Here is a 458,892-nt window from a genome sequence, read left to right as displayed (position 1 = left end):
AGCCGTCGAACTGCCAGAGGTTCGCGACGGAGGCCGTGTCACCGGCCGAGCTGAAGCCGAAGGTGAGGACGCCGAGGCCGATCACGATCATGCCGATCAGCGCGGTGACCTTGACCATCGAGAACCAGAACTCGATCTCTCCGAAGAGCTTCACCGAGATCAGGTTCGCCACGAAGAGGACGATCAGGAAGACCAGCGCCGTCACCCATTGGGGGATGGACGGGAACCAGTAGTGGACGTAGATCGCGGCGGCGGTGAGTTCCGCCATGCCGGTCACCACCCACATCAGCCAGTACGTCCAGCCGGTGAAGTAGCCGAAGAACGGGCCGAGGAACTCGCGGGAGTACTCCGCGAAGGAGCCCGAGACCGGGCGGTAGAGGAGCAGCTCGCCGAGCGCCCGCATGACGAAGAAGATGATCACGCCGGCGAGGGCGTACATGAAGATGAGGCTGGGGCCCGCCTTGGCGATGTTCGCCCCGGCACCCAGGAAGAGGCCGACGCCGATGGCGCCGCCGATCGCGATCATCTGGACCTGGCGGCTGCCGAGCCCGCGCTCGTACCCCTCTTCGGGGGTGTCGCCGCCCACGGACGCGCTGCCGGCCCGGGGCTCGTCGGTCTTGCCGACCTGCGACGAGGTCATGTGTGGTGCGCCTTTCTCCATGCCGGTCCGAGCCAGTCCCTTGGCTTCGGATCGGGTTCCGATCCCCCCCGGATGTGATGGAGCCGAGCGGACGATGCCGCTCCGCCTGGCCGGTGGTCACCGGCTCGGTGGCGCACCCGACCGGACATGGGTGGTGTCCTGTCGGGCGGTCGTGAAGATTTATCACGGCCACAACCAGGGGAGACCGTGGGTGCTGTAAGGCATGCCACAGGAAGAAGCGGACAAACAGCACCTAGGGGTGCATACGCGGCCGCAACGGTGACGGGATCGTTATCCGGATCTGAGCGTCCTCTGAGCGAACGCCGACCAGGCCCTGACCGAGCCCCCGACCAGCGCCGGAGGCTCCGCCGGGTCAGGAGGAAGCGGCTTCACCGATCGGGACACGGGGCACCCCCGGCCGAGCCACGAGGGCTCCGGGATTCCCTCGATCGGGGGTACGGGGGCCGCCCCGACCGGAGCACGAGTGTCTCGGACCCGGGTGCGGGGCGCCCGCGGCCGGGGCGCAAGGCCTGAGGCGCGAGGAACCTGGCCCGGACGCACAGGGCGACACGCGGCAGCCCGGCCAAAACGTACAGGCCGAGACACAGGACCCTGTCACGACGCACAGGCCGACACGCGGCAGCCCGGTCGAGGCGTACGACTGAGACGCGGAGCCGGCCGAGACCCGCGAGCCAGGACACGGCAGCCCGACCGAGACACGGGACCCTGCCACGGCCTACAGCCCGACACGCGGCAGCCCGGTCGGGGTGTGTGGAGGGTCGGTCAGGGGGTCAGGGTTTCGACGAGGGTTTCCTGGAGGCCGCCCAGCCACAGGTATGCCATCACCATCGGCTTGCGCGGGTCCTCGTCCGGGAGGCGGTAGAGGAGGTCGGTGTCCTCCTCGTCGACGACGTCGAGCCGGGCCCCGATCGCGAGGCGCAGGTCGTTGAGGGCACGCAGCCACTGCTCGGACTCCTCGGCGGAGAGCTTCAGGATCGCCCCGCCGTCACCCGCCGTGGTGAGCGCGTCCAGTGAGCGGATCACCGCGAGGGCGTTGTCGCGTTTGCCCGCGCGCAGGTCGTTCTCGGTGAAGCGGCGGAACTCGGAGGAGTACGCGCGCTGCTCCTCGGCCTGTTCCGGCGAGGACGCCTCGACGTCGGGGCCGCCGTAGGCGTCCGGGAAGAGGCGCTGCAGCACGGGGTCGGAGGGCGGCTCGCTGGGGCCCTCCGCGAACAGTTCGGCGAGCGGGTCGTCGGGGGCGTCCTCCGCGGGGCCGGGACCGATGAGCTCCAGGAGCTGTACGGCGAGGGTGCGGATGATGGAGATCTCGACCTCGTCGAGGGCGACGGCCGCGCCGCCGCCGGGGAGCGGTTCGAAGTGTCCTGGCATGGAGTGAGTTCGCTACTTCCGGTCCTGCTGAAGGGTGGCCCACAGACCGTAGCCGTGCATGGCCTGTACGTCGCGTTCCATCTCCTCGCGCGTGCCGCTGGAGACGACGGCCCGGCCCTTGTGGTGGACGTCGAGCATGAGCTTGGTGGCCTTGTCCTTGGTGTAGCCGAAGTACGTCTGGAAGACATACGTCACATAGCTCATCAGGTTGACCGGATCGTTGTGGACGATCGTCAACCAGGGGACGTCGGGCTCCGGCACGGCGAAGACCTCCTCCGCCGACTCGGTCTTTTCGATCTCTAGGGGTGCGGGAGCCGTCACACGGCCCATGCTGCCACCAGAGGGGGGCGCCCGCACAAATGGACCCCCCGAATCCCATCCGGGGAGAAACAGACCCCACAAATCGTCAGAGTGACGAGATGGGGGTACCATCCAGTCCCATGAACACAGCGGACCTTGGGCTGCCGGTGGACGTTCCCTCGACGGCGCTCTTCACGGACCAGTACGAGCTGACGATGTTGCAGGCCGCGCTGGCCGCGGGGACCGCCGAGCGGCGCTCGGTCTTCGAGGTCTTCACGCGGCGGCTGCCCGAAGGACGGCGGTACGGGGTCGTCGCGGGCACCGGACGCGTGCTGGACGCGGTCGAGAACTTCCGTTTCGACGCCGACGTCCTCGGCTTCCTGCGCGAGAACGCCATCGTGGACGACCCCACCCTGAAGTGGCTCGCCTCGTACCGCTTCGGCGGGGACATCTGGGGCTATCCGGAGGGCGAGGTGTACTTCCCGGGCTCGCCGATCCTGCGGGTCGAGGGGTCCTTCGCGGAGTGCGTGCTCCTGGAGACCGTGATCCTCTCCATCCTCAACCACGACTCGGCGATCGCGGCCGCCGCCTCCCGGATGGCCTCCGCCGCCGGGGACCGGCCGCTGATCGAGATGGGCGCCCGGCGCACCCACGAGCTGGCCGCGGTGGCGGCGGCACGGGCCGCGTACGTCGGGGGCTTCACGACCACCTCCGACCTGGCGGCGGGCTTCCGCTACGGCATTCCGACCGTGGGTACGTCGGCACACGCCTTCACCCTGCTCCACGACCGGGAGCGGGACGCCTTCCAGGCCCAGGTGAACTCGCTCGGCCGCGGCACGACCCTGCTCGTGGACACGTACGACGTCGCGGAGGCGGTACGGCGGGCGGTCGAGGTCGCCGGACCCGAGCTCGGGGCGGTGCGCATCGACTCCGGGGACCTGCTGCTGGTCGCGCACCGGGTGCGCGCGCAGCTGGACGAGCTGGGCGCGACCGGGACCAGGATCATCGTGACCTCGGATCTGGACGAGTACGCGATCGCCTCGCTGGCGGCGGCACCCGTGGACGCGTACGGGGTCGGTACGCAGTTGGTGACGGGTTCCGGCCATCCCACCTGTTCGATGGTCTACAAACTGGTCGCCCGTGCCGAGTCGGCGGACCCGAAGGCTCCGCTGGAGCCCGTGGCCAAGAAGTCCACCGGTGGGAAGACCTCGATCGGCGGGCGCAAGTGGGCCGCGCGCCGCCTCGACGACCACGGGGTCGCGGAGGCCGAGGTGATCGGCACCGGGCCGGTTCCGGCCGAGCTGGCCGACCAGCAACTGCTGGTGGAGCTCATAAAAGGCGGCCAGGTGCTCGCCCGCGAGCCCCTCGACGTCGTACGCGACCGGCACGCGGCCGCCCGCGCCAACCTGCCGCTGTCGGCGACGCAGCTCTCGCGCGGGGAACCGGTCATTCCGACCGAATACATCTGACGGGCACCTGACCGGCGTAGTGCGGGCGTCGGGCAGAAACCCGTCGGGCGGCCGGCGGGTGTCCGTTGTACACCGGTGTGCGCCGGGGGCGCGCGCGGGCGGCGCCCCCGGCCTCCTCCGGCCACCCTTGGGCAAACGCGAATGAACGGGCGGTCAGCGGGAATGCAACGGCAGCATGCAAGAGAACCGTCGTCATGGCCTCCGCCCCCGTCACCGCCGTAGCCACCGGCATCGCCGCGGCCGTTGCGCGTCACCCCCTCCCGCGCCGCGTGTGAAGTCTCTAGGCTCGGCTCCACAGGCCGGACCCGACACCCTCTAGCCACCGACCCCATAGTCGAAGGACACCGACCATGCGCCGCGCCTTGATCGTCGTAGACGTGCAGAACGACTTCTGCGAGGGGGGCAGCCTCGCGGTGGCGGGGGGCGCCGATGTGGCCGCCGCCATCACGGAGCTGATCGGGCAGGCACCCGCCGGCTACCGCCATGTCGTCGCCACCCGTGACCTCCACATCGCACCCGGCGGCCACTTCGCCGACAACCCCGACTTCGTCCACTCCTGGCCCGCGCACTGCGTGGCCGGCACGGAGGGCGTCGGGTTCCACCCGAACTTCGCCCCGGTGGTCGCCTCCGGCGCGATAGACGCCGTCTTCGACAAGGGCGCGTACGCCGCGGCGTACAGCGGCTTCGAGGGCGCCGACGAGAACGGGGTCCCGCTGGGCGACTGGCTGCGCGCCCGCGAGATCGACGAGGTGGACGTGGTGGGCATCGCCACCGACCACTGCGTGCGCGCCACCGCCCTGGACGCCGCGCGCGACGGCTTCCGCACCCAGGTCCTGCTCGACCTCACGGCCGGGGTGGCCGAGGAGACGACGGAACGGGCTCTGGAGGAGCTGCGGGCGGCGGGCGTGGAACTGACGGGCAAGCCGGTCGTCTAGCGCCACCGCCCCGGACCCGCGCCGCCCGCCGGGTGACTCACGTCACCGAGTGGCTCACGTCTGGGCCGCCGGGCGTCCGAGGAGGGCTCTGATCGGGTGCCAGAGCTCCTGGGCCGGTCCCGGATACGCGACGACACCGTGGTCGGTGGCCGTGCGCCATATCAGGCCGTCGGGGTGGTGCAGGACGGCGGTGACCTCGTCGGGGGTGGGCGGGGCCGCGTTCCCGCGGAGGTAGACCGCGCGCAGGCCGAGGTTGCGCAGGCGCGTCAGGGCGCGGGCGCGGTTCCTGGCCAGGACCAGAAAGCGCACGCTGCCAGGGCCCGAGCCCGCCGGGCTGGGCAGGTTCAGCGCCACCACCACGCTGCCGTTCGGCAGCTTGCAGAAACCTCCTGCGGCCATGCAGTCACACCCCCGCGCGCACCGGTGTCAATAAGAAATCCACAGGACGCACCTAAACACGATCGGCGGCAACCCGCCAGGGGGTCACCGCCGATACGCTTCTGACCTGCGCTAATACCGATTACCTCAGCGCAGGTCCGACCTCCAGCGAGATCGTCGAGCCATCCCGGGCCTCCTTGACGATCTTGATCTTGGTGTTGGTGTCAGTGATCTTGACACCGGCGGTCGGGGCCGTCGTGTCGTAGTAGGTGCTGGTGTGGTCGTTGAAGACCGGCACCCCCGGCTTCGACGGGATCTTCGTCGCCACGTCCGCGTTGTGCAGCGTGAGGCCGTCCGTGCGGTACAGGCTGAACGGCGAGTCGTACGACTGGATCCGGCTGCGCATCACCGTTCCGTCGGACCACTTCAGCGCGGTCGAGTGCGAGTCGACCGGCAGGATCTGCCCGGAGCCCGCGTGCTCGCTGACGTTGTTGTCCTTCTGCGAGGTGTCCCACTTCCAGATCAACAGGCCGTTCTGGTACGGGTAGTGCTCCACCCAGGACGGACGCGTCGTCGAGAAGCCGAAGTTGTACGGACCGGTCTTGAGGGTCTTGTCGTACGAGACGTACTGACGGTTCTCCGCGATGTAGTACTGCGGGTAGTCGTCGGTGAAGGACGCGCCGACGCGGGAGAAGCCGACGGCGGTCCACGCGGCGTCCGCGGTCTCGGCGTTGTCCGAGAAGAGCGCCGAACCGTCCGCGGTCACGGCGATCTCGTCGGCCGCGAAGCCCTTCAGTGCCACGCCGCCGTCACTCTGGTAGCGGAAACGCAGGTCGATCTTCTGGCCCGCGTAGGCGTCGAGCGGGTACGACAGCTTCTTGTACGCGTCCACCGTGCCGGTCAGCGCGGGCTTGCCGCTGCCGTCGCGCGGGATCGGCTGCCCGTCCACCGTGCCGTCGATCACGGTCCAGTTGGCGCCGCCGTCGGTCGAGACCTCGGCGTACAGGTAGTCGTAGTCGGCCTCGATGTCGTACCAGCCGTCGAGCGTGAGGGCGGCCGACGACTTGCCGGTGAGGTCGACGGAACGGGTCAGCGTGTTCCTGAGGTCGTTGCCGCTGCCGCTCCACCACTGGGTCGAGCCCTGCGCCGGGGTGACGATCTCGGTGGTGACCGCCTTGTCGGGCAGCGAGACCACGAGGGCCTGCTTGTTCTTGGTGTTGTACTCGGCGACACCCAGCTTGTGCTTCGACTTCGTCGCGGCCTTGGCCGTGTCGTAGTTCAGCCAGCCGAGCTGCAGCTTGTCCCAGGCGTTCATGTCGCCGGGCAGGTCACCGATGGCGTTCTTGCCGGTGCCGAGCCAGGAACCGGAGGACATCAGGGTCCAGAAACCCGTGGAGTTCTCGGCCGAGTTGGTGGTGTCGTACTCGTCCGGCAGACCCAGGTCGTGGCCGTACTCGTGCGCGTAGACGCCGAGGCCGCCGTTCTCCGGCTGGATGGTGTAGTCGCCGACCCAGATGCCGGTGTCGCCGATCGCGGCGCCGCCCAGCTTGTTGCCGGCCGGGCCCGTGGCGCCCGCGTCGGTGCCGAACGCGTACCAGCGGTGCGCCCAGATGGCGTCCTCGCCCTGCGCGCCGCCGCCCGCGGACTCGTCCTCACCGGCGTGCACGATCTGGAAGTGGTCGATGTAGCCGTCGGGCTCGTTGAAGTTGCCGTCGCCGTCGTAGTCGTAGCGGTCCCACTGGTCGTACTCGGCCAGGTCCGCCTTGATGTCCGCGTCGGACCTGCCGGCCGCCTTCTGGTCGGCGACCCAGGCGGTGACACCGTCCTGGACCGCGTACCAGGCACCGGTGGACGCCGAGTTGGAGCCGTAACGGGCCTCGTTGTAGGGGACCTTGACCCAGTCGGTGACCTCGCCGTCGACCGAGTAGCGGCCCGAGGACTGCTTCTCGTAGTACTTCTTCAGCGACTCGGTCTTCGTGCCGGTGCCGAAGTAGAGCTCCTGGAAGTGCGCCTGGTTGTAGTCCGCCTGCCAGGCCGTGCTGTTGTCCTGGGTGCGGTCGGGCTCGGCTATCTGGTTGTGCAGCGGGCCCACGGTGCCGCCGTAGCGGCTGTCGACCTGGTCGCCGAACTCGACCAGGATCGTGAAGATCTTGTCGGTCTTCTCGCGGCCGAGCTCGACGTACTTGTTCTTGCCCTTGAGCTTGACGACCTGTGAGCCGTTCCGGTCCTGGACCTTCGCGTCCCCGGATATGACCTGGTTCAGGGCCTCTTCGCGCTGTGCGTCCTGGGTCTTGCTGAGCGGGCCGTCGAGGTCGTGCTCGACCTCGTCGCCGGCCGGCCGGGGCTCGTGGCGGTTCGCGCTCGCCGACGCCGCGCCCGACGCCGATGCCGCGCCGTCCGCCTGCGCCACGGCGAACGTGGAGAATGTGGCGGTCGCCGCCGCGAGGGCCACGCCCACCGCGGCCGCTCTGAACGTCCATGGCCTGCTGGTCACTTGAAGTCCTCCCCCGCGTTCGTCCACGCGGATGGGGGGATCCTGGGGTCAGGGAGGTCCGCGCGCGTATACGCGTGTCAAGTGACGACATTCGACCGGAGTTACCAAAGAAAAGACAGACCTTGACTTGAACCTGGCAACTGCACTATGCGGAGCGACAGTTCGGTATCCGAACCATGAACGCCCCCTCAACGGGCGCGTCGAACCGTCCACTTGGTGGACGCGATGACTCCGTGCGCCCCCTGTGCTCCGGCACCGTGGGTAAGGTCACGCTTACCGGACGTTCCAGTCGGGCATGCAGGCGAATAGAGTCGATTGGCGGAACGTCGGAATGTCGACGGATTGACAAGTCGACACCGTTGTCGTCCCACGATTCGCAGTCCCACCCGAATGCGCAGCACCACGCCCGTTGTCGTTCGCTCCCTTGCCGTTCGCTCCTGTTGTTGTCCGCATCCTCCCCCATCGCAAGAGGCACGGGGGGAGTACCCCCACCCCGAGGAATCGCCATGCCTCGTCCGACCGCCGCACAGCTCGCCTACGGTTCCTGCACCGTGATCTTCTCGACCCTCGCCATGCTGCTGCTGTCTCAGACGAGTTCGGGCCTGGGGATCGCGGTGATCACCCTCTCGGCACTCGCTCTCGGACTGCTCGTCGCCGTAACGGTTCCGCTGCCGAAGCGCCGCGTCGCCACGGGCACGACGCGCACCGTATCGGTTTCGGTTCCGGTTCCGACTCCGGTCGCAGCCCCGGCTCCGGCTCCGGCTCCGCTCCAGGAGCGCGTGCCGGTGCAGCGCGAGACCGCGTCCGTGTCCGCGGTACGCGAACCGGCGGGCCCTTGACCGTACGGACCCGCCGCGCTGCCGCGCCGCCGTTCTGCCGATCAGCCGTCTCCCTCAGGGAGTGCGGCTGATCGCGTATGTCGACGGTACTGACCGTGTCTGTCGACCGGCACTGACCGCCTGCGTCAACTGGTGCTGACCACCACCGTCTTGGCCGCCTTGTCGTGCAGGCCCTGCTTGTAGGGCTTGTCGAAGAAGCTCCAACCGCCGGCGATCGCGGTCCAGATGCACGCGCAGCAGAACGCGAACGGGATCCACAGGACCAGCGAGCGGACGAGCGTGGTCTGTACGGAGGGCGTGGAGCCGTCGTCGAGGTTGGCCACCCGCAGTTTGAACAGCTTCTTGCCGAGCGTCTGCCCCGACTTGGCGATCATGACGGTGTCGTAGCCGGTGTAGAGCACCGCGGCGATCACGGCCTGCCCGAAACCCCTGCTGTACTCCATCCTGTCCGCGTTCAGTGTGTACTCATCGACCCCGAACGCCCAGGTCAGCAGCCACACCACAAGGCCCACCAGGATCATGTCGATGATCCTCGCCACCACGCGTTTGCCGCTGTCGGCCAGCGGCGGCATCCCCGCCAGCGGATCGCCGCCGTAGGGGCCACCGGGGCCGTAGGGGCCACCAGCGTACGGGGGCGGCTGGTTGCCGAACGAGGAGTCGTACGGAGAGCCCGGGGGCGGTGGCGGGGGCGGCGAGGTGCCGTCGTACGGAGAGCCGCCGCCCTCAGCAGGCGGAGGCTGCTTCTTGAACGGGTCGTCGTCCGGTGGCGGGGGCTGACCGGAGCCTGGGGGCGGCGGATCGCTGCTCATGGCCCGAGTCGACCGCGAACCCTCGGGCTCCGCATCCGGCGAGCGGCCGTCCGGGGGACCGGGATCCCGGCGGCCGCGGAGGGGCTCCTACCCCGCCGCCGCTACGAAGGTGTGGGCCGCCTTGTCGTGCCAGCACTGGCGCCAGGGCTTGTCGAACAGACACCACAGGACGCCGACGACACCGATGACGAGGATGCCAGGGACGGCGTAGACGAGCCAGCGGCGCAGGGCCAGGCCGAAGGACGGGGGCTCGTGGCCCTCGATGTCCCGCACCTCGATTCCGCAGACCTTCTTGCCGAGGGTGCGGCCCCATCTGGCGGTGGGCAGCGCGTCGTAGAGGACGCCGAAGAGGAGCAGGACGGCGAGGACGATCCCGAGATAGCCCGCGGTGGTGCCGTCCAGCAGCCAGACGGTGACGGTCTGGCCGGACCGCTTGGCCGCGTCGACCTTCTCGTTGATGTGGTCGATCGCCTTGGTGCCCAGGGGTACGGCGGCCACGGCGGTGACGGTGGCGAGGACGGCGGTGTCGACGATCCGGGCCAGCAGCCGCTTGCCGAGGTGCGCGGGGCGGGCCGCGGACTGTCTGCGGGCGGCCGCCTGGAACACGTCGTCGACCGGCGGCTTCCACGGGGTGACGGGCTGCCCCTCGGGGTCGCCCGCGAGCCGGTGCACCTGCTGGGCCCAGGACGGCTGCCCACCACCGGCACCACTGCTCAAAGGCGTGACGGAAGGGGCGGGAGAGGACGGGGAGGAGGAGGGGGAGGAGGTGGAAGGGCCGGTGGCCTGGTGGGGGACGGAGGGAGCGGAGGGAGCGGAGGGGACGGCAGGTGCGGGCGGCTGCTGTGCGGCGGCCGCCTGGGCGTTCTGGGCCGCCTGGGCCGCTTGGGCCGCCTGGGCCGCCTGGGCCGCCTGGGCCGCTTGGGCGGCGGCCTGCCCGGCGCCGAAGCCGCCCCCCGCCCCCGGTGCACCGCCGGGCTGCCCGTTCCCGGCGAACTGCGCACCGCTCGCCGGAACCCCGGCGCCGGACGGTGCCGCTCCCGTCGGGCGGCGGAACACCACGGTGCCGCCGGACGCCGGGGGCTGCGCGCCCCCGTCCGGGCCGGCGGGCGGGATCGTCGCCGTGCCGTCCGCACGGACGGACTCGCCGTCCGGCTGGACGGCCCCGTCACCCGGTTCCGCCGCGCGCGGCAGCCGCGGGTCGGCCGCCGGGGGCGCGCCCCAGGACACCCGGCGGTCCTGTTCGCCGCCGAACCCGGACTGCCAGGAGCGGTCGGCGCCCCACGCGGCCGCGGGCTCGGGCCTGCTGCCGTGCTGCGCCTCGGCCGGGTTCACCCGCCGCGGTTCGGCGGCGGGTTGCGGATCCTCGTCGAAGAAGTGCGGGCCCGTCTCCTCGGCGGGCGCGGGCCCGGAGCCCGCCGGCCCGGGGCCGGTCGGCGGCATGAGCGGTACGCCGTCGGACGGCGCCGGACGGCTCGTACCCGGTACCCAGGAGGCACCGTTCCAGTACCGGACATATCCAGGAATGGAGGGGTCCGGGTAATACCCTTCACGGGGCCGGTCGTCACCGGGGGCCGGGGTTGGGGCGCTCATGTCCGTCGTCCCGTATCTGCTCGGGGGTTTTTGGGGGCTCCACATCTACCAGACGGGCGCGCCTGTCAGCGGCGCTCCCGCCGTACCCACCTCTTTCGGGCAAGGTTCCGCCACATCCGGTCGCCGCCCGGAACACGGCCTCGGAACGCCCGCCAGAAAACTTCTTCGAACCCGCGTAATGGTTCCGCGTGATCGCGCTCTCCACTCGTACGGGCCCGCTCTCAGGGCCCCGTACCCGAGAGGAAGCGCATCGACATGCACACCGTGGTGGAACGCGAACTCGAGCTCAAACTCGTCCTGTCGCCCGAACACAGCATCGCCCTACCGGCCCGGCTCACCTACCGCTCCGACGACCCGTACGCCGTCCACGTCACCTTCCACATCGGCTCCGCCCATCCCGTCAGCTGGACCTTCGCCCGCGAACTCCTCGTCGAGGGGGTGTTCCGGCCGTCCGGGCACGGCGATGTGCGGGTGTGGCCGACGAAGGTCGCGGGCCGCAGCGTCGTGCTGATGGCGTTGAGTTCCCCGGACGGGGACGCCCTCCTGGAGGCGCCCGCCGCGCAGGTGTCCGCCTGGCTGGAGCGCACCCTGCGGGCCGTCCCCCCGGGCTCCGAGGCCGAGCGGCTCGGCATCGACGACGGCCTCGCCGAGCTGCTCGCCCCGACCCCCGCCGACGATCTGTGGCTGAGCGACCCGTGGCCGTCGGACGAGTCGAAGGAGGGCGAGTGAACCCGCCGGGCACCGGTGCCCTACGGACAGGCCGCGGTCGGCACGGTCTCCGCGGCCGCTGTGCGCGCGGACAGCGCCTGGCGGCCGAGTACGGCGGCCGAGGGAATCAGCAGCAGTCCCGCGTCCGCCGCCCTGCGGGCGCTCGCGCCGGGAGACGCCGTGCGGTTGTCCGCCGCGCCGCCCTAGAACACCTTGCCCGGGTTGAGGATGCCCAGCGGGTCGAACGTCGCCTTGATGCCCCGCTGCATCTCCACCCCCACCGGCCCGAGCTCGCGCGCCAGCCACTCCTTCTTCAGGACCCCCACGCCGTGTTCGCCGGTGATCGTGCCGCCGAGTTCCAGACCGAGGGCCATGATCTCGTCGAAGGACTCGCGGGCGCGCCGGGACTCGTCGGGGTCGGCTGCGTCGAAGCAGACGGTGGGGTGGGTGTTGCCGTCGCCGGCGTGCGCGCAGACGCCGATGGTCAGGGAGTACTTCTCGGCGACGCGGTCGATGCCTTCGAGCATGTCGCCGAGCCGGGAGCGCGGCACGCACACGTCGTCGATCATCGTCGTGCCCTTGACCGCTTCGAGCGCGGTGAGCGACAACCGTCGCGCCTGGAGGAGGAGTTCGGACTCGGCCGTGTCCTCCGCCGGGACCACCTGCGTCGCGCCCGCGGCCTCGCACAGGGCGCCGACGGCGGCGAGGTCGGCGGCCGGGTCATGGGTGTCGAAGGCGGCGAGGAGAAGCGCCTCGGTGGTCTCCGGGAGGCCCATGTGGGCGAGGTCGTTGACGGCCTTGACCGTCGTACGGTCCATCAGTTCGAGGAGGGAGGGCACATGGCCGCCCTCCATGATCCGGCACACGGCGTCGCAGGCGGCCCGCGCCGATCCGAACTCCGCCGCCAGCACCAACTGCTGGGGCGGCTGCGGCTTGAGCGCCAGGATCGCCCGTACGACGATGCCGAGCGAGCCCTCGGATCCGACGAAGAGGCGGGTGAGGTCGTACCCGGCGACGCCCTTGGCCGTACGGCGGCCGGTGGACATGAGCCGTCCGTCGGCGAGGACGACGTCGAGGCCGAGGACGTACTCGGCCGTCACCCCGTACTTCACGCAGCACAGGCCGCCGGAGGCGGTGCCGATGTTGCCGCCGATCGTGCACATCTCCCAGCTGGAGGGGTCCGGCGGGTAGTACAGGCCGTGCTCGTTCACGGCGCGGGAGAGGGTGGCGTTGATGACGCCGGGTTCGACGACGGCGATCCGGTCGACCGGGTTGATCTCCAGGATCCGGTCCATCTTCACCAGCGACAGCACGATGCAGCCCTCGGAGGCGTTGGCGGCGCCGGACAGGCCGGTGCGCGCGCCCTGCGGGACGACCGGGACGCGCAGCTCGGTCGCGACGCGCATGACGTGCTGGATCTGTTCGACGGTCCGCGGCAGGACGACCACGGCCGGGGTGCCCGCCTCGCAGAAGCTCGCCATGTCGTTCGCGTACGAGGCCGTGATGTCCGGGTCGATGAGGACGGCCTCGGCCGGCAGACCGCTCAGCAGGCGGTCCACGAGGTTGCCGGTGACTGCTGTGTCCTCATCGTGCGGGGCTTCGATACGGCTCATGATCACAGGGTCGCACTCGGGGCCATCGGTGTGAACCCCATCCGCGCGGGGCTTGGCCTGCCGGGATGCGGTCTTCATATTGACGCACAGTGAGCGGCATGGAGATCGAAGAGCGACAGCCGGTGCTCACCGGACTGCAGCCTCAGGGGCCCTCCGGACGGCGATCCTCCCGCGTCGCCAAGCGCGTGCTGATCGGCGTGGCCACCGGCGGCGCCGTCCTCGGCGGGGTGCTGGTGCTGCTGCCCTCCACCCGGCACACGGTGGCGCCGCCCGCGCCGGCCCCCGCACCCGCGCCCGCGCTCGGGCCGGGGCCGGTGACGCGGGCGATGACGGCGGTGGGGGCCGGGATGCCCGCCGCGCTGCCCGACCTGGCGGCGCTCATCGGCGACCGCGAGGCCCATCTGCGGGCCCATCCGCGCGACGAGCAGTCCTGGGCGGTGCTCGGCACCGCGTACGTGGAGCAGGGGCGGCGGACGGCGACGCCCGCGTACTTCCCCAAGGCCGAGCAGGCGCTGCATACGTCGCTGGAGGCGAGGCCGAAGGCGAACGCGGTGGCGCTGGAGGGGCTGGCCGCGCTCGCCAACGCCCGCAACGACTTCCAGGAGGGGCGGAAGTGGGGTGAGGAGGCGCTGAAGCAGGCGCCGAAGCGCTGGACGGCGTATCCGCTGCTCATCGACTCCTACACCGGCCTCGGCGACTACAAGGCCGCCCGCGGCGCGCTGGAGAAGCTCCAGGGGCTGCACCAGGGGCCGCCGGTGCTGGCGCGGGCCGCCCAGGTGTACTGGGACCGGGGCTGGCGCGAGGACGCGGGCGCCGCCCTCGTCGACGCGGCGGCGGGCGCGGCGAGCCCGGCCGAGCGGGCGGCGTGCCTGGAGCAGGCGGGGCGGCTGGCGTGGGAGCGCGGGGACCGGGAGGAGTCGCTGCGCTACTACGAGGCCGCGCTGCGCACCGATCCCGACGCGCACGGCGCGCTCGCCGGGCAGGGGCGTGCGCTGGCGGCGCTCGGGCGCACGTCGGAGGCGCTGCGTGCGTACCAGAAGGCGCTCGCCAAGCAGCCCGAGCCGCAGTACGCGCTGGAGCTGGGCGAGCTGTACGAGACGCTGGGGCTGAGCGGGGCGGCGCGCGCGCAGTACGACCTGCTGCGGGCGCGGGTGCGACGGGACGCCACGGGCGGCGTCGACGACGAGCTGGTCCTCGGGCGGTTCGAGGCCGACCACGGCGATCCGGCGGTCGCGGCGCACCGGCTGCGCGAGGAGTGGGAGCGGCAGCCCGGTATCGCCGTCGCGGACGCGCTGGGGTGGGCGCTGCACCGGTCCGGGGACGACAAGGAGGCGCTGACGTTCGCGAAGAAGGCGACGGACAAGGCGAAGGGGGGCGGCGTCCGCAGCGCGCTGTACATCTACCACCGGGGTCAGATCGAACTCGACCTGGACCTGCCGGGCCCGGCCCGCCGCCACCTCGCGGAGTCCCTGCAGATCAACCCGTCCTTCTCCCCCGTCTTCGTCCCCCTGGCCCAGCGGGCCCTGGCAACCCTGGGCGAGCCCCCCGCCGATCCGCCGCCCGACTCGGCGGAGGACTTCGCGGCGGAGGAACCGACGACGACGGAAACGGAACCTGAGGCCGCACACGGGGCTCCCAGCGCTCCGCCGGCCAAGACCGCTCCGGCGGCCCCGGCGCCCTCGACGACGGCGCCGCGCCCGCCCCGTCGCCCCTCGGCATCCTCGGCTCCCTCGGCCCCCTCGGCGTCCTCGACCCACTCGGCGGCGCCGCGGCGCACGGCGGGGCACTGAGGAGGCGCTGAGCGGGCGCTGAGGGGGGCGCGCCGAGGGCCGAGGGGCCGGAGCCCCAGGAACGTGACGGAGCCCTACAGGTTGCCGCGCTTCTCCTGTTCCCGCTCGATCGCCTCGAACAGCGCCTTGAAGTTCCCCTTGCCGAAGCCCATCGAGCCGTGCCGTTCGATGATCTCGAAGAAGACGGTCGGGCGGTCCTGGACCGGCTTGGTGAAGATCTGGAGCAGATAGCCGTCCTCGTCGCGGTCGGCGAGGATCTTCAGTTCGCGCAGCGTCTCCACGGGCACGCGCGTGTCGCCGACCCACTCGCCGAGGGTGTCGTAGTACGAGTCGGGCGTGTCCAGGAACTGGACCCCGGCCGCGCGCATGGTGCGGACGGTCCGCACGATGTCGTCGGTGTTGAGCGCGATGTGCTGGACGCCCGCGCCGCCGTAGAACTCCAGGTACTCGTCGATCTGGGACTTCTTCTTGGCGACGGCGGGCTCGTTGATCGGGAACTTGACCTTCAGGGTGCCGTCGGCGACGACCTTCGACATCAGCGCGCTGTACTCGGTCGCGATGTCGTCGCCCACGAACTCCTTCATGTTCGTGAAGCCCATGACCTTGTTGTAGAAGCCGACCCATTCGTTCATCCGGCCGAGCTCGACGTTGCCGACGCAGTGGTCGACGGCCTGGAAGGTGCGGTGGGCGGGGGGTTCGACGATCGGGGCGGCGGCCGCGTACCCGGGCAGGTACGGGCCGTCGTAGCCGGTCCGCTCGACCAGGGTGTGGCGGGTCTCGCCGTAGGTGGCGATCGCGGCCAGGACGACCGTGCCGTGCTCGTCCTTCAGCTCGTACGGCTCGGCGAGCGGGCGGGCGCCGTGCTCGACGGCGTACGCGAACGCGGCGCGCGCGTCCGGGACCTCGATGGCGAGGTCGATCACCCCGTCGCCGTGCGCGGCGACGTGGTCGGCCAGGAAGTGGCCCCAGGTGGTGGCCGGCTTGACGACGGAGGTGAGGACGAAGCGTGCCGAGCCGTTCTCCAGGACGTACGACGCCGTCTCGCGGCTGCCGTTCTCCGGTCCGGAGTAGGCGACCAGCCGCATGCCGAAGGCGGTGGAGTAGTAGTGGGCGGCCTGCTTGGCGTTGCCGACGGCGAAGACGACCGCGTCCATTCCCTTGACCGGGAAGGGGTCTGCCTGCCGGGCGGTGTCGGGAGTCTGGTGGGTGTGCGCAGTAGTGACGGCCATGGCCGCAGACTCCCTCCGTTCCACAAGGTGCGCAACAGTTTGCGAAAGAGCTGGACAATCTGCTCAGCGCCTTGGCCGGATCGGCGGGCGTTCTGTACAGGATGACCACCCGGGGAGAGCGGCATGGCGATCGATCATCTGGACGGCCGGCTCATCGTGCTGCTGGCCGAGGAGCCGCGCATCGGTGTCCTGGAGATGTCCCGGCGGCTCGGGGTGGCGCGCGGCACCGTGCAGGCACGGCTGGACCGGCTTCAATCGAATGGAGTCATCCGGGGATTCGGTCCGCAGGTGGATCCCGCCGCGCTCGGCTACCCCGTCACGGCCTTCGCGACCCTGCAGATCCGACAGGGACAAGGGCCCGATGTACGGGCGCACTTGACGACCGTCCCCGAGGTGCTGGAGCTGCACACGACCACCGGCGGCGGCGACATGCTGTGCCGTCTCGTGGCCCGCTCGAACGCGGATCTCCAGCGTGTGATCGACCGGGTCGTCGGTTTTGATGGCATCGTCCGGGCCTCCACGGCGATCGTCATGGAGAACCCCGTACCGCTGCGGATCATCCCACTGGTGGAGCAGGCGGCGACCGAGCACTGACCGACGACCGGGGTGAGGTGGCGTGAACTTCTGGGAGTACCTGAGCAGCCACCGCCGGCAGTTGCTCGTGGACGCGTACCAGCACGCCAGCGTGGTCTTCCAGTGCATGGTCGTCGCGACGCTCATCGGTGTCGTGGTCGGCGTGGTCACCTATCGCAGCGGCTGGGCGGGCAGCCTCGCCACGACCACCACGTCCACGATCCTGACCGTCCCCTCGCTGGCCATGATCGGTCTGCTGATCCCGATCGTGGGCCTGGGCGTCCCGCCCACCGTGATCGCGCTGACGCTGTACGGGCTGCTGCCGATCGTGCGCAACGCGATCGTCGGTCTGCGCGGGGTCGACCCCGCGCTGGTGGACGCGGCGAAGGGCATCGGCATGTCGCGCCCGGTCCGGCTGGCGAAGGTCGAGCTGCCGCTGGCCTGGCCGCCGATCCTCACCGGCATCCGGGTCTCCACCCAGATGCTGATGGGCATCGCGGCGATCGCCGCGTACGCCTCCGGGCCCGGCCTCGGCAATGAGATCTTCCGCGGCCTCGCCTCCCTGGGCAGCAAGAACGCGCTCAACCAGGTGCTCGCGGGCACGGTCGGGATCATCATCCTGGCACTGCTGTTCGATGCCGCGTACGTCCTCGTCGGGCGGCTGACCATTCCGAGGGGGATCCGTGCCTGAGACGACGGCCGGGGCGGCGGACGGGACGCCGGGTGAGGCGCCGGGTGGAGCGACGGGCGGGGCGACGGCGCAGACCGCGCACACGTCCACCACCGGCGCCACCATCGAGCTGGAGAACCTCACCAAGCGCTATCCGGGCAGCCGGGACCCCGCCGTGGACAGCGTGAACATGGAGATCAAGGCGGGCGAGCTCGTCGTCTTCGTGGGCCCCTCCGGCTGCGGCAAGTCCACCACCCTCAAGATGATCAACCGGCTGATCGAACCGACCGGCGGCCGCATCCGCATCGGCGGCGAGGACGTCACCGACATGGACCCGGTGAAGCTGCGCCGCAGGATCGGATACGCGATCCAGTCGTCCGGGCTCTTCCCGCACATGACGGTCGCCCAGAACATCGCCCTCGTACCGAAGATGGTCGGCTGGTCCGCTTCGCGGATCAGGGCCCGGGTCGAGGAGATGCTGGACCTGGTCGGCCTCGCCCCGGGCGAGTTCCAGGGCCGTTATCCGCGCCAGCTCTCCGGCGGTCAGCAGCAACGCGTCGGCGTGGCGCGGGCGCTCGCGGCCGACCCGCCCGTCCTGCTGATGGACGAACCCTTCGGCGCCGTGGACCCGATCACCCGCGACCACCTCCAGGACGAGCTGATCCGGCTCCAGCACGAGCTGCACAAGACGATCGTCTTCGTCACCCACGACTTCGACGAGGCGATCAAGCTGGGCGACCGGATCGCGGTGCTGCGCGAGCGCTCGCACATCGCGCAGTTCGACACCCCGGAGGCGATCCTCACCAACCCGGCCGACGACTTCGTGTCGGGGTTCGTGGGCGCGGGGGCGGCGCTGAAGCGGCTCAACCTCACCCGCGTACGGGATGTGGGGATCACCGACTGTCCGACGGTGACCGTGGACGACCCGCTGCAGGAGATCTTCAACAAGCTCAGGCGCAGCGGTACGAACGAGATCCTGCTGCTCGACCGGCGGGGCCGCCCCTACAAGTGGCTGCGGCGCGGCGACCTGATGCGGGCCCGGGGCTCACTGGCGCGGGCGGGCACGCTCGTGCACGACACGGTGACCAGGGACGCCACGCTGCGCGACGCCCTGGAGGCGGTGCTCATCGACAACACGGGCCGGGTCGCGGTGACCGGGCGGCGCGGCGAGTACATCGGGGTCGTCGACATGGAGACGCTGATGAACTCCGTGCACGAGCTGCTGGAGGAGGACCGGCTGGAGGCGATGGAGCACCAGCACGAGCTGGAGGAGGCGCGCGCCCAGCAGACCCACTTCGAGCAGGAGGGTGTCGGCGGCGGGGAGGAGAAGGCGTGAACACACCGCCGGCGGACGAGCGGCCCGAGGGCGAGCACGAGGTCAAAGGGCTCGCGTTCCGGGACGCCGGTCCCTTCCCCGACGAACTTCCGGGCGAGCTTCCCGAGGGCTTCCCCGAGGGCGGCGACGGCCCCGTGGAGCAGGAGGCTCCCCCGCCGGCCGTCACGCTCGAACGCCGGATCAGTCGGCAGAAGCTGACCTTCCTGCCGCTGGCCCTCGCGGCCGTGCTGCTCGCCACCTGGCTCTGGTTCCAGCAGGCCCGGCTGGACCCGATCTCCGAGAACGCGCTGTCGAACGGGCAGGTGTCGAAGGCTCTGTGGCAGCAGATCGAGCTGACCGCGATCTCGACCTTCTTCGTACTGATCATCGCGATCCCGCTGGGCATCCTGCTCACCCGCAAGGCGTTCCGGAAGGCGACGCCGTTCGCGATGGCCCTCGCCAACATGGGGCAGGCCACGCCGGCGATCGGCCTGCTGGCGCTGCTGGTCATCTGGCTCGGCACCGGCCAGAAGGCGGCCCTGATCGGCATCACGCTCTACGCCATCCTGCCGGTCCTCGCCAACACGATCGCGGGTCTGAACGCCAACGATCCGACGATGCTGGAGGCGGCCCGGGGCATCGGCATGTCCTCCCTGGGAGTGCTGTCCCGCATCGAACTCCCGCTGGCCGTGCCGCTGATCCTCGCGGGCGTACGGACGGCCCTGGTCCTGAACGTGGGCACGGCGACCCTCGCCACCTTCGGCGGGGGCGGCGGTCTCGGCGTTCTGATCACCACCGGAATCACCACCCAGCGCATGCCCGTCCTGGTCCTCGGCTCGATCCTCACGGTCTCCCTGGCCCTGCTCGTGGACTGGCTCGCCTCCCTGGTCGAACTGCTGCTCAGGCCACGGGGGCTGGAGGCGGAGTCGTGAGCCGTACGGTCGCGGTGCGCGCCGGAGGACGCGGGCGTCCGGCGCCGGCCGGGAGGCGTACGCGCGTGGCGCCGGCCGGGAAGCGTACGTGCCTGGTGCCGGCCAGGGCACTGGTGGCGCTGGTACTGGCCGCCGGCTGCGGGCTCACCAGCGGCTCCCCCATGGTCGACAACGTCGCGCCCGGCTCGATCGGACAGGGGCAGCCGCTCAAGGGCGCCCATCTGACGGTGACGTCGAAGGAGTTCACCGAGCAGCTGATCCTCGGCGCGATCATGGGCATCGCCTTCCAGGCGGCCGGCGCGGACGTCCTCGACCGCACCGGCATCCAGGGGTCGATCGGCGCGCGGGAAGCCGTCAAGAACGGCGACGCGGACGGCATGTACGAGTACACGGGCACCGCCTGGATCACCTACCTGGGCAACAGCAGGCCCATCGCCGACCCCCAGCGGCAGTGGCAGGCGGTGCGCGACGCCGACCTGAAGAACGGGCTGACCTGGCTGCCGCCGTCCGCGCTCGACAACACGTACGCACTCGCCATGAACCAGGCCAACTTCAAGAAGTACGGCACCAGGACGCTCTCCGAGGTGGCCGCGCTGTCCAAGTCGAACCCCGGCGCGGTCACGCTCTGCGTGGAGAGCGAGTTCGCCAACCGGGCCGACGGGCTGCCGGGCATGGAGAAGGCGTACGGGATGCACGTGCCCGCGAAGAACATCACGCAGATGGACACCGGGATCATCTACACCCAGGTGGCCAAGGGGAGTTGTACGTACGGGGAGGTGTTCACCACCGACGGGCGCATCAAGTCGATGAACCTGGTGGTGATGCGGGACGACAAGAAGTTCTTCCCCAACTACAACGCGGCCCCCGTGATCAACTCCAAGGCGCTGAAGGAGTACCCGGCGATCGCCCAGATCCTCGACCCGATCACCAGGAAGCTCGACAACAACATGGCCCAGGCCCTGAACTCCAAGGTCGACGTCGACGGGGAGGATCCGCATCAGGTGGCGCTGGACTGGATGAAGGCGGAGGGGTTCGTGAAGGAGGGCTGACACCGCCTAACACCGCCCTCGCCATCCAAAGGCATGGTTGCAAAGAACCACTTGCAATGACTTCTTTGCAACGCTACCTTTGCATGCATGCAGGAGCCCCAAGAACCGACGACACCGGCCGCACCCGAACCGGCCACCCGCACGCTCGACGCCCGTTCTCTGCGCGGCATCGCACACCCGCTGCGGATGCAGTTGCTGAACGCGCTGCGGCGCGGCGGCCCGGCCACCGCGTCCCAACTGGCGGCGAAACTGGGCGAGTCCAGCGGGGCGACCAGCTACCACCTGCGGCAGCTCGCCGCGCACGGCTTCGTCGAGGACGCCCCGGAGCACGGCAAGGGGCGCGAACGCTGGTGGCAGGCGGTCGATCAGGCTCTGATCTTCAACAGCGACGAGTTCAAGGACTCGAGTCCCGAGGTGCGCGGAGCCGCCGAGGTGTTCCTGCACGAGGTCGCGAACACCCACACACGTGAGCTGTCGACCTGGATCAGCACCCGGGACGAATGGCCGCCGGCCTGGAACCACGCCACTGACATGAGCGACATGACGCTGCGGCTGACGCCCGAACTCTCCACGGAGCTCGTCTCCAGGATGCGTGAACTCCTCGACAGCTACCGCTCGTTGGAGGCAGCGGAGAACGTTCCCGAGGCCGAGAAGGTCCGTATCCACACCCACGTCTTCCCCATCCACCAGGACTGAGAGGCACGCCGATGACGCACCCCGACACCCACCTCGCCCTGCACCACCTGCGCGCCGCCGACCTCCGCGCCCAGGCCGACGCCCACCGGCTCGCCGCCGAGGCCAGGCGTCCGAGCGAACTCCGTACCCGCCTTGGCTGGACCCTCGTGGAAGTCGGCCTCCGGCTGGCCTCCGCGCCGAGGGCGGCCGTCGCCCACTAACAGCTCGGAACCGAGCCCTTCCCCTTCTCCAGGGCCAGCAGGGAGTCGACCGCGCCCTTCAGCGTGGTCACCGGAACCAGTCGTAGCCCCTTCGGCAGTTCCGACTTGGCGTCCGAGCACTCCGCCTTCGGGACCAGGAAGACCGTCGCCCCGTCACGCCGGGCGGCCTGTGTCTTCAGCGCGACACCGCCCACCGCTCCCACCTTGCCGTCGGCGTCGATCGTCCCCGTGCCCGCGACGGTACGACCGCCCGTGAGGTCGCCGCCGCTGCCGTCGCCGTCCAGTTTGTCGATGATGCCGAGTGTGAAGAGCAGCCCGGCGCTGGGGCCGCCGACATCGGCCAGCTTCAGCGTGACCTTCACGTCGTCCTTCTCGTGCAGATAGGACAGCGCCGCCTGGGTGGCGGTGTCCTGGGACTGCTTCATCTCGGCGGTGTTGTGCTGCTCGATCTCCTTGACGCTGTTCCCGCTCGGGTAGACCGAGTCACGGGGCATCACCGCACGGTCCGTACGGAACCAGCCGTCGAGGACATCACCCAGGCTGACGCTGGCGTCCGGCCCGGTCGCCTCGATCGTCGTCATCCGCAGCTGCCCGCTCGTGGTGCGGGCGGGTGCCCCGCTGATCGTGATCACCGGGTCACCCCTGTTCTCGCCGAGCACGTTCGCCGTCATGCCGGGCTGCGCCACGGAAAAGGGCAGCGGCGCGAACGCCGCCGTGGCGAGCAGGGCCACGACGGGAGCGGCGCAGACGGCGACGGCCTGGAGGCGTGTGAGACGAGAGAGCACGGGATCAATCTAACGTCACCGCTCGGCGCGGCCTTCGTACAGGTCCCGCCGGGCGGTGGTGGAGCGGTGCGGCGCCTCCGGTGGCGGCTCGATCCCGATGCCCGGGGGGCGCGGTGCGTGCGCCGTGGGCGCTCGGCGCGCGGCGGCGTGGGGCGATGTGGGGCAGGGCAGGGGCCGGCTGTCGGGGTCCGTCAGCGCAGGGCGTCCGCGACCTCCCGTGCCGCGTCCACCACCCGCGGCCCCACCCGCTCCGGTACGGAGTCCGCGAGCATGACGACACCGACGCTGCCCTCGACGCCGGTCACGCCGATGAGCGGAGCCGCGGCACCGCTCGCGCCCGCCTCCAACTCCCCGTGCGTGAGCGTGTACCCGGGGTCGTCCACCGGCGCCTGCCGGGCGGTGAGGATGGCGCGGCCCGCGGCACCCCGGTCGAGCGGGTGACGGAACCCGGCCCGGTAGGCCACGTGATAGTCCGTCCACGTCGGCTCCACGACGGCGACGGCAAGGGCCTCGGTCCCGTCGACGAGCGTGAGATGAGCCGTCGCCCCGATGTCCTCGGCCAGTGCGCGCAGCGCGGGCAACGCGGCCTCCCGTACCAGCGGATGCACCTGGCGGCCCAGGCGCAGGACGCCCAGCCCGACCCGGGCGCGGCCGCCCAGGTCCCGGCGTACGAGTGCGTGCTGCTCCAACGTGGCGAGCAACCGGTACACAACGGTCCGGTTGACTCCCAGTTTGTTCGAGAGCTCGGTGACGGTCAGCCCGTGATCCGTGTCGGCGAGCAGCTTGAGGACGCGCAGTCCCCGGTCGAGCGTCTGAGAGGTCTCCGCGGTCACGACGCCCACTCCTTAGTGGTGAGGTCGGCGGCCCCCTCACGGCGGTTGCGTCACCGAGTCCCGTCGGCGACGCGCTTCAAAGGCCGCCGTCGGCTGACGACCCGGGTTCTTCCCGGGCGGAGTCGCTTCATGGCTGCGCTCCGCGGCGGCGCTGCCACGGTGCGTGTGCGTAGCGGGACAGTAGCGAGCTGGTTCGCTCAGCGGAAGTCTCCGTCCAGAATCCGGGCATGGGCTGGTGCGGACTCTTTGCCTTTGCGGTACTTCTGTCCCGATACGCACAGCGCACACGACACGGCGTACACGACCCCTGCACACAGCGCACACGCACACGAACGCGCCCCCGAAAGGGGCGCGGGGCGCTGACATCATGCGGCTCCGCCGCGTGGCCGCGACCAGCCACAGGCGGTCCGCAGCCGAAGCACAACCAGCGCCCCACGAACCGCGACCGCCCAGGCCCAGCGCCCAGCGTCACCGCATCCGGGTGGCCCACTCCTGCACCTTGGCGATCCGCTGCCGCAACTGCCCCGCCGTCGCCTCCGCGCTCGGCGGCCCACCGCACACGCGCCGCAGCTCGGTGTGGATCACGCCGTGCGGCTTGCCGCTCTGGTGGACGTACGCGCCGACCATGGTGTTGAGCTGTTTGCGGAGCTCCAGCATCTCCTTGTGCGAGACCACCGGCCGCCGCTCGGCGGGCAGTTCGAGAAGATCCGCCTCCTCGTCCGGCTTCTTGCGGCTGTGCGCGATCTGCCGCGCCTGCCGCTTCTGGAGCAACAACTGCACCTGGTCGGGTTCGAGCAGCCCCGGAATCCCGAGGTAGTCCTGCTCCTCCGCGCTCCCGGGGTGGGCCTGCATCCCGAACTCGGCGCCGTCGTACAGCACCCGGTCGAAGACGGCCTCGGACTCCAGCGCCTCGAAGGAGAACTGCTCCTGCTCCCCGGTGTCCTCGTCCTGCTCCCGGTTCGCCTCCTCCATCTCCTGCTCGGACTCGGCGTACGGGTCCTCCTCGCCCTCCTTCTTGGGCTTGTCGAGGACGTGGTCGCGCTCGACCTCCATCTCGCCTGCGAAGCCGAGGAGGTCGGGGACGGTCGGGAGGAAGACGGAGGCGGTCTCGCCGCGCCGCCGGGACCGTACGAAACGCCCGACGGCCTGTGCGAAGAAGAGCGGCGTGGAGATGGTGGTGGCGTACACGCCGACGGCGAGCCGCGGCACGTCGACACCCTCGGACACCATGCGGACGGCGACCATCCACCGGTCCTCGCTCTGGCTGAAATCGTCGATCCTGTTGGACGCGCCGGTGTCGTCGGACAGGACGAGGGTCGCCTTCGTCCCGGTGATCTCACGGATCAGCTTGGCGTAGGCGCGGGCCGAGTCCTGGTCGGAGGCGATGACGAGGGCGCCGGCGTCCGGGATGCCCTTCCTGACCTCGGTCAGCCGCTGGTCGGCGGCGCGCAGCACGCTGGGCATCCACTCACCGCGCGGGTCGAGCGCGGTGCGCCAGGCCTGCGAGATGGCGTCCTTGGTCATCGGCTCGCCGAGGCGGGCCGCGATCTCGTCCCCCGCCTTCGTACGCCACCGCATGTTGCCGCTGTAGGAGAGGAAGATGACGGGCCGCACGACCCCGTCCCCCAGAGCGGACCCGTACCCGTACGTGTAATCGGCGGAGGACCGCCGAATCCCGTCGTTCCCTTCCTCGTACGTCACGAAGGGAATGGGATTGGTGTCGGACCGGAAGGGCGTACCGGTGAGCGCGAGCCGACGGGCGGCGGGCTCGAACGCCTCAAGACACGCCTCGCCCCAGGACTTGGAGTCACCGGCGTGGTGGATCTCGTCCAGGATGACGAGGGTCTTGCGCTGCTCGACGCGATTGCGGTGCAGCATGGGCCGCACACCCACACCCGCGTACGTCACGGCGATGCCCTGGTACTCCTTGCTGAGCGGCCCCGCGCTGTACTCGGGATCCAGCTTGATCCCTATCCGCGCGGCGGCCTCCGCCCACTGCTTCTTCAGATGCTCGGTCGGGGCGACCACGGTCACCTGCTGCACGACGTGGTGGTGCAGCAGCCAGGACGCGAGCGTCAGCGCGAACGTCGTCTTGCCGGCGCCGGGCGTGGCGACGGCCAGGAAGTCGCGCGGCTGCTCCTGGAGGTACTTCTCCAGCGCCCCCTGCTGCCAGGCACGCAGCTTGCTGGCGGTGCCCCAGGGGGCGCGGCCGGGGAAGGCGGGTGAGAGGTGGTGCGAGGAGGCGGCACTGGCGGCGGTGGTAGTCACGGTCTCCGTGGGGTGGTCGGGCGGGGCGGCTCGGCTACGTATGACAACCGGGCCACCCTACCGGCGCCCCGCACGTATCAACGCCCCGACGACACCGGGTCACCCACGGATGGGACCCAGCTCACAGATCCCGCAACCGTCCGGCGATCACCCCGACACCGCTCTCCACACCGGCCGCCACGTCGATGACCAGGGCGTACGCCGCGTCCTGGTCGCAGCCGGCGAGATCCACTCCGCCCAGGGCGAGAAACGTGGCGGCGGCGAGCCAGGCGGTCCGCTTGTTCCCGTCGACGAGCGGGTGGTTGGTGGCGAGCGCGTGCAGCAGCGCGGCGGCCTGCTCGTACAGGTCGTCATAGGCGGCGACGCCGAGCATACGGGCGCGGGGCCGGTGCACCGCCGAGGCGAACAGCCCCGGCTCCCGCACCTCGGGATCCCGCCCGCCGAAGGCGATCCGGGCGATGTCCGTCACCTCGGCGACAGTGAGGTGACGGGTCATTGGCCGAGCCGCTTCAGAAGGTCGGCGTGCTCCTGCGCGAGCCGGGTGGCGAGGGTGCGCACACGCGTGCCCTGCTCACCCAGGTACCGGCGTACGGCCTCCTCGGCGACCTCCTCCGGCAGGCGGTCCTGCGCGTCCGCGAGGTCGTCGAGGGCCTGCGCGAGGGCGGGGTCGAGGCGGAGGGTCAGCTGTTCCATGGGGCTACGGTAGGGCTCACGGACCGCCGGCTCGACAGGATGGCGATCACCGCTCCCGTACCCGCGCCGTCGCCCACGCCCCCACCAGCGCCACCCCGGCCATCGGCAGGAACACGGCGGCGAAGCCGGCGGGGTGGGAGCCGGTCGCCGAGGTGGCCGTGTCCGTGACGGCGCCGCCGCCGAGGGCCACGAACGCCGCACCGCCCGCGGCGAGCAGCAGCACGGTGGACAGGCCGTCGGAGATCTGCAGCGCGGCGGAGTTGGCACCGACCTCCTCCGGCACCGAGAGGCGCAGCAGCAGCAGCAGCAGCACGCTGGTCAAGGCGATCACCAGCCCCATCCCGTAGCAGCCGAACACCCCTCGCCCTCGGGCGGGGCGGTCGCGGCATCACGTGCTTCCAGCGCTGTCATGGCCGCCAGCGTAAGGGCCACGACTGACAGTGACTCCTGTCCGAAGACCGTGATCGCCTGGGCCTTTGGTCGTACGCCCCAGGTCCGGGAACCGGCATTCATGAACGGCGTATGGCAGTCCCGTTGCAGCGCCCCCGCACCCCTTGAGCCCGCCCTCCGCCCCGCCTACGGTCGACCCATCAGGTTCGGAACGAGTGAGCCGTGCCGCACCTGAGAACGGCCGTGTGCCCGAGTGGTTCAGGGGCTCGCCTGCGCAGCATCCATCAGCGGGCTCCGCCCGCGGGGAGTTACGTGGGTCCGATTCCCGCCACGGCCGTTACGTACGGCCGTGTGCCCGAGTGGTTCAGGGGCTCGCCTGCAAAGCGAGTTACGTGGGTTCGAATCCCGCCACGGCCTCTATGGCCTTGACCAGGCAAAACGAAGGGGCGGCACCCTCGTGAGGGTACCGCCCCCTTGTGCGTCCGTCTCAGTCTTCGTCTCAATTGCACCCCCATCGTCCCCCCTTGGCGCAACGAATGAGCGAATGGGGAGTCCGACAAGCTAGTGGGGCGGCACAATCTGTAGCACCAGTCAATGCGCCGCAGTCTGCGCCATACACCTTGGGGGAAGGTGAGACATGGATCCGTGGATCTTTGAGTTGATCCTCGCAGCATTGGCATTCACAGCTGCGGCCAGCAGCTCCGCAGTACGCAGCATCCTGCGCACGATCTTTCGGCGCCCGCGAGCCACCACAGTGATCGTGGAGGTAGACGGTAAGCGGCTGGAGTTCACCGGCACGCAAGCCGCCCAAGACTTCATCGACCGGTGGTTCACGGAGTCGGAGTCGGAGTCGGAGTCGGATTCCAGGGCTGCCAGGCCCAAGGGCGGGAGCGTCAAACGCCAAGCGCCACCCCGGACGCGAGAACGAAGTGACTACTGGAGTCGCAGGTATAAGAGGACCAAGCGCGGCACGGAGAGGGTCACGAAGCGCAAGGACGAATCCGAGGTTGTTGCGGGGGGCGAGGTAGATGAGTGAGAGCGTCACAAACGCCGTGACAGGTGCCGCTGACGCTCCGACGATATCTGCTGCGCCAAGCACCTCGACCCAGCCGGTAATAACGACGGTTACCGCCCACTTCAAGCTGGTTTTTCTCTGCGTGACGGTAATAACCGTTCTCACGCTTTTGGCCAGCCTCTACATCGGAATCTTTGTGGAGAAGCCAACGGAGGCAGCAAAGTCGGCCATGAGTACCTGTTCAACGCTTGCCAACCTTGGTTTCGGAGCAATGGTTGGCCTTCTCGGAGGCAAGGCAGTGCAGTAAGGGGCAACTCAGTGCGCGGCATGCGTCGCACTGAGCCGCACCTCTCATTCCCAGATGAGCCCGTCAACCTGACGTGCGGATCTATGATCATCTCTTGGCAGTACCGGCACACGGGTGCGGGGCTACTCATGCTCGCCCCCGAGTTCTGTGTGGTGGTCCGTGAGGGCTTTGACGGACCGTGCGAGCCCCTGAGCATGCGCTACGGCGGCCGGGAACGTCCCGTTGGAGGGCTCCAGCCTCAGCCGCATACGAGCCTCTGCGATGCATGCCAGCGCGCATGCTCGCTGTACGTCTCCGTCCGGCCGTTTGATGGCGGCCGTCTCCACCTCCGGAATGGCCAACATGAGGTGTCCCCGCAGCAGGAGAGTCAGGGTCTCCAGTTCTTCCAGGGAGGGGAGTTCGGCATCCTCAGCCAGCAGACGCGCGGCCGTCTCGCGCATTGTCTGAACATCGATGGGAGTGATCGGCTCGGGCTTGTGTTCGGGTGCACCCTGCGCGATGGCGTTCACGCTGTCGACTCCTTGCAGTCGGCCAAGCTCCGGGACCGTTGGCGCGGTCGCCGGAGCGCAGACCTCCATGCAATCGACTTGTCAAGGGTGCTTACAGGGACGCAACGTCCTAGTTCTTGCGCCTTAGTCGGCAACCCCGAGGAACTCGGCCAACGACCGGAGTCCCGGCGGATGGTTGGGAAGTGACCACAGATCACGCACGATGGCTACGGCCAACGTGTGGTGCTGCATCCACGTCGATGCCACCTTGCGCAGGGATTCCAGGGTCTTCACAGCCCCTGCGGCATCCCCGATGTCCGTGTGGGCTCGGGCCACGTCCAGGAGCAGCCACGTACGCCACGATGGCGGGGTGTCCTTGCTCAGCCGCATGCCCTTGGCGAGTGACAGTGCGTCCTGCGGGTGGCCGTACTGCACAGCGAGACGCACACGCTCAATACGGACTGACGACGGGCTGAACACACTCACCATGCGGTTGTCCCCGCCGGACGGGAGCTTGGAGACTCGGCCGGCCTCTTTCTCCGCACTCCCCATCATGTCCGCCGCACGGTCGTAGTCACCGCTCCGCGCCGCTGACGTTGCAGCGCTCATGGTCAGTCCGCCCCAGACCTTCAAGCCGTCAGCCGTCCCGGTACGGCCTGCGTTCGCCATGTCGTCGGCAGCACGGAGAGCGATGGACAACGCGTCCTCAAGACGCCCTTGCCGCTGGTAAGCCCACGCTGTGGAGTTCACGATCATGGGCAGCAGAAGCGGGTCGGAGGACTGTCCCGCAGCCTCTATCGCGCGTTCCAGGCTGATCAGCGCAAGGTCTGTCTTCCCCATCCGCACGGCGACGTGTCCGGCAAGCTGAAGCACCTTGCCCAGAGCGGCGAAACCCGTCTTACTGTCATCCTCGTCGGCTGAGGCAGTAACAGCACGGGCGTCCGCGATCAGGTCCGGGAGTGCCTTCATGACGGTGTCGAACTCGGCCGAGTGGTACTGAGTCCAGCCGTCCGCGATCTGCTCACGGAGACGGTCCAGCGAGAAGTAAGCCCCTGGCGGATCGGGCTGTGGTCCCCAGAGCGTGGGCATGATGGCACGCCGTACGGCCACGAACCGGGGTCCGTCGTTCTCCCCTGTGGAGACGGCCGGAGGGTCCCCCAGCAGCGTCGTCAGCTCCACACCGAGACCGTTCGCCAGGGAATGAAGCGTGGGCAGGCGCGCCGAGTGCTTCTGTCCCTGTTCAAGCTGACGGATCACGTCAACAGACACGTCCGAACGTTCCGATAGTTCGTCCTGTGTCAGTCCTGCCAGACGGCGGAGACGGCGCAGGGTCCGGCCCAGGTCTTCGTTTGCCACCCTGCCACGGTACGCGGACCTGCGAGAGGCGTACCAGGCACTCAGGGCGAGTGAGCCGTTCGGCTACTGCCCAAGCCCCTGGAAGCCCTACGCCACGGCCTCTGCAAGCGGTTGGGCCCTGTTCGGGCCCTTCCCCGCGGCTCCCGCGCTCAGAGCACCCCGCCCGCCTCGTCCTCGAACATCTCCGGCCAGTAGCGCCAGCCGTCGTCGCCCGGCAGGGACGGGGTCGGGTCGCAGGCGACCGGGTCGACCGTGGCGAGGGTCTGGGCCATGGTGGCGGCGAGCTGTTCGTAGGATTCGGTGAGGTCGTGGGTGGCGTCGAGCGCCTTCTCGCGGTGCAGCAGCCAGAGGGTGAAGGCGAGTGTGGAGATGTCGGCGTTGAGCGGGCGCAGGGTGATGTCCGGCTCGCTCCAGGCGAGGACCGCTCCCGTGGTGCCGTCCACGACGAGGCTGGTGTCCTCGATCAGGTAGCCGAGGCGTATGAGGCGGTCGGCCGTCGCGGGGAGTTCGTCGGCGGAGAAGTCGTCGGGGCGCTCGTCCGCGTAGTAGTCGGCGAGGGCCGGCAGCGGCACCTCCGTGTCGAGCTGGAAGAGGAGGCCGTCCTCGGGCAGGCCGGTCTCGCGCAGGAAGCGACGGGTCGGCTCGTGCACGAGCGCGGGCGGGAAGTCGACGTCCTCGAAGCGCATGATGGAGCCCGCGCCGAACTCCTCGTCCAGCAGCCGCTTGGGCAGGTCGAGGACGAGCCCCTCGCCGGGGCCCGCGATCCGGGCCAGGGGGCGGATCAGCGCGGCCATCCGCCAGTACGGCGCCACCTCGTCGCCGGCGCCCGTGCCCGCCTCGAAGACCGCGGCGAGCGACTCGGACGCCTCCGAGACCGCCTTCGGGCCGAACCGGCCCGCGTAGGACGCGAACCGTCCCCGGGCCGTCATCAGTTCCTCCGTCGCCGCCGCGAAGCGCAGCAACGCCTCCAGGGAGGGCGCCAGGGGCGAGAGGTCCATCAGGGAAGGCTTGGAGTAGTGGAAGTACGTCGTGCCGACCTCGCCCGTCGCCCCGTCCAGGACGATCGACTCCAGGTCCCGGCCGAAGGTCCGCAGGGCTCCGACGACCAGCTGGTCCTGGAGCTCCGCGGCGAGTTTGTCGGCGTCGCCCGCCAGGTCGGCGACCCTGCGCAGCCCGTGCTCCCGCAGTGCGCCGAACCTCAGCAGCGTGCCTTCGGACGGCAGTCCGGGCCCTGTCAGCCACTGCCGTGTGCTCTCGTGGGTGATGTACGGATGCAGCTCGTCCTCGGTCAGCGTGATCGCGCCGACGACATCGGTGTCAGTCGTGCTCATGGCTCCCCCGCGCATGTGAACGCATTTGTGCTTCCCGCGAGGAACATCCCGCCGCCCAGCGGCAGTTCCCCACTGACCGAGAACCATACGCCGCCCCACTGACAACGCCGGAAACCCGCAGGCACACACGGCGTACAACCCGGAAACACACGGGTTCAAGCCATCGGCGTCACCCACGGACGCGTACCGCCGCCGGTCGGGATCAGGTGAGGTACACGCCGCCCAGGACGACCGCCAGGGCCGCCACGAAGAACAGCAGGACCCAGATCATCAGCTTCCCGACACTGGGCGGGGGCTCGAAGCGCGGCTGTTCCTGCTGTTCCCGCTGTTCCTGCTCGCTGCTGAGCGTGCTCTCGGGCGTTTCCCTGGTCATGAGGTGGTCACCACCGCGGCTTGCGGACGGATCGGGAGGCGGTTGACCGGCCGGCCCGTCGCCGCCCGTACGGCGGACGCGACGGCCGCCGGGGACGTCACCACCGGCACCGCGCTGACCGCCTTCGCGCCGAAGGGGGCGACGACGTCACGCTCCTCGACGAGTTTGACGATGCGGATGTCGGGGGCGTCCAGGGCGGTCGGGAGGGCGTAGCCGGTGAGGTCGGGGTGGCGGACCAGGCCGCGCGCGGTGCGCAGGTTCTCCGTGAGGGCGGCGCCGACACCCTGCGTGACACCCGCTTCGATACGGGCCGTCAGCTGCGCCGGGTTGAGGATCCGGCCCACGTCCTGGGCGAGCGCCAGCTCCACCACTCGTACCGAACCCAGTTCGATGTCGACGTCCACCACCGCGCGGATCGCGCAGAAGGCGAGGCCCACGAACGCGTCGCCCTGTCCGGCCGCGTCGAGCGGTTCCGTCGGGTGCGGGCGGCACTGCGCGGTCGCCCACAGCTCCTTGCCGTCCATCGCCTCGGTGACGGTGGTCGAGAGGACACCGTCGTACGACGTGATCTTGCCGTCGGTGATCTGCAGCAGCTCCGTGGACATGCCGAACTTGTGTGCCAGGGGCTGCAGCAGCTGCGTACGGACCATCTTCGCGGCGCGTTCGACCGCTCCGCCGGACACCCAGGTGTGGCGGCTGCGGCAGCTCGGGCCCGCGGGCGGCTGGTCGGTGTCGACCGGCGCCACGTGCACCTCGTCGATACCGAGCGTCTCCTGGACGATCTGCCGGGCCAGCGTGGTGAAGCCCTGGCCGGTCTCGACGGCCGCGCAGAGCACCGTGGCGACACCGTCGTGGACTTTCACCGTGGCCGTGGAGACCTCGTCCGCGCCCTCGGAGCCGAGCATGTGGACCATGCCGAGGCCGTAGCCGACACCACGGCGTACGGCGCCGGGTTCGCCCGCGCCCTCGGGGCCGCCCGGGAGCAGCCACTCGTCCTCGGGGGTGTCCTTGGGGAGCGCGGGCAGGGGGTAGTCCCGCACGGCCTGGAGCAGTTCGGCGACCGGGGCCGGGCAGGTCACCGTCTGACCGGTGGGAAGCACGTCCCCGGTGGCCATCGCGTTCTGCAGGCGCAGTTCGGCGGGGTCGAGGGCGAGCTTCTTGGCGAGCTTGTCCATCTGCGCCTCGTAGGCCGCGCAGACCTGCATCGCGCCCTCGCCGCGGACATGGCCGGAGGGCGGGTTGTTGGTGCGGACGGCCCAGCCCTCGATGAAGGCGTTCGGGACGACATAGGGGCCGCAGGCGAAGGAGACCGCGGCGGCCAGCGACTCGGCGGACGTGTCGGCGTAGGCGCCCGCGTCCAGCAGGATCTGCGCCTCGACCTTCACCAGCCGGCCCTCGGTGTCGGCGTGGTGGCGGTAGCGCAGGAGCGTGGGATGCCGGTGGGCGTGGCCGAGGAAGGACTCCTCGCGGGTCGCGGTGAGCTTCACCGGGCAGCCGGTCTGCAGGGCGAGCAGGCCGAGCGGGAGTTGGAAGCCCTGGTCCTCGCGGTCGGCGGTGGCGCCGGGCACCCCGGTGACGACGACCTTCACCCGCTCGGGCTCCAGGCCGTAGCAGGCGGCGGCGGTGTCGCGGTCGGTGTGCGGGTCGGTGGAGGCGATGTAGAGCTCGACGCCGCCGTCCGGGCGGGGCACGGCGAGACCGGCCTCCGCGCCGATCGGGGCCGGGTCCTGGCGGCCGATGCGGTACAGGCCCTCGACGACGATCTCACCGACCGCGTCCGGGTCGCCGTGGCGCAGCGGGATGTGCCGGATCAGGTTGCCGTCCGGGTGCAGGGGTTCGGCCTCGAAGGCCTGCTCCGGGTCGGTCACCGGGTCAAGGAGCTCGTACTCGACGATGACGGCCGCCGCGGCCATCCGCGCGGTGTCCGGGTGGTCGGCGGCGACGGCCGCGATGGGCTCGCCGTGGTGGCGTACGACCTCGGAGGCGAACACCGGGCGATCCGCACGGCCGCGGCCGTGCAGGGCCGCGCCGGGCACGTCCTCGTGGGTGATGACCGCCCGTACGCCGGGCATCTCGCGCGCGTGGCTGGTGTCGATGGACACGATGCGCGCGTGCGGATGGGGCGATCTGAGGACGGCCGCCCACAGCAGGCCCTCGGCCCACAGGTCGGCCGCGTACGGGAAGGTGCCCTCCGTCTTGGCCCGGGCCTCCGCGGTGGGCAGCGACACGCCGAGCCCGTGCGGCAGCGGCTCGGTGCCGGTCTCGGTTGCCGCGGCAGTCGCGGTCGCGGTCTCGTTGCTCACGCCTGGCCTCCGTCCTGGCCGTACGGCTGCTCATGCGGCGCCTGGGAGTCGTACGCGGAAGGGTCTTCGTACGCGGCTGGGTCGGCGTACGCCGAGTGGTCCTCGTACGCCGACGGGGGCTGGTACGCCGACGGCGGCGAACCGGGCGACACGCCCGGGGACTCGAACGCCGACGGGTTGACGCCGCCCGCTCCGGGACCCGCCTGGTGCGGGATGCGTGCCTCGCCCGGGTCCGGCGCGGCCTCGGCGGCGGCCGCGCTGTGCGCCTCGCGTTCGGCGACGACCTCGCGCACGGCGTTCAGGACCCCGCGGTAGCCGGAGCAGCGGCACAGGTTGCCGCACAGCGCCTGGCGGGTCTCCAGCTCGGTGGGGGCCGGGTTGCCCTCCAGGAGGTCGTGCACGGTCATGGCCATGCCGGGGACGCAGAAACCGCACTGCACCGCACCGCACTTGGCCAGCGCGCGCTGCACGTCCGAGGGCTGTCCGTCGGCGGCCAGGCCTTCGACCGTACGCACCTCGCTGCTCGCGGCGGTGACGGCGGGCACCAGGCAGGACGCCACGAGCCGCCCGTCCACCTGCACGTTGCAGGCTCCGCACTCGCCCTGCGAGCAGCCGTCCTTGGCGCCGGCGAGGCCGAGGCGCTCGCGCAGGACGTAGAGCAGCGACTCGCCGATCCAGGCGTCGGTCACGGGGCGGTCGGCGCCGTTGACGCGCAGGACGTAGGAGGCCAGGGGGTGTTCGTCGTGCGGGGGCGGCGCGGCGGCTTCCGGGTCGCCCGTGTCCGCCACGGGGGCGGCGGAGTCGGGCCGGTCCGGCGCCGGGGCTTCGGGGTGCTCCGCGGGGTCGTCCGGAACCGCTTCCGGGGCTGCTTCCGGAACCGCCGTCGAAGCCGCCGCCGGAGCGGACGCCGGGGCCGGGTCGGAGTCCGGTTCGGGCCCGTTCGGGGTCCGGTGCGCGTCGACCGGGGTCGGCGTGGGCCCGGCGACCGGCTCAGGAGCCCCGTGAGCGGCCCCTGTGGGCGTCTGGGCGGCCTCGGCGGGCGATTCTGCATGCGTGGGCCGTACGGGCCCCACGGGGGCCTCAGGGGCCTGAGGAGCCTCGGGGGTCGTCGCCCTCGGCGCGGCGGACCAGGGCTCCCCGATGGTCTCCGTGGTCGCCCAGGGCGCGGCCGCGCCGCCCGGGAGCGTGGCGGGCGGCGTGCCGCCCCACTGCTCGACCAGGGCCGACGTGGTGAACTCGCCCGATTCGTCCGGAAGGTCACCGCCGGCGACCGGAATCGACCACTGCCCGGTGACGTCGTGTCCGGACGCATCGGTCGCGTGACGTCCGGAGGCGGCACCCTCCTGGGCCACCTCCCCGAAGTCCCACTGCCCGGTGGCGCCGGGGTGGTACGAGAACCCGTCGTGCGCGCTCTGCTGATGCCCGGCCGCGGTCTGCCCGTGCCCGGCGTCCTGGTGTCCCGCGTTCGGATCGGGCCACCGGACCGGCTCGGCCGGCGCGCCCCAGGGGTCCGTCGCCCCGGCGTCGGCCGCCGGGGGCGTCACGGCGATCTGCGGGGGCACATAGCCGTGGCCGGGCGCCGCGAGCGGCTCACGCTCCGCCAGAAGTGCCTCGATACCGCCCTCGGGGAGCTTGACGAAGGCGGTGGCGCCGTCGTCGTAGTCACCCTGCGGGAGCGGGTCCCACCGGCCGCTGCTGCGCTGCGGAGCGCCCTCTTCGTGCTGGTCGTCGGTCACGACAGTGCCCTCCCCAGTGCTCGTCGGGCCAGCGCGGCGACGGTGCGCCGCAGGTGCAGTACGGCGGGCGGAAGCTGCTGTACGGAGCCGTCCTCGGCGGGGACGGGATCGGGGATGCAGGCCGCGGCGACGTACTCCCCGAAGGCGTTGAGCGCCTCCGGGACGATCGCCCGGCTGTTGTCCCAGTCGATCAGCTGGGCGACCCATGCCTCTGCGTCCAGGGGCCGCAGCGGCATCGGCGCTATGGCACCGACGGCACACCGCACCCCGCGCCGCGCCGGGTCGAGGACGAGCGCCACGGACGCGAGGGCGCGCCCGGGTCCGGTGCGTCCGGTCGCCTTCAGGAAGACCTGCGGCGCGTGCAGCAGCGGCACGCGCACGTAGCCGATGAGTTCGCCGCCGCGGAGCATCTCCATGCCCGCGAGCAGGTGCGACACCGGGATCTCACGGCGAGCCCCGCCCGGGCCCGCGATGATCAACGTGGCCTCCAGGGCGGCCAGTACGGGCAGCGCGTCCCCCGTGGGGGCGGCCGAGGCGATGTTGCCGCCCAGGGTGCCCGCGTTGCGGATCTGCGGCGGCCCCGCGGCGCGCGCGGCGGCGGCGAGCGCGGGGATGAGGGCCGCGAAGTCGGGACGCCCCATGCGTGCGTGGGTGAGGCCGGCGCCGAGCAGCGCGTGGCCGTCCTGGTACTGCCAGCCACGGATCTCGCTGATCCGGCCGAGACCGACGAGCGCGGCGGGCCTCAGCTGTCCGGAGTTGACGGCGGCCATGAGGTCGGTGCCGCCGGCCACGGGAACGGCGGCGGGCATGGCGGCCAGCGCCGCCACTGCCTCGTCCAGCGAGGCGGGCAGCGTCACGGCCTGCGCCGCCTGCGGTGCGTGCGTGGTCAAACCGGCTGCCCCTTCCCGCTGCCCCACCTGGTCCCACCTGTGTTGCGCGTACGGTACGTGCTGACAGGGCGGACGTGGCAACTCTGGCACATCTTCCCGGGCCCTCGACGCGGGGGTCCGCTAGGAGGCATTCGCCCCCTCACCAGGGAGATGGTCCGTTTTCGTACGGCATCGCCGGTCAGTACGAATTGCCACTCTTCGTTGACGATTGGGCGCCTTTTGCCTTGTGAGGCGGCGATGTCGGGGCGAGCGGGCGGGGACACGCCGGTCGGCGGTCACCTCACACGTTTGGGGGCGCCCCCTCGATCGGGCGTCCGAGCACACCCGGTCGCCGCTGCCACGGAAGCGGTCCGGTGGGCGGGCGGTAGGCCACTCCCAGGGCGTCAAGTCGCCCGTAGTGGGCGGCCATCCGCCGCTCGAAGTCGGCGAAGTCCCGCTCGGCGGGGGCGGGCAGGGCACTCCAGGCGACCTCGGCGAAGGCGGCGAGCCGGGGGAAGGTCTGGTAGTCCACGCGCCCGGAATCCTCCATCACCTCGGTCCACACGTTGGCCTGAGTCCCCAGCACATGCCGCGCCTCGGTCTCGGTGAGTTCGGGCGGAACGGGCTCGAAACGGTAGACGTCCTCCAGGGTGCGGACGTACGCGATGGGCACCGGCTCGTCCTCGCCCGCGGCCTGGCGGTAGTCCAAGTACACCGCCTGCTGAGGGCACATGACGACGTCGTGGCCGGCGCGGGCGGCCGTGATGCCGCCCTGGTAGCCGCGCCACGAGGACACGGCCGCCCCGTCGGCCAGCCCGCCCTCCAGGATCTCGTCCCAGCCGATCAGCCGTCGCCCGCGCGCGGAGAGCCAGTTGTCGAAGTGTCGGACGAACCAGGACTGCAACTCGTCCTCGTCCGCGAGCCCCAACTCCTCGATACGGGCCTGCGCGGTCGGCGACTGCTTCCACTGGTCCTTGGCGCACTCGTCGCCGCCGATGTGGAAGAAGTGTGAGAACGGCGCGGCGTCCGCCGGAAACAGGTCGAGGAGTTCCTCGAACACCCCCTCGTAGAAGCGCAGGGTGTTGTCAGTGGGGGCGAGTACGTTTTTGGAGATGCCCCAGGAGTCCCAGACGGTCAGGGAGGTCGTGTCGATGACGTCGGTGTTGCCCAGTTCCGGATACGCGGCGATGGCGGCCTGGCTGTGCCCCGGGATGTCGACCTCCGGGACGACACTGATATGCCGCTCGGCCGCGTAGGCCACGATCTCGCGGATGTCGTCCTGCGTGTAGAAGCCCCCGTGCGGCTTCTCCTCCCACAGCGGTGAGGCGCGATGGCCGAATTTCGTGCGCGCCCGCCAGGAGCCGACCTCCGTCAGCTTCGGGAAGCGCTTGATCTGAACACGCCAGCCTTGGTCGTCGGTGAGGTGGAAGTGGAAGACGTTGAGTTTGTGGGCGGCGAGGAGGTCGAGGTGGCGCAGGACCCCGTCCTTGGGCATGAAGTGCCGGGAGACGTCGAGCATGAGGCCGCGCCAGGGGAATCGGGGGGCGTCCTCGATGATCTGGTACGGGATTCCGTAGGCCGTCCCCGGCCGGACGGGCGCACGGCGGAAAGCGTCGGGCCCGAGGAGCTGACGCAGCGTCTGCGCGCCCCAGAACACCCCGGCCGCGCTGCCGCCCCGGATCTCGACACCCCGGTCGACGACGGCGCCGAGCCTGTACGCCTCCGGCTCCAGGCTGTCGTCGAGCAGCAGTCGTACGGCGTTGCGGGCGTCCTGCGGCCCTGGTGGCAGCGTCAGGCCGAGGGCCGAGCCGAGTGTGGCGCGCAGCCAGCGCTCGACGGTGCCCGTGCCGGGTCCTGCCCACAGGGTGGTGTCCGCGTCGAAGGTGACCCCGCGCCGCATGAGCCCCTCGACGGCGCGGGGCGCCGGAATCACATCGGTCATGTCAGTCCTTTACCGCTCCGCCCAGCCCGGAGACCAGTCGTCGCTGTACGAGTACGAAGAAGATCAGCACCGGAATCGTCATCACCGTGGACGCCGCCATCACACCGCCCCAGTCCGGCTCGTCGGGCTTGTAGAAGACCAGCAGGGCCATCGGCAAGGTGGACTGCGAGGTGTCGCTGATGATGAAGGACTTGGCGAACAGGAAGTCGTTCCAGGCCGAGATGAAGGAAAAGACACTCGTGGCCACCAGCCCCGGGAAGACCAGCGGGAAAAGGATCTGCCAGAGGAATCGTGTGCGGCTCGCCCCGTCGATGTACGCGGCCTCCTCCAGCGCCTCGGGAACGGCCTTCACAAAACCCCGCAGCATCCAGATCGCGAACGGCAGCGAGAAGGCGATGTGGGGCAGGATCAGCGAGCCCAGTGTGTTCAGCTGGCCGAAGTCCCGCATCAGGAAGAAGAGGGGGATCGTCAGCGCTTCCACGGGCACCATCTGCGCGACCAGGAACATGATCAACAGGGTGGTCCGGAAACGGAAGCGGAATCGTGTGACCGCCGTCGCCGCGAGAAACGCGATCAGCGTCGAGACGATGACCACGGAGCCCGCCACCACAAGGCTGTTGACGAAGTATCGGCCGAATTCCCGCTGCCCGAACACCCGCCGGAAGGAATCCAGGGAAGGGGAAAGCGTCCATGGCCGGGGTGCGGTGGACTCGATCTCCCCGGCCGGTTTGAAGGCGCTCAGCACCATCCAGTAGAGGGGAAAGGCGACGACCACGGCGATCAGCAGTGCGGACGCCTCGGCGGCGAGCCGCCACGGGCGCCGCACGAAACGGCCTGCGAAACGCCTGGCGGGACGACCGGCGGGACGACCCGCGAAACGACTAACGGACCAATCCACGAAACCACCGGCGGACCGACCCACGAAACGACCCGCGGACCGACCAGAGGAACTACCGGCGGAACTACCAGCCGAACTACCAGCCGAACTACCAGCGGAACGATCTGCGGAACGACCCGCGAGGCGACCCGCGAAACGGTCGGCGGAAGCACGTACGAAACGGCGGGTGGAGCCACGTACGAGACTCACAGTTCCTCCCCCTGCCCGCGCAGCAGCCGCAGATACACCAGCGTGACCGCCAGCAGGATCACCAGCATCACCACGCCGATCGCCGAGCCGAGTCCGTACTGCGAGGAGGCGAACGCCTGCTGGTACGCGTACACGTTCAGTACGAGGTTCTGTCCGGCGATGCCACCGCCGTTGGTCATCACGTAGATCTGCGTGAAGACCTTGAAGTCCCAGATGACCGACTGGATGGTGACGACCACCAGGATCGGCCGGAGCAGCGGCGCGAGCACCGAGCGCCAGATCCGCCACTGCGAGGCGCCGTCCAGGGCGGCGGCCTCCAGTACCTCGGCCGGTACGGCACGGATGCCCGCGTACACCGTCACCATCACGAACGGGAAGGAGCACCAGACCACTTCCAGCAGCACGAGCGCGAAGGCGCTGTAGCGGCCGTACGTCCAGGAGTGGTCGCCGATGCCCAGGACCCGGTTGACCGGGCCGAAGTCGGGGTCGAAGAGGAACAGCCAGACCGTGGAGCCGGTGACGGCCGGGGTCGCCCAGGCGCCGAGCGCGGCCAGCATCAGCGCGAGGCGCGGCACGGCCCGTACCCGGGTGAGGAGCACGGCGAGGGCGCAGCCGACGGCCAGGGTGGAGACCACGCAGGCCGCCGCGAAGAACACCGTGGCGATCAGCACCTGCCAGAACTGGTCGTCGGCGAAGAGCGTGGAGTAGTTGCCGAAGCCTTCGAAGGAGGTCGGTTCGCCGCCGCTGACCTGGGCCTGGGTGTACTTCAGGAGCGAGATCAGGCCGAGTTGGTAGATGGGGTAGCCGAGCAGGGCGCCGAGGACGACGAGGGCGGGGGCGAGATAGAGCCAGGGGGTCCACCGGGCGCGCCGGCGGCCGGGTGAGGTGGCCACCGCCTTCGTGACCGTGGCCGGTGCGGCGACGGCCTCTTGCGTGGTCATCCGCTCACCCCACGGAGCTGAACGCGTCGTTCATCTTCTTCGCCGCGTCCTCGGCGGCAGCCGCCACGTCCTTCTTGCCGGTGATGACCTCCTGGAACATCGTCGGCAGGACGAGTGAGGAGTCGATCTGCGACCAGGCGGGCGAGGCGGGCACGAACTTGGCGCCCGACGCGAGCGTCTTCACGAAGGGCGCGACGAACGGCTGCTTCTCGGCCACGTCGTCCCGTACGTCGGTGTACGTCGGCAGGAAGCCCATGGCGTCGAAGAGCTCGCCCTCGGTCTTCTTGCTCGCCAGCTGCTCCATCAGGTCGATGGCGAGGGTGCGGTGCGAGGTGCTCTTCAGTACGCCGATGTTGTTGCCGCCCGCGAACGCGGGGGCGATCTCGCCCGCCTTCAGGCCCGGCAGCGGCACGACCGCGTACTTGCCCTTGACCGCCCCGGCCTCGATCGCCGCATGGCTGAAGTCGCCGCCGATGGCCATGCCCGCCTTGCCGGAGGAGAAGGCGGTGACGGTGTCGTTGCCGGTCATGCCCGCGCACTTGGCGGCGGGACAGTTGTCGTCGCCGAAGAGCGAGGTGTAGGTCTTGATGCCCTTCTGGGCGGCCGCGCTGTCGATGTCGGCGGCGTACGAACCGCCCTTGCCCTGGGCGATCTCGCCGCCCTGGGACCAGATGAAGGGCATCGCGCCGTAGGTGTAGGCGCCGCCGACCACGAGCCCGTACAGATCGGGTTTCGCCGCGCGGATCTTCTTGGCGGTGGAGATCAACTCGGCCTGGGTCCGGGGAGCTTCGAGGCCGAGATCCTTGAGGATGTCGGTGCGGTAGTAGAGGGCGCGGACGCCGACGAAGAACGGGGCGCCGTAGATCTTCCCGTCGACCGTCACGGACTGTTTGGCGGTCGGGTCGGTGTCCTTGGACTCGCTCCAGTCGGTGAATTCCTCGGTGACGTCGGCGAGTCCGCCGTCCTTGACGTAACCGGCGGTGTCCGTGTTGCCGTACTCGATGACGTCCGGCGCGCTCTTCGGGTCGTTGAAGGCGGCCTTCATACGCTGGGCGCGGGTCTCCACGGGGATGTACTCGATGGTGACCTTGGTGTCCTTGTGGGCCTTCTTGAAGGCGGCGACGGCCGTGTCGACGACCTTCTCCTTAGGCCCGTTGTTGACCTCCTGGAAGAGCCAGACCCTCACAGTGCCGGTCTTCTCGTCCTTCCCGGTGGAGGAGTTGTCGGAGGTCTGGGGCGCGCAGGCGGTGGCGACGACAAGGGCGGCGAGGGCGGCAGCCGTCCGGGCCGGGAGCTTCGCAGAGAGGTTCGCAGAGAGCTTCATCCAACATCCTCCGGTGGGGGCGTTGCAACATACGCAATGGCTGTTTTGCTCTGCACAACACACCGGAGGCTATGGACTACATGAACATGCCCACAAGAGGTCTCAACCACCTTGTGACCGGCCGACGCACCCCGTGCAACGGCACACGGCACAAAGGCCCCCGGAGCGCACCAAAGCACGCCACGGGGGCCTTGTGATCGTCAGGCCGTCAGGCCTCTGCCCGTTACTTGTCCTGGCCGCCCTTGCCCTTGTCGCCGCCGGCGCCCATGGACTCGTAGATCTCCTTGCACATGGGACACACGGGGTACTTCTTGGGGTCGCGGCCCGGGACCCACACCTTGCCGCAGAGTGCCACGACGGGCGTGCCGTCGAGGGCGCTCGCCATGATCTTGTCCTTCTGGACGTAGTGGGCGAAGCGCTCGTGGTCCCCGTCGCCGTGCGACACCTGCGGCGTCGGCTCTACGAGGGTCCCCGTCCCAGTGCCTCGCTGGGGCTGGGTCTCAGGCTCAAGAGTGCTCATGGGAGCCAAGGGTAATCAACCGCCGGGGCCTATGGCGCCCCGGCTTGCACAACGGGTTCGCCGAGAACGGGTTCGCCGCGACCGACGGCATCAATTGAGCGAGGGATCGTCCGGATACGTCGCCACCATCGCGAGCTCGCTGCGCTGGCGGCGCAGGACCTCGCGCCACAGGCGCTCCGGGGACGGCGAGGAGACGTCTCCCGGTTCGGACTCGACCACGTACCAGGCGCCCTCCGTGAGCTCGTCCTCCAGCTGGCCCGGGCCCCAGCCCGCGTACCCGGCGAAGATTCTCAGGGAGCCCAGGGCCGAGGCGAGGAGTTCGGGCGGGGCCTCCAGGTCGACGAGGCCGATCGCGCCGTGCACACGGCGCCAGCCCAGCGGCGCGCGCTCCCCGGAGGCGACGCCGCCCGGGATCACCGCGACGCCCAGGGCCGAGTCCAGCGACACCGGGCCGCCCTGGAAGACGACGCCGGGTTCCCCCGCCAGATCCGCCCAGGCCTCCAGGATGTCGCTGACGTCCACCGGGGTCGGCCGGTTGAGGACGACACCGAGCGAGCCCTCCTCGTCGTGGTCGAGGAGCAGCACCACCGCGCGATCGAAGTTCGGGTCCGCCAGGGCGGGCGTGGCCACGAGCAGCCGCCCTGTGAGCGAGGACACCTCGGTCATGCCAGACATGATCCCGCATCTTCCCCGTATACGGGTCCCAATGCCCGTACCCGAGTGAATGCAGCTCAGGGCGCAGAGAAGCGCCACCCGCGCACACCGCCGCCGGTGACCCCGTGTGCCCGGTTCGAAACGGTTCGTGTTGTGTCAAAGCTATGACGCAGCTGGGTGGTACTTGGGCTTACTTAAGGGGGGTAGGCGGCGATTACCCTTGCTCTTCGGCTCCCGCCCAACAGGCCTGCCGATGCGCACTCCTGCCCAACTCATCGGAACGCGAGATACATGACCGTCAACGGCTCTGACGATGTACTGATTGTCCACGGCGGGACCCCGCTGGAGGGCGAGATCCGTGTCCGCGGTGCGAAGAATCTCGTGCCGAAGGCCATGGTGGCAGCCCTGCTGGGCAGCGCGCCGAGCCGCCTGCGCAATGTCCCCGACATCCGCGACGTACGCGTCGTACGGGGGCTGCTGCAGCTGCACGGCGTGACGGTCCGGCCGGGTGAGGAACCGGGTGAGCTGGTGCTGGACCCGTCGCACGTGGAGAGCGCGAACGTCGCCGACATCGACGCCCATGCCGGCTCCTCGCGGATCCCCATCCTTTTCTGTGGTCCCCTGTTGCACCGTCTGGGTCACGCGTTCATCCCGGGGCTCGGCGGATGCGACATCGGTGGTCGTCCCATCGACTTCCACTTCGAGGTGCTGCGGCAGTTCGGTGCGAAGATCGAGAAGCGGGAGGACGGCCAGTACCTGGAGGCTCCGCAGCGGCTGCGCGGCACGAAGATCCAGCTTCCGTACCCGTCCGTCGGCGCGACCGAGCAGGTGCTGCTGACGGCGGTGCTCGCGGAGGGCGTCACGGAGCTGTCCAACGCGGCCGTGGAGCCCGAGATCGAGGACCTCATCTGCGTACTGCAGAAGATGGGCGCGATCATCGCGATGGACACCGACCGCACGATCCGCATCACGGGTGTGGACTCGCTCGGCGGTTACACCCACGCGGCCATCCCGGACCGTCTGGAGGCCGCCTCCTGGGCTTCCGCGGCGCTGGCGACCGAAGGCAACATCTACGTCCGCGGCGCTCAGCAGCGCTCGATGATGACGTTCCTGAACACCTACCGCAAGGTGGGCGGGGCATTCGAGATAGACGACGAGGGCATCCGCTTCTGGCACCCGGGCTCGCAGCTCAAGTCGATCGCCCTGGAGACGGACGTCCACCCGGGCTTCCAGACCGACTGGCAGCAGCCGCTGGTGGTCGCGCTGACCCAGGCCACGGGCCTGTCGATCATCCACGAGACGGTCTACGAGTCCCGGCTCGGCTTCACCTCCGCGCTCAACCAGATGGGCGCGCACATCCAGCTCTACCGCGAGTGCCTCGGCGGCTCGAACTGCCGCTTCGGCCAGCGCAACTTCCTGCACTCGGCCGTCGTGTCGGGCCCGACCAGGCTCCAGGGCGCCGACCTGGTCATCCCCGACCTGCGCGGCGGCTTCTCGTACCTGATCGCCGCGCTGGCGGCCCAGGGCACCTCCAGGGTCCACGGCATCGACCTCATCAACCGCGGCTACGAGAACTTCATGGAGAAGCTGGTGGAACTGGGCGCGAAGGTCGAACTGCCCGGCAAGGCGCTCGGATAACCACAGCCCCTCCGCTCCCGGCCCAGGACAGCGCCGCTTCCGGCTGGGGGTCTGGGGGCCCGCGGCGCCAGCCGCTGATGTCGCAGCCCCCAGGCAGACACCGCATGGAGAAGCTGGTGGAACTGGGCGCGAAGGTCGAACTGCCCGGCAAGGCGCTCGGGTAGCGGCCGCGGGCGCTCGGGAGCGGCAGTAGCTGCTCGGGGAGCGGCGGCGGGCGCTCCGGGATCCGCGGCAGGCGCTCAGGGGCTGCAATCGTCACGCGGGGAGCGGTGGCAGGCGCTCAGGGGCTGCAATCGTCACGCGGGGAGCGGTGGCAGGCGCTCAGGGGCGGCAATCGTCGCTCGGGGAGCGGTAAGCAGGTGTACGTACGACGATGGGGCGGCCCCGGTCAAGGGGGCCGCCCCATTGGCGTTACTGCCGGCGCCGGCGCGCCTCGTGCGCCGTTCCGTGGCACACGAGCGCGGCTTACTTGCCCTTGGCCGCTTCCTTGAGCTTGCTGCCCGCGGAGACCTTCACGCTGTAGCCGGCCGGGATCTGGATCGGGTCGCCGGTCTGCGGGTTGCGCGCGGTGCGAGCGGCACGGTGGGTGCGCTCGAAGGTCAGGAAGCCGGGGATGGTGACCTTCTCGTCGCCCTTGGCAACGATCTCGCCGACGGTCTCGGCGAACGCGGCCAGAACGGCGTCGGCGTCCTTGCGGGTCACCTCGGCGCGGTCGGCCAGCGCGGCCACCAGCTCACTGCGGTTCATGTTGTTACTCCCGTGTTCTTCTTGCCGTTGAGGCGTGCCACGCGGCGGAGCCGCATGTTGGATGCGGCGAAGCCGATGCTGCCAGGGCCCTCGGTCGGTCCCCGGACCCGGGTCCGTAGCCAGACCCTCGCGCCCGAAGACGCATCCTGCCCCCACCTGCGGCGGGAAAGCCAATCCGGCACCCCTGGGAGTCACACGAACACCCTTGGGAGTCACACGAAAAGCGCCACTGCCTCAGTGTGGTGACGCTCCGTCCGCTCCCGGCAGCGGACCGCAGGGCCCGGGAGGCGTGAGCCTGGCCGCCACCCTAGAGGGCGGCCAAGGGCCCCGCATCCCGCGACGCGCCGACACACGGGCCCCGTGGCAATCGTCACAGCGCGTGGAAAGCGCGGGCCGCCACCCCCGGCGGGGCCCACACCAACCCCCGGGCGCCTACTCGACCGAGGACGAGACCGAGACCGACGCCGACGCAGACGCAGACGCCGCCTTCGCCGCGGAGCGCACCGCTCCGGCGACCGCGCCCGCGACCTTGTCGTTGAAGACGCTCGGGATGATGTAGTTCGGGTTGAGCTCGTCCTCGGTCACCACATCCGCGAGGGCGGTCGCGGCGGCCAGCATCATCTCCGTGTTGACCGTGCGGGACTGGGCGTCCAGGAGGCCGCGGAAGACGCCCGGGAAGACCAGGACGTTGTTGATCTGGTTGGGGAAGTCGGAGCGGCCGGTGGCGACAACTGCCGCGGTCTGACGGGCGATTGCCGGGTCGACCTCCGGATCGGGGTTCGCGAGCGCGAACACGATGGCGTTCTCGCCCATGGCGGCCACGTCGTCGCCGTCGAGCACGTTCGGGGCGGAGACGCCGATGAACACGTCGGCGCCGCGCACGGCCTCCTTCAACGTGCCCGCGAGACCTTCCGGGTTGGTGTTGTCGGCGATCCAGCGCAGTGGCGAATCGGAGGCCGCGTCGACGAGGTCCGCGCGGTCCGCGTGCACGACGCCGTGGATGTCGGCGACGACGGCGTTCTTGACGCCCGCGGCGATGAGCAGCTTGAGGATGGCCGTACCGGCCGCGCCCGCGCCGGACATGACGACCCGGATGTCACCGATGGCCTTGCCCGCCACGCGCAGGGCGTTGGTGAGGGCGGCGAGGACGACGATCGCGGTGCCGTGCTGGTCGTCGTGGAAGACGGGGATGTCGAGGGCCTCGCGCAGCCGGGCCTCGATCTCGAAGCAGCGCGGTGCGGAGATGTCCTCCAGGTTGATGCCCGCGAAGCCCGGCGCGATGGCCTTCACGATCTCGACGATCGCGTCGGTGTCCTGGGTGTCCAGGCACAGCGGCCAGGCGTCGATGCCGGCGAAGCGCTTGAAGAGGGCCGCCTTGCCCTCCATGACCGGGAGGGCGGCCATGGGGCCGATGTTCCCGAGCCCGAGCACGGCGGAGCCGTCCGTCACGACCGCAACGGAGTTGCGCTTGATGGTGAGGCGGCGGGCGTCCTCGGGGTTCTCGGCGATCGCCATGCACACACGGGCCACACCCGGGGTGTAGATCATGGAGAGGTCGTCACGGTTGCGGATCGGGTGCTTGGACTGCATCTCGATCTTGCCGCCGAGGTGCATGAGGAACGTACGGTCGGAGACCTTGCCGAGCGTGACGCCCTCGATGTGGCGCAGCTGCTCGACGATCTCGTCGGCGTGCGCGGTGGAGGTCGCCGCGATGGTGACGTCGATCCGGAGCTTCTCGTGCCCGGACGCGGTGACGTCAAGGCCGGTCACCGAGCCTCCGTGGGACTCCACGGCCGTGGTGAGCTGGGAGACCGCGGTTCCGCTCGCGGGTACCTCCAGCCGGACCGTCATCGAGTAGGAGACGCTGGGCGCCGTTGCCATGGCCGACTTCCTCTGCTTTCACCGTGACGCTTGTTTGCCGTCCGATCGTCGCACCTACCGCGGAGTACGCGGTAGCCGCCCCGGATTGCGAACGTTTTGTTCTCCAGGCGTTCGCAAAGGAAATGAGGCCCACGTCACAGAGTGACGTGGGCCTCATTTCCTTCTCTCACACGTTCAATGACACCGACCCGCCATGCTCGCCTCGCGGCAAGTGGTCGCTCGTAGCGACGAAGGTTGGGCCCGGGGGCTTGGATCGGGCCGGTGCCACATCCACCGTAACAAACGATCCCCGTAAGGCAATTCCCACCCCGAGAGTTCATTTTCGGCGAGGCGGGCGGACGGGCGGGAGGGGACGGACGGAGTGGGCGGGCGAACCCGCCTCCCCCTCAGCCCCGGAGCAGGTCAGCCCCGGAGCAGGTCAGTCCCGGAGCAGGTCCGGAACCCCGTTCGCGTCGGGTTCGTCGCGGTCACCGGAGACGATGGTCAGCTGCTGAGTGGCCCGGGTGAGGGCGACGTACAGCACCCGCAGCCCCGCGGGCGACTCGTCGGCGATCTCCGCCGGCGAGACGACCACGGTCGCGTCGTACTCCAGTCCCTTCGCCTCCAGGCTCCCGAGCGCCACCACCCGCTCGCCGAGCCCGGCGAGCCAGCGCGCGGCCTCCTCGCGCCGGTTCATGGCCACCACGACGCCCACCGTGCCGTCCACCCGGTCCAGCAGGCGCGCGGCCTCGGCCCGTACGGTCTGCGCGAGCGAGTCCCGTACGCCGGTGCCGTGGCCCTTGCTCGCCGCCACGAAACGCGGCTCGACGCCGGTGGACCGTACGGCTGACGGGGACGCGGAGCCGGGCATGGCGAGGGCGAGCACCTTGGCGGCCAGCTCGGCGATCTCGGCGGGGTTGCGGTAGTTGACGGTGAGGGTGAAGCGGCGCCGGGGACGGGTGCCCAGGGCCTCGTCACGGGCCTCCGCGGCCTCGTCGGGGTCGGACCACGAGGACTGCGCCGGATCGCCGACGACGGTCCAGGTGGCGTGCCGTCCGCGCCGGCCCACCATCCGCCACTGCATGGGCGTGAGGTCCTGCGCCTCGTCGACGATGACGTGCGCGTACTCGACGCGTTCCTGCGCCAGCCGCTCGGCCCGCTCGCGCTGCGACTCCTCGCGCACGGGCATGAGCTCCTCAAGGCCGCTGAGCTGGTCCAGCGGGTCCAGCTCGCGCCGCTTCCTGGGCCGGGCGGGCATCCCCAGGATCGCCTGGAGCTCGTCCAGCATCGCCACGTCGTGCACGGACAGCCCGTCCCGCTTGAGCGAGCGCGCCACCCGCCGTACCTCGCCGGGGTTGAGGATCCGCCGCGCCCAGCGGCCGAGCCGCCGCTCGTCGGCCATGGCGGCCAGGACGCCGCGCGGGGTCAGCTCCGGCCACCACGCGTTCACGAACTCGATGAAGCTGTCCTCGGAGGCGACGTCCTCGTCGAAGGAGGACCGCAGCTCGGCGGCCAGCTCCGGGTCGGTGTGGCGGGTACCGGCACCGGACCTCGCCCACAGCGCGTCCAGCAGCAGCTTGCGGGCGCGCGGCCGCAGCAGGTTCACGGGCGCGGTCCCGCTCAGCGCGTTGTGCTTGATCCGGTCCAGCTCGGCGGCCTCCAGCTCCAGCCGCCGCCCGAAGGCGACGACGCGCAGCCGGGTGGGGGTGCCGACGGGGGCCGGGGCGGCCTCCTCGCCGAAGGCCAGCTGTTCCGGCTGTTCCAGCTGCTCCGGCTGCTCCGGGACGGCGGAGAACCGGCGCGGGCCGCCCCCGGGCGTCTCCAGCGCCCCTCTGGCGGCCTTGCGCAGCACCTTGAGCATCCGGTACGAGCCCTTGGCGCGGGCCACGGCCGGGGAGTCGTACAGGGTGGCCTCCGCGCCGCCCGTGTCCTCGGCGAGTGAGCCGATGGCGCGGATGGCGACCTGGCCCTCCTCGCCGAGCGAGGGCAGCACGCCCTCGGTGTAGGCGACCAGCAGGGGGGTGGGCGAGACGATCAGGATGCCGCCCGCGTACCGGCGGCGGTCCTGGTAGAGGAGGTACGCCGCCCGGTGCAGGGCCACCGCCGTCTTGCCGGTGCCGGGGCCGCCCTCCACATACGTCACCGACGCGGCGGGGGCGCGGATCACCAGGTCCTGTTCGGCCTGGATGGACGCCACGATGTCGCGCATGGTGTGGCTGCGGGCCTGGCCGAGCGCGGCCATCAGGGCGCCGTCGCCGATCACCGGGAGTTCCTGGCCGTCGAGCGTGGCCCTGAGCTCCGGGCGCATCAGGTCGTCCTCCACGCCGAGGACCTTGCGGCCCTTGGAGCGGATGACCCGGCGGCGTACCACCCGGCCCGGATCGACCGGTGTCGAGCGGTAGAACGGGGCCGCGGCGGGCGCCCGCCAGTCGATGACCAGCGGCGCGTAGTCCGCGTCCAGCACCCCGATACGGCCGATGTGGAGCGTCTCGGCGATGGAGGCGTACTGACCGGTCTCGTCCTGACGGACCGCGCCCTCGGCGGGTTCGACGGCCGTGTACGCGCCGTCCGGCCCCTTCTGGCCGTCCTTCCCGAGCAGCAGGTCGACCCGGCCGAAGAGGAAGTCCTCGAACTCGTTGTTGAGGCGGTTGAGATGAACCCCCGCCCGGAACACCTGGGCGTCGCGCTCCGCGAGCGCCCCCGGTGTCCCTACCTGGCCGCGCTTGGCGGCGTCGTTCATCAGGAACTCCGCCTCGTGGATCTTCTCCTCTAGGCGCCGGTACACCCGGTCCAGATGTTGCTGCTCGACGCTGATCTCACGATCCCGTACGGAATCGTCCTGTGCGGAATCGTGGATCTGGTCGAGCGCGGTTTCCTGCTGAGCCTGAGCGGCCACCGGGCCCCCTTCTGACGTGCTGGGCAGCCGTCAACCGTACGCGAAGGGGACCCCTGGAGGCTACGTGCGCGCCCTGAGTTCGCTCACGCGTTCACCTGGACGAGCCGCTTCCCGTCGAAGGTCATGACCTCGAAGTGATCGATCTCATTCGGGGTGAAGGCCGCGCCGCCATGCACGTAGAGGGGGTTCTTCCCCTCTTCGGTCTTGGCGTTCGCAATGCCGTAACCCCAGGCCGGGACGGCCCACGAGGTCACCGTCTCCCGCTCGCCGTTCTTGCCGACGGCGATCAGGGAGCACTTGAGCGGGCCCTTGACGTTCTTGAGCTGAAGGACGGCGTGGGTGCCCCAGTCCTTCTTCTCGACCGCGACGACGGCGTTGACCTTGGTGCTCGGGTCCGTGGCGGACTTCTTGTCCGTCATGACGTCGAAGGCCGCCTTGGCCGGGCTGGTGGCCATCGCCATGGGCGGCGAGGCGCTGGAGGTCTCGCTGCCGCCGTTGACCGCCATCACCGTCAGCGGGCCACCGATGATCAGCGCGGCCGCGGCCGCCACCAGGTACATGCCGCGCCGGCGCTTCACCGCACGTCGCTCCGACACCTCGTCGACGAGCCGGTCCGCGAGCCGTGGGCTCGGGCGGGCCGCCAGCGACTCACCGATGGCAGGGGTGCCCTGGGAGGCCGGCAGGTCCGCGAGCGCGGCCAGCATCGGCTCCATCCCGGCGAGCTCGTCGAGCTGCTGGGCGCACCACTCGCAGGTGGCGAGGTGGGCCTCGAAGTCCGTGGCCTCGGCGTCGTCGAGAATGCCGAGGGCGTAGGCGCCGACGGTCTCGTGGATGTTGTCACCGGGATTCTGCTGTCCCCGTGGTCCCTGCATGGCTCCTGGACCGCCCGTTCCGTATCCCCCGTATGCGTTCATGCCGTCACCCCCCGCTCCTCCAGCGCCAGCTTCATCGATCGCAGGGCGTAGAACACCCGGGAGCGCACGGTGCCGCTGGGTATGCCGAGCGTCTCGGCCGCCTCGTTGACCGTACGCCCCTTGAAGTACGTTTCGACCAGAACTTCCCTGTGGGCAGGGGTCAGGTCGTCCAGCGCGTCCGACAGTGTCATCAGCCACAACGCCTTGTCGATCTCGTCCTCCGCGGGGATGACCTCCAGCGGTGACGGGTCCACCTCCTGCGGCCGGGCCTGCCGGCTGCGGTGGCCGTCGATGACGATGCGTCGGGCGACCGTCACCAGCCAGGGTCGTACCGAACCGGTCGCCCGATTGAGCTGACCGGCATTCTTCCAGGCACGGATGAGTGTTTCCTGCACGACGTCCTCGGCGCGCTGCCGGTCTCCAGCAACCAGCCGCAGTACATAAGCGAGCAAGGGACCCGCGTGTTCCCGATACAGCGCACGCATCAGCTCCTCGTCGGGTTCACTCGACGAGGCCGCAGACGGATTCATGCGATGTCGGGCCCTTGACCTTCGTTCATCAGCCACGGCGGAATCCTTGCGCACGCCTACCTCCGGTGTCCGGGGGATCCCCCAGTCGGTCGCTCATCCCGGGGTACGTGTCTGGGCGTGCGCATGTTCAAAGAGGTGGCACATATTTCCTGGAAGAGTTGTGAAGGAAGTTTGTCGATCACTGGGCGCGATCGAAAGATCACTTAGGGGTGAGGCAAAGGCTCCCCGGGCGCATCGGCACGACCGACGGGGTGTGACGCGTTTCACACCCATTTCATGCACGGGCGAGGGCCGCCCGGCGCCGGTGCCGGGCCACCCGCTCCCGGTTTCCGCACACCTCACTCGAACACCAGCGCCTCCGCCGCCCCCGTGAGGTGTCGAGGTAGACGATCGGGCAGTTGTCCCCCTCGCACTGTCTGAGGCTCGCCCGCGCCGCCGGGTCGGTGAGCAGTTCGAGGGCGTCGCGGGCGACCACGGCGAGCAGCCCGGGGCAGCCGGGCGAGGTGTGCAGCCGGCGCCGCAGCGACCCGTCGTCCGCGCGTACGGCCCAGGGGGCGGGCGGGGCGGCGAGCGCGACGGCGTTGACGCGGGCGAGCGCGGTGTCGGCGGGCCGCCCGTCCAGCTCACCGCGGACCAACTGGGCGATATGTCCGCGCAGTTCGCGGAAGCCCACCAGCCAGGAGACGTCGGCCGCCGCGAGCGGGGTGCCCGCGGGGACGAGTCCGGAGCAGGTGATCCAGGCGCGCAGCCGCTCCACCGAGTCGAGCCGTTCCTCGGGGTGGGTGGACGCCAGGAGGTCCAGGCAGATCCGCCCGGAGTCGAACCGCAGCTCGTACGAGGCCGTGGCCATGCCCGATGCCATGCGCCTGTCACCGCCTTGGGGTTACCGCCGTGGGTACCCCCTACAGTGCATGGCCGCGCGCGTGACCGGAAGACCCGGTACCGACCAGGCCTTGGACGACCGCGTATGGGGGCGCGCGTCTGGGCCATGTCACCTGTGCCGGGGCCTCGGTCGACTGGGGTGCATGACAGACATCACAGCCGAAGGCGCGGGGCGGCGTACGACCGCCGGAGGTGTCCTGGGTGCGGCCACGGTCGCCATGGGCCTGATCGCCGGGGTCTTCTACATTTTCGCCTGCGACGTCATGCCGTCGCTGGCCCGCAGCGACGACCGGGTCTTCATCGAGGTCATGCGGAACATCAACGACGTGATCCAGAACCCGGTGTTCTTCCTGAGCTTCCTGGGCGCGCTGCTCCTCACGGCCCTGTCCGCGTGGCAGTCGCGCACCTCTGCCCACCGGTGGTGGGTGTTCGCCGCCCTCGCCGCGTACGCGCTGGCCTTCCTCTTCACCGTCGCCGTGAACATCCCGCTCAACAACCGGCTCGCGGACGCGGGCGACCCGGCGAGGATCGCCGACCCGGCCGCCGTACGCCGGCGGTTCGAGGACACCTGGGTCGCCTGGAACGTCGTACGGGCGCTGCTGTCGACGCTCGCGCTGGCCTGCCTCACCCGTGCGCTGCTCCTGTACCGACGGCCTTAGACGTCGGCGTACTTGGAGTCGGCGGCCGGGTCGAGCGCGAGTCGGTAGCCGCGCTTGACGACGGTCTGGATGAGCTTGGGCGCGCCGAGAGCCGTACGCAGCCGGGCCATGGCCGTCTCGACGGCGTGCTCGTCCCGTCCGGCCCCCGGCAGCGCGCGCAGCAGTTCGGCACGGGCGACCACCCAGCCGGGGCGGCGCGAGAGGGCCCGCAGCAGGGACATGCCGGCGGGCGGCACGGGCCGCAGTGCCCCGTCGACCAGCACGGCGTGGCCGCGGATCTCGACCCGGTGGCCGGCGACCGGCAGCGTACGGGCCCGGCCTGGGAGTTCCTGGCACAGCAGCTGGACGAGGGGTCCGAGCCGGAAGCGCTCGGGCTGGACGGTGTCGATGCCGTGCGCCTGCAGAGGCAGTGCGGTGACCGGGCCTACGCAGGCGGGCAGGACGTCGTGGTGGAGGGCGGCGAGGAGTTCGGCCAGCAGACCGCGGGCCTCGGCGCGGGAGAGCAGGGAGGCGGCGGCGGGCGCGCTGGTGAAGGTGAGCGCGTCCAGACCGCGGGTGACGGTGGCGTCGAGGAGCCGGTCGACGGGGCCGATGTCCTCCGGCGGCATCCACCGGTAGACGGGGACCCCCACGACCTCGGCGCCCGCGGCCCGCAGCGACTCCACGAACCCGGGCAGCGGTTCGCCGTGCAGCTGTACGGCGATACGGCGGCCCTCGACGCCCTCCTCCAGAAGCCGGTCGAGCACCTCGGCCATGGACTCGGAGGACGGCGACCACTCCTCGGTGAGGCCCTGGGCCCTTATGGCGCCCTTGACCTTGGGTCCGCGTGCGAGCAGTTCCACCCCGCGCAGCCGCCCGAGCAGGGCCTCGCCGAGCCCCCAGCCGTCGGCGGCCTCGACCCAGCCGCGGAAGCCGATCGCGGTGGTGGCCACCACGATGTCCGGCGCCTGGTCGATCACTTCCTTGGTGGCGGCGAGCAGTTCGCTGTCGTCGGCGAGCGGCACGATGCGCAGGGCGGGCGCGTGCTGGACGGCGGCGCCGCGGCGCTGGAGCAGTGCTCCGAGTTCGTCGGCCCGACGCGCGGCCGTCACGCCCACGGTGAACCCCGAGAGGGGGCCGTGTTCGTGCCGGGCCGGTCGCTGCTGTTCTTCGTCCATGGCTCTCGTCTCGCGCTGGAGGCTTGGTGCACTTACGGCTGACCGAGCCTGTCAACGCCCCGTGACAGGCTCGGTTCCGCTTGATGTCACCCGTGTTACGTCAGACCTCGACGTAGCTGAGCTGCGGCTTCGCCTCTGCGGCAGCGGTGGTACGGGTCTGGGTGGCGGGGCCGCGAAGGTATACGGCCCAGGTGACCACGAAGCACAGCGCGTAGAAGGCGAGGAAGGCCACGAAGGCTCCGGTGCCGGAGCCGTAGGAGAGGAAGGACTGCCGGAAGGCGAGGTTGATGCCGACGCCGCCGAGCGCGCCCACCGCGCCGATGAGGCCCATGGAAGCGCCGGACAGCCGCCGCCCGTAGGAGGCCGCCTCCTCCCCTTCCAGGCCCTTGGCGACGGCCTTGGCCTGGAAGATGCCGGGGATCATCTTGTACGTCGAGCCGTTGCCGAGTCCGGTGAGCACGAACAGCGCGATGAACGCGACCGTGAACAGCGGCAGCGACTTCTGGGTGGAGGCGACGACGATGACCCCGGTCGCGCCGGCCATGGCGACGAAGTTCCACAGCGTGATCCGCGCGCCGCCGTAGCGGTCGGCGAGCCAGCCGCCCACCGGACGGATCAGCGAGCCGAGCAGCGGGCCGATGAAGGTGACGTAGGCCGCCTGCAGCGGCGTACGCCCGAACTGGTTCTGCAGCACCTGCCCGAAGGCGAAGCTGTAGCCGATGAACGACCCGAAGGTGCCGATGTACAGGAAGGACATGATCCAGGTGTGGGCGTCCTTCGCGGCGTCCTTGGCGGCGCCGGTGTCGTTCTTCACGGACGCGATGTTGTCCATGTAGACGGCGGCGAGCACGGCGGCGACGACGATCAGCGGGATGTAGATGCCGAGCAGGACCCGCGGCCCGCCGCTCGCGCCGATGATCGCGAGCGCCACGAGCTGGATGACGGGCACGCCGATGTTTCCGCCGCCGGCGTTGAGGCCGAGCGCCCAGCCCTTCTTCTTCAGCGGGAAGAAGGCGTTGATGTTGGTCATGCTGGAGGCGAAGTTGCCGCCGCCGATGCCGGCGAGCAGACCGACCAGCAGGAAGGTGTTGAAGGAGGTCCCCGGCTTCATCACCGCGAAGGCGGCGACGCTGGGGATGAGCAGCAGGCTCGCCGAGACTATGGTCCAGTTCCGGCCGCCGAAGATCGCCACCGCGAAGGTGTACGGCACCCGGACGACCGCTCCGACCAGCGTCACCATCGAGGTGAGCATGAACTTGTCGGCCGGGGTGAGCCCGTACTCGGGGCCCATGAAGAGCACCATCACCGACCACATGGTCCAGATCGAGAACCCGATGTGCTCGGAGAGCACGGAGAAGAGCAGATTCCGCCGGGCGACCTTCTCACCCGTCTCTTTCCAGAAGGTCTCGTCCTCCGGATCCCACTCCTGGATCCAGCGGCCTCCCCTGCTCGGTGCGGGGGCTGTACTAGGGGCTGTCATGACGCCTCCACGGTTCTCCGGTGCGGTGCGCGTGTCGTACTTGCGCGTGTCGTACTTGGGGATGTCACCGAAGGTAGGGAGGGCGCGTTTCCGCCCGATGGCTGTGAGTGACTGGAAGGGAACGTTGCTCTCACTCGGCGCGGGGGCGGACGGTGAGGTGACGGGCACCCGGTGAGGTGCGCCGCCAGCCCAAGGATGAATGGGTTGACGAATGTCACACGCCTACAAAGCTTGCAATTCCGTCATATCCATATCTCTGGTGCACCGGGGAGGGGTCAGGGGGTCCGGAGGTACTCCGCCAGCTTCCCGATGAGGCGGGCGGCGCTGTCCAGGCCCTGGGCGGTATCCACCAGATCCCCGGCGAGCAGCTTCTCCCGCGGCCCTTCCTTCCGCTCCCCCGCGGCGTCGGACTCCGCTCCGGGAACGATCGTGCCCCGGTACCCGGTGGGGGCCTCTCCGGCCGGCCCGTAGTAGCCGATGAAGTCCGACGCGGCGAGTACGGGAGCCTTGGCGGCACCGGCGAGGAACTCCACCCGGCTGAGCTGGATCTCGTCGGCGCCACCCGCGTTGTCGGTGATCCTCAGCCGGTAGCGGCGGTAGGCGGTGGTGTTGGTGAAGGGGAAGTCCCTCGTCTCGAAGCGGCGTGTGAAGTATTCGCCGGTACGGGTGTCGAGCGTCGTCCACGTGCTGCCGTCGTGCGAGCCCTGGAGGTGCCAGTCCCGCGGATCGCGGCCCGGGGCGTCGTTGGCGGAGGTCAGCCTGTACGACGCGACGGCGGCCGGGTGCTGGAGGGTGAAGTCCAGGTCGGCGGTGTCGCCGTGCACCAGCCACTTGTCCCGGGACTTGCGGAGCAGGTTGCGCGCGACCTCCCCGCCCGCCTCGAACTCGTCGCTCGCCTCGACCTCGACGACCGTGTTGGTGATGTCGCGCAGTTCGCCGGTCGCGGCATGACCGTCGGCCGTGGCGACGGCGGCGGACAGGGTGACCGAGGCCGCGTTCCCGCGCCGGTCGCTCCAGGACACCCGCTCCACGGGCGTCGCCCGGCCGTCGTCGAGCAGGAGTCGCAGCTCACCGGAGGGACGCCAGTCGCCGTCCTGCCCCTCCTCGGTGGAGAAGCGGTGCAGCGGGGCGTCCGTGGTGCCGTCGGGGTAGGCCCAGCGGTCCGTGAGCGTGCCGCGGAACTCGCCGAGCGCGCCGTCGGCGGCACGGTAGTGACCGCGGAAGCCGGACATGTCCGCCCGGAAGGCTATCGCCGCTTCCGCGCCGTCCGTCCCGCGCCAGGAGAGCTGCGCGGGAACCGCCCGGTCACCCCGGTCGATGTGGAAGAGCAGCCGCGAAGCGGGCTGCCACCCCGCGGAGCCGGCCGGGCGCCGCTCGGTACCGAACGCGAAGACCGACCGGGTGCTCGCCCTGGCCGCCATGGCGCGCCGGGCGCGGCCGCTGTCGTGGGCGGGGTCCAGGGTGACGGCGGTCAGCCGGAGCAGCCCCTCCTCACCGACGGGGCTGCGTATCTCCAGGAGGTTGTCGCCCGGCATCAGCAGTTCTCCCGGCAGCGACAGGACGCTGTCCTGGGGAACGTCGTGTCCGCCGGCCCCGGGGAACGTGAGCCCCTCCGCCACGACCTTGCCGTTGAGCAGGACGTCCATGGGAACGTTCGCGCCGAGGGTCGTCACGGTGAGGACGGCCCCGGCGACTTCCTCGTGTCCGTCCGTCGTGAAGTCGAGCTTGACGTATCCCTCGGAGCCCAGCGCGAGATGCGAGGGTGCGACCCCGCACCGGTGGTACCCCACGACGGCGTTCGACAGCCGGGCCGGAGTGGTGGAGAAATCCGCGAAGATCGGTTCCATGAGCGTCCCTCAGTAGTCGTCCTGCGATGGTGATCCGCGGACAACTCGTGTCCCCAGACGCCAAGAAGCTATCGGCACCCACTGACATCGCGAGGCATCACTGCCGCATCACTGCCGCATCACTGCCGATCCGGCCCACCCGCCGGTGACGGCGAAGTGGCCGTCGTGGCCCGCAGTCCGCTGCTTCCAGCGCATGTTCCAGGACACGTGAGGAGGACCGACGGTGCGCACCCTCCGCCTCCGCGAAGGCGACGCCCCGGAAGTCGTCCTCACCACCACTACCTCAGGTCCGGCCCCGGTGGCCGCGCCGCGCCGCCCCCGTCTTCGGTCCCTCCTTCGGTCCCTCCTTCGGTCCCTTCTTCGCTCCGTTCGGCCACAGCCGTGGGCTGCGCTTGGCGGCGATGTCCTCGATCCAGCCGAAGGCCAGGATCGTCAGGCCGATGAGGGGCCAGACCAGGACGAACATCCAGAGGTTGTACGAGGAGTCGAGCACGCCCACCGCGGTGCCGCCCTGCATGAAGGGGAGGCGGTAGGTCAGGTCGATGATCGGGACCGTGGCCATGATCAGCAGGTTGTGCCAGAGGTAGATCGTGACGGCCCGGTTGTTGGAGAGGGTGATCAGCTTGTCCCAGCGGGCCAGGCGGCCGGGGAGTTCCTGCCAGGACGGGGAGTACTGCAGGAGGATCACGACGAAACCGAAGGACCAGGCCGCCTGGGCGAGCGGGATGTCGTTCAGGTCCCAGCCGTCGGCGCCCAGATGGCCCGAGGCCCACCACAGGCCGAAGGCCATCAGCAGGGCCGAGCAGGAGACCGCCAGATAGCGGGGAACGCGCTGCAGGACACCCCCGTGGTGGGCGAAGCCCAGGACCCAGCAGCCGCCGTAGACCGTGAAGTCGGAGATCGCGTTGCCCGTCTCGCCGGGGATGGTGACCAGGCCGGTGCCGAGGACCGCCGTCAGGGCGAGCGGGGCCAGCAGCGTCGCCCAGGGCATCCTGCGGAAGGCCCACAGGAGGAGGGGGGAGGCGATCACGAACCACAGGTAGGCGCGCAGGTACCAGAGCGGGCCCGCCGCCTGGACCGCCCAGGTGTCCTCCAGCAGGCCGGACTTGGAGCCGACGTGCCAGGGGAAGGGCGGGGCGCCGACCGGGACGACGTATTCGATCAGCTTGATCAGGCCCCAGGTGCCGCCGTTGTCCGGGTCCTTCAGTACGTTCCAGCCGCCCGCGAACATCAGCGTGAGGGCCACCGCGCCGAACGCCCAGAGGGGCGGCAGGAGGCGGCGGATACGACCGCGGATCACGCCCAGGGCGGGGCGTTTCAGCGAGCGGGCCATCAGCGAGCCCGCCAGCGCGAACATCACGCCCATGGAGGGGAAGAGGACCGTCAGCCACGCCCAGCCGAAGAGGTGGTAGACGACCACGCGGACCAGGGCGATCGAGCGCAGCAGGTCCAGGTAGCGGTCACGGCCGGGTTTCTTGGGGGCGGGAGCGGATCCCGTGGCCGATCCCGGCGTGGGTGTCCGGGCCGATCCCGGCGGGGCCGATCCCGGCATGGGTGTCGGCAGGGGTGTCGGCGTGAGTGTCTGCTCGGGGTGGACCCGGGCCGAGCCCAGGGGCGGTGTCGCCCCCGCCGTGTACTCGTGCGTGGTCATGCGACCGGCCTCCGATCCTTCCCGCTCTGTCCCTCGCGCTGGCGCGGGATCGATCCCGGCGCCTCCACCACGCCCGTGCGCCGCAGCTTCTGCCAGCGCAGACGGCCTCCGGTGAGCGCGGTGATCCAGGACTGGAGCAGGACCATGTACATCAGTTGCCGGTAGAGGATCTGCTGGAGCGGGAGCGAGACGAGATACCTCATGCGCTCACGGTCCAGCCGGAAGGCGTACGCCGCGCAGGCCGCCTGGATGGCGAGGACGCCCAGCCACGCGACGATCGTCCGCTGCGTCGGGCCGAAGACGAGCCCGTAGAGGAGGAACACGTCGATCAACGGGGCCAGCAGCGGGGCCAGCACCATGAACAGCGAGACCAGCGGCAGGCCCACCCGGCCGAAGCGTCCCGAGGGGCCCCGTTCGACGAGCGCCCTGCGGTGCTTCCAGATCGCCTGCATCGTGCCGTACGACCAGCGGTAGCGCTGCGACCAGAGCTGCTGGACGGACTCCGGTGCCTCCGTCCACGCGCGCGCCTGCTCCGCGTACACGACCCGCCAGCCGTCGCGGTGCAGGGCCATCGTGATGTCCGTGTCCTCGGCGAGCGTGTCGTCGCTCATGCCGCCGACCCGCTCCAGCGCGGAGCGGCGGAAGGCGCCGACCGCGCCGGGAATGGTCGGCATACAGCCGAGGATGTCGTACATCCGGCGGTCGAGGTTGAAGCCCATCACGTACTCGATGTGCTGCCAGGCCCCGATGAGGGAGTCGCGGTTGCCGACCTTCGCGTTGCCCGCGACCGCGCCGACGCTCGGGTCGGCGAAGGGCTGGACGAGTTCGCGTACGGTGGCCGGCTCGAAGACCGTGTCGCCGTCCATCATCACGACGATGTCATGCCGGGCGTTGGCCAGACCCCGGTTGAGGGCCGCGGGCTTGCCCGCGTTGTGCTGCCGCACCACGCGGACGTTCGGCAGCCGCAGGTCCTCGACGATCCGCGCGGTGCCGTCACTCGAACCGTCGTCGACGACGACCACCTCGATGGGGTGTTCGCTCGCCATCAGCGAACGGACCGTGTTCTCTATGCACTTCGCCTCGTTGTACGCCGGCACGAGCACCGACACCGGTTCGGTGACCGGGGCCGGACCCCAGCGGAAGCCCTTGCGGCGCACCCGGCGGGCGTGCAGGGCGGAGAGCAGGAGCATCATGCCGAAGCGGGTGAAGACGAGCACGCCGATGATCGCGATGCCGACGACCAGGACGTCGGTGGCGTCGTCGGAGGCCCGCACCAGGTAGATCCAGGCCTTGCCCTTCGCCAGTTCCAGGCCGGTGACCCGGGTGTGCGCGCTGGGCGCGTTGAGCGCCTCGGTGAGGTTCTGGAACTTGTAGCCCCGGCCCTGGAGTTCGGGCAGGAACCTGTCGAGCGCCTGCACGGTCTGGTGCCGGTCGCCGCCCGAGTCGTGCATCAGGACGATCGCGCCCTTGCCGCCCTTGGGCGTGGCATTGCGGATGATCCGGTCGACGCCGGGCTTCTGCCAGTCCTCACTGTCGGTGTTGTTGACGACGGTGATGTAGCCGCGGCTGCCGATGTACTGCGTCACCGGCCAGGACTTGTTGTCCATGGCGTCCGCGAAGGACGAGTACGGCGGCCGGAAGAGCGAGGTCCGGATGCCGGCCGCGCCCGTCAGCGCGAGCTGGTTCTGGGAGAGCTCCCAGTCGATGCGCTTCTTGGACTGGAAGGAGAGGTCGGGGTGGTTGAAGGTGTGCAGGCCGACCTCGTGGCCCTCTCGCACCATGCGCCGCACGAGCTCCGGGTAGCGCGAGGTCATGGTGCCGGTGACGAAGAAGGCGGCGTGGGCGTGGTGCTTCTTCAGGACGTCGAGGACCTTGGGTGTCCAGGTGGGGTCCGGGCCGTCGTCGAAGGTGAGGACGAGCCGGTGGTCCGGGACGTTCAGGCTGGTCGTGCGGCCGCCGCGGGTGTCGATGACCGGGCCGCCGTCGAGGATCTTCTCCGGCACCTTGTCGGTGGCGGCCTCGGGCTGGATGCGGTGGTCGGCGAGGATCTCGCTGTGCACATAGCCACGCAGCATCAGCATCGCCAGCATGGCGACGAGGAGCAGCGAGGGCAGCAGATAACGCATGGGCAGCCGTCGGCGCCGGACATCGGGTATCGGGCGCCGCGCACGGGGAGCGGACCCGCGCGCGCTGGTACGGGATGCCATCAGAGGATGTTCTCCGGGTTCTGCTGATTCGCCGGGTTCGCCGGGTTCGCGGGGTTCGCGGGGTTCGCGGGGTGCTCCGGGGACGAGGAGCTGGTGGTGCCGGGCGCGAGCTCGGGCCCGGACTCAAGGGGGACGGGATCAACGGGGCTGTCGGCGACCGTTCCGGTGCCGTCGGCGCCGACCGGGCTCTGCGAGACGCTCGGCGAGGGGCCGCCGCCGTCCGAAGGGCTGGGGTCGGGCGAGTCGCTCACCGGGAGGGACGGCTCGACGACCGGGTCCTTGCTGGTGCTGGTGCTCGGCTTCGGCTTGGTCGTGGCGGACGTCGAGGGCTTCGGGTCCGCGGAGGCACCCGGGTCGGCGGAGACGCTGCCGGAGGCGCCCGGGGTCGGGCTGACGTCCGGCGCCGGTATCGTGCCGTCGCTCACCGACGGGCTCGCGCCCGGCACGGCGCCGCTCGAACCGGACGGTGTCACCGAGTCGGTGGGCAGCGGCGAGGTGTCGACCTTCCCGGCCGGCGTGTCGTCCTGCTGGCCGGGCACCGGCAGCCAGGGCGCGTTGGAGTTGCCCGACAGGAGCGTGGCGACGATGACGACGGCGTAGGCCGCGCAGGCGATGCCGACGAGGATGCCGAGGCGACGGAACCTGCGGCTCCGGCGGCCCGACTCGTCGACGAACACCGGGCCGTCCGAACCCTCCTGGATCCCGGGGGCGTCCTTGATCTGCTGAACCAGCCAGTCGTCCAACCGCCGCCCGGCCCCGTCGAGCTGAACCGTCACCTCGTCGGGGTCATGGGCATGCCCCGGCTCACCGAGCCGCTCCCAGACCGGGACAAGAGGCCGATCCCCCGCCCCCGAGGGCCGCTCCACCACGGGCCAACCACTCGTCTTGACCCGATCACCCACCACGGCCCGACTACCCACCACCGGTCGGCTACCCACCTCGGCCCGACCGCCCGCCTGGGACTGACCATCCACCACGGGCTGACCGTCCACCGCAGGCTGACCGTCCCTCTCAGACTGACCGCTCACCTCGGAGCCACCGCCGGTCTCGGACCGACTGCCCGCCTCAGGACCAACGCCCATCCCGGACCGACCGTCCACCACAGGCCGACCGTCCCTCTCGGACTGACCGCCCACCTCGGGACCAACGCCGGTCTCGGACCGACCGCCCGCCTCAGGACCACCGCCCGTCCCGGACCGACCGTCCACCACAGGCCGCCCGTCCCTCTCAGACTGACCGCCCACCTCGGGACCAACGCCGGTCTCGGACCGACCGCCCGCCTCAGGACCACCGCCCGTCCCGGACCGACCGTCCACCACAGGCCGCCCGTCCCTCTCGGACTGACCGCCCACCTCGGGACCAACGCCGGTCTCGGACCGACCGCCCGCACCACCACCGTCAGCCACGCCAGCACCGTCAACCACGCCAGCACGGTCAACCACCCCGGCACGGTCGGCTACCCCAGCCCGGTCAGCCACGCCAGCACGATCGGCTACCCCAGCCCGGTCAACCACCCCGGCCGGGTCGGCTACCCCAGCCCGGTCAACCACCCCACCCCGGCGCCCCGCGCCGGACAACCGGTCCGGACCCGCCGGCCGGCGCGGGCCGAAGAAACCATCCGCACCGAACCCGCGTTCCGTCCCGTTTCGTTCCGTACCGTTTCGTTCCGGCGCCTCGGATCCGTCCTCCGCTTCAGCTCCACGCTCTGTTTCGGCACCGCGTTCGACCCCGGTGCCAGATTCCGCTTCCGCGGAACGACCGGTCTCTCCACCGAGCCGGGCCTGCGGCCAGGCCGACGTCGCACGGCCGGCCTCGGGCCAGACCACTGGCTCCACGGCTCCGTACGAGTTCGACTCATCGGCCCGGCTGTTCGACGGATCGGCTCCACGCCCAGCCCGCTGATCAACATCCTGCTGATCAGGTTGGGCGTCTTCCCGCCACTTTTCCACACGCACGCACATCCCCCAGGGACAAGTTTCGGGGGCGCGCACGACTCCGGGCATTACGTACTTGTCGTCCGGAACAGGCCCCCACCTGCTCCGAGCGCCCCCCCTATCACACCGCACCCGGACCATGAATGTATCGCGCGTACGGAGCAACCGTGCACTTATGCATCATCCAACCCCGTCATGACGCGCAGATCACTGGCCGGAATCCATCCTTCCACAGGGCGCCGCAACCACCCCTCCTCCCGCGCGAGCTCGGCCGCGGCCCGCCGAAGGGCATCCAAACCGGGGTGCACCAGCCCCTTTCGCCACACCAGCGACACAGGTGACAAGGGGACCGGGTCAACAAGAGGTGTACAAACGGTTCCAGCCATGGCGGGAAAATTCATCACGGCAAGGACAGGGTTCCGCTTCTTGGTCATGATCCGCCGGAACTCCTCGGCCCCGAAAGCCACCGGCGCGGGCGGCGCCACCGCGATGCCACGTCCCTCGAAAAGGTGACACGCCAGATCGGTCCACTCCAGCGTCCGTGGATTTCCCGCACCGGCGTACACCGTCTCGCCCGCGAGCGCGGCCAGCGGCACCGCGTCCAGGGCGGCGAGCGGATGGTCCTCGGGCAGCAGGACGGCCATCGGCTCAAAACGTACGGGCTGCTGTTCGAGCCGCGCCCGGACCGCCGGGGCGAGGCCCGCGAACCGTCCGAACGACGCGTCCAGCCGCCCCGCGAGCATCTCCCCCGCCGCACCCGTGAGCCCGCTCTCGAAGCGGGCCATCAACTCGCAGTCGGGGGCGAGCACGCGGGCCCGCTCCAGGACCCGGCCGAAGAACAGCCCCGGGGAGTTGACGTCGACGAGCAGCGGCCGTTCCGGGCCGTCTCCCGCGAACGCGGACAGCAGCGCGTCCTGCGCCTCCAGCACGCGCCGCGCATACGGCAGCAGCCGCTCCCCGTCACCCGTCAGCGCCACCTGCCGGGTCGTCCGTACGAAGAGTTCCGCCCCCAGCGTGCGCTCCAGCCGCCGGATGTCGCGGCTGAGGGCCTGCTGGGCGACGTACAGCCGGGCGGCGGCCCGCGTGAAGTGCAGTTCCTCGGCGACGGCGAGGAACCCGCGCAGGAGCCGGGGGTCGAGATCGCGCTCGAAAGGACGGTCGAGAGGGGCAGGCATCGCGCGAACCTACAACCCGGGTGCGTCAATCGCCACGGAATAGGTGTTGGACCGTCCACCCCGCCCCCGACGACGGTTGAGCCATGCCGCAACGACCCTCCGATCAGGCGCCCATGCCCCTGCTCACCGTCACCGGCGACAACCCGGTGATCGCCGACTTCCGCCCCCGCCGCACGGTCTCCCGAACCGCGGCCTCCCGGACCACCCCGTACCACCGCCTCTTCACCGTCCCCGGCGCCCGCGCCTTCACGATCGGGAATCTGCTCGCCCGGCTGCCCATGGGCATGTTCAGCATCAGCGCGGTCCTCATGATCGCGGGCTCGCGCGGCTCGTACGCGCTCGCCGGCGCCGTGACGGCGACGGGCCTCGCGGCGACCGCGCTGGTCGCCCCCTGGACCGCACGGCTCGTCGACCGCCACGGCCAGGCCCGGATCGCCGTACCCGCCACGGCCTTCGCGGCCCTCGGCAGCCTCGCGCTGCTGCTGTGCGTGCACTACGGGACCCCCGACTGGACCCTCTTCGCGGCGTACACGGCCACCGCGACGACCCCCAACACCGGCGGCATGTCCCGTGCCCGCTGGGCCCACCTCTTCCGGGACGACCCGGCCGCCGTGCACACCGCGAACGCCTTCGAACAGGCCACGGACGAGCTGTGCTTCATGCTGGGCCCGGTCCTCGCGGCCTTCCTGTGCGGGACGTTCTTCCCGGAGGCGGGCACGCTGGTCGGTGCCGTCCTGCTGATGACCGGCGTCCTCGTCTTCGCCGCCCAGCGCTCGACCGAACCCCCGCCCCAGCCGCGTACGACCTCCGCGTCCCCCGCTCTGGCCCCCGGAATGCCGCCCCTCCTCCTCTGTTTCCTCGCCACCGGTGCCGTCTTCGGCTCGATGGAGGTCGTCACGATCGCGTTCGCGGACGCACAGGGCCACCGGTCGGCGGCGGGCGCGATACTCGCCCTGCAGGCGGCCGGCTCGTGCGCGGCCGGGCTGCTGTACGGGGCGCGGAGCCCGGCCGGACCGGCCGCGCGGCGCTACCCGCTCTGCCTCGCCGCCATGACGGCCCTCATGACCCTCCCCCTGCTCGCCGCCTCCCTGACCGGCTCGCTGCTGTCCCTGTCGGGCGCACTGCTGCTCGCCGGGGCCGCGACCGCCCCGACCATGGTCACCGGCATGACCCTCCTCCAGCAGCGCACGCCCGAGGGCCGGTCGAACGAGGGCATGACCCTCGGGGTGACGGGCCTGCTGGGCGGGATCGCCTGCGGCAGCGCGGCCGGCGGCTGGGTGGTGGAGCATGTCTCGGCGACGGCGGGGTACGGGCTGCCCGCGACGGCGGCCGGCGTGGCGCTGTTGTGCGCTCTGGGCCGGCTGTAGGCGGCGCCGACGCGGCAGGGCCATGGACGGTCCTGCGCGCACCCGCCACCCCGCCGTTCGACCGGCCGAACCGCTGCCCGCCCCTCGGCCCCAATTCCCGCGCACCCCATTGACGCGCCCACGCCCCCCACATACCTTCCCCCGTCGAAGCGCTTCGACGTCACGCATCGAAACGATTCGACGAGCGCTGCGTGACGGTCCTGAGATTCATCCAACTCCCCTGGAGGCAATGGATGTCGACGACACGAAGGCGTGTGGTGGCGACGGCGGCGGTGGCCCTGGCGGGCGCAATGCTGCTGGCCTCCTGCGGCGGCTCGGACAGTGGTTCCTCGGACAGCAGGACCCTGAAGCTGTGGCACTACGAAGGGCCCGACAGCGCGATGGGCGTGGCCTGGAACGAGGCCATCAAGGAGTTCGAGGCGACACATCCGGGCGTCAAGGTGAAGTTCGAGGAGAAGGGCTTCGAACAGATACAGAAGACGGCCCAGATGGTCCTGAACTCCAACGACGCGCCCGACCTCATGGAGTACAACAAGGGCAACGCGACGGCCGGTCTGCTGTCGAAACAGGGCCTGTTGACCGACCTCACCGCCGAGGCGACGAAACGCGGCTGGGACAAGAAGCTCAGCGCGGGTGTGCGCACCACCAGTCAGTACGACACGAACGGGGTGATGGGCTCCGGCAAGTGGTACGGCGTGCCCAACTACGCCGAGTACACGATGGTGTTCTACAACAAGGACCTCTTCAAGCAGTACGGCATCGCGGAACCCACCACCCTCGACGAACTCACCGCCGCCATGGACACGTTCGTCGCGAAGGGCATCACCCCGCTGGCGAACGCGGGCGCCGAGTACGTGGCGCAGCAGTACCTCTACCAGCTCGCCCTCTCCAAGGCCGACCGCTCGTGGGTCGACAAGTACGAGCTCTACAAGGGGAAGACGGACTTCCACGACGCCGCCTGGACGTACGCCGCCACCACCTTCGCCGACTGGGTGAAGAAGGGCTACATCAGCAAGAAGTCCACCAGCCTCAAGGCGGAGGACGCGGGCGTCTCCTTCATCCAGGGCAAGAGCCCGATCCTGTTCAGCGGCAGCTGGTGGTACGGGCGCTTCCAGACGGAGAACAAGTTCGACTGGGGCACCTTCCTCTGGCCCGGCAGCAACCTCACCCTCGGCTCCGGCGGCAACCTCTGGGTCGTCCCCAAGGGCGCCAAGAACAAGGATCTCGCCTACGACTTCATCGACATCACCATGTCGAAGAAGATCCAGAACCTGCTGGGCAACAAGGGCGGGGTCCCGGTGGCAGCCGACACCACCGCCATCACCGACCCGCAGGCCAAGACTCTGATCGCCGACTTCAACACGCTCTCCGGCAAGGACGGTCTGGCCTTCTACCCGGACTGGCCGGTCGCCGGCTTCTACGACGTCCTCGTCTCCGAGACCCAGAAGCTGATCACGGGCAGCGAGAAACCGGACGACTATCTGAGCGCGCTGCAGACGGCGTACGACAAGGGCGCGCCGAAGACATGACGGTCACCGTCGAACGGGGCGGCCGGGTGGCCCGGGGGCGCCGCCGGCACCACGGCCCTGCGACGCGCCCGCGCCGCCGCCACATTTCCTACGCCCTCTTCCTGCTGCCCGGCGTCCTCGCCTTCCTCGCGGTGATCGTCGTCCCGTTCCTGATGAACACCGGCGTGAGCTTCACCGACTGGCAGGGCGTCGGCTCCCCGAAGTGGTCGGGGCTCGCCAACTACCGCGAGCTGATGGACGACTCCGAGTTCTGGGCGTCCTTCCGGCACAGCCTGTTCATGGTCGTCGCCATGGCCGCCGTGCCGACGGTCCTCGGGCTCGTGCTGGCCGCCGCCCTCTTCGACTTCGTCGGCAAGCACTTCGGTACGAAGATCGCCGCCGTCCTGCGTGCCTGCTTCTACCTCCCCCAGGTCCTGCCCATCGCCGTCGCCGGCATCGTCTGGAGCTGGATCCTCGCCCCCGACAACGGCTCCCTCAACGCACTCCTGAAGGCGGTGGGCCTGGGCTCGCTCCAGCAGGACTGGCTGGGCGATCCCGACATCGCCCTCTACAGCGTCATGGGCGTGATGGTGTGGGTGCAGATCGGCTTCCCGCTGGTCGTCTTCATGGCGGGACTGCAACGCATCGACCCGCAGCTGTACGAGGCGGCGGAGCTGGACGGCGCGGGCTGGTGGCGCCGCTTCCGGCACATCACGCTGCCGCAGATCCGCCCGGAGATCTACGTCGTGCTCCTCTGGTGCACGATCGCCGCGCTCAAGGTGTTCGGCGCGGTGTACGTCCTCACCAAGGGCGGCCCCGGCGGCGCCACCGACGTGCCCTCCTACTTCTCCTTCACCACCTTCTTCGAGAAGACCCAGGTCGGCTACGGCGCCGCGATCTCCACCGTGCTGACCGTGATCATCCTCGTACTCGCGCTGATCGGCCTGAAGCTCCAGACCCGCGCCGAGGACGCCGAGGAAGGACTCCGCGCATGACCGCCGTACGCCGCTACCCCGTCCTCGTGGCCCTGATCATCGCGGCCCTCTTCATGGTGCTGCCGTTCGGCATCGTCGTGATCAACGCGGTCAAGTCCCCTGCCGAGTACGCGTCGAACGGGCCCCTCAGCCTTCCCCACGGCCTCTACCTCGACGGCCTCAAGGACTTCTGGCAGCGCGTCGACTACGGCCAGAAGCTGGTCAACTCGATCCTGATCTCCGGCTCGGTGGCGATCGGTGCCGCCGTGCTGTCCGTCCTGAACGCGTACGCGATCGGTATCGGCCGGATCAAGGGCCGCACCTGGGTCCTCGCCTTCTTCGTGCTGGCGAACATGCTGCCGCAGGAGGCGCTGGTCTACCCGATCTACTACCTGAGCAAGCAGGCGGGCCTCTACGACACCCGGCTCAGCGTGATCATCGTGTTCACCGTCGTCCAGGCGGCCTTCGGCACGTATCTCCTGTCCTCCGTCCTCGGGCAGTTCCCGCGCGAGATCATCGAGGCCGCCCGGATCGACGGGGCGAACAAGTGGCAGGTGCTGTGGCGGATCGTGGTGCCGGTCAGCCGCCCCACCATCGGCGTCCTGCTGGTCTTCTTCTTCATCTGGACCTGGAACGAGTTCCTGCTGCCGCTGGTCATGCTGATCTCCAACGACAACCAGACCGTGTCGGTGGCCCTCGGCGTCCTCCAGGGCCAGCGTCTGATGGACGCGACCATGACCAACGCGGCGGCCCTCCTCGGTGTCCTCCCCGCCATCGTCTTCTTCCTCGTCTTCCAGCGGACGCTGACCCGCGGCATCGCCGTGGGCGCGGTCAAGTAAGGGGTGTGGGCGTGAAGTTCACCGACGGCTACTGGCTGCTGCGCGAAGGCGTCACCGCGGCCCACCCGGTCGAGGTCCTCGACGTCAGCGCGTCGAAGGGAACCCTCGACATCCACGCGCCGACCCAGCCCATCCGCCACCGCGGCGACCTGCTGAAGGGACCGGTCGTGACGATCAGCGCGCACACGCCGATGCCGGACGTCATCGGCGTCACGTTCACCCACTTCGAGGGCGAGGAGCCGCGCGGCCCCCGCTTCGAGCTGCACAGGGGCGTCCGGGGGTCCGGTGGATGTCCCCCGGAAAAGCACAGCACCCCCACCGTGGAGTACGACGACGAGCACGCGACCCTCACCGCGGGCGCGCTGTCCGTGCGGGTCGCCCGCACCACCCCCTGGCACGTCGACTTCCTCGCCCACGGCCGCATCCTCACCACCAGCGGCCCCAAGGGCATGGGCATCATGCGGGACGCGACCGGCGCCCACTATCTGCGCGAGCAGCTGAACCTCGGCGTCGGCACCCAGGTCTACGGGCTCGGCGAGCGCTTCGGCCCGCTCGTCAAGAACGGCCAGGTCGTGGACATGTGGAACGCCGACGGCGGCACCGCCACCGAACAGGCCTACAAGAACGTGCCGTTCTATCTGACGGACGCGGGCTACGGAGTCTTCGTCGACCACCCGGGCCGTGTCTCCTTCGAGGTCGCCTCGGAAGCGGTCTCCCGGGTCCAGTTCAGCGCCGAGACACAGCAGTTGACGTACTACGTGATCCACGGGCCGACCCCGAAGGACATCCTGCGCAAGTACACCCAGCTCACCGGCCGCCCGGCCCTCCCGCCCGCCTGGTCCTTCGGCCTGTGGCTGTCGACGTCCTTCACCACCTCCTACGACGAGGCCACCGTCACCTCCTTCATCGACGGCATGCGGGAGCGCGAACTGCCGCTCTCCGTCTTCCACTTCGACTGCTTCTGGATGCGCGAGTTCAACTGGTGCGACTTCCAGTGGGACCCGCGGGTGTTCCCCGACCCGGAAGCCATGCTGGCCCGGCTGAAGGACAAGGGCCTGCACATCTGCGTCTGGATCAACCCGTACATCGCGCAGCGCTCCCCGCTCTTCGCGGAGGGCAGGGCACTCGGCCATCTGCTCAGGAAGCCGGACGGCAGTGTCTGGCAGTGGGACCTGTGGCAGCCGGGCATGGCACTGGTCGACTTCACCAGCCCGGCCGCCCGCGACTGGTACGCCGCCAAACTGGAGGCGCTGCTCGCCCAGGGCGTCGACTGCTTCAAGACCGACTTCGGCGAGCGGGTCCCCGTCGACGTGGCATACGCCGACGGCGCCGACCCGGAACGCATGCACAACTACTACACCTACCTCTACAACCGGACCGTCTTCGAGGTGCTGCGCAAGCACCGGGGCGAGGCGGAGGCCGTCGTCTTCGCCCGCTCGGCGACCACCGGCAGCCAGCAGTTCCCGGTGCACTGGGGCGGCGACTGCGAGGCCACGTACGCGTCGATGGCCGAGTCGCTGCGCGGCGGACTGAGCCTCGGCATGTCGGGCTTCGGCTTCTGGAGCCACGACATCGGCGGCTTCGAGGGAACACCGACACCCGCCCTCTTCAAACGGTGGATCGCCTTCGGCCTCCTCTCCTCCCACAGCCGGCTGCACGGCTCGTCCTCGTACCGGGTGCCGTGGCTGTTCGACGAGGAGGCCGTGGACGTCCTGCGGCTGTTCACCCGGCTGAAGCTCGGCCTCATGCCCTATCTGTACGAGGCCGCCCGCGCCGCCCACGCGGAGGGCGTCCCGATGATGCGGGCCATGGTCCTCGAATTCCCCGACGACCCGGGGTGCGCGCACCTGGAGCGGCAGTACATGCTCGGCCCCGACCTGCTGGTGGCGCCCGTCTTCAACGACGAGGGAGACGTCTCCTACTACGTCCCGGACGGCACCTGGACCCACTTCCTCACGGGGCGCACGGTGACCGGCCCGCGCTGGGTGCGCGAGCGGCACGGCTTCCTGAGCGTGCCGCTGCTGGTGCGGCCGGGCGCGGTGATCCCGGTCGGCGCGGTGGACGACCGGCCCGACTACGTCCACGCCGACGGGGTCACGCTCAGGGCGTACGGCCTGGAGCGGGGCGCCCAGGTGACCGTGCCGGTCGGCGACGTGACCTTCACGGTCGTACGGGAAGGGGACACGCTCCGGGCGTCCTGCAGTGATCCTTCGGCACCCTGGGGGCTGGCCTCCGGGGAGCGGACCGCGCGGGCGCAGGCGGGGACCGGGTTCCTCACGGTGGAGCCGATCTGATGGTGAAGATCACTGACGTGGCGCGGCACGCCGGGGTCTCCCCCAGCACCGTCTCCTACGCCCTCAGCGGCAAGCGCCCCATCTCCGAGGAGACCCGCCGGCGCATCGAGGCCAGCATCCACGAGCTGGGCTACCGTCCGCACGCCGGGGCGCGCGCCCTCGCGAGCAGCCGGTCCAACGTCCTGGCGCTGGTGGTGCCGCTGCGGGCCGGCATCCATGTGCCGGTGGTGATGCAGTTCGCGGTGTCGGTGGTGACGGCGGCACGGCAACACGATCACGACGTCCTGCTGCTGACGCAGGAGGAGGGCGAGGAGGGGCTGCGCCGGGTCGCGGACACCGCGCTCGTGGACGCCCTGATCGTGATGGACGTCCAGCTCCACGACCCCCGGCTGCCGCTGCTGCGCGCCCTGGACCGCCCCTCCGTCCTCATCGGGTTCCCTTCCCGGCCCGCCGGGCTGACCTGCATCGACCTGGACTTCAAGGCGGCGGGCGAGCTGTGCGTCGAGCGGCTGGCGGGACTCGGGCACCGGGTCGTGGCGCTGGTCGGGTCGCCGCCCGAGGTGTACCTACGGGGGACGGCGTTCGCCCAGCGCGTGGTGGAGGGCTTCACGGCCGCCGCCGATCGGGGCGGGCTCGCGTCCTCCGTGCACCCCTGCGAGGCCTCGCCCGCGGCCGCCCGCCGGGTCGCCGAACGACTCCTGAGCGAGCAGCCGGCCCTGACCGGTGTCGTCGTGCACAACGAACCGGTCCTGGAACCGCTGATCGACGCCTTCGGGCAGCTCGGTCTGCGGGTTCCCGGCGACCTCTCGGTCACCGCCATCTGCCCGGACGAGCTCGCCGAGAACATCCGCGTCCCCGTCACCTCCGTGGCCATCCCGTCCACCGAGGTGGGCGCGCGGGCGGTGGAGCTGCTGATGAAGAAGCTGGGCGGCACCGACGTACCCGAGGCCACGCTCCTCGCCCCCCGGCTGACGGAACGCGCGAGCACCGCGCCGCGCCTGGCACCTTGACTACCCGACGACTACCCGACGACTACCCGACAGACAGATGCAGGTCGGTCACATACCAGGAGCCGTCGATATCGGTGGCGTCGACCTTGAGGCCGACCTGATCCTTCTGGACTCCGGTGGAGTTGGACAGCAGGACCGCGGTGAGTGTCTGCCCGCCGACCGTGATCCGGTCCCCGGGAACGACCGCCGTCTTGCCCGTCGCCTGGACCTGGCCGACCTGCACCGTCGGATCCCCCGTCGAGGACTTGGGCGTGAACGAGGTGTGCAGGGAGTGGATCTGCTGCTCCATCTGCTGCACCTGGGACCCACTGCCCGAACAGGTCGCCGCGGTGTTGGCCCGCGCGGGCGACGAGCCGGTCGCCGGTGTCCCCATGGCCAGGCAGGCGTCTTCCGGACGGTCCTTGACGATGGCGGTGACCCAGCCGGCCACCGCGTCCTGGACGGTGGCCTGACCACCGGTCTGTTCCTTGGCAGGGGTACCGGCCGCGGTGGTCGACCCGGCCTCGGCGGACGGGGACCCGGTGGAGCTGGAATCGGCCCGCTGCGCGGTGGAATCTTCCGAACATGCCGTAAGGGCGGATAACGCGATCAGCGCCCCGGCACCGGCGATCCAACCCGTGGCTCTGTTCCGCAGATGTGCTGAGTTCATAATTCCGTTCCGTACTGGTTCGTGGCCCTCACGAGGGCTCGCCGACAGGCGGATGAGATCCGGTCGGCGCGCCACACCGTAGCTGACGTCATGTCACAGGACGGTCGCAAAAATGTTCGATTCATGCTGCAGCGGCCGCCCCCGCCCGGCCTATTCGGCACGAACCCGCCTTCGCCGTACAGCACCCGCCACATACGACAAAGGCCCCGCTGCTTGCCGCAGCGGGGCCTTTGCCCACATGGGGTTGAGGAGATCCGAAGACTCCTCCACGGTGGAGATGGCGGGAATCGAACCCGCGTCCAGCGGTGCAAAATCAGGGCTTCTCCGTGTGCAGTTCGCTGCGATTTTCTCGGCCCCGGTGATCACGCGAACAAGTCGCCGACGGGCCCAGTCACTGTTTGATTTCCCATCGAACCCCGTGACCGGGCTCGATGGTTTAGTTCCCTAGATTATGCCAGGGTCCGGGTCGGGAACACCCCCGGGCTGACACCCATTAAGGGTCCTTCACTCACTGCTTATTAGGCAGCGAGGGCGAAGGACTGGGAATCGCTCTTGGAATTGGCGATTATTGGTTGCGACATATGGTTAACGAGATCATTGCCGCTTCCTCGACACGCTTCCCCTGCTTCAACAGCCGCTGTCGAAACCGATCATCCCCATGTTGATTTTTCAAGCCCCTCCGAGGAGGGTGTCGCACCTGCTGTGAGGTGCAGTGCCATCGTACGTGACCAACGCACGACGGTGCCAGCCTATTCCCGCGAGGCGGCCGGGGCGGCCGTCTACTCGCCCCGCTGCTTCCGCTTCGCCGCCGCGATCGCACGGTCCGACTCACGCCGGTCCTGCTTCTCGCGCAGCGTCTGCCGCTTGTCGTACTCCTTCTTACCGCGGGCGAGAGCGATCTCGGCCTTCGCCCGGCCGTCCTTGAAGTACAGGGCGAGGGGCACGATCGTGTGACCCGTCTCCTCCGACTTCGACTCCAGCTTGTCGATCTCCTCGCGGTGCAGGAGCAGCTTGCGCTTGCGCCGCACGGTGTGGTTGGTCCAGGTGCCCTGGCTGTACTCGGGGATGTGGGCGTTGTGCAGCCACGCCTCGTTCCCGTCGATCTGGACGAAGCCGTCGGTCAGCGAGGCGCGTCCCTGGCGCAGCGACTTCACCTCGGTGCCGGTGAGCACGAGCCCGGCCTCGTAGGTGTCGATGATCGCGTAGTCGTGCCGTGCCTTCTTGTTCTGCGCGACGATCTTGCGCTTGCCGTCCTTGGCCTTGGCGGCCGCCCCGCCCTGCTTGGGCTGGGACTCCTTCGGTACGTACATTCCCTTGCTCATAGTGCTGGCCATTTTCGCACTAGAGGGGGCTTGGAGGGAAAGCCGATTAGGAGGGATCCCCGAGGCCGCTGAGTACCGTCTCCGCCCGTTCCAGGACCTCCGCGTCGGTTTCCAGGTCGGGGGTGATGCCCCGGCCGTCGACGACGTGCCCCGCCGGGGTGCGGTAGTGCCCGACGGTCAGCTCGGCGACGGATCCGCCGGGCAGCCTGCTCGGCATCTGGATCGAGCCCTTGCCGAAGGTCCTGGAGCCCACGACGACCGCCCGGCCGCGGTCCTGGAGGGCGCCGGTGAGCAGCTCGGCCGCGCTCATCGTGCCGCCGTCGACAAGCGCGACCAGGGGGCTGGTGGTGTCGCCGCCGGGGTCGGCGTGCAGGGCGCGCTGTTCGCCGTTGACGTCGTACGTGGCGACGAGGCCGCCGTCGAGGAGGGCGGAGGCGGCGGTGACGGCCTCGGTGACCAGTCCGCCGGAGTTGCCGCGCAGGTCGAGGACGATGCCGGCGTGCTCGGGGACCCCGCCGACGGCGGCGCGTACGGCGTCGCCCACGCCCTTGGTGAAGGCGGCGACCTTGATCACGGTGATGTCGCCGGGGAGCTTGTGTACGGTCACGGAGTCCGTGGACAGCCTCGCCCGGCGCAGCGTCTCGCTCCACGCGTGCGTGCCGCGCTCCAGACCGAGGGAGACCTTCGTACCGGCGGCGGCGTCGTTCGCGTCCCCGCGCAGTAACGAGACGACCTCGGTGACCGGTCTGCCGTCCACCTTCTCGCCGTCGACGCTGCGCAGCCGGTCGCCGATGCGGATCCCGGCGGCGGCCGCGGGCGAGCCGGTCTGGACCCGGGTCACTTCGATACGGCCGTCGCTCTCGCGCCTGGTCCACAGCCCGACGCCCGTGTACTGGCCGTCGAGGGCCTCCTCGAACTCCTCGTACTCGCCCTGGGAGTAGACGGCGCCCCAGCGGTCTCCGCTGCGGCTGACGGCCCGTTCGGCGGCCTCCATGGGGGACTTGCCGTCGGCCATCGCCTCGGCGGCGGCGGCGGTGACCGCCTCACGGTGGGCCACCGGGGTCGAACGGGCCGAGGGGGGCGGGGATTTCCGGTCGGGATCACCGAAGGACCCGGTCGCGGCCCCCGCGACGAGAACGCTCGCGAAGAGCACTGTCAGGGCGGCCCCGCGGCCTGCGCGGCGGGGCTGGCAGAACACGTCTCGGCCTGACATGGCGGTGAGTCTAGGACAACGCAAGGGGCCGTACCGCCGGTTGGCAGTACGGCCCCGTTGGCATGCGTCACACCTTCAGGTACTTGCGCAATGCGAAAAACGCGGCCAGCGCGGGCATCAGCAGACTGGTCGCGAGGATGAGCGGCAGCTTGGTGAGCACGGCGTCCCAGCCGATGAAGTTGATCAGATTCAGCTTCTCGGACAGCGCCAGACCGTGGTCGATGATGAAGTACCGCGCGATCAGCAGGAAGCCACAGGCCACCCCGCCGCCGATGAGCCCGGCGACCGCGGCCTCCATGATGAACGGCGCCTGGATGTAGAACCCGGAGGCGCCCACGAGCCGCATGATGCCGGTCTCGCGGCGCCGGCTGAACGCGGAGACGCGCACCGTGTTGACGATCAGCATCAGGGCGACGACGAGCATCATCGCCATCACCGCGCGCGCGGCCCAGTTCATGCCGTTGAGCAGCCCGAAGAGGTTGTCCAGGATGCCCTTCTGGTCCTGCACCGACTGCACGCCGTCACGGCCGTCGAAGGCGGTCGCGATGACCTGGTACTTCTGCGGGTCCTTCAGCTTGATGCGGTACGACTCCTGCATCTGGTCGGGAGTCAGCGAGCTGGCCAGCGGAGAGTCGCCGAACTGCTCCTTGTAGTGCTTGTAGGCCTCGTCCGCCGACTCGTACGTCACGTTCTGGACGACGGCCATCTTGCCGAGGTCACTCTTGATCTGGTTCTTCTGCTCGGTGGTCACGGCCCCCTTGGCGCAGTTGGGGTCGGACTCCGCGTCGCTCTTGTTGCAGAGGAAGATCGAGACGTTGACCTTGTCGTACCAGTAGCCCTTCATGGTGCTCACCTGGTCGCTCATCAGGAGCGAGCCGCCGAACAGGGCGAGCGAGAGGGCGACCGAGACGACGACCGCGAAGGTCATCGTGAGGTTGCGACGGAGACCGACACCGATCTCCGACAGAACGAACTGGGCGCGCATGGCGTCTGGTAAGCCTTTCCGTGGACCGTCGTCAGTGCTGGTAGCCGTAGACGCCGCGCGCCTGGTCGCGGACGAGGCGGCCCTGCTCCAGCTCGATGACGCGCTTGCGCATCTGGTCCACGATGTTCTGGTCGTGCGTCGCCATCAGCACGGTGGTGCCCGTCCGGTTGATGCGGTCGAGCAGCTTCATGATGCCGACGGAGGTCTGCGGGTCGAGGTTGCCGGTCGGCTCGTCCGCGATGAGGAGCTTGGGGCGGTTCACGAAGGCTCTCGCGATGGCCACGCGCTGCTGCTCACCACCGGACAGCTCGCCCGGCCTGCGGTCCTCCTTGCCGCCGAGCCCGACGAGGTCGAGCACCTGGGGCACGGACTTGCGGATCTCGCCGCGGGACTTGCCGATGACCTCCTGGGCGAAGGCCACGTTCTCGGCGACCGTCTTGTTCGGCAGGAGCCGGAAGTCCTGGAACACGGTCCCCAGCTGGCGCCGCATCTGCGGCACCTTCCAGTTGGAGAGGCGCGCGAGGTCCTTGCCCAGGACGTGCACCTGGCCGTGGCTGGTCCGCTCCTCGCGGAGGATCAGCCGCAGGAAGGTGGACTTTCCGGAGCCGGAGGACCCCACGAGGAACACGAACTCGCCGCGCTCGACCTCCAGGGAGACATCCCTGAGAGCGGGGCGGGTCTGCTTGGGGTAGACCTTGGAGACACTGTCGAATCGGATCACGGATGCACCACGGGTCGCCGGGGGTAGGTGTGCGTGACCATACGCGAACCGGACGTGCGAGCGCAGTCGCCGGTCAGGGTTGCGCGGGGCTTGCACAGGGGTTGTGCCCTTTTGTACGGGTCTTTTGGGCGGGGCTTTTGTACGGGGCTTTGTGCAGGGCCTTGCGCGGACCTTTGTACAGGGCTTTGCGCGGGTCCCCGGGAGCGTGCCCCGCAGAGACACGAGAAACTGCGCGACCGGCCCCCACCCGCCCGCGGCCGAGAGATCGTCCCGGCCCCCTCCGGAAGCGGTCGTTTCCCGGCCTAACCCACACAGTGCGGGGCAGGATAAGGGGAGCCGCGCCGAAATCCGCGGAACCTGGCACAGTGGAGGGGGAACGGTTGCGTTCCCCGCAGCGTTATGTACGCGGAGGACGGTGCAAGGAGGGCAAGCGCATGACGTACGACCGATTGGTGTGCGCGAACTGCGCGGGGCCCGTCAGCGAGGGCCGCTGCGCGGTCTGCCGTGCGAACCGGGAGCGGTTGCAGCAGGAGAGCCCGTTCGCGGGGCTGAACCCGATGGCGCTGATCGCGCTGCTCGCCATATTGATCGCGGCGGCGGCGCTGCTGGCGCACCAGACGGCGTGAGCCCGGCGAGCCACCCTGGTGTGACCACAGTCACTCCCGATATGTCCGACGCCTGACACGTCTGACGCAGGACCTGACACGAGAGGGGCCCGGAGCAGCTCGCTCCGGGCCCCTCTCGCGCTCACACCCGACTGGGTCAGGCAGCGGTGCCGCGGCCGTTCATGAGGCGCGGCAGCACCCGGAAGCCGATACCGCCGACGATCATCGTCGCGGCGCCGACCAGCAGGAACGTGGTCTCGACGGCACCCGTCTCGGCCAGCTCGCCCGAGTCGCCCTGGGCGGAGGCGTCCGAGCCGGTGTCGGTCAGGCCGGAGGAACCCTTGCCCTGCTCGACGGGCTTCGCGCCACCGTCGGGGTTGCTGTTGTTGCCACCGGTGCCGGACCCGTCGGTCGGGTCGTCCGTCGGGTCGTCCGTCGGCTCGCCGGGCTCGGTCGGCTCCTCGGTCGGATCCGTGGGCTCGTCGCTCGGGGCGGACGTGGTCGGAGCGGGCTCCGACGGGGCCGACGAGGTGGGCGCCGGCGGGGTGGACTCCGGCGGGGTGCTGGCCGGGACGGTCGGGATGCCCGTCTGGCTCAGGGTGGGGTCCGGTTCGGCGGTGGCGCTGACGTTGAGGTCACCGGCCGAGGCGACACCCGCGGCGGTCAGCGAAGCACCGGCGGCGATCACCACACCGGCTGCTATGCGTGCCACGCGGATTCGCGTCTTCTTGGTCATCTGCTTGCTACCCCCAGTAGCTGATCGTCAATGGAGCAGCGCCCGGGGCCACGGCGTCACAGGTGGCTCACTCAGCCCCCCGGTTCACATGCGCCCCGGAGATACGCATGCCACGCGCCACCATTCCCAGTTTTCACAGCAACGTCAAGGTCGTTGCGTACGCGATGTCCGGATCAATGTCATTTGCCTGCCGTGAGGACATGTGACTGTGACGTAAAAACCGGAATTCCCCCACACGGAAGGCAACTGCCGTCCAGTGGACGGCAGTTGCCTTGTCGACAAAGAGCTTCCGAAGCGGTGTCGATACCCCGCTCTACTTCTCCTGCTGCTTGCGCCAGCGAATTCCGGCCTCAAGGAATCCGTCGATCTCACCGTTGAACACGGCTTCCGGGTTGCCGACTTCGTACTCGGTCCGCAGGTCCTTGACCATCTGGTACGGGTGCAGGACGTACGAACGCATCTGGTTGCCCCAGGAGTTGCCGCCGTCGCCCTTGAGGGCGTCCATCTTGGCCTGTTCCTCCTGCCGGCGCCGCTCCAGCAGCTTGGCCTGGAGGACGTTCATCGCGGACGCCTTGTTCTGGATCTGCGACCGCTCGTTCTGGCAGGAGACGACGATGCCGGTGGGAAGGTGGGTCAGCCGCACCGCGGAGTCGGTGGTGTTGACGCCCTGGCCGCCCGGGCCGGACGACCGGTACACGTCCACCCTGAGCTCGGACTCGTCGATCTCGATGTGGTCGGTCTGCTCGACGACGGGCAGGATCTCGACTCCGGCGAAGGAGGTCTGCCGACGCCCCTGGTTGTCGAAGGGCGAGATCCGCACGAGCCGGTGGGTGCCCTGCTCCACGGACAGCGTCCCGTACGCGTACGGGACGTGGACGGCGAAGGTGGTGGACTTGATGCCCGCCTCCTCCGCGTACGAGGTCTCGTAGAGCTCGGTCTTGTAACCGTGCCGCTCGGCCCAGCGCAGGTACATGCGCTGCAGCTTCTCGGTGAAGTCGGAGGCGTCGACGCCACCGGCCTCGGCGCGGACGGTGACGACGGCCTCACGGGAGTCGTACTCCCCGGAGAGCAGCGTGCGCACCTCCATCTCGTCCAGCGCCTTCTTGACGGCGGTGAGCTCGGACTCGGCCTCGGCACGGGTGTCCGGGTCGTCCTCCTCCTCGGCCATCTCGAAGAGCACGCTCAGATCGTCGATACGCCCGCGCAGCGCCTCGGCCTTCCTGACCTCCGCCTGGAGGTGGCTCAGCTTGCTGGTGATCTTCTGCGCCTCGTCCGGGTCGTCCCACAGGGACGGCGCGGCCGCCTGCTCCTCGAGCACGGCGACATCTGCCCTCAGTTTGTCGAGGTCCAGGACGGCCTCGATCGACTCCATGGTCGAGGAGAGGGACTTGAGCTCTTCGGATACATCGACGACTGCCACGCCTCCAGCGTAACGGCTGCCGCAAGCGGGGCTTGCCCCTCGTCCGACGGGGGCTGCGCACCGGCCGACCCCGCCCAGGGGCTCCGCCCCTGCCACCCCACCAGGGGGCTCCGCCCCTGACCCCCTCGCCCGAAGGGCTCGTCCTCAAACGCCGGACAGGCTGGACAGTGCGGACCCGCCCCCCGCAAGGGGCGGCCGGATCCGGGGCGAAGCCCCGGCCTCAGGGACACAGGGAACTGCGCAACCAACCCCCACCCACCCACAGCCAAGCAATCCGGAACGTCCGAGGAATCCGAGGCGAAGCCCCGACCCCAGGACCGCGGGGAACCGCACGACCAACCCCCACCCACCCACAGACGGACAACACCAGCCAGCCCGAGGAATCCGAGGCGAAGCCCCGACCCCAGGACCGCGGGGAACTGCGCGACCAGCCCCCACCCACCCGCAGACGGACAACACCAGCCAGCCCGAGGAATCCGAGGCGAAGCCCCGACCCCAGGACCGCGGGGAACTGCGCGACCAGCCCCCACTCACCCGCGGCCGAACAAGGACCGACCGGCCCCGGGGCCCTACGGCGAAGCCGGGGCCGAGTTCTTCGTGTCCTGGGGGGTGGCGCCCGCGTCATCACCCGAGGTGGCCAGCCACGTACCGACCCCCACCGCGGCGACCAGCACCGCCCCCGCCACCCCCAGCGTGATCCTGCGGCGCCGCGCGGACGCCCGGTGCCGAGCGGACCCCGGCCGAGGCGCCCCCGCCGCCCGTGGCGCACGAGCCGTCCCGCGCGCCCCACCCGCCAGCTCGTCCGGCCCGGGCACCCGCATCGACGTATGGGTGTCCCGGTTGGAGTCCGGCGCGGCCCCCGGCACCAACGGCACCGCCCCCCGCCGCACCCGCGAAGCCGGCACCGCGGGCTCCACCGTCTCGCCCTCCTGGGCGTCCTCCGCCGACTCCCCGTCCGGCTCGTCCACGTCCAACGGCGGCATCCCCGCCAGCAGCGGCAGCTGCTCCCGCAGCCGTGCCCCCAGCTCGGACGCCCGCAGCCGCGACGCCGGGGCCTTGGCCAGACACTGCACGATCAGCTGCCACAGCTCCTCGGGGATCCCCGGAAGCGGTACGACCGTCTCGGTCACGTGCCGCCGCAGCACCGCCCCCGGATGCCCGCCCCCGAAGGGCGTGAACCCGGCAAGGAGCTCGTACAGCACCGTCGCCAGCGCGTAGATGTCGACGGCGGCCCGCGGCGGCAGCCCCTCGATGATCTCGGGCGCGAGATAGTCCGGCGTGCCGATGATCTTCGTGGCCCTGGTCCGCCGCGGCGAGTCGATGAGTTTGGCCACACCGAAGTCCGTGAGCAGGGCGGGGTGCGAGCCACCGGGGCCGAGCGGGCCCTGCATGTCGAGCAGCACGTTCTCCGGTTTCACGTCCCGGTGCACGACCCCGGCCGCGTGCGCCGCCGCCAGCCCGTCCGCGACATCGGCCACGATCGCGACCGCGGCCTCGGGGGCCAGCCGCCGTTCCCGGTCGAGCCGGGTGCGCAGGTCCGTACCCCGTACGAGATCCATGACGAGCGCGAGGTCGTTCCCGTCGACGACGAGATCCCGCACCGCCACCACATGCGGATGATCGAGCCCGAGCAGAGCCGTGCGCTCCTGTACGAAGCGGCCCACCAGCTCCTGGTCGGACGCGAGGTCCTCGCGCAGCAGCTTGATGGCGACGGGACCCTCAGGTCCCTCGCCGAGCCACACCGTGCCGGCACTGCCCCGTCCCAGAATCTGGTGGGCGGTGTACCGGCTCCCGATCTTCCGTGCCAAGACTGCTCCTACTGACGCGTGTTGTCGCTAAAAGTACGCGTCCGAAGACCCAACCTTCACTCCGGAGACGGAAATCACCCGTCAGATATCGACAAATCCCCAGGGTTAGTTGTTGGAGTTGCCGGAGTTGCCGGAGTCGCCGAGATTCCCGATCCAGTCGGTGGCGGTGTTGAACATGTCCTTCAGCTCGGTCCAGAACCCCTTGGTGGTCCCGATCCAACCCTGAAGAGGGCTGAACTCCCAGACCAGCCACGCGGCGACGAACAGGATGACGATCGTGAACAGGCAGCCCTTGAGGCAGCCGAGCCCCGGGATCTTCATCCGGTTGGCGCTGCGCTGGCGCGGCTCGCGCGGCTGCCGGGGCGCCGGTGCCTCGGGCTGCTGCGGGGCGGGAGCGTACCGCTGGGCCTGCTGCTGCGGTTGCTGCTGCGGCGCGGGGGCGTATCCCTGCGGCTGCTGGCGCTGCCGCCGCTGCTGACGTTGAGGCTGCTGGGGCTGTTGGGGTTGCTGCGGCGCGTACTGCTGGGGCTGCTGCTGCCCGTACTGCTGAGGCTGCTGCTGCGGATATCCGTAGCCGGGCGGCGGCTGCTGTCCCTGCGGCGGCCGCTGCTGGGGCTGCTGCTGCGGTCGCGCGACCTGCCGCTGCGGACGGCGGCGCAGCGGATCCTGGTCCGGATCGAGGTACTGGACCTGGGTCTGCTCATTGCGGTCCCGGGCCGCCCGCAGCTGGCTCTGCCAGGGGTGCGGGTCCTCGCCCTGCCCCGGCTGTCCTGGCCCGCCCGGCTGGTGCTGCGGCACCGGCGGCATGACGGCGGTCGGATCGGCCGCGCCGTGGTGCGGCAGGACGGCGGTGGGGTCGGCGGCACCGGGGACGCCGGGGGCACCGGTGTGCGGCAGGACACTGGTCGCGCCGTTCGGGTCGTACGCCCCCGGAGCGCTGTGCCGCAGCACCTGCGTGGGATCGGCGGCGCCCTGCACGCCCGGAACCGCGGCCGGCGCCGGGTCGGGGGCGAGCAGCGCGCCCACCCCCTCCGCGGCGGCGATCTGCGCGGAGTTGGCGTGCACCCCGACGCCCTGGGCGACGGCGCGCAGGCCCCGGGCGAGGTTCTCGGCGCTGGGCCGCTCGTCCGGGTTCTTGCGCAGACAGCGCTCTATGACCGTCCAGAGCGGGTCGGGCACGGTGGACGGGCGGCGCGGCTCGGCGCTCAGGTGCTGGTGCAGCACTTCGAGCGCCGACTCGCCGGCGAACGGCGGACGGCCGGTGACCAGCTCGTACAGCAGGATGCCCGCCCCGTAGATGTCGACGGCGGACGTCTGCGGGCGTCCCTCGGCGGACTCCGGCGCGACATACGCGGGCGTGCCGACGAACTCGTGCGTCCGGGTGAGGCCCGGGGAGTCGGCGAGCCGGGCGATGCCGAAGTCGGTGAGCATCGGGTGCATCTGGCCGCCGTCCTGCTTGAGCAGGACGTTCGCGGGCTTGAGGTCGCGGTGCACGACACCGTCGGCGTGACTCGCGGCGAGCGCGTCGGCGACCTGGGCGGTGAGGAGGGCGGCGGCGACCGGGGAGAACGGGCCGTTCTCCCGCAGGTAGCGGTGCAGATCGGGGCCGTCGACCAGGTCCATGACCAGCGCGAGCAGGTCGCCCTCGACGACGAGGTCCCGTACCCGCACGATGTTCGGGTGGGTCAGGCGCAGCAGGACGGAGCGCTCCCGAAGGAACCGCATCACGATGTCCGCGTCGTTGGCGAGCTCCTCCTTGAGGACCTTGATCGCCACGGTCTCGCCGGGCTGGCCGGCGACGGCCGCCTCGGCGCCCGCGGTCTCCCTCTGGCGGGCTCGCCAGACGGTGCCTGTGGCGCCGCGCCCAAGCGGCTCCTCAAGGAGGTACTTGCTCCCTACCGGCCGCACGTCATGCGCTCCCTGTTGCTTGCTTGCCTGGTCCGTCCACCGTGATCACCGTGGTACAGGTGTTCCGACCCACTGTAGTGCCGACATACATGGCACTGGGCTGTCGTCCTCCTGTGCTTCCCCTGGGTGCCTGTGCTCCGCACAAGCGGTTACGTACGCGTTCCCGCAGATGTTCGAAGGAAAGACGCTCGCGTCGGACGGTTGGTTGCCGAACGGCTGCCGTGGGGACGACGTGACCGATCTCAAGCGGGCACCGGTCGGGCATCGCTCGGGCATTGGTCAGGCACTTTTACGGGCAGAGCCGACCAATCAAGATCACTTGCCGCTGGGGGGCGGGCGTGTTGTCAGTGACAGGTGCGAGGATGCCTTCAGTACTGGCCGACGTGCCCGTGTGCGGTGGGGGGAATCTGCGGTGGGGGACCGCGGCGGGGCCTCGCCCTCCTCGCGGGCGCCTGTGCGGAAGGGACCGCTGACGGCGATGCAGATCCGGCTGACCGTCGTAGACCCGCTGGGCTCGCCCTCGGAGCCGCGGGGGCGAGCCGCGGCCTGCGATGTGCTGGTCACCGCTCCCGCCGGGACGGCGTTGGCGGCGGTGGCGGCGGGTCTGGCCTCGGCGGTCGGCGGGGACGGGGGGAGCGCCCCGCACGACCGCGGTCGAGAGCTCGGCGGGGGTCCGGTCGTGCTGTACGCGGGCGCCGAGCGCCTCGACGGCCAGCGCTGCACGCTCGGCGAGCCGCCCCTGACGGACGGTGCCGTGCTGTCCCTGGGCGCGCCCGCGGAGCCCGGTCCGGACGTGGCCGACATGGCGGCCCAGCTCCATGTCGTCGCCGGTCCCGACGCGGGCGGTGTCCATCTCCTGCACGGCGGCCGGATCCACATCGGCCGCTCCGCCGAGGCGGACGTGCCCCTGGACGACCCGGACGTCTCCCGGCTGCACTGCGCGATCACGGTCACGCCCGAGGGCCGTGTCTCCGTCGCGGACCTGGGCTCCACGAACGGCACGACACTCGACGGCGCCCAGGTGGGCACCCGTCCGGTCCGCTTCGCGCAGGGCGCGCTCCTGCGGGTCGGCGAGTCCGCCCTGCGGCTGGCCGCGCCCGGCGGCACGGGGTCCGTGGGGACGGCTCCGGACGGCGAGGGCCATGTCAGGGTGACCACGGTCACCGCGACCGCCGCCCGCCCGAAGCCCGCGTCCTCGACCGCATCGGAATCCGGGCCTTCGCCGACGCCCGCCCCTTCCCCTCCGTCCGCCCCCTCCCCGGCGTCCGCTCCTTCGCCGTCCACCGCGACCCACGCGCGCATGCTGGGCGCCGCCTCCGGTGCGGGCGGGATCCCCGTCCCTCCCGCCGGTGAGACACATCACGGCTACGGATCGGCGGAGTGGGGAGCCGCCGGCGGCGTTCCCGGGACGCAGGAGCGCGGTCCGGTCGTGCCGGAGCACGGCCGGCACGCCCAGCACGGTCAGCGCGGCCCGGTCGTGCCGGAGCAGGGCCGGGCACCCCGGATCGAGAGCAGGCCGGGGCAGCCGTCCGGTCCCGGGTCACCGGCGGCCACGGGCACGGGCACCCCCGACACCGGCACCAGGAAAGGCACCCCCACGCGCGGCACCGACGTACCGCCGGGTGTGCGCAAGCGGGGCGGGATCGGCGCTTGGGCACGCCGGCTGACCGGCGGCCGGGGCGAGGCGGCGGGCACCGGACCGGAGGATCTGTACGACACGGACGGGGACGACGGGGACGCGGAGTTCCTGGCGGCCTCCCTGCCCTCGCAGGCTCCGGAGAGCTGGCCCGACGCCGCGACGCTGCTGCTCACCGCGCTGGGACCGGGACCGCGACTGTGGGAGCGCGGCCCGGGACACCCGGAGACGCTGACGGTGCGGCTGGGCACGGCCGACCGGGCGGCGCCCGACGGCTCCGGACTGCTGCCCGTCGTACCGGTGACCGCGGGTCTGCGGGAGGTCGGCGCGCTGGGCCTGGCGGGGCCGCGGGCGCGCCTGGCCGGGCTGGCCCGCTCGGTGGTGGCACAGCTCACCGCGCTGCACTCCCCCGACACCCTCGACATCGTCCTGATCAGCACCGACCGCTCCCGTACGGTCGAGGAGCGCACCGCCGAGTGGTCCTGGCTCGGCTGGCTCCCCCATCTGCGTCCCACCCACGGCCAGGACTGCCGCCTCCTCCTCGCCCACGACCGTGAACAGGCCACGGCCCGCACGGACGAGCTCCTGCGCCGCCTGGAGGACCAACTGGCGGAGGCGGCCGCCGCCCGGGGTGCGCACGACAGCGCCGATCACGTCCCCGAGGACGCGCGGGGCGGTGCCCGGCGTCCCTCCTGGGCTCGCGCCGAGGACCCGGCCGGCGGAGCCCACGACGGGCCGTACACCGTGGTCGTCGTGGACGGGGACCCCGGGGGCGCCGATGTACGGGAGGCCGTGGTGCGGCTGGCGCGCGAGGGCGCGCGGGCCGGGATACACGTGGTGTGCCTGGCCGAGACGGCGTCGGCGTCGGCGTCGCCCTCGTCCCCGGTGACGGAGACGTACGAGGCGGCCTGTCAGGCGTCACCGGCGTTCCGGGAGTGCGGGGCGGTGGCCCTGCTCAGCGGGGATGTGGCGACGGCGCTGCGGCTGATGCGGGTGGCGTCCGGGGGCCCCGTCGGGCCCGGCACGGTCGCCGCCGTGGACGCGGTGTCCCTGGCCTGGGCGGAGCGTTTCGCCCGCGCGCTGGCCCCGCTGCGCACGGACGGCGCCCATGCCGACCGCCACGCGCGCGTGTCCGCCCCGCTGCCGCAGACGGCACGCCTGCTGGACGAGCTGGGGCTCGCCCGCGCCACCCCGGCGTCGCTCATGGCCCGTTGGGCGGACGCGGCGGACGACGCCGAGTCGCTCGGTGGCCGCGCCCGGGCGGTCCTCGGCGCCGGCCCGCGCGGACCGGTCGCCGTGGATCTCCCCGTCGAGGGCCCGCACCTGCTGATCGAAGGCCCCCCGGCCGGCGGCCGTACGGAACTCTTGCGCTCGATCGCCGCGTCCCTGGCCGCCGCGGAGCGCCCCGACCGGCTGGGCATCGTCCTGATGGACGGCCGGGACAGCACCGGGGGCCACGGCGCGGGTCAGGGAGCCGAGGGCCTGCGGGTCTGTACGGACCTCCCCCACGTCACCACGCATCTCACGGCCAACGATCCCGTACGGATGCGGGAGTTCGCCCAGTCCCTCAGCGCCGAGCTGAAGCGGCGGGCCGAACTCCTCGGCCGGCTCGACTTCGCGGAGTGGCACACCCGCCGCGCGGTGTCGGGCCGCATGGTCACACAGCGCGCGCCCAAGTCCTCCCCCGGAACGCCCGCCGCCCCCGCCCCCTCCGGCGCCGGCGCCGCGGACCTCGACGCGCCCCCCAGTTCGACTCTGCGGCTGCGCCCGGCGGCTGCCCGGGAGCGCACGGATCCGGGCCCCCCGCTGGCCCGTCTCGTCGTCATGGTCGACGACCTGGACGCCCTGCTCTCCCCCGCCCTGGGATCACCGGGCCGGCCGGCGGCCGGTTCGGTCGTACGTGCTCTGGAAGCCGTCGCCCGTGAGGGTGACCGTCTCGGTGTGCACCTCGTGGCGTCCGCCGCGGACGACGGGCGGACGGCCGTCACGGAGCTGGGCCGCGCCGCCGCGCTGCGCATCACCCTCGACGCGGTGTCTGCGGGTGCGGACGAACCGGCTCCCGGCCGTGGCCGCCTGGCCACCTCGGACGGCCGTCTCATCCCTTTCCAGGCCGGCCGGGTCACCGGGCGCATCCCCCGCACCGCCACCCTCCGTCCCACGGTCGTCCCCCTGGAATGGCACCGCATGGGCGACCCCCCGGCCCGCCGCCCGGTCCGCGAACTCGGCAACGGGCCGACGGACCTGGCCCTGCTGGCCAGCGCCCTGGAGCGGGCCGCGAGGTCAGTGGCGGCAACCGAGGTGCCGTCCCTGCTCTGACCCGCACGGGGCGCACCTCAGCGGCGCGGGGAACCGCGCGACCAGCCCCCACCCGCCCGCAGCAAAGAGACGCAAGCGGGCATGGAACGGAGCCCCAGGAGGAAGGGGCAGTGGGGGCGTGACCCCACGTCACGACCCAGTCACGATCACTCGCTTGACGGCGCAGGCGCTCTTGCCGCCCTCGACGCCCCGGGCGTAGACCAGATCACACGGGACAGCGCCGGACGTTCAACGAGGAACGAGAACGGGGCAATGATGCGCAGAACTCTTCGTACACCCAGGTCGTCCAGGGCCGCACAAGCCACCGCAGCCGCCGTCGTCATCGGCGCACTCACTCTCTCCGCCTGTGGCGGCAGCAGCAAGGACAAGAACGACGACGGCAGCACCAGCAGCGCCGGCAGCAGCGGCGGCAGTGCCGTCACGCTCCCCAAGCTCAACGGCGCGAGCCTCGAAGTCGCCGCCGTGTGGACCGGGGCCGAGCAGGCCAACTTCAAGAAGGTGCTCGCGGAGTTCGAGAAGCGCACCGGCGCGAAGGTCACCTTCGTCCCCGCGCAGGACCCGATCATCAACTTCCTCGGTTCGAAGATCGCGGGCGGCGCTCCGCCGGACGTGGCGATGCTGCCGCAGGTCGGCGCCATCAAGCAGGCCGTGGAGAAGAAGTGGGCCAAGCCCGTCGGCCCCGACGCGCAGGCCCAGCTCGCCAAGAACTACTCGCAGGGCTGGCAGGACCTCAGCAAGGTCGGCGGCACCCAGTACGGCGTGTACTTCAAGGCCGCCAACAAGTCCCTGATCTGGTACAACGCGCAGGTCTTCGAGAACGCGGGCGCCAAGGAGCCCGGCACCTGGAAGGACCTCCTCAGCACCGCGCAGACCGTCTACGACTCCGGCGTCACCCCGATGTCCATCGGCGGCGCGGACGGCTGGACCCTCACCGACTGGTTCGAGAACGTCTATCTCTCCCAGGCGGGGCCGGAGAAGTACGACCAGCTCGCCCAGCACAAGATCAAGTGGACGGACCCTTCGGTGAAGGACGCGCTGACCACGCTCGCCCAGCTGTGGGGGAACAAGAACTACGTCGCGGGCGGAGCGGACGGTGCCCTGCAGACCGAGTTCCCGGCGTCCGTGACACAGACGTTCACCGGCGGTGACCAGCCCAAGGCGGGCATGGTCTTCGAGGGCGACTTCGTGGGCGTCAACATCGCGGAGACGAAGGCGAAGATCGGCACGGACGCGAAGGTGTTCCCGTTCCCGGCCGTGGGCAGCAGCGCGCCGGTGGTCAGCGGGGGTGACGCGGCCGTCCTGCTGAAGGACTCCAAGGCCGGTCAGGCGCTGCTCACCTTCCTCGCCTCGCCCGACGCCGCGACGATCCAGGCGAAGCTCGGCGGCTTTCTCTCCCCCAACAAGAACGTGGCCGACTCCGCCTACCCGAACGCCGTCCAGCAGTCCATGGCCAAGGCCCTGATCGCGGCCGGCGACGACTTCCGCTTCGACATGTCCGACCAGGCCCCGCAGTCCTTCGGCGGTACGCCCGGCAAGGGCGAGTGGAAGGGCCTGCAGGACTTCCTGAAGAACCCGAAGGACGTGGCGGGGACACAGGCGAAACTCGAATCGGACGCCGCCGCGGCCTACAAGGGCTGATCCGGCGATGACGTCGGCGACGGCCGGAGGATCCGCACCGGTTCCTCCGGCCCGTAAGCGCAAGAGCGTGACCGGCACCCGCAGGACCGTGGCGGTGCTCTTCCTGCTGCCCTGTCTCGTGCTGCTCGGCGCGCTCGTGGTCTACCCGATCGGGTACTCGCTGATCCGCAGCTTCCTCAACCAGTCCGGCGACGGTTTCGCCGGGGTCGACAACTACAAGGCCCTGTTCACCGACGACGGCATCCGCACCGCGCTGAAGAACAACGTCATCTGGGTGGTGTTCGCGCCCACGATCGCGACCGCGCTCGGTCTCGTCTTCGCCGTGCTCACCGAACGGGTGCGCTGGGGAACGGCGTTCAAGCTGGTCGTCTTCATGCCGATGGCGATCTCGATGCTCGCCGCGGGGATCATCTTCCGGCTGGTGTACGACCAGGACCCGGAGAAGGGCGTCGCGAACGCCGTGTGGGTGGGGGTGCACGACACCTTCGCCGAGTCGTCGGCGTTCCCCAAGGCCCACCCGGGGCGGCAGTCGCCCCTCCAGCCCGACCGGGGCGGGTTCATCACCCGACAGACCGTCCACGCGGGGCAGTCCGTCGCCCTCCCCCTCGTCGGGGTCGCACCCGACAAGATGCCCGGCAGCGCGAAGAAGGCCGTACAGGCCCCGCCCGAGCCCGGCAAGGTCACCGGTACCGCCTGGCAGGACTTCACCCGTGGCAAGGGCGTCGGAAAGCTCGGGCAGGTCGACCCGGACGAGCTCGGCTACGCGGGCATGAAGGTCGAGGCCGTCAAGGACGGCAAGGTCGTGGCCTCGACGAAGGTGCGCGACGACGGCACGTTCACGCTCTCCGACAAGGCGGACGGGGCTCGGCTGCGGCTCCCGGCGGGCAACTTCAAGGAGCCGTACAACGGCCTGGACTGGCTCGGCCCGTCGCTGGTCACACCGGCCATCATCGGCTCGTACATCTGGATGTGGGCGGGTTTCGCGATGGTGCTGATCGCGGCGGGGCTCGCGGGGGTGCCGCGCGAGCTCCTGGAGGCGGCCCGGGTCGACGGCGCGAACGAGTGGCAGGTCTTCAGAAGGATCACCGTGCCGCTGCTCGCGCCCGTGCTCGCGGTCGTCACCGTCACCCTGATGATCAACGTCCTGAAGGTGTTCGACCTGGTCTTCATCATCGCGCCGGGCTCGTCGCAGGACGACGCGAACGTGCTGGCCCTGGAGCTGTACCGGAAGGGCTTCTCCGAGGACAAGCCGGGTGTCGCGAGTGCGATCGCCGTGTTCCTGCTGCTGCTCGTGATCCCGGTGATGTGGTTCAACATTCGTCGTCTGCGACGGGAGGTACGGCGATGACCACCCACGTCGGCACTGTCACGAAGACCGCGTCCGGCGCGGTCCGCAAGCAGTCGCTCGGCTCGCGTCTGGCGAGCGGCGTCAGCGGCGGACTCGTCCGCGTCTTCCTGCTGCTCGTCGGCCTGTTCTGGCTGGTGCCGACGATCGGACTGCTGCTGTCCTCGCTGCGCAAGCCGGAGGACATGAGCGCCTCCGGCTGGTGGAAGGTCTTCAGCGAGCCCTCCCAGCTCACCGTGGACAGCTACCAGAAGCTCCTGGAGAACGGCGACATCACCAGTTCGCTGGGGAACACGGTGCTGATCACCGTCCCGGCGACCGTCCTCGTCGTCGTCATCGGCTCGCTCGCGGGCTACGCCTTCGCCTGGATGGAGTTCCCGGGCCGCGACTGGTGGTTCCTGGGCGTGGTCGGCCTGCTGGTCGTCCCCGTGCAGGTGGCGCTGATCCCGATCGCCGAACTCTTCGGCAAGATCGGCATCTTCGGCACGATCTTCGGCGTGATCCTCTTCCACGTCGGCTTCGGCCTGCCCTTCGCCGTGTTCCTGCTGCGGAACTTCTTCGCGGAGATCCCGAAGGAACTGCTGGAGGCGGCCCGGCTCGACGGCGCGGGCGAACTGCGGCTGTTCGTACGGGTCGTGATGCCGCTCGGCGGGCCCGCGATCGCCTCGCTCGGCATCTTCCAGTTCCTGTGGGTGTGGAACGACATGCTGGTCGCCCTGGTGTTCTCCGACTCGGGCAGCCAGCCGATCACCGTCGCACTGCAGACACAGGTACGCCAGTTCGGCAACAACATCGACGTCCTGGCGCCCGGCGCCTTCATCTCGATGGTCATCCCGCTGGCGGTGTTCTTCGCGTTCCAGCGGCAGTTCGTGTCCGGTGTGATGGCGGGCGCGGTGAAGTAACCGGCGTTCAAGGGCACATGCGAGGGGCGGGCCGGACACCGGTCCGCCCCTCGGCGTTCACCGGAACATCCCCCGTATGCCACATCTGGCGTAACCAAGTCACCCCTTCGGCCGTTGCCGGGCAGTATGCCCGCGCCGACCCATGGATGTCCCTTGCCCAGGTTCAGTGTCATCGTCCCCGTGCACAAGGTTCAGGCGTACCTGCACGAGTGCCTTGAATCCGTCCTCGAACAGTCCTGCTCCGACCTCGAACTGATCGCCGTCGACGACCATTCACCGGATGCCTGCGGCGCGATCATCGACGAGTTCGCCGCCCGCGACGTCCGTGTACGCCCGGTCCATCTGCCGCAGAACGTGGGCCTGGGCCGCGCCCGCAACGCCGGTCTCGAACACGCCACCGGCGACTACCTGATCTTCCTGGACAGCGACGACACCCTGACCCCGGACGCCCTGCGCGCGATCGCCGACCGGCTGAAGGAGACCTCCGAACCGGACGTCCTGGTCTACGACTACGCGCGCACCCACTGGAACGGCGACACCGTCCGCAACCAGTTCGCTGAGCAGCTCAGCGAGCGGGGCCCGGCGCCCTTCCGGCTCGACGACCGGCCGGGGCTGCTCAGGGTCCTGATGGTGGTGTGGAACAAGGCCTACCGCAGGGAGTTCGTCGAGCGCGAGGGCCTCACCTTCCCGCCCGGCTACTACGAGGACACCCCCTGGACCTACCCGGCGCTGGTCTCCGCCGAGACGATCGCCACCCTCGACCGGGTCTGCGTGCACTACCGGCAGCGCCGCCAGGGCAACATCCTCGGCACCAGCAGCCGGGGACACTTCGACATCTTCGAGCAGTACGACCGTGTCTTCGCGCATCTCGACGCGCACCCGGAGCTGGCGCACTGGCGCCCGGTCCTGTTCCGCCGCATGGTCGACCACCTCTCGACGGTGTTCACCAAGCGGGGCCGGCTGCCGCGCGGCACCCGCGCCGAGTTCCTGCGCAAGGCCCGCACCCACTACCGCCGTTACCGCACGCCGGGCGCCCCCGTCCACCCCCGCACCCGGGTCCGGCACGCCCTGGTGCGGCTCGGCAACCACCGCACGTACCGGCTGCTGTCCCTGGCCTCACGCGTCCGCAAGAAGACCCTGCGCGCCGTCAAGGACCTGTTCCGCAAGGCCCGCGGCGCCGCCCTGCAGTTCCACTACCGCGTCCAGCTGCGACTGCCCCTGCGCGCCGACCGCGCCGTCTTCTCCAGCTACTGGGGGCGCGGCCACGGCTGCAACCCGGGCGCCCTGGAGTCCGCGTTCCGCAATCTCGCCCCGCACATCCGTACGGCGTGGATCGCGCACCCCGAGCACCACCACACCATCCCGGCCTCGACGCGGCGTCTGCGGCCCGGTACGACGGCGTACTGGACGGCGCTGGCCCGCTCCAAGTACCTGGTCAACAACGTCAACTTCGACCGCCGGCTGGTCAAGCGCCCCGGTCAGATCATGATCCAGACCCAGCACGGCACCCCGCTCAAGCACATGGGCCTCGACCTCCAGGACCGCCCGGCGGCGGCCCGCGACACCGACTTCGCCGAGCTGCTGCGCAGCGCCGACAAGTGGGACTACTGCCTGTCCGGCAACCGCCACTCCACCCTGGTCTGGGAGCGCGTCTTCCCCGCCCCGTACACGACGCTGGAGTACGGCCTGCCCCGCAACGACGTGTTCCAGCGGGCCACCTCGGCGGACGTCACCCGGCTGCGGGAGTCCCTGGGCATCCCCGAGGGCTCGGTCGCCGTGCTGTACGCGCCGACGTACCGCGACTACCGCCGCACCCAGCGCCTCACCCTCGACCTGGAGCGCGTCCTGCGCAGGCTGGGCCCGCGGTTCGTGGTGCTGACCCGCGCCCACCACGCGTACCGGGGCCCGCTGAGCACCCTGTCCGGGGCCCGGCTCATCGACGTCTCCGACCACCCGAGCGTCGAGAACCTCTGCCTCGCCTCGGACGCGCTGATCACCGACTACTCCTCCCTGATGTTCGACTACGCGGTCCTCGACCGGCCGATCGTGATCCACACGGACGACTGGGAGGCGTACGAAGCCTCCCGCGGCACCTACTTCGACCTGCGTGCCTTCCCGCCGGGCGCGGTCGCGCGCAGCGAGGACGAGCTGATCGACATCTTCGCGACCGGCCACTGGCGCGGTTCCCGCTCGGCGCAGCTGCGGGCCGCGTTCCGTGAGCGGTTCTGCCCGCACGAGGACGGGCGCGCCGCCGAGCGGGTCGTACGCCATGTCGTGCTGGGCGAGAGCGGCGGCCTGCCGCGGGTGGTGCCGCTCGCGCAGCGCCACCCGGTCCCGTCGGCCGCCGCCGCCCTGCCCCAGGTTCTCGGCTCCGCTCCGACCGGGACGACCTCCATCGACATGCCCCTCGCCACGGTGCCCGCGCCCGGTGCCGTCCCTGTCACCGAGACCCTCTGAACCGGAGCAGGCATGCCCTCCAGCCCCTCCCGGCCCACCCCGACCCGGCCCGCCACCTGGCGTCCCGCCGGGCGGCCGGGGCGATGACACCCCGCCTCAGAGTCCCTTGAGACCTCAGCATTACGTGAGAGAAAGAGCAGAATGCCCCGCTTCAGCATCATCGTCCCCACTCATGGAGTCGCCGGGCGGCTGTCCCTCGCCCTGGAATCGGTCCTCGACCAGTCCTTCGGCGACTTCGAGCTGATCACGGTCTGTGACGCGCCGGGCTCCCCGGCGGGCGAGGTCGCCGCCGGGTACGCCGCGCGGGACTCCCGGGTCGTCCCGCTGCATTCGCCGCCCTCGGACGGGCTGAGCGGGGCACGGAACACCGGGATCGTGGCGGCCACGGGGACCCATCTGCTCTTCCTCGACGGCGACGACGTCCTGGTGCCGGGCGCGCTGGCGGCCCTGGACGGCAGACTCCGGGAGGGGCCCGAGGAGGTGGACGTCCTCTATTTCGGGCACGAACGCGTCCACTGGTGGGACGCCGAGACCAGCACGCCCCCGCTCCCGAGGACACCCGAAGGGGTGTTCACCCCGGACCGGGCGCCGCGGCTCACCGGGGCGGGCCTCCCGGCGTGGAGCGCGGCCTACCGCCGGGACTTCCTGCGCGCGCACCGTCTCGTCTTCCCCGAGGGGCACTTCACCGATCTCGGCTGGGGCGGCCTGGTGACCGTCGCCGCCGGCCGGCTGTCGGTGCTGCGCCGGACCGTCGTACGGCATCTGCTGCGCAGGCAGGGCAGTCGGCTCAACGAGCCCGGCGAGCACCAGTTCCAGCTCCTCGACCAGGTGGACCTGGTGCTGACCAGGGCGGCCGAACAGGAGCTGTCCGCCGAGCGGACGCGGCCGCTGTTCGGTGACCTCTTCGCGGCGGTGCTGAAGTCGGCGTCGCACCCGAAACGGCTTCCCCTGCACCGGCGCCGGGCCTTCTTCCGGCGCGCGGGCCGGCTCTACCGGCGCCACCGGCCCGCCGGGTTCCGGCCGCCGCCGGGCCGCGTCGGGGTGCAGCACCGGCTGCTGGCGGCCGGGGCGTACAGCGCGTTCCGGGCACTGCGCGGCGTCAACCAGCGGCTGGCGAGGATGCGGACGGGGATGGGGGTCCCCGCCGGTCGGACGAGCCTGAAGAGTTGGGGAAGGTGGGGGATGTGGGGGATGTGGGGGATGTGGGGAAGGTGGGGGATGTGGGGGATGTGGGGGATGTGGGGGATGTGGGGGATGTGGGGGATGTGGGGGGAGGCTGCCGCGCCCCCGGCAGCTGCGCGCCCGCGCGCTGTACGCGGCCCAGCTGCGCCGCCCGCTCGACGAGAACCTCGCCGTGTACTGCGCGTACTGGGGCCGCGGCTATGCCTGCAGCCCGGCCGCGATCCACGCCAAGGCCCGTGAACTCGCCCCGCATCTGCGCTCGGTGTTCCTGGTCGAGGCGGACGCGGTGTCCGAGGTCCCGCACGGCCTGGACCACGCGGTGATCGGCAGCCCGCGTGCCTGGGAGGTACTGGCCCGCGCCAAGTACCTGGTCAACAACGCCAATTTCGCGGACGGGGTCGTCAAGCGCCCCGGCAGCGTGCACCTCCAGACCCAGCACGGCACCCCGCTGAAGAAGATGGGCGTCGACCAGTCGACGTACCCGGTGGTGGCCGCCGCGACCGGCAGCTTCGCCAAGCTGCTGACCCGGGTGGACCGCTGGGACTACAACCTCTCCTCCAACCGGCACTCCACCGAAATGTGGGAGCGGGCCTTCCCGGGCACCTACGAGGCCCTGGAGTACGGCTATCCGCGCAACGACGTCTACTACACGGCGACCGCCGAGGACGTGGCCCGACTCCGCGCACGGCTGGGTGTCCCGGAGGGCAGGACCGCCCTTCTCTACGCGCCCACGCACCGCGACTACAGCACCGGTTTCGAGTCCCGGCTCGATCTGGAGGCCTTCTGCGAGGAGATCGGCGACGAGTTCGTCGTCCTGCTGCGCGCCCACTACTTCTACGACGAGGGCGGCCGCAAAAGCAGTGGCCGGATCATCGACGTGACCCGGCACCGGTCCTCGGAGGACGTCTGCCTGGCCGCCGACGCGCTGATCACGGACTACTCGTCGATCATGTTCGACTACGCCAACCTCGACCGCCCGATCGTCGTGTACGCGGACGACTGGGAGGTCTACCAGGAGACGCGTGGCGTCTACTTCGACCTGCTGGAGGCGCCGCCGGGCCCGGTGGCCCGTACTCCGCAGGAACTGGCACGAGTCTTCCGCGAGGGTTCCCACGAGGACTCCGCGGCGAAGGCCCTGCGGGCCGCGTTCCGCGAGCGGTTCTGCCAGTTCGACGACGGGCGGGCCGCCGAGCGGGTCGTCCGCAGAGTGCTGCTGGGCGAACCGCCCGAGGCGATCCCGCCGGTGATCCCCCTCGCCGAGCGCCTTCCGGCCCCCGCCGCGTCCACCCTCGTAAGGAGCTGACGTGCCCCGCTTCAGCATCATCGTCCCCGTCTTCAAGGTGCAGGGCTTTCTGCGCGAGTGCCTCGACTCGGTCCTGGAGCAGTCGTACACCGACCTGGAGGTCATCGCGGTCGACGACTGCTCGCCGGACGGCTGCGGCGCGATCCTCGACGAGTACGCGGCCCGCGACCCGCGGGTGCGGGTGCTGCACCTGCCGCAGAACGTGGGGCTCGGCCGGGCCCGCAACGCCGGAATGCCGTACGCGGGCGGGGACTTCCTCTTCTTCCTCGACAGCGACGACACGCTCACCCCCGGCGCCCTGCGCGCCATCGCCGACCGTCTGGACGAGACCGCCGACCCGGATGTTCTCGTGTTCGACTACGCGCGCACCTACTGGTGGGGCGGGACCCGTCGCAACGCCCTCGCGCAGGTGCTGGCGGAGGGCGGCGACGGCACCTTCACCGCCGCCGGGCACCCGGAGATCCTCGACCTGCTGATGGTGGTGTGGAACAAGGTCTACCGCCGGGAGTTCGTCGGGCGCGAGAGCTTCACCTTCCCGCCCGGCTACTACGAGGACACGCCCTGGACCTTCCCGGTCCTGCTCAGCGCGGAGCGGATCGCCACGCTCGACCGGATCTGTCTGAACTACCGGCAGCGGCGGCAGGGCAACATCCTGTCCACCACCAGCCGCAAGCACTTCGACATCCACGACCAGTACGAGCGGGTCTTCGCCTTCGTCGACTCCCGTCCCCGGCTGTCGAGTTGGCGCCCGTATCTGCACCGCAAGATGGGTGAGCACTGTCTCGACATCCTCGCCAAGCCGGACCGGCTGCCCGAGTCCGACAAGGCCGAGTTCTTCCGGCGTACGGCCGCGCTCTTCCGCACCTACGCGGGCACCGGTCCGGTGCCGCGCGAACTGCGCGTCCTGCAGGGCGGTTACGCGCGCTACCGTGCCCGGAGCGGGGCCGGCCGGGTCGGCGCGGAACTCGGGCGGCGCGGGCTGCAGGCGCGCAGGGCGGCGGTCACCCGGGTCAAGCGCGGCTGGTCGGCGGTGCACGAACACCGTCCGCTGGACCCGAACCTGGCGGTGTACTCGGCGTTCTCGCACCGCGGGGTGCTCGGCGACCCGGGCGCCGTCCACCGCGCCGCCCGTGAACTCGCCCCGCACATCCGGGGGGTGTGGGTGGTGCGCGAGGACCAGGTGCCGCTGCTGCCGCCCGGCATCGAGCACGTCACACCCGACTCGCTCGCCTACCGCCGGGTCACCGCCCGTGCCACGTACTTCGTCAACAACGTCAACTGGCCCGGCACCCTGGTCAAGCGCGACGGCAGCGTCCACCTCCACACCCACCAGGGCACCCCGCTGAAGTACATGGCCGCCGACCTGCTCGACAAGCCCGGCGCCCGGCACGGCTTCGACGTGCCGCAGATGCTGCGCCGCGCCGACCGCTGGGACTACAGCCTGGTCGCCAACCGCCACTCCGAGCTGGTCTGGGACCGCGCCTACCCCTGTCACTTCACCTCGCTGCGCACCGGCAGCCCCCGCAACGACGTCCTCGTACGGGCGCGCCCCGAGGACGGCCCGGCGGTCCGCGCCCGCCTCGGCATCCCCGCCGGCCACCGGGTGGTGCTGTACGCGCCGACCCGCCGCGACTACGTCCGCGGCGGGCTCGTCGACCGCATCGACCTGGCCCGGTTCGCCGACGACCTCGGCGCGGGCCACACGCTCCTCGTACGGCTGCACCCCTCGCTCGCGGACGGCCCGGCGCGCGGAATGGGCCTGTCCGAGCTGCACCGGCGGGGGGTCGTGGTCGACGCGACCGACGAGCCGCACGTCGAGGATCTGATGCTCGCCTCCGACGTGCTGGTCACGGACTACTCGGCCCTCATGTTCGACTACGCCAACCTGGACCGGCCGATCGTGATCCACGCGGACGACTGGGGCGCGTACGCGGCGAGCCGGGGCGCGTACTTCGACATCACGGCCGACGCGCCGGGGCATGTGGCGGGCTCCTACCGGGAGCTGGCCCGGCTGTTCGCGTCCGGGTCCTGGCGGGACACGGAGTCGGCGCGGCTGCGGGCCGGGTTCCGGGCGCGGTTCTGCGCGTTCGAGGACGGGCGGGCGGCCGAGCGGGTGGTACGGACGCTGATGCTCGGCGAGCCCATGGAGGAGCCGGTGCCCGTCGTGCCGCTGCCGGCACAGACGAGGCACGACTCCCTCGCGTCCTCGTGAGGCCCCCCGTCGTGCGGCCCCGTACCTGGGTGGTGCTCCTGGGCGTGGTCTTCGCCGTGCTCCAGCTCGCGAACGTCACCGGCCGGGACACCCCCGACACCAAGAACTACCTGTCGTACGCGCTGAGCCTGCGCGGCGCGAGCAAGCACGAGGCGGCCGCGGCCACCATCGACTACGCCTGTGCCGGAAAGGCGACCGTCGCGCACCGCAACCAGAGCGTCAACGTGGTGCACTTCCGCGATCCGAGCCCCGCCCGGCGGGTCGTCGAGGAGTGCCGGCGCGAGCAGTGGAGGTGGGTGTCGAAGCGGCTGCGGGCCGGGCAGACGTCCGGCCACACCGTGCCGTTCATGCCGCCCCGCTTCATGCGGATCTTCGAGGCGCGGCCCGGGTATCCGGTGTTCCTGGTCCCCTTCGTCACCGTCCTCGGCGTGCAGTGGGGGCTGTGGGCGTCGAGCGTCCTCGTCACGGTCGCCGGGGGTGTGCTCGCCTTCCTGGTGCTGCGCACCCTGCGCGCCCCCACCGTCGCGGCGCTGACCGGGCAGGCCCTCTTCTACGTCCTGCCGTGCGGTACGACCGCGATGCGCCCTATGACCGAGGGCCTGCTGCTGGCCCTGACGCTGGCCGCGCTGTGGGGCTGCGCGCTGGCGCTGGAGGGCCGTGCGCGGGCCGGGACCTGGCTGGTCGGCGGGGCCCTGGCGGCGCTGTTCGCCGTCAAGCACGCGCAGGCGCTGTTCCTCGGCGTGTGCCTGGCGGGCGCGTGCGCGGTGCTCGGCGTACGGCGCGGGGGGCTCCGGCAACCGCTGCGGAGGCTCGCGCGCCCCTTGCGGGAGGTGGGAGTGGTGGCGGCCTGCGGGGTCGCCGTGACCCTGCTCTCGGCACGGGTGCTGGGCTACCCGTCCGAGTCGGAATCCCTCCAGGACCTGCTCACGGCCCACTTCTCCCGGCGCGACCGCGCCCACCCGTGGCCGGAGTTCCTGGACCTGGAGGTCAACTTCTGGGTGGAGTGGCTGCGCCGCGCACTCTGGCAGCCGTTCCTCCTCGCCGCGCTGGTGGCGGCGGCCTGGGGCGCGCTGCGACAGCGCCCGGCCTTCGGGGTGTTCCTGGTCGCGGCCGCGCTCACCGGCGTCCTCAACCAGGCCGGGCATCCCGACATCAACATCTACGGGGACCGGCTGATCGTGCTGGTGTGGGTGCTGCCGGTGCTGGGACTTCCGCTGCTGCTGGAATCGGTCGTACGGCCGTGGGCGGGGGGCCTGGATTCGGTGCCGGGGCCCGTTCGGACGGAGACCGGGGTGGACGCCGGGGTCGCTCGATGAACGGACCGGCGGACCTGCGGACCGACGGACCTGCCCGGCGGGGTCGGCGGGCCGCGGCGCGATGGGGGGTGGCGAGCGCCAGGTCCGCGGCGGCGGCCAGTGCGGTGTCGTCGCACACGCCGCGGCCCCGCGTCCCTGACGGGGCACGGGGCTGCGGCGTGTGCGGTTACAACGATCCGGACTACCGGACTACTCGATGACGAGCTCGACCGGGATGTTGCCGCGGGTGGCGTTGGAGTAGGGGCAGACCTGGTGGGCCTGCTCGACCAGCTTGCGGCCGGTGGTCTCGTCGACGGAGTCGGGCAGCTCGATGCGGAGCGTGACGGCCAGGGCGAAGCCCTCACCCTGCTTGCCGATGCCGACCTCGCCGGTCACCGCGGCCTGGCTGACGTCGACCTTCGCCGCGCGGCCGACCACGCCGAGGGCGCTGGCGAAACAGGCGGCATAGCCGGCGGCGAACAGCTGCTCGGGGTTGGTGCCCTGCCCGTTGCCGCCCATCTCCACCGGGATCGCCAGCTGCAGGTCCAGCTTGCCGTCGGAGCTGACGGCGCGGCCCTCGCGGCCGTGGGTGGCGGTGGCGACGGCGGTGTAGAGCGCGTCCATGGGGACCATCCCTCTCAAGTCAAAGTCTTAACCGGGGCGGCCGGTCCGACCGCCTCACGGCCTCAATTAGAGCACGCAATTCAATTGCGCACAACTTAATGACGGACAAGAGCTATCCTGGGTCCATGACCGCCATGCCGATCCCGAGCCCCCAGGCCCCGCCCGACGAGGACTACCTCCGTCTCGACCAGCAGATCTGCTTCTCCCTGAACGCCACGTCGCGCGCCTTCGGGAGCGTCTACCGAGTGATCCTCAAGGACCTCGGGCTCACCTACCCCCAGTACCTGGTGATGCTGGTGCTGTGGGAGCACGGCGAGCTGCCCGTGAAGAAGGTCGGCGAGCATCTGCGGCTCGACTCCGGGACGCTCTCCCCGCTGCTCAAGCGGCTGGAGGTGGCCGGTCTGGTGCGGCGGGAGCGCAGCGTCCTCGACGAGCGCTCCGTGCACGTCCATCTCACGGACGAGGGCGTCGCCCTGCGCGAGCGCGCGCTGCGGGTGCCGCGCCGGATCGCGGCGGCGACAGGCGCGAACCTTGAGGAGATCCGTGAGCTGCGGGCGCGACTCGACCGGCTGACGGCGGCGTTGGACGCGGCCGCGCTGGAGTAGAAGCCGGGGTGGAGGCCGGGGTAGAAGCCGGAGCGGAAGGGACCCTCGTACGGGTGCCTGGTTTCACGTCCTCGTACGGGGCTCGCCGGACGTACAGGCTCAGGGTCACGCCCTTGTGGACGATGCGCTCGCGCAGGGTGAACCGCTCGCCGATCGTGGTGAGTTTGGTCTGCTCGGTCGCCACCCCGGTTTCGGGATGCCAGTGCGGGCGGAGTGCGAACGGCTCGGCGATCAGCCAGACGCGGTCGATGCGGTCGAGCCGGCGGCGCAGTTCACGCGGGCCCGCCTCCCTCCCGTACAGCGTCCCGGACGCCTTCGCGGACGAGTTCAGCGCGATGTCCCGTACCCCGCGAAAGCCCCGCGGATACGCCAGCGCCGACCGCCGCGAGAGCGAGGGCAGGAACAACACCGGGTCGCCCGGTCGCAGTTCGCGCCCGGCGGCGGCGGAGACGGCGGCGAGGTCGTCGGGACGGCGGCCGAGGGTGCGGTCCTGGCGGAGCAACGGGAACTGGACGGTCAGGGTGAGCGCGACGGCGAGGACACCGGCGAGGGTGACGAGACGCGGAGCCACGGGACCCGGGAGCCTCGACACCGCCCGTGTCAGCCGGTCCGCCCCCGCCGCCGCCAGCAACGGCGCTCCCGCCAGCGCGTACAGGACGTACCGCTCGTCGTACAGCGGCCAGAAGCGGGAGACCGTCATCAGCACCGCGGGCGGGACCAGCGTCAGGGGCAGGGCCACCGCCGCGAGGGTCACCTCGCCGCGGCGCAGGAGGGGCCGTACCCCCACCGCGATGAGGAACAGATAGGGCACGAACACCAGTTGGGCCTGCCCGGTGAACGCCCGCAGCAGGTGGTCCACGCTCTCCCGGTTCGGTGCCGACAGCCACGCCACCTGCGCCGACTGCCCGCGCGAGACGAGCACCAGGGGCGACAGCAGGAGCACCGCGGCCCCCGCCGCACGCCCCCAGCCCCGCCAGACCCGGCGCGGCATCCGCGCCGACGCCAGGGTCAGCGCGTGCGCGAGCAGCAGGAGTACGGCCAGCTCGTGCAGCAGACAGGTGACGGCCACGGTCACGCCGTATCCCCACCAGCTCCCGTCCCCCCGCGCGGTCCGCACCAGAAGCAGCGTCGCACCCGCCGCCCCGGCCGCGACCAGCGCGTACGACCGGCCCTCCTGGGCGAAGTGCCCGGCCAGGGGCGTGACCGCGTACAGCAGGCCCGCCCACAGACCGACCCGCGGGCGGCACAGGCGGACACCGAGGGCGGCGACCAGGCCCGCGGTCGCGGCGGCGCCGAGGACCGAGGGGAGGCGGAGGGCGACCTCGCCGGGGGCGGGGGCGAGGACGGCGTGCATGAGGAGGTAGTACAGGCCGTGCACGGCGTCGACGTGGTGCAGCAGATGCCAGATCTGCGGGACCGAACGCCGGGCGACCTGGAACGTGGCCGCCTCGTCGCGCCACATGCCCCCGCGGTCGAGGCCCCAGAGGCCGAGCGAGAGCATGACGAGCACGGGAAGCAGTACGGCGGCGGCCTCCGCCACGGTCTCTGCCGCGGGTCTCGCCACCGGCTCCCCCACCGGTTCGGCCGAGGCCTCCGCAGTCGCCGTGGCCGCCGGACGGCCGGCGTCGAACCGTTTCATCAACACCCTTACCTTGCGTCCGATTTACTACTATTACCCAACCTTAAAGTGACTTTGATGGCGTATCGGCTCCCCTGAGGTATCCGCGCGGCCTACGATCCGGGCTTGATGAGCGCTTATCCGAGCCCCCGAAACCCGAGCCCCCGAGACCCGAGCCCTCGAAACCCGAGCCCCCGAGACCCGAGCCCTCGAAACCCGAGCCCCCGAGACCTGAGCCCCCGAAGCCGGCACCGCCCGCTCTCCCTCGCCGCCGCCTGGGTGGCCACCCGCGCCCTGATGCTGTGGCTGCTCGCGCACGACGACCTCTCCGCGCTGGGCGGCGGCGGGGTCTCGCGCGAGGTGACCCGCCTGTACTTCCACTGGTACGGCGTCCTGTCCCACGGCGCCTATCCGGCGGGCGACCGGCTGTGGCAGTACCCGCCGGGAGCCGGCCCGGTGCTGCTCTCGCCCGGGCTGCTGCCGGGCCTGACGTACCTGCGCGCCTTCGTGGCCCTCACACTCGCCGCGGACGCCGTGATCGCGCTGGCCCTCGCGCACGCGGGCAGCCGGCCCGGCCGCAGCCTGCGCGGCGCGGCGCTGTGGACGCTGGGCCTGCCGCTGCTGCTGCACATTCCACTCGCCCGGTACGACGTGCAGGTCACGGCGTTCGCCGTCATCTCGCTGTTGACGCTGTCGCGCTCCCCGCGCGCGTGCGGCACGTTCGCCGCGCTCGGCGCCCTGGTGAAGGTCTGGCCCGCACTGGCCCTCATCGGCACACCCCGGGGCCGTACGACCCGGGAGGCCTGGGCGGCGGCGGGGCTCACGGCGGTCACCCTGCTCGCCGTCCTCGCGACGGTCTTCCGCGACTCCTTCGACTTCCTGCGCCAGCAGGGCGGCCGGGGTGTGCAGATCGAGTCGCTCGGCGGCACGGTGCTCGGCTTCGCGCGCCAGGCGGGCTGGCCGGGCAGAGTGCGCTACCAGTACGGCGCGATGGAGTTCGTGGGCCCGTACGTCCACACGGTGGCCACCGTCTCGCTCGCCCTGACCGCCGTCTCCTTCGGGCTCCTGCTGCTGTGGCGGGTGCGCGCACGGCACTGGACGGCGGCGACCCCGTACGACGCCGCGCTCTGCGCCGTGCTGCTGTTCACGGTGACCAGCCGGGTGATCAGCCCCCAGTACATGGTGTGGCTGCTCGGCCTGGCCGCCGTGTGCCTGACCTCGCGGCACACCATCCAGCGCCCGGTGGCCGCGCTGATCGTGGCGGCGACCGCGGTCAGCTCCGTCGCGTACCCCGCCCTGTACGGGGAAGTCGTCCACAGCACCTGGGCGGGCTGCCTGCTGATGCTCGTCCGCAACGGCCTGCTGGCGACGGCCGCGGTGCTGTCGTTCACCCGGCTGTGGCGCTCCGGACTGCCCGCATTGGTGGCGGATCGACCGAAAACCGACGTGCCGTCCAGGAACCCACACCGGATTCCTGCCGTCTTCCGGACGGGACACTAAGCACCTCTTAACGGAAAATTACTGTCAACACCTACGATTCCGGCCCGTGGATCCCATGAACCCTCACCACTCGCAGGTCTCTGTCGTCGTCATCGGGTACAACGACGCCGACCATGTGACGGACGCGGTGCGCTCGGCGCTCGCTCAGGGCCCGGCCGTCCGGGAGGTGCTCGCCGTCGACGACCGCTCGACCGACGGCAGCGCGGACCTGCTCGACCGCCTGGCCGCCGACGAACCGCGTGTGAAGGTCGTACGCCGCCCGGACAACAGCGGCGGCTGCGGCAGCCCCCGCAACGACGGCATCGACGCGGCGACCGCCCCGTACCTGATGTTCCTGGACAGCGACGACATGCTGCCGCCGGGCGCCGTGGACGCGCTGCTCGGGGCGGCTCTGGAGCGGCGCACCGAGGTCGCGGCGGGTCTGTGCGTACGCCGCGAGCTGCCCTCGGGGCGGGAGGTCCCCTGGGAGCGCGAGCTGTACGCGAAGCCCGCGCTGATCCCCCACCCGTCCCGGCGCCCGCGCCTGGTCCACGACACGCTCTGCGTCAACAAGCTGTACCGCGCCGACTTCCTTCGTGAGCACGGGATCCGCTTCCCCGAGGGCCGCCACCCCTACGAGGACTTCGTCTTCACCGCGCGCGTACTGGCCGCCGGGCCGCGCATCGCGCTGGTCCCCGACACGGTGTACGTGTGGCACGTACGGCGCGGTGCGGACCACTTGTCGATCTCCCTGGACCGCGCGGACATCGAGAACTGGCGGGCCCGCACCGAGGCGCACCGGACGGCGTACGAGATCCTCCTCGGCGCCGGCGAGAAGCGGCTCGCGCGGGCCGCCAACGCCAAGTTCCTCGACCACGAACTCCGCATGTACACACGGGAGTTGGAGCTGCGGGGCGCCGAGTACCGGCGGGCGTGGTGGGACCTCACGCGGGCCTACCTGGCGACCTTCGACGCGACCGACTTCACCGTCAACCCGACCGCCCCCGGCCGGCTGATCGCCCGTGTCGTGCTCGCCTCCGAAGAGCCCCGCGACCTGCCCCGCCTCAAGGAACTCGCCGCCCGCCCCGCCCGGCTGCGCCCGCCGTACGCCCGCGCCGCCGACGGCACACCCATCTGGTCGGACGACCTCCCCCACCTCACCCTGGACCACTTCCTGCGGCGCCCCGTGCACGGACTGCCCGCCGCCGTCGACGCGGAACTGCGCCCCCGCGCCGGTACGGCACGGCTGCGGCTGCGCCTGTACGACCTGTACGGGCGGATCGCGGAGGCCGGCCCGGCCTCGGTGGACGTGGAGTTCGTGCACCGGGACGAGAGGCGGATCGGGCTGAGCGAGTCGGTCGACCTGGCACGGGACCCGGACCGGCCCACCTGGTCGGGCGAGCTCCCGGTGCATCTGTCGGCGCTGGGCCGGGGCACCTGGGACCTGCGGCTGCGGGTGCACTACCGCGACGGCGGCAGCCGGGACGTCACCGCGCACGCGGTCGGCGGGACGGGCCTGCTGCGCCGCCGCACGGTCCCGGACCTCCGGCACGGCGTCCTGCTGGTGCAGCCGTACCGCACCCACGCGGGGGCGCTCGCCCTGCGACTCGCGCCCGGACGGCGAGGACTGACCGAAGTGGTACGCCGTCGGCTCGATCGCCTGCTTCACTGACTGCGAACAACTCACCGACGAGGGGATGGCTGTCCATGACCTGGCTGATCACCGGCGGCGCGGGCTACATCGGGGCGCATGTCGTGCGCGCGATGCGGGATGCGGGCGAACAGGCCGTCGTCTACGACGATCTGTCCACGGGCATCGCCGAGCGGGTCCCCTCCGATGTGCCGCTGGTGGTCGGCTCGACCCTGGACGCCGGGCTGCTGGCCCGCACGATCAAGGAGCACGCGATCACCGGCGTGGTCCATCTGGCGGCGAAGAAGCAGGTCGGCGAGTCCGTGGACCTGCCCCTGCGCTACTACCACGAGAACGTCGAGGGCCTGCGGGTCCTGCTGGAGTCGGTGACGGCGGCCTCCGTCGCCTCCTTCGTGTTCTCGTCCTCGGCCGCGGTGTACGGCATGCCGGACGTGAACCTGGTGACGGAGGAGACGCCGTGCGTGCCGATGAGCCCGTACGGCGAGACGAAACTGGCGGGCGAGTGGCTGGTCCGTGCGACCGGGCGCGCCACGGGCCTGTCCACCGCCTCCCTGCGCTACTTCAACGTGGCGGGGGCGGCCGGCCCCGAACTCGCCGATGTCGGTGTCTTCAACCTCGTCCCCATGGTCTTCGAGAAACTCACCGAGAACGCGCCGCCGCGGATCTTCGGGGACGACTACCCGACGCCCGACGGAACGTGCGTACGGGACTACATCCACGTGGTGGATCTGGCGGAGGCACATGTGGCCGCGGCCCGCGCCCTCGAAGCCTCGCCCGGCCGGGACCTGACCCTCAACATCGGCCGCGGGGAAGGCGTTTCGGTCCGCGAGATGATCGACCGGATCAACGCGATCACCGGCTACGACCGCCCTCCGGTGACCACCGCGCGCCGGCCCGGAGACCCGGCCCGGGTCGTCGCCTCGGCCGACCGCATCGCGGTGGAACTGGGCTGGAAGGCGAAGTACGACGTCCAGGACATGGTCACGTCCGCGTGGGCGGGGTGGGTGCGGCTGCACCCCGGGGCGGCGCGCGCCTAGGGGCGCCTAGGGGCTGTCCGGCGGACAGGCCCTAGACGGAGACGGCCTTCGAAGCCCGGCCCCGCTCGACGCCCGGTCCGGCGGTCGGTCCGGTGTTCGGCCCGGCGGTCGGTCCGGTGTTCAGGTCGGCGGTCGGCTCGGTGTTCAGGTCGGTGTTCAGCTCCGGGAAGGTGACCCCGGTCAGTTCCTCGGAGGCCGTCCACAGGCGGACCGCGGACACGGGGTCGCTCGCCGCGGCCGAGCGCCCGACCAGCGTCGGCGCGCCGCGCATCTCGCCGAACCCGTCCGGTCCGACATAGCTGGCGCCGGGCAGATCCTCCGTGGCGGCGTACAGCGTGGGCAGGGCACCGCCCTTGTTGTCCTGGGCGATGAACCGGTTGCCCGCCGCCATCAGGGCGCGCCGCAGCACATTGGCGTCATGGCTCTGGAGGTGGGTGGCGGCCCAGCCGGGGTGCGCGGCGAGGGCGCGTACGGACGATCCCGCGGCGGCCAGCCGGCTCTGCAGCTCCAGCGTGAACAGCAGATTGGCGAGCTTGGACTGGCTGTAGGCGGTCATGGGCGAGTACTCACCCGTGAGCATCAGGTTCTCGAAGTGGATGCGGTTGCTGCTGGGCATCTTGTGCGCCCCCGAGGACACGGTGACCACCCGGTCGGTGATGTGCGGCAGCAGCAGGTTGGTCAGGGCGAAGTGCCCCAGGTGGTTCGTCCCGAACTGCATCTCGAAGCCGTCCTTGGTGGCGGCCTCGGGGAGGTGCATGACGCCCGCGTTGTTGATCAGCAGATCGAGGTCGCCCCGCCATGCCGCGGCGAACGCGCGCACCGAGGCGAGGTCCGCCAGATCCAGCCGCCGTACCTCGACACTGCCGTTGACGGTGAGGGCGGCCGCCTCGCCGCGCTCCGGGTCCCGTACGGCGAGGACGACATGGGCACCGGCCCGGGCGAGCGCGTCGACGGTGGCGATGCCGAGGCCGCTGTTGGCGCCGGTGACGACGGCGGTACGGCCGCTCTGGTCACCCATGTCGCCGATGTTCCACTTGTTCTGCTGGATAGCCGAGTCCTTGGTAGCCATGCCGTCGAATGTAGGCGTCGACAACAATGCTGTCAACGACAACAATGGTGACGACGACAACAAAGATGACAGCGCCTACAATGTAGTCGCCGGTCACATACCGGATAGACTGTCGGCCATGCAGACCCGCACCCGCCGCTACCACCACGGAGACCTGCGCGCCGCACTGCTGACCCGCGCCGAGGAAACGCTCAAGGAGAAGGGCCCCGCCGCGCTGTCCCTGCGCGAACTGGCCCGCGACCTGGGCGTCAGCCACGCCGCGCCGAGCCGCCACTTCAAGGACAAGCAGGCCCTGCTGGACGCGCTGGCCCAGTCCGGTTTCGAACGCTTCGGCGCGACCCTGGCGGCGTCGCAGGAAGCGGCGGGCGAGTCCTTCGCCGGCCGGCTGGACGCTCTGGCCCGCGCCTACGTGGGCTTCGCCACCGCCAACGCGGAGCTGCTCGACCTGATGTTCTCCATCAAGCACGACCCGGAGGCGTCCGAGGCCCTGATCAAGGCCGCCCATGGCATGGGTGCGCTGGGCATGAACGTGATCAAGGAGGGCCAGCGCAGGGGCGAGGTCCGGGAGGGCCGGATGGAAACCATCGCCATCCCGCTCTTCAGCACCCTCCACGGCTTCGCGGGCCTCGCCATCAGCGGCACCCTGCCCACCGACGCCCTGGACGCGGCCCTGAACGACGTCATCGCCCACACCCTCCGCGGCTGCGCCCCGGACACCCCGGCGCGACGCTGACCCGATGCCCCGCACCCGTGAACTCCGAACCATCGGCACCGTCCTCGGCTCGGCCGTGGGCGACGCACTCGGCGCGCCCTTCGAGTTCGGCCCCGAGGGCGCGTTCTCGGCACGCTTCCCGGCAGCCGGGCACGGTGGGGAGATGTGCGGCGGAGCCGGCTGGGAACCGGGAGAGGCGACCGACGACACGCAGATGGCGGTGCTGGTCGGGGAGTCGCTGCTGGACCACCGGGGTCTTGAACTCCCCGACGTCTTTCGGCGGTTCCAGCGCTGGGCCGCCGCCGAGCCCAAGGACATCGGGCTGCAGACCGAGGCCGTGCTCGGCAGCGGTGACCCCTGGGATCTCGCCGCCGCGCTGCACTTCCAGGTCAGTCAACGGGCCGCCGGGAACGGGGCGTTGATGCGGGCCGCCACCTCCGCCGTGTTCTTCGCGCCGCGGGGGCGGGAGGCGACCATGGAGGCCGGCCGCCGCATCGCCGCGCTCACCCACGGGGACCGCGCCGCCTGGGAAGGCACCGCGGTGTTCCACGAGTTGGTCCGGGTCGCGCTCGACGGCGAGGATCCGGTCGCCGCCGTACCGGAGGCCCTGGAGGCCGTGCATCCGGATCATCGCGCCCGGTACGCCGTCGTTCTCGCCGACGGATGGCATCCGGACCGGGCGACCGAGTTCAATGGCGCGGTGTGGCCGTGCCTCGGGTCCGCCGTGTGGGCGCTGCGGACCACCGGCTCGTACGAGGACGCCGTGCGGGCCGCCGTCGATCTCGGCGGTGACACGGACACCGTCGCCGCCGTGACGGGTGGGCTGGCCGGAGCCGTGTACGGGCTGGACGGGATTCCGGAGCGGTGGGTGGAGCCACTGCACGTGCCGCTGCCCGGATTCGGCGAGCGGGTGCTGCGGGCGGGCGAACTCGTCCGGCTGGCCCGGCGGTTGACGGCCGAAGCGCCGACCGCCGGGACCTGACGAACACCCGTCCTGCCATGGATCCTTGTCGGCCATGGATCCTTGTCGGCCAGGAATCCCTGTCGGCCAGGAATCCCTGTCGGCTAAGAATCCCTGTCGGCTAAGAATCCTTGTTGAGGTACGCCAGTACCGCGAGCACCCTGCGGTGGCCGCTGTCGCTCGGCGGCAGCCCCAGCTTCAGGAAGACGTTGCCGATGTGCTTGCTGACGGAGCGTTCCGTGACGACGAGGGTCTTGGCGATGGTGGTGTTGTCGCGGCCCTCGGCCATCAGTTTGAGCACCTCGCGCTCGCGGGGCGTGAGCGTGTCGAGCGGGTCGTCGCGGCGGCGGGTGAGGAGTTCGGTGACGACCTCGGGGTCAAGGGCCGTACCGCCCGTCGCGACCCGGTCAAGCGCGTCGAGGAACTCGTCGACCCGGCCGACCCGGTCCTTGAGCAGATAGCCGACCCCGCTCGCGCCGCCGCCGAGCAGCTCGGCGGCGTACGACTCCTCGACGTACTGGGACAGGACCAGTACCGGCAGGCCGGGGATCTCCCTGCGGGCCTCCAGCGCCGCGCGCAGCCCCTCGTCGCGGAAGCCCGGCGGCATCCGGACGTCGAGCACGGCGATGTCCGGCCGGTGCTGGAGGAGCGCGGGCAGCACTTCGGGGCCGCTGCCCGCGACGGCCACGACCTCGTGCCCGGCGGAGGTCAGCAGCAGCACCATCCCCTCCCGCAGCAGGGCGTTGTCCTCGGCGATCACCACACGCAAGGCGGCCTCGTCTCCACGGTTCCGGTCACCACACGCACGGCAGCTCCACCTCGATCACGGTCGGCCCCCCGACGGGGCTGGTCATCAGCAGGGTGCCGTCCAGCGCGGCCACCCGTCGCTGCATACCTGGCAGCCCGGAGCCGCCGGCCTCTCCCCCGGAGCCGAAAGCCTGGGAGGTACCCCCAGCCCCGCCCTGTCCCTCGTCGGCGACCCGGACGCTCAGCCCGCCCCGGTTGCGGACGAGCCGGACCTCGGCGCGCTCGGATCCACTGTGCTTGGCCGCGTTCGTCAGCGACTCGGCGACCACGAAGTACGCCGCCGCCTCGACCGCCGCCGGCGCCCGGGACCCGCTCTGCGCCCCGTCTTCCAGACCGTCCACGACGACGGTGACGTCGAGTCCGCTGCTCGCGGCGAGCGCCCGTACGGCGCCCGCCAGTCCCCGGTCGGTGAGGATCGGCGGATGGATGCCGCGGACGACGTGCCGCAGCTCGGTCAGCGCTTCCTCGGCCTGGCTCTGGGCGTCCTCCAGCAGTTTCAGCGCGGTCTCCGGGTCACGGTCGTAGGCCCGTTTCGCGATGCCGATCCGCATCGACAGGGAGACCAGCCGGGCCTGCGTACCGTCGTGCAGATCGCGCTCGATGCGGCGCAGTTCGGCGCCGTGCGCGGCGATCGCGCCGGCCCGGGTCTCGGTCAGCTGCTCGACCCGGACGGCGAGCAACGCCTCCGGGGAGGGCTTGAGCAGGGCGGTGGACCAGGCGGCGTCGAGGTCCGCGAGACGGCTGATCAGCGGCAGGACGAGCGGGGAACGGCCGAGCAGACCCTGTCGTACGCCGTCGACGGGCAGGCCCAGCAGCCACAGCGGCGCGGCGAGCAGGCCCAGGAAGCCGTAGACGTAGTGGGCGAGCATCCAGCGCAGGTCGCCGAACGTGCCGGGGCCGCGCACCGCCGTGCGCAGCCGCTCGCGCAGCGGGCCCTCGATGGGCTGGTACGCCTCGGGGATCTCCTTGCCCGTCCACGCGGCCACCAGGTTCCGCTTGGCCCCGGCGATCCGCCGGATCAGCAGCACCGTCTCGGGCAGCAGCCCGGCGCCGACGACCGCGACCGTCAGCGTGGCCGTGATCAGCAGCACGGTGATGAAGATGATCGTGCCGAAGGCCAGCACGGCGGACATGACGAGACCGGCCGTGGCCCGCGCCGCCTGCCGCACCGTCTCTCGCATGGCCACAGGTTAGGCGAACCGCCGCTCCCATGGGCGAACGGGTGAACGGGTGAGGTGTAGCCCACTGCGCCAGGGGTTCGGGAGGGCGCTCCCGCGTGGCGGCGGTGGCCCGGCGGCAGAGTTGATCTCAACGGGAAACACCCCGTTGGCCTCGGAAAACGGGTCGCGACCGCGGTCGGCACGGGTGTCGTCTCCCTCGGGGCGGGCGTCAGCCTCCTGAAGGGCCGCAAGCCGCAGGGGCGGCACGCCGCCCGAGCCCGGCCTTCTGTGACAGGTGCCCGACCCCGGCCCCTTGGCCGCACGCGCTCACAACCTGGCCGAACGCGCTCACAACGCCCTGAGCGCCGCCGCCGTAGCCCGGGCCAGGCTCGCCAGGTACCCCTTCGGCAGCTTGGGCCCGCGGACCACCACCGCCCGCCAGTACAGCGGCCCCGACATGATGTCGAGCGCGAGTTCCTGGTCGATCCCCTCGCGCACCTCGCCCCGCGCGGCCGCCGCCGCCACGATCCCGCTCGCCACCCCCTGCTGGCCTTCCCGCAGCGCCTTCTGCATGGCGTCCGCGATATCGGGGTTGCGGGCCGCCTCCGCCTGGAGGTCGGGGATGACCTGGCCGGCCACCGGGTGCCGCAGCGCACGGGACGTGACCTCGTACAGCAGCCGCAGGTCACCCTCCAGGGAACCCGTGTCGGGGGCGGGCAGTCCCTGGATCGCTATGGCGGAGACCAGGTCGAGCACCAGGTGCAGTTTCGAACGCCATCGCCGGTACACCGCCGTCTTGCCGACGCCCGCGCGGCGCGCGATGCCCTCGATGGACATCCGCGCGTAGCCGACCGCCGCGAGTTCCTCGAAGACGGCGACCCGGATCGCCTCGGTCACGTCCTCCCGCAGCACGGCCGCCCCCGCGGGGGCCCTACGACGTGGAGCCTTCCCGGCAGCCCCCTCCGCAGCCCCCTCCGCAGCACTCTCCGCACTCGCGGCGGCACTCGTGGTGTCGGCGTTCGTCGTCATACCCTCCAGCATAGGGCGTTACGACGAAACGGTTGCGTTCCGACGTCAAGAAGCCCTAGTCTCGCGTTGCGACGATACGGTCCCGTCCCGACGTAAGAAGCTGGCAAAGCCGCAGTAAGAAACGTTAAAGACGGCCCGCGCATCCCACCCCCCGAGCGAAAGCAGCGGATGTGAGCCAGGTCCTCCACACACCGCCGACGTCGGTTCCCCCCACCGACGATCCCGCGGCGCTCGCCGCCCGGTACGGCCTCAGCGTCAGCGGAGCCCGCCCGACCCTGCCCGCGTACGTCCGCGAGCTGTGGGCACGGCGCCACTTCATCACCGCCTTCGCCACCGCCAAGCTCACCGCCCAGTACAGCCAGGCGAAGCTCGGTCAGGTGTGGCAGGTGATGACCCCGCTGCTCAACGCGGCGGTCTACTACTTCATCTTCGGTGTCCTGCTCGGCACCAAGCACGGTGTGCCGGACTACATCCCGTTCCTGGTCACCGGCGTCTTCATCTGGACCTTCACACAGAGCTCGATCATGGCGGGCACCCGGGCGATCTCCGGGAACCTCGGCCTGGTGCGCGCCCTGCACTTCCCGCGGGCGGCGCTGCCGGTCTCCTTCGCCCTCCAGCAGCTCCAGCAGCTGCTGTTCTCGATGGCCGCGCTGGTCGTCATCCTGCTCTGCTTCGGCATTCCGGTGAGCGCGTCGTGGCTGCTCGCCGTCCCCGTCCTGGTGCTGCAGTTCACCTTCAACGCGGGTGTGGCGATGGTCATGGCGCGGATGGGCGCCAAGACGCCGGACATCGCGCAGCTCATGCCGTTCGTGCTGCGCACCTGGATGTACGTCTCCGGTGTCATGTGGAGCATCGACAAGGTGCTCAGCAAGGACGATCTGCCGCACTGGGCGATGGTCGCGCTGGAGAGCAACCCCGCCGCCGTCTACATCGACCTGATGCGCTTCGCGCTGATCGACAGCTTCCACGCCCACCAGTTGCCGCCGCACGTGTGGGCGGTCGCGGTCGGCTGGGCGGTGTTCGCCGGGGTCGGCGGCTTCATCTACTTCTGGAAGGCCGAGGAGACGTACGGACGTGGCTGACACCCTCCCGCAGGACGCCCGCGCCCAGGACGCGGCCGGCCGCGCCGACGCGCTCATCCCCACCGTCGTCGCCGACCGGGTGGACATCGTCTACCGGGTCAACGGCACCGGCGCGGGGCGGGGCAGCGCCACCGCCGCCCTCAACCGCATGCTGCGCCGCAAGCAGTCCGAGAAGGCCGCGGGCGTCCGCAAGGTGCACGCCGTCAAGGACGTGTCCTTCACCGCCTACCGCGGCGAGGCCATCGGCCTGATCGGCACCAACGGCTCGGGCAAGTCCACCCTGCTCAAGGCCGTCGCCGGTCTCCTCCCCGTGGAGAACGGCAAGATCTACACCGACGGCCAGCCCTCGCTGCTCGGTGTGAACGCGGCCCTGATGGGCGACCTCACCGGCGAGCGGAACGTCTACCTCGGCGGGCTCGCCATGGGCATGTCCCGCGAGCAGGTCAAGGAGCGCTACCAGGAGATCGTCGACTTCTCCGGCATCAACGAGAAGGGCGACTTCATCACGCTCCCCATGCGGACGTACTCCTCCGGCATGGGCGCCCGGCTGCGGTTCTCCATCGCGGCGGCCAAGGACCACGACGTGCTGCTGATCGACGAGGCCCTCGCCACCGGCGACCGGTCCTTCCAGAAGCGCTCCGAGGAGCGGATCCGGGAGTTGCGCAAGAGCGCGGGCACCGTGTTCCTGGTGAGCCACAACAACAAGTCGATCCGGGACACGTGCGACCGGGTGCTGTGGCTCGAACGCGGGGAGCTGCGCATGGACGGGCCCACGGAGGACGTGCTCACGGAGTACGAGAAGTTCACCGGCAAGTAGGGGCGACTCAGGGGGTGCGGGGAACCGCGCGTCGTCGGCCACGGGTTCGTCGTGGCTGGTCGCGCGGTTCCCCGCACCCCTTCGGGGCGCGCCTCAGCTCACCTCTCCAGGAACGTGAACAGGTCCTCCCACCTGCGTACGATCTCGTCCGTCGTGTAGCGCTGGATGTTGACGCGGGCCGCCTCGCCCATGTGGTCCCGCAGGTCCTTGTCGGACATCAGGGTGTCGAGGCGGCGGGCCAGTTCGGCGATGTTGCCGAGGGTCGCCAGGAGGCCGTCCTCGCCGTCGTGGACGATCTCGTGCACGCCGGGTGCGCAGTCGAAGGCGGCGCACGGGACGGCGGCCGCCATGGCTTCCATGAGGGCGAGGGGGAAACCCTCACCGCGTGAGGGCAGGACGAAGACGGAGCCGCCGCGCAGAGCGCCCGGTACGTCGCTGGTACGGCCCATCCACTCCACGGAGTCGTCGAGGCCGAGGGCGGTGCACTGCTTCTTGAGGATCTCCTCGTCCTCGCCCGAGCCGTAGATCCGCAGGGTCCAGTCGGGGTGGCGCGGCACGACCTCGGCCCAGGTGTCGAGGAGCATGTCGATGCCCTTCTGGTCGTGCAGCCTGCCGACGCTGACGACGACGTTCTCAGTGCGGGGCGAGGGCACCTCGGGCATGAAGGGGATCGGGTTCGGCATGAAGGAGGCGTTGTCGAGGCCCTGCCGGATCCACAGGTCGGCGTCCTCGCGGGTGAGCGCCAGCATCCGGTCGACGTCCTTGTAGTGCTTCTGCACCCGCCCGAAGCGCGAGGTCGTCCTGCAGTACGCGAAGGACTCGTGGCTCATGCCGATGACGGTCAGACCGGTGGTGTCGGCGAGCTTCACCCACTCCATCGCCCACACCTGAGCGACGATCACGACGGCTCCGGGGCGTGCCGCCCCGAACAGCCCGGTCAGCTTGGCGGCCTGTTCGCGCATGCCCGCCGCCCGTTCGGCACGCAGCCTGCGCTCGGCCACGTTGAGCCGCCCCTTGATGCCGCGCATGGGGCCGACGCGCGGCGGATGGACGTCGTAGAGCGTCGTGGTGGGGTACGGGAGCTCGCCGAGCAGCTGCGGAACCTCCGATGCGGTGATGCCGATGACGTGCACGCGGTGACCGCGCTCGGTGAACAGACGGGCCATCTGGTGCGACCAGCTGGTCACCCCGCCCAGTTCGTCGACGCTGTTGGAGACGAAGAAGATGTCCCGCTCCACGTTTTCCTGGTCCTGGTGGGCGGTCACGCGCGCCTCCACTGGGAGAAGAACTGGTCGACGATGCTCTGTGCGGCGTTCCCCTTGTCGAACTCGCCGAAGTCGGCGACGAACCGCTCGCGGGGGGCCGCGTACTTCACCTTCTGCTCCTCCAGCGAGTCGAGGACCGCATACAGCTCGTCCTCGGTGCGGACGACCGGGCCGGGGGCCCGTTCCAGCAGGTCGAAGTAGGTTCCACGGCCCTCGTGCACGTACTCGTCGTAGTCGTAGGCGAAGAAGAACATCGGGCGGTCGAGGAGGGAGTAGTCGAACATCACGGACGAGTAGTCGGTGATCAGGCCGTCGGCGAGCGCCAGCAGCGGGGTCATGTCGTGGTGGGCCGTGACGTCGATGACCCGGCCGCGCACGGAGGGCGGGAGGACCACGTGGTTGAGGTAGTGCGAGCGGACCAGGAGGACATAGCGGTCACCGAAGGTGTCGGCGAAGCGCTCCACGTCGAAGGGGAGCTCGAACCGCTGCTGCTTGCCGCCGCGCTGACGGAAGGTCGGGGCGTAGAGCAGGATGGACTTGCCCTCCGAGATGCCCAGCTCGGCCGCCAGCGGACCGCGCTCACGACGCCCGGCGGCCTCCTCCCGCGCCCTGGCCCGGACGAGCGCGTCGTTGCGCGGGTAACCCACCCGCAGCAGCGTCCGCTCCTGGAGCCGGAACGCCCGCGCAAGGGTGCGTACATCGTGCTCGGAGCGGATCAGGAACCGGTCGAAGCGGTCGAGGGTGCGCTGCTGGGCGGCCTGCGCGGCGCGGGGCTTGAGCTTCCACTCCGGTTCGTCGAAGCCCATCCGCTTGAGCGCCGAGCCGTGCCAGGTCTGGATGTACGTCGTCCCGGGCCGCTTGGTGACCTTCAGCGGGTAGCTCTGGTTGTCGACCCAGTACTCGGCCTGCGCGAGCGCCTTGAGGTACGGCAGCGACCAGCGCCGTACGAGGGTGGCACCGCCCGGGAAGCCCCGGCGACTGCCGGCGTAGGACCACACCGCCTCGAACTTCAGGCCCTGGCGGCGCATCTCCTCGTAGATGGCCTTGGGACTGTCGCTGTACTGCCGGCCCAGGTGGCTCTCGAAGACGACGAGCCGCTTCTTGACGGGCAGCCGGCTGAACACCTCGTGGTACAGCCGGAGTTTGGTGTCGCCCGAGGTGAGTTGCTTGCGCAGCGCCTTGGCCCTGCGATAGCCGGTCTTGGCCAGCCGCGCGGTCGGGCCGTGCATTCCGCGCTGGACCAGTTCGCCCGCCTTCTTGTCCGGGACGAGCCGGAAGGACAGATGGCCGCGGGAGGACACCTCCGGCTCGATGCGGTCGGCGACCAGCCGGGTCAGCCGCGGCCGGACGGGCAGCTGTCCGTGCGCCAGCTCGGGTTCGGCGGCCGTGAGCCGGGTCGTGGTCCGCGCGCCGTCGACGTCGAGACGCAGGCGTACGTCCCACACGGCGTCCAGGATGCCGAGCGGGCGCAGCTCCTTGGCGAGGTCCGCCGAGGCCTCCCAGGCGATGGCCTCGCCCTCGTGGCGCACGGTGGCCACGGGGAAGCGGAAGGTCTGGAAGCGCACACCGGCCCGGCGGGCGTAGAACTCCAGCTCCGCGGAGAGCCGGGCGCCGGGCGGGATCACACCGAGCGGGTTGGTGACGCGCCCGGCCAGCCGGACGGTGCCGTCGCTCTCCTCGTACCCGGTCAGCGCGTTGCGCAGGAACATCTTCTCGACCGGCTTGGTGTGGTGGCCGAGCTCGGTGACGTCCAGGACGTGCCGGCCGAAGGGGTCGTCGTCGATGTGCTCGGCGCACCAGTACACACGCCCGTCGCGCTCGACGAGCGGCGAGGAGATCTTGTCGCGGTTGCTGAGCGTGTCCACGGCAGGCAGCAGGTTGTCCCAGTCGCTCTCGTGGAGGAGGTAGGCGCAGATGGCGTGGATGGGCTCGGTCTCGTCGAAGGCCGCGCGGTCGATCGACTCCAGGTAGGCGCGGGCGATCGACGCGAACTCCTGCCGGTAGGCCGCGTCCCGGAAGGGCAGCTCCCGCAGATGCAGCACGAGGTCGTGCTTGAGCCACTTGACGTCCTTGGCGAACTTCAGCTCCAGCAGGTCGTGGTCCGCGAGGAGCTGGTCGACCCGGCGGTGGATCTCCATGCGGTGCGTGAAGTTGGCGATCTCGTCACGGCGGTTGCTGATCGACTTCGCGGCCGTCTCCGCCGGTTTGTCCACGATCCGCCAGTCGTAGACCCGGTTGGGGATGAGCGTGATGCGACGGGCGGCCACGTACGCCTGCGCGGAGAACAGCAGGTCCTCGTAGTGGATCCCGACCGGGAACTCCAGGCCCTCGTCCAGCAGGAACCGCCTGCGGTAGCACTTGTTGGTCGAGAGGGTGTCGAAGACCAGCAGGTCGGGCAGCTCGGAGACGGACTCCAGGGTGCGGGTGCGCTCGTACAGCCAGGGGTACCACTTGACCTCCTTGCCCGTGCGCGAGTCGACGTGCACGCGCACGCACAGGCCGGAGACGAGGTCGGCGCCGGTGGTCTCGGCGGCCTCCAGCATGTTGCGGCAGGCGTTGCGCTCCAGTACGTCGTCGCTGTCGAGGAAGAGGACGTAGTCGCCGCGGGCCTGCTGGATGCCGTGGTTGCGGGGGGCGCCGCAGCCGCCGCTGTTCTCGGGCAGCCGGAAGACGCGCACCCGGCCCGGATGCTCGGCGGCCAGTCGCCGCGCCACGTCGTAGGAGCCGTCCGTGCTCCGGTCGTCGACGATGACGACCTCGACGCTCCGCAGCGTCTGGCCGAGGACGGAGCGCACGGCGGTGGGCAGCCGGGATTCGTCGTTGTAGACGATCACGACGACGGACACGGTGGGGGCGCCCGCGGACACGGCGGGCACGGCTGCTGACTCTGCGGGCGCGACCGCTGATTCCGCGGGCGGGCGGCAGTGATCCACATTCATCCTATTGATGCTAGACATTCCTGATGGTTCCACCTAGGCGATCTACTCCATTTGCGTACCGTTCAGGTAGATGCCGATCGCCCCGCACGGGTTGCAGGGCCCGGTCGCCTAGCGGCTGTGTTTCGCCTGTTTCGCCTGTTCGAACACCCATGTCCGGTACACCAGGAAGCGGAAGGCCGAGGCCAGCACGATCGACACCGCCTTGGCCAGATTGGAGCCGAACGGACCGCTCATGCCCAGGCCGTGGTAGCCGACGTAGAACAGCGCGCTCTCCATGACGACGCCGATGCCGCTGAAGACGAAGAACAGGGCGATCTGGCGCCGGGTGCGCGAGGCCCGGTCACGGTAGGTGAAGAAGCGGAAGCCGAGGTAGTTGCTGCCCATGGCGACACAGCTGGCGATGACCGTGGCGACCATCGGGGCCCACTGCAGACCGTGCAGGAGGAGGTTGAAGACCAGGAAGTTGACCGCGATACCGCTGCCGCCGACGGCACCGAACTTCACCACTTCGAGGGCGATCCGCCGGATCCGGGCGAACGCCCCGGGAGGGGTGGCGGCGGGCGCGGGCTGGGCCGGTGCGGGGGCCTGATGGCCTACACGGGCCCGCCCCTCGGAGAGGTTCACAGTCACAATTGTCCCTTTTATCAGCAATAGGTAAATTCCAAGTCCGATTTCTCCGAGAGATCGACAAGAACGGGGCAAGAAGGCGACCACGGCGCTTGCCCCGGTCGGCACAAATGGGGGCACCCCCGGCCATCCCGGCCGGGGGTGCCCCCATCGACGTACCGCTGGACCACGTACCGCTCTGGACCTACGAGTGCGTCCGCAGAAGCGTCCGCATCGTGCGCATCGCCACCGACAGGTTCGCCAGGTCGAACGAGTCCGAGCTCCGGATCTCCTCCAGAGTGGTGCGGGCACGGCCGAGGATCGCGGCGTTCTTCTCCTCCCAGGCCTTGAAACGCTGCTCGGGGGTCGACGTGCCGTTGCCGACGGCGAGGACGTCGGCGGTGAGCGCCGCGTGGGCCGCGTACAGGTCCTCACGGATCGAGGCGCGGGCCATGGACTGCCAGCGGTCGGCGCGCGGCAGCTCGATGATGCGGTCCATGAGCTGGGTGATGCTCAGCCGGTCGGCGAGGTCGTAGTAGATCTCGGCGACGGCCAGCGGGTTCTGGTCCACGCGGTCGGCCACCGCGACGATGTCCAGCGTCGGGAAGGCGGACGAGAAGCCTGCCACCCGCGTGGCGAGCCCCTCCGGGACACCGGCGCCCGTCAGCTCCTCGAAGATCTGCTGGTACCACTCCAGGTCAGCGCCGCGCAGCAGCTTGGGCAGCTCGCCCCAGACCTGCGCGACCCCCTCGCGGAAGAAGGAGATGTTCTCGGCGAGCTGCAGCGGCTGCGGCCGGTTGTTGAGCAGCCAGCGCGTGCCGCGCTCGACGAGCCGGCGCGAGTGCAGCCGGATCCGGGTCTGGACGCCCGCGTCGACGACATTGTCGAGCCCCTCCACCGCGTCCCACACCTTGCTCGAATCGAAGATCGTGCGGGCCGCGGTCTGCGCCCGGACGATCTCCTCCAGGGACGCGCCCGTCTCCTCCCGGAGGCGGTGCAGGAAGCTCGTGCCGCCCGTGTTGACCGTGTCGTTGACCAGGACGGTCGTCACGATCTCGCGGCGCAGCGCGTGCGCCTCGATCTGCTCGCGGAACTTCTCGCGCAGCGCGGTGGGGAAGTACGCGAACAGCAGGCCCTGCAGATGCGGGTCGTCGGGCAGCGAGGTGGCGAGCAGCTCGTCGGAGACCGTGATCTTCGTGTACGCGAGGAGGACGGCCGTCTCGGGACCGGTCAGACCCTGCCCGGAGTTGAGCCGCTCACGGATCTGCCGCTCGCTGGGCAGGAATTCGAGGGCCCGGTCGAGGTGCCCCTCCCTGACCAGGAAACGCAGGAACCGCTGCTGCGCGTGGAGCATGCTCGGGGACTGGGCCAGCGCGTTGGCGATCGCCACGTTCTGCGCGTAGTTGTTGCGCAGGACCAGGTCGCCGACCTCGTCGGTCATCTCGGCGAGCTGCTTGTTGCGCTGCTTGACGGTCAGATCGCCGTTGGCCACCACCGCGTTGAGCAGGATCTTGATGTTCACCTCGTGGTCGGAGGTGTCCACACCCGCGCTGTTGTCGATGGCATCCGTGTTGATCTTGCCGCCGTGCTGCGCGAACTCGATCCGGCCGAGCTGGGTCAGGCCCAGGTTGCCGCCCTCGCCGACGACCTTCGCACGCAGGGCGGCGCCGTCGACGCGGATCGCGTCGTTGGCCTTGTCGCCGACGTCCGCGTGCGACTCGGCGGACGCCTTGACGTACGTACCGATGCCGCCGTTCCACACCAGGTCGACCGGCGCCTGCAGGATCGCCTTCATCAGGTCGGCCGGGGTCATCTTGGTGACACCGTGCTCGATGCCGAGGGCCTCACGGACATGGGAGTTGACCGGGATCGCCTTGGCGGTGCGCGGGAAGACGCCGCCGCCGGAGGAGATCAGCTCGGTGTTGTAGTCGGCCCAGGACGAGCGCGGCAGCTCGAAGAGACGGCTGCGCTCGGCGTACGAGGTCGCCGCGTCCGGGGTCGGGTCGAGGAAGATGTGCCGGTGGTCGAAGGCGGCGACGAGCCGGATGTGCTCGGAGAGCAGCATCCCGTTGCCGAACACGTCACCGGACATGTCACCCACACCGACGACCGTGAAGTCCTCGCTCTGGGTGTCCACGCCCAGCTCCCGGAAGTGCCGCTTCACGGACTCCCAGGCACCGCGCGCGGTGATGCCCATCTTCTTGTGGTCGTAACCGGCCGAGCCGCCGGAGGCGAAGGCGTCGCCGAGCCAGAAGTTGTAGCTCTCGGCGACCTCGTTGGCGATGTCCGAGAAGGTCGCGGTGCCCTTGTCGGCGGCGACCACGAGGTAGGTGTCGTCCCCGTCGTGCCGCACGACGTCGGCGGGCGGCACGACCTCACCGGCGACCAGGTTGTCGGTGATGTCAAGCAGCGCCGAGATGAAGGTCCGGTAGCTGCGGATGCCCTCCGCGAGCCAGGCGTCACGGTCCACGGACGGGTCGGGCAGCTGCTTGGCGACGAAGCCGCCCTTGGCGCCGACCGGCACGATGACGGTGTTCTTCACCATCTGCGCCTTGACGAGCCCGAGGATCTCGGTACGGAAGTCCTCGCGCCGGTCGGACCAGCGCAGCCCGCCGCGCGCGACCTTGCCGAACCGCAGGTGCACGCCCTCCACCTTCGGCGAGTACACCCAGATCTCGTACGCCGGTCGCGGCGCCGGCAGGTCCGGGATGGCCCGCGGGTCGAACTTCATGGAGACGTACTCGTGCGGACTGCCGCCCAGCGCCTCCTGGAAGAAGTTGGTGCGCAGGGTCGCCTTGATGAGGGTGAGGAAGGAGCGCAGGATCCGGTCCTCGTCCAGGCTGGCCACCTGGTCGAGAGCCGCCTCCAGCTCCTCCATCAGGGCGTCGGTCAGTTCGAGACCGGCGCGCTGGCGGTCCGGCGACATCCGCGCCTCGAAGAGGGAGACGAGCAGCCGGGTGGTGTGGACATTGTTGCGGAGGGTGTCCTCCATGTAGTCCTGGCTGAAGGTCGAACCCGCCTGGCGCAGGTACTTCGCGTACGCGCGCAGCACCACCGCCTGCCGCCAGGTCAGCCCGGCGCTCAGCACCAGGGCGTTGAAGCCGTCGTTCTCGGCCTCGCCGGTCCAGGTGGCGGCGAAGGCCTCCTGGAAGCGCTCGCGGCCGTCGTCACCGAGGTAGTCCCCGTTGCCGATGAGCGACTTGGGCAGGCGCAGCCCGAAGTCGTAGATCCAGGCCGTCGTACGGTCCGAGCAGCGCAGCTCGTACGGGCGTTCGTCGGTGACCTCGACGCCCATGCGGTTGAGGGCCGGCAGGACCGCCGAGAGGGAGACCTGCTCACCGGTGCGGTAGATCTTGAAACGGCGCTCGCCGGGACCGGCGCTCACCGGCTCGTAGAGGCTGAGCGCGAAGTCCTTGCTCTGGTCGGTGGTGAGCTTCTCCAGGTGGACCAGGTCGGCGACGGCGGCGCGCGGGGTGTGGTCGGCCTTGTAGCCCTCGGGGAAGGCGCTGCCGTAGCGGCGCAGCAGCCCGGACGCGCGCTCCTCGCCGCACTCGGCGTTGAGCGCCTCGGCGAAACCGTCGGCCCAGGAACGGGCGGCCTCGACGAGCCGCGCCTCGATCCGTTCCTTGTCCACGTCGCTGAGCTGCGGCAGCTCGGTGCCCTGCGGGACCCGGACCACGAAGTGCAGCCGGGAGAGGATCGACTCGGTGTTCCAGGCGGTGAAGTCGACGCTGGTGCCGTTCAGCTCCTCCTTCAGGATGTCGATGATCCTGAGGCGGACGCCGGTGGTGTAGCGGTCGCGCGGGAGATAGACGAGGGCCGAGTAGTAGCGGCCGTACTCGTCCTGGCGCAGATAGAGCCGCAGCCGGCGGCGTTCCTGCAGGTAGAGGACGCTGGTGACGATGGTGCGCAGCTCGTCGGCGGGCGTCTGGAAGAGCTCGTCGCGGGGGTAGGTCTCCAGGATCTGGAGCAGGTCGCGGCCGTCGTGGCTGTTGGGCGAGAAGCCCGCGCCCTTGAGGACCTCCTCGACCTTGCGGCGGACCACGGGAACGCGGCGCACGGACTCGGTGTACGCGGCCGAGGAGAACAGGCCCAGGAAGCGCCGCTCGCCGACGACATTGCCCTCGGCGTCGAACTTCTTCACGCCGATGTAGTCGAGGTAGGACGGCCGGTGCACGGTGGCGCGGCTGTTGGCCTTGGTGAGGACGAGCAGCTTGTGCTCACGGGCCTTGGCGCGGGCGTCGGCGGGCAGCCGCTCGAAGGACGGGCTGACCGGGTGGCTGTCGTCACCGCCGTGCTGCGGATCGGAGCGCAGGATGCCGAGCCCGGTGCCGGGGACGGCGGCCAGCACGTCGTCGTCGCGCAGCTCGTACTCGCGGTACCCGAGGAAGGTGAAGTGGTCGTCCGAGAGCCAGCGCAGCAGCTCACGGGCCTCCTCGACCTCCTGGTCGCGCAGGTCGTCGGCGGTCGGCTCGGTGGGCAGCTCCTCGGCGATGCGCAACGAGGCGTCGCGCATCTTCTCCCAGTCCTCCACGGCCTCCCGGACGTCGGACAGGACGCGCAGCAGATCGGCGGTGATCTGCTTCAGGTCGGCACGGTCGGTCTCACGGTCGATCTCGACGTGGATCCAGGACTCGACGTGCGCGTCGTGCGGCAGCTCCCCGGCGGCGGGCCGGGCGGGCAGCATCTCGATCAGTTCGCCGGTCAGATCACGCCGGACGAGGAACTGCGGGTGGATGACGACATGGATGCCGCGTCCCTGCCGGGACAGCTCATTGGTGACCGAGTCGACGAGGAAGGGCATGTCGTCGGTCACGACCTCGACGACGGAGTGGCTGCAGGTCCAGCCGTTCTCCTCGACGGTGGGCGTGTGCACCCGGACGTTGGCCGTGCCCTGGGGGCGGTTCTCGGCCAGCCGGTAGTGCGAGAAGGCGGCTCCGAAGACATCGACCGGGTCGCGGTCGGTCAGGTCCTCCGGGGCGGTGTGCAGGTAGTAGCGCTGGAGGAACGCGAGCACGGTGTCCTTGTCCGGAGTGCCCTCGCTCGTCGTCCCAGTCGGTAGGTGCCCCCCGACCGGGCTGTTCTCAGCTACCCGGGCAGCCCTTTCGAGCAGCTCGGCCTTGGCTTCGTCCAGCTTGGTCTGCATTGTCCTCTGGCTCCTGTCGCGCGCCGTTGCGTGACGTAGAAGGAAGTACGGTCTCTTCTCCGACGTAACGCCGCGACGCGGGGTGTCCGGTCTGGTCCGACGCTATGCCGCATGGAGAGAAGAGCGGGGGGTTATCGGCCATTCTCGACGCTCGCGGCGACTGTGACGCTGCTCTCTGCGGCGTCCGTCCCCGGGGTGTCCTGGCCGTACGGAGCGCACTCGCGATTCCGCCGACGCCCACGTTCCCGCCTGCGCCTGCGTCGCCGCTTGCGCCGACGGGTCCGCCCGCGCCCGCGTTTCCGCCTGCGCCTGCCGCGTTCGCCGTCCCGTCCCGCCTGCGAAGATCAGCGACCGCCGCCCGGTCACGGATGTGGTCCGTGCGCTCCGGGCGCGGGGCAGGGGCGATGACGCCCCCGCGAGATATCGCGCTGATCACGCCACCAGGCTATCGCTCCCGACCCCGGGGCCGTCATGAGCCGTATGTGTACAAAACCGGGGGTGGAACTTTGACAGTCTGCACAGGGACGAAAAGGACGGGAACGTGCAGTCCCTTGCCAACCGCCGCACGCGGCGACACGTTGACGAGGACGGACAACAGAGGCGGAATAGACCTTGAAGCCCCGCTGAAGCTCCACGGAAGTTCCACCGAAAGGAGCGGCACCGACATGACACCGAAGATCCTGATGGTCACCGGCGACGCGGCAGAGTCGCTGGAGGTCCTCTACCCCTACCAGCGCCTGCGCGAGGAGGGCTACGAGGTCCACATCGCGGCCCCCACCCGCAAGACACTCCGCTTCGTCGTCCACGACTTCGAACCCGGCTTCGACACCTACACGGAGAAGCCCGGCTACACCTGGCCCGCCGACCTCGCGTTCGCGGACGTCGACCCCGGCCAGTACGCCGCCCTGGTGATCCCGGGGGGCCGCGCCCCGGAGTACCTCCGCAACGACCTCGAACTCCGCAAGATCCTCAAGTCCTTCTTCGACTCCGACAAGCCCGTGGCCCAGATCTGCCACGGCCCGCTCCTCACGGCGGCCGTCGACGCCCTGCGGGGCCGCCGCGTCACGGCGTACCCGGCGCTGGAGCTGGACATGCAGGCGGCCGGCGCGACCTTCCAGGACGCGGAGACCGTGGTCGACGGCACCCTCGTCTCGGCCCGCGCCTGGCCGGACCACTCCGGCTGGATGCGCGAGTTCCTCACGGTCCTCCGCGCGAAGGCACCGGTGCGCTGAGCGACTTCCGGGGCCCGAGCAACCCGGGCGGGCCGACGCCCCGGCACGACGACGCCCCGGCACGGTGCGGCGCGGGACCGACCCGGTGCGGCGCGGGGCCGACCCGGTGCGGTGCGGGACCGACCCGGTGCGGCGCGGCGCGGCGCGGCGCGGGGTCGACCCGGCACGGCGCGGCGCGGGACCGGTGCCGTGCCGACGCGGTGCCGGCGGCCACCCCGCACGCTACCGCGCTACCAGCCCCCACCCCCGCGGCAGCGGCTCCGCTCAGGCCGCGAGCCGCTCGGCCTCCTCGACCGCCTCCTCCAGGCTGTCCACGACGGGCACGCCGACCTCCTCCAGACTGGCGCGGCTGTGCGAACCCCCGGTGTAGAGCACGGCCCGCGCACCGACACGCAGGGCGGCGATCGCGTCGTCCGCGGCATCCCCGATCACGACGGTGCGCTCCGGATCCACATCCGCGAGCGCACCTATGTGCCGCACCATGTGCTCCGCCTTGCTCCCGCCGGACGGCCCGACCCGCCCCTCCACCCGCACGAAGTGCGGCTCGATCCCGAACCCCCGGACCAACGGCACCAGTTCGTCATGCACATACATGCTCAACAGAGACTGACTGCGCCCCGCCGACCGCCAGCCGGCGAGCAGCGCCGCCGCCCCCTCGGTGAGCTCGCACGCTATGCGGTGCTCCGCGTAGTACCGGTGGAAGGTCTCATCCATGACCAGCCACTCGGCATCGGTCGGCAGCCGTCCCATCAGCCGCTCGTAGAACTTCGGCACCGGCACGCAGTACAACGCCCGGTAGCGCTCCAGCGTGAGCGGTTCCATCCCCAACTCGGCGAACGCCGCGTTCGTCGCCCCGATGATCGCGGCATTGTCGTGGAACAGCGTCCCGTTCCAGTCCCACACGATGTGCGCTGCTGCGCCCTGCTTCCCCATACCAAGAACCTACCCGCCACCACTGACAAAGCCCCTCGGCCACCCAACCCGTGACAACCGCGAGGGTGACCGGAAGGCGAAGTCTCAGTCCCCCAACCCCACCAGATGGGGAATCTCCTGCGTGGCGAACCACAACAACTCGTGGTCCTCGGCCCCGTCCACGATGAACTGCGCGTCGTCGTCCCCGTGATCGGCCGCCCCCAACGCCGCCACGGCCGCCGCGACATCCTCCTCGGCGTCATCGGCGTCGACATGCACCGCGGCGGCCTTGGCCAGCGCCAGGGCCCCCGACACCCGCACCTCGCCGAGCGCCGCCGGGTCGAGCCCCCGGTCGGGATCGGCGACCGCGGCCCGGTCGGGGACGTCGACCGCGACGACCACCCGGCGCCGCACCGTTCGCGGCTCGCCCGCGAGCATCCGCAGCGAGGCCAGCGCGGCCCGGTTCAGCGCCGCGTACTCCAGTTCCTCGATGTCGTCGGAGAGATACCACTCGCGCAGCGCGGGCGTGACGGCGTACGCGACGAACGGTCCCGCTCCCAGCTCCCCCGTCTTGTACGCCTCGGCGAGACCGGAGAGGGTCAGGGGGACGTAGACGCGCATGGCTGGCCGCTTTCGTAGTCGGGAGGGTCCCGGGTCGGAGGGCTCCTGGAAGGGCGCTCCCGCGCCTCCCGGGAAGGCCTTCAGGATACGTGCGGGCGTCCCCTTTCGGGTCCCGGTCCCTCCCCCGTACGGCGTCCACCTCCGGCCCGCGATTCACCCGCCGCTCCCCGTCCCCGCCAAGCCGTCCCCGCCTCCCGGTCACTCTGATAGGTGAACCCTCCGGCCGTCGCGGCGCGCGCCCGGCGTCCTTGCGGGGGCCCGCTCCCGCCTCGTACAAGGTCCCCAACACGAAAGTTACCGCCCGGTACCCACTGGGCCGCAGCGAGCGGGGACGACGGATGAACAGCGGGGACCACGCATGAACAAGGTGATGACCAGGACGAAGCGCCGCCCGGGCACCCGCCCGCCCGGCCGCCACGACACCCGGCGCCCCGGCACCACCCCGCCCCGCACCCCGGGAGGCGGCCCGCCGTCGGCACCGCCGGGCGCGGGCACATCCCGCACCGCACCGCCCGGAGCCCGCCCTGCCGCGACTCCACCGGGAAGCCACCCGCCGGGTACGCCGGACGGAACCCCGCGGGGCCCCGTACCGCAGCCCCGGCCCACCGACCTCTTCGCCGACCTCCTGCTCGCCGTGCTCAGCGGCCGACGCCCCGTCCACTGCATGCTCCGCCACACCGCGGGCCGGGCCTACGACGAACTGGCCTGGCTCGCCGAACGTGGCCCCCTGCGCACCCGCGGCACCTGTCCCGTCGTCCGCGACATCGGGTACTACGTCCCCCGCCCCGGCGCGATCGAGGCCTTCGCCCGCATCGGCGCCGGTGACCGGCTCCGCGCGATGGCCTTCCGGCTGGAACAGGGCCCCGACCTCCGCTGGCGCTGCACGGCGGTGGAACTGGGCGGCCCGCGCATGCCCCGCCCGGACGACGACTGACCAACTCCTGCGGGCCCCTGAACGCCCCTCCTGAGCAACGCGAAGGGCCGGACACCCCAAGGTGCCCGGCCCTTCCCTGCTCAGCCCAGTCGAGCGCACAACCCGCTCAGGCGCACAACCCGCTCGGACACACAGCCCGGCTCAGGCGCACAGCCCACTCGAACAGCTCAGCCCTCACAGACGGAGACTGTCACCGGACGCCTGCGGTCACTTCTTGCGGCGCCGCCCGTTGCTCTTCTGCTGCTTGCGGCGCTCCGCACGCGTGAGGCCGTCCGCCTCGGAGCGCACGGGCTCGTCGTCGTCACTGGCGAAGTCGCCCTCGACGATGCCGCCTTCGCCGTCCACGGTCGGTGCGGAGAAGTGCAGCCGGTCGGGACGCTGCGGGGCGTCGAGCCCCTTGGCGCGGATCTCGGGACGCGCACCCGCGGGGACGACGTCCTCCTTCTTCTCCAGCGACGGCGCGGAGTCCTCGACCGGGACCTCCTCGACCTGCTGCTCGACCTGGACCTCCAGGTTGAACAGGTAGCCGACGGACTCCTCCTTGATGCCGTCCATCATGGCGGAGAACATGTCGAAGCCCTCGCGCTGGTACTCGACCAGCGGGTCCTTCTGCGCCATGGCGCGCAGGCCGATGCCCTCCTGGAGATAGTCCATCTCGTAGAGGTGCTCGCGCCACTTGCGGTCGAGGACCGACAGGACGACCCGGCGCTCCAGCTCTCGCATGATCTCGGAGCCGAGCTGCTCCTCACGGGCCGCGTACTGCTCGTGGATGTCGTCCTTGATGGACTCGGAGATGAACTCGGCGGTCAGACCGGCACGGTCGCCGGCCGCCTCCTCCAGCTCGTCGACGGTGACCTTCACCGGGTAGAGCTGCTTGAAGGCGCCCCACAGCCGGTCCACGTCCCACTCCTCGGCGAAGCCCTCGGCGGTCTCGGCCCCGATGTACGCGTCGATCGTGTCGTCCATGAAGTGCTGGATCTGCTCCTGCAGGTCCTCGCCCTCCAGGACGCGGCGGCGCTCGCCGTAGATGACCTCGCGCTGCCGGTTGAGGACCTCGTCGTACTTCAGGACGTTCTTACGCGTCTCGAAGTTCTGCTGCTCGACCTGCGACTGGGCGGAGGCGATCGCGCGGGTGACCATCTTGTTCTCGATCGGCACGTCGTCCGGCACGTTCGCCATCGACATCACGCGCTCGACCATCTGGGCCTTGAAGAGCCGCATCAGGTCGTCGCCGAGCGACAGGTAGAAGCGGGACTCGCCCGGGTCGCCCTGACGGCCGGAGCGACCGCGCAGCTGGTTGTCGATACGACGGGACTCGTGGCGCTCGGTGCCCAGCACGTAGAGCCCGCCGAGGTCCTTGACCTCTTCGAACTCCGCCTTGACGGCCTGCTCGGCCTTCTCCATGGCGGCGGGCAGAGCCGCGGCCCACTCCTCGATGTGCTCCTCGGGGTCGAGGCCGCGCTGACGCAGCTCCGCCTCCGCGAGGTCGTCCGGGTTGCCGCCGAGCTTGATGTCCGTGCCTCGACCGGCCATGTTCGTGGCGACGGTCACGGCGCCCCTGCGGCCGGCCTGGGCGATGATCGGAGCCTCACGGTCGTGCTGCTTGGCGTTCAGCACCTCGTGCTGGATGCCGCGCTTACTGAGCTGCTGCGACAGGTACTCGGACTTCTCGACCGACGTCGTACCGACGAGGATCGGCTGGCCCTTCTCGTGCTTCTCGGCGATGTCGTCGACCACCGCGTCGAACTTGGCGACCTCGGTGCGGTAGATCAGGTCCGACTGGTCCTTGCGGACCATCGGCTTGTTGGTCGGGATCGGGACGACGCCGAGCTTGTAGATCTGGTGGAACTCGGCGGCCTCGGTCATCGCCGTACCGGTCATGCCGGAGAGCTTGCCGTAGAGGCGGAAGAAGTTCTGCAGGGTGATCGTGGCGAGCGTCTGGTTCTCGTCCTTGATGTCCACCCCTTCCTTCGCCTCGATCGCCTGGTGCATGCCCTCGTTGTAGCGGCGGCCGGCGAGGATACGGCCGGTGTGCTCGTCGACGATCATGACTTCGCCGTCGATGACGACGTAGTCCTTGTCCTTCTTGAAGAGTTCCTTGGCCTTGATGGCGTTGTTCAGGTACCCGACGAGGGGGGTGTTCACCGACTCGTACAGGTTGTCGATGCCCAGCCAGTCCTCGACCTTGGAGACGCCGGGCTCGTGGATGGCGACGGTGCGCTTCTTCTCGTCGACCTCGTAGTCCCCGGTCTCCTCGATGCCCTTGAGGGAGTTGCCGGGCTCGCCCTTCTTCAGGCGGGTGACCAGCTTGGCGAAGTCGCCGTACCACTTGGTGGCCTGGTCGGCCGGGCCGGAGATGATCAGCGGCGTACGGGCCTCGTCGACGAGGATGGAGTCGACCTCGTCGACGATCGCGAAGTTGTGGCCTCGCTGGACGAGTTCGTCCTGCGACCAGGCCATGTTGTCGCGCAGGTAGTCGAAGCCGAACTCGTTGTTCGTGCCGTAGGTGATGTCGCACGCGTACTGCTCACGGCGCTGGGCCGGCGTCATGTTGGCGAGGATGCAGCCGACGCTCAGACCCAGGAACTTGTGGACGCGCCCCATCATCTCGGAGTCGCGCTCGGCAAGGTAGTCGTTGACCGTGATCAGGTGAACGCCGTCTCCGGAGAGAGCGTTCAGATACGCGGGCAGGGTGCCGACGAGGGTCTTGCCCTCGCCGGTCTTCATCTCCGCGACATAGCCGAGGTGGAGCGCGGCGCCACCCATCATCTGCACGTCGTAGTGACGCTGGCCGAGAGCGCGCTTGGCAGCCTCACGCACGGTGGCGAAGGCCTCGGGGAGCAGGTCGTCCAGGCTCTCCCCATCCGCGTACCGCTGCTTGTACTCATCAGTGAGGGCACGCAGCTCGGCGTCGGAGAGGTCGACGAAGTCCTCTTCGATGGAGTTGACCTGGTCCGCGATGCGGTGCAGCTTGCGCAGGATCTTGCCTTCGCCTGCACGCATGATCTTCGAGAGGACGGACACGGGGGTTTGTCTCCTTGCCGGTCGGGCCTGGGACGGTCGGATTCAATGACAGATTCAATGACAGATTCAAATCACAGCTTGAGCAACGGCCATCGTAAGCGAGGACCCCACCGCGCCGGGAGGTCTGCCCGTGACAGCCACTAGGACAACGGACAGGGGTTGCGGAAGGTGCCGCGTCCGCGCTACGAAAAGTGACCGAACCGTCACTCATCGCAAAGAGATGGCGCCCTTCCGGTGGCCCGAGCACAATCGGCCGATGGATCCCGTCACACTGACCACCGACCGGCTGCTCCTGCGCTCCGTGGGCCCGCACGACACCGACACGGTGTACGAGGCCGTCCAGGACCCCGACATCCAGCGCTGGACCACGATCCCCTCGCCGTACCTCCGCGAGCACGCGACGGGGTTCACTGACCAGATGGTGCCGGACGGCTGGGCGGACGGCTCCATGTTCACCTTCGGCGTCTTCCTCCCCGCCGGGGAGTTGGTGGGCATGCTCGCCATCACCATGCGCTCCCTGGGCGTCGGCGAGGTCGGCTTCTGGGCGGCCAAGGAGCACCGCGGCAACGGTTACATCACCGAAGCCACCCTCGCCGCCTCCCGCTGGGTCTTCACCAGCCTCGCCGTCGACCGCCTCGAATGGCGCGCCGAAGTCGGCAACAAGGGCTCCCGCGCGGTCGCCGAACGAGCCGGCTTCACCCTCGAAGGCACCCTCCGCTCCGCCCTCAACAACAAGGGCGTACGCAGAGACTGCTGGATCGGCTCCCTACTCCCGTCGGACCTGAGCCTGCCATCAACGGCCCCGTACTTGCCCGCACCTCCCGACTCATCCGACATCTGAACCCAAACCGGTCGGCGGAACGAAACCCCACGGGCAACACAGCCCCGGGTGTGGCACAGCAACGCAGCCCGCAGGGGCAGGGGGCAGAACCCCGGTGTGATGCGAGGGGGGCGGGTGCGGTGCCCTGCGGGGGCGCATGGGCACAACCTCGAGTGGGGTGTAGGGGCACAGCCCCGGCGGGGTGCACTGGCGCAGCCCTAAGGGGGCCGGGGCCGGAGCCCCGAGGGGGGCAGGGGCGCAGCCCCGCGGGGGGGCAGGGGCGCAGCCCCAGGCAGGGTGCAGGGGCGCAGCCCCGCAGGGGGCCAGGGGGTGCAGGGGCGCAGCCCCGGGTGGGGTTGAAGGGGCGGAGCCCCTGGGGATGGGACGGGTAGGGGCGGCGGGGGCGAACCCACTGTCAGTGGCACCGCCTACCGTGTGGGCATGACGAGCAGCCTCCCGCGTCCCACCACCGAACTCTCCGCCGACGAAGCCCGCCGCATCGCCCTGCGGGCCCAGGGCCTCCTGGGCACCCCGGACCGCAAGGCCGGCGTCCGCGGAGTCCTGCGACACCTCGGCGCGGTCCAGCTCGACACGATCTCCGTCCTGGCCCGCTCCCACGAACTCATCCCGTACGCCCGCCTCGGCGCCGTAGGCCGCCAGACAGTAGACACCGCCTACTGGAAGGACACACACGCCTTCGAGTACTGGTCCCACGCCGCCTGCATCCTCCCCGTGGAGGAATGGCCCCACTTCGCCTTCCGCCGCCGCGCCTACCGATCCCGCCCGCACTGGAACCACACCCTGCCGGACGGCACCTACGACCAGGTCATCAAACAGCTCCGCACCGAAGGCCCCCTCACGGCAACGGAGTTGGGCGGCGCGAAGAAGACCAGCGAGTGGTGGGACTGGTCGGGCACAAAGGTGGCCGTCGAGCGCGCACTCATGTACGGCGAGGTGGTGTGCACCGAGCGCCGCGGCTGGAAGCGGGTGTACGACCTCGCCGAGCGCGCCGTCCCCGATGCTCTGCTCCATGACGAGTTGGACGACGCGGAGTGCCTGCGCCGCCTCGTCGGTCTGGCGGGCCAGTCCCTGGGTGTCGGCACGCGCGCGGACATCGCCGACTACCACCGTCTCAAGGGCGAGCAGGTCGACGCGGTGATCGCGGACTCGGGCCTGGTCCCGGTGACGGTGGAGGGCTGGGGCAAGCCGGCCTGGGCGGACCCGGCGGCCCTGGAGACGGCCCCGCGCGGCCGCCACCGTACGACGCTGCTGTCCCCGTTCGACTCGCTCATCTGGGAGCGGGCCCGCACGGAGCGGATCTTCGGCTTCACCCACCGCCTGGAGGCGTACACGCCCAAGCCGAAGCGGGTGTACGGCTATTTCGCGATGCCGGTCCTCGCCGGCGGCCACCTCGTCGGCCGCGTGGACCCGGCCCGCGAGGGCCGCACGCTGGTCGCCAAGCAGGTCACCCTGGACGGCCCCAAGGCGGTCCCGGCCGTGGCCCAGGCCCTGCTGGAGGCGGCAAGCTGGGTGGACTGCACGAACGTGCGCGTGGAGCGGGTGGACGCCCCGGAGCTGCGCGAGCCGCTCACGAAGGAACTCACCCGTCTGCTTGCCTGACCGGACCTACCTGATCTCGAGAATCTTCTCGCGCATCGCGTAGACCACCGCCTCCATCCTGGAGTGCAGCTGCAGCTTCTCCAGGATGTTGCGCACATGGTTCTTCACCGTGTTCTCGGAGATGAACAGCTCCTTGGCGATATCCCGGTTGTTCATCCCCGTCGCGACGAGCTTGAGCACCTCCAGCTCGCGTTCCGTGAGCCGGGGCGCGGGCACCAGTCGGCGCTCGTCCGTCCGCTGAATCATCGACTTGAACTCGGTGAGAAGTTTCGACGCCATGGACGGGCTGATCTGCGACTGTCCGTCCGCCACCGCGCGAATGGCCGTGGCCACCTCGTCCGTGGAGATCTCTTTGAGGAGATATCCGGTCGCGCCCGCCTTGATCGCGTCGTAGAGATCGGCCTCCTCGTCGCTGATCGTCAACATGATGATCTTCGCGCTGGGAGCCACCTCCTTGATGGAGGTGCACGCCTCGATACCGCCCCGTTTCGGCATGCGCACATCCATCAGCACGATATCGGGAAGCAGGTCGGCGGCCTTGTCGACCGCCTCCGCCCCGTCACCCGCCTCGCCGACGACCTGAATGTCCTCCTCGGCCGCGAGCACGATCTCCAGACCGCGGCGAAAGAGGGCGTGGTCGTCCACGACGAGGACCCGAATGGGCTCCTTTCGTGGAGAGCCCGTGTCCGGGCCCATGCCGACGACGCCACCGTCGGCATCCCCGTCACGCATCGGTCCGAAGCTGTCCGCCATCGTTCCTCCCCCTGAAGGCCGTGGCCTGCGTTCTTGTGCCATCGCCAACCCAAGGCAACGGCCTACCGGTTGAAGCCGGTTCGGCCATGATTCCATGCCCGGACGACAGTGCGGTGACAGAGCGGGTCCCGAAGTGGTCGCACACCGGTGCCCCTGGGGGCGCACGCACGCTCCAGGGGCACCGTCTCAGCCGTCATCGGGGCGGGTCAGCCGCCGAGCGCACCGCCCGGCGCGGCCGATCCGGCCTGGGCGACCATGGGGTCCGTGCTGAGGTGGATGACGCCGTAGTCGTAGGCGTGCCGTCGGTAGACGACACTCGGTTCCTTCGTCTCGGAGTCGACGAAGAGATAGAAGTCGTGCCCGACCAGCTCCATCTCGTAGAGCGCCTGGTCGAGTGTCATCGGGGCAGCCACGTGGGTCTTCTCGCGAACGACGAGGGGGCCTTCGCCCATGACCTCGAGGGAACCGATCTTCTTGGTCGGCACGCTGTCCGTGTCGTCCTCGTGGACGACACTCCCGTTTCCGTTCAGCGTCGCTGCGCCCGGGACGTGGTCGGCGACCTCGGCGGCCGAGATCCGGCCGTTCCCACGGCGGGTGTAGCGCTTGTCGTGCTGCTTGCGCAGCCGGGCTTCGAGTTTGTCCGCCGCCAGGTCGAGTGCCGCGTACGGGTCACTTGCCGCCGCCTCCGCCCGGATCACCGGACCCCGGGAGTGGAGCGTGATCTCCACTCGGTCGCAACGGTCGGCCTGCCGAGGGTTGGGCTCCTTGGACACCTCCACGTCGAGGCTGATCACCTTGCCATCGAGCTTCTGGATCTTCTCCAGCTTCAGCTTCTCGGCCACGTGCTTGCGGAACCGCTCGGGCACCTCGGTCTTGCGGCCCTTGACGACGATGTCCACGCAGAACTCCGTTCCCGGATCACTCCGCTGCACTGGCGGAGCATCTCCCTTTTTGCACCAGGTCCCGGTGAGTCCCGGAACCTCGGACTTGGTGACTTTCACCTCCTCCTCCCCCATGGGCAAGATCTACACCCCAGCGCTGCGGGGGATTCGGAAAACCCGCGGCACGGCATTCGGACAGGAGAGGTACGGCCTGCGCCATTGCCTCACAACCGAACATATCTCGCCCGGACGGATGTCGTCACCCTCTACTGCGGCGTACCTCCGTTCAGGTGAATTGACCTGGTCATTACCTGCAACGATGAAAGCTCTCGGTCAGTTCCGGTTTATTTCGAAGGAGTCCGGCGGGGCCGCCACCACCGCCGCACAGATCATGTCGCCGACTCCGTTCGTACCCGTCATTCGTTGGTCCACTTGTGTCCGGTCCATGCCCGATGCCGTTGCCCGCGTCATGCGTTCCCCCGTTGTTCCCCCCGCTTGCGCGGCGTATGCATGGGCCTCCGCCAGCACCGCCCGCACGGCACGCGCCGCCTCTGTCAGTGAGGCGCCCGTCGTCATCAGGTCGTCCACGAGCACGACCCCGTTGCCGCCCGCCAACAGCCGGGCACCTCCGGCGACCACCTGCAGGGCGCCCGCGAGATTGTCCAGCCGCTGCCGGGAGTTGAGCCCCGCCTGGTCGGCCACGGCGCGTCGTTGCCGCAGCACGGCCAGCACCCGGGCCGATGTCCCCGAGCGCCGCAGCTCCCCCGCCGCCGCGAGCGCGATCCGCCGCGCCGGATCGTGGCCCCGTGCCCGCACCGCGCGCCGCGAGGACGGCACGGGAACAAGCAGCAGAGACCCTGGACCGGCAAACCGCGCGGGCCCGCGGCCGCCCTCGGACCGCCGTTGCCCACTCCCGGCCCCCAGGCGCCCGTCCGAGGCCGTGGGCCGCCCCCGCGTGACCGGGAGGCACATGTGCCCCAGCCCTGCCCTCACAGCACCCGCCAGGGCCGCGCCCAAGGGTGTCGCGAGTGTGAGTGCCCCCCGTTCCTTGTGGGCGAGGAGCGCCGCGCGCACCTCGTCCCGGTAAGGGGCCACCGCGTGCACCACCGGCAGCCCGTGCGGCTCCGGATCAGGTCGCACCCGGCGCGCCACGGCCCCACTCAGGGCGTCACGGCACTCCGGGCAGAGCACCGCGCGAGGCCTCCCGCAGCCTCCGCACTCGGCCGGCAGCATCAGATCGGTGAGGTCCTGCCACCACCCCCGCATGCCCACCACTGTGCCAACGCCCGCCCCACCCTGCCACCCCTGTGGACAACTCCCTGTGGACAACTCCACGGCCATCACCCCCCAGGGTGACCCCACCCGGATGGCGACCCAGCCCACCCCCGTACGGCGTCCGCACCCACCCCCGTACGGCGTCCGCACCCGCCCCGTACAGCGTCCGCACCCACCCGAGACGGCGGACGGGACCTGCCCAGGACGACGCACCCGCCCTGCCCGAGTCGACGGACAAGCCCGCCCCAGGACAACGACAACCGAAGGGCCCGCCACGGACCGGCGGACTGCCCCGTCCAGGAATGCAAGATTCTCCGGCCGAGACAGCCGGCCGACCCGGCCGAAACAGCGCAAGCCCCCCGCCCGGTCGGCCGGCGGTCCGGCCCACCCGGGCAGACGGAATCCCCCAACCAGAACAGCCGCCCGACGCGCCCCGGCAGACACAGACGCCCAACCCAGAGCAGCGGTCCGCCCCGCCCCGACAGGCACAGGCCCCCAACCAGAACACCGGCCCCACCCGCCCCGGCGGGACAGCCGACCCCCTACCCGGGATAAACCGGCGCCGTCCCCTCCTTGACGATCTTCTGCCACTGCTCCCCGGCCGACAGCCGCACGATCCCGTCCTCCACCGAGTGCGCCACCAGCGGCAGCCGGTCGTCCTCGGACGCGGCGATCTCCTTCACCCCGGTCAGCGCCGAGGGCGGGGCACCCACCGGAGTGGAGCCGTCGACCTGGACGTACCGCATCTGCTGCACCCCGCCGGACTCACGCCCGACGACGACGAGCCGGCTGTCCCCGGCCCACGACATGGCGGTGACCTCCTCCAGCTGCGGCGCCACGGAGCGCGGTTCGAGAATCGAGACGACGGGCCGCTCACCGGTCTTGGTGTCGCGCTCGATACGCCCGATCTGCAGCGAGCTCTTGCCGTCCTTCTCGACGATCAGCGCGATCCGCACCCCGTCGGCGGCCACCCGCACCGCCTGCACGCGTCCGTCGAGCCCCGGCGCCGTGACCTCCAACGGTGTACCCGCACCCTTCTCCAGCAGGAGCAGCCGCGGTTTCTTCGGGTCACGGTCGGCCACCCACAGGTCGCCCCGCCCGTCCCAACTGGGCGTCGTCAGCCGGTCGTCCGCCTTCGCGCCCTGGCTGTGCAGCACCGCCTCCCCGAGCGAGGCACCCGACACCAGCGATCCGACGTACAGCGAACTCCCGTCGGCCGACACACCGGCCGCGCTGTCCTCGGTCCGCGAGACCGCGGCGGCCCGCAGTTTCTTGGCGCCCTCGCCCAGCGCGCCGGGCACCGGCTCGGGCTGCTTGTCACCGTTGCCGCTGGGCAGCCGTACGAGCCGCTGCTTGCCGTCGATGAAGTACTCGTAGACGGGGTGCTTGGCCGTGCCGTGCGAAGCGACGCTCTCGGCCCGGCTCTCGGTGACCACACACAGCTGCGAACCGTTCGACCGCTGCAGCTCCACCTCGTCGACGCCCGTGGGTGTCAGATCCTGGAGCGTGAACAGGAGTTGGGCCGCCATCTTGTTGCACTGGGTCTCCCCGACCCGGTCGGCCCTCTTGTTCAACGGGACCGTCACCCTGTTGCGGTCGTCGGGCGACAACGACGTGACGCCCTTCTTCAGTTCCGTACCGGAGGGGAAGCTCGACGCCACCACCGGGTCCAGCCAGCGCGTGGGCCCCTTCAGGAGTGCTCGGACCATCTCCGTCATCGGGTCCACCTTGTCCCGCACGTAGACCGGATCGGCGACGGTCTGCAGCGGTCCACCCGACCCGGAGGGCATGTTCGAGGCGAAGTAGTACTTGTTGACGGACACGTAGTTGCGCTGGAAGTCGGAGTTGCCCATCACCACGCCCTGCGGCAGCACGTCGATACGCCACTGCTTGGTGTTCTTCTGCAGCGTGAGATGCACCGTCGTCCGGTACGAACCGGCGTCCGGCGCGTACGCGTGCTGCGCGTCCACCGCGGCGACCTGGCTGCCGGAGAGCGTATACGCGGCGTCGTCGTCGCCCTCCCTGACGCCCAGGCGCTCCGACTCGGGGTTCGGCCCGTCCGCGAGGACGGTCGTGGAGCGGTAGGGATCCCACGTCTTGCGGGCGCTCACCGACAGATACTTGCGTGCCGTCTCGTACTGCGGGTCGTCACTGGTCAGCGCCTCCAGGAAGCCCTGCACGATCTCCGCCGGCGGGGCGTCCTCACGCGGTGGCAGCGCAAAGACACGGACCTGCGAGTCCTGCCTCGGTGTCGACTCGACCCCGCGCAGATCCCCGCTGTCCGGCATCGAGGCACACCCGGTCAGCAGCAATGCGCCGCAGCCGATGTACACCCCCACGCGCGCGGGACGCCGACGGCCGCTCCCCTCGCGGTCAGCGCCCACGAAATGCCTCCCCCTGCCCGAGTTCCTCGGGCTCTCCTTGTCCGAGCTCTTCAGATCCGCCGCCGTTCCGGTCACGCTCCCGCACGGTCAGCTCCCCACCCGCGGAAGGCGCGTCGTCCGGGCGCCGCGCGGCCCCGGCGGGCCTTGGCACCACACGCGCGCCGTTGCCCGGCAGCGCCGTCGGATCGGCCATGGGGGACGCCCCGGCCAGTCGCGGCATCATGGGCGTCCGCGACATCGGCGGTGCCGTCTTCCCGCCGCCGGTCTGCATCGGCACCGTGGCGAGCTTGTCACCGCCGCCGGAAGGCAGTCCCGCGTCGCTGAGTCCACGACTGCGCCGCGAGTCCTTGGGCTCCAGAGGTATCGGAGACCCTCGCAGCGGCTCGTCCGCGGTCCTCGGCAGCGTCAGCCGGAACTGCGAACCGCCGCCCGGCTCACCCCACGCCTGCAGCCAGCCGCCGTGCAGCCGGGCGTCCTCCAGGGCGATGGACAGCCCGAGCCCCGTACCGCCGGTGGTACGGGCACGTGCCGGGTCCGCCCGCCAGAAGCGGCTGAAGACCCGGGTCGCCTCGCCGGGCTTGAGACCGACGCCGTAGTCGCGCACCGCGATCGCGACCGCCCCGCCCGCCGCGGCGAGCTTGACCACCACTTCCTTGCCGTCGCCGTGCTCCACGGCGTTGACGACGAGGTTGCGCAGCACCCGCTCCACCCGCCGGGCATCCGCCTCGGCGACCACCGGCTGCTGGTCGCCGACGACGCGTATCTGTGAACCCTTGCGCTCGGCGAGCGGCTCGGCCCCGCTGACGACACGTCGTACGACTTCCCTGAGGTCTATCGCCTCGGCCTCCAGCGCCGCGGCTCCCGCGTCGAACCGGCTGATCTCCAGCAGGTCCGCGAGCAGCGTCTCGAAACGGTCCAGCTGATCGGCGAGCAGCTCGGCCGACCGGGCGGTCATCGGATCGAAGTCCACGCGCGCGTCGTGAATGACGTCGGCCGCCATCCGGACGGTCGTCAGCGGCGTACGCAGCTCGTGCGACACGTCGGACACGAAACGCCGCTGCATCCGCGACAGGTCCTCCAGCTGCTGGATCTTCGTCTGCAGGTTCTGCGCCATCTTGTTGAAGGCCTCGCCGAGCCGCGCGATGTCGTCCTCGCCGGTGACCTTCATCCGTTCCTGCAGACGCCCCGCGGACAGCCGTTCGGCGATCCCCGCGGCCATCCGCACCGGCGTGACGACCTGACGCACCACGAGCCAGGCGATGGCCCCCAGGAGCACCACGACGAACAGTCCGGCCGTCGCGAGCGTCCCCTTGACCAGGCTCAGCGACTTCTCCTCCTGCGTCAGCGGGAAGAGGTAGTAGAGCTGGTACGGGTCTCCGTTGGGGTCGAGGATCTGCTTGCCGATGACCAGCGCCGCCTGCGACTGCGTGTCGTCCTTGTAGACGACCCTGGTGTAGCTCTGGGCCGCGAGCGTGCTGCTGTCGATACGGGCGCGCAGATCCTCCGGGATGCTCAGCGTCGGATCGACATCGCCCGAGGAGCGCGGCCCGAGCCCGGCGCCGCCGTTGCCGGCCGCGTTGGAACTGAGCGTCACCACGTCGAAGGCGCCCTGGCCACCGCTGGAGAGCGACACCACGAGGTCGCTCATCCACTGGCTCACGTTCTTGGACGGGCGGCCGTCCGTGCTCGAACCGTCGTCACCGTTGGCCGTGGCCGCCGAGTCCGCCTTCTGCTTGGCCACCGTGAACCCACCGGTGGCCTGGCTCTGCGAGGCCTTCACCTTGGCGTCCAGCAGACCGTTGCGCACCTGCCCGATGACGACGAAGCCGAGCAGCAGCACGACGCCGAGCGACATCAGCAGCGTCGTGACGACGATCTTGAGCTGGATGTTGCGCCGCCACAGCCGCATCACGGGCAGCAGCGGACGGCGCACCCAGCGCATGAACAACCGAAGGACCGGGCTGCCCTGGACTCCGCCCTGCAGCAACCCGCCCTCCATGAACCGTCCCCAGCGGGAGCCCGTCACCTTCCGGCCGACAGGCCGCCCCGGACGGACCCCCGGCTCACCGGGCGCCGAAGCGGCACTGTCCGGGGACATGTCAGCTCGGTCCGGCCTTGTAACCGACACCACGGACGGTCACCACGATCTCCGGCCGCTCCGGGTCCTTCTCGACCTTGGAGCGCAACCGCTGGACATGCACATTGACCAGACGGGTGTCCGCCGCGTGCCGGTAGCCCCACACCTGCTCCAGGAGCACCTCGCGCGTGAACACCTGCCACGGCTTGCGGGCCAGCGCCACCAGCAGATCGAACTCCAGCGGAGTCAGCGCTATCGACTGCCCCTCCCGCTTCACAGAGTGACCGGCCACATCGATGACGAGGTCACCGATCGCCAGCTGCTCGGGCGCCGGCTCCTCGGAACGGCGCAGCCGTGCCCTGATCCGTGCCACCAGCTCCTTTGGCTTGAACGGCTTCACGATGTAGTCGTCGGCGCCCGACTCGAGTCCGACCACGACATCGACGGTGTCGCTCTTCGCCGTCAGCATCACGATCGGCACCCCGGACTCCGCCCTGATCAGGCGGCACACCTCGATACCGTCCCGGCCGGGAAGCATCAGGTCCAGGAGCACCAGATCGGGCTTGCTCTCACGGAAAGCGGCCAGCGCCTTGTCGCCGTCGGCTACGAAAGACGGCTCAAAACCTTCACCACGCAACACAATGCCGAGCATCTCGGCCAGTGCGGTGTCGTCATCGACGACAAGGACTCGTCCCTTCATAAACGACATCATCCCATTAACTAAATCGTTACCTGGCGTGACCTGTCACACAGCTCGGCAAGCGCCGCAGCCGTCACGGGCGACACAGCGCCCTCTTCAGTCACGATCGCCGTCACCAACTCGGGAGGCGTCACATCGAACGCCGGGTTGTACGCCTGGGTCCCCAGGGGTGCCACCGGTATCCCGCCTCCCGCTTCCACTCCCGCCACCGGCACCTGAGGTGCTGTGACCTCGGTCACTTCATGTCCGGGGCGCTGCTCGACCTCGATGGACGCCCCGTCCGGGGTGTCCGGATCCACCGTCGTCACCGGTGCCACCACGATGAACGGCACATGGTGATACCGGGCCAGCACCGCGAGCGGATAGCTCCCCACCTTGTTCGCGACCGAACCGTCGGCGGCGATCCGATCGGCCCCGATGAGCACCGCGTCCACCTCCCCCGCCGCGAACAGTGATCCCGCCGCGTTGTCCGTGAGCAAGGTGTACGCCATTCCGTTGCGCGCCGCCTCGTAAGCCGTCAGGCGAGCACCTTGCAGCAACGGACGCGTTTCGTCCACCCAGAGCCGCCGCAGCTGCCCCGCCCGATGCGCCGCGAGAGCCACCGCGAAGGCCGTGCCCTCCCCTCCTGACACCAGCGCCCCGGTGTTGCAGTGGGTCAGGATCCGGTGCCCGCCCCCGGGCAACAGCTCGTCGAGCAGCGCGAGGCCGTGCTCGGCCATGCGTGCGCTGGCCTCGGCGTCCTCCCGGTGCAGCGCCCGCGCCGCCGCCAGCGCCGCCCCGGCGGCCCGCCGCTGATCACCGCCGGAGAGCGCGGCACGGTACGCCGAGTGCGCCCGGCGCACACCGACAGCGAGGTTCACCGCGGTGGGCCGGGCACCCGCCAGCGCACGGGCGGCCTCGTCCACGTCGAAGCCGCGCGCGGCGGCGAGCGCGACGCCGTACGCCCCGGCGATCCCCAGCAGCGGCGCTCCGCGCACGGCAAGCGTGCGGATCGCCTCCACCAGCGCAGGCGCGTCCGTGCACACCCGCTCGACCTCCTCTGCGGGCAGTCGCGTCTGATCGAGAAGGACCACCACAGGCCCTTCGGGTGGTTCGTCCCAGCGGATCGCCGGTATCTCCAGTGGCCCGTCGTGCTCGCGGGATTGCGCGTACTGATCAGCCATCCGCCCAGTCTGCCCCGTACCCGGCGGACAATTGAAGGTGCACAGCCCGTACGGGGGCCGGTCCCCCGTCGGGCACACCGTGGCACGATGGCTGCCAACCTGCCGCCGCGACCGCGGACGGGCACCGTGAAGGAGCGACGATGAACGACACTCCGGGCTGGGCCTCGCCCGGATCTGCCCCCTCCAACGGTCAGGAGCCGGACAAGTCCGGCGCCACGCAGCCCTCGGAGCAGCCTTCGGACCAAGGCGGCACGGACCAGCCGGAACCGCCCTCGAAGTGGTCCAAGGAGCAGCCCCCGCCCGGCCAGTGGTCCGCTCCCAGCCCGCAGGGCCCCGTTCAGGCCCCGCCACCGCCACCGCCCGGCCCGGGCTGGGGCGGTCAGCAGCCTCCCGGCCCGGGCGGCCCCGGAGGCCAGGGCGGCGGTTACGGCGGCGGCTGGGGAGGCCGTGGCTACGGCGGCCCAGGGGGTCCCAGTGGCTGGGGAGGCAACTGGGGCGGCCCGCCGCCCGCCGCCAAGCCCGGCGTGATCCCGCTGCGCCCGCTCGGCGTCGGCGAGATCCTCGACGGCGCGGTCTCCACCATGCGCACCTACTGGCGCACGGTGCTGGGCATCTCGCTGACCGTGGCGGTCGTCACGGAGATCGCGGTCATCCTGCTCCAGGGCCTCGTCCTGGACGACACCACGAGCACCGACGCCCTCAACGACCCGAGCGCCACCGCCGGCGAGCTGAGCCGCGCCCTGGGCGACGTCATGCTGAGCTCCGGCGTCGTCGTGCTCATCGGCCTGCTCGGCACCATCGTCGCGACAGCCCTGCTCACATCCGTCACCAGCCGCGCGGTACTCGGCAAGTCGGTGACCACCGCCGAGGCCTGGCGCGACGCCCGACCCCAGTTGCCGAAGCTGTTCCTCCTGACCTTCCTGCTGCCGCTCATCGCCATCGTGATCATCAGCGTCGGCACGCTCCCGGGCCTGCTCGTCGCAATCACCGGTTCGAGCGACGCGGGCGCCGCGCTCGCGGTCCTCGGCGGGCTCGGCGCGGCCATCGTCGCGCTCTGGCTGATGATCCGCTTCTCGCTCGCCTCGCCCGCCCTGATGCTGGAGAAGCAGAGCGTCCTGAAGTCGATGAGCCGCTCCGCGAAGCTCGTCCGCGGCTCCTGGTGGCGGGTCTTCGGCATCCAACTGCTCGCCACGATCATCGCCAATATCGTGGCCTCGATCGTCGTGATCCCGTTCGCCCTCGTCGCGTCGGCCCTCAGCGGTGACGGCGTCACCGGCTTCCTCAACAGCAGCGGCAGCAGCCCCAGCTGGACGTTCCTCATCGTCAGCGGCATCGGCTCGGTGATCGGCTCCATGATCACCTTCCCGATCTCCGCGGGCGTCACCGTGCTCCTCTACATCGACCAGCGCATCCGCCGCGAGGCCCTCGACCTCGACCTGGCCCGCGCCGCCGGTGTCCAGGACTACGGTTCCAGCACCCCCGGCACCACTCCCGGGAGCTGATGCGGTGAGTCCGGCGGGGGAAGTTCTCGCAGCGGTACTGACGCTGCCGCGCACCGGCGCCACGGCCGTCCTCGCGCTGCCGCGCGGCGACGAGCCACCGGTGACGATCCCGCGCGACCCCGCCCGGGAGGCGGCCAAGCGCGAACTGTCCAAGCGGATGTACCACGAGAACGACCCCGGCCTGGTCCAGCGTGCCCTGAACGCCTTCTGGGACTGGGTCGACAAGCTGTTCGGCGCCGCCTCCTCCGCGACTCCCGGCGGGGTGCTCGGACTTGTCGTCATCGTGGTGGCCGTACTGGCTGTCGTGGCCGCCCTCTGGTGGCGCCTCGGCACCCCGCACCGCACCCCCACCTCGTCCGCCGCGCTCTTCGACGACCGCCCCCGCAGCGCCGCAGAACACCGCGCGGCCGCCGAGGCGTACGCCGCCCAGGGCCACTGGAACCAGGCCGTCCAGGAGCGCATGCGGGCCGTCGTGCGCTCCCTCGAAGAACGCGCCCTGCTCGACCCACGCCCCGGCCGCACCGCGGACGAGGCCGCCGCCGAAGCGGGCCGCACACTGCCCTCCCACACGGACCGGCTGCGCGCCGCGGCCCGGGACTTCGACGACGTCACATACGGCGGCCGGACCGCGGGCTCCGACACATACCAGCGCCTCACCGAGCTCGACCGCGACCTGGAACGCACCAAGCCCGTACTGACGAACAGCGCCCAGAGCACGGCCCACAACGCCCGCCAGGGGGCCACCCCATGACCGAGGCCACCCTCACGCCCCCCGCGGCCTCCACCTCGGCCTCGCCCACCGCCCGCCAGGTGTGGACCCGCGCCCGAGGGATCGCCCTCGCGGTCGTCATCCTGCTGGCGGCCGCCGTTGTGATCGCCGTGATCCGCTCCGGCGCCCAGCAAGGCCGCCTCGACCCACGCTCCGCCGCCCCCTACGGCAGCCGTGCCACCGGCGCACTCCTCGGCGACCACGGGGTCTCCACGCGCGTGGTCACCACCCTGGACGAGGCCCGCGCCGCGACCGGCCCCGACACCACACTCCTCGTCGCCACCCCGGACCTGCTGACCCAGCGTCAACAGACCGGCCTCCGCACGGCGGCCGCCAACTCCGGTGGCCGCACGGTCCTGATCGCCCCCGGGGCGCCCTCCCTCGGCACCCTCGCCCCCGGAGTCACCGCCGACCCCGCGATCAGCTTCGCCTCGACGCTCTCCCCCGGCTGCGACCTGCCCGCCGCCCGGCGCGCGGGCAGCGCCGACACGGGCGGCATCCGCTACACCACCACCGACCTCGGTGCCGACGCCTGCTACCCCAGTGAGGGCCTGCCCACCCTGCTGCGCATCCCCGCGCCCTCCGGGGCCGGCGACACCGTCGTCATCGGCGCCCCCGACATCCTCTACAACAAGCGTCTCGACAAGCAGGGCAACGCCTCGCTCGCCCTCCAACTGCTCGGTTCCCGCCCCCACTTGGTCTGGTACCTCCCCTCGCTCTCCGACACCTCGGCCACCGACTCGGGCGACCAGAGCTTCCTCGACCTGCTCCCCTCGGGCTGGCTCTGGGGCACACTGCAACTCTTCATCGCGGCAGCCCTGGCCGCCCTCTGGCGGGCACGCCGACTCGGCCCCCTCGTGCCCGAACGCCTCCCCGTCGCGATCCGCGCCTCCGAAGCCGTCGAAGGCCGCGCCCGCCTCTACCGCAAGGCCAACGCCCGCGACCGCGCGGGCATCGCTCTGCGCTCCACCACCCGCACCCGCCTCGCCCCCCTCGTCGGCGTATCCCCCGCCCAGGCGCACGCGCCCGAGGCACTGCTCCCCGCCCTGTCCGCCCAACTCCAGGGCGACGGACAGACCCTGCACTCCCTCCTCTTCGGCCCGCCGCCCCGCGACGACGCGGCCCTCATCTCCCTCGCCGACCAACTCGACGCCCTCGAAAGAGAGGTACGCCATTCATGATGGACCCGACCACTGACAACGCCGGGTACACCGGGGATCCGGGCGCCGCCCGCTCCTCCCTGGAGGCCCTGCGCACCGAGATCGCCAAAGCCGTGGTCGGCCAGGACCCCGCCGTGACCGGCCTCGTCGTCGCCCTCCTCTGCCGCGGACACGTTCTCCTTGAAGGAGTCCCCGGGGTCGCCAAAACGTTGCTCGTCCGCGCACTCGCGTCCGCACTCGAACTCGACACCAAGCGCGTCCAGTTCACCCCCGACCTGATGCCGAGCGACATCACCGGCTCCCTGGTCTACGACGCCCGCACCGCCGAGTTCTCGTTCCAGCCAGGCCCGGTCTTCACCAATCTCCTGCTCGCCGACGAGATCAACCGCACCCCGCCCAAGACCCAGTCGTCCCTCCTCGAAGCGATGGAGGAACGTCAAGTCACGGTCGACGGCACCCCCCGCCCGCTCCCGGAGCCATTCCTGGTCGCAGCGACCCAGAACCCGGTCGAGTACGAGGGAACGTATCCTCTCCCCGAAGCCCAACTGGACCGGTTCCTCCTCAAACTGACGATCCCTCTCCCGTCCCGCGAGGACGAGATCAACGTCCTCACCCGCCACGCCGAGGGCTTCAACCCGCGCGACCTGCGCGCCGCCGGCGTACGCCCCGTAGCGGGCCCCGCCGACCTGGAAGCCGCCCGCGCCGCCGTAGCCAAGACAGCGGTCTCCCCCGAAATCACCGGCTATGTCGTCGACATCTGCCGCGCCACCCGTGAATCGCCGTCCCTCACCCTCGGCGTCTCCCCGCGCGGCGCGACCGCCCTCCTCGCCACCGCCCGCGCCTGGGCCTGGCTGACGGGCCGCGACTATGTCATCCCCGACGACGTGAAGGCCCTGGCCCTCCCCACCCTCCGCCACCGCATCCAGCTCCGCCCCGAGGCCGAGATGGAGGGCGTGACGGCAGACTCGGTCATCAACGCGATCCTCGCCCACGTCCCCGTCCCCCGCTGATGGCACTCACCGGACGCGCCGCCCTCCTGGCGGCCCTCGGCACATTGCCCATCGGCATCTGGGAACCGAGCTGGACGGGCATCCTCGCCGTCAACGCTCCGCTCGCCCTGGCCTGCGCCTGCGACGCCGCCCTGGCGGCTCCCGTACGCCGCCTCGGCCTGACCCGCTCCGGCGACACCTCCGTACGCCTCGGCGAAACCGCCGATGTCACCCTGACCGTCACCAACCCCTCCGGCCACCCCCTGCGTGCCCACCTCCGGGACGCCTGGCCCCCCAGCAGCTGGGAGCCAGGAACCGAGGTAGCCGCCTCCCGCCACCGCCTGACGGTTCCCGCCGGCGAACGCCGGCGCCTCACCACCCGTCTGCGTCCCACCCGCCGCGGCGACCGCCAGGCAGACCGCGTCACGATTCGCTCGTATGGCCCCCTGGGCCTGTTCTCCCGCCAGGGCAGCCACAAGGTCCCCTGGACGGTACGAGTCCTGCCACCGTTCACCAGCCGCAAGCACCTCCCCTCCAAACTGGCCCGTCTGCGCGAACTCGACGGCCGCACGAGTGTGCTGACCCGCGGCGAGGGCACGGAATTCGACAGCCTGCGCGAGTACGTCCCCGGCGACGACACCCGCTCCATCGACTGGCGCGCCACCGCGCGCCAGACCACCGTCGCCGTACGCACCTGGCGCCCCGAACGCGACCGCCACATCCTTCTGGTCCTCGACACGGGCCGCACCTCGGCCGGCCGCGTGGACGACGCCCCACGCCTCGATGCCTCGATGGACGCGGCACTCCTCCTCGCCGCCTTGGCCTCCCGAGCCGGCGACCGCGTGGACCTTCTCGCATACGACCGCCGGGTACGCGCCCTGGTCCAGGGCCGGGCAGCGGGCGACGTCCTCCCGTCCCTGGTCAACGCGATGGCCACCCTGGAACCGGAACTCATCGAGACGGACGCCCGCGGCCTCACTGCCACAGCACTCCGCACGGCTCCCCGCCGCTCCCTGATCGTGCTGCTGACCAGCCTCGACGCGGCCCCCATCGAAGAGGGCCTGCTTCCCGTACTCCCCCTCCTCACCCAGCGTCATACGGTGCTGGTCGCATCGGTGGCCGATCCGCACATCGCCCGCATGGCGATGGCCCGAGGAACCACCGAATCGGTGTACGAAGCAGCGGCTGCGGCCCAGGCCCAGACAGAACGCCATCGCACAGCCGAACAGCTACGACGCCACGGAGTCACCGTCGTGGACGCGACTCCGGACGACCTGGCGCCCGCGCTGGCGGACACGTATCTGGCACTCAAGGCCGCAGGACGGCTGTAAGCGGGCACAAAAAAAGGGGGCCCCTGAAAAGGAGCCCCCTAAAATAAAAAGATCCCGGAATGCAGAAAACCCCCGGACCGATTTCCCGGTACGGGGGTCTCCTCACAATTTGTTCGGCGGCGTCCTACTCTCCCACAGGGTCCCCCCTGCAGTACCATCGGCGCTGTAAGGCTTAGCTTCCGGGTTCGGAATGTAACCGGGCGTTTCCCTCACGCTATGACCACCGAAACACTATGAAACTGTAACTACCGCACCATACCCAGTGGCCCCGGGCATGGGGTTGTTCGTGGTTTCAGAACCAACACAGTGGACGCGAGCAACTGAGGACAAGCCCTCGGCCTATTAGTACCAGTCACCTCCACACCTTACGGTGCTTCCAGATCTGGCCTATCAACCCAGTCGTCTACTGGGAGCCTTAACCCCTCAAAGGGGGTGGGAATACTCATCTCGAAGCAGGCTTCCCGCTTAGATGCTTTCAGCGGTTATCCCTCCCGAACGTAGCCAACCAGCCATGCCCTTGGCAGGACAACTGGCACACCAGAGGTTCGTCCGTCCCGGTCCTCTCGTACTAGGGACAGCCCTTCTCAATATTCCTACGCGCACAGCGGATAGGGACCGAACTGTCTCACGACGTTCTAAACCCAGCTCGCGTACCGCTTTAATGGGCGAACAGCCCAACCCTTGGGACCGACTCCAGCCCCAGGATGCGACGAGCCGACATCGAGGTGCCAAACCATCCCGTCGATATGGACTCTTGGGGAAGATCAGCCTGTTATCCCCGGGGTACCTTTTATCCGTTGAGCGACGGCGCTTCCACAAGCCACCGCCGGATCACTAGTCCCGACTTTCGTCCCTGCTCGACCCGTCGGTCTCACAGTCAAGCTCCCTTGTGCACTTACACTCAACACCTGATTACCAACCAGGCTGAGGGAACCTTTGGGCGCCTCCGTTACTCTTTAGGAGGCAACCGCCCCAGTTAAACTACCCATCAGACACTGTCCCTGATCCGGATCACGGACCCAGGTTAGACATCCAGCACGACCAGAGTGGTATTTCAACGACGACTCCCACACGGCTGGCGCCGCGCTTTCAAAGTCTCCCACCTATCCTACACAAGCCGAACCGAACACCAATATCAAACTGTAGTAAAGGTCCCGGGGTCTTTCCGTCCTGCTGCGCGAAACGAGCATCTTTACTCGTAGTGCAATTTCACCGGGCCTATGGTTGAGACAGTCGAGAAGTCGTTACGCCATTCGTGCAGGTCGGAACTTACCCGACAAGGAATTTCGCTACCTTAGGATGGTTATAGTTACCACCGCCGTTTACTGGCGCTTAAGTTCTCAGCTTCGCCAAGACGAATCTTGACTAACCGGTCCCCTTAACGTTCCAGCACCGGGCAGGCGTCAGTCCGTATACATCGCCTTACGGCTTCGCACGGACCTGTGTTTTTAGTAAACAGTCGCTTCTCGCTGGTCTCTGCGGCCACCCCCAGCTCAAGGAGTAAATCCTCTCACCAGTGATGGCCCCCCTTCTCCCGAAGTTACGGGGGCATTTTGCCGAGTTCCTTAACCATAGTTCACCCGAACGCCTCGGTATTCTCTACCTGACCACCTGAGTCGGTTTAGGGTACGGGCCGCCATGAAACTCGCTAGAGGCTTTTCTCGACAGCATAGGATCATCCACTTCACCACAATCGGCTCGGCATCAGGTCTCAGCCTCAATGTGCAACGGATTTACCTATCACACGGCCTACACCCTTACCCCGGGACAACCACCGCCCGGGATGGACTACCTTCCTGCGTCACCCCATCACTCACCTACTACAGGTCTGGACCGTCGGCTCCACCACTTTCCATTCCCCGAAGGGTCCGGAACGGCTTCACGGACTTAGCATCGCCTGGTTCAATGTTTGACGCTTCACAGCGGGTACCGGAATATCAACCGGTTATCCATCGACTACGCCTGTCGGCCTCGCCTTAGGTCCCGACTTACCCTGGGCAGATCAGCTTGACCCAGGAACCCTTAGTCAATCGGCGCACACGTTTCTCACGTGTGTATCGCTACTCATGCCTGCATTCTCACTCGTGAACCGTCCACCACTGCCTTCCGGCGCGGCTTCACCCGGCACACGACGCTCCCCTACCCATCCATACAGGCGTTGGCCCTATTGTATGAATGACACGACTTCGGCGGTACGCTTGAGCCCCGCTACATTGTCGGCGCGGAATCACTAGACCAGTGAGCTATTACGCACTCTTTCAAGGGTGGCTGCTTCTAAGCCAACCTCCTGGTTGTCTCTGCGACTCCACATCCTTTCCCACTTAGCGTACGCTTAGGGGCCTTAGTCGATGCTCTGGGCTGTTTCCCTCTCGACCATGGAGCTTATCCCCCACAGTCTCACTGCCGCGCTCTCACTTACCGGCATTCGGAGTTTGGCTAAGGTCAGTAACCCGGTAGGGCCCATCGCCTATCCAGTGCTCTACCTCCGGCAAGAAACACACGACGCTGCACCTAAATGCATTTCGGGGAGAACCAGCTATCACGGAGTTTGATTGGCCTTTCACCCCTAACCACAGGTCATCCCCCAGGTTTTCAACCCTGGTGGGTTCGGTCCTCCACGACCTCTTACAGCCGCTTCAACCTGCCCATGGCTAGATCACTCCGCTTCGGGTCTTGAGCGCGCTACTAAAACGCCCTATTCGGACTCGCTTTCGCTACGGCTTCCCCACACGGGTTAACCTCGCAACACACCGCAAACTCGCAGGCTCATTCTTCAAAAGGCACGCAGTCACGACGCACCGAGTAAACTCGATGCGCGACGCTCCCACGGCTTGTAGGCACACGGTTTCAGGTACTATTTCACTCCGCTCCCGCGGTACTTTTCACCATTCCCTCACGGTACTATCCGCTATCGGTCACCAGGGAATATTTAGGCTTAGCGGGTGGTCCCGCCAGATTCACACGGGATTTCTCGGGCCCCGTGCTACTTGGGTGTTTCTCAAACGAGCCGTTGACATTTCGACTACGGGGGTCTTACCCTCTACGCCGGACCTTTCGCATGTCCTTCGCCTACATCAACGGTTTCTGACTCGTCTCACGGCCGGCAGACCGTAAAAGAGAAATCCCACAACCCCACATACGCAACCCCTGCCGGGTCTCACACGCATATGGTTTAGCCTCATCCAGTTTCGCTCGCCACTACTCCCGGAATCACGGTTGTTTTCTCTTCCTGCGGGTACTGAGATGTTTCACTTCCCCGCGTTCCCTCCACATACCCTATGTGTTCAGGTATGGGTGACAGCCCATGACGACTGCCGGGTTTCCCCATTCGGAAACCCCCGGATCAAAGCCTGGTTGACGACTCCCCGGGGACTATCGTGGCCTCCCACGTCCTTCATCGGTTCCTGGTACCAAGGCATCCACCGTGCGCCCTTAAAAACTTGGCCACAGATGCTCGCGTCCACTGTGCAGTTCTCAAACAACGACCAACCACCCACCACCCTGCCGCACACGGCAAGTTCACTGGGGCCGGCACTGAAGGCAGCCATGATCGGCCGAACCCTCAGACACCCAACAGCGTGCCCGGCACCCCTGCCGCTTCCCTCATTCGTTCCACGCCCCGAAGAGCAGTACTGGAAGGAGAAGACAGTCAAGTGCACCGAATAATCAACGTTCCACCCATGAGCAACCACCGTCGAACATCTGCCGACGTAATGGCCCTGGACCACCGGGCAAGCCCGGCAGCCTAGATGCTCCTTAGAAAGGAGGTGATCCAGCCGCACCTTCCGGTACGGCTACCTTGTTACGACTTCGTCCCAATCGCCAGTCCCACCTTCGACAGCTCCCTCCCACAAGGGGTTGGGCCACCGGCTTCGGGTGTTACCGACTTTCGTGACGTGACGGGCGGTGTGTACAAGGCCCGGGAACGTATTCACCGCAGCAATGCTGATCTGCGATTACTAGCAACTCCGACTTCATGGGGTCGAGTTGCAGACCCCAATCCGAACTGAGACAGGCTTTTTGAGATTCGCTCCGCCTCACGGCTTCGCAGCTCATTGTACCTGCCATTGTAGCACGTGTGCAGCCCAAGACATAAGGGGCATGATGACTTGACGTCGTCCCCACCTTCCTCCGAGTTGACCCCGGCAGTCTCCTGTGAGTCCCCATCACCCCGAAGGGCATGCTGGCAACACAGAACAAGGGTTGCGCTCGTTGCGGGACTTAACCCAACATCTCACGACACGAGCTGACGACAGCCATGCACCACCTGTACACCGACCACAAGGGGGCGACCATCTCTGGCCGTTTCCGGTGTATGTCAAGCCTTGGTAAGGTTCTTCGCGTTGCGTCGAATTAAGCCACATGCTCCGCTGCTTGTGCGGGCCCCCGTCAATTCCTTTGAGTTTTAGCCTTGCGGCCGTACTCCCCAGGCGGGGAACTTAATGCGTTAGCTGCGGCACCGACGACGTGGAATGTCGCCAACACCTAGTTCCCACCGTTTACGGCGTGGACTACCAGGGTATCTAATCCTGTTCGCTCCCCACGCTTTCGCTCCTCAGCGTCAGTAATGGCCCAGAGATCCGCCTTCGCCACCGGTGTTCCTCCTGATATCTGCGCATTTCACCGCTACACCAGGAATTCCGATCTCCCCTACCACACTCTAGCCTGCCCGTATCGACTGCAGACCCGGGGTTAAGCCCCGGGCTTTCACAACCGACGCGACAAGCCGCCTACGAGCTCTTTACGCCCAATAATTCCGGACAACGCTTGCGCCCTACGTATTACCGCGGCTGCTGGCACGTAGTTAGCCGGCGCTTCTTCTGCAGGTACCGTCACTTGCGCTTCTTCCCTGCTGAAAGAGGTTTACAACCCGAAGGCCGTCATCCCTCACGCGGCGTCGCTGCATCAGGCTTTCGCCCATTGTGCAATATTCCCCACTGCTGCCTCCCGTAGGAGTCTGGGCCGTGTCTCAGTCCCAGTGTGGCCGGTCGCCCTCTCAGGCCGGCTACCCGTCGTCGCCTTGGTGAGCCACTACCTCACCAACAAGCTGATAGGCCGCGGGCTCATCCTTCACCGCCGGAGCTTTCAACCCACCCAGATGCCCAGGCAGGTATTATCCGGTATTAGACCCCGTTTCCAGGGCTTGTCCCAGAGTGAAGGGCAGATTGCCCACGTGTTACTCACCCGTTCGCCACTAATCCACCCCGAAAGGCTTCATCGTTCGACTTGCATGTGTTAAGCACGCCGCCAGCGTTCGTCCTGAGCCAGGATCAAACTCTCCGTGAATGTTTTCCCGTAATCGGGACGACACCACGAGAGCGGAACCCCCCGAGGAATAATCGGAAGGTTCACAGCGTCCTCGCTGTGCGCCTACCGGACAATGCCCGGCAGGACTTTTTCAAAGGAACCACGCCCCGACCGATCGGCCGGAGACGGGGTATCAACATATCTGGCGTTGATTTTTGGCACGCTGTTGAGTTCTCAAGGAACGGACGCTTCCTTTGTACTCACCCGAGAGACTCTCTCAGGCTTTCCTCCGGGCGCTTCCCTTCGGTGTTTCCAACCTTACCAGATCCGTTTTCCGTTCCGTTTCCGGTCGGAATTTGTTTCCGGTGGCCGTTGGAAGGCCTTTGCCTATTCGATTGCCTTGCGGCTCTCTTTCGGCGAGTCCGACTTTATCAGAAGTTATTGACCGGCCTTACCGGCCGCTCAGTCCTGAATAATCGGGAGGTGCTTCTCGGAATCGTATTCGCAAGAAGCTGACAGATGCTAACTGCCACCATCTGGACCTGTCCAGTTCTAGGCAACTGTTCGAATCTACCTCCCCACCAGCTCCGTGTCAACGGCTCTTGTGGGGCGAGGAGGAGACTAGCAGGTCAGCGAGGGTGAACGCACATCACGCGGCCGTCGGGAGAGTGGCGCTGCGCTCCGACTCGTCGACGTCACCCGTGTCGCCGGCCCGTACCGCCCGACTGCCCAGGACATAGACGTATGTAAGAAAGGCCAGTTCAGCCGCGATTCCTATGGCGATACGGGCCCAGGTGGGAAGACCGGACGGCGTGACGAAGCCTTCGATGGCGCCCGAGACCAGGAGGACCAGCGCCAGGCCTATCGCCATGCCGAGGGCGGCGCGGCCTTCCTCGGCGAGCGCCGTACGGCGGGAGCGGGGGCCCGGGTCGATCACGGTCCAGCCCAGCCGCAGACCGGTGCCTGCCGCCACGAAGACGGCAGTCAGTTCCAGGAGGCCGTGCGGAAGGAGCAGGCCCACGAAGGTGTCGAGGCGGCCTGCCGACGACATCAGGCCGATGCCCACGCCGACGTTGAGCATGTTCTGGAAGAGGATCCACAGGACCGGTATCCCCAGGAAGACGCCCAGGACCAGGCACATCGCGGCGGCCTGGGCATTGTTCGTCCAGACCTGGGCGGCGAAGGACGCGGCCGGGTGGCTTGAGTAGTAGGTCTCGTACTCGCCGCCCGGTCGGGTGAGCTGGCGCAGTTCGCTGGGTGCCGCGATCGAGGACTGGACCTCGGGGTGCGCGCCTATCCACCACCCCAGGACGATCGCGACGACGGTGGAGAGGAGTGCCGTGGGAACCCACCAGTGGCGCGAGCGGTAGACCGCCGCAGGGAAACCGTGCGCAAGGAAGCGGGTCACATCGCGCCAGGAGGCGCGGCGGGTGCCTGTCACGGCGCTGCGCGCGCGTGCCACCAGTTGGCTGAGGCGACCGGTGAGCTGTGGGTCCGGGGCACTGGACTGGATCAGGGAGAGATGGGTGGCCGTACGTTGGTAGAGGACGACGAGTTCGTCGGCCTCGGCTCCGGTGAGTCGGCGTTGGCGGCGCAGCAGGGCGTCGAGGCGGTCCCACTCGGCACGGTGGGCGGACACGAAGACGTCGAGGTCCATCGGTTCTACTGCTCCTCGTCCTCTCGTACTGCGTGCCAGCTTGTCGTACTGCGGCGCGATGCGCTCTCAGCTTGGCAGACTGACGGTTCTCGGGGCAGGTCAGGGGAAGGACGGCGAGCGTGAGTGAGCTAGTGACAGGCGAGGCGGTGGCGCTGGAGTTGCGCCCCGCCAAGCTGCCGAGCCGGGCCCTGGCCGTGTTGCTCGATCTGGCTGTGGCGATGGTCATCTATGTCATCGTCACCATTGGATTGGTGGCCTCGACGGCGGCCCTGGACGAGGCGGCTCAGATCGCCGTCTCGATCGCGAGCTTTGTTCTGCTGCTGGTGGGCGGGCCGATCGCGGTGGAGACGCTCAGCCACGGCCGTTCGCTGGGGAAGATGGCGTTCGGGCTGCGGGTGGTACGGGACGACGGGGGGCCGATCCGGTTCCGGCACGCGCTGGTGCGCGGTGCCATCGGTGTGGTCGAGATTCTGATGACGTTCGGGGTCATCGCGTGCACCGCCTCGCTCGTTTCGGCTCGGGGGCGGCGGCTCGGTGACGTGTTCGCGGGCACTCTCGTCGTGCGGGAGAGGATTCCGGTCGGCCGTACGGCCTTCGTGCCTCCGCCGCCGCCATGGCTGGCGGGGCGGTTCTCCGGGCTTGATCTGTCGGCCGTGCCGGACGGGCTGTGGCTGGCCATTCGTCAGTACCTGACGCGGATGCAGCAGCTGGACCCGCAGGTCGGTGGGGCGATGGCGGAGCGGCTCGCCTCCGATCTCGCTGCCCGTACGGGGTCTCCGGCACCGCACGGGGTTCCGGCGGCGGCGTATTTGGCGGCCGTGGTGCAGGAACGGCAGGCGCGGGAGGCCAGGAGGGCCTTCGGAGGTGGGGCGGCCACGATGACGCCCGGGGGTCCGGGTGGGCTCGCCCCCGGGATGCCCAGCGTGAGCGGTGTGGGCGGCGTGGGCGGTCCGGTGGTGCAGCAGCCGGGGGTTTACGGCTATCCGCAGGCGGCTCCTTCGGCGCCCCCGGTCCCGGGAGTCTCGTATCAGTCGGCGCCCCCTGCCGCGGAGCGCCCGGCGACGCCGGCGCAGCAGGCACCCCGGTCCGCGGGGCCGCGGGAGGAACCGGCCGAACGGCCCGCGACCGGGTTCGCACCACCTGCCTGACCCTGCGGCATCACCCGCCTGCGCCCGCTACGAAGCTCCGTGGCTGACAAGGCTCCGGGTCGGCCATGCCCCGATGTCGTCAGGCGAAGACCGACGGCGGTGATTCGAGCTGCTCAAGTTCGATGCCGGGGGCCGCGAGGACCACGTCTCCCGAGATGTGCACGGCGTGCTGCTCCCCCGTGTCCAGGGCTGTGACCTGGTATTCGTCCACGGCGAGGGGGCCGTTGTCAGTGGCGTGTGTTTCTCTCGAGATCAAGGCCCAGGATTGGTCGAGGGTGCGCGGGGCGAGGACCGGGTCGGTGAAGGCGACGAGGCGTACGCGGGTTGCGGAGGCATCGGGGGTGAGGCGAAGCAGACGGGCGGTGGCGACGAGGAACGCGGGGGACGTGCCGGTGAAGGCGTGGGCGCGGACGTTGCCCTCGGTGGCCTGGGTGCCGTTGGGGTCGGTGCGGACCCAGGTGACGCCGTCGAGCGCGGCGCCGCGGACCTGCCAGCTCGCGGCGTGCAGTTCGAGACGGATGGGGCGGCCGAGCTCGTCGAGGGCAAGGTCGACGGAGCCGGCATGGTCGCCGGAGGGGGTGGTCAGTTGGGAGACGTAGCGCCAGCCGGAGGGGCCGGGCGCGCAGTGGAAGTGTTCTTCGGCGAGGGGGGTGTGATCGTGCGGGTCATGGAGCGAATAACGGCCGCGGGGCATGGGCGTTCAGGTCCTCATCGGGGGCAGGCCCCCGCCACGGGGCGAGGGCCTGCTGACATCCGTACGCCGAGCGGTTGGTACCGCTGCTCGGCGGGGTGCTCAGTAGCGGTAGTGGTCCGACTTGTACGGGCCCTCGACCTCTACACCGATGTACGAGGCCTGCTCGGGGCGGAGGGTGGTGAGCTTGACGCCGAGGGCGTCGAGGTGGAGGCGGGCGACCTTCTCGTCGAGGTGCTTGGGCAGCACGTAGACGTCGGTCGGGTACTCGCTGGGCTTGGTGAACAGCTCGATCTGGGCCAGGGTCTGGTCCGCGAACGAGTTGGACATCACGAACGAGGGGTGGCCGGTGGCGTTGCCCAGGTTCAGCAGACGGCCCTCGGACAGCACGATGAGGACCTTGCCGTCGGGGAACTTCCAGGTGTGGACCTGCGGCTTGACCTCGTCCTTGACGATGCCCGGGATCTGCGCGAGGCCGGCCATGTCGATCTCGTTGTCGAAGTGGCCGATGTTGCCCACGATCGCCTGGTGCTTCATCTTGGCCATGTCGGCGGCCATGATGATGTCCTTGTTGCCGGTCGTGGTGACGAAGATGTCGGCCTTGTCGACGACCTCGTCGAGAGTCGTGACCTGGTAGCCGTCCATCGCCGCCTGCAGCGCGCAGATCGGGTCGATCTCCGTGACGATCACGCGGGCGCCCTGGCCGCGCAGGGACTCCGCGCAGCCCTTGCCCACGTCGCCGTAGCCGCAGACGACCGCGGTCTTGCCGCCGATGAGGACGTCGGTGGCGCGGTTGATGCCGTCGATCAGGGAGTGGCGGCAGCCGTACTTGTTGTCGAACTTCGACTTGGTGACGGCGTCGTTGACGTTGATCGCCGGGAACAGAAGGGTGCCGTCGCGGTGCATCTCGTACAGACGGTGGACGCCGGTCGTGGTCTCCTCGGTCACGCCGCGGATCTCAGAGGCGAGCTGGGTCCACTTCTGCGAGCCGTCCGTGATGGTGCGGTGCAGGAGTTCGAGGACGAAGCGGTGCTCCTCGGACTCGGCGGTGTCGACGGACGGGACCTTGCCGTCCTTCTCGTACTCGACGCCCTTGTGGACGAGGAGAGTGGCGTCGCCACCGTCGTCCAGGATCATGTTCGGGCCGCCGGTGGGGGTGTTCGGCCAGGTCAGGGCCTGCTCCGTGCACCACCAGTACTCCTCCAGGGTCTCGCCCTTCCAGGCGAAGACCGGGACGCCCTGCGGGTTCTCGGGCGTGCCGTTCGGGCCGACCGCGATGGCGGCGGCGGCGTGGTCCTGGGTGGAGTAGATGTTGCAGGAGGCCCAGCGGACCTCGGCGCCGAGGGCGACCAGGGTCTCGATGAGGACGGCGGTCTGCACGGTCATGTGCAGGGAGCCGGTGACGCGGGCACCCGCGAGGGGCTGCGCCTTGGCGTACTCGTTGCGGATCGACATCAGGCCGGGCATCTCGTGCTCGGCGAGGGTGATCTCCTTGCGGCCGAACTCGGCCAGGGAGAGATCGGCGACCTTGAAGTCCTGTCGGTTGTCGACAGTCGTCATGGCGGGCTGCTCCTCGGAATCGGGGCGAGGTGGATACGGCTGGTCTGCGCGGCGGCGGGCATACGTATGCCCGAACAAGGCACGGTCGTGACCAGCAGGACACAGGCGTGCCTGTCGCGCGCAGCGCAGTCGTCGGAGGCCCTCTCTCCCTCGGCCGGTCCGCGGTGGGACCGCCCGACCGCCATCAGCAGCGACGTCTGGCTCAGTGACCAAGCTACACCGGTTGCCACGGGCCTCCCCAGCCCGGCTTCGGCCAACAGACGTTCGGGACAAGGTCTCGGACTGCGGCGGACCCTCGTGTTCCGGCGAGGCGCGGGACTCGCCGTCGGGCGTGCGGATGAGCCCGGGCACGCCTCCGACCAGTCGGGTTGCTCCTGCCGGGGAGCGGCGCGGTCGTCCGTCTGCCCGGCAGGTCCGGCCCGGACGCGGCTGGGGCCCGCCTGAAAATCCAGGCGGGCCCCAGCCGAGTACGAGCGGAATACGAGTGGAGTACGAGCGGGCTGCGAAAGGAGGCGGGGATCAGTGCGCGGAAGGCGTCGGTCCCGGGCCTCCCGGGGTGGCGTCGCGATCGGGGCCCTTCGCCGCCTCCCCCTCGTTGTAGATGTCCGGCTCCAGGTAAATCACGCGGGCGATGGGGACGGCGGTGCGGATGCGGGACTCGGCGGCGTTGATCGCGGTGGCGACCTCGGCGGCCGTGTCGTCGTGCTGGACGGCGATCTTGGCGGCGATCAGGAGCTCCTCCGGGCCGAGGTGGAGCGTGCGCATGTGGATGATGCCGGTGACGGTCTCGCCGTCGACGATGGCGGCCTCGATCTTCTTGACGTCGTCGATGCCGGCGGCCTCGCCCAGGAGGAGGGACTTGGTCTCGGCGGCGAGGACGAGCGCGATCAGGATGAGCAGGATGCCGATGCAGAGCGTGCCGATGCCGTCCCAGACGCCGTCGTCCGTGAGCAGGGCGATGCCGACGCCGCCGAGGGCGAGGACCAGACCGATCAGCGCGCCGAAGTCCTCCAGGAGGACGACCGGCAGCTCGGGGGCCTTGGCCCGGCGGATGAACTGCGACCAGGACAGCTTTCCGCGCAGCTCGTTGGACTCCTTGATGGCCGTACGGAAGGAGAAGCTCTCGGCGATGATCGCGAACACCAGAACGCCCACCGGCCAGTACCAGTGCTCGATCTCGTGCGGGTGCTTGATCTTCTCGTAGCCCTCGTAGACGGCGAACATGCCGCCGACCGAGAAGAGGACGATCGAGACGAGGAAGGCGTAGATGTAGCGCTCGCGGCCGTAGCCGAAGGGGTGCTGCGGGGTTGCCTCGCGCTGGGCCTTCTTGCCACCGATCAGGAGCAGGGCCTGGTTGCCGGAGTCGGCGAGCGAGTGGACGCCCTCGGCGAGCATCGAGGACGAACCGCTGAAGGCGAACGCCACGAATTTCGATACCGCGATCGCGAGGTTGGCGCCGAGTGCCGCCACGATCGCTCTGGTGCCGCCTGAAGCGCTCATGTGCTCCTGCATTCCCTTCGTACGCCGTCCGGGCCCCGTTCGTACCCTCGTACGCCGGTCCGGGCTTTGCCCGCCCTTTGCGGTGGGCCATTGTTGCAGCCCGGTCCGACGGCGGTGCCTCAGGCCGCCACAGTCGCCCCGTCAGGCCACCACTGTCGCACGGAAGATCGTGCCTGCTCCGGACACCTCGGTCTTTTCGCCCGCCGGTACGAAGACCGACTGGCCGGGGGTCAGAACGTTGCCGTCCGCGCGTACCTCGCCCGCCGTGCAGAGCAGGATCTGCGGGGTCGCGCGCGTGAGGTCGTGGGGGGCGGCGCCCTCCGCGAGGGCGTACCGGGAGAGGCGGAACTCGTCGATGGGGGTCTCGTAGACCTCCTCGCCGTCGGGGGACGCCTCCGGGCGAAGGACACCGGGGTCGCTCGCCTCGAAACGGACGACGCGCAGGAGTTCGGGGACGTCGACGTGCTTGGGGGTCAGGCCGCAGCGCAGGACGTTGTCGCTGGTGGCCATGATTTCGACGCCCAGGCCGTTGAGATACGCGTGCGGGACACCGGCGCCGAGGAACAGGGCCTCGCCGGGCTTCAGTTGGACGTGGTTGAGGAGCATCGCGGCGATCACACCGGGGTCGCCCGGGTAGTGGTGGGCCAGGTCGACGTAGGGGGCGTAGGCACCGCCGAGGCGGGCGCAGGCGGCCGCGGTCTCGGTGACCGTGTGGGCCATCTCGGCGGGGTCCGCGCTCAGCACCGCCGTCAGGATCTCGCGCAGCGCCGCCTCTTCCGGGTGGGCGTGCAGCAGGTCGACGTACGGCTTGAGGGAGTCGACGTCGAGGCCCGCGAGCAGTTCGGCGGTCTCGTCGGGGGCACGGAAACCGCACAGGCCGTCGAACTCGGTGAGGGCGCATATCAGTTCGGGCTTGTGGTTGGCGTCCTTGTAGTTGCGGTGCGGGGCATCGATGGGGATGCCCCGCCGCTCCTCGTCCTCGTACCCTTCCCTCGCCTGTTCGAGATTGGGGTGCACCTGGAGGGAGAGGGGGGCGCCCGCGGCGAGGATCTTCAACAGGAACGGCAGGTGGGGGCCGAACTTCGCGACGGCCGCGCGGCCGAGTTCCTTCTCGGGGTCCTCGTCGATGACCTCGGTGAGGGGACCGCGTGCCGTGAGCGAGGGCGCGCCCGGGTGGGCGCCCATCCACATCTCCGCCTGTGGTTCACCGGTCGGCTCGACGCCGAGCAGCCGCGGGATGGCGGTGGTCGAGCCCCAGGCGTAGGGGCGGACGGTGTTGTCGAGGCGGTCCATGTGTCCTGTTTCTCCGTATGTACGCTGCGCTGGTCAAGAACCCCCGGTTCCAGCGGGCGCTGGTCAGGAGGCCAGGGTCAAGATCAGGCCCTCGAAGCGAGCGCCAGGTAAACAGCGGCGAAATCCGTGGTGGCGATCAGCTCGGCGAGGGTTTCGAGTTCGCCGCCCTCCGCGGGTTCGAGCTCGCTGATCGCGGTGTCGTGGCTGAGCGCGAGCTCGCGGGCGGCCGGGGCGGCGGTGAGGCCACCGGCCGGACGGTCGCGCAGCAGCACCACGCGCGCGTGCAGGGCCTGTGCCTCCTCGACACGGTCGCGGAAGAAGTCGTCGGGGTCGGCGCCGGCGGCGAGCGCCCCCGCGAGCAGCACACTGTGGGCGGCGAGCGCCTCGGGCAGTTCGGCGGTGAGCGCGGGGCGGCCCGCCAGCTCCGCGAGCGCGGCGGTGAAGCGACGGCCGGCGGGGCCCGCGGAGGTGCCCTCCGTCCAGATCACCGGGAGCGCCTCGGCGAGATCGGCGGCGAGTGTCTTGGCGGGGTTGCTGTACGTCGCGATGGCCGGGCCGCAGCGTTCGGCCACCTCGTCGAGGCGGTCGGCGATCTTCTCCAGCGCCTCCGGCGGGGCGGAGACCAGACCGGTGCGGTCCAGCAGTGCGAGCAGCGGGGTGAACAGCGCCCACAGGACGCCGGGGGCGGAGGCCGCGAGGGGTTCGGCGGGCTCGTACGGGGCGGTCGCCATCGGTACGAACAGGCCGTGGGCGCGCTCCACCGCCTCCACGATCGGGGTGCCGGCGGGGGCGACCGCGACGACGGAGCTGCCGCGCCGGTAGGCCTGCTCGGCCAGGAGTTCGAGGCCTGGTTCGGCGCCGTCCGGGGTGGCGATGAGGAGGAGGTCCACCGGGCCCGCCCAGCCGGGCAGTTCCCAGCGCAGGGCGCCTGCCGCGGGGGCGACGCCGGTGGGGGTGAGCCGGATGATGGGGCAGCTGGCTCCGGCGAGCGTGCCGAGCAGTTCGGCGACGGCCGTGGCGGCCATGCCGGGGCCGGCGATCAGGACGGCGCGTGGGCGGCCGTCCGGCTTCAGCTCCGGGATTCCGGCCTCTGTGGCGTGCCGGACGGCGGTACGGACGCGGGCACCGGCCTCGGCGGCGCCGCGGAGCAGCTCGCGACGGTCGGCGCGGGCGAGTGCCTCTGGGTCGTCGAGCAGCGATTCGTCGAGCATGGGTCGGCAGCCTCCCGATCGCCGGTGTGTCGCCTTACGCCTGTGTCGCGGGTGTCGCCTGTGTCGCGGGTGTCGCCTGTGTCGCGGGTGTCGCCTGTGTCGCGGGTGTCGCCTGTGTCGCGGGTGTCGCCTGTGTCGCGGGTGTCGCCTGTGTCGCGGGTGTCGCCTGTGTTGTGGGTGTTGCTGATGTTGCGGCCGTCGTGGGTGTCACGGCCGTTGTGGGTGCCGTGGGGGTCGCCGGTGGGGCGGTTACGCCGGGCGGCGGGCCTCGTCGACGAGCAGTACGGGGATGCCGTCCCGGACGGGGTAGGCGAGGCCGCAGTCCTGGCCCGTGCAGAGCAGCTCGCTCTCCTGCTCCTTGAGCGGGGCGTGGCAGGCCGGGCAGGCGAGGATCTCCAGGAGGCCGGCTTCGAGCGGCATGGGGTGTCCTTTCGAACAGGGTGGATGCGGCCTGGTCAGAGTACCGCTGTGGGGGGCGGGGTGCGGGGCTGTGGGGACGTGGGGGTTTTCGCCCCCGCCGCCCCTACCCTCCCCCAAGCTCTCGGCTTCGCTTGAGCAGGGGGGACCCCCATCATCCCGTACCTGGGGGCTCCGCCCCCAGACCTCCGCCAGGGGCGCTGCGCCCCCTGGACCCCCGCATCGGCCTGAACGGCCTCGTCCTCAAACGCCGGACGGGCTGAGTCGGCCCCACCCACACACCAGACAGACCGAAGGATGCGGGCCCGCGCCCGCCGGCGGCCAAACCAACCCGGGTAGGCCGGGGATTCGGGGCGCAGCCCCGGTCCCAGGGGCGCGGGGAACTGCGCGGCCAACCCCCACCCACCCGCAGCCGAACAAACCCGCGCAGCCCCGGAGAACCGCGTGAACGGTCAGCAAGCCGCAGGCGTTAGGCACCGCGCCCGGGGTGTTCAGCCCCTGATGATCTCCAGTACCTCGTCGCGGGCCTTCGCCATCGTCGCCTCGTCCTTCGCCTCGGCGTTCAACCGCAGGAGGGGCTCCGTGTTGGAGGGCCGGACGTTGAACCACCAGTCCTCGGCGGTGACGGTCAGACCGTCGAGCTCGTCGATGGTGACGCCCTCGCGCCCCTCGTACGCGACCTTGATCGCGGCGAGGCGGGCCGCCTGGTCGTCGACCGTGGAGTTGATCTCGCCGGACCCGGCGTAGCGGTCGAACTCGGCGACGAGCTGGGAGAGCGGGCCGTCCTGGCCGCCCAACGCGGCGAGGACGTGGAGGGCGGCCAGCATGCCCGTGTCCGCGTTCCAGAAGTCACGGAAGTAGTAGTGCGCGGAGTGCTCGCCGCCGAAGATCGCACCGGTGCGGGCCATCTCGGCCTTGATGAAGGAGTGGCCGACGCGGGTGCGGACCGGGGTACCGCCGTGCTCCCGGACGACCTCGGGCACCGACCAGGAGGTGATGAGGTTGTGGATGACCGTGCCGCCGCTGTGCTTGCCCAGCTCGCGGGCCGCCACCAGGGCCGTGATCGCGGACGGGGAGACCGGGTCGCCGTTCTCGTCGACGACGAAGCAGCGGTCCGCGTCGCCGTCGAAGGCGATGCCGATGTCGGCGCTCTCCTCGCGCACGCGCTGCTGGAGGTCCACGATGTTCGCCGGGTCCAGCGGGTTGGCCTCGTGGTTCGGGAACGTGCCGTCCAGCTCGAAGTACATGGGGACGAGGTCGAGGGGCAGGCCGGCGAAGACGGTCGGGACCGTGTGCCCGCCCATGCCGTTGCCCGCGTCGACCACGACCTTCAGGGGGCGGATGGAGGCCAGGTCGACGAGCGAGCGGAGGTACGCCGCGTAGTCCTCCAACGTGTCACGCTGCGTGATCGTTCCCGGTGTGGCGTCCGAGGTCGGGGCGCCCGAGTCGAGCCAGGACTCGACGAGTTCGCGGATCTCGGCCAGGCCGGTGTCCTGACCGACCGGGGCGGCGCCCGCGCGGCACATCTTGATGCCGTTGTACTGGGCGGGGTTGTGCGAGGCCGTGAACATGGCGCCCGGCAGATCGAACACGCCCGACGCGTAGTACAGCTGGTCCGTCGAGCACAGCCCGATTTCGGTCACGTCGACACCACGGGCGGCCGCCCCGCGCGCGAAGGCACGCGACAGGCCGGGCGAGGAGGGCCGCATGTCGTGCCCGATCACGATGGCTTCCGCTCCGGTCACCTGGACGAAGGCCGCCCCGAACAGCTCGGCCAGCGACTCGTCCCACTGGTCCGGGACCACCCCGCGTACGTCGTACGCCTTCACGAGCTGCGACAGATCAGCAGTCACGGCCAACCCTCCAGAAGTCCACTTCGGTCACCCCAAACTACCCGTCCTGACTGACAGTCCGCTGTGAAGCGGCTGATCGGACGCGTATCCGTCACCTGGGGAGCCCCACCCTTCACCCATGGGCAACGCACGCAAGCACCTCGGTCGGGAGACAGCCTCGGCTCACGGGTCGCCGGCGCTCGCGTACGGCGCGACGATGCCCGTCAAAGAGGCGTCGACGGAGGGGAGTTGCGCGCGGAGGCTCAGTTGTCCGGCGAGCGCAGTACCCGCAGATGGCCGCGGCGCGCGACCTCCATCGGGTCCGCCGAGCGCGCGCTGCCACCGGCCTCGGCGGCGCGCTGCTGGGGCCGGGCCGCCTCGCGCACGGCGTTGGCGAGCGCTTCCAGGTCGTCACCGGTGGGGCGGGAGGGGGCCGAGGCATCCGCGAGCCGGACGACCTCCCAGCCGCGCGGCGCGGTGAGGCGCTCGGAGTGCTCGGCGCACAGGTCGTAGCAGTGGGGTTCGGCGTAGGTGGCGAGCGGGCCGAGGACCGCGGTCGAGTCGGCGTAGACGTACGTCAGCGTCGCGACGGCGGGACGGCCGCAAGCGGTTCGCGAACAGCGACGTACGGGGCTCACGACGTTGGACGGTACCGCACTCTTGAGCGGGCCGCGACGACTCTCCCCCAGGTCACCCCACCGTGTCGTGCTGTGAGGCCGCCCACACGGGCCTGCGGACATCACACCCTGACCTGGGGTGACATCCCGTGGCGGGATGCCGAACAGACCTGAATCCGATCACCACTTGGTGCAAAACATGTCAATTGCCATCTGGGCGACGGTCTTGGGGGATGCGGAATCAAGCCCAACCTTGGCTGGAATGGTCATCCTGCGACATCCGGAAGGTGCACCGGGCTTCCTGCCCGGAGCTGCGGGCAGCCGCGTGGGGGTCGGACGCGCGGACCTCGTGGGGACTACTCTTCGTCAGTGATGGACAACCCCGTACCGCCCCGCGCCGCCGCACCAGGGCCCCGCCGCCGTGACCGCCACGGAAGGGGCATGCGCGGCCCCGTCGCGCCCCCGCAGGTGCCGCTGGCCGCGAGCCGTGCCGAGGTCTTCGCGGACCTGGTGCAGGACTCCGTGGAGCGCCTGGAGCGGCGCTGGCCACAGCTCGCCGACATCGACTTCATGGTCCTCGAAGTGCCCCGCCTGGACGGCTCCGGCGAGGGCTGGAGCGACGAGGCGGTGCCTCTGGGCGGCACGATCCCGGCGCATGAAGGCCATCCCGCGCGCGTGGTCGTCTACCGTCGCCCGGTCGAGATCCGCACCAAGGGCCGTGACGAGCGCGCGGCGCTGGTGCACGAGGTCGTCGTGGAGCAGGTCGCGGAGCTGCTGGGCCTGACACCGGAGACGGTGGACCCTCGGTACGGCGAGGACTGAGGGTCACCGGGCACTCCCGGAGCGCCGCCGGATCACCCTTGAGAACCCGGCGGATCCCCCATCCGGGGCAGGGCGGATCACCCCTACGAGGGCCCGGTGGATCGCCCCAAAGGGATCATCGGGCGGTTCCCGGCTTCACTCGATCACCGTTTCGCTCGATCCCTGTTTTCCTTGATCCCTGTTTTCCTTGATCACCGCTTCACGCGATCACTGCTTCACTCGATCACTGCTTCAGCAGCACCGACAGATCCTGGTCCGCCTCCGGCACCGCCACCGTGCCGCGGTCGTCCGGGAGGGTCTGGATCGTGAACCCGGGGACGCCCTCCTGGGTGGAGGCGAGGGTCCGGGAGGCGTAGACGGGGCCTCCGGAGGCGGGCTCGACCGTCAGCGCGTACGTCCCCTTGAGGCCGGCCGGCACCGGTGCGTCGACGTCCTGGGTCGTACCGCCCTTGATCGTGTACGTCTTCGTCGTCGCCGTACCGCCCCCGCTGCCCGCGGACGCGGTGACCTTGACCTGGGCGGTCCGGCCGGGGGCAGTCAGCGCGAGGGTGGTGCCCTTGGCGCTGTTGTCGGCGACCGTCGCGCGCGCGGAGACCGGGTCGGTGGCCGGGATGAACGCCGTCTCCTGCTTGCTGCCCTTGCCGCGCACCACCTGCAGGGCGGCGACGACCGGCACCGAGGTGCCGGTGGGCGTGAGCACCAGGGATCCCGCCTCGCCGCGCGTGACGTCGCCGAGGTCGACCGCGGCGGTCATGCCGGACTTGACGTGCAGCGTCTCGTTCCCGGCCGGTGTGATCAGGCCGGAGGGCGAGGCGAGGCGCACCTTCAGGTCGGCGTCCTGGTCACCGGGCACGAAGGCGACCAGGCGCACGGCGGTGGCGTCCTTCGGGATGCCCGGCATGACGAGGCTGCCCGCCGGGGCGGTGGAGGCGGCCAGCCAGTCGCCGCCGGTCTTGTCGTCCAGGGCCTGGACGGCGGCGCCCACGCGACCGCTGCGGACGGTCACATGGACAGTGAGGTCGGTCTGCGGCGCGTCGGTGAGCGTGCTCAACAGGATCGGCTCGCTGGCGTGCGGCTGGACCGTGATGCCCTCGCCCACCGTGGACTTGAGGGTGCCGTCCTTGCCGTACAGCTCGACGTCGACGACGGCGGCCGAGTCGTCGGGGTTGGTCAAGTGCACATAGTCGGTGCGGGTGTCGGCGGTGCTGGCGGCCGGGAACCAGAACTCGGTGTCCGGAGCGGTGCAGTTGGTGCCGAGCAGGCCGCGGCCGGTGCCCGCGGCGACCTCGGTGGTCTCCTGGACGGTCCAGCCGGGCGCGAACTTGCCCTCGGCGGTGCCGACAAGAGCCGGCGCGTCGGCACCCGAGCTGTCGCCGGTGGCCGGCTTGCCGGGCTCCTTGGGCTCCACGGCGGGCTTGGCGGCCTTCTTGCCGCTCTTCTTGCCGCTCGTGGAGTCCGCCGACTCCACGGTCGCGACCTGCAGTTCGGCCTTGCCGCTGTCGCCCGTGCCCTTGGTGACGGGCGTGAACGACGTGTACGCCGTCTCCGCGAGGTCGGAGACGCTCGGCTGCGGGCAGAGCAGGCTGGTGCGCTCCACGGGCTGCTCTGCGGCCGCCCTGGGGGTGTTGTCGCCGGAGGCGGTCGGCGCGTTGAACGAGGCGAAACCGGTGACGGCGGCCAGCGCGGTCGCGCCGGCGATCAGGGACAAGGTGGTGCGGTTCACTGCTGGCTCCCGTCGGGGCGCTCACTGTCGGTGCCGTGCGGCGGCTGCGGGGGCATCGGGGGCTGCGTCGGGTCGTAGGCCGCTTCGTAGCCCTGGCCGGTCGCGTCGTAGCCCTGGTGGTACGTCTGCATCGGGTCGTACGGTGCCGTGCCCCCGTAGGCGTACGGGTCGTACTGGCCCGCCTGGTACGGGTCTTCCTGGTACGGCTGCTCGTAGCTGCCCGCCGGGTACTGCTGCTGGCCCTGGTACTGCTCGCCGCCGTAGGTGTCGTACTCGGCGCCCGCGTAGCTCGGTGTGTCCCACTCGCCGTACGCCGGCTGCTGCGGGACCGAGGCGGGTGCCTGCTCGTCCTCCTCCTCCGAAGGAGGAAGGGTGTCGGCGTCCTGGATGTCCTGGGCGGACTGTTCCGCCTCCGCCTCGGCCTGGGCGCGCAGGCGGCGGGCGCGGCGGCCCTCGCCCGTGGCGTCCTGGGCCGGGACGACCGACTCCTCGGGGAGGTCGTCGTCGACGTCACGACGCCGCCCGGGCAGGGCAAGAACCACGAGGACGACGGCGAGCGCGCCCTGTGCCCACAGCCAGCCGGTGTGGCCCATCGGGGAGTCGAAGGCGACGTCCAGCTTGCCGCCGTTCGCGGGCAGTTCGAAGCCCTGTGCCCAGCCGTCGACCGTGGTGCGGGTGAGTGCCTTGCCGTCCAGGGTCGCCGTCCAGCCCGCGTCGGCGGTGTCGGCGAGGCGCAGGACGCGGCCCTCTGCCCCGGAGGGGATGGTGGTGTGCACTGCGACGGGTCCGGCGGCGATGGACAGCGCCTCGCCCGACTTGGGGACGATCGAGGCGCGCGAGACCTGGCTGTCCAGGCGCCACAGGGCGCTGCCGTCCTGCTGGCTGAGCCGGCTCAGGCCCGGTGTGGCGTCCAGGACGCGGCTCATCTCGCGGGGCGCGCCCTTGCGGACCAGGACGTAGCGCACGGCGAAGCCGCCGAGCTGGTCGGCCTGGTCGGCGCCGGAGCCCGCGACGAGGTTGGCGACGACCTTGTCGAGTTCCTTGTTCTCACCGGCCGCCGTCGCGAGTTCTCCGTCGCCCATGCGGGCGCCGGAGCCGCGTACGAGGGTGTAGCCGACGCGGGTCCCGGAGTCGCTGTCGAGGACGAGCGTGCGGGCCTGGTCGCGGGTGCCGCTCTCCTCGGCGACGAACGCGGGCACCTGCACCGGGTCACGGCGCTCCACGGGCCCGTCGGCGCCGCCGATGACCCACCCCGCGGCCACGAGCAGCGGCCCGGCGGCCGAGGCGAACGCGATCAGCGCGGCGACCGGCTGGCGCCAGCCGAAGCTCTGCTCGGCCACGCGCGAGCGTGCCCCGTCGGCGCCGAGCAGGGCGGCGGCGAGCAGGGCGAGGCCGTAGACGAGCGTGGCGGGTCCTGCCCACGTCGACTTGTTGGACAGCACGGCGAAGACGAGCGCCACCAGGGCGACGACCCAGGCGGCCCACACCGCGCGCTGCCGCTCGCTGCGCAGCAGGGCGGCCAGTGCCGCCAGCACGATGCCGACGAGCATCAGTCCGCTGACGGTCCCGGGGCCGCCGGGGCTGGCGCCGAGCAGGTCCAGCGCGGAGGCCGCGCTGTCGCCGTACGGCATACCGGCTTCCTCGAAGAAGCCGAACGGGAGCAGCGTCAGCGACCAGGGGGCGAGGACCAGCAGCGGGGTGCCGAGCTGGACCAGAAAACGCGGCCCGTAGGCGGTGATTTCCTTTCGGCGCACTCCGAGGAGGGCGATTCCGAGGACCAGTGCGATGGGCCAGACGATCGGCGTGAAGGCCGTGGTGAACGTCAGGAGGAGGGCGTACGCCCAGGTGGCGCGCCAGCTGCCGCGCGCGCCGGAGGAATGGGCCAGTCCGCTCGCGGCGATACCGGCGCGCGCGATGAGCGGCAGCAGGATCGCGAGGACTGCGGTGCCGATGCGGCCGCCCGCGAGGGCGCCGGTGGCAGCCGGCAGGAACGCGTACACCACGGACGCCCAGGCGCGCAGCAGGCGCGAGGTGACCAGGGGGCGCGAGGCGAAGTACGCGGCGAAGCCGGCCAGCGGTACGGAGGCCACCAGGAGCACGGTGACCGCGAGTCCGGTGGAGCCGAGGAGCACGGAGGACAGCAGTGCGACGAGCGCGAGATACGGCGGCGCCGTCTCCGTGCCGCCGGTGCCCACCGGGTGCCAGCCGTCGACGTAGCGCGACCACAGCTCGGAGGCGTCGGCGGGGGCGGGCAGCAGCGCGCCGCCCGCGAGCGAGCCGCTGCCGAGCAGGGCACGGCAGGCGAGGAGGGAGACGAACAGCAGCACCAGGAAGAGCATCGGGCCGGGGTTGCGGGCGATGCGCTTGAGCCGGGCGAACTGCTCGATCTCCAGGAAGTCGGCGTCGTCGCCGCCGGGCCCGGACTCGACCGCGCCGCCGTGCCGTCCGGCGCCGGTGGTGGCATCGGGGTCGTCGCTGCCCATGAGGTTGCCCGCGACCTGCTCGACCGTGGCGCGCACGGTCGCGCCGGGCGGCGGGAACAGCGGGCGCAGCTCGCCCTTGTCGACCTGGGGGCGACCGCGTCGGCGGCGGCCCGCGAGGATCCGCTCGGGGCGCAGCAGGGTGCCCAGGAGGCCGCGGATCTCGTCGACGGCCTGTCCGGGGACCTTGCCGACGAGGTAGGCGACGGTGCGCAGCACGGTGCCGACGACCAGCCGGATCAGGATCCAGGGCAGCTGTGCCGTGCGGGCGTTGACGAGGAGGGTGTAGACGGCGCCCGCCTTGTCGACCTTGTGCGGGGAGGCGGCGGTGCGGCCCACGCAGTCGACGGTGCGGCGCTCGCGGGAGGCCGCCTCGGCGTGCCGGACGACCGCTTCGGGGGCGACGAGGACACGGTGGCCGGCGGACTGGGCTCGCCAGCACAGGTCGACGTCGTCCCGCATCAGGGGCAGTCGGCGGTCGAAGCCGCCGAGTTCCTCGAAGACGTCGCGCCGGATCAGCATGCCGGCGGTGGACACGGCGAGCACGGGGTGGACATGGTCGTGCTGGCCCTGGTCCTGCTCACGGCGGTCCAGGCCGGTCCAGCGGCGGCCGGAGTTGGCGATGGTGACGCCGACCTCCAGGAGCGCGCGCCGGTCGTACCAGCCGCGGAGCTTGGGGCCGACCACGGCGATGTCCCTGCCGAGCTCCTGCTCGTTCTCCACGACCCGGAGCATCTGGGCCAGGGCGTCGGGTTCGGGGGCGCAGTCGTCGTGCAGCAGCCAGAGCCACTGTTCGGGCTCGCCGTACGGGAGTTCGGGCATGTCGTAGGCGTCGTCGCGCCACGTACGGGTGACCGGGTCCCAGCCGCTGGGGCGCTTCAGGTAGGGCAGGTCCTCCGGGGTGAGCACGCCGGCCCCGCGGGTGGCCTCCTCGACGGCCTGGCCGAAGCCGGTGCGCCGGGCGAGGTGCAGCACCCGGTCGGCGCCGAGGGCGTCGGTGAGCAGCTGGGCGGAGTCGTCCGCGCTGCCGGTGTCGGCCGCCACCGCGTTCTGCACGGGGCGCTCCTGGCCGAGCAGCCCGGCGAGCGCCTCGGGCAGCCAGCGGGCGCCGTCGTGGGCGACGAGGACCGCGGTCACCACGTGGCGTGGAAACTCGGGTGGGCGGGTCGGGTCAAACGGCGCCGGGCGCGTCGGGTCAAACGACGCAGTGGCTGCGGCGTGTGGGACTGCCGAATGGCTGTGCACGGACATCGAGGTACGGGCCCCGGTTCGATGGACTGCGGTGGACGCCTGTGTCCGGCGGGGACAGCGGGACGTCTCGGACGAGGGCCCACACTAACGGCTGGGCAACACAGCGGCCCGCCGCCTGTGGATAACCCACATGCGACGGGCCGTTCTCAGCTGTCGTTATCGGTACGGAGGGGTGTGTGCCGTCCGTCAGACGGCGGCCTTCTTCAGCCTGCGGCGTTCCCGCTCGGACAGACCGCCCCAGATGCCGAACCGCTCGTCGTTGGCGAGCGCGTATTCCAGGCACTCGGAGCGGACCTCACAGGCGAGACAGACCTTCTTGGCCTCGCGGGTGGAGCCGCCCTTCTCGGGAAAGAAGGACTCGGGGTCGGTCTGGGCGCACAGCGCGCGCTCCTGCCAGCCGAGTTCCTCGTCCGCGTCGTCGACCAGCAGTTGCTGCACCAGCTCGGTCATGTGCGCCCCTCGTCTGTCTTTCACGTCCCCGTGATGCTGCCGTTCCCGATTTCGGCTGAACGACACGAGTGAAATTACAAGTGTGCCGATCCGGGCCAGTCAAGCCGAGATCTGCTATTGGGCCCCTTATTCACTCTGCGGAACCAAGGCTATGCGGAAAGTGTTCAAATCGGCATAAACCCTGACAGCCTCAAAGGGCACGACCGGAGCTCCGACCCGCCACTGGGAATGACGCCCAGAAGTTCGATCTCGTTCCGACGTGGGACACCGAAGCGAAGCGGATCACATTTGGATCACAGGATCGCATCGAGGTTTGTGCGCCCGGTTGTGCGCCATGTGTCCGGGGCGGCTCCAGAACAAACCTTTCGCCACACAGATGAACCGGATGAGGTGAAACATCTCTCACATAGCGGACACGAAGTTGACAGTCGTGGTGTGAACCGATGTTCTTGTGGGCATGCTCGCGAACTTGGCACCCACCTCGACCCGCACCGCCGGGTCCCACGGTGCTGCCCGCGCTCGCTGTAGCTGTTGTTGCTGTCCCAGCTGTTGAGCCCTACCGCGCTCCGGCTGCCTCGCCGCCACTGAGGCGAATCCCCGCCCCGCTTCCGGGGCGACCGCCCGCACCAGGGCACCCTCTCCCGTCCGCGACCCGGGCGGACATGGCCCCGCGACACCCCAGCACTCTTCTGCCGAGGAACCCCCGCACCCCATGAACAGCGACAGCGACCTCCAGATCGCCGGCGACATCCTCGAAGTACCGCACCTGCTCCAGCCGCCGCGCGAGCACCCCGCCACCGTGGCCGAGTTCGTCGGCCTCGCCCGCTCCATCGCCGCCGACCGCTCCCAGTGGGCGCACCTCGTCCGGTACGACGCCACCTCGCGCTGGTACCACCGGCTGCGCACCGGGCCCGGCTACGAGGTGTGGCTGCTGTCCTGGGTGCCCGGACAGGGCAGCGGACTGCACGACCACGGCGGCTCCTCCGGCGTACTCACCGTCCTGGAGGGCGCACTGACCGAGCGCACGGAGCGCGACACACGCGCGTTGGGGGCACGTTCGCAGCGGGTGTTCGCGCCGGGGTACGTCCACGAAGTCGTCAACGACTCCCTCGAACCCGCCGTGAGCCTGCACGTCTACTACCCGGGGCTCACCGAGATGCCGATGCACTCGGCACGGTGCGCCGTCGCCGAGGTCGCCGAGGTCCAGTAACCGGCTCACGCGTTGTCGTACCTGCCTGCCAGACTGAACACCATGCGCATTGTGGTTCTGGCAGGCGGTATCGGCGGTGCCCGGTTCCTGCGTGGTCTCCAGCAGGCCGTGCCGGACGCGGACATCACGGTCATCGGCAACACCGGCGACGACATCCACCTCTTCGGGCTGAAGGTCTGCCCGGACCTCGACACGGTGATGTACACGCTCGGCGGCGGTATCAACGAGGAACAGGGCTGGGGTCGGACCGACGAGACCTTCCACCTCAAGGAGGAGCTCGCGGCGTACGGCGTCGGACCCGAGTGGTTCGGGCTCGGCGACCGCGACTTCGCGACGCACATCGTGCGGACGCAGATGCTGAGCGCGGGCTATCCGCTCAGCGCGGTGACCGAAGCCCTGTGCGACCGGTGGAAGCCGGGCGTGAGACTGATCCCCATGTCCGACGACCGCGTCGAGACGCATGTCGCCGTCACCCTGCCCGGCAGCGGCTCCGCCGCGGGCGACGGCGAGCGCAAGGTGGTCCACTTCCAGGAGTACTGGGTGCGGCTGCGGGCCTCCGTGCCGGCCGAGGCCGTGGTGCCGGTCGGCGCCGACCAGGCCAAGCCGGCGCCCGGGGTGCTCGAAGCCATCGCGGAGGCGGACGTGATCCTCTTCCCGCCGTCCAACCCGGTCGTGTCCATCGGCACCATCCTCGCCGTACCCGGTATCCGGGAGGCCATCGCCGAAGCGGGCGTGCCCGTGGTCGGCCTCTCCCCCATCGTCGGGGACGCGCCCGTGCGGGGCATGGCCGACAAGGTGCTGGCGGCCGTCGGCGTCGAATCGACCGCCGCGGCGGTCGCCGAGCACTACGGCTCGGGGCTCCTCGACGGCTGGCTCGTCGACACGGTGGACGCGTCCGCCGCCGAGCGCGTGGCGGCGGCGGGCATCCGCTGCCGGGCCGTACCACTGATGATGTCCGACCTCGACGCCGCCACGCAGATGGCACGCGAGGCGCTGGCGCTGGCGGAGGAGGTGCGGGGGTCTTGAGCGGACAGCTCCCTCCGGGGGAAGAGGTCATGGACGACGAGGGCACGCCCTCGGGGGCGGATCCGGGGTCCGCGGCGGGTGTCGCTGCGGGGACCGCTGCAGGTGCCGCCTCGCATTCGGGGTCCGCAGCGGGTTCGGCTTCCGGTTCCGGTTCCGGCTACCGGGTCTGGGCGTTGCCCGGGCTGCCCGAGGTTCGGCAGGGCGACGACCTCGCCAAGCTGATCGCCGTCGCCGAGCCGGGGCTGGCCGACGGGGACATTCTTCTCGTCACCTCGAAGATCGTCTCCAAGGCCGAGGGGCGCTCGGTCGAGGCCACCGACCGGGAGACCGCCATCGACGCCGAGACCGTACGGGTCGTGGCGCGCCGCGGAACGCTGCGGATCGTCGAGAACCGGCAGGGTCTCGTGATGGCCGCCGCCGGGGTCGACGCCTCCAACACCCCCGCCGGAACCGTCCTGTTGCTGCCCGAGGAGCCGGACGCGTCCGCGCGGGCGATCCGGGACGGGCTGCGGGACACCCTCGGGGTCGATGTCGGGGTCGTGATCACCGACACCTTCGGACGGCCCTGGCGCACCGGGCTCACCGATGTCGCCATCGGGGCCGCGGGCGTACGGGTGCTGGACGATCTGCGCGGTGGCACGGACGCGCACGGCAATCCGCTGAGCGCCACCGTCGTCGCCACCGCCGACGAGCTCGCCGCCGCCGGTGACCTGGTCAAGGGCAAGGTCTCCGGGCTGCCCGTCGCCGTCGTGCGCGGACTGCACCATGTGGTGGCCGAGGACGACGGGGAGGGGGCGCGGGCGATGGTGCGGGGCGCGCGCGACGACATGTTCCGGCTCGGCACGTCGGAGGCCGTACGGGAGGCGGTGACCCAGCGGCGTACCGTACGGGCCTTCACCGACGAGGCGGTCGATCCGGGGGCGGTCCGGCGGGCCGTGGCCGCGGCGGTGACCGCTCCCGCGCCGCATCACACCACTCCGTGGCGGTTCGTGCTCCTGGAGTCCGAGGAGTCGCGTACGCGGCTGCTCGACGCCATGCGGGACGCGTGGATCGCGGATCTGCGGCGGGACGGCAAGTCGGAGGAGTCGATCGCCAAGCGGGTGCGGCGCGGGGACGTGCTGCGCAAGGCGCCGTATCTCGTGGTGCCGTGTCTGGTGATGGACGGGTCCCACACCTACGGCGATCCGCGGCGTGACGGGGCCGAGCGGGAGATGTTCGTGGTCGCGGTCGGCGCGGGGGTGCAGAACTTCCTCGTCGCGCTCGCCGGGGAGCGGCTGGGGTCCGCGTGGGTGTCCTCGACGATGTTCTGCCGCGAGGTCGTACGGGACGTGCTGGGGCTGCCGGAGGGGTGGGATCCGATGGGGGCCGTGGCCGTGGGGCATGCGGCGGCGGAGCCCGGGGTCCGGCCCGAGCGGGACGCTGCCGCGTTTGTCGAGGTGCGCTGAGACTGTCGGCGTGCGCCGAGACCGTCGGCGTGCGCCGAGACCGTCGGCGTGCGCCCAGTCGGAGCGCCTACTCTCGTAGGGTGCCCCGGGCGCCCCGAGTACCCCTGGGACCTCATTTAGGACCTCATTCGTGGCTGGACGTTTCGCTCCCCGGCCGACCCGCACGACGGTGCGTGGCGGGCATGTCGTGGTGCCCGGAGGTGCCTCCGACGGGGTTCCGCGGCAGACCGTCGTACCCGGGCGTACGCGTACGTGGACACCGCCCTGGCCGCTCGATCTCGGGCTCGTGCTCGGGCCGTTGCGGCGGGGGCCGGGGGATCCGACCTTCCGCGCCACGCCGGACGGGGCCGTGTGGCGGGCCAGCCGGACGCCTGCCGGGGCCGGCACCCTGCGGGTCTCGTCGCGCGGCGGGGTGGTGCGGGGCGAGGCGTGGGGGCCGGGGGCCGACTGGCTGCTCGAACAGTTGCCCGAGATGCTCGGTTCGGCCGACGAACCCGGCGTCTTCGAGCCACGGCATCGGGTGGTCGCGCACGCGTGGCATCGACGGCCGGGGCTGCGGTTGACCCGTACCGGGCTGGTGCTGGAGTCGCTCATTCCGTCTGTTCTTGAGCAGAAGGTCACGACGGACGAGGCGTATCGGGCGTGGCGGTTGCTCGTACGGAAGTTCGGGGAGCCGGCGCCCGGGCCCGCGCCGGAGCGGATGTCCGTCATGCCGGCGCCGCGGACGTGGGCGCTGATCCCCTCCTGGGAGTGGCACCGGGCCGGGGTCGACAACAAGCGGGCGTCGACGATTCTGCGGGCCGTTCGGGTGGCTGGGCGGCTTGAGGAAGCGGTGCGGATGGCGGCGGGGGCCGCGCAGGCGCGGTTGGAGTTGGTGTCGGGGATCGGGCCGTGGACTTCGGCGGAGACCGTGCAGCGGAGTCATGGTGCGGCGGACTCGGTGACCGTCGGGGATCTTCATCTGCCGGGGATCGTGGGGTACGCGCTGGCGGGGGATCGGGATGCGGACGACTCCGTGATGCTTTCGCTGTTGGAGCCGTATGCCGGGCAGCGGCATCGGGCGGCTCGGTTGATTCTGCTGTCGGGGCGGACGCCGCCGCGACGGGTTCCGCGGATGCCGCGGGGGGATATCGGGCGGCTGTAGTCGACCCCGGGGCCGGGCTCGATGGTTTTCGCCCCCGCCGCCCCTACCCTCCCCCAAGCTCTCGGCTTCGCTCGAGCAGGGGGACCCCCATCATCCCGTACCTGGGGGCTCCGCCCCCAGACCCCCGCATCGGCCTGAACGGCCTCGTCCTCAAACGCCGGACGGGCTGGGTGGCGGGGGCCGGGGGTGGGTGAACGCGGGGTGGGTGGGGTGCGGCCCCCCGGCCGCGTCCTCAAACGCCGGACAGGCTCAAGGACCGCGAACCGCGGACCGGGGCCGGGCGGGGTGCAGCCCCCGACCTCGCCCTCAAACGGCCGGACAGCCTCAAGAATCCGGACCTGCGCCCAAGGCTTTCAGGGGCGCGGGGAACTGCGCGAGCAACCCCCTCCGGCGATCAGCCGAACATCTCCGACTCAGCGGGCGATCCGGGGCGCAGCCCCGGCCCTAGGGGCGCGGGGAACTGCGCGACCAACCCCCACCGGCGATCAGCCGAACATCTCCGACTCAGCGGGGAATCCGGGGCGCAGCCCCGGCCCTAGGGGCGCGGGGAACTGCGCGACCAACCCCCACCGGCCGCCGGGTGCATCGGGGCGGCAGCCCGTCGGTGGCCGCCCGTGGCGGGATTTCTACTGGTCCGACGAGAAGCGGAGCGCGCCGGCCGGGATTCTGGCCTCGCACCAGACTCTTACGCCCTCGCGGAGTTCGTTGTCGGGACCGACCACCGCACCGTCGCCGATGACCGTGCCGGAGAGGACGGTGCGTTCGCCGACGCGGGCGCGGGTGCCGATGAAGGAATCGGTGATGACCGCGCCGGGTTCGATCACGGCGCCCGACAGGACCGTGCTGCCCATCACCCGGGCGCCCTCGCCGATGTGGGCGCCGTCACCGATGACCGTGCCGCCGGTCAGTTTGGCGTCGGGGGCCACCCTGGCCGTCGGCAGGACCAGCCGGTCGCCGCAGCGGCCGGGCACGGCCGGGGAGGGGGCGCGGCCGAGGACGAGGTCGGCGGAGCCCCGTACGAAGGCCTGGGGGGTGCCCAGGTCCAGCCAGTACGTCGAGTCCACCATGCCCTGGAGGTGCGCCCCGGCGGCCAGCAGGTCGGGGAAGGTCTCGCGCTCCACCGAGACCGGGCGGCCCCCGGGAATCGTGTCGATGACCGAGCGGCGGAAGACGTACGCCCCCGCGTTGATCTGGTCGGTGACGATCTCCTCGGGGGTCTGCGGCTTCTCCAGGAAGGCCGTCACCCGGCCCGTCGCGTCCGTGGGGACCAGGCCGTACGCCCTCGGGTCCTCGACGCGGGTGAGGTGCAGGGAGACGTCCGCGCCCGTCGTCTCGTGGGTCGCCACCAGCGCCCGGATGTCCAGGCCCGTCAGGATGTCGCCGTTGAAGATCAGGACCGGGTCGTCGGGGCCCGAGTGGAGACGCGAGGCCACGTTGCGGATCGCGCCGCCCGTGCCGAGGGGCTCCTCCTCGGTGACGTACTCAAGATGGAGACCCAGCGCCGAGCCGTCACCGAAGTACGGCTCGAAGACCTCGGCCAGGTAGGAGGTCGCCAGGACGATGTGCTCGACTCCCGCCGCTCTCGCCCGCGCCAGTTGGTGCGTGAGGAAGGGGACCCCGGCCGCCGGAACCATCGGCTTGGGGGTGTTCACCGTGAGCGGGCGCAGCCGGGTGCCTTTGCCCCCGACCAGGAGGATCGCTTCTGTCACCTGTCGTCTCTGCTTCCTGCCGGGACCGGCCGAAGGGTGATTCGGCCGGCCAGTGTATGCAGTCCGTAGTAAGAGGCCTTCGACGGCAGTGGGGTGTCCTCGATGGCGCCGCGCAGACCTCAGCGGCCCTGGTAGCGGGCCGCGGCCGTCCTGGCCGAGCCGAGTTTGCCGTACAGCTGCCGTCCGGGGCACTCCGTGGCGAAACCGTCCCGATGACCGGAGATCACGTTCAGTCGTACGTTCTTACCTTTTCGGTAGAGATTGCCACCGCCGGACTTCAGGTATGTCTTGGCGCGCGGATCGGCTCCGGAAAGGCCGAGCTTCCATGCGGTGAGCCGCGCGATGGCGGTCACCGCGGCGGCGGACGGCTTGGTCCGGCCGAAGCTGCCGAGGACCGCAATCCCCATGCTGTCGCTGTTGAAACCGAGGGTGTGGGCCCCCATGACGGGCTTGGCCGCACCCCCGGCGCGGCCTTCGTAGATGTTTCCGCACTTGTCGACGAGGAAGTTGTAGCCGATGTCGCGCCAGCCGCTGCTCACTACGTGGTAGCGGTAGATACTGCGGATGACCGAAGGGGCTTGCGAGCAGCGGTAGTTGTTGCCCGAGGCCGTGTGGTGCACGAAGGCGGCCTTCACCTTTTTGGTGTACACGAAGCCGCGCTCGCGCAGGCTCTCGTCGGCGCCCCAGCCGTGCCGGGTGACGATGCGGGGGCGCTCGCCGATGTACGGCTTCACGTGCGGGGCGTTCTGCGGCATCCCCGCGAGCGCTTCCCTCTGCGTCTCCTGTCTGGACAGTGCCGTGATCTCCGTGGCACCCAGGGGCGCGAGACCGGCGTTGGCGGCGGACGCGGCGTACGCCTCGGCGGGCTCCGCGCCCACGCGCCCTGCGTCCGTGGACCCGCCCTGGGGCGGAGGCTCGGCGCCGGGGTCGACGAGTTCGAGGTGCAGGCCTCTGGGCAGCGGCGACTCGCCGGGTGCCGTGGACCTTTCGTCCACCTGCGCCTGGACGCGCACCTCGACTCCGTCCGAGTCGCCCACCCACAGCGGTGCCGTGGAGCCGCGCACCCGGCCCGAGCCGCTCTCCGCGGTGTCGGGGTCGGCCGCGTGCTCACGGTTGTGGGTCTCGACGGACTGCCAGCCGGTCCAGCGGCTGCTCCTGGCGGCACGCGTACGGACCTCGACGCGTCCGTGCAGTTCGGCGTCCGGGTCGTCCCAGATGACGCCGACCAGCGAGAACGACCGTACGGTGCGTCTGCCGAGGCCCTGTTCGGGCGCGGCGGGACCGAGGGCGCGGTCTGCGCCCGACGGAACCAGAGGGAGGGATTGGGTGCTGCCCGGGACGGTGGGCTCGGTCCGCGCCGCCGGGGGGCCGGCCTGCGCCGGGACGGACAGAGCCAGCGGAAGGGTGAGAGCGGCCGCGCAGACGACGCCGACCGAGGAAGCAAGGAATCCACGCATGTCCCCGATCGTGGACATAGTCATACTTATCTGTCCATTGCTGACTTGACGGACCGTCCGGCCACGCTCGTCCGAACCGGTGGCGCGGACGCCGTGTCCCGCCGGGCGCCCCCGCGTACGCTTGCGCGCGTGAACGCCACCGACCGCACCCCTGCCGACCTGCTGCGATCCGCGCTCGCCGCGGACCCCGCGCGCCCCCTGGTGACCTTCTACGACGACGCCACGGGCGAACGTGTCGAATTGTCCGTGACCACCTTCGCCAATTGGGTGGCCAAGACCTCCAACCTCCTCCAGGGCGAGTTGTCCGCCGAGCCCGGCAACCGGGTGGCACTGCTGCTGCCCGCGCACTGGCAGACGGCGGTATGGCTGCTCGCGTGCGCCTCGGTGGGGGTCGTCGCGGACGTCGGGGGTGATCCCGGCGCCGCCGACCTCGTCGTCGCGGGGCCGGACGCGCTCGATGCCGGGCTCGCCTGCTCCGGCGAGCGCGTCGCCCTCTCGCTCGCGCCGCTGGGCCGCCGCTTCCCGACGCCGCCCGCCGGGTACGCGGACTACGCCGTCGAGGTGCCGAGCCAGGGCGACCGGTTCGTGCCGTACGCGCCGGTGGACCCGGAGGCGCCCGCGCTGATCGTCGCCGGGGCCGAGCACACGGGGGCCGAGGTCGTCGAGCGGGCCCGCGCGGAGGCGGCTTCGCTGGATCTGACGGGGCCCGGGTCGCGGATCCTGTCCGCGCTTCCGTACGACACCTGGGAGGGGCTGAGCGCGGGGCTGTACGCGCCGCTCGCCTCCGGGGGGTCCGTGGTGCTCTGCCGTCGTCTGGAGCAGCTCGGCGAGGACGCGCTGGCCAAGCGGATCGAGAGTGAGCGGGTGACGTCGACGGTTCGCTAGTTCACCGGCGGCCGTGGGGGCGGCTGCCGCGCGGTGGGGGCTGGTCGCGCCCACGCGGCGGAGCCGCACATGTCGGCCCCGCGCCCCCCTCACGGGCCCCTCCCCCCGTTCGGCCTATCAGAGCCCACCCCCGGCCCCCGGCCCAGTCCATGGTCGTAGGAGCACCGCACGCTCGAACGCCATGAGGGGTGGACTCCGACGTGACCGACAGCGCACGGCCGGGAGCGGGGGCTTCGCCCACCGGCGCCGGGCTCATACGGCGACGGCGGCGGCGCTGGGTTCAGTATTCGGCGCTCGGTGCCGCCGTCGTCGCGGTCGGCGCCGTCGGGGCCGGCTGGGCCGCGTACGAGAAGCTGAACCGGAACATCACGGCGGACGCCGCCGCCGCGGCCGAGCTGGCGCGGTACGAGAAGGAGCGGCCCACCTCGCTGGTGCGTGACGCGCAGAACATCCTGCTGATCGGTTCGGACTCGCGTTCGGGGGACGAGAACGGGAAGTACGGCCGGGACTCCGGGACCGAGCGCTCCGACACCACGATCCTGCTGCACCTGGCCGCGAACCGGGGCAGCGCGACCGCCGTCTCGCTGCCCCGCGATCTGATGGTGGACGTGCCGAGCTGCCTCCGCCCGGACGGCACCCGTACCCGGCCGGTGTTCGCGATGCTCAACTCCGCCTTCGAAGTCGGCGGTTCCGCCTGCACGATCCGGACCGTCGAGAAACTCACGAACATCCGGGTCGACCACCATGTGGTCGTCGACTTCGAGGGGTTCAAGGACATGGTCGACGCCGTGGACGGCGTCCAGGTGTGCCTGAAGGAGCCCATCGACGACAAGGGCGCCAAGCTGAAGCTGCCCGCCGGCAAGGTCGTGCTCGACGGCGAGCAGGCTCTCGGCTACGTGCGCGCCCGCAAGAGCATCGGCGACGGCAGCAACACCGACCGGATGGAACGCCAGCAGCGATTCCTCGGCGCGCTCGTCCACAAGGTGCAGAGCAATGGCGTCCTGCTCAATCCGACGAAGCTCTATCCCGTACTCGACGCGGCCACCTCCTCACTCACCACGGACCCGGGTCTGGCGAGCCTGCGCGGGCTGTACGACCTCGTTCGCGGCATGCGCGGCATTCCTACAGAACGTATGCAATTCCTGACGGTGCCCCGGACGTCGTACGTCGACGACCCGAATCGCGACCAGCTCGTGAAACCGGCGGCCGACAAACTCTTCGCACTGTTGCGCGCGGACGCTCCGGTGGCGGTCGCGAAGGACGTTCCGATGGATTCCACCGCGAAACGCAAGAACTCGCACAAGGGTGGTGACGAAGGTACGTACGACTCCGCATTCGACTACGAAGAGGAGTCGGACGGCAACGTGAAGTCGGGAAGAAAGCGGTCCAGCACTCCCTCCGCCACGCCGACTTTCCGCGGGAACACGGCGGCCGAGGACGGCTGCGGGTAAAGCGCACGCCAAGGCGGGAACCCCTGAGCTAAGAAGTCTTTGAGAAATAGGGCGGATTGCCCAGTTGTAGGGACGTGTAATTTGTCACCTCCGTCGCTTGACCCCGAACCGGGCGGATAGTGTGAGCGACCCGGTGCACCCGGCCCGAGGTCCATCCTGGGGGTCGCGCACTGCTTGACCGAGACCCGAGCGCCTTTTGAGGGGGAAGGGCGCCGCGTGGCCCCGACGGAGGATTCAGACAACCGTGGACGCGCAAGGCCGTGGGCGGGCGGACAACATCGATCCCGCAGACCAGTGGGTGCTCAACCCGAACACCGGCGAATACGAACTGCGACTGACCCCTTCCGCACCGCAGTCGGGAGTCCCGAGACCACGCCGCGGCAGCCCCGCGGACTCGGGAGCGAAAGCGGGAACACGGGCGCGCACCGCGCCGGAGCGGGAGAGTCCCGCCGCTCCGGGCACCGGCGTGCCCGGGCCGCGCCGACGCCGCGGCGCCCCGGCCGAGCCGCCGGGCCGCCGTAAGGGGCGGACAAAGCCGAAGAAGTCGAAGGCGAAGAAGATATTGCTGTGGACCGGCGGGACGATGGCCTTCGTGCTGGTCGCCTCCTCGGCCGCGGGGTATCTCTACCTCAAGCACCTTGAGGGCAACGTCAGCACGACGGACGTCGGCAGCGCGGGCAAGAAGGGCTTCAGCAAGGACGAGGCCTTCAACATCCTGATCATCGGCACCGACAAACGCACGGGCGCGGGCAACGAGGGGTACGGCGACACGGGCAGTGTCGGGCACGCCGACACCAACATCCTGTTGCACGTCTCCAAGGACCGTACGAACGCGACCGCGTTGAGTATTCCGCGTGACCTGATCGTCGATGTCCCGGACTGTCCTACGAAGCAGTCCGACGGCACCACCAAGGTCGTCCCGGGTACGCAGAGTGTCCGCTTCAACACCAGCCTCGGCCAGGACGGCCGGGACCCGGGCTGCACCATGCGTACGGTCAAGGAGGTCACCGGCATCCCGGTCGACCACTTCATGATGGCCGACTTCAACGCGGTCAAGACGCTGACCAGCGCGGTCGGGGGCGTCGAGGTGTGTGTGGCCCACGCCGTCAACGACAAGGAGTCGCACCTCAAGCTGCCCGCGGGCAAGTCCACGGTCGCGGGCGAGCAGGCGCTGGCCTTCGTCCGCACCCGGCACAGCTTCGGCAACCAGGGCGACCTCGACCGCATCAAGGTGCAGCAGCAGTTCCTGGGCTCCCTGATGCGCAAGATGGCCTCCAGCGACACCCTCACCAACCCCGCCAAGCTGTTCAGCCTGGCCGAGGCCGCCACGAAGGCACTGACGGTGGACACCGGGATAGGAAAGGTCAGCACCCTCAAGGACGTGGCCCTGGAGCTCAAGAAGGTGCCCACGAAGAACATCACGTTCACCACGGTGCCGGTCCTCGACAACCCGGCCGAGACGGTCAAGGCGACGGTCGTCGTCAATGAGACAACGGCCCCCGAGGTCTTCGACGCGATCAAGAGCGACGTCTCCTTCACCGCGGTGAAGCAGCAGGAGCAGAAGGAGAAGGCCGCGGTGGCCGCCCGTCTCAAGGGCACCCGTTCCGCGGCCTCCGACATCCGGGTCGACATCTACAACGGCGGCGCCCCGGCCGGCAGCGCACAGGAAACTCTTAACTGGCTGCAGAATGATGAGGGCGTGCTCAAGTCCAGCCAACTCGGTAACGCCGACGCAACATTGAGCAAGACGACCCTGGAGTACTCTCCCGACCAGGCCGATCAGGCACGCAAGCTGGCGGACCTCATGGGGCTGCCCGCTTCGGCGTTGAAGCCGGGCAAGAGCGAGAAGAACTCACAGGGGCTGCCCGCGATCGTGCTGACCCTGGGCAAGGACTTCAAGGGCGCCGGGGTGTCGCTGACCGCCCCGACCAAGGCGCCTGACGTCGACAAGTCGACGGCGGACAAAACGGTGTGCGCCAGCTGATGACCTAACGGGTCCGTCAAGCGTCTAACAGGACGCAGGGCGTCCGGGCCGGACGCAAGGGGTGTCCGGCCCGGACGCGCGCGTCCCACAGGACGCGGGACGGACCCGTTTGTCAGGCGCAGGGTGGGGAGGGGCAGGGAGATGGCGCGAAGCGGTGTGCGTGGGGAGGGGGCTCGACCACGTGTCCGACAGGCCGGTGATCTGGGCTGGGACGACAGTCTGTACGGCGAGAACGGTGATTCCGCCGACACGGACGGCGAGGACGGCAGAGGCGACACAGGCAACACAAGCGGCACAGGCAACACAAGTGGCGCGGACGGCACAGGCGGCAGCAGAGGCGTCGACAGCAGAGACAGCGACGGCGGGGGCGCCAGACCCGCGGACGGCGACGGGGGCCACTCCGTCGCCGCCGGGGCCGGGAAACACCCCGTCGACGCCGGGGAGCACCCCGCGGACGCCGGAGACCATCCTGTCGACGCCGAGCGCCGCTCCTCCCGTGACGCGGGCCGGCTTCCCGGTGACGGGAGCGACGACGGTACGTCGGCCGAACCGCGCGGGCAGGGTCGGCACGGCAGCGGCGGTGGCGGGCGTCGGCGCGGGGGCGGCGAAGGCGGGAGCCCGCGGCGCAGACGCCGCGTACTGCGCTGGTCGGCGTCCGTTCTGGCGCTGCTGATACTTGGCACCGCGGGTGCCGGTTATCTCTACTACCAGCACCTGAACGACAACATCAAGAAGGACGACCTGAACCTCGGCGACGAGAAGGACAGGGCGGCCAAGAGCAAGGCCAACGCGGCCGGACAGACGCCGCTGAACATCCTCCTGATCGGCTCGGACGCCCGGGACACCAAGGAGAACCAGGAGCTCGGCGGCGCCAAGGAGACCTTCGGCGGCACCCCGCTCGCGGACGTCCAGATGCTGCTGCACCTCTCCGCCGACCGCAGCAACATGTCGGTGATCAGCATGCCGCGCGACACCCTGCTGAAGATCCCCAAGTGCACGGACCCGGACACCAAGAAGGTGTACGAGGCGTCCACCGGCCTGGTGATGACCAACACCTCGCTCGGGCGCGGCGGTCCGGGCTGCACGGTGGCCACCTGGGAGAAGCTCACCAAGATCCACATCGACCACTTCATGAAGATCGACTTCTCGGGTGTGGTGTCGATGGCGGACGCGATCGGCGGCGTCCCGGTCTGTGTGGACGCCAACGTCTACTCCAAGGACAGCCAGGGCCACGGCTCCGGGCTGAAGCTCAAGGAGGGCACCACCTACGTCAAGGGCACACAGGCCCTGGCGTGGCTGCGGACGCGGTACGGCTTCGAGGACAACACCGACATCGGCCGGACCAGGGCCCAGCACCAGTACATGAACTCGATGGTCCGCCAGCTGCGCGAGAACGCCACGATCAGCAACCCCGGCAAGCTGCGCAGCCTCGCGGAGACGGCCACCAAGGCACTGACCGTCGACAAGGGCCTGGGTACCGTGCTGAAGCTCTACGACCTCGGCAACGAGCTCAAGAAGGTCGAGCCGAAGCGGATCACGATGACCACGATGCCCTGGCAGTGGGCCGTGTCGGACAGCAACCGCGTGGAGCCCAAGCCGGGCGAGGCCGAGCAGCTGTTCCGTCTCGTGCGCGAGGACATCGCGCTCGACGGCAAGGACAAGAAGAAGACGACGACCGCGGTGAAGGCCTCCACGGACCCGGCCGCCGCGGACGACCAGATCGGTGTGTCCGTGCAGAACGGCACCCGCACGGACGTGCTGGGCCCGGTCGGCGGGCGCGCGCGCACGGTGTCCCAGCTGCTCTCCGGCAAGGGCTTCACCAAGGCCGCCGCGGACACCTCGGCGGCGACCGCCGAGGAGACGACGGTGATCCGCTATCCGAGCGCCGACCTGCAGGGCGACGCCCAGGCGGTCGCCAAGGCACTGGGGATCCCGCTGAGTGCGGTGAAGAAGTCGACGGACGTCTCGGGTGTCACGCTCGTGGTCGGCGCCGACTGGCGCGAGGGAACGGCGTACAAGGCCAAGGCGCAGGACGACAAGACGCCGGAGTCCGCCGACGCGCTCAACGGCGCCGACACCGGGGCCTGCATGCACGTGAACCCGAACTACGTCTGGTCGTAGGGAGTTGGGCGGGTAGGCAGGTAGGCGGGGCGGCAAGTAGGCAGGTCGGACGAGCAGTCGGGCCCCTCTCGGTGTCGAGAGGGGCCCGGCCGGCTGACGAGAACGGTCAGTTGGAGGTGAGCACCGCCGGGCGGCGGGACGCGATGACCTTCTTCGCCAGCGCCTTCGGGCTGGTGAGGAAGCCGAAGCCCCACGACATGTGCATCGTCGCCAGGGCGACGGGGATCTGCAGGCGGGCCTTCAACGGCAGCCCCTTGCCCGCGGGCAGCGAGCCCGCGGCTATCGCCGCGAGATAGCCCCCGGGGATCAGGAAGCCCCAGGGCGTCAGCGCCACGCCCACCACGACGCCCGCCGCGATCGCGCACACGGCGGTCGGCGGGGCGAGGTAGCGCAGGTTGATGGAGCCCTCGTGGTACCGGGCCACGACATGGCGCCAACGCCCGTAGTCCTTGTACTGCTTGGCGAGCGCCCTGACCGACGGACGGGGCCGGTACGACACCTTCAGCTCGGGCGAGAACCAGATGAGGCCGCCCGCCTCCCGGATCCGGAAGTTCAGCTCCCAGTCCTGGGCGCGGATGAACTCCTCGTTGTAGCCGCCCTGCCGCTCCAGGGCCTCGCGCCGGAAGACGCCGAGGTACACGGTCTCGGCGGGACCGGCCTCGCCCCCCGTGTGGAAGGCGGCGTTCCCGACCCCGATCTTCGAGGTCATCGCGGCGGCGACCGCGTGCTCCCAGTCGTTCTCGCCCTCGGCGTGCATGATGCCGCCGACATTCTGCGCGCCGGTCTCCTCCAGGAGGCGCACGGCGGTCGCGATGTAGTTCGGGGAGAGCATGCCGTGCCCGTCGACGCGGACGACGACGGGGTGCCGGGACGCCTTGATCGCCGCGTTCAGCGCGGCCGGGGTGCGACCGGTCGGGTTCGGGACGGTATGGACGCGCGGGTCTTCACGTACGAGTTCGGCGGCGATCTCGTCCGTACGGTCCGAGGACGGACCGATGGCGATCACCACCTCCATCTCGCCGTCGTACTCCTGCGCCAGGATCGCTTGGACGGCCCCGCGCAGATGCCGCTCCTCGTTGAGGACGGGCATGATCACAGAAACGGCGGGGGGCCGCACGTCAGACTTCTCGCTCATCGGACGTCACGTTACCGCGAACGGGGGACACGGGCGCGCGCCGCCCTACCTACGAGCCGGGCAGCAGATCGTATGGGCCTACGGTGCTCACGGCTCCCCACGTTCACCCCCGCGGAGGTGTCCCCCTTGCCCACGCCGCCCCGCTCCCCCGCCCGCCCTCAGGCCCGCCCTCAGCCCCGCCCCGGGCCGCCCCGCTCCCGGCGGCCCCCGGAGCGCTCCTCCGTACGGCCCCCCGTACGGAGGAAGAAGCCGCGCTGGGCCATGCGGATGGTCACCACGATCTCGGTGGTGGTCCTCGCCTCGGCGGGCATCGGGCACGCGGTGGTCACCAGCCTGGACGAGGACATCGCCCGGGTGGACCCCTTCAAGGACATGAAGAACCGCCCGGCGGCCGGCAACGGCATGAACGTCCTGCTGGTCGGCACCGACGGCCGCGACAAGATCACGGAGGAGGAGCGGCGGAAGTACCGCCTGGGCGGCGCCCCCTGTCACTGCACCGACACGATCATGATCGTGCACATCGCGGACGACAAGGAGCGGGCCAGCGTCGTGAGCCTGCCGCGCGACTCGTACGCCGAGGTGCCGGCGCACACCGACGAGACCACCGGCAAGGAACACGGCCCGCACCCGATCAAGCTCAACGCGGCGTACGCCGAGGGGGGCCCACAGCTGACCGTGCGCACCGTCGAGAACATGACCCATGTGAAGATCGACCACTACTTGGAGGTCGATTTCACCAGCTTCATGCGGACGGTGGACGTGCTCGGCGGCGTGGGCATCTGCACCGCACAGCCCCTGAAGGACTCGTACACCGGACTCGACCTGACCGCCGGCACGCACACGCTGAACGGCGGGCAGGCGCTCCAGTACGTACGCTCCCGGCATGTCGACGGCGCCTCCGACCTCGGCCGCATGCAGCGCCAGCAGCGGTTCCTGGCGGCGTTGATCGAGCGGGCCACGTCCTCGGGGGTCCTGCTGAACCCGATGAAGTTCCGTGACGTCACCCGGGCCGTGCTCGGCTCGGTCCGCGCGGACACGGGCTTCGGAACGGACGAACTGCTGGACCTCGGCCGGGCGATGCGGAACTTCTCCCCCTCCTCCTCCGAGTTCACAACCGTGCCGATCGGGCAGATGGCCTACGTCGTCAAGGGCATCGGCTCGACGCTGAAGTGGGACGAGGCGAAGGCCACCGAGCTCTTCCAGTCCGTGCGCGACGACAAGCCGCTGGCTCCGGCGCGCAAGGCACCGCGCGTCAGGACCGTGCACGTCGAGGTGGCCCCGCAGCAGATCCAGGTCCAGGTCGAGAACGGGACGCCCACGGAGGGCCTCGGCAAGCGCCTGGACGGCGCGCTCGCCGCCACCGGGTTCCACACGACGGGCCGGCCCGTCAACGCGCCGGACCGGACCACCCGGCGCACCGTCATCTCGTACGACCCGCGCTGGGACCGCTCGGCGAAGTCCCTCGCGGCCGCGCTCCCCGGCAGCGAGCTGCGCGCGGTGGCCGGGCAGGGGCCGCTGCTGAAGGTGATCGCGGGGCCGGACTTCAAGGAGGTCACGCGGGTGCGGGCGCAGGATCCGTACCAGGGGAAGGCCGGGGTGGTGACCGGGGATCAGGTGACGTGTCCGTGAGCACGGCACGCGCGCGTGGAGCACGGCACGCGCGCCTGAAGCACATCACTCGCACCTGAAGGGCATCACTCGCATGTACGGGAAGGGCCCCGCCGGTTCGTCCGGGGGGCCCTTCGTGGTGCTGGTGGTGGACGTCAGTTGCCCGACACCGTCACCTTGTCGTCGTTCTTCAGCTCGTCCACCAGCGTCTTGACCTTGGCCTTGTCCCAGACGAGGTTGCCGCCCGTGGAGCCGGAGATCGGCATGTTCATGGACTTGCCGTCGCCGCCCGTCACGCCCTTCATCGCCCAGAACATGCCGGCGAGGTCCCACAGGCTCATGTCCTTGTCGACGGTGAGGCTGTCGAGGCCCGAACCCATGGTCGGGTAGAGCTTGAACGGGTTCAGGACGGTCCCCGGGGTCGCGACCTGGTGGGCCAGGGCGGACAGGAACTTCTGCTGGTTCTTGGTGCGCTGGAGGTCGGAGGCCGCGAAGGCGTGGCGGGTGCGGACGAAGGCGAGGGCCTGCTCGCCGTTGAGGGTCTGCTTGCCCGCCTTGAAGTCGGCGCCGGAGTACTTGTCCTTGAAGCCCTGGTCGAGGGTCATCTCCACACCGCCGACCGAGTCGACGATGTTCGCGAAGCCGGCGAAACCGATCTCCACGTAGTGGTCGATGTGCAGGCCGGTGTTGTACTCGATGGTGCGGACGAGGAGGGTCGGACCGTCCTCCGCGTACGCCGCGTTCAGCTTCACCTGGCGGCCCGTGCCCTGGAAGGTCTTGCCGGACGCGGATCCCTTGTACGTCGGAATCGTCACGTTCGAGTCCCGGGGGAGGGAGATCAGCGTGTCCCCGTTGTCGCCGACGTGCAGGATCATCATCGAGTCCGTGCGCTTGCCGTCGGCGGACCCGGTGTGCAGCTTCTTCTTCTCCTCGGCGGACATGCCGGCACGGCTGTCGGATCCGACGATCAGATAGTTCGTGCCCTTGCCCGCTTCGGGCCGGTCGATGACCGTCGAGAGATCCACGTCACGGTGGAGCTTGGAGTCGGCCCAGAAGTACGTGCCGACGGAGACCACGACGAACAGCGTGACCAGCGTGATCGCGGTCCACTTGATCCGCCGCCGCCAGTTCGGCGCGGGACGCGGGGCACGGCCGCCCTGGCCGCCGGGGCCCTGCGGACCGCCGGGGCCGCCCGGCGACCCGTACACATGGCCGGTGTTGTAGCCGGAGTCGTACCCGTTGTCGTACCCCTGGCCGTCGTCGTACGTCGGCTGCTGGGGCACCCCGCCGTACGGCGGTGCGGGCGGGCGCGGACCGGGCGCCGCCGGGCCGCGCTGAACCTGCCGCATGACGCGGGCGCTCTCAGGCTGTGCGCCTGCGCTGCCGCGTCCGTAGCGGTTGCCACCGTTGCTGCGGTTGTCGTCCCACCCGTCGGGCCAATCGTTCATGCGGACCAGTGTGCAGGGCCGCACCGTATGCCTAACAAGAGAGTGGGGAGATCTGGGTCACGCCTGTTGCAGAGCTGATGCAAAGCGACCCCTCGCACGCCCCCCACATAGGGTGGAGTGCATGACAGACCAGGCGCCCACTCCGGAATACGACATTCCGGGCAAGCCGACCTTCGCGTCCCGGACCACCCTCAGCCACATCATGACCCACAACGACACCAACCTTCTGGGCACGGTGCACGGTGGAGTGATCATGAAGCTGGTCGACGACGCGGCGGGCGCGGTGGCCGGGCGGCACTCCGGCGGGCCCGCGGTCACCGCCTCCATGGACGAGATGGTGTTCCTGGAGCCGGTCCGTGTGGGCGACCTCGTTCATGTGAAGGCCCAGGTGAACTGGACGGGGCGGACGTCCATGGAGGTCGGCGTCCGCGTGCTGGCCGAGCGCTGGAACGAGTCCGAGCCGCCCCAGCAGGTCGGCTCGGCGTATCTCGTCTTCGCCGCCGTCGACGCCGACGGGAGGCCCCGGCGTGTGCCGCCGGTCCTTCCGGAGACCGAGCGGGACGAACGCCGCTACCAGGAGGCCCAGATCCGCCGCACCCACCGGCTGGCACGGCGACGGGCGATCATGGAACTGCGGGAGAAGCGTGCGGCGAACGGGCTGGACTAGGTCCTGTCCGGCAGGATCCGCCGGACAGGCCCCACCGGCGCTTCGGGGCGGAGAGGCATCCCTGGCCGACGGCTGCCCGCGGCGGGATGCCAGGGTGAGGTCATGACCCTCTCCCCCGCGGCCCCGTCCGCTTCCGGCGGACACCCCTTCGACGCGGTGCTCTGTGACGTCGACAACGTGATCCGCGTCTACGAACCGGCCCACCTGTACGCCTTGGAGCGCGCCGCCGGGCTGGCCGAGGGCACCACCATGAAGGTGGCCTTCGCGCCGGACACGGTGCTGCCGCTGGTGCTGGGGCGAATCACACCGGACGAGTGGGCGGGGTCGATCCTGCGGGGCCTGAGCGGGCTGGTGGCCGACGGGACGGCGGCGGAGCTGAGCACGGCGCTCGTACGCTCCCCGTTCCACGCCGACGAGACGGTGGTGGCGCTGCTGCGCCGGGCCCGCGCCCGCGTGCCGCTGGTCCTCGTCACCAACACCTCGGTGCAGTTGGAGGAGGACCTGGAGGTCCTGGGCCTGACGGACCTCGCCGACCACGTGGTCAGCAGCGCACGGGTGGGCATCGCCAAGCCCGACCGGCGCATCTACGACATCGCCGTCGAGCGGGCCGGCGTCCCGGCCGAGCGCTGCCTGTTCGTGGACGACACCCTGGAGAACGTGGACGCGGCGGCCGCCCTCGGCATGCGAACCGTCCACTACCGCACGCCGGAGGATCTACGGGGCGCGCTGAACGGCGTGTGAGGCCGCCCGCATCGGGCGTTGTCAGAGCCGGCTGGTATCCATGACCGCATGAACAACGATCACGCCACCCTGGAGGAACTCGCGGCGCTGCGCGGGGCGTTCGCCGTGGACGACGGCGGAGAGTCGGCGCTCGGCTGGGCGGCGGTGCACGCCTTCGAGGCGGAGCACGGCATCGTGCTGCCCGAGCCGTACCGGACGTTCTGCGCCGAGGTGACCGACGGTTCGTACTCCGGGCCGCCGGAGTACGGGCTGGTGTCCCTGGCCGAGCTGCCCGAGGGCTGGGGCGGCGACGGGCAGGGGCGCGACCTGAGCCGACCGTTCCCGCTCACGGAGGCGTGGGTGTGGGAGGACGACCCGAGGCCGGCCGAGGAGATCGATCCGGTCGTCGAGCGGGTCTTCGACCACGGGTCCGTCGTGCTGGGCACCGACGGGTGCGGAATGAACTGGCATCTCGTCGTCACGGGCCCGCACCGGGGGCAGATCTGGCACATCACCGGGGAGGGCGCCGTTCCCTTCGGCGCCGAGTTCGGGTTCACGACCTCCGCACCCGGCTTCGCGGGCTGGGTCGGGCACTGGGCGGCGCACAAGGCGTGGTTCGACGCCGCGTAGGGACGCGTGAGTGGCCCACCCGAGACAAGAAGGAGGGGCACCCCCCGCCGGGGTGCCCCTCAAGTCCCTGGTGCCGGGGGTGGGTTACGGCAGGTTGCGTGCCATGACGATGCGCTGGACCTGGTTCGTGCCCTCGTAGATCTGGGTGCTTTACAAGTCATACGGCGCTGACCTGCACGAACACCCCTCCTAGAGAGGGTCTCCCCAGCATTTCCCCATGATCGTCAACGGTCTGCGCAGGTAGCGGCCGTGTTGGAGGCACCAGCACCGGCCGCGCAACAGACAAGCAGGCCCGGGGCAGGTTACGCGGTTTCCTGTTCCGTCAACCGTGATCGCTTGACCCGCGTACCTCACCCTCGGGAGCATCGAGCCACACGCGGGGCACTGGCAGCAGCACGCGAGAGGGGAACCAGGACCATGAAGGTCACCAAGCTGGTCAGCACGTGCGACATCAAGGACTGCCCGACGATCTACGCGACGGATCGCGGCACCTTCCTGGTACAGGGCGAGACTCCGGTCGATCACGGGCTTCAGATTCCCGCTCACGAAACCCTCGTCGAGATCCCGATGGAACTGATCCAGAAGGCCATCCGTGACAACCTCATCTAGGACCCTCGGCGACCTCTTCGACGCGTTCGAGCGTGAGGCGTTCCGGCTGGAAACTCTGGACGACTACAGCAAGTCCGGGAACGTCGACGCCTATCACGCGTTCCTGGCCGGGGAGCCGCAGCCGGACGACTACAACGCGGGCTGGATCGAAGAACTCCGCTCCCACACCGAGAAGGGGAAGCGGCTTTACCGGGTGCACGTTCTGTCCCGCCCACTCACGGACTATCTTAGGTTCGAACTCGGGTGGGGCTACCAGAAGAACATGACCGGGGGTGAGGAGTTCTTCATCCTCGACGTCACCGACAAAGCCAACCCCCTGGAGAACGTTCCGGATTTCTGGTTCTTCGACTCCGAGTCCGTGGCCGTGATGAACTACGACGGAACCGGGAAGTACCTGGGATCGGAAGTGCTGCCGGCGGAACGAACGGCGGAATTCACGCGGTTCCGTGACGTGGCACTCGCCCAGGCGGAGCCGTTCACCGAATGGTGGGCCAAGTACGGGGCGTGAACAGAGCACAGCTTGGGGCCGCGCTGCGGGCGCTGCGAGTGGCATCCGGGAAGGAAGCCAAAGCAGTAGCCCGCAGCGCCCTCATGTCTCCGTCCAAGCTGTCCAAGATCGAGAATGCGAAGCTCGCGGCCAGCGCGACGGACGTAGAGCGCATCCTGACAGCCATCGGCGTCTCGGATGAGGTCAAGGCGGAGTACGCGGAGGCCGCCCGAGCGTCGGCGACGGAAGCGACGGCATGGCGACTTCTGAAGCGCATCGGGGTCCACAAAGGCCAGCAGGCCGCCAAGGCTCTGGAAGCCCAGATGTCGATGCTGCGGCTGTTCCAACCGGCGCTGGTTCCCGGCCTGCTCCAGACGCCGGAGTACATCCGGGCCGTTCTGCAACGTCACAACCTGAGCGAGGACGCTCTCACACGGACGATCAGCGGGAGACTCGAACGCCAAGCGGTCCTCTACGACAACGCGAAGGCACTGCGGTTCATCATCACGGAACCTGTCCTTCGGTGGCGAATCGTCCCGCCACAGATGATGGCTGCACAGCTCGACCGCATCATTTCCATTTCACGACTCTCCCATGTGGACATCCGCGTAGTTCCCCTACATATTCAGCAAAACGACATTGCAAATCACGCGTTCGTCATCCGCGACGACCGAATGGTCACGATAGAAACGGTCCACGCAGAGGTGGTCGTCACAGACCCCAGAGATGTAGGGGTCTATGTCGATAAGTTCGAAGGATTCGAGCGAATGGCGGTGTTCGGTAACGACATGCGGAGTCTGGTCGAGGACATCCGCGACTATTTTTTACGGGAACAGGAAACAGGCTAGAGAACTCTTCAGGATCCGGCGGATCATGCATACCTCAACGCTCAAGTCGAGGAGTGTCAATGGCCGCTACGAAGACGACGCAGGAAGCGCCGGTAGAACTGCCGATCGACCCTTGGCTCTTGGAGGGCACGCCCGAGAACGGGTGTGGGGTATGCATGGCTCTCGCAAGGGATCGCAAGTCGGCTCTCAGGAGGCGTGACTTCCGTACGGCGTGCGATGCCGCTGCGGAGATCCGGAGCCACAACACGCACGGGGCGCGGTAGCGATGGACATGCAGCTCTGGCGAAGCGCCAGGAATACGGCGGTCAACGCGAATGAAGAGCTGCATGCCGCCCTGCGGCGCCTCGGGATACCTGACCGCGAGTTGGACCGTGCGCTGTGGCCCACGGTGACCCCGAAGGGTGAGCCGTACGTGAAGGTCGGCCCGCTCAGGGCGGAGCACGCGGAGCTGATCGCGGAGTCACTTCGCATCGCGGCCGAGGCACGGAACCAGGCGACTGCTTCTCAAGAAACCGGGTCCTAGTTCCGGGCATCAGGCGCTGCCCTCTCCATCCATGAACTCCCGTCCGGTATGGGCGGCGGCGGCCGGTCATGGCCGTGACAGGTGAGCAGGAAGGTGCAGCGATGCAGAACGGAACTGACCTGTACGCGCTCAACATCGACGGGGCCTCGTTCGTGAAGGCGTGCGGTGGTCCTTGCAGTGAGGGGTGCGTGACCCTGGCCAGGATCGATGACGACTCCTGGGCCGTCGGTGACAGCAAGCGGCCGGACGCGCAGCCGCTGCGGTTCACCACGGAGGAACTGGACGCGGCCGGTATCGACCCGGCGAGGTTCGGCCTGAACGTCTGACCCCTCCGTCCCTTCCAATCGGTCCCGGCCCACCCCTCCCAGAGGGCCGGGACCGATTGGTCCTTCGACCCTCCACACCGAACGGGATCGACTGGTGCACCATCACGGCTACCTGTGGACCGGCCCGAAACAGCGCTTCGACCAGGAAGCACTTCGGCGGCCCCCGCATCCCGAGCCACCCCCGGCCGAAAGCAGGCCGGAACTGATCCAGCGCTACCGCGAGGTGGCCGCAGAGTTCCCCACTTCTGATCTACCTCCGCTGGAAACGGCGTTCTGGCTCATCAAGCCGGGTTCCTTAGTTCGGGGCACGTGGGATGAGGCGAAGGAAGCGGCGTCATGGCTCGGCGAACGGCTGACCGAGTACGCGCCCCGGTTCGATTCCGAGGCACAGCGCGACACGACCCACCTGGCCCTTCTCGTGAACTCCGCCGCTGAGCGGCTGCATTCGGGGGCTGACGTGTCGCTCGGCTTCTACCTCGAACGCCCCTCGTACCTGTCCCTGGCACTGGTGACCTGTTCGCCGAATCGGGCGGTGCCTGAACTGGTTTGTCCAGTCGGGTGGATGAGCACATGATCCATCGACTGGGGCCGCCGAACATGGCCTGAGCGAGCTGGCAGCTCGACAGCTCCCTCAGCTCCCTATGCCGACGCCGTCCGTAGGATTCCAGGCCCGCCCACAGCAGCCGCCTCCTGTCGATTCGGTCCCAGGGCGCCGTCGATCGCGAGCCTCGCACGGTCGGGGGAGTCAGGCATCAAATCGGAGTAGTACCGCTCGGTGAAGCTCACCGACGTGTGGCCCAGCCAGGCCGAGACCTCGGAAATCGCCACCCCCTGACTCAACAGCGACGCGGCGTAGAAGTGCCGGAGACTGTGCGGCTTGAAGTAGTCGATGCCGGCTGCGGCAAGGGCTGGACGCCAGATCCTGCCGTACCAGTAGTACGGGTAGAGCAACCCGGTGCCCGTCGCGTTGCTGAACAGCAGCTCATCCTCACCCCAGGTGTCGTAGTCCTTGAGGTGACGGCGCAGGGCCAACGCCACAACATCAGGCAGGGCACTCGACGCCCCTGCTCCCCATCCTCGCGCCATTTGGTGTGGCGCAGCCTCATGCTGCCGTATCGACCCGATCCAGTGTCCCGGTCGCAGGCAACTTGCCGGTCGACTGTGATCAGTTGGTGGCCGAAGGAGATTCGGTCACGGCCGAGGCCCATGGCTTCGCCGAGTCGTAACCCGCAGCCCGCCATCAGCCAGAGCATTCCCCGGTATCGCTCCGGAGCGGCCGCAACTACGCCGAGTACTGCCTCCGTGCTGGGGACGTGGACGTCCGCGCGCTGATCTCGGTGTGCCCGAGCGCCACTCACGGGGAGGGTAACTGCCCTGCACGGGTTGCTGTCGATCAGCCCGTGCTCCGTCGCCCAACTGAACACCGACATGAGGATGCTGAATCGGAATCGGACGGTGGAGTGCTTGTAGGCGCGCGAGTGCGTCATCCACTCCACCCACTTCTCAATCTGCGCCGAGGTGACACACCTGACGTCGTCGGCTCCGAAGAAAGGCAGCACAGCCCTGTTGAGCATCGTCCGGTACTGCTTGACGCTGCTGTTCTCCATCCCTCTCGTGGTGGCCCATCGTTCGAAAACCGCCACGAGCGGTTCACCGTCCGTCGAACCGGTCCCGTTCCGAGTCACGTAGGTCGTCCCCCTCCAGGTACCGCCTGGCCTTTTCGGTCAGACGGTTCGCAGGTCTGCCCGGCGGCCCGTCGAGGAAGCCCATGGCACGTGCCCGCCTGACGCGGCCGCTGATGGTGTTCCGGCTGAGCCCCCACGCCGTCGCCAGCCGCGTGACAGGACTCCGGTACCCCTGCTGCACCAGACGCACGTACTCACGAGCCATCAAGGCGTACTCCCGCTCCGTCTCGACCCGATGAAGCACCGCCGCAGTGGTGGCTTCGTCAGTCGACCGGCCCAGGCGCGCACGCAGTTCCCTCGCCGTCCTGCGGATCTCCGCGAGGGAGATCGATCGCATGAGCTCTGTCGTGATGCCGTCCGTTCCGACTGTGGCGTGGGGATCGTCAGGCGGCTCGATGCGGAGGCTCGTCGGGCCGTCCCACGGCGCGTCGAGCAGGCTGACAACAGTCAGCTTCCAGCCGTACAACTCGGCTTCGTGGACGAGTTGTTCTCCGTCCAGACGCCATCCCGTGGGCAAGTCCCCACCTGATGATGCTTCGGTCACAAGTCGAAAGTAGCGCGGCATACGACGACCGCCGTGTGCCGGAAGGTCCCCGGCCACATCAGAAAGCTAAGACATGACACACGGATATTTCCATGTCTCATGTTTCGCAGACCCAAAAGAGTGAAGGGCGCCCAGCATTCGGGCGCCCTTCGGCGGTCAGCTCACCAACCGTTACGGCAGGTTGCGGGCCATCACGATCCGCTGAACCTGGTTCGTTCCTTCGTAGATTTGTGTGATTTTCGCGTCGCGCATCATCCGCTCCACCGGATAGTCCCGCGTGTAGCCATAGCCGCCGAGGAGCTGCACCGCATCGACGGTGACCTCCATCGCCACGTCCGAGGCGAAGCACTTGGCCGCCGCGCCCTGGAAGGTGAGGTCCTTGTCGCCGCGCTCCGACTTCGCAGCGGCCGCGTACGTCAGCTGCCGGGCCGCCTCTATCTTCATCGCCATGTCGGCGAGCATGAACTGGATGCCCTGGAAGTCGGCGATCGGCTTGCCGAACTGCTTGCGCTCCCGGACGTAGCCCTTGGCGTAGTCGAGGGCGCCCTGCGCGATGCCGAGCGCCTGCGCGGCGATCGTGATGCGGGTGTGGTCCAGGGTCTTCATGGCCGTGGCGAAGCCGGTGCCCTCCTCGCCGATCATGCGGTCGGCCGGGATGCGGACGTTGTCGAGGTAGACCTCGCGGGTCGGGGAGCCCTTGATGCCGAGCTTCTTCTCGGGGGCACCGAAGGAGACGCCCTCGTCCGACTTCTCGACCACGAAGGCCGAGATGCCCTTCGAACGCTTGGTGGGGTCGGTGACCGCCATCACCGTGTAGTACTCGGACTCGCCCGCGTTGGTGATCCAGCGCTTCACACCGTTGAGGACGTAGTCGTCGCCGTCGCGGACCGCCTTCGTCTTCATGCCCGCCGCGTCCGAGCCCGCGTCCGGCTCGGAGAGGCAGTACGAGAACATCCCGTCGCCCTTGGCGAGGGGGGTCAGGTACTTGTGCTTCAGGGCCTCGGAACCGGAGAGGATCACCGGGAGCGAGCCCAGCTTGTTCACGGCCGGGATCAGGGAGGAGCTGGCGCAGACCCGCGCCACCTCCTCGATCACGATCACCGTCGCGAGCGCGTCGGCGCCTGCGCCACCGTACGTCTCCGGTACGTGCACGGCGTGCAGGTCGGAGGAGACCAGGGCGTCCAGGGCCTCCTGCGGGAAACGGGCTTCCTCGTCCACCACGGCCGCGTACGGCGCGATCTTCGCCTCGGCCAGCGAGCGAATAGCGTCACGGAGCATGTCGTGCTCCTCGGACGGGCGGTACAGGTCGAAATCAGCCGATCCGGCCAAGGTCTCTCACGCTCCAAAGACGCTAATTACCGTTAAGTAACCCAAATTTTAGGGGCCCGCCCACGGGAGGGATACGTGAGCTTCGCGACAGGGGGAAACCTGCCCGATGAGGGGCCCGAACATGCCCCGACTATGCTCGGGCAGCGCACTGAAGCCATACACCTCTGGAGCTCCCATGGCCCTCAAGATCACCGTGATCGGCACCGGCTATCTCGGCGCCACCCACGCCGCCGCCATGGCCGAGCTCGGGTTCGAGGTACTGGGGCTCGATGTCGTCCCCGAGAAGATCGAGATGCTGCGGCGGGGCGAGGTCCCGATGTACGAGCCGGGGCTGGAAGAGCTGCTGCGCAAGCATGTGGCGGGGATCGAGGGGTCCTCCGGCAGGCTTCGGTTCACCATGGACTGGGCCGAGGTCGGGGAGTTCGGCGACATCCACTTCGTCTGTGTGAACACGCCGCAGAAGCACGGGGAGTACGCGTGCGACATGTCGTACGTCGACGCCGCCTTCGAGGCGCTCGCCCCGCATCTGCGGGGGCCCGCGCTCGTCGTCGGCAAGTCCACCGTGCCCGTCGGCTCCGCGGAGCGGCTGGCGGGCGTGCTCGCCGGGCTCGCCCCCGCCGGTGCGGACGCCGAGCTCGCCTGGAACCCGGAGTTCCTGCGTGAGGGCTTCGCCGTGCGGGACACCCTGCACCCCGACCGGCTCGTGGTGGGCGTGCGCAGCGAGCGGGCGGAGAAGCTGTTGCGCGAGGTGTACGCGACGCCGGTGGCCGAGGGCTCGCCCTTCGTCGTCACCGACTTCCCGACCGCCGAGCTGGTGAAGACCTCCGCGAACTCCTTCCTGGCGACCAAGATCTCCTTCATCAACGCCATGGCCGAGGTCTGCGAGGCCGCCGGCGGCGATGTCGCCCTGCTGGCCGAGGCCATCGGGCACGACGAGCGGATCGGGAAGAAGTTCCTGCGGGCGGGGATCGGGTTCGGCGGCGGGTGTCTGCCGAAGGACATCCGCGCCTTCATGGCCCGGGCCGGTGAGCTCGGCGCCGACCAGGCGCTGACCTTCCTGCGCGAGATCGACTCCATCAACATGCGGCGGCGCGGACAGATGGTGGAGATGGCCCGGGAGGCACTGGGCGGCGGCGGGTCCTTCCTCGGCAAGCGGGTCGCCGTCCTCGGCGCGACCTTCAAGCCGGACTCGGACGACGTCCGGGACTCGCCCGCGCTGAACGTCGCCGGGCAGATCCATCTCCAGGGCGGCCAGGTCACCGTCTACGACCCCAAGGGCATGGCCAACGCCAGGCGGCTCTTCCCGACGCTCGGATACGCCGACTCCGCGGTCGAGGCCGTGCGCGGGGCCGACGTGGTCCTGCATCTGACCGAGTGGCAGGAGTTCCGCGAGCTGGACCCGGCGGTGCTGGGCGAGGTGGCCACGGCCCGGGTGCTGCTGGACGGGCGCAACGCGCTCGACCCCGAGGTGTGGCGGCGGGCCGGGTGGACGTACCGGGCGATGGGGCGTCCCACGGCGTAAGCGCTCCGCTTGGAGGAACGTTTCGGGAACCGCGGGCCGCGTCCGTGGCCGGTCACGCCGTTCCCCGCGCCCCTTGAGGGACGCTGATCCCGCTCAGCACTCCGTACGCTCAGCAATCCGTACGCTCAGCACTCCGCAGGTGACGCCGATCCGGCCGAGGCTCAGTCGGCCGGATCGGCGTCTGTTGCATTCTGCACCACTTCGCTGTGTGCCCGAGGGACGTCCGCCCGACTGCCCCTGTCCGGCCCCAACGGTGTTCAGCCGTCCAGTTCCGCGATCTTCGCCGAGGACGGCTCGCGCCGGTGCTGGATCGCGCGGGCGGTGAAGTCGGCGCTGCGGAGGGCGTGTTGGACGTTGCCCCAGGTGAGCAGGGCGCGTCGGCGAGGTAGGGGCCGGCCGGCTCCGTTGGACGGACGGCGATCGCAGTACCGTCACCGTCGCACGGAGCGAGGGGTGGCTTCCTGGCGGGTGGGGCGTTCGGGGGGCCCACCCACCACGAAATCCACGAAGCGACCGAGGCGGCGCCTCAGCCGTCCAGTTGTTCCCGGCTCACGTTCGACGGGCCGCGCGTCGCCCGCAACTCGCGGGCCACGTCCTCGGCCGCGCCCAGCACCCGTACGGCGTTCTGCCAGGTCAGCTTGGCGAGGTCGGTCTTCGACCAGCCGCGGTCCAGCAGTTCGGCGATGAGATTCGGGTAGCCGGAGACGTCGTCGAGACCGTCGGGGGTGAACGCCGTGCCGTCGTAGTCGCCGCCGATGCCCAGGTGGTCGACGCCGGCGACCTCGCGCATGTGGTCGAGGTGGTCGGCGACCGTCGACACCGTGGCGACGGGGCGCGGGTGCGACTCCTCGAAGGCCCGGTGGACCTTCATGCCCTCGGGGGTGGTGTCGAGGTGGTGGAAGCCGTGCGCCCGCATGTTCTCGTCGGCCTCGGCGGTCCAGTCGACCGCCGCCTGGAGGACGAACTTCGGTACGAACGTCACCATCGCCACTCCCCCGTTGGCGGGCAGCCTCTCCAGGACGTCGTCCGGGATGTTGCGCGGGTGGTCGCACACCGCGCGCGAGGAGGAGTGGGAGAAGATCACCGGGGCGGATGTCGCGTCGAGCGCGTCGCGCATGGTCGTCGCGGCCACGTGCGAGAGGTCGACGAGCATGCCCTCGCGGTTCATCTCCCGGACGACCTCGCGGCCGAAGGCCGACAGACCGCCGACGGCGGGGACGTCGGTGGCCGAGTCCGCCCACGCGATGTTGTCGTTGTGGGTGAGGGTCATGTAGCGCACGCCCAGCGCGTACAACCCCCGCAGCACGCCGAGGGAGTTGTCGATGGAGTGGCCGCCCTCCGCGCCCATGAGCGAGGCGATGCGGCCCTCGGCGCGCGCCGCCTCCATGTCGGCCGCGGTCAGCGCGGCGCGCAGGTGCGCGGGGTGACGGTCGATCAACTGCCGTACGCAGTCGATCTGTTCGAGTGTCGCGGTGACCGCGCCGGGCAGGTCCGAGCGGACGTACACCGACCAGAACTGCGCGCCGACGCCGCCCGCGCGCAGCCGGGCCAGGTCGGTGTGCAGATGGCCGCTCTGGTCGGTGGCGATGTCGCGGGCGTCGAGGTCGTAGCGGACCTGTTCGCGCAGCGCCCAGGGGAGGTCGTTGTGGCCGTCGACGACGGGGAAGTCGACCAACAGGGCGCGAGCCTCGGCGAGGGACGACGTGGAGGACGGCATGCGTGTCACTTCCCGAAGCCGAAGCCGCCGGTCGCGCCCTCGACCTTGGCGCGCAGCCGCTTCCCCTTCTCGGTGGCCTGGTCGTTCAGCTCCTGCTGGAACTCCCGCATACGGGTGAGGAGTTCCCCGTCGTGCGCGGCGAGGATACGGGCGGCCAGCAGGCCCGCGTTGCGCGCGCCGCCGACGGAGACGGTCGCGACCGGGACACCGGCCGGCATCTGCACGATCGACAGCAGCGAGTCCATGCCGTCGAGGTACTTCAGCGGGACGGGCACACCGATGACCGGCAGCGGGGTGACGGAGGCGAGCATGCCGGGCAGATGGGCGGCGCCGCCCGCGCCCGCGATGATCGCCTTGAGTCCGCGCCCGGCGGCCTGCTCGCCGTACGCGATCATCTCGTGCGGCATCCGGTGCGCGGAGACGACATCGACCTCGTAGGGGATCTCGAACTCGTCGAGGGCCTGGGCGGCCGCCTCCATGACGGGCCAGTCGGAGTCCGACCCCATGACGATGCCGACGACGGGGCCTGCAAGGGGGCTCATTCGGTGATCGTGCCTCTCAGGTATCCGGCTGCGTGGCGGGCCCGTTCGAGGACGTCGTCCAGGTCGTCGCCGTAGGTGTTGACGTGGCCGACCTTGCGGCCGGGCTTCACGTCCTTCCCGTACATGTGGATCTTCAGTTTGGGATCGCGGGCCATGCAGTGCAGGTACGCGGAGTACATGTCCGGGTAGTCGCCGCCCAGGACGTTGACCATGACCGTCCACCTGGCGCGCGGGCGCGGGTCGCCGAGGGGGAGGTCGAGGACCGCGCGTACGTGGTTGGCGAACTGCGAGGTGATCGCGCCGTCCTGGGTCCAGTGGCCCGAGTTGTGCGGGCGCATGGCCAGTTCGTTGACGAGGATGCGGCCGTCGGCCGTTTCGAAGAGCTCCACGGCCAGGTGGCCGACAACGCCGAGTTCCTTGGCGATGCGCAGGGCGAGTTCCTCGGCCTGGAGGGCCAGTTCGTCCGCTATGCCGGGCGCGGGGGCGATCACCGTGTCGCAGACGCCGTTGACCTGCTGGGACTCGACGACGGGGTAGGCGACCGCCTGGCCGTGCGGGGAGCGGACGACGTTCGCGGCGAGTTCCCGTACGAAGTCGACCTTCTCCTCGGCGAGGACGGGGACGCCGGCCCGGAAGGGTTCGGCGGCCTCCTCGATCGACCGGACGAACCAGACGCCCTTGCCGTCGTAGCCGCCGCGGACGGTCTTGAGGATGACGGGGAAACCGTCTCCCCCGCCGCCCTCGCCGTCTCCCCCGCCGCTGCCCTCGGCCGCGAACCGGGCCACGTCGTCGACGTCGCTCACGATGCGGTGCCGCGGGCAGGGCACGCCGATCGCGGCGAGCTTCGCGCGCATCACGCCCTTGTCCTGGGCGTGCACGAGCGCGTCGGGGCCGGGGCGCACGGGGATGCCGTCCGCCTCCAGCGCGCGCAGGTGCTCGGTGGGTACGTGCTCGTGATCGAAGGTGATCACGTCGCAGCCGCGCGCGAAGTCACGCAGCGTGTCGAGGTCGCGGTAGTCGCCGATGACGACATCGCTGACCACTTGCGCCGCGGAATCCTGAGGCGTGTCACTGAGGAGCTTGAACTTGATGCCGAGCGGGATGCCCGCCTCGTGTGTCATACGAGCGAGCTGACCCCCGCCGACCATGCCGACTACCGGGAACGTCACGCCCCAAGAGTATCGGCCGCGCCGCGGGGACCGGTTTCCACCACCGGTTTCCGCCGCCGGAGCCGCGTGCGCGGATTCGCCTGCCGCCTTGTTCGCAGCCTCGTCCGCGTCATTCGCAGCCTCCTCCGCGACATTCACAGCCCCGTTCGCGACATTCGCAGCCCCGTTGGCGACATTCCGCAGCCTCGTTGGCGACATCGGCTTTCCCTGGCTGTCACGCGGTCTTTCCGGACCCGTAAGGCCGTCCGCGGGCGCCGGAAGGGGCCGCTGGTTAGCATGGCTGGGTTGAATTCTTCGACCGATGTCCGATCTACGGGGGCTGGCGACACCATGGGCAGTGCTTCTTCGGGGCTTCATGGGCGGCCTCGCGGCGCGGTTCGCCGCCGGTTCGACCAGCTCCTGCGGGAGATCGCGAAGTTCGGAGCGGTCGGCGGAGCGGGGCTGCTCGTCAACCTGGCGACCTTCAACCTGGTGCGTCACGCGACCGGTCTGCAGGTCGTCCGGGCCAGTGTCATCGCCACGATCGTCGCAATCGTCTTCAACTACATCGGGTTCCGCTACTTCACGTACCGGGACCGCGACCGGGGCGGCCGTACCCGGGAGATGGGCCTCTTCGTGCTGTTCAGCGCGGTGGGGCTGGTCATCGAGAACGGCGTGCTGTACGTGGCGACGTACAGCTTCGGCTGGGACAGCCCGCTGCAGAGCAATGTGTTCAAGTTCCTCGGCATCGGCATCGCGACGCTGTTCCGGTTCTGGTCGTACCGCACATGGGTGTTCCGCACGGTGTCCCCGGAGGAGGGTGGGGCGGTGGCGAGCGCGGACGCGTTCCCGGACGTGGAGCCGGAACGGGAGCCCGAGCCGGAGCCGGAGCGTCCGCGGGCGCGAGCCCGGGCGAACTGAGACCTGAGCCGTCGCCCCGCGCGGCACCTGTCCCACCCGCCCGACCGTCGCCCCGCGACACCTCTCCCGCCGCGGCCGGGTGGTGCTACCTGACCGTCCGCTCCTCGTCGTCCTCCACCAGGAACGGCGGCCTCTTCATCGGCGTACGCGACAGGAACAGCCCGAACACCGGCGGCTGGGCCTGCAGCATCTCCAGCCGCCCCCCGTCCGCCTCCGCGAGGTCACGGGCGACCGCGAGCCCGATGCCCGTGGAGTTGCGCCCGCTGATCGTGCGCTCGAAGATGCGCGCGCCCAGGTCGGTGGGGACGCCGGGTCCCTCGTCCGTGACCTCGACGACGGCCTGGTTGCCGGTGACGCGGGTGCGCAGCGCGACGGTGCCGCCGCCGTGCATGAGCGAGTTCTCGATGAGCGCGGCCAGCACCTGGGCGACCGCGCCCGGGGTGCCGACGGCCTGCAGATGCCGCTTGCCGGAGCTGACGATGGCGCGGCCCCCGCTGCGGTACGCCGGGCGCCACTCCTCCAGCTGCTGCTTGATGACCTCGTCGAGGTCGAAGGAGACGGCGGAGCCGGTACGCGGGTCGCGGGCGTTGGTGAGCAGGCGCTCGACCACGTCCGTGAGCCGCTCGACCTGTGTCAGAGCGATCGTCGCCTCCTCCTTCACGGTGTCCGGGTCATCCGTGAGGGTGATTTCCTCCAGGCGCATGGAGAGGGCCGTCAGCGGCGTACGGAGCTGGTGGGAGGCGTCGGCGGCGAGCCGGCGCTCGGCGGTGAGCATGCGTGCGATCCGCTCCGCGCTGCCGTCCAGGACGTCCGCCACCCGGTCCAGCTCCGGGACGCCGTACCGCTTGTGGCGCGGGCGGGGGTCGCCGGAGCCGAGCCGTTCCGCGGTCTCCGCGAGGTCGGTGAGCGGGGAGGCGAGGCGGTTGGCCTGGCGTACGGCGAGCAGGACCGCGGCGACGATCGCGAGCAGGGCGACCGCGGCGATGATCAGGAGGGTGCGGCCGACCTCCCGGGTCACGGCCGAGCGGGGCTCCTGGACGGTGACCGTCTCGCCCTCCTCGCCCTTGGCGGTGGAGTGGATGACGTCACCGCTGGGCTGGACACCGACCTCGATGGGGGGCTGGCCGGGGATGCGGATCACGGCGTAGCGGTCTTCCGCGACCTGGTTCTTGAGGATCTCCCCGTTGACGTGTTCGTCGCCGAGGATGCGGCTGTCCACGATGCTGGCCAGCCGCAGGGCCTCGGAGTCCACCCGTTCCTGCGCGCTGTTGCTGATCGTGCGGGTCTCGACGATCACGAGGGAGACGCCGAACACGGCGATCACGACGAGCACGACGCTGAGGGTGGACTGGATGAGACGGCGACGCACGGGGCCCTCCGGGCGAGTGGCTTTACGTGGACCAGTGTGCCTTGACGCTCCGCTGGGCCGGGGTGGGGCTCGCGTTCGGCACGGCCTTGTTCGTCGGCTGCGGGGCGGTGGGGGCCGCCCGCACCCCCGGGTCGGGGCTACGCCCCGAAACCCCTGACCGACCCGATTTCTTCGGCTGCGGGCCGGTGGGGGCCGATCGCGCAGTTCCCCGCGCCCCTGAAGGCGGGGCTGCTCCCCGGAAACCCCGCCCGACCCGGTTCCCCTGACTGCGGGACGGTGGGGGCCGATCGCGCAGTTCCCCGCGCCCCCAGGGTCGGGGCTGCGCCCCGAAGCCCCTGTCCGGCCCGGATCGCTCAGCCGCGGGACAGCGGGGGCCGATCGCGCAGTTCCCCGCGCCCCCAGGGTCGGGGCTGCGCCCCGAAAGCCCCTGTCCGGCCCGGATCGCTCAGCCGCGGGACAGCGGGGGCCGATCGCGCGGTTCCCCGCGCCCCCGGCGGCGGGGCTTCGACCCGTCCCGCGGGGCCTCAGCTCTTCTCGAAGCGGAAGCCGACACCCCGTACCGTCGCGATGTAGCGAGGATTCGCCGCGTCGTCCCCGAGCTTCTTGCGGAGCCAGGAGATGTGCATGTCGAGGGTCTTGGTGGACGACCACCACGTGGTGTCCCAGACCTCGCGCATGAGCTGGTCCCGGGTGACGACCCGCCCGGCGTCCCGCACCAGGACCCTCAGCAGGTCGAACTCCTTCGCCGTGAGCTGCAGCTCCTCGTCGCCCATCCACGCGCGGTGCGACTCGACGTCGATGCGCACCCCGTGCGTGGCGGGCGGCTGCTGCGGCTCCGCGGCGCCGCGCCGCAGCAGGGCCCGGACGCGGGCGAGCAGTTCGGCAAGGCGGAACGGCTTGGTCACGTAGTCGTCGGCGCCCGCGTCGAGACCGACGACGGTGTCCACCTCGTCGGCACGCGCGGTCAGGATGAGGATGGGGACGGTGTGGCCTTCGGCACGGAGTCGACGGGCCACTTCCAGGCCGTCCATACCGGGCAGGCCCAGGTCCAGGACGACCAGGTCGACGCCGCCCTGCATTCCGGCGTCGAGTGCGGTGGGTCCGTCCTCGCGCACTTCGACCTCGTAACCCTCCCGGCGCAGGGCACGGGCCAGCGGCTCCGAGATGGACGCGTCGTCCTCGGCGAGCAGTACACGGGTCATGGGGTGATGGTAGTCCGCCTCGGACAGCGCCTGTGGTGTGATCGCCAACCGGGATTCCTACCTGTGACTGTGCGGATTCTTGCCTTCGGCTGTGGGATGCGATCGCGAACGACACCTTCGAATGCATGTCCGTGGTTCCATTATTACCTGTGATCCATATCTCAAGTCCTTCCATATGCCACATTGAGATGTCGTATGGTGACCAGACGCCTGTAACACCACACGGGGACCTTTGGCGCGTCAGCGACGCTGAAGGTCTCTTTTGTGTGCGGGCTGGTGTTCGCCAGCCTTGAAAGGAATGACCTGTGGCCGGGCCCGAACGCATCGACGCGTGCCGGGCGTGGATCCCGGTGGTCGCCGTCCGCCGCTCCGCGATCCGGAGCGGACTCCTCGTGGGCGTGGGGACGGACGGTCGGACCCCGCCGGTGCCGGCCGCCCCCCACCGGGCGCGCGACTCCCCCGAGCTCTCGGCTGCGCTCGAGCAGGGGGGACCCCCACAGCAGCGCGTCCCGACCAAGCAAGGATCGACCATGGCGTCCAGCCTGACGAAGGACTCGGTGAATCCGGGCACCCCCGGTTCCGAGAGGACCTTCTTCGGCCACCCCCGCGGACTGGCCACTCTCTTCATGACCGAGATGTGGGAGCGTTTCTCCTACTACGGCATGAAGGCTCTGCTCCCGCTGTACCTGGTGGCACCGGGCGGCCTGCACCTGAGCGCGACCACCGCGACCGCGATCTACTCGGTGTACCTGTCGCTGGTGTACCTCCTCGCCCTGCCGGGTGGCTGGTTCGCCGACCGTGTTCTCGGCCCCCGCAAGACGGTCACCGTCGCGGGCGTCATCATCATGCTGGGCCACCTCACGCTGGCCCTGCCCTCGTCCGGCACGTTCTACGGCGGCCTCGGCCTCGTCGCGATCGGCTCCGGTCTGCTGAAGGCCAACATCTCCACGATGGTCGGTCACCTCTACGACGGCCCGGACGACCCGCGCCGTGACGGTGGCTTCACGCTCTTCTACATCGGCATCAACGTGGGTGCCTTCGCCGCGCCGCTGGTCATCGGCACCGTCGGCGAGAACGTGAACTGGCACCTGGGCTTCGCGCTCGCCGCGCTCGGCATGGCGCTGGGTCTGGCCCAGTACCTGCTCGGCGGCCGTCACCTGAACCCGCGTTCGCACCAGGTCCCGACGCCGCTGTCGGCCCAGGAGAAGGCCGCGACGCTGCGGAAGTCGGCGCTGTGGGCCGCCGTCGCCGTGGTCTTCTACTGCGTCGTCGGCTTCTCGGGCCACTACACGCTGAACTGGCTGCTGGTCCCGATCACCCTCGCCGGTCTGATCATCCCGGTCATGGTCATCGGCCGTATCAAGCGGGACAAGGACCTGGACCGCGCCGAGCAGTCGAAGATGTCCGCCTACATCTGGTTCTTCGTCGCCGCGGCCGTCTTCTGGATGATCTACGACCAGGGCGGCTCGACCATGTCGATCTTCGCCGACACCTCCGCCGAGAACACGGTCTTCGGCTGGGAGTTCCCGGTCTCCTGGTACCAGTCCGTGAACCCCGTCATGATCATGGCGCTCGCGCCGCTCTTCGCCTGGGCGTGGCTGGCGCTGAACAAGCGCGGCAAGGAGCCGAGCACGGCCACGAAGTTCGCCTCCGGTCTGATCCTGATCGGCGCGTCGTTCTTCCTCTTCCTGGCCCCGCTGACCATCGCCCAGGACGGTCACAAGGCCGCCGCGATGTGGCTGGTCGCGATCTACTTCGTACAGACCGTCGGTGAGCTGACGCTGTCCCCGGTGGGTCTGTCGGTCACGACGAAAATGGCACCGGCGAAGTACGCCTCCCAGATGATGGGCGTCTGGTTCCTGGCCGTCACCGCCGGTGACGCCACGACCGGCCTCCTCTCCATCGCCGAGGTCGACCTCAACAAGACGGGCATCGTCGCCCTGGAGGCCACCCTCGCCGTCGTCGCGGGCATCGCGGTCTGGATGTACCGCAAGAAGGTCAGGCAGCTGATGGGCGACGTCCACTGACGTACGCCCGCCGAGGCTTCCGTACGGAGGGCCACCGCACCACTGGGTGCGGTGGCCCTCCGGGCGTTGCGGGTGCGCAGGCCGGCACGACCGCCGCCGGGACAGTGGACTCAGCGCAGTCCGCGGCGCGGCAGGAACGTGAAGATCGCGCCGCCGAGCAGGATCACCGTTCCCGCGACCAGGCCCAGGGCCCGCAGCGAGCCATGGCTGTCGGAGCCGGTTTCCGCGAGGCCGCCACTGGACGACGTACCGCCTGAGGAATCACCGCCCGACGCGCCGCCCGAAGAGTCGCCGCCCGACGCGCCGCTCGCCTGCTGCGTCGTGTCCAGGGTCAGGGAGACCTCGGACGTCGTCGGTGTGCAGGTCGTCGTCGTGCCCAGGGCCTCGATGGTCAACACGCCCGGGGAGAGGGTGGACCGGCCGCTCGCACCCGGCTTGTACGTGCCCGTGAGGTCGGGGATCTCGATCGGCTCGCCCGTCTTGAACGCCTGGGAGTTGGTCGGCCCCTCGACATGGACCGTGCCCGTGTCCGAGCCGCCCAGTACCACCTCCATCGACGGCTTGACCGCGTTCGCCGGGATGTCGATCGGGCTGTCCATCACGGACTTCTTGAACTGGACCGTGAGGTCGAAGCTCCCGCCGTTCTTCTTGGCGTCGATCTGCACGGGAGACGTGGCGGTCTTGTCCCCGATGGGCGTCTTGCACGCGTAGGGGACGGAGACCTCCTTGCCGGTGAAGTCCGTCTGACCGCTGCCGTCACCCCCGGTGGTGCCGCTCTCGCTCCCACTTGGGCTCGCCGAAGCGGAAGCGGAGGAGGAAGTGGACGGGGAGGGAGAGGGAGAAGTGGAGGAGGAGGGGGAGGGGGACGCGGAGTTGGAGGCCGAGGCGGAACCGGTGGGGGTCGGCGTCGGGCTGCCCGAGCCTCCCCCGCTCTCCGTCACCTTGATCGTCGCCGCCGACGGGACCGTCACCTTCGGCGTGCACTTCGTGTCCGTGGAGATCGGCTGGTTGACATTGATGTTGTACGCGTCCGGGGTCAGCGTGAGGTCACCCGGCGTCGTCAGCTTCAGCTTGCCCGTCATGTCGGACAGCTTCATGTCGCTGTTCTTGGGGATCGCCGGGTTGGTCCGCGGCCCCTCCATCGCGATGTCGGCGCTCTGCGCGCCGCCCGCCTTCAGGGTGCCGGTCGGCTTGACGGTGTCCTCGCCGAGGTCGAGGATGTCGGGATTCTTGGACGCCGCCTGGACAAACTTCCATGTGACGGTGATCTCGTCGCCCACCTTCGCCTCGGCGGGCGCGGTGATCTCCACCTTCGAGGTGCCCTCGACCGGGGGCAGCCCCGAGATCGGGGGCGGGAGACACTCCGTCTGGTACGACACCTCGGCGGCCTGCGCCGGAACCGCGGCCACCCCCAACAGGATGCCCGCGCCGCCGAGCATCAGCGCGACCCCGGCCGCGCTCGCTCTGCGGCTTGCGGGCACCACTCTCCCTCGCGTACTCACGTGTTCCCCTTCGTCGTCCGACTGTTCTCTTGCGGTGCGGAGAGCTGACCGTTCGCCGAGGTCCCCGGATCGTTGTCCGGCGTGAACCACGGCAGAGCCGTAGAAGTGGCGACAGCGGCAGAAGCAGTGGGGGCGGCCGCCGTCCGGGATGTCTTCGGTGTGCTCGGCGACGCGCTCCGCCTGGGCATACGGAAGGTGAGCTCGGGCAGCCGCAGGCCCCGGTGGCGGCCCGTCCGCCCCGCCGACCTGCGCGGCCGCACCCGGTCCACCACCGCCATCCCGACCCGGAACAACGCGGCCGGCACGACCACGCCGAGCAGGATCCAGAAGAGGGTCACGCCCCAGGGGCGGCCCACGCCCCACGGCTGTTCGGCGAGCACCTTCCCGCCGTACCGCAGCGCGACCGTGTAGTCGCCGTGCGCCCCGGCCGCGAGCTCGACGGGGAGTTTGATCCGCGCCTTCTTCCCGGGCTGGATCGTGCCGCGCCACTGCTGTTCCTCCCACTGCGGGGCGAACACCCCGTGGGAGGTGCCGACCTGGAAGACCGGGTCCTTGACCGCGGCGGTGCCGACATTGCCCACGGTGAAGACGAGTTCGCGGGAGGGCGGCGCGCCGAACCAGGTCAGCAGGCCACCGGATCCGTCGAGGCGGGTGTCGGTCAGCACCGAGAGCCGTCCGCCGCCCGTCTCCTTCGGCAGCGGCTCGACCGAGTGGCCCGCGACCATGAAGATGGCGTCCGCCGCCGCCGTCTCCCCCGTCACGGTGGCGACATGCACCACACACGGGCAGGGCTTGGGAGGCTCGGTGACCGGCAGTTCCTTGCTGAAGTCGCCCTTGGCGTCGGTGGTGACGGCACGGCCGCCGGCGTTGGCACAGGAGTTGGTGCCGCCGATCACCCCCCGGGACGGCACGGACTGGCCGCAGATCAGCATCATCAGCAGCGTCCCCGGCCGCCAGCCGCTGCCGCTCACGGTGATCGAACCGCCCGTCCCCGCCTGGGACGCGGACAGCTTCACGGTCGGCTTCCCCGCGGCGGTCGCGGCGGTCGCTCCCGCGAGGGCGGCCAGGACCAACGCGATCACCGCCAGCAGCGCCGTCGGCGCCACCCTCCGCACTCTGACGCTCACGACACCGTTCACCGCACCGTTCACCGCACCGTTCACCTCACCTCACCGCACCACTGCCGACACCGCTCACGACACCGCTCCCGTCCACTCGACTTCCGTACGCGGCCGTCCACCCGCCCCGTCGTCCGCCGTACGTCGACCGAGTCCAGCGGAGGGCGGGGGCGTACGGCATCGGCGGCTCCTGCGGGTCGTACGGGTTCCGGACCGTTCCGGGCGGGTTCCGGACGGCTCCGGACAGTTCCGAATGGCCTCAGCGGCGGGCTGCCTGATGCCGGCGCGTCAGCCACAGCGTGCCCGCCGCGCCCACCAGCAGCACCGTGCCGCCGAGGGTGCCGAGGGCGATCGCCGAGTCGGCGGGGCCGGTCTGCGGGAGCTGGCCACCGGAGTCCGCACCGGTCTGGGACCCACTGGTTCCGCTCGACCCGCTCGAACCGGATCCGCTCGAACCACTGGATCCACTCGAACTACTCGAACCACTCGAACCGCTGGAGCCGCTGGAGCCGCTGGAGCTCGAACCACCGCTCGCCGCCGTGACGTCGAGGGTCAGCGACGGCCCCGGGTTGTTCGTGGGCGTGCACGTGGTCGTCGTACCGAGTGCCTTGATGGTGAGCACACCCGCGGTGAACGAGACCTTGCCCGTCTTCGTCGGTGTGTAGGTGCCCGACAAGTCACTGATCTTGATCGGCGTGTTGGCGGGGATCGCGGCCGCGTTGGCCGGACCGCTCACCGCCACCGTGCCGCTGTCCGCGCCGCCCACCTTGATCACGGCGCTCGGGGTCATCGCGCCCTTGCCGAGTTCCACCGGGCTGGAGGAGACGCCCTTCTGCCAGGACATGGTGAGCTTGTAGCCGCTGCCGCTCTTGACGCTCGTGATGTCGATGGGCGAGACGGCGCTCTTGTCCCCGATCGGCGTCTTGCACTGGTAGTTGACGTCCACCACGGCGGCCTCGGCGGCGGGGGCGGCCATCAGCACCGCCGAGCCGGCCAGGGCCGCGGCGAACGCGAGCGCGGCGGTTCGTTTCTGGTACGTCCGGTACGACACGGGCCTGCCCCTCACTCCTGACAGTGACTCCTGGCGAATGTCTGATTCCTGACGGCACATCAGATCGGCCGTCAAGGTACGCCCGGGGTCTTGTGGAGGGAAGACAAAGTGCGCGCCGGATCTGAGGAGATCCGGCGCGCACGAAGTGACGTACGACGTCACCTGCCAGGTGACGTACGAAGAAGGGGTCGAACCGGGGGTAACCCAAGGTGGGAGTCGCGGGCGAGAACGGGTGGGGCTACGCGGGCGCCCCGAGTTCCGCCCACACGGTCTTGCCCGCGACCCCCGGGGTCCGTACGACCCCCCAGTCCAGGCACAGCCGCTGCACGATGAACATCCCGTGGCCGCCGGGGCGTCCGGCGCGGTGCGGGGTGCGCGGGGCGGGCTGGCCCGCGCCCCGGTCGGAGACCTCGACGCGCAGCACCTTGTTGTCGCAGGCGATCCGGAGCTCCTCCGGGCCCTCCGCGTGCAGACAGGCGTTGGTGACGAGTTCGGAGACGACCAGCAGGACGTCCTCGGCGGCGGCCCGCCGGTCGGCGCTCGCCGCGGGCAGCCAGCCCCAGTCGCGCAGCGCCTGACGGGCGAAGTCGCGGGCGAGCGGCACGACGCCGCTCTCGCCGTCGAAGCTCAGCCTGCGGGCCTGGCGCCCCCCGGGCGGGACGGCCCGGCCGCCCCCGGGCGTCCCGGAAGCGCCGCCGTCGCCCGACTCCGGGCCGCGGTCGCCCGGCGAGTAAGGCCGGGTGGTGCTCATCAGCGCTTCACCTCACCGATTCACCAGTTTCACCATTCAAGACTCAGTACTCGGCATGTGGTACGCATGGCAGGTACTTCTGCACTCAGGACGTTCGGAGCGGATCTCCACGACGCTCCCACCGATTGTTGCCGACATAGTCAGGATGTCTCCTGCCCGACCGATCCGCCGGAACACCCTCTTTGCCCGACGGAGAACGCGTGACGTCATTCGACGGGGAACGTGTGATGCGGGCGACACGGCCGGCCCGGCGGTCACACGCGGGAAATCCGGAGCACGCCGGGGCCGGATCTGAGGCCGGAGCCGGACCTGAGGCCGGAGCCGGACCTGAGGCCGGAGCCGGACGGCCCCGCCTAGTCGGCCAGGGCCGCATCGAGCGTCTCGTGAACGGTGAAGACGGCGTCCGCCCCGGTGATCTCGAAGACTCGGGCCACCACCGGCAGCATGCCCGCCAAATGGACTCCGCCACCCGCGGCCTCGGCCTTCAGCCGGGCGCCGAGCAGCACGTTCAGCCCGGTGGAGTCACAGAACTCCAGCCGTGAACAGTCGACGACGAGCCGGGCGTACCCCTTCTCGAGGCAGGCCTCAAGTGGCTCACGCAACAATTCGGCCGTGTGGTGATCCAACTCACCCGCGGGGACGACGACGGCACTCAAGCCCTCTTCCCGCACCTCGACAAGAAGCCGGCCCGACTGGGCGCTGCCCAACGTTCCGCGGTCCATGCCGTCTCTCTCCTGAGTGTCGCGACTCCTGATGTACGCACTCGAACACTACGCCTTCCTTACGAGCTCCGACACCCGAACAACCGCTAGAAAGCGGACATTTCGCCACGCAACACACTTGCGGGAGACGCGCGAAAGCGGGTAGGGCTAGGAGAGACAGCTATTCGACACGGCCGGCTTCGGAGGCGCCGCACACCGCAGTGCACGTATTGGCATCGGCGGCCATATGCCGAGAACGATGGAGGACATCATGTCACCCCGGCTCGACGCATCGCAGACCCAGACGGCGACGTCGACACTCCCTCTGGGACGCCCGGAGCCCGTCGAGGATACCGACGGACTCGCCGGACTTCCTGAGATCCCCCCGTACGACGAGGTGGGGCCGGTGGACGCACGGGCCCTGTCCAAAACGCTCTTCGCGCGGCTGGAGTCCCTCGAAGAAGGCACCCACGCGTACTCGTACGTCCGCAACACACTCGTCGAACTCAACCTCGCGCTGGTCAAGTTCGCCGCCTCCCGCTTCCGCTCCCGCAGCGAGCCGATGGAGGACATCATCCAGGTCGGCACGATCGGCCTGATCAAGGCGATCGACCGCTTCGAACTGAGCCGCGGCGTCGAGTTCCCCACCTTCGCGATGCCGACCATCATCGGCGAGATCAAGCGCTTCTTCCGCGACACCTCCTGGTCCGTACGCGTACCGCGCAGACTGCAGGAGCTCCGGCTCGACCTGGCCAAGGCGGGCGACGAACTCGCCCAGCGGCTGGACCGGGCCCCCACGGTGGGCGAGTTGGCGGAGCGCCTGGGCATCACCCACGACGAGGTCGTCGAGGGCATGGCCGCCTCGAACGCCTACACGGCCAGTTCGCTGGACGCCCAGCCCGAGGAGGACGACTCCGAAGGCGCGCTCGCGGACCGCATCGGCTACGAGGACCACGGGCTCGAAGGCATCGAGTACGTGGAGTCCCTGAGGCCCCTGATCGCCGAACTCCCGCCGCGCGACCGGCAGATCCTCTCGCTGCGCTTCGTCGCCAACATGACCCAGTCCGAGATCGGCGACGAGCTCGGGATCTCCCAGATGCACGTGTCACGGCTGCTGTCGCGGACGCTGGTGCGGCTGCGCAAGGGGCTGACGGTCGAGGAGTGACGGTCGAGGAGTGACGCTCCCCGCCCCCTCCGGCACCTCTTTTCAGCTCGTAGTGGTCCGGCTTTTCAGCTCAGAGTGGTCCGGCGCCGACGGCGCCGGACCGCTTTTTTTCTTGCGCCTCCTTCCTCCCTCTTTCCTCAAAGGGCCACCCCCGTCACGATGAGCACTCCAAACTGGCTGGTATGTCAGGACGGGAGCGAGTGACCGCACGGGGTACGAGGAGGCCGGCACATGGCTCAGGACGACGCGGGCGCGTCCGACACGCGGCTCACCGAACTGCTGAGCGCCGACACCCCCAGCGCGTATCCGGCCCTCCAGGAGCTCCGCGAACGGCACCGCCCCTCCGTCCTCGCCTACGCCCGCCTGTGCACCCGCAGCGAGTCGGCGGCGCGGCAGCTCGCGGCGCAGGCGTTCACCCTGGCGGCCCAGGAGTCGGCGCGCGGCTCGAACCCGAGCGTCCCCTGGCGCCACCGGCTCCTGCTGCTGGCGGGGCAGGTGGCCGCCTCGTGGGCGAGGGACGAACGGGCCGCCGGCCTCGACCCAGGTCTGCTCCTCGTGCTGAGCGCGGCCGGCCCCGGCGGGCCCGTGCCGCCCATGCTCGCCCCGTTCCAGTCCCTCCCGTCCCGCACCCAGGGCCTGCTCTGGTACCTGATCGTGGAAGAGGAACCCGCCGACCGGGCGGCCGTCCTGCTCGGCCTCACCCGTGAGGACGTGACGTACGGCGCACAGCCCGCGCTGCAGGCCCTGGGCCAGGCCTGTCTGAAGTCCCGGCTCGCCGCCTCCGACGACCCGCGCTGCGGGGACTTCCGACGGCTGATCGAGGAGTCGCTACGGCCGGACAACCCCCGTTCCAGCCCCGATCTGCAGGCCCACATGGCGCACTGCGCGCACTGCACGACGGCGTACGAGGAGCTGTCCGCCCTGCGCGACCATCCGCGCACCGCCCTGGCCGAGGGACTGCTGCCGTGGGCGGGCACGGCGTACGTCGTGAGCGAGGCGGGCGAACCCCTGCCCGGCGTCCCCGCCTCGTCGGGGCCCTGGCCGCCGTCCCGCCGTTCCGTCCTCACCTCGGCGGCGGCCCTCGGCGTCGCTCTGGTGCCGCTGCTGTTCGTCGTGCTGTCGTCGGGCGGCTCGCCGTCCCAGAACACGGCTGGCTCGGTCACCACCCCGTCGAGCGTGCCGCAGGTGACGGTGACGGCGACCGTCTCGGCGACCCCCTCGCCCCCGGCCCCGCTGCCCTCCGCGACCAGCAAGTCCCCTTCCCCGACTTCCCCGACTTCCCCGACGCGGAGCCCCTCCCCCTCGAGATCGGCCAGTCCGACGCCGTCCCCCACGCCCACCCCGGCCCACCCGCCGGGCAGCGGCTACGCCCAGGTCGTGAACCTCGCCTCGGGCCTGTGCCTGGACATCCGCGACGGCGATCCGACACAGGGCACGGACGTCGTCACGGCCCCCTGCACCTCGGCCCGCACCCAGCGGTGGCGGGTCGACTCCGGGCGCGGCGTCCTGCAGTCGTACGCCGACTCCGACCTCTGTCTGGACAGCCGCGGCTCCGTCGACAACGGCGTCGGGATCTGGGACTGCGGCTCGATCGACGGCAGCCACGGCCAGAACCTGAGGTTCACCGTGGACGACGACGGCGTGATCCACCCGTCCATCGCCCTCGAGACGGCGGTCACACCGAACGGCGGGGACAGCCTGTCCCTGCTGCCGCTCAACGATGGCGCGAGCCAGCGGTGGCGGGCCGGAGCCTCCTGACCCCGGCGTCAGACCTCGCGTACGCCGCGCCGCCAGACGCCGGTGACCAGCGGTACACCCGGCCGGTAGGCGAGGTGGACGTGGCTGGGCGCGTCCAGCAGGACCAGGTCGGCGCGGGCGCCGACGGTGAGGCGGCCGATGTCGTCACGGCGCAGGGCCGCCGCGCCGCCCGCCGTGGCGGACCACAGCGCCTCGTCCGGGGTCATCCCCATGTCCCGTACCGCCAGCGCGACGCAGAACGGGACGGACGAGGTGAAGGACGAGCCCGGGTTGCAGTCGGTGGACAGCGCGACGGTCACACCCGCGTCCAGGAGGCGGCGGGCGTCCGGCCACTCGGCGCGGGTCGAGAACTCGGCGCCGGGAAGCAGGGTCGCGACCGTACGGCCGCCGGCCAGGGCGTCCACGTCCGCGTCCGTGAGGTGGGTGCAGTGGTCGGCGCTCGCCGCGTCGAGTTCGACGGCGAGCTGGACGCCGGGGCCGTACGAGAGCTGGTTGGCGTGGACGCGCGGGTGCAGGCCCTTCGCCTTGCCCGCGGTGAGGATCGCGCGGGCCTGGTCGCCGTCGAAGGCGCCCTTCTCGCAGAAGACGTCGATCCAACGGGCGTACGGGGCACAGGCGTCGAGCATCTCGCCGGTCACCAGGGCCACATACGCGGCCGGGTCGTCTGCGTAGTCCGGCGGGACGATGTGCGCGCCGAGGTAGGTGACCTCGTCGGTGTGCGCCGCCGCGATGCGCAGCGCGCGGGCCTCGTCCTCGACGGTCAGGCCGTAGCCCGACTTGGTCTCGAAGGTGGTGGTGCCCTGGTGGAGGGCCTCACGGAGGTAGTGCGTGAGGTTGCGTTCCAGGTCCGCGTCGCCGGCGGCGCGGGTGGCGGCGACGGTGGTGCGGATGCCGCCCGCCGTGTAGCTGCGGCCCGACATACGGGCGTTGAACTCCTGTGTGCGGTCGCCCGCGAAGACGAGGTGCGAGTGGGAGTCCACGAAGCCCGGGATCACGGCCCGGCCACCGGCGTCGACCCGATTGTCAGTGGCGGGTGCTTCTCTTGAATCACCGGTCCACGCGATGCGGTCGCCTTCGATGACGACGGCCGCGTCCTGGATCAGACCGAGGGCGGATCTGTCACCGAGGGAGGGGTCGTTGGTGACCAGCGTGGCGATGTTGGTGATGACGGTGGTCGTGCCGGTGGTCGTGCCGGTGGTGCTGCTCATGGCGTCCTCGTGGGGGCGGAGTTCGGCGGTCGTCTCTAGGCGCGCAGGGCTTCGACTGCCTGCGCGAGGGCCTGCGGCACATCGGGAACAAGGGCGTGCGCTCCGTCTCGTACGACATGCCGACCGCCCACGACCGTGTGCCGTACGTCCGCTGCCGTCGCGGCGAATACGGCCGTCTCGGCGCCGAGGCGTGGCACCGGTCCCGCTGTTCTGACCGAGTCGAGGGCGATCGTCGTGAAGTCGGCGAGCGCGCCCGCTTCGAGGATGCCCGCGTCCTGCCAGCCGAGGGCCGCGTGGCCGTCGGCGGAGGCGGCGCGCAGCAGGGCGGCCGCCGTCCAGTGACCGCGGGTGCGGCTGCGCAGGCGCTCGTTCAGCTCCATCGCGCGGGCCTCTTCGAGCAGGTCGATGACGGCGTGGCTGTCGGAGCCGAGAGAGAGGGGCGAGCCCGCTCGCTGGAGGGCGACGGCGGGGCCGATGCCGTCCGCCAGGTCCCGTTCCGTCGTCGGGCACATGCACGTACCCGTCCCGGAGCCGCCCAGCAGCGCGATGTCCTCGTCCGTGAGGTGCGTGTTGTGGACGCCGGTCGTGCGCTCACCGAGGACGCCGTGGTCGGCGAGCAGCCGGGTGGGGGTGCGGCCGTGCGCCTCCCGGCAGGCGTCGTTCTCCGCCGTCTGCTCCGACAGATGCACATGGAGCGGGGCCCGCCGCTCCTCGGCCCAGCGCGCGACCGTCGCCAACTGTCCGGCGGGCACGGCCCGTACGGAGTGGATGGCCGCACCGATCCGTGCGTGATCACGTTCCTTGAGAAGTGAAGAGCGTTCCGCCCAGGCCTCCGCGCTGCCGTCGGAGAAGCGGAGCTGGTGGTGGTTGGGCGACTGTCCGAAGCCGGAGGACACGTATGCCGTGTCGAGGAGGGTGATCCGGATGCCGGCCTCGCCGGCCGCCGCGATGAGCGCCTCGCCCATGGCGTTCGGGTCGGCGTACGGGGTGCCGCCGGGCGCGTGGTGCACGTAGTGGAACTCGCCGACGGCCGTGACACCCGCGAGGGCCATCTCCGCGTACACCGCGCGGGCGAGCGCGTGGTAGGTGTCCGGGGTCAGCCGGTCCGCGAAGGAGTACATGATCTCGCGCCAGGTCCAGAAGGTGCCGGAGCCGACCTGGACGGTGCCGCGCAGGGCGCGGTGGAAGGCGTGCGAGTGGGCGTTGGCGAGACCGGGGAGGGTCAGTCCGCGGAGGATCTCGGCACCGGGGGGCGGGGTGTCGGCACCCATGCGGACGGCGGTGATGCGGCCGTCCGTCACCTCCAGGGCCACGCCCGGCTCGACGTGGGTGTCGAGCCAGGCGTGTTCCAGCCAGTACGTCCGCGTGTGGGGGTGCGTCACCTGCAGGCCAGCCCTTCGAGTACGTCGGCGAGTGCGGTCACCCCGGCCACGCAGTCGTCCTCGGCGGCGTACTCGGCCGGGGAGTGCGAGACACCCGTGGGGTTGCGTACGAACAGCATGGCGGTCGGGACGGTCCCGGAGAGGATTCCGGCGTCGTGTCCGGCGCCCGTGCCCAGGACGGGAACCGTGAGTCCCGCGGCCTCTTTCCCGTCCTTGCCCAGGATGCGGGCGAGTTCGTCGCGCAGGGCGTGCTCGAACTCGACGACGGGGGTGAACGACTCGCGGACGACGTCGAGTTCGACCCCGTGGGCCTCCGCGTACTCGCGGGCCGCCTTCTCGATGCCGGTGACGACCGTGTCCAGGGTCGGCTGGTCGACGGCGCGGGAGTCGAGCCAGCCGCGCACGAGGGAGGGGATGGCGTTCACGCCGTTCGGCTCCACGGCGATCTTGCCGAAGGTGGCGACGGCACCGGCGACCTGGGCCTCGCGGCGGGCGGCGAGCACGGTCTCGGCGTACGACAGCATCGGGTCGCGGCGGTCCACGAGCCGGGTGGTGCCCGCGTGGTTGGCCTCGCCCCGGAAGTCGAAGCGCCAGCGGCCGTGCGGCCAGATGGCGCTGGCGATGCCGATCCGGTCGCCGCTGAGGTCGAGGGCGCGGCCCTGCTCCACGTGCAGTTCGACGAAGGCGCCGATGCGGGCGAGGCGTTCGGGGTCCGGCCCGATGGTGCCGGGGTCGTACCCGGCGCGCTCCATGGCCTGCGGGAGCGTGATGCCCTCGGCGTCCGTGAGCCGGTGCGCCTGCTCGACGGTGAGCTGTCCGGCGGCCAGCCGGGAGCCGACACAGGCGAGCCCGAACCGGGCACCCTCCTCGTCACCGAAGTTGACGATGGCGAGGGGCCGGGTGAACTCCGCCTGCCGGGCGCGCAGTTCGTCCAGCGCGGCGAAGGAGGACACCACCCCGAGGGGCCCGTCGAAGGCCCCGCCGTCGGGCACGGAGTCGAGGTGCGACCCGGTGACGACGGCGTCCCCTTCGGCGGGGTCGCCGAGCCAGGCCCACTGGTTGCCGTTGCGGTCCAGCTCGTAGCGCAGCCCGCGTGACTCGGCCTGCGCCCGGAACCAGGCCCGGCAGTCGGCGTCGGCCGCGGTCCAGGCGAACCGGCGGTAGCCGCCGGACGCGGAGCTGCGGCCGATCGGCAGCAGCTCCGCCCACATGCTGTGGAAGGTCACGCGGCGCCGCCCTCGTCGCCTTCGCGCATCGGGATGCGCACGCCGCGCTCCTGGGCGACGGACTCGGCGATGTCGTACCCGGCGTCGACGTGCCGGATGACGCCCATGCCGGGGTCGTTGGTGAGCACGCGGCGGATCTTCTCGCCGGCCAGCTTGGTGCCGTCGGCGACGGAGACCTGGCCCGCGTGGATGGAGCGGCCCATGCCGACGCCGCCGCCGTGGTGGATGGAGACCCAGGAGGCGCCGGAGGCGACGTTCACCATGGCGTTCAGCAGCGGCCAGTCGGCGATCGCGTCGGAGCCGTCGAGCATGGCCTCGGTCTCGCGGTACGGCGAGGCGACGGAGCCGCAGTCGAGGTGGTCACGGCCGATGGCCAGGGGCGCGGCGAGTTCGCCGGACGCCACCATGTCGTTGAAGCGCTCGCCGGCCTTGTCGCGCTCGCCGTAGCCGAGCCAGCAGATACGGGCGGGCAGGCCCTGGAAGTGGACACGCTCACCGGCCAGCTTGATCCAGCGGTGCAGGGACTCGTTCTCCGGGAAGAGGTCGAGGATCGCCTTGTCCGTCTTGTGGATGTCGGAGGCCTCGCCGGAGAGGGCGGCCCAGCGGAAGGGGCCCTTGCCCTCGGAGAAGAGGGGGCGGATGTAGGCGGGGACGAAGCCGGGGAAGGCGAACGCCCGCTCGTACCCGGCGAGCTGGGCCTCGCCGCGGATCGAGTTGCCGTAGTCGAAGACCTCGGCGCCGGCGTCCATGAAGCCGACCATGGCCTCGACATGCTTGGCCATGGACTCACGCGCGCGGGTGGTGAAGCCCGCCGGGTCCTTGGCGGCCGCGTCGGCCATGTCGTCGAAGTCGATGCCGATGGGGAGGTAGGCCAGCGGGTCGTGGGCCGAGGTCTGGTCGGTCACGATGTCGATGGGGGCGCCCTCGGCGAGCATGCGGGGCAGCAGCTCGGCGGCGTTGCCGAGCAGACCGATGGAGAGCGGCTTGCGCTGGTCGCGGGCCTCGACGGCGAGCCGGAGGGCGTGCTCCAGGGAGTCGGCCTTCACATCCAGGTACCGGTGCTCGATGCGGCGCTCGATGGCGCGCGGGTCGACGTCGATACAGATCGCGACGCCGTCGTTCATCGTCACGGCGAGCGGCTGGGCGCCGCCCATGCCGCCGAGACCGGCGGTCAGGGTGATGGTGCCCGCGAGCGTGCCGTTGAACTTCTTGGCGGCGACGGCGGCGAAGGTCTCGTAGGTGCCCTGGAGGATGCCCTGGGTGCCGATGTAGATCCAGGAGCCGGCGGTCATCTGGCCGTACATGGTGAGGCCGAGGGCCTCCAGACGGCGGAACTCCTCCCAGTTCGCCCAGTCGCCGACCAGGTTGGAGTTGGCGATGAGAACGCGCGGGGCCCACTCGTGGGTCTGCATGACGCCGACGGGACGGCCGGACTGGACGAGCATCGTCTCGTCCTGCTTCAGGGTCCGCAGCGTGCGGACCATGGCGTCGAAGGAGCGCCAGTCGCGGGCGGCCTTGCCGGTGCCGCCGTAGACGACGAGCTTGTCGGGGTGCTCGGCGACCTCGGGGTCGAGGTTGTTCTGCAGCATCCGCAGGGCGGCTTCCTGCTGCCATCCCAGGGCACTCAGTTCCGTACCGCGCGGCGCTCGGACGGGGCGGGGTCCTGACATGGTCTGCCTCCCAGCGGATTGTTGCAGTAGATATTCACATCCTGAACTCTTGAATAGGGCTAGTCAATAGCTCCGTGGGCCAGCGCGGGCGCGGCGCGGATGTTTGGCTGGGATGTATGGGCACAGACAGGGACACGACGGGGGACTCGGTGAGCGACGGGGCGGAAGGGGCTGTGGGGTCTTCGGCTGGGCCTGGGGGGTCTTCGACGGGGCCTGGAGCGTCTTCGACGGGGCCTGGGGGGTCTTCGGCGGGCGGGGGCGAGGCCGGCGCTCGTCGTGTCGCGCGGCGTGACGAAGCCGTCCGGGCTGCCGTGGAGCAGGGGCTGCTGGGGCCGGGGACCTCCATCATCGCCCTCCTCGACGTTCCCGGCATCAAGGCCTCGGCGGCCGCGCTGCGGGCGGCCTTCGACGCGGTGACCGCCCCCGGCACCCCCGTACTGCACGCCTTCGCCGTGAAAGCGACCCCGCTCGTGCCCGTGCTGCGGCTGCTGCACGAGCACGGCATCGGCGCGGAGGTGGCGAGCCCCGGGGAACTCGCCCTCGCCCGCGCGGCCGGAGTACCGCCCGCCCACACCGTCCTCGACTCCCCCGCCAAGACGACCTCCGAGCTGCGCGAGGCGCTGGCGCTGGGGATCGCCGTCAACGCGGACAATCCGCAGGAGCTGGACCGCATCGACACGGCGGTGCGGTCGTCGGCCACCGGCTCCCCCATCGGAATCCGGGTGAACCCGCAGGTCGGCGCCGGTTCCATCGAGGCGCTGTCCACGGCGACGGCGACCTCGAAGTTCGGGGTCGCGCTGCGCGACGAGGGCGCCCGGGAGTGGATCGTCCAGGCCTACGCCGACCGCCCGTGGATGACCCGGCTCCATGCGCACACCGGGTCGCAGGGCATCCCGCTCCCGCTGATGGCGCGCGGGATCGCGGAGACGTACGCGCTCGCCGAGGAGATCAACCGGCACGTCGGACGGCGGCAGATCGACACGCTCGACATCGGCGGCGGACTGCCGGTCGACTTCGGCTCCGACATCACGGCGCCGACGTACGCGCAGTACGCCCGACTGCTCGCCGAGGCCGTGCCGGGGCTCTTCGACGGGCGGTACGGGCTGGTGACCGAGTTCGGGCGGTCGCTGCTGGCCAAGCACGGGACCGTGGTCGCGCGGGTCGAGTACGCGAAGTCCGCCGGGGGCCGGCCGGTCGCGGTCACGCACGCCGGGGTGCAGATCGCGACCCGCACGGTGTACGCGCCCGGATCCTGGCCGTTGCGGATCGCCGCGTACGACGCGAAGGGCCGCCCCAGGACGGGTCCGGAGGTCGTCCAGGACATCGCGGGGCCCGCCTGTTTCGCGGGCGACCTGCTCGCGGAGGGGCGGGCGCTGCCACTGCTCGAACAGGGCGACTACGTGGCCGCGCTGGACACCGGCGCGTACTTCTTCGCACACCACTACGGGTACAACTCCCTGGCCCGCCCCGGCGTCTACGGCTTCGGTCCGGATGCCGGGACGAGCGCGGGCGTGCGGTTCGCGGTCGTACGGGAGCCGCAGTCCCTCGACGAGATCGTCGCGGAGTCGGGCGGGGCACAGCCGGCGGCGCTCACCGGGTTCTAGGACCGCGGGGCACGGCGCTCACGGGATCGTCGCGCACCCCGCCGGACCTGCGAGCGCCCCCAAGCACGCCTTCACGACCCCCTGACCGGCCCCTGGACCGCCTCAAGCGGCCGGAAAATATGGTCAGTTGACCCACCTTAGTCACCGCGGGCATGTTCCACAGGAAAATGCCAGATCCCTCACCCCTAGCGCACACGTTGCGTAACTTCGGCGTCACTCGGCCGAACCCTTTGGCGGGAGGGGATACGTGGTGCCCGGAATCGACGAGTGCCTACTGGAAGCCATGCGACTGCCCGGTGCCCGGGGCGCCGCGGTGGTCGACTGGACCAGCGGGCTGGCCCTGGGCACGGTGGGGGACGCCCCGGGCGGTGACCACGAGACGACCGCGGCCGAGGCCGCCGAGCTCGCCCGGCTCGCCGCCGAACACAAGGCGTTCGCCCCGGCCGACGGGTCCGACTGGTCCGAGCAGGAGACACCGGTCGAGGACCTGATCGTGAGCAACCGCGACAGCTACCACCTGCTGCGGTTCGTCAGGACCACGTTCGACAGCAGCGTGTTCCTGCATCTGTGGCTGGACCGGGCGGACGGCAATCTCGCGCTGGCCCGGATCCGGCTCGGCGAGATGGCCGGACGGCTGGTGCTGGGATGACGACAGTCAGAACATCTCTCGCCCCCGAACTCGCCGTGCCCGACAAGAACCACGACCAGGACCAGGACCGCGACCAGAACCGCGACCAGGAACGCGACCAGAACCGCGGTCACGGCAAGGACGGGGCGGCGGGCCCTGCCGGTCTCTCGCCCATGCTCAGCCGGCTCGCCGCCGAGCGGGCCACCGGCGTGCTGGTGCGCGAGCGCGGGGTGCTCTACCTCTGTGACGGAGAGGTCGTGCACGCCGAGAGCCCCGCCACCCCCTCGCTCGACGTGCTGCTCACCGCACGCGGGGTACTGGCGGCCGAGTCCTGGCGGGAGGCGATCGCCGAGGCCGGGGCGCGACGGCAGGTCGGACGGTTCCTGGTCGAGCGCGGCCGGATCGCCGAGGGCGCACTGGAGCTGTGCCACCTCGGGGCGCTGTACGACGCGGCGTACTTCGTGCTGGGGCCGAGCAGCACTCCGGCCCGGTTCCGGTACGGGGCCGCGCACTGGCTCGGCCCGGTGCGCCCCGTGCCCGTGGCCGCGCTGGAGCGCGAGACGCTGCGCCGCCGCCAGCTGCTGCACCGCGTCTGGCCCGACCCGGCGACGGACACCGCCCCGCTGGCACGCGCCCGGCGCGCCGCCGAGCCGTCGGTCCCGCTGCGCCAGTGGGCCGTGCTCGGCCGGGTGGACGGTCTGCGGACGGCGTCGGACATCTCGCTCGCCCTGGGGCGGCCCGCGTTCCACACCTTGGTCGACGTCCGCCGGCTGGCCGCGGCCGGAGTCGTCACGGCGGCGAACGCGCCGGAGCGTGCGCCGTTGCCGAGTGTGCTGACCCAGCCTTCCGCCGATCCCGACGTCGCGTTGTTGCGCCGGCTCCGAGACGCGCTGGAGGCCCTGTGATCCGCGCGCTGCGACAGCGTGCCGAGAGGAGACTGCTGATGTCGGCGGAACCCGAAGTCCTCGACGAGCTGCACCGGTTGAGGGCCCGCGTGCCCCAGCTGACCGGTGCGCTGGCGGCCAGCGTCGACGGACTCGTACTCGCCCACGACACGCCCGGAGTGGAGCCCGAGGGCGTGGCGGCGCTCACCGCCGCCGCGCTCGGGGTGGCCGTGCGGATGGCGGACGCCACCGGGCAGGGCGATTTCCGCGAGTTGCTGGTGCGCGGCGTCGACGGCTATGTGGCGACGTACGCGGCGGGCACCTCCGCCGTGCTGACACTGCTGGCCCAGGACCGGGTCAACGTCGGGCGGCTGCATCTGGAGGGGCGCCGTGCCAGTACCCGGATCGGCGAGCTCGTGGAGGCCGCGACGGCGCGCGGCGAACCGGTTGCCCCGGCGCGGGCTCCCGCGCGGACCGCCTCCATGCCGACGCGCACCCGCACGGCGCGCGGCACGCCTCGTACGCCCCCAACCCCCACCACACCCACCACATCGGAAAGCTGAACCCGAAGTCGAAAGGAAGATCCACCATGACCAACACCGAAACCGCGCTGAAAGAGGCACTGGCCTCCATCGAAGGTGCGACCGGGGCCGCCCTGGTCGACTACACCAGCGGTATGGCGCTGGGCACGATCGGCGGCAGCAAGGGCTTCGACCTCACCGTGGCGGCGGCGGGCAACACCGACGTCGTCCGCGCCAAGCTCCGCACCATGGAGCACCTCGGGCTGAAGGGCGACATCGAGGACATCCTGATCACGCTGTCCGACCAGTACCACCTGATCCGGCTGATCAAGGGGCGCGGGGGCAACGGGCTCTTCCTGTACCTGGTGCTCGACGCCAAACGGTCGAACCTGGCGATGGCCCGGCACCAGCTGAAGAGGATCGAGGCGGACCTGGAGGTGTAACGACCCACGGTCGCCGCCACCTCTGGTCAGCGGCGTCGCGCTCCGCCGGGCGCGGCGTCGCCGGCCGCCACTCCGGTGGCCCGGCAGGCCTTGACCGGCTTTCCGACGGGAGCGCCGGCGCCGCGTCCGAGCCAGTCGACGCGCACCCAGATCAGCGCCTCCTCCGCGCGCTCGCGGCGCCCGAGCCAGCCGGCCTTGAGCCACAGGCCGACGCCCGCGCCGGCCAGCAGCATGCCCCCCGCGGCGGGCACCGCGAAGGAGCTGCCGAGCGCGGCCACGAAGGCGAGCAGCAGCCACCAGCGGTGGCCCCGGCGCCAGTTGCGTACCGTCACGGCCCGGTCCTGGAGCAGGTCCTGCTTGCTCGCGCGGGCGGCGGAGCGGACGAGTGCGGCATACCGTTTGCGACGGGTGTACGCCACCACGAAGGCCGCGACGATGAACAGCGCGGCCCCGGCCATGACCCCGATCCGGCGTCCGGTCAGCCCCGGCACCAGCACCCCGATACCGGCCGCGAACACCCCGAACCACCACAGTGGTGCGGCCCCCGCCCTCACGACGACGGCCACCCGAGCCAGTCCCTGCCCTCCGCGCGCCACGATCTCCGCCTCCCGTACATGCGTCTTCAGCGTCTTCAGCGTCTTTGGGCGCGCACGCTAACGACCGAACGTGAGACGAATCTGAGAGAGCCGCGGCCGACCCCCCGCACCCCGGCCGCTCCGACCGTTCTGGCTACTCCGACCACTCCTGCTACTCCTGCTACTCCGACTACTCCACGAACAGGCCCCTGGCCGCCGCCCGCACGTCGAACTCCTCCAGCCGCGCCTGGGCGTCCGGGATGTCGTCGCACATCGCCTCCAGCAGGACGCGCCCCAGGAGCATCGGGGAGCAGGCGGTGTCGAAGGCAAGCCCGGTACCGACGGCGGCGGGCAGGAGGAGGTCCGAGACCTTGGCGACCGGCGCGAACGCGGAGTCCGCGACCGTGACGACCGTCAGACCCGCCTCCTTCGCGTAGGCCAGCGAGTCCACGACCTCGCGCGGGTGGCGGGGCAGCGCGAAGCAGAGCAGGGCGGTGGCTCCGGCGTGGACGGCCGCGTCGATGCGGTCGTGCAGCATGGTGCCGCCCTCGTGCAGCAGCCGTACGTCCGGGTGGACCTTGGCGGCGAAGTAGGCGAAGCCGTACGCCTGGGAGGCCGCGGCCCGCAGCCCGAGGACCGGGAGCGGGCGGGAGGCGGCGAGCAGCCGTCCCGCGCGCTGCACCGGGCGCGGGTCGGCGAGCACCTCGGCGAGGTGCTTCAGGTTCTCGATCTCGGCCTCGACGGCCTGCTGGTACTCGTTGTACGAGCCCGGTGTCACGTTCTGTTCGGTGGGCGCGACCTCGCGCAGGTGCTTGCGCAGCGCCGGGTAGCCGTCGAAGCCGAGCGCGACCGCGAAGCGGGTGACGGAGGGCTGGCTGACCCCGGCGAGTTCGGCCAGTTCGACGCTGGAGAGGAACGGCACGTCGGCGGCGCGCCGCACCATGCTGTGCGCGATGCGCCGCTGGGTCGGGGTCAGCCGGTGCCCTTCGAAGAGGGCCTGCAGACGCCCGGCGGGACTGTCCATCACGCTCACGTCGACGCTCACGTCGACGTTGACATCGCTGCTGACGTCGCTGGTGACATCGCTGACGTCGCTGTTGACATCGGCGTTCGCATCCGTGCTCATGTCCGCTTTCACGTGTGCGCCCGCGTCCGCGTTCACGTCCGTGCTCCTGTCCACGCTCATGACTCGCTCCCCCTCCAGATGTCCGTGAACCGGTCGAGCAGCGCCGCCGCCGCCGTCACGTCGTCCGTCAGCGGCCGGTCCGCCTGGTCCACCCCGAGCACCGACTCGGCCAGTTCCAGCGCCCTCGCGACCGGCAGCTCCGGGTCGGGCCGCAGATCGCGCTGGCGCAGCGCCCGTACGGAGGCGACCAGTTCGCAGCCGACGACAAGACGGTAGGCACCGCACGCCCGCAGTGTCTGCCGTGCGGCGAGCGAGGCGAAGCTCGCCTGTTCCTCGACGCCCCGGGAGAGTACAGCGTGGCCCAGCGAGGCGGGCGCGGAGAAGGCGCGCAGGTCGCCGAGGGCGGCCGCGGCGGCGTACTCCAGGATCATCACGCCGGAGGACGCGGGCTCGTGGTCGGCGAGGAAGGGGCGCAGGCGGGTGTAGGCGGGTTCGTTGAGGGTGGAGAGCCGGGAGGTGGACAGCCGGGCCACCTGTGTGACCGCCAGCCTGAAGTGGTCCAGGGCGAGGGCGAGTTGGGCCTGGTAGAAGCCGCCGTGGTGGTACGCGGCCATGTCCTCCGGGGAGATGAGCGGGTTCTCCGCGGCGGCGTTGATCTCGACGGCCAGGACCCCTTCGAGCGCGTCCGCGGCGTCATGGGCGGGCCCGTGGATCTGCGGGACGCACCGGAAACCGTACGGGTCCTGGATCCGCCCGAGCGGCGGGGTGGGCCGGTCCGCCGCCCCGATCAGCTCCCGCATCCGCTTCGCCACCTCGGTCGACCCCCTGTGCGGCCGGGCGGCGTGCACGGGCGCCGCGTACGCCTCGTGCGACCCGTCGACGGCCAGCAGCGACAGCGCGGCCACCACCTGAGTGGCCTCGATCAGCCCGCGCAGCTCGTCGAGTGCGAGGGCGGCCTGCCCGAGGGTGAGCGCGTTGCTGCTGATGAGCGCGAGGGCGTCGTTGTTGTCGAGGGGCTGGGGTGCGGGGGGCAGGCCCTGCCCGAGGGACGACACCTCTTCGCCGAAGGAGGACACGCGCTCCCCCAGGGACAGCGCGCCCTGTCCCGAAGGCGGCACACCCTGCCCCGATGACGGCACGGTCCGCCCCGGGAGCTGCGGCTCGGCCTGACCCGGGAGCCGCGTCTCGGCCTGGCCCGGGAGCTGCGGCTCGGCCTGGCCCGGGAGCTGCGGCTCGGGCTCTTCCGGGACCCGTGGCCCGGGCGGCCCGCCGCCGGGCGTCCGCGCGGCGTCCGGCCCCCGCCAGGGGTGCTCCCCCACCAGCGCCAGCCCCAGCTGGGCCAGTGCCGCGATGTCGCCCGTGCCCACGGACCCGAACTCGTTGACGACCGGATACGCGCCGGTCTCCAGGGCCTCGCACAAGGCCGTGACGACGCTGGGGCGCAGCCCGGCACCGCCCGCCAGCAGCTGGTTGGCGCGGACGGCGAGCATGGCGCGGACCTGGCGGGCGGGGAGCTCCTCGCCGATGGCTCCGGCGTGGCTGCGCAGCAGGCGCAGGCCGTGCTCGGCGGCGGCCTCGGTGGGCACGGCCTCGTTCCGGTTGGCACCGACGCCGGTCGAGCGGCCGTAGACGCGGCCGGTCGCGGCGATCTGCCGAGCCGCGTCCCAGGACTGCTCGACCCGCTTCATCGCCTCGGTACCGGGAACCGGCCGCGCGGCCCCGTCGGCGAGCCGCACGACGTCGGTGACGCCCGTGCTGCACCCGTCCAGCACCACGAGGCCGGCTGTCACCGCACTCGGCGCGTCCACATTCCGAGACGACATAGAGCCTAAACTCCCCTCAAGCCGGACATTGGATCTTGCTTGATGCCCACAAGTAACCAGCGATTAACACCGGACCGTTGACAACCTATTCAGGTACAGAGAACTCTGCATGACGATATACAGACCGGGCAAGGGACACCTCATGATCCAGTTCGACACGGTCCACAAGCGCTTCCCCAACGGCACCACCGCAGTCCACGACCTCTCCCTGGAGATGCCGGAAGGCGGCGTGACCGTCCTCGTCGGATCTTCCGGTTGCGGTAAGACCACCACCCTCCGGATGATCAACCGAATGGTCGACCCGACCTCCGGCACCATCCGTGTCGGCGGCAAGGACGTCCTGCAGCAGGACGCCGCCGACCTGCGCCGATCCATCGGTTACGTCATCCAGCAGGCCGGCCTCTTCCCGCACCGCACGGTGCTCGACAACATCGCCACCGTGCCGCTGCTGCTGGGTTGGGGCCGCAAGAAGGCGCGCGCCAGGGCGGCCGAGCTGCTCGACACCGTGGGCCTCGCCGCCGACGCCGGCAAGCGCTACCCGCACCAGCTCTCCGGCGGCCAGCAGCAGCGCGTCGGCGTGGCCCGCGCACTCGCCGCCGACCCGCCCGTCCTCCTCATGGACGAGCCCTTCGGCGCGGTCGACCCGGTCGTGCGCACCCAGCTCCAGGACGAGCTGCTCCGCCTCCAGAAGGAGCTGAGCAAGACCATCGTCTTCGTCACGCACGACATCGACGAGGCCGTCCGGCTCGGCGACCAGATCGCGATCTTCCGCACCGGCGGCCATCTGGTGCAGTGCGCGACCCCGGCCGAACTGCTCGCCCGCCCGGCGGACGACTTCGTCGCCGACTTCCTCGGCGCCGAGCGGGGGCTGAAGCTCCTCTCGCTGAAGAAGCTCGCCGGCGTGCCGCAGGGTCCGGCCCCCGAGGGCGGCACCTGGACCCTCGTACTCGACGAGGCCCGCAAGCCGCTGCACTGGCGTGCGGCGACGGGCGACGCCGAACTCCCCGTACGACCGCTCAAGGACACCGACTCCCTGCTGGCGGCGCTGAACGAGTCGATCGCCTCGCCGACCGGCCTGGTGGCACGTGTCGACGCGAACGGCACCCTCACCGGCGTCACCTCCCGCGACGAGATCCACGAGCACGCGAGCAGGGCGCACACCGGCCACGACACCCAGGGCACGCAAGCCACGCAAGACACTCAGGGCACTCAGGGCACTCAGGGCACTCAGGGCACCGCGAGTGTGGCCATATGACCATCGACTGGTCCTGGATAGGCGACCACACCCACGACCTCACCACCCTCGCCCTCTCGCACCTCCAAGCCGCGCTGCTGGCCGTCTTCTTCGGCCTGCTGATCTCCCTCCCGCTGGCCGTGGTCGCGCACCGGGTCCGCCCCCTGCGCGGCGTGCTCCTCGGCCTCTCGAACGTCCTGTTCACGATCCCGTCGATCGCGATCTTCGTCCTTCTGCTCCCGGTGAGCGGCCTGACCCGCACCACCACGGTCATCGGTCTGACGGTCTACACCCTGGTCGTCCTGCTCCGGAACACGGTCGAGGGCCTCGACTCGGTCCCCGCGAAGACCAAGGAGGCCGCCAAGGCGATGGGCACGCGCCCGCTGCGCACCCTGCTCACCGTCGAACTCCCGCTCGCCCTCCCCGTGATCATGGCGGGCGTGCGGATCGCGACGGTCATGTCGATCTCCCTGGTCTCCGTCGCCACCTACATCGGCGACGGCGGACTCGGCCAGCTCTTCACGGACGGCTTCCAGCGCAACTTCCCGACGCCGGTGATCGTCGGTGTCGTCCTGACCCTGCTGCTGGCACTGATCGCGGACGCGCTGCTGGTCGCGGTCCAGTACGTACTCACTCCGTGGACGAGGCGGCGAGCCTGACATGTACGAACTCTTCAAGAACCTCGCCAAGTGGCTGGTCAGCGGCGACCAGTGGGCCGGCACGGACGGCATCGCGCACCGCCTCGCCGAGCACCTGGAGTACTCGCTCCTCGCCACCCTCATCGCGGCCGCGATCGCGCTCCCGCTCGGCCTGCTGATCGGTCACACCGGCAAGGGCGCCTTCCTCGCCATCAACCTGTCCTCCTTCGGCCGGGCGCTGCCCACCGTGGGCCTGGTGGTCCTGGTCTTCCTGGTCAGCGGGCTGTCCCTCTGGTCGGTGTACGTGGCGCTGGTCGTCCTCGCGGTCCCGGCCATCGTCACCAACACCTACGCGGGCATGAACGCCGTCGACCCGGAGGTCAAGGACGCGGCACGCGGGCAGGGGATGCGCGGCCACCAGGTCCTGTTCCAGGTGGAGATCCCGCTCGCCCTCCCCCTGATCATGACGGGCCTGCGCCTGTCTCTCATCCAGGTGGTGTCCACCGCCACGATCGCCGCGTACGTCAGTTTCGGCGGCCTCGGCCGGTACGTCTTCGACGGGCTGGCGCAGCGCGACCTCGTCCAGGTCCTCGGCGGCGCGGCGCTGGTCGCGATCGTCGCCGTCGTGCTCGACCTCGCGCTGGCCGGACTCCAGCGCCACCTGTTCCTCCCCCACTCTCGACTGCGCTCGAGCGGGCGGGACCCCCATCGCCGTACCGCCGCCCACTGAGGAGCCGAAGAACCATGAACCGTAGGACTCTGCTCGGCGGCCTCTTCGCCGCGGCCTCCGTCCCCGCCCTGGCCGCCTGCAGCAGCGGCATCACCTCGCTGGACAGCGCCGGCAGCGGCAGCGGTGGCGGCTCCGGATCCAGCGCCGGCGGTCTGACCATCGGCACCGCCAACTTCACCGAGAACCAGCTCCTCGGCTACCTGTACGCGGGGGTCCTGGGCGCGGCGGGCATCAAGACGAAGGTCCGTCCCAACCTGGGCTCGCGCGAGATCGTGGTGCCCGCGCTGGAGGGCGGCGACATCGACCTCCTCCCCGAGTACCAGGGCAGCCTGCTTCTCTACTTGGACGAGAAGGCCACGGACACCGAAGCCGGCGCGATGCAGAACACTCTGACGACGGTGCTCCCCAGCGGCCTGGAAGTCCTCCCGTACGCGGCGGCCGAGGACCGCGACAGCTTCGCCGTCACCAAGGAGACCGCCGCCAAGTACGGTCTGACCTCTCTCGCCGATCTGCGCAAGGCCAACGGCAAGCTGATCCTCGGCGCCGCGGCCGAGATGAAGAAGCGGGTCGTCGGTGTCGTGGGCCTCAAGGACCGCTACGGGGTGGAGTTCAAGGAGTTCAAGTCCCTCGACTCCTCCGGGCCGCTCGTCAAGGGCGCCCTGAAGAAGGGCGACATCGACGTCGCCAACGTCTTCACCACGGACGTGGACGTCATCGAGAACGGCTGGGTCGTCCTCACCGACCCCCTGAACCTGATCCCCTCCCAGCACATCGTCCCCCTCGTCGCCTCCCGCAAGGCCGACGCGAAGGTCCGCAAGGCGCTGGCGAGTCTCGGCAACGCCCTCACCTCGGAGGAGCTGACCAAGCTCAACCGCCTCGTGGACAAGGAGAAGAAGGACCCGGACGAGGTCGCGGACGCATGGCTGAAGAGCAAGAACCTGGCGTGAGCCACCGGGGTCCGAACACCCGTTTCCTCGCCCCCGCGAAAAACCCTGCCGGGCTAGACGTGTACCGCCGACCCCCGCTCACTCATCCTCGGCGCACACAGAATCCGCTTCTTCCGAACCCGTTTCCCCTCGATCGCCGCGACGGTCAGCCGTGCCGCCTCCGCGGCGATCTCCGGCAGCCCCCAGTCCACCGTGGTGAGCGGCGGGGTGAGCACCCGGGACACCGGGTGGTCGTCGAAGCCGACCACGGACACATCCCGGCCGACCGCGAGCGAGGCCTCCGCGGCGGCCGCGTACACCCCGTACGCCAGTGAGTCGGAGAAACAGAAGACGGCGGTCGCGGGCCGCGGACCGTCCAGGAGGCGTCGGGCGACGACCGTCGCCTCGCCCAGCTCCTGGGGGCACGGGACCAGCTCGGCGCGCAGCCCCAGCCGTGCGGCGGCCTCGCGGACGTACACGTCGGCGGGCCGGTCGGGCGTGCTCGGCCGGGTCGGGGTCAGCACGGTCACCCGGCGGTGGCCGAGCCCGTACAGATACTCCAGTACGGCGTCGATGCCGGCCCGGTTGTCGAAGATGACCTGCCCGGCGGTACGGGCCGAGCTGAGCGAGTCCCCGACGGCCACCACCGGCAGCGCCTCGGCGATCGCCGCCCAGCCCTCGGCCGAGGGGTTCACCGGCGACACCAGCAGCGCGTCGACGCGCTGGTCGCGCAACTGCTTGGCGAGCTTCAGCTCACGGTCGGGGTCGCCGCCCGCGTCGAGGATCAGCGCGTAGCGGTCGCCGGCCAGCAGTTCCCGGCCGATGGCGGCCATCAGCTGCTGCTGCCAGAGGTCCTGGAGGTCGCCCGCGAGGACGCCGACCATGCTGGTGCGGCCGCTGGCGAGGGCGCGGGCGATGGGGTCGGCCTCGTAGCCGAGCTCGGCCGCGGCCTTGCGCACCCGTTCCTCGGTCTCCTTGGAGACGTGCTTGCCGCGCAGGGCGTAGGAGACGGCGGCGGTGGAGAGACCCGTGGCCTCGGCCACCTCCCGGAGGGTGGTGCGCTTATTGGGCCTGGCCATGCCGGGAAGCCTACCGGGGACCCGTCCGCATTGTGGGCGCACGCCCCGCCCACACCCCCCGGGCGCGCCCCGCCCCCACTCCACCCCCCACTCCGCCCCCACTCCACCCCTGCTCCGTCCACACCCAGGGCGCGCTCCGGCGCACTCTTGACGCCCCTCTTGTTAACCGCTTAAGTTAATCGCATCAGTGAAGCGCTTAACCTACCGTCTTGACCTCACCTCCGCCCTCCGAGGACCACCTCGTGCCCACCGACGTCCACCAGCACATCTGGCCGCCCGCCTTCATCGAGCTGCTGCGCGCCCGCACCACGCCGCCGTACCTCGACGGCTGGACCCTGCACCTGGCGGGCGAGCCGCCGTACGAGGTGGACCCGGCCGACCACGACATCGCGGCCCGCACCCGTCTGGCCGCCGCCGACGGCCTGGACCTGGCCCTGGTCTCCCTCTCCAGCCCGCTCGGCATCGAGGACCTGCCGCCCGCCGAGGCCACCCCGCTGCTCGCCGCCTTCCACGACGGCGCCCTCGCGCTCCCGGCCCCCTTCGGCGTCTGGGCCTCGCCCTGCCTGTCGGCCGCGGACCCCGAAGCGGTCGCACACGAACTCCGCCGCGGCTGCGTGGGCCTCCAGCTCCCCGCCACCGCCCTGCTGGACGCGGCCGGCTGGGACCGCCGTGCTCCCCTCCTCGACGTCCTGACCCGCCACGACAAGCCGCTCTTCGTCCACCCGGGCGCGGCCCCGCCCACCCCCGACGCCCCGCCCTGGTGGCCCGCGCTGGTCCCGTACGTCCACCAGATGCACGCGTCCTGGTTCGCCTTCCGCGCCTTCGGACGGGCCCGCCACCCGCGCCTGCGTGTCTGCTTCACCGCCCTCGCGGGCCTGGCCCCGCTGCACGGCGAGCGGCTCGCGGCGCGCGGCGGAGGGCGCGGCGAGGTCGACTTCGACGCCTTCTACGAGACCTCGTCCTACGGAACCCGCGCGGTGGACGCACTCGTCCGGGCCATGGGCATCGACGTGATCGTCAGCGGCAGCGACCGCCCCTACGCCTCACCCACCGTCCCCGACCTCGGCGCGGCCGCCGCCGCCCACGCCCTGCGCACCACCAACCCCGCCCGACTGCTGAAGGGAGTTACCCCATGACGTACGAGGCCCTGCCGGACCGCACGCTCGACAAGCGCGAGCTCCAGGCCCTCGTCGACGACCTCGCCACCCGCCCCGAACTCTGGCGCGAGCAGGTCGCGTTCTCCGACGAGGAGCGGCACTACGCGTCGCTGCACCGCGACGAGTACGTCGACGTCTGGCTGCTGTGCTGGACCCGGCGCAACGACACCGGCTGGCACGACCACGACATCTCCTCCGGTGCGGTCGGCGTCGTACAGGGCGCGCTGACCGAGTCCAATCCGCGCATCGGCGGCAGCCATCTGTCCGTCACCGTCGGCGCGGGCGAGTCCTTCTGCTTCGGCCCCGATCACATCCACCGCCTCACCGGCGCCACCGACGACGCGGTGTCGATCCACGCGTACTCGCCGCCGCTGTGGCGCCTGGGCCAGTACGACATCACCGAGGACGGCCTGATGCGCCGGATCTCCGTCTCGTACGCGGACGAGCTGCGGCCCCTGGACCTTCCCGCGGACACTCCCGTGACCACCCCGGCGAACTCCCCCGCCGCCTGAGCCGATCAAGCGCCGGTATCGCGGCGGCGATGATCCGACGACGAATCGGCCAAGGGTAGTTAAATCGACACTCAGGGTGAGTGTGCGCGTGCGTACGGTCATTGAGCGCTACAAGCACAACTCCTGAGGGAGCGTCATGCCCTCGAACCGCAGGGCCTTTCTGGCGGCGACCACCGCCTCCGTACTCACCACCGCCTCCGTACTCACCACCACCGCGTCGGCTCCGGCCGTCGCCGTACCCCGCTCCCGGCCTGCGACCGCCCGCGCGGCCCTCGACGAACTCCTCGCGGGCAACCGGCGGTACGCCTCCGGGCGCCCCCGTCATCCGCACCAGGGGAGCATCCGGCGGCGTGTCCTCGCCGCCGGGCAGTACCCGTTCGCGGTGGTCGTCGGCTGCGTCGACTCCCGTGTCCCGCCCGAGCTGGTCTTCGACCAGGGGCTCGGGGACCTGCTCTGCATGAGGACCGCGGGGCAGGTGCTGGACGAGGCGGTGCTCGGATCCATCCAGTACGGGGTGGCGGAACTGGGCGTTCCGCTGGTGCTGGTGCTGGGCCACGAGCGCTGCGGGGCGGTCGCCGCGACGCTGGAACACCTCCGTACCGGGGAGCCCGTGCCCGGCCATCTCTCGCTCCTGGTGGACGAGATCATGCCCGCGGCGCTCCGTACCCGGGCGGTCCCCGGGGACTGGGCCGAGCACACGGTACGGGCGCACACGGCCTGGGTCCGGGACGCGATCCGGGCGGATCCGGCCTTCGCCCCGGCGCATGTCGCCGCCGCGAGATTCGACCTCGACACGGGCCTGGTCGCCCTCCTCCCCTGAGCACGCCGGGGACCAGTGCGCCCAGGACCGTGCGGGGCGTGCGGCTGAGCGGACTCACGCGCGGCGGTGCGCGGGGTGTCGGCGGTCGACCTGCGGATGTCGGGGCTGACGGCGGTGGACGCGACCGGGGCGCTCGCGCTGAAGGACGCGGTCGGGGATCTGCGGGACCGGGGCATCGAGGTCCGCATCACCGGGGTCGAACGGGGGCACCGCAGGGTTCTGGAGTCGCTCGGGGTGCTGCCCACGGGGGTGCGGCCCAGTTCCAACAGGGGGGCTATCCCCAGTGCCACGGGGGCCGCCACTCCCTAACGTGAACACCATGACGGGTAGGGAAGCGGGCGGCGACGCCGAACTGAAGAAGGAACTCGACGCCACTCTGCACGCGCGCAGGGAACTGGGCGAGGAGTACGAGTCCGCGCTCGTCGAGTCGTTCCTGGAGAAGGTCGAGCACAGCCTCGACGGCGCGGTCGACCGCCGGGTGCGGCGGCAGCTCGCCGAGCAGCAGATGGTGATGGCCCGCGGGGCACGCTCCTCGCACGGGCCCGACTCCTGGGCCGAGCGTTTCGGTTTCGGGATCGTCTCGCTGGTCCTGGCGATCCCCCTGTCCGCGATCGGCGGCAGTGTCGCGCACCTGCCCGGCCTGCTGGTCGCCTGGGGCGGCATCGTGGGGGTCAACGTGGTCCAGGCCGCGCGTGTCACTCCGAACTTCTTCGGCCACCGCAGGGGCAAGGACTCCAGCTGGGACGACTGACCGGCCGACTCCACGAGAGCGGCGCCGGTTTGGGCGCGCCACACGAAAGGGCCCGGCACCTTCACAGGTGCCGGGCCCTTTCGATGTGTTGCGCGGGGACCGCCGCACCCCCGTTACCGGGGGGCGGGACGACGGCGGTCCCCGCGAGGGACGCGGGCCGGGTCAGGGCCGGGCTTACGCGTCCATGGCGTCCATGGAGGTCCGGGAGCCGCTCCGGAGGTCCTTGGCGCCGTTTTGGTGTCGCCGGGGCGGGGAGCCGCTCCCGCCCTGCCGACACCCACTAATGTGCCGGATCCGTGTTAAGCGGGTGCTGCGCGGACGTGACGCGCTCGTACCACTTCCGCGAAGTTCCCTGTCGCAAGACAGGAAGATCCCTCTCAGGAGGGGAGCTTCAGGAGATTTCCTCCTGTCACCCGCGGAAACCTCCGACCTGTGCCTACTTCTTGGCGCCGCCCTTGGCGAGGAAGGACAGCAGGTCCTGGCGGCTGACGACACCGGTGGGCTTGCCCTCGACGAGCACGATCGCCGCGTCGGCGCCGCCGAGCACGGACATCAGGTCGCCGACCGGTTCGCCGGAGCCGACCTGCGGCAGCGGCGCCGACATGTGCTTCTCCAGCGGGTCCTGCAGCGAGGCCCGCTGGGTGAACAGCGCGTCCAGCAGTTCCCGTTCGACCACGGAACCGACGACCTCGGCGGCCATCACGTCCGGGTGACCGGCGCCGGGCTTGACGATCGGCATCTGCGAGACGCCGTACTCGCGCAGCACCTCGATGGCCTCTCCGACCGTCTCGTCCGGGTGCATGTGGATGAGGGAGGGGATGGCGCCGGGCGCCTTGTCGTTGAGCACGTCCGCGACGCGCGCGCTCGGGCCGGAGTCCTCCAGGAAGCCGTAGTCGGCCATCCACTCGTCGTTGAAGATCTTGCTGAGGTAGCCGCGGCCGCTGTCGGGGAGCAGGACCACCACGACGTCGTCGGGTCCGAGCCGCTCGGCCACCCGCAGCGCGGCGACCACGGCCATCCCGCAGGAGCCCCCGACGAGCAGCCCCTCCTCCTTCGCCAGCCGCCGGGTCATCTGGAAGGAGTCCTTGTCGGACACGGCCACGATCTCGTCGGCGACCGTACGGTCGTACGCCGTCGGCCAGAAGTCCTCACCGACGCCCTCGACGAGATACGGCCGCCCGGACCCGCCCGAGTACACGGACCCCTCGGGGTCGGCGCCGACGACCTGGACCTTGCCGTCGCTCGCGTCCTTCAGATAGCGACCGGTCCCGGAGATCGTGCCGCCGGTGCCGACGCCCGCCACGAAATGGGTGATCCTCCCCTCCGTCTGCTCCCACAGCTCGGGGCCGGTGGAGTGATAGTGCGAGAGGGGGTTGTTCGGGTTGGAGTACTGGTCGGGCTTCCAGGCGCCGGGCGTCTCACGGACCAGCCGGTCGGACACGTTGTAGTACGAGTCCGGGTGCTCCGGGTCGACGGCCGTCGGGCAGACGACCACTTCGGCCCCGTACGCCCGCAGCACGTTGATCTTGTCGGTGCTCACCTTGTCGGGGCAGACGAAGATGCACTTGTAGCCCTTCTGCTGGGCCACGATGGCCAGCCCGACACCGGTGTTTCCGCTGGTCGGCTCGACGATCGTGCCGCCGGGCTTGAGGGCGCCGCTCTCCTCCGCGGCCTCGATCATGCGCAGGGCGATGCGGTCCTTCACGGACCCGCCTGGGTTGAAGTACTCAACCTTCGCCAGGACGGTCGCCTGGATACCTGCGGTCACGTTGTTGAGCCTCAGCAGCGGGGTGTTGCCGACGAGGCTGATCATCGAGTCGTGGAATTGCACCGTTGTCTCCGGAGCTGCGTTTTCAGTGGGATGGTCCCGTCAGCCTAAGGCCCGGGGTGAGGGTTCACTCGCCGTTGAGATTGGCCGACCTGCTCCGCGGGGCAAGCAGTGGTTGTACGGCTACGAGGAGGTGGCGGCGACGCATGTCGAGCTTGTCGAGGGCGAGGGTGGCACGGCGGATCGCGGCGGGCGCGGCGTACGGCGGCGGCGGGATCGGGCTGGTCGGTGCCGCGGCGGTCGGTGTGGTGCTGGCCGAGGTGCAGCTGGCGAAGCGCCATGTGGGCAACGGGCACAGTCAGGCGCCCCGCGCGAACGGTCTCTACGGGTACGCCTACGCGGCGCAGGACGGTCCGCCGCTGCGGCTGACCATGCTGGGTGACTCGACCGCGGCGGGGCAGGGCGTGCACCGGGCCCGCCAGACGCCCGGCGCGCTGATCGCCTCGGGGCTCGCGGCGGTCGCCGAACGCCCGGTGGAGCTGTGGAACGTCGCGCTGCCCGGCGCCCAGTCCGACGACCTCGACCGGCAGGTGGCGCTCGCCCTCGCGGACACCTCGCGGGTGCCCGACGTCTGCGTGATCATGATCGGTGCCAACGATGTCACCCACCGGATGCCACCGACCCGGTCGGTCCGCCATCTGTCGGCCGCGGTGCGGCGTCTTCGTACGGCCGGTGCGGAGGTCGTCGTCGGCACCTGTCCCGACCTGGGGACGGTCGAGCAGGTCCAGCAGCCGTTGCGCTGGCTGGCCCGGCGGGCCTCGCGCCAGCTGGCGGCCGCGCAGACGATCGGTTCGGTCGAGCAGGGCGGGCGTACGGTTTCGCTGGGCGATCTGCTGGGGCCCGAGTTCGAGGCGAACCCGCGCGAGCTGTTCGGGCCCGACAACTACCACCCCTCCGCGGAGGGGTACGCGACGGCGGCGATGGCCCTTCTTCCCACCGTCTGCGCCGCGCTGGGCCTCTGGCCGGCCGAGGAGGAGCGGCCGGACGTCTCCCGGCGCGAGGGGTTCCTGCCGGTGGCACGGGCGGCTGCGGAGGCCGCGTCCGAGGCGGGTACGGAGGTCACGGCGGCCATGCCCACCGGGCCGCGCGGGCCGTGGGCCCTGCTCAAGCGCCGCCGCCGGCGCCGCGTCCCGGCCACCGACCCGGCCCCGGCCCCGGCCCCCACACCGTCCACACCGTCCACCCAAGGCTGAGCTCCCCCGCCCCGGCCCCCGCACGGCGGGTTCTCCGGCCGCGGGTGGGTGGGGATTACTCGCGCAGTTCCCCGCGCCCCTCGGAACGGGGCTACGCCCCGGATCCCGGGCCGCCCCGAGTCTCTTGCCTGCCGGCCGGTGGGGGCTGGGCGCGCAGTTCCCCGCGCCCCTGAGGTCGGGGCTCCGCCCCGAATCCCCCGGCTGTCCCGAATCACCCGGCTGCGGGCGCATGGGGGCCGGGCGCGCAGTTCCCCGCGCCCCTGAGGTCGGGGCTCCGCCCCGAATCCCCCGGCTGTCCCGAATCACCCGGCTGCGGGCGCGTGGGGGCTGCCCGCGCAGTTCCCCGCGCCCCTGGAGGCCTGCCTCGGGCCGTCCGGCGTTCGAGGGCCGGGGCGACGGACGCAGCCGCAGCCCATCCACCCCGACCGCCACCCCCACCCGCCCCGGACCCCGCATCTTCAGCCCGTCCGACGATTGAGGACGAGGCCGAAGGCCACACCCCCACCCACCCCCAGCCCGCGCCACTCAGCCCGTCCGGCGTCTGAGGACACGGCCGAAGGCCCCCCGCTCACCCACCCACCCCCGGCCCGCACTCCTTCAGCCCGTCCAGCGTCTGAGCACAAGGCCGAAGGCCACACCCCACCCACCCCCCGCTCACCCACCCACCCCAGGTCCGCACCACTCAGCCCGTCCGGCGATTGAGGACAAGGCCGTTCAGGCCGATGCGGGGGTCTGGGGGCGGCAGCCCCCAGGTACGGGACGGGTAGGGGCGGCGGGGGCGAAGGAAAGCAAGCGCTTAGAAAAGTGCGGTCCGAGTCACACCGTCGGAGCGGTGACCTGGACGGTACGGACAGGTAACTTCCCAAGCAGTCCCGCCCGTCCACCCCGTAGCGCCCATGGAGCCGTGATGCCCGAAGCCGTGATCGTCTCAGCCGCCCGCTCCCCGATCGGCCGCGCCTTCAAGGGCTCCCTGAAGGACGTGCGCCCCGACGACCTCACCGCCACGATCATTCAGACCGCCCTCGCCAAGATCCCCGAGCTGGACCCCAAGGACATCGACGACCTGATGCTCGGCTGCGGCCTCCCCGGCGGCGAGCAGGGCAACAACCTCGGCCGCATCGTCGCCGTACAGATGGGCATGGACCACCTGCCCGGCTGCACGATCACCCGTTACTGTTCCTCGTCCCTCCAGACGAGCCGCATGGCCCTGCACGCCATCAAGGCCGGCGAGGGCGACGTCTTCATCTCGGCCGGCGTCGAACTGGTGTCCCGCTTCACCAAGGGCAACTCCGACTCCCTCCCCGACACCCGCAACCCGATCTTCGCGGAGGCGGAGGCCCGCACCGAGGCCGTCGCCCAGAGCGAGGGCTCGACCTGGCACGACCCCCGCGAGGACGGCCTCGTCCCGGACGCGTACATCGCGATGGGCCAGACCGCGGAGAACCTCGCCCGCATCAAGGGCGTCACCCGCCAGGACATGGACGAGTTCGGCGTCCGCTCGCAGAACCTCGCCGAGGAAGCCATCAAGAACGGCTTCTGGGAGCGCGAGATCACCCCCGTCACGACCCCCGACGGCACGGTCGTCAGCAAGGACGACGGCCCGCGCGCCGGGGTGACGATGGAGGGCGTCCAGGGGCTGAAGCCGGTCTTCCGCCCCGACGGCCTCGTCACGGCCGGCAACTGCTGCCCGCTCAACGACGGCGCCGCCGCCCTCGTGATCATGTCCGACACGAAGGCCCGCGAGCTCGGCCTCACCCCGCTCGCCCGGATCGTGTCGACCGGCGTCACCGGCCTCTCCCCCGAGATCATGGGCCTCGGCCCGGTGGAGGCCAGCAAGCAGGCACTGCGGCGCGCCGGCCTGACCGTCGACGACATCGACCTCTTCGAGATCAACGAGGCCTTCGCCGCCCAGGTGATCCCCTCCTACCGCGACCTGAACATCCCGCTGGAGAAGCTGAACGTGAACGGCGGCGCCATCGCCGTCGGCCACCCCTTCGGCATGACCGGCGCCCGCATCACCGGCACGCTCATCAACTCCCTCCAGTTCCACGACAAGCAGTTCGGCCTGGAGACGATGTGCGTCGGTGGCGGCCAGGGCATGGCGATGGTCATCGAGCGCCTCAGCTAGACCCTTCGCCGTAACGGGAGTTGAACCCAGCGTGACCGAATCGGCCCAGAACCCAGTCGCCACAGGGACTCTGGGCCGATTTGTGATCCAATCCCCCCCAAGATGTGACCTATCTCCCCTTGGAGGGGGATTTGCGCAGGTCAGAGCCGTTACGCAACTAAACCCCGGGCCCAAAGTCCTGTCCTTTTCGTGACGTTACGCACTGACAACTGGATGGTCCGCCCTTCAAGCTGATGTAGGAAGTCGGGGGTCGACTGTGAACCGGGAGTACGTCAGTGAGCGCCATGCCGATTGCTTTGCTGCTCACCACCGCCGCGACCGCGGCTGTGGGCGTCGCCGTTCTGCGCAGCCTTCGGGGTCTGCGCCGGCAGGTCGCGGCCCTGCACACCGAGCTCGCCGAGAGCCGCATCACGCGCACGGCGCACGGCCTCGTGCCGGCCGCGCGCACGGCCACGGACGCGGACGAGATACGCGCTGCCGTCGCCGAGGCGCTCGCCGAGGAGCGGGAGCGGGAGCTCGCCGAGGCCCGGGCGTTCTGGGCCGCCCAGGAGGCACGTGATGCCTCGGACGCGCCCTCGCTGCTCGGTCTGCCCGACAGTGAACTGTTCACGCCCCGCCAGTCGGACTTCGTGGGCCTGGAGCACCTGGAGCCGGTCACCGAGGCGGGCCTGGACGCCGAGGAGTTCTCCCCCAAGGACTTCGTCCAGGGAGGTACCCCCAGCGACTCGCCCGAGCTGGCCGCGGCCCGCCGCCGCCACCCCTCACACCCGGACTTCATCCCGGCCCAGTCACCCATCGTGAACGACCACGAGCGCACGGTGGCCTGTCTGGAAGAGCTCGCCGAGTCCCGTACGGAACTGTCCGACGTCCGCCCGGGCCCGCTCGGCACCCTCGACGTCTACGTCTTCGCCGACGGTACGACCCTGTGCATGACCCCCGGCCACCGCGAAACCGCGGAACAGCTGGCCGCGGCCCTGCGCGCGGGCGAGACCCCGGTCCTGCTGGGCGGCTCCGGCGTCTCCGGCGCGTACGCCCTGACCTTCGCCTGCGGCGAGGAGAACATCTACATCCTGGCGGACCGGGTCATAGCGTCGCTGTAGAGGCGGCCGCCGCACATGGCCGGCGGCCACACACAGTCGACAGCCACCCACGGCAGGCAGTCACACGCGGCCGGTAGCCACACGCGGTCGGTAGCCACACTCGGTCGGCGGCCAGGGAACGGCCGTCACACCCCCGCCCTCTTCTGCGCCGCCGCCACAAGCCCCACCGCTTCGGCCAGCTCGCCCTCGTCCTTCAGTACGAGCGCCAAATCGTGAGCGGCGACCGTGATTTGGTCGGCGGCGGCGAACATGCCCGCGTCCGGCATCTCGTGGGGCTCCGTGGAGGCGTCCTCCAGACGTTGCGCCCATCGTGCCAACTCCCTGGCCAGCCCCAGCGCCTCGGCGGCGGCCCCGCGTTGCAGCCGACTCTGCGGAGCGGCCCGCAACCGGTCGGCGAAGTGGTCCACGGCTCGCGTCAACGGCGTCGTATCAAGCACGCCGCGAGACTACGCGCCGCGACGGGACTGTTGCCAACAACCGAACCCTCAGGCACCGTGGCGTGAAGGACCGGCTTACATCCCCATTGCGTCCGGAGGCGCCGATGTCCCAAGTGTTCTCCCAGGAGACCCATCGCAATCTGCTCGCCCGCATCCCCCACTGCACCGGTCGTGAAGTCTCCGACTGGCTGCGCACCGTCGACGAAGGCCCCGCTCTCTTCCGGTTCGAGGAGAAGGTCAGCTGGCTCCGCGCCGAGCACAACCTCGCGTACGGCCACGCCAAGGCGATCATTCATGAGTACGACTTGAGGAGGGCCGCGCGCAAACTGCTCTGAGCGCGCACCACCGATCCGACCAGGCATCCGAACGGCAGAGGGCCCGCGAACCGATGGTTCGCGGGCCCTTCGGACACCACTGCCGCCGACGCCAGTCGTGACTGCCGACGCCGGCCGTTACTGCCGGTGTAGTCGTTACTGCCGGTGCTAGTCGTTACTGCTGAAGATGGCGACCAGCCGCAGCATCTCGACGTAGATCCACACGAGGGTCATGGTCAGGCCGAACGCGGCCAGCCAGGCCTCCTCCTTCGGCGCGCCGTACGCGATGCCGTCCTCGATCTGCTTGAAGTCGAGGGTCAGGAAGAACGCGCCGATCAGGATCGCCAGGATGCCGACGATCGCGCCCAGCGGGCCCATGCTGCGCAGTCCGCCGTCGTCGGCGGCGCCGAAGGCGACGAGCAGCAGGTTGACCGCCATGACGACCACGAAGGCGATGGCGATGGTCATACCGATGCGCGCGTACCGCGCGGTCACGCGGATCCAGCCCGCCTTGTAGACGAGGAGGGTCGCGCCGGAGACCGCCATGGTGCCGAGCACCGCCTGGAAGGGCGCGCCGTTCCACTGGCTGTTGTACATCTCGCTGATGACGCCGAGGAAGACGCCCTCGAAGGCGGCGTAACCGAGAATCAGCGCGGGCGAGGCCGTGCGCTTGAAGGACTGCACGATGGCCAGCACGAAGGCGACGAGCCCGGAGGCGACGGCCAGGCCGTAGCTGGTGTTCGACACCGGCAGCAGCGCCCACGCGAGGATCGCGCCGACGGTGACGGTGCCGAGCGTCATGCCCGAGCGCATGACGACGTCGTCCATCGTCATCCGGCCGGTGGAGACCGGGGCCTGCGGCGGCGCGCCGTACTGCTGGTCCTGCTGGGCGTACGGGTTCTGCGCGTAGGGGTTGCCGCCCTGCTGGGCGTACGGGTTGGCCTGCGTGCCGACAGCGGGTCCCCCGGCCTGCGGCGCCGCGTTGAATCCCGCGTAGCCGTTGTCGCGGCTGAACCCCCGTCGCGAGAAGACCGGGTTACTGCTCCTCATTTCGCTCCTCCATGGCCACCGCACGTGGCCTTGGCCTCAAGAGTAATGGACAGGCAAAAGATCGACCCTAGTGCTTGGGGAGGATCTTTCCCTCACGCTGCCAAGGTACGCGTGTGTTCCCCGGCACGCGCGCACTGGTACCAAGCCGTGACAGGCCTCTCGGTCCACGTCGGAAGTCCACGTCGGAAGAGGTCTCCGAGGTGTCGTCGGACGGGTCAGTCGAGAGGGAACCCGGTGTACCCCTCCGCCAGGTCCGTCTCGGCCGCCCGGGAGCCGGCGATCCGGCGCAGCCGGGCCAGTTGGACGCGGTCCTCGAAGGGGGTCGCGCCGGGGGCACGGTGCAGCAGGGTCGTCATGTCGTACGAGAACCGCTCGGCCTGCCAGACGCGGCGCAGACAGGTCTCGGAATACGTGTCCAGGCGTTCCGCCGAACCGGTCTCCTCCAGATGGACCAGCGCGCGGGCGAAGGTGACGACGTCGCCGACGGCGAGGTTGAGCCCCTTGGCACCGGTCGGCGGAACGATGTGGGCGGCGTCCCCGGCGAGGAAGAGCCGCCCGTGCCGCATGGGTTCGTGGACGTAGCTGCGCAGGGGGGTGACGGACTTGGAGGTGACGGGGCCGCGCTCCAGCCGCCAGTCGTCGGCGGTCTCGAAGCGCCGCTCCAGCTCGTCCCAGATCTCCTCGTCCGCCCACGCCCCGGCGTCCGTGCCCTCGGGCACCTGGAGGTAGAGCCGGGAGACGGCGGGCGAGCGCATGCTGAGCAGGGCGAAGCCGCGGTCGTGGCGGGCGTAGACGAGCTCGTCGTGGGAGGGCGGCACATCGGCGAGGATGCCGAGCCAGCCGAAGGGGTACGTCCGTTCGAAGATGCGGGAGAGTCCGGCGGGCACCGCCTTGCGGGCCACCCCCCAGAAGCCGTCGCAGCCGACGACGTAGTCGCACTCAAGCACGTCCTCGCGCCCCCCGTGCCCCTCATCCCCTTCGCGCCCCTCATTCCCCTCGCGCCCCTCGCACCCCTCGCCCTTGTGGCGGAAGCGGACCCGTGGCCGCTCGCTCTCCGCCCCCTCCACCGCCAGCGCCTCGGCCTCGAAGAGCAGCGGTCCGCCCTCCTTGAGCTGGAGCGCGACGAGGTCCTTGCAGACCTCGGTCTGGGCGTACACCATCACGGAGCTGCCGCCGGTGAGGGCGGGGAAGTCGACCCGGTGCCGCTCCCGTTCGAACCGCAGCTCGATCCCGTCGTGCCGCAGCCCCTCGCGGTCCATCCGCTCACCGGCCCCGGCGGCCCGCAGCACGTCCACCGTCCCCTGCTCCAGGATCCCGGCGCGCTGCCGCTGCTCGACGTACGCCCGGTCGCGGCTCTCCAGCACGACGGAGTCGATCCCCGCGTTGTGCAGCAGCCTCGCCAGCAGCAGGCCGGCCGGCCCGGCTCCGATGATTCCGACGGTGGTACGCATCCGGCACGCCCCTTCGCGCTCCGCTCGACCCATGGCCTGTCTCGACCCATCACCTGTCTCGGCCCATGACCTGACCCATGACCTGTTCGCGGTGTTCGACCGCCCATGCTGTCCGTGTTGTTCGCCTGGTGAAAATTCCTTCACCATTTCCTGACGGGAGTCTCCGACCGCATGCGCTTGCTGTCAACGGTTCACGACGAAGTCGCCGAGGACATCCACAGGGAATGGAAAACGCCCAGAAAGGGCGCGGAGATCCATAGGGGATGGAAGGGGACAGAAGGGTCGGAGGTGCCCGGAACCGGACTTGAACCGGTACGCCCGCGAGGGGCAGCGAGGTTTAAGCTCGCCGTGTCTGCATTCCACCATCCGGGCAGGCCATGGGGCTCCGCATCGAGGTTCCGAGCCTATCGGGGCTCGTCCCTCGAACAGCGGGCGGGCGAACCGATGTTGTCTTATTTTATTGACGTCTGAGGGTGCATCAGCCGCCGGTACGGGCCATCCGCACTTGCCAATAGCCTTTCGGGCGGCGCGAGCCCGCGTATACGGAATGACGGAATTTCACCGCCCGAACGGACGCACTCTGCCAAGTCGCACCCGGACGGCGCTCCGGAAGCACTCGGGGAGCGCCCTCATCCCCAGGTATGACACGGCGGTCCGTGGTCCGACCCCAGGCTGTCCCCGGAACCGGAACAGCGGCTGACTACACGGCGCCGAACGGCGGCGACGATGGGACACGTCCCCGAGAACCACCGTCGTCCCGACAGGAGTACCCTCCCGTGACCAGCACGCCCCTCGCCGACCGGGCCACCACCGTGGCCGCCCGCGCCACGGAACTGTCGAAGGTCTACGGACAGGGCGAGACCCAGGTGGTCGCCCTCGACCGGGTCTCCGTCGACTTCCGGCAGGCCGAGTTCACCGCGATCATGGGCCCCTCCGGGTCCGGCAAGTCCACGCTGATGCACTGCGTGGCGGGCCTCGACACCTTCTCCTCCGGCTCCGTGCGCATCGGCGAGACCGAGCTGGGCTCCCTCAAGGACAAGCAGCTCACCAAGCTGCGCCGGGACAAGATCGGCTTCATCTTCCAGGCGTTCAACCTGCTGCCGACGCTGACGGCCCTGGAGAACATCACCCTCCCGATGGACATCGCGGGCCGCAAGCCCGACCGGGAGTGGCTGGACACGGTCATCAGGATGATCGGCCTCGCCGACCGCCTCAGCCACCGGCCCTCCCAGCTCTCCGGCGGCCAGCAGCAGCGCGTCGCCGTCGCCCGGGCGCTCGCCTCCCGGCCCGACATCATCTTCGGCGACGAGCCGACCGGAAACCTCGACTCGCGCTCGGGCGCGGAGGTACTGGGCTTCCTGCGCAACTCCGTACGGGAGTTGGGGCAGACCGTGGTGATGGTGACCCACGACCCGGTGGCGGCGGCGTACGCGGACCGGGTCGTCTTCCTCGCGGACGGACGGATCGTGGACGAGGTGCTCCGGCCGACCGCGGACTCGGTGCTCGACCGCATGAAGCAGTTCGACGCCAAGGGCCGCACCAGCTGAACCAGTTGATCCAGCTGATCCAGCTGCCGAACCAGCTGCCGAACCAGCCGAACCAGCTGTTGAACCAGCTGAATCAGCCGAACCAGTTTTCAGGGGCGCGGGGAGCTGCGCGACCAGCCCCCACCCACCCGCACCCGGCCAACCCACCACGCGTCGCCGGCCTCACCCTCCTGGACTGAGAAACCCCATGTTCCGTACCGCCCTGCGCAATGTGCTCGCGCACAAGGCCAGGCTCCTGATGACCGTGCTCGCCGTGATGCTCGGCGTGGCGTTCGTGTCGGGGACCCTGGTCTTCACCAACACCATCTCGGACGCCTACCAGAAGAGCTCCGCCAAGGGCTTCGACCAGGTCGACGTCGCCATCCAGCCCAAGAGCGGGGAAGACAAGGGCGACACGATCGGCAAGGAGCAGAAGCTCACGCAGGCGCTCCTCGACAAGGCCGCCAAGGCCCCCGGCGCCGTCGGCACCATCGGCGTCGTGAGCGGCTTCACCGCCATCGCCGACAAGGACGGCAAGCTCGTCGGCAGTGGCTTCCAGTCGCAGGGCGGGAACTACTGGGGCACCAAGGACCCCCGCTACCCGCTGACCGGCGGCCATGCCCCGAAGGGCAAGAACGAGGTCGCGATCGACTCGGAGACCGCGAAGCGCGCGGGCTACAAGGTCGGCGACACCGTACGGCTGTCCGTCGACGGCCCCGTCCTCACTCCCACCGTCGCCGGCATCTTCACCACCGACGACGGCAACGTCGCGGCCGGCGGCAGCCTCGCCCTCTTCGACACGGCGACCGCGCAGCAGCTCTTCCACCGGGTCGGCGAGTACGACGAGATCGATGTGAAGGCCGCCTCCGGCACCAGCCAGACCGCCCTGCGCACCGCCCTCGACCAGGTCGTCCCGAAGGGCGTCGCCTCCACCACCACCGGCAAGCAGCTCGCCGACGACCAGGCGAGCGCGATCGCCTCCGCGATGAGCGGCATGAAGACGGGCCTGCTGGTCTTCGCGGGCATCGCGCTGTTCGTCGGTACGTTCATCATCGCCAACACCTTCACCATGCTGGTCGCCCAGCGCACCAAGGAACTGGCCCTGCTGCGCGCCGTCGGCGCCTCCCGCCGCCAGGTCACCCGGTCCGTGCTCGTCGAGGCGTTCGTCGTCGGCGCGGTCGCGGCGGTGGCGGGTCTGGTCGCGGGCATCGGCATCGGCGCGGCGATGCGCTCGCTGATGGGCTCGCTCGGCGCCACCGTCCCGGACGGCCCGCTGGTGATCTCGCCCGGCACGATCGCCACGGCCCTGCTCGTCGGCATCCTCATCACCATGTTCGCCGCCTGGCTGCCGGGCCGCCGCGCCGCGAAGATCCCGCCGGTCGCCGCGATGAGCAGCGTGCACGCCCAGGCGACGACGAAGTCCCTGGTCGTACGGAACACGATCGGCGCCCTCCTCGCCGCGGCCGGCATCGCCGTCGTCCTGTTGGCGACGACCATGAACGGCTCGGACGGCCAGGCCCCGATGGGCCTCGGCGCGGTCCTCCTCATCATCGGCGTCTTCGTTCTGACCCCGCTGCTCTCCCGCCCCCTCATCGCGGCCGCGGCCCCGGTGCTGCGCGTCTTCGGTGTCTCCGGCAAGCTGGCCCGCCAGAACTCCGTGCGCAATCCGCGCCGTACGGCCGCCACCGCCTCCGCCCTGATGATCGGCCTCACCCTGATCACCGGTATGACGGTGATGGCGGGCAGTCTGCAGAAGTCGATCGACAAGATGGCCAGCTCCGCGATCAAGGCGGACTACGTCGTCTCGATGGCGAACGGCAACTCCCTCTCCCCCGAGGTGGCGAAGACCCTTTCCGCCCTCGACGGGGTCACCGACACCAGTTCCCTGCGCAACTCGCCCTCGCGCGTCGACGGCACGACCGAGTACCTGACGGGCGTCAACGGCGCGTCCATCGCCAAGCTCACCGAGCTCACCTTCGACACCGGTGCCTTCAAGGTCGGCGGCACCCAGGTCGTGGTCGACGACGACACCGCCAAGTCGCACGGCTGGAAGTCCGGTTCGCACCTCACCGTCTCCTACGAGGACGGCAAGAAGCAGCAGCTCACGGTCGCCGGGGTCTACCAGGGCAACCAGATGATCAACGGCATCATGCTCGACAACACCACACTCGCGCCGCACCTGACGGACACCTCCGACCTGCAGGTCATGCTGAAGACGTCCAGCGGCGCGTCCGACGCGACGAAGAGCAGGCTGGAGAAGGCCCTCGGTGACAACCCGGCCATCCAGGTCCAGGACAAGAAGGACATCTCCAACGGCATCGCGTCGCTGTTCACCCTGCTCCTGAACATGCTCTACGGCCTGCTCGCGATGGCGGTCATCGTCGCCGTCCTCGGTGTCATCAACACCCTGGCCATGTCGGTCTTCGAGCGCTCCCAGGAGATCGGGATGCTCCGTGCCGTCGGCCTCGACCGCAAGGGCATCAAGCGGATGGTCCGCCTGGAGTCCCTGGTCATCTCCCTCTTCGGCGGCGTGCTCGGCATCGTCCTGGGCGTGTTCTTCGGCTGGGCGGCCGGCGAACTCATCGGCAGCAAGATGCCGACGTACGAACTGGTCCTGCCCTGGGCCCGGATGGCCGTCTTCCTGCTCCTCGCGGGAACGGTCGGCGTCCTGGCCGCGCTGTGGCCGGCCCGCCGGGCGGCCCGCCTGAACATGCTGTCGGCGATCAAGTCCGAATAGCCGGGGAACGGTCACGCGCGTCGGGGCCCCGTTCCGGATCGGAACGGGGCCCCGGCTGTTGATGGACGGCCGTCAGGAAACGGCTTCAGCGGGCGGGTTCCAGGTTCTGGCCCGCAGAGGCATCCCGGAGGCGCCGGTGGGCTCGGGTGTCCTGATCGCCAGCACCTGGTTGACGCCGATGCGGTTGCGCTCGAAGGCGACCGCCGAGGCCGCCATGTAGAGACGCCAGACACGGGCGCGCCCGGGGCTGGTGAGCGCCACGGCGCGCCCCCACTGCGCCTCCAGATTGGTGACCCAGCGGCGGAGGGTGAGGGCGTAGTGCTCGCGGATCGACTCGACGTCACGGACCTCGAACCCGGCGCGTTCGAGCTGGGTGACGGTCGTACCGATGGGCGCGAGTTCACCGTCGGGGAAGACATACGCATCGATGAACTCGTCGACGGAGTACGCCGATTCGTCCCGCCGCGGCCGCCGACCGATCTGGTGGTTGAGCAACCGCCCGCCGGGCTTGAGTAGCTGATGGAGTACCTCCGCGTACTCCAGGTAGCGTTCGGCGCCCACGTGTTCGGCCATGCCGATGGAGGAGATCGCGTCGTACGGGCCGTCGTCGACGTCCCGGTAGTCCTGGACCCGGATCTCCACCCGGTCGGTCAGCCCCTCGTCCGCGACCCTCTTACGGGCGTACGCGGCCTGCTCCTGCGAGAGCGTGACCCCGACGACGCTCACGCCGTGCTCACGGGCGGCGTGGATGGCCATCGAGCCCCAGCCGCAGCCGACGTCGAGGAGCCGCTGTCCCGGCCTCAGGTCGAGTTTTCCGGAGATGAGTTCGAGTTTGTCGCGCTGGGCGTCCTCAAGGATGCCGCCGTCTTCCCAGTAGGCGCACGAGTAGACCATCGACGGCCCGAGGACGATCTCGTAGAAGTCGTTCCCCACGTCGTAGTGGTGGCTGATGGCGCGCTGGTCGCTGCGCTTGGTGTGCAGGTGGCGGCGCCTGCGTACCTCCTCGCGGGGCGGGGCGGGGGGCAGTGGGGGCCCGGCCATCCTCACCAGTCCGCGGACGGCGGCCCGTACCTCGGGGTCGCGCAGGGATTCGGCGACCCCGCGGGCGTCCTCGCCGCGCTCCCACACCAGCCCCGACATCAGGTCGAGGGTGGTGTAGATGTCCCCCTCCACTCCGAGGTCTCCGGTGACCCAGGCCCGGGCGAGTCCTACCTCTCCCGGTTTCCACAGCAGTCGGCGCAGGGCGCGCCGGTTGCGTACGAGGAGGGTGGGGGCGCCTGGAGGGCCTGCTTCCGAACCGTCCCAGGCGCGGATGCGCACCGGGAGCGGGACCCCCAGCAACTGCTCGACAAGGCTCTTCAGCCGCGGCGCGGCTTCCTGCATGGCGTACACCTCCGAGACAACACTCCCGAACGCTCCAACACCACGTAAACACCAACCGGCCTCGCGCGCAGTCCCCCTTCCGCGTTACAGCTCAGCAAAATAGCTGTAGGAACCACTTTCTTTCCGCCCCCTGCGCCCCTCCAGGGCACGGGGAACTGCGCGGTCCGGCGCGAAATCGGGGCGCAGCCCCGCCTCAAGGGGCGCGGGGAACTGCGCGACAAGCCCCCACCCGCCCGCAGCCGAAAGAGGATCCCGGGGGTCTGGAGGCGGAGCCCCCGGGCAGGGGCGGCGGGGGCGAAGGGCTCGCCGAAGACCCCCAAACCCCCAAACGAGGACCCCCAACGCCGAAGGGACCCCCCGCACCACGGATGGCGGAAGGCCCCTTCGGGCCGTACAGGTGACCGGAGGTCAGGAGGCCTTGGCCTTCTCCTCGGTCTTGGCGGCGGCAGCCGGAGCCGGCGCGGCAGCCGCCGCCGGCGCCGGCTTCGCAGCCTCGTAGAACTCCTCACGAGGAGTCTCCATGGCACCGAGCGAGACAACCTCACGCTTGAGGAACATCGCGAGCGTCCAGTCCGCGAAGACCCGGATCTTACGGTTCCACGTCGGCATGGCCAGACCGTGGTAGCCACGGTGCATGTACCAGGCCAGACGCCCCTTGACCTTGATCTTCGTCTTGCCCAGGACGATCATCGCGACGCCCTTGTGCAGGCCGAGACCCGCGACGGCACCCTTGTTGGCGTGCGCGTACTCCTTCTGCGGGAAGCCCCGCATACCGGAGACCACGTTGTCGCCGAGCACCTTCGCCTGACGGAGCGCGTGCTGCGCGTTCGGCGGGCACCAGGCGTTCTCGACACCGGCCTTGCGGGCGGCGACGTCCGGCACCTGGGCGTTGTCGCCGGCGGCCCAGATGTAGTCCGTGCCCTGCACCTGGAGAGTGGTCTGGGTGTCCACGTGACCACGCGGGCCGAGCGGCAGACCGAAGCGGGAGAGAACGGGGTTCGGCTTGACGCCGGCCGTCCACACGATGGTGTTGGAGTCGACCTCAAGACCGTTCTTGAGGACGACGTGACCGTCGACGCAGGAGTCCATGGACGTGGAGAGGTAGATCTCCACCCCGCGCCCCTCCAGGTGCTCCTTGCCGTACTGGCCCAGCTTGGGGCCGACCTCGGGAAGGATCTTGTCCGCGGCGTCGACGAGGATGAAGCGCATGTCCTCGCGGGACACGTTGCTGTAGTACTTCGACGCGTCGCGGGCCATGTCCTCGACCTCGCCGATGGTCTCCGCACCCGCGAAGCCACCGCCGACGAAGACGAAGGTGAGCGCCTTGCGGCGGATGTCCTCGTCGGTCGTCGAGTCGGCCTTGTCGAGCTGCTCAAGAACGTGGTTGCGCAGGCCGATGGACTCCTCGATGCCCTTCATACCGATGCCCTGTTCGGCGAGGCCGGGGATCGGGAAGGTGCGGGAGACCGCGCCCATCGCGATGACGAGGTAGTCGAAAGGCAGCTCGTACGCCTCACCCACGAGGGGGGCGATCGTGGCGACCTTGCGGTCCTGGTCGATGGTGGTGACCCGGCCGGTGAGGACCTCCGCCTTGGGCAGGACGCGTCGCAACGGGACGACGACATGCCGAGGGGAGATGCTGCCGGCGGCGGCTTCGGGAAGGAAGGGCTGGTAGGTCATGTACGACCGGGGGTCGACAACCGTGACGGTCGCCTCTCCGTAGCGCATCTTCTTGAGAATGCGCCGAGCTGCGTACAGGCCTACGTACCCACCGCCTACTACGAGGATCCTGGGACGCTCCGTGGTGCTCATGCCATCGAGTATCCACCCGGCCCTAGAGGGTCGCTCGTGCGCCCCTTCACAAGCATGGTCACGCCCTCTGCTACACTGCGCCGCCCACGTGATCCAGGTCATGGCGACCAAGGGGAACCACCGTGTGGCGCGGACCGTTGTCAACACCGCTTGAGCTGCCGCTCCGGGTGTTCGAACCGGGCGAACCACCCCTCTGATTAACCCGCCGGAAAAGCTCCCGAAACGCTCCCTTGAGCAGCCTCCCGGGCCTGGTGAGCCCCCTGGGAGTACCCGAGCGGCCCCATCGTCCCCCGACAGGACCCAATTCCTTGTGAAGAACTTCACGAAGTTCTCCGGCGGTGTGTCGCCGAAAGGGTCCGTATGGCCCTGAGGGGCCGCTCATACGTTATCCGACCTGCTCAGGAGAGGCTACCAGCGGGTAGTAAGCCGCCCTCGGAGCCGACTCGGGGACGGCTTGAGATCGGCTCGGGGCTCGGCTCGGGGTCGGCTCAGGGCTCGGCTCGGGGTCGGCTCGGGGGCTTCTCAGCGGGCTCACACGCCGTCAGGAGGGGTACGGGCCCACGGAGTCAGGCGATGGACCAGGCGATGCCGTCCAGGATGTCGTGCTCGCTCACCACGACTTCCTCTGCGCCGATCCGCTCCATGATCGAGAGCAGTACGAGGGCACCGGCGGCGATGACGTCGACGCGCCCCGGGTGCATCGAGGGGATCGCGGCACGCTCGGCGTGGGTGGAGGCCAGCAGCCACTCGGTGATCTCGCGGACCTTCTCGTGGGAGACCCGGGAGTGGTGGATGGCGACCGAGTCGTACGCGGGGAGGTGCTGCGCGATGGCCGAGACCGTGGTGACCGAACCCGCGAGGCCGACCAGTGTGCGGGCATCGCGGAGCGGGACCGTGCGCTCCGCGAGGTCGAGGGCGGCCTCGATGTCGGCGCGGATGGCGTCGATCCGGGCGGGGGTCGGCGGGTCGCTGACGACCCCGTTCTGCACGAGGTGCCGCTCGGTCATCCGTACGCAGCCGATGTCCACGGAACGGGCGGCGCGTACGTGGTCCTCGCCGACGACGAGTTCGGTGGACCCGCCGCCGATGTCCACGACCAGGTACGGCTTGGCGAAGTCGTCCCGCCCCGTCAGTTCCCGGGTCGCCCCGGTGAAGGAGAACTCGGCCTCCTGGTCACCGGTGATGACCTCGGGCTCGACACCCAGGATGTCCAGCACGCCGCGAACGAACTCGTCCCGGTTCTCGGCGTCGCGGGAGGCGGAGGTGGCCACGAAGCGCAGGCGCTCCGCTCCGTGCTCCTTGATGATCGCCGCGTATTCGCGGCAGGCCGCGAAGGTGCGCTCCAGTGCGTCGGGGGCGAGGCGTCCGGTGCGGTCGACGCCCTGACCGAGCCGGACGATCGTCATCCGGCGGTCCAGGTCGACGAGTTCTCCCGTCGCCGGGTTCGCGTCGGCGACGAGGAGGCGGATGGAATTCGTACCGCAGTCGATGGCGGCGACCCTGGTCATGGGTGGTGGTCTCCTGTTGTGGATTCGGGCAACTCGGTTCGACGAGGTGCGACGGGGTCCCGAGACATCTCGCCCCCGCCGCCCCTACCCTCCCCCGAGCTCTCGGCTTCGCTCGAGCAGGGGGGACCCCCACCATCCTGCACCTGGGGGCTCCGCCCCCAGTCCCCCGCACCGGCCCGAACGGCCTCGTCCTCAAACGCCGGACAGGCTGAAGAACCGCGGTCCGGGGCAGGCGGGAAATCCGGGGCGCAGCCCCGGTCCCAGGGGCGCGAGGAACTGCGCGAGCAACCCCCACCACCCCGCAGCCGAGCGATCCGGGGCGCAGCCCCGGTCCCGGGGGCGCGAGGAACTGCGCGAGCAAGGCCCACCCACCCGCGGCCGACGACACAGCCCCCGGCGATGGATCACTCCTCGGAGGCAGCCACCCCCGGAGGGACGACGCACGCCCCCTTGCTCCACCACTCCGGCAACATCGCGATCGCCTCGTCGCCCAGCGGGTTCACCCCCGGCCCCGCGGCCAGCGAGTGCGCCACCAGCACATGCAGGCACTTCACCCGGTCCGGCATGCCACCGGCGCTCGGGAAACCCTCCAGCACCTCGATGGCATCGCGCCGCGCGATGTAGTCCTCGTGGGCGGCCCGGTACGCGGCGGCCAGCTCGGGATCGGTCGCGAGCCGGTCCGTCATCTCCTTCATGACGCCGTTGGCCTCCAGCGTGCCGATCGCGGAGGCCGCGCGCGGACACGTCAGGTAGTACGTCGTCGGGAACGGCGTACCGTCGGGAAGCCGGGGCGCCGTCTCCACCACGTCCGGCTGACCGCAGGGACAGCGGTGCGCGATCGCGCGCAGCCCGCGCGGCGGCCGGCCGAGTTGCTGCTTGAATGCCTCGACGTCCGCGTCGGTCGGCTCGGTGCGCGGGGTGGGCGGCGGGGGCGTTTCCATGCCTGTGCTCAAGTCTCTTTCTTCATTCACTTCACCGGTCGGATCTTCACGTCACCGGTCGGAGCGGTCCGACTTGTCGACGCCGTCCCAGACGTTGGCGTACCAGGGGCGGGCTGCCGCCCCCAGATCCGTACGCGACTGCTTCGCCGCGTCCGGGTCGATCACGATGTATCCGGTCTCGCCCGGCATCACGTAGTGCAGCCGTTCCCGGATCTGCTGCTTCGCGTACGCGTCGTCCTGCCAGCGCGCCTTCAGGTCACGCAGCTGTTCGACCCGCTCGCGGGCCTGCTCGCGCTGCCGCTCCAGTTCGGAGATCTCGGTGCGCTGGGACACGTACTGCCTTATCGGGTACGCGAGCGCCACGATCAGAGAACAGAGTACGAGAGCGAGCAGCGCGGCCCGGCCGGTCAGACGGGAGCGGCGGGCCTGGCGCTTGGTCTGTGAGCGGTAGACCCGGGCCGCGGTCTGCTCGCCGAGCAGCCGCAGCCTGGTCGCGGTGGAGAACCGGTCCCTGTCCTTCACGGCCATGAGTCCCGCCTCCCCAGTGGTACCAGCCCGTCACGTGCGTACGTCCCCGCACACGGTACGGGACCGAGTACGGGGACGTACGTACGACTGGCTAAGGCTTGACCCTCGGCGGGTGTCAGCCCTTGCTGTGCCTACTGGTTCGCAGAGCGCTGTGCCTACTGGTTCGCAGAGCGCTGTGCCTACTGGTTCGCAGAGCGAAACCGCGGGAAGGCGCTACGCCCCGCGTACACCGCGGCGTCGTCGAGGATCTCCTCGATGCGCAGCAGCTGGTTGTACTTGGCGACGCGGTCCGAGCGGGCCGGGGCGCCGGTCTTGATCTGGCCGCAGTTCACCGCGACGGCGAGGTCGGCGATGGTGACGTCCTCGGTCTCGCCGGAGCGGTGGGACATCATGCACTTGAAGCCGTTGCGCTGGGCCATCTCGACGGCGTCCAGGGTCTCGGTCAGCGAGCCGATCTGGTTGACCTTGACGAGCAGGGCGTTCGCGGAGCCCTCCTCGATGCCGCGGGCCAGGCGCTCCGGGTTGGTGACGAAGAGGTCGTCGCCGACGATCTGGACCTTGTCGCCGATCCGGTCGGTGATGACCTTCCAGCCGGCCCAGTCGTCCTCGTACAGCGGGTCCTCGATGGAGACCAGCGGGTACGCGGAGACGAGCTCCTCGTAGTACTCCGTCATCTCGGCGGCCGAGCGGGACTTGCCCTCGAACTCGTACTTGCCGTCCTTGTAGAACTCGGACGCGGCGACGTCGAGCGCGAGCGCGATCTGCTCGCCGGGGATGTAGCCGGCCTGCTGGATGGCCTCGACGATGAGGTCGAGCGCGGCACGGTTGGACTCCAGGTTCGGCGCGAAACCGCCCTCGTCGCCCAGGCCGGTGGACAGGCCCTTGGTCTTCAGCACCTTCTTGAGGGTGTGGTAGACCTCGGCGCCCCAGCGCAGCGCCTCGGAGAAGGACTCCGCGCCGATCGGGGCGATCATGAACTCCTGGATGTCCACGTTGGAGTCGGCGTGCGAGCCGCCGTTCAGGATGTTCATCATCGGAACGGGCAGCAGGTGCGCGTTCGGACCGCCGAGGTAGCGGAACAGGGGCAGGTCGCTGGCCTCGGAGGCGGCGTGCGCGACGGCGAGCGAGACGCCGAGGATGGCGTTGGCGCCGAGCGAGCCCTTGTTGTCGGTGGCGTCCAGGTCGAACATCGCCTGGTCGATCAGGCGCTGCTCGGTGGCGTCGTAGCCGACGAGCTCCGGGCCGATCTGCTCGATGACGGCGAGGACGGCCTTCTCGACACCCTTGCCGCCGTAACGGTTGGGGTCACCGTCACGCAGCTCGATGGCCTCGAAGGCACCCGTGGAGGCGCCGGACGGGACGGCGGCACGACCAGTGCTGCCGTCGTCGAGGCCGACCTCGACCTCGACCGTGGGGTTGCCTCGGGAGTCCAGGATTTCCCGGGCTACGACGACGTCGATGGACGGCACGAGCATCTCCTTCTGGGATGTGACGCGGGTACGCGAGACCTGTGATGGCTTCGCGACATGAGCCTAACCGCCTGAGGGGGATCGGCCAGCCGGTCGCCCACCTCTTGGGCAGAACTGAACGTACACATTGTTCCAGAACGGAACAAAAACGGAAACAAAAATCCCCGCTCCGGTGCGTACGGGGGAACGCGCACCGGAGCGGGGGCCCGTGGGGACGGGGGTGGTCCTCCTCGGTGTCTCCAGTGTGGAGACCCCTTCTATGCGGGACCTGTCATTCAGCTGAGGTGAAGCTGCCGATCATCAGCTGAGGTGGAGCTGCTGACCCGGGTAGATGAAGTCCGCGTCGTCGATGATGTCCTTGTTCAGCTTGAACAGCTGCTGCCAGCCGCCCTTGACCTTCTTCTTCTCGGCGATCGAGCTGAGGGTGTCGCCCTTGACGACCTTGTACTCGCCGTCACCCTTCTCGACCTTCTTGCCCGCCGGGGTGGGCACGGTCCTCTCGGCGGACGGACGCGACGCCGAACGGGAGGCCGCGGTGTCCGTCGAGCGGGTGGTGGTACTGGTGCTCGGCGAGCCGTTCGACGAGGAACCGTTCGACGAGGAGCCGTTCGAGTTCGAGGAGGACGAGTGCGACGGGGTGCTCGTGCCGCCGGTGTACGCGGCGCCCGACAGGCCCGTGCCACAGGTCGGCCAGGCGCCCTTGCCCTGCGCGGCGAGGACCTTCTCGCCGATGGCGATCTGCTCGGACCTGGAGGCCTGGTTGGCGGCGGAGGCGTACGCGGTGCCGCCGTACGCGGCCCAGGTGGAGGCCGAGAACTGCAGTCCGCCGTAGTAGCCGTTGCCGGTGTTGATGGACCAGTTGCCGCCGGACTCGCACTGGGCGACGGTGTCCCACTGGGAGGCGGTGGCGGCGGAGGCGTTGCCGGCCGCCATGAGCGGGGCGGCGATGGCGACACCGGTGACACCGGCGAGCGTGGCGACACGGGTGGTTTTGTTCGGGCGGCGGTGCTTGCCCTTGCTGGAAAACAGCATGGAGAGATCCCCTCACCGACGCCTGCGAGGTGAGCTGTCGGGTTCGGGCGGGTGAGTGCCCGGCCGTGCGCTCTGGGCGCACGGCTTCACCCCAAGCCGCTCCGGTCAACTACCGGGCGCGGCACTTACCTTGGGTCCCCCGCTCCTGCCTACGGCGCTGACGCGTCGACTGTTCCCGTACGGCCGCTGGCAGGATTCGGCGTTGCGACCGTCGGGGCCCGCTGAGGCGAGCGGTGTTGACCGTAAGCAGCCGATCGGCTGAATTCCAAAGACGATCAGGGTCTTTGAGATCCATCTCTCACTCGCACTAAACCGGACATTCTCCAGCGAACCATGACGCGAACTGCCCCTACTTTTCGCCCGATTCAGTACCAACTGCAAGGCTCTGACCGGGGCGGATGAGGTCCGGGTCGACGCCGACCGCCTTCTTGTTCTCGGCGTACAGCTCGGCCCATCCGCCTTCGAGGTCAAGGGCGTCGGCGATGGTCCACAGATTGTCTCCGGCGCGGACGACGTACGAGCCGTCGATGACATCGCGGGCGGTGCCGGTACCCCGAGAGGTGTGCCGGTCGGAGGAGTCGTCGGTACGGCCGTCCAGCGCGCTGTCGGTGGTGGCGTCGGTGGTGTCCTCGTCGGCGCTGCCGCCGCGGTGGCGCCCGGCGCCGGTCGTCGCGCTCTCGGTCGTGGCCGAAGAGTCGCCGCCCTGACCGGAGTTGTCCGAGGTGCCGCTCTTCGTCGTCGCCGTCCCGCTGCCGTCGGCCTTCGTCGTACCCTCGGTCGCATTCGCCGACGAACCGGACGAACCAGAGGAATCTGAGGAATCAGAGGAATCAGAGGAATCAGAGGAACTGGACGACTTCGTGGAATTCGACGAACCGGAGGAACTGGAGGAACTGGACGAACTGGAGGAGTCGTTCGCCACACCCGTGTCGACCGCGACCTCACCCGAGTTCCTGCTGAGTCCGGAGAGCGGTCCACAGGTGGGCCAGGCGACGAGACCCTTGGCGTCGAGGAGCTTCTCGGCGATGGCTATCTGCTGCGAGCGGCTGGCCTCGTCGGCACTCGGCGCATACATGAGGCCGCCGTACCTCTCCCAGTCCTTCTGGGTCATCTGCAGTCCGCCGTAATACCCGTTGCCGCTGTCGGCGCTCCACTGGCCGGCGCTCTCGCACTCCGCGACCCGGTCCCAGGTGGTGCCGTCGGCGGCGTTCGCGCTCGCGGCGCCGAGCAACGGGATCGCGATGGCGGATCCGGTCACTCCTGCCGCGACGATGAGGGCCGGAGCCTGACGGGGGCGACGATGGCGGCCGTTCCCGGAGAGCATGCGGAAACCTTTCGCGTGACAGCAGTTGACTACGCGACGAACGAGTCGCGTTGACGAGTGAACGTATCCGCACCCGAACACTTGTCACAAGTCGATGCAGCGTAGATCACGTGAAGATTACAGAGTTGAGGAAGTGTCAGCTTGGGCCGCCGGTCGGCGTATGGTCGTCGGCCGCCGCTACGCCCCGACCGGAGGTGTGAACTCCACCGGAAGCGTGCGCAATCCGCGCATAATGAGCCCGCCGCGCCAGCGCAAATCGGCTGGATCCCCCGCGAGTCGGAGGTCGGGGAGGCGGGTGAGCAGGGTGGCGAGCGCGGTCTGCCCTTCCAGACGGGCGAGCGGTGCGCCGAGGCAGTAGTGGATGCCGTGGCCGTAGCCGAGGTGCTGGTTGTCGCGGCGGGAGAGGTCGAGCGTGTCCGGCCGCTCGAACCGTGCGGGGTCACGGTCCGCCGCGGCGAGTACGACGAGGACGGGGTCGCCGGGCGCGATGTCCTGTCCGCCGATCCGGACGGCCTCGGTCGCGAACCGCCAGGTGGCCAGCTCCACGGGGCCGTCGTAGCGCAGGAGTTCCTCGACGCCGGTCTCCAGCAGGGCCGACTCGCCGGCGGCGAGAGAGGTCTGGAGGCGCTCGCGCTGCTCGGGGTGGGCGAGAAGGGCGTAGGTGCCGTTGCCGATCAGATTGACGGTCGTCTCGAACCCGGCGAAGAGCAGGATGAAGGCCATGGCGGCGGCCTCGTTCTCGCTGAGGTGCTCGCCGTGGTCGGAGGCGCGGATGAGGCCGGAGATCAGGTCTTCGCCCGGCGCGGGCGTGTCGGGGAGGCCCTCGCGCTTCTTGTGGATGAGTTCGAGGAGATACCCGCGCATCTTCTTCACGGACCGCGCGACCCCGCCCCGCGGCCCGCCGCCGTGCCGGATCATCATCCCCGCCCAGTCCCGGAAGTCGTCCTGGTCCTCGCGGGGGACGCCCAGCAGGTCGCAAATGGCGTAAATGGGAAGCGGGAAGGCGAACTCGTGGATCAGATCGGCGGAGCCCGTGTCCGCGAACTGGTCGATCAGGTGGTCCGCGAGCTCCTGCACGCGTGGCGTGAACTCGGCCACCCGGCGTGGTGTGAACGCCTTCGAGACCAGCCGTCGCAGCCGGGTGTGGTCCGGCGGGTCGATGTTCAGCAGATGCGTCATCAACTCGGCCTTGCGTTCGCCCGGGATACCCGTCTTTCCCTTCGCGTGGGCGGGTTCGTCGTGATGCGCCGGGTTCTTGCTGAGCCGGGCGTCGGCGAGCGCCTGCTTGGCATCCGCGTACCGGGTGACCAACCAGGCCTCCACCCCGCTGGGCAACCGCGTCCTGTGCACCGGGGCGTGCTCACGCAGCCAGGCGTACGCCGGGTAGGGATCGGTGGCGAACTCCCAGGTGAAGAGTTCCGGAACGGGGCTGAACGGCGGCGGTTGGTCGGTCACTCCCTGACGGTATCCGGAGGCCGGGGACACTGCGCCGCAGGGAGAAGCCGGTGCGCCAGGGCTAGCAGAACACGGCAAAGCCAGGGACCGACCGCCCCTGAGAGGCCGCGAGGCCGCGAGGCACGGTATGCAGAGGTCTGGCATGTCTTGGGCCCGGGGGGCCGGGAAGCCCGGGGGCCGAAGGTGCGGGGGCCGGACGCCCGGGAGCCGAAGGTGCGGGGGCCGGACGCCCGGGGATCGGGGCCCCGGAGGCCCGGACGCCCAGGGACCGGGGATTGAGGGCCGGAGGCCTGGAGGCCGGGGACGAGGCCGGGGACCGGAGGCCGGGGACGAGGCCGGGGACCGGAGGCCGGAGGCCCGACACCCGGGGGCGGTAGCCGGGGACCGGACACCCGAAGGCCTGGGACCGGGAGCCGGCCGCCCGAAGGCCTGGGCCGGAGACGGGGACCGGACGCCCTAAGGCCTGGGACCGGGGACCGGACAGCCGGAAGCCGGGGACCGGACAGCCGGGGACCGGGGACGGAGAACCGGGGACCGGACAGCCGGGGACCGGGGACGGAGAACCGGGGACCGGACAGCCGGGGACCGGACACCCTAAGGCCGGGGCCGGGCGCCGGGGCCGGGAGCCGGACATCCGGCGGCCTGGGACCGGGCGCCGGGCGCCCGCGCGTTGGGGGCGCCCGGTGGCTGTTTCGTCGTCAACTCGCCGGAGGCGCAGCGCACCAGAGGCCTTGTTCGGCACCCAACTGCTTCGGCGAGGGGCGGCGAAAACGGGTGCCTCGCGGGCACCTTGGGCGGTGGGCCCGCGGCCCGTCGGGGGGGGTGCGGCGCGGGAGTCGTACGCTTTGTTGTAGGCCGTCCGTAAATCGCCTCTGGGTTGACTCCATGGCTCGTCGCGTTCCTAAATTCGCGCCGTGGACCCCGACATACTCAGATCCAGCTTCGCGGTCGTAGAGAGACGGGCCGAGTTCGCGGTCAAGTACTTCTACTCGCATCTCTTCCGGCACAACCCGGACGTCCGCGGACTCTTCCCGCTGGACTTCCCGGAGGACATGGAGCGACAGCGGGACCGGTTGTTCGCGGCACTCACGTATGTGATGGAACGGCTGGAAGATCCCGCGCTGCCGGGGTACTTACGGGAACTGGGCCGCGACCACCGGAAGTACCTGGCCGAACCGGACCACTACGCGGCCGTGGGCGCGAGCCTGATCGCCGCGTTCGCCGCCGTCGTGGGCTCGGCGTGGACCGCGGAGGCCGAGAAGGCCTGGGCCGAGGCGTACGGGGCGATCGCCAACGTCATGCTCCAGGGCGCGTGGGAGGCGCAGCACGAGGGCGAACCGCCCTGGTGGGACGCCGAGGTCGTGTCCCGGACCCGGCACGGCGACAACCTCGTCGTACTGACCCTGCGCCCACGGCACCGACTCCGCTACTCCCCCGGCCAGTACGTCAGCGTCAACGCCCCCCATCTGCCGGGCATCTGGCGGCCCTACTCGATCGCCAACGCACCTCGCGCCGACCACACCGTCGACCTGCACATCAGCCGGGTCCAGGACGGGGTGCTGTCCACCGCCCTGGTCCGGCAGACCCGGGAGGGCGACGTCCTGCGGCTCGGCGCGCCCGGCGGCGGGCTGACCCTGCGGACGCCCGGGGAACGCCCGCCGACCTTCATCGCGGCCGGCACCGGCTGGGCTCCCGTCAAGGCACTGCTGGAGCAGCTCGACGACACGCACGAGGCCCGCCTGTTCCTGGTCGCCCGCGACACCGCGTACCTCTACGACCGGACGGCCGTGGAGCGGCTGCAGGCCCGGCTGCCGCGGCTCGCCGTCACGTTCATCACGCCCGCTCCCGGCCGCCCCAAGGCCGAGGCCACCGAGCGGCTGCTGACCGCCCTGGGCAACCGTGCCGGCTGGGCCCGCCACGACGTCTATCTGGCCGGTCCGCCCCAACTCGTCGAGGACGTCGTCGAGACCCTTCCCACCCTCGGTGCTCCGCCCGACCGCATCTTCCACGACCTCCTCCCGCCCACCGGCGAGGGCCGCCGCCCCCTGGGCGCGGCGGAGTGGCTCCTCGACCGCCCCCAGCCGAACTGGCACAACCCGGCGAGCCGCGCCCCCGGCACGTAACCCTTTCCCGGGGCTCCCTCAGTTCTCCTCCGAGTCCTCCTCCGAGTCCTCCTCTGCGTTCCCCTCCGTCGCGCGGATCGCGTCCCGGTACGCCCGTGCCGCCGCCCGGAGCGCCGCCTCGGGGTCGACTCCCTCGGCCTCCGCGCGCGCGGCCATGGCCAGCAGCTCGTACCCGACTCCTTCGCCGCGCGGCGGCTCGACCTCCAGCCCCGCCGTACGTACCCGCGAAGCCAGCTTCGCCGCGAGGGCCAGGCCCGGCTGGCCCAGCGGTATCCCCTCCGTCACGGAGGTTCGCTGCTTCTCCTCGGCCTTGGTGCGCAGCCAGTGCTCCTTGACCTCCTCGGGGGTCGTGGCCGTCTCCTCGCCGAACACGTGCGGGTGGCGGTGGATCAGCTTGGCAACGATGCCGCCCGCCACGTCGTCGATCGAGAAGGGAGTCTCCGGGTCCTCTTCCGCGATGCGGGCGTGGAAGACCACCTGGAGCAGAACGTCGCCGAGTTCTTCTCGGAGTTCGTCCCGGTCGCCCTCCTCGATCGCCTCGACGAGTTCGTACGCCTCCTCGATCCCGTACTTCGCCAGGCCCTTGTGCGTCTGCTGGGACGACCAGGGGCACTCGACGCGGATGCGGTCCATGACCTGCACCAGGTCGAGGAGGCGGGCGCCCGGCAGGTCGTACGAGGCGGGGAGCAGCTCCAGGTCGGGCATCTGTATCCGGCCGGAGCCGGCGAGTCGGGCCAGGCCGTCGGTGAGGCGCGGCTCGCCCTCGCCGGTGGCGACGACGACCACCGTGCCGCCGCCGGCGCAGGCGTCCACCAGATCCTGGGCGTCGGGGGAGGCCTCGTCGACGGCGATGCCCGCCTCACGCAGATAGGGCAGCTGTGGGTGCGCGCCGTCCGCGCACAGCACCTGATCGGCGGTGCGCAGCGTCTGCCAGGCGGGCCAGGACAGCAGCCCGGGCGCGACACGGTGGCTGGTGGTGAGCAGGACGATGCGGCCGGGGTCGGGGACCGGGGAAGCGGCGTCGGAGCTGGTTGCGTTCACCCCCCGAACGTAACCCACTCCGCCGACGCCCCCTGGAGTTATCCACAGGAGAACGGGCCGACGAACCGTTTATCCACAGACCTACTCATCCAAAGCCGTGTTTCATCCACAGCCCCGACCATCCACAGCCCTGACCGTCCACAGCCCCGACTGTCCACAGCCTTGATCATCCACACCCCCGACCGTCCGCGGCTTCACGCCGACCGCCGGTCGCCAGGCGCCGGTCGCCAGCCACCGGTCACCGGTTCCGCTTCATGCCGGTCACCGGTTCCGCTTCATGCCGGTCACCGGTTCCGCTTCATGCCGGTCGCCGGTTCCGCTACGCCGTCTGCTGCGTCCCGGTCGGCGTGACCTCCCGCAGCCACGGCGTCTTCACATCGACACGGCTGCTCTTCTGGACGTCCCAGGCGCCGTAACGCGGGTTGAGGTCGACGTTCAGCTTCTTGGAGGCCTCGGACATGGCCTTCCAGAAGGCGGCCTTGCCCTCGGTGGTGTTCATGTCGGCGCCGAGCGTGGCTGCCAGCTTCTGGGCCTCGATCTCGGTGCGGAGGTTGTCGTCGAGACGCCGCGGCGCGACCCCGTACTGCTGCAGCCAGGCGGTCTCCAGCGCCTGCGCGCCACCCGCCTGCCGCTCCAGTTCCTCCCGCATCTGCTGGGTGTCCTTGCGGGTGACGGTCACACCCGCGTCCTTGGCCGCCCGGTCGAGAATCCGGTCGAGAACCATGGTGTGCAGGGTGTCGCGGGTGAGGCTGCCGGTCTTGGCGATGGCCTGCTCGTACTGGGCCTCGTCCTTGACGGCGGCCCGCTGCGCCGAGCGCACCTCGTTCACCCGGCTCTCCAGCTGTGCGACCGTGATCCGCTGACCACCGACGACGGCCGCGGCGCCTGGGTGCGCCTCGCCGCCGCACGCGGAGAGAAGGGGGGCCGCGGCGACGATCACGGCGGATAGGACGAACGCGGTGCGACGGCGGCGGTGCAAGGAAACCTCCCGAGGAGATTGTGCGACGGTGCACAAAGTCTTGCGGTGATCGATGGTAGGCAGTGGCCCGGCTCTCGGCCAGCCATTCGACCAACGATTCGCGGAGACTTCAGGTACCGCCGCGGCTCCTGTGTCGCGCGGGACAGCCACCGTCCACTCGTACGACCGACCGTCGGCCCACTCGTACGACCCATGGTCGGCCCACTCGTACGACCGACGGCCGGCCGCGCGCAGGCGCGTCTCGTTCGGCTGGCCGCCGACTAGCCGCGCGCGTGCACCTCGCGTTCGACGGCCCTGGCGACCTCGGTGCGCAGGCCGTCGCCGGTGCGGGCCACGATGATGTTCTTGCCGGTCGTCGGGACGGTCCCGGCGTCCCCCACCAGTACGAAGTCGACCTCCTGGTAGCGCGGTGCGGTCTGCGCGGCGACCGTGACCTCGGGTTTTCCCGCCGCCAGGACCACGTCGCAGGAGCGCTTCAGCAGACCGTCGAGGTACGGCCTCGCGTTGGCCGTGGACTGCTCGCCGGTCACCGGTACGTAGCTCACGCGCGCGTGGGTCTTGAGGGACGCGTCCCGCATGCCCTTCCAGACCTCGGCCGCGGTGGTCCCGGCCGTGATCCCCTCCTTGCCGGTCAGCAGGCAGGCGTCGACGTGCTTGTAGTGCCGGGCCCGGGTGTCGGGCAGCCGCCGGCCGGTGTCGCCGCCACGGGAGAGGAGGTATCCGGTGACGGCCACGGCGCCCGCCACGGTGACGGCACCCGCCACCATCGCAACCCCTCGGGCGCCCAGCACCCGCGGCCACTGGAGCACGGCCCGCGCGGCGGCTGCGAGCCACGACCCCCGCACGGCGTCACGTGCCGTCTTCACGCGCCGCGCCCACGGCACCTGCCCGACCCGCCTGGCCACTGGATGTCTCGTACTTTCCGTCTAGCGGTCGCCGCGTGGCTGTCGACGGCCGGCCGGGACCGGGCGGAACGCCCCTAAGGCACTCCGGTCCACCCGGCCTTCCCTCCGGCCTTCTCTCCGCGGGGCGGTCATGAAGGACGGAGGATCCACGAGGGACGGAGCGGTCACAGGGGACGGAGCGGGGCGGAGCGGCCCGGGGCCGACGACGGGAACCGCCGCGCCCCCGGCCCGTACGGTCATGGGCCGCGGTATGCGCACCGACGGGATGCTCATGCCCCACTCCTTCGTCGGCCGGCTCAGCCGGTGATGGCGACCGGTGCGTCCCAGGCGTCGCGGTCCACGGTGATCGTGTAACCGCCGCGGACCTCCTTGCTGTTGACCATGTACTGGTGGGCGCGGCTGTGGTTGGTCCACCGGTCGGCGGCGAACGGCCAGTCCGAGGTGGTCGTGTTCTGTGCGTCCCACAGGGCGTACCAGAGGTTGCCCGGCAGATCCGTGCGGTCGGTGGCGTCGGCGACGGCCTTCGCGCTGGAGCTGCGGAAGCCGTAGAACCCGGACCGGTACGTCTTGGCCTTCAGTGTCTTGTCGAAGGCGCGTATGTACGTCAGCGTGGCCTTGTTGCACGCCGTGTTCGTGATGTCGTACGACTCCATGTCCAGGTAGATCGGGCTGCCCGCCTTCATCCCCAGCGCGGACGCCTTGGCCACGGCGTCCGCGGCGTCGGTGGCGCCGAGCGAGGCGGCGTTGGTGGCGGTGAGCTTCTCGGGGTTGGAACCCGTCTGGCACGACGGCTGGGCACCGACGTACAGCGGGATGAGTTTCCAGCCCAGCGCGCTGACCGACTTCACCCAGGACGCGGTGAGGTTGGGCTGGCTGCACCCGCGGTTCTTGCCGCCGATGTACACGGCGGCCGCCCCGTAGAAACCGGTGTGCCAGGCCTTCATCGCGGCCGCCGAGGGCGCGGCGCAGGTGTCGAAGGCACGACCGGTGAACGTCCGCTGCGCGGGCCAGGTGGTCGCCGCCATCGACGTCTGCGCCGCGATCCCGGCTCCGGCGACCACGGCCACGCCGGCCGTCGCCCAAGCGATGTAACGGCCCTTCTTGGACATCCGATGGCTGGACATCCCCACCCCATTCCTGACACGCGTACGGCGCGGCGCGCGAACGCGCGACAAGCGGCACGCGAGGCGCGCGGCGTACGACCCAAAGACGAACCAACGACGAATCAAAGACGACCGGGCCCCGGATGGCGCCCATTCCCCGTCCACCTGCGAAAGGTGTCCGGGCCCCCGGCGCCCGGGGCGGATCGCACCGTAACCGACGCCACGTCACCTATCGGGAAACCCTGCACCCCAATAATCACAAGATTCCCTCAAGGCACGGCAAAAACGTTTGAGCCCATGGAGCTCCTGGCCTCCCATCTCCCTCTTTTGCCGAAACTTGACACGCTCATGCCTGTGCATGTCCTGTGCACCTTTTAGAGTCCGCCCGGACCGAACGTTCCAGTCATCCCATCGGTCATCGACGAAGGACTCAGAGATCCAGATGCGCCACCCCTCCCGCGCGGCCAAGGTGCTGCTCACCGCAGCCGTGCTCCCGCTGACCCTGTCGGCCTGCTCCTCCGGAACCGACGACCACTCCTCCGCCGACTCCAAGGCGACGGCGTCCAGGTCGACGGCCGCCAAGGACCCCAACGCCGGTCTGCTGACGGGTACGCGGCTCAAGAACGCGCTCGCTCCGGCGTCCTTCTTCGCCTCCGGCTTCGCGGTCGACCCCAGCGGTGTGCGGGACTCCGGCACCACGTACTCCACGCCTGGCTCCTCCCCCGCGCCGAAGCCGGACTGCTCCCTGCTCGGCGGCACCAGCTGGATAGCGATCACCGGCGACTCGGGGGTGTCCTTCGCCCAGAACGACTACGTCAGCAAGGCCACTTCCGAGGACATCGCCCAGGAGGTCGACACCTACCGCGGCGCGAGCTCGGCGACCGTGCTGACGGACCTGGCGAAGACCGCCGCCACCTGCGCGACCTTCACCGACTCCCAGACGCACACCGAGGTGAAGGTCGCCGGCGCCACCACCCCCGGCCTGGGCGACTCCGCGTACACCATCACCCTGACCGACAGCGCCTGGGAGAACGGCTCCACCCTGATCGCCGTCCGCACCGGAACCGACGTCGTCAGCGTCATGTCCACGGACGGACACGACAACGGGGCGGCCACGGCGAAGAAGCTGGCGGCGCAGATCGTCACGTCCCTGAAGGACGAACACCAGCGCGCATGACCTGCCGGATGGGAGTATGACGCCTCCGAGAACCTTCTCGGGGAGGCTCGGGGGGCGTGATGAGTAAGCGTTTGGAGGCCGGCTGGGCCCAGCGGATCGCATGGTCGGTTCTGGTGATCGTGACGCTGGGTCTGCTGGTGTGGGTGCCGTTCCTGTACGTGGCGATACGCCGCGGCCGGGGCTCGGACTGGTTCGCCTTCGCCGCGTTCCTGCTGTACGAGCTGGTGATCCTGCCGTGGGCGTCCTTCCAGCCGGACGGGGCGGGTGACACCGTCCTCGGCATGGTCGTGGTCTTCACCATGATGATGGCGGTGGGGCTGCTGCTGTTCGCGGTGTTCGACCGACGGGGACCGAAGAACGCGGTGGTGAGCGGGGTTCCGTTCCCGGCTCCACCGCACAGCAACCCGTACATGCGCTAGGAACTGGCCCGGACCCGGACCCGGGACGAAGGCACCCGTCGGCACCCGTCGGTACGCGTCAGTTCCCGTTGGTACCCATCGGCTCCCCGCCGACGCCTCACCTCCGTCGAGTACTGCGCACCACCCGTACGGCGGGCCAGGCCAGCAGCGCGTCGATGCCCCAGAGGAAGACGGTGAGCCCGGCCCATTCACCGGTGCTGGTCTCCGGATCCGAGGCCCCGAAGACGGTGAACGCGAGGGCGAGGAGGGACCAGAGCCCCGCGAGGACCCCGAAGATGACGAGCATCGCCGTCTGACCGCCGGTACGCCGTGCCGACGCTCCCTCCTGAACGGCACCGGCGGAACCCCCGGCCTCGCCCGCCGACGACGGGGCGGCACGCTCCTGCCGCCGCTGCCGAGGCGGCAGTCGAACCACCGCGGTCGGATGCACCGCCGCGTCGATGGTCGCCATGGTGTGCGCGTCGATCCCGTACTCCCCGGGCTCCACCTCCACGGACAGTCCGTCGGTACCGATGAACCGGCGCCCGCCGTCGGCCCAGCTCAGCTGGGCGGCGCAGGCACGGAAGAGCACGGTGGCCCGCTCCTTGCCCACCGTCAGGCTGACTCCCTCACCCCCGACGACGAGGGCGGAACCGTCCTTGCGCACGGAGTCGAATCGCGTGCCCTGGACGGTGTACGACGAGGTGGTCGGGGCCGCGGTGTAGCCCGCCCAGTCGGCGGTGTGCCCCGCGGGTGCCTGCAGCAGTGCCGTCCCGGCGGCCTCCAGCGCCACCGCGTGCACATGCTGCGGCGTGGTCGCCCACAGCTCGGACCGCAACTCGTCGAGCCCGCGCGGCGGACGGTGGGCCAGCAGGTCCTCCGCCGCGCCCGGCAGCCGTCGTACGGCCGCGTCGGGCGCGGTCAGCGTGGCGTCGGTACGGGTACGTACGGCCTCCAGGTCGCCTTGGGCGATCCGGCCGGCCTGAAGCCCCGCGAGCACGTCGACGAACCCGCCGAGCACCGCGTCCTGCTTGGCGGGCAGGGCGTCCGCGAAGGCGGTGACGGTCGCGAAGCCGTCCCGGCGGGAGGCGTAGTCGCCGGCCGCCGTGTACGAGTAACCGCCCTCCTGGCGCAGGGAGCGGGAGAGTTCGCGTTCCAGGACTCCGGCGTACACCCGGGCGGCGGTGGTGTCGGTGACGACGGCGTCGAGCAGGACGCCGCCCTTGCCGTCGGAGAAGTAGGCGGGAGCGGTGGGGAGGGCGGAGGTGACGGCGGGCATCGGCCTGCGCGCACCGGCGGGCAGCTTGAGCGAGAGCCCGGCCGGCAGCCGCTCCCCGGCGATCCACAGCACGGCGTTGTCCCGCGTGAACCACCGCTGCGCCCACTCCCGTACGTCGTCCGGCCGTAGCCCCCGTACCCCCCACTCCGGGTAGCTGACCAGCCCGTACCCCCGTGCCCCGTACCGCCACAGCGGCAGTTGGCCGCTCTCCCGTCGCGCCTCCTCGGTGCGCAGGATCTCCTTCTCGGTCTCCAGCCGTTCCATGGGCAGGTCGAGGAGGGAGGTGCACACGCCGCCGAGGTAGGCGACGATCTCGTGCTCGGCGCCCGTCACGTGGAAGTGGGTGAACGCGGCCTTGGTCGCGCCGTTGAAGTGGTAGTCGGCCAGGCCCTGGCGGTGCAGCGCCAGATGCTCGACCAGGTGGGTGATCCCGGCCCCGGCGAGCGTCTCGTCGGCGACGCCGACACGGAAGACCAGTCCGGCGCGCATCGGCCCGGCGGCGTACGCGAAGAGGGTGGGTATGCCGTCGACCTCGGTGTGATGGATGCCCTGGCTCATCGTCCGCCTCTGCCTGTGTTGTTCCGCATCCGCTCAGCCTCTTCCGAGGGCGGCGGCGCGGTGTCGTGTGTACGCGTCCGCGGGCTTGCCGAGGTAGCTCCAGGGGTACTCGGAGGCCAGGTTGCCCAACGCGCGGAAGTGCGCGGCGGCGCGGGCGGTGTCGCCGATCAGCGAGAACAGGGCGGCGAAGACGCCTTGGACGGTGACCCAGCCGTACGCCGGCCGGTGGTGCGGGTGCAGCACGGAGCGTTCGGCGGCCTCGACGAGTTCGGCGTGCACGTGGGCCTGGCGCAGGTACTCGGTGCGCTCGCGCCCGTCGGAGAGTGCGAGCCAGTGCTCCAGGTGCGCCTCCGCCACCAGCCCGCCGTTGAGCGCCCCTTCGGGTGCGTTCAACAGGCACTCGCGGGCGAACCCGTGCGCGGCCGCCCAGCTCCCGCTCCACTTGGGGCACAGCTGCTGGAGCAGCCGGGCCTGACCGGTGAAGTGGTACGGGTGGTACGCGGCCAGCCGGTCGTACCTCCGTCGCGCCTCGTTCTGCCCGAGTTGCAGCCCCATGGCCGTGGTCAGACGTGCGGCCCAGGCCGCGTCGTGGGACGGGTCGAGGGCGGTGGCGCGGATGAGCAGCCGCTCGGCTTGCCGCAGGTGCGCGTGCAGCCCCGCGAACTGCTCCCGGCTGACGTGCTGCGCACGCGCGCTGCTCCGGATCTCCCAGCCGAGTTCGACCTCGCGGGTCCCGAGCAGCGTCAGGGCCAGTACGTCGTCGGGGGCGGCGCCGACGAGTTCCCGCAAAGGGTGTTCGACACCGGGCACCTCGGCGACGACCCGGACGAGAAAGGCCCGCTCGACCCCGTGCGGAAGCCCGTCGGCGTAGTGCCGGATCGCCGCCCAGTCCCGCGCGGCGGCGGCCTGCCGCAGCCAGCCGGCCTCGGGAAAGGCGGAGGCGAGCTCGAAGTCGGGGGGTGGGAGGGATGTGTCGGTCGGCATGGAGCGGATGGTAAGTGGCGGGTTGAAGGCGATTTCCGGTCAGGTGTGCGGAAGCTGTGGGAACACACTGCCCAAACAGCACATAAGGGGGTCGACTTGACTATTCGATGACCTTGCTCGACCCGACCATGACTCGAACTTGGGTTCGCCTTGTGTGGAGAGACCTCCCGCCTTTCCGATGGCTTGAAACAATCCATGGACGGGCAAGGGGCGACGACAGAGGACAGACGACATCCGCCGCACCTGGCCCACGAGAGCCGGACGCACCCCTACGGCCGTCGCGCACCCCCACCGCACGCTCACCGCACGTTCGCCTTGCGCGGACGCGCACTGGGCTGCGCGCGGCCGGCCTCGCGGGCGGGGAGCCAGGCCACTCGCGCTCTTCTCGCCCTCGCCCTCACCCTCGCCCCCGTCCCCGTCCTCCACCCTCGTCCGCTTCCGCTTCCGCTTCAGCTTCCGCTTCAGCCTCACCCATCCCTACCGTTCCCTACCGCACCAGGAGCCCCACCCATGGCACTCAACGCCCGCCGCGCCAGACAACTGCTGGAGACCTCGGCCCCCTTGCTGCTCCAGGACGAGCAGGTCGAACTCACCAGTCTGGCCGGCATCGGAACGGTCTCGGTGCGCAAGCAGGCCCTCACCGCGGCGCTGGTCGGCGTGCTCAGCGCGGGCACGGTCATGGCGACGGTCACGCCGCGCCCGATGTACATCGTCCTGACGAACCAGCGGATCCTGTTCTTCGACGGCAACCGCGGTGGCAAGCCGGGCAAGCTGCTGATGAACCTCCCGCGCCCGTACGTCACCGCGAGCGCGCCCAAGAAGACCTTCCTGGGCCTCAAGGTGGTCACCCACCTGACCGTCGAGGGCCAGGAGGGCGCCCTCAAGGTCGATTTCCCGGTCCAGACCCGCGCCGACGGCCACCGGTTCGCCGCGGCCCTGCCGGTCACTCGCTGACGCGCCCCGGGGCCGCGCGCGGCGGCCCCGACTCGCACCACCCCGCGCTCCGCTCGGCCTAGCGACCGCCGGAGGCGTTGATCAGGCCCGCGAGCAGTTGGAGTCGCTCGGCGTCGGGGCCGCCTTCCTCGGCGGTGTAGACGATGAGCAGGGGGCCGGGGGTGCCCGGCATCGGGTACGCGTCCCAGTCCAGGTTCAGTTCCCCGACCAGCGGGTGGTTGACGCGCATCCGGCCGCGGATCGTGTCCTCCACGTCGTGGCGGGCCCACAGCGTCGCGAACTCATCACTGCGGACGGCGAGTTCGCCGACCAGCTCGACGGCGCGCGGGTGCCCGGGCTCGGCGGCGACCTGGCTGCGCAGCATCGCGGTCAGCTCGGCGACGGTGGCGGCCCGCTCCGGGCAGGCCTGGTCGGCCTCCGGGTGCAGGAGCAGCGACAGCAGATTGCGGTCCGCCCGCGGCAGTTCGGTGAACTCGCCGAGCAGGACACCAGCGAGCGGGCTCCAGGCCAGCAGGTCCAGGAAACGACCGACGACCACGGCGGGCGAGGTCATCGTGCGCAGCAGCCGCAGAGTGGTGGGCGGCACCTCCTCCGGCGCGTACGCACGGGGGCGCCGGGCGGGTGTGCGCGCGGCGACGGCCAGGCTGTGCAGGTGGCGGGTCTCCTCGGCGGAGAAGTTGAGAGCACGGGCGAGGGCGTCCAGCACCTGGTCGGAGGGCCTTACGTCGCGCCCCTGCTCCATGCGCTGGTAGTAGTCCGAGCTCACCCCGGCCAGCAGGGCCAACTCCTCGCGCCGCAGCCCGGCGACGCGCCGCCGCGGGCCGGGTTCCAGGCCGACGTCCTGCGGACGCACCCGGGTTCGGCGGGTCCGCAGGAACTCGGCGAGTTCGTGTCGGGGATCGTCGGTCACGGCAGCTACGGGATCGTCGGTCACGGCGCCAGTATGCCCGCGGCGCGGCCCGTGAAGGTGGGTCTGCCAGTCCCAGGAAAGAGCGAACGACCCTGCCGCGGCGGCCAGGGCCCAGGATCGGAGCTGTAACAGCCGACCACGGGCCGACGGTGGACCGACCACGGAAGGGACAGCGCCATGAAGGCCGTTCAGATCACCGGTTACGGCGACGCGGCGGACGTACTGCGGGTCAACGACGTCGAGCGCCCCGCCCCCGGCGCGGGTGAGGTACTGGTGTCGGTCGAGGCGTCCAGCGTGAACGGACACGACGTGATCGTCCGTGCCGGGGAGATGAAGATCGTCTCGGGACGCCGGTTCCCGCTCGGCACGGGGCTGGACTTCGCCGGTGTCGTCACCGAAACCGGCACCGGCGTCGAGGGCCTGCGGACCGGGGACCGGGTCTGGGGCACGGTGCACCCCCGGCAGCGGCACCTCACCGCCGGGGCGGCCGAGTACGTCGTGGTCCCCGCGAACCGCCTCGCCCCCGCCCCGGCGGAACTGTCACCGGGCGACGCCGCCTCCCTGGTCGTGGCGGGCGCGACGGCGCTGATCGCGCTGCGGGACACCGTGCACCTCGCGAGCGGGGAACGGGTCCTGGTCCGCGGCGCGGCGGGCGGAGTCGGCACGGCCGCCGTCCAACTCGCCCACGCCCTGGGCTGCCACGTCACCGCGCTGGCCCGCGACCGCCACGCCGCGGCCCTCACCGACCTGGGTGCCGACAAGGTCTTCGACTACGGCACCACCACCTCGGACCGACTCGGCCCGTTCGACGTCATCGTCGACACGGTCGGCACGGAACTGAACTGCTACCGAAGCAGGCTGGCCAAGGGCGGCCGGATGGTGACCGTCGGGCTGTCGGGCCCCGCCCTGGCCGCGATCGCCGCGTCGAGCGTGTACGGCGCCCGCCGCATCCGTACCTTCAGCGCGAACCCGGACACCGCCGTGCTGCGCGACCTGGCCGACCGTGTCGCCTCGGGTGCGCTGCGTCCCGTGGTCGACAGCGTGTACCCGCTGACGGACATCGTCGCCGCGCACCAGGCGTTCGAACGCGGCGGCGTCCTGGGCAAGCACGTGGTCGCGGTGTCCGGATGAGGTCGCTCACCGCCCGCCGCTGCCACCGCCGCTACCGCTGCCGCTGGCATTGCCGCTGCCGTTGACCTTGTCGTCAGCGTCGGCGCCGGTGTCGGTGTCGGCGGTCGGAGCGTGCTGCAGGAGCTTCGTGGCCAGGGTGCGGATCCGGGTGTGTTCGGTGGGTGTGAGCGACGCGGTGAGTGCGGCGACCCGCCGGCCCATCTCGGCGGTGCACCGGTCGGTGAGCTCTCGCCCGAGCGGAGTGAGAGCGACCAGGACGGCCCGGCCGTCGTCGGGCGAGGGGTGGCGCTGAACCAGGCCGCGCTTCTCGGCGCGGGTGACCAGACCCGTCATGGAGGACTTGTCCAGGCCGAGGTGACGGGCGAGTTCGAGCATGCCGGGCCGACGGTCGCGCAGGATGCCGAGCAGCCGGGCCTGGACGAGGGACAGGTCGTGTTCGGCCGCGATGCTCGCCAGCATGCCCTGGACCAGGAACGACAGCTGCACCAATGCGTCGACGGTGCCTTGCGGTTCATCGACCCTCTGGTCGCCCGACGGGTCCAGGGGGTGTCTGGGCGGCATGGCGGCTTCCTCTTCTCGGTGCTCGGCCTGGGACGCGGATCCGCCCAGCTTGATACGCATCACAAACTACCTTGACGTAGTACGCGCCACCAACTACCGTCAAAGTAGTACGCGACACAAACCATTGTTCCGCGATACCCAACCCCCGATCCCCGATCCCAATCCGCGATCCCCGATCCCAATCCGCGATCCCCGAGGCCAGGAGGCCAGGAGGCCAGGAGGCCGACCACCCATGCACGCCGCCGTAGTCCACTCCTTCGACGCCCCGCCCCGCCCCGCTACGACACCATCGACACCCCCCGGCCCGACGGGGAACACGAGATCCTGGTGGACGTCCTCGCCGCCGGGCTCCACCCACGGGTGCGCTCCGGCGCCAACGGCACGCACTACACCTCCGACGACGCCCTGCCCCTGATCCCGGGCATCGACGCGGTCGGCCGCACCGCGCAGGGAGAACTCCTCTACTTCGTCGCCCCGGACAACGCCGCCGGCACCATGGCCGAGCAGGCCGTCGTCGACCGCCGCCGCGCCATCGCCCTCCCGGACGACACCGACCCGGTCGCGGTCGCCGCCGCGATGAACCCCGGCATGTCCTCCTGGGTGGCCCTCCGCCGCCGTGTCACCCTCCCGCCCGACGCCCGCGTCCTGATCCTCGGCGCGACCGGCAACGCCGGCCAACTCGCCGTACAGATCGCCAAACACCTCGGCGCCGCCCATGTCGTGGCCGCCGGCCGCGACCCCGAGCGCCTGGACCTCCTGCCCGCCCTGGGCGCGGACGAGACCGTCTCCCTCCTCGGCGACCCCGAGAAGGTCGCCGACCACCTGGGCCGGAGCGCGGGCGACGCGGACGTCGTCATCGACTACCTGTGGGGCCCCGCCACCGAACACGCCATGCCCGCCCTGCTCACCGCCCGCCCCGAGCGCAGCAAACCGCTGGCCTGGATCCAGATCGGCTCCATGGCCGGAACCGGGATCACCCTCCCCTCCGCCTACCTCCGTGCGGCGAACCTGCAGATCATGGGCAGCGGCCAGGGCTCGGTCAGCACCGCCGGAATCCTCGCCGAACTTCCCGCCCTCGCCGCGGAGATCGCCTCCGGCGCCCTGACCGTGGCCCCTCTCGCCCTTCCCCTCTCCGAGGTCGAGCAGGCCTGGAACACGCCCACCGCCCCCGGCCAACGCATCGTGCTGACTTCGCGGTGACCGACCGCCCGTCAACCGGCTCCGAGAGCCCGGCCAAGCCGGGCACCCCGGGCACCCCGGGCAGCCCTGGCAGCCCAGGTGCTCCGGGCACCCCAGGTGCTCCGGGTGGGCCGGGGCGGACCGTGTCAGTTCGCGTGGAAACGTTTCGGTGCCTGGGTCGGGTTGCCGCCCGAGGGGAGCTTCTGGCCGGGGCACTCGGAGAGCACCTTCTTCATCGCGGCCTTCTCCCCGCTGGTGACCCACAGCCCGTACTTCTTCTTCACGGCCACCTGCGCGGCCACATACGCGCAGCGATACCCCTTGTTGGGCGGGAGCCAGGTCGCGGTGTCGCCGTCACCCTTGCTGCGGTTGGTGCTCGCGTCGACGGACAGGAGATTGAGCGGGTCGTTGGCCAGCGCTATCCGCTTACTGGGATCCCAGTACTTGGCACCCTTCTGCCAGGCGTCCGAGAGCGCGACCACGTGGTCTATGTCCACCAGGCTGCGGCCGCGCTTGAACGTCACGTCCTTGCCGGAGTACGGGTCGGGGTCGAGCGTGCCGGAGGTGACCTTGCAGGTGCCGCCGGTGAACCTCACCTTCTTCAGGTCCCGCTTGAGGATGTCGTCACGGGTGTCGCACTTGTTGGAGTCCGTGTCGGCCCAGGCCGTACCGAACCTCGCCCTGCTGTACCCCGTCTTGGGCGCGCGCCCCTTGACGGTCAGTGAGTTCACCGCGGTGAGCGCGGCACCGCCGGCCCCTGTCCCCTGCGGTCCCGCGGAACCGATGGTGTCCTCCGTGCAGCCGCCGACTCCGGCACCGACGGCGAACAGCACCAGTGCGGACGCGACCGCCCCACCCCTCAGACGCACCACGACGCCCCTCCCCTTGCCTCCCCGGGTCCGCCCTGTACGGGCGTATTTCCCCTGGTGCCCACGGTAGCGGCCGGTATGCCGGGGCCATACCCGCCTTCAACGGGCAATAGGTGCACGCCGGGCGTATCGTCGGTGGTGACGTACCTCCGGAAGGAGCTTCCGCATGGGCATCTTCGACAGATTCAAGGGCCAGGCGAAGTCCAAGGGCAAGGACCTGTCCGACACCGCCGAGCGGGACATCAACGAGAAGACGGGCGACAAGTACACGAAGCAGGTCGACGACGCGCAGCAGAAGATCGAGGGCGCGATGGGCATGGACCGCGACCCGACCGACCGGCCCGAACAGCCTTAGCGCCGACCGGCCTTGGCCCGGACGCCTTGGCTCGGAACGGCTCGGCTCGGAACGGATGTCCTCCCGCACCGTCGCCACCAGCGCAGGCGTCACCCGCGCAGGCGTCACCGGTCGGCCTGAACCGCCGTCAGCCCGAGACGCCGGAACGGCCCGGACACCGCCGAACAGCCGCCGAACAGCCGTCAGCACCCGAGGCCCGAGCGCTCCGAACAGCGGTCACTCGGAGACGCACCGAGGCACGGCCCACCCGCAGAGCGACCGACCGTGACACCGAAGCCGTCCGCGACGATCAACCTCCCGCGGGCGGCTTCGCGTTGAGCCCGGGTGTCCCGCGCCTCACACCTTTCCGATGCCCAGCGTCGACTCCGAAGGCAGCAGCCCCGAGCCCAGCACCGCGACCCAGAACTCGCCCAGCAGCTCGACGAGGCGGGCGCGCTCGGCGGGGGTGAGGGCGCGCCAGGGGGCGGCGGCCAGTTCGTCCGTGTGGCGTTCGACCTCGGCCCGTATCGCGCGCCCCTCGGGCGTGGCGATACCCGAGTCGGTCACGAGGCCGCGCGCGACGAGCCGTTCACGGGCCGCGCTCCACTCCTGCGGGCTCCAGCCGCGACTCTCGAAGCGCTCGACGGAGGCCGCTCCGATCGCCGCGAACGAGACGAGCGCCTCGACCGGGTCGAGCCCGGCGACGAGCAGCGCAGCGAGGTGACCGTCGCCCCGATGTTCACGCAGGATCGTCGCCGCGTGCCACAACTGGAGGTGCGGAGCCTCGGGCCACGCAATCTCCACGTTGGCGGCGGCCATGGGGCGGCCCGCGGTGTTCACCGCCTCGGCGACGCGGCGCAGCAGCCGGGCGGCCTCGGCGAGTTCGGGACCTGTCACGCGGTCGCCGAGGATCGCCCGGTACGCCCGGTCCATCGCGCGCACCCTCGCCTTCAGCACCTCCGCGGGGCTTGCCGTGACCCATGCGGAGTCCATGTGCTCGGCGACCATCCGCGGACTGAAGCTGTAGAAGGCCGACGTCACGCGCTCGCTGCCGACCGGCCCCAACGGCGCGGCGCGGAAGGGAAAGTACGACGGCCAGCGCTCCCCCGTCCCGTACCCGAGCGCGGCCGCCTCCTCGAAGACCTCGGGCGCGTAGTAGAACACCGCGTGCAGGGGCTCCAGCAGGTGCCACAGTCGACGCACCTCACCCAGCTCGATGTCGATGCCGATGTCAACACCGGCGCCAGCGCCGGCACCGTCCCCCTGAACCATCTCGTCGACCTCACTGCCGTTCTCCGACATGACGAACCCCCTCGTCCCGTCCGTTCCCACCCATTCAACAACTTGACACTGACAAGATTGCCCCATCCCGCCGAACTTGTCAACGACTAGATTGCGCGTACGCTGATGCCCATGAAGACCACCGCCGAACGCCCCTACCACCACGGCGACCTGCGTCGCGCGATCCTGAGCGCCGCCCTCGACGTCATCGCCGCCGAGGGGCCGTCCGCGCTGAGCCTGCGCGACCTGGCCCGCCGGGCGGGCGTCTCGCACGCGGCTCCCGCCCACCACTTCAAGGACCGCACCGGCCTGCTCACCGCGATCGCGGCCGAGGGCCACGAACTGCTGTCGGCCGCGCTCGCGGAGGCCACGGACCTACGCGACGCGGGCGTCCGCTATGTACGCTTCGCGCGCGAGCACCCCGCGCACTTCCAGGTGATGTTCACACCGGAGCTGCTGCGCGAGAACGACCTCGAACTCACCACGGCCCGCGCCCTCACGGCGGACCGCCTGCGCACGGCGGTCGCCGCCCGGCACACGGAACCCGGCATCGACCCCCGTCTCGCCGGAGTCGCCGCCTGGTCCCTGGCCCACGGCTTCGCCACGCTGCTCCTCAGCCACAACCTGGACGGCCCGCTCGGTGAACAGAACCCCGAGGAGGTCTTCCACACCCTGACGGGAATGCTGTTCCAGTCATCGTCGGCGTGACCCTGCCGTCCCGCCCTTGACCTTGTCCCTGGCGGCAGGGTCCGACGATCCCCCCCATGGAGATCACGAAGAACACAGGAATCACGGGGAACTCGGAGACCACGAAGAACGCCGAGACCACCGCCCGTACCGTCCTCGTCACCGGAGCCGGCACCGGCATAGGCCGCGCCACCGCCCGCGCGTTCGCCGCGCAGGGCGCACAGGTCGTCGCCGTCGGGCGCCGTCCGGAACCCCTCGCGGAGACCGCCGCCGGACACCCCGGCATCACCCCGCTCGCCGCCGACATCACCGCCGAGGACCCCCATGACGGACCCGTCCACATCATCCGCAGGGTCCTCGACACCCAAGGGCGCCTCGACGTCCTGGTCAACAACGCGAGGATCGTACGGACGGAGTCCCTCGGCGGCTACACGCGGGCGTCCGTCGAGCCGCTGCTCGCCACCAACCTCACCGCGCCCGTCCTGCTGACCCAGGCCGCGCTTGCGGCGCTCACCGAGAGCCAGGGTGTCGTCGTCAACGTCAGTACGTCCGTGGGCCTGCGCGCCTGGCCCGGCAACTCCCTCTACGCCGCCACCAAGACCGCGCTCGAACTGCTCACCCGCAGCTGGGCCGTCGAACTCGCCCCACGCGGCATCCGGGTCTCCGCGGTCGCCCCCGGTGCGATCGCCACCCCCATCAACACACACTCCGGTTTCACCGCGGAGCAGACCGCTGCGATCCGCGCGTGGCAGCTCGCGCACACCCCGCTGGGCCGCGTCGGCCGACCCGGGGAGGTCGCCTGGGCGATCACCCAACTCGCCTCACCCGATGCCTCGTTCGTCACCGGCGTCGTCCTCCCGGTCGACGGAGGCGCCGTCCTCACCTGAGCGAAGCCCCGGCCACGCCCGAACCGTCCGCCACACGCGAACCGTCCGCCGCACGCGAACCCTCCAGCACATGCGAAGCCCCCGCCGCACGCGGAGTCTCCACCGCACGCGAAGCCCCCGCCTCCCGCAACGCCCCGGCCAACCGTTCGCGAACGGCCAGCTGTGCCGCGATCCGCTCGTCCATCACGGCCAGACGTTCCCGCGCCACCCGCAGCGCCTCCTCGGACGCGGGCATCGCCGCCACGTCCCGGTCCAGGCAGGACAGAAAGACGCGCACGTCGTCCAGGGTGAGGCCGGCGGACAGCAGGTGGCGGATGTTGCGTACGCGGGTGACGGTCCGCTCCTCGTACACGCGGTAGCCGTTCGCCGCGCGCCGCGACTCGATCAGCCCCGCCTGCTCGTAGTGGCGCAGGGCGCGCGGAGTCGCGCCCGTCACCCGCCCCAGCTCACCTATCCGCACCTACGCGCGCCCCTCCGTACCCCTCCGCGCGCACCTCGCACGCCCGCACCTGGCCTACCCCTCCCCCATCCACCCCCTGGCCGCCACGACTGCGACTGCGACCACGACCACGACTACGACCCGAGAATCGTCGCCAGGAACTCACCCGTCCATCCCAGCAACTCCCGCCCGACCAGCGGCTTCCCGCCGACCTTCGCCGTCTTCGGGCGGGGGACCAGGAGCTGGCGGGCGGCCGGCTTGATGACCGTGCCCGGGTACAACCGCTTGAGGCGGAGTTCCTGGGACTCGCGCAACTCCGCCGGTGCGAAGCGGATGTTGTTGCCCTGGAGCACGATCTCACCCACACCGCACGACCGCGCGAGCATCCGCAGGCCCGCCACGAGCAGCAGGTTCTCCACCGGCTCGGGCAACTTGCCGTAGCGGTCGACGAGTTCCTCCCGTACGGACTTCACGTCCTCCTCCGTGTTGGCGGAGGCGATGGCACGGTAGGCCTGCAGGCGCAGCCGCTCGCCGGGCGCGTAGTCGTGCGGGACATGCGCGTCGACCGGCAGCTCGATCTTGACGTCCAGGGGCTGTTCCTCCTCGACGCCGCCTTCCAGGGAGGCGCGGTAGTCCGCGACCGCCTCGCCGACCATCCGGACGTACAGGTCGAAGCCGACCCCCGCGATATGACCCGACTGCTCGCCGCCGAGCAGGTTGCCCGCGCCGCGGATCTCCAGGTCCTTCATCGCCACGTACATGCCCGCGCCCATCTCGGTGTGCTGCGCGATGGTCGCGAGCCGCTCGTGCGCGGTCTCCGTCAGGGGCTTCTCCGGGGGGTAGAGGAAGTACGCGTAACCGCGTTCCCTGCCCCGTCCGACGCGTCCGCGCAGCTGGTGCAGCTGCGAGAGGCCGAAGTTGTCGCCGCGCTCGACGATCAGCGTGTTGGCGTTGGAGATGTCGATGCCGGATTCGACGATCGTCGTCGACACGAGCACATCGAACCTCTTCTCCCAGAAGTCGACGACCACCTGCTCCAGGGCCTGCTCCCCCATCTGGCCGTGTGCCGTCGCGATGCGTGCCTCCGGGACGACCTCCCTGAGTCGCGCGGCCGCGCGGTCGATCGACTCCACCCGGTTGTGGATGTAGAAGACCTGGCCCTCGCGGAGCAGCTCCCTGCGAATGGCCGCGCCGATCTGCTTCTCCTCGTACGGACCCACGAAGGTCAGCACCGGGTGCCGCTCCTCCGGCGGGGTGGTGATCGTGGACATCTCCCGGATGCCCGTCACCGCCATCTCCAGCGTGCGGGGGATGGGAGTGGCCGACATCGTCAGGACGTCGACGTTCGCGCGCAGCTTCTTCAGCTGCTCCTTGTGCTCGACGCCGAAGCGCTGCTCCTCGTCGACGATGACCAGGCCCAGGTCCTTGAACTTCGTCTCGGCGGAGAACAGCCGGTGGGTGCCGATGACGACGTCCACCGCGCCCTCCCGCAGGCCCTCCAGGACCGACTTCGCCTCGGTGTCGGTCTGGAAGCGGGACAGGGCGCGGACGTTCACCGGGAACTGCGAGTAGCGCTCGGAGAAGGTCCCGAAGTGCTGCTGCACCAGCAGCGTCGTGGGCACCAGGACCGCGACCTGCTTGCCGTCCTGCACCGCTTTGAAGGCCGCACGGACCGCGATCTCCGTCTTGCCGTAGCCGACGTCGCCGCAGACCAGGCGGTCCATCGGGACCGTCTTCTCCATGTCCTCCTTGACCTCGGCGATGGTCGTGAGCTGGTCGGGGGTCTCCGCGTACGGGAAGGCGTCCTCCAGCTCGCGCTGCCACGGCGTGTCGGAGCCGAACGCGTGCCCCGGGGCCGCCATCCGCGCGCTGTACAGCTTGATCAGATCCGCGGCGATCTCCTTGACGGCCTTCTTGGCGCGCGCCTTGGTCTTCGTCCAGTCGGCGCCGCCCAGGCGGTGCAGGGTGGGGGCCTCGCCACCGACGTACTTGGTGATCTGTTCCAGCTGGTCGGTGGGGATGTAGAGGCGGTCGCCGGGCTGACCGCGCTTGGCCGGCGCGTACTCCACGACCAGGTACTCGCGGGTCGCGCCCTGCACCGTGCGCTGCACCATCTCGATGTAGCGGCCGACACCGTGCTGCTCGTGCACGATGTAGTCGCCGGCCTCCAGGGTCAGGGGATCGATCGTCTTGCGGCGGCGGGCCGGCATCCGCGCGCCGTCCTTGCCGGCCGCCTTCTGACCGGAGAGGTCGGTCTCCGTCAGGACCGCCAGCTTGAGCGCCGGGTCCACGAAGCCGTAGTCGATCGAGCCGCACGAGACGTGGACGACGGACGGGGTGATGTCCGCCAGCTCCGCGTCGAGGCGGGCCGCGATGCCCTCGCCGCCGAGGACCTCGACGGTACGGGCGGCGGGGCCGTGCGCCTCGGTGACGTACACCGTGCGCCAGCCGTCCGCGAGCCAGCCCTTGGTGTCGGCGAGCGCCCTGGCCGTGTCGCCGCGGTAGGTCTCGGGGGCGTGCATGCCCAGCTTGAGGGTGTCCGCGTCGAGCTCCTCGTCGGCCGCGAACGGCGACACCGACCACCACATCATGCCCAGCTCGCGCGCCCGGTCCCGGACGTCCGCGATGGCCCACAGGGAGGCCGCGCCGACGTCGATGGGGGCCTCGCCGCCCCCGGCCGTCGCCGCCCAGGACGCCTGCAGGAACTCCTGCGAGGTCGCCACCAGGTCCGCGGCCCGCGTGCGTACCCGCTCCGGGTCGCAGACGACGGCCATCGAGCCCTTGGGCAGCACGTCGAGCAGCAGCTCCATGTCGTCGACCAGGACCGGAGCCAGCGACTCCATTCCTTCCACGGCGATGCCCTCGGCGATCTTGCCGAGCAGGTCGCCCAGCTCCGGGTGCTCCTCGGCCAGCCGGGCGGCGCGCTCGCGTACCTCGTCCGTGAGGAGCAGCTCGCGGCAGGGCGGCGCCCACAGGCCGTGGTCGGCGACCTCCAGGGAGCGCTGGTCGGCGACCTTGAAGTAGCGGATCTCCTCGACGTCGTCGCCCCAGAACTCCACCCGCAGGGGGTGCTCCTCGGTGGGCGGGAAGACGTCCAGGATGCCGCCGCGCACGGCGAACTCGCCGCGCTTCTCGACGAGCTCGACCCGGGAGTACGCGGCTGCCGCGAGCGCCTCGACGATCGCGCCCAGGTCGGCGCTCTGGCCGGTGCGCAGCGCGACGGGTTCCAGGTCGCCCAGGCCCTTGACCTGCGGCTGGAGTACGGAACGGACCGGGGAGACGACGACCGAGACCGGACCGGTCTCGGGGTCGTCGGGGCGCGGGTGGGCCAGCCGGCGCAGGACGGCGAGACGGCGGCCGACCGTGTCCGACCTGGGGGACAGCCGCTCGTGCGGGAGCGTCTCCCACGACGGGTACTCCACGACCGTGTCCGCCGGGAGGAGGGACCTGAGCGCCGCGGCCAGGTCCTCGGCCTCGCGTCCCGTCGCCGTCACCGCCAGTACGGGGCGGCCGGCGTCGCGGGCCAGGGCCGCCACCGCGAAGGGGCGGGCCGCGGGCGGGCCGACCAGGTCGACATGCATCCGGTTGCCGTCGGTGGCGGCCTTCACCGCTTCCGTGAGGGCGGCGTCCTTGACGACGGCGTCGAGCAGACCGTGCAGGCTCATGAAGGGCTTCCATCCCGGAGAGTGGGCAACGCGAACCGCCCGACACGTCGAGACGGGCCGGGGGCCTCCAGCCTACGACGGCGCGCCCGCTCATGCCGGGCCTGTGGACAACGCCCACGTCCCAGGGCCGGATCATGCCGACCGGCTCCGACAGGAGCGCCTCAAGGACGCCTCAAGGACGCCTCAGAGGCGCATCAGGGGCGCGTCAGAGGGTCGTCAGGGGCTCGTCAGGGGCGCGGAGCGCGGCATCGTGCGACTCGCCGCGTGGGCGCGGCCGGTCCTCGCCCACCCACGGCTGCGTACTCCCGAAGCGGCGCACCTGAGGCAGCGAGTACGACCACGGGCCCGGCCCAGGAGGTGAAGTCCTCCTGGGCCGGGCCCGTCCCCCGTAACCCCCGTGCACGGTGGCTTTGCGGCGGCTCACGCCGGCTCACGTCGGCTGGTCGGTGGCGATCAGTCGGTGGCGATGGCGTTCAGGACGTTCATCCGGCCCGCCCGGAACGCCGGGATCAGGGCGGCGAACAGGCCCACGAACGCCGAGCCGACGAACACCGCGATGATGGTCGGCCAGGGGATCTCCAGGACCTTCAGGCCCTCCAGGGCGAGGAGCTTCTGGGCGGTGGCGCCCCAGCCCATGCCCAGGCCGAGGCCGAGCAGCGCGCCGAAGAGGGCGATGACGACCGACTCCAGGCGGATCATGCGGCGCAGCTGGCGGCGGGACATCCCGATGGCGCGCATCAGGCCGATCTCGCGCGTCCGCTCCACCACCGACAGGGCGAGGGTGTTGATCACGCCGAGGACCGCGACGACGATGGCGAGGGCGAGCAGGCCGTAGACCATGTTCAGGAGCTGGCCGATCTGGTCCTTGAGCTCCTGCTTGTAGTCGGTCTGGTCGCGGACCTCGTACTGCGGGTACTGCTCCATGGACTTCTTCAGGGCCGCGTACGCCTGCTTCTCCTGGCCGTCCTTGGCGCTGGCGAACATGATCTCGTCCGGCGGGATCCGGTCGGCCGGGAGGTACTTCCGCATGGTCTGCGTGCTCACGTACCGCGCGCCCTGGTCGATGACCACGTCGTCGTCGGTGATCGCGGCGACCTTGAGTTTCGCCGTGCTGCCGCCCTTGAAGGCGACGGTCAGGGTGTCGCCGAGCTTGATGTGGTGCTTGGTGGCGAATTCGGAGCCGACGGACATCGCGTTCGTGCCGTAGGCGGCGGTCAGTTCACCGGCCGTCGTCTTGCGGTGCAGGTCCTGTGCGTAGGAGGGGTCGGCGGCGGTGACGCCGTCGGTGTCCGAGGTGCCGTCCGGGGCGGTGAGCGTGGCCTCCAGCTCCCGGTAGTGGGTGACGTGCGACAGACCGGGCGTGGACTCGATGGTCTTGGCCGCCTGCGGGACGATCCGCTGGTTGCCCTGGATGATGAAGTCGGTGCCGACCGACTTGTCGAGTTCGTCGGTCGCGGAGGCGACCATCGAGGAGCCGACCACCGACAGGCAGGCGACCAGGGCCAGGCCGATCATCAGGGCCGCGCCGGTGGCTCCCGTACGGCGGGGGTTGCGCAGCGCGTTGCGCTCCGCCATCCGTCCGACGGGGCCGAAGAAGCGCAGCAGCACCGCGCTGATCACCCGGACGACACCGCCCGCGAGCAGCGGGCCGATGATGACGAACCCGATCAGGGTCAGGACGACACCCGCGCCCAGCATCAGCGAACCGTCGGTCGCCTTGTCCGCGTGGGCCGCCGTGAAGAGCGCGAAGGTTCCGGCGCCGGTGAGGACCAGGCCGATGATGCCGCGGACGAGACCGGCCTTGCCGTCCGCCGGCGTACCGGCGTCGCGCAGTGCGGCCATCGGGGAGACCTTGCCGGCCCGGCGGGCGGGCAGATAGGCGGCGAGGACGGTGACCACGACGCCGAGAAGGACTCCGACGACCGGAGTCGTCGCCTTCACCGTCAGATCGCGGGTCGACAGGTCCATGCCCGCCGCCGACATGAGCTTCATCAGGCCGACCGCGAGGCCGACGCCCGCGGCGACACCGAGGATCGAGCCGAAGACACCGAGGAGCGTCGCCTCGACGAGCACCGACCGGTTGATCTGCTTGCGGGACGAGCCGATCGCCCGCATCAGGCCGATCTCACGGGTGCGCTGGGCGACCAGCATCGAGAAGGTGTTGATGATCAGGAAGATGCCGACCAGGAAGGCGATCCCGGCGAAGCCGAGCATGGCGTACTTGATGACGTCCATGAAGGAGCCGACGCCGGAGCGGTTCTCGTCCGCGTACTCCTTCTGCGTCTGCACCTTGTAGGCGCCGGCGCCCACGGAGGCGATGACGTCCTGCTTGAGCGTGTCGTTGGTGACACCGGTGGCGGCGGAGAGGTTGATGTTGGTGAACCGGCCGGTGGTGCCGAGCAGTTCACGCTGGGCGGTGGCGGTGTCGAAGTAGACGACGGCGGCACCGGGGTTGGTCACCTTGAAGGTGGCGATGCCGACGATCCTGGCCTTGAAGTCACCGGTGACCGTGATGGTCCGCAGTTCGTCGCCGAGCTTGAGGTGGTGCTTGTCGGCGGTGTCGGCGTCGACCATCGTCTCGGTCGGCCCGCGCGGGGCGTGACCGGAGGTGATCTCCATCGAACGCAGGTCGTTGTGCGTCCAGTTGCCGGCTATGGTCGGGGCCCCGTTGCTGGACCCCATGTTCTTGTTGGCGCTGTTGACGACGGTCACGTTCATCGAACTGACCGCGCCCTCGGCGGACTTGACGCCGTTCACCTGCTGGGCCCGCGTCAGGACGGACGCGGGCACCGAGTCCGGCTTGCCGTTCTGCGGGGTGTCGTCGCTCTTCGCCGCCTTCGGCGAGATGGTGACATCGGCGGAGGTGGCGGCGAACAGCTTGTCGAACGTCGTGTTCATGGTGTCGGTGAACACCAGGGTGCCGCAGACGAAGGCCACGGACAGCATCACCGCGACCGCCGACAGCGCCATCCGCCCCTTGTGCGCGAAGAAGTTGCGCATCGAGGTCTTGAGGACGGTCATGACGTACGCCCCCGGGCGTCGAAGTCCTTCATGCGGTCCAGCACCTGATCGGCCGTCGGCTGGTGCATCTCGTCGACGATCCGGCCGTCCGCGAGGTACAGCACGCGGTCCGAGTACGAGGCCGCCACCGGGTCGTGCGTCACGATCACGATGGTCTGGCCGAGTTCGTCCACCGAGCGGCGCAGGAAGCCCAGTACCTCGGCGCCCGCCCGGGAGTCGAGGTTTCCGGTCGGCTCGTCGCCGAAGATGATCTCGGGCCGCGCGGCCAGCGCCCGGGCCACCGCGACGCGCTGCTGCTGGCCGCCGGAGAGCTGGCTCGGCCGGTGCTTGAGCCGGTCCGCGAGGCCGACGGTCTCCACCACCTGGTCCAGCCAGCCCTTGTTCGGCTTGCGGCCCGCGATGTCCATCGGCAGCGTGATGTTCTCGATCGCGTTCAGCGTCGGCAGCAGGTTGAACGCCTGGAAGATGAACCCGATCCGGTCCCGGCGCAGCTGCGTGAGCTTCTTGTCCTTGAGCCCGGTGATCTCGGTCTCGTCGAGGTGGATCTGGCCGCTCGTCACGGTGTCGAGCCCGGCGAGGCAGTGCATCAGCGTGGACTTGCCGGACCCCGAGGGGCCCATGATCGCGGTGAACTGCCCCCGCGCGATGTCCACGTCGACGTGGTCCAGGGCGACGACCCGGGTCTCCCCGGACCCGTACGCCTTGACGACCTGCCGCGCTCGCGCGGCAACGGCCGTACGCCCTCCAGTGCCCCCGTGCCTGGGAATGGTCACAGCCGATGTCACGGTGTATCTCCTCTGTCGGTCGGACGTCCGGTCGGCCCGTCGGCCGGTCGGTCGGCGGATGAAGTGCTCTTCGCTACGTCGGTAAGTCTGGTGGCGGGGGGTGGTCCGGCGCGCTGGTGCCCAGCGCAGTCTTCTACGGGGGAAAACCCCACCCCCCGCGGTCCGGCCCGTACCACCGCGCCCCGCCCCCCGCGGCATAAAGCCAGGTTAAGGAAGCCCCTCGCCCGTCTCGTCCTCCGCCGGTACGAACGCCCCCCGAGCCTTTGTGGGGAGGGACCCCTAGGGGAAGTCCACCCTGCGGTGGAGCACCCCTCGGGGTTGCCTCCACCCTCGGTCCCCGGCAGCGTCCACCCTCCCGCCGCGTGAGGGTCAATGAGAGGGTGTGGGACGACGGATAGTTGCAGGGGGAACCGAATAGAGGGGACACTCCAGTGGGCCAGGAGGACACCGGGATACGGACCGCGGCGGCGCAGCACCCACGGACCTCTCGGGGCCCCAGGGGCAGCGTCATCGCCGCCCTCATGCTCTCCATGGCGCTGGCCGCGCTCGACTCCACCATCGTGTCGACGGCCGTACCGCAGATCGTCGGCGACCTCGGCGGCTTCTCCGTCTTCTCCTGGCTGTTCTCGGGATACCTGCTGGCGGTGACGGTCACCCTGCCCGTGTACGGCAAGCTGTCGGACACCTTCGGCCGCAAGCCGGTGCTGATCGCGGGCGCCGCCGTCTTCCTCCTCGGCTCGCTGCTCTGCGCCACCGCCTGGAACATGGCGGCGCTCATCGCCTTCCGGATCGTGCAGGGCCTGGGCGGCGGTGCCCTGCAGGGCACCGTGCAGACGCTCGCCGCCGACCTCTACCCGCTCAAGGAACGCCCCAGGATCCAGGCCAGGCTGTCCACGGTGTGGGCGACCTCGGCGATCGCGGGGCCGGCCCTCGGCGGAGTCCTCGCCGCGTACGCCGACTGGCGCTGGATCTTCCTCATCAACCTGCCCATCGGCGCGCTCGCGCTCTGGCTGATCGTCCGCCATCTGCACGAACCGGCACGGGAGAGGTCCGGCCGCCGCCCGCGGATCGACTGGGCGGGCGCGCTGGCCGTCTTCGCCTGCGGCGGTGTGCTGCTGACCGCGCTGGTGCAGGGCGGGGTGGCCTGGGACTGGCTGTCGCCGCCGTCCCTGTGTCTGTTCGGTACGGGGTTCGCTCTGATCGGTGCGGTGGTGGTGATCGAACGCCGGGCGGCCGAGCCGATCATCCCCGGATGGGTGTGGCGACGCCGTACGATCGCCGCCGTCAACCTCGCGCTCGGCGCGCTGGGGCTGCTCATGGTCGCCCCCACGGTCTTCCTGCCCACCTACGCGCAGGCGGTCCTGGGCCTCGCCCCCGTCGCCGCCGGATTCGTGCTCTCCGTATGGACGTTGAGCTGGCCGGTGTCGGCGGCGTTCAGCCAGCACGTGTACCGCCGGATCGGCTTCCGCAACACCGCGATGCTCGGCATCGGCACCGCCACCCTGATCCTCCTCGCCTTCCCCCTCCTGCCCTACCCCGGCGAGCCCTGGCAGCCGGCCCTGCTGATGCTCCTGCTCGGCGGCGCGCTGGGCCTCTTCCAACTGCCCCTGATCATCGGCGTCCAGTCGACGGTCGGCTGGGAGGAACGCGGGACGACGACGGCGTCGGTCCTCTTCTGCCGCCAGACCGGCCAGACCATCGGCGCGACCCTGTTCGGCGCGATCGCCAACGGGGTGCTGGCCGCGCGGCTCGGCGGGGCCGGGGACCTGGACGCGGTGACGCGCGCGCTGGACTCGGGCGCGCCCGCCGAACATCTGCGGCACGCGGTCGCGGACGCGGTCCACGCCGTCTACCTGGGCGCGGCCGGCGCCGCCGCGCTCGCCTTCCTGGCGCTGCTGTTCGTGGCACCGAGGCGTTTCCCGGTACTGAAAAACCCGGAGGAGTGAGGATCCGGCGGCCCTAGAATCACGGCCGATGACAGCCGATGACAGCCGACGTCGGCCGATGTCGGAGCTGATCACGGGGGGGGAATGATGTACGCAGGCGTACGCGCACTCATACGAGGAAGACGCGCGCTCGCAGCGGCAGGGGGCCTCGCGGCCGTGATCCTGCTCGCGGGCTGCGAGATCACGATCGGGGACGGTGATTCCGGCACGGCTTCCGGCACGGATCCGGACACCGGCCCCGGCGGCCTGTTCGCCTCACCGGTCACCTCCGAGGCCCCTGCGCGTGTCCTCGGCCCCGACGGGCTGGGCCCCCTGCGGATCGGTATGACGCTCGACGAGGCCGCCGCGACCGGCGCGTTCGACAAGCGCGCCGAAACGAAGGGCGCGTGCATGTCGGACACCGGCACGAACCGCATCACGGTCGGCTGGTCGGGCAGGCTCGGCATCAGCCGGCTCACCGCCGACAACGTGCACACACCGGAGGGCATCGGGGCCGGGTCGACGTACGCACAGGTCAAGAAGGCCTACCCGAAGCCCGCCTACCCGCAGGACGGTTCGCTCGACGAGGACATCTCGCTCATGGGCACGGTCTGGACGGCGGTACCGAACCGTCCCAAGGCCATGTACGTCTTCCGCTTCGTCCCCGACACGGTCGTCCGCGGCCACCTGGACGCCGCCAAGGTGCAGATCGTCGTGCTCAAACTGAAAGCGGAGCGGAACTGCTGAGGAACGCCCGGCGCAAACGCGGGTGACGCGACGGGTAACACCCCAGGTCACCGAAGTACCCGTGGGGCGGGCGGAACCGCGCCGCGGAGCGGCCGAGGCAGCGGCGCCCGCCTGCCTACTCCGCCGGGGCCCGTCCCGTCAGAGTGGTCAGACTCGACCGTACGTTGTCCATCTGCGCCCGTACGTCGTCCCACCGCTCTCCGTGCTCGCGCAGCACCCGCTCCGTCTCCCGGGCGATGTGCTCCTCCCGTACCCGCGCCTCGGCCAGCACCTCGTCGGCCCGCGCCACCGCGTCCTCCTGCCCGCGCCGGGCGGACTCCTCGGCCTCGGCGAAGGCATTCCTGGCCTCGGACAAGGCACGCTCGGCGCGCGCCGCCCGCTCCACGTGGTGTGCGTCGAGCGCGGCCACCCGCTCGACAGCCGCGCGCTCCGCCTCCTCCCAGCGCTCGACGTGCTCCCGCTCCTGCTCCTCGAAGAGCCCCGCCGTCCGCTGCCGCACCTCACGCAGCGCGGCCAGCGCCTCCCCGCGGCCCTCCTTGATCTCGCGGCGGGCGGCGATCCGCATCTCGTCCGCGACGGCACGGGCGCCGAGGAGCCGCTGCCGGGCCCGCTCCTCGACCTCGGCGCGCACTTCGTCGGCGTACGCCTGGGCTTCCTCCAGCGCCCGGACCCCGGCCGCCTCGGTCTCGTCGACGACGCGACGGGCCTCGGCGCGCGCGTTCTCACGTACGGACTCGGCCTCCTCCACGCCGAGTTCGTGAAGCCGGTGGGCGCGCTCGCCGAGCGACTCGTACGTCTGCGGGGCGAGCCGCGCCACCACCTCCCGCAGCCGCCGCACCTCCGCGTCCATCTCCCTGGCCAGGACCGTGAGCCGGGCGGCGCGTTCCCAGGCCGCGTCGCGGTCCCGCGAGAGCGCGGTGGCGTACGCGTCTACCTGCTCGGGACGGTAACCGCGCCCCCGTACGGCCATGAAGCCGTGCGGCGACACCGATGCGCTGCTCATCCTGGGACCCCTCTCCGACATGCGCCCTACGACATGATGTGGCGCATATCTTGGTGGATCAGGCGTAAGTGTTCATAACGCGACACTCCGCCCACCCGTTTCGGTCGTGATGGGTAAAAAAATGGGTGGGACCCGGTCATACGACCCGATCCCACCCAATAACTACCCAAGAAGTACCCAAGAGCCACTCGGGAACCGCCCAGGAACCACCCGAGAAACCAGTCTCAGCCGTGCGTCACAACAGCCCGTCCCACATCTGCTCCAGCAGCACCGACCACCAGCTCTCCGGAGAGCCGAGCGCCGCCGGATCGAGCGAGGCGAGCTGGGCCTGGAAGTCGACGGTCCAGCGGCCCGCCTGCTCCTGGTTGAGCCCGAACCGCAGCCGCCACATCCGGCCGAGCAGGGCCAGACAGCGCGCGAACTCGGGCAGCCCCGTGTTCACGAACTGCGCCGGCATCGAGGCACCGCCCGGACCCGCCTCCACCGGCACGGCCACGATGTTCGCCGTCCCGTACTGGACACAGATCGCCTTGCCGAAGTCGCTGCCCACGACGAGGTACGAGCCCGCGTCCGCGGCCGGCCGCACCCCGCGCTCCTGCGCCAGCTCCGCGAGCGTCGGCACCGGACGGCCCGGCTGGGCCTGCGCCCAGAAGAACGGCCCCATGTCGACCGGCAGTCCGGCCACCACCAGGGTGTGCGCCACCAGGTTCGGGACGCCCTGCCGCGACACCGCGGCCTGGTCGAACCGGAACAACCCCGGCCCGAACGCCGCCGCCAGCTCCTGCCCGATCGCCTCCGGCGCCACCGGCGGCGCGGGCTGCACCGGCGGAATCGGCGCCCGTACCGGCGCCGGCCGCGCGGGACCGTCCGCCACCTGGTGCAACTCGCCCTGATGCGCGAGGAGTTGGTGCATGCCCTGCTGACGGCTCGCGTGGTCCGTGCCGTACGGCGCGATGCTGGTGATCCGCGCCTGCGGCCAGGTCTCCCGGATCATCCGCGCGCAGTACGCGCCCGGCAGCTCGCACGACTCCAACTCCGTGTGCAGCTCCAGCACTTGCTGCGGCGGCACGTTCATCGCCCGCAGCTCGTGCAGCATCTGCCACTCCGGGTGCGGAGTGCCCGGCGCGGAACGCCGGATCAGCTGCTGCTCCGAGCCGTCCTGCGCGCGGTAGCGCAGTACGGCCTGATAGCCCGGGCCGACGGTCGGCTGACCGGTCGGCGGGTAGCCGTACGCCGGGGGCTGCTGCCCGGGCGGCATGGGCTGCCCCGGCATCGCGTGCCCCGACATGGGCTGTCCGGGCATGGGCTGACCGGGCATGGGCTGTCCCGGCATGGGCCGACCCGGCATGGGCCGACCCGGCGCCGACTGGCCCTGCATCGGCTGCGGCGCGCCCTGGGGCATGCCGGGGGCCGGCGGGGGCGCGGGTGCGCCGGGGCCGCTGACCGGGGGACCGACCGGCGGGCCGACCGGCGGTCCGGACAGCATGGTGGCCGCGTGGTGGACGCCGCCGGGGGGCTGACCGCCCGGGGCACCGGGCGCACCGGGCGTGCCGGGGGCGCCCGGCGGCTGAGGCGCGCCGGCGGGCGGGCCCCCCAGCATGGTCGCGGCGTGATGGACACCGCCGGGAGGCGTACCCCCCGGAGCGGGAGGCTGCGGAGGAGCACCCGGCACGACAGGCGCACCCGGCCCTGCCGGACCTGCCGGGCCTCCGGGCCCGTCCGGGCCGAGCTGCGAAACGAGCTGCGTCGGTACGTACCCGCCCGCCGGGGTGCCCGGAGCACCGGGCCCGGACGGCGGGGGCGGAGGCGCACTGCCCGGCCGCGCACCCGGCACACCCGGGGCGCTCGGCGGAGGCGGCGCGCTCACGCCACCGCCCCGCGCGCCCCGCGGCGGCGCCTGCGCCTTGCTGGTCGCGGCGTCGGCGATGTCACTGGCGTTCGGCGGCAGCGGGGCCTGCCGCGGAGGGTTCGGCACACCGCCCGGTCCCTGGGGATAGCCGTACCCGGGCGAGCCCGGAGGCGGCGGGGGAGGCGGCGGCGGAGTGCCGGGAACACCACCGGGCCCCTGCGGGAAGCCGTACGCGGGCGCACCCGGAGGCGGCGTACCGGGCGCACCCGGACCACCACCCGGACCACCCTGGGGATAGCCGTACGACGGCGGGCCGGAGTTGGAGGCGCCGAGCGCGGGCGCCTGCGCCGTCCGCGGGAGTTGACTGCCGCCCGACATCAGGGCCGTCTTGGCGTCCGGGGCCACACCCGGCGACGTCCGCGGACCCGCCTCGTCGTCGGCATCGGTCAACGGCGGTGCGAAAACGGTCGCCGGCAGCGGTACGGAACGGTCGTCGCCCGCGTCCGCGGTGATGTCCGTCCCCGTCCACGGGGTCGCCCCCGGGGGCGGGGCGGGCACTCCCACGGCGTCCTGCGGTCCCACGTCCCGTTCGTCACCGGCCGCCGCGGCGGGCCACGGCGTAGCTCCGGGGGACGCGGCGTGCGCCCCCGGCCTGGAAGGCGCACCGGGCGCCCCCGAGTTCCCGGACACACCCGACGGCACACCCGGCGGCGCAACCGCCGAACCGCCGCCCACCGAACCGCCGCCCACCGAAGCAGCGCCCGCCGCACCCCCGTTGGTGCCGGACACCCCCGCTCCCGTGCCCGCGTCCCGCCGCCGATCCGGAATCCCCAGCCTGTCCGCGGCCTCCTGCAACCACTCCGGAGGACTCAGCAAGAACGAGGTCTGGTTCAGGTCGACCCGAGCCTGAGCCGCCGGCACCGGTTCCGGGGACACCTCCGGCACCCCGTACTCCTCCTCGTACCGGCGAATCACCTCACCGATCGGCAGCCCGGGCCACAGCGTGGCCTCACCGCTGTCCCGCGCGATGACGAGCCGCTGCACGCCCCCGTCGGAGCGCGGCCCCTCGGCACGGTCCTCGGCCCACACCACGAACCCGAGTTCGAACTCCCTCACCCGCACCTCGCGGTGCTGGTAGCCGGGCACCTCGCCGTTGATCCACTCTTCCGCACGCTCCTGCGCCTGCGCGAAGGTCACCATCGGAAGTTCACTCCCCCACCGAGGACGCCGAAGGCGCCGAAGCCACTGAGTCGACAGGAACGGCACGCGCGAAGCCGCCGTCCACCATCAGGTTCGCCACCGTCGCCAACTCCGGCGGATTGCCCGCGAGCCGGGACAGGAACTGGTCGAAGTCGCCACCGCAGGGCACCAGCAGCCGCCGCACCCGCTCGGCCGGCGGCCAGCCGTCCTGGTCCCGGGCGTCGTCGTACGCGCAGAACCAGACCGACCCGATCGCCTCACCCTTCACCTTGACGGCGAGCAGACCGCCCTGCACGAACCCGATGCACAGATAGTCCTTGGTCAGATGGTCGCGCAGGCACTTGTTGATGTAGACGAGGTCGTTCACGGCGGCCTCCTCGCGCACCGTGAAGAACGGCTGGTCCACCAACAGACCCAAGTCGGCGTCGAGCGCGGCACCCACGGGCGCGCATCCACCCGCCGCCTTCAGGAACGACCGATAGGCACCCGGAAGCCGGTAACCGAGATCCTCCTCGACCGCCAGCACCTGCTGCTCGCTCACCGCGACCGACGACTTCGGCAGCCCGAAGTGCGCGGGCCGCGTCTCCTGCAACGGCCGCGTCCCCCGCTTGCCGTGGTCCACGGCCGCCGTCACGATACCGCCGTGGTGCCGCAGCAACGCCTTGACCTCGACGGGAACGAGCTCCAGCCGCCGCGTGCCCGACACGTGATGCCACGTCCAGCCGTGTGGAGTGGCCACCGACGGGATCGTGTCCCACAGGTCGTGCCCCACGGCGGCGAGCGCGGCGTTCGCGGACACATAGTCCGTCAACCGCAGTTCGTCCACGCCGAAACCCTCCGGAGGCTCGGCGATCTCCGCGGCGGCACGCGCGTACGGCGAGAAGTCGGGGTAGCCGTGCGCATCGATCCGTACGCCTCTGGGATGGCGAGCGGCCCGGACCGGATCCGGGAAATGCACGACCTGCCCGGCGTACGCCGCGTTCGGCGGCGCGGCTTGCTGCCCGAGCCGACCTGTCGTCATGACGGTTGCCCCCTGCGGCGTTCTCAATAGCTCTATGGATCGCGGATGTCGACAGCCTATGCGGTTGGAAGACACCGGTCACCGGGCCTCCGGTTCCGTGACCTGCCGTCACCCCGCCGTGACGGTACGACGAAGCCCGGGCGTGTCGCGCGCCCCAGCTACCGCACCGGCCACGCCATTTGGCAGTCTGTAGCCGCATCGGGGGATGCACGGGAGGGAATAATGATCATGAACGCGACGCATACAGGCACGTCCGGGGACCCAAGAGTCGGCTGGAGCAGCTCCGAGGCACCGCACGTCCCCACCCTCCTGCACCGCCGGGACGGCATACTCCCGACCGTCGCGGCCGCCCTCTCCGTACGCGGCGCCACCCTCACCGGCACCGCGGCACGCGGCGACCAGCCACCCGCCCTGCACCCCCTCGTCCAGGACTTCCTCGACACCCTCACCAACGCCCAACGCGACCGCTTCACCGGCCGCTGCGCCGAGGCGATCCTGATCTCCCGGCACATCACCACCCTCGACGCCGCCCGCACCAAACGGGCCGCACGCAAGCCGATGACCAACGGCGAGGCCCGCAGGGCACTCAAACAGGCCAAGCTCACCGCCCGCCGCATCCGCGAGGACGGCGACCCGCTGCACGGCAGCTTCGCCACGCCCTGCCGCGCCTGCAGGGCGCTCAGCGAACACTTCGGCGTCCGCGTCGTCGACCCGACAGCGCCGGCCGACGGCTCCTGACCCCCTCCGAACTCCAGACTTCCCACCCCCGCGCCCCTCCCCCCTCCTCACCCCTCCTCCCCCCTCCTCACCCGTACGCACCACGGCGATGACGACGCCGGTCCATGTCACTCGACGAACGAAGGGCAGATGCACGCCGACCGCACCCCCTCCACACGCTTCCCCGCCCCCGTCGACGCCGCCCTGCGCTCCGCGGGATGGCAGCCCGGACGCTGGGACATACAGCAGGCCGAGTACTGGGCCGACGCACTGCGGGGACACGAGTCACCCGCGGGGCACCGGCATGCCGTGTTCCCGGCCGCCGTGGAGGCGTGGGCGGAATTCGGCGGCCTGCGGGTGACTCCGTCCGGCCCCGGCCGCCAGCTCGCGCCGGCCGCGCTCCACTTCGACCCCCTGCACGGCCTCCACATGGCCCGCACCCTCGGCGACCTCGGCCGCGCGCTGGACACCGACGTCTGCCCCCTCGGCGAGGAGTCCGACTCCCGCGCCCTGCTCGCCATCGACGCCGAGGGGCGCGTCTACACCCTCGATCACACCGGGGACTGGTATCTGGGCCCTGAAATCGACACAGCCCTGACGGCCCTCCTCTCAGGCATGGAACCGGTACGCCTGACAGCCGTCTGACCACCCGGGGTTCTTCGACTGCGGGTGGGTGGGGGTTGCTCGCGCAGTTCCCCGCGCCCCTGAGGTCGGGGCTGCGCCCCGAATCCTCCGGCCGCCCGGACTCCTGCGGCTGCGGGTGTGGGTGTGGGTGTGGGACTGATCGCACAGGCCGGCACCACTCAGCCCGTCCGGCGTTTGAGGACGAGGCCGTTCAGGCCGATAAGGGGGTCTGGGGGCGGAGCCCCCAGGGATGGGACGGGTAGGGGCGGCGGGGGCGAGGAAAAGCCCTCTCACGCGCCGGCCGGGATCACCGCCGACACCCGAAACCCTCCCGCATCCGTAGGCCCGGAAACAAACACCCCACCCAGCGCCGCGACCCGTTCCTTCATCCCCAGCAGCCCGTTGCCACCACTCGGCAACCGCACATCGGAGACCCCCGGCTCCGGCGGACACTCGTTCTCCACCTGCATGGCGATCTCCGCGTCACGATGCGCCAACCGGACATGCGTCTTCGCCCCGGCCGCATGCTTGTGCACGTTCGTCAGCGCTTCCTGCACCACCCGATAAGCCGTCTGCTCGATCTGCCGCGCGTACAACCGGATGTCCCCCTCCACCGAGAGCTCCACCACCATCCCCGCGGCCGCCGACTGCCCGATCAACTCATCCAGTTCCGCAAGAGACGGCCCCTCACCCGCATCGTCGACCGCCCGCGACGCCGCCGCGGCAGCCGCCACCCCCACCGCCGCCAACGGCACCGGCTGCACCCGCGCCGCAAACCCCTCCCCCGTCCGCAGCACACCCAGCATCTCGCGCAACTCGGTCAACGCCTGCCGCCCCATGTCCCCGACCAGCGCCGCGTTCCGCACGGCCTTCTCGGGATCCTTCCGCGCCACGGCCTGAAGCGCCGCCGCATGCACGACCATCAGCGACACCCGGTGCGCCACCACGTCGTGCATCTCCCGCGCGATCCGCGTCCGCTCCTCGTTCCGCGCCCACTCCGCCCGCTCCTCGGCCCGCTCCGCGAGCAACTGCAACTCCCGCTCCAACGAATCCGCACGCTCCCGCAGGCTCTCCATCAGCCGCCGCCGCGCCCCCACGTACAACCCGAGCAGAACGGGCGGAGCGGTCATACCGATGGCGGTCGTGATCGAGACGAACGGAACGAACCAGTCCCCCATCGTCACATCCCCACGCACCCCCACGCCCTGGTGCGCCCGTACGAACGTGACGATCAGCATCCCCGCGAAGGACATCCCCGCGAGCGCCCCGATGATCCGGCGCGGCAGTTCGGACGCGGCGAGCGTGTACAGCCCGACGAGCCCCATCAGGAACCCCATCTGGGCGGGGGTGATGGCGATCGACACCAGCACCACGGCGATCGGCCACCGGCGCCGCAACAACAGCACCGACCCGGCGATCAGCCCGAACCCCACCCCCACCACGACCGGCAGCCCGGCGTCGCGCGCGAACGGAATCCCCTCGATCCCGCATTCGATCGCCGACGCCAGCGTGAGGCTCGCGTCCAGTACGGCACTGCGCCATCTGACCCACCACCACGGCCCGGTCCCGGCCGCGGTGTGTTCTTCCCCCGTCGTGGTCATGCCTCCAGCCTACGTTCGCCCCCCGCCCCCTTTCCGGTGACTTTCGCCTACTGGCTCACACCACGCTCCGCAATCGAACAGAAGCGAAACCGTCCGGTATCCCTCGAACTGCTGAATCGCTCACCGTTCGACCCCGGAAGCCCGCATTCCGCCCGGACGGTATGCCCATGGCACATCCACAGGGCAAGTACGCGGATTTCGAGAACCTGCGCGAACGAGCGATCACACTGCGCCGGGCGGGACTCAGCCTCCGGCAGATCCGGGACGAACTTCAGGTCCACAACAAGGAGACCCTCCAACGCCTCGTCGCGGGCGAGCCGCCTCCGGAGTGGACGAAACGCCCCCGAGCGAAGGACGACCTGCGGGACAGGGCTCGGGAGCTGCGGGGGCAGGGCTGGACGTACAACGAGATCCAGGCGGAGCTGGGCTGCTCGAAGAGTTCGGTTTCGCTGTGGGTGCGGGATCTGCCCCACCCGGAACCCCGTTGCACCCCGGAGGAACAGCGAGCCCGCATGAATGCGGGGCTCGCACGACTGCGCGCAGAGCAGGACCGGGTACGCGAGGAAACCAAGCGACAGGCTGCCGAGTCCATCGGAGAACTGTCCGACCGGGAACTGTTCATGGCCGGGGTCGCCCTCTACTGGGCCGAGGGACAGAAGAGCAAACCGTACCAACGCCGGGAATCCGTCATCTTCATCAACAGCGACCCCGGAGTGATTCAGGTCTACCTCGCGTGGCTGGATCTGCTGGACATGCCACGAGAACGGCTGCGCTTCCGCGTCATGATCCACGAAACCGCGGATGTGGCCACCGCCGAGCGGTACTGGGCCGACCTCGTCCACATCGACGCCGCCGCCCTCCAACCGACAACGCTCAAGAAGCACAACCCCAAGACCGTCCGCAAGAACGTCGGCGACACGTACCGCGGTTGCCTCGTCGTCCGAGTTCTGCAAGGAGCGGAGCTCTACTGCCGCATTGAAGGCTGGTGGGGCAGAATCGTGGCCCAGACTCAGACCCGACTCGGGTAAGGTCTCAAGGGCCATCCCCCGTGGTGTAACGGCAGCACACTGGTTTTTGGTACCAGTAGGACAAGGTTCGAATCCTTGCGGGGGAGCCGCAGCACACAAGGCCTTGGTTCGGGCCCTGACAGCCATGTCAGGGCCCGCTCCCATGTCCCTCCTGATACGCCCCGGTATCCTGCGGATGTCCACACCCCAGCCATCCGAAGCCGAAGGACATACCCGTGAGCGCCAATCCTCCCCAAGCTCTCGACTTCGCTCAAGCAGGGGAAACCCCACTGGCAGCCGTCGTCGTTCTCGCAGCGGGTGAGGGCACCCGTATGAAGTCGGCCACTCCCAAGGTCCTGCACGAACTGTGCGGCCGTTCCCTGGTGGGCCATGTGCTCGCGGCCGCACGCGCGTTGGAGCCCGAGAACCTGGTCGTCGTGGTCGGCCACGCCCGCGAGAAGGTCACCGCACACCTCGCCGAGATCGACCCCGGTGTACGGACGGCCGTGCAGGCCCAGCAGAACGGCACCGGGCACGCCGTCCGCATGGCCCTCGAAGAGCTGGGCGGCGGCGCCGCGGACGGCACCGTCGTCGTGGTCTGCGGCGACACCCCGCTGCTCAGCGGGGAGACCCTGCGCAGCCTCGCCGCCACCCACGCCGCCGACGGCAACGCCGTCACCGTGCTCACCGCCGAGGTCCCCGACGCCACCGGCTACGGCCGCATCGTGCGGGACGGCGCCAGCGGCGCGGTCACCGCGATCGTCGAGCACAAGGACGCCAGTGAGTCGCAGCGCGCGATCCGGGAGATCAACTCCGGGGTCTTCGCCTTCGACGGGCAGCTGCTCGCGGACGCGCTCGGGAAGGTGCGGACGGACAACAGCCAGGGTGAGGAGTACCTGACGGACGTCCTGGGGATTCTGCGCGAGGCCGGGCACCGTGTGGGCGCCTCCATCGCCGGCGACCACCGCGAGATCGCCGGTATCAACAACCGCGTCCAGCTCGCCGAGGCCCGTCGCATCCTCAACGACCGGCTGCTCACCGAGGCCATGCTCGCGGGGGTGACCGTCATCGACCCCGCCTCGACCTGGATCGACGTCACCGTCACCTTCGAGCAGGACGCGATCGTCCACCCGGGCACCCAGCTCCAGGGCGCCACGCATCTCGCCGAGGGCGCCGAGGTCGGGCCCAACACCCGCCTGAAGGACACCCGAGTGGGCGCCGGGGCCCGTATCGACAACACCGTCGCCGACGGCGCCGAGGTCGGGCCGCGGGCGACCGTGGGCCCGTACGCCTACCTCCGTCCGGGCACCCGCCTCGGGCTGAAGGCCAAGGTCGGTACGTACGTCGAGACGAAGAACGCGACGATCGGCGAGGGTACGAAGGTCCCGCACCTGTCCTACGTGGGCGACGCGACGATCGGCGCGTACTCGAACATCGGTGCGGCGAGCGTCTTCGTGAACTACGACGGGCAGGAGAAGCACCACACCACGGTGGGCTCCCACTGCCGTACCGGTTCGGACAACATGTTTGTGGCTCCTGTCACGGTCGGGGACGGCGCGTACACCGCGGCGGGCTCCGTCATCACCAAGGACGTGCCGCCCGGTTCACTGGCCGTGGCCCGGGGCCAGCAGCGGAATATCGAGGGTTGGGTGGCCCGCAAGCGCCCGGGGAGCGCGGCCGCGAAGGCGGCGGAGGCGGCCTCCCGGAAGCCGGAAGGCGAAGCCTGACCTGAAACAGGTGCGTCTGGCACGGCGTACCGTGATAAGTGCGCACCCGACAGGTGCGCACCCGTACCCCCGGCCGAGAGGGCTTCTCGCACTCCGGCCGGGAAGACCTCTCACGCCCCAGCCGAGACACCTCTGAGGAGACTGTGCTGTGACCGGGTTCAAGACGACCGGCGAGAAGAAGATGATGTTCTTCTCCGGCCGCGCCCACCCCGAGCTTGCCGAGGAGGTCGCCCACCAGCTGGGTGTCGGGGTTGTCCCGACGAAGGCCTTCGACTTCGCCAACGGTGAGATCTACATCCGCTACCAGGAGTCCGCGCGCGGTGCCGACTGCTTCCTGATGCAGAGCCACACGGCTCCCATCAACAAGTGGATCATGGAGCAGTTGATCATGATCGATGCTCTGAAGCGGGCCTCCGCCCGGAGCATCACGGTGATCGTGCCCTTCTACGGTTACGCGCGGCAGGACAAGAAGCACCGTGGACGTGAACCGATCTCGGCGCGTCTGATCGCCGACCTGATGAAGACGGCGGGCGCCGACCGTATCCTCACGGTCGACCTGCACACCGACCAGATCCAGGGCTTCTTCGACGGCCCGGTCGACCACCTGTTCGCGCTGCCGATCCTCGCGGACTACGTGGGCGCGAAGGTCGACAAGGCGAAGCTCACGGTCGTCTCCCCGGACGCCGGCCGTGTGCGTGTCGCCGACCGCTGGTGCGACCGTCTCGACGCCCCGCTGGCGATCGTGCACAAGCGCCGCGACAAAGACGTCGCCAACCAGGTGACCGTCCACGAGGTCGTCGGTGATGTGAAGGGCCGCGTCTGCGTCCTCGTCGACGACATGGTCGACACCGGTGGCACGATCTGCGCCGCCGCGGACGCCCTGTTCGCACACGGTGCCGAGGACGTCATCGTCACGGCCACGCACGGCGTGCTCTCCGGTCCGGCAGGCGACCGTCTGAAGAACTCCAAGGTCAGCGAGTTCATCTTCACGGACACCCTGCCGACGCCGGGCGAGCTGGAGCTCGACAAGATCACGGTGCTCTCGATCGCGCCGACGATCGCGAACGCGGTCCGTGAGGTCTTCGAGGACGGTTCGGTGACGAGCCTCTTCGAGGAGCAGTAAAGATCCTTTTGGGTGTGGCCTCCCTGCCGAGTAGACTGCTCGGGTTGCTCGGCGAGGGAGGCCGTACCGCTTGAGAAGGCGTGTGCGGCGGTCCGTTATCGACGCGCTCTTCGTAGCAGGCCGATGTTTGGCCGGGTGACCACGTTCCCCCCCTTTTTTCTACGAGGAGTGCACATGTCCGAGGTCAAGCTCACCGCCGAGCCCCGTACCGAGTTCGGCAAGGGCGCCGCCCGCCGCATCCGCCGTGAGAGCAAGGTTCCGGCCGTGGTCTACGGCCACGGTGCCGACCCCGTCCACATCACGCTGCCGGGCCACGAGCTGCAGCTCGCCCTGCGTACCCCGAACGTTCTGCTCACCCTGGACATCGAGGGCCGGACCGAGCTGGCGATCCCGAAGGCCGTGCAGCGCGACGCGATCAAGGGCTTCCTGGAGCACGTCGACCTGCTCACCGTGAAGCGCGGCGAGAAGGTCACCATCGAGGTCTACGTCCACACCGAGGGCGAACTGGCTCCGGGCTCCTACCTCCTCGAGCACGTGCTGAGCACGCTGACGGTCGAGGCCGAGGCCACCCACATCCCCGAGTCGGTCACCGTCTCCATCGCGGGCCTGGAGGCCGGCGCCGCCATCCTCGCCAAGGACATCCCGCTCCCCGCGGGCACCACGCTGGCGATCGACGAGGACGCGGTCGTTCTCCAGGTTCTGGCCGCCCAGGCGGAGGAGCCCAGCGCCGAGGGCGCCGAAGTGGCCGCCGAGGCCTGATTCGGCCCGGAATCCTCATCCGTGTTCAGCCGCCGCTCCCACCCGGAGCGGCGGCTGCCGCGTATCAAGGACACGGCTCGTAGTTCGAAGGACATATGGGAGACACCGACGTGACGACCGACGCCAACGCCCCCTGGCTGATCGTGGGCCTCGGCAACCCCGGCCCCGAGTACGCCATGAACCGGCACAATGTGGGCTTCATGGTCGCCGACCTGCTGGCGGAGCGGATCGGCGGCAGGTTCAAGCGGGCCGGCAAGGCGCAGGCGCAGGTGATCGAGGGGCGTATCGGGCCGCCCGGTCCGGCGAACCGCCGGGTGATCCTGGCCAAGCCGATGTCGTTCATGAACCTGTCCGGCGGCCCGGTGACCGCGCTGCGGGACTTCTACAAGGTGCCGACGGCGAACATCGTCGCGATCCATGACGAGCTGGACATCGACTACGGCATGCTGCGTCTGAAGTTCGGCGGCGGCGACAACGGCCACAACGGGCTGAAGTCGATGACGAAGGCGATGGGCTCCGACTACCACCGGGTGCGCTTCGGCATCGGGCGCCCTCCGGGCCGTATGCAGGTCGCCGATTTCGTGCTGAAGGACTTCGCGTCGGCGGAGCGCAAGGAGCTCGGTTACTTCGTGGACCGGGCGGCGGACGCCGCGGAGTGCCTCGTGATCGAGGGGCTGGAGCGGGCGCAGAGCACGTACAACTCCTGAGCGACGGCCGGGGGCGGTCGATGTACGCGTACAACTGCCGACTTGTCGCCCACCGGTGCTGACCGGGGTTGACCGGGCGCGCGGCGATGGCCAAGGATCGCCGCCATGCCTGCCGTCGCCACACATCGAGGCCCCCGTCGGAGCGCGCATCCGGCGCTGCGGTTCGGGCGGCTCGCGGCGATGGGTACGGTCGTGGCGCTGATCCTGATCGCGGGCGTCTGGGGTTCCTGGGGTACGGCCCAGCACGTGATGCTGGGCAAGGGCCGGGAGCAGGGGACCATGACCGTGCGGGAGTGCTCGGGCGACACCTGTACGGGACCGTACGCGCCGACCTCGACGGGGTCCCTGGCGCGGGCCCGCGTCACCATCGACGAGACGGTGGCGGTGCGCAAGGGCCGGACGTACACGGTGACGGTGAAGCCCGGCAGCAGTGATGTGGTCCGCAGTGGCCCGGCCGGGATCCTCTATGCCTGGGTACCGCTCGGTGGTGCCCTGCTGCTCGCGTCGGTGGTGGTCGCGGGCGGGCTGCGGCTGACGCGGGCGGCGTGGGTGCTGGCGGGGGCGGGGATCGCCCAGCTGACGGCCACGTTCCTGCTCTTGTGAGCCATGAGGGTTGAGGGTGCCCCCGTGTTCGTACGAACGCGGGGGCACCGTGCGTGCTCCTGGGGGGTCGGCCGGGATCAGCCGGTGTTGCGCAGCCCCGCCGCGACGCCGTTGACCGTCAGCAGCAGGGCCCGCGAGAGCAGCGGGTCCGGCTCGGCGCCGGCGGCGGCCTCGTCGCGCTGGCGCTTGAGCAGGGCGACCTGGAGGTAGGAGATCGGGTCGAGGTAGGCGTCGCGGATGGAGAAGGTCTGCTGGAGCACCGGGTTGGTGTCCAGGAGTTCCTGGCCGCCGGTCACCCTGAGCACTTCGCGGACCGTCAGTTCGTGCTCGGCCTCGATGGTGGCGAACACGTGCTTCAGCTCGTCCGGCACCAGGGTGTCGACGTAGTGGCGGGCGATCCGCAGATCGGTCTTCGCGAGGGTCATCTCGACGTTGGAGATGAAGTTCTGGAAGAAGTGCCACTGTTCGTGCATCTCGTCGAGCACGGTGTCCCCTTCCTGCCGCAGGCCCGCTTCGCGCAGGGCCTTGAGGCCGGAGCCGACGCCGAACCAGCCGGGCACGATCTGCCGTGACTGGGTCCAGCCGAAGACCCAGGGGATGGCCCGCAGTCCGTCGAGCCCGGCGCCGCTGTCGGGGCGGCGGGAGGGCCGTGAGCCGAGGTGCAGGTCGGCGAGCTGGTCCACGGGTGTGGCGGCGAAGAAGTACGCCGGCAGGTCCGGGTCCTCGACGAGCCTGCGGTAGGCGGAGTGGGCGGCGTCGGAGACGACGTCCATCGCCGCGTCCCAGCGGGCCAGTGCCTCGTCGGACTGGCGCGGCGCGGTGTGCAGGGCGGAGGCCTGGAGGGTGGCGGCGACCGTCAGTTCCAGGTTCTCGCGGGCCAGTGAGGGCACCAGGTACTTGTCGGAGATGACCTCGCCCTGCTCGGTCACCTTGATCTCGCCCTCCAGGGTGCCCCAGGGCTGGGCGAGGATCGCGTCGTGGGAGGGGCCGCCGCCGCGGCCGACGGTGCCGCCGCGGCCGTGGAAGAGGCGCAGGCGTACGCCGTAGCGGTGGGCGACGTCGCGCAGACGCCGCTGGGCGCGGTGGATCTCCCACTGGGAGGTCGTGATGCCGCCGAACTTCGAGGAGTCGGAGTAGCCGAGCATGACCTCCTGGACGTCCCCGCGCAGCGCCACGAGACGGCGGTAGGAGGGGTCGGAGAGCATGTCCTCCAGGATCGTGTCGGCGGCCTTGAGCTCGTCGGTGGTCTCCAGGAGCGGCACGATGCCGATCTTCGCCCAGCCGGCGTGCAGGTCGAGCAGTCCGGCCTCGCGGGCGAGGACGGCGGCGGCGAAGACGTCGTCGGCGCCCTGGCACATGGAGATGATGTACGACTCGATGACCTCGGGGCCGAAGATCTCCAGGGCCTTCTTGACCGTCTCGAAGACGCCGAGGGTCTTGTGGCCCGCGGCGTCGAGCGGGGCGGGGGTCGGGGCGAGCGGGCGCCGGGACCTGAGTTCCTTGGCGAGGAGCTTGGCGCGGTAGTCGCGGGGCATGTCGGCGTAGCGCCAGGACTCCTCGCCGAGGCGGTCGAAGAGCTGGCCGAGCGCGTGGTGGTGGGCGTCGGCGTGTTCGCGTACGTCCATGGTGGCGAGCTGGAGGCCGAAGGCGGCGAGTGTACGGATGGTGCGGTTCATGCGGCCGTCGGCGAACAGCGCGCCCCGGTGTGCGCGCAGCGAGGTCTGGATGAGGGTGAGGTCGCGCAGCAGTTCGCCGGTGCCGAGGTAGTCGTGGCCGGCCTCGTGGGGGGTGCCCTTGGCGAGGCGTTCCTTGGTGTTCTCCAGCTTCTGCCGGATGCAGGTGGCCTTGAGGCGGTAGGGCTCCTCGGCGTTGAGGCGCTTGTAGCGGGGGCTGATTCCGGGGAGCCGCTCCAGGTCGGTCCTCAGGGATTCGAGGAGTTCTTCGGTGGCGCCGGTGTAGCGGATCGAGTTCGACAGGAAGCCGCGGAGTTCGTCGATGACGTCCAGGGCGTCGTTGATGCCGTGTTCGTGCTGGAGGATCAGGACGTCCCAGGTGACGGCGGGGGTGACGTTCGGGTTGCCGTCGCGGTCGCCGCCGATCCAGGTGCCGAAGGTGAGCGGCCGGGTCTCGTCCGGCAGCTTGACGCCGACGCGGTCCAGTTCGGCGGTGAGGTCCTCCAGGACGTCTCCCACGGCGCCGGCGTGCAGCTCGTCGAGGTAGTAGATGGCGTTGCGGGCCTCGTCGGCGGGTTCCGGGCGGACGACGCGGAGTTCGTCGGTCTGCCAGACGAGGTCGATGTTTTCGGCCAGCCGGGTGTCGTAGCGGCGGCGGTCGGCCTCGATGACGGGGGTCTCGAGAAGCGCGGCGATCCGGCGCAGCTTGTTGAGGACCGAACGGCGGGCGGCTTCCGTGGGGTGGGCGGTGAAGACCGGGCGAACATTGAGGTGCTTGACGGTCTGCTTCAGGTGTTCGGGGTCGGCGTCCTTGAGGCGGTCCGCCGTTCGGGCGAGGAGTCCGCCCTCGGCGGCCCGCTTGGCGCGCAGTTCGCGGCCGCGGTGCACCTGCTCGGTCACATTCGCCAGATGGAAGTACGTCGAGAAGGCGCGGACCAGTTTGGCCGCGGTCTCCAGCTCGGTGCCGCGCAGCAACTCGGCGGCGGCCTCACCGTCCTCGCGGGTCAGGCGGCGGACCTTCTCGACCAGTTCCAGGAGCTCAGGGCCCTCCTGCCGGACGAGGGTCTCCCCCAGCAGGTCGCCCAGGCGGCGGATATCGGCGCGCAGTTCACTGCTGGTCGTCGTGGTCTGGTCGTCGGCACTGCTCACAGGTGCGGCTCCTTGCAGTGTGGAAGCTCGGCTGAAGAGTGTGGAAGCTCGTCTGAAGCTCGTCAGGGAGGGAACCCGGGTGGCGGCCGCGCGGCGGGTGCCGCTTAGGGACGTGGCATCCGGGAAGAAAAGAGAACGGACCGCGCTGTCCGACCGACTCCAAGGATAGGTGTCCGGGCGGGCGCGCAGGCTCGCGGGCTCTTGCCGCCGGGCCGCGCGCTGCCATACTTACGACGCCGTAGGTTACGGAACCGTAAGAGCGGTATCCGGCCACCTCCTCCCTCCTCGACCCCACAGGGGACGCTCATGCCCACGAGTTCCGACGTGATCGACGACGCCCCGCATTCGGACAACGACACCCCAGTCCCCTCGGCCACGCTGGGTGGCGAGAAGAAGGGGTCACTCGAACAGATCACGCTGCTTCTCTTCATCGCCGTTCCGTTCCTCGCCCTCGTGGCAGCGGTGCCGCTGGCCTGGGGCCGTGGGGTGAGCTGGTTGGACATCGGCCTGCTGGTGTTCTTCTACTACCTGGGTTGCCACGGCGTCACGATCGGCTACCACCGTTACTTCACGCACGGCTCCTTCAAGGCGAAACGCCCGCTGCGGATCGCGCTGGCCGTCGCCGGCTCGATGGCGGTCGAGGGGCCCCTGGTCCGCTGGGTCGCCGACCATCGCAAGCACCACAAGTTCTCCGACGCCGAAGGTGACCCCCACTCGCCGTGGCGCTACGGGGAGACGGTGCCGGCCCTGATGAAGGGTCTGTGGTGGGCGCACATCGGCTGGATGTTCGACGAGGAGCGGACCCCGCAGGACAAGTACGCGCCGGATCTGATCAGGGACCCCGCGATCCGTACGATCTCGCGCCATTTCATCTACTGGACGATGCTCTCGCTCGCTCTGCCGCCCCTGATCGGCGGTCTGGCGACGATGTCGTGGTGGGGCGCGTTCACCGGTTTCTTCTGGGGCTCGCTGGTCCGGGTGGCTCTGCTGCACCATGTCACCTGGTCGATCAACTCGATCTGCCACGCGATGGGCAAGCGCCCCTTCAAGTCGCGGGACCGTTCGGGGAACGTGTGGTGGCTGGCCGTGCTGTCCTGCGGTGAGTCCTGGCACAACCTGCACCATGCCGACCCGACCTCGGCGCGGCACGGCGTACAGCGTGGTCAGGTGGACTCCTCGGCCCGGATCATCCGCTGGTGCGAGCAGCTCGGCTGGGCGTCCGACGTGCGCTGGCCGTCACGCTCGCGTATCGATTCGAAGCGCAACACGGACGGGTCCGGCTCCCGGAGCCAGACGGAGAGCGCCGACGCGGCATGATTGACAGTGTGGCGACCGACTCCAGCAGCACCCCGAGCAGCAGTGAAAAGCCGCGGCGTGCGCGTCGCACCCGTATGACCGGTGCCGAGCGCCGTCAGCAGCTGCTGGAGATCGGTCGCACCCTTTTCGCGGCGAAGGGTTTCGAGGGCACGTCGGTGGAGGAGATCGCGGCGAAGGCCGGGGTCTCCAAACCGGTGGTGTACGAGCACTTCGGCGGCAAGGAGGGGCTGTACGCGGTGGTGGTGGACCGCGAGATGCGCCGTCTGCTGGACATGGTGACCAGCTCCCTCACCGCCGGCCACCCCCGTGAGCTGTGCGAACAGGCGGCCTTCGCCCTCCTGGACTACATCGAGGAGTACACGGACGGTTTCCGCATCCTGGTCCGTGACTCCCCCATCCCCCAGTCGACGGGTTCCTTCGCCTCGCTGATCTCGGACATCGCCACCCAGGTGGAGGACATCCTGGGCCGCGAGTTCAAGCTCCGCGGTTTCGACCCGAAGCTGGCTCCCCTCTACGCCCAGGCGCTGGTGGGGATGGTCGCCCTGACCGGCCAGTGGTGGCTCGACGTCCGCAAGCCCCGCAAGGCGGAGGTGGCGGCCCATCTGGTGAACCTGGCGTGGCACGGCCTGGACGGCCTGGAGCCGAAGCCGCGCCTGATAGGGCATCGCAAGAGCTGACGGCGGAGGGTACGGCGGCACCGGGCGGGGTCAGGCCCGGGTGATCGCCTCGCCGATGGCAAAGCCCTTCGCCGGGCCATCGGGGATCACGGCGTCCGTGCCGTACGGGACACGGTGCTCGTCGGTATAGACGGCCTTCTTGGGGTCGGGCGAGGCCAGCACGACGACCGTGCCGTCACCGTCGTGGTCATCGACGAGGATGTACAGCGGAATCCCCGCCCGGGCGTACTCGCGGCGCTTGCGGATGCGGTCCCGCTGCTCGTTCTGCCGACCGGGCGAGACAACCTCGATGACCATGAGGACACCGGCCGCGTCGACACCGAGGCCCTCCTCGTCCGGAATCTCGTCGGGGTCCAGCGGGCCGACGAAGAGATCCGGAATCCAGCACTTGCGGCGACGGCGATGGATGACGTTGCCGTCGTGCCACACCGCGTGGTCACTGCCGCTCAGATGGGAATCCAATGCGTGTCGGAGGCGGTTGATGAGCACCATATGACGGCGACGGCCGGTGGGCGACACTTCGATGGCTCCCTCGATGATCTCGGCCCGGTAGCCCTCGGGGAGATCCATGGCCTTCCACGCCTGCCACAGGACCTCGTCCAGGTCGGAGACCGGGTTGTCGTCCACAGCCGGGGAAACCTCGTGTGCGAGAGCGGTCATCGTGAAGCACCTCCTCCATCAGTGTGGGCGCCGACGCCACTGCGGCACAAGCGACGCCGGGAACGCTACGGACGACAACGCCCCGGTGCGGCGAAGATGCCCTCTGATCATCAGAACGGGAGAGGTCGGGCAACCGGCTCCAGGAACTCCAGCCGGTTGCCGACCGGGTCCTCGGAGTAGAAGCGGCGGTGGCCGGGGAGGTTGTCGTCCCAGGTCACCATGGCGTTGTGGGCTTCGAGCCGGGCGGCTTCGACCCGAAGCCCGCGCCGCTGTACGCCCAGGCCCTGGTCGGCATGGTCGCCCTGCCGGGCCGACGATGGCTGGGCGTCCGCGGCCCCGCAAGGCGGAGGCCGCCACCTCCAAGAACCGGCCCGATCGCGATTACTGCTTGCGCGGCTCTGACGCGGTCGTCACGATCGTGGGCATGCCTGGGGGGCCGAGCCAGCTGATCCTGACCGATGACAATCTGCCGTCGATGTTCCGTTCCGCGGACAGCGCCTCTCTTGCCGGGCAGGCGGACACTGTGCAGTGGTCCGCGCTTCAGCTGGCCATGCTGGTGACCGGGGCCGTCCTCTGCGGCGTCGACATCAAGCTCAGCAACGGACTTGACCTGGGCGCTCTCGTCGCCGCGATCGCGCTCCTCGCATCGCTCGTCCCGGCGCTCTGGCTCACCGCGAACAATCCGCAGCGGGCCTGGTATCGCGGCCGTGCGGCCGCGGAATCCCTGCGCACGCTGTCCTGGAAGTACGCCGTGCGGGCAGAGCCGTTCGCCGGCACGGACTCCGCCGCCGACGAGCGGCTGCTGCAGGACATGGCGAGCATCCTGCGCGACCTGCGTGACGTCGGCTGGCCGACCGGAGCAGGCGGCAGCGCGGAGATCACGGAGCAGATGCGCCGCAATGACGGCCCACACGGCACAGCCCTCGTCCCCGAGTTCGCCCATATCCCCGCCGGCACCCACCGCATCGGCGCGGAGAACACCCCCTACGCCCTCGAACGCCCCGTCCACGAGGTGACACTGCCCGCCTTCGGCCTGGCCCGTCGCCCTGTCACCAACGCGGAATATGCCCATTTCATCGCGGCTGGGGGCTACGACGATGACCGCTGGTGGCGCACCGCGCAGGCCCGCCGCTGGCGCCGCGGCGAAGGCATTCACGACCTCATCGCCGACGAATGGCGTAAGAAACGCGACAACCTGCGCCGTCGTCCCGCCTTGCCCGTCGACATGCTTCGCACCGGCGTCGCCACCCTCCAACAGGCCGTCAGCATGGTGAAGCTGACGACAATGACGGACGGCGCCCTGCGCAGCGCGCTGACGGACATCTATGGCACCGAACCCCCGCGCGCCCCCGCCTACTGGTACGACAGCCTCCTCGGTCACCCCAGCGCGCCGGTCGTCGGCGTCTCAATCTACGAGGCCGAGGCGTATTGCGCTTGGCTCAGCGCCGCCACCGGTGAGCCCATCCGTCTCCCCACCGAGCACGAGTGGGAGGCCGCCGCCTCCGTCGACGGGCGCGTCCTCCCCTACGGCGACACGTTCATCCCGCTCGCCTCCAACACATTCGAACTCCACGCGCGCGGAACGCTACCCGTCGGGATCTTCCCGGAGGGCAGGTCACCGCACGGTGTGGACGACCTCTGCGGGAACGTATTCGAGTGGACGGCGAGCGCCCCGGAGCCCTACCCGTACGCCTGGGGAACTGCAACATCGTCGCCGGACGCGCCGAGCGATGCTCGTATCTGTCGCGGGGGCTCGTGGCGGCACCACCAGAATCGGGCCCGGGCGGCGTATCGGGGACGAGGGCAATGCTTTGTGCGCAATGACGACCTGGGGTTCCGGATCTCGCGCGGGTGAAGCATGCCAGATGACGCGCAACTGGCAGGCAAGGACGTCCACCTCGACATCGGGCTGATCGACACCGCCGCGACGAACCCGGCGATGGCGAAGTCGCCTTGTGAGTTGGTCCACGGGATCACAGGCGATCTTCACGAAGCCCTCGCGGAGATCGCCGCGTCGGCCAAGTCCCTGGGCATAGAGCTACCCGACCCGGCCGCCCGAAGCTGAGTCCGGACAGCAAAGTGGGCCGCTACGGCTGGATGCTGTTGGCCAACCCGGTCGGCCACGTCGGCTCCGCGGCATGTGTGCCGGAAACCGTGAGCACTAGATCGATCTAGTGCTCACGGCTTCCGGGGAGAGTGTTCCCTGCGGCGGATTTGCCAACAGCATCCGGCTGGGGCGGCCCACTTGGTGCTGTTCCGGAGGTATTCGCGTCAGACGGTGCAGTCCAGCCCCGTCGCACTTGACTCCGCCGAGGAACGCGGTGAACGCGTCGGCAGTGACGGCGAGCACTGGGCTATGCGTGACTTTGGAGTCGCGGATGCCGGTAACGCTGTCCACGAAGGCCACCTCGACACAGTTGTCTCCACCTGAACTGAAGCTGCTCTTCGTCCAGTTGGCGGCGCTCAGGTCAGCTTTGCCGGTCAAGCTTCCTCCTTGATGAGCTCACTGATGAAGTCGCGTGATGCCGGAATGTCCAGCGCCCGCGCACGCAGGTGATTGAAGGCGACCTCGTAGCGGCCCACGTGAATATCCTCCTCCAGGTAGAGGGCGGTTGTCAGTGGCTCCACCACGACCAGAGGGTCCCCGGCGTCGAACTGGAAAGCTGTGAAAGCTCCGTCAATCCCGGCGTGCACACCAGTGCTGAACGGCAACACTTGGATCTCAACCCCGGGAAGCTTTTCAGCGACGGCCAGCAAATGACGGAGCTGTCCAGACATGATCGGAGGGCCGCCAACCGCCCTGCGCAACGCGGCTTCGTCCAGTACGCACCACAGAGACAGAGGGTCCTCCCTGCGCAGGACCTGCTGACGCTTCATACGCAACTCGACGAAGGTACGCACTTCTCGCGCGGTCTTCCACTTGCCGCTGCCGTCGACAACCGCGTGCGCGTACTCGGGAGTCTGAAGGAGCCCGGGAATCAACTGGACCGCATAACAATCCGCGTGCTCGGCCAGCTCTTCGAGTTCCAGGTAGTTGGCGAAAGGGTCACGAACCGCGTCCCGGTACTGGTTGAACAGGTTAGTCCGACGCGGCGAAGAGGCCAGCGAAGCCAGCTTCCTGATCTCTTCCATGCGTTGAGCGTCCTCGACGCTGTAGGCGTCGAAATACTTGCCCAGGTCCGCTGACGAGACACGCTGTTTGCCGTTCTCGATCTTGCTGAGCGCGGACGGACCGGAGAGCCCCAATTGCTCAACCGCATCAGGAAGGTTGAGCCCCGCACGCCGGCGCAGCGTGCGCAACGCAAGGCCGAGCCGACGACGCATCAAGTTCGGACGAGCATCAGACATGCGTCAATCACCGCCACTCTGGCGCAGACTCTACACACACCCTCCCGTGCGACATATGCCACTTTCACTCACTCGAATAAAACCCACCTCAGCCTCTTGCTGAGAAACCTTTCTCAGCTTCATGCGCAATTCCGTAACACCACGTGCTCATCCAGAAGCTTTGAGCTACGTCTTGCCACGCATCCCCGCAGGGAACAGGTCATGGCATCACACACGCCCACAGACCTCCGCGCCGAGGTCCTCGACCTCGTCTCTCCCGACGCCCGCCTCCGTCTCCGCCTCACCGGGCTTACCTGCGCCCGACAGGGCAGCCCCAACAGCGCGCGGGTTTGGGCGGGCCGTGACGGTCCGCATGACCCACCCCGTACATCCACTCCACGAAAGGGAGCTGAGGACATGACCAACCTCATCACCCGCACCATCACCCGCCTACGCACACTCTTCTCCCCACGAGGCCGGCACCGCGCCGGACAGCCACTACCCCCACCCCCACCCCCACCCCGGCCCCGGCCCCGGCCCCGGCCCCGGCCAGCCACCGTCAGACACCCCGGCCCGTACGCCACCGACACCCCCCTCAACGGCCGCGCCACCGCCATGGTCCGCCCCTACCTCCTCGCCCCCGAGCAGCGCAGCCGCCGACGCCCCCTCTGGCTGGCCACGTACGGCGTCGACATCGGCCCGCGCCACATCCACGGCATGGAGGTCGCCCGATGAGCCCCGCCGAATCCGCCGGACCCCCGCCCCGCCTGCTGCCCTGGACCGGCACATACGGGCAACCCTGCTACCTCTCCACCGACGGCACCGGCCCCGCCTCCCGGCTCGCCGACCGGATCGAGAACGTACAACTCGGCCTCGCGGACAAACTCCTCAACCGCGCCCGGGACCTGCTCACCGAACACTGGTCGCCGCCGACCACCGAACTCGGCCATCTCGCCGCCCAGTTGACGGATGCCCTGCGCGACGCCCTGCTCATCGCCGAGAGCCGGGGCACTCGCCTCGCTCCGGCAGAGAACAACCGAGTCCTGTCGAGCGGAGTTCGCAACAGACCACCCCTCATCGAGGTCGTCCACAACGCGCTGACCCACTGCCCCACCACGCCCCAGGCGTTCGGTCTGCTCTCGCTCCCCGGCGGGGATCTCACCTCTGCGGGCGCCACCCGACACTACGTACGGATGGCGGCCCGGTCCTGGGGACTCTCCCCGGACACCGCCGACACAGCCACCGTCAGTGTGACCGACGAAGGCCAGGGCTTCCGGGTCTCCGTACCGGACACACCAGGGCCCGAGCGGGAGCGCGGACGCGGCCTGCTGATCACCGACGCGCTGGCTACCCGCCGGGGGCAGTACCGGACCGGCTGTGGCCTCACCGTCTGGGCCGAAATTGACCACAAGGTCAATCTTGTGTAAGCATCTGCGCATGATTGAGATTGCGATCAGCGCGGCCCGCTCCCAGCTCGGTGACCTCGTGCGCCGCGCGGCCCACGGCCGCGAGACCATCGCCCTCACCGACCATGGGCACGTCGCCGCGCTCCTCGTATCACCTCAGGTCATAGAGGATCTCGAAGACTCCCTCGCCATCGCCGACTACCAGCGGCGCAAGGCGGAGGGCACCCTCGAAGAGGGCATCCCGCACGAGGAAGTCGGACGGATTCTGGGGCTGCGTCCGTGACCTACCGCATCACCTGGGAACCGAGCGCCACGGACGCGGCGGTCCGGTTCCTCAAGGACGACCCCGCGGGGCTCGCCACCGTTTACGAGGCCGTCGACACGCTCGCCGAAAAACCGCGCCCGGCCAACTCCACCGCCTACGGCCCCAACATCCGCCGCCTCCGCGTCGGCGACTACCGCGTCCTCTACCTCATCGACGAGGACGTCATCCGCATCCTGATCACAAACCTGGGCCGCACCCCCTGACACCCGGCTCCAGGAACTCCAGCCGGTTGCCCACCGGGTCCTCGGAGTAGAAGCGGCGGTGGCCGGGGAGGTCGTCGTCCCAGGTGACGACGGCTCGGTGGGCTGTGAGACGGGCGGCGAACGCTTCGATACCGGTGACCCGCAGTCCCGGGTGGGCCTTCTTGGCGGGCCGGAAGTCCGTCTCGATGCCCAGGTGCAGTTGCACGGCCCCCGCCGAAAACCAGCAGCCTCCGCGGGCGGCGAGGGCGGGCGGCTTGGGGAGCTCGGTCATGCCGAGGACATCCACGTAGTACGTACGGAGGCCGGGCTCGCTGCCGGGTGGCGCGGCGAGCTGGACGTGGTCGACGGCGGTGAGCACGGCTCAGGCCCCTTTCCTCGCCACCGCGAAGAGGCGACGGAACGGGAACACCGTGCCGTGCCCGGTGGCCGGGTACGCCTCGCGCAGCGCGGCCCGGTAGTCGGTGACGAAGGCGTCCGCCTCCGCCCCCAGCTCGCTGAGGACCGGCCGCAGCCCCGTCCCCCTCACCCAGTCCAGGACGGCGTCCTCGCCCTGCAGGAGATGCAGGTACGTCGTCTCCCAGACGTCGGCCGCGCAGCCGAGGGCGGTGAGCCGCTCCAGATAGACGGCCGGGGTGCACACCGCGTCGTCGTGGCGCAGCGCGTCGGCCAGGCGGTCCTTCCAGCGGGCGGAGTGGGCGAGCTCGCGCATCAGCCGGTGGCTGGGGGCGTCGAAGTTGCCGGGGACCTGGAAGGCGAAGGTGCCGCCGGGTGCCAGGCCCTCCACCCAGGCGGGGAGGTTCGCGAGGTGTCCGGGCACCCACTGCAGGGTGGCGTTGCTGATGATCAGGTCGTACGACTCGTCGGGTACCCAGGTGCGGGCGTCGGCGGAGGCGAAGTCGATGCGGCCGCCGCCGGAGGTGGGGCCGGCGAACTCCTCGGCCCGGGCGAGCATCTCGGGCGAGTTGTCGTAGCCGGTGATGCGGGCGGTGGGCCAGCGGGCGGCGATCAGGGCGGTGACATTGCCGGGGCCGCAGCCGAGGTCGGCGATGCGGGCGGGGTCCGCGGGCAGCGCCGGGACGCGGGCGAGGAGGTCGGCGAAGGGGCGGGCGCGGTGGTCTGCGTGGCGCAGGTACTGGGCCGGGTCCCAGGTGGGGGTGGCGGCGGGCATGGGAGACCTCCTCGAAGTCGTATCCGAACTTCCACCCTCGCAAGAATTTATCTTGACGTCAAGAGAGTCGATATCAAGAGGCTCTACATCAAGAGACTTCATGTCGACACAACCACTACACTGATCGTCATGGAGGACGAGGTCGATCGGCTGGTCGGAGCATGGCGCCGGGAGCGCCCCGACCTCGACGTGGAACCGCTTGAGGTACTCAGCCGGGTGAGCAGACTCGCCCGGCATCTCGACCGGGCCCGCCGGCTGGCGTTCTCCGAGCACAGCCTGGAGCCCTGGGAGTTCGATGTGCTGACCGCGCTCAGGCGTGCGGGATCCCCGTATCAGCTCTCCCCCGGCCAGTTGCTCACCCAGACGCTCGTCACCTCCGGCACGATGACCAACCGCATCGACCGGCTGACGAAGAAGGGCCTGGTGGAGCGCCTCCCGGACCCGAGCGACCGCCGGGGCGTGCTCGTCCGCCTCACGGACGAGGGACGCGACCGCGCCGACCAGGCGCTGGCCGGACTCCTCGACCAGGAGCGCGCGATCCTGGCCGAACTCAGCAGGGCACAGCGCAGCGAGCTGGCCGCCCTGCTACGCCAGTTGACCGCCCCGTTCGACAACATCCCCGGCTAGGTCGACGGGCCCGACCCCGGCGCGGCGGGCCAGTGCGACCGCGGCGAGCGTCGAGTGCACGCCCAGCTTCCCGAGCACGTTCTGCATATGCGTACGGACGGTGTGCGGGGAGAGGAACAGCCTCTCCGCGACGGCCTTCCTGCCCAGCCCCGCGACCATGCAGCGCAGTACTTCCCGCTCCCGGGGCGTGAGCGATTCGACGAGCCGCTCGCTCTCCGTGCGGTGTTTGCGCGCGGCGGTCAACTCCCGCAGGACGCCCGTGAGCAGGGCGGGCGGAAGATGCGTCTCGTCGCGCAGTACTCCCCGGATGACGGTCAGGAGCCGCGACAGGGAACAGTCCTTGGCGACCCATCCCGAGGCGCCGGCCTGCAGCGCGAGGGCGGCCCGGCGCTGGTCGTCCTTCTCGGCGAGCACGACGATGCGCACGCTCGGCTGACCGGAACGGACGCCCGCGACGAGCGAGATGCCGTCGACGAGCCCGTCCTCGTTGCCCTCCTGGACCGGTACGGCGGGCCGGGCGCCGGGCAGATTGCCGCCCAGGTCGGCGTCGACGAGCAGCACGTCGAATCTGCGGCCCTCCGCGGCCGCCCGTTCCAAGCAGCGCAGCGCGGCAGGTCCACTGCCCGCGGCGGACACGTCGACGTCGGGCTCGGCGGCCAGGGCTGCGGCGAGCGACTCGGCGAAGATGCGGTGGTCGTCGACGACCAGGACACGGATGCGAACCACTGATACCCCCACTGGTCGGGGGACGACCGGCGCAGGTACGACACCCGAAGTGATCCCGAGCCCGCTCGCACTCGGAATACGGGATGCCGCAGCCACACGGCCGCCGCCGTGCTGGAACTGCTACCCCCACTTCGGGCGTCGTACCCGACTGTCTCGCCCCCTGATCAGCACCGGCCCCCACCGGCGCTGTTCACAGGGTAAGGCCGGGGGCGGGGAGCGGAAGGCAAATTGCAGAACTGATTGGCCAGGGCGTTTATGGTGAGCCGTATGTTTCGTATTGAGACAGGAGTCGACAAAGACCGACGTGATCTGCTCCGTCGGCGGCTGCTCGACACCAACACTCAGGCGTCCCCCGCCCTCCGTGCCCTGCGCGGAACCCCTGCCGAACGGGAACTTCCGCTCCATGTCTGGGCCTTGGACGCCACCGGTGCCCTCGCGGGCGGCCTGGTCGGCCACACCTGGACGACCTGGCTGCAGGTGACGTACCTCTGGGTGGACGAGATCCACCGGGGCACGGGCCTCGGCTCCCGGCTCCTCGCGGAGGGCGAGCGCCTGGCCCGGGAGGAACGCGGCTGCCTGAACTCCCGCCTGGAGACCTGGGACTTCCAGGCCCCCGAGTTCTACAAGAAGCGGGGATACGAGGTGGTGTGCGTGATCCCGGACTATCCGCCGGGAACCACGGAATACACGCTGACGAAACGGCTGTAGGGGCAGCGCCCCGTCAGGGGAGAACCCACCCGGGGTCTCGCGGCGGAGCCCCCGGGCAGGGAATCCCTGCGGTCAGCTCAAGCGGCGGGCGCCCGCCGACGGCACCGCCGGGAACACCCGAGGAGCCGTATGGCCCGCGGCGGCGAACGCCTCCGTCACCGCCTTCGTCACCGTCTCCACATCCACGGACTCCACCAGCACGATCGCCGAGCCGCCGAAGCCGCCCCCCGTCATCCGCGCCCCCAACGCCCCCACGGAGTTGGCCGTGGAGACCACCAGGTCCAGCTCCTCGCACGAGATACGCAGGTCGTCGCGGAGCGAGGCGTGCCCCTCCGTCAGTACGGGCCCGATCGCCCGTACGTCCCCGGCGTCCAGCAGCGCGATCACGCGCTCCACCCGGTGGTCGTCGGACACGACATGGCGTACGTAACGGCGTACCCGCTCGTCGGACAGGCGCGCGAGCGCCGTATCCAGCTCCTCGTACGCGACATCCCGCAGATGCGAGACCCCGAGCTGCCGCGCCCCCTCCTCGCACCCTTCACGCCGTTCGGCGTACGCCCCGTCGCCCAGCGCGTGCTTCACGCGGGTGTCGACGACCAGGAGTTCGAGTCCGTCGGCCGCCAGGTCGAAGGGGACCTGCCGGATGGACAGATCGCGGCAGTCGAGGTGCAGCGCGTGCCCCTCGGTGCAGCACGCGGACGCCGTCTGGTCCATGATCCCGCAGGGCACGCCGACGAAGTCGTTCTCGGCGCGCTGGGCGAGCCGGGCCAGTTCGGGCCCGCTGAGGCCGAGTTCGTACAGGTCGTTGAGGGCGAGCGCCGTCACGACCTCAAGGGCGGCGGAGGAGGACAGGCCCGCCCCCGTCGGCACGGTCGAGGCAAGGTGCACATCCGCACCCGTCACCGCGTGCCCCGCCTCGCGCAGCGCCCACACCACGCCCGCCGGGTACGCGGCCCAGCTGGTGTTGGTCAGCGGCGCCAGCTCGTCGACGTGCAGTTCGACGACCGGCCCCTCGATGTCGGCGGAGTGCAGCCGCAGCACCCCGTCCGCGCGCCGCGACACCGCCGCCACCGCCGTGTGCGGCAGGGCGAGCGGCATCACGAACCCCTCGTTGAAGTCCGTGTACTCGCCGATCAGGTTGACCCGCCCGGGCGCCGCCCAGACGCCTTCCGGTGCGGCCCCGTACAGCTCCTCGAACCCCTCGCGTACACCCACCGGACTACCTACCGCTCCCTGTTCTGGGCGAACGCCCACGCGTCCGCGACGATGCCCGCGAGATCCGCGCGGGACGGGTTCCAGCCGAGCCGCTCGCGCGCGGTCGCCGCCGAGGCGACGAGCACGGCCGGGTCACCGGCCCGGCGCGGGGCCATGACCTCGGGGATCGGGTGCCCCGTGACCTGGCGGACGGTCTCGATGACCTCGCGGACGGAGAAGCCGTTGCCGTTGCCGAGGTTGCAGATGAGGTGTTCACCCGGAGCCGCGGCCTCCAGCGCCAGCAGATGCGCGTCCGCCAGATCCGCGACGTGGATGTAGTCGCGGATGCAGGTGCCGTCCGGGGTCGGATAGTCGTCGCCGAAGACGAAGATCGCCTCGCGGCGCCCCTGCGCGACCTGCAGGACGAGCGGAATGAGGTGCGACTCGGGGTCGTGGCGCTCGCCCTGCGCCCCGTACGCGCCGGCCACGTTGAAGTAGCGCAGCGACACCGCGCCCAGCCCGTGGGCCGCCGCCTCACCGGTGATCATGTGGTCGACCGCCAGCTTGGACGCGCCGTACGGGTTGGTGGGCTTCGTCGGCGCGGACTCGACGATCGGGGTCTGCTCCGGCTCGCCGTACGTGGCGGCCGTGGAGGAGAAGACCAGCTTGCGCACGCCCGCCTCGCGCATCGCCGCGAGCAGCGCCATGGTGCCGCCGACGTTGTTGTCCCAGTACTTCTCGGGCTTCACGACGGACTCGCCGACCTGCGAGAACGCGGCGAAGTGCAGCACGGCGTCGTAGGAGGCGTCGAGCCACTTGGCGGCGTCGCGGATGTCGCCCTCGATGAAGGAAGCCCCCGCCGGGACGCCCTCGCGGAAGCCGGTGGAGAGGTTGTCGAGGACGGTGACCTCGTGACCGGCCTCGATCAAGTGCTGCGCGACGACACTGCCGACATAGCCCGCGCCACCCGTGACCAGGTACTTCCCACTCATGAACTCGCTACCTCTCGCAGTCGCTGGGCCGCGGCCTCCGGCGGCACGTCGTTGATGAACACGCTCATGCCGGACTCGGAGCCCGCGAGGAACTTCAGCTTGCCCGAAGTGCGGCGAATGGTGAAAAGCTCAAGGTGGAGCGCGAAGTCGTCCCTGCTCACACCCTCGAACTCCTCCAGCGCGCCGAAGGGCGCCTGGTGCCAGGCGGCGATGTACGGCGTGGGAGGCTCGCCCTCACCGAAGATCCGGTCGAAGCGTCTCAAGAGTTCCAGATAGACCTGGGGGAACTCTGTGCGCGCCGCCTCGTCGAGCCCGAGCAGATCGGGCACGCGCCGCTTGGGGTAGAGGTGGACCTCATAGGGCCAGTGCGCGGCGTACGGCACGAAGGCCACCCACTGCTCGGTCTCCAGGACGATCCGGTCGCCCTCGGCGAGCTCGCGTGCGACGACCTCGTCGAAGAGGTTCTCGCCGCCGGTGGCCTCCTTGTGCGCGGCCAGCGAGCGCAGCATCAGGGCCGTACGCGGGGTGGTGAACGGGTAGCCGTAGATCTGCCCGTGCGGATGGCCGAGGGTGACGCCGATCTCCTCGCCGCGGTTCTCGAAACAGAAGACCTGTTCGACGGAGGAGAGGTGGGACAGCTCCGCCGTGCGGTCCGTCCACGCCTCCAGGACGAGCCCCGCCTGCTCCTCGGTGAGGTCGGCGAAGGACGAGTCGTGGTCGGAGGTGAAGCAGACGACCTCGCAGCGCCCGGAGTCGCCGGCGAGCGAGGGGAAACGATTCTCGAAGACGACCACGTCGTACGAGGAGTCCGGGATCTCGCTCAGCCGGTCGCCCTTCGAGGGGCACAGGGGGCACTCGTTCGCCGGGGGGTGGTACGTGCGGCCCTGGCGGTGCGAGGCGATCGCGACCGAGTCGCCGAGCAGCGGGTCGCGGCGCACCTGGGAACTGGTGACGGTGGGCTCCAGCGGGCGGCGGTCCACCGCGTCGCGCACCGTGTCGTCGCGTGAGTCGTAGTAGATCAGCTCACGACCGTCGGCGAGCCGGGTCGAGGTCTTCTTCACCGCGGGACTCCTCATCCACACCACACCCAACCATCAAACATAACCGAACACAACAAACCACAAAGCAACAGAAACGTCAATGCCTGCGGGGGTTTGGGGGGTGTCTGTGATGCATGAGCGGCGTTGTGGGGCTCATGGGGCATAGATGCGGGCATGTATGCCCCCACGTACCTCGCCGAAGGGCTCCGTCTACCCACGAACGGGCTCGACTACACGATCCTCGGCATCTACTTCGTCGTCGTGCTCGGCATCGGTTTCGCCGCCAAGGCCTCGGTCAGGACGAGCCTCGACTTCTTCCTCTCCGGGCGCTCCCTGCCCGCCTGGATCACGGGCCTCGCGTTCATCTCGGCCAACCTGGGCGCCACCGAGATCCTGGGCATGGCCGCGAACAGCGCGCAGTACGGCGTCTACACCGTGCACTGGTACTGGATCGGCGCGATCCCCGCCATGGTCTTCCTCGGCCTGGTGATGATGCCGTTCTACTACGGCTCGAAGGTGCGCTCGGTCCCGGAGTTCCTGCTCCTGCGCTTCGACAGAGCGGCGCATCTGCTGAGTTCGATCCTGTTCGCCTTCGCGGCGATCCTGATCGCCGGCGTCAACCTGTACTCGCTCGCGATCGTCGTCGAGGCGCTGCTCGGCTGGCCGCAGTGGGTGGCGATCGTGATGGCGGCCCTCTTCGTGCTCGCCTACATCACGCTCGGCGGTCTGTCGTCCGCGATCTACAACGAGGTGCTGCAGTTCTTCGTGATCCTGGCGGCCCTGATCCCGATCGCCGCGCTGGGTCTGAAGCGGGTGGGCGGCTGGGACGGCCTGACCGACTCGCTCGACAGGACCCACGGCAGCGACTTCACCACCGCCTGGGGCGGTACGGGCATCGGCCAGGTGAACCCGCTGGGCGCGAACTGGCTGACCATCGTGCTCGGCCTCGGCTTCGTCCTCTCCTTCGGCTACTGGACGACGAACTTCGCGGAGGTGCAGCGTGCGCTGTCCGCGAAGAACCTCAGCGCGGCCCAGCGCACTCCCCTCATCGCCGCGTTCCCCAAGATCTTCATCGTCTTCCTGGTGATGATCCCGGGCCTGGTGGCGGCCGTTCTGGTCCCGAGGATCGGCACGAGCGGCTCGAACCTCCAGTACAACGACGCGGTCCCGTACCTGATGCAGGAGCTGCTGCCGAACGGCGTGCTCGGTATCGCGGTGACGGGTCTGCTCGCCGCCTTCATGGCGGGCATGGCGGCGAACGTCTCGTCCTTCAACACGGTCTTCACGACCGACATCTGGGGAAAGTACGTGGTGAAGGGCCGGGAGGACGCCTACTACGTCCGCTTCGGCCGTCTGATCACGGTGGTCGGCGTGCTGGCGTCGATCGGTACCGCGTTCCTGGCCTCGTCCTTCTCCAACATCATGAGCTATCTGCAGACCCTCTTCTCCTTCTTCAACGTGCCGATGTTCGTGGTCTTCATCGTCGGCATGTTCTGGAAGCGGGCGTCGGTGAAGTCGGGCTTCTGGGGCCTGCTGGCGGGTACGACGGCGGCGATGGTCAACTACTTCGTCATCTACAAGCAGGGGATCATCGGCATCCCCTCCGATCAGGGCGCCAACTTCGTCTCGGCGATCGCGGGCTTCGTCGCGGGTGTGGTGGTCATGGTCGCGGTCTCCCTCTTCACCGCCCCCAAACCGGCGGAGGATCTCCAGGGCCTGGTCTACGGCACCGTCTCCCCCGGCATGGCCGAGCCGCCGGCGGTCGGCGACGACGCGTGGTACCGCAGGCCGGCGCTGCTGGGCTGGGGCGCGCTGATCCTGGCGGCGGCCTGCTACATCCCGTTCTCGTTCTGACGAAGGAGGCCTGAGCAACCATGTCCGACCACTACTCGGACCGTGACGTCCAACGCGAGGTCACGGAGCTGGAGCAGCAGTCCGCGACCGCGGCCCGCCTCTTCGACATCCGCAGCGTCATCGGCGGCCTGTTCGTCGTCTACGGCATCATCGTCACCGTCGCGGGCCTCACCGTCTCCGACGCCAACCGCGCCAAGGCCCAGGGCGTCAACATCAACCTCTGGACCGGCCTGGGCATGCTGGCCCTGGGCATCTTCTTCCTGGTGTGGCTGTGGCTACGCCCATTGGCTCCGCCGGCGCCGGCACCGGAGGGGGAACCTCCGGCGGAGTAGCTGTCCCGTAGGGGGCGGGGCTGGAGTGTGCCGGGAGACTCCAGCCCCATACGGCTATGGGGACTGCGGCGTGGTGAACAGGTCCTCCGCGTCGGCCACATGGACAGCCCGTTCCGACCAGGCCTTGAGCTGGTCCAGGTCGGAACACGCCTGCACCCGAAGGCGGACGGAGTCGGATACCGGGAGGCCTCGCAGCTCCAGGATCTTCAGGGTCATTTCGATGCGGTCTTCGACACGCCCTTCGACACGCCCTTCATCCCTCACCTTCTGCGCGGCCGGGTTCTTGAAGAAGTAGTTCACCGGAGCCATCAGGTCCCTCCAAATCTCCTTCGCCTGGGAATCCACCAGGCCAGACGTCACGAGCTCTACGAACAGAGGCGCGCTCGCCGGGTCAATCGTCTCCAGAGCTGCCGCAAGTGGTCCCAGTATCGCAGCGGCGCGCGGCCCTTTACCATGCGTAATCGCCGAAAGTACCGCAAGCGACACGTCCTGCGCGGCCTCCTTCTCGTCGGTGATCACCGGCACGTTGTCCGGTCCGAGAACCATCAGCCGTACGACGAGCGAGGACCAGCCGGGCAGACCGAACCGGATGGGTTGTGCGGCCCACCGCGCGGTGGAGCTGCTCTGGGTCATGACGATCAGCACCGGCTCGCAGCGGTACTCCTCGTAGAGGTACGAGAGGTAGTACGGCCAACTCCCGCGCTTCCTCTCGTCCTTCTTGCCCTGCGACTCCAGCACGAGCAGATAGTCACCCTCCTCCGTGTTCACCCGCACCAGACTGTCCACGCGCCGCTCGACCGGCTCGATCTCGGTCAAGTCCGTATTGAGAACCGTGAATCCGCACGGTTCCGGAAACGGCACATGGAACAGCTTCTGGAAGTTGCGGACCAACCCGGCCGTGTCCTTCTGGCCAAAGTGGTGCAGCGCCTCGTGCGACGAGCTGACCATCAGCCCTCCTTCCTGTATGACGTGATCAACGAGCTACGCGGCGGCCAGGTCACACCACACGTACTTGCCGCACTGCCCGTGCCTGGTCAGCGGCTGCCACGACCACGCGTCGGAGCAGGCCCGGACCAGCGCGAGGCCCCGGCCCTCCTCCGCGTCGACGAGCCGGTCCCACGGCAGGGACGCCTCCGGCGGCCGCGGGTCCGCGTCCCACGCGCCGATGCGCAGGACCCCGGCCCGCCACTGCACCCGTAGCGCCGCCTGACCCTTGGTGTGCCGTACGGCGTTGGAGACCAGCTCGGCCGCGATCAGCTCCGCGACGTCGGTGAGGCGGATCAGGCCGTGCAGGGTGAGGATGAGGCGGACGGTTCGGCGACTGACGGTGACGGCGCGGAGGTCGTGGGGGATGTACATCATGTACTCCCAGGGTTCGGCGGAGGTTTCGGGCATGGGTGAACTCCGTTCGAGGGGAGGGGAGTTGAGAGTTCCGGGCGGTGGCTGTGCCGCAGCCGTCATGGCGTGACGATGCGGTGCGCTTCCGGTGCCCCGGGGTTTCGCAGAGTGTGCGACGCGTCACTGACGGTATGGGTAAAATTTGGGCCCGCGCAAGTTCCTGCCGTAATCTGCCCCTCGAACGAGTCACTGCCTCACGACAGTTGGGGCGAGGAGGAAGCCATGCCGCGCAGACGGCAGCCGACCGCACGTCAGGAACGCCTGGGGACCGAACTGCGGAAATTGCGTGAATCCGCGGGGCTCAAGGCACGTGAAGCCGCCGCACTGGTCGGGTCCGACTCGGCACAGATGAGCCAGATGGAGTCCGGCCTCGCAGGTGTGAGCGAGGAGCGCGTACGACGCCTCGCCGCGCATTACGCCTGCACGGACGAGGAGTTGATCGAGGCGCTGGTGGCGATGGCGACCGACCGGACGCGCGGCTGGTGGGAGAAGTACCGGGGACTGCTGCCCATGCCGTTCCTGGACCTCGCCGAGTTGGAGTACCACGCCACGTACCGGTACAACGTGGAGTTCCTGTACGTCCCCGGCCTGCTGCAGACAGAGGACTACGCCCGCGCCATCTTCTCGTACAGGGTCCCGGAACCGCCCCACGACGAACTTGAGCTGCGTGTCCGCCACCGGATGGACCGGAAGGTCGTCATCGAGGGACCCGACCCCGTCCCGTACGAAGCCGTGATCCACGAGTCGGCGCTGCGCATCAGAGTCGGCGACCGGGCCGCTTCACGTACACAGCTCGCCCGCATTCTGGAACTCTCCGAAGCGGATCACATCGCCGTGCGGGTCATCCCCTTCGACCTGGACGGCTTCGCCGGCGCCGCGAGCGCCATGACGTATACGGGCGGGGCCGTGCCCAAGCTGGACACCGCGTTGCGCGACACCCCCCACGGGACGGCCTTCATCGACTCCGAGGCTCAACTCGGCGCACTCCACACACTTTTCCGTAAGGTGAAAGCCGTGTCGCTGGGCCCCGGACATTCGCGTGACTTCATCCACAGGCTGACGAAGGAACTGTGAGGCACGCCATGACAACCCCCGACAACTGGCAGAAGTCGTCCTTCTCAGGCTTCGGCGACGGCAACGACTGCCTCGAACTCGCCACCACCACCCCCCACTCCATACACCTCCGCGAGAGCGACACCCCCACCACCCGCCTCACCACCACCCCCATCCCCCTCGCGCACCTCCTCCACGGCATAAAGTCCGGCACCCTCGCCACGCCCACGCCGTAGTCGCTCGTTCACAGTAGCGATCACCCCCGTTCGAATCATCTTCTCAACGCGCCTCTGACCTGCACGTTCCTTCCCGACAAGGGCCCCTAACGGGCTAGCACGACCCGGGGTGAACAGGACATGTGGAGTTGCCGCCCGCCCCGCCGCAAGGCGTCCTGAGCGCAGGGAGACACCTCCCCGACTTCCTCATTCACGCACGATGAAAGGCGCAGAATGCTCCACTTCAAGCGCTTCGGGTCCGCTGTCGCGTCGGTCGCGGCCCTGGCATCCCTGTCTATGGTCATAGCCCCGGCGGCCTTCGCCGTCACGGACCCGCAGCCCCTCACGCCCATCGTTCAGGAGTCCAAGGGCCCGAAGCCCCCGACGCCCTCGATCTGCGCCACTCTGAGCGGCCAGCTCTCCACGCAGCTGCAGACCGCCGCGACGGCTCTGGCCGCCACGCCGCCCAACGTCGCCGCCGCCCAGGTGGCAGTCGCCGCCGCCCAGGCCACGGTCGCACAGCTGCGTGCCACCGGGTGCCTCCCGGCAGCGCCTCCGACGCCGCCGACCTGCGCGGCCCTCGTTCTGCAGCTGCAGGCAGACCTGCAGGTCCTGGCCGCGGCGCTGGCGGCCGTCCCGCAGGTCCCGGCCAACATCACCGCGGCGCTGAACGCGGTGCTCGCCACCTCCGCGCAGCTCAACGCCGCCTGCACGTGACCGGTCGTTCACCCCGCACCGTGTCGGCGACTCACCAAGACGCCTGACATCGCGGTCTGAACGTATGGCGTTGGGGCGTTGGGTTCGGCGGTTCTTCACCGTCGAACCCAACGCCTTTCGGGTGCCGGCCCCAAAGGCTTCGGCCGACTCGCCACGCCCCCGGCACGGTTACTGCGTAGGCCGAGGGCCTTCCGCGCTCCCGAGCCCCGCCGTCACCGGCCCCGCGCGGTCCAGCAACCCCGTCCGCGCGGCCAGGGCGGCCGCCTCCAGGCGTGACCCCACCCCCAGCTTCATCAGCACCCGCTGGACATGGGTCCGGGCCGTGGACGGCGCGATGCCCATCCCCGCGGCGATCAGCCTCGTGTCCTCGCCGTCGGCCACCCGCACCAGGACCTCGACCTCGCGCGGGGTCAGCATCTGGAGCAGCCGCTGACCCTCGTCGTCCGGCTGGGCGACGGGGTTCAACAGCTCGCTGAAGGCGCCCTGGAGCAGGGCCGGGGCCACGGCCGCCTCGCCCGACCGCGCCTTCATGATCGCTCGCTCCACACCCTCTATGCGCTCATCGTGCCGGACGTATCCGGACGCACCCGCGGCGAACGCGGCGGCGATGCCGCGTGGGTTCGGAACCGGGCCCAGGACCAGGACCGCCACCTGGGGGCGCTCCCGTTTGATCTTGACCACCGGGTCGAAGATTCCCGGCTCGGCGGGTGTCGCCGTGCCGATCAGGCACACCTCGGGTGCCCTTGTGATCACCAGCTCCGCCGCTCCCGCGGCGGGCGCCGCCGCGGCGAGCACCCGGTGCCCCCGCAGTTTCAACGCCGAGGCCAGCGCCTCGGCGAGCAGTCGGTGGTCGTCGACCACCATGAGCCGCACTCCCATCGAGCAACCCCCCAGTCCCCCCAAGCATCCCCACTGGTTCCCCGTGGATTAGGAGCCCCCCGGCTCTCCATCCCCCGGAAGCTACACGCTTGTTCGACGTTGCGCTTCCCCTACTGGAGAGAAGTGCCCCGGAATATCGAAATTCCTCGCATTCGGGAGTGATGAGGGCTAAGTGGCATGGGGGACGAACGACCCCGCCCCTGAGCTGGGGCGAGGCCGTCGTCGAGGGGCGCGCGTTCACTCCCGCGCGCGGGAGTGCGTCACTGCGCGCCGAACGCGATCGCCAAGTACTCCTTCTCGGAGGCGCTGGAGGGCTTGTGGGCGAAGATCGCGGACATGTACAGGTGACCGTTGCGGTAAAGGATCTCGGCGTATTCCGGAAGCATGCTGGTCTCCGCGTCGCGGACCGACTCGGTCGCCGGGTTCTCCAGGAGCTTGGTCTGCTTGAAGGAGGTGCCGTCGATGCTGACGATCTGGCCGCCCTTGTCGTAGGGCGGACGCTTGTAGGCGAGCAGGTTCCCGGCGTCCATGCGCAAGGGGGAGATCGAGTAGCCGTCTCCCGCGTCCGCGCGCTGACCGGTCTGCTTGCCGGTGCCCAGGTCGAAGGCGACGATCTCGTTGGTCCGGCTGTACTGGCCGGCGCCGTCGTGTTCCTCGGTCGGGATGTAGAGCTTGTCGTTGCCGACCGCCAGCTTCACGCAGGACTCGATCTTGGTGATGCCGTCGCACTTGGCGGCGTACGTCTTGCCGGGCGCGGAGATCTTGGTGCGCAGCGCGCCGGTCTTGTTGTCGATCGAGAAGAAGTCGGAGATGCCGCTGCCGTCCCCGGCGGAGTCGCCGACGTCGGCGGCCACCACGAGCGGGTTGGTCGACACGACACTCGCGTACTCGATGCCGGGCGCCATCTTGTACTCCGAGACCACCTTCCCGGACGTCGGGTCGATGGTCTGGATGTGCAGTTGCCGCGTACTGCCGTACGCACCGCACTTGCGGACCGCGACCAGCTTGTCGCCGCCGCCGTACCCGGCGTCGAAGCAGCTGTCCGTGGGCTTCGGGGACCACAGGGCCTTGCCGGTGGAGATGTCGAACGCGGCACCGCCGCTGGTGCTGCCCACGGCGACCGTGTTCGCGCTGACGGTGACGTTGTCGATGCCGATCTTCTGGTCACCGGACCTGACCGACTTGGTCCACAGCTGTTCGCCGGTGTCGAGGGCGAGGCCGGCGACCTCGCTGCAGCCGTGGGACGGCTCCGCCTTGGTCGGCATCGCGGGCTCGTAGACGATCGCGGTGCGGCCGGAGTCGGTGACGTGGCGGCTGGCCGTGCACACCGGGCCGGGGAGCTTGATCGTCCAGAGCTTGGCGCCCGAGTCGGGGTCGTAGCCGTTGACCTCGGCGTTGCCGCTTTTGGCGTACACCTTGTCGGTGAGCCAGGAGCCGACGGTGGGCACGCTGTTGTCGTCGGTCACGGCGGGCGCTGGGACCTGGAAGAGGACCTTGGAGCTGGTGTCGGCCGGGACCTTCTCCTCGCCGGTGGAACCGGTGGTCTTCCCGCCGCCGGTGTCGCCCTTGCCGCCGGTGCCGCCGCTCGTACCGGAGGAGTTGTTCCTGCTGTCGTCCTTGCCGGAGGAGCTCGAATACCAGACACCGCCGCCGATGATCAGCGCGACGGCCGCCACGGCCGCCACGATGATGACCGCCTGCCCGCTCATCCTCCGCCCGCCGCCGCCCTGGGGAGCCTGCGGCTGCATGGGGTAGGTGGGCGGCTGCTGCGGATAGCCGTAGCCGTACGGGGGCGGGGGTGTGGGTGCCTGGGGATAGCCGTACCCCGGGCCCTGCGGAGGCTGCGGGGCGCCGAAACCGCCGGGCGGCGGGGCCTGCGGGGCTCCGAAGCCACCCGGCGGCGGGGCCTGCGGCGCACCGAACCCACCCGGCGGCGGATCCTGCGGTGCGCCGAAGCCGCCCTGCGGGGGCTGGTCCGACGGGGGCTGGTTCGGCGGTGGTGGGGGCGGCGGCTGGCTCATGGCGTGAGTACCTCGGATGCGGATGCGTCGGGGACGGAGAGAACGGAGAGAGAGGCGGGAGCGGAGAAGAGGGGAGAGGGGAGAGGGGGGAGAAGGGAGGGGGGAGAAGGAGAGGAAGGGGGCGTGAGCGCGCCTCACTTGCCGTAGGCCAGCATCAACTTCTCCTTCGACTGGTCGTTGCCCGTCAGCCGGGTGGTGGAGATGTAGAAGCGCCCGTCCACGTACCCGACCGCCTTCGAGAAGAAGCCGCTCTCGATCGACGCGGTGCCCCGTGGGTTGCGCAGCAGCGTGGTCGGCTTGTGGCTGCTGCCGGTGGTCGGGATCGACACGACCTGGCCACCGGCGTCGTACGACGGCTCGACGTACGCGATCAGCCGTGTGCCGTCCATCTTCAGCGGCAGCATCGACTCGTCGGCCGGGGACTTGACGCGCCACTTCTCCTTGCCGGTCGCCAGGTCGAACGCGACGACCTCGTTGGCGCCGGTCTTCGCCTCGGTCGGCAGATAGAGGGTGCTCGCGTCGGCGGCGGTGCCGAAGCAGCCCTGCAGATCGCGGTCCAGGAGCGCGTAGCCGCACTCGGGCGCGAAGATGTCGTCGCTCTTGAGCTGCGAGCGGACGTCACCGTTGTCCTTCAGCGTGGTGACGTTGACCCGCTTCTCGTCCTTGTTGGTCATGTAGATGACGACGGGATCGACGGAGTAGGTGCGCTCGACCGTCCAGCCCTTGGGGATCTTGGTCGTCCACTTGGCCTTGCCGGTCGCCGGGTCCAACTGCTGCACCTCGTCGTGCTCGGTGTCGGTGCCGACACCGCAGGAGGAGACGACGAGCAGCTTGGCACCGCCGGCGAACGCGGCCGGGTAGCAGCCCGCGCCGTAGTTCTTCTTGTCCCACAGGTGCTTGCCGCTGGTGACGTCGTACGCCGTACCGGACTGCGAGCGGCCGACCATCAACGTGTCGCCGACGAGGGACAGTTCGACCGTGAGCGTGCTGTCGAAGAGCGCGCCGTCGGGGACCTTCGCGCTCCAGCCCTTCGCACCGGTGCCGAGGTCGATCTGCTGGAGCTGGTTGCACTTGGCGTTGTCGCCCGCGCCGCTCATGTACGCCACGACAGCCTTGTCGTCGGACGTCTTCTGCGGGGTGACCGCGCAGATCTTCTGCGGGAACGTGATCGGGTCCCACGTGGGACTGCCGTCACCGACGTCGTACGCGAACACCTGCTTGTACGCGGGCTTCACCACCGTCTTGTCGGTGATCCACAGGCCGGGGGCGTCGGCTCCCGAACCGGGGGCGTCGGGCGCCTGCTTGTACCAGAGCACCTTGGCCTCGCCCGACTTGCGGCCCGCGTTGAGGTCCTCGGCGTCGTCTCCGCCGTTGCCGCTGCCGTCACCGGGGTTGACCGGGGCGTCGGAGGCCGTGGTCTTCCCGCCCTTGCTGTCCTCGGCGACCGGCTTCTTGCCGTGGTCCCCGCCGACACCGCCGCCGACGGCCCACACTGCTGCGCCGGCGACCAGCAGGGCGGCCACGGCCACGCCGATGATCGCGGCGGGCCGCGCCTTGAAGGGGTTCTTGGAACCGCCGGGGGGCGGAGGAGGAGTGCCGGGCGTGCCCGGGTACGGCGGCTGTAGCTGTGGCTGCGGCTGCGGCTGTGGTTGTGGCTGTGGATACGCACCGGGCTGCGGCGGGTAGCCGTGCCCGGGGACGGGCCCGGGCTGCTGACCGTACGGTCCGGGCTGGGCGTACGAGCCCGGCTGGGCGTACGAGCCCGGCTGGGCGTACGAGCCCGGCTGGGCGTACGGGCCCTGCTGAGCGTTCGCGCCCGGCTGGGCGTACGGGCCCTGCTGAGCGTTCGCGCCCGGCTGGGCGTACGGGCCCGGCTGGGCGTACGGGCCGGGCTGTTGCGGATATCCGTAGCCGGGTACGGGCCCGGGCCCGGGCTGCGGTGGAGGGGGCGTGCCCTGGGGGACGCCGGGGGGCGCGCCGAAAACGCCCTGCGCCGGTGGCGCCGGCGCCGACTGGTCCTGCGGTGTCCCGAAGCCGCCCGGCGGCGGCTGATCCGGCGGCTGATCCGGCGGCTGATCCGGCGGCTGATCCGGCGGCTGACTCATCAGCGCGTCCCCCTCATCCACTGATGTCGCGCCCACCGGCGGCACGGTCGGCAGTCGACTTCGCGCCACACCGGTGGTTCTCAAACTGTTCCCAGACAAACCTTTCTATCACTCTGACGCCCTCGAACAGCGGGCCGATCTCCCCCTGTTCCCAAGGGAGGACCGGCCCGTGATGCCCTCGTTACGCGCCTTTACGCGCCCTTCACCGTGGATTACGCGTCCTCCGCGAGCTCCAGCCAGCGCAGTTCCAGTTCCTCGCGTTCACCCGCCAACTCGCGCAGTTCGGCGTCGAGTTTGGCCACCTTCTCGAAGTCCGTTGCATCGTCGGCGATTTGGGTGTGCAGCCTGGTCTCCTTCTCGGAGATCTTGTCGAGCTGCCGCTCGATCTTCTGCAGCTCCTTCTTCGCGGCGCGGGCGTCGGCGGCGGAGGCGGTCTTCGCGGAGGTCGAGGGCGCGGCGGCGAGTACGGCGGCCGCGGCGACCTCCTCCATCCGCCTGCGTCGCTCCAGGTACTCGTCGATCCCGCGCGGCAGCATCCGCAGCGTGCCGTCGCCGAGCAGCGCGAACACGTTGTCCGTGGTCCGCTCGATGAAGAACCGGTCGTGGGAGATCACGACCATCGAGCCGGGCCATCCGTCGAGCAGGTCCTCCAGCTGGGTCAGCGTCTCGATGTCGAGGTCGTTGGTGGGCTCGTCGAGGAAGAGGACGTTGGGCTCGGCCATGAGCAGGCGCAGCAGCTGGAGCCGGCGCCGCTCACCACCGCTGAGGTCGCCGACGGGCGTCCACTGCTTCTCCTTGTTGAAGCCGAACGTCTCGCAGAGCTGCCCCGCGGTCAGTTCCCGCCCCTGGCCGAGGTCGACCCGGTCGCGGACGGCCTGCACGGCCTGCAGCACCCGCCAGGTGGGGTCGAGCTCGGCGACCTCCTGGGACAGATAGGCGAGCTTGACGGTCTTGCCGGTGCTGATCCGCCCGGCGACGGGCTGCGTCTCCCCCTCGCTGCGGGCGGCGTCGGCCATGGCGCGCAGGAGGGAGGTCTTGCCGGCCCCGTTCACGCCCACCAGCCCGACCCGGTCGCCGGGCCCGAGCTGCCAGGTGAGGTGCTTGAGCAGCACCTTGGGCCCGGCCTGCACGGTCACGTCCTCAAGATCGAAAACGGTCTTGCCGAGCCGCGAACTGGCGAACTTCATCAGCTCGCTCTTGTCGCGCGGCGGCGGCACGTCCGCGATCAGCTCGTTGGCGGCCTCGACGCGGAAGCGCGGCTTGGAGGTGCGCGCGGGGGCGCCGCGCCGCAGCCAGGCCAGCTCCTTGCGCACCAGGTTCTGCCGCTTGACCTCTTCGGTGGCCGCGATGCGCTCACGCTCCGCACGCGCGAAGACGTAGTCGGTGTACCCGCCCTCGTACTCGTACACCGCGCCCTTCTGCACGTCCCACATGCGGGTGCAGACCTGGTCGAGGAACCACCGGTCGTGCGTGACGCAGACCAGCGCGGAGCGCCGCTCCCGCAGGTGCTGGGCGAGCCAGGCGATGCCCTCCACGTCGAGGTGGTTGGTGGGCTCGTCGAGGATGATCAGGTCCTGGTCCTCGATGAGCAGCTTCGCGAGGGCGATACGGCGGCGCTCACCACCGGAGAGGGGGGCGATCACGGTGTCGAGTCCCTGCGGGAAGCCGGGCAGGTCCAGGCCGCCGAACAGTCCGGTCAGTACGTCCCTGATCTTGGCGTTGCCCGCCCACTCGTGGTCGGCGAGGTCCCGGATGACCTCGTGCCGGACGGTGGCCGTGGGGTCGAGCGAATCGTGCTGCGTGAGCACCCCCAGATGCAGGCCGCCGGAGTGCGTGACGCGGCCGGTGTCGGCCTCCTCCAGCTTGGCGAGCATGCGGATGAGGGTGGTCTTGCCGTCGCCGTTCCGTCCGACCACTCCGATCCGGTCGCCCTCGCTGACGCCGAGGGAGACTCCGTCGAGCAGGGCGCGGGTGCCGTACACCTTGCTGACGGACTCGACATTGACCAGGTTGACGGCCATTTCTCTCCTGAACAAGGGGGACGATCGACCCTCAAGGGTAGTCCGGGTCCGTCGTCCCCCGACGCCACGCCTGTTTTCGCCCCCGCCACCCCTCCCCATTCCCGTCCCCTGGGGCTCCACTCCAGACCCCGCCAGGGGCGCCGCGCCCCTGGACCCCCACATCGGTGGCCCCCTCCAGGGGCGCGGAGAACTGTGCGACCAGCCCCCGCCCACCCGCGGCCGAACGATCCCCCGGCAAGGTCCGGGCACTCGGGCGCCGCCGCCGACCAACCCCTGGCGTGGGATCAGGGCCGACGCCACCGCCCATGCACAGGCATGCCATCCCGCAGCAACCTTCCGGCAGGAGCACCGCGGGGGTCGCGCTCCCATGCGGCGACGGCCGCATTTACGCGACAGCAGACCGACCGCACCCCGCCAGCAGCCACCCTTTCGGGTTACTTAACTCCAATTCATCACATGTGCGCACTACTGCTACAGAGAATCATCCCTTGGTCCAACATGAGCGTCAGAGTTGAGGGGATCACATGCGGATTGCGATGTATCTACGGCTCAGTCGCGACAACGGCGGCAGCACATCGATCGCATCACAACGCGAGGACTGTCACACACTGTGCGCGACGCGCGGCTGGGACGTCGTCATGCAAGGCCAGGACGTGGACGTTTCAGGCGCGACGCCTCACACGAGGCGCCCGGGCCTGGCGGGCATCATGGCCAGACGGCACGAGTTCGATGCACTTCTCGTGGCACGTCCCGACCGCCTCGCCCGTTCCGTGCCGGTCGCGATAGAACTCCTGGACATCCTGAGCGCAACAAGCGCGGCGGTCATCGCCGCCAACGGCCCATTGGACTCCACTGTCCCCTCGGAGAGAGCCGAGTTCCTGCGCGCGGTCGCCCTGGCCGAAAAGGAAAGCGCCCTGATGCAGGCGAGGATCACCCGTTCCCGACTTGCGCTCCAGCATGCCGAACGCTGGATCGGGGGGAATGCGCCCTACGGATACCGCATCGTGCCGGACGGCGCAGGAGGCAAGCGTCTGGCTGAGCACGAGGAGAACGCACCCCGAATGAGGTGGATCGTGGAACAAGTCCTCGCCGGGGAAACAGTGACCGCAGTGTGCAACTCCCTCAATTCCGACAGAATCCCCTCCCCTGCAACGGTGTGCTCCCGAACGGGGAAAGTCTCTCAATGGTCACCCACCGTCCTGCGGAGGATGCTGCGCTCTCCGGCCCTGCTGGGTCACCGGACCGTGGGCCAGGGCCGCGAGCGGCTGGCCGCTACCGACGCGTTGGACCGCCCCGTGCCTGTAGGGCCGCCGCTGATCGATTCCCGAACGTGGGACAGATTGCAGACAACACTGCAGTCACGCGGCCGAACGTCTCAACGGCCCAGGCTGCGGTCATCCTTGCTGCTCCATGTGGCCCGGTGTGCGGAATGCGACGGGCAGCTCCACTACAACACACGTCGGTATGTCGGCGACGGAAGCCCGAATGACGTGTACCGCTGCTCGAACGGCTGCAAAGTACTGATCTCCGCCACGCGTCTGGAAGACGCCGTCCGCGACTGGGTTCTCGGCAGCTACGGCGCACTACCTTTCATCGCACGGCTCCCCTCCGTCTCCTCCCCGGAAGGCAGTTCCCGTGAAGAGCTTCGCTCAGACGTCGGCGAATTGGCCAGACGGCTGGTCGGCCTTCGTGGTCCCGCGGCTGATGCCGTCCAGCGGCAGCTCGAAGCGCACTCCGCTGCCTGGACAATGAACCTCCCGGCCAACGCAGCCTGCTACGAGTGGAGCTTCACCGGAAAGACAGTGGCTGAGGAGTGGGAAGCCCGGAGCTCAGGAGGACGGAGGGAGATCCTCCTCACCCTGGGCGTGCACGTCGCGATCCGTCCCGCCAACAACCGGCGTCGCTGGGCTCCGGAGCGACTGGCCTTGTCCGCGACCGGGCCCGGAGCATTCCTCCTTCAAGCGTTCGCTTGAGCTTCAGCTACTGGCACGACCGTCGCGCCGGGGGCGGGCCCGTCGGTGACCCGTACCGTCCGGCAGGTGCCGGAGGCGCACAGCGCGTCGGCGACCGTGCGCGCGGACTCGGCGTCCGGTGCGAGGAAGGCCGTGGTCGGGCCGGAACCGGAGACGAGGGCGGCGAGCGCACCGGCCGCGCGCCCCGCGGCGAGAGTGTCGGCAAGGGCCGGGAAGAGGGAGAGGGCGGCGGGCTGGAGGTCGTTGGAGACGGTGCGGGAGAGCGCCCCGGCGTCCCCCTTCGCGAGCGCGTCGAACAGTTCCCGCGAGGCGACCGGCTCCGGGATCCGCACCCCCTCGTTCATCCGGTCGAACTCCCGGAACACCGCCGGGGTCGACAGCCCGCGCTCGGCGATCGCGAAGACCCAGTGGAAGGTCCCGCCGACCTCCAGCGTCCGCAGCCGCTCGCCCCGCCCGACGCCCAGCGCCGCCCCGCCGACCAGGCTGAAGGGCACGTCGCTGCCCAGCTCGGCGCAGATGTCGAGGAGCTGCGCGCGGGAGGCATTGGTTCCCCACAGGGCGTCGCAGGCGAGCAGCGCACCGGCGCCGTCCGCGCTGCCGCCCGCCATGCCGCCCGCGACGGGGATGTCCTTGACGATGTGGAGGTGGACGGCGGGTTCGATGCCGTGGCGGCGGGCGAGTTCGAGGGCCGCGCGGGCCGCGAGGTTGGTGGCGTCGAGGGGGACCTGGTCGGCGTCCGGGCCCTCGCAGGTGATCCGCAGCTCGTCGGCCGGCGTCGCGGTGACCTCGTCGTACAGCCCCACGGCGAGGAAGACGTTGGCCAGGTCGTGGAAACCGTCGGGGCGAGCGGCGCCGACCGCGAGCTGGACGTTGACCTTGGCGGGCACGCGGACGGTCACGATGTCCGTGCCGGTTTCCGTCTGAGACTCCGTCACGGCTGAGCGCTCTCCTCGTTCTCGACCTTGTTCTCGATCTCGTTCTCGATCTCGTTCTCGACCTTGTTCTCGATCTCGTTCTCGACCTTGTTCTCGACCTTGTTCTCGACCTTGTTCTCGGCGATGCGGGCGAACTCCTCCACCGTGAGCGACTCCCCGCGGGCCTGCGGCGAGACACCGGCGGCGACGAGCGCGGCCTCGGCGGCGGCCGCGGACCCGGCCCACCCGGCGAGGGCGGCGCGCAGCGTCTTCCGCCGCTGGGCGAAGGCGGCGTCGACGACCGCGAACACCTCGCGTCTGGAGGCCGTGGTCTTGAGGGGCTCGGCGCGGCGGACGAGCGACACGAGGCCGCTGTCGACGTTCGGCGCGGGCCAGAAGACGTTCCGCCCGATGGAGCCGGCCCGCTTCACCTCGGCGTACCAGTTGGCCTTGACGCTGGGCACGCCGTACACCTTCGAGCCCGGGTCCGCGGCGAGCCGGTCGGCGACCTCGGCCTGCACCATCACCAGCGTGCGCTCGATGGTGGGGAAGGTGTTGAGCATGTGCAGCAGTACGGGGACGGCGACGTTGTACGGCAGGTTGGCGACGAGGGCGGTGGGGGCGGGGCCCGGGAGCTCGTTGACCTGCATGGCGTCGGAGTGCACGAGCGCGAAGCGCTCGGCGCGGGCCGGCATGCGGGCGGTGATCGTCGCCGGCAGCGCCCCGGCGAGTACGTCGTCGATCTCCACCGCGACGACCCGGTCGGCGACCTCCAGCAGCGCGAGGGTGAGCGAGCCGAGGCCGGGGCCGACCTCGACGACCACGTCGTCGTCGCGTACGCCTGCCGTGCGCACGATACGGCGGACGGTGTTCGCGTCGATCACAAAGTTCTGGCCGCGCTGCTTGGTGGGCCGCACGCCGAGGGCACCCGCGAGTTCGCGGATCTCGGCGGGGCCCAGGAGGGCGTCGGGGGTGGGGCTGTTCACGCACCAAGGGTACGGGGGCGGAGAGCTGCCTTCTTCGGCTGCGGGTGGGTGGGGGCTCGCCGCGCTGTTCCCCGCGCCCTCAGGCCGGGGCTACGCCCCGAAACCCCGACCTACCCGGGTCGGTTTGGCCGCCGCCCGGTGGGGGCTGATCGCGCAGTTCCCCGCGCCCCTCAAACCGGGGCTACGCCCCGAAACCCCCACCCACCCGACCCCCTTTGACCGACCGCCGGTGGGGGCTGATCGCGCAGTTCCCCGCGCCCCTCAAACCGGGGCTACGCCCCGAAACCCCCACCCACCCGGGTCGGTTTGGCCGCCGCCCGATGGGGGCTTGTCACGCAGTTCCCCGCGCCCCTGAGGGGGCGCGGGTCCGCGGTGTTTGAGGACGCGGCTGAGGGTGGTACCCCCGTTCACCCGCCCGGCCCCGGCCCTCGCCCTCCAGCCCGTCCGGCGTTTGAGGACGAGGCCGTTCAGGCCGATGCGGGGGGCTGGGGGCGCAGCCCCCAGGGATGGGACGGGTAGGGGCGGCGGGGGCGAGGGGCGTGGGTCAGTTGTGCAGGTGGGCGCCGCAGTGGGGCCAGGGGGTCGCCCCACGCCGTACGTACAGTTTCTTCGCCCGGAACGTCTGCTCCGCCGCCGACGCGTCCTGCGGCCGCCCTGAGCCACCCAGCGCATGCCAGGTATGGGTGTCGAACTGGTAAAGGCCGCCGTACGTGCCGGATGGATCCACCGCACCGGGCCGCCCCCCGGACTCGCAGGCGGCGAGCCCGGACCAGTTCAGCCCCTCGGCCCCCCGCACCGAATCGGGCCGCGGCTTCGTCCCCACCCGCACCACCCGCGCCCGCGGCGCCCGCACCACCTCGGACCCGACCGTCCGCGGATTCTCCCTGACCCCGTTGACGGTCCGGACCAGGTACGTGATCCGTCTGACCCCGGGCTCCCCGGCCCGGTCGACGACCTCCGTGCCGTGGAACAGCGAAGGGTCCTTCGTCCGGTGCACCTCGAAGGGGATCGCCTCCTCCTGGACCTCCCTGGTCCCGGTGACCCGCATGACGCTGACGGTCTGCCCGTCCCGCGGGAAGCTCTCCGCCGGGACCGAGGTGGTGTCCTCGCCGTGGAGGGTGATCCCGGCCTCCTCGACGGCCTCACCCACGGTCGCCGCGTTCGTCCGGATCGTCCGTGCCCGCCCGTCCGCCATGATCGTCACCGTCCGCTCGGTGCGGACGTGGAGTTCGAGCCCCTCCCGGCCGATCCGCCGGTAGCGCGAGGTCGACACATACGCCCCCTCCGCCCGCACCCCGAGCTGTTCGAGCGCCCCGTCCACGGTGTGCGCCGTCGTCCACACCCTCTGCCGGTGTCCGTCGAGGGTGAGGCGCACGGGACGGCCGTAGTGCACCGCCACCTCGTCGCCGCTGGTCAGCGCGGTACCGGGGGCGGGCGCGACGATGTCGTGCTCGCCCACCCGTACGCCCTCGTCGGTCAGCAGCTCGGTCACGTCGTCCGCGAAGGTGTGCAGCGTGCGCGGCTTCCCGTCGACGCTGAGCTCGATGGCCTTGTCATTGGCGACGAACGCGGAGGTGCCGCCGGCGAGGAAGGCGACGACCAGCGCCTGCGGCAGCAGACGGCGCAGCGGATCGGGCCGCGCGGCGATCCGCCGGCGCCGGGCCGCGCGCCGCGCCGCGGCCCGCCCACCGGGCCGGGGCACCCCCGCCAGGTCCACCGCCCGATCCCCCACCGGGTCCGCCGCCAGATCCACCTGCGTCTGCGTCTGTGTCTGCGTCTGTGCCTGCCGGGGCAGTATCGGCTCGGTCGGCGCCTGGGACACCGCCACCTCGTACGCGGGCCGATACGTGTCCACGTAGCCACCGCTGTCCAGGCTTCCGTCACCGTACGGCGGCAGCCCACGGTTCTCGTGGTCCTCGAACGACGTTCCAGTCAGGCCATACGTCTCGTACTGCGAGTTGCTCACGACGACACGCTCCAGGAGGGGTCCGGCGGAGTAAAAGGTGCGCCCGCAGGACTCGTTCAGGGTGGTGGTGGGAGACGGGCGGGCGACCAGAACCTAGCGGAGCGGTCGTCACTCTCCCAAGCAACGCGGCTACGCTGTGTCGCGACACTCCCCAGAGCCGTGCCCTCGGAAAATGGCCGGAAGCGTGATGTCTCAGTAACCGAAAGCCCGCGCTGTGTTCGCCGAGAGCGCCATCGCCAGCGCGTCCTCGTCAATGTTCCGCACGGCCGCCATCGCCCGAACCGTGACCGGAATGAGATATGGCGCGTTAGGCCGTCCGCGGTACGGGACGGGTGTCAGGAAGGGTGCGTCGGTCTCGACGAGGAGGAGCTCCAGGGGCGCCACCGCCAGCGCGTCGCGCAGCGGCTGGGCGTTCTTGAAGGTCATGTTTCCGGCGAAGGACATGAAGTACCCCGCCTGGGCGCAGATCTCGGCCATCGCCGCGTCACCGGAGTAGCAGTGGAAGACGGTCCGCTCGGGCGCGCCCTCCTCCTTGAGGACGCGCAGCACATCGGCGTGGGCGTCGCGGTCGTGAATGACCAGGGCCTTTCCGTGCCGTTTGGCGATCTCTATGTGGGCGCGGAAGGAGCGTTCCTGGGCGGCCTTGCCTTCGGGGCCCGTACGGAAGTAGTCGAGCCCGGTCTCGCCGACGCCCTTGACCTGGGGAAGGGCGGCGAGACGGTCGATCTCGGCGAGGGCCTCGTCGAGGGCGCCGTCGCCGCCGGGCTGCCGCGCGCCCTGGCGGGACCAGCCGTCGGGGTCGCCGTGCACGATGCGGGGCGCCTCGTTGGGGTGCAGGGCGACGGTGGCGTGGACGGCCTCGTACGCGGCGGCGGTCTCGGCGGCCCAGCGTGAGCCGTTCAGATCGCAGCCGACCTGGACGACCGTGGTCACCCCGACCGACGCGGCCTTGGCGAGGCCTTCCTCGACGGTGCCGGACTGCATGTCGAGGTGGGTGTGCGAGTCGGCGACGGGGACGCGCAGCGGCTCCGGGAGCGGCGGTGCTTCGGTCTTGTCGGAGGGCATGCCCCGATCCTACGAAAGGGGCACGCCGGCCCTCACCCGGGTGACGTCACCCGACGTCTGCGGTCATCCCGCCTTGCGGTGGTGGAAGGGGTGCAGCAGGTCGGAGAGGTGCCAGTGGTGGGGTTCCACGGGCACGGCCGGCCGGTCGGCGGCCTCGTCCCGGACCTTCGCGTCGAGAACGTTCTCGTCGCCCACGTTCTCCACGCGGACCTTCTCGTCGCGGACCTTCTCCGAGCGGCCGGACACCGGGCGGCGCGTGTGCTGGTGCATGGAGTTCTGGACGGAGGACACCTGACCGGCGCGCATGATGCGCAGCACATGGCCGTCGCAGTTCTGGCAGGAGGGCCGGCTCAGCGGCGACGGCACGACGCGGCCGTTCGTCACGTACATCACGAACTCGGTGCCCTCGGCGTCGAGGTGGTGCTCTATCTCGTACGACTGCTCCCAGCCATGCCCGCAACGCATGCAGGCGAAGGAATACGACTCATTGACCACGGCGGTCGCCGCGCCGCGGTTGCCGGTCTGTCCTGCGATCTCACTCATGCCAGCTCCTGCTGTTCCGCTGGACAAGCGCCCCCGGTCGGCGGGGGCGAGGAACGGGTACGTTCCTTCAACCAGTGGACGCTTCTCCGAGCGCGAACGCATCAGGCCTGTCGACTGTTGGAGTCGTTTTGGCCTTTCCTTGTCGGAATGCCCTCGGGACCCGGCCTGAGCTTTGCTTTCGGCCGCTGTCCCTTTGCTGTTCTATGGGGCGCTGTGCGCCGCTGCTGTTCTATGGGGCGCTGTGCGCCGCGTTCTTTGCCGCGACGACCGCGTCGAAGACATCGCGCTTGGGAATTCCCACTTCGGCCGCAACCGCCGCGATGGCCTCCTTGCGGCGCTCCCCCGCCTCCTCCCGCACCCGCACCCGGCGCACCAGTTCGGTGGCGTCCAGTTCCTCGGCGCCCTTCTCCGGAGCGCCCTCGACCACCACCGTGATCTCGCCGCGTACGCCCTCGGCGGCCCAGGCTGCCAGCTCGCCCAGCGGGCCGCGCTTGACCTCCTCGTACGTCTTGGTCAGTTCACGGCAGACGGCGGCCCGCCGCTCCGCCCCGAAGACCTCGGCCATCGCGGCGAGGGTGTCGTCGAGCCGGTGCGGGGCCTCGAAGTAGACCATCGTGCGGCGCTCGCCCTCGACCTCCCGCAGCCGGGACAGCCGCTCGCCCGCCTTCCGGGGCAGGAACCCCTCGAAGCAGAACCGGTCGACGGGCAGCCCGGACAGCGCGAGCGCGGTGAGCACGGCGGACGGGCCGGGTACGGCGGTGACCTTGATGTCCTTCTCGACGGCCGCCGCGACCAGCCGGTACCCGGGGTCCGACACCGACGGCATCCCGGCGTCGGTCACCAGCAGCACGCGCGCCCCGCCGGCCAGCGCCTCGACGAGTTCGGGCGTCCGGGCGGCCTCGTTCCCCTCGAAGTACGACACGACGCGGCCGGTGGGCTGCACGCCCAGCGCCTGCGTGAGCCGCCGCAGCCGCCGGGTGTCCTCGGCGGCGACGACGTCCGCGCCCGCCAGCTCCTGGGCGAGCCGGGGCGGGGCATCGGCCACGTCGCCGATGGGGGTGCCGGCCAAAACAAGGGTTCCTGTCACGCTCCCATCCTCGCAGGGGCGGTCCAGAGCGGTCTCATCCACCCATTACGGCCCGTGCACGGGACTCCCACAGACCTGTTCCCTACGATGGCGCGGTGACCAGTACCGCGTCCTCCACGGACACCCGGCAGGGCCAGGCCGCCGAAGAGCAGCGGCCGTCGTGGCAGCAGCGGCTGCGCCGCTTCGGATACACGGCGCCACCGAGAAGCGATGTGCGCGACCGCCTAGTGCCGCCGTACGCCGAGCCCAGTCCTCGTATCTGGGCGGCGTTCGGGCTGCACCACGAGGTCGCGGAGCGCGTCAAACGCTGGTCGGGCTGGGGCGGCCCGCTGCTCGTGACGCTCATGGCCGGGCTGATGCGGTTCTGGAACCTGGGCAGCCCGAAGGCGGTGATATTCGACGAGACGTACTACGCCAAGGACGCCTGGGCGCTGATCCACCGCGGGTACGAGGTCAACTGGGACAAGAACGCCAACGACCTGATCCTGCAGAACAACGGGCACGTCGGCATCCCCTCCGACGCCGCCTATGTCGTCCATCCCCCGGTCGGCAAGTACGTCATCGGCATCGGCGAGTGGATGTTCGGGTTCAACCCGTTCGGCTGGCGCTTCATGACGGCGGTGCTCGGCACGCTGTCGGTGCTGCTGCTGTGCCGGATCGGGCGCCGGATGTTCCGCTCGACGTTCCTGGGCTGTCTGGCGGGCGCGCTGATGGCGGTGGACGGGCTGCACTTCGTGATGAGCCGCACCTCGCTGCTCGACGGCGTGCTGATGTTCTTCGTACTGGCGGCCTTCGGCTGTCTGGTGGTGGACCGCGACAAGGCGCGCGCCCGACTGGCGGCCGCGCTCCCGGCGGACGCGGACGGGGTCGTACGCCCCGACGTGCACATCGCCGAGACCACCCGCCTCGGCTGGCGCCCCTGGCGCTGGACGGCCGGTCTGATGCTGGGCCTGGCCCTCGGCACCAAGTGGAGCGGCCTGTACGTCCTCGCCGCGTTCTGTGTGATGGCCGTCCTGTGGGACGTCGGCGCGCGCCGGGTCGCGGGCGCCCGTCACCCGTACCTGGCGGCCCTCAAGCACGACACCGGCATCACGTTCCTCGCGACGGTCCCGGTGGCGATCGCCACGTACTTCGTCTCCTGGACCGGCTGGATCCTCTCTTCCACCAACGGCAAGGGCGGCTACTTCCGCAACTGGGCCGCGACCGACGGCAAGGGCGGCAGCTGGACCTTCCTGCCCGACTGGCTGCGCAGCCTGTGGCACTACGAGCACGAGGTGTACGAGTTCCACGTCGGCCTCTCGTCCCCGCACACCTACCAGTCGAACCCGTGGAGCTGGATCGTCCTGGGCCGCCCGGTCTCGTACTTCTACGAGTCCCCGCTGCCCGGCAAGGACGGCTGCCCCGCCGACGCGGGCGACAAGTGCGCCCGCGAGGTCCTGGCCCTCGGCACCCCCCTCCTGTGGTGGGCCGCCTGCTTCGCGATCGTCTACGTCCTGTGGCGCTGGGCCTTCCGCCGCGACTGGCGCGCGGGCGCGATCGCCTGCGGCATCGCGGCCGGCTACCTCCCCTGGTTCATGTACCAGGAACGTACGATCTTCTTCTTCTACGCCGTCGTCTTCGTCCCGTTCCTGTGCCTCGCCGTCGCCATGATGATCGGCGCGATCCTCGGCCCACCCGGCTCCACGGAACGCCGCCGCGTGATCGGCGCGGCGAGCGCGGGCGTCCTGGTCCTCCTGATCGCCTGGAACTTCATCTACTTCTGGCCCCTGTACACGGGCACGGCGATCCCCATAGACCAATGGCGCTCCCGGATGTGGCTGGACACCTGGGTCTAGCCGCACACCTGGGTCTAGCCGCGTCGATACACGACGATGGCGCGGCGGACTGCCGCGCCATCGTCGTTGTCGGCGGTCGTTCAGGCCCGCGACCCCGCTGTCATGAAGATGACGTCCGCCCGGCTGCGGGAAAATGGTCGACGTCCACGACCGCCTGTGCGAAGTCGCGGGGCGCTTCCTGGGGCAGATTGTGACCGATCCCCTTCAGGGTTCGGTGCGCATAGTGACCGGTGAATTTGTCGCGATAGAAAGAGCCGCCGCCCGCAGGCGTGAAGGGATCGGCCTCGCCGTCGAGGGTGATCGTGGGCACGGTGATGACGGGACTTGCGGCGAGCCGCTTTTCGAGGTCGTCGTAACGGGGGTCGCCCTTGGCCAGGCTCAGCCGCCAGCGATAATTTTGGATCACGATGCTGACGTAATCCGGATTGCGGAACGCTGCCGCGGTGCGATCGAACGTGGCGTCATCAAAATCCCATGTCGGGGAGTTGAACTTCCAGATCTGCTTCGCCAGATCATGCCGGTTCTGTTCGAGGCCGAGCCGGCCTCTCTCCGTGGCGAAGTAGAACTGATACCACCACACCCACTCAAGCTTCGGCGGCAACGGCTTCTTGTTGGCTTCCAGGTTCGTGATCAGATAGCCGGTCACGGAGACCAAGCCCTTGACCCGCTCCGGCCAGAGCGCCGCAATGATGTCCGCCGTCCGCGATCCCCAGTCGTAGCCTGCGAGGATCGCCTTGTCGATCCGCAGCGCATCCATCAAAGCGATGATGTCGAGAGCGAATACCGACTGCTGTGCGTTCCGGAATGTCTTGGCCGAGAGGAAGCGCGTCGTGCCATGGCCCCGTAGATACGGAACGATGACCCGGTATCCCTTTTTCGCCAGCAAAGGCGCGACAGCGACGTAACTGTGAATGTCGTAAGGCCAGCCGTGCAGAAGAACGACCGCCGGGCCATGGGCCGGCCCCGATTCGGCGTATCCCACATTCAGGACGCCGGCCTTGATCTGCTTCAGCGAACCGAACCCTGAGCTCTGCCTCGTCTGCTCGTCCGTCTGCGGAAAAAGATCGCTTTCGCCGGACACCGCGGTCGAGCATGCCACGGAAACGCCGGCCGTCGAGGCCGCAACCGCTCCCGTACCCACGACCTTTCCGAAGGTTCGCCTGTTGATCATCTCCATGCTTCCCGTGAAACCGCGGCCGCCCGGTGGTCGAGTTGCATCGACGGTGAACGCACGAATTCCCCTACCCGGTCCGGCAGCCGTCACCTCGCCGGTCACGGGAACGTCAGGCCATCGGCCGAAGGCGCACTCCTGCGCGCGCCCCAGGAAGCGCGGCAGGAGGCACAGCAGGCCAGGACGGGACGGGTGGGCAGACACGGATCGTTCATATATTCGAGCCCGGGCGGGGCAGAGCCCTTGGTGCTCGTCACCGACCCAGGGCGATCCCCCCGGCCGCTGGGCGGTCAGCCCACCGGGTAGACGCCGTAGTCGCCGTAGTCGCCGAGGAGGTCGGCGTAGACGTCGACAGAGGTGGAGCCGGCGTTGTACAGGTCGATCGCTCCGTCGGTGCCGACCTTGACCAGCGCGCGGTTGGCGACGGTGTGTCCCTTCGTGAAGTCGACCGAGTCCACGCCGGGGCAGGAGGTGCCGTCGGCGTAGGCGATGAGGTGGCCGGTGCCGGACGGCGAGGGCACCGTGAGGTTGAGGTCGACGGCGCTCACCCCGCTCGCGGGGACTCCGTGCGCGCCGGTGACCTTGAGCTTGAGCGTGGCGTGGGCACCGAGCCTGGCGATCTTCCCGCCGGTTCCGGCGCCGGTGCGGGTGTTGAGGATCCGCGCCGGGCCGACGGGCTGGAACTCCGAACCGCTCGTGGTGGGGCCGTACCAGCCGACGAGGTCCGCGATCAGGTGTGCCGACGACTTGCCGGCGTTGTGCAGCACGACCTTGTCGTCCACCAGCGGGAGCACGATCTGCTCGGAGGCGGTCTGCCCGGTGGTCCAGTACGGGCCCGTCACGCTGGAGTTGACGGCGCCGTGGGGGGAGGCGGTGAGGCTGCCGGCCCCCTTGGTGGTGGTCGCCGCGACGTTGAGCACCACCGCGTTCGCCCCGGCCGGGACGCCGTGGGTGCCGGCGACCGTCAGCGTGGCGGAGTGGCCGCCGGCGATCGGGCCGGTGACGCCGCCGGTGCGGTTGCGGGTGTCGAGCAGGCGGGCCGGCGTGGCCGGGTGGTAGGTGCGGGCGAACTGGGCGTGCGACTGGAGGCCGACCGTGGCGACGTCGACGGTCACCGGGCCGGAGCTGCCGTTGTAGATGTCGACCGAACCGGTCGGGGTGACCTTGACGGTCGCCTCGTTGGTGGCGGTCCGGCCGGGCTCGAAGTTGATGCTGGAGGTGCCCGGCCGGGTGGTCCCGTGCGGGTAGAGGGTCAGGGAGCCGCTCGCCCTGGCCCCGCTGGTGACGATCTGCAGTTGGGCCGCGTCCACGCCGTCGGAGTCGGCTCGCACGGTGGCCGCCGAGAGCTTCAGGACCCCGTGCCCGGCGATCGTCTTCTCGGTGTCGTGCTGCGGGGTGATGGGCAGGAAGGCGTCCGCGGCGTGGAAGGTCGCCCTGGCGGTGGTGGTCCGGCCGACCCGGTCCGTCTGCGTCAGCGTGGCGGTGTAGGTGCCGGGGGCGGGGTACTGGTGCTGCACCTGCTGCGCGTTGTCGGGCAGGTTGTCCTGGCTGCCGTCGCCGTACGTCAGGGACCGGTACGCGACCTCCCACACGTTCGCCGGTACCGGAAGGGTGAACCGCGCGTACCCCGCCTCGACCTCCCCGTCGTTCGTGACGTCCACAGCGTCGGACAGCGACGCGGCGGGCGGTGTGGCCGTAGCCGCCACGACCGGGGCGTACTGCCCTGTCCGGCTCGACCCGTCGGTGTCGGTCACCGTGATGGTCGCGGTGTACCTGCCCGGCGTGGTGTAGGTGTGGGTGACCGGGGCGCCCGCGGCGCCGGTGACGGGGGCACCGCCGTCGCCGAAGTCGACCGAGTACGTGAATGCCTCGCCCCACGAACTGGTGGCGCCATCCGTCCTCAGCGAGGTGACGAACGGTGCGAGCCCGCTCGTCGGCGACGATATGGCGCCGGCCGGGAAGGAGATGGTGTCCTGCCGCTCGATGGCACCCCGGTCGGGGTGGCTGGTCACGCCGGTACCGGTACCGGTACTGGTACCGGTGTCGGCGACGAGCGGGTCGTCGGCGCGTGAGGCGCCGTTGATGTCGGTGGTGAGCTCGCCGGGTGCGTCGGCGTCGGCCGAGTCGATGAGGACGGAGTGTTCGTTCGGTGCCGTCAGGGACAGCATGTTGAGCCCGTCGATGTCGTGCGCACCCTGCCCGGTCGTGTCCCGCAGTGCCGCGGTGGTGGGGTAGGGGTTGCCGGCCCAGGAGTACTCGGGGCGCGGCCGGGTGGCACCGGGCGCACCGTTCGCCGCCACGTTGTAGTCGCCGGTGACCTGGCCCGCCGAGTCGGCCGACACCGCGTAGAGCGGAGCGGCGGGTGCCGGGCATATGTCGCTCTGCTTCGCCGGCGTGGAGGCGACCACGTTGTTCTCCACCACCCCGGAGCTCCCGCCGTCCAGCGAGATTCCGGTGGCGCAGGGCGCGAGGACGGTATTGCTCGTCACGTTCGCGCCGGACGTCCCCGTCACCGCGATCCCGCCCAGTCGCGGGGTGGTCACCACGTTGGTCGTCGCGGTGACCCGCGCCGCTCCTGGCTCCGCCCGCACGCCGTACGCGTATCCGTCGGCGATCCAGTTCCGGGACACGGTCACGTCCGAGGACGCGCCGTCCACGGTCACCGCGGTCCCCGCGCCGGGGGCCTGCACCGCGGGGCGGCGGAACGACAGCCGGTCGAGGCCGACGCCTTCGGAGCCCGTCACCGCCACCCCGCCCCCGGCGCCGTACCAGAACCCCAGCGATTCGACCCGTACGTCGTGCACCGCTTTCACCGTCAGCGTCGGCCCGGAGCCGGTCGGCGCGAGCTGCGCCCACGAGCCGCCCGCGCCGAGAGGCGCCCCGGTGAACGTGATCGGGGCGTCCTTGGTGCCCGACCTGGTCAAGGTCACCGACCCCGAGTACGAATGATCGTCCGGCGACTCGATCCGGACCGTCTGCCCCGGTTCCACCACGTCGGCCGCCGCCTGCACCGTGCAGAAGGGCGCGCTCCGTGTGCCCGCGCCCGTGTCGCTGCACGCCACGTCGTGGTTCACGTACAACGTCCCGGCCGAACCCGGGTCCGCCGACGCCCTACCGGTATCCCAGCCGCTCACCACCCCCGCCACGAGGAGCACGGCCACGGACACCCCGACTACGGGGCGAGGTCTACGCATGAGGTCTCCACGAAGCGTTCGCGGCAAGGGCGGTGAGCCCCGGGGCGTCGTGCCGAGGTGCGGTGCCGAGTCGTCGTCGACCGACGCCGGCGCGTGACGAGCATGGCGGTTGCGGGCGAACGGCCGCTGAAGGATTGCCGGTTGACTGCCGCGGGTCCTTCACTCCAGCGCTGACACGCAGCCGTCATCGTGTCAGCCCCGCCCCCAAGAAACGGCCATGATCCACCCTCGCCTTGCCCAAGACCGGTCCGTCCGGGACCCGTTGGGGCGATGACGAGACGCCGTCCGCGACGGATGCGGCTGGACGTCCGGTTCCAGCCTCGGGGGTCGCTGCCGGTGCTCGCTGCCGGTGCTCGCTGGCGGGGCTCGCTGGCGGTGCTCGCTGGCGGGGCGTTGCCGGTGCTCGTCGCCTGGTCATTGCCGGTGGTCGGCGGCGTTCCGTAGGGTGTCCCGCTGTGACGTCGTATGAGCGTTTGTCCCTGATCGCTTCGTTCGGCTCGCTGCTTGTCAGCGTCGTCGCCTTCGGCGCCCTGGCCTGGCAGCTGCTCATGCTGTCCCGCGGCACGGCGCTGGACCATGACAGGCGCCGTAAGCAGGCGACCATGGACTACCTCACCAACACCATGGACCGGCGAAGCAATTTACGCGATGAGGGAATTCCCGACGAACGGGATGAAACAGCCATCTCCGAGCTGATCGGTCTCTCGCTGGCAGGTGACAGGGCATCGACCAATCTGATCACCGCGTACTTGACGACCTACAACCATCTGGGCGTCGGAGCGCAGTCGGACGCCTTCGACCTGGGAGTCGTCGATCAGGCGTGGGGCGGTCTGATCACCGCCCTGTGGGACAACTACAAGCCCTGGATCGAGACACGGCGACAGGAGCGCGGCGAGCCCCGCCTCTACGAGGACCTGGAGTGGCTGGCGGGCAGGGTGACGCCCCGACGGTCGGCCGTCGCACCCGCCGGTGACGGAAGCAGCCTCCCCCCGCAGGGCCAGGCCGTACGCGGCTGAGGGCCCGAGGCGCCGGCCTCATGTCGCAGAACCCATGGCGCCGGTCGCGTCCTCGAAGCCGTGTTCCGCCGGGCCGGCCGGGCGCTGGGCCAGCCAACCCGAGACCCTGGGGCCCCCGTTGAGCGCGGCCCCCTGCGTGACCGTGCGGACATGCCGGAATCCCTGGCCGAGGTAGTACCTCTGCAGATCCTCGTTCCTCGTCCACGCGTCCAGACGGAGCCACTCGGCTCCCGCCCGGTGGGCACGGTCACCGGCCCAGTCGAGCAGTCGCCCGCCGAGGTTCCGCCCCGCGTGCGTGCGCGCCACCGTGAGTTTGCCGATGAAGAGGGCGGGCTCCGTCAGCTCCGCGACCGTCCAGAGCCCGGCCGCGGCTTCGGGGCGCGGGGTGAGGGTGATGGTCGCGACCGTCTCCTCGCCGTCCGCGACCATGAACACCGCGCCCGCCTCGATGGCGGCCGACAGCTTGCCGACGGGATAGGGGCGCTGCCACTGATCGGTCCCGAGGCGCTGAAGCCAGACGGCGGCCTCCTGGCGAAAGGCCAGCAGTTCGGACACATCGGCCGGCCGGGCGGAGACGATTCTCACCGGGGCTCCCTCTCACCATGCGGGACGCAGTGCTCTGCCGCGAGTCTTCGGGTTCGACCGCCGGCACGCGCAGGGCACCGGCAACTCCTCGTGCGACGTCGGCATCCGGAAAGTCACGTCGGATTCTCTCGTTCGGACGGTCACTGATCAGGTCGTCGGCCATGTCCTCCATCCTGGTCGATGATCAGCGTTCACGGATGCGGCCGGGCGCCCGGGTTTAACGATTCGGAGAACCTTCGCCCCACTCGCCACTCCTCCCGCATACAGTGCCCTACAGATCGACTTTTCTGAACGCGTTCAGAAGTTCGGGGGAGGGGTCCACGGGGAGGGTTTCGCACGATGCGCAAGGGGGCAAAGGCCGCTGTCATCGGCAGTGTGTTCGCCGTGATGGTGGGAGGCGCCGGGTACGGCGCGTTCAATGTGATGTCGGCGCTCAGCGACGACGGGGGCTCGGGGACGGGCGGGCCCGCGGCCGTCAAGACCGGGCCGCCGAGCAGTGCGGAGGTCAAGGAGACCTCGACGAAGTTCTTCGCGGCCTGGGAGCGTGGCGACGCCGCCAAGGCCGCGGCGTACACGAACTACGCGACGACGGCGGAAGGCCTGCTGGCCGGGTACAGCGCCGACGCGCACCTCACCGGCGTGAAGATCACACCGGGCGCGCCGACGGGGGCCTCCGTGCCGTTCTCCGTCAAGGCGACGGTGTCGTTCGAGGGGAAGTCCAAGCCCTTCGCGTACGACTCCCGGCTCACCGTCGTCCGCGGGAATACCACCGGGAAGGCGCTGGTCGACTGGAAGCCGTCCGTCCTGCACCCCGAGCTGAAGCAGGGCGACACGCTGGTCACCGGCGAGTCGGCGAGCCCGCCGATCGAGGCCGTGGACCGGAACAACGTTGTCCTGACGAAGGAGAAGTACCCCTCGCTGGGGCCGATCCTGGACGCGCTGCGCCAGAAGTACGGCGACACGGCGGGCGGTACGGCCGGGATCGAGCTGGCGATCCATCACGCGACCGAGGGCGAGGGGGACACCACCCTCGTCACCCTCGCCAAGGGCAAGCCCGGCGAGCTGCGCACCACCCTCAGCGCGAGCGCGCAGGCGGCGGCGGAGAGAGCGGTCGCGCGGTACGCCGAGTCGTCCGTGGTGGCGGTGAAGCCGAGCACCGGTGAGGTGCTGGCGGTCGCCAACCACCGGGAGGACGGCTTCAACGCGGCGTTCCAGGGCACCCTGGCCCCCGGCTCCACGATGAAGATCATCACCGCGGCGATGCTCATCGACAACGGCGTGACCACCATGAACGGCCCGGCGCCCTGTCCGGAGACCGCGACCTGGCAGAGCCAGACCTTCCACAACCTCACCGGCCTCGCGCCGAACGAGAAGGCGAGCCTCTCCAACAGCTTCGCGCGCTCCTGCAACACGGCCTTCGTGAAGCTGATCGACGAGAAGCCGCTCACGGACGAGTCGCTGACGACGGAGGCGCAGACGCGGTTCGGCCTCGGCCGCAACAACTGGAAGACCGGCATCCCGTCCTTCGACGGCAACATCCCGGCCTCCGGCGGCCCGGACCGCGCGGCGAACGCGATCGGCCAGGGGCAGATCCAGATGAGTCCGCTGAACATGGCCTCGGTCACGGCGACGGTGGTGACGGGCGCCTTCCGGCAGCCGGTCATCGTGTCGCCCAAGCTCGACGGCCGCGCACTGGCGACGGCGAAGGGCCTGCCCAGCGGTACGGCCGCGCAGCTGCGTTCGATGATGAACCTGACCGCGACCAGCGGCACCGCCGCCCAGGTGATGGCCGGGCTCGGCGGCAGCATCGGCGCCAAGACCGGCTCCGCGGAGGTCGACGCCCAGTCCAGGTCGAACAGCTGGTTCACCGGCTATCGGAACGACATCGCGGCCGCCGCGATGACCCAGGGAGGCGGTCACGGAGTGGATGCGGCCGGTCCTATCGTCGCAGCTGTGCTACGAACGGGCGGCTGAAGTCACCCTTGGCAGGGCGGGACCCTAGGGTGGGGGCTCTCGTTGAGGAGCATGAGGGTGCCGGGGGACCAGGGGAACAGTCGGAGGATCGAAACCTGTGGGGAACAGAAGGCGCGTCGCCGAGCGACGGAAGACGAAGCCCGCCGTGGTCGGCGGGCTGATCGCCGTGGTCGTCGGCGGCGGGGCGTTCGGCGCCTACAGCCTGTACGGCGGCGGTGCGGCGGCCGAGGACCGGACGTCGACGACGGCCCACCACAAGGCCGTGAAGACCGGTCCCCCGTCCACGGCCGAGGTCACGGCACTGTCCACGCGGTTCCTGACCGCCTGGCAGAGCGGTGACCTCGCGAAGGCCGCCGCCGCCACGGACGACTCGGCGGCGGCGACGACCGTGCTCACCGGCTACGGCAAGGACGCCCACATCACCGGCGTCACGCTCACGCCGGGCAGGGCGACGGGGGCCTCCGTCCCGTTCTCCGTCAAGGCCACCGTCACCTACAAGGGCAAGAGCAAGCCCCTGACGTACGAGTCGAAGCTGACCGTCGTACGCCGCGCCGAGGACGGTGTGGCGCTGGTCGGCTGGAAGCCGTCCGTCGTGCACCCGGACCTCCAGGACGGCGACCGGCTGGTCACCGGCGAGGCGGGCACTCCCCCGGTCACCGCGCTCGACCGCGACGGTGGTGAGATCACCACGGCGAAGTACCCGTCGCTGGGCACGGTGTTGGACGGGCTGCGCGAGAAGTACGGCAAGATCGCCGGCGGCAAGGCGGGCATCGAGCTGCGGGTGGTCCGCAAGGCCGCGGCCAAGGGCGCCCAGAAGACCCCCGACAAGACCCTGGTGACCCTCAGCGAGGGCACCCCGGGGACCGTGAAGACAACGCTCAGCCCGACGCTCCAGGCGGACGCCGAGCAGCAGGTCGCCAAGCAGGAACGGGCGTCGGTGGTCGTGATGCGCCCCTCCACGGGCGAGGTCCTCGCGGTCGCCAACACCGGTCACGGCTTCAACACCGCGCTCCAGGGCTCCCTGGCCCCCGGCTCCACGATGAAGGTCATCACCTCGTCGCTGCTCATCGACAAGGGACTCGCCTCGGCGGACAAGCAGCACCCGTGCCCCAAGACGGTCACGTACGGCGGCTGGAAGTTCCACAACGACGACGACTTCGAGATCAAGGGCGGCACGTTCAAGGCGAGCTTCGCGCGCTCCTGCAACACGGCCTTCATCAGCCAGGCGAAGAAGCTGAAGAACGCCGACCTGACGAACCAGGCCCAGCAGTACTTCGGGCTGTCCATGAACAACTGGGCCATCGGCGTCCCGACCTTCGACGGCTCGGTCCCCGTCCAGTCCGCGGCCCAGATGGCGGCCTCGCTGATCGGCCAGGGCGGGGTCCGTATGAACCCCCTGAACATGGCGTCGGTCGCCTCCACGATCAAGTCGGGCGTCTTCCACCAGCCGTACCTGGTGTCTCCGACGGTCGACAACCGCAAGCTGGCCACCGCCTCCCGCGCCCTCCCCGCCACGACGCTCTCCCAGCTCCGCGAACTCATGCAGTACACGGCGGCGTCCGGCACCGCGGCGGAGGCGATGTCCGGACTCGGCCCCGACTACGGCGCGAAGACCGGCTCCGCCGAGGTGGACGGCCAGAAGCAGCCCAACGGCTGGTTCACCGCCTACCGCGGCGACCTCGCGGCGGCCGGCGTCGTCCAGCAGGGCGGCCACGGCGGCGACACGGCGGGGCCGATCGTGGCGGCGCTGCTCAAGGCGGGGAGCTAGTCAGGGGAGCTGGTCCGCGTGACCGGCCCGGCGCGATGCGGGACGCCCAGGCCGGGATCGATACCGCGGAACAGTGCCGCGGCGCCGTCGTCGGTCAATTGCCGAGCGACGAGTGCTTGGGGGACACGGCGAACCGGACCGAGGCAAGGTCGCGCAAGCTCAGCCGGAACATCAACATTCGGCCCATGCCAAATCTATGGTCTTCGCCCTGACGACCTGCTGAGCTTGGCCTCATGGACATCGCCGCTGCCGACCGTCCGTCGGCGACCTACGACCGCATCGGCATGGGCTACCGGGACATACGACGTCCCGATCCCCGACTGCACGCCTTGATCGCCCAGGCACTCGAAGGTGCTCGTACGGTTGTCAATGTCGGTGCCGGCACCGGCTCCTACGAGCCGGAGGGAGCCGAGGTGACCGCGGTCGATCCCTCCCTGGTCATGCTCGACCAACACCCTGGAACGATGAAGGTGAAGGCCACAGCCGAGGCCCTGCCGTTCGCGGACGGCTCCTTCGACGCGGCCATGGCCGTCCTGACCGTCCATCACTGGCCCGAACTGCGCCGCGGACTCGCCGAACTGCGCCGTGTCGCCCGCAGGCAGGCCGTCTTCACCTGGGACCCGGCGCACCGGCCGGAGTTGTGGCTGCTTGAGGAGTACCTGCCGGAGATCCGCGAGCTGGACCACTCCCGCTTCACCCCTCTGACGGAGGTCGCCGACGCGCTCGACGCGCACACCGTGGTGCCCTTCTCGATCCCGCACGACTTCACCGACGGTTTCCAGTGCGCCTACTGGCGCCGACCGGAGTTCTACCTCGACCCGGTCGTCCGGCGGGCCAGCTCGACCTTCGCCCAGCTTCCGCCCGCCGTCGTCGAGCCGGCGATCGCCCGGCTCCGCGCCGACCTCGACTCCGCCACCTGGCATCGCCGCCACGCCGACCTGCTGGATCAGCAGAGCATGGACTACGGATACCGCCTGCTCATCGCGGGCAGGTAGTCGCGTCCCCCCTGAACAGCGTCTCCCGCCCCGGATCGACGGCCCCTCGAACGCCCCGAGTACGCGGCGGCGTGCCCGTCCTCATGCCCCATAGGCCCTCGTCGAGCCGAACCCATACGGCGATACTCGCTACTCATGAGGCGTGATGATCCCCACCGGGAAATCCCGGCCGCCCGAGGGCCCCGGCGCCATCGCGCTACGCGCTCGACCCGGCGGCCGGATCTGTCATCGCGTCAACGATCCCGGCGTGGCGGGAACGACCCTCGGTGATCTCCACAGGGACGCCGTGGCTGTCGCCCGGTCCATCACGACGCAGGGTCGAATTCTCATGATCGTTTACCGGGCTCCGCAAGCTCGGCGGACCATGCCGTTCCGGTACCGGGACATGCACAGCGTCCGCGTCCACACCCGCGACCTCGTTCAGAAAACGTTTTGGAGACAAACCCGATGAAGCTCGCCAAGCGTCTCATCCTCACCACCACGGCTCTCGCCGCCGTGACCGCCGGTACGCTCCTGAGCGCGACGGCCGGCCAGGCCGCCACCCCGCAGCCCGCCCGCACCGGCGTCGACGCCCCCGCCGCGCTGAAGGTCCCCGACGGCAACCGGCTCACCGGCGTCTTCTCCGCCGCGGGCGTCCAGACCTACACCTGCACCGACGGCGCCTGGAAGCTGCTGGAGCCCGCCGCCACCCTCTGGGCCAAGAACGACCGCTCCCACCGCCCCGTCGCCCTGCACTCCCGCGGCCCCGTCTGGGTGTCCACGGTGGACGGCAGTGCCGTCAACGGCGCCGCCATAGCCACCTCCCCCAAGACCGGCACCATCCCCGAGCTCCTCCTGCAGGCCACCGCCACCCGCGGTACCGGGGTCTTCGGCGGCGTCTCCTACATCCAGCGCCTCAACACCCACGGCGGCGTCGCCCCCACCACCGCCTGCACCGGCACCGACCAGGTCAGCGTCCCCTACTCCGCCACGTACGCGTTCTACAAGCCCGCGAAGTAGTGCGGTAGGAAACAGCAGTGAAGAACAACGGCAGGGGCCCTCTGGACGATCTCCAGGGGCCCCTGCCGTTGCTCGGTGACGGTCCCGCCCGCGGAGGCAACCCCACGAGTCAGTCGTGACAACCGTTCCATGTGAACCACATAAGAACCGATGGATCAGTGCGGCACCGGCGCGGCCGCCATGTACGTACGGCGCAGGAAGCGGATCAGTGTCTTCGAGTCGAACTGCACGACCGCCACCCCCTGGGGTGAGTGGAACTCCACCACCGCCTGCACCCGGCCGCACGGCCACACGCTCACGCCACCACTGCTGACCGGCGCCCGGAGTCCCCGCTCCAGCAGATCTCGGGCGAAGGCCCACTCATGGGGGCCGGGCAGCGTGACGCGCACTTTGCGGGGGTCGTCCTCGGGGTCATAACGGAGGAAAACCGGGACGACCTGGTGTTCATCCTCGGCGGAGTCTGCGGTGTCGGTGACGATGTGGGCGCGTGCGTACTGCTCGACGGCGGACATGGACCGACTCCTTACGCTGTGTCACCTGTGCGGAATCTATGAATCTGTCACCCCTCCAATGTCGCACATTCCGCAGAAATCGCCCGCGGATCCCTCCCGCTCCTCGGGTTCCCCGGTCGTCCGCGACTATTCATGGCCATCTCGCTCTTGCAAACCGTTCGCAACAAGGCACTATCATCGAACGGTGCATGTGCCTGACGGATTCATCAACGCCCCGGTCTCCGCGGTCACCGGGGCGGTCGCAGCCGGTGCCATCGCGGTGAGCCTGCGCGGCGCCCGCCGTGAACTCGACGAGAAGACCGCGCCGCTCGCCGGCCTGGTCGCCGCGTTCATCTTCGCCGTACAGATGCTGAACTTCCCGGTCGCGGCCGGAACCAGCGGACATCTGCTCGGCGGGGCGCTCGCGGCGATACTCGTGGGCCCCTTCACCGGGGTCCTCTGTGTCTCCGTGGTCCTGCTGATGCAGGGCATCCTCTTCGCCGACGGCGGCCTCACCGCGCTCGGCGTGAACATCACCGACATGGCGATCGTCACGACGGTCGTGTCCTACGCCGTCTTCCGCGGCCTGGTGAAGGTCCTGCCGCGCAAGAAGCGGTCCATCACCATCGCCGCCTTCGTCTCCGCGCTCCTTTCCGTCCCTGCCGCCGCCGTCGCCTTCACCCTTCTCTACGCCCTCGGCGGCACCACCGACGTCCCGATCGGCAAGGTCGCCACCGCGATGATCGGCGTGCACGTCCTGATCGGCATCGGCGAGGCGACGATCACCGCTCTCACGGTCGGCGCGGTCATCGCCGTACGACCGGATCTGGTGTACGGGGCGCGCGGTCTGCAGCAGCGGCTGAAGCTGCGGGTGGGCGGCGAGCTGGTCGACACACCCGCCCCCGCCGTTCCCGTGGCCGCCCAGACCTCCCGCCGCCGGGTGTGGGCGGTCGGCCTCGTCACCTCCCTCGTCCTGGCGGGCTTCGTCAGCTTCTACGCCTCCGCCAGCCCCGACGGCCTGGAGAAGGTCGCCAAGGACCAGGGCATCGACAAGAACACCAAGAAGCACCACACCGAGGACTCCCCGCTCGCCGGGTACGGCGTCAAGGACATCTCCGACGCCCGGATCTCCGGCGGCCTCGCGGGCGTGATCGGTGTCGGCGTCACGGTCGTCGCGGGCAGCGGGATCTTCTGGGCGGTGCGCAGGCGCCGTACCGCCGACCTCTCCCCCTCGCAGGTGGCCTGAGGTGGGCGCCGGCCACGCGCACCGGCTCTACCGGCACGGTCACTCGCCCGTGCACGCCCTGCCCCCGCACACCAAACTCGCCGCGACCTTCGCCTTCGTCGTCGTGGTGGTCTCCACCCCGCGCGAGGCGATGTGGGCCTTCGCGCTGTACGCCGCGCTCCTCGCGACGGTGGCGTACCAGGCCCGGGTGCCGGCCGCCTTCCTGCTCAAGCGACTGCTGATCGAGATCCCGTTCGTCGCCTTCGCCGTGCTCATGCCGTTCGTGGCGGAGGGCGAGCGGGTCGACGCACTCGGCCTGTCGCTCAGCGTGAACGGCCTGTGGGGCGCCTGGAACGTCCTCGCCAAGGGCACCCTGGGCGTCGCCGCCTCCGTACTCCTCGCCTCGACGACCGAACTGCGCGAACTGCTGCTGGGACTGCAGCGGTTGAAGCTGCCCCCGCTCCTCGTGCAGATCGCGTCCTTCATGATCCGGTACGGCGATGTCATCACGGACGAGATGCGGCGGATGCGGATCGCGCGGGAGTCGCGCGGGTTCGAGGCCAGGGGCGTACGGCACTGGGGTGTTCTCGCCAAGTCGGCGGGAGCGCTCTTCATCCGCTCCTACGAGCGCGGGGAGCGCGTGCATCTCGCCATGGTGAGCCGGGGGTACGCCGGTTCCATGCCGGTCATCGACGAGGTGACCGCGTCCCGGGCGCAGTGGTCGTACGCCCTCACCCTGCCGCTGGCCGCCCTTGTCGTATGTCTGCTGGGATGGACCCTGTGACTACCGCTTCTCTGGAGGTCTCCGGCCTCGCCTTCGCCTACCCGGACGGCCATCAGGCCCTCTTCGGCGTCGACTTCCTCGTCGCGCGCGGCGAGCGGGTCGCGCTGCTCGGCCCGAACGGCGCCGGCAAGACCACCCTCGTCCTCCATCTCAACGGCATCCTGACCGGCGGCGCCGGAACCGTGACGGTGGCCGGACTCCCGGTCGGCAAGCGGCACATGGCCGAGATCCGGCGCAAGGTCGGCATCGTCTTCCAGGACCCGGACGACCAGCTGTTCATGCCGTCCGTGCGGGAGGATGTCGCCTTCGGACCGGCCGCGGCGGGCCTGAAGGGCGCCGAGCTGGAGGAACGCGTCCGTACGGCCCTGGAACAGGTCGGCATGGCCGACTTCGCCGACCGTCCCCCGCACCATCTGTCGTTCGGACAGCGGCGGCGGGTGGCCGTCGCGACCGTCCTCGCCATGGAGCCGGAGATCCTCGTCCTCGACGAGCCGTCCTCCAACCTCGACCCGGCCTCGCGGCGCGAACTCGCCGACATCCTGCGGTCGTTGGACGTGACCGTCCTCATGGTCACGCACGACCTGCCGTACGCGCTCGAACTGTGCCCCAGGGCGCTGGTCCTGAGCGACGGCGTGATCGCGGCGGACGGGAGGACCGGCGAACTGCTCTCCGACGACGAGCTGATGCGCACCCACCGTCTGGAGCTGCCCTTCGGTTTCGATCCGCGCTCGACAGCCCTGCGTACTCCGTGACAATGGGCGCGTGACGAAACAAGAGGACATCGGGTCGTCGGCCGGGTCGCTGCTCCTCGACGACCAACTGTGCTTCGCGCTGTACGCGGCCCAGCGCGCGGTGACCGCCGCGTACCGCCCGCTGCTGGAGGAGCTCGGTCTCACCTACCCCCAGTACCTCGTCCTGCTGTTCCTCTGGGAGCACGGCGAGACCACGGTCAAGGAACTGGCGGACGCGCTGCGGCTCGACTACGGCACGGTGTCACCGCTGCTCAAGCGGCTGGAGGCGGCCGGTCTGGTGCGCCGTGAGCGCTCGGCGCGGGACGAGCGGTCGGTGCTCGTGACGGTCACCGGGCACGGCGAGGCGCTGCGGGAGCGCGCGACGGACGTCCCGCAGGCGCTGCTGGCGGCGACCGGGCTGGGCGGGGACCAGGCGGCGCGGATGCGGGCGGAACTGTGGGAGCTGGCCGAACGGGCGGAGGACGCCGCCGGGCGCGGGCGCTGACCGGGGTTACCGGCGGTTTCTACCCCCTGGTAACGGGCGCTTTCGTACCAGCCGGTACCTTGTGCACGATGTACTTGCACACTTCTGTGTTTTCCGTCCTGGGGGAGGTCCCGCCATGCTCGATGGCACCGCTGTCGACGACACCGCCGTCGACACTCGTCCGACGAAGATCATGTACGTCGCCGAGGCCACCGCGCACGGCGGTCGCGACGGTTTTGTCACCAGCCAGGACGGCCAGATCGAGCTGAAGGTCGCGATGCCGCCCGCGCTCGGCGGGGACGGCAACGGCACCAACCCGGAGCAGCTCTTCGCGGCCGGGTACAGCGCCTGCTTCCACAACGCGCTGGTCCTGGTGGGCCGCCGCGCGGGCCTCGACCTGACCGGCTCCACCGTCGCCGCGAAGGTCGGTATCGGCCCCAACAAGCAGCGCGGTTACGGCCTCGCGGTCGCCCTGAGCATCTCGCTCCCGGTCGTCGACCAGGAGGTCGCGGCCAAGTTGGTGGACGCGGCGCACGAGGTCTGCCCGTACTCGAACGCGACCCGGAACAACATCGAGGTCACGATCCTGCTGGGCTAGGAATCGAACCTTCTGCGTGCGTGTTGCATCCACTGTTGACGGTGGTCGGGCGACAGGGAGTACGGACGTGGACGTGAACGGCACAGTGGCCGAGGGCTTCGAGCCGGTCAGGGAAGCGTTCGTACGGAACTTCGACACACTCGGGGACCGGGGCGCGGCCGTCGCCGTGTACCGGGGCGGGCGCAAGGTCGTCGACCTGTGGGGCGGCACGCGGGACGTGGACGGGACCGCCCCCTGGGAGCGGGACACCGCGCAGATCGTGCGCTCGGCGACGAAGGGCGTGGCCGCCGCCGCACTGCTGATGCTGGCCGAGCGCGGGCAACTGGACCTGGACGCTCCGGTGGGCCACTACTGGCCGGAGTTCAAGGCGCGCGGCAAGGAACGGGCCCTCGTCCGGCATGTGCTCGCACACCGGGCCGGGGTGCCCGTGCTCGACCGCCCGCTCACCCTGGCCGAGGCGGCGGACCCCGACACGGCCGCTGCCGCCGTCGCCGCCCAGCGGCCCGCGTGGGAGCCGGGAACCGACCACGGGTATCACGCGCAGACGTACAGCTGGCTGACGGGCGAGCTGGTGCGGCGGGTCACGGGCCGGTCGATCGGTGCGTGGATCGCGGAGGAGATCGCCGCCCCGCTGGGCCTGGACCTGTGGGTCGGACTGCCGGACGCCGAGGCGGGGCGGGTCGGCCGGGTCGCCCAGGTCGAGTCACCGGCGACGGCCGGCGCGCTGCGCACCCGCCCGAAGCGGACGGTCTCCGAGGCCTATGCGAACCCCTCCTCCCTCACCCGCCGCGCCTTCGCCGCGATCACCCCGCAGCCGGACGAGAACGACCCGGCGTACCTGGCCGCGGTCCTCCCCGCCTCCAACGGTGTCGCCACGGCGGAGGGGCTGGCGCGCTTCTACGCCTCGCTGATCGGGGAGGTGGACGGGGTGCGACTGCTCTCCGAGGGGACGGTCGAGTCGGCTCGCTCCGAGCAGTCCGCGGGCACCGACCGGGTCCTGGTCGTCAACACCCGCTTCGGGCTCGGGTACATGCTGCACGGCAGTGCCTCGCCCCTGCTGGGCGACGGGTCCTTCGGCCACCCCGGGCGAGGCGGCGCCCTCGGCTTCGCCGACCCCGAGTCGGGGATCGCCCTCGGCTATGTGACGAACGGCTTCCGCAAGAGCGTGACGGCCGACCCTCGGCCACAGGCGCTGGTACGGGCGGTACGGACGGCACTGTCGTCGTAGCCGACCGGCCCGGAGCCCCGTACCCGACCGGATGCTGTTGGCCAACCCGGTCGGCCACGTCGGCTCCGCGGCATGTGTGCCGGAAGCCGTGAGCACTAGATCGATCTAGTGCTCACGGTTTCCGGGGAGAGTGTTCCCCGCGGCGGATTTGCCAACAGCATCCCGACCAGTCCGGGGCCGGGGCCGTGCCAGAACACCCCCGCGGCCCTGGCCCGGCCCTTTCCGGTCCGCCCGTACCTCTACGCGCGGCGACCACCAGGATGCGTGGCCGACCGCCCGTCTGTCGTTGGCACACAGTCCCCACCTAGTTGGCGGAGAGTCCACGACTTTCCGGGCCCGCCTCGCGCTCCTTGGCCACCGCCTGCCTGCGCAGTTCGCTCGGCGGGACGCCGAACGCGCCGCGAAAGGCCCGCGTGAACTCGGCGGCGCGGGGGAAGCCCCAGCGGGCTGCGACGGTGTGGACCGGCAGCGCGCGCAGTGCCGGGTCGAGGAGGTCGCGGCGGGCGCTCTCCAGCCGCTGATCGCGGATGTGGGAGGCCACGGTGAGTCCCTCGGCCTGGAAGAGACGGTACAGATGGCTGCGCGAGATGTGGTGCGCGGCGGCGATCCTGGCGGGGGTCAGCTCCTGGTCGCCCAGATGCCGGCGGATGTACGCCTTGATGCGCAGGGTCAGCGTCCGGCCGTGGGTCTCCGGCGACAGCAGGCGGTCGGCGTCCAGCGCGTGCGCGAAGACGGCCGTGACCAGGTCGGCGACGACCGTTCCCAGCCGGGGCGCGTCCGACGGCTGGTAGGAGCCGGTGTCCGAGGCCAACTGCATGAGCACCTGCGCCAGGAGCGCGCCGACTCCCTCGCGGCCCGAGATCCGGCTGCCGATCACCTGGTCGGCCCGGTTCGCGGGCAGCGCCACCAGTGCCCGCGGGATCTCGACTCCCACGAGGCCGACCGGGTCGGCGCCGGTGTGGATCTCGTACGACCGCGAGGAACAGTTGGTGTGGATGTCGTTGACCCGGTAGGCGGCCTGCTGTCTGCCCCAGGCGGCCGCTCCCTCTCCCCGCAGCAGGAGGGAGAGGTGGAACACCTCGGGATCGGACTGGCGGATCAGCTTCGGTGTCCGACGGAAGACCAGGTGATCGAAGGTCGCCGGCCACACCGTGACGTCGCCCAGCTCGATCAGGCGCTGGTGCGCGCGGTAGTCCGCCGTGTGGTCGCTGGCCAGTTGCATGGGCGCGTGTGTACGGCCCATGCGCTGCGTCCATGCCTCGAACCGGTCGCCGACCGGCAGATCCATGCTGCGGAAGACCGACTCGTGCAACACGGTCAGTGGTCGGACACGTGCGTGACGAATCGCTTCCAGGCGGTGGAGGCGACCGTGAGGTGGTTGATGTCACTGCTGTCGCTGTAGCTGCTCTTGAACCAGTGGAGTTCCGTGGCGCTCATAGTGCCCCCCGCGCTCGCTCGATGAAGGCCGGCGACTCTCTCGGCGTGAGAGCCTGCGCCCGGATCATGCCATATCGCAGTTCAAGGATACGAAGATCCCTGGGGGTTGAGACCGGACGACCGTTGAACGCATCTGGGCAACGTCCGACCGCCGCGCCATCGGCGAACTTCAGCATCTGGATCAGGCCGTGATGCACTCCGGCGTGCCCCTCCAGGGGGCGGCCGCCGCCCCGCTCCGGTGGCGGCCGGGACGTCGGCTCAGCGGCGGCGGTTGGGCGCCTCAAGGGCCGGGTTGACCGCGTGGGCGTCGGCCGGCCTGATCGTGCGGCCGGGGGCGGCGATCTCGTCGATGCGGTCGAGGACCTCGGTGGACAGCACCCGGTCGGCGCAGGCCAGCTGGGCGTCCAGTTGCTCCATGGTGCGCGGGCCGATCAGCGCGCTGGTGACGGCCGGGTGACTGGTCACGAAGGCGAGGGACATCTCGATGAGCGACATGCCGTGTTCCTCGGCCAGGACGTAGAGCCGCTCCGCGGCCTCACGCTTGCGGATGTCGTCGGCGGTGGCCGGCGGCATGGGGCGCCCGGCCGCGAGCCGGTCCCGGTGCGACTGCTCGGCCACACCCCCGGGCCGGTACTTGCCCGACAGGAACCCGCTCGCCAGCGGACTCCACGTCAGCACCCCCATGCCGTACTTCCGCGCCACCGGCAGCACATCGGCCTCGATGCCGCGCACGAGGATCGAGTACGGCGGCTGCTCGGCGACGAACCGCGCGAGCCCGCGCCGCTCGGACATCCACTGCGCCTCGACCACCTCCGCGGCGGAGAAGGTGGAGGAGCCGATGTAGAGGATCTTGCCCGCGCGCCGCAGATCGGTCAGCGCCGACAGCGACTCCTCGATGTCCGTGGCCGGGTCGGGACGGTGCATCTGGTAGAGGTCGATGTGGTCGGTGCCCAGCCGGCGCAGGCTGTCCTCGACGGCTTTCACGATCCAACGGCGCGAACCGCCCTGCCGGTTCATGACCTCCGGCCCCTTCGACTCGCCCACCCTGGTGATGTCCCCCACCGGCAGACGGAACTTGGTGGCCAGGACCACCGCGTCACGGTCGACCCCCTTGAGCGCCTTGCCGACCAACTCCTCCGAGACACCACCGGAGTAGGCGTCGGCCGTGTCGATGAGATTGACGCCCGCGTCCAGGGCGCGCCGCACCATGGCGGTGGTCTCCGCCTCGGCGGTGTTCCCGAACGAGCCGAAGTTCATCGTCCCGAGAGCGAGCGAGCTGACCTGGACGCCGGTGCGGCCGAGGGTCCTGTACTGCATGGGGAGCCTTCCTTCGAGCAGAGGAATGCGCAGTGCATGCCTGACACCGCGACCCTACACGGGACTCATTGCCAATCTGACACTGAGTCCCAGATTGAATCGCGATCCGTTAACCTGACCCCATGCAGGCGAACCAGGCGAACCCCCCAACTCCCGAGGCACCTCCCAAGCCCTCCCTCCGCGAGCGCCAGCGCGCAGCCGTCCGCGCCGAAATCACCCTCGCGGCCATGGAGTTGTTCCTCACCCACGGATTCGACGAGACCACCGCCGACCAGATCGCCGAGAAGGCGGGCGTCTCCCGCAGCAGCTTCTTCCGGCACTTCCCGACCAAGGAGGACGTCGTCCTCGCCAGCTTCGCGAGCGCCGGCGAGCGCGTCCGTGACGCCCTGCGGGCCCGCCCGGCCGGCGAGTCCGCGTGGGAGGCCCTCGGTCACGCGGCCGCCGTCCTCCTGGACAGCTTCGTCGACGACCCCGCCCGCAGCCTGCGCGTCAGCGCCATGCTCAGCCACACCCCGTCCCTGCGCGCACGTCACATCGAGAAGCAGCTCCTCTGGCAGGAACTCCTCATCCCCGACGTACGCACCCGCCTCAGCGACGGCGACGGCGGTGCCACCGGCACACTGGACACCCGCGCCCGCGCCCTCGTCACCGCCGCCCTCGGCTGCGCGGACGCCGCGATCCACGAATGGGTGCGCGCGGAGGGTGCCGCCGACATCCTGGGCCTGTACGCCGATGCCCTCACCACCGTGCACGTCGGCGCACGCTAGACACGGCGAAGGGGCACCCCGCCACAACGCGGGGTGCCCCTCAGCAGATCAAGAGACCCGGGGTCGGATCAGACCTGTACCAGCTTCCGGTCCTCGTCCCTGCCTCCGTCGCCGGAACTCCGCCTCTTCTCCTCCGCCGAACGCAGCCCCTCGCCCTCGACGTCCACGTTGGGAAGCGCCCGGTCCAGCCACTTCGGCAGCCACCAGGCCTTCTTGCCCAGCAGAGCGAGCACCGCCGGGACGATCGCCATGCGGACCACGAACGCGTCGAAGAAGACGGCGATCGCGAGGCCGAAGCCGATCATCTTGATCATCGACTCGCTGGAGCCGATGAAGCCGGAGAAGACGGCGATCATGATGACGGCCGCGGCCGTGACGACCCTGGCGCCGTGCCTGAAGCCGGTCACGATCGCCTGGTGGGGCTTCTCCCCGTGGACGTACGCCTCGCGCATCCGGGTCACGAGGAACACCTCGTAGTCCATGGCGAGACCGAAGACGACACCCACCATGAAGATCGGCATCATCGACATGATCGGGCCGGTCTCCTCGACACCTATGAGGCTCGCCAGCCAGCCCCACTGGAAGACCGCGACGACCGCGCCGAGGGCGGCCATCACGCTCAGCAGGAAGCCGAGCGCCGCCTTCAGCGGGACCAGGATCGAGCGGAAGACCACGATCAGGAGCAGGAAGGCGAGGCCGACGACCAGCGCGAGATACGGGATCAGCGCGTCGTTGAGCTTCTGCGAGAAGTCGATGTTCATGGCCGTCGTGCCGGTGACCAGGACCTTCGCGTCGGTCGTCGTCGTGATGGTGCCGCCCGCGTCACGGATGGCGTGCACCAGGTCCTCGGTCTTGACGGAGGACGGCTTGGAGTCGGGGACGACCGTGATCGTCGCGGTGTCCCCGGCCTTGTTGAACGCCGCCGGGCTGACCGACACGACGTCCTTCATGCCCTTGACCGTGTCGGTGACCTTGGTGGCCGCGGCCTTGGGGTTGTCGCTGGACTTGCCGTCCACGACGAGCATGAGGGGACCGTTGAAGCCGGGGCCGAAGCCGTCGGACAGCAGGTCGTACGCACGGCGCTGCGTGGTCGACGTCGGCTGCGAACCGTCGTCGGGCAGACCCAGTTCGAGCGAGGCCGCCGGGAGCGCGGCGGCGCCCAGGCCGAGCACACCGAGCACCAGCACCGCGAGCGGACGGCGGACGACGAAGCTCGCCCAGCGGGTGCCCATGTTGGGCTTGCCCTCCTTCTTCACGGCACGCCCGCCACCGAGCAGCTTGCTCTTCTTGCCGGCCGGCTGGACCTTGCGGCCCGCGTAGCCCAGCAGGGCCGGAATCAGCGTCAGCGCGATCAGTACGGCGATGGCGACCGTGCCCGCCGCCGCGACTCCCATCTTCGTCAGCATCGGGATGTTGACGACCGACAGGCCGACCAGCGCGATCACGACCGTCAGACCCGCGAAGACCACCGCGGAGCCCGCCGTGCCGACGGCGCGTCCGGCCGCCTCCTCGCGTTCTCGGCCCTCGGCCAGCTCGGCCCGATAGCGGGAGACGATGAAGAGGGCGTAGTCGATGCCGACCGCGAGGCCGATCATCATCGCCAGGGTCGAGGTCGTGGTGCCCAGGTCCAGGGCGTTCGCGAGCGCCGTGATCGTCGAGACACCGATGCCGACGCCGATCAGCGCGGTCAGCAGCGGCAGCCCGGCCGCGATCAGCGAACCGAAGGTGATGACGAGCACGACCGCGGCGACCGCGATACCGATGACCTCGGTGGACCCGGTCTCGGGTGTCGCCTGGAGCGCGTCACCGCCGACCTCGACGCTCAGCCCGGCGTCCCGCGCCTGTTGCGCGGCCTCCTCCAGGGCGGTCTTCGAGGAGTCCTTCAACTCCATGCCGGACACCTTGTACTTCACCGAGGTGTAGGCGACCGAACCGTTGTCGCTCACCGCGTCGGACTTGAAGGGGTCGGAGACAGAGGTGACCTCGGACCCGTCGCCGAGCGCCTTGACGGTCTTCTCGACGGTCGCCTTGTTGGCCTTGTCCCCCATCTTCTCGCCGGCGGGTGCCTTGAAGACGACACGGGCGGTCGCGCCGTCGGCGCTCATCCCGGGGAAACGCTGTTCCAGCAGGTCGAAAGCTTTCTGCGCTTCGGTGCCGGGGATCGAGAAGGAAGAGGCGCCGGCGGCGGGCGCGGAGGCCGCGCCGACACCCGCCAGCGTCAGCAGCGCCACCCAGATCAGGACAGCGAAATGCCGCCGCCTGAAGGCGAGTCGGCCTAGTTCGTAAAGGAATGTGGCCACGAGGGCGTACTCCCGGTCAGGTCGTGGGATGGCAACAGGGCAGGGGAGATCAGCCCGACGACGTGAGCGGTCGCGTCAGGTGCAGACAGGCGTCGTCCAGAAGGGCGTCGTTACGGGGATGGCAGGCAGGCTCAGGCGCCGAGAGCGGGGAGGATCACGGCGTCGATGTACGAGGTGAGGAAGGCCTGAGTGGGTGGCAGCTGGTCGAGAATGCCGCGCACCGCGAAGGCGCCGAACATCATGTGCAGCACATAGTCCTGGGCGGGGTTGTCCGCCCGGATCTCACCCCGGTCGACAGCGCGCCGCAGAACTTTGCGGAGTGTCTCGATCTCCGGATCGATGATCCACTCCCGGAAGGCGCGCAGCAGATCCGGATTCCCGTGCAGCGCTGTGGCCAGACCCCGCATCAGCGCGGAGTTCTGCTCCATGTCACAGTCGTCCTCACGCCTCACCATCGCGTGGAAGTCGCCCTGCAGGGATCCAGTGTCGATGTCGCCGGCGGCCGGCTTCTCGTGCCGCAGCGCCCTCACGACGAGCTCGGCCTTGCCGCCCCACTGGCGGTAGAGGGTGGCCTTGCTGGACCGGGTGCGGGCGGCCACGGCGTCCATGGTCAGGGCGTCGTAGCCGACCTCCCGGAGCAGTTCGAGCACGGCCGCGTACAGCTCGGCCTCACGCTCGGGGGTGATCCGACTGCGACGCACCGTTGCGGCTTCAGTCATCCCACTCACCTCTCCACTCCGGACGACACGGTTTCGTACACCTATGAAGATACCCCGAGGATCAACGAAACGAAACCGTTTCGTACGTGTACTGCATCACGGCCCCGGCACGCACCCTGTCCATCACCCTGTCCATCACCCTGTCCACAAGTTGCCGCGTCCCGCCCAGGGGAAAAACATGGGTAGGTGAGCGACGAGTACGAGAACGCATCCGAATCCGGGTACCTGCGCTTCCCGCACCTCAGCGGCGACCGGTTGTGCTTCGTGGCCGAGGACGACCTGTGGGTGGCCCCCCTCGACGGGCCGGGACGGGCCTGGCGGCTCACCGTCGACCGGACCAAGGTGTGCCACCCCCGCTTCTCGCCCGACGGCAGACACATCGCGTACACGAGCTGGCACAGCTTCGTACCGGAGATCCATCTCGCGCCGGTGGACGGCGGCTCCGGCCGACGGCTCACCTACTGGGGCAGCGCGGACACCCAGGTCTGCGGCTGGTCGCCGCCCGACAAGGAGGGGCACAGCGACATCCTCGCCGTCGCCTCGCACGGCCAGCCCTTCTCGTACTTCACCTGGGCCTACTGCGTCCCCACCGACGGCGACCCCGGCGGCGCACTCCCCTGGGGTCCGGTCTCCGCCATCCAGGTCGCCGACATCGACGGCGAACGCAAGACGCTCCTGCTCACCGGCACCCCACCGCACGAACCCGCCTCCTGGAAGCGCTACCGGGGCGGGGCCACGGGCCGCCTCTGGCTGCACGGACGGCGGCTGCTCGCCGACCTCGACGGCCACCTCGACTCCCCCATGTTCGTCGGCGGCCGGATCGCCTTCCTCTCCGACCACGAGGGCGTCGGCAATCTGTACTCGTGCGCGTACGACGGCTCCGACCTGCGCCGCCACACCGACCACGACGCCTTCTACGCCCGGCACGCCGCCGGCGACGGCACGCGGGTCGTGTACGAGTGCGCCGGGGACCTGTGGATCGTCGACGACCTGTCCACGGACTCGGTCCCGCGCCGCCTCGACGTCCGCCTGGGCGGTCCGCGCGCGGGACGGCGTACGTACCAGGTGCCCGCGACCCAGCACGTCGACGCGCTCTCGGTGGACGAGACCGGGCGGGCCAGCGCCGTCGTCGTACGCGGCAGCCTGTACTGGCTCACCCATCGCGACGGCCCCGCGCGCACCATCGCGGACACCCCCGGCGTACGGGTCCGGCTCCCCGAGATGCTCGGCTCCGGCGGCCAGGTCGCCTATGTGACGGACGCGGACGGCGAGGACGCCGTCGAGATCGCCTTCCTCCCCCGGGCCTCCGGTGAACGCCGGCCGCGCCGTCTCGCCTCCGGCGAGCTGGGCCGCGTACTGGAACTGGTGTCCGACCCACAGGGCGAACGCCTCGCGATCGCCGCGAACGACGGCCGGCTGCTGCTCCTCGACGCCACCGAGGAGCCCGAGGAGCCCGAGGAGTCCGAGGAGTCCGAGGACACCGACGAACCCGACGCCACCGACGCCACCGACGCCACCGACGAACCCGACGCCACCGACGAATCCGGGGACACCTCCCGGACGGAGTCCGGGGAAGGTCAGGTCACGGAGCTGATCACCTCGATCAACGGGCCGGTACGCGATCTCGCCTTCTCCCCGGACGGCGCCTGGCTGGCGTGGTCGCACCCGGGCATCGGCCGCTCCCTGCGCCAGATCAAGATCGCGCGGATAAAGGACCGGCTGATCGTCGACGTCACCAACGGCCGCTTCGAGGACGAGAACCCGGTCTTCACCCGCGACGGCCGCTATCTGGCCTTCCTCTCCTGGCGCGGCTTCGACCCGGTGTACGACGTCCACACCGGCGACCTCTCCTTCCCGCTCGGCTGCCGTCCCTATCTCGTCCCGCTGTCCTCCGCCACCCCCTCCCCCTTCGCCCTCAACCCGGACGGCCGGCCGGTCGCCGGGGGCCTGGACCCGGTCGAGGACGAGGGCGCCGACGGCGCGGTGAGCGTCGAACTCGAAGGCCTGGAGAGCCGGGTGACCCCCTTCCCGGTCACCGCCTCCAAGTACTCGGCGCTGTACCCGGTCGCGGGCGGCGGCCTGGTGTGGCTGCGCTGGCCGATCTCGGGCGCGCTGGGCGAGACCTTCGCGAACCCCGACGACACCACCGGCCGGCCGACATTGGAGTTCTTCAACATCAGCAAGGCGAAGAAGTCCGAACTCGTCCAGCACCTGGACTCGTTCGCGGTGAGCGGCGACGGCTCGCGACTGGTCGTCGTGGACGAGGGCGACCTGCGTGCCGTCCCCTCCACCGAGAGCGGCGACTCCGACTCCACGGTCTGGATCGACCTGCGCCGCATCATCCACGAGGTGAACCCGCCCGCCGAATGGCGCCAGGCCTACGAGGAGGCGGGCCGCCTCACCCGCGCCTACTTCTGGGAACCCCGTATGTGCGGCATCGACTGGGACGGGGTCCTCGCGCAGTACCGCCCGCTGGTCGAACGCGTCGCGTCCCCCGACGACTTCGCCGACCTCCTGCGCGAGGTCCTCGGCGAACTCGGCACTTCGCACGCGTACGTCGCCGCCGCCCGCCGCAACGAGGGCCCGCCGCACTACCAGCGCTGGCAGGGCCTGCTCGGCGCCAACCTCGTCCGCCGCGACGGCGGCTGGATGCTGAAACGGATCCTCCCCGGCGACTCCTCCGACTCCAAGGCCCGCTCCCCGCTCGCCGGCACCGGCATCCGCGAGGGCGCGGTCCTCACCCACGTCGACGGCCGCCCGGTGGACCCGGTGACCGGCCCCTATCCCCTGCTCGCGGGCGCGGGCGGTACGACGGTGGAGCTGACGTTCGCCCCGGCGGCGGGCGGGGGCCCCTCACGCCGGGTCGCCGTCGTCCCGCTGATCGACGAGCGCCCCCTGCGCTACCAGGACTGGGTGGCCAAACGCCGCGAGGTCGTACGGGAGTTGAGCGGCGGCCGCTGCGGCTACCTCCACATCCCCGACATGGGCGGCTCGGGCTGGGCCCAGTTCAACCGCGATCTGCGCCTGGAGGTGTCCCGCCCGGCCCTGATCGTCGATGTGCGCGGCAACGCGGGCGGCCACATCAGCGAACTCGTCGTCGAGAAGCTCACCCGCACCATCCTCGGCTGGGACCTGACGCGCAGCGCCCAGCCGGTCTCGTACGCCTCGAACGCCCCGCGAGGCCCGATCGTCGCCCTCGCCGACGAGGCGACCGCCTCCGACGGCGACATGATCACCGCCGCGTTCAAACTGCTGAAGCTCGGCCCCGTGGTCGGTCAGCGCACCTGGGGCGGAGTCGTCGGCATGACCGGCCGCCACCGCCTCGGCGACGGCACCGTGATCACCGTGCCGATGAACGCGGCCTGGTTCGACGCGTACGGCTGGTCCATCGAGAACCAGGGCGTCCCTCCGGACCTGGCGGTCCTGCGCACCCCGCTGGACTGGGCGGAGGGCCGCCACGCCGAGATGGACACCGCCATCCAACTGGCCCTCGACCTCCTGGCCACCCACCCCCCGGCCTCCCCACCCGACTACACAAACGTCCCGGACAGATCAAGACCAGAACTCCCCCCGAGACCAACCCAGTAACCCAGTAACCCAGCAAGCCAACAAGAGGCGCACGCCCCCTTGGCTTTTCCCCACCCGCCGTCTCCAGAGGCACGGGGAACTGCACAACAAGCCTCCACCCACCGCCTTCAGGGGCGCGGGGAACTGCGCAACAAGCCCCCACCCACCGCTTTTAGGGGCGCGGGGAACTGCGCGACCAGCCCCCACCCACCCGCACCCGACAACGCACCGCACCACCCCGCCCCTCCCCTTCCCCTCCCCAAAACACAAGAACGGGGTGCCCTCCAAGAAGGAGGGCACCCCATCCCCGCTAAAGCCAAGCGCAGCGGCTACGCGTCGTAGTCCTGGTCAAGCCGGTCCTTCGCCTCCCGCTGCACACGCTCGGTCTCCGAGATCGACCGGTCACGCCCCTGCGGGGAGTGCTCACCCGGCCGCGAAGTCCGCTCGCCCTGCTGCGGGGAACGCTGTCCCTGCTGCGGGGAACGCTCCCCGGGCTGCGAGGAGCGCTCACTCGGTGCGCCCTTCTCCTGACCCATCTGGCCCATCTTCTTCTTCGCCTGCTGCTTCATCTGCTCGGCCTTGTTCTGCATCTGGTCCTTCTTGCCCATGAGGTTTCACTCCCGTTTGTGGGTGAGGGGAATCGGGCTCGACCAGACTTACACGCACGGACATAGCGCGCATTTCGATCAGTCACTCACGGTGAGATCCCTTGGCGCCGCTGCTCGTCGGCGGCCCCACCGGCCCCGACAAGTCCCGTTCCCACGCCCTTGAGCCGGGGCTCGAACCGCCGCATCTCCCGCTGCCCGACCGCCCCGATGATCGCGGGAAGGTAGCCCCGGACGCCCTGCATCCCGCGCAGCCACCACTGCGCGTACACATGGCTGGAGCGCCGCTCGATCCCGGCGACGATGCGGTCGACGGCCGGCCCCAGCGGATAGGTCTTGTTGGACGGCCACGGCAGCCGCTGGCGCAACTCGCGCATCACCTCGTCCTGATCGGCCCCGCGCACCATGTCGGTGTCGGTCCAGGACAGATAGCCGACCCCGACACGTACGCCCTTGTGACCGACCTCGGCGCGCAGGCTGTGCGCGTACGCCTCCACGCCCGACTTGGACGCGCAGTACGCGGTCATCATCGGGGCGGGGGTGATCGCGGCCAGCGAGGCGATCTGCAGCAAGTACCCCCGGCTCTCCATGAGTACAGGCAGGAACGCCCGCCCGGTGACCGCCGATCCGATGAGGTTGACCTCTATGACCCGCCGCCAGGCGACGGGATCCGACTCCACGAAGGGCCCGCCGTTCGCGACACCGGCGTTGGCGACGACGATGTCGACCTTCCCGAACCGCTCCTTCACCTCGGCCGCGACCCGCGTCATCGCCTCGTGGTCGGTGACATCGGCGTACCAGAAGCCGCTCTCGCCGTGCAGCCGATCGGAGACCTGCTTGAGCGCCTCCGGCTCCAGGCCCACCAGCGCGACCTTGGCGCCGCGCGCGGAGAGTTTGCGGGCGAGGAGTTCGCCGACGCCCCGCGCGGCCCCCGTGACGACCGCGACCTGTCCCTCCAGGCTCACCCTGCTCATGCGCCCTCCTTGATCTCTCCGTAGGTGGAAACGAGTTCGCGAATGCGGGAGGTGACCACGGCGGGCGCCTCCACCGGCGTCATGTGCCCGAGTCCGGTCAACTCGGTCAGTCCGACGCAGTTCGGCAGCGTCGCGACCAGGGCGCGCGCGTGCACCACGGGCGTCAGCCGGTCCGCGGTACCGACCACCACGGCCGTCGGTACCGCGAGTTCCCTTACGCCGTGGTCGAGATCGAGCAGATCGAGCACCCGCGACCAGGCGTGCCGCACCCTGCGCGGACATGCGTGCACGATCCGCGCGCACACCTCGACCATGCCCGGCGACGAACCGGCGCCCATGGTGGCGTACTTGAGGATCCGCCGGGCGACGGGTGTCACGGGCCCGAGCGGCGCCCGCGAGCCGAGGATCCGTCGGGTGACCTCGGTGCGCAGCCGTCCGGCGGGCATCGGCAGCACCCGCGCCTCGGCCACCAGCCGCGAACTGCCCGTGCTGCACAGCAGGGCCGCCACCGCGTGCTCCCGGAAGCGCGGCCGTGCCGAGGCCGCCATCAGGGTCATCCCGCCCATGGAGTGCCCGACGAGCACGGCCTTCTCGCCCGGCGCGAGGGTGGCCGCGAGCACGGCTTCCAGGTCGTCGGCGAGCGCGTCCGTGCTGCAGGTCCCACTCTCGGGACTGCGTCCATGACCGCGCTGGTCGTACGCGATCACCCGGTGATCGGCGGCGAGGTCCCGTATCTGCGCCGCCCAGAAGGCGGTCGAACAGGTCCAGCCGTGCGCGAGGACAACGGTGGGCACGGCCGGGCCGTCCGGGCCGTCCGTGCCGTTCACGGGGCCGTGCACCTCGACATGCAGCCGGGCGCCGTCGGCGGAGACGGCGGTCAGCTCGCGCGCGGGCGCGGGCGGCGCGTACGCCCCGCGCTCCGCCTGAGTCAGTCGGCTCACGCTCCGGCCTCCACCTTCTCGGCGCGCTGATCGCCGGAACTCCCGGTGCCCGGCCGGGGATTGCGCAGCACCTCGTACTCTCCCAGGTCCACCCGCCGTGTGGCGTTACGGAACTCGGTCGTCGTACCCGGCCAGATGGTGGTGTTGCGGCCGTTCGCGTCGAGGTACCAGCTCGTGCAGCCGCCGGTGTTCCAGACCGTGCGCTTCATGCGCTCCTGCACCTTGTGGTTCCAGCCGTCCACGGCGCCGGGCCGCGCGTCGAGGGCCACCCGCCCCCCGAGGACGTCCAACTGCCGTACATAGTCGGCCATGTAGTTCAACTGGGACTCGATCATCAGGATCATGCTGGAGGTCCCGAGCCCGGTGTTCGGCCCGATGATCGTCATCCAGTTGGGGAAGCCGACCGCGCTGGCGCCGCGCAGCGACTTCATACCGGTCCGCCACGCCTCCGCGAGGGTCTTGCCCTCCGCGCCGACGACCCGCTCCGCGATCGGCATGTCGGTGACGTGGAAGCCCGTACCGAAGACGATCGCGTCGACCTCGGCCGTGCTGCCGTCGGCGGCCACAAGGGTGGAGCCGTCGATCTTGGCGAGCCCGGAGGCCACCATGTCGACATTCGGCCGGGTGAGCGCCGGATAGTAGGTGTTCGACAGCAGGATCCGCTTGCACCCGATCCGGTAGTCGGGGGTCAACTTGGCCCGCAGCGCCGGGTCCTGTACGGCTCGTGCCATGTTCCGCCTGGCCAGTCGCTCGACGAGGCCCAGCTCGTCGGGCCGCTTGGTGAACGCCTGGACCTGCAGCTCCCTGATCCCCCACAACAGCCCGCGCCGGGCCCGCGTCGTGAAGGGCAGCTGCTTGTGCAGCCATCGCTCGGCACCGCTGATGGCCCGGTCGGCGCGGGGCAGCACCCACGGCGGAGTGCGCTGGAAGAGGGTCAGCCGGGCCACCTCGGGCTGGATGGCGGGCACGATCTGGATGGCCGAGGCGCCCGTGCCGATCACGGCGACGCGCTTGCCGCGCAGGTCGAAGTCATGGTCCCAGCGGGCCGAGTGGAAGACCTTGCCGGGGAAGGAGTCGATCCCGGGAACCTCGGGAATCCTGGGATCGGAGAGCGGCCCGGTCGCGGACACGACGACATCGGCGGTGAGAGACCCGCGACTGGTCTCGATCTCCCACCGGAGCTTCTCCCCGTCCCACGTCATCATCTTCACTTCGGAGTCGAAGTGCAGATGCGGACGCAGCCCGAAGACATCGGTGACGTGCTCCAGATAGGCCCGGATGTGCTCCTGCCCGGAGAAGGTGCGGGGCCAGTCGGGATGGGGCGCGAACGAGAACGAGTACAGGTGCGAGGGCACGTCGCAGGCACACCCCGGGTAACTGTTGTCCCGCCAGGTGCCGCCCACACTCCCGGCCCGCTCCAGCACGACGAAGTCGGTGACCCCTTCGCGACGCAGCCGCACCGCGGCCCCCAGACCGCCGAACCCGGACCCGACCACCGCCACCCGCACATGCTCGCGATCGGGCTCGTGCTCGCACTCCTGCTCGTACTCCGTCGTCTCGACCTTCCCGCCCACCCGACGCCTCCCTAGCCGTACGACTCCGCCAGTGAACACTGGCGCAATGGGGAGACTAGAGCAGCTCCGTACTGATGGGTAGGGTCCCGACCACGAAAGTTACCGACGGTACGACGTAGGGTTTCGCACGTGGCGGAGAAGCGTGAGTACCGGATGGAGGAGCTGGCCGAGGAGGCCGGCATCACCGTGCGCACCCTGCGCTTCTACCGGGAGCGCAAACTGATACCCCCGCCCCGCCGCGAGGGCCGTATCGCCTGGTACGACCACACGCACCTGGCCCGCCTGCGCACGATCTCGGCGCTGCTCGAACGCGGCCACACCCTCAACGGCATCGCGGAGCTGGCCGAGGCCTTCGACCACGGCCGCGACGTCGGGGAACTCCTGGGCCTGGGCGCGCCCACCGAGGAAACCCCCGTCCGCCTCTCCCCCGAGGAACTCGCCGACGTCTTCGGCGGCCAGGCCACCCCGGAGAACCTCGCCGCCGCCCTCGAACTCGGCTACCTCGGCATCGACGGCGGCGAGATCGTCCACATCAGCCGCCGTCTGCTGGACGTCTCGGCGGCCCTGGTCCGCGAGGGCATCCCCCTGGCCGACGTCCTCACCGCCGCCCGCCGCGTCCGCGACCACGCCGACGCCCTCGCCGAACTCTTCGCCACCATCGTCCTCGCGGAGAACCGCACGTCGGACGACCTCAAACGGCTGCGCCCACTGGCGAAGAGCGTGGTGGAGGCGGAAGTGTCGATGGCCCTGGACCGCCGCCTCAGCCGACGCCTCCAGAACCCCACTTCCTGACGGTTCACCCCATCGAGGTACTTCCCGTTCCTGTCATCCTGGGGTCGGCAAGCGCAACCGCACACTCGTGTCCGCCGAGGGCGCTACTCGTGTCCGCAAAGGGCACTCCGGAAGGCTGCACCGTGCCGATCCGACACGGCACACCCCGCAGCCGTCAGCCGTCAGCCGTCACCTCTCGAAGACCACGGTCACCGGCGCGTGGTCCGACCATCGCTCCTCGTGGCTGACAGCCCGCTCCACGACCGCCTTGACCGCACGTCCGGCGAGCCCCGCCGTGGCGACAACCAGGTCGATCCTCCAGCCTGAATCGTTCTCGAAGGCCCGACCGCGGTACGACCACCACGAGTACGGCCCCTCGACATCCGGGTGCAGGGCGCGCACGACATCGACGTACCCCCCGTCACCTTCGTCGAGGACCCGCCCCAGCCACTCCCGCTCCTCGGGCAGGAACCCGGAGTTCTTCTTGTTGGCTCGCCAGTTCTTGAGGTCGGCTTCCTGGTGGGCGATGTTCCAGTCCCCGCACACCACCACCTCACGCCCGTCGGCGGCGGCGCGCTCGCGCAGCTCCTTCAGGTAGGTGAGGAACTCGTCCATGAACCGGACCTTCTCGTCCTGCCGTTCGGTCCCGACCTCGCCGGAGGGCAGGTAGAGGCTGGCGACGGTGACACCGGGGAGGTCGGCCTCGATGTACCGCCCGCTGGAGTCGAACTCCGCCGATCCGAACCCGATCCGCACACGCTCGGGCTCACGCCGGGTGTACAGCGAGACCCCCGCGCGCCCCTTGGCGGCGGCGGGCGCGTGCACGACGTGCCATCCCTCGGGCGCCCGCACCTCCTCGGGCAGTTGCCCGGGCTCGGCCCGTACCTCCTGGAGGCAGAGCACGTCCGCGGAGGTCTCCGCGAGCCACTCGACGAAACCCTTCTTCGCGGCGGCCCGAAGTCCATTCACGTTCACAGAGGTAACAGTCAGCACCAGGGCACGATACTTAATCCGTTCCACTCAGCGTATGCATAGATGTACGCTGAAACGCATGAGTATCCGCACGGTCCCCTTCGACCACCCCGATGCCGTCAAGCTCAACGACCAGGTGCAGGCCGAATACGCCGAGCGCTACGGCGACGAGGGGGATGTCACACCGCTCGACGCGTCGATGTTCAGGCCGCCACTGGGCCTGTACCTCCTCGCCTACGACGAGCGGGACCGCCCGATAGCTTCCGGCGGCTGGCGCACCCAGGACAAGAACGACGAGGGGTACGCGGACGGCGACGCCGAGCTCAAGCGCATGTATGTGACCCCACAGGCCCGCGGCCGCGGGCTCGCCCGCCGCATCCTGGCCGCCCTGGAGGAGGACGCCCGCGCGGCCGGCCGCACCCGCATGGTCCTGGAGACCGGCACCAAGCAGCCCGAGGCGGTCGCCCTCTACTTCTCCAGCGGCTACGAGCCCTGCGCCAAGTTCGGCCACTACCGCTTCGACGAACTGAGCCTCTGCTACGCCAAGCCGCTGACCGCTCACTGAGGAGGCAGACGCCTGTCGGGCTGGCCAGATGGCTTGCAAGAGGCAGCACGGGTTGATGGTGGCCATCGAGGTTGCCGTGTCGACGAAGGCCGCCTGCGTGTCGCCACCGATGCCGGGATCGCCATGCGGGAGGTCGAGCCCCTGCACGGCCTGCGGCTGGACCAGCCGAGCCCGCTGCCCGAGGCGATCCGCACCGGCAAGCCGTATTTCATCCCCGACCGCGAGGATTACATGCGCCGCTGGCCGCATGGAGCCGGACTTCAGTGGCTCGCCCGGCTCGGCTCCGACTACCCCGTCTCGATCACCCCCCTCACTGAGACCGGCAATCAGCCACTCGGAACGTGGATGGTGTTCTACGCCAGCGGACACCGGCCGCCCCTGGATGAGTGGACCCACATGGGCACGCTGGCCGACCTGGCCGACCTGGCCGACCTGGCCGACCTGGCCGACCTGGCAGGCCAGGCACTGAGGCGTATCAGGTTGCAACAGGCACGAGTCGAGCCGGCCACGGCGCTGCAGCAGGCCATGCTCCCCACGCTGCCCGAGCACCTCGCGGGCCTGGAGGTCGCCGCCCGCTACCGACCGAGCCGCCACAGGCTGGACATCGGCGGAGACTGGTACGACGCCTTCGTCCTGCCCTGGCCGGCGCAGCCCTCCATGACGGACTGAACGCCGAGCAGACCGCCGACCGCGTCCTCGACGCCGCCGTCGCGGTGGACCACCTCGACGACGTGGCCGTGCTGGTCATCCGACGCGCATGACGGCGTCCTCGTCCTCACACACCCTTTGTACGAACCCCCGAGCCAGCCGCGGAACGTGTTCACCATCCGCCGTGGCACGCGGGTGGCGATGCAGATCCTTCGGCACAGCAAGATCGCGGTGACGACGGAGGTCTGAACGTACGTACCGTCAGAATCGACCCGGCAGGCACTTCGCAAGCTGGGCAAGCGCCTTGGCAAGCAAGATCGGAAGTAGTTGCTGTACTTCGCTGCCGCACGGCATGCCAAAGCCCCTGTCGGTGATCACCAACAGGGGCTTTGAGCTGCGTGGACCTGAGGGGATTCGAACCCCTGGCCCCCTCGATGCGAACGAGGTGCGCTACCGGACTGCGCCACAGGCCCTTGCAACGAGTGAAACTCTAGCATCCCCGTCCGGGTGCTTGGAAATCCGTTCCTGGCTGGTCAGCCGGGGGCTTCCGGGCAGCCGGGGCGCTCGTGCGCGGTCACACGACTCCCGGTCCCGGTGCGTGGTCACACGGCCCCCGGTGCATGGTCACTCGTTGGCCGCGCGCGGCCGTTCGCCGTCCTCGTACTGGTCGAACAGCGGGGTGCGACCGCGCTCGCGGGCGCGCCGGGCGGACGCGGCGCGCCGGGCGTCACTGCGGCCGTCGTCGACGGTCTCGGCAGGGTCGGCGGGGTCGGCCGGGTCGGCGGCTTCGTGAGCCTCCTCGGCGGCGGGCTCCGCCTCCGGCTCGCTCGGCTCGGCGGCGCTGGAGCGCGCGGAACTCCACGCGTCCGGCGCCCCCAGATCGACGCTGGACGTGGCCCGCGGCGCGACCGGCGCGGTCACGTACGTCGGCAGCGGCACCGGTACCGGGTCCCAGCTGTCACCGCGGCCAGGGCCCCGCTGACGCTCGCGCTGCTGGTCGACCCACTCGGCGTGGTCGGTCTGCTCGACGAGGGCACGGCGGTCGGCCGCGAGCGCGGAAAGACCGGGGTCGGTCTCCGGCTCGGGGCTGTCGTCGGGCTCGTCGGCGCCGGCGTCGAGGGTGGACCGCCGGCGCGGCTGCCGCTCCCGCAGCCGCTGCGCCGCGGCCTCGGCCCGGCGCCGGTCCATGGTGTACGTGAAGCGCCGCCGCTCCTGGGCACGCAGGTACACGATGTACGAGCTCAGCATCACGGCGGGCACGCCGGGCGCCCACAGGAACGCGAGCCCCCCGACGGCCGCCACGATCGTGCCGAGGGTGAAGGCGAGGAAGAGCATCACCGTCGTGCGCCGACGGCGCGCGAGCACCTTCGAGCGCCGGGCGCGCGCCGCGGCCTCCGCCGCGGAAGCCCGCCGCGCGGCCGGAGCCTGCGAGCCCGCCGACTTGGCCGAGCCCGCTCCCGGCATCGAGCCTGACGCCGAGCCCGTCGGCGAGCTCGACGCCGGGCCTGATGCCGACGCCGGGCCCGACGCCGCCGGCGACGGCTTGTGCGCGGGTTTGGCCGACTGCTGCGGCACCGGTCTGCCGGCCGCCGGGGAGCCCTGCGGGGCACTCTGCCAGGCGGCGGGCTGCGGTGCCTGCTGCGGCTCCGGCTGGGCGGGGTGCGGGAGTTGGGCTTTGGTCTGCCGCCGGGCCGGGGGCATGGCGAAGGCCCGGACGTCCACCGAGTCGGTGACGCCGTCCGGATCGGCGCTGGGCTCCCCCTCTTCGGTGGAGCGCGCCCGCAGGTCCCTGGCGTACCGGCGCTCCATACCCGCCCGTCCGGACAGCAGCCGGATGGCGGTGCTGAAGCGTTCCGTCGGACGGGCTTCGTTCAGCTCGTCCTGCCTACGGAGCCACATCGGCACCAAGTAGGCGGCCCAGGCCCCGACGATGACTGCGTAGATGAGGCCGCTGCTGCTCACGCCTCACACGGTAGAGGGGTTTGCGTGAGGCCATCTGCCAATTGGGCCGGTGTGTCGCACGATCCGGCTGATATTTCGAGCTTTTTTTGTGACCGATGCGATCAGCAGGGTGCCGGGAGCGCGAATTTAATGCCCCGAGCCGATCGCACACCGATCAATTTCGAACACACATTTCATTTATGGTCGTGGGCCCACTTACTGCGCACTCGGCTTGCTCCGGTTCTGTGAGCGTGCCCGCTGCCAGCGCCCGAGAAGCCCCTCGGGCACCTCTTCCGCGGTGAGCGCGAAGACGAGATGGTCCCGCCAGGCACCGTCGATGTGGAGATAACGGGGCCGAAGCCCCTCCTCGCGGAATCCGAGTTTCTCCACGACCCGACGGCTCGGCCCGTTCTCCGGGCGAATGCAGACTTCGATGCGGTGCAGTCCGACCGTGCGGAAACAGTGGTCGGTCACCAGCGCCACGGCCGTCGGCATCACCCCGCGCCCCGCCACCCCCTGGTCCACCCAGTAGCCGATGTGCCCGGAGCACATCGATCCCCAGGTGATCCCGGCGACGGTCAGCTGGCCGACGAGACGGCCCTGGTACTCGATCACGAAGGGCAGCATCCGGCCCGCGTTGGCCTCGGCACGCAGATGCCGGACCATCTGGCGGTAGGTCGGCCGGTGCGCTATCGGGCCGCTGGGGGTGGGCGGCGGGATCGTCGCCTCCCACGGCCGCAGCCAGTCCCGGTTGCGCCGGTTCACCTCGCGCCAGGCCCGCTGATCGCGCACCTTTATGGGCCGGAGGACGACATCGCCGTCCACCAGTTCGACGGGCCAGGCTGGGCTGTTCAGCTCACACCCCCACTGCCGCTGGGTCTGGGGTGGTCTCCGCCGCGGAGTTGGTCGACGGCGTGGGCCAGAAGGGGCTCCAGGACGGCCAGGCCGTCCTTCACCCCACCGGTGGAGCCCGGCAGGTTGACGATCAGCGTCCGTCCCGCGACTCCGGCGAGCCCCCGGGACAGCGCCGCCGTGGGCACCTTCTCCCTTCCGAACGCCCTGATGGCCTCCGGAATGCCCGGCACCTCGTGATCGAGCACGCGCCGGGTCGCCTCGGGCGTCCGGTCGGTGGGTGATATCCCCGTACCGCCCGTCGTCACGATCACGTCGTACCCGGCGTCGACGCCCGCGCGCAGCGCCGCCTCGACGGGGTCGCCGTCCGGCACCACCTGGGGGCCTTCGACCTCGAAGCCGTACGACGCCAGCCCCTCGGCGATCAAGGGGCCGCCCTTGTCCTCGTAGACCCCGGCGGCGGCTCTGTTCGACGCGGTGACCACGAGCGCTCGGTACGACGGCGCCGTCATGACCGACTCCAGTCGCCCGACTTCCCGCCCGTCTTCTCTTCCACCCGTACGTCCGTGATGACCGCCCCCTTGTCGACCGCCTTGACCATGTCGATCACGGTGAGGGCCGCCACGCTGACCGCGGTGAGGGCCTCCATCTCGACGCCCGTACGGTCGGTGGTCTTCACGGTGGCGAGGATCTCGACGGCGTCGTCCGCGACCGACAGATCCAGCTTGACACCCGACACCGACAACGGGTGGCACAGCGGGATCAGATCGGGGGTGCGCTTGGCGCCCATGATGCCCGCGATGCGCGCGGTGGCCAGAGCGTCCCCCTTGGGGACCCCCTCGCCGCGCAGCAGCTCGACCACGCGGGGGGACACCAGGACGCGGCCGCTGGCGCGGGCGGTGCGCGCGGTCACGTCCTTCCCGGAGACGTCGACCATACGGGCGGCGCCCGCCTCGTCGATATGGGTCAGTCGATCCTGCGTACTCATGTCTGCGCGGCGCTCCCGGTCGGGCCTGTTGTGCGCGACACGGTACCGCCAACTCGGGGCGTACAGCGGAGCAGGACCCTCCTGGCCTCCGGGCGCTCAGCCGAGCAGGACCACCTCGACCTCGGTGCCGGGCTCGACCGAGGTGACGTCCTCGGGGACGACGATCAGCGCGTCGGCCTGCGCGAGGGCCGCGACCAGGTGGGATCCGGCGCCGCCGACGGGGGTCACCTTGCCGTCGGCGTGTCTCCCCCTCAGGAACTGCCGGCGGCCATCGGGCGAGGTCAGCGCCTTTTCCGTCTCCAGGGTCGCCCGGGTGGTGGGACGGTGGACGTCCTCCAGACCCATCAGGGTGCGGATCGCGGGACGGACGAACAGCTCGAAGGAGACGTACGACGAGACGGGGTTGCCCGGGAGGGCGAGCAGGGGGGTGTGCTCGGGGCCGATGGAGCCGAAGCCCTGGGGCTTGCCGGGCTGCATCGCCAGCTTGCGGAAATCGATGCCGCTGCCCGCCTCGTCCTCGTCGCCCACGGAGGACAGGGCCTCCTTGACGACGTCGTACGCGCCGACGCTCACGCCGCCCGTGGTGACCAGCAGGTCCGCGCGGACGAGCTGGTCCTCGATGGCGGAGCGGAGCGTCTCGGCGTCGTCGGAGACCGCGCCCACGCGGTAGGCGATGGCCCCGGCGTCGCGGGCGGCGGCGCACAGGGCGAAGCTGTTGGAGTCGTAGATCTGGCCGGTGCCCAAGGGCTCGTCGGGCTGGACGAGTTCACTGCCGGTGGACAGGACGACCACGCGCGGGCGCGGACGCACGCGTACGGTGCCGCGGCCGATCGCGGCGAGCAGGCCGATCTGCGGCGGGCCGAGGATGGTGCCGGCGTCGAGGGCGCGGTCGCCGGCCTTCACATCGCTGCCCTTCGCGCGTACATGCGCGCGTGCCTCGGCCGGGCGGTGGACGTGCACCTGGCCGGAGGCGCCCTCGGGGGCGGCGCTGTGGGCACGCATCCCCGAGACCAGGCCCTCACCCAGGCCGCCGTCGGTCCACTCCACCGGGACGACGGCCTCGGCGCCGGGCGGCAGCGGGGCGCCGGTCATGATCCGGGCTGCCTGGCCGGGGCCCACGTGGGGCTGCTCGGCCTGGCCCGCCGCGACATCGCCGACAACCGTCAGGGCCGCCGGGTACTCCTCGCTCGCGCCCGCGACATCGGCGACCCGGACCGCGTACCCGTCCATCGAGCTGTTGTCGAACGGCGGCAGGGAGACCGGCACCGTGACGTCCTCGACCAGGACGCAGCCCTGGGCGTCGAGGAGTTGCAGCTCGATGGGTTCGAGGGGGCGGACGGTCGCGAGGATGTCCTCCAGGTGCTCGGTCACCGACCACAGATGGTCCTGGCCGGTGACGCGGGTCGCGGCGCTGCTCAAATTGCTACATCTCCTCGGCTACGTAACTGCGAAGCCAGGTCCGGAAGTCCGGGCCCAGGTCTTCACGTTCGCACGCGAGTCTGACAATGGCACGCAGATAGTCGCCGCGGTCGCCGGTGTCGTAGCGGCGGCCCTTGAAGACGACGCCGTGCACGGGGCCGCCGACCTTCTCGTCCTGGGCGAGCTGCTGGAGGGCGTCGGTGAGCTGGATCTCGCCGCCGCGGCCCGGCTCGGTCTCGCGCAGGATGCCGAAGATGTGCGGGTCGAGGACGTAGCGCCCGATGATCGCGTAGTTGCTGGGCGCGTCCACCGGGTCCGGCTTCTCGACCAGACCCGTCACCCGCACCAGGTCGCCCTCGTCGGTGGTCTCCACCGCCGCGCACCCGTAGAGGTGGATCTGCTCGGGCTCCACCTCCATCAGCGCGATGACGCTGCCGCCGTGCCGCTCCTGGACCTCGACCATGCGGGCGAGCAGGGGGTCGCGCGGGTCGATCAGGTCGTCACCCAGGAGCACCGCGAAGGGCTCGTGGCCGACGTGCGGAGCCGCGCAGAGCACGGCGTGGCCGAGGCCCTTGGGGTCGCCCTGTCGCACGTAGTGCATGGTGGCGAGGTCACTGGACTCCTGGACCTTGGCGAGGCGGTCGGCGTCGCCCTTCTTCTGGAGGGCCGACTCCAGCTCATAATTGCGGTCGAAGTGGTCCTCGAGGGGGCGCTTGTTGCGGCCCGTGATCATCAGGACGTCGTCGAGACCCGCCGACGCGGCCTCTTCGACCACGTACTGGATCGCCGGCTTGTCGACGACCGGCAGCATCTCCTTGGGAGTGGCTTTGGTGGCCGGCAGGAACCGGGTGCCGAGGCCTGCTGCGGGGATGACAGCCTTGCTGATCCTGGGGTGCGACTCAGTCATGGCCGTAACCATAACCGGTGGCTATGAGGGGAATCTGTTGCTCCACCTTAATTAACTCTCATATGAGCGCATAAGGAACGGTACGGGAGCGATCAGTGAGCCACGTGGGACGTGAAGCAGAGCCTGACAAGCAAATGTTGCGCCGAGGATTCCTTGCGGTGAGAAACAGGTTGACACCCCATGACCTGCGGGAAACAGCCGCGGCCCTGGCCGTGCGCGCCTTGGAGCTGCCGGAGCTGGCGCAGGCGCGCACGGTGGCGGCGTACGTCTCGGTGGGGAGCGAGCCGGGCACTCTCGCACTCCTGGACGCGCTCCGCGCGCGCGGGGTGCGGGTGCTGCTGCCGGTTCTCATGGCGGACAACGACCTGGACTGGGGCGCGTACGCCGGAGAGGACTCCCTCGCGCGCGTCCAACACGGCGGGAAGATGGCCCTCTTGGAGCCCGCCGGCGAGCGGCTCGGCCCCGGGGCCGTCCAGGAGGCCGACGCCGTCCTGCTGCCCGGCCTGGCGGTGGACCGGCGCGGGATGCGCCTGGGGCGCGGCGGCGGCTCGTACGACCGCGTGCTGGCCCGCCTGGAACGCGCGGGGGCCGATCCGGCGCTCGTGGTGCTCCTGTACGACGCGGAGGTCGTCGAGCAGGTCCCGGCACAGCCGCACGACCGTCCGGTGCACGCGGTGGTGACACCTTCGGGGCTGCGCCGCTTCCGCTGACACCCGGGCCCGGCCGACGGACCCGGGTGCGGGAAAGGGCCCTCCACGCGTGCGTGGAGGGCCCTTTCCCGCTGTCGTCGTCAGTGGCTCACGGCTTCAGCGTCAGCGTGTCGCTCGTGCTCTTGTCGACCGCCTTGCCCGAGAAGGACCAGGACAGCAGCTCGCCCTTGGCCCACTTGTCCGTCTGGTCGGTGTAGTGGGCGCTGTAGGCGTGCCCGGAGGCGCCGGAGAGGTTGATCCACTTGGACTTGTCGAAGTCGTCGAGGTTGACCACCATCCGCATGGACGGCACCCAGACCACGCTGTAGCCGCCCGCGGCGTTCCAGCCGGTCGCGTTGACCGTCGCCTCGCCGCCGCTGAGCTTCCAGGGGCCGCGGTTGAGCATGTACTGCAGGGCGCCGGGGCCTTCGGTGCCCAGCGTCTGGTTCTTCAGGAACAGGCGGTGCAGCCGGCCCCAGCTCCAGGTGTCCATGTCCTTGCCGAGCTTGGCGGTCAGCTCCCAGCGGGCGTCCTTCATGGCCCGCCCGAACAGCTCGTCCCGGGTGTTGGTTGCCGTGTCCAGGCGCGTCTTGGGCGCCTTCCACCAGTCGTTGTCCTGGTCGTCGATGATCTTGCGGATCACCTCGAACCAGCGGTCGCCGCCGTCCGGCTGCGCCTGGTCCGCGTCACGCTGACCGCACTCCAGCACCTTCTGGTCCTGGTCCGCGGGACCGGTGGTGTTCACCGGGTCGACGTACAGGCACTGGCCCTTGACCCGCAGCTCCTTGGGCAGCTTGTTGCCGAAGGCGAGCTTGAGGATGTTGCGCCAGACCGAGTTGAAGTACGCGGCCGCCGCGGAGTCGGCGTCCTGGGTGTAGTCCCAGCCTTCGAGGAGCTTCTGCGCCTCGCGGACGTGCTTGTCGGCGATGTCGAGCTTGAGCAGCTTGGGCACGATCAGCTTGGCGATCTCGCTGCTGTTGTCGAGCTGCATCTGGCGCATGTCGTCGGTCGAGATCTTGCCGCCGCCCTTGATCTTCGACTCGATGAGATCGGCGATCCGCTGGCTGCGCGTGCCGTAGCCCCAGTCCGTGGTGAGCGTGTAGGGGTACTTGTCCTTGTCGACGACCGCCTGGTTGGCGGTGACGATGTAGCCGCGCTTCGGGTCGTACTCGAAGGGCAGCTCTTTCTGCTTGATGTAGCCGGTCCACTTGTACTTGGAGTCCCAGCCGGGCGCCGGGAGCGAACCGTCGTCGCCGCTGGCGCGGGTCGGGATCCTGCCCGGCAGCTGGTAGCCGATGTGGCCCTCGGTGTCGGCGTAGATCAGGTTCTGCGAGGGCACGTCGAAGGACGCGGACGCCTTGCGGAACTCGGACCAGTTCGACGCCTTGTCCAGCTGGAAGACGGCGTCCATGGAGTTGCCCGGGTCCAGGGCGGTCCAGCGCAGCGCCATGGCGTAGCCGTCGCCCCGGTCGGGCGCCGCGGCGTCGACGGTGGCCTTCTTGCCGACCTTGACCAGTTCGTCGTCGCGGTCGGAGAGCAGCGGGCCGCTGATGGTCTCCCGGACGACGATCGTCTTGCTCGTACCGCCCGCGACCTTGATCGTTTCCTTGCGGGTGGTGAAGGGCAGCACCTTGCCGTCGTACTGGTAGCCCTCGCCGGTGATCTTCTCCAGGTAGAGGTCGGTGACGTCGGCCCCGGAGTTGGTCATGCCCCAGGCGATGTCCTGGTTGTGGCCGATTATCACGCCGGGCATGCCCGCGAAGGTGTAGCCGGAGACGTCGTACTGGCACTTGCTGGAGACGGCGGTGCAGTGCAGGCCCATCTGGTACCAGACCGAGGGCAGCGAGGGCGACAGGTGCGGATCGTTGGCCAGCAGCGGCTTGCCGGTGATGGTGTGGGAGCCCGCGACGACCCACGAATTGGAGCCGATGCCGTTGCCGTTCACGCCGACGGCGGTGGGCACGTCGTCGAGGACGTCGTAGAGCTTGGAGAGCTGGCTCTGCAGACCGTCGGGAGCGGCGGCGTCGCCCGCCAGCCCGGTGCCCGTCGTGGACTGCGTGGCGTCCGACGTCGTGCCGCTGCCCTGGACGTACGACTCCGTGACGCTGTCGTACTCGCCCTCCTGGGTGATCGCCTTGTTCCGGCTGTAGGGATAGTCCGGGTACAGGTCGGCGATCTGCTTCGGGCCGAGGCGGCTGGTCATCAGGGACCGGTCGATCTCGTCCTGCATGTTGCCGCGCAGGTCCCAGGCCATCGCCTTCAGCCACGCGATCGAGTCGACCGGGGTCCACTCCTGGGGCTTGTAGTCGTTGGTGAAACCAAGGGCCGCGTACTCCAGGGAGATGTCCTTGCCGTCCTTGCCCTTCAGGTAGGCATTGACTCCCTTGGCGTACGCCTGCAGGTACTTCTTCGTGGAGGCCGACAGCTTCTTGTCGTACTCCTCCTCGGCGACCCGGCCCCAGCCCAGTGTGCGCAGGAATTCGTCGTTCTCGACCTGGCTCTTGCCGAACATCTCGGACAGCCGGCCCGAGGTCATGTGACGGCGCACGTCCATCTCGTAGAACCGGTCCTGCGCCTGGACGTAGCCCTGCGCCATGAAGAGGTCCTCGTCGGAGGAGGCGTAGATCTGCGGGATCCCGTAGCCGTCGCGCTTGACGTCGACAGTCCCCGACAGCCCGTCGAGGGTCAGGGAGCCCGTCGTCTGCGGGAAGGAGGCTCGGACCGTGCTCACGCCCCAGTACCCGCCGAAGGCCACGCCTCCGATGACGGCCAGAACCAGGACGATCAGGACCAGTCGGGCTCTGCGCCCCTTCTTCCTGCCGGACTTGCCCGGCTTCTGGCCGGAAGAGGCGGTGGTGTTCGGGGGCATCGCTGTCCTTGCTGTCCTAACGCGAGCGGCAGGCGGTCCTGGAGTGCTGGAGCAACCATAGGCGCAGGGCCCGACGCGCCTTGACGCGGAGTCGGGTACCGAGACGGACGAGCGTTCGATCTCAGCCCCGGGAGTGTCAAGAAAGCGTCAAGAGTTAGATAAGGTAACGAAGTACTTGGACTCATGTACCGACTTCGGGTGTTCGGATCGACGTGCTCGGATCGACGCGTCCGCATCGAATCGGCGTGTTCACACCGACGCGTTCGGATCGAATCGACGGGTTCACATCGACACGTTCGAATCCAGTGCCCGGATTGGCCAGAAGGGAACAGCCGCTGACTGTCCACCACCTCAACCAGCTCCTGCTCGTCTGCTCGCTCGTTCTGCTCGTCGCGGTGGCGGCGGTTCGTATCTCTTCGCGCAGCGGGCTCCCCAGCCTGCTCGTCTACCTCGGCATCGGCATCGCCATGGGCCAGGACGGGGTCGGCAATGTCCACTTCAACAACGCCGAGCTGACCCAGGTCATCGGGTACGCGGCCCTGGTCGTGATCCTGGCCGAGGGCGGCCTCGGCACGAAGTGGAAGGAGATCAAGCCCGCCCTTCCCGCCGCCACCTCACTGGCACTGGTCGGCATCGCGGTGAGCGTGGGGGTGACGGCCGCGGGCGCCCACTACCTGATCGGCCTGGAATGGCGGCAGGCGCTCATCATCGGTGCGGTGGTGTCCTCGACGGACGCGGCGGCGGTCTTCTCCGTCCTGCGCAAACTGCCCCTCCCCGCGCGCGTGACGGGCGTCCTGGAGGCCGAGTCGGGCTTCAACGACGCCCCGGTGGTCATCCTCGTCGTGGCGTTCTGCAAGCCGGGCCCCGTGGAGCACTGGTACGTGCTGCTGGGCGAGATAACCCTGGAGCTGGCCATCGGCGCGGCCGTCGGCCTCGCGGTGGGCTGGCTCGGCTCCTGGGGGCTGCGGCACGTGGCGCTGCCCGCCTCCGGCCTCTACCCGATCGCCGTGATGGCCATCGCGGTCACGGCCTACGCCGCCGGAGCGCTCGCGCACGGCAGCGGCTTCCTCGCCGTGTACCTCGCGTCGATGATGCTCGGCAACGCCAAACTGCCGCACTGGCCCGCCACCCGCGGCTTCGCCGAAGGACTCGGCTGGATCGCCCAGATCGGCATGTTCGTCCTGCTCGGCCTGCTGGTCACGCCGCACGAGATGGGCGACGACATCGTGCCGGCCCTCGTCATCGGCCTGGTGCTCACCATGGTCGCGCGGCCACTGAGCGTCCTGGTCGGCCTGCTGCCCTTCCGCGTGCCGTGGCAGGAGCAGACGCTGATGTCCTGGGCGGGCCTGCGCGGCGCCGTGCCCATCATCCTGGCGACCATCCCGATGGTGAGCGGCATCGGGGAGAGCCGCCGGATCTTCAACATCGTCTTCGTGCTGGTCGTCGTCTACACCCTCATCCAGGGCCCCACACTGCCCTGGCTGGCCCGGAAGCTGCGGCTGGGCGAATCCGAAGGGCCCGCCGACCTGGGGATCGAGTCGGCACCCCTGGAGCGGCTGCGCGGCCACCTGCTGTCCGTCGCGATCCCGAAGGGCTCGCGCATGCACGGCGTCGAGGTGGCCGAACTGCGGCTGCCCGCGGGCGCCGCCGTCACGCTCGTCGTACGCGACGGGACGTCCTTCGTACCGCTGCCCACGACCGTCCTGCGGCGCGGCGACGAGTTGCTCGTGGTGGCCACCGACCCGGTCCGGGACGCGGCCGAACGGCGGCTGCGCGCCGTGGGCCACGGGGGCAAGCTGGCGGGCTGGCTGGGGACGGCGGGGAGTGACCATTAGCGGGTGTGTCGTACCTTAGGTCGAAGTGCCACTCCTCGGGATGGAGTGATGCGCTTTCGTGTATAGGAGCCGAGCATCAGCGGTAAGTTCGACTTGTCCGACAGCACGCCTGTTGGACCTACCGCCGGACGGGCGGAAAGTAACGCTTGTGGAGACCCACGTAAGACCAGTCCCCCTCGGGGGAGGGCAAGGGCCTGTGAAGCAGGAACCCGCGGTGGCATCGCCAAACGGTGCGGACCAGAATCGCCTGCCGAGCAGGTGAGGGCGTCAACAGGCGGCAGAAAGGCCAGGGCCGCCGCATCCACGGTCCCTCCCGACCAACAGGGTGACCGCCCAGGGTACAGGCACCTGCTGCGCACCCCGGGCGCCTGGCATTTCCTGCTCCCCGGCTTCGCGGCACGTCAGCCGTTCGCGATGCTGACCATCTCCCTCGTGCTCCTCGTCCAGCACACCACCGGCTCGTACGGGACCGCCGGCGCCGTCGCCGCCGTCACCGGTGTCTCCATGGCACTGTTCGCGCCCTTCACCGGCCGTCTCGCCGACCGCCACGGGCAGCGGGCCGTCCTGCTGCCCGGCGTCCTGGTGCATGCCCTGTCCGGCCTCTCCTTGACGGCGCTCGCGCTGACGGGCGCCCCCTTGTGGGCCCTTTTCGCCGCCGCCGTGCCGACCGGGGCCTCGGTGCCGCAGGTCGGGCCCATGGTGCGCGCCCGCTGGGGTGTGAAACTGCAGGACTCGCCCCTGATGACCACCGCGGCGGCCTTCGAGTCCGTCACGGACGAGCTGACCTTCGTGTTCGGTCCGCTGCTCGCCACGGCGCTGTGCACCGCCGTGCACCCGGCCGCGGGCCTGCTGACCGAGGCCGGGCTGACCCTGATCGGCGGTCTCCTCTTCGCCGCGCAGAGGAGCACCCAGCCCGCCGTCGCTCCCGCCGGCCACGCGCGCGAGGCGCACACTTCCGCGCTGCGGGTCCCCGGAGTGCGCGTGCTGATCGCGACCTTCCTGGGCATCGGCTCCGTCTTCGGCGGCATGCAGGTCTCGCTCGCCGCGTTCAGCGAGTCCATCGGCGAGCCCGGTCTGAACGGCGTCCTGTACGGCGTCTTCGCCGCCGGCAACATGCTCTCCGGCATCGTCTGCGGCGCCATCGCCTGGAAGGTGGCCCCGCAGCGGCGGCTCGTCGTCGGGTACGTCGCCCTGGCGCTCGCCGCGTCCGGGCTGTGGGCCGCCCACTCCGTGGTCGTGCTCGCCGGGATCGGCCTCCTGGTCGGCATGTGCATCGCTCCGGCCCTGATCACCGGCTACACCCTGGTCGAGGGTCTGGTCCCGGCGGGCGCCCGCACCGAGGCCTTCACCTGGCTGACCGGCGCCGTCGCGCTCGGCCAGGCGGCGGCCGTCACGGTCGCCGGACAGCTGGAGGACCGCCTCTGGGACGGCGCCGGATTCCTGGTCCCGGCGGCCGGTACGGCACTGGCTCTGGCGACCCTGCTGACCCTGCGCTCACACCTGGCCACACGGGCCGCCGGGCGGACCGTCGCACGTGGCGTCGGTCACCGAGCGCCGGTGACAGTGGACTGATCTCGCGGAATACGTCAGTATGGACCGTCGTTAGCACTCATTGAGTGAGAGTGCCAGGAGGAAGACAAGTGCCGACCTACCAGTACCAGTGCACCGAGTGTGGCGAGGGCCTCGAGGCGGTGCAGAAGTTCACCGACGATGCCCTGACCGAGTGCCCCAACTGCGGTGGCCGCCTGAAGAAGGTGTTCTCGGCCGTCGGCATTGTCTTCAAGGGCTCCGGCTTCTACCGCAATGACAGCCGCAGCTCCTCGTCGACCAGCTCGCCGGCGTCGTCCAAGCCCTCGGCTTCTTCGACACCGTCGTCCTCGTCGTCGTCTTCGTCTTCTTCGTCGACGACCTCGTCGTCCTCGTCGGACTCGAAGTCGTCGGGCAGCGGCTCGTCGAGCAGCAGCTCGGCCGCGTAGAGCCCCAGCAGCTCCACAACCGCTCAGGACCTTCTCGCGGGGACCCTGCCGTCGTACGACGGCAGGGCCTCCGGCGTTTCCGGAGCGGCCGAGGTCCCCGCTACTGTGCTCGTCATGGCGAACGCAGAGATCGGTGTCATCGGCGGCTCGGGCTTCTACTCCTTCCTCGACGACGTGACCGAGATACAGGTCGACACGCCCTACGGGCCGCCCAGCGACTCCCTCTTCCTCGGCGAGATCGCCGGGCGCAGGGTCGCCTTCCTCCCCCGCCACGGCCGCGGTCACCATCTGCCGCCACACCGCATCAACTACCGGGCGAACCTCTGGGCGCTGCGTTCCGTCGGCGCCCGCCAGATCCTCGGGCCCTGCGCGGTGGGCGGTCTGCGACCCGAGTACGGGCCGGGAACGCTGCTCGTGCCGGACCAGATGGTCGACCGGACGAAGGCCCGGCCGCAGACGTTCTTCGACGGGCTGCCGCTGCCGGACGGCACGGTGCCCAACGTGGTGCATGTGTCGCTGGCCGACCCCTACTGCCCCGTCGGCCGCAAGGCCGCCCTCGAAGCGGCGCGCGGGCGGGACTGGGAGCCGGTGGACGGCGGCACGCTCGTGGTGGTCGAGGGGCCGCGGTTCTCCACCCGCGCCGAGTCGCTGTGGCACCAGGCACAGGGCTGGTCCGTGGTGGGCATGACCGGCCACCCCGAGGCCGCGGTCGCCCGTGAACTGGAGCTCTGCTACACCTCGTTGACCCTGGTCACCGACCTCGACGCGGGCGCGGAGACCGGCGAGGGCGTCTCGCACGACGATGTGCTGAAGGTGTTCGCGGCGAACGTGGACCGGCTGCGGGGTGTGCTGTTCGACGCGGTGGCCGCGCTGCCGGAGAACGGGACGCGGGACTGTCTGTGCACCACGGCGCTGGGCGGGATGGATCCGGGGTTCGAGCTGCCGTGACGGCCGCCGCGACGAGACGCACCTTGGGGAACTTGCGGCACTTGCAGCACTTGCAGCACTTGCGGAACTTCTCGTTCGGGTGAGGGAGTTGTCCACAACTCGTCGGTAGTCCACGGGCTCCAGCGGGATCCGCCACGAGACCGCATCGTGGGATCGCAAGCCGATCTCTCGTCGCAGGTGGTGGTCCCCATGGCTCAGCTGTCCCCTCTCACCGATCTCGTACGTCCGCCCGGCGTGGATGCTCCCGCGACCCGCGAGGTGCCGCAGTTCGCTCCCGTGCGGGTGCGCGGCGGGCGGTATCGGCCACGCGCCCTCGCCCGGCACAGGCGGCGGGCGGTGGCCGCGGGGCTCGCGGTCACAGCGGCGGCCCTCGTCGCGGCGGGTCCTGGTGACATGGGACGGACACGCGGGCATCCAACGGCCGCGCCCCCGCCCCGATCCACATCCACGTCCACGTCCACGTCCACGTCCAAGTCCTCCCCCTCATCCACCTCTTCCACTTCCCCTTCCTCTTCCTCGCCCGCCTCCGCCTCCGTACGTGGGCGACGCGCGGTCGAGATGGTGGCGGCGCCGGTGCGGATCGCCGACGCGGGTGCGGTACGGCTGCTCAGGCCGGGCGACCGGGTCGATGTGGTCGCGGCGGACGGCGGGAGCGCGGGGCGCGTGGTCGCGACCGGGGCGCGGGTGACCGCGGTGCCGGACTTCGCCGCCGACGAGACCGGGGCGCTGATCGTGCTCTCCGTGCCCCGGCCCACGGCGGCGCGGCTGGCCGGCGCGGGTACGACGGCACGGCTGGCCGTGACGCTGTGCTGAGCGCCGCGCCGCGTATCGAATCGGTGTCAAGTCCTTCGGCAGAGCTACCCGATGGGACTGGCCCGGCGCGCCCTGCCGTAGGTTGCGGAGCTGTTTGTTCCACAACTTGTGCAGAGGGGCCTCTTGGTGAGCGAGAAGAAGCAATCCGGCGTCTTGGAAGGCTTCAAGGCCTTTCTGATGCGGGGCAATGTCATCGATCTGGCCGTCGCGGTGGTCATCGGCGCGGCCTTCACCAACATCGTCAACTCGGTGGTGAAGGGCATCATCAACCCGCTGGTCGGTGCGATCGGCACGCAGAACCTCGACAGCTACAGCTCCTGCATAAAGGGCCCCTGCACCGGCAGCGGGGACACCGCGACGGGCGTCCGGATCCTGTGGGGCTCGGTGCTGGGCGCCACGCTCAGCTTCGTGATCACCGCGGCCGTCGTGTACTTCCTGATGGTCCTGCCGATGTCGAAGTACCTCGCGCGCCAGGCGGCCCGCCAGAAGGCGAAGGAGGGCGCGCAGGAGGTCATCGAGGTGTCCGAGCTGGAGGTGCTCAAGGAGATCCGCGACGCCCTGGTGGCCCAGCGCGGGCCGAACCACAGCCAGAACTAGCGCCAGACACCGAGGCCCACCCCGAAAACCCCGGGACCCGTCTCCACAGGCTCGGGGCCGCCCCCCAAGCCCCGGTATCCAGCCCCGAAGGCCCGGAGTCGGGGCCCCGAAGGCCCGGGCAGCGACTCCAGAAGTCCGCGTCCGGAAGCCTGCCCCGGGGGCCCGGGGGTCGGCTCTGGAATCTCGGGGGCGTACGCAGGGAGGCCGAGGGGCGCCTCAGGAAGCCCGGGGGCCTGCGCTGGACGCCTGGGGGGCGGCTCCGGGAGCCCGGGGGCGCGCACTGGACGCCGGAGGACCGGATCAGGCATTGCCGGAGAGCCTTCGGCCACGCTGGGCGGGCCTCCGCGCCCTTGGGGCCGGCCTCCGCGCCCTCGGTTGCCGCCTCCGCGGCCTCGGAGCCGGAAGCCGCAGCCTGGGCACCCGCGTTCGTGGGCCGGCGACCGTGGGCCGCGTGCCAACGCCCGTGGGCCCGGGAGCTGCGGCCGCGGACCGCAGGCCGACGTTCATGAACCCGGGACCCACGCCCGCCCCAGGACCACAGGCCAACACTCATGGCCCCGGGACCAGCAGCCCTGGACCGCAGGCCAACGCTCGTGGACACGACGCGGGCGTACAGCCGGCCGGGTGCTCGGCTCAGAGGTGGTGGGGCGGCTTCTCGTCGAGGAAGCGCTTCAGGTCCGCCGCGCTGTCGTCGCCGCCGGACTGCTCGCCCCAGCCTCGGTCCGTGTCGTCCGAGGACTGCTGGCTCAGCGGGTCGTCGAAGACCAGCGCGGACTTCGGACCGCGAGTTTTCGGGGCATCGCGCGGCTCGGGCGCATCACGCGGCTCGGGGGCGGGGACGGGGGCGGTACTCATGCGTTCAGGGTACGACGCGAGCGTGGTGGCCCACCCCGACCCGGCCACCGGCACGACGGGAGGCGCAGCCACCGCTGCAGCCGGAGACACAGCCACCGGTACGGCCGGAGGCACGATCCGAGGCACAGCCACCGGTACGGCCGGGGTTCGCGGAGCTAAGCCCGGGCGACAGGAGCTCTTTTCTGCTGTGCTTGGCCGCATGACGTCCAGTGCCGCTTCCGAACCCGCACCGACGCCCAGGACCGCCCGGCTCGGGCCCCTGCGCAGAATGACCGCCCGGAGGCGGGAGGAGGCGCACCGGGTCGCGTCGCCACTGGAGCTCTTCTTCGACCTGTGCTTCGTCGTGGCCATCGCCCAGGCCGGTTCGCAGCTGGTGCACGCCATGGCCGAGGGACACGCGGGCGAGGGCATCCTCAACTACGCGATGCTCTTCTTCGCCATCTGGTGGGCCTGGATGAACTTCACCTGGTTCGCCTCGGCGTACGACAACGACGACGCGCTCTACCGGCTCGTGACCCTGGTGCAGATCGCCGGAGTCCTGGTGTTCGCCGCCGGGGTGTCTCAGGCGTTCGAGAGCCATGTGTACCTGGCCATCTGGCTCGGCTACGTGATCATGCGGTTCGCGTTGATCGCGCAATGGCTGCGAGTGGCGCGCGGCACCGAGGGCGGCGAGAGAACCATGGCGCTGCGGTACGCGGGTGGCGTGCTGCTGTGCCAGATCGGCTGGCTGGGGCTGCTGGTCCTGCCGAAGCCCGACCGCGCCTGGGTGTTCCTGGTGATGGCGATCGCCGAGATGTGCGTCCCGATCTACGCGGAGAAGGACTTCGTCACGTCCTGGCATCCGCACCACATCGCCGAGCGGTTCGGCCTGTTCACGATCATCGTGCTGGGCGAGGCGATCGCCGCGTCCACGGCCGCGGTGAAATCGGCGCTGGACGAGCATGACGCGCTGGGTGAACTGCTGCCGATCGCCGCCGGCGGACTGCTGATCGTCTTCGCGGCCTGGTGGATCTATTTCGTGGTGCCCATCCACGGGCACCTGCGGTCCAACAGACAGTCGTTCCTGTGGGGCTACGGCCACTATGTGATCTTCACGTCAGCGGCGGCGATCGGCGCGGGGCTGGAGGTCGCGGTCGAGCAGGCGGTCGGCAAGGCGCACATCTCGACCCTCACCGCGTCCGCCGCGGTGACGCTGCCGACGGCGTTGTACTTCCTCACGGTGTGGCTGCTGCACGCCCGCCACTTCAGGGTGGGCGTCACGGAGCAACTCATCCTGCCGACAGCCGCGTTGCTGGTGATTCTGTGCACCTTCCTGGGCGACTGGGCGGTGCTCGCGGCGGGCATCGTGGCGGCGCTGACGGTGGTGGTCGGGGTGATCCTGACATCTCGGACGGTCAAGCGGGAGAGAGCGGGGGCCGCGGGGCGGGAAACACTGGAGGCATGACAGTTGACGCTCTGACGGATGTCGCGGGGCTGCGCGTGGGACACGCGACGCGTACCGGCGACGGTTGGCTCACCGGCACCACGGTCGTACTCGCTCCCCCGGGCGGCGCCGTCGCGGCCGTGGACGTGCGCGGCGGCGGGCCCGGCACCAAGGAGACCGACGCGCTCGACCCGCGCAACCTGGTGCAGAAGGTGGAGGCGATCGTGCTGACCGGGGGCAGCGCCTACGGGCTGGACTCGGCGTCCGGGGTGATGGCCTGGCTGGAGGAGCGCGGCCGCGGGGTGCGGGTGGGCGGCGATCCGGCGCACGTCGTGCCGGTCGTGCCGGCCGCCTGTGTCTTCGACCTGGGCCGCGGTGGCGACTTCCGGGCGAGGCCGGACGCGGCCACGGGCCGGGCCGCGGTGGAGGCGGCCGACGCGAGCGAGCCGGGCGCCCGGGTGCCGGAGGGCTGCGTGGGCGCCGGGACGGGGGCGACGATCGGGTCGATCAAGGGTGGGATCGGAACGGCCGGCGTCGTGCTCGACTCGGGGATCACGGTGGCCGCGCTGGTGGTGGCCAACGCGGCGGGTTCGGCGGTGGATCCGGAAACGGGGGTGTTGTACGGGGAGTTGCTGGGAGGCGGGCGTACGGCGTATCCGGCGCCCGAGGTGCACGAGGCGGCGCGGCGGCGGCTCGCCGAGGCCGCCGCGAAGAACGCGCCGCCGCCGCTGAACACCACGCTCGCCGTCGTCGCCACCGACGCCGACCTCACGCGGGCACAGGCCCACAAGCTCGCGGGCACCGCGCACGACGGCATCGCGCGCGCCGTACGGCCGGTGCATCTGCTGAACGACGGCGACACGGTCTTCACCCTGGCCACGGGCGCCCGGCCGCTCGCCGTGGACAACCCCCTCGCGCTCAACGAGATCCTCGCGGCGGGCGCGGACCTGGTGACCCGGGCGATCGTCCGCGCGGTGCGGGCGGCGGAGTCGGTGGACGGGCCGGGCGGGCTGTGGCCCTCGTACGGGGAGCTGTACGGGAGGGCTTAGCCGGTGGTCGCGGGGTGCGCTCGCTTCTGGCATGCGGCGGCGTGATCCGTGGCCCTGTGCGCATGCTGCTTCCGCGTGCCATGAGAAGACCGAGCTGATCGAGGTCGTCCGGATCACCGCCGTGCCGGGGTAACGCAGTGGGGAGGACCTGGTCGGGGAGGGCGTCGCCCTGTGGGAAGCGGAGCGGGCCCGGCGGGCCCTGGCGTTGATCGGCGAACTGCCGGGCAGTGAGCTGGGTCGCTGTTTCGTCCCGGGGTGGGTCATCGGCGCCCACAGTGACTCCCCGCCGCTGATGACCTGCTCCGCCGATTCCGTGACTCCAAGGCTCCAAGACTCCAAGTCGGCCCGTCGGCATGGGGGTTCGGTGTGCGGGCACCCAGGGATTGTCCTGGTTCTGTCACCGCACGGTGATAGGTGGGGACAGAGGGAACCCTTCACGTCGCCGCTCGCTCTTTCTCCACGCACTGGAGCGGATCACGCACATCACTAGAAACTGGAGCAGCCCGTGGCAACGCCGAACAGGACAGCGCGGCGCGCACTGGGGGCCTGTGCCGCCCTGATGGTCGGCGCCCTCACCCTCACCGCCTGCGGTGGTGACGCCAACGCCAAGACCAACACCGACGCCAACGGCGGCAAGAACGGCGGCAGCTCGGCCAAGACGTCCACGGCGAAGATCGCCATCTCGGCCAAGGACGGTTCGACGAGCGCGTCCATCAACGCGACCGGCGTGAAGGTCAGCGACGGCAAGCTGACCGACGTGAAGATGACCGTGGCGGGGAGCGGGACGGCGGTGCCGGGGGCGATCGCGGCGGACGGCGGCAGCTGGAAGCCGCAGGCGCAGCTGGAGCGCGGAACGAAGTACCAGATCTCCGCCACCGCGAAGGACGCGAGCGGACGGACGGCCGCCGCGAACTCCATTTTCACCACGGTCTCTTCGAGCAACAGCTTCATCGGGACGTACACGCCCGACAACGGCACCACGGTCGGGGTCGGAATGCCGGTGTCGTTCAACTTCGACAAGGTGATCAGCGACCAGAAGGCCGTGCAGTCGCACATCACGGTCACCTCCAGCAGCGGGCAGCAGGTGGTCGGGCACTGGTTCGGGGCGCAGCGGCTCGACTTCCGGCCCGAGACGTACTGGAAGGCCGGTTCCAAGGTCACGATGAAGATCGATCTGGATGGCGTCCAGGGCGCGAACGGTGTCTACGGGGTGCAGAAGAAGACGGTCACCTTCACCATCGGCCGCTCCCAGGTCTCCACGGTCGACGTCAACACGCAGACCATGACGGTGCTGCGCGACGGCAAGACCTTCAAGACGGTGCCGATCTCGGCGGGCAGCCCGGAGCACACCACGTACAACGGGCAGATGGTGATCTCCGAGAAGTTCGTGCAGACGCGGATGAACGGCTCGACGGTCGGCTACGGCGGCGAGTACGACATCCCGGACGTACCGCACGCGATGCGGCTGACGTCCTCGGGGACGTTCATCCACGGAAACTACTGGTACAACCGCGGGAACCCGCCGTTCGGACAGCAGGGCACCAGCCACGGATGCGTCGGTCTGGCCGATGTGCAGGGCGCGCAGGGGGACACGACCGCCAAGTGGTTCTACGACAACTCCCTGGTCGGAGACGTCGTGATAGTCAAGAACTCGCCGGACAAGACCGTCTCTCCGGACAATGGACTGAACGGCTGGAACATGTCCTGGAGTGCGTGGACCTCGGGAAGTACCGTCTGACGGGAGCCGTTGACGTCTTGGCGGGCCGCGCGGGAACCTCCCGCGCGGCCCTCTCGTTTTCTGTCCGTACGTTTTCTCGGTTCACAGGAATGATGTCGCACCGAGGGGCTACGGTATGCACCCACAAGGTGACATGCAGCAACGCCGGGAGAAACCTTGAGCGTTCCGTACGAGACAGCAGCGTACGAACCACCCGAGTCGCCCGAGTCTCCGGAGGAGCACCTCGCGCGGCTCCTCGGCCGTGCCCTGAACTCCTTCGAGCTGCCCGACGAGGCCATACGGCGACTCGACTGCGCGCTGGCGCACGACAGTTCGCTGCACTCCGCGCATCACAGCGCGGGGCTGCACCGCGAGACCTACCGGCACACCTGGCTGCTCGCGGACGGTTCGGCGGTCACGCTGTGGGAGCTCGTGCACAACACGGCGCCCGGCAGCGAGTCGCAGCACGAGGTGTACGTCGACGAGGAGGAGCTGCGCGCCGCCACCGCCCGGCTGCCGCTGCCGCCGGACGCACCGGACTTCGAACTGCCCGTGCTGGTCCATCTGTCGCCGGTCCTCGAACCCCGCCACGCCTATCTGTCCGACGACTCGGCGGATCACGTACGGCGGCTGCTGCGGCGCGCGGAGAACGCGGACCGGCCGGGGACCGACATCACGACGGTGCTGCTGCGGACGGCGTTCGCGCACCAGATCACCCAGGCCTTCGGGCGCCCCTGCCGGGCGGGCCAGGCCGGGCTGTGCTTCTCGCTCTACGAGCACGCGTTCCTGCTCAGCGACGGCCAGGAGATCTCCCTGTGGGAGGTCGAGCACACGGCGACGCCGGACGGACGGCACATGTGCGAGGTCTATCCGACGGAGGCCGCGGCGCGGGCCGCGATGGAACGGCGGGCGGCCCGCCTCGGCTAGCGCGTCAGAGGCGCGCGTCAGGGGCGACTGTTGGTGAACTGGCGGGCCAGGCTGGCGAATGCGGCGTGTTCCTCGGGGGTGAGTTCGACGGACTCCTCGGCGGGGCCGGACCGCCGCTGGTGGGGCACGGCCAGCAGCGCACGGCGGTGATCCCGTGCGGCGGCATCGAGGCGGACCTGGGTCAACAGCCGTACGAGGCCGAAGATCCAGACAAGGGTCGCGAGGGCGAGAACGGTCACGCCTATCAGCTGGGGGATCGAGACATGCTCAGGCATACCCTCCAGTAGACACTACGGCCCGGGACCTTGGTCCCGGGCCGTGAGGTATCTCGCAGATGCCCTCAAAGGGCGCGAAGTTGGCTATTCGGTTGGTGATTCGGTTGGTGATTCAGTTGGCTACGGCCGGTTCCAGTTGGCTGCGGCCGGCTTCGGTTGGCTGCGGCCGCCTTCGGTTGGCCGTTCAGGCCGCGACCGGCTCCTTGGAGTCGACGTTCGTCGATATCGGCGCGTCGGCGACGCCCGTACCGGTGCCCTCGGGAGCCTGCTTGCGCATGCCCTTCAGGACGACCACCAGGGCGGTGCTGACGCAGACGCCGGCCGCGATGGCGACGAGGTAGAGGAACGGGTTGCCGATCAGCGGGACCACGAAGATACCGCCGTGCGGAGCCCGCAGCGTGGCGCCGAAGGCCATCGACAGGGAGCCGGTGATCGCGCCGCCCACCATGGCGGACGGAATGACGCGCAGCGGGTCGGCCGCCGCGAACGGGATCGCGCCCTCCGAGATGAAGGAGGCGCCCAGCACCCAGGCGGCCTTGCCGTTCTCGCGCTCGGTCGGGGTGAAGAGCTTGCCGCGCACGGTCGTCGCCAGGGCCATGGCCAGCGGCGGAACCATACCGGCCGCCATCACGGCCGCCATGATCTTCATCGCCGAGTCGCTGGGGCTCGCGACCGCGATACCGGCGGTGGCGAAGGTGTAGGCGACCTTGTTGACCGGGCCGCCGAGGTCGAAGCACATCATCAGACCGAGGAGGGCGCCGAGCAGGACGGCGTTGGTGCCCGTGAGTCCGTTGAGCCAGTCGGTCATGCCCTTCTGGGCGGAGGCGATGGGTTTGCCGATGACCACGAACATCAGGAAGCCGACGATCGCCGCGGAGATCAGCGGGATCACCACCACCGGCATGATGCCGCGCAACGCCGCCGGGATCTTCACCTTCTGGATCCCGATCACCACACCACCGGCGATGAGACCGGCGGCCAGACCGCCGAGGAAGCCCGCGTTGATGGTGAGGGAGATCGCGCCGCCGACGAAGCCGGGCACGAGACCTGGCCGGTCGGCCATGCCGTAGGCGATGTAGCCGGCCAGCACCGGGACGAGGAAGCCGAAGGAGACGACGCCGATCTGGAAGAACAGCGCGCCCCAGCTGTCCGCCTGGGTCCACAGGAAGTGGTCCATGACCGACGGCGCCTTGTTGATCTTGTAGCCGCCGATCGCGAAGCCGAGGGCGATCAGCAGACCGCCCGCCGCGACGAACGGCACCATGTAACTCACGCCGCTCATCAGCCACTTGCGGAGCTTGGTGCCGTAGCCCTCACCGGACTCACCGCCGCGCTCGACGGGCGTGGCGGGGGCCGAGCCGGAGGTGACCTCGCCACGCGCGGCCCTCTCCCGCACATCGGCGATCAGTTCGGTGGGCTTGTTGATGCCCGCCTTCACACCCACGTCCACGGTGGGCTTGCCGGCGAACCGGTCCTTGTCCCGTACGGGCACGTCGTGCGCGAAGATCACACCGTCCGCGGCCGCGATGACCGCCGGGTCGAGCCGGGTGAAACCGGCCGAGCCCTGTGTCTCGACGACCAGCTCGACGCCTGCCGCACGGCCCGCGTTCTCCAGCGACTCGGCCGCCATGTAGGTGTGCGCGATGCCGGTGGGGCAGGAGGTGACGGCGACGATACGGAACGGCCGCTCACCGGTGGTGGTGCCCGTGGCGGTGTCGGCGGAGGCCGCCGCCGACACCGCCACGGAGTCCTGGGAGCCGTCAGCGGACTCGGTGCCCTCGGAGGCGTTCGCGGCCGCGGCCGCCGGGGACTCGTCCCCGCGGATGAGCGCGGCCGCGGCCGCCGCGTCGTCCACGGCCCGCAGCGCGGACGTGAACTCGGCGTTCATGAGCTGGCGGGCCAGCGACGACAGGATCGTGAGATGCGCGTCGTCGGCGCCCGCCGGGGCGGCGATCAGGAAGATCAGGTCGGCGGGTCCGTCCGGCGCGCCGAAGTCGATCCCGGCCGCGCTGCGCCCGAAGCCGAGCGTCGGCTCGGTGACATGTTCGCTGCGGCAGTGCGGGATACCGATCCCGCCGTCGAGGCCGGTGGGCATCTGGGCCTCGCGGGCGGCCACGTCGGCGAGGAAGCCGTCGAGGTCGGTCACCCGGCCCAGGGTCACCATGCGCTCGGCGAGGGCGCGTGCCGCGGCCTCTTTGGTCTCGGCGGACAGGTCGAGATCGACCAGGTCCGCGGTGATCATCTCGCTCATCGCGGGCTCCTTCGCACGCGTATCGCCCGGGGGAAGTACTGGGCGGGGGTGGGGACGGGGGGACCGCACTCGGAGAGTGCGGAGTCAACGGGGATGCCGCACTCGGGGAGCGCGGGGTGAACGGTGGTGCGGATGGCGGAGGCGGGGCCGGGGAAACCCCGCCTCATCAGGGCCGGTTCAGGGGGCGTGGCCGCGGGAGCATGGGTCGTCATGACCGTTGGGTTCGTCATGACGCAGGCTCCGTGAGTACGCGGTCCACGGGGACCTCCGATGTGACGATCACACCGGAGGGGTCTAGGTCGGCCGGGCCCGGCATCACACTGCCGGGCAGCTGTACGGCCGCGGCGCCATGGGCGACGGCGGAGGCGAGGGCCTCCGGGCCGCGGCCGCCGGCGATCAGGAATCCGGCGAGGGAGGAGTCACCGGCGCCCACGTTGCTGCGGACGGCATCCACCCGTGCGCTGCCGAACCAGGCGCCCGCGCCGTCCACGAGCAGCTGCCCGTCCGCGCCGAGGCTCGCGAGCACGGCGGCCGCGCCCATCTCGCGCAGTTCCTCGGCGGCCTTGACGGCGTCGCCGACGGTGACGAGAGGGCGCCCGACGGCTTCGGCGAGCTCCTCGGCGTTGGGCTTCACCACGTCGGGCCGCTCGCGCAGCGCCGCGAGCAGCGCGGGGCCGGAGGTGTCCAGCGCGATCCGGGCCCCGGCCGCGTGGGCGCGGGCGACGAGCTCGGCGTACCAGGAAGGAGCGAGTCCGCGCGGCAGGCTGCCGCAGCAGGTGATCCAGTCGGTCTCGCCGGAACGATACTGCTGACGGACCGTCTCAAGGAGCAGCTCCGCCTCGGCGGGGGTGAGTTCGGGCCCGGGGGCATTGATCTTCGTGAGCGTGCCGTCGGGTTCGGCGACGGAGATGTTCGAGCGGGTGGCTCCGGCGACCGGGACCGGCGCGACCTCGATGCCCTGCGCGTCGAGCAGATCGGCGACAAGTGCGCCGGGCGCACCGCCCAGCGGCAGTACGGCCACCGTGCGCTGCCCGGCCGCCGCGACCGCGCGCGAGACGTTCACGCCCTTGCCGCCCGGGTCCATGCGCTCGCCGGTGGCCCGGATGACCTCGCCGCGGTCGAGCGACGGGACCTCGTACGTACGGTCGAGGGAGGGATTGGGGGTGACGGTGAGGATCATGCGCGCACTACTTCCGTGCCACCGCGCTCGATGTCGGTGGCGTCTTCGGGGCTCAGACCGGTGTCGGTGATCAGCAGGTCCACATCGCTCAGGTCGCCGAAGCGGGCGAAGTGCTCCTGGCCGTGCTTGGAGGAGTCGGCGAGCAGCACCACGCGGCGCGCGGCGCGGACGGCCGCACGTTTCACGGCGGCCTCGGCGAGGTCGGGGGTGGTCAGTCCGTGCTCGGCGGAGAAGCCGTTGGCCGCGACGAACAGGACGTCGGCACGGATCTCCGCGTACGCGCGCAGCGCCCAGGCGTCCACGGCGGCGCGCGTACGGTGTCGGACGCGCCCTCCGACCAGGTGGAGCTGGATGCCGGGGTGGTCCGCGAGGCGGGCCGCGATCGGCAGGCTGTGTGTGACGGCGGTGAGCGTCGCCTCCAGCGGGAGGTCGCCGGCGAAGCGGGCGACCGTGCTGCCCGCGTCGAGGATCATCGTGCCCTCGTTCGGCAGCTCGGCGAGGGCGGCCAGCGCGATGCGGTCCTTCTCGTCGGCCGCGGTGGACTCGCGTTCGGCGAGGTCGGGCTCGAAATCCAGGCGTCCGGCCGGTATGGCGCCCCCATGCACCCGCCGCAGAAGTCCGGCGCGGTCGAGGGTCTTCAGGTCGCGGCGGATGGTCTCCGCGGTGACCTGGAACCCCTCGGCCAGAGAGAGCACGTCCACCCGGCCGCCGTCACGGGCGAGCCGGAGAATCTCCTGCTGCCGCTCCGGTGCGTACATGTCCGTTCGCCTCCGATTCACGTCGTGCTGATGCCCGAACCTGTGGTTTCAGTCGGGAGGCTACGCCCGGATTTCCGGAAAGTAAACAGGTTCGGGCGCGATGTGGGCACAAACGGACTTCGGGTGAAACAGAACTGCCCGGCGGATTGCGCATGGGCGCAACCCGCCGGGCAGTTCGGCCGAAGCCTGACCAACGGTCAGGGGACGAGTATCGGCTCCGTCTGCGGCGCCACGTCGGCTGCGTCCGCGCCGCCCGCGCCGCCCGCGTCGCCCGCGTCGCCCGCGTCGCCCGCGGAGGATCGCCCCGGCAGCGCGAACATCAGCAGGAAGATCGCCACCATCACCGCCGCGACCCAGCCCAGCGCGTGCTGGAAACCGTTCACAAAGGCCGGGCCCACCTGGGCGGGGGTCAGCCGGTCGCCGATCCCGCCGAAGAAGACCACGGACACCAGCCCGAGCCCCAGCGCGTTGCCCATCTGCTGCACGGTGTTGATCAGCCCGGACGCCGAACCGGAGTGCTCGCGCGGCACCTCCGACAGCACGGCGTCCGTCAGCGGGGCCACGATGAAGCCCATGCCCACGCCCATGACCACCAGCGGCAGCACCATCTGCCAGGAGTGGATGCCCGATCCGTACCGCTCGGACTCCCCTATGTAGAGCAGCACCCCGGCCGTCATGATCAGCGCGCCCGCCTGCAGCACCTTGCGTCCGAAGCGCGGGACCAGCAGCTGCACCGACATACCCGCGGCCGCGGACACCCCGATCGAGAAGGGAACCCCGGTCAGCCCCGCCCGCAGCGGGCTCCAGCCCAGCCCGACCTGCATGTACAGCGTCCAGACCAGGAAGAAGATGCCGAGCCCGACCCCGAAGACGGTCTGCACGGCGATGCCCGCCGCGAAGCTCTTCACCTTGAACAGCGACAGCTCGATCAGCGGCGAACCGTCCCGCGCCGCCTTCCGCCGCTCGTACGCCACCAGCGCGGCGAAGACGACGAGGGCGCCGCCCATCGACAGATATCCCCAGAGCGGCCAGCCCAGCTCACGGCCGCGCGTCAGCGGGTAGAGCAGCATCAGCAGACCGAGCGTCACGAGGGAGACGCCGACGAGGTCCAGCTTGAGGGCCTGCGGGGCCTTCGACTCACTGATGAACCGCCGGCCCAGGATCAGGGCGGCGATGCCCACCGGCAGGTTGATGAGGAAGATCGGCCGCCACTCCAGGCCGAAGAGGTTCCACTCGGTGAGCAGCGCGCCGAGCAGCGGTCCGGACACCGCGCCCAGCCCCACGATCGCGCCGAAGAGACCGAAGACCTTGCCCCGCTCGTGCGCCGGGAAGGTGGCGTGCACGATCGACAGCACCTGCGGCACCATCATCGCGGCCATCCCGCCCTGCAGAATGCGCGAGGCGACCAGCATCTCCGGGTTGGCGGCGAAGCCGCACAGCGCGGAGGCGATCGTGAAGCCGGCTATGCCGACGAGGAAGAGCCGCTTGCGGCCGTGGATGTCACCGAGCCGCCCACCGGTGATGAGCCCGGCAGCGAAGGCCAGCGCATAGCCGGCGGTGATCCACTGGATCTGGCTGAAGGACGCGCCCTCGTCCCGCTGGATCGACGGAATCGCGATGTTGACGATCGTGACGTCGACCAGGTCCATGAAGGCCGCGGTCATCACGATGGCGAGGGCGAACCAGCGCCGCCGGTCGGCCACGGCGGCCGGGGGCACGGCGGCCGGGCCGTGCGGCTGCTCGCCCGGGCTGCTGGGGGTGGTCTCGGTGGAGGTCATGGACCGAAGGTAGAGCTCCACTAGGTCAGATCATGTCCTAGATGTACGGCACTCTGGAGAACATGACGACGGACACTCCGGCCCGGCTCCTCCAGTTGCTCTCCCTCCTCCAGACGCCCCGCGAATGGCCCGGCGGCGAGCTGTCCGAGCGGCTCGGGGTGTCCCGGCGTACCGTCCGCCGCGACATCGACCGGCTCCGGGAGCTGGGTTATCCGGTGCAGGCGACGAGGGGTGCCGACGGCGGGTACCGGCTGGTGGCGGGCAAGGCGATGCCGCCGCTCGTGCTCGACGACGAGGAGGCGGTGGCGATCGCGGTCGGGCTGCGGGCCGGCGCCGGGCACGCCGTCGAGGGCGTCGACGAGGCCTCCGTACGGGCCCTCGCCAAACTGGAGCAGGTGCTTCCGTCCCGGCTGCGCCACCGTGTGTCGACGCTCCAGGCCGCGACCACCCCGCTGACCAGCGGGGACGGGGCGAGTATCGCGCCCGAGACGCTGACCGTGATCGCCGCGTCGGTGGCCGGGCGGGAGCGGCTGCGGTTCGCCTACCGCTCCGGGGACGGCACCCCGTCCCGACGCCTGGCCGAGCCGTACCGGCTGGTCTCCACCGGCCGCCGCTGGTACCTCGTCGCCTACGACCTCGATCGCGACGACTGGCGCACCTTCCGCGTCGACCGGGTCGCCGAGCCCTTCGCGACCGGCGCCCGCTTCGCACCGCGCGAGCTGCCGACGGGGAGCGCGGCCGAGTATCTGCGGCAGTCGGTGTACGGGCGCCAGGAGACGTACGACTTCGAGGTCACCTTCGCCGCACCTGCCGAGCTCGTCGCGGCCCGGCTGCCCCAGTGGATCGGCGCGCCCGAGCCGATCGACGAGCACAGCTGCCGGCTGCGCGCCTCCGGCAGCGGTTCGCTGGAGTGGCTGGCGGTACGGATCGCGATGACCGACTGTGAGTTCACGGTGCACCGGCCGCCGGAACTGGTCACGTTCGTACGGGAGTTGGGTGGCCGTCTGACCCGGGCGGCGGCGGGCGGTTCGTGAGGTGGCCGCCGTCGGGAAGGGCGCCGCTTCACCCCACCGCCGCATCCCGGCCCGCTCGCACCGAACCCCAGGGCGATTACACCGAACCCCAGGGAAAGTCATGCAGCGCGTCAAGGTGCCGCACCGCGAGGGCGACCGGTCCGGCGGGGCCGTCGGCCGGGTCGTCCCCGGCGGCCCAGGCCTCCACCGCCACCCGCACCGCCGCGCTGGCCACCGCGGCGCCGAAACGCACCTCGGCCCCGCCGCCGCCCGCGGAAACCCTCGCCTCCAGTACCGCGGCCAGCGCCCCTTCCGCCCCCTGGCAGGCCTCGCCCCACACCCTCAGCAGCGCCGGACTCCGCTCGGCCAGCCGGAGCAGGGAGCGGACCCACTCCATGGACTCCGGCCGCACCCCGACGCCGGGCGTGAGGGTCTGGACGACGGCGTGCTGGAGCGCCTCGGCGACGGACAGGCCGGCCGGGGCGTCGCGTACGGCCTCGGCCCACTTCTGGACACCCGCGGAGAAGAGGGGGGCGAGGCACTCTTCCTTGGCGGCGAAGTAACGGTAGAAGGTGCGCGGCGCGACTCCGGCGGCCCTGGCGATGTCCTCGGTACGGGTGGCCTTGAGGCCGTCCCGCATGAACAGCGCGGCCGCGGCCCGGGCGATCTCCAGCCGGGTGGCGGCCTTGCGCCGCTCCGTCAACGAGGGTCCGGCAGTGGTCGATGAACCCCCGACACCCACAGTCCCCGCCGGGGAACCCCGTTCCGCACCCGTCACGGACGGCAGGTTATGCCCTTGTGGCACAATCTGCCATCCGGGTCACCCCGGGGTTCAGGTTCGGGGTGGCCCGTCCCGCACGCCCGTCCCGCACGCCCGGACCATCGCAGCACGGACCCGCCGGAGGCGAAAAAGGAGCCGAGCCCCGGCGCCAGGGGGGGGAAGGCGCCGAAGCTCGGCTCTGGAAGAGTCCCGGCGCGGGGGGGGAGTGCGTCGGGACTCGGTTCTGGGGGGTCTTGGGGTTGTGCCCCGGGACCCTGAACCCTGGGCCCTGAAGTCTTGTGCCCAGAGCCCAGCGAGTTGAAGCGGCGTTACATGGCCATGTCCGGTCGAGTTATGGCCGACGTCCAACGTATGCGGACGTCCAACACCATCTGGACGCACCGCACGGGTTCATGAAATCCGACGTATCCGCCGGATCCGTACGAACCATACGTGGCGCACCAACCACATGAACCACGCAAACCGCCCGAACCGCAGATATTCTTACGCCGCCGCGTCGAAGCCCGTGTCACGGGCCAGCTTCTTCAGCTCCAGAAGTGCGTGCTTCTCGATCTGGCGGATGCGCTCGCGCGTGAGCCCGTGCTCCTTGCCGACCTCCGTGAGCGTGCGCTCCCGGCCGTCGTCGATGCCGTACCGCATCTTGATGATCGAGGCGGTGCGCTGGTCGAGGCGGCCGATCAGGTCGTCCAGCTCCTCGCTGCGCAGCAGCGTGAGGACGGACTGCTCGGGCGAGACCGCGGAGGTGTCCTCAAGGAGGTCACCGAACTGGGTGTCACCGTCGTCGTCCACCGCCATGTTCAGCGAGACCGGGTCGCGGGCCCAGTCCAGGACGTCCGTCACACGCTCCGGGGTGGAGTCGAGCTCGGCGGCGATCTCCGCGTGCTCGGGCTCGCGCCCGTTCTTGCGGTTGAACTCGCGCTGCACTCGACGGATCCGGCCCAGCTCCTCGACCAGGTGCACGGGGAGGCGGATCGTGCGCGACTGGTCGGCGATGGAACGGGTGATGGCCTGCCGGATCCACCATGTGGCGTAGGTCGAGAACTTGAAGCCCTTGCGGTAGTCGAACTTCTCGACGGCGCGCACCAGACCCGCGTTGCCCTCCTGGATCAGGTCGAGCAGGGGCAGGCCGCTGCGGGGATACCGCCGGGCCACGGCCACGACCAGTCGCAGGTTCGAGCGGATGAAGACATCCTTCGCGCGCTCGCCCTCGGCGACCAGCGCCTCAAGTTCCTCACGGGTCGCGTCCGACTTCGGGGCATCCACCTCGTCGTCGAGGATCTGCCGCGCGAACACACCCGCCTCGATGATCTGGGAAAGCTCGACTTCCTTGGCGGCGTCGAGCAGGGGCGTACGCGCGATCTCGTCGAGGTACATGCCGACCAGGTCGCGGTCGGCGATCTCGCCGCCTACGACGCGAACACTGCGTGCCGCGTCGCGGGTCTCGCCGGTGGCGGACTGACGACGGGCGACGGCACGGGTTGCCATGCGTGCTCCCTTGCGATGGTGGGCTTGCGGGTCCTGGTGGCTGCTCCGGCACTCACCCGAGTGCCCGGCATCCGAAGGAAACAACGACTGGAATCCGGACAGAATTCCCAACCCGTCCCCCTCTTTTTCTGATCATGCAGTACCCTGTGCCGCCACAACGGGAGGTCGGATGCCGTCGGAACATACAGAGGTGCAGGTCAGGCCAGGAGTCGAGGGTGACCTCGACGCTCTCACGGACATCTACAACCACTACATACGTGAGACGCCCATCACGTTCGACACCGCAGTCTTCACTTCGGAAGAGCGCCGCCCTTGGCTGCTCTCCCACCCTGAAGACGGCCCGCACCGCATGATGGTTGCCACGGGCACGGACTCACAGGCAATTCTTGGCTACGCGACCAGCAGCGCGTTCCGTCCCAAGCCCGCCTACGTCACCTCGGTCGAGGTCACCATCTACCTCGCCCCGGACGCGGGCGGCCGCGGTATCGGCACACAGCTCTACAAGGCCCTCTTCGACGCACTCGCCGACGAGGACGTGCACCGCGCCTACGCGGGCATCACCCAGCCCAACGAAGCGTCCGCGCGGCTGCACGAACGCTTCGGGTTCCGGTACGTCGGTACGTACCGGGAGGTGGGCCGGAAGTTCGGCCGGTACTGGGACGTGGCCTGGTACGAGAAGGACCTCTGAACCCGGTACGAGTACGAGAAGGGCCTCCGGCCTCCTGGAGGGGATCGGTTCGATGCCCCGGACGGGCTCGGCCCGACGTCCTCGGCGGACCCCGACGTCCTCGGCGGACTCAGCCGAACTGGACCGAGCGCTTGGCCAGTCCCAGCCAGAAGCCGTCGATCACCGACCGCTGCGCGTCCAGTTCGCCCGTCGCCTCCGCCGCGCCCATCGTCACGAAGAGCGGGGCGAAGTGCTCGGTGCGGGGGTGGGCCAGCCGGCCGGCCGGGGACCTGTGACCGAAGTCGAGCAGGGCGTCCCAGTCACGGGCGTCCAGTGCGCGGTGGCCCCAGTCGTCGAACTCCACCGACCAGGAGGGGATGCCGCCCTGTCGCAACGCGGCCAGGTTGTGCGTGAAGAAGCCGGAGCCCACGATCAGGACGCCCTCGTCACGCAGCGGCGCCAGCTTGCGCCCGATCTCCATCAGCTTCACCGGATCGAGGGTCGGCATGGAGATCTGCAGGACAGGGATGTCGGCCTCGGGGAACATCTCGACGAGGGGGACGTACGCCCCGTGGTCGAGGCCGCGGTCCGGGATGTCCTGGACCGCGATGTCCTGGACCGCGATGCCGGGCGCGCGCAGCAGTTTCCGTACGGACTCGGCGAGTTGGGGGGCGCCGGGAGCCGCGTACCGGACCTGGTAGTAGTGCTCGGGAAAGCCCCAGAAGTCGTGGACGAGCGGTACGGTCTGGACCGCGCCGAGGGCCAGCGGGGCCTCCTCCCAGTGGGCGGAGACCATCAGGATCGCCTTGGGACGGGGCAGCTCGGCGGACCAGGCGGCCAGCTCTCCGGGCCAGACCGGGTCGTCGGCGAGCGGCGGGGCGCCATGGCTGAGGTAGAGGGCGGGCATGCGCTCCCGCGGCGTGCGCCCCTCGGTGACGGCAGACGTGGCGACAGACATGGCGGCTACTCCCTCCGGGGGTTCCCTCATCAGACCGATTGGCCGGTTAATTGAACTCTCAAGCTATCCCGCATGACGATACCCGCGATTTGTTTAAGATTCAAGAAGAGGCTCGTACAGTGGAGTCCATGACTACGGCATCCGCATCCGCCGATGAGCCGCTCTGGCTCACCGCCGACGAACAGCGCACGTGGCGTGCGTACATGCATGCCGCGACCCTCCTGGAGGACCATCTCGACCGTCAGCTGCAGCGTGACGCGGGTATGCCACACGTCTACTACGGCCTGCTGGTCCAGCTCGCGGAGGCACCGGGCCGACGGCTGCGGATGACCGAGCTGGCCATGAACGCGAAGATCACCCGCTCCCGTCTCTCGCACGCGATCGCCCGCCTGGAGAAGAACGGCTGGGTACGCCGCGAGGAGTGCCCCTCCGACAAGCGGGGCCAGTTCGCGGTGCTCACCGACGCCGGCTACGAAGTGCTGAGCAAGGCCGCGCCGGGCCATGTCAGCGCCGTACGGCAGGCCTTCTTCGACCGGCTCACCCCCGAACAGCACAAGGCCCTCGGCGAGGCCATGCGCCTCATCGCCGAGGGGCTGCAGCCGAAGGACGCGGGCGCCGACCTGCCCTGGCTGCGTTAGCGCTCCGCTGGGGGGCACTTTTGGCTGCGGGTCGGTGGGGGCTGGGCGCGCAGTTCCCCGCGCCCCTTCGAGACGGGGCTGGGCGCGCAGTTCCCCGCGCCCCTTCAAGGCGCGGGCTGGGTGCGCAGTTCCCCGCGCCCCTTCAAGGCGGGGCTGGGCGCGCAGTTCCCCGCGCCCCTTCGAGACGGGGCTGGGCGCGCAGTTCCCCGCGCCCCTTCGAGACGGGGCTGGGCGCGCAGTTCCCCGCGCCCCTTCGAGACGGGGCTGGGCGCGCAGTTCCCCGCGCCCCTTCGAGACGGGGCTGGGTGCGCAGTTCCCCGCGCCCCTTCAAGGCGCGGGCTGGGTGCGCAGTTCCCCGCGCCCCTTCAAGGCGCGGGCTGGGTGCGCAGTTCTCCGTGCCCCTTCGAGGCGCGGGTCCGCCCCGGCTCCGATGTGTTCGGAACCGGGGCGGACCCTGGGAATCGTACGGGCGAGGCGTCCCCACCCCGCGCCCGTACGCGAAGCACCTACGGGTGGGGGATCAGTGGGCGATCACCGGCACCTTGAACTCGTCCTCGGCGCCCTCGCCCGCTCCGGTGCCCGCGGTCATGTCCGGGCGTCCGGTGTTGACCAGGGTCCCGGCGATCACCGCGGCGACCGCCAGGATGCCGACGGCGAACCAGATCGCGTTGGTGTAGCCGTTCACCATGCCCTGCAGCTGGACGAGCTGCTGCTGCGACTTGGAGGCGGCGCCACCGATGTGGTCCTTGATGTACGAGGTGGTCGCCGAGGCGGCGATCGTGTTCAGCAGAGCCGTACCGATCGCGCCGCCCACCTGCTGCGAGGTGTTGACCATCGCGGAGGCGACACCGGCGTCCTGCGGCTGCACACCGTAGGTGGCGAGCGACATGGCGGGCATGAACGCCGTACCCATGCCGAGGCCGAGCAGCAGCTGGGCCGGGAGCAGCAGACCCGCGTAGGAGGAGTCGACCTCCATCTGGGTCAGCAGCAGCATGCCCACGGCGGCCAGCGCGAAGCCCGGCGCCATCAGCAGCCGCGGCGGGACGCGGGTCATCAGACGGGCGCCGATCTGGGTGGAGCCCGTGATCATGCCCGCGATCATCGGCAGGAAGGCGAAGCCGGTCTTGACCGGCGAGTAGCCCTTCACGATCTGCAGGTAGTAGGTCAGGAAGAGGAACAGGCCGAACATCGCGATGATCGCGAGGCCGAGCGAGAGGTAGACGCCGCCACGGTTGCGCTCGGTGATGACGCGCAGGGGCAGCAGCGGGGCCTTGACCTTGGACTCGACGAACACGAAGGCCGCGAGCAGCACCACCGAGGCCACGAACAGGCCGATGGTCGTGGAGTCGCTCCAGCCCTCGGACTCGGCACGCGTGAAGCCGTAGACCAGGGAGACCAGACCCAGGGTGGAGAGGATGACGCCGGGGACGTCGAGCGGCGAGCGGTTGCGGCCACCGGCCGGCTCACGGATGACGAAGTACGCGCCGGCGGCGGCGATGATCGCGAACGGGATGTTCACGAAGAAGGTCCAGCGCCAGTTCAGGTACTCGGTGAGGAAGCCGCCGAGGATCAGGCCGACGGCGCCACCGCCACCGGCGATCGCACCGTAGATGCCGAACGCCTTGGCGCGCTCCTTGGCATCGGTGAACATCACCGCGAGCAGCGAGAGCGCGGCGGGCGCGAGCAGTGCGCCGAACGCACCCTGCAGCGCGCGGGCGCCGAGCAGCATCGCCTCGCTCTGCGCGGCGCCGCCGATGGCGGAGGCGCCCGCGAAGCCGATCAGACCGGTGACAAAGGTGCGCTTGCGGCCCCACAGGTCGGCGATCCGGCCGCCGAAGAGCAGCAGACCGCCGAAGGCGAGGGCGTAGGCCGTGATGACCCACTGACGGTTGCCGTCCGATATCCCCAGGTCCTGCTGGGCGGAGGGCAGCGCGATGTTCACGATGGTCGCGTCGAGGACGACCATCAGCTGGGCGAGTGCGATGAAGGCGAGCGCTTTCCAGCGGTTGCTGTGTGCGTCGGCGAGTTCGGCCGCCGACCGTGCCGAGGCTGAGGTGCCTGTTTCAGACATGGGGATACCCACTCCGGTACTTCGCAGTGAAAAAAGGTGAGGGACACTCACGGGAGCCGACGGCTCGTCGTCGTCGACGGCCGTGAGCTTCCGAAGGCTTGTTGGACTACGGACTGGCGCGGTGCGCCGATCTCATCGGTCAGGCTGTTCGCAGATCCTCCACGGTGGCCGCCACTCCGGGCAGTACGGAGCGGGCCGGTGCCCGCAGACCGTCCAGGAACAGCTGCAGATGACGGTGCACGAAGCGGTCGATGCCCTGGCACGCGGTGCCGGGCAGCGGCCGGGTGAGCTGACTGACGGCGACCAGCAGGTCACCGGACGCGACGTCGGGCCGCAACTGCCCGGCCTCGCGGGCGCGTCTCATCAGCGCATCGACCATCTCCATGGTCCGCTCGCGTGCGGCGAACAGATCCGGATGGTTCTGGTCGAAGGCCTCGGAGAGCATGGGGCACAGGGCGCCGATCCGCTCGTCCGCCGAGAAGTGCACGAAGTCGCTCAGTGCCTGGAAGGCGTCGCCGCCCTCGGCGAGAGCCGACTCGATCCACTCCGACGTGCGGTCCATGACCGAGCAGACGACCTCCCGCGCGAGCGCGTCGCGGTCGGGGAAGTTGCGGTACACCGTGGCGTTGCCGACACCGGCACGGCGGGCGATCTCGTCGAACGGCACATCCGGGCCGAACTCGACGAACATCTCGCGCGCGGCGGCGACGATCCGCTCCCTGTTGCGCAGGGCATCGGCTCGGGGCCGGGGCGCGCGACGCTTCACAGGGGTGGCGGTCTCCACGGCGTACTCCTCGGACGTAGGTAAGGCGTAGGTAAGGCGTAGCTAAGACATAGGTGGACGGAAGTGCTTGAAGACTGTGGCGCGATGCGGGGACTCCTTCCCCGCTTCGCTCGGACACAGGTCTAAACGGGGAAACCGTCCCCGGTTATTTCTCGCATTCCCCGAGAGTTGATGTGACCTGCGCCACATCCGCGCGATGCCGTTCCGGCTGCCGTCCGACCGGCGGCGGATCGGCGACGGACCGGCGACGGACCGGCGACGGACCGGCGGCCGATTACCTCGTATTCATCCTGACACCACCTGATATGTCCCCACGTCACTCCTCTCCCAGCAAGAAACCCACGATCGGGCTCTTCCAGCGCGCGCCCGCCCATCCCCCGACACAGGGTGATCGGACAGGGTGCAGTCGGTGACCGAGCGGCTGCCGTGAGCGAAGGAACCCTGCATGCAGCCGATGCAGCCGACCAGTCGCCGGATACGTTCCCGCCGCGTGGCAGCGCTCGCCACGGTGACCCTTCTGACGCTGGCGGTCAGCACCTCCGCCGGTACGGGCCACCTCACCGCGGGCTCCACGACGGCGGGCTCCATCGCACTGGCCCGCTCCACTGCGCTCGGTCCCTGCATGATCAGCGGCGCCATGGGCGTACAGATGGGCGAAGGCATTCCGACCCTGCCCGGCTACGCCCGCTCCACCGGTACGGTCCGGGCCCTCACCCTGATGGTCGACTTCTCCGACGCGCCCGGCCAGGGCAGCGCGCTCGACCGGCTCGCCGAGTTCTTCCCGCAGACCCAGAACTGGTTTCGCACCAGCTCCTACGGCCGCGTCGACTACCGCCCCGAGACCCCCGTCCGGCACTGGCTGCGGATGCCCAAGTCCTTCAAGGAGTACGGCATAGAACGCGGCGCCCCCTTCGACCCCGGGTACCGCGACCTGGTCCAGGACATCGTGGCCGAGGCCGACCCCGAGGTGGACTTCCGCTCGTACGACCTCCTGAACGTGCTGGTGACGCCGAACGCCGGACCCTCCGCCCTGGACACCGTGCTGTCCGTCACCTTCGCCGGCAACCACGAGGCACCGGTCGCCGACGGCGTCCCCGTCTCCAACGCCTCCTTCGTCTACAGCCGCCAGGACGACGGCTCCGGCTCCTACGCCGAGACCGGCTACCGGGTACTCCCCCACGAGAACGGCCACACCTTCGGCCTGCCCGACCTCTACACCCAGGAGGGCGGGGGCGCGGTCGGCCACTGGGACATCATGAGCGAGGACTGGGGCGCCGACAACGATCTGCTCGGGTGGCACAAGTGGAAGCTGGGCTGGCTCGACGACTCGCAGGTCAGATGCGCCGCGACGCCCGGAACCACGGAGTACACGCTCACCCCGCTGGCCCGGACCGGCGGCGAGAAACTCGTCTTCGTGCCCACCAGCAACAAGACGGGATACGCCCTCGAACTGCGCACCCGCGGCGGCAACGACTCCACGATCTGCCGCCCCGGCATCCTCATCTACAAGGTCGACGCGGGCGTGGACACCGGAAACGGCCCCATCACCGTCTACGACTCCAAGCGCGACAGCGGCGGCTGCACCCGCAGCCCCAACGTCCACGCGGAGCTCTCCGACGCGCCCTTCGCACCCGGCCAGTCCTTCAAGGACCCCAAGAACGACATCACGATCGCGATCACGGGGGCGGATCTCTCGGGGAACTACCAGGTGTCCGTGACCCGCGGCTGACCGCCCGTGACCGCCACCGCTACCGGCCGCTACCGACCGCCGCCGACCGCGGCCCCCGGGCCACTCGCCGACCTGCTGACCTGGCCGTGCAAGGACTACGGTGTCTCGTCTGAGTCTCTTCCGAGAGCCACAACGGAGAGCCCATGCCATCGAACGTCGTACCGGTGAACGTCGTACCGGCCCCCGAGAGCGGTACCGGCGGCACCGCGGAGGACGGGGCCGCCATGCCGACAGTGCCCGCGGTGCCTGCCGTGCCCGCCGAGGCCGTCACCCCCCTCATCCGCGGTATCGCCGTACTGCGGCGGCTGACCGAGGCCGACGGCGTGTCCAGCCTCAGCGGTCTGGAACGGTCCACCGGACTCGCACGGTCCACCGTCGACCGGATCACCGCGACCCTGGCGCGCCGGGGGTACGTACGTCTCGACGGCCGGGACGCCGTCCTGGCCCCCCGTCTGATGGAACTCGGCAACGCCTACCTGGCCGCCCTGCGTCTGCCCCGCCTCCTCGACGCGCACGCCGACGACCTCGCCGACAAGCTCGACGAGTCGGTGTCGCTCGCGGTCGGCGACCAGGACGGCATCCGCTTCATCCACCAGGCGACCCGGCGCCGCGCCATGTCGCTGAGCTTCCGCATCGGCGACCTGCTCCCCGCCGAACGCACCGCGCCGGGGCCGCTGTTCGCCACCGAGTGGGGCGAACAGGAGTGGACGTGGTGGCGCGAGCGGCGCGCGGCGGATCCGGAGGACCGGGGGTTTCCCGCGGTACCGGCCCGGAGCCGGCCGATCGAGGCAGAGACAGAGACAGAGACAGAGACAGAGACAGAGACAGAGGCAGAGGCAGAGGCAAAGGCAAAGGCAAAGGTCGAGGTCGAGGTCGAGGTCGAGGTCGAGGCAGCTGAGGCGGGTGGCGGTGCCCCGCCGAGCGCCGGTGGGCTCCCCGCCCTCGGCGACGACTTCGAACGCCGTACGGCCGAGGCACGGGAGGCGGGCTGGGCGCTGGACGACCAGTTGATCGAACCGGGCCTGGTCGCCCTCTCCATGCCCGTACGGGAGGCGGGGCGGATCGCCTGTGTGGTGAGCGTCGTGAGCCACACCAGCCGGCACACGGCGGCCGATCTGCGCGACACACTGCTGCCGCGGCTGCGGAAGGCCGTCGCCGGCATGGAGCGGGAGCTGCGCGAGGCCCGGGCCGCCGAATCCACCGCTCCCGCCGCGCCCGCCGCCCCCGGTGGTCTCGCCGTCTGGACCGGCGCCTCCAAGCAGGAGCTGGGCCGGGAGTTCATCGAGTCGCTGGCCCGCGGCCTCACCGTGATCACAGCTTTCGGCGAGGGCCGCGCCGAACTGAACCTCACCGAGGTCGCCCGGGCCACCGGCCTCGCCCGCGCCACCGCCCGCCGCGCCCTGATCACCCTGGAACACCTCGGATACGTCACCGCGCACGACCGTGTCTTCCGCCTCACCCCCCGCGTCCTGGGACTCGGCTTCCCGCCCCTCTCCCGGACCTCGCTCCCCGAGATCGCCGCCCCGCACCTCGCCGACCTCTCGCAGCGGCTGCACGAATCGGTGTCGCTGGCGGTCCTGACGGGTGACGAGATCCAGTACACGGGCCGCGTCTCCACCAGCCGCATCATGAGCGTCCACATCACCATCGGCACCCGGCTGCCCGCGTACCCGACCGCGCTGGGCCGGGTGATGCTCGCGGACCTGCCCGATCCCCCGCTCGCCGAACTGCTTCCCCTGACCCCGCGCACCATCACGGACCCCGGCCGGCTGCGGGCCGTCCTGAAGCGCGTACGGGAAGAGGGATACGCCCTCGTCGACGAGGAACTGGAGCAGGGGCTGCGCTCGGTCGCGGTACCGGTGCGCGAGCGCGGCGGCCGGGTCGTGGCCGCCGTCAATGTCGCGATGCACAGCAGCCGCCGTACGCCCGAGGAGTGCGTCGGCGAGGTGCTGGCGGAGTTGCTGGTCACGGCGGGGCGCATCGAGGAGGACCTGTGGGTGGCGGGACGGTTCCGGCGCGTGCCGCGCACGTGAACGCCCGCGTCCGGACCACGGGGGTGTGATCCGGACCCGGGCGAGGCGGCGGCGGGGTCCGGGAGGACGGCGCCCGGGTGTCGACGACATGGCCGCCGGCAACGGCCGTACGCAACTCGCCCGGCGGCGGTCAGGGCCGCGACATCGCGGCCCGGCTCGGTCACAGGGGTCGCGCTCCTGCCACCGGGCCGGCCGCGGCACGTCGCGTCTCGCCTCCGCGGGGCTGCTCCACGGTCGGCCCGGTCGTCAGCCCGAGGCGGCGGTGAGCGCTCCGAGGGCGCTGGCCTGGGTACGCCAGTCGGTCTGGTTGGGGCTGGTGCCGGCCCAGCGTTGGCCGAGGGCGTTGAGGGAACTGCGGTCCTGCGCCCACAGGGTGTCCGCCTGCTGCTGGACGTAACTCCGGTAGGTGCTGGCGCCGGTGGCCTTCGCGAGGTCGGCGAAGTTCCGCATGAAGATGCCCTTGAACTGCTTCTGGTTGTCGTCGCAGGACGCCGAGCCGATGTCGCAGGACTCGGTGAGCACTCCCCCGACGGTCAGCCGCGAGCTGCTGATCGCGGCGTCGGCCAGGGTCCGCGCGGTGGTCAGCAGCGAACTGTCCCCGGTCGTCTTCCACAGTTCGGTGAAGCCGCCGATGGCCAGTCCCTGGTTGTAACTCCACACGGTGCTGCCGTTGTTGGCGCAGGCCGAGGTCAGCCCGTCGTTCACCAGCCCCGAGGAGTTGATCATCCCGCTGGACCTGTACCAGGCGGCGGACGTCCTGGCCCGCTGGAGCCACACCGTGTCGCCCGGGATGCGCTGGTGCAGCGCGGTGGTCAGCCAGAGGTACTGCCCGTTCGTCACGGCGTTCTTGTAGGTGCGCTCGCGGTCCCACCACACGCCACCGCCACAGGTGCCGGGATCCCAGTACTGCTGGACGTAGTTGGCGATGGTGACGGCCTCGGCGAGGTAGCGGGCGTCGCCCGTGTAGTCGTACGCGTCGATCCAGGCGATCGCCCACCAGCCCGAGTCGTCGATGGAGCGGCTGATGAAGTGGCCCTCGATCGCGTCCGAGCTGCGCACACCGGCGGCGAAGCTGCCCTTGTTCTGGTCGAAGGTGCGCGCGACGACCCAGTCGTAGTCGTGCCTGCCGGTGGCCCTGAAGGAGTCTATGAGGGAGGTGAGAGTGGCGGCGGAGTTCCACCAACTGCTGGGCCACCAGCCGTTGTACGGGTCGTACGAGGCCATCAGCGCGTCCGCCGCGGCGCGCGCCCTGGTCGGCGCGGGCCGCACCCAGGCGGTGCAGCTGCCCTCGCTGTGGCCGGCCTCCCGGCCACAGGCGCGGACCGCGCCGCCGTGGAGGAGGCCGCGCGGGTCGCGGGTGGCGTACATGGCGGTACGGGTGCCGGTGGCTCCGGACGGGGTGCCGGTGCGGCCGAGGGAGGAGCCGTCCGGCCAGGTCGAGCCGCCGTCCCAGGAGCGGTCGAGCCAGATCTCGTCGCCGGTGCCACCGGTGTCGATGCTCGCCCAGGCCATGGAGTTCTGCTGGTCGACGTGCAGCCGGATCGTGCGGCCGTAGAGGGTGGTCGACGGCACCGGCTGGTCGTCACCGGCCGCCTCGCCGGGGTCGGTGCCGTCGCAGAGCGTGTCGCAGACGGTGGGGTAGACCCAGTTCGTACAGCCGACGGCGGCGGCGTCGCCGCAGGCTCGGACCAGTCCGCGTCGGTGGTTGCGGGGGTCGGTGATGTTGTACATCAGCGTCCTGGTGCCGGTCCAGGTTCCCGGGACGCTCGCCCTGCCGAGCAGTGAACCGTTCCGGGTTTGATCGAGGCTCGATCTTTTGGAAGGATCGAGTCCGTTATGGCGAAGCAATACCCGAAGGAGCTCAAGGAGCGGGCCGTGCGTCTGGTCCTGGAGACGCGTGATCAGTACAAGACGGAGTCCGCGGCGATCCGGTCGATCGGAGCGAAGCTCGACATCGGGCCGGAGTCCCTGCGGAACTGGGTGCGTCAGGCCGAGGTCGACGCCGGTGCCCGGACCGGGACCACGACCGAGGAATCCGCCCAGCTCAAAGCGCTCAAGAAAGAGGTCGCCGAGCTGAAGCGGGCGAACGAGATCCTGAAGGCCGCAGCGAGTTTCTTCGCGGCCGAGCTCGACCGGCCACACACACGCTCGTAGCGTTCATCGACGAGCACCGGGACCGCTTCGGCGGAGTCGAGCCGATCTGCAGGACGCTCACCGAGCACGACTGCAGCATCCACCCGTCCACCTATTACGCGTACAAGAAACGTCCCACGTCGGCCCGTGCCCTGCGAGACGCGGAACTGGCGCCGCTGATCGTCAGCATCTACCAGGACAACTACAGCGTCTACGGAGCCCGCAAGATCTGGGCCGAGCTCAAGCGCCAGGGCCATCAGGTGGCCCGGTGCACCGTCGAGCGGCTGATGAAGGCCGAGGGCCTGGTCGGGGCGGTGCGCGGCAAGAAGGTCGTCACCACCCAAGTGGCGGACAGGGACGCCGAGCGGGCTCCGGACCGGCTCAGCAGGCAGTTCGTGGCCAGTGCTCCGAACCGGGTATGGGTCGCGGACTTCACCTACGTGGCCACCTGGTCCGGCACTGTCTACGTCGCCTTCGTCGTCGACACCTTCTCCCGCCGGATCGTCGGCTGGTCCGCAGCGACGAACAAGCAGACCCCGCTGGTGCTGTCCGCACTGGAAATGGGGCTGTGGCAGCGTGACCGGGCCGGAAACCCCGTCACCGCAAGGGAGTTGATCCACCACTCCGATGCCGGATCGCAGTACACCAGCTTCCGGCTCGCCACCCACCTGGCCGCCGAACAGATCGCCGCGTCCATCGGCACCGTCGGGGACGCCCTCGACAACGCCCTGATGGAATCGACCATCGGGCTCTACAAAACCGAGCTCATCAAGCCGCAGCGGCCCTGGAAAGCCCTGAGCAACGTCGAGTTGGCCACCGCTGAGTACGTCGATTGGTACAACCACCGTCGACTCCACGGTGAGATCGGCCACGTCCCACCCGCCGAATACGAAACCACCCACTACCAGAACACGCAAAAACAGCAGGTCACAGCCACAATCTAGAGTCTCTACCGAACCCGGAACGGTTCATGGTCACCACCCGGCACCGCGGAATCCCGAACGTGATGACCAACGGGTTCAACATGATGGTGCGCCATGACCCACCGCTGATCGCGTGCGCCATCGGCCCCTGGGACCACAGCTACCAGGCCCTGGTCGAAACCGGCGAGTGCGTCGTCTCGGTCCCGACGGCGGACATGGCCGCCACCGCGGTCGACATCGGCAACTGCTCGGGCGCCGACGTGGACAAGTTCGAGGAGTTCGACCTGACCGCCGTATCCGGTGAGCAGGTCCAGGCACCGCTCGTGGCCGAATGCTTCGCCAACATCGAGTGTAGGGTCGCCGACGGCAGCCTCGTAACCCCCTACAGCCTCTTCCTGCTGGAGGCCGTCAGAGCGTGGACCGACCCCTCGCAACCCCAACCCCAACTGTTCCGCCACCGCGGAGACGGAACCTTCACACTGGACGGCCCGACCGTCGACCTGAAGAACCGCATGACCAAGTGGCAGTACCTCCTGTAGGTAAGTCGTGCAGGTAACTCCTGTATGGGGGCGGCGTCTCCCACGCCCCACACACCGTGTACCTTCCACGGGCGGCCGCGGGGGTGCGCGGGTGCGCAGCCGGTACACAGGTGGCCCACCGGCCGGAGAAATACCGGGGCAGAATGGCCACCATGTCCAACTCACACGCGCAGCCCATCCTCAGGACGGCTGATCTCTCGGAGGGACTGCGCATTGTCGAGCGGTTGCTCGCGATCGCCGATGTGCGGAATCTCGAAGTCGATTTCGACGTACGGATCTCCTCCGCACAGACCCTGTCACCGCTGCTGGAGTTGTTGCCGAATGCGAAGTGGTGGGCCGAAGGCGGCGGGGGCGGCTCGTCGGCGAAGGGCGACGATCCGTCGACACACCTGCCCATTCGGTTGAGAAGCTGGGCCAAGTCGCCGGAGACCGTGGGACCGTTCCTCGAAGCCGTGGGCGACAGCCCGGCCACGGTGCGGTGGGACTTCACGGGCTGGCCCGAGGCCCCCGAAGTGGGCCTGGGCGTCGGAGGGGCCAGAGGCGCGTTCGTGACGCTGGCCGTGCATACTCGCGACCTCGACCTGGAGGAACCCGCGTCTGATCACACGGTCTTCGTCCATGTCAAACAGTTCGAAGCCGAGCGCGCACCATGGCTGGCCACGCAGGTCGGGTCACAGGTGATCGGCGATCTGGTGGAGGCACCGTACTGATCGCTGCACCGTGCACAGCAGTGCACCCCCGCGGGAATTCTCCAGCGAGAGCGCACCGATCGGCTCAGTTCGGGAATCACTCAGCCGCAGTTTCTCGGATCGCGGGCGCCGTTGCAGATCGGGACTCCAGGGCCTCATGGCACCCAAACGGGTCAAAGAAGTCCTCACACCGAATATGCGACCACGGATTCTCGGGCTGACTCGCATCGGCTGAGGCAGTTCAGGAAGGTCGAGCAGCGGGGACAGGTCACGCATCCCCCCTCACACCATCGGACCTGCGGGCCTGCGGACCACGCACCCGGCGGTTCATCCGGCCGATCTCAACCGTTACCAGGACAACGTGAGGAGACGCAGGCCGAGGCCTTCCCCGTGAAAGCCGGGCAGGCCCGCTGAAGCACAGCCGATCCCACGATCCGCCCGTAACCCGTGCCCAGCCCCCGGAACACCGAACAGCCCCCGGAACACCGAACAGCCCCCGCGATCATGAACACGAGCCGAGGTCTCAACCCTGCCCACTGCCCTACGCCGATCCGCTAGGCTGTGAGCGACCGCCCTCACCAGCGGTCCCCACCCTTGCCTCAGCGCAGGTGCATACTCACGCAGAGTATTCACCCACGTTCCACGCAAGGCCCCGCCTTCGTAGCTCAGGGGATAGAGCACCGCTCTCCTAAAGCGGGTGTCGCAGGTTCGAATCCTGCCGGGGGCACAAGGGCAAAGGCCCCGGACCGATCATGGTCCGGGGCCTTTGACATCCACAGCTGACATCAACGAGCACGGTCACTGACGACCGGGACGCCTCCTGAGCAGCCGATCCATGTGACTCATGGCCTCGCGCTGAGTGTCCTGCACAACGTGCGTGTAGACGTCCATGGTGATGCTGATCTGCGAGTGCCCGAGGATCTCCATCACGACGCGGGGCGCGACTCCGGCCGCGGTAAGCAGGGTCGCCGTGCCGTGCCGGGCGTCGTGCAGCCGGACGACTCGGATGCCGGCGGAGTCGGCGATGCGGGTGAAGGAGCGGTAGACGTTCCGCGGCTCGACCTGGCGGCCGGTGCGGGTGGTGAACACGTAGCCGGACGCCTGCCACTTCTCCCCCGCCTTGGCGCGTGCGGCGGACTGCCGCATCCGGTGCCAGCGCAGCGGGGCGATGCAGAGCGCGGGCAGCGGAACGGCTCGACGGCGGCGGCTCTTGGGGTCGTCGTCGTACAAGACACCCCGACGGCGCTGAGTCTGCTGGCGGACGTAGAGGACCCGGTTTTCGAGGTCGAGATCAGACCAGCGAAGGCCGATGATCTCGCCCCGACGGAGCCCCATAGCAATGGCGAGCACGAAGGCCGCGTAGAGCGGATCTCTGCGAGAGGCGGCGAGGAAGTCGAGCGTCTCGTCCAGCGTCCAGGGCTTCAACTCCCTGTTGTCCGTGCGGGGCGGCTCGACCAGCTTGGCCACGTTGCGGGTGATCAGTTCCTCGCGGCACGCGGAGGACAGAGCGGAACGAAGCACGCGGTGGGACTCCTTGGCCGTTGCTGCGGTGGTCTCCTTCTCCAGGCGGACGAGGAAGCGGCGTACGTCGGCGACGCCGAGGGATTCAAGCCGCTTCGAGCCGAGCAGCGGCACCAGGTAGAGCCGGACGTGCGACTCGTACTTGTCGTACGTGCTGAGCTTGCGCCGAGGCTTGATCACGTTGTCCAGCCAGTACGGGAGCCACTCGGAGAGCTTGGCCGACCGTGTGGGAACGGGCACGCCCTGGTCGACCTTGGCGAGGAGCTCCCGTCGCTTGGTATCGCACTCGGCCCAGGTCTTGCCGTAGGCGAACTTGCGGGCCCGGGTGCCGTCCGGCTGGAGCACGTAGACCGCGCACTGAAAGCGGCCGTCCTTGCGCTTGGTGATGGTGCCAGCGCCGTTCGGGTTGCGCTTGCGTTGCTGGGCCATCAGGCAGCCTCCTCGATCTGGCCGAGGACGAAGTCCGTGACGGCGTCGGCAGGGATTCGACGAGCCCCGTCGATCTTGATCGAGACGAGGCGGCGCGACCGGATCAGGTCGTAGACCTTGGAGCGCCCGACCTTGAGCCGGATCATGACCTCCGCCACGGTCAGGAGTTCGGCGGTGGCAGTGGTCATGCTGCGGCTCCCTCCTTGGTCAGCTCGTCGCGTAGAGCGTCGCGGGCGGTCTCGCGGTTGGTCTGGAGGTCGCGGGCGATGGTCGCGGCGAGGGCGGCTTCGCCCGGGGTGTGGCCGTGGCCGGCGTACTGCCAGTCGGTCAGGACGAGGACGGTGTCCGGCTCGCGGTCGTCGAGGCCGAGGACGGAGGCCTCCTGCGCGGCGCGATAGTCCGCGCGTTCCTGGCGGATGGCGCCGAGGGTGGTGGAGTACGTGCGCGACTTGGACGAGAAGTGCCCGCGGAAGCCGAGCATGTGCGCCCAGGCCCAGAGGCGCCGGTCCGGGTACAGGGCGTCCAAGTCGCGACAGGCGGTGATGAGTCGGCGGGTGTGGTCGGGGACGTGGTGGCGGTCGAGTTCGGCGAGTTCGCCGATGCGGCGGTCCAGGGTCCCGGTGTTCTCGGCGGCCTTGGTGGCGTACTTGGCCACGTACGAGGCGACCGCCTGTTCAGTGATGTCGGAGCCGTCACCGAAGGCTTTGACCGGGCGGACGTCGAGCTGTCTTCCCCATCGGAACGTCCGGGCGGGCTGGTCGTCAGCGGCCGGAACCGAGATGGACGTGTACGAGTGCGCGGCGGCGGCGCGTACCGCGTCCGTGAGCAGGTCGACCGTGGCCCACGCGGGTGGCGGTGTTCCAGGCCCCTCGGGACCGTCGAGGCGTACGACGGCGTGGAAGTGGAGTGCGCCGCGCTTCTGGAACTCGGCGACCTTGCCGTACGAGACGCGCAGGTGGTCGGCGAGTTCGCGGCGGGGCAGCCCAGCGCGGGCGGCGAGTTCGCGGCGTAGGCGGGTGGTGAAGCGCTGCCAGAGCTGCCCGGCGTGGTTGTTGAAGAGGACCGCGCCCTCGTAGTCGTAGGTGCCGGGGTCGAGGGCGGTGCCCAGTTCCGGGGCGTCGGGGGTGTGGGCGGTGCCGCAGCGGCAGGCGCCGGTGTGGTCGGGGCGGTTGTGGACCGGGCCGAACGAGGGCGCGGTGAGGGTGGCGAAGACCCGGGGGTGGTCGCGGACGGTGGCGGGGATGTCTCGGCGGTCGTCCCCGGCGAGGCCTGCGCGGATCAGGTGGTAGGTGTCGCCCGCGTACGTCCAGGCGCAGGAGGGGCAGCGGGAGGCGCGGCGGTTGCCGCAGGCGAGGCGCAGGCGTCCGCCGGGTTCGTTCTCAGTGGAGTAGTGGTGCAGGGTCTCGCCGGTGGTCTTGTCCTTGGTGAGAGTCCAGCCGGTCAGGTGGATCGGGTCGGAGCAGCCGCCGGTGCGGCGGATCTGGTCTTCCCAACGGATGTAGTCGGAAGCCGAGGCCACCCGGAGGATGTCTCCGAGGGTGATCGGGTCGAGCGGTGGGGCGGACGTAGATGCCTTCTGTGTCGGGGGTGAGGCCCGATGGGCCATGCTGGGGGTTCCTTCCGGTTGCGAAATCGATCGGCGGGGACGGCTCCCGGGCGGCGGATGCTTGGCGGTATCGAGGCCGCCCGGGGGCCGGTCAGCTGCGCTTGGCGTCGGAGGCGAGCAGGGAGCGCAGGACGACCGCGCAGACGGCGACCGAGGCGCCGGTGATGGCGACCGCCAGGAGAAGCGAGACCAGGACGGCGCCGACGACCAGGACCACGGCCGTTCCGCCGCCCACGAGCGCGAGCGCGGTACCGGGGGTGAGCTGGACGACCGGGCGGGACGGCGCAGGGGCGACAGGGATCGGCTGCGGGACCGGTGCGCCCGGGGTGATGGCGGTCGGCTGGATGACGGCGGGCGGGGGTGGTCAGGCCTGCGGGCTGAGGCATGGTCGGGAACTTGGGCCGGAGCATGGGCAGTTCTCCTTCGCGGTGCGCTACTTGACTGCGGTGTCGATGGCGGGAGCGAGGACGCTGTCGGCGAGGAGGTAGCCGCCGAGGAGGAGTACGGCGATGAGCCACCAGGGCGGGCGGATGAGCTTGACACCGAGGTAGCCGACGGCGATCAGGGCGAGCCAGAGCGGGACCTGCACGGGATGTCTCCTCAGCGGACGGTGCAGCGGTGGGTGCGTGCGGCGAGTTGAGCGGCGGTCTGGCTGGAGTAGTCGGCGGACCAGCCGCAGCGGTCGGCGGTGCAGACGGCGGCGTGTGTGGTGCGGCCGTTGCGGTCGCGGTGGGTGCCGATCTGCACGGGGCCGATCCGCATCAGGGAGTGGAAGTTGTCGCGTGCAGACATGTCGGGTCAGTCCTTTCGGGTGGTGGGGTCGGGGTAGCGGGCGCGGATGTTCCGGGCGGTGACCGGGTCGTCGACGCGGCGGGCGGCTTCCTCGGCGAGCAGGTGCGCGAGGAAGGGACGTCCGGCCGTCGCCATGTCCCGTGCGGCGTCGAGGTAGTCGGCCGCGGTCAAGTCGGCCGGGTCGGAGGTCATCTCTGTTCTCCTTTGCGGTCAGCCGAGGTGGGCGGCGATGGCGTCGGCGAGGTGGGGCGGGACGCCGAGGCGGGAGCGGAGGGTGTCGGGGGTCGATCGGGGAGCCGGTACGGGCGCGGTACTCGTCGGCGACCTTGCGGGCGTGGTCGACCAGGACGGCCGGGATCGGCGGAGCAGAGGCCGGGACGAGAGCCGGGGCAGGACCGGGGGAAGCGGCGACTTCCACGGCGGGGGCAGGGACCGCGGCAGGCTCGGGCAGGGCTTCCATGACCGATGCGCGTCCGGCGTCCGGCAACGATTGTTCGTCCGAATGCTCGGGGTCCTGCGGCGAGGCGACCGGGGCCGACGGTGCCATCTGCGGCTCCGGGGCCGCCGAGTGAGCGAGGAGCGTGCCGCCGAGGAAGGCGAGGGCAGGCCATCCGGCGATGCCGAGGCGGAGCAGGGCGGGCGGGTCGGCCAGGTCGAGGAATCCGGCGGTTGCGATGTTGGCCCCGAGGGAGGCGAACAGCGCTACGACGAACCAGCACCAGGCCAGCCGGGACGGTCCCTCACTGCGCAGCCTCCGCCAGGCGGCGACGAGGAGCAGGTCGACACTGATCGGGTAGGCCCATGCCTTCCAGCCGTTCTGTCCGGCAGCGGCGGCCAGGTCGTGAAGGTGGGCGAAGGACAGGGCACCGGCGATCACGGCCTGAATCAGGACCGCGTCGACCCGGAGGCCATGACGGGCGCCCATCAGACGTCGCCCGGATAGGCGGGGCCGTCGTCGGGGTCGTAGTCGTCCGGGAACACGCCGGGCGGCGGCTCGGGCAGCGAGACGGCGAGGGACGGGCTGACGGCGTCCACGAAGTCGAGGTCGGCGCCGGCCATGTCGGCGTACAGGGCGAGTTGGCCGAGCAGGAGCACGGTCCGGGCGAAGTCCTCGCCGTTCGGGCACATGGTGGGTCTCCCTTCTTTGGGCATGGCGGGGGTAGGGACTTGGCACGAAAGCGGTCGCGCCGACCGTGGGGGTGGGGTGGGGATCAGACGGTGATCGAGGACGCCTTGACCAGCGGGACGGGCTCCCCGGCGGTGCCGGGGAGAGCAGGCCGGAATAGGGCCAGCTCGGGCAGGTCCGGGGTCCGGTCGGCGTGCCGGTTGCAGATGTTCACGGCCTGGCGGAGCGAGGTGTGCGGGGCGCGGATGCGGTGCCACCCGCCGGAGGAGTCGCCCGCGATGGCGATGCCCCGCGTCTCTGCCGGAATCTGGATCGCGGCGAGGACGGCGTCCGGGGAGATGTCGCCGAAGGCCATGTTGGCCGAGGTCTCGTCGTTGACGCGGTGGGCGGTACGGCCGGTGAGCTGAGCACGGAGCATGGTGATGCCCTTACCGAGTTCGGAGCCGAAACGCTGCCCGCAGATCTCCAGGTAGATGCCGGCCGCGCGACCGAGCTGGGCGAGGCGGACCAGGGCGGTGATGATGCGGTCCCGGCGCTTCTCCTCCTCCTTGCTTGCGTACAGGGCGAGTTCGGCGACCTCGTCGACCAGGACCACGATCGGGACCGGGCGAAGGTCGTCGGGCAGGTCCCAGATGTCGGCGGCGATCTCCGCGTCCGGCACGTCAGAGGTGATCCGCTGCTGGGACCGGATGAGCCGATAGACGTGCCCCATCCGGGCCACGAGCGCTTCGAGCACTTCCGCGGCGGTGTCGGGATCGTCGGCCAGCGCGGAGAACCGTCGGGCCAGTGGGAACAGTTCGACCCCCTGCTTGCAGTCGATTCCGACGAGGGCGACGTCCATCGGGGCGAGTCCCGCGACCAGGTTGCGTTGGTACACGGACTTGCCGGACTCCGTGGCGCCGAGGGTGAGGGCGTGGGATACCGCCCGGTAGTCGCGGTAGTGCACCGACCCGTCCTCCCGCAGGGCAACCGGTACCCGCATCGGCCGGTGGTCGGTCTCGGCCGGCATCTGTACCCGCTTGAGCACGTCGTAGCCGGTCATCCGCACCTCTACGACGCCGGAGCGCAGCTCACGCGAGGTCACGCCGTACATCGAGAACGAGTGCCGGAGCCGGTCCGAGGCAGCGGCGACATCGAAGGCGTCCTGCCCAGGGCGGAGCTTGAGTCTCAGGACCAGGCCGGTACGGGTCGGCCGCAGCCGCAGGATGCGCGGCGGACGCGGCTCCGGCATCGGCCGGTTGGCGGCACGGGCCAGCGCCAGCCGCCAGCGCGAGGGCGGGACTGTCAGCCCGCACGCGTCCATGACCGAGCCGTAGCGGACCAGGACCCGTAACACGGCCAGCGTGACCCCGAAGGTCAACCAGTACCAGGCGGGACGCCGCCACCGCAGGAGACCCACGGCAGCGACGACCAGCACCAGAACGACCATGAAGTCGGCCACGATCAGGCCGCCTTGGACCCTGCGGCAGCACCGACGAGCGAGGTGACCGCGACCGCGCGGAACGCGATCCCGTGCCGCCTCTGGCCGTTGAAGTCGTTCTCCCAGGGCCGGGCGATCAGGCCCGTGAGCGCGACCGGCGTGCCCATGGCCAGCTCACCGGAGATGCCCGGCTCCGGCACGGTGATGGACAGGATCTCCACCTCCTCGTTCGCCGCGAACATCACGTCCACGGTCATCAGCCTCGCCCGGTCTCCGTGTCGGTGGCGATCTCACCGGTACGGCGGTCACGCACCTTGACCTGCGGGGACTTGGCGACCATCACGACCGCGCCGGAGGTGTCGACGGGAATCTGACGCACAGAACTCACTCCTCTATAGATGCCGAACTCCGTCACTCATGTACAGGAGTGACATGAAGAAGAGTGCCTCACTCCTGTATATGAGTCAACCCGCCACGAAGAGGAACTCGTGGCGGGTTGCGGGATGCTGAGTGGGCGTCAGTCCTCGGCGGGGATCCGGTACTCGAAGACGAACTGGTCAGCGGCCATGAGGGTGTCGCACACCTCGACCACGAGCCCCGCGGTCGTACGAGCCTCCCGGATCAGGTGAACCACCGGCGCACCCGGGCTCAGCGCGAGCTCCGAAGCCTCCGCCTTGGAGGCCGGCCGCGCTTGCACCGTCTCGACGAACTCGGCGAACTCATGCCCGTGGTCTTCGAGTCGGGCGTAGATGCCGCCGCCGCCGGGATTCTCGGCGAACAGCTCGGGGATGTCCTTCACGACGTCCCAAGGCAGGTAGGACGTGGCGGTCTCGACCGGCGTGCCGTTACGGAAGTAGAGACGCCTACGGGCCAACACCTGTGTGCCGACGGGGACGCCGAGGCGTTCGGCGGCACCTTCGGGCGCCTCCTGGGGCCCGATGTACAGGACGCTGACCTTGGCGGTGGCCCCGGACTGCGCGGACTCCGCGAGGTAGGCCGCCTGCCCTCCCCGCCGGAGCGAACGCCGGAAGCGATCAGAGGAACGGTGCCGCACCGGAGGCCGGTCCTTCACGATCGAACCCTTGCCGTGCCGGGTCTCGACCAGCCCACTCGCCCGCACCTCGACCATGGCCTTACGAATCGTCCCGCCAGCGACGCCGTAGCGCTCCACCAGCTCCGATTCACTCGGCACCATGTCACCGGGCTTCAGAACTCCCGCCCGGATCTGCCTCACGATCTCGTCTGCGATCTGTACGTACCGAGGCCCGGAACCGACCCCTCCCGCCGCAGTTCCCATAGTCCTTCCCTGCCTCCTATGCTCCTTTACATGAGTCAATCACAGGAAGCGGCACCGTCTCCCCTGCACTCCGTATCCGTGGCCGGAGTAGTGGTGCGCGAGGACGGCCGCCTCCTGGCCATCCGTCGAGCCGACAACGGCACCTGGGAGCTCCCGGGCGGCATCCTCGAACTCGACGAGACCCCCGAGTCCGGCGTCGCCCGCGAGGTCCTGGAGGAGACCGGCATCCACGTCGAGGTCGACGAACTCACCGGCGTCTACAAGAACATGACCCGCGGCATCGTGGCCCTGGTCTTCCGCTGCAAGCCCTCAGGCGGCACCGAACGCACCTCCAGCGAGTCCCTGGCGGTCTCGTGGCTCACACCCGACGAGGTCAGCGAGCGCATGTCCGAGGCTTTCGCCATCAGACTCCTGGACGCCCTGGACGACAACGGCCCGCACGTACGCAGCCACGACGGCAAGCGCCTCATCCCGGCGGGATAAGACCTTCTCTCCATCATCAAGGCGGCTCGCTTCGCTCCCCGCACGCGGCACGACCCCCGGCCGGGCCTGCGCTCCTGTCTCCGCCCCGCTCCAGCCCGGCCGGCGCCCGTGCCCCGTACACAGCGATCAGCCGCCTTAAAGCATCGATCTCATCAGAGCACGCACCACAAGGTGATCATCGTCCGAATTTCGCCACTGCGCGACCTCCATATAGCGACGCCCTCCCAGCGTGAATGGACTTTCGCCAATGGCGGAGGCGTTAAAAGCTTGCACAGTATCCGCAAGAGGCGCATTGGTCACCACCAGCATGGAGGTCACGTTACTCGGCAACGAGGAGAGTCGCTCTTGTTGCAGCTCAAGATTCTTTGCACCGAATGAACCGGTCGAATAATACTTAACCTGGATTGCGACGAATGATTCCGGATGTGAACGATGCGCAACGCGGAAGCTATAGCCTTGGTCAGCCAAGAGATCTGCAGATGTTACATCGAATCCAGCAACTCGAATGAGGTCAATTATCGCTTTCTCAAACCGCAGCCCTTGCGCTTGAGGAGTGGCTGCCACAGCCAGAGCCTCGATGAGATTTCTTGCCGTAGATACGAATGAAAGCGCACCTTCTTGCGTTAGCTCCGATTCCCCTGTATGCGCAATACGATTACGGAGCTGGTTCAGCTCTTTGGCGGATCGTGCCATTTCTTGAGAGATTAGCCCTTGCTGCGCCAGTTCCCCAATCATCTGCATCGCAGTAGTCCGGCGATGCTGTGATGGGTCATCCGGGAGCGTCCTACGCAGCGCCTTTTCAACCTCAACCCAGGTACTAACGACAGCGTGGGCGGTATTCGATTCCGCCAATCGCTCTAGATGTTGAAATAGCTCGTCGGATTCCGACTGAGCATTTACCATCTCCACATTTTGCACCGAGTCTTCACTGACGGCGACCTGCAGGAAGTCTCGGGCGTAGGTGAGCAGTCGATCCGGCTTCAACATATATAGCCGGACGCCGGCCTCGCGGAGCAGCTCTTCGGCTAGCTCATTACGCGGGCCCAGAGGTATGCGATTTCGAGTACGCCACCAATCCTCCTTTGTGTCCCCGGTCACCAATAGAACATCCTTGACTCTTAGTTTCGCCTCATGGATCAATTGAAGCCACACGAGGTAGTCTCCCACCTCCGTATCATCGCCTCGCGATTGCTTCTTCTTGTCTTTATAACCAGGTGGCACTTCTTTCTCGATGCGCCGCTTTCCTTCGATTATGGCAGCGTCGTGATCCTTCGCATCGAGAGGTCCGCCAATTTTCCCTTGCAACAAGGCGGTAAGATTTGCCACCACTGCATCTTTTGACGTATCCGCCTCCATTTCAATTCCGCTGCTATCAACCACGACCTCCATACTGCCGATTACATCTTCGAGTGCACTCGTCAGTTTCGACTCAAGCTGGAAGGCGCTAACCCGGTCCAAGGAGACGCGATTTACCCAGTGGCGCAGATCAGATATAGGCTTCTCCAGGCCGGACCTCAGAGCCGAAATAGATTGCTGAAGCTGCCTTTCTGGATCTTCGAGAGCGCTCTCACGGTTGCGCCAAAATTCATCCATGACTTGATGCGGCACCCAAAGACGCGTCTCGAATTTCTGCAGTGTGGCTAGAAGAGAGCTCCGTGCGTCCTGGTTGTATCGATAGAGGTTCAATAGAACATTCGTATCGACAACTATCAGCCCGCTACTCAGGACATTTTTCCAGTCATCTTCAGTAGGAGTTGTGTAGCCGGAAAACCCATCGAAGATTCCGAGTTCGCGCGGGTCATCAGAACTTGGAACTTCGCTCGTCTCTTCGTCTGTCACGGCGGCAGCGTAGCGCCACAGTCGACGACGAGGCAGGGCTTTGCAGACTCCCGCAGTGGGTGGCTACGGCTGGATGAAGCCGACAACCCCCAGCCTCCGCCATGGTGCTTCGAAACAAGAAGCCGAGGCTCGTGTCACTCACGTGCCAGATACAGCGGGGACTCAGGGGAACAGCAGGAACTAAGCAACGGATGCGCTGAGGTTGGAACGCCGGTACGTCGCAGATCAACTCACCAACTACCCATGGATAACCAAGCTTCCCAAGCTGAGAGCTCCCGCTATCGCAACGGTCCCGCCGTCACGGCTTGCTCTGGTCTACGCCATTGGCAGCGTGGTTGACGCCGGTGGGGGTGCAGCGAGGCACACGCGCGCCTGGTCGGTCGGCGTACCCGCCGTCGTGGCTGACTTTCGTCGGCTGAGGTTCAGACGGTCGCGAGAAGGGTTCGCCTGCGCTTCGGTGTGCGATGCGTCTGCATCTGACCGGCACAGCGCGACGGGGAGGGGAGCCCGATTGGTCTTCGGGCTCCCCTCCCCGTGCAGAAGGGAGGAGCGTCACCGGCAAGCGCCGTTGTGCGGACGCTTTTTCAGGTGCCGCGTGGTTCGTTCGTCGCCAGCAGGTGACCGCGGCTGATCGCGACGCGGAGGACGTCTCGTAGGGCCCCGGTCAGGTCCTTCGCCAGGCGTTGCTTCTCCTCCGCGTCCGCGTCCTGGTCGTCGAGTGTTTCGGAGGCTCGCTCCAGCAGCTCGGCCGCCGTGCCGAGTTGGACCGCCTCGATGTTGTCCGCCAGGCGGGACATGAAGCCCTCTCTGTCGTCGGTGCTCAGGTAGCAGGGGTTGCCTCCGGGGCCCGACCACGGGAGGAGCCGCAGTTCGTCTTGTGTCGTCATCCTTGCGTCTGCCTCTCGTCGATCACGTGGTGGGTGGTGAAGACCGCGTCGATGCGGTCGCCGGGGAAGGCCAGCAGCGCGGCTTCGACAACGCGCCCGGCGGGGTCGGTCGCGGTGCGCGTGATGGCGAGGACGGGCACGGTGGAGCCGATCCGAAGGGCCAATGCTTCGTCCGGTGTCGGCGGGCGGGCGCATACCGCCTCCCTGACAGCGGCCGGCGCAGGACCGAGCACGGCGAATCTCGTGGCCGCTTCCCCGTACACGGATTCTTCGCCGAGCACTCCGGCCGGTGCCAAGTCGCGCGGGATGTAGATGCGGGCCAGTCCGTGCGGTGACGATCCTTCGAGGCTGAGGCACGAGAACTCGGCGAGAGGGCTGCCCGCAGGAACGTTGAGCAAGGTCGTGAGATGTCCGTGCGCTTGAACCGTGGCGCTGTGAACGGTGACGTGCAGAGCCGCTTCGGCCGCGGTCCACGGGTCCAGGGTTCCCCAGCCGCCGACGTACATGATCTTGCGAAGGGGAAGGCGAACGAAGTTGCCCTTGCCGTGGATCTTCTCGACGAGGCCCTCCACCTGAAGCACAGAGAGAGCTCTTCGTAGCGTCACCGTGCTGACCTTGTACCGGTCGGCCAAGTCGGCTTCGGACCGCAGGCGTTCACCGGGCTGTATGCGGCCAGTCGCGATCTGGCGGCGGAGGTCGTCCGCGATGTTGTGGTGACGAGAGGGCACGGACACGGTCACCGCCTTCTCATCGACCGCACGGCGACGAGCCGGGTACGCGCGTGGATGGTCAGCAGCTCGCCCGACTCGAAGACCAGTTGCTTGGCCCCTTGGGAGAGCTGGAAGAGGTCTCTCACCCGGCAGGCACGGCCGCCGAGTTGGATGACGTCACCGCGCTGCACGGTGGCCGCGGTGACCTCGATGCTGGCGACCAGCGCGCCGCCGGGGGCCCATGCGCTCATCGCTCCACCTCCGCGGTAGGGAATCGGTCGGCTGCCGGGTGGCACGGGCAGTCGCACGCTTCGTAGATCACAGGAAGGTCGGCCGGGGCCGAAGCCGGGGAGGACTCCGCGCAGGCCGGGTGCGTGCCGACGCGGCAGGCGGTCGAGCGGTAGGAAACGGCCGAGGCGTCCGCGATGTGGAGATGTCGGCGAGACGGCATTGAGGACTTCGAGGGCATCAGTGGACCCCCGTGAGGGCCGACCACGCATGGATCGGCAGATGGCGAGCGACGACCACTGAGCGCGTGCGGACGCGCTTCTCCCAGGCCAGCACGTACGGGCGGACGAGGGCGATGTCCTCACCCGCGAGCGAGTGCCGGTGCTCCGCGTCGGTGTAGGCCCGGCCCAGGATGACCGTCAACGCGTCAGCGGACGTGAGGAATTCGGAAGCGGTCAGCGGGTGGACGGGCGTTAAGGGGCGGCGGTGCCTTCCCTTGACGGAGTGACGCGCCCTGGTGAGGGGGACGGCGCGGCGGATACGGTTGAGCACGCTGTTCAGCTCCTATCGCTGATGGCCCGGTCCCCCGACATCGCCCGTCGTGGGGACCGTTTTGCGTACGACCGCCCAGAGGGTGCGGCCGTTCAGGCTGGTGGCGAGGAGCCCGAACCGATCTGCCTCGGCCACCACTTCCAGGACCTCCCGCCAGGAATCGACGGAGAGCGATTCCGGCACCTCCGCTTCGACTGACGTATGTAAGGCGTGCTCCTCCAGGCGCACGGGGAGCCCGATGGCGGACAGCCGGGCAGCGAGGGCCGCCGCGCTAACTCCCGAAGCGGGCACAGGGCAGCCTCCGTCACCGGCAATCACTTTGCGTGAAGCTAGTTAACTAGATTAGAGCTAGTGGACTAGATTTTCCATATGCCTGAGCAGCCGCCCTATCTCCGCATCGCCGACGAACTCCGGCGGCGGATCGCGGAGCACGTATGGGAGCCAGGGGACCGTCTCCCGTCCCGCGCCCAGATCGGCCAGGAATTCGGCGTGGGCGAGAACGTGGTCCGTCGGGCTCAGGAGTTGCTGATCTCGCAAGGCGTGCTGGAGGGCCGCGCCGGATCGGGCACGTACGTCGCCGAGCCCCGGAAGCGGGTGCGGGTGGTGCGTTCATCGGCGCGCGAGCAGCCCCAAGGGTCCCCGTTCCGCACGGACATGAAGGCACTGGGCAGACAGGGCGACTGGGAGAGCCGGACCGACGCCAAGGTGCCGGCTCCTGCGGAGATCGCGACCCGGCTCGGCGTCGTCGAGGGCGAGCTGTGTGTCCGGACGGTGTACGAGTTTCTGGCTGACGGCAGGCCCGTACAACTGTCGACGAGTTGGGAGCCGTACGACCTCACCGCCGGCACTCTCGTCGTCCTTCCCGAGGGAGGGCCGCACGCCGGGGAGGGTGTCGTGAACCGGATGGCCGCCATCGGTGTCACCGTCAGCCATTCCGTGGAGCAGCCGGAGCCGAGGCATGCGACCGCCGAGGAGGCGTCGCTGCTCGGCATCCAGAAGGCCGCGCTCGTCACACACATCCGGCGGACGTACTACAGCGATGAAGGACGCCCCGTCGAAACAGCGGACATCATCGTGCCCGCCGCCCACTGCGAGATCGTCTACGAGATCCCCATCAAGCGGTAGTCCATCTCAGCTCTCCAGGTCCGGCCATCCATCCCTGTTGGAGTAGCTCTCGAAGCAGTACCGGGTCGAGCGGTCCCACTCCTTCCCGGTAGCGAGTTCGTACGCCTGATCCGGCACATACAGCAGCCACTCCCCGTCACACTCGGTGGAGGTGTACGGGGCGAACTTGTCGACGTCGAAGAAGACGCCTTCCCATACGGCTTGTCCTGCGGCGACTACAGCACAACGGGCGTACAGGAACCCGTCGGCAGACTGCGGGAAGGGCTCGCCGTTCCGGCCCGTCATGTCGGCAACGGGAAGCGTCCCGAACTTCTCTTGGTCCAGGCGGTAGAGAGCCTCGGCATGTCGTTCCGCGAAGCCGATGATGTCGGGGACGGAACGGCGGCTCACCTCCTCGGCCAGGCGCTGGCAACTCGCCTGCGTGGCTTTGCCGTTCAGGGTGGCTATCAGCGCCCAGAAGGCGGCCCATGTCATTCTCACTGGCGCAGGATGTCAGAGCCGTCTGACATCCACGGCTGACATCAACGAGGCCGGACGGCGGCATACACCAGCGCCCCCGCACGACCGTCGGACCAGCCGCCGACGGCCCCAGGGGCGGGCGTGGATCGAACTCCTAAAGCGGGTGTCGCAGGTTCGAATCCTGCCGGGGGCACAGCACATTAAGCCGCCGACCTGGGGTTTCTCCCCCAGGGAGGCGCTCTACTCGGCCTCGGACTCCTCGTCCGGGGCCGTTTGCGTGAGCGGTGCATGAGCGGACGGATCGCCAGACCCCCATATCCCTCCCGACGGATCAGCACCATCCGGCACAGTGTCTTCCGCCGCGAGGGCTGCCTGTAAGGAAGTGATCTGGCCCGGTCCGAACCTGTGACCTGCGGTGGAGGTGCTGAGGATCTCGGTCGGTCTGGTCCCGGGCAAATGGATGCCGGATGTTGTCTCAGCTGATCTGCTCCGGCTCCACCGTTTGGCCTCGAGCGGCACCAAGACCCGACCAGCCGCTACTTTGTTCGCATGTCGCCGAACGAAGATCGTCAGTTTCCCGCCGCGCTCGCCGCTGCTATGGCGGTTCGGCTCGACTGCATCGGCGAGGACGGCGTCGAATTCGAGCCCTTCGAGTCCTTCCTGGACGCTGATGAAACAACCGACTGGGTCCGAGCGTGGACTGGCAACGGCGAACTGAGCGGCGACGGCTTCCGCGTGTTCGGCCAGGACGGCACCGGCGGATCCGTCGCCTTCTGGCTGATCCCCCCAGGTCGAGCGCTGGTCGAGCAGCCCATCATCTTTCTGGGTGACGGCGGCCGTGGCAAAGTCCAGATGTGCGGCCAGCCGAGTCCAGGCTGATGGCCACCGGAATTCCAGGTGGATGGCCGTCTGACCAGTGGTGTTCCTGATCACTTCCTTAACTGGAGGAGACCCCTCCGACCGTTTGCTGGTGTTTGCGCGCATCAGCTACCGGCCGGAGAGGTCCTGTGACGAAGTCTGACACGGAGATTATGGAAATCCTTGAGGCGTACGACCTGACCGGGACGGTCTGGTCGGCGGCGGCCTTGACGGGGCACGACCCGAAGACGGTCAAGCGGTATGTCGAGGCCCGCAACGGCGGGCGCAATCCCTATGAGCGAGAGCCCCGGCCGAAGATGATCGACGCGTTCGGGGAGAAGGTCGAGGAGTGGGTCGAGCAGTCGAAGGCGACGATCCGCGCCGATGTGGTCCACGAGAAGCTCGTGAAGATGGGCTACCGGGGCAGCGAGCGTTCGACGAGGCGTGCGGTGAACGCGTCGAAGAGCGCGTGGAAGGCGGGTAAGCGCCGCACCTACCGGCCGTGGATTCCCGAGCCGGGCCGGTGGCTGCAGTTCGACTGGGGTGAGGGGCCGCGGATCGGCGGCCGGCGGACCTGGCTGTTCTGCGCGTGGCTGTCCTGGTCGCGGTTCCGAGTTGTGATCCCGGTCTGGGACTGCACGCTGGGCACGCTGGTGGCCTGCCTGGACACCACGCTCAGGCGGATCGGCGGGGCTCCGACGTATGTGCTGACCGACAACGCGAAAACGGTGACCGTCGAGCACATCGCCGGGATCCCGGTACGTCATCCGCAGATGGTCGCCGCAGGCCGGCATTACGGCTGCCAGGTGGTCAGTTGCGTGCCCTACGACCCTGAGTCGAAGGGCGGTGCGGAGGCCACGGTCCGCATCGCGAAGGCCGACCTGGTGCCCACCAGCGCGAACCTGCTGGCCGCCTACGACACCTTCACCGATCTCGCCGATGCCTGCCTGACCTGGTGCGATGCGGTGAACTCGCGCCGTCACCGGGCGACCGGACAGATACCCGCGAGCCGTCTGGACGTCGAACGCACCACGCTGCATGTCCTGCCCATCGAGCCGCTCGCGCTCGCGCTGGGCGAGGAGAGGCTGGTCGGCTCGGACCGCACGATCAGCTTCAACGCGGTGCGCTACTCGACCCCGCCGGGCTATACCGGCGTGAGGGTGTGGTGCCGGGTGGTCGGCGAAGAACTCTCCATCACCGCCCGTACCAACTCCGGTGATCTCTCGGAGATTTGGCGCCACAGGCTTTCCACCCCGGTGTTCCGCAGATCATCGACGCCCACTATCCCGACCATCCCGACGGCCGCAGCATCCACCAGCCCAGGCTGCGGCCCCGCTCGGAAGCGGAGATCGCGTTCGTGGGCATCGGCCCCGGAGCCGGACGCTGGCTCAAGGAAGCCGGACCCGCCGGCGCGGTCCGTATCCGCGCCAAGATGGCCCGCGCGGTCGAGCTGGCCACCGTCCTGGGCAACGACAAGGTCGACCAGGCCCTCGGACTTGCGGCGACGGCCGGGCGCTTCGCCGACGACGACCTGCTCTCGATCCTGGGACACATCGCGGACAGCAAGCCCGCCGGCGAGGTCGTCCGCGCGGACGAAGCCCACTCCGTCCAGAACGGAACCATCGGCTGGCAGGCCCTGGGCAACTGAGCCAACACGCAGCCCACCACATCATTCTGACGACACCTCACCCAAGAGAACGGCACCTCCATGAGTTTTCCCAACCCGCCCGCGATCCCCGAGGAACTCGACAAGCTCATGCGCCGGATGCGCCTGCCCTATATGCGCAAAGCGGCCCCGGACGTCCTGGCCACCGCCCGAGCCCAACGCTGGGACCCCGCCGAGGTTCTGCGGCTGCTGATAGCCGAGGAGGTCACCGGCCGCGACGCGGCCACCCGGCGTCTTCGCCGCCACTCGGCGAACTTCCCCACCGGCAAGACCCTGGGCTCCTGGCGGGCCGAGGACTCCACCATCCCCGAACCCACCCAGAACTCCCTGACCACCCTGGAATGGATCGGCCGCGCCGAAAACTTGGTGATCGCCGGCCCGTCGGGGACGGGCAAGAGCCACTTCACCGAGGGCCTGGCCCAGGCTGCGATCGAAACCGACATGCGGGTGTCCTGGTTCACTCTGGAGACGCTGAGCGCCGCGATCGGCAAGTCGAAGGTCGATGGGTCCACCGCACGGACTGTCGCCCGGATCTGCCGGGCTGATTTGATCGTGATTGATGACATTGGCCTGCTGCCGGTCGGTGAGGACGCCGCCGAGGCGTTCTACCGGATCATCGATGCCGCCTATGAGCGCCGGTCCATCGCGGTGACCAGCAACATCCACCCCTCGGGCTTCGACACGATCATGCCGAAGACTCTCGCGGGCGCGAGCACCGATCGCCTCATGCATCACGCACACCTTGTGAACACCACCGGGGACTCGCATCGCCTCGCCGAGGCCCTCGCAGGGAAGGGAGTGGTCCCCTTGAACTGACCCCCACCCCAGGAACACCACCGGCCACACGCCTGGCTTTCTGATGGCCACCAGCCTGGGCCTCCAACGGCCACCTACCTGGGCATCTCAATGACCGTTGACAGGAGCTGGGGTGAGTGGTGGGTGGGCGCGAGTGAGATCATCACGTATGGCGTTGATTAAGTACATGACAAAGGCCAGAGATGAGCGATGGTGGATACAGGGTCTCGGGCTCATGGCCGGAGCGGCCTGGGCTGGCTTCCGCGCTTTGAGTAACGGACGACCGCCACTACTGCGGGTGGGCTTCGGCCTAGCGGCGATCGGTTTCCTGGCTGCAACTGCGGGACTCATCATCGACCGAATTCGAGCAACCATGCGAGGTCGCAGAGGTTCCACGGATGACACTGCCGCAGGCGAGCCGCAAGAGCCTTGATCGATGCCGGTTCGAGGGGGCCGCGAAGCGTGCCACTTCCGTGCCAGAACGGGCGGGGACTCACGGGGAATCGAGGTGCACCAGGGTGCGTACCTCCCCACGCCTCCCGAGGCAGGGATTCCCAGGTCAGACCTGTGATCCCCCAACCTCGCTCCTAAAGCGGGTGTCGCAGGTTCGAATCCTGCCGGGGCACAACACAGTAAGCCGCTGACCTGGGGTTTCTCCCCCAGGGAGGCGTACTATTCGGCCTCGGACTCCTCGTCCGGGGCCGTTTGCGTGAGCGGAAGGACGTTCCCGTCGTGGTGGGCCAGAGGCTCGGCCGCCCCGAGTTGGGTCGGCAAGCCATACGCATCTGGCACCAATACGTATTCCGGCTCGCTCAGGAGGACCACGCCGCGAGGAGTTCCGCCGGGCCGTACGCAGCGTCGAGCCCCGCGCAGTCGGTCCCGCTGCGCGAGACAGCGATCACAGGCACGGGAGTAGGCGTGAGCGCGGCGCGGTGTCGGTGCAGCGCCGCGAGATCGTGCCGGTCGAACGGGGAGTTCTCCAGCCACTTCACCGAGCCGACGAACAACAGCTCCTTGGCGATCGGCGCGCGGTCCGCTCCCACGACGTCGATCTCGACATCGTTGGTACGGGTCCAGTAACCGCCGATGGCGGGGGCGGCGGGGAGGTTCGCGTCGGGCAGCAGCCGTGCCAGCGCCTCGCGCACCAGAGGTTCAACGGCCCTGCCACGCCAACTGGTCCAGTTTTCGCGGATGCGCCGCAGCGTCAGGTCCCCCCGGCCCCGCTCGATCTCCTGCATCGCCGGACCCAGGAGCTTCAGCCAGAAGCGGAGGTAGGGATCCGCGACCCGGTAGCGACGATCCTTCGAAGGCCGCGTGGACACAGGAAGCTCCGCCGCGATCACCCGCTTGTCCGCAAGGATCCCCAGCGACCGCTGTAGCGGCGTCGCCCCGATCCCGCCGGCGGCGCGGGCAATGTTGGAGAACGTCCGCTCACCGCTGCCGATCGCCGAGAGGACGGTGCGGGCTTGCACCTGCTGGGGGAACTCCGCAGCGAGCGAGCGCTCCGCTGACACCAGCAAGGCCGAGACCGGATCACTGAGTGCCGCCTGCAGGAACTCCCACATTCCGGCGCCGTGCGTCCACTCTGCACAGATCAGAGGCAGTCCACCGGTGATCAAGGCCGCATCGAAGGCGGAGGCAGGCTCGAGACCGAGCATCTCGCCTACCTCCGCCGGGTTGAGCGGCCCCAACACCATCTCCCGTCCGCGCTGGTGGAACGGGCGTCCATAGCTGTTCAGCGCCTCCATCATCGACAGGTCGGAGCCGATGAGAACCAGCAGGACCGGCTTTGTCTCCAGCGCTCGGTCCCAGGCCCGCTGAAGCATGCCCTCGAAGGCGCCCTCCGCATCCATCAAATAGGGCACCTCGTCCATGACCACCACGCTCGCCTGGTCCTGCGGCAGTGCCGCCGCCAGTACATCGAAGGCGGAATCCCAACTCGCCGGGCGGGCCGCGGACAGCAGATTCGCCAGCGGAAGGCTGGACGACTGCGCATCCTGGCTCAGCCGCTCCAGGTCCGCCCCCGGCGACGCCCCTGTGGCGGCATAGAAGAGGAACGGCGCACCGGACCTCTCGGCGAACCGCTCCACCAACCGCGACTTACCCACCCGGCGGCGCCCTCGAAGCATCACGCACCGCCCGGGCCGCTCCCCACCGACCCCGGCCGTCACCTTGCCCAGCTCGCGATCCAGCGTCTCGAGCTCGTTCCGCCTGCCTACGAAATCCGCCATGTCGTCACCTTCCAGAGTGCTCCTTAACATCATCACGGATACTAACATCACAGTTAGCAACATTAGCGTTAGTGTCAGAGGTCTGTTCGGAAGGATGCCGCTTACCCCGGTACACCCATGGGAGAAAATCAGCCTTCGGCGCCACAGCATGGTCCGCCACTGGACGCCCCACGGCCGCCGAATGCGTGAGCGGCGCGTGAGCGGACGGCGGACGGCGTAACAGGAGTCGTCCTGAGCCGGATGGCCGGTCATGCCGCGCGGCGCTGATCAGGCAAAAGAGCACCATGCGGCACAGCGAAGCACCACCCACCAGAGATTCGATCCCACCCCTAAAGCGGGTGTCGCAGGTTCGAATCCTGCCGGGGGCACAAGGGAAAAGGCCCCGGACCGATCATGGTCCAGGGCCTTTGACATCCACGTCTGACGTCAACGAGCACGGTCACTGACGACCGGGGTCCTTCCTCCTCAGAGCGCGGGGAGGGCAGGATCTTGGGCATGAGGATTCTGGTCTTGGGCGGTACGTGGTTCCTGGGCAAGAGCGTCGTCCTGGAGGCACTTCGTCGCGGCTGGGACGTGACGGCGTTCAGCCGCGGCCGGTCCGGGCAGGACGTACCAGGGGTGCGGCCGGTGCGCGGGGACCGGACGGAAGCGGCGGACCTCAACCGGCTTGCAGACGCGGGCCCTTGGGACGCCGTGATCGATACGTCGAGTTCCGAGCCCCCGCCCCGCGACGTGCGCCTCGCCGCACGGGCACTGTGCGGTGCGGTAGGTCGGTGGGTGCATGTCTCCACCGTGTCGGTGTACGCGGGCTGGCCGCACCAGCCCCTGACCGAAGCATGCGAAATCCTGGAGTGCCCATCGGACGCGGACGAATCCTTCGGTTACACCGGCGCAGACGGTTCGCCCACCAAGTACGGATTCCAGAAGGCCGGTGGGGAACGGGCGGTCGCCGAGGCGTTCGGCAAGAGGGCGGTATTCCTGCGGCCGGGGGTCATTCTCGGACCCGGTGAGTACGTGGGGCGGCTGCCGTGGTGGCTGAACCGTGCCCACCAGGGTGGAACGGTGCTCGCGCCGGCTCCAGCCGATCGACACATCCAGCCGACCGACGTACGCGATGTCGCGCCCTGGACCAGGCAGCCGCGACAACAGGCGGCGCCTACAACGTGGCCCACTCCGAGGGGATGACCTTCGGGGACTTCCTGCACACCTGCTTCACCGTCACAGAATCGGACGCGCATCCGGTATGGGTGGAGCCGGAGGTGCTCATCGAGCATGAAGTACGGCAGTGGACCGAGCTGCCCCTCTGGCCTACGCACACGGGCGTGTGGTCGGTGGACTCCAGCCGCGCTGTCTCAGCCGGGCTACAGTGCCGGCCGCTGCGCGAGACGATCACGGACACGTGGGCGTGGTTGCGGGCCGACGGCCGTCCCGTGGACCACCCGCGGTGGGCCGAGCACGGGCTCGCCCCCGAGAAGGAGGCCAAGATCCTGGCTGCCCTGGCCTCCACGCCCTGAAGCGGCTCAGCCTTCCAGGGCGGCCACCGCTCCGGCTCCCGCACCGAGTTGATGCTGGGCGGCGAGTCGGCTGAACTGTTCCAGGCGCTCGCCGACTTCGCTCGCCAGAGGCGTCCGGCGGAAGCGTTCGTCAGTCAGTGCCCGGCGGACGCGCGCTGTGCGGGTCAGCAGGCCGGTGGCACGTTGGTCGCTGGGCACGATCCAGACGGTTTCCAGGGCGTCGGCGGCTCCGTCGAGATCGCTGCTCAAGAGCCGGGCTGCGGCCAGATCCGCGGCCGCACCACCCAGGACGCGTGCCGAGCGGAGCGTCTCGGGCTTGTTGGTCACCAGTTCAAGCGCGGTGCGGGCCGCAGCCTCGGCCTGTTCGCGATCGCCGAGCAGCAGGCAGGTCGAGCTGTTGGACATGGCGAGCCGTTCGTCTGGGAAGCCGAATTCTCCTGCCACGCCGTCGTGCAGGTCGTCGGTCTCTCCACGTCCTGCACGGCGGGAGGCATCGAGTGCCTGCTGGGCCGACGTGGAATCGCCCCGGTGACCGTGTGCTCGTGCCTCGATGGCCGCCAGGCAGCGGTGGGCGAGGTCGCCGAGCCCAGTGAACATTTGTGCGCGCTGGGCGATCTGCGCGGCTTCGGCTGGTCGGCCGGAGAAGTAGGCGATGTAGGCGAGGGCGCCACCGGCGAAGGCCCGCAGTGGTGTGAAGCGGGCGGTCTCCCCGTATAGGGCGGCGGCGCGGGCGAGGCGGGTGGCGCCGTCGAGCGAACCGAGATCGAAGGCCGCGGCGGACAGCAGCGCGCAGGCTTGTCCGGCGATGAGCAGCAGGTCCTGCTGCCGGGTGGGAACGTGGGTGCGGTCGCGGTGCTGTTCGGCCTCCTCCCTCAGCTTGCGCGCGGCCTGGAGCACTTCGAACGCCGAGAAATTGTTGTAGCGGCGGGCGAGTTCGGCGACGTCGTCGCGTAGCTGGTCGAGGGTGGTGTCGGAGATGGACGCGGAGGCGGCGGCGCCGGCGTCGGTCTTGGGGTCGTCCTCGTACACTTCCCAGCCGCCCACGACGAGTTGCTTGGCAACGGTGATGAGCCCAGCGTCCAAGTGGGTGTCGGTCCACTTCTGGCCGCATGCCTCACCGCGGCGCAGCCCGCGGAACGCGACCAGGTGGAACAACGCGTACAGACGGTCCTCCGCGACGTGGTCGAGGAAGAGGCCGGTGTGCTCTCCAACGCTCCGGTCAACGCCGCAGCCGCCGTCCCGACCCCGCAACCGTCGCGCACACTGCGGCGCTGATCACGACCCCGCGGAAACCTGGGACTCCGGCAGTCTGACTCCATAGGCCACTCTCCATCCCCGCACCAGCGGGCCCGGCCTCCCCTCCCCCAGAGGCCCGGGCCCGCTGCCTTGCGCGAGGGCCCCGAACATCCGCCATGGGGAGAGCGGACAACCGGGATCCGAGTGACGGGCGACGCCACGAGGGGTGGAGCAGGCAGGCCGGTCTACTGCCAGCCGTGTTTTGTGAGAGGGCCGCCGTCGTCGAGGTAGCCGCGCAGGCCGGCCTCCGGGTACTCAATGATGTCGTCGGGCAGGTCGTGCACGGTGAACCACTCAAGGGCGAGGCACTTCTCAGGCTCCTTGTTGACGGCCTGCCCTTCCCATTCGGTGGCCTCGAAGAAGAAACCGATCCGCTCCACCTGCGCGTCCTGCCGGTGGTGCACGGTCTGGACCAGGCGAAGGTGAACCGGGTCGACGGTGATGCCGGTCTCCTCGTACAACTCCCGGGCGGCGCCGTCGGGAAGGGGCTCGCCTTGGTCGAGCTTGCCCGACGGCATGTGCCATCGGCCGTGACCGTAAGGGCCGCCCCGCTGCGAGAAAAGGATTTTGTCGCCATCGCGGAGGATGACGTGAGTATCGATGACGGGCTGTGCCGGTTGTCCGCTCATGTTCCTTGGGGGGTCGGATGGGTGGGTGGGGTGACCGACGCTATCGGCAGAGCCGGGATGGCGTCGGCGATTCGGCCTGCTACATCCGGTGGGGTGGCATTGTTGGTGTCGAGATGCAGCACCTTCACCCCCTGCGTCATCAGCTGGGATGCGGCATCGGCGTAGAGCTCGACTTCTCGGCCGGGCGCCGAGGGGTCGAGATGGAAGCGATGGGTGACGCCGCGCGTTGCGATGCGTTCGGCGATGAGTCCCGGTTCCGCGGTGAGGATCACGGTGAAGCTTCCCCTTGATCGTGGACACCTGGAGACTGGGACGTGAAAGCCCAGAGGAAGCAGTGCCAGGTGGGAAGCAAGTACACGAATCGGTACTCGGACGAGTACAAGCGGGACGCGATCGAGCTCGTGCGGTCGTCGGGCCGGACGGTGACCGAGGTCGCCCGGGAGCTCGGGGTCAGTTCGGAGTCGTTGCGGGGCTGAGTGAAGAAGGCCCGCGCCGCCCAGGACACCGGATCGGTCCCCGCCGCCGGGCGGGCCGGGCACAGTGCCGCTGACCGGGACGAGGAGCTGAAGCGGCTGCGGAAGCTGACCGCCGAGCAGGCCAAGACGATCGAGATCCTGAAAAAAGCGACCGCCTTCTTCGCGAAGGAAAGCGACCGGTGAGCGAGACATGTCGGTTCATCCATGCGGAGAAGGCGAACTACACGGTCGTGCTGCTATGCAGGGTGATGGAGACGGCCCGCTCTACGTACTACGCGTGGGTGGCCGGAGCCGAAGCCCGCGAGGCGAGGCGGGGGGCCGATGAGGCCCTGGCGCACGAGATCACGGTGATCCACCTCGCATCCCGGCGGAACTACGGCGTCCCGCGCGCCACCGCCGAACTGCGCCGGCAGGGCCGACCGGTCAACCGCAAGCGGGTGGCACGGGTCATGCGGGAACACGGCATCGCCGGGAACAGCCGGCGCACCGGCCGCCGCAGCCTGACCAAGGCCAACACCAAGGCCGCCCCGTCGCCGGACCTGATCGGCCGGGACTTCACCGCCACCCGCCCCGGCACGAAGATCGTCGGGGACATCACCTACATCCCCACGGCCGAGGGCTGGCTCTACCTCGCCTCGTGGCTGGACCTGGCCACGCGCGAGATCATCGGGTACCCGATGGCCGACCACCATCGCGCTGAACTCGTCGTCGACGCCCTGGACATGGCCGTCGCACCGGGTCGCCCGGAACCCGGCTGCGTGATCCACAGCGACCGCGGATCGGAATACACATCCGGACAACTCCGCGACAGAATCAGCAAGTTGGGACACCGGCAGAGCATGGGCCGAACCGGAAGCTGCTTCGACAACGCCGCCGCGGAGAGCTTCTGGGCCGTACTCAAAGAGGAGATCGGCACCCGCTTCTGGCCCGACCGGGCCACCGCCCGCGCCGGCATCTTCGACTTCATCGAGACCTTCTACAACAGACGCCGCCTGCGCAAGCACATCCACTGGGGCTACCTCACGCCCCACGAAACACGCCTGCGCTACCGGCAAGACCAAGCCCTCGCGGCGTAACAACAACGTGCCCAAGATCACGGGGAAAATTCAGTCTGACGAACATTCTGAAGCCCGGCGATGAACCCTTGGACAGTGCGGATGCCCTCCGGCGCAGGCCAAGTCCGGCTGGCCAAGTCCGGGCTGGCCGAGGTGCCTGCTGGAGGTCCAGGCAGGAAGGCTCGATTCCGTCCGAGTGCCAGTCGAGCGCTGGTGTTCCTGTTGCGAGCTTGCGGCATGGGGCGTTGCTTGGCTCCGAGCGCGAGGCGCAGGTGCCGGTATACGGCATCGAGCTCCAGCAGCTCCGGCCCACCAGGCATGCCTGTGCGAAGGACTTCCAGGAGCTCGCCGGTGAAGGCCGTGTAGGTCTCGCCTGGCGGCGCCAGGGCGTAACTCGTCTCCGACGCTGCCGCCAAGAGGTAACTTCCCTCCACAGATGCTTGATCCACCAGTTCCGGCGTGCCAGCCATCGCCCCGAGGGCCAGGCCGCCGAAGCAGCAGTCCAACACGATCACCTGCCGCTCTGCTGGACCATCCAGAACCGCTTGGCGCAAATAGTCGTAGGGAAGCCCCGACTCCACGCGCTGCTGATGGGACTTGGGCAACGCAAGTTGCAAGGCGTTATGCAGGTCGATCAACCCGTGTCCTGCGTAGTACACGAGCAGCGTGTCGCGGGCCTGCTTGGCAGCGGATCTGAGCTCCGCCATCACTTCATCGTTGGATGCCGGGTTCGACACCACCACACAGTTCTGCGACGGCAGACCCCAGGAAGTGGGGAGACAGAGGGCATCAGCAAGCGCGGTGAGGTTGTTAGCGACCGCCGGAAGCTGCTCCAGGTGATCAAATCGACTGGAGCCGATCAAGACGGCCCGTGATGCTCCTGGGTCGGGCAGCACAGTCACTCGCCCTGCCCCTCCTCGTCCTGCCTCCCGCTCAGGATGCGGATCACGCGCTCCACTTCCTCGTCGCTGCAGTTCGTGAGCGAGACGGTAGTGTCGTCGCGGCTGATCGTGATCTGGGGATTCTGCGGTCGCGTCCGCTTCCACGCCACCACGGCCATCACGAACGAGGCCGCACTCCACCCGTTCTCGGTCACCAGCTTGATCACCTCGACAGCGGAGCCCATTTGCCCTGGCTGGAGTGATGGTCCCTGCAGCTCCAGCGTGGTCGATCGGCGCGCAACCGCGTCACTCCGCAGCCAAGTGTGGAGTGAGCGCAGGTCACTCGCACCGTGTTCCATACGCAGATCAACGCGCACAACGCCCCCTGTCCCCGTACGAACTATTCCGGCTCGACACCTGCGATCCCATCGTCGGCCAAAGTCGCAGGCCACGAGAGGCATTCGCCGGAACGATGTGCGGCGCCATCTCGGTAACCACTCGCTCTGCTGCACAGGCGCCCTTGCGAAACGGATTCAGCACACATGAGGCCGGGAAACCCCGCGAACACGCGAGAACTACGGAGGGGTGTTTTCCCAGGCCAGGCACCCTGTAGCCGACGTTTCTGCAGGTCACAGCCCCACCCAGGGAAAACTCCTAAAGCGGGTGTCGCAGGTTCGAATCCTGCCGGGGGCACAGAGAAACGCCTGGTCAGAGGCCCTTCCGTCCGTCGGAGGGGAGGGCCTCTGCGGTTGCAGCACACGTACGGCACCGACGCCGCGGCCACCTACAGTTGCTGCTCCCACGGATTGACCACCAGAGCCCCGGTTCGGGCCATGTGCTTGATGTTGCGTGTGGCCACCGTCCAGCCGTTGGCCAGGGCAGTGGCGGTGATCAGAGCGTCCGGTGGGTCGATGCTGGTGCCGGCGGCCTTGAGCGTCTTGTGGATGGTGAGGTAGGCGGCCGCTTCCGGTTCGCCGATAGGTGCGATGCGGTCACGGAATTCGTGCCGTACCGCAGCGAGGGCTTGTGCGTAGCGGGCTTGCCTTACGGGATCCGCGGCGGCGGCAACGCCGGCCTCGATCTCGGCCACGGTGATCACGCTCAAGAAGCGGTTGGGGCGGGCCGTGGACCGGAACCAGGCCAGGACGCGCGGGTCGGGCTTCGCCCGGGTCGTGAGCTCGGCAACGACATTGGTGTCGAACAGGTAGATCACTCGGCGTCCGTCTGCGCATCGTAGGAGCGGGCGCCGAACTCCAGACCCTCGAAGGGCCGGGAGAGCAGGAATTCCTCGAAGCCGTCGTTGCTCAGCGTCACCCAGCGGTGCAGCATCTCGGGCAGAGCCTCGATCTCCGTGTCGGCGAGCTCTGCGTCGAAGTGCCGACGCTGGTCCTCAGGCAGGGACTCCCGGATGTCACGGATGGTCCGCAGCGGATGCGACGACGGGCGCGGCGGGTGAGGCACACCGCTCGGAGCTGTGGTCATCGGCATCCCCTCCGCATGCATCGGGCTGCGTACTGCTGCTGGTCCCAGGCTACGGGTTTCCGCCTGCCCGCTCACAACTTTGGGACGAGAGCGGGGCATCCGTCAGCCTGGCCGCCGAGCGACAGCGGCAGTTCTTACGGCGTCCGCCTGGTCGTCCTCGTCAACAGGTACCGCCCCCAACCAAGTGGCCGGCCGGAACGGATTCGGCACACATGAGGCCGGGAATTGCTGGGAACACGCGAGAACCGTGGAGGAGCGATTTCGCAGGTCAGGTGCACTGGAGGCTACATTTAAGCAGGTCACAGCTTCGCCCAGGGAAAACTCCTAAAGCGGGTGTCGCAGGTTCGAATCCTGCCGGGGGCACAGCGAGAAGGGCCAGCTCAGGAGGTTTTACCTCCCAGGCTGGCCCTTCGCCGTTTCTGGCGCCGTGCCATACGCGTGCCACTACGTCCGGGTGGAGTCCTTGTCGACCTTGCCCGAGGGGTCTTCCCCGCCGTCGCGGATCATCGCGCCGAGGCGGTCGGCAATGGCCCGGTCACGGTCGCCGGTCATGTGCTGATAGATCAGCGCGGCCCGCGAGCTGCTGTGGCCCATCCGCGTCATCAGCTCCCGGGTGCTGGCCCCGGCCGTGGAGGCCGGCGTGTTGCCCGTATGCCTCAGGTCGTAGAAGTGCAGCTCGGCCGTGACACCCGCCGCTTTCCTGGCCTGGACCCAGTCGTCGGCTACTGATCGTGCCCGTCGCCTACGGCCCGCCGTCGAAGAAGCCGGACTTCAGGTCCCCGATGACGGCGTCGAGTGGATGCCCACTGACGATGAACGGTCCGCTCCAGGGCGCGCTGAGTGCGAAGAGCAACGCCAGGCTCAGCCCGACCACACTCGCAACGCCTACGATCAACAGTGACGTTCGCAGGCTGCTGCGGAAGACCAGTGCGCCGGAGTTCACGATCAAGGCCAGTCCGCTGACCACAAGCGTGACGACGTAGAGCGCGGGAACGTCGCGCGAGGCGGCCGCAACGCGGGCGCGACGACTACTGGTGACACCGTCCATGGAAACCACCAGCTCCGTGCCTGTCGGGGTTCCCACCTCGGGCCGGGCCGCCTCGTCGCGCACACTCCGCTCCAGCCGTGCGATCGCGCGAGCGGTGGCGGGGTCGTCACCGGACGCCGCTGCTGAAGCCTCCCACTCCCTGGCACGCGTGGTCTGCAAGTAGTCCAGCAGCGCCGCATGGATCGGCTCCGACGGGACTCGCGGACTTGTCGCCGCCCATGCCAGGCGGGAGGCCGCGGCCGCCTCGTCGCTCACCAACCCCTCGGCTGCGCGCAGGTAGCCGGCCTCGCTGGCCAGTGTGAGTGCCGCAAAGATCGCGAAGGCAGCGCCGAGTGTCGGCATCAGGGGCGTGGCGATCTGCGGCACCCGATCCCGTTCCTCGACCGGTACGAGCGCCCGGACGCCGACCCGCGCCACGGCCGCGACCAGTAGGGCAAGTAGGAGCCCGCCCACAACCAGCACCACCGCCGGCAGCGAGGTCAACCAGTTCACCACATCACCTACAGCGCGTTACCGCGAGCGCCCCGCGGCGGCGGCACATCGGCCCCGCGACCTGGAGCTCCTCGCCGATCACTTTTAATGAACGCTCCATGATCACAGGTTGAACACCTTTGACGCTCGCGACGCCCGGCACGGCATCTCTTTTCGTTGGCCAAGCAGCCGAATACGCCCAGTACGAGGCCGTACTGACAACGACCGCCGCGCCCGTCTCACTTTCCGTCTCATTCAGCCTCGTTCACCGCCGTTCAGCCGAGACCGGAAGCCGATCCCAATCCGGTGGCGAGCCGCCCATGAACGCAGGTGAACGCCCCCATACACACACCCACAGCCGACCAGCCCAGTTGGAAAGCGTGCACGAAGACGGACGTGTCAGTACTGGCGCTTACAGTCCAGGGCATGACCATCAGACCATCTGCACGCTGGCGGGCCCGCGTGGACGACGAGGCAAGGGAACTCGCCTCCGGGGCGCGAGACCCGAGCGACGCCTTCTTGTCTGAACTCTTCCCTGAGTCACTGCTGACGGCGACGGACAAGGCGCTCCACGCGTTCGAGTCCAATGTGCAGACGCTCCAGGACCAGGCCGACGAGCAGATCTTCGAAGCGATCGAGCGGGTCGTTCGGACGCTGAATGAGATCAACGAGGTTCACGATGGCGCCGGCTACGAGACCGAAGAGCGCGAACAGTTGTGCCTGTACATCGATCAGACCTTGACGGAGCACGGCATCGACGTTCCGGCCCTGGCAGTGAGGCGAGGCATCAGCCGCACCGAGATCACGGATGACTGGCGAGACTGGTAGCTGCTGCTGAAGTCTGTGAGCCACTGCCGCACCACAAGCGCACCAGATCGAGCGGGGAACAACGGGGAACCACGGTGAAAGCAACCGAGCCCGACGAGACCACAGCCCAGCTGTTCGCCCAGGTCAGCGCCTCAACAGGCACTAGAACACGTCAGCTTCCCAAGCTGATTGCTCTCTAGCTGTCGTCACGGGTCGGTCCTCACGGCTTGCTCTGGTCGACGCACACACCCCGACAGCGTGGCTGAGGCCAGTGGGGGTGCAGCGAGGCACAGGCGCGCCTGGTCGGTCGGCGCACCCGCCGTCGTGGCTGACTGTCGTCGGCTGAGGAACAGACGAACCCGAGCCCACCTCTGAGTAGAGGTGCCCAGTCACCTGCCTGCGGCCAGCATATTGAGGATGTGCATCCTGGGCGGCATGCCGAATCCCCACGGCGGCCCGTGCGTGAAGGTGCACTTCCGGCTTGAGGTCGAAGACGACTGGCCCCCGGCGTCGGTGGAGAGTCTGCGGGCCGTCGACCAGGGCGACAGCACTGCACGGCTCGACAACACCCCCTGGTTCGTTCAGGAAATCGCCTGCGGCGACATCGTGGAGGTAGAGCCCGATGAGGAGGACGTGCGATGGGCCAGCGCCGTGGTTCGTCGCTCGGGGAACTGCACCATTCGCCTCATCGTGCTGCGTGAGGGCGGCTCGGGAGCCGCACGGCAGAGCGCGATCAACGCGTTTCAGGAACTCGGGGTCGACGGCGAGGGCATTGAGCACTACGACATGGTCGCTCTGAACGTCCCACCCGCCGCCGATCACGCCAAGGTGCAACGACTGCTGAACCACGGCGTCGCCAAGGAGTGGTGGGACAGGGAAGAGGGGTGCATTACCGCGGAGCGGCGGGCTGCCTCCTCCGGTTGACGCCGGTACTCCATGGCTGGGCCGTCCGAGGTCGCTCAACAGGGACCACCGACGACCGATGACGACCGCTCAACCGCAGACGAGACCCGCCCTGAGCTGCGAAAACCCGGGCCACCAACATCCCCTGCAAGACCCAGGGCAAGAAGAAGCAACCCCTAACGATCAAGCCCCCTACCAGCGAAGACCTGCGGGTAGGGGGCTTGTCGCTGTGGACGCCGATCGGCGGTCAGGCTGCCGGTATCAGCGATCGCGCGATGAGGAAGTCCCGCGATCTGACGATCAGAAGGAGACAGTGACGCCGACCTGGTGGTACTGGCCGACGGTGTCCAGGACCCCGTCCTTGACCGCGCCGAACTGAGCCACGAGGTCCGAGCCGCTGATCGCCGTGGAGCCGGCGGCGATGCCGACCTGCGGGCTCAGGCCGCCGGAGACAGTGTCGAGCACGGCGTCAGAGATTTCAAGGGTCTGAACCTGGGGAGCGGAGTTCATGATGAAACTGCCCTTCGTATGGATGTTCCACAAAGGGGAGCGGCCAAGCTGGGGATGGACGGTGGGCCGCGACCGCAGGCGCGTGCCATCCGTTTCCGAACGTCTTGGCGCGATCCCGTCGGCGCGGAGGATCAAATCACGGAGCGTGCCCGGCATCCAGTCGGTCGCCGCTCCCGGCAGGGCAGTTGAAAAAGTCGGCTTCTCATCCATGCGCGCATGCATACGAATTGAGGGCAGCTTCTCTACGTGTAGCCCCGCGCATGAAAGCGACAGCTATTGCCACGGCGGCTCCGACCAGGACAACTCCGCACCAACAGAACGCTCCCGTGCCGCAGTTGCGCATTCGCGCATTCGCTGTGCAGATTCAGTCACGTACGCATCCGCGCGCCCTTCAGCACCTTGTCCACCGCGTTCCGCGGCCCGTACACCGCCAGTCCCATCAGGTCCAGCTCCTCCGTCGGCACGGCCCGGACGGCGGCACGGTTGTCGCGGTCGTTGCCGGTCGCGAAGAGGTCGGAGGTGAAGACGGCACGGGGCAGGG

Annotated in this window: 390 protein-coding genes, 6 tRNA genes, 3 rRNA genes, 1 other RNA gene, 15 pseudogenes and 1 riboswitch (2 of these 416 only partly in view); of the genes and pseudogenes, 183 read left to right on the top strand and 232 right to left on the bottom strand. The window is 70.1% G+C overall.

What is annotated here, in order from left to right; translation table 11 throughout:
- From RV986_RS32550 to clpS, 3 genes are all read right to left on the bottom strand, one after another.
- A protein-coding gene (locus tag RV986_RS32550) for an amino acid permease (RefSeq protein WP_475920799.1) crosses the window boundary here: on the bottom strand, positions 1-640 show its 5' portion. The gene continues 821 nt to the left of window position 1, outside the view; 640 of the gene's 1,461 nt are visible here — the first part of the coding sequence; it begins with the start codon at positions 638-640; its stop codon lies beyond the left edge, outside the window.
- 783 nt (positions 641-1,423) lie between these two features.
- Positions 1,424-2,029, bottom strand: a complete 606-nt coding sequence (locus tag RV986_RS32545; RefSeq protein ID WP_475920798.1) for a DUF2017 domain-containing protein — start codon at positions 2,027-2,029, stop codon at positions 1,424-1,426.
- A 12-nt stretch (positions 2,030-2,041) separates the two neighbouring features.
- Entirely contained in the window at positions 2,042-2,359 is a 318-nt protein-coding gene (gene clpS, locus RV986_RS32540) for an ATP-dependent Clp protease adapter ClpS (RefSeq protein WP_352049040.1), read from the bottom strand.
- 110 nt (positions 2,360-2,469) lie between these two features.
- Here clpS and RV986_RS32535 point away from each other — a divergent pair, with 110 nt between their 5' ends.
- Both RV986_RS32535 and RV986_RS32530 read left to right on the top strand, forming a co-directional pair.
- Positions 2,470-3,798, top strand: a complete 1,329-nt coding sequence (locus RV986_RS32535) for a nicotinate phosphoribosyltransferase (protein WP_475920797.1) — start codon at positions 2,470-2,472, stop codon at positions 3,796-3,798.
- Between the two features lie 350 nt (positions 3,799-4,148).
- Positions 4,149-4,733: an isochorismatase family protein gene (locus RV986_RS32530; protein ID WP_475920796.1), complete on the top strand. Its 585-nt coding sequence runs from the start codon at positions 4,149-4,151 to the stop codon at positions 4,731-4,733.
- 54 nt (positions 4,734-4,787) lie between these two features.
- Here the strand turns inward: RV986_RS32530 and RV986_RS32525 are convergent, their stop codons facing one another.
- Positions 4,788-5,132, bottom strand: coding sequence for a hypothetical protein (locus RV986_RS32525; RefSeq protein ID WP_475920795.1), 345 nt, complete (start codon positions 5,130-5,132; stop codon positions 4,788-4,790).
- A gap of 121 nt (positions 5,133-5,253) precedes the next feature.
- The gene (locus tag RV986_RS32520; RefSeq protein ID WP_475920794.1) at positions 5,254-7,605 is read right to left on the bottom strand and encodes an immune inhibitor A domain-containing protein; all 2,352 of its coding nucleotides are present in this window, start codon (positions 7,603-7,605) and stop codon (positions 5,254-5,256) included.
- Between the two features lie 506 nt (positions 7,606-8,111).
- Here RV986_RS32520 and RV986_RS32515 point away from each other — a divergent pair.
- Entirely contained in the window at positions 8,112-8,444 is a 333-nt protein-coding gene (locus RV986_RS32515; RefSeq protein WP_475920793.1) for a hypothetical protein, read from the top strand.
- Between the two features lie 125 nt (positions 8,445-8,569).
- Here RV986_RS32515 and RV986_RS32510 read toward each other — a convergent pair whose 3' ends face one another.
- Both RV986_RS32510 and RV986_RS32505 read right to left on the bottom strand, forming a co-directional pair.
- Positions 8,570-9,253, bottom strand: a complete 684-nt coding sequence (locus RV986_RS32510) for an RDD family protein (RefSeq protein WP_475920792.1) — start codon at positions 9,251-9,253, stop codon at positions 8,570-8,572.
- 87 nt (positions 9,254-9,340) lie between these two features.
- Positions 9,341-10,843, bottom strand: coding sequence for an RDD family protein (locus tag RV986_RS32505; RefSeq protein WP_475920791.1), 1,503 nt, complete (start codon positions 10,841-10,843; stop codon positions 9,341-9,343).
- Between the two features lie 255 nt (positions 10,844-11,098).
- Here RV986_RS32505 and RV986_RS32500 point away from each other — a divergent pair, with 255 nt between their 5' ends.
- Both RV986_RS32500 and RV986_RS32495 read left to right on the top strand, forming a co-directional pair.
- Positions 11,099-11,572, top strand: a complete 474-nt coding sequence (locus RV986_RS32500) for an SsgA family sporulation/cell division regulator (protein ID WP_475920790.1) — start codon at positions 11,099-11,101, stop codon at positions 11,570-11,572.
- 15 nt (positions 11,573-11,587) lie between these two features.
- Positions 11,588-11,758 carry a hypothetical protein gene (locus tag RV986_RS32495; protein ID WP_475920789.1) on the top strand — a complete coding sequence of 57 codons (171 nt, stop codon included), beginning with the start codon at positions 11,588-11,590 and terminating at the stop codon, positions 11,756-11,758.
- On the opposite strand, the gene RV986_RS32490 is transcribed toward RV986_RS32495, so the two are convergent.
- Positions 11,755-13,170 carry an FAD-binding oxidoreductase gene (locus RV986_RS32490; RefSeq protein WP_475924518.1) on the bottom strand — a complete coding sequence of 472 codons (1,416 nt, stop codon included), beginning with the start codon at positions 13,168-13,170 and terminating at the stop codon, positions 11,755-11,757. The two genes, RV986_RS32495 and RV986_RS32490, sit on opposite strands and share 4 nt — an antisense overlap.
- 92 nt (positions 13,171-13,262) lie before the next feature.
- Here RV986_RS32490 and RV986_RS32485 point away from each other — a divergent pair, with 92 nt between their 5' ends.
- The gene (locus tag RV986_RS32485) at positions 13,263-14,954 is read left to right on the top strand and encodes a tetratricopeptide repeat protein (protein WP_475920788.1); all 1,692 of its coding nucleotides are present in this window, start codon (positions 13,263-13,265) and stop codon (positions 14,952-14,954) included.
- A 74-nt stretch (positions 14,955-15,028) separates the two neighbouring features.
- Here RV986_RS32485 and hppD read toward each other — a convergent pair whose 3' ends face one another.
- Positions 15,029-16,183: a 4-hydroxyphenylpyruvate dioxygenase gene (hppD, locus tag RV986_RS32480; RefSeq protein WP_475920787.1), complete on the bottom strand. Its 1,155-nt coding sequence runs from the start codon at positions 16,181-16,183 to the stop codon at positions 15,029-15,031.
- A 123-nt stretch (positions 16,184-16,306) separates the two neighbouring features.
- Here hppD and RV986_RS32475 point away from each other — a divergent pair, with 123 nt between their 5' ends.
- From RV986_RS32475 to RV986_RS32445, 7 genes are all read left to right on the top strand, one after another.
- Positions 16,307-16,777, top strand: coding sequence for an Lrp/AsnC family transcriptional regulator (locus tag RV986_RS32475; RefSeq protein ID WP_475920786.1), 471 nt, complete (start codon positions 16,307-16,309; stop codon positions 16,775-16,777).
- A gap of 22 nt (positions 16,778-16,799) precedes the next feature.
- On the top strand, positions 16,800-17,447 hold the full coding sequence (locus RV986_RS32470) for an ABC transporter permease (RefSeq protein WP_475920785.1): 648 nt from the start codon (positions 16,800-16,802) through the stop codon (positions 17,445-17,447).
- Positions 17,448-17,550: 103 nt separating this feature from the next.
- Positions 17,551-18,762, top strand: coding sequence for a betaine/proline/choline family ABC transporter ATP-binding protein (locus RV986_RS32465; protein WP_475924517.1), 1,212 nt, complete (start codon positions 17,551-17,553; stop codon positions 18,760-18,762).
- Entirely contained in the window at positions 18,759-19,673 is a 915-nt protein-coding gene (locus RV986_RS32460) for an ABC transporter permease (protein ID WP_475920784.1), read from the top strand. Before RV986_RS32465 ends, RV986_RS32460 begins: the two co-directional genes overlap by 4 nt.
- 161 nt (positions 19,674-19,834) lie before the next feature.
- Entirely contained in the window at positions 19,835-20,722 is an 888-nt protein-coding gene (locus RV986_RS32455) for a glycine betaine ABC transporter substrate-binding protein (RefSeq protein ID WP_475924516.1), read from the top strand.
- A gap of 87 nt (positions 20,723-20,809) precedes the next feature.
- The gene (locus RV986_RS32450) at positions 20,810-21,418 is read left to right on the top strand and encodes an ArsR/SmtB family transcription factor (RefSeq protein WP_475920783.1); all 609 of its coding nucleotides are present in this window, start codon (positions 20,810-20,812) and stop codon (positions 21,416-21,418) included.
- Between the two features lie 11 nt (positions 21,419-21,429).
- Positions 21,430-21,618 (top strand): hypothetical protein, encoded by a 189-nt coding sequence (locus tag RV986_RS32445; protein ID WP_475920782.1) that lies wholly within the window; start codon positions 21,430-21,432, stop codon positions 21,616-21,618.
- Here RV986_RS32445 and RV986_RS32440 read toward each other — a convergent pair.
- From RV986_RS32440 to RV986_RS32415, 6 genes and pseudogenes are all read right to left on the bottom strand, one after another.
- Entirely contained in the window at positions 21,615-22,403 is a 789-nt protein-coding gene (locus tag RV986_RS32440; protein WP_475920781.1) for a S16 family serine protease, read from the bottom strand. The two genes, RV986_RS32445 and RV986_RS32440, sit on opposite strands and share 4 nt — an antisense overlap.
- A gap of 191 nt (positions 22,404-22,594) precedes the next feature.
- Positions 22,595-23,236, bottom strand: a complete 642-nt coding sequence (locus tag RV986_RS32435) for an IclR family transcriptional regulator (RefSeq protein WP_475920780.1) — start codon at positions 23,234-23,236, stop codon at positions 22,595-22,597.
- 468 nt (positions 23,237-23,704) lie between these two features.
- Entirely contained in the window at positions 23,705-25,504 is a 1,800-nt protein-coding gene (locus tag RV986_RS32430; protein ID WP_475920779.1) for a DEAD/DEAH box helicase, read from the bottom strand.
- A 121-nt stretch (positions 25,505-25,625) separates the two neighbouring features.
- Entirely contained in the window at positions 25,626-26,000 is a 375-nt protein-coding gene (locus tag RV986_RS32425; RefSeq protein WP_475920778.1) for a type II toxin-antitoxin system death-on-curing family toxin, read from the bottom strand.
- Positions 25,997-26,197 carry a hypothetical protein gene (locus RV986_RS32420; RefSeq protein WP_475920777.1) on the bottom strand — a complete coding sequence of 67 codons (201 nt, stop codon included), beginning with the start codon at positions 26,195-26,197 and terminating at the stop codon, positions 25,997-25,999. The genes RV986_RS32425 and RV986_RS32420 overlap by 4 nt, the downstream gene beginning before the upstream one ends.
- 46 nt (positions 26,198-26,243) lie before the next feature.
- Positions 26,244-26,552, bottom strand: a pseudogene (locus RV986_RS32415) (MFS transporter); the annotation flags it as partial.
- Positions 26,553-26,826: 274 nt separating this feature from the next.
- Here RV986_RS32415 and RV986_RS32410 point away from each other — a divergent pair.
- The 4 genes from RV986_RS32410 to RV986_RS32395 all read left to right on the top strand — a co-directional run bounded on the left by RV986_RS32410 (position 26,827) and on the right by RV986_RS32395 (position 27,909).
- Positions 26,827-26,924: transfer RNA gene (locus RV986_RS32410), tRNA-OTHER, on the top strand.
- A gap of 8 nt (positions 26,925-26,932) precedes the next feature.
- Positions 26,933-27,004, top strand: a tRNA-Cys gene (locus RV986_RS32405).
- Between the two features lie 220 nt (positions 27,005-27,224).
- Entirely contained in the window at positions 27,225-27,623 is a 399-nt protein-coding gene (locus tag RV986_RS32400) for a hypothetical protein (protein WP_475920776.1), read from the top strand.
- Positions 27,616-27,909, top strand: coding sequence for a hypothetical protein (locus tag RV986_RS32395; RefSeq protein WP_475920775.1), 294 nt, complete (start codon positions 27,616-27,618; stop codon positions 27,907-27,909). The genes RV986_RS32400 and RV986_RS32395 overlap by 8 nt, the downstream gene beginning before the upstream one ends.
- A gap of 122 nt (positions 27,910-28,031) precedes the next feature.
- Here RV986_RS32395 and RV986_RS32390 read toward each other — a convergent pair whose 3' ends face one another.
- From RV986_RS32390 to RV986_RS32330, 13 genes are all read right to left on the bottom strand, one after another.
- Positions 28,032-28,418: a DUF6415 family natural product biosynthesis protein gene (locus RV986_RS32390; RefSeq protein ID WP_475920774.1), complete on the bottom strand. Its 387-nt coding sequence runs from the start codon at positions 28,416-28,418 to the stop codon at positions 28,032-28,034.
- A gap of 123 nt (positions 28,419-28,541) precedes the next feature.
- Positions 28,542-29,753: a helix-turn-helix domain-containing protein gene (locus RV986_RS32385; protein ID WP_475920773.1), complete on the bottom strand. Its 1,212-nt coding sequence runs from the start codon at positions 29,751-29,753 to the stop codon at positions 28,542-28,544.
- A 149-nt stretch (positions 29,754-29,902) separates the two neighbouring features.
- Positions 29,903-31,084: an SUKH-4 family immunity protein gene (locus RV986_RS32380; RefSeq protein WP_475920772.1), complete on the bottom strand. Its 1,182-nt coding sequence runs from the start codon at positions 31,082-31,084 to the stop codon at positions 29,903-29,905.
- A gap of 202 nt (positions 31,085-31,286) precedes the next feature.
- Positions 31,287-31,457 carry a hypothetical protein gene (locus RV986_RS32375; RefSeq protein ID WP_475920771.1) on the bottom strand — a complete coding sequence of 57 codons (171 nt, stop codon included), beginning with the start codon at positions 31,455-31,457 and terminating at the stop codon, positions 31,287-31,289.
- A complete protein-coding gene (locus tag RV986_RS32370; protein WP_475920770.1) occupies positions 31,454-33,760 on the bottom strand; it encodes a xanthine dehydrogenase family protein molybdopterin-binding subunit in 2,307 nt (768 codons plus the stop codon). The genes RV986_RS32375 and RV986_RS32370 overlap by 4 nt, the downstream gene beginning before the upstream one ends.
- On the bottom strand, positions 33,757-35,496 hold the full coding sequence (locus tag RV986_RS32365; RefSeq protein WP_475920769.1) for a (2Fe-2S)-binding protein: 1,740 nt from the start codon (positions 35,494-35,496) through the stop codon (positions 33,757-33,759). Before RV986_RS32365 ends, RV986_RS32370 begins: the two co-directional genes overlap by 4 nt.
- Complete coding sequence (locus RV986_RS32360) at positions 35,493-36,386, bottom strand: FAD binding domain-containing protein (RefSeq protein WP_475920768.1); 894 nt, start codon at positions 36,384-36,386, stop codon at positions 35,493-35,495. The genes RV986_RS32365 and RV986_RS32360 overlap by 4 nt, the downstream gene beginning before the upstream one ends.
- Positions 36,387-36,666: 280 nt before the next feature.
- A complete protein-coding gene (locus RV986_RS32355; RefSeq protein WP_475920767.1) occupies positions 36,667-38,307 on the bottom strand; it encodes a beta-N-acetylhexosaminidase in 1,641 nt (546 codons plus the stop codon).
- A 1-nt stretch (position 38,308) separates the two neighbouring features.
- Complete coding sequence (locus RV986_RS32350) at positions 38,309-39,133, bottom strand: carbohydrate ABC transporter permease (protein ID WP_475920766.1); 825 nt, start codon at positions 39,131-39,133, stop codon at positions 38,309-38,311.
- Between the two features lie 257 nt (positions 39,134-39,390).
- Entirely contained in the window at positions 39,391-40,335 is a 945-nt protein-coding gene (locus tag RV986_RS32345) for a carbohydrate ABC transporter permease (RefSeq protein WP_475920765.1), read from the bottom strand.
- Between the two features lie 4 nt (positions 40,336-40,339).
- Positions 40,340-41,659, bottom strand: a complete 1,320-nt coding sequence (locus RV986_RS32340; protein ID WP_475920764.1) for an extracellular solute-binding protein — start codon at positions 41,657-41,659, stop codon at positions 40,340-40,342.
- Between the two features lie 223 nt (positions 41,660-41,882).
- Positions 41,883-42,179 carry a DUF3039 domain-containing protein gene (locus RV986_RS32335; RefSeq protein ID WP_075029065.1) on the bottom strand — a complete coding sequence of 99 codons (297 nt, stop codon included), beginning with the start codon at positions 42,177-42,179 and terminating at the stop codon, positions 41,883-41,885.
- A 90-nt stretch (positions 42,180-42,269) separates the two neighbouring features.
- Positions 42,270-42,845, bottom strand: a complete 576-nt coding sequence (locus RV986_RS32330) for a YqgE/AlgH family protein (protein ID WP_475924515.1) — start codon at positions 42,843-42,845, stop codon at positions 42,270-42,272.
- Positions 42,846-43,124: 279 nt separating this feature from the next.
- On the opposite strand from RV986_RS32330, the gene murA reads away from it, so the two are divergent.
- Positions 43,125-44,471 carry a UDP-N-acetylglucosamine 1-carboxyvinyltransferase gene (gene murA, locus RV986_RS32325; protein ID WP_475920763.1) on the top strand — a complete coding sequence of 449 codons (1,347 nt, stop codon included), beginning with the start codon at positions 43,125-43,127 and terminating at the stop codon, positions 44,469-44,471.
- 465 nt (positions 44,472-44,936) lie between these two features.
- Here the strand turns inward: murA and RV986_RS32320 are convergent, their stop codons facing one another.
- The 6 genes from RV986_RS32320 to RV986_RS32295 all read right to left on the bottom strand — a co-directional run bounded on the left by RV986_RS32320 (position 44,937) and on the right by RV986_RS32295 (position 52,280).
- Positions 44,937-45,218, bottom strand: a complete 282-nt coding sequence (locus RV986_RS32320) for an HU family DNA-binding protein (RefSeq protein ID WP_007382399.1) — start codon at positions 45,216-45,218, stop codon at positions 44,937-44,939.
- Between the two features lie 432 nt (positions 45,219-45,650).
- Complete coding sequence (locus RV986_RS32315; RefSeq protein ID WP_475920762.1) at positions 45,651-47,099, bottom strand: NAD-dependent malic enzyme; 1,449 nt, start codon at positions 47,097-47,099, stop codon at positions 45,651-45,653.
- A gap of 418 nt (positions 47,100-47,517) precedes the next feature.
- Complete coding sequence (locus RV986_RS32310) at positions 47,518-49,974, bottom strand: HelD family protein (RefSeq protein WP_475920761.1); 2,457 nt, start codon at positions 49,972-49,974, stop codon at positions 47,518-47,520.
- 83 nt (positions 49,975-50,057) lie between these two features.
- The gene (locus RV986_RS32305; RefSeq protein WP_475920760.1) at positions 50,058-50,846 is read right to left on the bottom strand and encodes an anti-sigma factor family protein; all 789 of its coding nucleotides are present in this window, start codon (positions 50,844-50,846) and stop codon (positions 50,058-50,060) included.
- A gap of 38 nt (positions 50,847-50,884) precedes the next feature.
- The gene (locus RV986_RS32300; protein WP_475920759.1) at positions 50,885-51,418 is read right to left on the bottom strand and encodes a sigma-70 family RNA polymerase sigma factor; all 534 of its coding nucleotides are present in this window, start codon (positions 51,416-51,418) and stop codon (positions 50,885-50,887) included.
- A 274-nt stretch (positions 51,419-51,692) separates the two neighbouring features.
- Positions 51,693-52,280, bottom strand: coding sequence for a CGNR zinc finger domain-containing protein (locus RV986_RS32295; protein ID WP_475920758.1), 588 nt, complete (start codon positions 52,278-52,280; stop codon positions 51,693-51,695).
- Positions 52,281-52,443: 163 nt separating this feature from the next.
- Here RV986_RS32295 and RV986_RS32290 point away from each other — a divergent pair, with 163 nt between their 5' ends.
- Positions 52,444-52,959 (top strand): anthrone oxygenase family protein, encoded by a 516-nt coding sequence (locus RV986_RS32290; protein WP_475920757.1) that lies wholly within the window; start codon positions 52,444-52,446, stop codon positions 52,957-52,959.
- On the opposite strand, the gene RV986_RS32285 is transcribed toward RV986_RS32290, so the two are convergent.
- The 7 genes from RV986_RS32285 to RV986_RS32255 form a co-directional block, all read right to left on the bottom strand.
- The gene (locus RV986_RS32285) at positions 52,956-54,116 is read right to left on the bottom strand and encodes a uroporphyrinogen-III synthase (protein WP_475920756.1); all 1,161 of its coding nucleotides are present in this window, start codon (positions 54,114-54,116) and stop codon (positions 52,956-52,958) included. The two genes, RV986_RS32290 and RV986_RS32285, sit on opposite strands and share 4 nt — an antisense overlap.
- Before the next feature lie 100 nt (positions 54,117-54,216).
- Positions 54,217-55,596: a nitrate/nitrite transporter gene (locus RV986_RS32280; protein ID WP_475920755.1), complete on the bottom strand. Its 1,380-nt coding sequence runs from the start codon at positions 55,594-55,596 to the stop codon at positions 54,217-54,219.
- 275 nt (positions 55,597-55,871) lie between these two features.
- On the bottom strand, positions 55,872-57,443 hold the full coding sequence (locus RV986_RS32275; protein WP_475920754.1) for an alpha-1,2-mannosidase: 1,572 nt from the start codon (positions 57,441-57,443) through the stop codon (positions 55,872-55,874).
- Positions 57,444-57,726: 283 nt separating this feature from the next.
- Positions 57,727-58,995: an acyltransferase family protein gene (locus tag RV986_RS32270; protein WP_475924514.1), complete on the bottom strand. Its 1,269-nt coding sequence runs from the start codon at positions 58,993-58,995 to the stop codon at positions 57,727-57,729.
- Positions 58,996-59,090: 95 nt separating this feature from the next.
- Positions 59,091-61,301 carry a bifunctional polysaccharide deacetylase/glycosyltransferase family 2 protein gene (locus RV986_RS32265; protein WP_475920753.1) on the bottom strand — a complete coding sequence of 737 codons (2,211 nt, stop codon included), beginning with the start codon at positions 61,299-61,301 and terminating at the stop codon, positions 59,091-59,093.
- Positions 61,301-62,077 (bottom strand): hypothetical protein, encoded by a 777-nt coding sequence (locus RV986_RS32260; protein ID WP_475920752.1) that lies wholly within the window; start codon positions 62,075-62,077, stop codon positions 61,301-61,303. The genes RV986_RS32265 and RV986_RS32260 overlap by 1 nt, the downstream gene beginning before the upstream one ends.
- 1,331 nt (positions 62,078-63,408) lie before the next feature.
- Complete coding sequence (locus RV986_RS32255) at positions 63,409-64,410, bottom strand: LysR family transcriptional regulator (protein ID WP_475920751.1); 1,002 nt, start codon at positions 64,408-64,410, stop codon at positions 63,409-63,411.
- A gap of 83 nt (positions 64,411-64,493) precedes the next feature.
- On the opposite strand from RV986_RS32255, the gene RV986_RS32250 reads away from it, so the two are divergent.
- From RV986_RS32250 to RV986_RS32225, 6 genes are all read left to right on the top strand, one after another.
- Complete coding sequence (locus tag RV986_RS32250) at positions 64,494-65,777, top strand: MFS transporter (protein ID WP_475920750.1); 1,284 nt, start codon at positions 64,494-64,496, stop codon at positions 65,775-65,777.
- Between the two features lie 233 nt (positions 65,778-66,010).
- A complete protein-coding gene (locus RV986_RS32245; protein WP_475920749.1) occupies positions 66,011-67,306 on the top strand; it encodes an ABC transporter substrate-binding protein in 1,296 nt (431 codons plus the stop codon).
- A complete protein-coding gene (locus RV986_RS32240; RefSeq protein ID WP_475920748.1) occupies positions 67,303-68,280 on the top strand; it encodes a carbohydrate ABC transporter permease in 978 nt (325 codons plus the stop codon). The genes RV986_RS32245 and RV986_RS32240 overlap by 4 nt, the downstream gene beginning before the upstream one ends.
- Entirely contained in the window at positions 68,277-69,098 is an 822-nt protein-coding gene (locus RV986_RS32235) for a carbohydrate ABC transporter permease (protein WP_475920747.1), read from the top strand. Before RV986_RS32240 ends, RV986_RS32235 begins: the two co-directional genes overlap by 4 nt.
- An 11-nt stretch (positions 69,099-69,109) precedes the next feature.
- Entirely contained in the window at positions 69,110-71,392 is a 2,283-nt protein-coding gene (gene yicI, locus RV986_RS32230) for an alpha-xylosidase (RefSeq protein WP_475920746.1), read from the top strand.
- Positions 71,392-72,402 carry a LacI family DNA-binding transcriptional regulator gene (locus RV986_RS32225; RefSeq protein WP_475920745.1) on the top strand — a complete coding sequence of 337 codons (1,011 nt, stop codon included), beginning with the start codon at positions 71,392-71,394 and terminating at the stop codon, positions 72,400-72,402. The genes yicI and RV986_RS32225 overlap by 1 nt, the downstream gene beginning before the upstream one ends.
- A 22-nt stretch (positions 72,403-72,424) precedes the next feature.
- Here RV986_RS32225 and RV986_RS32220 read toward each other — a convergent pair whose 3' ends face one another.
- The 6 genes from RV986_RS32220 to ftsE all read right to left on the bottom strand — a co-directional run bounded on the left by RV986_RS32220 (position 72,425) and on the right by ftsE (position 77,292).
- Positions 72,425-73,051, bottom strand: a complete 627-nt coding sequence (locus RV986_RS32220; protein WP_475920744.1) for a hypothetical protein — start codon at positions 73,049-73,051, stop codon at positions 72,425-72,427.
- Between the two features lie 269 nt (positions 73,052-73,320).
- Positions 73,321-73,709, bottom strand: a transfer-messenger RNA (tmRNA) gene (ssrA, locus tag RV986_RS32215).
- A 121-nt stretch (positions 73,710-73,830) separates the two neighbouring features.
- Positions 73,831-74,361 carry an SsrA-binding protein SmpB gene (smpB, locus tag RV986_RS32210; protein WP_475924513.1) on the bottom strand — a complete coding sequence of 177 codons (531 nt, stop codon included), beginning with the start codon at positions 74,359-74,361 and terminating at the stop codon, positions 73,831-73,833.
- A 58-nt stretch (positions 74,362-74,419) separates the two neighbouring features.
- Positions 74,420-75,586 carry a S41 family peptidase gene (locus tag RV986_RS32205; protein ID WP_475920743.1) on the bottom strand — a complete coding sequence of 389 codons (1,167 nt, stop codon included), beginning with the start codon at positions 75,584-75,586 and terminating at the stop codon, positions 74,420-74,422.
- A 67-nt stretch (positions 75,587-75,653) separates the two neighbouring features.
- Positions 75,654-76,571, bottom strand: coding sequence for a permease-like cell division protein FtsX (ftsX, locus tag RV986_RS32200; protein WP_475920742.1), 918 nt, complete (start codon positions 76,569-76,571; stop codon positions 75,654-75,656).
- A 31-nt stretch (positions 76,572-76,602) separates the two neighbouring features.
- Complete coding sequence (ftsE, locus tag RV986_RS32195; RefSeq protein WP_475920741.1) at positions 76,603-77,292, bottom strand: cell division ATP-binding protein FtsE; 690 nt, start codon at positions 77,290-77,292, stop codon at positions 76,603-76,605.
- 434 nt (positions 77,293-77,726) lie between these two features.
- On the opposite strand from ftsE, the gene RV986_RS32190 reads away from it, so the two are divergent.
- On the top strand, positions 77,727-77,918 hold the full coding sequence (locus tag RV986_RS32190; RefSeq protein ID WP_475920740.1) for a hypothetical protein: 192 nt from the start codon (positions 77,727-77,729) through the stop codon (positions 77,916-77,918).
- A 136-nt stretch (positions 77,919-78,054) separates the two neighbouring features.
- Here the strand turns inward: RV986_RS32190 and RV986_RS32185 are convergent, their stop codons facing one another.
- From RV986_RS32185 to RV986_RS32170, 4 genes are all read right to left on the bottom strand, one after another.
- Positions 78,055-78,633 (bottom strand): hypothetical protein, encoded by a 579-nt coding sequence (locus RV986_RS32185; protein WP_475920739.1) that lies wholly within the window; start codon positions 78,631-78,633, stop codon positions 78,055-78,057.
- Between the two features lie 313 nt (positions 78,634-78,946).
- Positions 78,947-80,053 (bottom strand): peptide chain release factor 2, encoded by a 1,107-nt coding sequence (gene prfB, locus RV986_RS32180; protein ID WP_475920738.1) that lies wholly within the window; start codon positions 80,051-80,053, stop codon positions 78,947-78,949.
- Between the two features lie 569 nt (positions 80,054-80,622).
- Positions 80,623-81,861 carry a serine/threonine-protein kinase gene (locus RV986_RS32175; RefSeq protein ID WP_475920737.1) on the bottom strand — a complete coding sequence of 413 codons (1,239 nt, stop codon included), beginning with the start codon at positions 81,859-81,861 and terminating at the stop codon, positions 80,623-80,625.
- A 105-nt stretch (positions 81,862-81,966) separates the two neighbouring features.
- A complete protein-coding gene (locus RV986_RS32170) occupies positions 81,967-83,769 on the bottom strand; it encodes a serine/threonine-protein kinase (RefSeq protein WP_475920736.1) in 1,803 nt (600 codons plus the stop codon).
- A 478-nt stretch (positions 83,770-84,247) separates the two neighbouring features.
- Here RV986_RS32170 and RV986_RS32165 point away from each other — a divergent pair, with 478 nt between their 5' ends.
- The 8 genes and pseudogenes from RV986_RS32165 (at position 84,248) to RV986_RS32130 (ending at position 100,076) form a co-directional block, all read left to right on the top strand.
- Positions 84,248-87,721: an FHA domain-containing protein gene (locus tag RV986_RS32165; protein WP_475920735.1), complete on the top strand. Its 3,474-nt coding sequence runs from the start codon at positions 84,248-84,250 to the stop codon at positions 87,719-87,721.
- 255 nt (positions 87,722-87,976) lie between these two features.
- Positions 87,977-89,359, top strand: coding sequence for an ABC transporter substrate-binding protein (locus RV986_RS32160; protein WP_475924512.1), 1,383 nt, complete (start codon positions 87,977-87,979; stop codon positions 89,357-89,359).
- A 7-nt stretch (positions 89,360-89,366) separates the two neighbouring features.
- Complete coding sequence (locus tag RV986_RS32155) at positions 89,367-90,707, top strand: carbohydrate ABC transporter permease (RefSeq protein WP_475920734.1); 1,341 nt, start codon at positions 89,367-89,369, stop codon at positions 90,705-90,707.
- Positions 90,704-91,606, top strand: a complete 903-nt coding sequence (locus RV986_RS32150; protein ID WP_475920733.1) for a carbohydrate ABC transporter permease — start codon at positions 90,704-90,706, stop codon at positions 91,604-91,606. The genes RV986_RS32155 and RV986_RS32150 overlap by 4 nt, the downstream gene beginning before the upstream one ends.
- 153 nt (positions 91,607-91,759) lie before the next feature.
- A complete protein-coding gene (locus RV986_RS32145) occupies positions 91,760-94,063 on the top strand; it encodes a bifunctional glycosyltransferase/CDP-glycerol:glycerophosphate glycerophosphotransferase (RefSeq protein ID WP_475920732.1) in 2,304 nt (767 codons plus the stop codon).
- Between the two features lie 141 nt (positions 94,064-94,204).
- Positions 94,205-96,548 (top strand): annotated as a pseudogene (locus RV986_RS32140) (bifunctional glycosyltransferase/CDP-glycerol:glycerophosphate glycerophosphotransferase).
- Position 96,549: 1 nt separating this feature from the next.
- On the top strand, positions 96,550-98,760 hold the full coding sequence (locus RV986_RS32135; RefSeq protein ID WP_475920731.1) for a bifunctional glycosyltransferase/CDP-glycerol:glycerophosphate glycerophosphotransferase: 2,211 nt from the start codon (positions 96,550-96,552) through the stop codon (positions 98,758-98,760).
- 11 nt (positions 98,761-98,771) lie between these two features.
- On the top strand, positions 98,772-100,076 hold the full coding sequence (locus tag RV986_RS32130; RefSeq protein ID WP_475920730.1) for a hypothetical protein: 1,305 nt from the start codon (positions 98,772-98,774) through the stop codon (positions 100,074-100,076).
- Positions 100,077-100,265: 189 nt separating this feature from the next.
- On the opposite strand, the gene RV986_RS32125 is transcribed toward RV986_RS32130, so the two are convergent.
- Entirely contained in the window at positions 100,266-100,679 is a 414-nt protein-coding gene (locus RV986_RS32125) for an organic hydroperoxide resistance protein (RefSeq protein WP_475920729.1), read from the bottom strand.
- Between the two features lie 125 nt (positions 100,680-100,804).
- On the opposite strand from RV986_RS32125, the gene RV986_RS32120 reads away from it, so the two are divergent.
- The 4 genes from RV986_RS32120 (at position 100,805) to galE (RV986_RS32105) (ending at position 107,069) form a co-directional block, all read left to right on the top strand.
- Positions 100,805-101,284, top strand: coding sequence for a MarR family winged helix-turn-helix transcriptional regulator (locus RV986_RS32120; RefSeq protein WP_475920728.1), 480 nt, complete (start codon positions 100,805-100,807; stop codon positions 101,282-101,284).
- Between the two features lie 1,915 nt (positions 101,285-103,199).
- A complete protein-coding gene (locus RV986_RS32115; protein ID WP_475924511.1) occupies positions 103,200-104,402 on the top strand; it encodes a glycosyltransferase 87 family protein in 1,203 nt (400 codons plus the stop codon).
- Positions 104,403-104,457: 55 nt separating this feature from the next.
- Complete coding sequence (locus RV986_RS32110) at positions 104,458-106,053, top strand: glycosyltransferase family 2 protein (protein ID WP_475924510.1); 1,596 nt, start codon at positions 104,458-104,460, stop codon at positions 106,051-106,053.
- A 35-nt stretch (positions 106,054-106,088) separates the two neighbouring features.
- Positions 106,089-107,069 carry a UDP-glucose 4-epimerase GalE gene (gene galE / locus RV986_RS32105; RefSeq protein ID WP_475920727.1) on the top strand — a complete coding sequence of 327 codons (981 nt, stop codon included), beginning with the start codon at positions 106,089-106,091 and terminating at the stop codon, positions 107,067-107,069.
- A 31-nt stretch (positions 107,070-107,100) separates the two neighbouring features.
- Here galE (RV986_RS32105) and RV986_RS32100 read toward each other — a convergent pair whose 3' ends face one another.
- Positions 107,101-108,138 (bottom strand): oxidoreductase, encoded by a 1,038-nt coding sequence (locus tag RV986_RS32100; RefSeq protein WP_475920726.1) that lies wholly within the window; start codon positions 108,136-108,138, stop codon positions 107,101-107,103.
- Between the two features lie 118 nt (positions 108,139-108,256).
- Here RV986_RS32100 and RV986_RS32095 point away from each other — a divergent pair, with 118 nt between their 5' ends.
- Positions 108,257-108,871, top strand: a complete 615-nt coding sequence (locus RV986_RS32095) for a TetR/AcrR family transcriptional regulator (RefSeq protein ID WP_475920725.1) — start codon at positions 108,257-108,259, stop codon at positions 108,869-108,871.
- 4 nt (positions 108,872-108,875) lie between these two features.
- On the top strand, positions 108,876-109,832 hold the full coding sequence (locus tag RV986_RS32090; RefSeq protein ID WP_475920724.1) for an ADP-ribosylglycohydrolase family protein: 957 nt from the start codon (positions 108,876-108,878) through the stop codon (positions 109,830-109,832).
- A gap of 100 nt (positions 109,833-109,932) precedes the next feature.
- On the opposite strand, the gene RV986_RS32085 is transcribed toward RV986_RS32090, so the two are convergent.
- The 3 genes from RV986_RS32085 to RV986_RS32075 all read right to left on the bottom strand — a co-directional run bounded on the left by RV986_RS32085 (position 109,933) and on the right by RV986_RS32075 (position 112,807).
- Positions 109,933-110,580, bottom strand: a complete 648-nt coding sequence (locus tag RV986_RS32085; RefSeq protein ID WP_475920723.1) for a response regulator transcription factor — start codon at positions 110,578-110,580, stop codon at positions 109,933-109,935.
- Between the two features lie 25 nt (positions 110,581-110,605).
- A complete protein-coding gene (locus RV986_RS32080; RefSeq protein ID WP_475920722.1) occupies positions 110,606-111,799 on the bottom strand; it encodes a sensor histidine kinase in 1,194 nt (397 codons plus the stop codon).
- A gap of 327 nt (positions 111,800-112,126) precedes the next feature.
- Positions 112,127-112,807 (bottom strand): TetR/AcrR family transcriptional regulator, encoded by a 681-nt coding sequence (locus RV986_RS32075; protein ID WP_475920721.1) that lies wholly within the window; start codon positions 112,805-112,807, stop codon positions 112,127-112,129.
- A 170-nt stretch (positions 112,808-112,977) separates the two neighbouring features.
- Between RV986_RS32075 and RV986_RS32070 the strand changes: the two genes are divergently transcribed.
- Positions 112,978-113,889, top strand: a complete 912-nt coding sequence (locus RV986_RS32070; protein WP_475920720.1) for an ABC transporter permease — start codon at positions 112,978-112,980, stop codon at positions 113,887-113,889.
- Complete coding sequence (locus RV986_RS32065; RefSeq protein WP_475920719.1) at positions 113,882-114,706, top strand: ABC transporter ATP-binding protein; 825 nt, start codon at positions 113,882-113,884, stop codon at positions 114,704-114,706. Before RV986_RS32070 ends, RV986_RS32065 begins: the two co-directional genes overlap by 8 nt.
- A 98-nt stretch (positions 114,707-114,804) precedes the next feature.
- Here the strand turns inward: RV986_RS32065 and RV986_RS32060 are convergent, their stop codons facing one another.
- The 4 genes from RV986_RS32060 to RV986_RS32045 all read right to left on the bottom strand — a co-directional run bounded on the left by RV986_RS32060 (position 114,805) and on the right by RV986_RS32045 (position 124,662).
- Positions 114,805-115,971, bottom strand: coding sequence for a glycosyltransferase (locus RV986_RS32060; RefSeq protein ID WP_475920718.1), 1,167 nt, complete (start codon positions 115,969-115,971; stop codon positions 114,805-114,807).
- Positions 115,968-118,838 (bottom strand): bifunctional glycosyltransferase/CDP-glycerol:glycerophosphate glycerophosphotransferase, encoded by a 2,871-nt coding sequence (locus RV986_RS32055; protein ID WP_475924509.1) that lies wholly within the window; start codon positions 118,836-118,838, stop codon positions 115,968-115,970. Before RV986_RS32055 ends, RV986_RS32060 begins: the two co-directional genes overlap by 4 nt.
- Before the next feature lie 180 nt (positions 118,839-119,018).
- Complete coding sequence (locus tag RV986_RS32050) at positions 119,019-119,534, bottom strand: GtrA family protein (protein WP_475920717.1); 516 nt, start codon at positions 119,532-119,534, stop codon at positions 119,019-119,021.
- 187 nt (positions 119,535-119,721) lie between these two features.
- Positions 119,722-124,662, bottom strand: coding sequence for an NAD-glutamate dehydrogenase (locus RV986_RS32045; protein ID WP_475920716.1), 4,941 nt, complete (start codon positions 124,660-124,662; stop codon positions 119,722-119,724).
- 665 nt (positions 124,663-125,327) lie between these two features.
- Between RV986_RS32045 and RV986_RS32040 the strand changes: the two genes are divergently transcribed.
- Positions 125,328-125,894 (top strand): DJ-1/PfpI family protein, encoded by a 567-nt coding sequence (locus RV986_RS32040; protein ID WP_475920715.1) that lies wholly within the window; start codon positions 125,328-125,330, stop codon positions 125,892-125,894.
- A 264-nt stretch (positions 125,895-126,158) separates the two neighbouring features.
- Here RV986_RS32040 and RV986_RS32035 read toward each other — a convergent pair whose 3' ends face one another.
- Entirely contained in the window at positions 126,159-126,827 is a 669-nt protein-coding gene (locus tag RV986_RS32035; RefSeq protein ID WP_475920714.1) for an HAD family hydrolase, read from the bottom strand.
- An 84-nt stretch (positions 126,828-126,911) separates the two neighbouring features.
- Entirely contained in the window at positions 126,912-127,427 is a 516-nt protein-coding gene (locus tag RV986_RS32030; RefSeq protein WP_475920713.1) for a DUF6912 family protein, read from the bottom strand.
- 358 nt (positions 127,428-127,785) lie between these two features.
- On the opposite strand from RV986_RS32030, the gene RV986_RS32025 reads away from it, so the two are divergent.
- Positions 127,786-128,361, top strand: a complete 576-nt coding sequence (locus tag RV986_RS32025) for an Rv3235 family protein (protein WP_475920712.1) — start codon at positions 127,786-127,788, stop codon at positions 128,359-128,361.
- Between the two features lie 207 nt (positions 128,362-128,568).
- Here RV986_RS32025 and secA read toward each other — a convergent pair whose 3' ends face one another.
- A complete protein-coding gene (gene secA / locus RV986_RS32020; RefSeq protein ID WP_475920711.1) occupies positions 128,569-131,385 on the bottom strand; it encodes a preprotein translocase subunit SecA in 2,817 nt (938 codons plus the stop codon).
- Between the two features lie 256 nt (positions 131,386-131,641).
- On the opposite strand from secA, the gene RV986_RS32015 reads away from it, so the two are divergent.
- Entirely contained in the window at positions 131,642-132,226 is a 585-nt protein-coding gene (locus tag RV986_RS32015; protein ID WP_475920710.1) for a GNAT family N-acetyltransferase, read from the top strand.
- A 420-nt stretch (positions 132,227-132,646) separates the two neighbouring features.
- Positions 132,647-133,825, top strand: coding sequence for a winged helix-turn-helix domain-containing protein (locus RV986_RS32010; RefSeq protein WP_475920709.1), 1,179 nt, complete (start codon positions 132,647-132,649; stop codon positions 133,823-133,825).
- 6 nt (positions 133,826-133,831) lie between these two features.
- Here the strand turns inward: RV986_RS32010 and RV986_RS32005 are convergent, their stop codons facing one another.
- The 7 genes from RV986_RS32005 to mtnA form a co-directional block, all read right to left on the bottom strand.
- A complete protein-coding gene (locus RV986_RS32005; RefSeq protein WP_475920708.1) occupies positions 133,832-134,578 on the bottom strand; it encodes a response regulator in 747 nt (248 codons plus the stop codon).
- Between the two features lie 206 nt (positions 134,579-134,784).
- Positions 134,785-135,477: a ribosome hibernation-promoting factor, HPF/YfiA family gene (gene hpf / locus RV986_RS32000; RefSeq protein WP_475920707.1), complete on the bottom strand. Its 693-nt coding sequence runs from the start codon at positions 135,475-135,477 to the stop codon at positions 134,785-134,787.
- A gap of 315 nt (positions 135,478-135,792) precedes the next feature.
- Complete coding sequence (locus tag RV986_RS31995) at positions 135,793-136,725, bottom strand: ComF family protein (protein WP_475920706.1); 933 nt, start codon at positions 136,723-136,725, stop codon at positions 135,793-135,795.
- A 551-nt stretch (positions 136,726-137,276) separates the two neighbouring features.
- Entirely contained in the window at positions 137,277-139,118 is a 1,842-nt protein-coding gene (locus tag RV986_RS31990; RefSeq protein ID WP_475920705.1) for an LpqB family beta-propeller domain-containing protein, read from the bottom strand.
- On the bottom strand, positions 139,108-141,216 hold the full coding sequence (gene mtrB / locus RV986_RS31985) for an MtrAB system histidine kinase MtrB (RefSeq protein WP_475920704.1): 2,109 nt from the start codon (positions 141,214-141,216) through the stop codon (positions 139,108-139,110). The genes RV986_RS31990 and mtrB overlap by 11 nt, the downstream gene beginning before the upstream one ends.
- Before the next feature lies 1 nt (position 141,217).
- Complete coding sequence (gene mtrA / locus RV986_RS31980) at positions 141,218-141,907, bottom strand: two-component system response regulator MtrA (RefSeq protein ID WP_016438163.1); 690 nt, start codon at positions 141,905-141,907, stop codon at positions 141,218-141,220.
- Positions 141,908-141,915: 8 nt separating this feature from the next.
- Entirely contained in the window at positions 141,916-143,058 is a 1,143-nt protein-coding gene (gene mtnA / locus RV986_RS31975; protein ID WP_475920703.1) for an S-methyl-5-thioribose-1-phosphate isomerase, read from the bottom strand.
- 140 nt (positions 143,059-143,198) lie between these two features.
- Between mtnA and RV986_RS31970 the strand changes: the two genes are divergently transcribed.
- The 5 genes from RV986_RS31970 to RV986_RS31950 are packed head-to-tail and all read left to right on the top strand — an operon-like array spanning position 143,199 to position 148,809.
- On the top strand, positions 143,199-144,560 hold the full coding sequence (locus RV986_RS31970; protein ID WP_475920702.1) for a DUF7847 domain-containing protein: 1,362 nt from the start codon (positions 143,199-143,201) through the stop codon (positions 144,558-144,560).
- Positions 144,561-144,564: 4 nt separating this feature from the next.
- Positions 144,565-145,311, top strand: coding sequence for a DUF4129 domain-containing protein (locus RV986_RS31965; protein ID WP_475920701.1), 747 nt, complete (start codon positions 144,565-144,567; stop codon positions 145,309-145,311).
- Positions 145,308-146,510, top strand: coding sequence for a DUF4350 domain-containing protein (locus RV986_RS31960; RefSeq protein WP_475920700.1), 1,203 nt, complete (start codon positions 145,308-145,310; stop codon positions 146,508-146,510). Before RV986_RS31965 ends, RV986_RS31960 begins: the two co-directional genes overlap by 4 nt.
- On the top strand, positions 146,510-147,499 hold the full coding sequence (locus tag RV986_RS31955) for an AAA family ATPase (protein WP_475924508.1): 990 nt from the start codon (positions 146,510-146,512) through the stop codon (positions 147,497-147,499). Before RV986_RS31960 ends, RV986_RS31955 begins: the two co-directional genes overlap by 1 nt.
- Positions 147,499-148,809, top strand: a complete 1,311-nt coding sequence (locus RV986_RS31950; protein ID WP_475920699.1) for a DUF58 domain-containing protein — start codon at positions 147,499-147,501, stop codon at positions 148,807-148,809. Before RV986_RS31955 ends, RV986_RS31950 begins: the two co-directional genes overlap by 1 nt.
- A 111-nt stretch (positions 148,810-148,920) precedes the next feature.
- Here the strand turns inward: RV986_RS31950 and rrf are convergent.
- The 4 genes from rrf to RV986_RS31930 form a co-directional block, all read right to left on the bottom strand.
- Positions 148,921-149,037: ribosomal RNA gene (gene rrf / locus RV986_RS31945) — 5S ribosomal RNA — on the bottom strand.
- A gap of 94 nt (positions 149,038-149,131) precedes the next feature.
- Positions 149,132-152,255: ribosomal RNA gene (locus RV986_RS31940) — 23S ribosomal RNA — on the bottom strand.
- A 314-nt stretch (positions 152,256-152,569) separates the two neighbouring features.
- Positions 152,570-154,095: ribosomal RNA gene (locus tag RV986_RS31935) — 16S ribosomal RNA — on the bottom strand.
- The 16S, 23S and 5S rRNA genes sit together here, the layout of an rRNA operon.
- 610 nt (positions 154,096-154,705) lie before the next feature.
- Positions 154,706-155,713: a stage II sporulation protein M gene (locus tag RV986_RS31930; protein ID WP_475920698.1), complete on the bottom strand. Its 1,008-nt coding sequence runs from the start codon at positions 155,711-155,713 to the stop codon at positions 154,706-154,708.
- Between the two features lie 119 nt (positions 155,714-155,832).
- Between RV986_RS31930 and RV986_RS31925 the strand changes: the two genes are divergently transcribed.
- A complete protein-coding gene (locus tag RV986_RS31925) occupies positions 155,833-156,861 on the top strand; it encodes an RDD family protein (RefSeq protein WP_475920697.1) in 1,029 nt (342 codons plus the stop codon).
- 79 nt (positions 156,862-156,940) lie between these two features.
- Here RV986_RS31925 and RV986_RS31920 read toward each other — a convergent pair whose 3' ends face one another.
- The 8 genes from RV986_RS31920 to RV986_RS31885 form a co-directional block, all read right to left on the bottom strand.
- Positions 156,941-157,555 carry a hypothetical protein gene (locus RV986_RS31920; protein WP_475920696.1) on the bottom strand — a complete coding sequence of 205 codons (615 nt, stop codon included), beginning with the start codon at positions 157,553-157,555 and terminating at the stop codon, positions 156,941-156,943.
- Positions 157,556-157,654: 99 nt separating this feature from the next.
- Positions 157,655-159,112, bottom strand: coding sequence for an adenosylhomocysteinase (gene ahcY / locus RV986_RS31915; RefSeq protein ID WP_475920695.1), 1,458 nt, complete (start codon positions 159,110-159,112; stop codon positions 157,655-157,657).
- A gap of 519 nt (positions 159,113-159,631) precedes the next feature.
- On the bottom strand, positions 159,632-160,612 hold the full coding sequence (locus RV986_RS31910; RefSeq protein WP_475920694.1) for a cation diffusion facilitator family transporter: 981 nt from the start codon (positions 160,610-160,612) through the stop codon (positions 159,632-159,634).
- 141 nt (positions 160,613-160,753) lie between these two features.
- Entirely contained in the window at positions 160,754-161,905 is a 1,152-nt protein-coding gene (gene manA, locus RV986_RS31905; RefSeq protein ID WP_475920693.1) for a mannose-6-phosphate isomerase, class I, read from the bottom strand.
- Between the two features lie 83 nt (positions 161,906-161,988).
- A complete protein-coding gene (locus tag RV986_RS31900) occupies positions 161,989-163,116 on the bottom strand; it encodes an SIS domain-containing protein (protein ID WP_475920692.1) in 1,128 nt (375 codons plus the stop codon).
- A 249-nt stretch (positions 163,117-163,365) separates the two neighbouring features.
- Positions 163,366-163,536 (bottom strand): Trm112 family protein, encoded by a 171-nt coding sequence (locus RV986_RS31895; protein WP_266413406.1) that lies wholly within the window; start codon positions 163,534-163,536, stop codon positions 163,366-163,368.
- A 488-nt stretch (positions 163,537-164,024) separates the two neighbouring features.
- Positions 164,025-165,386, bottom strand: a complete 1,362-nt coding sequence (locus tag RV986_RS31890; RefSeq protein ID WP_475920691.1) for a phosphomannomutase/phosphoglucomutase — start codon at positions 165,384-165,386, stop codon at positions 164,025-164,027.
- Positions 165,387-165,628: 242 nt separating this feature from the next.
- Positions 165,629-166,003, bottom strand: coding sequence for a DUF3499 domain-containing protein (locus RV986_RS31885; protein ID WP_475920690.1), 375 nt, complete (start codon positions 166,001-166,003; stop codon positions 165,629-165,631).
- A 351-nt stretch (positions 166,004-166,354) separates the two neighbouring features.
- Here RV986_RS31885 and RV986_RS31880 point away from each other — a divergent pair, with 351 nt between their 5' ends.
- Entirely contained in the window at positions 166,355-166,804 is a 450-nt protein-coding gene (locus RV986_RS31880) for a metallopeptidase family protein (protein ID WP_475924507.1), read from the top strand.
- Between the two features lie 223 nt (positions 166,805-167,027).
- Here RV986_RS31880 and RV986_RS31875 read toward each other — a convergent pair whose 3' ends face one another.
- The 3 genes from RV986_RS31875 to RV986_RS31865 all read right to left on the bottom strand — a co-directional run bounded on the left by RV986_RS31875 (position 167,028) and on the right by RV986_RS31865 (position 172,708).
- Complete coding sequence (locus tag RV986_RS31875; RefSeq protein ID WP_475920689.1) at positions 167,028-168,527, bottom strand: DUF5719 family protein; 1,500 nt, start codon at positions 168,525-168,527, stop codon at positions 167,028-167,030.
- Complete coding sequence (locus RV986_RS31870; protein WP_475920688.1) at positions 168,524-172,258, bottom strand: glycosyltransferase family 2 protein; 3,735 nt, start codon at positions 172,256-172,258, stop codon at positions 168,524-168,526. The genes RV986_RS31875 and RV986_RS31870 overlap by 4 nt, the downstream gene beginning before the upstream one ends.
- 186 nt (positions 172,259-172,444) lie before the next feature.
- Positions 172,445-172,708 (bottom strand): WhiB family transcriptional regulator, encoded by a 264-nt coding sequence (locus tag RV986_RS31865; protein ID WP_003975777.1) that lies wholly within the window; start codon positions 172,706-172,708, stop codon positions 172,445-172,447.
- A gap of 712 nt (positions 172,709-173,420) precedes the next feature.
- Between RV986_RS31865 and RV986_RS31860 the strand changes: the two genes are divergently transcribed.
- The 4 genes from RV986_RS31860 (at position 173,421) to RV986_RS31845 (ending at position 177,533) form a co-directional block, all read left to right on the top strand.
- Positions 173,421-173,918 carry a cysteine dioxygenase gene (locus RV986_RS31860; protein ID WP_475920687.1) on the top strand — a complete coding sequence of 166 codons (498 nt, stop codon included), beginning with the start codon at positions 173,421-173,423 and terminating at the stop codon, positions 173,916-173,918.
- Positions 173,919-173,960: 42 nt separating this feature from the next.
- A complete protein-coding gene (gene cofD, locus RV986_RS31855) occupies positions 173,961-174,944 on the top strand; it encodes a 2-phospho-L-lactate transferase (RefSeq protein WP_475920686.1) in 984 nt (327 codons plus the stop codon).
- Between the two features lie 29 nt (positions 174,945-174,973).
- Positions 174,974-176,389, top strand: a complete 1,416-nt coding sequence (locus RV986_RS31850; RefSeq protein ID WP_475924506.1) for a coenzyme F420-0:L-glutamate ligase — start codon at positions 174,974-174,976, stop codon at positions 176,387-176,389.
- Positions 176,390-176,519: 130 nt separating this feature from the next.
- Entirely contained in the window at positions 176,520-177,533 is a 1,014-nt protein-coding gene (locus RV986_RS31845) for a DNA-3-methyladenine glycosylase family protein (RefSeq protein ID WP_475920685.1), read from the top strand.
- A gap of 626 nt (positions 177,534-178,159) precedes the next feature.
- Here RV986_RS31845 and manB read toward each other — a convergent pair.
- Entirely contained in the window at positions 178,160-179,242 is a 1,083-nt protein-coding gene (gene manB / locus RV986_RS31840) for a mannose-1-phosphate guanylyltransferase (RefSeq protein WP_475920684.1), read from the bottom strand.
- 119 nt (positions 179,243-179,361) lie between these two features.
- Positions 179,362-180,699: a peptidoglycan recognition protein family protein gene (locus tag RV986_RS31835; protein ID WP_475920683.1), complete on the bottom strand. Its 1,338-nt coding sequence runs from the start codon at positions 180,697-180,699 to the stop codon at positions 179,362-179,364.
- Positions 180,700-180,828: 129 nt separating this feature from the next.
- Between RV986_RS31835 and RV986_RS31830 the strand changes: the two genes are divergently transcribed.
- The 4 genes from RV986_RS31830 to RV986_RS31815 all read left to right on the top strand — a co-directional run bounded on the left by RV986_RS31830 (position 180,829) and on the right by RV986_RS31815 (position 187,140).
- A complete protein-coding gene (locus tag RV986_RS31830) occupies positions 180,829-181,584 on the top strand; it encodes a TIGR03089 family protein (RefSeq protein WP_475920682.1) in 756 nt (251 codons plus the stop codon).
- A gap of 200 nt (positions 181,585-181,784) precedes the next feature.
- Complete coding sequence (locus RV986_RS31825) at positions 181,785-183,035, top strand: LCP family protein (protein WP_475920681.1); 1,251 nt, start codon at positions 181,785-181,787, stop codon at positions 183,033-183,035.
- A 244-nt stretch (positions 183,036-183,279) separates the two neighbouring features.
- Positions 183,280-185,019, top strand: coding sequence for an LCP family protein (locus RV986_RS31820; protein ID WP_475920680.1), 1,740 nt, complete (start codon positions 183,280-183,282; stop codon positions 185,017-185,019).
- 141 nt (positions 185,020-185,160) lie between these two features.
- Positions 185,161-187,140 carry an LCP family protein gene (locus RV986_RS31815; protein ID WP_475920679.1) on the top strand — a complete coding sequence of 660 codons (1,980 nt, stop codon included), beginning with the start codon at positions 185,161-185,163 and terminating at the stop codon, positions 187,138-187,140.
- 106 nt (positions 187,141-187,246) lie between these two features.
- Here the strand turns inward: RV986_RS31815 and RV986_RS31810 are convergent, their stop codons facing one another.
- Positions 187,247-188,275: a glycosyltransferase family 2 protein gene (locus RV986_RS31810; RefSeq protein WP_475920678.1), complete on the bottom strand. Its 1,029-nt coding sequence runs from the start codon at positions 188,273-188,275 to the stop codon at positions 187,247-187,249.
- Between the two features lie 126 nt (positions 188,276-188,401).
- Here RV986_RS31810 and RV986_RS31805 point away from each other — a divergent pair, with 126 nt between their 5' ends.
- Positions 188,402-189,904: an LCP family protein gene (locus RV986_RS31805; protein ID WP_475920677.1), complete on the top strand. Its 1,503-nt coding sequence runs from the start codon at positions 188,402-188,404 to the stop codon at positions 189,902-189,904.
- A 134-nt stretch (positions 189,905-190,038) separates the two neighbouring features.
- On the opposite strand, the gene RV986_RS31800 is transcribed toward RV986_RS31805, so the two are convergent.
- On the bottom strand, positions 190,039-191,331 hold the full coding sequence (locus tag RV986_RS31800) for an LCP family protein (protein WP_475920676.1): 1,293 nt from the start codon (positions 191,329-191,331) through the stop codon (positions 190,039-190,041).
- 121 nt (positions 191,332-191,452) lie between these two features.
- On the opposite strand from RV986_RS31800, the gene RV986_RS31795 reads away from it, so the two are divergent.
- The 9 genes from RV986_RS31795 to RV986_RS31755 all read left to right on the top strand — a co-directional run bounded on the left by RV986_RS31795 (position 191,453) and on the right by RV986_RS31755 (position 196,715).
- Entirely contained in the window at positions 191,453-191,998 is a 546-nt protein-coding gene (locus RV986_RS31795; protein WP_475920675.1) for an acyl-CoA thioesterase, read from the top strand.
- A gap of 102 nt (positions 191,999-192,100) precedes the next feature.
- Positions 192,101-192,739, top strand: a complete 639-nt coding sequence (locus RV986_RS31790) for an HAD family hydrolase (protein WP_475920674.1) — start codon at positions 192,101-192,103, stop codon at positions 192,737-192,739.
- 48 nt (positions 192,740-192,787) lie between these two features.
- Positions 192,788-193,348, top strand: coding sequence for an SMI1/KNR4 family protein (locus RV986_RS31785; RefSeq protein ID WP_475920673.1), 561 nt, complete (start codon positions 192,788-192,790; stop codon positions 193,346-193,348).
- A gap of 417 nt (positions 193,349-193,765) precedes the next feature.
- On the top strand, positions 193,766-193,957 hold the full coding sequence (locus RV986_RS31780) for a hypothetical protein (RefSeq protein WP_475920672.1): 192 nt from the start codon (positions 193,766-193,768) through the stop codon (positions 193,955-193,957).
- The gene (locus tag RV986_RS31775; RefSeq protein WP_475920671.1) at positions 193,941-194,465 is read left to right on the top strand and encodes a DUF6879 family protein; all 525 of its coding nucleotides are present in this window, start codon (positions 193,941-193,943) and stop codon (positions 194,463-194,465) included. The genes RV986_RS31780 and RV986_RS31775 overlap by 17 nt, the downstream gene beginning before the upstream one ends.
- Complete coding sequence (locus RV986_RS31770) at positions 194,462-195,292, top strand: helix-turn-helix domain-containing protein (RefSeq protein WP_475920670.1); 831 nt, start codon at positions 194,462-194,464, stop codon at positions 195,290-195,292. Before RV986_RS31775 ends, RV986_RS31770 begins: the two co-directional genes overlap by 4 nt.
- A gap of 265 nt (positions 195,293-195,557) precedes the next feature.
- A complete protein-coding gene (locus RV986_RS31765; protein ID WP_475920669.1) occupies positions 195,558-195,815 on the top strand; it encodes a hypothetical protein in 258 nt (85 codons plus the stop codon).
- 101 nt (positions 195,816-195,916) lie between these two features.
- On the top strand, positions 195,917-196,141 hold the full coding sequence (locus RV986_RS31760; RefSeq protein WP_475920668.1) for a DUF397 domain-containing protein: 225 nt from the start codon (positions 195,917-195,919) through the stop codon (positions 196,139-196,141).
- A 94-nt stretch (positions 196,142-196,235) separates the two neighbouring features.
- A complete protein-coding gene (locus RV986_RS31755; RefSeq protein WP_475920667.1) occupies positions 196,236-196,715 on the top strand; it encodes a hypothetical protein in 480 nt (159 codons plus the stop codon).
- 65 nt (positions 196,716-196,780) lie between these two features.
- On the opposite strand, the gene RV986_RS31750 is transcribed toward RV986_RS31755, so the two are convergent.
- The 4 genes and pseudogenes from RV986_RS31750 to RV986_RS31735 all read right to left on the bottom strand — a co-directional run bounded on the left by RV986_RS31750 (position 196,781) and on the right by RV986_RS31735 (position 199,699).
- A complete protein-coding gene (locus RV986_RS31750; RefSeq protein WP_475920666.1) occupies positions 196,781-197,179 on the bottom strand; it encodes a tyrosine-type recombinase/integrase in 399 nt (132 codons plus the stop codon).
- 341 nt (positions 197,180-197,520) lie between these two features.
- Positions 197,521-197,784: pseudogene (locus RV986_RS31745) on the bottom strand (phage integrase central domain-containing protein); the annotation flags it as partial.
- A 7-nt stretch (positions 197,785-197,791) separates the two neighbouring features.
- On the bottom strand, positions 197,792-198,343 hold the full coding sequence (locus RV986_RS31740) for a hypothetical protein (RefSeq protein WP_475920665.1): 552 nt from the start codon (positions 198,341-198,343) through the stop codon (positions 197,792-197,794).
- A 198-nt stretch (positions 198,344-198,541) separates the two neighbouring features.
- The gene (locus RV986_RS31735) at positions 198,542-199,699 is read right to left on the bottom strand and encodes an acyl-CoA dehydrogenase (protein WP_475920664.1); all 1,158 of its coding nucleotides are present in this window, start codon (positions 199,697-199,699) and stop codon (positions 198,542-198,544) included.
- A gap of 175 nt (positions 199,700-199,874) precedes the next feature.
- On the opposite strand from RV986_RS31735, the gene RV986_RS31730 reads away from it, so the two are divergent.
- Positions 199,875-201,221: a UDP-glucose dehydrogenase family protein gene (locus RV986_RS31730; RefSeq protein WP_475920663.1), complete on the top strand. Its 1,347-nt coding sequence runs from the start codon at positions 199,875-199,877 to the stop codon at positions 201,219-201,221.
- A gap of 257 nt (positions 201,222-201,478) precedes the next feature.
- On the opposite strand, the pseudogene RV986_RS31725 reads toward RV986_RS31730, so the two are convergent.
- The 4 genes and pseudogenes from RV986_RS31725 to RV986_RS31710 all read right to left on the bottom strand — a co-directional run.
- Positions 201,479-201,595: pseudogene (locus RV986_RS31725) on the bottom strand (membrane dipeptidase); the annotation flags it as partial.
- Positions 201,596-201,747: 152 nt separating this feature from the next.
- Positions 201,748-202,938: a dipeptidase gene (locus RV986_RS31720; RefSeq protein WP_475920662.1), complete on the bottom strand. Its 1,191-nt coding sequence runs from the start codon at positions 202,936-202,938 to the stop codon at positions 201,748-201,750.
- A gap of 5 nt (positions 202,939-202,943) precedes the next feature.
- Positions 202,944-203,480: a 5-(carboxyamino)imidazole ribonucleotide mutase gene (gene purE / locus RV986_RS31715; protein ID WP_475920661.1), complete on the bottom strand. Its 537-nt coding sequence runs from the start codon at positions 203,478-203,480 to the stop codon at positions 202,944-202,946.
- Positions 203,477-204,649 carry a 5-(carboxyamino)imidazole ribonucleotide synthase gene (locus RV986_RS31710; RefSeq protein ID WP_475920660.1) on the bottom strand — a complete coding sequence of 391 codons (1,173 nt, stop codon included), beginning with the start codon at positions 204,647-204,649 and terminating at the stop codon, positions 203,477-203,479. The genes purE and RV986_RS31710 overlap by 4 nt, the downstream gene beginning before the upstream one ends.
- A gap of 330 nt (positions 204,650-204,979) precedes the next feature.
- Here RV986_RS31710 and RV986_RS31705 point away from each other — a divergent pair, with 330 nt between their 5' ends.
- On the top strand, positions 204,980-205,549 hold the full coding sequence (locus RV986_RS31705; protein ID WP_475920659.1) for a GtrA family protein: 570 nt from the start codon (positions 204,980-204,982) through the stop codon (positions 205,547-205,549).
- Positions 205,550-205,634: 85 nt separating this feature from the next.
- On the opposite strand, the gene RV986_RS31700 is transcribed toward RV986_RS31705, so the two are convergent.
- A complete protein-coding gene (locus tag RV986_RS31700) occupies positions 205,635-206,918 on the bottom strand; it encodes an ATP-binding protein (protein ID WP_475920658.1) in 1,284 nt (427 codons plus the stop codon).
- A gap of 524 nt (positions 206,919-207,442) precedes the next feature.
- Positions 207,443-208,120, bottom strand: a complete 678-nt coding sequence (locus tag RV986_RS31695) for a response regulator transcription factor (RefSeq protein WP_018566970.1) — start codon at positions 208,118-208,120, stop codon at positions 207,443-207,445.
- 530 nt (positions 208,121-208,650) lie between these two features.
- Here RV986_RS31695 and RV986_RS31690 point away from each other — a divergent pair.
- The gene (locus RV986_RS31690) at positions 208,651-210,147 is read left to right on the top strand and encodes an oligopeptide:H+ symporter (protein WP_475920657.1); all 1,497 of its coding nucleotides are present in this window, start codon (positions 208,651-208,653) and stop codon (positions 210,145-210,147) included.
- Positions 210,148-210,257: 110 nt separating this feature from the next.
- Here the strand turns inward: RV986_RS31690 and RV986_RS31685 are convergent, their stop codons facing one another.
- From RV986_RS31685 to RV986_RS31665, 5 genes are all read right to left on the bottom strand, one after another.
- On the bottom strand, positions 210,258-211,586 hold the full coding sequence (locus tag RV986_RS31685) for a hypothetical protein (RefSeq protein ID WP_475924505.1): 1,329 nt from the start codon (positions 211,584-211,586) through the stop codon (positions 210,258-210,260).
- 59 nt (positions 211,587-211,645) lie between these two features.
- On the bottom strand, positions 211,646-212,776 hold the full coding sequence (locus RV986_RS31680) for a hypothetical protein (RefSeq protein WP_475920656.1): 1,131 nt from the start codon (positions 212,774-212,776) through the stop codon (positions 211,646-211,648).
- Between the two features lie 250 nt (positions 212,777-213,026).
- Positions 213,027-213,818: an LPXTG cell wall anchor domain-containing protein gene (locus RV986_RS31675; RefSeq protein ID WP_475920655.1), complete on the bottom strand. Its 792-nt coding sequence runs from the start codon at positions 213,816-213,818 to the stop codon at positions 213,027-213,029.
- A gap of 238 nt (positions 213,819-214,056) precedes the next feature.
- Positions 214,057-214,569: an ATP-binding protein gene (locus RV986_RS31670; protein WP_475920654.1), complete on the bottom strand. Its 513-nt coding sequence runs from the start codon at positions 214,567-214,569 to the stop codon at positions 214,057-214,059.
- Positions 214,570-214,922: 353 nt separating this feature from the next.
- Entirely contained in the window at positions 214,923-215,291 is a 369-nt protein-coding gene (locus RV986_RS31665) for an STAS domain-containing protein (protein ID WP_475920653.1), read from the bottom strand.
- Positions 215,292-215,529: 238 nt separating this feature from the next.
- Between RV986_RS31665 and RV986_RS31660 the strand changes: the two genes are divergently transcribed.
- Positions 215,530-216,435 carry an RNA polymerase sigma factor SigF gene (locus RV986_RS31660; RefSeq protein WP_475920652.1) on the top strand — a complete coding sequence of 302 codons (906 nt, stop codon included), beginning with the start codon at positions 215,530-215,532 and terminating at the stop codon, positions 216,433-216,435.
- A gap of 231 nt (positions 216,436-216,666) precedes the next feature.
- Positions 216,667-218,193, top strand: coding sequence for an RICIN domain-containing protein (locus tag RV986_RS31655; protein WP_475920651.1), 1,527 nt, complete (start codon positions 216,667-216,669; stop codon positions 218,191-218,193).
- Between the two features lie 8 nt (positions 218,194-218,201).
- Here the strand turns inward: RV986_RS31655 and hutI are convergent, their stop codons facing one another.
- Genes hutI through hutU form a run of 4 tightly spaced genes read right to left on the bottom strand, consistent with a single transcriptional unit; the run spans position 218,202 to position 223,679 of the window.
- Positions 218,202-219,401 carry an imidazolonepropionase gene (gene hutI / locus RV986_RS31650; RefSeq protein WP_475920650.1) on the bottom strand — a complete coding sequence of 400 codons (1,200 nt, stop codon included), beginning with the start codon at positions 219,399-219,401 and terminating at the stop codon, positions 218,202-218,204.
- A 35-nt stretch (positions 219,402-219,436) separates the two neighbouring features.
- Positions 219,437-220,783, bottom strand: a complete 1,347-nt coding sequence (locus RV986_RS31645; RefSeq protein WP_475920649.1) for a formimidoylglutamate deiminase — start codon at positions 220,781-220,783, stop codon at positions 219,437-219,439.
- Positions 220,780-222,009 carry an allantoate amidohydrolase gene (locus RV986_RS31640; protein WP_475920648.1) on the bottom strand — a complete coding sequence of 410 codons (1,230 nt, stop codon included), beginning with the start codon at positions 222,007-222,009 and terminating at the stop codon, positions 220,780-220,782. The genes RV986_RS31645 and RV986_RS31640 overlap by 4 nt, the downstream gene beginning before the upstream one ends.
- Positions 222,006-223,679 (bottom strand): urocanate hydratase, encoded by a 1,674-nt coding sequence (gene hutU, locus RV986_RS31635; RefSeq protein ID WP_475920647.1) that lies wholly within the window; start codon positions 223,677-223,679, stop codon positions 222,006-222,008. The genes RV986_RS31640 and hutU overlap by 4 nt, the downstream gene beginning before the upstream one ends.
- A gap of 116 nt (positions 223,680-223,795) precedes the next feature.
- On the opposite strand from hutU, the gene RV986_RS31630 reads away from it, so the two are divergent.
- The 5 genes from RV986_RS31630 to RV986_RS31610 all read left to right on the top strand — a co-directional run bounded on the left by RV986_RS31630 (position 223,796) and on the right by RV986_RS31610 (position 227,759).
- A complete protein-coding gene (locus RV986_RS31630) occupies positions 223,796-225,283 on the top strand; it encodes a type III PLP-dependent enzyme domain-containing protein (RefSeq protein WP_475920646.1) in 1,488 nt (495 codons plus the stop codon).
- Between the two features lie 250 nt (positions 225,284-225,533).
- Entirely contained in the window at positions 225,534-225,932 is a 399-nt protein-coding gene (locus RV986_RS31625) for a hypothetical protein (RefSeq protein ID WP_405885686.1), read from the top strand.
- 152 nt (positions 225,933-226,084) lie between these two features.
- Positions 226,085-226,816 (top strand): transcriptional regulator, encoded by a 732-nt coding sequence (locus tag RV986_RS31620; RefSeq protein WP_475924504.1) that lies wholly within the window; start codon positions 226,085-226,087, stop codon positions 226,814-226,816.
- Between the two features lie 38 nt (positions 226,817-226,854).
- Positions 226,855-227,358 carry a roadblock/LC7 domain-containing protein gene (locus tag RV986_RS31615; RefSeq protein ID WP_475920645.1) on the top strand — a complete coding sequence of 168 codons (504 nt, stop codon included), beginning with the start codon at positions 226,855-226,857 and terminating at the stop codon, positions 227,356-227,358.
- 26 nt (positions 227,359-227,384) lie between these two features.
- On the top strand, positions 227,385-227,759 hold the full coding sequence (locus tag RV986_RS31610; RefSeq protein WP_475920644.1) for a roadblock/LC7 domain-containing protein: 375 nt from the start codon (positions 227,385-227,387) through the stop codon (positions 227,757-227,759).
- A 26-nt stretch (positions 227,760-227,785) separates the two neighbouring features.
- Here RV986_RS31610 and RV986_RS31605 read toward each other — a convergent pair whose 3' ends face one another.
- The 3 genes from RV986_RS31605 to RV986_RS31595 form a co-directional block, all read right to left on the bottom strand.
- Positions 227,786-228,355, bottom strand: coding sequence for a hypothetical protein (locus tag RV986_RS31605; RefSeq protein ID WP_475920643.1), 570 nt, complete (start codon positions 228,353-228,355; stop codon positions 227,786-227,788).
- A 169-nt stretch (positions 228,356-228,524) separates the two neighbouring features.
- A complete protein-coding gene (locus RV986_RS31600; RefSeq protein WP_475924503.1) occupies positions 228,525-229,358 on the bottom strand; it encodes a MurR/RpiR family transcriptional regulator in 834 nt (277 codons plus the stop codon).
- 158 nt (positions 229,359-229,516) lie between these two features.
- The gene (locus RV986_RS31595) at positions 229,517-231,283 is read right to left on the bottom strand and encodes an aromatic amino acid ammonia-lyase (protein ID WP_475920642.1); all 1,767 of its coding nucleotides are present in this window, start codon (positions 231,281-231,283) and stop codon (positions 229,517-229,519) included.
- 142 nt (positions 231,284-231,425) lie between these two features.
- Between RV986_RS31595 and RV986_RS31590 the strand changes: the two genes are divergently transcribed.
- The 4 genes from RV986_RS31590 to RV986_RS31575 are packed head-to-tail and all read left to right on the top strand — an operon-like array spanning position 231,426 to position 234,832.
- A complete protein-coding gene (locus tag RV986_RS31590; protein ID WP_475924502.1) occupies positions 231,426-232,538 on the top strand; it encodes an ABC transporter ATP-binding protein in 1,113 nt (370 codons plus the stop codon).
- On the top strand, positions 232,535-233,176 hold the full coding sequence (locus tag RV986_RS31585) for an ABC transporter permease (RefSeq protein ID WP_475920641.1): 642 nt from the start codon (positions 232,535-232,537) through the stop codon (positions 233,174-233,176). Before RV986_RS31590 ends, RV986_RS31585 begins: the two co-directional genes overlap by 4 nt.
- Before the next feature lies 1 nt (position 233,177).
- Positions 233,178-233,885 (top strand): ABC transporter permease, encoded by a 708-nt coding sequence (locus RV986_RS31580; RefSeq protein ID WP_475920640.1) that lies wholly within the window; start codon positions 233,178-233,180, stop codon positions 233,883-233,885.
- A 14-nt stretch (positions 233,886-233,899) separates the two neighbouring features.
- Positions 233,900-234,832, top strand: a complete 933-nt coding sequence (locus RV986_RS31575; RefSeq protein ID WP_475920639.1) for an ABC transporter substrate-binding protein — start codon at positions 233,900-233,902, stop codon at positions 234,830-234,832.
- 53 nt (positions 234,833-234,885) lie between these two features.
- Here the strand turns inward: RV986_RS31575 and RV986_RS31570 are convergent, their stop codons facing one another.
- A complete protein-coding gene (locus tag RV986_RS31570; protein WP_475920638.1) occupies positions 234,886-235,890 on the bottom strand; it encodes a LacI family DNA-binding transcriptional regulator in 1,005 nt (334 codons plus the stop codon).
- Positions 235,891-236,132: 242 nt separating this feature from the next.
- On the opposite strand from RV986_RS31570, the gene RV986_RS31565 reads away from it, so the two are divergent.
- The 5 genes from RV986_RS31565 to RV986_RS31545 all read left to right on the top strand — a co-directional run bounded on the left by RV986_RS31565 (position 236,133) and on the right by RV986_RS31545 (position 239,130).
- On the top strand, positions 236,133-237,026 hold the full coding sequence (locus tag RV986_RS31565; protein ID WP_475924501.1) for an amidohydrolase family protein: 894 nt from the start codon (positions 236,133-236,135) through the stop codon (positions 237,024-237,026).
- The gene (locus RV986_RS31560; protein WP_475920637.1) at positions 237,023-237,559 is read left to right on the top strand and encodes a cysteine dioxygenase; all 537 of its coding nucleotides are present in this window, start codon (positions 237,023-237,025) and stop codon (positions 237,557-237,559) included. The genes RV986_RS31565 and RV986_RS31560 overlap by 4 nt, the downstream gene beginning before the upstream one ends.
- A 136-nt stretch (positions 237,560-237,695) precedes the next feature.
- On the top strand, positions 237,696-238,379 hold the full coding sequence (locus RV986_RS31555; RefSeq protein ID WP_475920636.1) for a carbonic anhydrase: 684 nt from the start codon (positions 237,696-237,698) through the stop codon (positions 238,377-238,379).
- A 75-nt stretch (positions 238,380-238,454) separates the two neighbouring features.
- Positions 238,455-238,688 carry a sodium-independent anion transporter gene (locus RV986_RS31550; RefSeq protein WP_475920635.1) on the top strand — a complete coding sequence of 78 codons (234 nt, stop codon included), beginning with the start codon at positions 238,455-238,457 and terminating at the stop codon, positions 238,686-238,688.
- 10 nt (positions 238,689-238,698) lie between these two features.
- A complete protein-coding gene (locus tag RV986_RS31545; protein ID WP_475920634.1) occupies positions 238,699-239,130 on the top strand; it encodes a hypothetical protein in 432 nt (143 codons plus the stop codon).
- 436 nt (positions 239,131-239,566) lie between these two features.
- Here the strand turns inward: RV986_RS31545 and RV986_RS31540 are convergent, their stop codons facing one another.
- Positions 239,567-240,961, bottom strand: coding sequence for a cystathionine beta-synthase (locus RV986_RS31540; RefSeq protein WP_475920633.1), 1,395 nt, complete (start codon positions 240,959-240,961; stop codon positions 239,567-239,569).
- Between the two features lie 143 nt (positions 240,962-241,104).
- Here RV986_RS31540 and RV986_RS31535 point away from each other — a divergent pair, with 143 nt between their 5' ends.
- The 3 genes from RV986_RS31535 to RV986_RS31525 all read left to right on the top strand — a co-directional run bounded on the left by RV986_RS31535 (position 241,105) and on the right by RV986_RS31525 (position 245,379).
- Entirely contained in the window at positions 241,105-242,151 is a 1,047-nt protein-coding gene (locus RV986_RS31535; RefSeq protein ID WP_475920632.1) for an SGNH/GDSL hydrolase family protein, read from the top strand.
- Between the two features lie 907 nt (positions 242,152-243,058).
- Complete coding sequence (locus RV986_RS31530) at positions 243,059-244,279, top strand: acetyl-CoA C-acetyltransferase (protein WP_475920631.1); 1,221 nt, start codon at positions 243,059-243,061, stop codon at positions 244,277-244,279.
- A gap of 284 nt (positions 244,280-244,563) precedes the next feature.
- Positions 244,564-245,379, top strand: a complete 816-nt coding sequence (locus tag RV986_RS31525) for a hypothetical protein (RefSeq protein WP_475920630.1) — start codon at positions 244,564-244,566, stop codon at positions 245,377-245,379.
- Between the two features lie 125 nt (positions 245,380-245,504).
- Here RV986_RS31525 and RV986_RS31520 read toward each other — a convergent pair whose 3' ends face one another.
- Positions 245,505-245,816, bottom strand: a complete 312-nt coding sequence (locus RV986_RS31520) for a hypothetical protein (RefSeq protein WP_475920629.1) — start codon at positions 245,814-245,816, stop codon at positions 245,505-245,507.
- Between the two features lie 104 nt (positions 245,817-245,920).
- On the opposite strand from RV986_RS31520, the gene RV986_RS31515 reads away from it, so the two are divergent.
- Positions 245,921-246,151, top strand: a complete 231-nt coding sequence (locus tag RV986_RS31515; protein WP_054237274.1) for a DUF4287 domain-containing protein — start codon at positions 245,921-245,923, stop codon at positions 246,149-246,151.
- A 147-nt stretch (positions 246,152-246,298) separates the two neighbouring features.
- Here the strand turns inward: RV986_RS31515 and RV986_RS31510 are convergent, their stop codons facing one another.
- The 3 genes from RV986_RS31510 to RV986_RS31500 form a co-directional block, all read right to left on the bottom strand.
- Positions 246,299-247,180, bottom strand: coding sequence for a Bax inhibitor-1/YccA family protein (locus tag RV986_RS31510; protein WP_475920628.1), 882 nt, complete (start codon positions 247,178-247,180; stop codon positions 246,299-246,301).
- A 215-nt stretch (positions 247,181-247,395) separates the two neighbouring features.
- Complete coding sequence (locus RV986_RS31505) at positions 247,396-248,631, bottom strand: 4-hydroxybenzoate 3-monooxygenase (protein ID WP_475920627.1); 1,236 nt, start codon at positions 248,629-248,631, stop codon at positions 247,396-247,398.
- A gap of 289 nt (positions 248,632-248,920) precedes the next feature.
- Positions 248,921-249,003: transfer RNA gene (locus RV986_RS31500), tRNA-Leu, on the bottom strand.
- 404 nt (positions 249,004-249,407) lie between these two features.
- On the opposite strand from RV986_RS31500, the gene RV986_RS31495 reads away from it, so the two are divergent.
- Together RV986_RS31495 and RV986_RS31490 are read left to right on the top strand one after the other, a co-directional pair.
- A complete protein-coding gene (locus RV986_RS31495) occupies positions 249,408-250,178 on the top strand; it encodes an ABC transporter ATP-binding protein (RefSeq protein WP_475920626.1) in 771 nt (256 codons plus the stop codon).
- A gap of 187 nt (positions 250,179-250,365) precedes the next feature.
- Positions 250,366-252,894, top strand: a complete 2,529-nt coding sequence (locus tag RV986_RS31490) for an ABC transporter permease (protein WP_475920625.1) — start codon at positions 250,366-250,368, stop codon at positions 252,892-252,894.
- Positions 252,895-252,966: 72 nt separating this feature from the next.
- Here the strand turns inward: RV986_RS31490 and RV986_RS31485 are convergent, their stop codons facing one another.
- From RV986_RS31485 to RV986_RS31445, 9 genes are all read right to left on the bottom strand, one after another.
- Entirely contained in the window at positions 252,967-254,277 is a 1,311-nt protein-coding gene (locus RV986_RS31485; protein ID WP_475920624.1) for a class I SAM-dependent methyltransferase, read from the bottom strand.
- A gap of 408 nt (positions 254,278-254,685) precedes the next feature.
- Positions 254,686-256,089 (bottom strand): NAD(P)/FAD-dependent oxidoreductase, encoded by a 1,404-nt coding sequence (locus RV986_RS31480; protein ID WP_475920623.1) that lies wholly within the window; start codon positions 256,087-256,089, stop codon positions 254,686-254,688.
- A 566-nt stretch (positions 256,090-256,655) separates the two neighbouring features.
- Positions 256,656-257,597: a Ppx/GppA phosphatase family protein gene (locus tag RV986_RS31475; protein ID WP_475920622.1), complete on the bottom strand. Its 942-nt coding sequence runs from the start codon at positions 257,595-257,597 to the stop codon at positions 256,656-256,658.
- Between the two features lie 404 nt (positions 257,598-258,001).
- Positions 258,002-258,538 carry a DUF501 domain-containing protein gene (locus tag RV986_RS31470; RefSeq protein WP_475924500.1) on the bottom strand — a complete coding sequence of 179 codons (537 nt, stop codon included), beginning with the start codon at positions 258,536-258,538 and terminating at the stop codon, positions 258,002-258,004.
- 51 nt (positions 258,539-258,589) lie between these two features.
- Positions 258,590-259,066, bottom strand: a complete 477-nt coding sequence (locus tag RV986_RS31465) for an FtsB family cell division protein (protein WP_475920621.1) — start codon at positions 259,064-259,066, stop codon at positions 258,590-258,592.
- A gap of 179 nt (positions 259,067-259,245) precedes the next feature.
- Complete coding sequence (gene eno / locus RV986_RS31460) at positions 259,246-260,541, bottom strand: phosphopyruvate hydratase (protein WP_475920620.1); 1,296 nt, start codon at positions 260,539-260,541, stop codon at positions 259,246-259,248.
- A gap of 294 nt (positions 260,542-260,835) precedes the next feature.
- Positions 260,836-261,567 (bottom strand): transglycosylase family protein, encoded by a 732-nt coding sequence (locus RV986_RS31455; RefSeq protein WP_475920619.1) that lies wholly within the window; start codon positions 261,565-261,567, stop codon positions 260,836-260,838.
- A 4-nt stretch (positions 261,568-261,571) separates the two neighbouring features.
- Positions 261,572-261,734: riboswitch (cyclic di-AMP (ydaO/yuaA leader) on the bottom strand.
- Between the two features lie 182 nt (positions 261,735-261,916).
- A complete protein-coding gene (locus RV986_RS31450; RefSeq protein ID WP_475920618.1) occupies positions 261,917-262,891 on the bottom strand; it encodes a LysM peptidoglycan-binding domain-containing protein in 975 nt (324 codons plus the stop codon).
- A 177-nt stretch (positions 262,892-263,068) separates the two neighbouring features.
- Positions 263,069-264,346 (bottom strand): cytochrome P450 family protein, encoded by a 1,278-nt coding sequence (locus RV986_RS31445; RefSeq protein ID WP_475920617.1) that lies wholly within the window; start codon positions 264,344-264,346, stop codon positions 263,069-263,071.
- Positions 264,347-265,260: 914 nt separating this feature from the next.
- On the opposite strand from RV986_RS31445, the gene RV986_RS31440 reads away from it, so the two are divergent.
- A complete protein-coding gene (locus tag RV986_RS31440) occupies positions 265,261-266,469 on the top strand; it encodes a globin domain-containing protein (protein ID WP_475920616.1) in 1,209 nt (402 codons plus the stop codon).
- Between the two features lie 18 nt (positions 266,470-266,487).
- On the opposite strand, the gene RV986_RS31435 is transcribed toward RV986_RS31440, so the two are convergent.
- From RV986_RS31435 to RV986_RS31420, 4 genes are all read right to left on the bottom strand, one after another.
- Positions 266,488-267,510, bottom strand: coding sequence for a nucleoside triphosphate pyrophosphohydrolase (locus RV986_RS31435; RefSeq protein WP_475920615.1), 1,023 nt, complete (start codon positions 267,508-267,510; stop codon positions 266,488-266,490).
- A 319-nt stretch (positions 267,511-267,829) separates the two neighbouring features.
- Positions 267,830-268,489, bottom strand: a complete 660-nt coding sequence (locus RV986_RS31430) for a SurA N-terminal domain-containing protein (protein ID WP_475920614.1) — start codon at positions 268,487-268,489, stop codon at positions 267,830-267,832.
- Between the two features lie 260 nt (positions 268,490-268,749).
- Positions 268,750-269,355 (bottom strand): hypothetical protein, encoded by a 606-nt coding sequence (locus tag RV986_RS31425; RefSeq protein WP_475920613.1) that lies wholly within the window; start codon positions 269,353-269,355, stop codon positions 268,750-268,752.
- Positions 269,356-269,690: 335 nt separating this feature from the next.
- Entirely contained in the window at positions 269,691-270,518 is an 828-nt protein-coding gene (locus RV986_RS31420) for a glycoside hydrolase domain-containing protein (RefSeq protein WP_475920612.1), read from the bottom strand.
- Positions 270,519-270,939: 421 nt separating this feature from the next.
- On the opposite strand from RV986_RS31420, the gene RV986_RS31415 reads away from it, so the two are divergent.
- Together RV986_RS31415 and RV986_RS31410 are read left to right on the top strand one after the other, a co-directional pair.
- Positions 270,940-271,674: a hypothetical protein gene (locus tag RV986_RS31415; RefSeq protein ID WP_475920611.1), complete on the top strand. Its 735-nt coding sequence runs from the start codon at positions 270,940-270,942 to the stop codon at positions 271,672-271,674.
- A gap of 59 nt (positions 271,675-271,733) precedes the next feature.
- On the top strand, positions 271,734-272,093 hold the full coding sequence (locus RV986_RS31410; protein ID WP_475920610.1) for a hypothetical protein: 360 nt from the start codon (positions 271,734-271,736) through the stop codon (positions 272,091-272,093).
- Between the two features lie 97 nt (positions 272,094-272,190).
- On the opposite strand, the gene RV986_RS31405 is transcribed toward RV986_RS31410, so the two are convergent.
- Both RV986_RS31405 and RV986_RS31400 read right to left on the bottom strand, forming a co-directional pair.
- The gene (locus tag RV986_RS31405) at positions 272,191-273,909 is read right to left on the bottom strand and encodes a peptidase M16 family protein (protein WP_475920609.1); all 1,719 of its coding nucleotides are present in this window, start codon (positions 273,907-273,909) and stop codon (positions 272,191-272,193) included.
- Between the two features lie 33 nt (positions 273,910-273,942).
- Positions 273,943-274,893, bottom strand: a complete 951-nt coding sequence (locus tag RV986_RS31400) for a hypothetical protein (protein ID WP_475920608.1) — start codon at positions 274,891-274,893, stop codon at positions 273,943-273,945.
- Between the two features lie 510 nt (positions 274,894-275,403).
- Between RV986_RS31400 and RV986_RS31395 the strand changes: the two genes are divergently transcribed.
- Positions 275,404-275,847 carry a hypothetical protein gene (locus RV986_RS31395; protein WP_475920607.1) on the top strand — a complete coding sequence of 148 codons (444 nt, stop codon included), beginning with the start codon at positions 275,404-275,406 and terminating at the stop codon, positions 275,845-275,847.
- A gap of 58 nt (positions 275,848-275,905) precedes the next feature.
- On the opposite strand, the gene RV986_RS31390 is transcribed toward RV986_RS31395, so the two are convergent.
- Positions 275,906-276,781 carry a helix-turn-helix transcriptional regulator gene (locus RV986_RS31390; protein ID WP_475920606.1) on the bottom strand — a complete coding sequence of 292 codons (876 nt, stop codon included), beginning with the start codon at positions 276,779-276,781 and terminating at the stop codon, positions 275,906-275,908.
- A gap of 153 nt (positions 276,782-276,934) precedes the next feature.
- Here RV986_RS31390 and RV986_RS31385 point away from each other — a divergent pair, with 153 nt between their 5' ends.
- Entirely contained in the window at positions 276,935-277,888 is a 954-nt protein-coding gene (locus tag RV986_RS31385) for an NAD(P)-dependent alcohol dehydrogenase (protein WP_475920605.1), read from the top strand.
- Between the two features lie 6 nt (positions 277,889-277,894).
- Here the strand turns inward: RV986_RS31385 and RV986_RS31380 are convergent, their stop codons facing one another.
- A complete protein-coding gene (locus tag RV986_RS31380) occupies positions 277,895-278,509 on the bottom strand; it encodes a MarR family winged helix-turn-helix transcriptional regulator (RefSeq protein WP_475920604.1) in 615 nt (204 codons plus the stop codon).
- 267 nt (positions 278,510-278,776) lie between these two features.
- Here RV986_RS31380 and RV986_RS31375 point away from each other — a divergent pair, with 267 nt between their 5' ends.
- Positions 278,777-279,649 carry a zinc-binding dehydrogenase gene (locus RV986_RS31375; RefSeq protein ID WP_475920603.1) on the top strand — a complete coding sequence of 291 codons (873 nt, stop codon included), beginning with the start codon at positions 278,777-278,779 and terminating at the stop codon, positions 279,647-279,649.
- A gap of 125 nt (positions 279,650-279,774) precedes the next feature.
- Here the strand turns inward: RV986_RS31375 and RV986_RS31370 are convergent, their stop codons facing one another.
- Entirely contained in the window at positions 279,775-280,500 is a 726-nt protein-coding gene (locus RV986_RS31370) for an HNH endonuclease family protein (RefSeq protein WP_475920602.1), read from the bottom strand.
- Between the two features lie 163 nt (positions 280,501-280,663).
- Between RV986_RS31370 and RV986_RS31365 the strand changes: the two genes are divergently transcribed.
- On the top strand, positions 280,664-280,852 hold the full coding sequence (locus tag RV986_RS31365; RefSeq protein ID WP_475920601.1) for an antitoxin: 189 nt from the start codon (positions 280,664-280,666) through the stop codon (positions 280,850-280,852).
- A gap of 336 nt (positions 280,853-281,188) precedes the next feature.
- Here RV986_RS31365 and RV986_RS31360 read toward each other — a convergent pair whose 3' ends face one another.
- Positions 281,189-282,103, bottom strand: a complete 915-nt coding sequence (locus tag RV986_RS31360) for an SCO6745 family protein (protein ID WP_475924499.1) — start codon at positions 282,101-282,103, stop codon at positions 281,189-281,191.
- 135 nt (positions 282,104-282,238) lie between these two features.
- On the opposite strand from RV986_RS31360, the gene RV986_RS31355 reads away from it, so the two are divergent.
- Positions 282,239-282,820 carry a TetR/AcrR family transcriptional regulator gene (locus tag RV986_RS31355; RefSeq protein ID WP_475920600.1) on the top strand — a complete coding sequence of 194 codons (582 nt, stop codon included), beginning with the start codon at positions 282,239-282,241 and terminating at the stop codon, positions 282,818-282,820.
- Positions 282,821-282,876: 56 nt separating this feature from the next.
- Positions 282,877-283,686, top strand: coding sequence for an SDR family NAD(P)-dependent oxidoreductase (locus RV986_RS31350; RefSeq protein ID WP_475920599.1), 810 nt, complete (start codon positions 282,877-282,879; stop codon positions 283,684-283,686).
- 115 nt (positions 283,687-283,801) lie between these two features.
- Here RV986_RS31350 and RV986_RS31345 read toward each other — a convergent pair.
- The 4 genes and pseudogenes from RV986_RS31345 to RV986_RS31330 form a co-directional block, all read right to left on the bottom strand.
- Positions 283,802-284,146 (bottom strand): annotated as a pseudogene (locus tag RV986_RS31345) (MerR family transcriptional regulator); the annotation flags it as partial.
- A gap of 113 nt (positions 284,147-284,259) precedes the next feature.
- The gene (mfd, locus tag RV986_RS31340; protein WP_475920598.1) at positions 284,260-287,790 is read right to left on the bottom strand and encodes a transcription-repair coupling factor; all 3,531 of its coding nucleotides are present in this window, start codon (positions 287,788-287,790) and stop codon (positions 284,260-284,262) included.
- 453 nt (positions 287,791-288,243) lie between these two features.
- A complete protein-coding gene (locus tag RV986_RS31335) occupies positions 288,244-290,811 on the bottom strand; it encodes an ABC transporter permease (protein WP_475920597.1) in 2,568 nt (855 codons plus the stop codon).
- Complete coding sequence (locus tag RV986_RS31330) at positions 290,808-291,596, bottom strand: ABC transporter ATP-binding protein (protein ID WP_475920596.1); 789 nt, start codon at positions 291,594-291,596, stop codon at positions 290,808-290,810. The genes RV986_RS31335 and RV986_RS31330 overlap by 4 nt, the downstream gene beginning before the upstream one ends.
- A gap of 452 nt (positions 291,597-292,048) precedes the next feature.
- Between RV986_RS31330 and RV986_RS31325 the strand changes: the two genes are divergently transcribed.
- Both RV986_RS31325 and RV986_RS31320 read left to right on the top strand, forming a co-directional pair.
- Positions 292,049-293,542 (top strand): MFS transporter, encoded by a 1,494-nt coding sequence (locus RV986_RS31325; protein ID WP_475924498.1) that lies wholly within the window; start codon positions 292,049-292,051, stop codon positions 293,540-293,542.
- A 156-nt stretch (positions 293,543-293,698) separates the two neighbouring features.
- Complete coding sequence (locus RV986_RS31320) at positions 293,699-294,268, top strand: hypothetical protein (RefSeq protein WP_475920595.1); 570 nt, start codon at positions 293,699-293,701, stop codon at positions 294,266-294,268.
- Positions 294,269-294,383: 115 nt separating this feature from the next.
- On the opposite strand, the gene RV986_RS31315 is transcribed toward RV986_RS31320, so the two are convergent.
- The 3 genes from RV986_RS31315 to RV986_RS31305 all read right to left on the bottom strand — a co-directional run bounded on the left by RV986_RS31315 (position 294,384) and on the right by RV986_RS31305 (position 299,341).
- Complete coding sequence (locus RV986_RS31315) at positions 294,384-295,271, bottom strand: cellulose-binding protein (RefSeq protein WP_475920594.1); 888 nt, start codon at positions 295,269-295,271, stop codon at positions 294,384-294,386.
- Between the two features lie 235 nt (positions 295,272-295,506).
- Entirely contained in the window at positions 295,507-298,320 is a 2,814-nt protein-coding gene (locus RV986_RS31310; RefSeq protein ID WP_475920593.1) for an SUKH-4 family immunity protein, read from the bottom strand.
- 7 nt (positions 298,321-298,327) lie between these two features.
- Positions 298,328-299,341, bottom strand: a complete 1,014-nt coding sequence (locus RV986_RS31305) for an SMI1/KNR4 family protein (protein ID WP_475920592.1) — start codon at positions 299,339-299,341, stop codon at positions 298,328-298,330.
- Between the two features lie 228 nt (positions 299,342-299,569).
- On the opposite strand from RV986_RS31305, the gene RV986_RS31300 reads away from it, so the two are divergent.
- Both RV986_RS31300 and RV986_RS31295 read left to right on the top strand, forming a co-directional pair.
- Complete coding sequence (locus RV986_RS31300) at positions 299,570-300,079, top strand: YwqJ-related putative deaminase (RefSeq protein WP_475920591.1); 510 nt, start codon at positions 299,570-299,572, stop codon at positions 300,077-300,079.
- A gap of 129 nt (positions 300,080-300,208) precedes the next feature.
- Positions 300,209-300,703, top strand: coding sequence for an SUKH-3 domain-containing protein (locus tag RV986_RS31295; RefSeq protein WP_475920590.1), 495 nt, complete (start codon positions 300,209-300,211; stop codon positions 300,701-300,703).
- A gap of 269 nt (positions 300,704-300,972) precedes the next feature.
- Here the strand turns inward: RV986_RS31295 and RV986_RS31290 are convergent, their stop codons facing one another.
- Positions 300,973-302,283 carry a sensor histidine kinase gene (locus tag RV986_RS31290; protein ID WP_475920589.1) on the bottom strand — a complete coding sequence of 437 codons (1,311 nt, stop codon included), beginning with the start codon at positions 302,281-302,283 and terminating at the stop codon, positions 300,973-300,975.
- 167 nt (positions 302,284-302,450) lie between these two features.
- On the opposite strand from RV986_RS31290, the gene RV986_RS31285 reads away from it, so the two are divergent.
- From RV986_RS31285 to RV986_RS31255, 7 genes are all read left to right on the top strand, one after another.
- Positions 302,451-303,311 carry a hypothetical protein gene (locus tag RV986_RS31285; RefSeq protein ID WP_475920588.1) on the top strand — a complete coding sequence of 287 codons (861 nt, stop codon included), beginning with the start codon at positions 302,451-302,453 and terminating at the stop codon, positions 303,309-303,311.
- A 14-nt stretch (positions 303,312-303,325) separates the two neighbouring features.
- A tRNA-Gln gene (locus RV986_RS31280) sits at positions 303,326-303,397 on the top strand.
- 183 nt (positions 303,398-303,580) lie between these two features.
- Positions 303,581-305,017, top strand: a complete 1,437-nt coding sequence (gene glmU / locus RV986_RS31275; protein ID WP_475924497.1) for a bifunctional UDP-N-acetylglucosamine diphosphorylase/glucosamine-1-phosphate N-acetyltransferase GlmU — start codon at positions 303,581-303,583, stop codon at positions 305,015-305,017.
- 148 nt (positions 305,018-305,165) lie between these two features.
- Positions 305,166-306,140 (top strand): ribose-phosphate diphosphokinase, encoded by a 975-nt coding sequence (locus tag RV986_RS31270; protein WP_475920587.1) that lies wholly within the window; start codon positions 305,166-305,168, stop codon positions 306,138-306,140.
- Positions 306,141-306,314: 174 nt separating this feature from the next.
- Entirely contained in the window at positions 306,315-306,899 is a 585-nt protein-coding gene (locus RV986_RS31265; RefSeq protein ID WP_475920586.1) for a 50S ribosomal protein L25/general stress protein Ctc, read from the top strand.
- Between the two features lie 95 nt (positions 306,900-306,994).
- Positions 306,995-307,606, top strand: coding sequence for an aminoacyl-tRNA hydrolase (pth, locus tag RV986_RS31260; protein ID WP_475920585.1), 612 nt, complete (start codon positions 306,995-306,997; stop codon positions 307,604-307,606).
- 105 nt (positions 307,607-307,711) lie between these two features.
- On the top strand, positions 307,712-308,209 hold the full coding sequence (locus tag RV986_RS31255) for a hypothetical protein (RefSeq protein ID WP_475920584.1): 498 nt from the start codon (positions 307,712-307,714) through the stop codon (positions 308,207-308,209).
- Positions 308,210-308,286: 77 nt separating this feature from the next.
- Here the strand turns inward: RV986_RS31255 and ppc are convergent, their stop codons facing one another.
- Positions 308,287-311,031 carry a phosphoenolpyruvate carboxylase gene (gene ppc / locus RV986_RS31250; RefSeq protein ID WP_475920583.1) on the bottom strand — a complete coding sequence of 915 codons (2,745 nt, stop codon included), beginning with the start codon at positions 311,029-311,031 and terminating at the stop codon, positions 308,287-308,289.
- Positions 311,032-311,337: 306 nt separating this feature from the next.
- Here ppc and RV986_RS31245 point away from each other — a divergent pair, with 306 nt between their 5' ends.
- Positions 311,338-312,348, top strand: coding sequence for an acyl-CoA desaturase (locus RV986_RS31245; RefSeq protein ID WP_475920582.1), 1,011 nt, complete (start codon positions 311,338-311,340; stop codon positions 312,346-312,348).
- Positions 312,345-313,025, top strand: coding sequence for a TetR family transcriptional regulator (locus RV986_RS31240; protein WP_388406882.1), 681 nt, complete (start codon positions 312,345-312,347; stop codon positions 313,023-313,025). Before RV986_RS31245 ends, RV986_RS31240 begins: the two co-directional genes overlap by 4 nt.
- A gap of 30 nt (positions 313,026-313,055) precedes the next feature.
- On the opposite strand, the gene RV986_RS31235 is transcribed toward RV986_RS31240, so the two are convergent.
- Both RV986_RS31235 and RV986_RS31230 read right to left on the bottom strand, forming a co-directional pair.
- Entirely contained in the window at positions 313,056-313,685 is a 630-nt protein-coding gene (locus RV986_RS31235; protein WP_475920581.1) for a Uma2 family endonuclease, read from the bottom strand.
- 110 nt (positions 313,686-313,795) lie between these two features.
- Positions 313,796-313,939, bottom strand: a pseudogene (locus RV986_RS31230) (glyoxalase); the annotation flags it as partial.
- Here RV986_RS31230 and RV986_RS31225 point away from each other — a divergent pair.
- From RV986_RS31225 to RV986_RS31215, 3 genes and pseudogenes are all read left to right on the top strand, one after another.
- Positions 313,919-314,029 (top strand): annotated as a pseudogene (locus tag RV986_RS31225) (TetR/AcrR family transcriptional regulator); the annotation flags it as partial. The pseudogenes RV986_RS31230 and RV986_RS31225 sit on opposite strands and share 21 nt — an antisense overlap.
- An 80-nt stretch (positions 314,030-314,109) precedes the next feature.
- A complete protein-coding gene (locus RV986_RS31220; RefSeq protein WP_475920580.1) occupies positions 314,110-315,540 on the top strand; it encodes a DUF4231 domain-containing protein in 1,431 nt (476 codons plus the stop codon).
- Between the two features lie 3 nt (positions 315,541-315,543).
- Positions 315,544-315,750 (top strand): hypothetical protein, encoded by a 207-nt coding sequence (locus RV986_RS31215; RefSeq protein WP_475920579.1) that lies wholly within the window; start codon positions 315,544-315,546, stop codon positions 315,748-315,750.
- Between the two features lie 96 nt (positions 315,751-315,846).
- Here RV986_RS31215 and RV986_RS31210 read toward each other — a convergent pair whose 3' ends face one another.
- Both RV986_RS31210 and RV986_RS31205 read right to left on the bottom strand, forming a co-directional pair.
- Positions 315,847-316,170, bottom strand: a complete 324-nt coding sequence (locus RV986_RS31210) for a DUF397 domain-containing protein (protein WP_475920578.1) — start codon at positions 316,168-316,170, stop codon at positions 315,847-315,849.
- Positions 316,167-317,033, bottom strand: coding sequence for a helix-turn-helix domain-containing protein (locus RV986_RS31205; protein ID WP_475920577.1), 867 nt, complete (start codon positions 317,031-317,033; stop codon positions 316,167-316,169). Before RV986_RS31205 ends, RV986_RS31210 begins: the two co-directional genes overlap by 4 nt.
- Positions 317,034-317,429: 396 nt before the next feature.
- Between RV986_RS31205 and RV986_RS31200 the strand changes: the two genes are divergently transcribed.
- The 4 genes from RV986_RS31200 to RV986_RS31185 are packed head-to-tail and all read left to right on the top strand — an operon-like array spanning position 317,430 to position 318,946.
- Positions 317,430-317,747, top strand: coding sequence for a hypothetical protein (locus RV986_RS31200; protein WP_475920576.1), 318 nt, complete (start codon positions 317,430-317,432; stop codon positions 317,745-317,747).
- Positions 317,744-318,439, top strand: coding sequence for an ATP-binding protein (locus tag RV986_RS31195; protein WP_475920575.1), 696 nt, complete (start codon positions 317,744-317,746; stop codon positions 318,437-318,439). The genes RV986_RS31200 and RV986_RS31195 overlap by 4 nt, the downstream gene beginning before the upstream one ends.
- A 10-nt stretch (positions 318,440-318,449) precedes the next feature.
- Entirely contained in the window at positions 318,450-318,701 is a 252-nt protein-coding gene (locus RV986_RS31190; RefSeq protein WP_475920574.1) for a type II toxin-antitoxin system Phd/YefM family antitoxin, read from the top strand.
- On the top strand, positions 318,698-318,946 hold the full coding sequence (locus RV986_RS31185; protein ID WP_475920573.1) for a type II toxin-antitoxin system RelE family toxin: 249 nt from the start codon (positions 318,698-318,700) through the stop codon (positions 318,944-318,946). The genes RV986_RS31190 and RV986_RS31185 overlap by 4 nt, the downstream gene beginning before the upstream one ends.
- On the opposite strand, the gene RV986_RS31180 is transcribed toward RV986_RS31185, so the two are convergent.
- Both RV986_RS31180 and RV986_RS31175 read right to left on the bottom strand, forming a co-directional pair.
- On the bottom strand, positions 318,921-319,304 hold the full coding sequence (locus tag RV986_RS31180) for a VOC family protein (protein WP_475920572.1): 384 nt from the start codon (positions 319,302-319,304) through the stop codon (positions 318,921-318,923). The two genes, RV986_RS31185 and RV986_RS31180, sit on opposite strands and share 26 nt — an antisense overlap.
- 3 nt (positions 319,305-319,307) lie before the next feature.
- Positions 319,308-320,114 (bottom strand): trans-aconitate 2-methyltransferase, encoded by an 807-nt coding sequence (locus RV986_RS31175; protein ID WP_475920571.1) that lies wholly within the window; start codon positions 320,112-320,114, stop codon positions 319,308-319,310.
- 129 nt (positions 320,115-320,243) lie between these two features.
- On the opposite strand from RV986_RS31175, the gene tamR reads away from it, so the two are divergent.
- Positions 320,244-320,741, top strand: a complete 498-nt coding sequence (tamR, locus tag RV986_RS31170; protein WP_475920570.1) for a MarR family transcriptional regulator TamR — start codon at positions 320,244-320,246, stop codon at positions 320,739-320,741.
- Here tamR and RV986_RS31165 read toward each other — a convergent pair.
- On the bottom strand, positions 320,700-321,467 hold the full coding sequence (locus RV986_RS31165; protein ID WP_475920569.1) for a LuxR C-terminal-related transcriptional regulator: 768 nt from the start codon (positions 321,465-321,467) through the stop codon (positions 320,700-320,702). The genes tamR and RV986_RS31165 overlap by 42 nt on opposite strands.
- A 255-nt stretch (positions 321,468-321,722) precedes the next feature.
- On the opposite strand from RV986_RS31165, the gene RV986_RS31160 reads away from it, so the two are divergent.
- Complete coding sequence (locus tag RV986_RS31160; protein ID WP_475920568.1) at positions 321,723-322,175, top strand: GNAT family N-acetyltransferase; 453 nt, start codon at positions 321,723-321,725, stop codon at positions 322,173-322,175.
- Between the two features lie 72 nt (positions 322,176-322,247).
- Here the strand turns inward: RV986_RS31160 and galK are convergent, their stop codons facing one another.
- Genes galK through galT form a run of 3 tightly spaced genes read right to left on the bottom strand, consistent with a single transcriptional unit; the run spans position 322,248 to position 325,422 of the window.
- Positions 322,248-323,390, bottom strand: coding sequence for a galactokinase (gene galK, locus RV986_RS31155; RefSeq protein ID WP_475920567.1), 1,143 nt, complete (start codon positions 323,388-323,390; stop codon positions 322,248-322,250).
- Between the two features lie 8 nt (positions 323,391-323,398).
- A complete protein-coding gene (gene galE / locus RV986_RS31150; RefSeq protein WP_475920566.1) occupies positions 323,399-324,361 on the bottom strand; it encodes a UDP-glucose 4-epimerase GalE in 963 nt (320 codons plus the stop codon).
- On the bottom strand, positions 324,358-325,422 hold the full coding sequence (gene galT, locus RV986_RS31145; protein WP_475920565.1) for a galactose-1-phosphate uridylyltransferase: 1,065 nt from the start codon (positions 325,420-325,422) through the stop codon (positions 324,358-324,360). The genes galE (RV986_RS31150) and galT overlap by 4 nt, the downstream gene beginning before the upstream one ends.
- A 153-nt stretch (positions 325,423-325,575) precedes the next feature.
- On the opposite strand from galT, the gene RV986_RS31140 reads away from it, so the two are divergent.
- Positions 325,576-327,255, top strand: coding sequence for a sodium:solute symporter family protein (locus RV986_RS31140; protein ID WP_475920564.1), 1,680 nt, complete (start codon positions 325,576-325,578; stop codon positions 327,253-327,255).
- Positions 327,256-327,275: 20 nt separating this feature from the next.
- The gene (locus tag RV986_RS31135) at positions 327,276-327,587 is read left to right on the top strand and encodes a hypothetical protein (protein WP_475920563.1); all 312 of its coding nucleotides are present in this window, start codon (positions 327,276-327,278) and stop codon (positions 327,585-327,587) included.
- Positions 327,588-327,641: 54 nt separating this feature from the next.
- Here the strand turns inward: RV986_RS31135 and RV986_RS31130 are convergent, their stop codons facing one another.
- Both RV986_RS31130 and RV986_RS31125 read right to left on the bottom strand, forming a co-directional pair.
- Entirely contained in the window at positions 327,642-328,535 is an 894-nt protein-coding gene (locus RV986_RS31130; protein WP_475920562.1) for a hypothetical protein, read from the bottom strand.
- A gap of 33 nt (positions 328,536-328,568) precedes the next feature.
- Entirely contained in the window at positions 328,569-328,982 is a 414-nt protein-coding gene (locus tag RV986_RS31125) for an ATP-binding protein (RefSeq protein ID WP_475917403.1), read from the bottom strand.
- A 225-nt stretch (positions 328,983-329,207) separates the two neighbouring features.
- Between RV986_RS31125 and RV986_RS31120 the strand changes: the two genes are divergently transcribed.
- The 3 genes from RV986_RS31120 to RV986_RS31110 all read left to right on the top strand — a co-directional run bounded on the left by RV986_RS31120 (position 329,208) and on the right by RV986_RS31110 (position 330,970).
- On the top strand, positions 329,208-330,059 hold the full coding sequence (locus RV986_RS31120) for a helix-turn-helix domain-containing protein (protein WP_475920561.1): 852 nt from the start codon (positions 329,208-329,210) through the stop codon (positions 330,057-330,059).
- 8 nt (positions 330,060-330,067) lie between these two features.
- Complete coding sequence (locus tag RV986_RS31115; protein WP_475920560.1) at positions 330,068-330,274, top strand: DUF397 domain-containing protein; 207 nt, start codon at positions 330,068-330,070, stop codon at positions 330,272-330,274.
- A 213-nt stretch (positions 330,275-330,487) separates the two neighbouring features.
- Positions 330,488-330,970: a hypothetical protein gene (locus tag RV986_RS31110; protein ID WP_475920559.1), complete on the top strand. Its 483-nt coding sequence runs from the start codon at positions 330,488-330,490 to the stop codon at positions 330,968-330,970.
- 168 nt (positions 330,971-331,138) lie between these two features.
- On the opposite strand, the gene RV986_RS31105 is transcribed toward RV986_RS31110, so the two are convergent.
- From RV986_RS31105 to RV986_RS31090, 4 genes are all read right to left on the bottom strand, one after another.
- Entirely contained in the window at positions 331,139-331,849 is a 711-nt protein-coding gene (locus tag RV986_RS31105) for a response regulator transcription factor (RefSeq protein WP_475920558.1), read from the bottom strand.
- A 260-nt stretch (positions 331,850-332,109) separates the two neighbouring features.
- Complete coding sequence (locus RV986_RS31100; protein ID WP_475920557.1) at positions 332,110-333,870, bottom strand: outer membrane protein assembly factor BamB family protein; 1,761 nt, start codon at positions 333,868-333,870, stop codon at positions 332,110-332,112.
- 134 nt (positions 333,871-334,004) lie between these two features.
- Positions 334,005-335,975: an outer membrane protein assembly factor BamB family protein gene (locus tag RV986_RS31095; protein ID WP_475920556.1), complete on the bottom strand. Its 1,971-nt coding sequence runs from the start codon at positions 335,973-335,975 to the stop codon at positions 334,005-334,007.
- Positions 335,976-336,187: 212 nt separating this feature from the next.
- Complete coding sequence (locus RV986_RS31090; protein WP_475920555.1) at positions 336,188-337,996, bottom strand: ABC-F family ATP-binding cassette domain-containing protein; 1,809 nt, start codon at positions 337,994-337,996, stop codon at positions 336,188-336,190.
- Positions 337,997-338,520: 524 nt separating this feature from the next.
- Here RV986_RS31090 and RV986_RS31085 point away from each other — a divergent pair.
- A complete protein-coding gene (locus RV986_RS31085) occupies positions 338,521-339,969 on the top strand; it encodes a recombinase family protein (RefSeq protein WP_475920554.1) in 1,449 nt (482 codons plus the stop codon).
- Here RV986_RS31085 and RV986_RS31080 read toward each other — a convergent pair.
- From RV986_RS31080 to rsmI, 6 genes are all read right to left on the bottom strand, one after another.
- Positions 339,954-340,904 carry a 4-(cytidine 5'-diphospho)-2-C-methyl-D-erythritol kinase gene (locus tag RV986_RS31080; RefSeq protein WP_475920553.1) on the bottom strand — a complete coding sequence of 317 codons (951 nt, stop codon included), beginning with the start codon at positions 340,902-340,904 and terminating at the stop codon, positions 339,954-339,956. The genes RV986_RS31085 and RV986_RS31080 overlap by 16 nt on opposite strands.
- Complete coding sequence (gene rsmA / locus RV986_RS31075) at positions 340,901-341,869, bottom strand: 16S rRNA (adenine(1518)-N(6)/adenine(1519)-N(6))-dimethyltransferase RsmA (RefSeq protein WP_475920552.1); 969 nt, start codon at positions 341,867-341,869, stop codon at positions 340,901-340,903. The genes RV986_RS31080 and rsmA overlap by 4 nt, the downstream gene beginning before the upstream one ends.
- Positions 341,870-342,413: 544 nt before the next feature.
- Entirely contained in the window at positions 342,414-343,835 is a 1,422-nt protein-coding gene (locus RV986_RS31070) for a ubiquitin-like domain-containing protein (RefSeq protein WP_475920551.1), read from the bottom strand.
- Positions 343,836-344,027: 192 nt separating this feature from the next.
- Positions 344,028-344,900, bottom strand: a complete 873-nt coding sequence (locus RV986_RS31065; protein ID WP_475920550.1) for a TatD family hydrolase — start codon at positions 344,898-344,900, stop codon at positions 344,028-344,030.
- 63 nt (positions 344,901-344,963) lie between these two features.
- Positions 344,964-345,443, bottom strand: a complete 480-nt coding sequence (locus RV986_RS31060; protein ID WP_475920549.1) for a hypothetical protein — start codon at positions 345,441-345,443, stop codon at positions 344,964-344,966.
- Positions 345,444-345,672: 229 nt separating this feature from the next.
- A complete protein-coding gene (rsmI, locus tag RV986_RS31055) occupies positions 345,673-346,530 on the bottom strand; it encodes a 16S rRNA (cytidine(1402)-2'-O)-methyltransferase (protein WP_475920548.1) in 858 nt (285 codons plus the stop codon).
- Between the two features lie 95 nt (positions 346,531-346,625).
- Here rsmI and RV986_RS31050 point away from each other — a divergent pair, with 95 nt between their 5' ends.
- The gene (locus RV986_RS31050; RefSeq protein WP_475920547.1) at positions 346,626-348,365 is read left to right on the top strand and encodes a dolichyl-phosphate-mannose--protein mannosyltransferase; all 1,740 of its coding nucleotides are present in this window, start codon (positions 346,626-346,628) and stop codon (positions 348,363-348,365) included.
- Between the two features lie 100 nt (positions 348,366-348,465).
- On the opposite strand, the gene RV986_RS31045 is transcribed toward RV986_RS31050, so the two are convergent.
- Both RV986_RS31045 and RV986_RS31040 read right to left on the bottom strand, forming a co-directional pair.
- A complete protein-coding gene (locus RV986_RS31045) occupies positions 348,466-349,536 on the bottom strand; it encodes an alpha/beta fold hydrolase (protein WP_475924496.1) in 1,071 nt (356 codons plus the stop codon).
- Positions 349,537-349,826: 290 nt separating this feature from the next.
- Positions 349,827-352,730: a PKD domain-containing protein gene (locus tag RV986_RS31040; protein WP_475920546.1), complete on the bottom strand. Its 2,904-nt coding sequence runs from the start codon at positions 352,728-352,730 to the stop codon at positions 349,827-349,829.
- Positions 352,731-353,185: 455 nt separating this feature from the next.
- Here RV986_RS31040 and RV986_RS31035 point away from each other — a divergent pair, with 455 nt between their 5' ends.
- The gene (locus RV986_RS31035; protein WP_475920545.1) at positions 353,186-353,746 is read left to right on the top strand and encodes a DUF4760 domain-containing protein; all 561 of its coding nucleotides are present in this window, start codon (positions 353,186-353,188) and stop codon (positions 353,744-353,746) included.
- 18 nt (positions 353,747-353,764) lie between these two features.
- Here RV986_RS31035 and RV986_RS31030 read toward each other — a convergent pair whose 3' ends face one another.
- Positions 353,765-354,331 (bottom strand): GNAT family N-acetyltransferase, encoded by a 567-nt coding sequence (locus RV986_RS31030; protein ID WP_475920544.1) that lies wholly within the window; start codon positions 354,329-354,331, stop codon positions 353,765-353,767.
- A gap of 339 nt (positions 354,332-354,670) precedes the next feature.
- Between RV986_RS31030 and RV986_RS31025 the strand changes: the two genes are divergently transcribed.
- The 5 genes and pseudogenes from RV986_RS31025 (at position 354,671) to RV986_RS31005 (ending at position 360,067) form a co-directional block, all read left to right on the top strand.
- Positions 354,671-356,305: a penicillin-binding transpeptidase domain-containing protein gene (locus tag RV986_RS31025; protein WP_475920543.1), complete on the top strand. Its 1,635-nt coding sequence runs from the start codon at positions 354,671-354,673 to the stop codon at positions 356,303-356,305.
- A 97-nt stretch (positions 356,306-356,402) separates the two neighbouring features.
- On the top strand, positions 356,403-358,073 hold the full coding sequence (locus tag RV986_RS31020; RefSeq protein WP_475920542.1) for a penicillin-binding transpeptidase domain-containing protein: 1,671 nt from the start codon (positions 356,403-356,405) through the stop codon (positions 358,071-358,073).
- 233 nt (positions 358,074-358,306) lie between these two features.
- Positions 358,307-359,068: a class I SAM-dependent methyltransferase gene (locus RV986_RS31015; RefSeq protein ID WP_475920541.1), complete on the top strand. Its 762-nt coding sequence runs from the start codon at positions 358,307-358,309 to the stop codon at positions 359,066-359,068.
- A gap of 178 nt (positions 359,069-359,246) precedes the next feature.
- Positions 359,247-359,384: pseudogene (locus tag RV986_RS31010) on the top strand (FtsK/SpoIIIE domain-containing protein); the annotation flags it as partial.
- A 131-nt stretch (positions 359,385-359,515) separates the two neighbouring features.
- Positions 359,516-360,067, top strand: coding sequence for a DUF3455 domain-containing protein (locus tag RV986_RS31005; protein ID WP_475920540.1), 552 nt, complete (start codon positions 359,516-359,518; stop codon positions 360,065-360,067).
- A gap of 155 nt (positions 360,068-360,222) precedes the next feature.
- Here RV986_RS31005 and RV986_RS31000 read toward each other — a convergent pair whose 3' ends face one another.
- Positions 360,223-360,579 (bottom strand): SsgA family sporulation/cell division regulator, encoded by a 357-nt coding sequence (locus RV986_RS31000; protein ID WP_475920539.1) that lies wholly within the window; start codon positions 360,577-360,579, stop codon positions 360,223-360,225.
- A gap of 184 nt (positions 360,580-360,763) precedes the next feature.
- Here RV986_RS31000 and RV986_RS30995 point away from each other — a divergent pair, with 184 nt between their 5' ends.
- The 6 genes from RV986_RS30995 to RV986_RS30970 all read left to right on the top strand — a co-directional run bounded on the left by RV986_RS30995 (position 360,764) and on the right by RV986_RS30970 (position 365,608).
- Positions 360,764-361,804: an energy-coupling factor ABC transporter permease gene (locus tag RV986_RS30995; protein ID WP_475920538.1), complete on the top strand. Its 1,041-nt coding sequence runs from the start codon at positions 360,764-360,766 to the stop codon at positions 361,802-361,804.
- A 1-nt stretch (position 361,805) separates the two neighbouring features.
- Positions 361,806-362,567: a cobalt ECF transporter T component CbiQ gene (cbiQ, locus tag RV986_RS30990; protein WP_475920537.1), complete on the top strand. Its 762-nt coding sequence runs from the start codon at positions 361,806-361,808 to the stop codon at positions 362,565-362,567.
- Complete coding sequence (locus tag RV986_RS30985; RefSeq protein WP_475920536.1) at positions 362,555-363,319, top strand: energy-coupling factor ABC transporter ATP-binding protein; 765 nt, start codon at positions 362,555-362,557, stop codon at positions 363,317-363,319. Before cbiQ ends, RV986_RS30985 begins: the two co-directional genes overlap by 13 nt.
- 10 nt (positions 363,320-363,329) lie before the next feature.
- On the top strand, positions 363,330-363,803 hold the full coding sequence (locus tag RV986_RS30980; RefSeq protein ID WP_475920535.1) for a MarR family winged helix-turn-helix transcriptional regulator: 474 nt from the start codon (positions 363,330-363,332) through the stop codon (positions 363,801-363,803).
- 115 nt (positions 363,804-363,918) lie between these two features.
- Positions 363,919-364,380 (top strand): organic hydroperoxide resistance protein, encoded by a 462-nt coding sequence (locus RV986_RS30975; protein ID WP_475920534.1) that lies wholly within the window; start codon positions 363,919-363,921, stop codon positions 364,378-364,380.
- Positions 364,381-364,447: 67 nt separating this feature from the next.
- Positions 364,448-365,608 (top strand): serine hydrolase domain-containing protein, encoded by a 1,161-nt coding sequence (locus RV986_RS30970; protein ID WP_475920533.1) that lies wholly within the window; start codon positions 364,448-364,450, stop codon positions 365,606-365,608.
- 304 nt (positions 365,609-365,912) lie between these two features.
- On the opposite strand, the gene RV986_RS30965 is transcribed toward RV986_RS30970, so the two are convergent.
- From RV986_RS30965 to RV986_RS30955, 3 genes and pseudogenes are all read right to left on the bottom strand, one after another.
- The gene (locus tag RV986_RS30965; RefSeq protein ID WP_475920532.1) at positions 365,913-366,923 is read right to left on the bottom strand and encodes a helix-turn-helix domain-containing protein; all 1,011 of its coding nucleotides are present in this window, start codon (positions 366,921-366,923) and stop codon (positions 365,913-365,915) included.
- A gap of 118 nt (positions 366,924-367,041) precedes the next feature.
- Positions 367,042-367,257 (bottom strand): annotated as a pseudogene (locus tag RV986_RS30960) (transcriptional regulator); the annotation flags it as partial.
- 46 nt (positions 367,258-367,303) lie between these two features.
- Positions 367,304-368,362, bottom strand: coding sequence for an aldo/keto reductase (locus RV986_RS30955; RefSeq protein ID WP_475920531.1), 1,059 nt, complete (start codon positions 368,360-368,362; stop codon positions 367,304-367,306).
- A gap of 122 nt (positions 368,363-368,484) precedes the next feature.
- Here RV986_RS30955 and RV986_RS30950 point away from each other — a divergent pair, with 122 nt between their 5' ends.
- On the top strand, positions 368,485-369,129 hold the full coding sequence (locus tag RV986_RS30950) for a TetR family transcriptional regulator (protein ID WP_475920530.1): 645 nt from the start codon (positions 368,485-368,487) through the stop codon (positions 369,127-369,129).
- A gap of 68 nt (positions 369,130-369,197) precedes the next feature.
- Here RV986_RS30950 and RV986_RS30945 read toward each other — a convergent pair whose 3' ends face one another.
- Complete coding sequence (locus tag RV986_RS30945; protein ID WP_475920529.1) at positions 369,198-371,429, bottom strand: MMPL family transporter; 2,232 nt, start codon at positions 371,427-371,429, stop codon at positions 369,198-369,200.
- 131 nt (positions 371,430-371,560) lie between these two features.
- Complete coding sequence (locus RV986_RS30940; RefSeq protein WP_475920528.1) at positions 371,561-372,148, bottom strand: TetR/AcrR family transcriptional regulator; 588 nt, start codon at positions 372,146-372,148, stop codon at positions 371,561-371,563.
- Positions 372,149-372,334: 186 nt separating this feature from the next.
- On the opposite strand from RV986_RS30940, the gene RV986_RS30935 reads away from it, so the two are divergent.
- On the top strand, positions 372,335-375,736 hold the full coding sequence (locus RV986_RS30935) for a S41 family peptidase (protein ID WP_475920527.1): 3,402 nt from the start codon (positions 372,335-372,337) through the stop codon (positions 375,734-375,736).
- A 308-nt stretch (positions 375,737-376,044) separates the two neighbouring features.
- On the opposite strand, the gene RV986_RS30930 is transcribed toward RV986_RS30935, so the two are convergent.
- From RV986_RS30930 to RV986_RS30915, 4 genes are all read right to left on the bottom strand, one after another.
- A complete protein-coding gene (locus tag RV986_RS30930; RefSeq protein WP_475920526.1) occupies positions 376,045-376,323 on the bottom strand; it encodes a hypothetical protein in 279 nt (92 codons plus the stop codon).
- Between the two features lie 86 nt (positions 376,324-376,409).
- The gene (locus RV986_RS30925; RefSeq protein WP_475920525.1) at positions 376,410-377,294 is read right to left on the bottom strand and encodes an SDR family oxidoreductase; all 885 of its coding nucleotides are present in this window, start codon (positions 377,292-377,294) and stop codon (positions 376,410-376,412) included.
- Positions 377,291-378,235, bottom strand: coding sequence for an alpha/beta fold hydrolase (locus RV986_RS30920; RefSeq protein ID WP_475920524.1), 945 nt, complete (start codon positions 378,233-378,235; stop codon positions 377,291-377,293). Before RV986_RS30920 ends, RV986_RS30925 begins: the two co-directional genes overlap by 4 nt.
- The gene (locus RV986_RS30915) at positions 378,232-379,809 is read right to left on the bottom strand and encodes a flavin-containing monooxygenase (protein WP_475920523.1); all 1,578 of its coding nucleotides are present in this window, start codon (positions 379,807-379,809) and stop codon (positions 378,232-378,234) included. The genes RV986_RS30920 and RV986_RS30915 overlap by 4 nt, the downstream gene beginning before the upstream one ends.
- Positions 379,810-379,962: 153 nt before the next feature.
- Here RV986_RS30915 and RV986_RS30910 point away from each other — a divergent pair, with 153 nt between their 5' ends.
- Positions 379,963-380,601 carry a MerR family transcriptional regulator gene (locus RV986_RS30910; protein WP_475924495.1) on the top strand — a complete coding sequence of 213 codons (639 nt, stop codon included), beginning with the start codon at positions 379,963-379,965 and terminating at the stop codon, positions 380,599-380,601.
- Positions 380,602-380,769: 168 nt separating this feature from the next.
- Here the strand turns inward: RV986_RS30910 and xth are convergent, their stop codons facing one another.
- Positions 380,770-381,573: an exodeoxyribonuclease III gene (gene xth / locus RV986_RS30905; RefSeq protein ID WP_475920522.1), complete on the bottom strand. Its 804-nt coding sequence runs from the start codon at positions 381,571-381,573 to the stop codon at positions 380,770-380,772.
- A gap of 58 nt (positions 381,574-381,631) precedes the next feature.
- Here xth and RV986_RS30900 point away from each other — a divergent pair, with 58 nt between their 5' ends.
- Positions 381,632-382,117, top strand: coding sequence for a GNAT family N-acetyltransferase (locus RV986_RS30900; RefSeq protein ID WP_475920521.1), 486 nt, complete (start codon positions 381,632-381,634; stop codon positions 382,115-382,117).
- Between the two features lie 123 nt (positions 382,118-382,240).
- Positions 382,241-382,786: a hypothetical protein gene (locus RV986_RS30895; protein ID WP_475920520.1), complete on the top strand. Its 546-nt coding sequence runs from the start codon at positions 382,241-382,243 to the stop codon at positions 382,784-382,786.
- A 378-nt stretch (positions 382,787-383,164) separates the two neighbouring features.
- Here the strand turns inward: RV986_RS30895 and RV986_RS30890 are convergent.
- The 7 genes from RV986_RS30890 to galU all read right to left on the bottom strand — a co-directional run bounded on the left by RV986_RS30890 (position 383,165) and on the right by galU (position 388,872).
- Positions 383,165-383,238, bottom strand: a tRNA-Ala gene (locus RV986_RS30890).
- Positions 383,239-383,389: 151 nt separating this feature from the next.
- Positions 383,390-384,727, bottom strand: a complete 1,338-nt coding sequence (gene sepX, locus RV986_RS30885; RefSeq protein ID WP_475920519.1) for a divisome protein SepX/GlpR — start codon at positions 384,725-384,727, stop codon at positions 383,390-383,392.
- Positions 384,728-384,922: 195 nt separating this feature from the next.
- A complete protein-coding gene (locus RV986_RS30880) occupies positions 384,923-385,531 on the bottom strand; it encodes a GNAT family N-acetyltransferase (RefSeq protein WP_475920518.1) in 609 nt (202 codons plus the stop codon).
- A gap of 26 nt (positions 385,532-385,557) precedes the next feature.
- Complete coding sequence (locus RV986_RS30875; protein WP_475920517.1) at positions 385,558-386,070, bottom strand: MogA/MoaB family molybdenum cofactor biosynthesis protein; 513 nt, start codon at positions 386,068-386,070, stop codon at positions 385,558-385,560.
- A complete protein-coding gene (moaC, locus tag RV986_RS30870; protein ID WP_475920516.1) occupies positions 386,067-386,546 on the bottom strand; it encodes a cyclic pyranopterin monophosphate synthase MoaC in 480 nt (159 codons plus the stop codon). The genes RV986_RS30875 and moaC overlap by 4 nt, the downstream gene beginning before the upstream one ends.
- A gap of 96 nt (positions 386,547-386,642) precedes the next feature.
- Positions 386,643-387,965 carry a molybdotransferase-like divisome protein Glp gene (glp, locus tag RV986_RS30865; RefSeq protein ID WP_475920515.1) on the bottom strand — a complete coding sequence of 441 codons (1,323 nt, stop codon included), beginning with the start codon at positions 387,963-387,965 and terminating at the stop codon, positions 386,643-386,645.
- Positions 387,966-387,969: 4 nt separating this feature from the next.
- The gene (gene galU / locus RV986_RS30860; RefSeq protein ID WP_475920514.1) at positions 387,970-388,872 is read right to left on the bottom strand and encodes a UTP--glucose-1-phosphate uridylyltransferase GalU; all 903 of its coding nucleotides are present in this window, start codon (positions 388,870-388,872) and stop codon (positions 387,970-387,972) included.
- Between the two features lie 134 nt (positions 388,873-389,006).
- Between galU and RV986_RS30855 the strand changes: the two genes are divergently transcribed.
- The gene (locus tag RV986_RS30855; RefSeq protein WP_475920513.1) at positions 389,007-389,582 is read left to right on the top strand and encodes a 5-formyltetrahydrofolate cyclo-ligase; all 576 of its coding nucleotides are present in this window, start codon (positions 389,007-389,009) and stop codon (positions 389,580-389,582) included.
- An 88-nt stretch (positions 389,583-389,670) separates the two neighbouring features.
- On the opposite strand, the gene RV986_RS30850 is transcribed toward RV986_RS30855, so the two are convergent.
- Positions 389,671-392,430 carry a penicillin acylase family protein gene (locus RV986_RS30850; RefSeq protein WP_475920512.1) on the bottom strand — a complete coding sequence of 920 codons (2,760 nt, stop codon included), beginning with the start codon at positions 392,428-392,430 and terminating at the stop codon, positions 389,671-389,673.
- Between the two features lie 305 nt (positions 392,431-392,735).
- Between RV986_RS30850 and RV986_RS30845 the strand changes: the two genes are divergently transcribed.
- The 6 genes from RV986_RS30845 (at position 392,736) to mscL (ending at position 398,599) form a co-directional block, all read left to right on the top strand.
- Entirely contained in the window at positions 392,736-394,265 is a 1,530-nt protein-coding gene (locus RV986_RS30845; RefSeq protein ID WP_475920511.1) for a potassium/proton antiporter, read from the top strand.
- Positions 394,266-394,613: 348 nt separating this feature from the next.
- A complete protein-coding gene (locus RV986_RS30840) occupies positions 394,614-395,837 on the top strand; it encodes an MFS transporter (protein ID WP_475924494.1) in 1,224 nt (407 codons plus the stop codon).
- A 68-nt stretch (positions 395,838-395,905) separates the two neighbouring features.
- Positions 395,906-396,241 (top strand): FmdB family zinc ribbon protein, encoded by a 336-nt coding sequence (locus RV986_RS30835; protein ID WP_475920510.1) that lies wholly within the window; start codon positions 395,906-395,908, stop codon positions 396,239-396,241.
- Between the two features lie 114 nt (positions 396,242-396,355).
- Entirely contained in the window at positions 396,356-397,189 is an 834-nt protein-coding gene (locus RV986_RS30830; RefSeq protein ID WP_475920509.1) for an S-methyl-5'-thioadenosine phosphorylase, read from the top strand.
- A gap of 189 nt (positions 397,190-397,378) precedes the next feature.
- The gene (locus tag RV986_RS30825) at positions 397,379-398,002 is read left to right on the top strand and encodes a hypothetical protein (protein WP_475920508.1); all 624 of its coding nucleotides are present in this window, start codon (positions 397,379-397,381) and stop codon (positions 398,000-398,002) included.
- A gap of 126 nt (positions 398,003-398,128) precedes the next feature.
- Positions 398,129-398,599 carry a large conductance mechanosensitive channel protein MscL gene (mscL, locus tag RV986_RS30820; RefSeq protein WP_475920507.1) on the top strand — a complete coding sequence of 157 codons (471 nt, stop codon included), beginning with the start codon at positions 398,129-398,131 and terminating at the stop codon, positions 398,597-398,599.
- 633 nt (positions 398,600-399,232) lie between these two features.
- Here the strand turns inward: mscL and RV986_RS30815 are convergent.
- Complete coding sequence (locus RV986_RS30815) at positions 399,233-399,454, bottom strand: hypothetical protein (protein ID WP_475920506.1); 222 nt, start codon at positions 399,452-399,454, stop codon at positions 399,233-399,235.
- Between the two features lie 199 nt (positions 399,455-399,653).
- Here RV986_RS30815 and RV986_RS30810 point away from each other — a divergent pair, with 199 nt between their 5' ends.
- From RV986_RS30810 to RV986_RS30795, 4 genes are all read left to right on the top strand, one after another.
- The gene (locus RV986_RS30810; RefSeq protein WP_475920505.1) at positions 399,654-400,898 is read left to right on the top strand and encodes a low temperature requirement protein A; all 1,245 of its coding nucleotides are present in this window, start codon (positions 399,654-399,656) and stop codon (positions 400,896-400,898) included.
- Positions 400,895-401,926, top strand: a complete 1,032-nt coding sequence (locus tag RV986_RS30805) for a P1 family peptidase (RefSeq protein WP_475920504.1) — start codon at positions 400,895-400,897, stop codon at positions 401,924-401,926. The genes RV986_RS30810 and RV986_RS30805 overlap by 4 nt, the downstream gene beginning before the upstream one ends.
- Positions 401,927-402,485: 559 nt before the next feature.
- Positions 402,486-403,664 carry a L,D-transpeptidase gene (locus RV986_RS30800; RefSeq protein WP_475924493.1) on the top strand — a complete coding sequence of 393 codons (1,179 nt, stop codon included), beginning with the start codon at positions 402,486-402,488 and terminating at the stop codon, positions 403,662-403,664.
- Between the two features lie 156 nt (positions 403,665-403,820).
- Positions 403,821-404,570, top strand: coding sequence for a DUF6227 family protein (locus RV986_RS30795; RefSeq protein ID WP_475920503.1), 750 nt, complete (start codon positions 403,821-403,823; stop codon positions 404,568-404,570).
- Positions 404,571-404,587: 17 nt separating this feature from the next.
- Here RV986_RS30795 and RV986_RS30790 read toward each other — a convergent pair whose 3' ends face one another.
- The 5 genes from RV986_RS30790 to RV986_RS30770 form a co-directional block, all read right to left on the bottom strand.
- Positions 404,588-404,845 (bottom strand): hypothetical protein, encoded by a 258-nt coding sequence (locus RV986_RS30790; protein WP_475920502.1) that lies wholly within the window; start codon positions 404,843-404,845, stop codon positions 404,588-404,590.
- Positions 404,846-405,029: 184 nt separating this feature from the next.
- Entirely contained in the window at positions 405,030-407,096 is a 2,067-nt protein-coding gene (locus tag RV986_RS30785) for a PTS fructose transporter subunit IIABC (protein ID WP_475920501.1), read from the bottom strand.
- Positions 407,097-407,322: 226 nt separating this feature from the next.
- The gene (gene pfkB / locus RV986_RS30780; RefSeq protein ID WP_475920500.1) at positions 407,323-408,276 is read right to left on the bottom strand and encodes a 1-phosphofructokinase; all 954 of its coding nucleotides are present in this window, start codon (positions 408,274-408,276) and stop codon (positions 407,323-407,325) included.
- Positions 408,273-409,034 carry a DeoR/GlpR family DNA-binding transcription regulator gene (locus tag RV986_RS30775; protein WP_475920499.1) on the bottom strand — a complete coding sequence of 254 codons (762 nt, stop codon included), beginning with the start codon at positions 409,032-409,034 and terminating at the stop codon, positions 408,273-408,275. Before RV986_RS30775 ends, pfkB begins: the two co-directional genes overlap by 4 nt.
- A gap of 197 nt (positions 409,035-409,231) precedes the next feature.
- Entirely contained in the window at positions 409,232-410,812 is a 1,581-nt protein-coding gene (locus tag RV986_RS30770; protein ID WP_475920498.1) for an MFS transporter, read from the bottom strand.
- Positions 410,813-410,874: 62 nt separating this feature from the next.
- Between RV986_RS30770 and RV986_RS30765 the strand changes: the two genes are divergently transcribed.
- Positions 410,875-411,846, top strand: a complete 972-nt coding sequence (locus RV986_RS30765; RefSeq protein WP_475924492.1) for a helix-turn-helix transcriptional regulator — start codon at positions 410,875-410,877, stop codon at positions 411,844-411,846.
- Between the two features lie 76 nt (positions 411,847-411,922).
- On the opposite strand, the gene RV986_RS30760 is transcribed toward RV986_RS30765, so the two are convergent.
- A complete protein-coding gene (locus RV986_RS30760; protein WP_475924491.1) occupies positions 411,923-412,498 on the bottom strand; it encodes a TetR family transcriptional regulator in 576 nt (191 codons plus the stop codon).
- A gap of 591 nt (positions 412,499-413,089) precedes the next feature.
- Positions 413,090-414,091, bottom strand: coding sequence for a sigma-70 family RNA polymerase sigma factor (locus RV986_RS30755; RefSeq protein ID WP_475920497.1), 1,002 nt, complete (start codon positions 414,089-414,091; stop codon positions 413,090-413,092).
- A 169-nt stretch (positions 414,092-414,260) separates the two neighbouring features.
- Between RV986_RS30755 and RV986_RS30750 the strand changes: the two genes are divergently transcribed.
- Positions 414,261-414,779 (top strand): N-acetyltransferase family protein, encoded by a 519-nt coding sequence (locus RV986_RS30750; protein WP_475920496.1) that lies wholly within the window; start codon positions 414,261-414,263, stop codon positions 414,777-414,779.
- Between the two features lie 109 nt (positions 414,780-414,888).
- Here the strand turns inward: RV986_RS30750 and RV986_RS30745 are convergent, their stop codons facing one another.
- A complete protein-coding gene (locus tag RV986_RS30745; RefSeq protein WP_475920495.1) occupies positions 414,889-415,716 on the bottom strand; it encodes a dioxygenase family protein in 828 nt (275 codons plus the stop codon).
- 128 nt (positions 415,717-415,844) lie between these two features.
- Here RV986_RS30745 and RV986_RS30740 point away from each other — a divergent pair, with 128 nt between their 5' ends.
- Complete coding sequence (locus RV986_RS30740) at positions 415,845-416,354, top strand: MarR family winged helix-turn-helix transcriptional regulator (protein ID WP_475920494.1); 510 nt, start codon at positions 415,845-415,847, stop codon at positions 416,352-416,354.
- A gap of 520 nt (positions 416,355-416,874) precedes the next feature.
- Here the strand turns inward: RV986_RS30740 and RV986_RS30735 are convergent.
- On the bottom strand, positions 416,875-418,425 hold the full coding sequence (locus tag RV986_RS30735) for an MFS transporter (protein ID WP_475920493.1): 1,551 nt from the start codon (positions 418,423-418,425) through the stop codon (positions 416,875-416,877).
- Between the two features lie 139 nt (positions 418,426-418,564).
- Positions 418,565-419,209, bottom strand: a complete 645-nt coding sequence (locus RV986_RS30730) for a TetR/AcrR family transcriptional regulator (RefSeq protein ID WP_475920492.1) — start codon at positions 419,207-419,209, stop codon at positions 418,565-418,567.
- A 454-nt stretch (positions 419,210-419,663) separates the two neighbouring features.
- On the opposite strand from RV986_RS30730, the gene RV986_RS30725 reads away from it, so the two are divergent.
- Both RV986_RS30725 and RV986_RS30720 read left to right on the top strand, forming a co-directional pair.
- The gene (locus tag RV986_RS30725) at positions 419,664-420,938 is read left to right on the top strand and encodes a M6 family metalloprotease domain-containing protein (RefSeq protein WP_475924490.1); all 1,275 of its coding nucleotides are present in this window, start codon (positions 419,664-419,666) and stop codon (positions 420,936-420,938) included.
- A 224-nt stretch (positions 420,939-421,162) separates the two neighbouring features.
- Complete coding sequence (locus RV986_RS30720; RefSeq protein ID WP_475924489.1) at positions 421,163-422,971, top strand: IclR family transcriptional regulator domain-containing protein; 1,809 nt, start codon at positions 421,163-421,165, stop codon at positions 422,969-422,971.
- 246 nt (positions 422,972-423,217) lie between these two features.
- On the opposite strand, the gene RV986_RS30715 is transcribed toward RV986_RS30720, so the two are convergent.
- Entirely contained in the window at positions 423,218-424,702 is a 1,485-nt protein-coding gene (locus RV986_RS30715; protein ID WP_475920491.1) for a glycoside hydrolase family 76 protein, read from the bottom strand.
- A gap of 105 nt (positions 424,703-424,807) precedes the next feature.
- Here RV986_RS30715 and RV986_RS30710 point away from each other — a divergent pair.
- From RV986_RS30710 to RV986_RS30695, 4 genes are all read left to right on the top strand, one after another.
- A protein-coding gene (locus tag RV986_RS30710; RefSeq protein WP_475915430.1) for an IS3 family transposase occupies positions 424,808-426,048 on the top strand; the annotation gives its coding sequence in 2 pieces (ribosomal slippage) (positions 424,808-425,081 and positions 425,081-426,048; 1,242 coding nt in all).
- Between the two features lie 26 nt (positions 426,049-426,074).
- Complete coding sequence (locus RV986_RS30705; protein ID WP_475920490.1) at positions 426,075-426,566, top strand: flavin reductase family protein; 492 nt, start codon at positions 426,075-426,077, stop codon at positions 426,564-426,566.
- A 152-nt stretch (positions 426,567-426,718) separates the two neighbouring features.
- On the top strand, positions 426,719-427,276 hold the full coding sequence (locus RV986_RS30700) for a hypothetical protein (protein WP_475920489.1): 558 nt from the start codon (positions 426,719-426,721) through the stop codon (positions 427,274-427,276).
- A 633-nt stretch (positions 427,277-427,909) separates the two neighbouring features.
- Positions 427,910-427,982, top strand: a tRNA-Arg gene (locus RV986_RS30695).
- 71 nt (positions 427,983-428,053) lie between these two features.
- Here RV986_RS30695 and RV986_RS30690 read toward each other — a convergent pair.
- The 12 genes and pseudogenes from RV986_RS30690 to RV986_RS30635 all read right to left on the bottom strand — a co-directional run bounded on the left by RV986_RS30690 (position 428,054) and on the right by RV986_RS30635 (position 435,446).
- On the bottom strand, positions 428,054-429,205 hold the full coding sequence (locus RV986_RS30690) for a tyrosine-type recombinase/integrase (RefSeq protein ID WP_475920488.1): 1,152 nt from the start codon (positions 429,203-429,205) through the stop codon (positions 428,054-428,056).
- Positions 429,205-429,393, bottom strand: a complete 189-nt coding sequence (locus RV986_RS30685) for a helix-turn-helix domain-containing protein (protein WP_475920487.1) — start codon at positions 429,391-429,393, stop codon at positions 429,205-429,207. The genes RV986_RS30690 and RV986_RS30685 overlap by 1 nt, the downstream gene beginning before the upstream one ends.
- Complete coding sequence (gene repSA, locus RV986_RS30680; protein WP_475920486.1) at positions 429,390-430,811, bottom strand: replication initiator protein RepSA; 1,422 nt, start codon at positions 430,809-430,811, stop codon at positions 429,390-429,392. Before repSA ends, RV986_RS30685 begins: the two co-directional genes overlap by 4 nt.
- A gap of 91 nt (positions 430,812-430,902) precedes the next feature.
- Positions 430,903-431,221 (bottom strand): annotated as a pseudogene (locus RV986_RS30675) (SpdD-like protein).
- Positions 431,222-431,244: 23 nt separating this feature from the next.
- Positions 431,245-431,400 carry a hypothetical protein gene (locus RV986_RS30670; RefSeq protein ID WP_266614471.1) on the bottom strand — a complete coding sequence of 52 codons (156 nt, stop codon included), beginning with the start codon at positions 431,398-431,400 and terminating at the stop codon, positions 431,245-431,247.
- 11 nt (positions 431,401-431,411) lie between these two features.
- Positions 431,412-431,603, bottom strand: a complete 192-nt coding sequence (locus RV986_RS30665) for a mobile element transfer protein (RefSeq protein WP_266614473.1) — start codon at positions 431,601-431,603, stop codon at positions 431,412-431,414.
- A 6-nt stretch (positions 431,604-431,609) separates the two neighbouring features.
- Positions 431,610-431,795 (bottom strand): hypothetical protein, encoded by a 186-nt coding sequence (locus RV986_RS30660; protein ID WP_475920485.1) that lies wholly within the window; start codon positions 431,793-431,795, stop codon positions 431,610-431,612.
- Between the two features lie 18 nt (positions 431,796-431,813).
- Positions 431,814-432,528 (bottom strand): annotated as a pseudogene (locus tag RV986_RS30655) (DUF2637 domain-containing protein).
- On the bottom strand, positions 432,528-432,731 hold the full coding sequence (locus RV986_RS30650) for a hypothetical protein (protein WP_475920484.1): 204 nt from the start codon (positions 432,729-432,731) through the stop codon (positions 432,528-432,530). Before RV986_RS30650 ends, RV986_RS30655 begins: the two are co-directional and overlap by 1 nt.
- An 83-nt stretch (positions 432,732-432,814) precedes the next feature.
- Complete coding sequence (locus RV986_RS30645) at positions 432,815-434,158, bottom strand: FtsK/SpoIIIE domain-containing protein (protein ID WP_475924488.1); 1,344 nt, start codon at positions 434,156-434,158, stop codon at positions 432,815-432,817.
- 14 nt (positions 434,159-434,172) lie between these two features.
- Positions 434,173-434,528: pseudogene (locus tag RV986_RS30640) on the bottom strand (SCO3933 family regulatory protein).
- Between the two features lie 138 nt (positions 434,529-434,666).
- The gene (locus RV986_RS30635) at positions 434,667-435,446 is read right to left on the bottom strand and encodes a GntR family transcriptional regulator (RefSeq protein WP_475920483.1); all 780 of its coding nucleotides are present in this window, start codon (positions 435,444-435,446) and stop codon (positions 434,667-434,669) included.
- 18 nt (positions 435,447-435,464) lie between these two features.
- On the opposite strand from RV986_RS30635, the gene RV986_RS30630 reads away from it, so the two are divergent.
- Positions 435,465-435,929, top strand: a complete 465-nt coding sequence (locus tag RV986_RS30630) for an NUDIX hydrolase (RefSeq protein ID WP_475920482.1) — start codon at positions 435,465-435,467, stop codon at positions 435,927-435,929.
- 135 nt (positions 435,930-436,064) lie between these two features.
- On the opposite strand, the gene RV986_RS30625 is transcribed toward RV986_RS30630, so the two are convergent.
- From RV986_RS30625 to RV986_RS30600, 6 genes are all read right to left on the bottom strand, one after another.
- A complete protein-coding gene (locus RV986_RS30625) occupies positions 436,065-437,768 on the bottom strand; it encodes a PIN-like domain-containing protein (RefSeq protein WP_475920481.1) in 1,704 nt (567 codons plus the stop codon).
- A gap of 584 nt (positions 437,769-438,352) precedes the next feature.
- On the bottom strand, positions 438,353-438,655 hold the full coding sequence (locus tag RV986_RS30620) for a hypothetical protein (protein WP_475920480.1): 303 nt from the start codon (positions 438,653-438,655) through the stop codon (positions 438,353-438,355).
- Entirely contained in the window at positions 438,652-439,395 is a 744-nt protein-coding gene (locus RV986_RS30615) for a GntR family transcriptional regulator (RefSeq protein ID WP_475920479.1), read from the bottom strand. The genes RV986_RS30620 and RV986_RS30615 overlap by 4 nt, the downstream gene beginning before the upstream one ends.
- Positions 439,392-439,616 (bottom strand): hypothetical protein, encoded by a 225-nt coding sequence (locus RV986_RS30610; RefSeq protein WP_475920478.1) that lies wholly within the window; start codon positions 439,614-439,616, stop codon positions 439,392-439,394. The genes RV986_RS30615 and RV986_RS30610 overlap by 4 nt, the downstream gene beginning before the upstream one ends.
- A gap of 217 nt (positions 439,617-439,833) precedes the next feature.
- Complete coding sequence (locus tag RV986_RS30605) at positions 439,834-440,145, bottom strand: hypothetical protein (protein ID WP_475920477.1); 312 nt, start codon at positions 440,143-440,145, stop codon at positions 439,834-439,836.
- 12 nt (positions 440,146-440,157) lie between these two features.
- Positions 440,158-440,436 carry a hypothetical protein gene (locus RV986_RS30600; RefSeq protein ID WP_475920476.1) on the bottom strand — a complete coding sequence of 93 codons (279 nt, stop codon included), beginning with the start codon at positions 440,434-440,436 and terminating at the stop codon, positions 440,158-440,160.
- A gap of 78 nt (positions 440,437-440,514) precedes the next feature.
- Here RV986_RS30600 and RV986_RS30595 point away from each other — a divergent pair, with 78 nt between their 5' ends.
- Positions 440,515-441,270, top strand: a complete 756-nt coding sequence (locus RV986_RS30595) for a GntR family transcriptional regulator (RefSeq protein WP_475920475.1) — start codon at positions 440,515-440,517, stop codon at positions 441,268-441,270.
- 6 nt (positions 441,271-441,276) lie between these two features.
- Here RV986_RS30595 and RV986_RS30590 read toward each other — a convergent pair whose 3' ends face one another.
- Positions 441,277-441,744 (bottom strand): DUF4240 domain-containing protein, encoded by a 468-nt coding sequence (locus RV986_RS30590; protein WP_475924487.1) that lies wholly within the window; start codon positions 441,742-441,744, stop codon positions 441,277-441,279.
- A 534-nt stretch (positions 441,745-442,278) separates the two neighbouring features.
- Here RV986_RS30590 and RV986_RS30585 point away from each other — a divergent pair.
- The 3 genes and pseudogenes from RV986_RS30585 (at position 442,279) to istB (ending at position 445,069) form a co-directional block, all read left to right on the top strand.
- Positions 442,279-442,608, top strand: a complete 330-nt coding sequence (locus RV986_RS30585) for a hypothetical protein (RefSeq protein ID WP_475920474.1) — start codon at positions 442,279-442,281, stop codon at positions 442,606-442,608.
- 152 nt (positions 442,609-442,760) lie between these two features.
- Positions 442,761-444,299: pseudogene (gene istA / locus RV986_RS30580) on the top strand (IS21 family transposase).
- Entirely contained in the window at positions 444,296-445,069 is a 774-nt protein-coding gene (gene istB, locus RV986_RS30575; protein WP_475920473.1) for an IS21-like element helper ATPase IstB, read from the top strand. Before istA ends, istB begins: the two are co-directional and overlap by 4 nt.
- Positions 445,070-445,860: 791 nt before the next feature.
- Here the strand turns inward: istB and RV986_RS30570 are convergent.
- Positions 445,861-447,279 carry an ATP-binding protein gene (locus tag RV986_RS30570; RefSeq protein ID WP_475920472.1) on the bottom strand — a complete coding sequence of 473 codons (1,419 nt, stop codon included), beginning with the start codon at positions 447,277-447,279 and terminating at the stop codon, positions 445,861-445,863.
- A gap of 495 nt (positions 447,280-447,774) precedes the next feature.
- Here RV986_RS30570 and RV986_RS30565 point away from each other — a divergent pair, with 495 nt between their 5' ends.
- Together RV986_RS30565 and RV986_RS30560 are read left to right on the top strand one after the other, a co-directional pair.
- The gene (locus RV986_RS30565) at positions 447,775-448,464 is read left to right on the top strand and encodes an NAD-dependent epimerase/dehydratase family protein (protein WP_475920471.1); all 690 of its coding nucleotides are present in this window, start codon (positions 447,775-447,777) and stop codon (positions 448,462-448,464) included.
- Entirely contained in the window at positions 448,461-448,793 is a 333-nt protein-coding gene (locus RV986_RS30560; RefSeq protein WP_475920470.1) for a hypothetical protein, read from the top strand. Before RV986_RS30565 ends, RV986_RS30560 begins: the two co-directional genes overlap by 4 nt.
- A gap of 6 nt (positions 448,794-448,799) precedes the next feature.
- Here RV986_RS30560 and RV986_RS30555 read toward each other — a convergent pair whose 3' ends face one another.
- The 3 genes from RV986_RS30555 to RV986_RS30545 form a co-directional block, all read right to left on the bottom strand.
- Positions 448,800-450,044, bottom strand: a complete 1,245-nt coding sequence (locus RV986_RS30555; RefSeq protein ID WP_475920469.1) for a site-specific integrase — start codon at positions 450,042-450,044, stop codon at positions 448,800-448,802.
- A 230-nt stretch (positions 450,045-450,274) separates the two neighbouring features.
- Positions 450,275-450,718 (bottom strand): NUDIX hydrolase, encoded by a 444-nt coding sequence (locus RV986_RS30550; RefSeq protein ID WP_475920468.1) that lies wholly within the window; start codon positions 450,716-450,718, stop codon positions 450,275-450,277.
- Positions 450,715-450,990, bottom strand: a complete 276-nt coding sequence (locus RV986_RS30545) for a hypothetical protein (protein WP_475920467.1) — start codon at positions 450,988-450,990, stop codon at positions 450,715-450,717. Before RV986_RS30545 ends, RV986_RS30550 begins: the two co-directional genes overlap by 4 nt.
- A 69-nt stretch (positions 450,991-451,059) precedes the next feature.
- On the opposite strand from RV986_RS30545, the gene RV986_RS30540 reads away from it, so the two are divergent.
- Genes RV986_RS30540 through RV986_RS30530 form a run of 3 tightly spaced genes read left to right on the top strand, consistent with a single transcriptional unit; the run spans position 451,060 to position 452,270 of the window.
- Complete coding sequence (locus RV986_RS30540) at positions 451,060-451,194, top strand: transposase (RefSeq protein WP_475920466.1); 135 nt, start codon at positions 451,060-451,062, stop codon at positions 451,192-451,194.
- Positions 451,195-451,377, top strand: coding sequence for a hypothetical protein (locus tag RV986_RS30535; RefSeq protein ID WP_475915638.1), 183 nt, complete (start codon positions 451,195-451,197; stop codon positions 451,375-451,377).
- On the top strand, positions 451,374-452,270 hold the full coding sequence (locus tag RV986_RS30530; RefSeq protein WP_475920465.1) for an IS3 family transposase: 897 nt from the start codon (positions 451,374-451,376) through the stop codon (positions 452,268-452,270). Before RV986_RS30535 ends, RV986_RS30530 begins: the two co-directional genes overlap by 4 nt.
- A 17-nt stretch (positions 452,271-452,287) precedes the next feature.
- Here RV986_RS30530 and RV986_RS30525 read toward each other — a convergent pair whose 3' ends face one another.
- The 6 genes and pseudogenes from RV986_RS30525 to RV986_RS30500 form a co-directional block, all read right to left on the bottom strand.
- Complete coding sequence (locus RV986_RS30525; protein ID WP_475920464.1) at positions 452,288-453,151, bottom strand: caspase family protein; 864 nt, start codon at positions 453,149-453,151, stop codon at positions 452,288-452,290.
- Positions 453,148-453,489: an effector-associated constant component EACC1 gene (locus tag RV986_RS30520; RefSeq protein WP_475924486.1), complete on the bottom strand. Its 342-nt coding sequence runs from the start codon at positions 453,487-453,489 to the stop codon at positions 453,148-453,150. Before RV986_RS30520 ends, RV986_RS30525 begins: the two co-directional genes overlap by 4 nt.
- A 425-nt stretch (positions 453,490-453,914) precedes the next feature.
- Entirely contained in the window at positions 453,915-454,343 is a 429-nt protein-coding gene (locus tag RV986_RS30515; protein WP_475920463.1) for a PIN domain-containing protein, read from the bottom strand.
- A complete protein-coding gene (locus tag RV986_RS30510) occupies positions 454,340-454,612 on the bottom strand; it encodes a hypothetical protein (protein WP_362570304.1) in 273 nt (90 codons plus the stop codon). Before RV986_RS30510 ends, RV986_RS30515 begins: the two co-directional genes overlap by 4 nt.
- A 444-nt stretch (positions 454,613-455,056) precedes the next feature.
- Positions 455,057-455,335, bottom strand: a pseudogene (locus RV986_RS30505) (tyrosine-type recombinase/integrase); the annotation flags it as partial.
- 19 nt (positions 455,336-455,354) lie between these two features.
- On the bottom strand, positions 455,355-456,152 hold the full coding sequence (locus tag RV986_RS30500; RefSeq protein WP_475920462.1) for a bestrophin-like domain: 798 nt from the start codon (positions 456,150-456,152) through the stop codon (positions 455,355-455,357).
- 405 nt (positions 456,153-456,557) lie between these two features.
- Between RV986_RS30500 and RV986_RS30495 the strand changes: the two genes are divergently transcribed.
- The gene (locus RV986_RS30495) at positions 456,558-456,959 is read left to right on the top strand and encodes a hypothetical protein (protein ID WP_475920461.1); all 402 of its coding nucleotides are present in this window, start codon (positions 456,558-456,560) and stop codon (positions 456,957-456,959) included.
- Positions 456,960-457,373: 414 nt separating this feature from the next.
- Positions 457,374-457,862, top strand: a complete 489-nt coding sequence (locus RV986_RS30490) for a DUF4265 domain-containing protein (protein ID WP_475924485.1) — start codon at positions 457,374-457,376, stop codon at positions 457,860-457,862.
- Between the two features lie 279 nt (positions 457,863-458,141).
- Here the strand turns inward: RV986_RS30490 and RV986_RS30485 are convergent, their stop codons facing one another.
- Both RV986_RS30485 and RV986_RS30480 read right to left on the bottom strand, forming a co-directional pair.
- Positions 458,142-458,351: a hypothetical protein gene (locus RV986_RS30485; RefSeq protein WP_475924484.1), complete on the bottom strand. Its 210-nt coding sequence runs from the start codon at positions 458,349-458,351 to the stop codon at positions 458,142-458,144.
- A gap of 368 nt (positions 458,352-458,719) precedes the next feature.
- Positions 458,720-458,892, bottom strand: a pseudogene (locus RV986_RS30480) (DUF2000 family protein); its annotated part runs 13 nt beyond the window's last position; the annotation flags it as partial.

It is taken from the genome of Streptomyces sp. RLA012, assembly GCF_056270325.1.
This window is presented reverse-complemented; position numbering and strand designations above follow the sequence as displayed.

What these genes read in the sequence shown, in the direction of transcription:
- murA (WP_475920763.1), top strand. Translation starts at nt 43,125, where the DNA reads ATGACCGTCAACGGCTCTGACGATGTACTGATTGTCCACGGCGGGACC.
- RV986_RS30810 (WP_475920505.1), top strand. Translation starts at nt 399,654, where the DNA reads ATGACGTCCAGTGCCGCTTCCGAACCCGCACCGACGCCCAGGACCGCC.
- istB (WP_475920473.1), top strand. Translation starts at nt 444,296, where the DNA reads ATGAGTTTTCCCAACCCGCCCGCGATCCCCGAGGAACTCGACAAGCTC.
- RV986_RS31685 (WP_475924505.1), bottom strand. Translation starts at nt 211,586, where the DNA reads ATGCTCGGCGGCGCGGGCATCCTGTTGGGGGTGGCCGCGGTTCCGGCG.
- mtrB (WP_475920704.1), bottom strand. Translation starts at nt 141,216, where the DNA reads ATGTCCCCGGACAGTGCCGCTTCGGCGCCCGGTGAGCCGGGGGTCCGT.
- RV986_RS32005 (WP_475920708.1), bottom strand. Translation starts at nt 134,578, where the DNA reads ATGGCGGACAGCTTCGGACCGATGCGTGACGGGGATGCCGACGGTGGC.
- RV986_RS31120 (WP_475920561.1), top strand. Translation starts at nt 329,208, where the DNA reads ATGCCGCGCAGACGGCAGCCGACCGCACGTCAGGAACGCCTGGGGACC.
- RV986_RS31470 (WP_475924500.1), bottom strand. Translation starts at nt 258,538, where the DNA reads ATGGAAACGCCCCCGCCGCCCACCCCGCGCACCGAGCCGACCGACGCG.
- RV986_RS30550 (WP_475920468.1), bottom strand. Translation starts at nt 450,718, where the DNA reads ATGAGCGGACAACCGGCACAGCCCGTCATCGATACTCACGTCATCCTC.
- RV986_RS31420 (WP_475920612.1), bottom strand. Translation starts at nt 270,518, where the DNA reads ATGTCCAGCCATCGGATGTCCAAGAAGGGCCGTTACATCGCTTGGGCG.
- RV986_RS31135 (WP_475920563.1), top strand. Translation starts at nt 327,276, where the DNA reads ATGTCCGACCACTACTCGGACCGTGACGTCCAACGCGAGGTCACGGAG.
- RV986_RS31620 (WP_475924504.1), top strand. Translation starts at nt 226,085, where the DNA reads ATGCTCAGCCGGCTCGCCGCCGAGCGGGCCACCGGCGTGCTGGTGCGC.
- RV986_RS32355 (WP_475920767.1), bottom strand. Translation starts at nt 38,307, where the DNA reads ATGACCGATGTGATTCCGGCGCCCCGCGCCGTCGAGGGGCTCATGCGG.
- RV986_RS32100 (WP_475920726.1), bottom strand. Translation starts at nt 108,138, where the DNA reads ATGGCTACCAAGGACTCGGCTATCCAGCAGAACAAGTGGAACATCGGC.
- RV986_RS31405 (WP_475920609.1), bottom strand. Translation starts at nt 273,909, where the DNA reads ATGAGCCAGGGCATCCATCACACCGAGGTCGACGGCATACCCACCCTC.
- RV986_RS30950 (WP_475920530.1), top strand. Translation starts at nt 368,485, where the DNA reads ATGCAGGCGAACCAGGCGAACCCCCCAACTCCCGAGGCACCTCCCAAG.
- RV986_RS31665 (WP_475920653.1), bottom strand. Translation starts at nt 215,291, where the DNA reads ATGGACCGCGGAACGTTGGGCAGCGCCCAGTCGGGCCGGCTTCTTGTC.
- RV986_RS32220 (WP_475920744.1), bottom strand. Translation starts at nt 73,051, where the DNA reads ATGAACTCAGCACATCTGCGGAACAGAGCCACGGGTTGGATCGCCGGT.
- RV986_RS31265 (WP_475920586.1), top strand. Translation starts at nt 306,315, where the DNA reads ATGTCCGAGGTCAAGCTCACCGCCGAGCCCCGTACCGAGTTCGGCAAG.
- RV986_RS31450 (WP_475920618.1), bottom strand. Translation starts at nt 262,891, where the DNA reads ATGCTCTCCGGGAACGGCCGCCATCGTCGCCCCCGTCAGGCTCCGGCC.
- RV986_RS31285 (WP_475920588.1), top strand. Translation starts at nt 302,451, where the DNA reads ATGGCACATCCACAGGGCAAGTACGCGGATTTCGAGAACCTGCGCGAA.
- RV986_RS31190 (WP_475920574.1), top strand. Translation starts at nt 318,450, where the DNA reads ATGATTGAGATTGCGATCAGCGCGGCCCGCTCCCAGCTCGGTGACCTC.
- RV986_RS31835 (WP_475920683.1), bottom strand. Translation starts at nt 180,699, where the DNA reads ATGCGTGGATTCCTTGCTTCCTCGGTCGGCGTCGTCTGCGCGGCCGCT.
- RV986_RS31580 (WP_475920640.1), top strand. Translation starts at nt 233,178, where the DNA reads ATGTACGAACTCTTCAAGAACCTCGCCAAGTGGCTGGTCAGCGGCGAC.
- RV986_RS30495 (WP_475920461.1), top strand. Translation starts at nt 456,558, where the DNA reads ATGACCATCAGACCATCTGCACGCTGGCGGGCCCGCGTGGACGACGAG.
- RV986_RS30925 (WP_475920525.1), bottom strand. Translation starts at nt 377,294, where the DNA reads ATGAGCAGGGTGAGCCTGGAGGGACAGGTCGCGGTCGTCACGGGGGCC.
- RV986_RS31515 (WP_054237274.1), top strand. Translation starts at nt 245,921, where the DNA reads ATGTCCCAAGTGTTCTCCCAGGAGACCCATCGCAATCTGCTCGCCCGC.
- RV986_RS31535 (WP_475920632.1), top strand. Translation starts at nt 241,105, where the DNA reads ATGTCGAGCTTGTCGAGGGCGAGGGTGGCACGGCGGATCGCGGCGGGC.
- RV986_RS31290 (WP_475920589.1), bottom strand. Translation starts at nt 302,283, where the DNA reads ATGACCACGACGGGGGAAGAACACACCGCGGCCGGGACCGGGCCGTGG.
- RV986_RS31110 (WP_475920559.1), top strand. Translation starts at nt 330,488, where the DNA reads ATGCTCCACTTCAAGCGCTTCGGGTCCGCTGTCGCGTCGGTCGCGGCC.
- RV986_RS32500 (WP_475920790.1), top strand. Translation starts at nt 11,099, where the DNA reads ATGCACACCGTGGTGGAACGCGAACTCGAGCTCAAACTCGTCCTGTCG.
- RV986_RS32240 (WP_475920748.1), top strand. Translation starts at nt 67,303, where the DNA reads ATGACGGTCACCGTCGAACGGGGCGGCCGGGTGGCCCGGGGGCGCCGC.
- RV986_RS32155 (WP_475920734.1), top strand. Translation starts at nt 89,367, where the DNA reads ATGACGTCGGCGACGGCCGGAGGATCCGCACCGGTTCCTCCGGCCCGT.
- RV986_RS31600 (WP_475924503.1), bottom strand. Translation starts at nt 229,358, where the DNA reads ATGGACAGTCCCGCCGGGCGTCTGCAGGCCCTCTTCGAAGGGCACCGG.
- RV986_RS30955 (WP_475920531.1), bottom strand. Translation starts at nt 368,362, where the DNA reads ATGCAGTACAGGACCCTCGGCCGCACCGGCGTCCAGGTCAGCTCGCTC.
- RV986_RS30570 (WP_475920472.1), bottom strand. Translation starts at nt 447,279, where the DNA reads ATGGCGGATTTCGTAGGCAGGCGGAACGAGCTCGAGACGCTGGATCGC.
- RV986_RS31960 (WP_475920700.1), top strand. Translation starts at nt 145,308, where the DNA reads ATGACCGAGGCCACCCTCACGCCCCCCGCGGCCTCCACCTCGGCCTCG.
- RV986_RS32255 (WP_475920751.1), bottom strand. Translation starts at nt 64,410, where the DNA reads ATGCCTGCCCCTCTCGACCGTCCTTTCGAGCGCGATCTCGACCCCCGG.
- RV986_RS32010 (WP_475920709.1), top strand. Translation starts at nt 132,647, where the DNA reads ATGACGAGCAGCCTCCCGCGTCCCACCACCGAACTCTCCGCCGACGAA.
- manA (WP_475920693.1), bottom strand. Translation starts at nt 161,905, where the DNA reads ATGGACCGCCTCGACAACACCGTCCGCCCCTACGCCTGGGGCTCGACC.
- RV986_RS30720 (WP_475924489.1), top strand. Translation starts at nt 421,163, where the DNA reads ATGCCGACAGTGCCCGCGGTGCCTGCCGTGCCCGCCGAGGCCGTCACC.
- RV986_RS31175 (WP_475920571.1), bottom strand. Translation starts at nt 320,114, where the DNA reads ATGCCCGCCGCCACCCCCACCTGGGACCCGGCCCAGTACCTGCGCCAC.
- RV986_RS32250 (WP_475920750.1), top strand. Translation starts at nt 64,494, where the DNA reads ATGCCGCAACGACCCTCCGATCAGGCGCCCATGCCCCTGCTCACCGTC.
- RV986_RS31085 (WP_475920554.1), top strand. Translation starts at nt 338,521, where the DNA reads ATGCGGATTGCGATGTATCTACGGCTCAGTCGCGACAACGGCGGCAGC.
- RV986_RS30765 (WP_475924492.1), top strand. Translation starts at nt 410,875, where the DNA reads ATGACGACGGACACTCCGGCCCGGCTCCTCCAGTTGCTCTCCCTCCTC.
- RV986_RS30585 (WP_475920474.1), top strand. Translation starts at nt 442,279, where the DNA reads ATGTCGCCGAACGAAGATCGTCAGTTTCCCGCCGCGCTCGCCGCTGCT.
- RV986_RS31790 (WP_475920674.1), top strand. Translation starts at nt 192,101, where the DNA reads ATGACCCTCTCCCCCGCGGCCCCGTCCGCTTCCGGCGGACACCCCTTC.
- RV986_RS30735 (WP_475920493.1), bottom strand. Translation starts at nt 418,425, where the DNA reads ATGTCTGAAACAGGCACCTCAGCCTCGGCACGGTCGGCGGCCGAACTC.
- RV986_RS31200 (WP_475920576.1), top strand. Translation starts at nt 317,430, where the DNA reads ATGACCAACCTCATCACCCGCACCATCACCCGCCTACGCACACTCTTC.
- RV986_RS32045 (WP_475920716.1), bottom strand. Translation starts at nt 124,662, where the DNA reads ATGCAGACCAAGCTGGACGAAGCCAAGGCCGAGCTGCTCGAAAGGGCT.
- RV986_RS31005 (WP_475920540.1), top strand. Translation starts at nt 359,516, where the DNA reads ATGAAGCTCGCCAAGCGTCTCATCCTCACCACCACGGCTCTCGCCGCC.
- RV986_RS31415 (WP_475920611.1), top strand. Translation starts at nt 270,940, where the DNA reads ATGCGCCACCCCTCCCGCGCGGCCAAGGTGCTGCTCACCGCAGCCGTG.
- RV986_RS31090 (WP_475920555.1), bottom strand. Translation starts at nt 337,996, where the DNA reads ATGGCCGTCAACCTGGTCAATGTCGAGTCCGTCAGCAAGGTGTACGGC.
- purE (WP_475920661.1), bottom strand. Translation starts at nt 203,480, where the DNA reads ATGAGCCCCCTTGCAGGCCCCGTCGTCGGCATCGTCATGGGGTCGGAC.
- RV986_RS32305 (WP_475920760.1), bottom strand. Translation starts at nt 50,846, where the DNA reads ATGCAGGGACCACGGGGACAGCAGAATCCCGGTGACAACATCCACGAG.
- RV986_RS31245 (WP_475920582.1), top strand. Translation starts at nt 311,338, where the DNA reads ATGCCCACGAGTTCCGACGTGATCGACGACGCCCCGCATTCGGACAAC.
- RV986_RS32535 (WP_475920797.1), top strand. Translation starts at nt 2,470, where the DNA reads ATGAACACAGCGGACCTTGGGCTGCCGGTGGACGTTCCCTCGACGGCG.
- RV986_RS30650 (WP_475920484.1), bottom strand. Translation starts at nt 432,731, where the DNA reads ATGTGCCCGAACGGCGAGGACTTCGCCCGGACCGTGCTCCTGCTCGGC.
- RV986_RS32455 (WP_475924516.1), top strand. Translation starts at nt 19,835, where the DNA reads ATGGTCGACAACGTCGCGCCCGGCTCGATCGGACAGGGGCAGCCGCTC.
- RV986_RS32335 (WP_075029065.1), bottom strand. Translation starts at nt 42,179, where the DNA reads ATGAGCACTCTTGAGCCTGAGACCCAGCCCCAGCGAGGCACTGGGACG.
- RV986_RS30630 (WP_475920482.1), top strand. Translation starts at nt 435,465, where the DNA reads ATGCTCCTTTACATGAGTCAATCACAGGAAGCGGCACCGTCTCCCCTG.
- RV986_RS32225 (WP_475920745.1), top strand. Translation starts at nt 71,392, where the DNA reads ATGGTGAAGATCACTGACGTGGCGCGGCACGCCGGGGTCTCCCCCAGC.
- RV986_RS32380 (WP_475920772.1), bottom strand. Translation starts at nt 31,084, where the DNA reads ATGAGCACGACTGACACCGATGTCGTCGGCGCGATCACGCTGACCGAG.
- RV986_RS31545 (WP_475920634.1), top strand. Translation starts at nt 238,699, where the DNA reads ATGACGGGTAGGGAAGCGGGCGGCGACGCCGAACTGAAGAAGGAACTC.
- RV986_RS30770 (WP_475920498.1), bottom strand. Translation starts at nt 410,812, where the DNA reads ATGACCTCCACCGAGACCACCCCCAGCAGCCCGGGCGAGCAGCCGCAC.
- RV986_RS31395 (WP_475920607.1), top strand. Translation starts at nt 275,404, where the DNA reads ATGGCACTCAACGCCCGCCGCGCCAGACAACTGCTGGAGACCTCGGCC.
- RV986_RS32030 (WP_475920713.1), bottom strand. Translation starts at nt 127,427, where the DNA reads ATGCGCGTCTACGTCCCCCTGACCCTCTCCGGTCTCGCCGAGGCGTAC.
- RV986_RS32115 (WP_475924511.1), top strand. Translation starts at nt 103,200, where the DNA reads ATGCTGTGGCTGCTCGCGCACGACGACCTCTCCGCGCTGGGCGGCGGC.
- RV986_RS30785 (WP_475920501.1), bottom strand. Translation starts at nt 407,096, where the DNA reads ATGAGCGAGATGATCACCGCGGACCTGGTCGATCTCGACCTGTCCGCC.
- RV986_RS31555 (WP_475920636.1), top strand. Translation starts at nt 237,696, where the DNA reads ATGCCCTCGAACCGCAGGGCCTTTCTGGCGGCGACCACCGCCTCCGTA.
- RV986_RS30975 (WP_475920534.1), top strand. Translation starts at nt 363,919, where the DNA reads ATGCTCGATGGCACCGCTGTCGACGACACCGCCGTCGACACTCGTCCG.
- RV986_RS31765 (WP_475920669.1), top strand. Translation starts at nt 195,558, where the DNA reads ATGGACATGCAGCTCTGGCGAAGCGCCAGGAATACGGCGGTCAACGCG.
- RV986_RS31160 (WP_475920568.1), top strand. Translation starts at nt 321,723, where the DNA reads ATGGTGAGCCGTATGTTTCGTATTGAGACAGGAGTCGACAAAGACCGA.
- RV986_RS31570 (WP_475920638.1), bottom strand. Translation starts at nt 235,890, where the DNA reads ATGGCCAGGCCCAATAAGCGCACCACCCTCCGGGAGGTGGCCGAGGCC.
- RV986_RS31000 (WP_475920539.1), bottom strand. Translation starts at nt 360,579, where the DNA reads ATGTCCGCCGTCGAGCAGTACGCACGCGCCCACATCGTCACCGACACC.
- RV986_RS30715 (WP_475920491.1), bottom strand. Translation starts at nt 424,702, where the DNA reads ATGTACAACATCACCGACCCCCGCAACCACCGACGCGGACTGGTCCGA.
- RV986_RS32280 (WP_475920755.1), bottom strand. Translation starts at nt 55,596, where the DNA reads ATGACAGCCCCTAGTACAGCCCCCGCACCGAGCAGGGGAGGCCGCTGG.
- RV986_RS31015 (WP_475920541.1), top strand. Translation starts at nt 358,307, where the DNA reads ATGGACATCGCCGCTGCCGACCGTCCGTCGGCGACCTACGACCGCATC.
- RV986_RS32525 (WP_475920795.1), bottom strand. Translation starts at nt 5,132, where the DNA reads ATGGCCGCAGGAGGTTTCTGCAAGCTGCCGAACGGCAGCGTGGTGGTG.
- RV986_RS30725 (WP_475924490.1), top strand. Translation starts at nt 419,664, where the DNA reads ATGCAGCCGACCAGTCGCCGGATACGTTCCCGCCGCGTGGCAGCGCTC.
- RV986_RS30855 (WP_475920513.1), top strand. Translation starts at nt 389,007, where the DNA reads ATGTTGCGCCGAGGATTCCTTGCGGTGAGAAACAGGTTGACACCCCAT.
- RV986_RS31610 (WP_475920644.1), top strand. Translation starts at nt 227,385, where the DNA reads ATGACCAACACCGAAACCGCGCTGAAAGAGGCACTGGCCTCCATCGAA.
- RV986_RS31955 (WP_475924508.1), top strand. Translation starts at nt 146,510, where the DNA reads ATGGACCCGACCACTGACAACGCCGGGTACACCGGGGATCCGGGCGCC.
- RV986_RS32075 (WP_475920721.1), bottom strand. Translation starts at nt 112,807, where the DNA reads ATGACGACGAACGCCGACACCACGAGTGCCGCCGCGAGTGCGGAGAGT.
- RV986_RS32505 (WP_475920791.1), bottom strand. Translation starts at nt 10,843, where the DNA reads ATGAGCGCCCCAACCCCGGCCCCCGGTGACGACCGGCCCCGTGAAGGG.
- RV986_RS30705 (WP_475920490.1), top strand. Translation starts at nt 426,075, where the DNA reads ATGGTCACCACCCGGCACCGCGGAATCCCGAACGTGATGACCAACGGG.
- RV986_RS32545 (WP_475920798.1), bottom strand. Translation starts at nt 2,029, where the DNA reads ATGCCAGGACACTTCGAACCGCTCCCCGGCGGCGGCGCGGCCGTCGCC.
- RV986_RS31130 (WP_475920562.1), bottom strand. Translation starts at nt 328,535, where the DNA reads ATGGTCAGCTCGTCGCACGAGGCGCTGCACCACTTTGGCCAGAAGGAC.
- RV986_RS32400 (WP_475920776.1), top strand. Translation starts at nt 27,225, where the DNA reads ATGGATCCGTGGATCTTTGAGTTGATCCTCGCAGCATTGGCATTCACA.
- RV986_RS31485 (WP_475920624.1), bottom strand. Translation starts at nt 254,277, where the DNA reads ATGCAGGAAGCCGCGCCGCGGCTGAAGAGCCTTGTCGAGCAGTTGCTG.
- RV986_RS32475 (WP_475920786.1), top strand. Translation starts at nt 16,307, where the DNA reads ATGGCGATCGATCATCTGGACGGCCGGCTCATCGTGCTGCTGGCCGAG.
- RV986_RS32015 (WP_475920710.1), top strand. Translation starts at nt 131,642, where the DNA reads ATGGATCCCGTCACACTGACCACCGACCGGCTGCTCCTGCGCTCCGTG.
- RV986_RS32190 (WP_475920740.1), top strand. Translation starts at nt 77,727, where the DNA reads ATGACGTACGACCGATTGGTGTGCGCGAACTGCGCGGGGCCCGTCAGC.
- RV986_RS32315 (WP_475920762.1), bottom strand. Translation starts at nt 47,099, where the DNA reads ATGGCAACGGCGCCCAGCGTCTCCTACTCGATGACGGTCCGGCTGGAG.
- RV986_RS30520 (WP_475924486.1), bottom strand. Translation starts at nt 453,489, where the DNA reads ATGGAACACGGTGCGAGTGACCTGCGCTCACTCCACACTTGGCTGCGG.
- RV986_RS31040 (WP_475920546.1), bottom strand. Translation starts at nt 352,730, where the DNA reads ATGCGTAGACCTCGCCCCGTAGTCGGGGTGTCCGTGGCCGTGCTCCTC.
- RV986_RS30800 (WP_475924493.1), top strand. Translation starts at nt 402,486, where the DNA reads ATGGTCGGCGCCCTCACCCTCACCGCCTGCGGTGGTGACGCCAACGCC.
- RV986_RS31900 (WP_475920692.1), bottom strand. Translation starts at nt 163,116, where the DNA reads ATGCTCGACGAATCGCTGCTCGACGACCCAGAGGCACTCGCCCGCGCC.
- RV986_RS30560 (WP_475920470.1), top strand. Translation starts at nt 448,461, where the DNA reads ATGACCTTCGGGGACTTCCTGCACACCTGCTTCACCGTCACAGAATCG.
- RV986_RS31410 (WP_475920610.1), top strand. Translation starts at nt 271,734, where the DNA reads ATGAGTAAGCGTTTGGAGGCCGGCTGGGCCCAGCGGATCGCATGGTCG.
- RV986_RS31595 (WP_475920642.1), bottom strand. Translation starts at nt 231,283, where the DNA reads ATGTCGTCTCGGAATGTGGACGCGCCGAGTGCGGTGACAGCCGGCCTC.
- RV986_RS31490 (WP_475920625.1), top strand. Translation starts at nt 250,366, where the DNA reads ATGTTCCGTACCGCCCTGCGCAATGTGCTCGCGCACAAGGCCAGGCTC.
- RV986_RS32290 (WP_475920757.1), top strand. Translation starts at nt 52,444, where the DNA reads ATGACAGACATCACAGCCGAAGGCGCGGGGCGGCGTACGACCGCCGGA.
- RV986_RS31220 (WP_475920580.1), top strand. Translation starts at nt 314,110, where the DNA reads ATGCCTGGGGGGCCGAGCCAGCTGATCCTGACCGATGACAATCTGCCG.
- RV986_RS32395 (WP_475920775.1), top strand. Translation starts at nt 27,616, where the DNA reads ATGAGTGAGAGCGTCACAAACGCCGTGACAGGTGCCGCTGACGCTCCG.
- RV986_RS31025 (WP_475920543.1), top strand. Translation starts at nt 354,671, where the DNA reads ATGCGCAAGGGGGCAAAGGCCGCTGTCATCGGCAGTGTGTTCGCCGTG.
- RV986_RS31670 (WP_475920654.1), bottom strand. Translation starts at nt 214,569, where the DNA reads ATGAGCACCACCCGGCCTTACTCGCCGGGCGACCGCGGCCCGGAGTCG.
- RV986_RS30645 (WP_475924488.1), bottom strand. Translation starts at nt 434,158, where the DNA reads ATGGTCGTTCTGGTGCTGGTCGTCGCTGCCGTGGGTCTCCTGCGGTGG.
- smpB (WP_475924513.1), bottom strand. Translation starts at nt 74,361, where the DNA reads ATGTACGTACCGAAGGAGTCCCAGCCCAAGCAGGGCGGGGCGGCCGCC.
- RV986_RS31995 (WP_475920706.1), bottom strand. Translation starts at nt 136,725, where the DNA reads ATGCGGGGGTGGTGGCAGGACCTCACCGATCTGATGCTGCCGGCCGAG.
- RV986_RS30895 (WP_475920520.1), top strand. Translation starts at nt 382,241, where the DNA reads ATGCGGGAGGTCGAGCCCCTGCACGGCCTGCGGCTGGACCAGCCGAGC.
- RV986_RS32110 (WP_475924510.1), top strand. Translation starts at nt 104,458, where the DNA reads ATGAACCCTCACCACTCGCAGGTCTCTGTCGTCGTCATCGGGTACAAC.
- RV986_RS32090 (WP_475920724.1), top strand. Translation starts at nt 108,876, where the DNA reads ATGCCCCGCACCCGTGAACTCCGAACCATCGGCACCGTCCTCGGCTCG.
- RV986_RS31920 (WP_475920696.1), bottom strand. Translation starts at nt 157,555, where the DNA reads ATGCCCCGCGGCCGTTATTCGCTCCATGACCCGCACGATCACACCCCC.
- RV986_RS30660 (WP_475920485.1), bottom strand. Translation starts at nt 431,795, where the DNA reads ATGACCTCCGACCCGGCCGACTTGACCGCGGCCGACTACCTCGACGCC.
- RV986_RS32300 (WP_475920759.1), bottom strand. Translation starts at nt 51,418, where the DNA reads ATGAATCCGTCTGCGGCCTCGTCGAGTGAACCCGACGAGGAGCTGATG.
- eno (WP_475920620.1), bottom strand. Translation starts at nt 260,541, where the DNA reads ATGCTCGTGCCGTCCATCGACGTCGTCGTAGCCCGGGAAATCCTGGAC.
- RV986_RS31850 (WP_475924506.1), top strand. Translation starts at nt 174,974, where the DNA reads ATGGACGACGAGGGCACGCCCTCGGGGGCGGATCCGGGGTCCGCGGCG.
- RV986_RS32025 (WP_475920712.1), top strand. Translation starts at nt 127,786, where the DNA reads ATGAACAAGGTGATGACCAGGACGAAGCGCCGCCCGGGCACCCGCCCG.
- hutU (WP_475920647.1), bottom strand. Translation starts at nt 223,679, where the DNA reads ATGTCAGGACCCCGCCCCGTCCGAGCGCCGCGCGGTACGGAACTGAGT.
- RV986_RS30635 (WP_475920483.1), bottom strand. Translation starts at nt 435,446, where the DNA reads ATGGGAACTGCGGCGGGAGGGGTCGGTTCCGGGCCTCGGTACGTACAG.
- hutI (WP_475920650.1), bottom strand. Translation starts at nt 219,401, where the DNA reads ATGAGCAGCACCACCGGCACGACCACCGGCACGACCACCGTCATCACC.
- RV986_RS31335 (WP_475920597.1), bottom strand. Translation starts at nt 290,811, where the DNA reads ATGACCGTCCTCAAGACCTCGATGCGCAACTTCTTCGCGCACAAGGGG.
- galE (WP_475920566.1), bottom strand. Translation starts at nt 324,361, where the DNA reads ATGAGTGGGAAGTACCTGGTCACGGGTGGCGCGGGCTATGTCGGCAGT.
- RV986_RS31760 (WP_475920668.1), top strand. Translation starts at nt 195,917, where the DNA reads ATGCAGAACGGAACTGACCTGTACGCGCTCAACATCGACGGGGCCTCG.
- RV986_RS30490 (WP_475924485.1), top strand. Translation starts at nt 457,374, where the DNA reads ATGCCGAATCCCCACGGCGGCCCGTGCGTGAAGGTGCACTTCCGGCTT.
- RV986_RS31215 (WP_475920579.1), top strand. Translation starts at nt 315,544, where the DNA reads ATGCCAGATGACGCGCAACTGGCAGGCAAGGACGTCCACCTCGACATC.
- RV986_RS30685 (WP_475920487.1), bottom strand. Translation starts at nt 429,393, where the DNA reads ATGACCACTGCCACCGCCGAACTCCTGACCGTGGCGGAGGTCATGATC.
- RV986_RS31295 (WP_475920590.1), top strand. Translation starts at nt 300,209, where the DNA reads ATGCACGCCGACCGCACCCCCTCCACACGCTTCCCCGCCCCCGTCGAC.
- RV986_RS30755 (WP_475920497.1), bottom strand. Translation starts at nt 414,091, where the DNA reads ATGGCAACCCGTGCCGTCGCCCGTCGTCAGTCCGCCACCGGCGAGACC.
- RV986_RS30510 (WP_362570304.1), bottom strand. Translation starts at nt 454,612, where the DNA reads ATGACCACAGCTCCGAGCGGTGTGCCTCACCCGCCGCGCCCGTCGTCG.
- RV986_RS31255 (WP_475920584.1), top strand. Translation starts at nt 307,712, where the DNA reads ATGCCTGCCGTCGCCACACATCGAGGCCCCCGTCGGAGCGCGCATCCG.
- RV986_RS31125 (WP_475917403.1), bottom strand. Translation starts at nt 328,982, where the DNA reads ATGCCCGAAACCTCCGCCGAACCCTGGGAGTACATGATGTACATCCCC.
- RV986_RS32080 (WP_475920722.1), bottom strand. Translation starts at nt 111,799, where the DNA reads ATGCGAGAGACGGTGCGGCAGGCGGCGCGGGCCACGGCCGGTCTCGTC.
- RV986_RS31560 (WP_475920637.1), top strand. Translation starts at nt 237,023, where the DNA reads ATGACGTACGAGGCCCTGCCGGACCGCACGCTCGACAAGCGCGAGCTC.
- RV986_RS31355 (WP_475920600.1), top strand. Translation starts at nt 282,239, where the DNA reads ATGCCCATGAAGACCACCGCCGAACGCCCCTACCACCACGGCGACCTG.
- RV986_RS31060 (WP_475920549.1), bottom strand. Translation starts at nt 345,443, where the DNA reads ATGAGTGAGATCGCAGGACAGACCGGCAACCGCGGCGCGGCGACCGCC.
- mtrA (WP_016438163.1), bottom strand. Translation starts at nt 141,907, where the DNA reads ATGATGTCGTTTATGAAGGGACGAGTCCTTGTCGTCGATGACGACACC.
- RV986_RS32450 (WP_475920783.1), top strand. Translation starts at nt 20,810, where the DNA reads ATGCAGGAGCCCCAAGAACCGACGACACCGGCCGCACCCGAACCGGCC.
- RV986_RS30700 (WP_475920489.1), top strand. Translation starts at nt 426,719, where the DNA reads ATGTCCAACTCACACGCGCAGCCCATCCTCAGGACGGCTGATCTCTCG.
- RV986_RS31705 (WP_475920659.1), top strand. Translation starts at nt 204,980, where the DNA reads ATGGGCAGTGCTTCTTCGGGGCTTCATGGGCGGCCTCGCGGCGCGGTT.
- RV986_RS31910 (WP_475920694.1), bottom strand. Translation starts at nt 160,612, where the DNA reads ATGAGCGCTTCAGGCGGCACCAGAGCGATCGTGGCGGCACTCGGCGCC.
- galE (WP_475920727.1), top strand. Translation starts at nt 106,089, where the DNA reads ATGACCTGGCTGATCACCGGCGGCGCGGGCTACATCGGGGCGCATGTC.
- RV986_RS30690 (WP_475920488.1), bottom strand. Translation starts at nt 429,205, where the DNA reads ATGGCCCAGCAACGCAAGCGCAACCCGAACGGCGCTGGCACCATCACC.
- RV986_RS31510 (WP_475920628.1), bottom strand. Translation starts at nt 247,180, where the DNA reads ATGAGGAGCAGTAACCCGGTCTTCTCGCGACGGGGGTTCAGCCGCGAC.
- RV986_RS31585 (WP_475920641.1), top strand. Translation starts at nt 232,535, where the DNA reads ATGACCATCGACTGGTCCTGGATAGGCGACCACACCCACGACCTCACC.
- RV986_RS31310 (WP_475920593.1), bottom strand. Translation starts at nt 298,320, where the DNA reads ATGGTGACCTTCGCGCAGGCGCAGGAGCGTGCGGAAGAGTGGATCAAC.
- RV986_RS31380 (WP_475920604.1), bottom strand. Translation starts at nt 278,509, where the DNA reads ATGCGTATCAAGCTGGGCGGATCCGCGTCCCAGGCCGAGCACCGAGAA.
- RV986_RS31140 (WP_475920564.1), top strand. Translation starts at nt 325,576, where the DNA reads ATGTATGCCCCCACGTACCTCGCCGAAGGGCTCCGTCTACCCACGAAC.
- ftsX (WP_475920742.1), bottom strand. Translation starts at nt 76,571, where the DNA reads ATGCGCGCCCAGTTCGTTCTGTCGGAGATCGGTGTCGGTCTCCGTCGC.
- RV986_RS31480 (WP_475920623.1), bottom strand. Translation starts at nt 256,089, where the DNA reads ATGAGCACCACGGAGCGTCCCAGGATCCTCGTAGTAGGCGGTGGGTAC.
- RV986_RS31360 (WP_475924499.1), bottom strand. Translation starts at nt 282,103, where the DNA reads ATGGTTCAGGGGGACGGTGCCGGCGCTGGCGCCGGTGTTGACATCGGC.
- RV986_RS32510 (WP_475920792.1), bottom strand. Translation starts at nt 9,253, where the DNA reads ATGAGCAGCGATCCGCCGCCCCCAGGCTCCGGTCAGCCCCCGCCACCG.
- repSA (WP_475920486.1), bottom strand. Translation starts at nt 430,811, where the DNA reads ATGGCCCATCGGGCCTCACCCCCGACACAGAAGGCATCTACGTCCGCC.
- RV986_RS31065 (WP_475920550.1), bottom strand. Translation starts at nt 344,900, where the DNA reads ATGCCCTCCGACAAGACCGAAGCACCGCCGCTCCCGGAGCCGCTGCGC.
- RV986_RS31195 (WP_475920575.1), top strand. Translation starts at nt 317,744, where the DNA reads ATGAGCCCCGCCGAATCCGCCGGACCCCCGCCCCGCCTGCTGCCCTGG.
- RV986_RS32330 (WP_475924515.1), bottom strand. Translation starts at nt 42,845, where the DNA reads ATGACCGAGGTGTCCTCGCTCACAGGGCGGCTGCTCGTGGCCACGCCC.
- RV986_RS31455 (WP_475920619.1), bottom strand. Translation starts at nt 261,567, where the DNA reads ATGCTGTTTTCCAGCAAGGGCAAGCACCGCCGCCCGAACAAAACCACC.
- RV986_RS31930 (WP_475920698.1), bottom strand. Translation starts at nt 155,713, where the DNA reads ATGGACCTCGACGTCTTCGTGTCCGCCCACCGTGCCGAGTGGGACCGC.
- RV986_RS31795 (WP_475920675.1), top strand. Translation starts at nt 191,453, where the DNA reads ATGACAGACCAGGCGCCCACTCCGGAATACGACATTCCGGGCAAGCCG.
- RV986_RS32295 (WP_475920758.1), bottom strand. Translation starts at nt 52,280, where the DNA reads ATGGCATCGGGCATGGCCACGGCCTCGTACGAGCTGCGGTTCGACTCC.
- RV986_RS30850 (WP_475920512.1), bottom strand. Translation starts at nt 392,430, where the DNA reads ATGCCCCCGAACACCACCGCCTCTTCCGGCCAGAAGCCGGGCAAGTCC.
- RV986_RS30485 (WP_475924484.1), bottom strand. Translation starts at nt 458,351, where the DNA reads ATGAACTCCGCTCCCCAGGTTCAGACCCTTGAAATCTCTGACGCCGTG.
- RV986_RS30815 (WP_475920506.1), bottom strand. Translation starts at nt 399,454, where the DNA reads ATGAGTACCGCCCCCGTCCCCGCCCCCGAGCCGCGTGATGCGCCCGAG.
- RV986_RS30620 (WP_475920480.1), bottom strand. Translation starts at nt 438,655, where the DNA reads ATGACGACACAAGACGAACTGCGGCTCCTCCCGTGGTCGGGCCCCGGA.
- RV986_RS31865 (WP_003975777.1), bottom strand. Translation starts at nt 172,708, where the DNA reads ATGACCGAGCTGGTGCAGCAACTGCTGGTCGACGACGCGGACGAGGAA.
- RV986_RS32205 (WP_475920743.1), bottom strand. Translation starts at nt 75,586, where the DNA reads ATGTCAGGCCGAGACGTGTTCTGCCAGCCCCGCCGCGCAGGCCGCGGG.
- RV986_RS31475 (WP_475920622.1), bottom strand. Translation starts at nt 257,597, where the DNA reads ATGACCAGGGTCGCCGCCATCGACTGCGGTACGAATTCCATCCGCCTC.
- RV986_RS32265 (WP_475920753.1), bottom strand. Translation starts at nt 61,301, where the DNA reads ATGGCATCCCGTACCAGCGCGCGCGGGTCCGCTCCCCGTGCGCGGCGC.
- RV986_RS32245 (WP_475920749.1), top strand. Translation starts at nt 66,011, where the DNA reads ATGTCGACGACACGAAGGCGTGTGGTGGCGACGGCGGCGGTGGCCCTG.
- RV986_RS31385 (WP_475920605.1), top strand. Translation starts at nt 276,935, where the DNA reads ATGAAGGCCGTTCAGATCACCGGTTACGGCGACGCGGCGGACGTACTG.
- RV986_RS31815 (WP_475920679.1), top strand. Translation starts at nt 185,161, where the DNA reads ATGGCGCGAAGCGGTGTGCGTGGGGAGGGGGCTCGACCACGTGTCCGA.
- RV986_RS31695 (WP_018566970.1), bottom strand. Translation starts at nt 208,120, where the DNA reads ATGACCCGTGTACTGCTCGCCGAGGACGACGCGTCCATCTCGGAGCCG.
- RV986_RS31950 (WP_475920699.1), top strand. Translation starts at nt 147,499, where the DNA reads ATGGCACTCACCGGACGCGCCGCCCTCCTGGCGGCCCTCGGCACATTG.
- RV986_RS31660 (WP_475920652.1), top strand. Translation starts at nt 215,530, where the DNA reads ATGGAGGACATCATGTCACCCCGGCTCGACGCATCGCAGACCCAGACG.
- RV986_RS31235 (WP_475920581.1), bottom strand. Translation starts at nt 313,685, where the DNA reads ATGACCGCTCTCGCACACGAGGTTTCCCCGGCTGTGGACGACAACCCG.
- RV986_RS30775 (WP_475920499.1), bottom strand. Translation starts at nt 409,034, where the DNA reads ATGTACGCACCGGAGCGGCAGCAGGAGATTCTCCGGCTCGCCCGTGAC.
- RV986_RS32120 (WP_475920728.1), top strand. Translation starts at nt 100,805, where the DNA reads ATGACCGCCATGCCGATCCCGAGCCCCCAGGCCCCGCCCGACGAGGAC.
- RV986_RS30740 (WP_475920494.1), top strand. Translation starts at nt 415,845, where the DNA reads ATGACTACGGCATCCGCATCCGCCGATGAGCCGCTCTGGCTCACCGCC.
- galU (WP_475920514.1), bottom strand. Translation starts at nt 388,872, where the DNA reads ATGACTGAGTCGCACCCCAGGATCAGCAAGGCTGTCATCCCCGCAGCA.
- RV986_RS31720 (WP_475920662.1), bottom strand. Translation starts at nt 202,938, where the DNA reads ATGCCGTCCTCCACGTCGTCCCTCGCCGAGGCTCGCGCCCTGTTGGTC.
- RV986_RS32185 (WP_475920739.1), bottom strand. Translation starts at nt 78,633, where the DNA reads ATGACCAAGAAGACGCGAATCCGCGTGGCACGCATAGCAGCCGGTGTG.
- RV986_RS31240 (WP_388406882.1), top strand. Translation starts at nt 312,345, where the DNA reads ATGATTGACAGTGTGGCGACCGACTCCAGCAGCACCCCGAGCAGCAGT.
- RV986_RS31810 (WP_475920678.1), bottom strand. Translation starts at nt 188,275, where the DNA reads ATGAGCGAGAAGTCTGACGTGCGGCCCCCCGCCGTTTCTGTGATCATG.
- RV986_RS31315 (WP_475920594.1), bottom strand. Translation starts at nt 295,271, where the DNA reads ATGAGCAGCGCATCGGTGTCGCCGCACGGCTTCATGGCCGTACGGGGG.
- RV986_RS31530 (WP_475920631.1), top strand. Translation starts at nt 243,059, where the DNA reads ATGCCCGAAGCCGTGATCGTCTCAGCCGCCCGCTCCCCGATCGGCCGC.
- RV986_RS31895 (WP_266413406.1), bottom strand. Translation starts at nt 163,536, where the DNA reads ATGCCGCTCGAAGCCGGCCTCCTGGAGATCCTCGCCTGCCCGGCCTGC.
- RV986_RS32485 (WP_475920788.1), top strand. Translation starts at nt 13,263, where the DNA reads ATGGAGATCGAAGAGCGACAGCCGGTGCTCACCGGACTGCAGCCTCAG.
- RV986_RS30565 (WP_475920471.1), top strand. Translation starts at nt 447,775, where the DNA reads ATGAGGATTCTGGTCTTGGGCGGTACGTGGTTCCTGGGCAAGAGCGTC.
- RV986_RS31970 (WP_475920702.1), top strand. Translation starts at nt 143,199, where the DNA reads ATGAACGACACTCCGGGCTGGGCCTCGCCCGGATCTGCCCCCTCCAAC.
- RV986_RS30825 (WP_475920508.1), top strand. Translation starts at nt 397,379, where the DNA reads ATGGCTCAGCTGTCCCCTCTCACCGATCTCGTACGTCCGCCCGGCGTG.
- RV986_RS32270 (WP_475924514.1), bottom strand. Translation starts at nt 58,995, where the DNA reads ATGCCGGGATCGGCCCCGCCGGGATCGGCCCGGACACCCACGCCGGGA.
- RV986_RS31690 (WP_475920657.1), top strand. Translation starts at nt 208,651, where the DNA reads ATGGCGTCCAGCCTGACGAAGGACTCGGTGAATCCGGGCACCCCCGGT.
- RV986_RS32345 (WP_475920765.1), bottom strand. Translation starts at nt 40,335, where the DNA reads ATGACCACGCAAGAGGCCGTCGCCGCACCGGCCACGGTCACGAAGGCG.
- RV986_RS31655 (WP_475920651.1), top strand. Translation starts at nt 216,667, where the DNA reads ATGGCTCAGGACGACGCGGGCGCGTCCGACACGCGGCTCACCGAACTG.
- RV986_RS32320 (WP_007382399.1), bottom strand. Translation starts at nt 45,218, where the DNA reads ATGAACCGCAGTGAGCTGGTGGCCGCGCTGGCCGACCGCGCCGAGGTG.
- RV986_RS31365 (WP_475920601.1), top strand. Translation starts at nt 280,664, where the DNA reads ATGGGCATCTTCGACAGATTCAAGGGCCAGGCGAAGTCCAAGGGCAAG.
- RV986_RS32275 (WP_475920754.1), bottom strand. Translation starts at nt 57,443, where the DNA reads ATGGAACCGATCTTCGCGGATTTCTCCACCACTCCGGCCCGGCTGTCG.
- RV986_RS31045 (WP_475924496.1), bottom strand. Translation starts at nt 349,536, where the DNA reads ATGATCAACAGGCGAACCTTCGGAAAGGTCGTGGGTACGGGAGCGGTT.
- RV986_RS30830 (WP_475920509.1), top strand. Translation starts at nt 396,356, where the DNA reads ATGGCGAACGCAGAGATCGGTGTCATCGGCGGCTCGGGCTTCTACTCC.
- RV986_RS32095 (WP_475920725.1), top strand. Translation starts at nt 108,257, where the DNA reads ATGCAGACCCGCACCCGCCGCTACCACCACGGAGACCTGCGCGCCGCA.
- tamR (WP_475920570.1), top strand. Translation starts at nt 320,244, where the DNA reads ATGGAGGACGAGGTCGATCGGCTGGTCGGAGCATGGCGCCGGGAGCGC.
- mfd (WP_475920598.1), bottom strand. Translation starts at nt 287,790, where the DNA reads ATGAGCCTGCACGGTCTGCTCGACGCCGTCGTCAAGGACGCCGCCCTC.
- RV986_RS31525 (WP_475920630.1), top strand. Translation starts at nt 244,564, where the DNA reads ATGCCGATTGCTTTGCTGCTCACCACCGCCGCGACCGCGGCTGTGGGC.
- pth (WP_475920585.1), top strand. Translation starts at nt 306,995, where the DNA reads ATGGGAGACACCGACGTGACGACCGACGCCAACGCCCCCTGGCTGATC.
- RV986_RS32445 (WP_475920782.1), top strand. Translation starts at nt 21,430, where the DNA reads ATGACGCACCCCGACACCCACCTCGCCCTGCACCACCTGCGCGCCGCC.
- cofD (WP_475920686.1), top strand. Translation starts at nt 173,961, where the DNA reads ATGCGCATTGTGGTTCTGGCAGGCGGTATCGGCGGTGCCCGGTTCCTG.
- RV986_RS31105 (WP_475920558.1), bottom strand. Translation starts at nt 331,849, where the DNA reads ATGGGAGTGCGGCTCATGGTGGTCGACGACCACCGACTGCTCGCCGAG.
- RV986_RS30745 (WP_475920495.1), bottom strand. Translation starts at nt 415,716, where the DNA reads ATGTCTGTCGCCACGTCTGCCGTCACCGAGGGGCGCACGCCGCGGGAG.
- RV986_RS32285 (WP_475920756.1), bottom strand. Translation starts at nt 54,116, where the DNA reads ATGGACGAAGAACAGCAGCGACCGGCCCGGCACGAACACGGCCCCCTC.
- RV986_RS32235 (WP_475920747.1), top strand. Translation starts at nt 68,277, where the DNA reads ATGACCGCCGTACGCCGCTACCCCGTCCTCGTGGCCCTGATCATCGCG.
- RV986_RS30910 (WP_475924495.1), top strand. Translation starts at nt 379,963, where the DNA reads ATGGAGGAGCTGGCCGAGGAGGCCGGCATCACCGTGCGCACCCTGCGC.
- RV986_RS32150 (WP_475920733.1), top strand. Translation starts at nt 90,704, where the DNA reads ATGACCACCCACGTCGGCACTGTCACGAAGACCGCGTCCGGCGCGGTC.
- RV986_RS31400 (WP_475920608.1), bottom strand. Translation starts at nt 274,893, where the DNA reads ATGCCGACCGACACATCCCTCCCACCCCCCGACTTCGAGCTCGCCTCC.
- RV986_RS31630 (WP_475920646.1), top strand. Translation starts at nt 223,796, where the DNA reads ATGGGCACAGACAGGGACACGACGGGGGACTCGGTGAGCGACGGGGCG.
- RV986_RS31115 (WP_475920560.1), top strand. Translation starts at nt 330,068, where the DNA reads ATGACAACCCCCGACAACTGGCAGAAGTCGTCCTTCTCAGGCTTCGGC.
- mtnA (WP_475920703.1), bottom strand. Translation starts at nt 143,058, where the DNA reads ATGGCTGATCAGTACGCGCAATCCCGCGAGCACGACGGGCCACTGGAG.
- clpS (WP_352049040.1), bottom strand. Translation starts at nt 2,359, where the DNA reads ATGGGCCGTGTGACGGCTCCCGCACCCCTAGAGATCGAAAAGACCGAG.
- RV986_RS30595 (WP_475920475.1), top strand. Translation starts at nt 440,515, where the DNA reads ATGCCTGAGCAGCCGCCCTATCTCCGCATCGCCGACGAACTCCGGCGG.
- RV986_RS32530 (WP_475920796.1), top strand. Translation starts at nt 4,149, where the DNA reads ATGCGCCGCGCCTTGATCGTCGTAGACGTGCAGAACGACTTCTGCGAG.
- pfkB (WP_475920500.1), bottom strand. Translation starts at nt 408,276, where the DNA reads ATGATCCTCACCGTCACCCCCAATCCCTCCCTCGACCGTACGTACGAG.
- RV986_RS31800 (WP_475920676.1), bottom strand. Translation starts at nt 191,331, where the DNA reads ATGAACGATTGGCCCGACGGGTGGGACGACAACCGCAGCAACGGTGGC.
- RV986_RS31860 (WP_475920687.1), top strand. Translation starts at nt 173,421, where the DNA reads ATGAACAGCGACAGCGACCTCCAGATCGCCGGCGACATCCTCGAAGTA.
- RV986_RS31205 (WP_475920577.1), bottom strand. Translation starts at nt 317,033, where the DNA reads ATGTCTGATGCTCGTCCGAACTTGATGCGTCGTCGGCTCGGCCTTGCG.
- RV986_RS31305 (WP_475920592.1), bottom strand. Translation starts at nt 299,341, where the DNA reads ATGACGACAGGTCGGCTCGGGCAGCAAGCCGCGCCGCCGAACGCGGCG.
- RV986_RS30900 (WP_475920521.1), top strand. Translation starts at nt 381,632, where the DNA reads ATGAGTATCCGCACGGTCCCCTTCGACCACCCCGATGCCGTCAAGCTC.
- RV986_RS32035 (WP_475920714.1), bottom strand. Translation starts at nt 126,827, where the DNA reads ATGGGGAAGCAGGGCGCAGCAGCGCACATCGTGTGGGACTGGAACGGG.
- RV986_RS31870 (WP_475920688.1), bottom strand. Translation starts at nt 172,258, where the DNA reads ATGTCCGTGCACAGCCATTCGGCAGTCCCACACGCCGCAGCCACTGCG.
- RV986_RS31300 (WP_475920591.1), top strand. Translation starts at nt 299,570, where the DNA reads ATGAACGCGACGCATACAGGCACGTCCGGGGACCCAAGAGTCGGCTGG.
- RV986_RS31780 (WP_475920672.1), top strand. Translation starts at nt 193,766, where the DNA reads ATGAAGGTCACCAAGCTGGTCAGCACGTGCGACATCAAGGACTGCCCG.
- RV986_RS31615 (WP_475920645.1), top strand. Translation starts at nt 226,855, where the DNA reads ATGTCGGCGGAACCCGAAGTCCTCGACGAGCTGCACCGGTTGAGGGCC.
- RV986_RS31590 (WP_475924502.1), top strand. Translation starts at nt 231,426, where the DNA reads ATGATCCAGTTCGACACGGTCCACAAGCGCTTCCCCAACGGCACCACC.
- RV986_RS31100 (WP_475920557.1), bottom strand. Translation starts at nt 333,870, where the DNA reads ATGAGCCAGCCGCCGCCCCCACCACCGCCGAACCAGCCCCCGTCGGAC.
- RV986_RS30610 (WP_475920478.1), bottom strand. Translation starts at nt 439,616, where the DNA reads ATGAGCGCATGGGCCCCCGGCGGCGCGCTGGTCGCCAGCATCGAGGTC.
- RV986_RS30790 (WP_475920502.1), bottom strand. Translation starts at nt 404,845, where the DNA reads ATGCCTGAGCATGTCTCGATCCCCCAGCTGATAGGCGTGACCGTTCTC.
- RV986_RS32125 (WP_475920729.1), bottom strand. Translation starts at nt 100,679, where the DNA reads ATGGACGCGCTCTACACCGCCGTCGCCACCGCCACCCACGGCCGCGAG.
- RV986_RS32040 (WP_475920715.1), top strand. Translation starts at nt 125,328, where the DNA reads ATGACACCGAAGATCCTGATGGTCACCGGCGACGCGGCAGAGTCGCTG.
- RV986_RS31880 (WP_475924507.1), top strand. Translation starts at nt 166,355, where the DNA reads ATGGACAACCCCGTACCGCCCCGCGCCGCCGCACCAGGGCCCCGCCGC.
- RV986_RS32340 (WP_475920764.1), bottom strand. Translation starts at nt 41,659, where the DNA reads ATGAAGCTCTCTGCGAACCTCTCTGCGAAGCTCCCGGCCCGGACGGCT.
- RV986_RS30665 (WP_266614473.1), bottom strand. Translation starts at nt 431,603, where the DNA reads ATGTCTGCACGCGACAACTTCCACTCCCTGATGCGGATCGGCCCCGTG.
- hppD (WP_475920787.1), bottom strand. Translation starts at nt 16,183, where the DNA reads ATGGCCGTCACTACTGCGCACACCCACCAGACTCCCGACACCGCCCGG.
- RV986_RS32165 (WP_475920735.1), top strand. Translation starts at nt 84,248, where the DNA reads ATGCAGATCCGGCTGACCGTCGTAGACCCGCTGGGCTCGCCCTCGGAG.
- RV986_RS30930 (WP_475920526.1), bottom strand. Translation starts at nt 376,323, where the DNA reads ATGGGCAAGAAGGACCAGATGCAGAACAAGGCCGAGCAGATGAAGCAG.
- RV986_RS30875 (WP_475920517.1), bottom strand. Translation starts at nt 386,070, where the DNA reads ATGACGGCGCCGTCGTACCGAGCGCTCGTGGTCACCGCGTCGAACAGA.
- RV986_RS32420 (WP_475920777.1), bottom strand. Translation starts at nt 26,197, where the DNA reads ATGGAACAGCTGACCCTCCGCCTCGACCCCGCCCTCGCGCAGGCCCTC.
- RV986_RS31465 (WP_475920621.1), bottom strand. Translation starts at nt 259,066, where the DNA reads ATGGCCGTGAAGGACAGGGACCGGTTCTCCACCGCGACCAGGCTGCGG.
- RV986_RS31575 (WP_475920639.1), top strand. Translation starts at nt 233,900, where the DNA reads ATGAACCGTAGGACTCTGCTCGGCGGCCTCTTCGCCGCGGCCTCCGTC.
- RV986_RS31505 (WP_475920627.1), bottom strand. Translation starts at nt 248,631, where the DNA reads ATGCGTACCACCGTCGGAATCATCGGAGCCGGGCCGGCCGGCCTGCTG.
- RV986_RS32375 (WP_475920771.1), bottom strand. Translation starts at nt 31,457, where the DNA reads ATGACCAGGGAAACGCCCGAGAGCACGCTCAGCAGCGAGCAGGAACAG.
- RV986_RS30750 (WP_475920496.1), top strand. Translation starts at nt 414,261, where the DNA reads ATGCCGTCGGAACATACAGAGGTGCAGGTCAGGCCAGGAGTCGAGGGT.
- RV986_RS30985 (WP_475920536.1), top strand. Translation starts at nt 362,555, where the DNA reads ATGGACCCTGTGACTACCGCTTCTCTGGAGGTCTCCGGCCTCGCCTTC.
- RV986_RS31785 (WP_475920673.1), top strand. Translation starts at nt 192,788, where the DNA reads ATGAACAACGATCACGCCACCCTGGAGGAACTCGCGGCGCTGCGCGGG.
- RV986_RS32160 (WP_475924512.1), top strand. Translation starts at nt 87,977, where the DNA reads ATGCGCAGAACTCTTCGTACACCCAGGTCGTCCAGGGCCGCACAAGCC.
- RV986_RS30940 (WP_475920528.1), bottom strand. Translation starts at nt 372,148, where the DNA reads ATGACTGAAGCCGCAACGGTGCGTCGCAGTCGGATCACCCCCGAGCGT.
- RV986_RS30805 (WP_475920504.1), top strand. Translation starts at nt 400,895, where the DNA reads ATGACAGTTGACGCTCTGACGGATGTCGCGGGGCTGCGCGTGGGACAC.
- ahcY (WP_475920695.1), bottom strand. Translation starts at nt 159,112, where the DNA reads ATGACGACTGTCGACAACCGACAGGACTTCAAGGTCGCCGATCTCTCC.
- RV986_RS32515 (WP_475920793.1), top strand. Translation starts at nt 8,112, where the DNA reads ATGCCTCGTCCGACCGCCGCACAGCTCGCCTACGGTTCCTGCACCGTG.
- RV986_RS31350 (WP_475920599.1), top strand. Translation starts at nt 282,877, where the DNA reads ATGGAGATCACGAAGAACACAGGAATCACGGGGAACTCGGAGACCACG.
- RV986_RS31730 (WP_475920663.1), top strand. Translation starts at nt 199,875, where the DNA reads ATGGCCCTCAAGATCACCGTGATCGGCACCGGCTATCTCGGCGCCACC.
- moaC (WP_475920516.1), bottom strand. Translation starts at nt 386,546, where the DNA reads ATGAGTACGCAGGATCGACTGACCCATATCGACGAGGCGGGCGCCGCC.
- RV986_RS31095 (WP_475920556.1), bottom strand. Translation starts at nt 335,975, where the DNA reads ATGAGTCAGCCGCCGGATCAGCCGCCGGATCAGCCGCCGGATCAGCCG.
- RV986_RS32425 (WP_475920778.1), bottom strand. Translation starts at nt 26,000, where the DNA reads ATGACCCGTCACCTCACTGTCGCCGAGGTGACGGACATCGCCCGGATC.
- RV986_RS30590 (WP_475924487.1), bottom strand. Translation starts at nt 441,744, where the DNA reads ATGACATGGGCCGCCTTCTGGGCGCTGATAGCCACCCTGAACGGCAAA.